This is a genomic window from Streptomyces sp. NPDC051136 (genome assembly GCF_044455745.1).
Taxonomy (GTDB): domain Bacteria; phylum Actinomycetota; class Actinomycetes; order Streptomycetales; family Streptomycetaceae; genus Streptomyces.
The window spans coordinates 223,184-680,058 of the sequence record NZ_JBITFE010000002.1 but is presented as its reverse complement, the minus strand read 5'-3'; the positions used below and the strand labels follow the sequence as shown (position 1 = coordinate 680,058).

Genomic DNA, 456,875 nt, shown 5'->3' with positions numbered 1-456,875 from the left:
GCCGGCCGGCGCGAGGAGACCGCTCAGGCCGCCCGCTGCCTCGCCGCTCTGCCCGGGCAGCGCGAGCGCGCCGGGGAGGGCCGGGGCGCCGCCCCCGGCCGGAGCGCCGCCCTTGGCCGGGGTGCCGTCCACCGGGGTGCCTCCGCGGCTGCCCGAGGGCAGGGAGCCGGGCCGGGCCGGGTCGGGTACCGCGCCGCCCTTCGGGGCGTTGGCCGAGCCGCGCACGTTCTTCCCGCCGGCGACCGGGGCGGTGCAGGACGCGCCGGTGTTGAGGGCGGGGGCGGTGCCGAGGTCGAGGCCGTTGCGGTAACGCGTCCCGCCGTAGCCGTCGGTGCAGGGCAGGGGGCTGAAGAAGGTGACGGCCAGGCCGAGGTCCAGCTTGCCCCCGTCGACCGCGGTGGCGCCGGCGGCGACGGCGGCCGGGTACTTCACCAGGAGTTCCTCGATGCCGCGCTGCCGGGTGACGGCGACCTCGGAGGTGGTGAGGAGGTTGGCCAGGACCACGCCGAGGCTGGGGTCGAGGTCCCGCAGCAGACCGCTGACCTGGGTGGCGGCCTCGGGGGTGACCGCGAGCAGGCGCCGCAGGTCGGTGTCGGAGCCCTTGAGCGCGGCGGCCAGGTCCTTGGCGCCGACGGCGAAGTCGCGGATGGCCCGCGCCTCCTGGGCCTGGGTGCGCAGGACGGTCTCGCCGTCGTCGATCAGCAGGGTGGTGGACGGCAGGGCCCGGTCGGCGGCCTCGACGAAGTCGCTGCCGCTGTCGAGCAGTACCTGGAGGTCGTCGCCGTGTCCCTCGAAGGCCTTGCCGAACTCGTCGACGACCGTGCGCAGATCCTCCAGCGGGACGGAGCTCGCGAGGTCGTCGACGCTGGCGAGGACGTCGGTGACGGGCGCGGGCACCTCGGTGTCGGCCTGTTCGATGCGGGTGCCGTCGGCGAGGTAGGGGGAGCCGTCGCTCTCGGGCCGCAGGTCGATGTACTGCTCGCCGACGGCGGAGAGCCCGGCGACCACGGCCTTGGTGTCGGCGGGGATGCGCGGGGCGGACTTCTTGATGCGCAGTTCGGCGACGACCCCCTCGGCGGTGAGGTCGATCGGGCCGACCCGCCCCACCGAGACGCCCCGGTAGGTGACGTCCGAGTGGGTGAAGAGACCTCCGGTGCGCGGGAGTTGCACGTCCACGGTGTAGTAGTCGGCGACCCCCACGTACCGGCCGAGGTCGGCGTAGCGGATGCCCAGGAAGGCCAGGGCGAGGACGGCGATGAGGAGGAAGGCGAGGTTCTTCAGCCGTACGGCGAGGGTGATCACCCGCGTTCACCCCCGGTCGCCGGACGGGACGCGGAACCCGGGCCGGACCCGGAGCCGGAGCCGGTCACGGAGGGCAGCGGCAGCGGGGAGGCGGGCTGCTTCCTCGCGGCCGGGTCCGCCCCGCCGCCGGGAGGCGCGGACGCGGACGGGGACGGTGTGCCCCCGGGCACCAGCGGAGGGATCACCTCGGTCCCGGGGACGGCGACCACGCTCAGGTACGTGTTCAGGTAGTCGCCCTTCACCCCGCGCAGCACCTCGTCGGTGAACGGGTAGGTCAGCATCACCTGGAGCGAGTCGGGCAGGTCGGTGCCCGCGTCGGCGAGCGCCTTCAGCGTCGGTGCGACGGCCTTGAGGTCGGCGATCATGTCGTCCTTGCTCGCGTCGATGGTGGAGACGGCGACGCCGGAGAGCGTGTCGAGGGAGCGCAGCATGGTCAGCAGCGAGCCGCGCTGCTTCTCCAGGGTCTTCAGTCCGGGCGAGAGGTCGGTGAGGACGGTGTCGACGTCGTCCTTGCGGGTGGCGAGGGTCGAGGAGAGCCGGTTGACGGCGTCGAGGGCGTCGGTGATGTCGTCCCGGTGGTCGTCGAGGTCGCCCACCAGGGTGTCGACCCGCTTCAGCATCGAGCGGACCTCGGGTTCACGGCCGCCCAGCGCCGCGTTGAGCTCCCGGGTGATGGTCTTGAGCTGATTGACGCCACCGCCGTTGAGGAGCAGGGAGAGTGCCCCGAACACCTCCTCGACCTCGGTGTTGCGGCTGGTGCGGGCCAGCGGGATGACGCTCCCGTCGGTCAGCCGGCCGGCTCCGGTCTCCTTGGCGGGGGCGACGAGCTGGACGTACTTCTCGCCGAGCAGGCTGGACTGCTCGAGCCGCGCGGTGGCGTCGGCGGGCAGCCGCACCTCGCCGTTGATCTCCATGGTGACGCGGGCCGACCAGTCGTCCTCGCCGAGTTCGATGCCGGTGATCCGGCCGACGGCGACGTCGTTGACCCGTACGGCGGCGTGCGGGACGAGGCTGAGCACGTCCTGGAGTTCCGCGGTGACGGTGTAGGGGTGGTCGCCGAGGTCGGCGCCGCCGGGCAGCGGCAGGTCCTCCAAGCCGTCGAAGCCCGGCACCCCGACCCGGACCCCGCCGAGGGTGAGGGCGAAGGCGAGGCCGAGGGCGACCAGTCCGCCCGCGGTGAGTGAGGCCGCCCGGCCGCTGGGGAGGGCTGCGCGTCTCATCGGCCGTCCCCCTTGCTCCCGTCGTCGTGTCCGCCGCCGCTCCCGGTGCCGGCCCCGTCGGACACCCCGGCCACGGGCAGCGGCAGCAGCGGGCCGCCGACACTGATCTCGTTGAGGTTGGCGCGGCCGTCGAGGGTGCGGGTGTCGGGGTTGTAGGCGTTCACGACGTTGCCCGCGGCCAGCGGTGCCACGTCCAGCGCCTCGGCCAGCGAGGCGCGTTGCTCGACGAGGGTCTGGGTGATCGGGACGAGCCGGTCGACGTTCTTCTTCAGCTCGCCCCGGTTGTCCTCGATGAAGGTCTTGACCTGGCCGAGGGCCTTGCCGAGTTCCTCCAGCGCGCCGGTCAGGTCGTCCTTGTTGTCGGCGAAGAAGCTGACGACGTCGTCCAGTCCCTCCTGGGCGGTGCGCACGTCGGTGTCCTTGTTCTTCAGCATGGTGGTGAAGGTCTGGAGACTGGACAGCGTCGTGAACAGGTCGTCGCTGCTGCCGTCGAGGGTCCTGGCCGCCTTGCCGAACTCCTCGACGCTGTCACCGATGGCCTCGCCGTTGCCGTCGAGGTTGTCGGCGCCGGTCTTCAGCAGGTCGGACAGGGCGCCGTCGGCGTTGGCGCCGTCCGGGCCGAGGGCGTCGCCGAGTTCGGTGATCGAGTCGTAGATCTGGTCGATCTCGACGGGGACGTGGTTGCGGGCGGCGGGCAGCACGGCGCCGTCGGCGAGGACGGGGCCCTTGCTGTAGGCGGGGGTGAGCTGCACGTAGCGGTCGGCGACGATGCTCTGCGCGACGACGACGGCCCGCGCGTCCCGGGGGACCTCGACCCCCTCGTCCAGCCGCAGGCCGACGCGGACCCGGGTGCCCTCGGGCCGCACCGACTCCACCTCGCCGACGCGGACCCCGAGGACGCGCAGGTCGGACCCGGCGTAGACGCCGACGGCGCGGTCGAAGTAGGCGGTGACGCGGGTGCCGTCGGCTTCGAGGACCCGGACGGCGACGAGGCCGCCGGCGGCGAGCACGACGAGGGCGAGCACCCCGGTGAGGATCTTTCGGCGTCGGGTCATCGCTCACCGCTCCCTTGGGCCGCGGCCGGCTGTTTCGGCGGCAGGCATCCGGTCTCGGGCTGGGAGGTCTCGGGCAGGTAGGAGCGGGGCACGACACCGCACAGGTAGCTGTCGAACCAGCGGCCGTTGCCCAGGGTGTTGCCGACCAGGCGGTAGTACGGGCCGACCAGCGCGAGGGTCTCGCCGAGCCGGGTGTCGTTCTCCTCCAGGACGCTGGTGACGCGGCCGAGCGCCTTGAGGGTGGGGCCGAGCTGCTTCTCGTTGTCCTTGACGAGTCCGCCGAGTTCGGTGCCGAGGTCCTGGCTGCCCTTGAGCAGGGCGCTGATGGCGGCGCGGCGGTCGCGGAGTTCGCCGAGCAGCGGGCCGCCGTCCTCGATGAGGGTCTCGAAGCCGGACGTGTTGTCCTCCAGCGTCTTGGTGAAGTCGGAGCTGCCCTTGAGGAGTTCGGAGAGCTTCGCGTCCCGCTTGGAGAGGGACTTCGACAGGTCGGACAGGCCGGTGGCGGCCTTGCGCACGTGCGGCGGCGAGTCCTTGAAGGTGTCGGAGATGGTCCGGAAGCTCTCCGCGAGCTGCCCGGTGTCGATGTCGTCGACGGTGCCGCTGAGGTCCTGGAAGGCCTGGGTCACGTCGTAGGGAGAGGTGGTGCGGGTCAGCGGGATGCGGGCGTCCGGGTCCTGGCGGCCGGAGCCGAGCGGGTCGAGGGCCAGGTACTTGTCGCCGAGGACGGTCTTGATGGCGATGGCGGCGGTGGTGCGGTCGCCGAGCCAGGCGTCCTCGACCTCGAAGGTGACCTTGACCTTGGGGCCGTCGAGCGCGACGCCGGTCACCCGGCCTACCTTGACCCCGGCGATGCGCACCTCGTCGCCCTCGTCCAGGCCGGCGGCCTCGGAGAAGTCGGCGCTGTAGGTGGTGCCGCCGCCGAAGGGCAGCCGGTCGACGCGGTAGGCGAGGAGGGCGAGCAGGGTGAGGACGAGCAGTCCGACGACGCCGACGGCGACCGGGTTGCGTTCCTTGACGGGCCTGAGGTGCGGACGCCTCATCCGCGGCACCTCGATTCGGTGATCGCGATGCCGGTGGGCGGCTTCGAGCCGTCGGAGGTGGTCACTCCGCTCACGCGCGCCTCGCAGAGGTAGAGGTTGAACCACGATCCGTAGGAGGACAGGCGGGCCAGGGCGGTCATCTTGGCGGGGGACTTCTCCAGGAAGTCCTCGATCTGCGGGGTGTGCTCGCCGAGACCTGCCGACAGCCGGCCCAGTTCGCGGATGTCCTCCTTGAGGGGTGCGCGTCCGTCCTCGATCAGGCCGGCGGTGACGGTGGTCAGGTCGCCCATGGCGGCGACGGCCTCGCCCAGCGGCTTGCGGTCCTGGTTGAAGCCGGTGACGAGCTTCTGCAGGGTGACGACGAGGTCGTCGAAGCCGTCCTCGCGGTCGTTGAGGGTGTCCAGGACGGTGCTGAGGTTGTCGACGACCTCGCCGATCACCTTGTCCTTGGCGGCGACGGTCGTGCCCAGCGAGCCGATGTGGCGGATCAGGCTGTCGACGGTGGCGCCCTCGCCCTGGAGCACCTGCACGATCGATCCGGCGAGTTCGTTGACGTCCTTCGGGGAGAGCCCCTCGAACAGCGGCTTGAAGCCGTTGAAGAGCAGGGTGAGGTCCAGCGCGGGCGTGGTGCGGTCCAGCGGGACGGTGCCGCCCTCCGGGAGGGTGCCGGCGAGGTCGCCGCTGCCGCGGCCGAGGGAGACATAGCGCTGGCCGACCATGTTGAGGTACTTCACGGCGGCGGTGGTCGACCTGGGGAGTCTGCGGTCGTCGCGGACGGTGAAGGTGACCTGGGCGGTGCGCCGGTGGACGACGCGTACGTCGGTCACCTTGCCGACCGTCACCCCGGAGATCCGCACGCTGTCGCCGTCGACGAGCCCGGTGACGTCGGTGAACAGGGCCTTGTAGGTGGTGGTTCCGCTGTCGGAGTCGGCGCCGGTGCCGGCGACGCTCAGGCCGAGGACGGTGGTGGCGAGGACGGTGACCACCACGAAGACGAGGGACTTGACCAGCGGCCCGGTCAGCGGGCGGCGCCGGGTGTGCGCGGTGTCCGGCCCGGTCATCGGAGGGTCACCTCCGTACCGCGGTAGACGGGTCCGGCGAGCAGGCTACTCCAGTCGGGCAGGTCGCCGGGGCTCTTCCCGGCGGCGGGCGCGATCAGTTCGTTGACGAGGTCGTTCTCCTGCGGGGAGTTGGCGGGCCCGAGGTCCTGCGCGGCCGCGGGGGTGGCGGCGCGCGCGGTGGGCCGGGGCAGGGTGCCGAGGTAGGGCACGGTGGGGCAGCGGGGGCCGCCGCCGGAGTCGTACGCCGGGGTGTCGCGGCCGGGGCGGTAGGCGCCGCGGGAGGCGACGGTGGTGACGTCGACGTGGATGCCGGGCCGGTCGGTGCCCTTGCCGAGCGCCTTGTCCATGGCCGGCACGAAGTCGGCGAGGGTGCGCAGGGTGCAGGGGAAGGCGGCGGAGTACTCGGCGAGGAGGGTCAGGGTGGGCCGGCTGGTGGCGCCGAGCCGGATGATGTTGTCCTTGTTCTGGCGCAGGAAGGCGGTCGTGTCCTCGGCGGTCCGGGTCGTGGCGCCGAGGGTGGCGGCGAGTTCCGCCTCCTGCTCGGCGAGGGTGCCGCTGGTGGTGGTGAAGTCGGTGAGCGCCGTGAGGATGTCGGGCGCGGCGTCCGCGTAGACGTGGCTGACCTTCACGAGTTCCTTGAGGTCGCGGTTGAGGGCGGGCAGGTGGGGGTTGAAGTCCTCCAGGTGCTCGTCCAGCAGGGTGAGCGTGTCGCCGAGCCGTTCCCCGCGGCCTTCGAGTGCCTGCGAGACGGCGGACAGGGTCGCGGAGAGCTTCTGCGGCTGGACGGCGGTGAGCATCGGCAGGACGTCGTCGAGCACCTGCTGGAGCTCGATGGCGTTGGCGGACCGGTCCTGGGGGACGACGGCCCCGGCGGCCAGGGGCTCGGGCGAGGGGTTCGCGGGCGGTACCAGGGCCACGTACCGCTCGCCGAACAGGGTGGTGGGCAGCATCTGCGCGCGCACGTCGGACGGGACGTGGTCCAGCGCGCCGGGTTTCATGGCGAGGGTGAGCCGGGCGCCGTCGCCGGTGGCGTCGATGGCACGGACCTCGCCGACGACGACGCCGCGCAGTTTCACCTCGGCGCCGGGGTGCATCTGGTTGCCGGCGCTGCCGGTCTCGACGACGACCGGGTCGGAGTCGGTGAACTTCTTGTCGTAGACGGCGACGGCCAGCCAGATCAGCAGGACGGGCACCAGCACGAACACCACTCCGGCCAGCCGGTTGCGCAGCCTCTGTCCCCGCGCCCCGCGTGCTCCTCGCGCCTTGCCGGGTCCGCTCATCTCACCCCGCCACCTTCACGGTCGTGGTCGCGCCCCACAGGGCCAGCGACAGGAAGAAGTCGGTGACGCTGATCAGCACGATGGCGTTGCGCACGGACCGGCCGACGGCGACGCCGACCCCGGCGGGGCCGCCGGAGGCGCGGTAGCCGTAGTAGCAGTGGGCGACGATCACCATCACGCTGAAGATCAGCACCTTCAGCACGGACAGCAGGACGTCCGTCGGGGAGAGGAAGAGGTTGAAGTAGTGGTCGTAGGTCCCGCGGGACTGGCCGTTGAACAGGACGGTCACGTAGCGGGAGGCGAGGAAGGAGGAGAGCAGGCCGATCGCGTAGAGCGGGACGATGGCGACCACGCCGGCGATGATGCGGGTGGTGACCAGGTAGGGCATGGAGCGGATGCCCATGCCCTCCAGCGCGTCGACCTCCTCGTTGATGCGCATGGCGCCGATCTGGGCGGTGAACCCGGCCCCGACGGTGGCGGAGAGGGCGAGTCCGGCGACGAGCGGGGCGATCTCGCGGGTGTTGAAGTAGGCGGAGACGAACCCGGTGAACGCGGCGGTGCCGATCTGGTCGAGGGCCGCGTATCCCTGGAGTCCGACGACGGTCCCGGTGAAGAGCGTCATCGCGATCATCACGCCGATGGTGCCGCCGATGACCCCGAGGCCGCCGGAGCCGAAGGCCACCTCGGCCAGCAGGCGCTGCACCTCCTTGAGGTAGCGGCGCAGGGTCCGCGGGATCCACAGCAGTGCCCGGACGTAGAAGAGCAGTTGGTCGCCGGAGCGGTCGAGCCAGACGAGCGGGGAGGCCATCGGACCTCAGCCTCCCTTCGGCGGGACGATCTGGAGGTACACGGCCGTCATCACCATGTTGACGAAGAAGAGCAGCAGGAACGTGATGACGACGGACTGGTTGACGGCGTCGCCGACGCCCTTGGGCCCGCCGCGCGGGTTGAGTCCCCGGTAGGCGGCGACGATGCCCGCGATGAACCCGAAGACCAGCGCCTTGAGTTCGCTGACGTAGAGGTCGGGCAGCTGGGCGAGGGCGGAGAAGCTGGAGAGGTAGGCGCCGGGCGTGCCGCCCTGCATGATCACGTTGAAGAAGTAGCCGCCGAGGATGCCGACGACGGAGACCAGGCCGTTGAGCAGGACCGCGACGCCCATGGCGGCCAGCACCCGGGGCACCACCAGGCGCTGCACGGGTGAGACGCCCATGACCTCCATGGCGTCGAGTTCCTCGCGGATCTTGCGGGAGCCGAGGTCGGCGCAGATGGCGGAGCCGCCGGCGCCGGCGATGAGCAGGGCGACGATGAGCGGGCTGGCCTGCTGGACGACGGCGAGGACGCTGGCGCCGCCGGTGAACGACTGGGCGCCCAGCTGCTCGGTCAGGGAGCCGACCTGGAGGGCGATGACGGCGCCGAAGGGGATCGAGACCAAGGCGGCGGGCAGGATGGTCACGCTCGCCACGAACCAGAACTGCTCGACGAACTCGCGGAACTGGAAGGGTCTTCGGAAGACGGCGCGGACCACTTCGGCGGCGAGCGCGAAGAGCCGTCCGGTCTGCCGCAGCGCGCCCGTGATCACGCGCCGCTCCCGGCGGCGGGCATCGGCAGGGTGGCCGCCTCGGCACTCCTCGCGTAGGTGTCCCGGATGGCGGACCGCGCGGCGGGCGGCAGGGTGTCGATCATGCCCAGGACGCGCTCGCGCCGGCGGGCCACGGCCCGGCGCGGCGGCATGCCGGGCGACGGCTCCAGCTGCGGGACGATCACGCGGGGTCCGGCCGGGGCCGCGGGGGCGCCCGCCTCGGCGGCGAGGGTGGCCGCGTCCTTCTCCTCGGACATCCCGATGGGCCCCTCGCGCCGGCCGCCGAGGAACTGGGCCACGACCGGCTCGTCGCTGGTCAGCAGCACCTCGCGCGGGCCGAAGGTGACCAGTTCCCGCAGGAAGAGCATCCCCATGTTGTCGGGCACGGTGGCGGCGATGTCGAGGTTGTGGGTGACGATCAGCATCGTCGCGTCGAGCTGGGCGTTGAGGTCGATCAGCAGCTGGGAGATGTAGGCGGTGCGGACCGGGTCGAGCCCGGAGTCCGGTTCGTCGCACAGGATGATCTGCGGGTCGAGGACGAGCGCGCGGGCCAGTCCCGCCCGCTTGCGCATGCCGCCGCTGATCTCCCCGGGGAGTTTTCCCTCCGCCCCCAGCAGTCCGACGACCTCGATCCGCTCCATGACGATGCGGCGGATCTCGGACTCCTTCTTGCGGGTGTGTTCGCGCAGCGGGAAGGCGATATTGTCGAAAAGGGACATGGACCCGAAGAGAGCACCGTCCTGGAACATCAGGCCGAAGAGTTTCCGGGTCTCGTAGATGTCTCTTTCCGGACTGTTCACCATGTCCACTCCGTTGATGAGGACACGGCCCTTCTCGGGTTTGAGCAACCCTATGAGCGATTTCAGGAAAACGGTCTTACCGGTTCCGGACGGGCCCAGCATCACGCTGACCTCTCCGGCCGGAAGAGTGAGTGACACGTCCCGCCAGATGCTCTGCTTACCGAAGGACTTGGTCAGGCCCTCGACCACCACTTCGATTCCCATATCACCTCCAGCGGACGCCGATCGGAAACGCGCTGCGGGCCCGCACGTTAAGGCGGCCCGGAGCGCACTGACAACGGGTGCGGCGCGGATCTTCGGCGCTCCCGCGGAACTTGTCACCGCGCAGACAAACCGGCCGCCGCACACTTGTCTCCGGGGAGACAGGGCAGGGTCTCGCGGCTCCGGGGGGTGTGGAGCCCGCGGGACCCCGCCGGCGGACACCCGGGCCGCACAGGAGGTGGGCACAGCGCGTCCGCCATGGCTCCGGCCGACGGGGGCCACCGACCTGGAACCGAGCACCGCACCGGCACGTTACGGCCGAGTAACCTCGGCGGGCAACACCGGGATCGGAGTTTTCCGGGATACCGACCCGCACCCTCCGCAACCTGTCAGGGAAAGCACAGAAACCCGTCGGTAACTTGTCATCGGATGAGTATTCCGACGCCGTCCCGGGTGAGCTTCACGGAGATGAGGCATCATCGGCCGGACGTCCCGTCCTTGGCAGCAGGTGACTAAGGGGAATCGTGATTCGCTCACTCCGGAAACAGCTTGTTCCAGTTTTCAAAGAATCATGGACGGCCACATTGTTCGGCTATGTTTCCCGCGAGTAACGTCACGGCCCAATGCAGGTCGACCCTCAAGGAGACTCCCCAGCCATGAAGAAGAGCATGAGAAGGTCAGCCCTCGTGGTGTGTGCGGCCGCGTCGGCGCTGGGTCTTGCCGCCGTCCCGTCCTCGGCGGTGCCCTCCACGGTGTGGACGGTGAACCCCTCGCCGGCCAGCTTCCAGGCGACGAACGTCGGCAACATCGTGCTGACCGCCACCATCCCCATGACGTGTACGGTCTCGACCGCGGCCGGGACCATGGCGAGCGCCACCGGCAACCCCGGTGACGTCGCCGACATCACCACCATGAACTTCGGTGCGTCCGGCTCGCCGTGCACCAGCGTCCTGGGCAACGTCACCACCACGTCGGTCACCCCGTGGGACGTCATCGCGCAGGACTACACCGCGTCCACCGGCGTCACCAAGGGCTACGTGGGCAACGTCAAGGCCAACGTGACCGCCGGCGCCTGCAAGTTCACCGTGACGGGCAAGGCCTCGGGCACCTACACCAACTCCACCGGTGTCCTGGCGATCAACAGCACGGCCGGTGAACTGGTGGTCACCAACCCCGTCAACTGCGGCGCGATCGTCACGACCGCCACGAAGCCCACCTTCAAGGGCAACTACGCCGTCAAGAAGGCGGGCACCACCGTCATCCCGACCATCGTCGGCTCCAACCCGTAGGCCGCCGACCAGCCACGCCCGCCCGGCCGGCACCCCGGCCGGGCGTTCGCGGGCCGTGTGCCGTGCCCTGGGAGACCGGCCCCCGTCCGAGCCAGCCGAGCGGAGTCGCATTGACAGCCAAGCCAGCCGCCGCCCCGCGGCCGCTCCGGGTCCGCGCCCGGACCACCTCGATCGCCGCGTTCGTCGTGCTCGCCGCCCTGATCCCGACCACGGCGTCCGCCACGGGAACCCAGGAGGTCGAGGCCGAACTCCCCTACGTCTGCACCCTGCCCTCGGGTCCGCTGCCCGCGACGGTACGGATCTCGGCGGACTTCCCGGAGCGGGCCGCGGCGGGCGAGGCCTTCACGCCGTCCGACGTCACCACCACGGTGGAGCTCCCGGCGGAGGCGGTCGCGGACCTCACCGGGACGGGCGCGACCGAGGTACGGGCGGCCACCCGGCTGGACGTCGGAGTCGCCCAGAACGCGGCCTCGGCGACGGCGACCTGGCGGGGAAGCGCCGAGCCGCTGGCGCTGCCCGCGTCGGGGCCGCTGGCCCTGGTCACGGGGGGCGACGTGCCCTCGGTGGCCGGCCAGGGCGACGGCGACCTGACGTTCTCCGCGGGAGCCCTCGCGATCGACCTGGCGCTCGACGCCCCGGACACCGCCGCGGACCGGAGCGCCACCGAGGGCGGCGGGGAAACCGGGGAAACCGGGCCCACCGGGGACCCGGCCACCGAGGGGCCCGGTGCGCTGACCGTCGACTGCGCCCTCGCCGAGGACGCGCCGGGCCGGGGCCTGCTGGCCACCGTGCCGGTCGGCGCGGGCGGACCGGGAGCGAGCGGTTCACCCTCCTCGCCCGGGGCGGACGGCACCTCGGGGGCGCCGCGGGACGGGCAGCCGGAGGGGCCGGACGACCCGCAGCGGGAGCGGCAGTCCGAGCGGTCGCCGAAGGTGCTGGAGAACAGCCCCGGCGCCGCCGCGGACCGTGGCAAGGTCCCTCCGTGCCGCTACGACGAGCGGCACCCGCCCACGGACGTGTCGCTCAACGCCTACGTCACCGGCTACGCCAACGTGAAGAAGATGAAGGGCGCCGCGTACCTGCCGCCGTCCTGCGTGCTGATCGAGCAGGGCCTCCCCGTACCGGGTCCCGCCGACCCGGACTACCTGATCTTCGACACCGTGTCGTACGGCGACTTCCACTACCGGGAGCGCAAGCAGACCCCGCCGTTCGAAGCGACCTTCCTGTCCTTCGACTTCACCCCGGTGAAGGCGACCATGGTGCTGGAGCAGACCGGCCCCTTGCGGATCGACTCGCGCATGAAGATCCGCCTGTCCGACTTCACCACGATCACGGACACCTACGTGCGGGCGCCGCTGGTCCTGCACGTACGGGATCTGGAGGTCAACGGAACGCCCCTGGACGTCGGTTCCGGGTGCCGGACCGAGACGTCCCTCACCTCCGAGGACCCGGACCCGGCGAACTTCCCGGGTGACCACCTGGTGCTCTACGGCCGGGGCGAGCAGGTCATCGGCCTGCCGGCCACCGGTTACCTGCTGCTGAGCGGCGGCGTGCTGTCCGGCGAGACGACCGTCCCCGCCTTCACCGGCTGCGGCACCGACGGCGAGGACCTCGACCGGCTGCTCACCGCCTCCGTCTCCGGTCCCGGCAACTACATCAAGCAGGTTCAGGGACAGACGTGCGCGATCGCCGCCCCGGTGTTCCCGAGCCCGGACAACGAAGGCCAGTGCACCCAGGACCTCCAGCCCTACGAGGTCCCCGTCGCGGAGCGCTGACCGCCCCCCGTCTCCCACCTCCACGGAAGGCCACCACCATGCCCCCGATCTCCACCCGCACCCGGCTCGCCACCGTGTCCGCGCTGACCGCGCTCGGCGCCTTCGCCTCCCTGGGCACGGCGACCGCCGCCGACCCCGCGCTGAACGGCGAATGGGCCCCCTTCACCCGCTGCCCCGTGGACGCCCCGGCGATGCTGGCCGCCGACGGCTTCGACCGGACCCCGCAGTGCGTGGTGTCCACGTCGGCGAGCGGCTCCATCAAGCTGGGCTCCACCACCGTGACGACCGGCAGGACCAACCTCCAGATCGGCGTCGTACAGAACGCGGACGGCACCAGCAGCGTGGTCGCCCCCGCCTCCGGAGCACTGGTCGCCGAGCCCGCCTCCGTGCCCGGCGGGCTGCTCGGCCTGATGTGTCCGAGCGACATCTTCGTCATCACGGGGATCTGCAAGTCGCTGGAGAACTCCAGCCTCAACAAGATCACCGCGACCATGGAGTCGGTCGGCGCGCCCTACGCCTTCGACCAGACCGCGGGCGTTCTCACCGACCTGCCGATCGTGGCCCTGCCGGTCCGCATCCACTTGGAGAACCCGCTCCTCGGCGACAAGTGCTACATCGGGACGGCCGCCAACCCGATCGTGCTGCACCCGGCGAACCGCAACTACCCCGAGTTCGGGATGACCTTCTTCCGGGGCGACGGCACCCAGGACGAGGCCGGCGAGATGAGCCGGATCAACCTGGTCGGCGCCACGCAGAACGACAGCACCTTCGCGGTGCCCGGCGCGACCGGCTGCGGCCTGAACATCGGCCTGATCAACGCCGCGGTCAACGCGAAGACCGGGCTGCCCTCCGCGGCCGGGAAGAACAGCGTCACCCTCAACGACACCCGGACCCACCTCACCGGCCTGAACGCGCCCGGGACCGTCGTCCCCGACGCGGGCAAGGTGCTCTCGAGGAACTGGCACTCGGCCGTCGGGTAACAGCCGCGGGCCCACACAACCGCGACACGATTCCTCCCCAAGAGATGTACAACACAACAAAGTTGATTTACCGTCAGCTTGCCAGACCGGTGAACTCCCAGTGGGCCGGTCCAGGCTCCGCCCGCCGAGGGCGGGGCCCGGCCGGTCCGCCCCACCGGACATGTCGACGGCAAGGGATCGCTCATGCCCTCAAGCGCGCCTCCCCCGGTGCTCGGTGAACCGCTCGACCCCCTGCCCAAGAAGTTCGCGGCGTTCATGCGACCGCTGCTTCCCGGGCTGCTGAACGAGATACGCACCGAGGTCACCCGCAGCTATCCGGTGTACGGCAGGCTGCTCAACGGTCCGGACGGGGACGCGATCCGCCAGGGCGTCGAGCAGGCGCTGACCGCCTTCGTGGACCGGGTGGCCGACCCCTCCAGCAGCTCGGAGCTGCGGGACGAACTGCTGCGCAGGTTCGGCCGGGTGGAGGCCTACGAGGGCCGCGACCTGGAAGTTCTGCAAGGGGCGTACCGGCTGGGCGCCCGCATCGCGCTGCGCCGGGCCAAGACGCTGGGACGGCAGTACAGCCTCTCCCCCTCGCTGATCCTCGCCTTCGCCGACGCCCTCTTCGCCTACGTCGAGGAACTGGAGGCGATCACCCGCGAGGGGTACGCGGAGGTGCGGGAGCGGGCCGCCTCCGAGGAGTCCGCGTTACGAAGACAGTTACTCCACTTCCTGCTCGCCTCCGCGCCGCTGCCCCGCACGGCGGTCTCCGAGCTGTGCAAGGCCGCCGCCTGGGAGCTGCCCAGGTCGTGCTTCCTCGTCGCCCTTCAGTCCCCGGCACCGGAGCACATCCAGGCGGGACTCGACCGGGACGTCCTCGCCGACCTCGACATCCCGCAGCCGCACCTGCTGGTGCCCGGGGAACTGACCCCCGCCCGCCTCGACATGATCGGCACCGCCCTGGCCGGCACCCGTGCCGCGGTGGGCCTGACCGTGCCGATCACCCAGGCCGCCGACTCCGTCCGCTGGGCCCGCCGGACGCTCCAGCTCGTTGACGACGATGTCATTCCCGACGCGCCGCTGATCCGCTGCGAGGACCACCTGACCACCCTGTGGCTGCTGTCCGACGCCGCCTTGGTGGACCGGATCGCGGCCCGTGAGCTGGCCCCGCTGGACGCGCTTCCGGCCAGGCGCCGCGACCGGCTCGTGGAGACCCTGCGCGTGCACGTGTCCACCCGGGCGCCCGCGGAGCAGGTCGGCGAGATGCTGGGCGTGCACGCGCAGACCGTCCGCTACCGCCTGCGGACGCTCGACGCCCACCTGGGCGACCGGCTCGCCGACCCCGACCACCGCTTCGCCATCGAGGTGGCACTGCGCTCGCTCCACCTGCGCGGCCACGACGACGCGCGGTGACGTCCGCGGCCCGCCCGGGGGTCAGTGGGCCACGGGCCAGCCGCTGCTCCAGTCCAGGAGGTTGATCCCGAGCTTGGGCGTGCCGTTGTCGGCGCCGTCGTAGTAGTGGTAGACGATCAGGTCGCCGTCCACGTCGTTCATGATCGACTGTCCGCCGGGTCCGATGACGCTGCCGTGCGACTCCAGCACGGGTGTCCCGCCGTTGTCCGTCATGGCGACGCCGTCGCGGTCCCGGTAGGGCCCGGTGACGCTCGTCGCCCGGCCGACCTTCACCTTGTAGGTGGAGCCGGTGCCGGCGCAGCAGGTGTCGTAGGAGGCGAAGAGGTAGTAGTACCCGTTCCGCTTGACGACGTACGGGGCCTCGACGGCCTTGGTGCCGGTCGGGCGGGAGGCGAGGGAGCGGCGGGCGGTGTCGGACGCGAGCTGCTTGCCGGTGGCCGGGTCGAGGCGGATCATCTTGATGCCGGTCCACCAGCTGCCGAAGGAGAGCCACCACCGGCCGTCGTCGTCGACGAAGAGGTTCGGGTCGATCGCGTTGTGGTCACTGGCGGAATTCGACGTGTAGACGATGCCGTGGTCGCTCCAGCTGCCCGGCGCCCCGGTGGAGGAGCGCGCGAGTCCGATGGCGGAGGTGTTGGAGCCGAAGGACGAGACGGAGTAGTACATCAGGTACGTGCCGCCGTGGTACGAGATGTCCGGCGCCCAGGCCTCCGGGACGGACGAGTACCGCGACCACCAGCCGGGCCGGGTGCCGAAGGCGTCGGCGCCCGCGGTGAAGGCGGTGCGGTCGGCGGACGTCTTGCCACTGATGCCGCCGCCGGTGGCGTAGAGCCGGTACTGCCCGGACGGGGTGCGGATCATCGTCGGGTCGTGGGTGACGACGGAGCCGGTGACCCGGCCGGGGTCCGGGTAGGCCGACGCCGTGCCGGGGACGAGGGCGAGCAGGGCGGCGGCGGGGAGAGCGAGGAGTGCGGTTCGCTTGCGCGTGCGGCTCATGGGGGCGCTCCGGTTCCGGTCCGTGTGGTCCATCGACTCGTTCGACATGACGAACGACGGACGCCTGTTCGGACGGGAACGTAGAATCGAAGCGCTTGCGCGTCAATGGTTCGCGCGGCGACGGTGACCGGCGTCCGGAGAAACACCGGGTGTCCCAGGTGGCCGGTGCGTGAATTCCGGCGGGCGGGTCGGCGGATCCGTGCCCCGTCGCGCCGCTCCCCCGCCACCATGGCCTCCCGTGTCACCGTCCTGAGGGGGAGCCGGACGTGAGTGTGTCGTGGGGTTCGGTGGCCGCCGTCCTGGGCCTGGCCGTGCCGGTGGCGGCCGCCCTGTGGGAGTTCGTGCTGGCGGGCCGCAAACGGCTCGGTTACCGCGTCCAGTTGGACACCACGATCCGGGACTCGGCCGCCTCGGGACCCGAGACCACGGTGCTTCAGCGCATGCAGTGGGACGGCACCGCGCTGCGCGACCCCTCGGTCGTGCTGCTGCGGATCGAGAACGCCGGCTGGAGTCCCGTCGTCGCCGGCGACTACGTGGCGCCCGCCAGCGACCCCGTGGGCATACGCATCGCCTTCCCCGGCCGGCGCGTGGTCGGCATGGCCGTCACCGAGCGCAGCCCCCAGGTGCCGCCCACCTTCTTCGTGCCGGGGGCCGAGGGGTTCGAGACGACGGGGAGGGTCATCAAGCTGCCCAAGGTGATACTGAACCGCAGGGCGCACTACAAGGTCCTGGCGGTGCTGGACCGCGAAGAGGGCTTCACCGACCCCGAGTTCCCCGAGCCGGAGGTCACCGCGGGGATCATCGGCGGAGTACGGGGCGGCGCCATCAAGAAGACCGCGTACTACCCCTTCGCCTCCCGGCAGGTCCGCTGGCTGCTCGCCTCGCTCATCCTGGTCAGCGCCACCCAGTCGGCGTTCACCCTGGGCGGGGGCGACGACGCCGCCGCGCCGCTGGACTGCGCCGCCGGGACCCTGTACCTGTCGGGCTCCACGGCCTTCGCGCCGGTGCTGCGGGAGGCGGCCGCGCAGTACGAGCGGACCTGCCCCGACGCCCGTATCCCGCTGAGCGCCACGACCTTCAAGGGCAGCGTCGACGGCCTCGACACCCTCGCCGCCGCCGGCGGGGAGGCCCGGCTGCCGGACGGCCGGGGCCTCGGGAACAGGCTCTCGTTCAGCGACGGACCGAAGTCCGAGGGCCGGCCGCGGCTGCTGCCCAGGCCCGTGGCGCTGTCCCTGTTCACCCTGGTCGTGCACGAGGACACGGGGGTCGAGGACCTCTCGCTGCGGCAGGTGCGGGACATCTACGCCGGGAAGGTCACCAACTGGAACCAGGTCAACGGCAACGACGTGCCCGTCCACCTGGTCAGCCGCAATCCCGGCTCGGGCACCCGGACCACCCTCGAACGGCAGGTCCTCGGCGGCCGTTCCGTCCCCGCGGTCACCACGCCCGACTGCGCCGGCCTGCGCCGCGACCGTCCGGGCCGCTGCGAGGTGGGCGGCACCGGGACACTGCTGGACACGGTGGCCTCGACCCCCGGCGCCCTGGGGCACAGCGAGGTCGGCGCCGCCGCCGCGCACGACGGTGTCCGGCAGATCCGCATCGACGGCTACCCGGCCACCCTGGAGGGCGCCGACCAGGGGGCGTACCCGTACTGGCAGACGGAGATCGCCTACACGTACGGCGAACCGCCGGCCGACTCCATCGCCGCGGGCTTCCTGCGCTATCTCGCCGACGAGGTGGGCAAGGACGTGATCCGTTCCAGGGGCCACCGGCCCTGCGCCGAGCTGGACAAGCCGCTGCTGTGCCGGCCGGACGGCGCGCCCGCCGCGCGGTGAGCGCGGCGGGCGGCCCGGTCAGGAACCGGGGCACTCCTGCCACGCCAGGTGGTACACGGTGCTGATGTCGCCGTCCGTCGAGTCCATGGTCATGAAGCTCACCTCGCCGGGGTCGGAAGTCCCGGCGCTCACCCGCAGCTCGGTGTTGATGTTGAAGTTGCGCTGGACCCCGCAGGGCGCCCAGACCAGCTGCGCCCAGTCGGTGCTGTCGGTGGCCTGCCAGTTGTCGTCGTAGGGACCGCCGAAGGGGTGGGTGCGGTACTCGGTGTTCGGGGAGCCCTGGAAGTAGTACGAGGCGCGCTGGGTGCCCCGGGCGCCGGGCCTCAGGGAGGCGAAGCCGCGGTAGTCCGCACTGGCGACGGCGTAGGTGAAGCCCTGCGGGACGTGCACCAGCAGGTTGAGCTGGCAGTTCTTGCGGAAGTCGGTGGGCGCGGAGTCGCCGCCCGCCCGGGCGAGATAGTCGCTGTAGGTGACGGTGAAGGCGGTGTTGTCCCCGGAGACGGCGACCGCCGCCGTGCCCTGCGGACAGCCGGAGCCGTTCACGGTGGCGACCTTGATCACGATCTTGTCCGGCGGCGGGTCGTCGAACCCGCCGGAGGGCTGGTGCTGCGCGGGCAGCACGGAGGTGAGGAGCGCGGCGACGGTGCCGCTCAGGAGCAGGCCGGTGGCCATGGGTCTCCCATCCCGGTCGGTGGGGGGTGGATGTCGTTGAATGCGTCCGCCATCTACACATGGTGTGCACATGACATTCACAGAACGGTCGCATCGTAGGGAGCGCGGCCGGGGAGCGGACAGATGCCCTCCCGGCCATTCACACCGGCCGGTTCCCACCACCACCCGGCTCACAGCCCGGCCTACGGGTTCTCCCAGGCCGCCGGTTCCGCGGCCAGCCGTCGCACCGGGTCCGGCAGGGCGTCCGCCGCGAGGTCCGCGATCGTCACGCCCTCCAGGATCCGGCGCACGTTGGCGCGCAGCGCCACCCACAGCGGCAGCAGGGGCCCGGCCGTGCCGGTGTACACCAGCCCCGTCGGCCGCTCGCCGCGCACCGAGACGATCGGGCCGTCCACGGTCCGGATCACGTCCGCCACCGTGATGGCCGACGCCTCGCGCGCCAGCCGGTACCCGCCGCCCCCGCCGCGCCGGCTCTCGACGACGCCGCCGCGCCTGAGGTCGCCGAGGATCCCCTCCAGAAATTTGTGCGGAATGTCCTGTGCGGCGGCCACGTCCTCCGCCCTGACCGGGGCATCGTCCTGCCGGACGGCCAGTTCCAGTACCGCCCGTACCGCGTAGTCCGCACGCGCCGAGATCCTCATGCCGACCATTGTGGCGTCCGCTGGGACAATGACCCGGCACAGGCGGTCCCGGGCAGCGGACGGGACCGGAGGTACGCGCGCAACAGGAGAGGCTCCCTTGGAGCTCAGCAGGCCCAGCAGGCTCGGCAGACGAGCGTTCACCGCCCTCGCGGGCACCACCGTCCTCGGACTCGCGCTCGGCGGCAGCGTGAGCAGTGCGGCGCTCCCCTTCTCCGGCGCTCCCGGCCCCGTCCCCACGGGGCCGCCGCCCGGCCCGCCCGGTGCCGACGGCCGGCGCCACCGGGTCGCCCTGGACCGGTACTCCCTGCTGGTGGACGGCAGGCGGCTGGCGCTGTGGTCGGGCGAGCTGCACCCCTTCCGGCTGCCGAGCCCGTCCCTGTGGCGGGACGTGCTGCAGAAGATGCGGGCGTACGGCCACAACGCGGTCAGCGTCCGGCTCGCCTGGAACCAGCACTCCGCCGCCCCCGGCGCGTACGACTTCACCGGGGTCCGCGACCTCGACCTGTTCCTGCGCACCGCCGCCGAGTGCTCCCTGTACGTCGTCCTGCACCCCGGCCCGTACATCGGCGCGGACGTGGACGCCGGGGGCCTGCCCGGCTGGCTGACCGCGGCCGGCGTCCGGGCCGAGGCCGCGGATCCCGCCTACCTGCGCCACGCCGACGAGTGGCTGAGCCGGGTCAACGCCGTCGCCGCCCGGCACCAGTTCACCCGGGGCGGCGGCACCGTGCTGCTCTACCGCGCCGACACCCCCGAGCGCGCCGGCCTCGACCGCCTGCGCGCGCGGCTGCGCGCCGACGGCATCGAGGTGCCGGTGCTGCACTCCGGCTCCCCGCTCGTCCGGGAGGAGCCGGAGCGGACCCGGGACGCCGCCGAGGCGCGACGGCTGCACCTGGACCGGCTGGCGCGGGGAAGCACGCTGCACAACGTCCGGATGGCGTTCGGCGGGACCTCCTGGGGGTGGCTGTCCGCGCCGTCGGCGCCCTCACCGACGTACGACCCGACCGCGGCGATCGACGAGGCGCGGCGGCCCACGGACAAGCTCGCGCCGCTCCACCAGCTCGGCCACCTGCTGCGGCACGTCCCGGACTTCACCCGGATGACCCCGGCGCCGGCCGTCCGGGCCGCGGACGACCGCATCCGGGTGCGGCACCTCGCCAACCCGGACACCGGCGCGCACGCGTACGTCCTGCGCAACGACTCCGCCACCGAGGTCACCTCGACGCTGCCGATGGGCGGGAGCGACGTGGAGGTCACCGTCCCGGCCCGGGACGCCAAGCTGCTCGCCACCGGGCTCCGCCTGGGCGCCGGGCGCAGGCTCGCCCACGCCACCGTGCAGCCCATGCTGTCCCTGAGCGTCGGGCCGCTGGACATCGCCGCGTTCGTGGGGCGGGCGGGCGAGATGGCGCACCTGGTCCTCGACTGCCCGAGCGAGCCGTGGCCGACCCGGCTGGACGAGGAGGCCGCCTGGGCCTTCGACCGCGGACAGCTGCACGTCACGGTGCCGCTCGCCCAGGACCGGCTGACCCGGGTGCGGGTGCGCAGCGGCGACTCCGACCGCACCCTGCTGCTGCTCCTCGCCGACGACGCCGCCTCGCTGCGGCTGTGGCCCTTCGAGACCCCGTCGGGCCGGATCCTGGTGCGCGGTCCCGAGCTGCTGCGCGACGCCGCGCTGGAGGGTTCCGTGGTCCGGCTGACCGGTGACACGGTCGGCGAGCGCGAGCTGGAGGTGTGGGCACCGCCCGGCATCACCGACGTCACCTGGAACGGCGCGCGGGTGCAGTCGGGACTGGGTCGCGCCCAGAGCCTGATGACCGTGTGGCCGCTGCCGGGCGTGCCCGAGCTGGTCCTGCCCGCGCTCGACGGCTGGCGGCGGCGCACGGAGAACTTCGAGTCCGAGCCCGGCTACGGCGACGAAGGCTGGACGGTCGCCGGCCGGCGCACCTCGCACAGCACCACGCCGGTCCCCGACGGGCAGCCCGTGCTCTTCGCCGACGACTACGGCTTCCACTACGGCGACGTCTGGTACCGCGGCCGCCTCACCGGGGCCTCCGGTGCGGAATCGGTGTCCCTCTCCTACCGCACGGGCGCGCACGGCCTGCTGATGGCCTGGCTGGACGGCGAACCGCTGGGCACGCACCGCCCGGAGCCCGCCCACGAGGGCGGCGGGGGCGGCGAGGACGGCCAAGGCACGTGGACGGCCACGGCGGAGTTCCGGCTGCCCGGGACCGCGCGCGAGGCGCTGCGCAGGCGGTCCGGCACGGACCCGGCGCCCGTGCTGGCCGTCCTGGTCCGGAGCACGCCGCACGGCCAGGACGCCTACCGGACGGCCCGCGGGCTGGTCTCGGCCCGGTTCGAGGGCGCCTCGCCCGGCGTGCGCTGGCGGATCATGGGCGCGGCCGCACCCGACCCCGTGCGCGGACCGCTCAACAACGGCGGGCTGTACGGGGAACGCCACGGCTGGCACCTGCCCGGGTACGACGACGGCGCCTGGGAGGTCGGGTCCCCGGCGGACGCGTCGGACGCGGACCGGCGTCAGGGCGTGACCTGGTACCGGACCACGTTCCGCCTGGACGTGCCGCCGGAGACGGACGCCTCCGTCGGCCTGGTCCTCGACGGCGCCCCGGAGCGGGACGTGCGCGTCCAGGTCTTCCTGAACGGCTGGAACATGGGCGCGTACGCGGGCGGCGCCGCGGGCGCCCCGCACACCTTCGTCCTGCCGAACGGCATCCTGCGCACCCGCGCCGCCGCCAACACCCTGGCCCTCGCGGTCCTGTCCGACGGCGGCACCGTGCCGGGACCCGGCCGGGTGCGCCTGGAACTGCTGGGCAGCGCGGCCGGCGGAGTGCCGGTGAAGCCCGTGCCCTCCCCCGGCCGGCGCCGCGGCTGACCCCGGTCCGGCTCAGCGCAGCCGGATCACGTTCCAGGACAGCGGCTCCAGGGTCGCGGTGAGCCTGCCCCCGTCCAGGGCGGTGCCGTCCACCGGGTGCGGGACGACGCGGTCGGGCTCGGCCAGGGTGTTGCGGGCGTCGGGATCGGCGTCCGCGAGGGCGCTGTGCTCGACGACCTCCGTCAGGTCCAGGGCGCCGAGGGCGACCTCCAGCGGGAGGGCCCCGGTGCGGGAGCGGTTGACGGCGAAGACGGTGACGGTGCCGTCCTCGGCGCGCACGGCGGTGGCGTGCAGCAGGTCGGCCTCGCCGTACTTGGCCGTCTCGTACACCGGCGAGTCCACCCGGACGTCGAGCACCTCGCCGCGGCCGTACCGGGAGGCCTGGGAGAAGGGGAAGAAGGTGGTCTGGCGCCAGGCCGGGCCGCCGGGCTCGGTCATGATCGGGGCGATGACGTTGACGAGCTGGGCGAGGCAGGCCACGGTGACGCGGTCGGCGTGCCGGAGCAGGGCGATCAGGAGCGAGCCGAAGACGACGGCGTCCATGACGCTGTAGTTGTCCTCCAGCAGACGGGGCGCCTCGGGCCAGTCGAGGACACTCACCTGGGCCTCGGTCCTGCTCATGTACCAGACGTTCCACTCGTCGAAGGAGAGGTTGATCCTCTTCTTCGACTTGAGGCGGGCGCCGACGTGGTCGCAGGTGGCGACGACGTTCTCGATGAACGACTCCATGTCCACGGCGGAGGCGAGGAAGGAGTCGACGTCCCCGTCGTGCGGTTCGTAGTAGGCGTGCAGGGAGACGTGGTCGACCAGTTCGTAGGTCTCCTTCAGGACGGTCGCCTCCCAGGCGGCGAAGGTCTCCATCGCCTGGCTCGACGACCCGCAGGCGACCAGTTCGACGTCCGGGTCGATCTGGCGCATGGCGCGGGCGGTCTCCGCGGCGAGGCGGCCGTACTCCTCGGCGGTCTTGTGGCCGGTCTGCCAGGGGCCGTCCATCTCGTTGCCGAGGCACCACAGGCGGATGCCGAAGGGGTCCTTGTCGCCGTGCTCGGCCCGCAGGTCGGACAGGGCGGTGCCGGCGGGGTGGTTGGCGTACTCCTGGAGTTCGAGTGCCTCGGCGACGCCCCGGGTGCCGAGGTTGACGGCCATCATGGGCTCGGCCTGCGGGCCGATCTTCCTGAGGAAGGCGATGTACTCGGAGAGGCCGAAGCGGTTGGTCTCGGTGGAGCGCCAGGCGAGGTCGAGGCGGCGCGGGCGGTCCTCCACCGGGCCGACGGAGTCCTCCCACTTGTAGCCGGAGACGAAGTTGCCGCCGGGGTAGCGCACGGCGGTGACGCCGAGTTCCCGGACGAGGTCCAGCACGTCCTCGCGCAGGCCGTCGGCGTCGGCGGCGGGGTGGCCGGGTTCGAAGACGCCGGTGTACACGCAGCGTCCGAGGTGTTCGACGAAGGAGCCGAAGAGCCGGGGATTGACGGCGCCGACGGTGAAGGCGGGGTCGAGGGTGAAGCGGGCGGGGCGCATCTTTTCCTTTCGGGGTGGGTGCGGCGGGTCCTCGTGCGGAGTTCTCTACTGGCCGGCCAGGCCCGTGTGGGCGACGCCCGCGACGATCTGGCGCTGGAAGAAGACGAAGACGACGATCAGCGGCAGGCCCGCCATGAGGCCGCCGGCCATCAGCTGGGCCCACTGGATGCCGTAGGAGTTCATGACGGTCGCGATGCCGTTCGGCATGGTCATCAGGTCGGGGTTGTTGGTGACCATGTAGGGCCACAGGAAGTTGTTCCAGGAGCTGATGAAGGTGAAGATGCCGACCGCCGCGAGCGAGGGGCGGGAGAGCGGCACGATGATCGTGAAGAAGACCCGCCAGCGGCCCGCGCCGTCGATGAAGGCGGCCTCCTCCAGCTCGCGCGGGATGCCCTGGAAGAACTTGTAGAGGATGTAGACCATCGCGGCGGGCGCGCACTGCGGCAGGATCATGCCCCAGTAGGTGTCGACCATCCCCATCTGCTGGACGCTGGTGAACAGCGGCACGCCGAGCACGGCGGGCGAGACCATGAGGCCCGCCATCACCAGGCCCATCAGGACGCCCTTGCCGCGGAACTCGGTACGGGCGAAGCCGTATCCGGCGAGCGCGGCGACCAGCAGCACGATCGCCGTCACGCACACCGACACCACGAGCGAGTTGACGAACCAGTCGGTGATGTTGCCGGTCTCGAACAGGGCCTTCCACGCCTGTCCCGTCCAGTCGTGCGGCAGCCAGTGCGTGGGGACCTCGACCGCCTCGGTCTCCGACTTGAGCGAGGTGAACAGGCCCCAGGCGAGCGGGGCGAGGAAGACGGCGGAGACGGCGGTGCCGAGCAGGGTGAGCACGATCTGGCCGGGTGTCCGGGCCCGGCGCGCCCCGGCCCGGGGCGGCTGCCGCGTGGCGGTGGTCATCGGGCGCCCTCCTCACGGTTGCGCAGCAGCCACATCCGGGCGAGGGCGACGGCCGCGATGAGCACGAAGAAGATGATGGAGATCGCGGAGGCGTAGCCCACGCGGTAGCTGGTGAAGCCCTGTTCGAGCGTGTACTGCACGAAGGTGCGGGTCGAGTCCTCGGGACCGGGGCCGAAGTCCTGCATGACGACGGCCTGGTCGAAGACCTGGAGCGAGGCGAGGATCTGGAGGGCGACGACGAGACCGGTGATGTTGCGCAGCATCGGCAGGGTGATGTGGACCGTGCGGTGCCAGGCGTTCGCGCCGTCCAGCCTGGCGGCCTCGTAGAGGTGGGCGGGGATCCCCTGGAGCGCGGCGAGGTAGAGCAGGAAGCTGAAGCCGACGGTCCACCACAGGGTGGTGATGACGACGGCGAGCATGGCGTACGACTTGTCGGTCAGCCACGGGGTGTCGAGGCCGAAGACGTGGTTGACCATGCCGGTGCCGGGGTTGAACAGCCACTGCCACAGGTTGGCGGCGACGGTGGACGGCAGCAGGAACGGCAGGAAGAAGCAGAGCCGCCACAGCCACTTGCCGCGCTCGATGTGGTGGGCCAGCATCGCGAGGAGGAAGGCGAGGACGGTGATGCAGGGCACGACGAGCAGCGTGAAGTACGCGCTGTGGCCGAACGCGTCCCACATCAGGGGGTCCTTCAGGGCCTCGCGGTAGTTGTCGAGGCCGATGAAGCGCGCGTCGTCGCCGGAGATGTTGGCGTCGGTGAAGCTGAGCCAGAGGCCGCGCAGCAGCGGCCAGACCACGAAGAGCGCGAAGAGGGCGAGGAACGGGGCGACGAACCAGCCGCCGTGCTGGAAGCCCTGTCCGCGGCGGACGCCGGCCCGGTCGGCGGCGGTCTCGGCGCGCGTCGGACGGATGACCGTCCCGGCGCTGGTGGTGGTCATGCGCCGGCACCTCCCTGCGCGGCGGTGCGGCCGTCCATGGGGTTCTTCATGGCGAGCAGTTCGGCGAGGGTGCTCTTCATCCGGCGGGCGGCGGCCTCGGGCTTCGCGGAGCCCGTCGTCGAGGAGACGACGACCGGGCCGACCCGCTGGGCGAGGATGCCGGTCGACCCGGCGAACCACACCTTGGGCTCGGTGGCCTGGTGGTCCATGGCGGAGACGTACTCGTTCTGCGGCCGCAGCTTCCGGTAGGCGGCGGTGGACAGGGTCGGCGTGTGGGCGGGGATGTGCCCGCCGGCCGCCCACTGCCGGGCGTGCCGGACGACGTAGGCGGCGAGCCGGTGCGCGCCCTCGTCGGTGGCGCCGCCGCGGCCGGCCTGGTGCGGGAGGACGAAGGAGTGCGACTCGGCGTGGGTGGCCCGCCTGCCGAAGACCGGCGGCAGCGGGGTGGCGCCGTAGTCGAGCTTCGCGGCGTCGAAGACGGGCACCGACCAGTTGCCCTCCCAGCAGAAGGGCGAGCCGTTGACGAACTGTTCGGCACCGGCGCCGCCGCCGAAGGCGGGGTCGGCGTACCCGTCGGCGACGTGCTTGCGCAGGAACTCCAGGACCCGGGCGGCCTTGTCGGTGTCGAAGGTGACCTCGGTACGGGCGTCGTCGAACCAGGTGCCGCCGAGCTGGGTGTAGAAGGCGACGAAGAACCACCACTGGAAGTTCTGGTCGTTGTGCCACAGGCCGATGGTCTGCAACCCCCTCGCGGTGGCCTTCCTGGCCTCCTTGAGCAGGTCGAACCACTCCTCGGGGGAGGTGACCGGCACGATCCGGCCGTCGTCGCCGAGCAGGCCCGCCCTCCTCAGCACGTCCTTGCGGTAGAAGCAGAGCTGGACATGGATGTCGAGCGGGAGGGCGTAGAGCTTTCCGTCGATGACCGCGCGCTTCCACAGCTCGGGGTTGAAGTCCTCCTCCCGCACGCCGTACTCGGCGAGCAGCGCGGTGTCCCAGGGGTCGAGGAGGCGGCCGGGCGAGAAGCCGGTGACCCGGCCGAGGTGCATGACGCCGAGGTCGGGCGCGCGGTTGCCGGCGGCGGCCATGGCGAGCTTGGTGTAGAAGGGGCTGCCCCACTGGAGGGTGGAGTCCTTCACCTCGATGCCCGGGTTGTCCCTGCGGAAGGAGTCCAGCATCGCGATCATGTTGTAGCCGTCGCCGCCGCTGAAGAGGTTCCAGTAGCGCACCCGGGTGTCCGCGCCCGAGGCGAGCGCGTCGGCGCCGGTGCCCAGCGCGGCGAAACCGAAGCTGCCCGCGACCGTCAGGCCGCCGGCCGCGGCCAGAAAGTGCCTGCGATCCAGGCCAGGTCGTCCCATGCCCTGCCCCATCTGTCGTTGTCCGCTCTGGGTTGCCCACAGAGCTGTTCGATATTTCGGATGGCGCCCGTAACTTCGAACGGGAAACGTAGGTGGGAAGCGCTTGCGCGTCAATGGTCCGGGCAGGATCCCGGCGGACTTCGCACCGGCCGGAGGGACCGGACGGGGGTGCCGTCTCGGCCACCCGGCGATCCGCGGGCCCCTGGAACTGGCCCGGACGGCACGCGGCTTGGCATATTGCAGGGGTGACCGGAGGACGGCCGGGGGAACGAGGAGACAGCGGTGCGTACCAGGAAGGAGATGCGGCGTCTCGCCGACGCCCTCATCGACCCCATCCGGGTGGCCGTGCCGGCCGATCCCGAGGTGCTGTTCGACGCACTCGTCGCCTCCGTCAGCGCGTGGCGGGGCCGCGAGGTGGTCGTGCACCGGGCCGCGTTCCCGCCGCACACGGCGAGCGGACTGTGGCTGGAGCGCGACGGCCACGACGACGTGGTGGTGGACGAACGCGCGGCCGTCTGGCATCAGATCGTGATCCTCTGCCACGAGGTCTGGCACATGAGCCGCCGCCGGGCCGAGGCGGACGGCGGGGCGGCGGGCTCCCCGGCGGGCGGCCGGAACCGGCCGGTGGCCGCGCGCACCGACTTCTCCCTGGCCGAGGAGCAGGAGGCGGACCGCTTCGGCATGCTGATGGGTACACGGCTGCGCGCCTGGCTGGACGCCTCCACCGACTCGGTGTTCGCGGCGGAGGGTAACGATCCGGCCAGTCCCGGAAGTCTCGCGGGCCGCATCGGTGCCGCGCTCAACTACCGCGGGACGACCGGATGAACAGCCTGATCAACTACCTGAGTTGCGGGGCGCTCTGGCTCGGCCTCGCGGTCAAGGCCCCCGACCTGCTGCGGCACCGGCACGACCCGTATCTGCGGGCCATCTGCGCGGTGCTGGGGCTGGCCGGGCTCTGCTTCCTGCTCGGTGCGCCGCCGACGGTCGGAGCAGTGAACCGGCTGAGCGGCGTGCCCAACCTCGCGGCGCCGCTCACCTACGCGGCCATCACCGGCTACTGCGCCGCCTCCCAGGTCCTCGTCGTGCACTGGCGCGGCGGGCCCCGGGTGCGGCGCACCGTCCGCCGGTGGACGCTCGCCTACACCGCCGTGGTCCTCGGCATCGGGGTGGCCTTCGCCCTCGGCGACGCGCCCGTGGAACGCCGCACCGACCTGGACACCTACTACGCGAGGACCCCGTTCATCGCCCAGATGATCGTGCTGTACCTGGTCGCGCACCTGACCGCGGTGAGCGTCACGATGGTGTCCGCGCTGCGCTGGGCCCGGCAGGTGCGCGGCGGGCTGCGGGCCGGTCTGGTGCTGCTCGGGATCGGCTCCCTGTGCGGCGCCGGTTACAGCGTGGCCAAGCTCGTCGCGGTGAGCGCCCGTTGGTCCGGTCACGACTGGTCGGCGCTCGGCACCACCGTCTCCCCCGCGGCGGCCGGTCTGGGCGCCCTGCTGGTGGTGGTCGGGGTGCTCGTGCCGCTGGTGGCGCCGTGGGCGGCCGAGTGGCGGCGGGCCGCCCGTGCGTACGCCCGGCTCGAACCGTTGGAGCGGGCGCTGGACGACCTGCTCGTGCGCCGGTCGCTGCGGCTGCCGCGCCCGCGGTTCGCCGCGCCCGCCACCCTCCTGATGTGGCGCCGGACGAGCATCCACAACGCACTCGGGCACCTGGACGCGTACGGCGACCGGGACCTGTACGACCGGACCCGGGCCGACGCGCTGGCGGCGACCGGGGACGCCGAGCTGGCCGGGGCGTGCGCCTGGGCCGCGGTGATCACCGACGCCCTGCGGCACGAGGCCGGTCCCGGGCGGGCGGTGCCGCCGGGGTCCCGGGCCGGCCGGTCCCCCGCACCGTCGCCGGATCCGGCGACCCTCGCGCGGATCGCCGACGTGCTCGCCGGCGCCGTACGGGTGCCGGCCGCGTCCGCCGTGCCGAGCGGCCGGACCGCGGCGGGCACCGCGTGAGGGGCCGCGACGGGTTCCCGGCCGGCCGTCGCACGGACGGCCGCGCGGTCCTTCGCACGGGCGTCGGGCACGGCAGGGACGCGGAAGTCCCGCACGAGAGGAGTGGTCGGACGTGAGTCTCGTCGTCTACCTGGCGGCACTGGTGTTCGGCATGACCTCGGTGCTGCTGTTCCGCCGCCCGCGCACCGCCGTCCGCAATCCGCTGACCCGGTCCACCTGCGTGGCGATCGTCCTCGGCGCGCTGGTCTTCGTGTGCGCCGCCCCGGCCACCCTCGGCACCGTCAACGAACTCACCGGCGTCACCAACTTCGGGGCCCCGCTGACCTACGGCATGCTCTCCGCGTACAGCTGTGCGGTGCTGGTGCTGCTGATCAACTGGCGGGGCGGTCCCCGCGCGGTGGTGCGGCGCGCGGTGGTGCGCAGCATGGCCGCCTACGGCGCGCTGGTGGCCGCCATCGTGGTGCTGTTCCTGCTCGCCGACGCGGACACCGAGCGGCTGACCGACCTCGACACGTACTACGCGGGCACCCCGTTCATGCGGGAGATGATCCTGCTGTACCTGCTCGGGCACAGCGCGGCGATGCTGGTGATGTGCGTCGTCTGCGTCAAGTGGAGCCGTGAGGTGGGCGGTCTGCTGCGGGTCGGGCTGCGGCTCATCCTGCTGGGCGGGCTGCTGGACCTGGTGGGGTTCCAGCTCGCCAAGTACACGGCGGTGGTGGCACGGTGGACCGGTCACGACCTCGACTTCCTGTCCACCACGGTGGCCCCGCCGATGGCGTCGCTGGCGGCGCTGGTGTGTTCCGTGGGGTTCGGCCTGCCCAGGCTGCTGCCGTCGGTGCTCGCGCACTGGCGGGGGCTGGACGACTACCGGCGGCTGGGGCCGCTGTGGTCGCTGGTGGGGTCGGTGTCCACGGCCCCCAAGCCGCCGGCCGCCTGGTGGCAGCTCCCGCGGGCCCGGTTGCAGTGGCGTGAGGTCTCCATCCACGACGCCCTGCTCGCGCTGGCGCCGTACTTCGACCACCGGGTCAGGGAGCGGGCGCGGGACGCCGCCCTGCGCGCGGGACGCTCCCCGCACGAGGCGCGGCTGACGGCGGAGGCGGTGATGCTCGCCGACGCGGCGCGCCGGGCCGCCGCCCACGAGGAACCGTCCGACTCCACCGGCTCCTACCGGCTGCACGCCACCGAAGTACCCGGCCCGAGCGGGCTGGTGGAGCTGTCGCAGGCGCTGCACCACCCGCCCGGCCGCCCCGGCGCGCCCGGCACGAGCCCGTCCGGCCTGACCGGAACCCTGACCGAACCCGAGGAGCCCCATGTCGCGTAGAGCTGTCGTCGTCGGTGCCGGACTGGCCGGGATGCTGGCCGCCGCCGTACTGGCCGACGCGGGCGTGGAGGACGTGCTCGTGCTGGACCGCGACGACCTGCCCGACGGTCCCCGTCAGCGCCGTGGGCTGCCCCAGGGGCGGCACGCGCACCTGCTGATGGCCGGCGGGCTGGCCGCGATGGAGGAGATCGTGCCCGGCGTGAGCCTGCGCAAGCGGCTGCTCGCCGCCGAGGCCCACGAGATATCCCTCAGCTCGGGCATGCTGGCCCGCACCCCCGAGGGCTGGCTGCGCCGCTGGCGGCGTTCGGGTCCCGTCATGCTCACCTGCACCCGGGCGCTGGTGGACTGGACGGTACGGTCCGCGGTGCTCGAACACCCGGCGGTCGAGGTCCGCCGGGCGGCCGTAACCGGGCTGACCGGCTCCGCGGGGCGGGTGCGGGGCGTGCGGGTGTCGGGGCCCGACGGGGAGGCGGACCTCGACGCCGACCTGGTCGTCGACGCGAGCGGACGCGGTACGCGGATCGTCCCCTGGCTGGAGCGGCTCGGGCTGACCGGCGTCCGGACCAGGACCGTGGACTCGGGGCTGGTCAACGCCTCGCGCCTGTACCGGGTGCCGGCCGGGGCGGAGCGGTTCCCGCTGACGATCGTGCAGGCCGACCCGTACGTCTCCCGGCCGGGCCGGAGCGCCATGGTCATGCCGGTCGAGGGGGACCGCTGGCTGGTCAGCTGCGGCGGCACGCGCGGCGGTGAGCCGCCGGCCGACCCGGAAGGCTTCCTGCGGTACACGCTCGGCCTGCCGGACCCGATCGTCGGCCGGCTGGTCTCCGGCGCCGAACCGCTCACCGACGTGCACTTGAGCCGGTCCACCAGCAACGTGCGGCACTATCTGGACAAGGTGCCCCGCTGGCCGGAGGGCCTGGTGGTCCTCGGGGACGCGCTCGGCACCTTCAACCCGGCCTACGGGCAGGGCATGTCGGTCGCCGCGTTCGGTGCCCGGGTGCTCGGCCGGGAGCTGGACCGGGCGGACCGGCTGGACGCGCCCGGCCTCGCCCGGCGGGTAGTGCGGGGCGCGGCGCGCCCGGTGGACGCGGCCTGGGCCATGGCCGTCGGGCAGGACGTGCTCTACCCCGCCACGCGCGGCGGGCGGCCGGGGCTCGCCGACCGGGCGGCGACGGCGTACACGCGGCGCATGACGCGGGCGGCCACCGGTTCCTTCGCGGCGGCCTCGGCGATCTGGGACGTCACCAGCATGCGTACGTCACCGGCCCGCATGTTCCACCCGTCGGCGGTCCTGGCCGCCCTGGCCGGGCCGTCGCTGCCCCCGCTGTCCGGACCGCCGCTCACCCCCGGCGAGCGCGCGGTGCTCGCCGGGCTCGACCGCGCGGGGGTGTGAGCGGGCGGCCGCTCCCGGTGGTCCCGGGGCACGGCCGCCGCCGCTCGTGACGCCGTCCGGCGGCGTCCCCCGCCTCACCCGGCGAACGCGGGCTGCGGCGTCCCCCGGCCCGCCCCCGGCACCACCAGCAGCGAGCCGGCCAGCGGGTGCGGGGACGACAGGCCCACCCGGGCCGTGGTGACGTACAGGTCGGTGAGGTCCGGGCCGCCGAAGGCGCAGGCCGTGACGCGCGGGACGGGAAGGGTGATCACCCGGTCCAGCGCGCCGGACGGGGTGTAGCGGCGCACCGCCGAGCCGTCCCACAGGGCGACCCACACGCAGCCGTCGGCGTCGACGCACAGGCCGTCGGGGAAACCCGCGCCGTCCTCGATCGTGGCCAGGGGGCGGCGGTTCGCGACCCGGCCGTCCCCGGCGACATCGAAGACGTCGATGCGGCGGGTGGGGGTGTCGTTGTAGTACATCAGCCGGCCGTCGGGGCTCCAGCCGGTGCCGTTGCTCACCGTCACGTCGTCGAGGACGGTCTCGGCGGTGCCGTCGCCGGTGAACCGGGACAGCGTGCCCCCGCCGCGCGCCTCGTCGTAGCGCATGGTGCCCGCCCACAGGCTCCCGTCGGGGGCGACGGCGGCGTCGTTGCCGCGGCGGCCGGGGACCGGCTCGCGGTGCAGCCAGCGGAAGGTGTCGTCGGGGTCGACCAGGCCGATTCCGTCCCGGAGGTTGAGGACGAGCCCGCCGCCCGTGCGGGGCTTGACGGCGCCCACGTGCTGGTCGGTGCGGCGCAGCGTGCGCCGGCCGGTGGCCGGGTCGTAGGTGTGGACGCGGGAGTTCAGGATGTCGAGCCACAGCAGGCGGCCCGTCGCCGGGTCCCAGGTGGGGCCCTCGCCGAGGGCCGCCTCCGCGTGGACGGCCACCTCGAAGACCGTGCCGTTCGTCGTCATGCCGCGCTCCTGTGGCCGAGCCGCTCGGAGAGGTCGGCGGCGCCCTTGACGGCCAGCTGCTCCAGTTCGGCGCGGCGTTCCTCGCTCCAGCGGATCATAGGCACCGAGATCGACAGCGCGGCGACGACGCGGCCGGTGCGGTCGCGGACCGGGGCGGCCACGCAGGAGACGTCCGGGTTGGACTCGCGGCTCTCCACGGCGGTGCCCCGCTCGCGGATCACGGTCAGGGCCTCGCGCAGGGCGGCCGGGTCGGTGATGCTGTTCGGGGTCATCGCGGCCAGCTCGGCGCCGTCGGGGAAGCGCGCGGCGACCTCCGGCTCGGGCAGGGAGGCCAGCAGCATCTTGCCGACGGACGTGCAGTGCGCGGGCAGCCGGCGGCCGGCCGCGGAGACCATGCGCACCGCGTGCGTGGAGTCGACCTTGGCGATGTAGATGACGTCGGTGTCCTCGAGGATCGCCACGTGCACCGTCTCGTCGCAGGTCTCGGCGACGCTCCGGGCGACCTGCTGGCCCTCCGCGGCGAGGTCGAGGTGCTCGGCGTAGCGGGCGCCGAGCTGGTACGGACGCACGCCGAGCCGGTAGCGTCCGGACTGCCCGGGGACCGGGACGATGTACTTGCGGGCGGCGAGCGTGGTGACCAGCTCGTGCACGGTGGTGCGCGGCAGCTGGAGCCTGCGCACGATGTCGGGGGCGGAGAGCGTGCCGTCCCCGTCGAGGAAGAGCTCCAGTATGTCGAGAGCCCGGGTCACGGCCGGCACGAGGCGTCCCATGTCCAGCCCCCTCCCTAGATTGTTCGAGATTTCAACAGGCGGTCGGAATCGCGAACACAGGCTACTCATATCGCGTTTGCCTGGGCAATGGGCGGGTTCCGGCCCGTGCGCCACCGCCAGGGTCCGCCGCGTCCTCGGGAACGGGGCCCGTGGGGACGGGGCCCGCAGGGACGGCCGCCGCGCCGGCCGTCCCGGTCCGCGAAGGCGGTCGCCGGGCCCACCGGCCTCGTCCGCGAAGGCGGTCGCCGTGCCCGCCGTCCCCGTCCGTGAAGATGGTCGGCATGCCGACCGGAAAGCAGCCCGCAGGACCGTTCACCCCGCGCGACTTCCAGCTGGTCCTGCTGCGCCGCATGGCCGACCACAATCCCGGCCCCGTGGAGGACGCCCGCCGCGCGCTGGGCGCCTCGGTGGCGGACATGCGCGAGGCCAACAGACGCTGGCAGGCGATGCTCCGCTCCCCCAGGTCCCGTTCGGCCGCCGCGCGGTACCGCTCGGTCCTCGGGGAGCCGGACTCGGTGGCACGCCGCCGGATCGGCGACCTGGAGTGCGAGGCCCGGCAGTGGGCGCTGCCCCTCTGGCCCGACCTGCGTTTCGAGGTGCTGGTCGCCGACCGGGGCGTGGTGTGGAACGAGTGGCTGGTCCGCGCCCCCGGCTCCCCGGGGCCCGCACTGCGCACCCTGGACGACCTCACGCCCTGGTCCTGCACGGTCGACGAGGCGGCCCGCGCCTTCGCCCCCGCCCGGCCGCTCCAGGGCTCGGCCCCGACCCGTTGGGGGCTTGCCTTCACCGCCCCGGACCGGGACGGCGTACGGCACGAGGTGGTCGCCGAGTTCACCTGGGGCCTGCTCCAGCGCACCGCGCCCGGCGGGTGACGCGGGGCCCGCGAGTCGCGTGACGGCGGACGGTCGGTCGTCCTCCGGGTCCCGGTCCGGCGGGCGGACCTCGGCGACCGTACGGACGTGGCGGCGCGTCGCGGCGGCGGCCTACCGGGACTGCCGGACGGCGACGGCGACGGCGACGGCGACGGCGACGGCGACGGCGACGGCGACCAGGATCGCCCGGTGCCGAGCCGGGGACCGGGCGGAACGACCGGGACGACCGGGACGACCGGGACGACCGGGACGGCGCGGGTTCCCGGCCGGTGTCGGCCGGTACTGGCCGGTGCTGCCGGGCCCGGATTCGGGGAGGCCCCCTGGCGGATCCGGCGCGATCCGGCAGCCTTGTACGACAGTCCCGGACAACAGCAACGACGGGCAACAGCTCTCAGGCACCAGCTAAGGAGTACTCCGCGTGTCCTCTCTCTTCCCGGCCCTCTCCCCGGCGCCGACGGGCGCTCCGGGCGAACGGCCCGCGCTGCGGTTCGGCGAGCGCTCCCTGACCTACGCGGAACTCGCCGCCGCGGCGGGCGCCACGGCCGGACGGATCGGCGGTGCCCGGCGGGTCGCGGTCTGGGCGGCCCCGGTGATGGAGACCGCCGTCGCCGTGGTGGCGACCCTGCTGGCCGGGGCCGCCGCCGTCCCCCTCAACCCGAAGTCCGGCGACGGCGAACTCGCGCACATCCTCACCGACAGCGCGCCCTCCCTCGTCCTGGCGCCCCCGGACGCCGGGCTCCCGCCCGCCCTCGCCGCCCTGGAGCGCGTCGACGTGGACGTGCGGGCGCGCGGGACCGTCCCCGAGGACCGCGCCGGCGAGGGCGACCCCGCGCTCGTCGTCTACACCTCCGGCACCACCGGACCGCCCAAGGGCGCCGTCATCCCCCGGCGGGCGCTGTCGACGACCCTGGACGCGCTCGCCGACGCGTGGGAGTGGACCGGCGACGACGTACTGGTGCACGGGCTGCCGCTGTTCCACGTGCACGGCCTGGTCCTCGGCGTCCTCGGCCCGCTGCGCCGGGGCGGGTCCGTACGGCACCTGGGCAGGTTCTCCACCGAGGGTGCGGCGCGGGAGCTGAACGACGGCGCGACCATGCTGTTCGGCGTGCCGACGATGTACCACCGGATCGCCGAGACGCTCCCCGGCGACCCGGAGCTGACGAAGGCCCTCGCCGGGGCGCGGCTGCTGGTGTCGGGGTCGGCCGCGCTGCCCGTGCACGACCACGAGCGCATCGCCGCCGCGACCGGCCGGCGGGTGATCGAGCGGTACGGCATGACCGAGACGCTGATGAACACCAGCGTGCGCGCCGACGGCGAGCCGCGCGCGGGGACGGTGGGCGTGCCGCTGCCCGGTGTGGAGCTGCGGCTCGTGGAGGAGGACGGCACGCCGATCACGGCGCTGGACGGGGAGAGCGTCGGCGAGATCCAGGTACGCGGCCCGAACCTGTTCACCGAGTACCTGAACCGCCCCGACGCCACCGCCGCCGCCTTCACCGAGGACGGCTTCTTCCGCACCGGCGACATGGCGGTGCGCGAGCCCGACGGCTATGTCCGCATCGTCGGCCGCAAGGCCACCGACCTGATCAAGAGCGGCGGTTACAAGATCGGCGCCGGGGAGATCGAGAACGCCCTCCTCGAACACCCGGCGGTGCGGGAGGCCGCCGTCACCGGGGAGCCCGACCCCGACCTCGGGGAGCGGATCGTGGCCTGGATCGTCCCGGCCGACCCCGCCGCGCCGCCCGCCCTCGACACGCTGGCCGGCCATGTCGCGGCCCGGCTCGCCCCGCACAAGCGGCCCCGCGTGGTCCGGTACCTGGAGGCGCTGCCCCGCAACGACATGGGGAAGATCATGAAGCGGGCGCTCGACCGTGGCTGAGCGCCCGGCGGCGGCCGGACGCGCGACCGCGCGGGAGTTCCTCGCCCTCGTCACCGACGACCTGTCCTTCACCGAACTCCCCCACCCGGACGGCGCGTGGCCGCCCGACGGCCCCCTCGGCTGGCCGGGTTACGACACCGCGCGGGCCCGTGCCGCCGCGCGGACCGGCGAGGAGGAGTCCGTCGTGTGCGGCACCGGCCGCGTCGGGGGCACCCCGGCCGTGCTGATCTCCTTCGAGTTCGGCTTCCTGGGCGGCTCGCTGGGCAGCCGTACCGGCGACCGGCTGGAGGCGGCGTACACGTACGCGCGCGAACACCGCCTGCCGGTCGTGCCGTTGGTCGCGACCGGCGGCAGCCGGATGCAGGAGGGGATGCTCGCGCTGACCCAGCTCCAGCGGGTGGCCCGGCAGTCGGCGCTCACCCGGGCGGCCGGGCTCGCGCAGGTCGCGGTGGTGCGGGACCCGGCGACCGGGGGCGGCTGGGCGACGCTGGGCGCGGGCGCCGACGTGGTCCTCGCGCTGCCCGGCGCCCAGGTCGGCTTCGCCGGTTCGCGGGTCCGGCCGCCGGACGCCGACCCGGCGGCCTACACGGCCGAGGCGCAGGTGGCGGCGGGCAGCGCGGACGCCGTCGTACCGCCCGGCGAGCTGCGCGCGACGCTGGGGCGGTGGCTGCGCCTGCTGACGGCGCCCTCCGGCGACCCGGCGCCGGTGCCCGAGCCGCTGGGCGCGCGGGACCTGCCGTCCGGCGGCTGGGACGCGGTCCTGCGGGCCCGCGCTCCCGGACGCCCGCGCGCCCGGGCGTACCTGGACGCCTACTTCACCGACCGCGTCGCCCTGTCCGGGGACCGCTGCGGGGGCCGGGACCCGGAGGGCATGCTCTGCGGCTTCGGCGAGCACGCGGGGCGGACGGTCGCCTACGCCGCCCAGACGGGCGCGGCGACCCGGCCCGCCGGGTACCGCACCGCGACCCGGCTGGTCCACCTCGCGGACCGGCTCGGCATCCCGGTGCTGACCCTGGTGGACACGCCGGGCGCGGCCAACGACGCGGAGGCGGAGCGGCAGGGGGCGGGACCGGCGATCGCGGACCTGTTCGGCGCCGTGGCCTCGGTGCGCACGCCGGTCACCACGCTGGTGATCGGCGAGGGCGGCTCCGGCGGTGCGCTGGCCCTGGCCGCGCCCGGTGCAACCTGGGCCACCCCGGACAGCTACTTCTCCGTCATCGCGCCGGAGCACGCCGCCGCGATCCTCAAGCGCCCGCCGGGGGAGGCGGAGACGATGGCCCGACAACTGCGCATCACACCCCAGGAGTTGGCCGAACTTGGCGTGATCCGAACAAGCGAGCAGTTGTTCCCTGGAACAGGTGATCGTCGCTCTGGAGAGCGCATGTGACTGCAGGGACCAACGATACTTACGGTGTGCGAACGGCGGGCTGCAGACCGTAGTCGGCGCACATGTCCCGAGTACGTCCCGGCGGGGCCCCGCGGGTCCCGCACATGAACAGCGCAAGGAGCTGCACGATCATGAACCTTCTCACCGACATCCTCGCCGGCCTCGTCCACTTCGTCGGCTGGCTGGTCTGACGGTCCGAGAACCCGGCGGCGCCGCCTCCCCGTCCCAGGGAGGCGGCGCCGTCCGCGTGTCCGCGCCCGGGCACGGGCGCCGGACGGTCGCGGCCTACCGCACCGCCACCGCCCGCACGATCTCCTGCGTGACCGAGCCGCCCCGGTCGTCGTGCGCCGTGGCCCGCAGCGAGACGTGTTCGGCGTGGCGCGGCACGCTCAGCGTCCCGTTCCAGGAGGCGTCACCGCCGTGCAGCCGGACCCGCTGCCAGCTCTTCCCGTCGTCGTACGACACGTCGAGGCCGCCGCCGCCGATCGTCCCGGTGTCCGGGGCGCCCGCCACGTACGAGGCGCCGAGGCCGACCCGCAGCTTCTTCCCGCCGCGCACCGTCCCCGCGAGGTCGGTGTCCACGTCGAAGGAGAGGTTGATCAGCGGCAGATAGGTCCACCGGTCCTGCGGGGTGGCGGCGGAACGGAAGGTCCACTCCGCGTGCCCCTTGCTCGCGAGCGGCCACCGCGCCGCGTCGAGCGCGGTGTCGGTGACGAGCTTGTACGTGTGCTCGTCGGCCGGCGCGTCCGAGACGTACGCGGCGGAACTCGGGCCCTGGTCGACCAGTTCGCCGTCCAGGTAGACCGAGGTGGTCTGCGACACGCCGCTGCCCTCGCTCCACACGTCGCCGAAGCCGGTGTGGTCGGGGCCGGAGTCGCCCCAGCCGGGCGCGTTGAACTGGAGCTGGTTGCCGACGCGCTGCTGTCCCCAGCCGAGCCCGGTGCCGAGGTAGGGGTGCCACACCGGCTTGAACCAGTCCAGCTCCGCGCTGGACCCTCCGCGGTACGCGACGACTCCGCCGCGCTCCTCGATCGCCTCACCGGCGCTCGTCACGGTCTCGTGCCACCGCTGGCCGGGTCCGGTGGACACGTACTCGGTGCGCTGGACGGGGTAGTCGATCCGCTCCCGGAAGCCGAGGCCGATCGGGAAGGTGTCGGTGAGCGAGTACCGGAACTCGCCGCCGCCGGCCGGCTCGGCGCCGTGGTACGCGGTGTGCAGTTCGGCGAGGTCGCGGTGGCCGGGCCGGTAGGTGAGGCCGCGGTCGGGCACGGCGCCCCGGTGCCCCTCGGACAGGTCGTACACGTAGGGCGTGTTGCGGGTGCCGGTCATGTCGACCCGTCCGGCCTCGCGCAGCCGGCGGGCGTCGGCCGCGGAGACCGTGGCGATCTGCAGCGGCCGGTCGGCGTTGTCCTCCGTGCCCCACCACGCCATCAGGCGTCCGGCGGTGTCGTCGGTGACGAACAGCGCCTTGACGCCGACGTCCTGCGCGGCCGCGGCGAGCGCCGCCGGTTCGGTCCCGTCGGTGAGCCGGGCGAGGACCGCCTTGCCGCGCACGCCGTCCGGGAAGGGCCCGTCGCCGATGTCCCCGACGTCGGCCAGGGGCAGCCGGGTGCGGCCCTCGATCAGGGTGCCGCCGGACTGGACGGTGGCCTCGCCGATCCCCTTGACCTCCAGCAGCGGCTTGCCGAGCCGCCACACGGTCCGGTACTCGAAGCCGCCCTCGGTGACCTTCTTCGTGGGCGCGGCGAAGATGCTGTCGTACGTCAGCGGCACCTGGACGGCGCCGAACAGGTCGGAGCCGTTCGCCTCGCGGTCGTACTCCATGAGGAGCTGCCGGGTCTCGGTGCGCCGGTCGACGTCCGCGGCGATCTCGCGCAGCTCGCGGCCGTCCAGGGTGATCTCGCGGTCCCGGTCGACGACGACCTCCGGCGCGGCGAGGAAGCCGAGTCCGAGGGAGTCGGCGCCGTGGCTGCCGCGCACGTCGAGGAAGGACGACAGGCTGTACGTGCCGGGCTTGAGCCGCAGCTCCAGGGTGCCGGACTCGCCGACGTGCGCGGGGACCGGGTCGACGCCCTTCGCGAGCTGCTGGACGGTCAGGTCGGCCGGTGTCGCGGCACCGAAGCGGTCCTTGACGTGCACGGTGAGCGTGTACCGCTCCTCCTCCTTGACCAGGCCGAACGCGGTGTGCGCGAGGGTGGTCCCGGTCGCGTCGGCCGCCACGATCTGCCCGCCGGTGTTGCCGGCCGGCGCCTTGGAGGCGTCGCCGGTGACGGTGGTGGAGGCGGTGCCGTGCGCGGGGACGGTCAGGGAGGTGTCGGCGAGGGTGGCGACGCCCTCGGGGGCGCCCCGCACGGACAGCTTCAGCTCGACGTCGGAGGCGGAGGTGTTGGTGTAGGTGACGGTCCGGGTGACCGGCTGGTGGGCGTCGTACGGCCAGGAGTAGAAGCCGAGGTCGGCGCTGCCGGTCGCGGTGACGTCGGCGCCGACGGCGTCCGGCACGCTGACCCGGCCCGCGCCCAGCTGGTGGACGGGGGCGTCCAGCTCCTTCGACGTGGACATCAGCGCGTTCTTGAGCCGCGCGCCGTCCCAGTCGGGGTGCTCCTCGGCGAGCAGGGCGGCCACCCCGGCGATGTGCGGCGTCGCCATCGACGTGCCGTCCATGCTGGTGTAGTCGCCGGTGCCCTCCGCCAGCCGGGAGCGGGCGGCGAGGATGCCGACGCCCGGGGCCGACAGGTCGGGCTTGAGCGCGTTGTCGCCGTAGCGGGGCCCGGCGCTGGTGAACCAGGCGGCCTGGTCGGCGGAGTCGACGGCGCCCACGGTCAGTGCGGCGTCCGCCGCGCCGGGCGAGCCTATGGAGGACGGGGCGCCGGTGTTCCCGGCCGCGATGACGAACAGGGCGCCGGTCTCGCGGGAGAGGGTGTTGACGGCCTCGGCCATCGGGTCGGTGCCGTCGCTGGCCTCCGTGGAGCCGAGGCTCATGGACACGATGTCGGCGTCCACGTCCCGGGCGGCCCACTCCATGCCGGCGATGATCTCGGACTCGCTGCCGGAGCCCCCGTCGTCGAGGACCTTGCCGACCGCGAGGGTGGCGCCGGGGGCGACGCCCTTCTCCTTGCCGTCGGAGGCGGCGCCGCTGCCGCCCACGGTGGAGGTGACGTGGGTGCCGTGACCGTGCCGGTCGGCGACCTCCTGGCCCGGGATGAAGCTCTTGCTCTGCGCGATCCGCCCCGCGAGGTCGGGATGCCCGGCGTCCACGCCGCTGTCCAGCACGGCCACGGTGACGCCCTTGCCGGTGAGCCCGGCCTCCCAGGCCTCGGGGGTGCCGATCTGGGCGTTGGACTCCGCCATGTCGGCGGTGACCCTCCCGTCAAGCCACACGCCGTCGATCCCGGCGCCGCGGCGGGTGAACTCCCGCCAGAAGGTCCGCCCCTTGTCGGCGTCGACGGCGGCCCCGCGCACGCTGGGCAGCGCCCGGGTGCGCTCGGTGCCCCGCGGGGTGGCGGCCCGCGTGCCCTTGCCGTAGGTCACGATCAGCGGCAGCTCGCCGGTCTCGGTGTCGGCGAGCCCCTGCTCCAGCAGCGCCCCGACGTCGAAGAGCCGTTCGTCGAGGCTGCCGTCGCGCAGGTACGGCAGCGCCTCGTCCGGTACGACGGTGGTCCGGCCGCCCGAAGTGCTGGTGCGCACGGCCCCGGTGGCGCCCTCGGGGCGCTCGACCGTGACGGTCTTCCGGCCGCCGCCGAGGTCGGTGACGGTCACCCGGTCACCGGTGACGAGGGTGACGGTGCGGGCCGCGCCGGCCGCGGTGCCCGTACGGGCGGCCGCCGTCGGTGGGCGCGCCGGGTCCGGGGGCGGATCCTGTGCCGCCGCCGTCCCGGCCGACAGCAGCGCGATCACGAGCCCCGCCGACAGGAGGGCCGCCCCGCGTCTGACTGGTCCTGTGCTCATCCACGTCTCTCTTCGTGTCGTCGTCGAGTGCTGTGACGAGTGCTGTGAGCAGTCTCAGGGGGCCTGCTGGACACGGGAGTTGCACGGAGGCGGCGGATAGGCGCCCTGGCGGGTTCCCGCCAGCCGGGCGCGCCGACCTGCACCGGACGCACCGACGGACTCGACCACGGCTGCGGCTTCGACGGTGGGTTCACGGGCGGACTGCGGCCGCGACGGCCGGTTCGGCTACGACGACGGGTTCGGCTGTGGCTGCGACAGCTTCTGCGACCGCGACCGCGATTGGCGAGCCACCGCGACCACGACCACGACCGCGCCTCGGCTGCGACGGGGACGGGGACGGGCGACGGTGACGGCGACAGGGGCGGCGACGGTGACGAGCACGGCGACGAGGACGGCGACAGGGGCGGCGACGGCGGCAGGGGACGTCGGGTCAGGCTGAGCCGAGCTGGGGCCGCGGTGGTGAGATACGTCCGCCGGGCGTCCGACGTCCCGCCGCTGGGCCGGCTCCCTGCGGCCTCGCCCCCGCACACCCCCCGTTCAGCGGCCCCCCGCCCGGCCCCCTCCAGCAGGCGCCCGCCCCTCCCGCCGCGCACGATCGGTGCCAAGAGGCCGGCCACCGGGCGGCCCCGCACGGTCCGCGCTCTCGGGAGGATTCGCCATGACCGTCAGTACCGCCAGTCTGGAGGCGCTGCGCCGCTGCCACTTCGCCGTCGACATGGGCGCCGCGCGGACCCGGGTCTATGTGAAGGGTGCCGGGCTCGTCGTCGACCAGCCGTCCGCCGCGGCGGTCAACACGCGCACGGGCGCGCTCATCGCGGTCGGCGAGTTCGCGGAGAAGATGACCGGCCGTACCCCCGGCTACATCCGTGTCGTGCGGCCCGTCTCCGGTGGCACCGTGGTCGACATCGAGATGGCCCAGCGCATGCTGCGGCACCTGCTCGGCGACCGGATCCGCCGCAGTCTGCGCCGCAAGCCCCGGCTGCGGGCCGCCGTGTGCACCCCGCACGACGCGGACCCGCTGTCCCAGCGGGCGGCGATCGAGACCCTGGTCGGCCTGGGCGCGCGCCGGGTGGAACTCGTCGACACGCTGATCGCGGCGGCGGTCGGCTGCGGACTGCCCGTGGAGCAGCCCGAGGCGACCATGATCATGGTGTGCGGTGCGCACGCCACGCAGGTCGCGGTGCTCTCCCTCGGCTCGATCGTCACCGCCGTCCGCATCCCGGTCGGCGGTGAGGCCGTGGACCACGCGATCGTGCAGCTCCTGCGCCACCAGCACGAGCTGGTGCTGCCCAGCCAGTCCGTGCGCCCGCTGCAACTCGCACTGTCCGGCAACGGGCTGACCCCGCAGGGACCGGCGTCCACCGAGATCCACGGGCGGGACGTGGCGACCGGGCTGGCCCGCAGTGTGCAGGTGGACACGGCCACGGTGCGCAACGCCATCCAGACGCCGCTGACGGCGGTGCTCGACGGTATCGGCAAGGTGCTGCGGGACTGCCCGCCGGACCTGGTCGCGGACCTCGCCGACCGCGGGATCATGATGGTCGGCGGGAGCGCGCTGCTGCCCGGTTTCGACCAGATGCTGCGTCAGGCCACCGGCATGCCGGTGCACATCGCGGAACGGCCCGACGTGTGCGCGGTCCAGGGACTCGGCAGCATGTTGGAGGGCAGGGTCGAGCCACTGGTCCTGCACCCGACGACCTCGGACGCCGGTGTCGGCTCCGGCTCCCGCTCCCGCTCCGGCTCCGACGCCGGCGCGGACACCGGCACCGGCACCGGCACCGGCGTCGGCCCCGGTACCGGTTCCGCCTCCGACTGAGACGCCGCCGGGGGGCCACGGAACGGGGGAAGCCCGACGGATGACCGCGCAGCCCGCGCCCCGACTGACCCGTCTCCTCGAAGCCCTCCTGGACGTCGGCACCGACCTCGACCTGAGCGGTGTCCTGCAGCACATCGTGGACGGCGCCGCCGAACTGACCGGCGCCGGCCGTGCCGCCCTGGTCGTCGCGGACCCCGGCGGGGGCGGCCGCGCCGAGTTCCGCGCCCCGGGCCCCGACCCCGTACCGGAGACGGCCGTCCTGCTGCGGGCGCCGGTGCTCGTGGGCGACGAGGAGTTCGGCGAGCTGCGCCTCGCCCGGCCGCCCGGGTCCGGCCCTTTCACCGCCGAGGACGAGCAGCTGCTGCGGGTCCTGGCCGCCCAGGCCGGTGTCTCGATCGGCAACGTCCGGCTGTACGAGACGGCCCGGCAGCGGGCGCGCTGGATCGAGGGCGCGGCGGCGGTCACCACCGCGCTGCTCACCGAGGAGGGCACGGGGGACGCGCTGGCCACGGTGGCCGAACGGGCCAGGCTGCTCGCCGGTGCCTCCGCGGGCGTCATCCTGCACCCGACCGCCGAGGGCGGCATGGAGATCGTGACCGCCTCCACGCCCGACGACCCGGACGGCATGATCGGTGCGACCATCGCGCCGGGCAGCCCCGTGCTGGAACAGCTGCTGGGCGGTGAGCCGGTGTTCCTCGACGACTCGGCGACCGACCCCCGCATGACGACCCACGTACGGCACCGGTTCGGGCCGAGCATGATGCTGCCCCTGTCGGCGGGCGGCCGGCTGATCGGCACCCTCGCCCTGCCCCGCCGCCGCGGCGGACGCCCGTACACGGACGTGGAACGGCTGCTGGCGACGCAGTTCGCCTCGCAGGCGGCGCTCGCCCTCGACCTGGCCGACGCGCGGCGCGGCCGGGAGCGGCTCGCGGTCTACGAGGACCGCGACCGCATCGCCCGCGACCTGCACGACCTGGTGGTGCAGCGGCTGTTCGCCACCGGCCTGATGCTGGAGTCCACGCAGCGCCGCCCCGGTGCCGACGACGTCCGCGACATCCTCGGCCGGGCGGTGGACGAGCTGCGCTCCACGGTCCGGGAGGTGCGCTCCACCATCCTCGCGCTGCGGCAGCCGCCGGGCGAGGCGCCGACCGGGCTGCGCGGCCGGGTGCTGCGGGAGACCGCGTCGGCCGCCGCCCGGCTCGGTGTCGCGCCGTCCACGCACTTCAGGGGCCCGCTCGACACCCGCGTGCCCGACCGGGTCGCCGACCGCCTGATCACCGCCCTCCGCCAGGCCCTGGCCGAGGCGTCCGCCCGTCCGGGGCTCTCCCGCGTCGAGGTCACCGTCGAGACGCCCGCCGCGTTGCCGGAGGGCCGGGACGGGGTGCGCCTGAGCGTCTACGACCACGACGGGGACGAGGGGCGGGGGACGACGGTCACCTGGTGGGCGCCGCTGTGACGGATGGTGGGCCCTCCCCGCAAGGGGTACTCGGCCCGCGACCCGCGCGGCAGCCGGAGGAGGAGGAACCACCATGAGCGAGCCGACCCCGTCCCAGGCCGAGGGTGACCGCGACGACGCACCGGACGCACCGGACGTCCCGCGGACCACTCCCTCGCAGGCGGAGGGCGAACGCGACGACGAGGACGAGCAGGCCACGGAGGACACGGACGGCCGGTGACGCGCCTCGCCGGTCCCGAGAGTCAGGCTCCGCCGCAGGTGCGAACGTTCCTGCGGCGAAGCGCTCAGGTGGGGCGGGTGGGACTCGAACCCACGGCCGACGGATTATGAGTCCGCTGCTCTAACCGGCTGAGCTACCGCCCCGAAGCGGCGTGTCGCGTACACGTGTACGCGCCGTCTGCCGCAGCATAGCCGCTCATACGATCTCCTGCTTCGGATGGTCGGCTTCCGCGGCTGCCTTCATGACCTTGAGGACTGCGCAGCGTGCCGCGTGGTTCCCGGGTCGTGAGGGCACATGAAAAAGGACCCCGAAGGGTCCTCGTTCACGGTGCTCCCCCGACTGGACTCGAACCAGTAACCTGCCGGTTAACAGCCGGCTGCTCTGCCAATTGAGCTACGGAGGACCGAGCTCCCCGGACTGGACTCGAACCAGTAACCTGCCGGTTAACAGCCGGCTGCTCTGCCAATTGAGCTACCGAGGAATGTCGGTGTCGCATCGAACGCGTCTGCCTGGGTATTCGCCAGGGGGCGCGCGCTCGCTGCGACACATACATTAGCGCAAGCAGGGGGGTGCTCCGCCAATCGGTACTCTCCAGCACCCCGGAGCCAGTGAAGGGAAGGGTGGCCGCCATGCGTTACCGGCTCACGTTCGTCGTCGGACTAGCGGTGGGTTACGTGCTCGGCACGAAGGCCGGGCGGGAGCGATACGAGCAGTTGCGGAAGTCCGCGCGGCAGGTCGCGCAGAACCCGGCCGTGCGCAACACCGCGGAGTCCGCCGCCCAGCAGGGCAGGCACTTCGCCGACAAGGCGTACCACGTGGTGAGCGACAAGGTGGGTGACCGGATGCCCGATTCGGTGGCGCACCGGGTCCGCTCGCTGCGGGAGCGCGGGACCAACGGCAGCGGCCCCGACGACTGGGGCACCAGCAACACCTGAGGTCCCGGTACGGGCACCGCGTCCCGTGCGGCAGAATTTCGGGTATGGGGATAGTCGCCGGGTTGGACAGTTCGCCCGATTTCACTCGTATCGTCGTCTGCGATTCGGACACGGGTGCCGTGCTGCGCCAGGGCTACGCGCCGCATCCGCTGGACAGCCCCGAGGGTGGCGGCCGGCCCGCCGACGTCGATCCGCAGGCCTGGCTGCTGTCCCTCGGGGAGGCGGCCGGCGGCGGGCTCCTGGAGGGCGTGCAGGCCATCGGCGTGTCGGCGCAGGCCAACTCGGTGGTGCCGCTGGACGCGCAGGGCAACACGGTGCGTCCGGCCCTGGTCGGCGGCGACAAGCGGGCCCAGGTCGCGGCGGCCGACCTGATCGACGCGCTCGGCGGACGTGAGGCGTGGGCGCAGGCCGTGGGCTCGGTGCCGCAGGCCGCGCAGCCGGTGACGAAGCTGCGCTGGCTGGCGCGCAACGAGCCGGAGGCCGCCGCGCGCGTCGCCGTGCTCCTCCAGGCACACGACTGGCTGGTGTGGCAGCTGCTCGGGCGTCCCGTGCGGCGGACCACCGACCGGGGCGGGGCGTCCGGCACCGGCTACTGGTCGGCGGCGACCGGCGCGTACCGGCCCGACCTGGTCGAGCTGGCCCTCGGCCATCAGGTGATGCTGCCCGAGGTGATCGGCCCGGCCGAGGCGGCCGGTACGACGCCGGAGGGGCTGCTGATCTCCGCCGGCACCGGCGAGACCCAGGCCGCCGCCTTCGGGCTCGGGATCGGGCTCGGCGACGCGGTGGTGTCGCTGGGGGCGTCGGGGTCCGTGATGGCCGTGCACCACGAGGCGCTGGTCGACCAGTACGGCATGATCACCTCGCTGGCGGACGCCACCGGCATGCACCTGCCGGTCGTCACCACCCAGAACGCCGTACGGGCCCTGCGCGGCACCGCCGAACTGCTCGGCGCGGCGGACCTGGAGAGCCTGTCCGAGCTGGCGATGAAGTCGACGCCCGGAGCGCACGGGCTGGTGCTGCTCCCCTACCTGGAGGGCGAGCGGACGCCGAACCTGCCGCACACCGCCGGGACCCTGGCCGGTCTGCGGCGCGAGTCGATGAAGCCGGAGCACCTGGCGCGGGCCGCGTTCGAGGGCATGCTGTGCGGTCTCGCCGACGCCCTGGACGTGCTGCGCGGCCGGGGTGTGGAGGTTCGGCGGGTGTTCCTGCTCGGTGCGGCGGCCGAGCTGCCGGCCGTGCAGGCGGCGGCGCCCGCGCTGTTCGGGACGCAGGTCGTCGTGCCGCAGCCGGCGGACTACGCGGCGATCGGCTCGGCCCGGCAGGCGGCCTGGGCGCTGGGCGTCTCCCGGGGCACCCTGGACCCGCGCACTCCCCCGGTCTGGCAGGGCGCGGTGGCGCAGGTGCTGGAGCCGGGCGAGGAACTGGCGGTGGGGCAGGCGGTGCGCCAGCAGTACGTGTCGGTGCGCGAGCAGACGCACCCGGGCGCCCTGTGACGCGTGGGCGGGCTTACCGCTCGTAGGCCGGAATTTGCCGTGCTCTTGGGTTAATCGGTTGAGGTAACGCGGGTGGAGTGTTCGACGATAGGGGCCAGGGGCAACCAACCGCGGCCCCTGTCGCCGACTCCGAGAGACTCAGTGTGCTCATACGACTACTACGGACCTATCTCAGGCCGTACAAGAAACCCATCGCTCTGCTGGTGGCGTTGCAGTTCCTGCAGACCTGCGCCTCCCTGTACCTGCCGACCCTGAACGCGGACATCATCGACGACGGTGTCGTGAAGGGGGACTCGGGCTACATCCTGAGCTACGGCGCCCTGATGATCGGCATCTCGCTGGTCCAGGTGGTCTGCAACATCGGCGCCGTCTTCTACGGCGCGCGCACCGCGGCCGCCCTCGGCCGGGACCTGCGCGCCGCCGTCTTCGACCGGGTGCAGTCGTTCTCGGCGCGCGAGGTGGGCCACTTCGGCGCGCCCTCGCTGATCACGCGGACCACGAACGACGTGCAGCAGGTCCAGATGCTGGCCCTGATGACGTTCACGCTGATGGTGTCGGCGCCGATCATGTGCGTGGGCGGCATCGTGATGGCGCTCGGTCTGGACGTGCCGCTGTCCGGGGTGCTGCTCGGGGTCGTGCCGGTGCTGGCGATCTGCGTGACGCTGATCGTGCGGAAGCTGCGTCCGCTGTTCCGGGCCATGCAGGTGCGGCTCGACACGGTCAACCGGGTGCTGCGCGAGCAGATCACCGGCAACCGCGTCATCCGGGCCTTCGTGCGCGACGAGTACGAGCAGCGGCGCTTCCGGAAGGCCAACACCGAGCTGACCGAGGTGGCCCTCGGCACCGGCAACCTGCTGGCGCTGATGTTCCCGGTGGTCATGACGGTGGTGAACCTGTCGTCGATCGCGGTGGTGTGGTTCGGCGCCCACCGGATCGACAGCGGCGGGATGCAGATCGGCGACCTGACGGCGTTTTTGGCCTACCTCATGCAGATCGTGATGTCCGTGATGATGGCCACCTTCATGTTCATGATGGTGCCGCGCGCGGAGGTCTGCGCGGAGCGCGTCCAGGAGGTCCTGGAGACCGAGAGCAGCGTGGTGCCGCCGGTCGCCCCGGTGACCGAGCTGCGCCGGCACGGGCACCTGGAGATCCGGCAGGCGGGCTTCCGCTACCCCGGTGCCGAGGAGCCGGTGCTCCGGAGCATCGACCTGGTGGCCGAGCCCGGCGAGACGACCGCCGTCATCGGATCGACCGGCAGCGGCAAGTCGACGCTGCTGGGCCTGGTGCCCCGGCTCTTCGACGCCACCGAGGGCGAGGTGCTGGTCGACGGGGTGGACGTGCGGACCGTCGACCCGAAGACGCTCGCCAAGCTGGTGAGCCTGGTGCCGCAGAAGCCGTACCTGTTCGCGGGCACCGTCGCGACCAACCTGCGCTACGGCAATCCGGACGCCACCGACGAGGAGTTGTGGCACGCGCTGGCGGTGGCGCAGGCCAAGGGCTTCGTCTCCGAGCTGGAGGGCGGCCTGGACGCGCCGATCGCGCAGGGCGGCACCAACGTGTCGGGCGGTCAGCGCCAGCGGCTCGCGATCGCCCGGACCCTGGTCCAGCGCCCGGAGATCTACCTCTTCGACGACTCCTTCTCCGCCCTCGACTACGCCACCGACGCGGCGCTGCGGGCGGAGCTGGCCCGCGAGACGGCCCGGGCGACCGTGGTGATCGTGGCGCAGCGGGTGGCGACCATCCGGGACGCGGACCGGATCGTCGTGCTGGACGAGGGGCGGGTGGTCGGCGTGGGCCGCCACCACGAGCTGATGGCGGACAACGAGACCTACCGGGAGATCGTGCTCTCCCAGCTGACGGAAGCGGAGGCTGCCTGATGGCCGGGCCTGCGGGTCGCATGATGGCCGGGGGCGGCCCCGACCAGCGTTCGATGGACTTCAAGGGGTCGAGCAAACGGCTCGTCGCCCAGTTCCGGCCGGAGCGGGCGACGCTGTTCACGCTGCTGGCGTGCGTGGTCGTCAGCGTCGGCCTCAACGTGGTCGGGCCGAAGATCCTCGGCCGGGCCACCGACCTGGTCTTCGCGGGCATCGTCGGGCGGGACATGCCCTCCGGTGCCACGAAGGAGCAGGTCCTCGCCTCCATGCGGGAGCGCGGTGACGGCAACGTGGCCGACATGCTCCGCAGTACGGACTTCACCCCGGGCCGGGGCATCGACTTCGGCGCGGTCGGCGAGGTGCTGCTGCTCGCGCTGGCGACGTTCGCGGTGGCGGGACTGCTGATGGCGGTGGCCACCCGGCTGGTGAACCGCGCGGTGAACCGCACGATGTTCCGGCTGCGCGAGGACGTGCAGACGAAGCTGTCCCGGCTGCCGCTGTCGTACTTCGACAAGCGCCAGCGCGGCGAGGTGCTCAGCCGCGCCACCAACGACATCGACAACATCGGGCAGACGCTCCAGCAGTCGATGGGGCAGCTGATCAACTCGCTGCTCACCATCATCGGCGTGCTGGCGATGATGTTCTGGGTCTCCTGGATCCTGGCGCTGGTCGCCTTGGTGACCGTGCCGCTGTCCTTCGTGGTGGCCACCCGGGTGGGCAAGCGGTCGCAGCCCCAGTTCGTGCAGCAGTGGCGCTCGACGGGGCAGCTGAACGCGCACATCGAGGAGATGTACACCGGGCACGCGCTGGTGAAGGTGTTCGGACGGCAGGAGGAGTCGGCGAAGCAGTTCGCCGAGCAGAACGACGCGCTGTACGAGGCCGGGTTCAAGGCGCAGTTCAACAGCGGGATCATGCAGCCGCTGATGATGTGCGTGTCCAACCTGAACTACGTGCTGGTCGCGGTGGTCGGCGGCCTGCGGGTGGCGTCGGGCTCGCTGTCCATCGGTGACGTGCAGGCCTTCATCCAGTACTCCCGGCAGTTCTCGATGCCGCTGACGCAGGTGGCGTCGATGGCGAACCTGGTGCAGTCGGGCGTGGCGTCGGCGGAGCGGATCTTCGAGCTGCTCGACGCCGAGGAGCAGTCCGCGGACCCGATCCCGGGCACCCGGCCCGAGGACCTGCGCGGCCGGGTGGAACTGGACCACGTGTCCTTCCGCTACGACCCGGAGAAGCCGCTGATCGAGGACCTGTCGCTGAAGGTGGAGCCGGGCCACACGGTCGCCATCGTCGGCCCGACGGGCGCCGGCAAGACCACGCTGGTCAACCTGCTGATGCGGTTCTACGAGGTCTCCGGCGGCCGGATCACCCTGGACGGCGTCGACATAGCGAAGATGTCCCGGGACGAGCTGCGGAGCGGCATCGGCATGGTCCTCCAGGACACCTGGCTGTTCGGCGGCACCATCGCGGAGAACATCGCGTACGGGGCCTCGCGGGAGGTCACCCGCGGCGAGATCGAGGAGGCCGCGCGGGCCGCGCACGCCGACCGGTTCGTACGGACGCTGCCCGACGGGTACGACACGGTGATCGACGACGAGGGCACGGGGGTGAGCGCGGGTGAGAAGCAGCTGATCACCATCGCGCGGGCGTTCCTGTCCGACCCGGTGATCCTGGTGCTCGACGAGGCGACGTCGTCGGTGGACACGCGGACCGAGGTGCTGATCCAGAAGGCGATGGCGAAGCTGGCGCACGGGCGGACGTCGTTCGTGATCGCGCACCGGCTGTCGACGATCCGGGACGCGGACACGATCCTCGTGATGGAGGACGGGGCGATCGTGGAGCAGGGGGCGCACGCGGAGCTGTTGGCCGCGGACGGGGCGTACGCGCGGCTCTACAAGGCTCAGTTCGCGGAGGCGGTGGCTGAGGTGGGGTGAGGTGGGTCAGACGGTTGCCCGGCGTCGGGGTGCGCCATGCCTCAGTCCAAGTAGCCCCTCAGCTGGTCGGCGTAGGCGTGGTCGCGGAGTTTGTTGAGGGTTTTGGACTCGATCTGGCGGATGCGTTCGCGGGTGACGCCGAAGAGGCGGCCTATCTCCTCCAGGGTCCGCGGGCGGCCGTCGACCAGGCCGTACCGGAGCTGGACGACCTTGCGTTCGCGTTCGCCGAGGGTGGAGAGCACCGCCTCCAGGTGCTGGCGCAGCAGCAGGAACGCGGCCGACTCGACGGGGCTGGCGGCGTCGCCGTCCTCGATGAGGTCACCGAGGGCGACGTCGTCCTCCTCGCCGACCGGCGCGTACAGCGACACCGGCTCCTGGGCCAGGCGCAGCACCTCGCCGACGCGCTCGGGGGCCAGGTCGAGGTGGGCGGCGACCTCCTGCGGGGTCGGCTCGTAGCCGCGTTCCTGGAGCATGCGGCGCTGGACGCGGACGACCCGGTTGATCAGCTCCACGACGTGGACGGGGACGCGGATGGTGCGGGCCTGGTCGGCCAGGGCGCGGGACATCGCCTGGCGGATCCACCAGGTGGCGTAGGTGGAGAACTTGTAGCCCCGGGCGTAGTCGAACTTCTCGACCGCCCGGATCAGCCCCAGGTTCCCCTCCTGGACCAGGTCGAGCATGGTCAGCCCGCGGCCGACGTACCGCTTGGCCACCGACACCACGAGCCGCAGGTTCGCCTCGATCAGGCGCCGCTTGGCGAGGCGCCCCATGACGACCAGCCGGTCGAGGTCGAGGGCGAGGCGGTCGTCCAGGCCGGGGGTGCGCCGCAGCTTCTCCTCGGCGAACAGCCCGGCCTCCACGCGCCGGGCGAGGTCGACCTCCTCGGCCGCGGAGAGCAGCGGGATCCGGCCGATCTCGCGCAGGTACTGCCGGAACAGGTCGGAGGAGGGGCCGCCGGACTCCGTACGGGTGGGCGGCGGCGGTTCGGGAGCCTCCGCGGCCTCCAGGGTCTCCGCGGCGTCCGCGGGAGGGCGGTGCGCGGCCGGACCGGCACCGGGCTGTGCGGGCATCGCGACGAGCCTGCCGCGTTCCGCGTCCGGCTCCGCACCGCCGGTACCGGTGTGGGTCTGGGTGAGGGTCTGGGTCTGCACGGGGGCGACCTCCAGGATGGACGCGTCCGGCGGGGGACCGGCGGCGGTACGGCGGGGGACGAAGTCGGCTCGCTCGCCGCCGCCCGTCCCGCACGCGGGCACTCAGGCTCCGCCCCCAGTGTGGGGTACGACACATCGCCGCCACGAGGGGCGTGCGGTGACTTTTTGCGTCCGGGCCGTGACCCACGGGTTACCGGCCGGTGTTCACCGGGACCGGCACCCGGCGCCGTCTAGAGCGCGGCGGCGCCGTGTTCGCGCAGGTTCTGGTCGTACTGCTGGAGGATCCACAGCTCGTTCTGCACGGCGGCCAGCTCGGCGGGGTCGCCGTGGGTGGACAGGCGGGTGAGGCGGCCGGTGATGTCGCGGATGCGGCGCTCGACGGCGCGGCGGCGGACCGTGACCAGCTGGGCGCCCGCGTAGACCTCGTCGACGCCCTTGACGCCGCGGTGGAGCATGATCGCCTCGACCGCGAGTTCGGTGACCATGGCGCGGACGGCGTCGTCGGGGGCGGCCTCGCGGACCCGGACCAGGTAGTCCTGCGGGTCCTGGACGCCGAACTCGGCGCCGCCCGCCTCCATGATCGCCTCGCGCACGGCGGCGTAGGGCGGGGCGGTGAACTCGTCGACGCCGTACGCGTCGAAGGCCGGGGAGACCAGCTCGGGGCGCTGGAGGGCGAGCTTGAGCAGCTCGCGCTCGGTGGCGAAGACCGGGTTGCGGAGGTTGAGGGCGGGGCCGCGCGGGGCGGGCCGGGCGGGGCCGGACTGCTGGTGCGGGGCGCCGCCGCGCTGCCGCTGGTCGGGGGCGGGGCCCTTGCCGCCGCGGTCGCGGGCCCAGCGGGCCAGCTGGGCGATCCGCTTGACCACGAACTGGGTGTCGAGGATGCCGAGCATGCCGGCGAGCTGCACGGCGACCTCGTGCTGGGCGCCGCTGTTCTTGATGCGGGCGACGACCGGCCCCGCCTCGTCCAGCGCGGCCGCGCGGCCGGCCGGGGTGTCCAGGTCGTAGCGGGCGACGATCTGGCGCAGCGCGAACTCGAACAGCGGGGTGCGCGGCTCGACCAGGTCGGCCACCGCGTCGTCGCCCTTGGCCAGGCGCAGGTCGCAGGGGTCCATGCCGTCGGGGGCGATGGCGATGTAAGTCTCGGCGGCGAACTTCTGGTCGTCCTCGAAGGCGCGCAGGGCCGCCTTCTGTCCGGCCGCGTCGCCGTCGAAGGTGAAGATCACGCGGGCCGAGCCGTTGTCCATGAGGAGCCGGCGCAGGATCTTGATGTGGTCGCCGCCGAAGGCGGTGCCGCAGGTGGCGATGGCCGTGGTGACCCCGGCGAGGTGGCAGGCCATGACGTCCGTGTAGCCCTCGACGACCACCGCGCGGGACGCCTTCGCGATGTCCTTCTTGGCGAGGTCGATGCCGTAGAGGACCTGGGACTTCTTGTAGATGGCCGTCTCGGGGGTGTTCAGGTACTTCGGGCCGTTGTCCGATTCGTAGAGCTTGCGGGCGCCGAAGCCGACGACGTCGCCGCCGATGTCGCGGATGGGCCACATCAGCCGGCCGCGGAAGCGGTCGATGGGGCCGCGGCGGCCCTCCTGGGCGAGACCGGAGAGCAGCAGCTCCTTGTCGCTGAAGCCCTTGCCGCGCAGGAAGCGGGTGAGGTGGTCCCAGCCCTGCGGGCTGTAGCCGACGCCGAAGTGCTCGGCGGCGGCCTGGTCGAAGCCCCGGTCGGCGAGGAAGGCGCGGCCGGTGTCCGCTTCGGAACCGGTGGCGAGCTGCTCGGCGTACCACTGGGCGGCGATCTTGTGGGCCTCGACCAGGCGGATGCGCTCGCCGCGCTGGTGGGAGGGGTTGTAGCCGCCCTCCTCGTAGCGCAGGGTGATGCCGGCCTGGCCGGCCAGGCGCTCGACCGCCTCGGAGAAGGTGAGGTGGTCGATCTTCATCACGAACGTGATGGTGTCGCCGCCCTCCTGGCAGCCGAAGCAGTGGAAGAACCCCTTGCTCGGACTGACCTGGAAGGACGGTGACTTCTCGTCGTGGAAGGGGCACAGCCCCTTCAGATTGCCGCCCCCCGCGTTGCGCAGCTGGAGGTACTCCGAGACGACGGCGTCGATCGGGACCGCGTCCCGTACCGCCTTCACGTCCTCGTCGTTGATCCGTCCTGCCACGCGTGAAGTCTACGGGGCGGCACCGACATGCCCGTGCCCGCCGGGAGGGCTCGGCCCGGAGGCGGACCCCGCCGCGCAGCGGCCGCCCCGCGCGGCGCTCCCGGGGTCCGGCCGGGGGTCCGGGCGGTGCCCCCGGGAATCGGGGCCGGGGGCCGGCCGGCCGTCACGCGACCAGACTTTCCAGGGACACGTGCGGGTTCGCCAGCGCCTCCGTGTCCACCCGGGTCTTCGAGCGGATCAGCCGCTGGACCGGCTCCGTGACGTCCCACACGTTGACGTTCATCCCGGCCAGCACCCGGCCCTCCTTCACCCAGAAGGCGATGAACTCGCGCTTGGCCGCGTCCCCGCGGATCACCACCTGGTCGTAGGACCCGGCCGGTGCCCAGCCGGAGTACTCCATGCCGAGGTCGTACTGGTCGGTGAAGAAGTAGGGCACGCGGTCGTGGGCGAGGCCCTTGCCGAGCATCGCGCGGGCGGCGGCCGGGCCGCCGTTGAGCGCGTTGGCCCAGTGCTCCACGCGCAGATCGGTGTCGAAGAGGGCGTGGTGGAAGGAGGCCACGTCACCGGCCGCGTAGACGTCGGGGTCCGAGGTGCGCAGCTGCGCGTCGACGACGACGCCGCCGCCGTGGGCGCGGTCGGCGATCTCCAGTCCGGCGGCCTGGGCGAGCGCGGTGCGCGGGGCGGCGCCGATCGCGGCGAGCACGTCGTGCGCGGGGTGCTCCTCGCCGTCGTCGGTGCGGGCGGCCAGCACCATGCCGTCCTGGCCGATGATCTCGGTCAGCCGCACGCCGAAGCGGAAGCGGACGCCGTGCGCCTCGTGCAGCTCGGCGAAGACGGAGCCCAGCTCGGGCCCGAGGACGCCGTGCAGCGGGGTCGGGGCCGGCTCGATGACGGTGACCTCCGCCCCGTACTGGCGGGCCGCCGCCGCGACCTCCAGGCCGATCCAGCCGGCGCCGGCGACCACGAGGTGGCCGTTGTCCCGGCCGAGGGAGGTGAGGACGCCCTTGAGGCGCTCGGCGTGGGCCAGGCGGCGCAGGTGGTGGACGCCCGCGAGGTCGGTGCCGGGGACGTCGAGGCGGCGGGGCTCGGCGCCGGTCGCCAGGAGCAGCTTGTCGTACCTGACGTGGGTGCCGTCGTCGCCGTAGTGGACGGTCTTCGCGGCGCGGTCGATCGCGACGACGGTCTGGCCGAGGTGCAGCTCGATGTCGTGCCGCGCGTACCAGGCGGGCTCGTGCACGAAGACGCTGTCGCGCTCCTCCTTGCCGAGGAGGTAGCCCTTGGACAGCGGGGGGCGCTCGTAGGGGTGGTCGCGTTCGTCGCAGACGAGGATCACCCGGCCGGTGAAGCCCTCCGTGCGGAGCGTCTCGGCCGCCTTCGCGCCCGCCAGGCCGCCTCCGACGATGACGAATGTCTGATCCGCGTCGACCACTTGTTGCCTCCTCGTCAGGGTGCCGCCACATGCGAGCCTCCCGCACGTGGCGTGGTGCGGGAAGGGGCAGCGACCCGATCAGGCCACGGAGTGCCGCGTCACGGGCGCCCGAGCACCGCGTTCCGGACGCCCCGGGCCCCGCCGGGTCGTGCCTGTCCCGCCGCCAGTCTCATGGATGCCCCGTCAGGCGGGCGTGAAGCGAGCGGGCCGAGGCGTCGGTGAGCGAGGCGATCTGGTCGACGATCACCCGTTTGCGCGCCCGGTCGTCGGCGGCCCGGTCGAACAGGGCGCGGAACTGGGGGTCGAGTCCGTCGGGCGCGCGGGCGGTCAGCGCCTCGGCCAGCTCCGCGACGACGACGCGCTGGTCGGCGCGGAGCCGCTCCTGCTCGGTGCGCTGCATGACGTACCGCACGGCGACCGCCTTGAGGACGGCGCACTCCATGCGGATCTCGCGGGGCACGACCAGCTCGGCGGTGTACCGGGTGAGCCGGCCGCCTCCGTACGCGGCCCGGGTGGCGGCCTCGGCGGCCTGGCAGAAACGGCCGATGAGCTGGCTGGTGGCGTCCTTCAGGCGGGCCTGCGCGACGGCCGAGCCGTCGTAGCCGTGCGGCCACCAGTCCTGGGCGAGGAGCCGGTCGAGGGCGGCGGCGAGTTCCGCGTGATCGGTGCCCGCGGGGACGTACCGACCGACGGCCGCGTCGAAGACCGCCTCGCGTTCGGGGTCGGCGAGCAGGCAGTTCGGGTCGATGTGGCCGGCGTGCAGGCCGTCCTCGACGTCGTGCACGGAGTACGCCACGTCGTCGGCCCAGTCCATGACCTGGGCCTCGAAGCAGGTACGGGCGCCGGGGGCGTCCTTGCGGAGCCACTCGAAGACGGGCCGGTCGTCGTCGTACACGCCGAACTTGGGAGAGACCGGGCCGGCCGGGCCGCCGCCGCGCGGCCAGGGGTACTTGGTGGCGGCGTCGAGCGTGGCACGGGTGAGGTTGAGGCCGACGGGGCCGTCCTCGGTGAACCGCTTGGGCTCGATGCGGGTGAGGAGCCGGAGCGACTGGGCGTTGCCCTCGAAGCCGCCGCAGTCCTCGGCGAACGCGTTGAGCGCCTGTTCGCCGTTGTGCCCGAAGGGCGGGTGGCCCAGGTCGTGCGCGAGGCAGGCGGCCTCGACGAGGTCCGGGTCGCACCCGAGGGCGGCGCCCAGCTCCCGGCCGACCTGGGCGCACTCCAGGGAGTGCGTGAGGCGCGTGCGGGGGCTGGCGTCCCAGAGGTGGCTGCCCTCCCCCGGCGCGACGACCTGCGTCTTGCCGGCGAGGCGGCGCAGCGCGGCGGAGTGCAGGATGCGGGCGCGGTCGCGCTGGAAGGCGGTACGGCCGGGGCGTTTGTCCGGTTCGGGGGCGTAGCGGGCGGCTGACGCCGGGTCGTAGAGGGGTGCGGTGCCTGTGCCTTCCATGCCATGAACATTAAGCGGAAGGTGTGACAGGTGGGTCGCCTATGCGGGTGCCGGGTGCGGTTGTCGGGTGAGTGCGGCGTCTGTCGTGGCTGGTCGCGCCCACGCGGTGGAGCCGCAGGGTGATGCGCCCCGCGCCCCTTCACCCGCGTTGCTCGCATAGCCGATTCCCCGCGCACGGTCGTAGCGGTGCAGGAGCAGGTGGGCCATCGACGGGTGGGTGCCCAGGGGTTCGGAGGCGATCCACGGGGCCGCCGTCGCGCACTGGGTGGCGAAGCGGCCCGGGGCGGTGAAGCAGGAGGCGACGGCCACCCTGCGGTGGCCACGGTCGGTCAGCGCGCGTACGGCCTCCGGGACCGTCGGGGTCGCCGCCGAGGCGTACGCGGGGAGGACCGGGACGCCGAGGCGGGCCGAGAGGGCGGCGGCCGTGCGGGCCGTGTCGGCGCTCGACTCCGGGTCCCGGGAGCCCGCCGAGGCGAGGACGACGGCGTGGTCCGGGCCCGCGTGGGCCGGCCAGCCGGCTTCCGTGAGGCGGGCGTGCAGGGCGTCCACGAGAAGGGGGTGTGGGCCTAGCGGGGCGGCCACGCGGGTGCGGGCACGGGAGACGGCCGCCGTCTCGGGGATGTCCCGCTTGACGTGGTGGCCGCGGCTGAGCAGGAGCGGGACGAGGACCGCCTCCCCGGTGCCGAGCGCGGTCAGGGTGTCCGGCAGCAGCGGCTCGTTCAGCTCGATGTGGCCCAGGTGCACCGGAAGGGCGGGGCGCAGGGTGCGGACCCGGTCGAGGAGGGCGCGTACGGTGCCGAGCGCGCGGGGGTCGCGGCTGCCGTGGGCGACGACGACCAGGGCGGGGGCGTCCCCACGGGTCGCCGTGTCCGCCGTGTCCGTCCCGTCCGCCGTGCTTGCCGTGTCCGCCGTGTCCGTGCGGGTCGCCGTGCCTGTCGTGTCCGTCGTGCTGATCGTCCGTGTCCTCGCCGTCATGTGTCGAGGGTGCCCGCCGGACGTTGCCTTCCCGTTGCACGGGTGTCACGGGGGTTTTCCTTCGGTTCACACGGCGCCGGGCGCCCCGTGTGAGCGGCCCGCGAACCGGACGGCGCCTGCTGACGTCCCTGGGAGCAGGAGACGACCGGGAGGGGACCGACACCGATGCGCCGCTGGAGACCTCGCGTACCGCGCCTTCCGCGCACCCGGAAGGGGAAGCGGCGGCTGATCCGGCTGGTCGTGGCCGGATGCGTGCTGGCGCTGCTGCCGAGCGCGTGGATGCGGGTCGTGACGGACGACCGGCTGCGTACCGTCGCCGACGTGCCGCACACCCGGGTCGCGGTGGTCTTCGGCGCGGGGCTGTGGGACGGGGAGCCGTCGCCGTACCTCGCGCACCGGCTGGACGCGGCGGCCGGCCTGTACCGGGCGGGGCGGATCGAGGTGGTGCTGGTGACCGGGGACAACAGCCGCGAGGAGTACGACGAGCCGGACGCCATGCGCGCCTACCTGGTCCGCCACGGCGTGCCCGACGGGCGGATCGTCAGCGACTACGCGGGCTTCGACACCTGGGACTCGTGCGTCCGCGCCAAGAAGATCTTCGGGGTCGACCGTGCCGTGCTGATCAGCCAGGGCTTCCACATCCGGCGGGCGGTGGCGCTGTGCCAGGAGGCGGGGGTGGCGTCGTACGGCGTCGGGGTCGACGCCCGGCACGACGTGACCTGGTACTACGGGGGCGCGCGGGAGGTCCTCGCGGCGGGCAAGGCGGCGCTGGACGCGGTCCTCGAACCGGACCCGCACTTCCTCGGGCCGAAGGAGCCGGGGGTGGAGCGGGCGCTCGCCGCCGCGCCGTGAGGCGGTCCTCACGGCCTCCCCGCCGCGGCGGGGAGGCCGCCGTCCCGGCGGCGTAACAGAGCGCCGCCCGGTCGCGTAACACGGAAGCCGCAGGCTGGGCGGCATGCAGAACACCGGCACGGACACCACCGCCGCGGCGGGCAGCGCCACGCCCGTCCCCACGCACTGCCCGTACTGCGCCCTGCAGTGCGGGATGAACCTGACGCCCGTCCGGGGCGGGACCGTCGAGGTGTCCGAGCGCGCGGACTTCCCGGTGAACCGGGGCGCGCTGTGCGGCAAGGGGCGTACGGCGCCGGAGGTGCTCGCGCCGGGGGCGCGGCTGACCTCGCCGCTGGTGCGGTCCGGGGACGGCGCGCTGGTGCCGGCCGGGTGGGACGAGGCGCTGGACCGGATCGCCGGGAACCTGGAGCGCACGCGGGCCCGGTACGGGGCGGACGCGCTCGGCGTGTTCGGCGGGGGCGGGCTGACCAACGAGAAGGCGTACGCGCTGGGCAAGTTCGCCCGGGTGGTGCTGGGCACCTCGCAGATCGACTACAACGGGCGGTTCTGCATGTCGTCGGCGGCGGCGGCCGGGACGCGGGCCTTCGGGCTCGACCGGGGGCTGCCGTTCCCGCTGGAGGACATCCCGAAGACCGGGTGCGTGATCCTCGTCGGATCCAACCCGGCGGAGACGATGCCGCCGTCCCTGCGCTACTTCACCGAGCTGCGGGAGAACGGCGGCACGCTGATCGTCGTCGACCCGCGCCGCACGAGGACCGCCGAGCAGGCCGACCTGCACCTCGCGCCCCGGCCCGGGACCGACCTCGCGCTCGCGCTGGGCATGCTGCACCTGGTCGTCGCCGAGAGCCGGGTCGACGAGGCGTACGTCGAGGAGCGCACGTCCGGCTGGGAGGAGGCGCGGGCGGCGGCGATGGCGCACTGGCCGGAGTACGTGGAGCGGATCACCGGCGTGCCGGTGCCCGAACTGCGGGAAGCGGTACGGCTGTTCTGCGCGCCCGAGGCGGCGATGATACTGACCGCGCGCGGGCCCGAGCAGCAGGCCAAGGGCACGGACACGGTGGGTGCGTGGATCAACCTGTGCCTGGCGACCGGCCGGGCCGGGCGGCCCCGGTCGGGCTACGGCTGTCTGACCGGACAGGGCAACGGGCAGGGCGGGCGCGAGCACGGGCAGAAGGCCGACCAGTTGCCGGGCTACCGCAAGCTGACCGACCCGGCGGCGCGGCGGCACGTCGCCGAGGTGTGGGGCGTGGACCCGGACACGCTGCCGGGGCCGGGGCGCAGCGCGTACGAACTGCTGGACGCGCTGGGCACGGACGTCAGGTCGCTGCTGGTGATGGGTTCCAACCCGGTGGTGTCGGCGCCGCGCGCCGCGCACGTCGAGGGGCGGCTGCGGTCGCTGGACTTCCTCGCGGTGTGCGACGTGGTCCTCTCCGAGACGGCGGAACTCGCGGACGTCGTCCTGCCGGTGACGCAGTGGGCGGAGGAGACGGGGACCACCACCAGCCTGGAGGGGCGGGTGCTGCTGCGGCGGCGGGCGATCACGCCGCCGGAGGGGGTGCGCGGGGACCTGGAGGTGCTGCACGCCCTGGCCGGGCGGCTCGGTGTGGAGAAGGGGTTCCCGGTCGAGCCCGAGGAGGTCTTCGAGGAGCTGCGGCGGGCGAGCGCGGGCGGCCCGGCGGACTACTCCGGGATCGACTACCGGCGGCTGGCCGAGGAGAACGGCGTGTTCTGGCCGTGCCCGGCGCCCGCACACGACGCGGCCCGGCCCGACCCGGGCCCCTTGGCGCCCGCGGACGACACCGCCCGGCCCGACCCGGGCCCCTTGGCGCCCGCACACGACACCGTCCGGCCCGACCCGGGCCTCGTGGCGCCCGCGGACGACGCCGCGCCGCCCCACCCGGGCTCCCCGGCGCCCGCGCACCACGCCACCCCGCCCCACCCCGACGGCTCCCCGGCGTCCGCGGACGACGCGCCCGTGCCCCATCCGGGCACCCCGCGCCTCTTCCTCGACCGCTTCGCGACCGACGACGGACGGGCCCGCTTCGCGCCCGTCACGCACCGGCCCAGTGCCGAGGAGCCGGACGAGGAGTACCCCGTGCTGCTGACCACGGGCCGGGTCGTGGCGCAGTACCAGTCCGGGGCCCAGACCCGGCGGGTGTCCGAGCTGAACGCCGCCGCGCCGGGCCCCTTCGTGGAGCTGCACCCGCGGCTGGCGGCGCGACTGGGGGCGGCCGAGGGCGACCCGCTGGCGGTGGTGTCCCGGCGGGGGCGGGCGGTGGCACCGGCCCGCATCACCACCGGCATCCGGCCCGACACCGTGTTCATGCCCTTCCACTGGCCGGGCGAGGGCCGCGCCAACACCCTGACCAACCCGGCGCTCGACCCGACCTCGCGGATGCCGGAGTTCAAGGTGTGCGCGGTGCGGGTGGAGCCGGTGCGGTAGCCGTCACCCCGGCCGGTTCCCGCCCCGGACGCGGCGACCGCGTGCCCTGAGCCGCACCGCGACCGCCGGGGGGACGACCTGCTCCTCACAGCCCCCTCGGGCGCCGTCTCGGCGCAGGGGTGGCCCGGACCCTCGTGCGCACGCTCCCGGCCCGGACGGGTGGGTCCTCCCGGTCCGGACGGGCGGTTCCTCCCGGTCCGGACGGGGGTCGGCCGGCCGGGCCGGGTCGGACAGGCCGGTCGGCTGGCCGGGCCGGGCCGGGCCGGGTCGGACCGGTCGGCCGGCGCGGAGGCGACCGCGCGGCAGGAGTCGTGCCGTCGGCCGCCGGGGGCGGTGTGCCGTGGGCGGGGAACCGGCGTCGCGCGGTGTCCACGGAGGGTCATCCTCTCCCCCCATGACTCCCGTGATCTTCACGGGACGGCTATGGACATGACAGGCCAGGGGCCTCGAACCTGAGTCGACATCAGCGCCCCCACCCCCGCCCCCACACGCCCCGAAGGTGTCCGATGAGCCGAATACGGCACGTCAGAGGTTCCCGTCTCGCCATGGCCGGTACCGCCGCCACCACCGCGACCCTCCTGGTCGCCGCCCTCGCCCCCGGCGCCACGGCCGCCGACCGCCCGACCCGCGCCGCGGCCCTGGACCACGCCGCGGCGGCCCTGCGGGAGCACGCCGACGCGCTGGACCTGACGGGCGCTCAGGACACCGAGGTCCGCGACGTCGTCGTGGACGAGGACGGCACCCAGCACGTCCGCTACGACCGCAAATACCGCGGACTCCCCGTCCTGGGCGGCGACTTCGTCGTCCACCTCGCTCCCGACGGCGCCTTCCGCGACGCGGACCGCGCGACCGGGACGCCGGTCGCCCTGCCCGGCGTCACCCCGGGGCTGCCGGCCCCCGAGGCCGCCGACCTGGCCGCGAGCGCGCTGCGCGCCGCCAACCCGGGCGAGCTGCTGAAGCGGCTCACCGCCAAGCCGGAGCTGGTCGTCGACGCCCTGCACGGCGCCCCGAGGCTGGCCTGGCGGACCGACGCGGCGGCGCTCGACTCCCTCGGCAACCCGGTCGCCCGCACCGTCCTGACCGACGCGGGCACGGGCGCGCGCATCGACGCCTGGGACACCGTCGAGTCGGCGTCCGGCGACGGGGCGTCGCTGTACGGGGGCACCGTGCCGTTGGAGACGACGCGGTCCGGCTCCTCGTACCGGCTCGAGGACGCCACGCGCGGCGGCACGTACACCGGCGACGCGGCGGGCAGGACGGACCTGTGCATCCTCACCGTCTGCCTGGTGCGGGCGCCCGCGACGCTGTTCACCGACGCCGACAACCACTGGGGCACGGGTACCGCGGACGACCGCGCCTCGGCCGCGGTGGACGCGCAGTACGGCACGGACGCCACCTGGGACTACTACCGGGACGTCCACGGGCGCGACGGCATCGCGGGTGACGGCAAGGGCTCGTACAACCGCGTGCACTACGGCACCCGGTACAACAACGCCTTCTGGGACGACACCTGTTTCTGCATGACGTACGGAGACGGTGACGGGACGACCATGGGGCCGCTGGTCTCGCTGGACGTCGCCGGGCACGAGATGTCGCACGGGGTGACGTCGAAGACGGCGGCGCTGACGTACTCGGGAGAGTCCGGCGGGCTGAACGAGGCGACGTCCGACATCTTCGGCACGCTCGTGGAATGGCACGCGGACAACTCCGCCGACCCCGGGGACTATCTGATCGGCGAGAAGGTGGTGCGCGGCGGCTTCGGCCGCGAGGCGCTGCGGTACATGGACCGGCCGAGCCGGGACGGCAGTTCGGCCGACTGCTGGGACACCGCGCTGGGCGACCTGGACGTCCACTACTCCTCCGGCGTCGCCAACCACTTCGCCTACCTGCTGGCCGAGGGCAGCGGCGCGCGGACCGTGGGCGGCGTGGCCTACTCCTCCCCCACCTGCGACGGCTCCACGGTCGCCGGGATCGGCCGGGACAAGCTCGGCGCCATCTGGTACCGGGCCCTGACGGTCCACATGACCTCGTCGACGGACTACGCGGGCGCCCGCACCGCCACCCTCGAAGCGGCCGGTGACCTGTACGGCACCGACAGCGCCGAGTACGCCGCGGTCGGCGCGGCCTGGAGCGCGGTGAACGTGGGCTGACGGCGGCCCCGGCCGGAGGCGGCCGGGCTCGCCTACGCTGGCGGAAGACCACCACGGTGCGGACCGCGGACCCGGTCAGGGCCCGCGGTCCGCCGCAGCGAGGGGACCTCAGCCGATGAGCCTGCGCCAGTTCGAGTACGCCCTGGCCGTCGCCGAGCAGGGCTCGGTCACGGCGGCGGCGGAGGCGCTGCGCGTCGCCCAGCCCTCGGTGTCCCAGCAGATCCGCGGTCTGGAGCGGGACCTCGGCGTGGAGCTGTTCTCCCGCACGCCGACCGGTCTCGTGCCCACCGTGGCCGGCCGGGCCTTCCTGCGGGAGGCGGAGGTCGCGGTGAACGCGGCGCGCCGGGCGCGGGCGACGGCACGGGCCGGTGCCGGTGAGCTGACCGGCGAGCTGGTGGTCGCCGTGCAGATGGGCCTGGGCACGCGGCAGTTGCCGGGCGCCCTGAGCGCGCTGCGCCGCCGCTTCCCGCGCCTGGAGGTCACCGTCTTCGAGGAACCGAACCCGACCGAGCTGGAGCGGCTGGCCCGCGGGGGCGTGCTGGACCTCGCCCTCATGGCCGGGCCGTGCGACGAGGGCCTGTACGACGGTCACCACCTCGGCGACGAGGAGTTCGTCGTGGTGCTGGCCGCCGGGCACCCGCTGCTCGCCGCGGACCGCGTCGCGCTGCGGGACCTGGAGCGGGAGCCGTGGGTGCGGTTCGATCCCGCCAGCGCGCTCGACGGCGCGCTGGTGGACGTCCTGCGGGACCACGGGCTCGCCCCGACCACGGTCGCCCGCGTCTCGCAGACGGCGACGGCGGTGCGCTGGGCCGCCCACGGCCTCGGGGTGACGTTCGTTCCGGCGTCCGCGGTGCCTCCGGGTCACGAGCACCTCGTGCGCCCGGTGTCCCCGGCCGTCTCCCAGCCCGTGGTGGCCGCCGTCCGGCCCGGCGCGGGCCCGGCGGAGACGGCCCTGCTGGAGTTCCTGCGCCAGGAGACCTGGTACAGGTCCGCTCAGAGCTGGGTGGCGCCGCCGTCCGCGACCAGCTCGGCGCCGGTCGCGTAGGTGGCCTCGAAGGCGAGGAAGGCGGTGGCCCCGCCGTCCATCGGCGTCCTCGCCGTCGCGGAACCGACGCCGCTGCCGCCGCCCGTGATCAGGCGGTCCTGCCGCTGCACGCACGCCTCCCCGGGCACTCCCTTTTCCCTACCGCCGCTATTTTTGGCCCCCTGGCCGCGTTTCCGCACCCCCTAGCCGAATTTCCGGCCCCTCTGGCCTTATTTCGTCCGCTCGCCGCATTTCCAGCCCCCTCGCCATTCGGGCATTCCGAATTCCACGGAATGCCTCGCGGACGTCAGCCCCTGGGAAATTCCCCGCCGTCCACGACGAGGTTGGTCCCGGTCACCCAGCCCGCCCGGCCGGACACCAGGAACAGCACCGCCTCGGCCACGTCCTCGGGCCGGCCGTCGCGGCCCAGCGGCGGGGCGGCCGTCGGCCCCGCCCCCGCGTCCAGGCCCGCCCAGTGCTCCCGGGTCTCCTCGCCGCCCGGGGTGGCGGTCCGGCCGGGGCTCACCGTGTTGACCCGCACGCCCGAGGGTGCCAGCGCCGAGGCCAGCCCCCGGCTGTAGGTCTCCAGCGCCGCCTTGGCCGCCTGGTAGTGCAGGAACGGGGGCACCGGGGGGACGACCGCCGCCGACGAGACGTGCACGATCGCCCCCGAGCCGCGTCCCCGCATGCCCGGCGCCAGCAGCGCGTCGAGCCGTACCGCCGCGAGGAGGTTCAGGTCCAGCGCGTCCCGCCACTCGTCGTCGGGGACGGCCAGGCCGTCCCGGTGCGGCCGCGCCCCGCCCGCGTTGTGGACCAGGACGTCCACCCCGCCGAGCAGTTCCTGAGCGGCCGTGGCGAGCGCCTCCGTCCCGGCGCGGGTCCGTACGTCCGCCCGCACGAGGGCGGCACCGTCGGGCGCCGTGCCCGTGGCCGACCTGGCGGTGGTGATCACCTCGGCGCCGGCCTCCAGGAGCCGGCGGACGACGGCCGCTCCGATTCCGCGCGTGCCGCCCGTGACGAGGGCGCGCTTTCCCGCGAGTTCCCTGTTTCCCGACGCGTTTTCATTCATGGTCATTCCACTGGCCTTTCCGGAATCCCGTGACGACGCACTCACGGTAGGTCCGGGAAACGGCCAGGGGCAAAGACGGAATTGCAGCAGGGGCCATAGGAAGCCCCTATGCCTCACGAGCCGCCGTACGGCCGCTTCTCCTTCGCCTCCCGCAGGGCACGCCCCCACCACACCAGCTGGTCGAACATCGTCTTGGCCGCTGCGTCCGGGCCGGACGGGTCCGTGAGCCTGCCCTCGCCGTCGAAGGACGCGCCCGCGTTGTGGAAGGAGACGGTGTCCCGGACGGTGACGGCGTGCAGTTCGGCGAAGACCTGGCGCAGGTGCTCCGCGGCGCGCACGCCGCCGGCCATGCCGCCGTAGGAGACCAGGCCGACGGGCTTGGCCCGCCACTCGCCGAAGTGCCAGTCGATGACGTTCTTCAGCCCCGCCGGGAACGAGTGGTTGTACTCGGGGGTCAGTACGACGAACGCGTCCGCGCCCGCCAGTTTCGGGGTGATCTCCGCCAGCGCGGCGGTCGCCTCCGGTGTCGGCGCGAAGGTCGTGGGCAGGTCGGTCGCGGCGACGTCCACCACCTCGGGGACGAGGTCGTCGCGGTCGTGGAGGTGGTCCAGGAGCCAGTCGGCGACGACGGTGCCGAAGCGGCCGTGGCGGTTGCTGCCGACCAGCAGGGTCACGCGCAGGGGCGCGGTCGTGGTGTCCATGCGGGAGACCTTGGTACCTCAATCTTGCTTCAGGTCAAGCCGGGCCGCCGCCGGGCCCGTTCGGCGGCACCGTCACCCGTTCACACCCGCTCGGGGAGCGGGCCGGGCACGGGGCCGATTTCCTCGGTAGGGCCGGGCCACCGAACAGCTCAAAGGAGCAGCACCGATGCGACGTACCGCCCGCCTGCTGACCGGTACCGCGCTCGCCGTCGCGGCCGTCGGTCTGACCACCGCGGTCCCGGTGTACGCCGAGGAAGCCGTCGCCACCGGTGGTCTGACGGTGTATCCGTCCTCGGTCGTGCCGGGTGAACAGGCCGTCGTGACGGTGGCGTGCGGGGCGGGCGGCGCGGCGGCGGGAGACGCCGGCGCGGTCGGCGCGGGCACCTTCCCGCTGGCTCCGGACACGGGCGACGGCGAGACGACCGGCCGCTTCGAGGTGCCGCCGAGCGCACAGCCGGGGACGTACGAGATCGTCGCGACCTGTGCGGACGACGAACGGCGGGTGACGGGTGACCTGGTGGTCACGCTGACGTCGGCCACCGGGCGGGTGTACCCCAGAGGAAGCGTGAAGACGGGGGTCGGCGGCGCTCTCGGCCCCGACCCCGTGCAGACCGCGGCCGGCGTGGCGGCTCTCGCCGTCGCCGCCGCGGGCGGTACCTGGCTCCTGCATCGCCGGGCGAGAGGCGACGGGATCTGACGGGCACCCTCCGCTGCCCGTCCGCAGGTACCGCACTTCCCCGCCCCCTCCGGGTCCGACGCCCCTCGCGGCCCGGAGGGGGCAGGGGGCCTTTCAGGACCCGAGGAAGAGGGACGTCATGCGCAGGGTGAAAGACACCGCGATAGCCGCGGTCACCGCGGTCGCCTTCGGCTCCGGGGCGTGGCTGCTGCTCGGCGGCGCCCGCACCGACGCGCCGCCCCAGCCGTCGGCCGCGCAGGCCCGCACCGCCGGCACCGACCGGGGCGCCGCGGCCCCCGCGATGCCGCCGTCCCCGCCCGACCGTGTCCGCATCCCCGCGATCGGCGTGGACGCCCCGCTGACGGGCCTGGGACTGACCGGGGCGGGCAGCCTGGACGTGCCGCCCGCGGACCGGAAGAACCTGGCCGGCTGGTACGAGGCCGGCACCACCCCCGGCGAGACGGGCACCGCGGTCGTGGCGGGCCACGTCGACAACGCCGAGGGCCCCGCCGTCTTCTACCGTCTCGGCGCCCTGGAGAAGGGCGCGGCGATCGAGGTCGACCGGCGGGACGGGGGCGTCGCGGTGTTCACGGTGGACGCGGTGGAGGTGTACGCCGCCGACGCCTTCCCCGACGAGAAGGTCTACGGCGCCGCCGACCGCCCCGAGCTGCGCGTCATCACCTGCGGCGGCCCCTACTCACGCGGTACCGGCTACCAGGGCAACGTGGTCGTCTTCGCCCACCTGACGGGCAGCCGCTGAGACGGCCGGCACCGCTGCGCACCGCCGGGGAGCAGGGGGTGAGCGCCGAGCTGCCGGCGCCGTACACGGAGCTGCTGGAGCGCCGGCTGGCCGAGGGGCACGGGGAGGAGGGGACGACCGGCGCGGTGGAGCTGCTGGACCTGCGGCGCGGGGAGGGCGGCGGAGGGCTCGTCCCGCGGTCGGCGGGCGAGAGCGGCGGACCGGCGCTCTGAGGCAGGGCACGGCTTTCCCGCGTCCGGGGCCGTTGCGCCGGGGCGGTTCGGGGTATCCGGTGCTCGCACGTCGACTTCATGAGAGAACGGTGTCCAGCCATGGCCGAAACCCGGGACGTTGTCGAACTCATCCTCCGGGACCACCGGAGGATGGAGGACCTCTTCCGTCTGATGCGCAGCGTCGAGGCCGACCGCGCGGCCGCCCTGCGGGAGTTCGCCGACCTCCTGATCGCGCACGCGGAGGCCGAGGAGGCCAAGGTCTACCCGGCGCTCAAGCGGTACAAGAACATCGACGACGACGAGGTCGAGCACGGCGAGCACGAGCACGAGGAGGGCAACGAGGCACTGCTCGCCCTCCTGGAGGTCGACGAGGTCGGCTCCGAGGAGTGGGACTCGAAGCTGGAGGAGCTGGTGGAGGCCGTCACCCACCACGCCGACGAGGAGGAGCGCACCATCCTCAACGGGGCGCGCGAGAACGTCGCCGCCGAGCGGCGGGAGGAGCTGGGCGCGGCCTTCCTGGAGGAACGCGAGCGCCTGCTCAAGGACGGCTGCGGCGACATCGACAACGTACGCCGCATCGTCCGGTCCTGATCCCGACGCGGGCCCGGTCCCCGGCGCACTCCGGGGCCGGGCCCGCGGCTAGGCCACCCACTGCTCGTACGCCAGGTTCGCCACCAGGGCGAAGACCACCGTCAGCAGGACGACGCGGACGAAGCCGCTGCCCTTCTTGAGGGCGGTGTGGGCGCCGAACATGCCGCCGGCCAGGTTGAAGACGGCCATCAGGACGGCCAGCTGCCACAGCACCGCGCCCTGCCAGGCGAAGGTGGCGAGGGCGCCCGCGTTGGTGCAGCAGTTGACGATCTTGGCGGTGGCCGACGCCGTCACCAGGTCCAGGTGGAGCAGGGCGGTGAGGGCCAGGACCAGGAAGGTGCCGGTGCCGGGGCCGATCAGGCCGTCGTAGAAGCCGATGCCGAGGCCCGCGAGACCGATCGCCGCGAGGATCTGGCGGCGGGTGGCCGGGCCGGTGGCGGGCGCGGTGCCGAAGGCGGGGCGCAGGATGACGAAGGCCGCGACCGCCAGGAGGACGACCATGATGACGGGCTTGAGGACCTCCGTGCTCATCCCCGCCGCGAAGAACGCACCGCCCGACGATCCGGCCAGCGCCGCCAGACCGATGCGTACGGCGGTGCGCACGTCGACCGGGGCCTTGCGTGCGTAGGTCACCGCCGCGCCCGTGGTGCCGACGATGGCGACCGCCTTGTTGGTGCCCAGCGCGTGCGCGGCCGGGGTGCCGGAGGGCAGGCCGAGCAGCAGCGCGGGCAGGAGCAGCAGGCCGCCCCCGCCGACCACGGCGTCGATCCAGCCGGCCGCGAGCGCGGCGAGGCACAGCAGGACGACGGTGGTCAGCGATATGTCGGGCATGATCGTGACCCTAGGGACGGGATGGATGTGGCGTCCATCGAGATGAGGGACTTCTGAGGTTCTGGGCGGGGTCGCGGCGAGGTGGGGGCGGGTCGCGGCGAGGTGGGGGGCGGGTCGCGGCGGGGCCGCGCGGGTCCGCGCCGGGATGCCGACAGGTGGGCGGCGCGGGCTCCCGGGACCCTCACACGGACCGCCCGCGCCCGCTGAGGGCAGCGTTCCCGGTGGGAAACAGAGGGGATGCGGCCGGGTAACACCCGCCCCGCACTCTCGGTGCCATGACCTCGAAAACGCGTGTGGTGGTGATCGGCGCCGGACTGGCGGGTGTGACGCTCGCCCGGCGGCTCGCTGAGCTGGGCACGCCCGCGCTGCTGGTCGGCGACGAGGAGCACCGCCCGTACAACCGGGTGCTGCTCGCGGAGGTGCTGGCCGGACGGTACAGCCCCGAAGTGATCGCCCTCCCGGCCCCCGCCGGACTGCTGCGCGGCCGGGTCACCGGCATCGACCGGGCCGGGCGGACCGTGCGGTGCGCCGACGGGTCCGTGATCGCGTACGACACGCTGGTCCTGGCCACCGGCTCCAACGCCGTGCTGCCACCCCTGCGTGGTCTGTTCACCCCGGACCACGAGCTGCCCGAGGGCGTGCACGCGTTCCGGACGATGGACGACTGCCTCGGGCTGTCGAAGGCGGTACGGCGGGGGACGCGGGCCGTGGTGATCGGGGGCGGGCTCCTCGGGGTCTCCGCCGCCCGTGCGCTGGCCGTGCGCGGGGCGCAGGTCGTCCTGGCCCAGCAGTCCGAACGGCTGATGGAGCGGCAGCTCGACCCGGCGGCCTCCGCACTCGTGCGGCGTCACCTGGAGGGACTCGGCGTCGAGGTGCACACCGAGTGCCGGGTGCGGGACGTGCGCAGCGTCGGCGGGGCGGTGCGGTCCGTGGAGATGGGCGACGGCTACGCCCTCGGCGCCGACCTCGTGGTGCTCGCCTGCGGGGTCCGGCCGAGGACCGGGCTGGCCCGGGAGGCGGGGCTCGACGTCGGCAAGGGCGTCCTCGTCGACGACGAGCTGCGCACCTCGGACCCGCACATCCGTGCCGTCGGCGACTGCGCCGAGCACGCGGGGCGCGTGTACGGGCTGGCCGCGCCCGCCCTGGAGCAGGCCGGCGTGCTGGCCGGGCTGCTCGCGGGGGACGGCACCGCTCCCCGGCACTACTCCGGCACCCGCTCCCTGACCCGGCTCACCCTCGCCGGGTCCGCATCCCCCGGGTCCGTATCCCCCGGGTCGGCATCCCCCGGGTCCGGCGTCCCCTTCGACGGGCCGGACACCCCCTTCGACCTCGCCGCGTTCGGCGAGACCGATCCCCGCCCCGGCGACGACGTCGTGCAGCTCGCGGACGCCACCCGGGGCACCTACCGCAAGGTCGTCGTCCGCGACGACCGGCTGGTCGGCGGGGTCCTGGTCGGCGAACTCGGCACCGTCGGCGCGCTGGCGCGCGCCTGGGAGGGAGCAGAGCCGCTCCCCTCCGACGGCGGCCCCCTGCTCCACCTGCTCACCCATGACGGAGGCTCCTGATGACCGCCACCCCGGGGAACCCCCCGACGATCGTGCTTGTCGGCCACGGCATGGTCGGCCAGCGCTTCCTGGAGGCCCTCGCCGAGCGCGGCCTGACCGGCACGCACCGCGTGGTCGTCCTGTGCGAGGAGCCGCGCCCCGCCTACGACCGCGTCCAGCTCACCTCGTACTTCTCGGGGAAGACCCCCGAGGACCTGTCGATGACCGACATGGCCTTCATCGAGGAGCACGGCATCGAGCTGCGCGTCGGCGACCCGGCCGAGTCCGTCGACCGGGAGGCGCGCGAGGTGACCGCCCGCTCGGGGCTCGTCCTCGGGTACGACGTCCTCGTCCTGGCCACCGGCTCCTACCCGTTCGTCCCGCCGGTGCCCGGCAAGGACGCCGAGGGCTGCTTCGTCTACCGGACGATCGAGGACCTGCTGGCCATCGAGGAGTACGCGAGCAAGGTGACGACCGGGGCCGTGGTCGGCGGCGGGCTGCTCGGTCTGGAGGCGGCCGGTGCGCTCAAGGGCCTCGGACTCACCTCGCACATCGTGGAGTTCGCGCCCCGCCTGATGCCGGTGCAGGTCGACGAGGGCGGCGGCGCGGCCCTGCTGCGCACCATCGAGGAGATGGGCCTGTCCGTCCACACGGGCGTCGGCACCCAGGAGATCGTCACCGGCGACGACGGCGCCGTCACCGGCATGAAGCTGTCCGACGGCTCCGAACTCGCCACCGAACTGGTGGTGTTCAGCGCCGGGGTGCGGCCCCGCGACCAGCTGGCCCGGGACTGCGGCCTCGCGGTCGGCGAGCGCGGCGGCATCAGCGTCGACGAGCAGTGCCGCACCGTCACCGACCCGTACGTCTTCGCGATCGGCGAGTGCGCGCTGGCCGCCGACGGCCGGGTCTACGGGCTGGTGGCGCCCGGGTACGAGCAGGCCGAGACGGCCGCCGCGACCATCGCGTCCCGGGAGGCGTCCTTCACCGGCGCCGACCTGTCCACCAAGCTGAAGCTGCTCGGCGTGGACGTGGCGTCCTTCGGCGACGCGCACGGCACCGCCGAGGACTGCCTGGACGTCGTCTACTCCGACTCCCGCGCCGGCCTGTACAAGAAGCTGGTCGTGGGCCGCGACGGCACGCTGCTCGGCGGCATCCTGGTCGGCGACGCGGAGGCGTACGGCACCCTGCGCGCCTTCACCGGGTCGGTCCCGCCCGTCTCCCCCGAGTCCCTGGTGCTGCCCGCCGGCGCCGGCGCCCCGGCCCAGCTGGGCCCGGCCGCGCTGCCCGACGACGCGGTGATCTGCTCCTGCCACAACGTCACCAAGGGCACCGTCCGCGGCGCGGTGACGGAGCACTCCTGCACGACCGTGCCCGAGGTGAAGAAGTGCACCAGGGCCGGCACCGGCTGCGGCTCCTGCGTCAAGGTGCTCGGCCAGCTCGTCACCGCCGAGCTGGAGGCAAGCGGCGTCGAGGTCGACAAGGGCCTGTGCGGCTGCTTCGCGCAGACCCGCGAGGAGCTGTACGAGATCGTCCGCGCCCTGCGGATCACCTCCTACCGGGAGCTGCTCGACCGGCACGGCCGGGAGGGGGCGCGGGGCGGTGAGGGCTGCGAGGTGTGCAAGCCGGCGGTCGGCTCGATCATCGCCTCGCTGGCACCGGCGATCGGCGCGAGCGGCTACGTCCTGGAGGGCGAGCAGGCCGCGCTCCAGGACACCAACGACCACTTCCTGGCCAACCTCCAGCGCAACGGCTCCTACTCCGTCGTCCCGCGCATCCCCGGCGGCGAGATCGCGCCGGAGAAGCTGATCGTCATCGGTGAGATCGCCCGGGACTTCGGGCTCTACACGAAGATCACCGGCGGCCAGCGCATCGACATGTTCGGCGCCCGCGTCGAGCAGCTGCCGCTGATCTGGGCCCGTCTGGTGGACGCCGGCTTCGAGTCGGGGCACGCGTACGGGAAGTCGCTGCGCACGGTGAAGTCCTGCGTGGGGCAGACCTGGTGCCGCTACGGCGTCCAGGACTCGGTGCGCATGGCGATCGACCTGGAGCTGCGCTACCGGGGCCTGCGCTCCCCGCACAAGCTCAAGTCGGCGGTCTCCGGGTGCGCCCGGGAGTGCGCCGAGGCCCAGTCCAAGGACTTTGGCGTGATCGCCACCTCCAACGGCTGGAACCTGTACGTCGGCGGCAACGGCGGCGCCACCCCGCGCCACGCCGACCTCCTCGCGCAGGACCTCTCGGACGCCGAACTGGTCCGCCTGATCGACCGGTTCCTGATGTTCTACATCCGCACCGCCGACAAGCTGGAGCGCACCTCCACCTGGCTGGAGCGCCTCCCCGGCGGCCTGGACCACGTACGGGACGTGGTGGTGCACGACTCGCTCGGCATCTGTGACGAGCTGGAGTCGCTGATGCGGGCCCACGTCTCGCACTACCGGGACGAGTGGGCCGAGACCGTCAACGACCCGGAGAAGCTGGCCCGGTTCGTGTCCTTCGTGAACGCGCCCGACACCCCCGACCCGGTCGTGGGCTTCGTGCCCGAGCGCGACCAGATGAAGCCCGACCTGCCGCTGCTGAGCATCGGCCTGCGGCGCCCCTCGGAAGACGACCTCCTGGAAGGAAGCACCCGGCGATGACCCTGGCACCCGAACCCCTGGCGCCCCGGACGACCGACCTCAAGGTCCGGCTCAGGCTGACCGACGACTGGTTCACGGCCTGCGACCTCGACGCCCTGCTCCCGGGCCGCGGCGTGGCGGCCCTGCTGCCGGACGGCGGCCAGGTGGCCCTGTTCCGCGACCGGGACGGCGAGCTGTACGCCATCGACAACCGGGATCCGTTCACCGGAGCCGCGGTCCTCTCCCGCGGGCTGACCGGCACCCACCGGGGCCGCCCGTTCGTCGCCTCCCCGCTGCTCAAGCAGCGCTTCGACCTCGCGACCGGCGCATGCCTGGACGACGAGACGATGCGGGTGGAGACCTACCCCGTGCAGGCCGTGGAAGCCGCCTGACTCCCCGACCCTCACCTCCCTTTTGTTGACCGATCGTTCCAGACAGGTCTAGGCTGCGTGACGTGGCCAGGACCAAGGAGTTCGATCCGGACGCCGCGCTGCGGGCAGCCCTTGAGCTGTTCTGGCGGCGCGGCTACGAGGCGACGTCGATGTCCGACCTCGTCGAGCACCTCGGCGTCGGGCGCGCCAGCATCTACGCGACCTTCGGCAACAAGCGCGAGCTGTACCTGAAGGCGCTGGCGCGCTACGAGCAGGGGCTGCTCCCGGACCTGCTGCGGGACCTGTCCCGGCCGGGCCCGGCACTGCCGGGCGTGCGGTCCCTGGTGCGGCGCTACGCCGCCGAGTCGACCGCCGACGACCAGCGCCTGCACGGCTGTTTCGTCACCAACACCGCCGCCGAGCTGGCCCCGCACGACGCGGACGCGGCCCGGCGGGTCGAGCGCAACTGGGACCAGCTGGAGACGGTGCTGCACGCGGCGCTGGCCCGGGCCCGCGCCGAGGGCGAACTGCCCGCCGGGCGCGACCCGCAGGCCCTCGCCCGGATGCTGCTGGTCCTGCTCCAAGGCATGCGGGTGGTAGGGAAGGCCTCGCCGGACCCGGCCAGGGTGCGGGACGCGGCGGAACAGGCGCTCGCCCTGCTCGACTGAGACGCCGGCGCACCCCTCTTCGGAGGGGTGTTTTACGGCCCTCATACTGAAACGATCGGTCAAGAAAAGCGGCGTCGCGGTCCCGCGGCACCGCGGTCGGGAAAAGGGGAGATCCATGACCATCCAGCGCTTCACCGGCAGGACGGCCCTCGTCACCGGAGCCGGTTCCGGCATCGGCCGGGCCGTCGCACTCGCCCTCGCCGCCGAGGGCGCGCACGTCGTCGTCGCCGGGCGGACCCGGGGACCGCTCGACGAGACCGCCGCCCTGATCGAGGAGGCGGGCGGCAAGGCGCTGGCCGTGTCCGCCGACGTCACCCGGCCGGCCGACGTGGACGCCCTCGTGGCCGCGGCCGTGGAGCACTTCGGCTCCCTCGACGTGGCGGTGAACAACGCGGGCGTCTTCCGCGGCGGGGCACCCCTGGCCGACCTGGCCGACGAGGACTGGCACGCGCAGCTCGACATCAACCTCACCGGCGTGTTCCTCGCGCTGCGCGCGGAGGTCCGGCAGATGCGCGCCCAGCCGGGCGGCGGCACGATCGTGAACGTCGCCTCCACCTTCGGGGCGCACAAGCGCAGCCCGGGCGCCGCGGCCTACGCGGCGACCAAGGCGGCCGTCTCGGCCCTCACCCGGGGTGCCGCCCTGGACCACGTCGGGGACGGCGTCCGCATCAACGCGGTCAGCCCCGGCGCCACCGCCACCTCGATGTCCCTGCGGCCGGGCGAGACCGAGGCGGGGCGGGACGAGCGGATGCGCGGGGAGACGCCTCTCGGCCGGGTGTCGGCGGTGGCGGAGGTCGCGGCGGCCGTGCTGTACCTGGCGTCGGACGACGCGGCGTCGGTGGTGGGCACGGACCTGGTGGTGGACGGCGGCCAGACCGCCTGACCCGACGGTCCGCCCGCACCCGCCGCCCGCCACCGGAGCCGCCGCCGGCCCGTCATGAGTTGTCCATGGACCGTCAACCAAGCCGTCCTAGGGTCCGTGAGCGCACGCTCCCGCCGCCACCCGGCGGCGGGAGGGCCATGACACCCGGAGGCAGCAGTGGATCGTCGTACCCTCCTGCGCACGGCCGTCGTCGGCGGCTCGGCCGCCCTCGGCGGAACCCTGTGGCGCAGCGCCGCGTACGCCGCCCCCGCACAACCCGGCAGCGGACCCTACGGGGCCCTCGGCTCGGCGGACGCCAACGGCCTGCGCCTGCCGGCCGGCTTCACGAGCAGGGTGATCGCCCGTTCCGGCCAGAAGGTCGCGGGCACGTCGTACACCTGGCACAGCGCACCGGACGGTGGCGCCTGCTACGCGGACGGCTCCGGCTGGATCTACGTCTCCAACTCGGAGGTCAACCCCTCCGGCGGCGCGAGCGCGGTGCGCTTCTCGTCCACGGGGGCCGTCACCTCGGCGTACCGCGTGCTCTCCGGCACCCGGCAGAACTGCGCGGGCGGCCGGACCCCGTGGAACACCTGGCTGTCCTGCGAGGAGGTGGACCGCGGCTACGTCTACGAGACCGACCCGTGGGGCGTGAAGGCGGCGGTGCGACGGGACGCCATGGGCCGCTTCAAGCACGAGGCGGCGGCGGCCGATCCCGTCCGCAAGGTGGTGTACCTGACGGAGGACGTCACCGACGGCTGCTTCTACCGCTTCCGCCCGGCGACCTGGGGCGATCTGTCCTCCGGCACGCTGGAGGTGCTGGTGGCGGGCTCGGCCGCCGGCGGACCGGTGTCCTGGGCGCGGGTCCCCGATCCCTCCGGTGCCACCGCGACCCGCGACCAGGTCCCGGGCGCCAAGCGCTTCAACGGCGGCGAGGGCTGCTACTACGCGGACGACACCTGCTGGTTCACCACCAAGGGCGACAACCGCGTCTGGCAGTACGACGCGTCCGCCGGAACCATCGAACTCGCCTACGACGATTCCCTGGTGACCTCGGGCACGGCCCCGCTGACCGGTGTCGACAACGTCACCGGCACTTCCTCGGGCGACCTGTTCGTCGCGGAGGACGGCGGCAACATGGAGATCTGTGTGATCACGCCGGACGACGTGATCGCCCCGTTCCTCCGCGTCGACGGGCAGTCCGGCTCGGAGATCACCGGCCCCGCGTTCTCGCCGGACGGCACCCGGCTGTACTTCTCCAGCCAGCGCGGTACGAGCGGAAGTTCGTCCGGCGGGATCACCTACGAGGTGCGCGGGCCGTTCCGCGGCTGAGCCGGGGAAGGACCGCGGTCAGGGCAGCAGCGGCTCGTAGACGACCCCCGTCAGCCGCTCGGAGGCGGCCCACAGCCGCTCCCCCATCGTGTCGTCGATGGTCCAGGGCGCCCGCCAGGACGGTGCGGGCGCCCCGCGCCACATCGCGAAGGACGGGCCGGTGAAGGAGTCGGAGGGGACGCCGGGCGCGGTCGCCGCGTACAGCACGGGCAGCGCGCCGGCCTCGGGGGACTGGGCGACGGCCCGGCTGCCGAGCAGCATCAGCCGCTCGGTGACCCGGCGTCCCTCGGCGCGGGGCCCGGCGGTGTGCAGCCCGGTCCCGGCGTATCCGGGGTGGGCGGCGACCGCGCGGACGTCCGAGGCGCCCTCCCGTGCCGCGAGCCGGCGCGCCAGCTCGTGGGTGAAGAGCAGGTTGGCCGACTTCGAGCGGGCGTAGGCGGTCCAGCGCCCGTACCGCCGCACGCTGTTGAGGTCGCGCGGATCGACCCTGGCCAGCGCGTGCAGCATGCTGGAGACGGTCACGATCCGGGCGCCGGGCGCCGCGAGCAGGGAGGGCAGCAGCAGCCCGGTGAGGGCGAAATGGCCCAGGTGGTTGACGCCGAACTGGGTCTCGAAGCCGTCCGCCGTGGTCCCGTGCGCCAGCGCCATCACCCCGGCGTTGTTGACGAGGAGGTCGACCCGCTCGTACGGCAGCCCGTAGGCGAATTCCCGGACCGAGCCCAGGTCGCCGAGGTCCAGTCGCGCCACCTCCACGGCGGCGGTGGGCACCTCGCCGAGGATGCGCTCCACGACCGCGCTCCCCCGTGCCTCGCTGCGGCAGGCGAGGACGACCGTCGCGCCCTTGCGGGCCAGCTCCCGGGCGATCACGTGGCCGAGGCCGCCGTTGGCCCCGGTGACGACGGCGACGCGTCCCTCCAGGTCGGGGATGTCACCCGTGTTCCAGCCGGTCATCCGCGGCTCCTTCGCTGGTCCGGACCGTCTCACCGTACGCGTCCCGCGGGCCTGAGCGGAGAGCTACCGTCCGGTCACGTCACGTTCTCGTCACGAGTCCTCCATATGACCACCACGCTTTCGCCACCTCACTAGCTTCGTCACCTCATATCCGCTCATCCACACCATTCCCGGGACTCTCGATGAAGCTGCTCCGCAAGCCCGCCGCCGTGACCGTCGCCGCGCTGGCCCTGGCCGCCCTGCCGGCCGCCGCCCAGGCGCACGACGGCGCCCACCCGTTCAAGAACTGCACCGAGGCGTACGACGCCGGGTACTCCGACATCGAGAAGGGTGACGAGCACTACGGCGAGCACCTGGACCGCGACCGGGACGGCGTCGGCTGCGACAAGCCGCCGGCCGGCTTCGTGCCCGCGAGCGACCGGGACACCGGCGACGCGGCGGGTGCCGGGAGCGGGAAGGACTCCGGCAGCGCGGAGGGCGGCGGGGACACCGACGGGCAGCGGGACAAGGGCACCGACCTCGCCGAGACCGGCGGCGGCGACAGCACACCGTACATCGCGGCGGGCGGCGGGATCGTCGTGCTCGCGGGCGGCGGGCTGCTGCTGGCCGCCCGCCGGCGCCGGGACGACGGCGCCGCCTGACCGTCCGGCCGCAGCACCCGGAACCGGAGCGCCCGGCCGGAGCGCCGGTGCCCGGCGCAGGGGCCCGGAGCCCGTCCGCCCGACGGCGGCGGGGCTCCGGCCTCCTCGGACCGGCCCCGACGACTCCGGACCGGTCTCCGACGACCCCGGGCGGGCCTCCGCCTACCTCGGACGGGCCTCCGGCGGCTTCCGGCGGGCCTCCGCGGGCCTCGGGCGGGCCTCCGGCGACTTCGGGCGGGGCTCCGGCGTCTTGAGGCTGAAGGCGGCGCTGCTGAGCCAGCGCCGCGCGGCCCGGGCCACCGGGCGCTCGACGAACCGCTGCACCACGTAGGCCAGCGCGACCAGGGCGCCGACGACGACGCCGACCATCACCCAGGGATCGGCCCGGTCGCCGAAACGGTGCAGGAGGTTGACGCCGATGGCGTCGTGCAGCAGGTACAGCGGGAAGGTCAGCGTGCCCGCGACGGTCAGCCCGCGCCAGCGGATGCGGCTGGTCCAGCCGAGGGCGACGGCGGCGATCAGCAGGAAGAAGACCGTGATGACCAGGACCAGCCAGCCGCGTCCCGGCTGCCACGAGTCCCAGTTGAGGCGGCCCCCGTCGGGGGTCAGCAGGTAGTGCAGCGCCACCAGCCACGACATGGCGACGATGCCCCACAGCAGCGGCGTCGGCCGGTAGCGGTACATCAGGTAGAAGGCCATGCCCGCGATGAAGTACGGGGCGGACGGCGGGTTCACCAGCAGCGTGAGCAGGTGGATGTCGGCGCTGGGCGCGAGCACCGCGGCGACGGTCCACAGGCCGCAGTAGATCACCACGCGCTGGTAGGTCAGGCCCTTCCACACCACGACCGCGAAGGTGAGGTAGAAGCACAGCTCGGGCCAGAGCGTCCAGTAGACGGAGTCCAGGTTGTCGACGCCGAGCGGCGTCTGGAGCATCGTCAGGTTGGCGAAGATGACGCGCGGGTGCGGCTGCCCGAACGGGTTGTCGGCGAAGTAGATCACGCAGGCCGTGATGGCGACGGCCGCCCAGTACATCGGGTAGAGCCGGGTGACGCGGGAGATGAAGAAGTCCCGTGGGGTACGGCCCCACGCGCTCATGCAGATGACGAATCCGCTGATGAGGAAGAAGAGTTCGACGCCGAGCCGGCCGTAGGCGAAGGTGGCGTGCGCGTCAGGGAAGACGGTGTCGACGGGGCGGCCCCAGATGGTCTCCATGGTGGAGGGGACCTGGCCGACGAAGTGGAAGAAGACGACGGACAGGGCCGCGAGGAAGCGCAGTCCGTCCAGCGCCGCGAGCCGGTTCCTGGCCACCGGAGGCCCGGCCTCGGGGACCCGCTCCCGCACGCCGGTGCGGGGGCTGGGCACCGCGTCCGCGGCCCTGTCCCCCCTCCCGTCCCGGCCGGCCGTGGCGACCGCTTCCCTGTGCTCCGTCTGCGTCATCCAACCACCGTTCCGGGTGTCGGCCGCTGTCCGTCGCCAGGGCCCGCCAACTTCGCTGACAGCTAGCTGCTGCTCAGTCCACGGGAGTTCACACCGTTGAACGCGTCACAAAAGGCGGACCGACGAGAGGTGCCGCGGGAGGCGGCCGGCGACGTGCGAAGGGCGGCACCCCCGCACGGGTGCCGCCCTTCCTCGTGGTCCGGAGCCGCCGCCGATCGGTGAGGGTGGTCGGGTGACAGACGGCGGCTCCGGGGCTTCGTGCCCCTTTCGGTGACCTACCGGTGGTCGCTGCCCTTCGACCGCGACGCCGCCCGGCCTGCCTCCAGGCGGGCCACCGGGATCCGGAACGGGGAGCAGGAGACGTAGTCCAGGCCCACCTCGTGGAAGAAGTGGACGGACTCCGGGTCACCGCCGTGCTCGCCGCAGACACCGAGCTTGAGGTCGGGGCGCGTGGCGCGGCCGGCCTTCGCGGCGGCGGCGACCAGGGAGCCGACGCCGTCCTTGTCGATGGTCTCGAACGGGGAGACGCCGAAGATGCCCTTCTCCAGGTAGGCCGTGAAGAAGCTGGCCTCGACGTCGTCGCGGCTGAAGCCCCACACGGTCTGGGTCAGGTCGTTGGTGCCGAAGGAGAAGAACTCCGCGGCCTCGGCGATCTGGCCGGCGGTCAGCGCGGCGCGCGGCAGCTCGATCATCGTGCCGATCGACAGCTTGAGCCTGGTGCCGGTGGCGGCCTCGACCTCGGCGATGACCTGGTCGGCCTCCTCGCGGACGATCTCCAGCTCCTGGACGGTGCCGACCAGCGGGATCATGATCTCGGCGCGCGGGTCGCCCTTGGCCGCCTTGCGCTCGGCCGCTGCCTCGGCGATCGCGCGGACCTGCATGGTGAACAGGCCGGGGATGACCAGCCCGAGACGCACACCGCGCAGGCCCAGCATCGGGTTCTGCTCGTGCAGCCGGTGCACGGCCTGGAGCAGCCGCAGTTCGTTCTCGTGCGGCTCCTGCCGGGACTCGGCGAGCGCGACGCGCACCGACAGCTCGGTGATGTCGGGCAGGAACTCGTGCAGCGGCGGGTCGAGGAGGCGGACGGTGACGGGCAGCCCGTCCATCGACTCGAAGAGCTGGACGAAGTCCTGCTTCTGGAGCGGCAGCAGCTCCTTCAGGGACTCCTCGCGCACGGCCTCGGTGTCGGCCAGGATCAGCCGCTCGACCAGCTCGCGCCGGTCGCCGAGGAACATGTGCTCGGTGCGGCACAGGCCGATGCCCTGGGCGCCGAAGCGGCGGGCGCGCAGCGCGTCCTCGGCGTTGTCGGCGTTGGCCCGCACCCGCAGCCGGCGCTTGCGGTCGGCGAAGGCCATGATCCGGTGCACGGCCTCGACCAGCTCGTCGGCGTCCTCGGCACCCGCGTGCATGCGGCCCTCGAAGTACTCGACGACCGGCGACGGCACGACCGGCACCTCGCCGAGGTAGACCTTGCCGGAGGAGCCGTCGATGGAGATCACGTCGCCCTCCTCGACGACGTGCCCGCCGGGCACGGTCATCCGGCGGCGCTTGGTGTCGACCTCCAGCTCCTCGGCACCGCAGACACAGGTCTTGCCCATGCCGCGGGCGACGACGGCCGCGTGGGAGGTCTTGCCGCCGCGCGAGGTCAGGATGCCCTCGGCGGCGATCATGCCGTCCAGGTCGTCGGGGTTGGTCTCGCGGCGCACCAGGATGACCTTCTCGCCGGACCGGGACCACTTGACGGCGGTGTACGAGTCGAAGACCGCCTTGCCGACCGCCGCGCCGGGCGAGGCCGCGATGCCCCGGCCGACCTTCTCGACCTTCGCCTCCTCGTCGAAGCGGGGGAACATCAGCTGCGCGAGCTGGGCGCCGGTGACCCGCTGGAGGGCCTCGGCCTCGTCGATCAGCCCCTGGTCGACGAGCTGGGTGGCGATGCGGAAGGCGGCGCCCGCGGTGCGCTTGCCGACGCGGGTCTGGAGCATCCACAGCTGGCCGCGCTCGATGGTGAACTCGATGTCGCAGAGGTCCAGGTAGTGGTTCTCCAGCGTCTCCATGATCTGCATCAGCTGGTCGTACGACTTTTTGTCGATCTGCTCCAGCTCCGCCAGCGCGACGGTGTTGCGGATGCCGGCGACGACGTCCTCGCCCTGGGCGTTCTGGAGGTAGTCGCCGTAGACGCCCTGGTGGCCCGAGGCGGGGTCGCGGGTGAAGGCGACGCCGGTGCCGGAGTCGGGGCCGAGGTTGCCGAAGACCATGGAGCACACGTTGACGGCGGTGCCGAGGTCGTGCGGGATGCGCTCCTGGCGGCGGTAGAGCTTGGCGCGCTCGCCGTTCCAGGAGTCGAAGACCGCCTTGATGGCGAGGTCCATCTGCTCGCGCGCGTCCTGCGGGAAGTCCCGGTCGGCCTCGGTCTTGACGATCTTCTTGAACTTGGTGACGAGCTTCTTGAGGTCGGCGGCCTCCAGCTCGGTGTCGACCGCGACCTTCTTGGCGGCCTTCGCCGACTCCAGCGCGTCCTCGAAGAGTTCGCCGTCGACGCCGAGGACGGTCTTGCCGAACATCTGGATCAGGCGGCGGTAGGAGTCCCAGGCGAAGCGGTCGTCGCCGGCCTGCTGGGCCAGGCCCTGCACCGACTTGTCGGAGAGGCCGATGTTGAGGACCGTGTCCATCATGCCGGGCATGGAGAACTTGGCCCCGGAGCGCACCGACACGAGGAGCGGGTCGTCGGCCTGGCCGAGCTTCTTGCCCATCTTCTCTTCGAGGGCGTCGAGGTGCGCGCTCACCTCGTCGCGCAGGGCCGCCGGCTCCTCGCCGCTGTCGAGGTAGGTCTTGCAGGCCTCGGTGGTGATCGTGAAACCGGGAGGGACCGGCAGACCCAGGTTGGTCATCTCGGCGAGGTTGGCGCCCTTGCCGCCGAGGAGGTCCTTGAGGTCCTTGTTGCCCTCGGTGAAGTCGTAAACGAACTTCGGCGCGTTCGCTACCTGGGGATCTTTGTTTTCCGACACGGGTCTCGACTCCTCGAGGACGCGGTGGCTGCCCTGACGGCGAGGAATCTACCCAGATCAAAGGCACCTGGGTACGTCCACTTGCGCGTCATGCGCCCGTAACCACTCGTCCGCCAGCGGATCGAAAGTCAAGGCTTGGCAAGCGACCGATGGCCAATGTTTTCACTTCTTGAACTCAAGCCCGCTCGAACACGGGTCGTGTCGCTCATCTGAGCATCATTCTCCACGCTTGAGTTCGATCGATGAACGATCAAGGCATGGCACTCAGTGCCACCCTTTGGAGAAGTGGAATCGCCCATGATCCGCTCATCTGAGCGCAGGCCCTATCAGAGGTGGCGAGAATCACGCTTCCACAGACAGCCGGATTTCACCATCCGGACCGGTGAACGGACCGCTCGCGCGGGACGTAGGAGAGTGCGGCGGGTCCCGGCCCCCTCGCCGGGGCCCGCCGTCCACCGGGTTTCGCACGGAAGGACCTTCGGGTGCCCGTCATCACGCCTTCTCCCCGGCCGTCGCAGCCCGCCGACGGCGGCCCCGAGACCCCCGGCGCACCCGGTTCCGCCCCGTCCGGTGCCGTGCGGGCCCTGCGGGCCCGTCTCGCGCGCCACCGGGCGTGGCGCACCCGGCACCCGCGGACCGCCCTCGTCGTCCGCCGGAGCACGACCGCACTTTCGGCCATTCTCGTGCTCGGCGCCCTGCTGCTGCCGAACACGCTCACCGCCCTGGAGCCCAGCCGGTTCGCGCGGATCCCGGTGGAGGCGGTCATCGCGGCGGTGCTGCTGCTCTGCCTGCCCCGGGTGCCGCGTCTGGTGGCGGCGGCGCTGTTCGGGACCGCGCTCGGCGCCCTGACCGTGCTGAACCTGCTCGACATGGGCTTCACCGAGTATCTGGGCCGGAGCTTCAACCTGGTCCTGGACTGGAGCCTGCTCGACGACGCCCAGTCCTTCGTGGCGGACTCGATGGGCGGGGCGGCGGCGGCCTGGGCCGCGGTGGGAGCCGTCGTGCTGGCCGCCGCGCTGCTGGTGCTCACGGCGCTGGCGGCGGTCCGGCTCGGCGAGCTGCTCGCCGCGCACCGGGAGCGGGCGGCGCGGGGCGCGCTGATGACGGGCACCGTGTGGATGACCTGCGTGGCGCTGGGCGTGCAGACCTTCGGCCTGCCGGTCGCCACCAGCAGCGCCTCCCGGGCGGCCGAGGCGCAGGCGCACCGGGTCGTGGACACGCTCAGGGACGAGGCGGCCTTCGCGAAGGAGGCGAAGGCGGACCGCTTCGGCGCCACGCCCGGCGCGCAGCTCGTGCCGGACCTGCGCGGCAAGGACATGATCTTCACGTTCATCGAGAGCTACGGTCGCAGCGCGATCGAGGACCCGGTGATGGCACCGGGTGTCGACCGGACCCTGGACGCGCGCACCGATGCGCTGGCGAAGGCGGGCTTCCACGCCCGCAGCGGCTGGCTGACCTCGGCGACGTACGGCGGCAGCAGCTGGCTCGGGCACTCCACCTTCCTGTCCGGCCTGTGGGTGGACAACCAGCAGCGCTACCGCACCGTCACCGCCGGCGACCACCTCACCCTCACCAAGGCGTTCGAGAAGACCGGCGACTGGGACACCGTCGGGATCATGCCCGGGGTGCAGAAGGCCTGGCCGGAGGCCGGCTGGTACGGCCTGGACAAGGTGTACGACGCCTTCGGCATGGGCTACCGGGGACCGAAGTTCAGCTGGTCGACGATGCCCGACCAGTACGCGCTGGAGGCGTTCCAGCGCCTGGAGCACGGCAGGAAACGCGACAGGCCGCTGATGGCGGAGGTCATCCTCACCTCCAGCCACCAGCCCTGGGCGCCGATCCCGCGGACGGTCGGCTGGGACGAGATCGGCGACGGGTCGGTGTACGACGGCATCGAGGCGTCGGGCGTGAAGGCGGCCGACGTCATCACCGACTCCGCCCGCTCGAAGGAGGAGTACGGCAAGTCGATCCAGTACTCGGTCACCAGCCTCACGCAGTGGCTGGAGCGCTACGGCACCGACGACACCGTCCTCGTCTTCCTCGGCGACCACCAGCCGCTCGCCCGGGTCAGCGGCGACCGGGCGAGCCGCGACGTCCCGGTGTCGGTCGTCGCCAAGGACCCGAAGGTGCTCGACGCGATCGACGACTGGAACTGGACGGAGGGCCTCAGGCCCGCCGAGGACGCCCCGGTGTGGCCGATGAGTTCCTTCCGCGACCGCTTCCTGACGGCGTACGGCTCCGTCCCGCACCCCACCGGGGCCGGTGGCTGATCAGCCGCCGGAGGTGTCCAGCTCCGCGTCCTCGCCGACGCCCGCGCAGTCGTACGGGTCCTTGAGCCAGCCGTCCGGCAGGACCACCCGGTTGTTGCCGGAGGTACGGCCTCGGGGGCCGTCGGCGCCGGCCGGCCAGGGCTGGTCGAGGTCCAGCTCGTCCAGCCCGGCGCGCAGCGCCTCCAGCGAGGAGGTGATCCCGAGCCGCTTGCGCATCTCGGAGCCGACGGCGAAGCCCTTGAGGTACCAGGCGACGTGCTTGCGGAAGTCGATGACGCCGCGCGCCTCGTCGCCGATCCACTCCCCCAGCAGCGTGGCGTGCCGGACCATGACGTCGGCGACCTCGCGCAGGGTGGGCCGGACGAAGGAGTCGGTGCGCCCCTCGAAGGCGGCGACCAGGTCGGCGAAGAGCCACGGCCGTCCCAGGCACCCGCGCCCGACGACGACGCCGTCGCAGCCGGTCTCCCGGACCATCCGCAGCGCGTCCTCGGCGCACCAGATGTCGCCGTTGCCGAGCACCGGGATCTCCGGGACGTGCTCCTTGAGGCGGGCGATGGCGTCCCAGTCGGCGGTGCCGCCGTAGTGCTGGGCGGTGGTGCGGCCGTGCAGGGCGATGGCGCTCACGCCCTCCTCGACGGCGATGCGGCCCGCGTCGAGGAAGGTGAGGTGGTCGTCGTCGATGCCCTTGCGCATCTTCATGGTGACGGGAAGGTCCCCGGCGCCGGTGACGGCCTCGCGGACGATGGCCCGCAGCAGGTTCCGCTTGTACGGCAGGGCCGAGCCGCCGCCCTTGCGGGTGACCTTGGGGACCGGGCAGCCGAAGTTCAGGTCGATGTGGTCGGCGAGGTCCTCCTCCGCGATCATGCGGACGGCCTTGCCGACGGTCACCGGGTCCACGCCGTACAGCTGGATCGAGCGCGGGGTCTCGGTCGCGTCGAAGTGGATGAGCTGCATGGTCTTCTCGTTGCGCTCGACCAGGGCCCGCGTGGTGATCATCTCGCTCACGAACAGGCCCTTGCCGCCACTGAACTCACGGCACAGCGTGCGGAAGGGAGCGTTGGTGATCCCCGCCATCGGGGCCAGCACCACGGGCGGCGCGACGGTGTGCGGGCCGATCCGCAGCGGCGCGGCGGTGGCGTGGGGGGCGGGCGTGGTGAGCGTGGACATTCCTCCATTGTCACGTACGCGCGGCGGTGCCCGTCGCGGCTCGGTGCGGCCGGGCGAAGGGCGGCGGGGCGGCGGGGCGGCGAGGATCATGTATGGGTCATTAGTTAGCCGCACTATCGAAACGGGCGTACGATGGAGTCCATGCCCGAGCTGACCCGTCGCCGCCGCATGCTCGTGCTCGCCATCTGCTGCATGAGTCTGCTGATCGTGAGCATCGACAACACGATCCTCAACGTCGCCCTCCCCTCCATGCAGCGCGATCTGCACGCGAGCACGTCGGGGCTTCAGTGGGCCATCGACGCGTACACGCTGGTGCTGGCCGCGCTGCTGATGCTCTCCGGCTCCACCGCCGACCGGATCGGCCGCAAGCGGGTCTTCATGACCGGCCTGGTGATCTTCACCATCGGCTCGCTGCTGTGCTCGCTGGCTCCCGGTCTGTCCTCGCTGATCGTCTTCCGGATGATGCAGGCGGTGGGCGGTTCGATGCTCAACCCGGTGGCCATGTCGATCATCACCAACACCTTCACCGACCCGCGCGAGCGCGCCCGCGCGATCGGCGTCTGGGGCGCGGTGGTCGGCATATCCATGGCCGCCGGTCCGCTGGTGGGCGGGGTGCTGGTCGAGTCGGTCGGCTGGCGCTCGATCTTCTGGGTCAACCTGCCGGTGGGCCTGGCCGCCCTCCTCCTCACCCTCCGCTTCGTCCCCGAGTCCCGCGCGCCGAAGGCCCGCCGGCCCGACCCGCTGGGCCAGCTGATGGTGATCGTGCTGTTCGGCTCCCTGACCTACGCGATCATCGAGGCGCCGGACGCCGGGTTCACCAGCGTGCTGCCCTTCGCGGTGCTGGCGCTGGCCGCGCTGATCGGCCTGCTCGTGCACGAGCCCCGGCGCACCGACCCCCTCATCGAGCTGAGGTTCTTCCGGTCGGCGCCGTTCAGCGGGGCCACCGTCATCGCGGTCAGCGCCTTCGCCGCGCTGGGCGGCTTCCTGTTCCTGTCCACGCTGTACCTCCAGAACGTGCGCGGGCTGAGCGCCCTGGAGGCCGGCCTGTGGATGCTGCCGATGGCCGTCCCGACCTTCCTGTGCGCCCCGCTCTCCGGCCGCCTGGTCGGCAGCCGGGGGCCGCGCCTGCCGCTGCTGATCGCGGGCGGCGCGCTGACGGTCAGCGGGACGCTGTTCGCCGCCTTCGAGGCCGAGACCTCCGACCTCACCCTCTTCCTCGGCTACGTCCTGTTCGGGGTCGGCTTCGGCTTCGTCAACGCGCCCATCACCAACACCGCGGTCTCCGGCATGCCCCGCGCCCAGGCCGGGGTCGCCGCGGCCGTCGCCTCGACCAGCCGCCAGCTGGGCCAGACCCTCGGCGTGGCGGTGATCGGCGCGGTGCTGGCGACGGGCGTGGGCGCGTCGTCGTACCGCGACACCTTCGTCTCCGCCGCCCGCCCCGGCTGGTGGATCCTGGCCGCCTGCGGCCTGGCGGTCCTCGTCCTCGGCGCCGTCACCAGCGGGCGCTGGGCCCACCGCACGGCGGAGCGGACGGCGGAGCGCCTGCGTGCGCCGGAGGTGCGGGAGTCGGCGCGGGCGGGGGTGTGACGGTGACTCACACGTAGTCGAAGTACCGGTCGGCCCAGACCGCCCGCAGGTCGTCGTCCCCGTCCTCGTCGTCCTCGCCGTCCCCGTCCTCGGGTAGGAGCGCGGCGAGGGCCTCCACGAGGATCCGGTCCTCGTCCACCAGGGTCGGGGTCGGGCCGTCGTACGGCTCCAGCAGCACGTCGAGCGGGACGACGACGCATCCCGACGCCGTGCACACCTCGTCCAGCCACGTCACGAACTCCCCGCTCAGGCCCGTCGCGGAGTCCGCGGTCCAGTGCGTGCCCGTACCGGCGGTGACGAAGCCGCCGAAGTTGCTCAGCTCGACCCACAGTCCCCCGGCGGGACCGGCGCCGTCGGCGGGGACCGAGCACCGTCCGCACGCGCTGGAGTCCTGGTGGAGACCCGCCCGGACGGACGGCCCGAAACGCCGCCTGAGCGCGCCCGTGAGCAAGTCGAAGCGGCGCACCGCTTCACGCGGGTCGAAGTCCCGGGGCCGTTCCCGGTGGTCCGGGTCGTCGTGTTCCCTCAGCAGCGTCCGGATCTCGTCCAGAGCAAGCACGGACACGCCTTTCGGCCGACGACGGCGGACCCGCGCATCATCCCCTCGCGCCCTGCGGCCCCGCACCCCATTTCGCCACCGGCAGCCGCTCCGCAACCTTCGGCCAGTACGTGCCGATCGCGTCCTCCACACCGGGCAGCGCCCGCTGTCCCGCCAGTGCCAGCGTGATCGCCGCGGCCACGCCGGTCCAGGCGACCGGGCCCAGCGGGGTGCAGCCGAAGAGGCGGCTGACGCCGGGGGTCTGAACGAGGGCGATCAGGGCGACGGCGGAGCCCAGGGAGGTGACCTGGACGAGGCGGCTGTCGCGGCGGTCGGCGAGGGTCTGGGCGAGCTGGGTGCCGACGACCGCGCACAGCGCCATGGTCGTCGAGCGCCGCTCCGTGCCCGGCGTGAAGCGGCCGAGCAGCCAGGCCGCGGTCGCTCCGAGGGCCGTGGTCAGGGCCCGGTGCCGGATCTGCCGGATGAGGGGTTCGCCCAGCACCGCCGCGCCGAGGGGCGCGCCCGCGTCGGCGGCCTCCTGCTCCGGATCCCCCGTCTTGGTCACCGCTACCGCCATCGCCGGGAACAGGTCGGTGAACAGGTTGACCAGCAGCATCTGGCGGGTGGACAGCGGGGACGAGCCCGCCAGCACCGTGCCGAGGATGCCGAAGCCGACCTCGCCCGCGTTGCCGCCGATCAGGATGGCGATGGCGTCGGCGACGCTGTGCCACAGCGCCCGGCCCTCCCGCACCGCCTCCACCAGCACCAGCAGGTCGTCACCCGTGACCACCAGGTCGGCGGCGTTGCGGGCGGCGGCCGAGCCGCGGGCGCTGATGCCGACGCCGATGTCGGCGGCCCGGATCGCGGCGGCGTCGTTGGCGCCGTCGCCGACCATGCCGACGACCCTTCCGGCGTCCCGCAGCGACTCGACGACCTGGAGCTTCTGCTCGGGCGCCACCCGGGCCACGACGTCCGCGTCGCGCAGCATCCGGGAGCGGGCCGTGCGGTCGGCGGCGGCGAGTTCGTCGCCGGTGACGACGACCGCGTCCTCGGGCCAGCCCAGGTCGACGGCGATGGCGTGCGCGGTCTGCGGATGGTCGCCGGTGAGCACCACCGGCCGCACGCCCGCCTCGCGCAACCCGCGCACCAGCGCCGGGGAGGTCTCCCGGGGCACGTCGGCGAGGGCCAGCAGACCGGTGAACTCCAGCCCCGCGGGCCGCTGTTCGATGACGTCGGCCGCCTTCTCGCCCTTGGCCAGGGTCCGTCGCGCCACCGCGATGATGCGCAGTCCGGCACCGGCGAGACGCTGCGCCACCTCGATGGCGTCCGCGGGCAGGCCGGCGCAGGCGGGCAGCACCGTCTCCGGGGCGCCCTTGACCACCAGCACGGCGCGGCCCCTCGCGCCCTCGCGTCCGACGGCGGCGGCGTAGCCGCGGGAGGTCTCGAAGGGCAGTCCCTCCAGCTGCGTCCACTTCGGGTCGTCCCCGGCCGCGTCCAGGACCGCCTCGTCGGTGGCGTGGGTGGGCCGGGCCCCGTCGCCGTCCAGCCGGGGACAGGCGCGCGCGGCGGTCCGTACGGCGTCGGCGGCGTCCGGGTCGCCCGCCCTGCGGACCGCGCCGTCGGGGCCCGCGACCCGCGACAGCCGGAGCCTGTTCTCGGTGAGGGTGCCCGTCTTGTCGAAGCAGACGGTGTCCATCCGGCCGAGCGCCTCCAGCGTGCGCGGGGTGCGCACCAGGACGCCCCGGCGGCTCAGCCGGCGGGCCGCGGCGAGCTGGGCCACCGTCGCCACCAGCGGCAGCCCCTCGGGCACGGCGGCCACCGCAACCGACACGCCGCCGGCGACGGCCTGCCGGATCGGCGCCCCGCGCAGCAGCGAGATACCGGTCACCGCGGCGCCGCCCGCCAGGGTGAGCGGCAGCGCCTTGCGGGTCAGCTCCTGGAGCCTGGCCTGCACTCCGGCCGCCGACGGCGTCCGGGCCGCCAGCGCCACCGCACGCGCCGCCTCGGTGTGGTCTCCGGTGTCGACGACGACGGCGCGGGCCCGGCCGGCCACCACGGTGGTGCCCTCGAAGACCATGCAGAACCGCTCGGCGACGGGCGCCCGGGGCGCCGGGTCCACGGACTTGTCCACCGGAAGCGACTCGCCGGTCAGCGCGGACTCGTCCACCTCCAGGCCGTCCTCCCACAGCAGCCGGGCGTCCGCCGGCACCACGTCGTCGGCCTTCAGCTCGATCACGTGGCCGGGGTGCAGCTTGGCCGCGTCCACGATCCGCGGCTCGCCCTCCGCCGCCCACTCCGCGCTGTCCGGGCCGATGTGCTCCTCGGTCACCCGGGCCTTCTGCTTCTGCTCCGCCAGCAGTCCGGACAGCGCCCGCTCGGCGCGCAGCCGCTGGAAGCCGCCGACCAGCGCGTTCAGGTCGAGGGCGCCGACCACGAGCATCGCGTCGACGACCGACCCGAGGATGGCCGAGGCGGCCGAGCCGACCGCGAGCACCGGGGTGAGCGGGTCGTCCAGCTCGCCGCGTACGGCTCGGGCCAGCTGCCACGACCAGCGCGCCGGGGCCAGCGCGGGCACGTGGCCCGCCCGCTCGGCGGCCGCCCGCAGCCGGGCGGTGGCCTGTTCGACGGCGGTCGGCTCGGGTTCGCGCTCCCGCTCCAGCCGCTCCCGTACGTCGTCCGGGTGCAGCGCGTGCCACGCGACCCGGGCCCGGGGGTGCGGGGCGCGGGCCATGGCCACGCCGAGCGCGGCCCGCGTCCCGGACAGCAGGGCCACCGCCGCGCTCGCGTCCACCGGCGCGTGCCGCATCCCCACCAGCGAGGACACCCCGCCCCGGCGTCTGCCGCGCGCCTCGCCGACCGCCACCAGCAGCCCGGACAGCGCGGCCCCTGACCGGGCCAGCGTCTGCGAGCGGCTCCCGACCGCGCGGGCCACCGGCACCGCCCGCAGCACCCGCCACACGTCCGCGAGCCCCTGCGGCGCGAGCACGTCCGCACCCCAGGCCACCGGCGAGTCGACGTCGGCCAGCGCGACGGCCACGTCCCCGGCGAGCAGCCCGGCCGACACGGACGCGTCGTCGCCGGGCAGCGGACGTACGACGGTGATGACGCCGCCCTCGGAGCGCAGCCCGGCCACGACGTCCGCGAGCGGGCGCCCGGCACCGACGACCTGGTCGGCGAGACCGGTGAAGTCGGCCAGCGCCGGGTCCTCCACCATGACCACGCGCAGTCCCGCGCGCCGCGCGGCGTCCAGCACGTCCTCGGTCCACGGGTCCGCGCCCGCGTCCGGCACCCGCAGCGCGCTGGGGTGCAGGACGACCGTGCGGGCCATCTCCAGCTGCCGCAGCCGCCCGGGATCGCGCACGAGCACCCCGGTACGGGACAGCGCGGCGCTCAGCACGGCGTGGAAGGCGGCGGGTCCGTAACGCGCGGCCTTCGGCGAACCGGCGAGCACCGCCTCCGCCGCCTCCGTCACGTCGTGCTTGACCAGCAGGGTCGCCGCGGCGCCCGCCACGCTGCCGGCCGAGGCGTGGGCGGCGTACTCCTGGGCCGGCGAGGTGCGCGGCGGCGGGCGCAGGGCACCTCCGGCGGGCAGGCTGCCCCGGCCGGGGACGCACAGCCGGTCGTGCACGACCTCGAAGGCGGCTCCCCTCGCCAGCGCCTCCGTCAACTGGCAGACCCGCAGCGCCCCGTCGAGCACCAGCGAGGTGGGGCTCTGTCCGGCGCCGTGGGCGGCGGCGTTGGCGGCGGCCAGCGCCACGTCCATGCGGTGGTCGCCGAGCCGCTCGCGCAGCCAGGCCCGGAAGGCCGGGTTCTCACGCAGGAGGGTCGTCACGGCCGTGACCAGGCGGGGCGAGGCCGGCAGGCGGAGCCGCGCACCGGTCACGGCGGCGGCGACGCCGAGCACGTCGGCCCCGAGCGCGACCGCCGCGACCCGCACCGGGGCCGGGTCGCCGGGGTGGTCCGCCTCGTCCGGGTCGTCCGGAACCGTCCGGCCGGCCCGGTCCGCGCGGGCGAGTCCGTGACGCTCGGCGAGTTCTGCGGCGTGGTCGACGACGCGGTCGGTGAGCCGGTCCTCGGTCGCGGTCACCACCAGCCGGGCGAGTCCGGTGTCCCAGTAGGCGAGCAGCACGTCCGGGTGCTCGGCCAGGGCCTCCGCCACCTGCCGCGCCACGCGTTCCGTGCCGCCCGCCCGGCGCACCTCGTCCGTCGCGGCCGGCCGCAGCGCGAGGTGCGCCCGGTGTCCGGCCCGCCACTCCCGCGGCCCGCCGGGCAGCGCGGCGCGGGCGACCCGGGCCGCCCGCGCCGCGAAGTCCGCGCCGCGCACACCGGCCCGTGCGGTGCCCGCCGCCGCGCCGGCCGCGGCGCCCACGGCGGGCGCGGTGCCGCGCGCGAGCAGCCGGGGTCCGGCCAGCACGAACCCCGTGACGGCATCCTGGGAACGCGTCAGCAGTCCACCGGGCATCGGCTCCCCCTCAGCCGGACTTGCGGGTGCGCGAGGAGGCGGCCGTCCTGCGGCCGCGCCCGCGGTTGCCGCCGGTGGCGGAGGGCCGGCTGGAGGCCGTCTTGTTTCCCGACCGGCTCTTGCTCCGAGTGGGCGACGCGGTGGTCTTGGCGGGGCTCTTCCTGGCGGTCGTCTTCTTGGCGGTCGTCTTCTTGGCGGTCGTCTTCTTGGCCGTGGTCCCGTTCGCCGCCGTCTTCTTCGCCGCGGTGCTCTTGGCCGCCGTCTTCTTCGCCGCGGTGCTCTTGGCCGCCGTCTTCCTGGCCGTCGTCTTCTTCGCCGTGGCCCTGTTCGCCGTGGCCCTGTTCGCCGTGGCCTTGTTCGCCGTGGCCTTGTTCGCCGTGGCCTTGTTCGCGGTCGTCTTCTTCGCGGCGGACTTCTTCGCAGCGGCGGCCGTGGTGGCCGCCGACCTGGCGGCGGACTTGGCGGCGGACTTGGCGGCCGCGGACCCGGCCGTGGACTTGGCGGCACCGGTGGTCTTCTTCGCCCCGCCGGCGCCCGACGTGCCCGTCCTGGCCGCACCGGCCGTACTGGCCGTCCGTCCCGCACCGGCCGTACCGCCCGTGCCGGCCGTCTTCGTGGCGGCCGCCCTGGCGGTGGTCTTCCTGGCCGACGTCCGGGCGGGCTTCGTCGCCGTGTTCGTGCCGGTGGCGCCCTGGGCACCGTTACCGGCGCCCGCCCCCGCGCGGCCCTTCGCCGCGCTCCCGCTCCCGTTGCCGTTCCCGTTCTGCCGGGCCTGCCCGTTCCGCCCGCGCTGCTGCGTCAGCCAGGCCACCGCCGCTCCGGTGGCCGCCACCGGCCACTCCACCAGTCCGGCGACGCCCAGCACCCCGGCGCCCGTGTAGACGAGCACGCGCCGCCCGCGCGGCGACACCTCCCCGATCCTGTCCAGCGCGCCCTCGGCGACCCTGCCCACCGTCTCGGCACCCGGCACCTTCCGCACCGCCGAAGCGGCCGCGTGCAACGGCCGCGGAAGTGTCCGCGCCGACTTCTGCTCAGCCATGACTGTTCGTCCTCGCCCTGTCCGTGCGGTGGGAACCCGGGCTGTGGCAAGCCTGGGAAACCCCGGGAACATCACCTTCCGCATTTCCCGGGGTTCCCGCACCTCGGGCGCTCAGCCCGAGGCAGCCGGCTCCCGCTCCCGGGCGATCGCGTGCAGCTTCTCCAGCCGCTCCCGGGAGACCTCGTCGGCCGGTGCGTACGTCACCATCCGGGGCCCGGGTTCCGGACCGAGCCACAGGTCGGTGTGGTCGACGCGGATGCGGCCGACGTGCCGGTTGAGGAACTCCTTGCGCTTCCCGCGGTGCGCGACGACCTCGTGCCGCTCCCAGGCCTCCCGGAACTCCGGCGACTGGGTGCGCAGTCGCTTGAGCAGCATCTTCCAGGCGGGCTCGGCGAGGTGGCCGGCCATCGTCGCGCGGAACCGGGCGGCCATCAGCCGCTGCGTCTCCTCCAGGTGGACGATCGAGGAGCGCCACTCCTCGTGGGTGAAGCAGAGGACCATGCAGTTGCGGTCCTCGGGCGGCACCGCGTCCAGGTCGCACAGCAGCAGCCCGTACGTGCGGTTGTGGGCGAGGATGTCGTACCGGCTGTTCTGCACACAGGCCGGGTAGGGCTCGAACTGCTCCAGCAGGGCGCGCACCGCCGGTGTGATGGCCGGGCAGGCCGTCGCGGGCGTCGGATCGACGGTCCCCGCCAGCCGGAAGAGGTGGGCGCGCTCGGTGGGGTCGAGCAGCAGCGCGCGGGCGAGTGCGTCGACGACCTGCACGGAGACGTGGATGTCCCGGGCCTGCTCCAGCCAGGTGTACCAGGTGACGCCGACGGCCGAGAGCTGGGCGACCTCCTCGCGCCGCAGCCCCGGTGTGCGGCGGCGCCGTCCGCGGGGCAGCCCGACCTGCTCGGGCGCGATGCGCTCGCGGCGGCTGCGCAGGAAGGCGGCGAGTTCGTGCCGCCGGATCTCCGAGCCGGTGTCCCGGGGCCGGGGTGGTGCCGTCGTCTCCTGACCCGTCACTGTCGTCATGCCTCCAGGGTGCCGTGTGCGGAACCCTGTTGCCAGGTACTTCCACTACCAGCACAAGGAGACTCTGGTACCACCCTGGAATCGGCCGCAGGCTCGATCGCGTGACCGACATCCTCACTTCACGTCCCGTCCGTCCGGGCCCCGCGGCCCCGCCCTCGCTCGGCGGCCTCGGGCTCTTCACCGTGCTGCTGGCCGCGGCTCTCCCGCTCGTCGACTTCTTCATCGTCAACGTCGCCCTGCCCACCGTCGGCGCCGACCTGTCCGCGGGCGAGGCGGTCCTGGAACTGGTCGTCGCCGGATACGGGGTGGCGTACGCCGTCCTGCTGGTTCTCGGCGGCCGGCTCGGCGACCTCTTCGGACGGCGCCGCCTGTTCCTGGGCGGCATGGCGGCCTTCGGGCTGACCTCGCTGGCCTGCGGACTGGCGCCGGACGCGTGGTCGCTGGTGGCGGCCCGGGTGGCGCAGGGCGCCTCGGCCGCCGCGATGCTGCCCCAGGTGCTGGCGACCATCCAGGCGACCACGTCCGGTCCCCGGCGCGCGAAGGCCATGAGCCTGTACGGCGCCACGGCCGGCCTGTCGATGGTGGCGGGTCAGATCCTGGGCGGTGTCCTGGTGGCCGCCGACATCGCGGGCACCGGCTGGCGTGCCGTCTTCCTGGTGAACGTGCCGGTCGTCCTGGCGGGCCTGGTCCTGGCCGCCCGCGCCGTCCCCGAGACCCGCTCCGCGCGCCCCGAGCCGGTGGACGTCCCCGGCACCTTCCTGCTGGCCGCCTCGATCCTGACCCTGCTGGTCCCGCTCACCGAGGGCCGGGCGGCGGGCTGGCCGCTGTGGACGTGGCTGTCGCTGGCGGCGTTCCCGTTCGCGGCGGTGGCGTTCTTCACGGTGGAGCGCCGGGCGGACCGGGCCGGCCGTACGCCCCTGGTCCCGCCGAGCCTGTTCGCGATCGTGTCGCTGCGCCGCGGCCTCTCGCTCATCGTGCCGTTCTCGATCGGCTTCAGCGGCTTCATGTTCGTCATCGCGGTGGCGTTGCAGCAGGGGGCGGGTCTGGGCCCGGTGGCCGCGGGGCTGGCGCTGGCCCCGCTCGCGGCGGTGTTCTTCGTCTTCTCCCTCGCAGGACCGAGGCTGGTCGCCCGCTACGGCACCCGTGTCGTGCCCACCGGCGCCGCCCTCCAGGGAGTGGGTCTCGCCCTGATGACGCTGGCCGCGTGGCGCTCCTGGCCCGGCCTCGGCGTGGTCGAACTGCTGCCGGGAGCGGCGCTCGCCGGTGCGGGCCAGGCGCTCCAGCTTCCCGTGATCTTCCGGGTCGTCCTGTCGGAGGTGCCCGCCGCGCGCGCGGGCGTCGGCAGCGGTGTCATGATCACCGTCCAGCAGTCCTCGCTGGCCCTGGGCGTGGCGACCCTGGGCACCCTGTTCCTCTCCCTGATCCCGGGCATGGGCATGCGCGACGCCCTGGTGACGACGCTGCTGGTCCAGTTGGCGGCGGTGGTGCTGACCGGCCTGCTGGGCCTGCGTCTGCCCCGGAGGATCGGCTGAGCCGGCCGCCGATGAGTTCCGGACGCGGACGGAGTCGACACCACGACGACGACGAACCGGAGGCCCGCCCATGAACGACGCGACCGCACTGAGCGCCACCTTGCAGCGGCATGTGGACGACGGCACGGTGCCGGGGGCCGTGGCGCTGGTGGCCCGCGGTGACGACGTGCAAGCGGTGGCCGTCGGGCAGGTGGACACCGACGGCAGCGCCCCCATGACGCGGGACAGCCTCTTCCGGATCGCGTCGCTGACGAAGCCGATCGTGGCCGCGGCCCTGCTGGGGCTGGTCGAGGACGGCCTGCTGGCACTGGAGGACCCGGTGGACGCGTGGCTGCCGGAGCTGTCGAAGCCGATGGTGCTGCGCCACCCGGCCGCCGCCCTGGACGACGTGGTTCCGGCGGAGCGCGCGATCACGGTGGAGGACCTGCTCAGCTCCCGGGCGGGCTGGGGCTTCCCGTCGGACTTCTCGCTGCCCGGCGCGCAGGCGCTGTTCGCGGCGCACCAGGGAGGCCTGGACCCGCGTCGGGCGCCGGAGCCCGACGCGTGGCTGGCGGGCCTGGCCCGGGTGCCGCTGCTGCATCAGCCGGGGGCGGCCTGGCTGTACAACACCTGCTCCGACCTTCAGGGCGTGCTGATCAGCCGGGTCACCGGCCGGCCCCTGCCGGAGGCCCTGGCGGAGCGCCTGCTGGAACCGGTGGGCATGGCGGACACGGCGTTCGAGGTGCCGCCCGCGAAGCGGGACCGCTTCACCAGCCAGTACACGCCCACCGCGGCGGGCGCCCTCGAACTCTCCGACACACCCGACGGGCAGTGGAGTTCCGTGCCCCCGTTCCCGTCCGGGGCCGGCGGGCTGGTCTCGACGGCGGACGACTGGCTGGCCTTCGCGCGCATGCTGCACGCGCGGGGCGCGGTGGACGGCCGGCAGGTCCTGTCCCCCGCATCGGTGAGCCGTATGACCACCGACCACCTGACGCCCGGCCAGCGCGAGGCGGGCCGTCTCTTCCTCCTCGGCCAGGGCTGGGGCTACGGCGGTCAGGTCGACGTGGACCGGGCGGAGCCGTGGAACGTGCCGGGCCGCTACGGCTGGGTCGGCGGCAGCGGCACCACGGCCCACCTGGTCCCGGCCGCCGGGACGACCGCGATCCTGCTCACCCAGGTGGCCATGACGGGCCCGGAACCGACGCCGCTGATGCGGGACTTCTGGCGGAGCGCGGCCGGCGCCTGACGTTCAGCCGCGCCGGCCGCGTGTCACCAGGTCGAGGACGTCCTCCAGGTCGTCCTCGATCACCGGCTGCCCCCACTCCCCGGCGTGGACGGGCTTGTGGAAGCGGCAGGTGGCGCGGAAGAGGGCGCGGGCGGTACCCCGGGCGTCGCGGGCCGTGAAGGTCCCGGCGTCCGGGCCCGCCTGCACGCGGGCCGTGAAGGTCCCCGCGTCCGGCCCGCCTGCACGCTCACCACCCCGTCCGCCTTCCCTTGACGAATGGTCTGGACCAGAGCATTGTCATGCCTGCGCCACCTCACCCCCACACAGGAGGCAAGCCGCATGACCCGTCGCAGACTCCGCCTGTTCGCCGCCGCGCTCGCGGCAGCCGTCCTCACTCCCCTGACCGCCGTCGGCGCGTCCGCCGCCCCCACCGACGCGGCCCCGGCCCCGGCCGCCGACACCTGCGCCGTGAAGTCGAAGCCCGCCGGCAAGGTCCTCCAGGGCTACTGGGAGAACTGGGACGGCGCCGCCAACGGCGTCCACCCGCCCTTCGGCTGGACACCGATCACCGACTCCCGCATCGCCGCGCACGGCTACAACGTCCTCAACGCGGCCTTCCCGGTGATCCGTTCCGACGGGACGGCCCTGTGGGAGGACGGGATGGACGCGGGCGTGAAGGTGGCGACGCCCGCGGAGATGTGCGCGGCCAAGGCGTCGGGGCAGACGATCCTGCTCTCCATCGGCGGTGCCACGGCCGGCATCGACCTCAACTCGACCGCCGTGGCCGACCGTTTCGTCGACACGATCGTGCCGATCCTCAAGAAGTACAACTTCGACGGCATCGACATCGACATCGAGACCGGCCTCACCGGCAGCGGCAGCATCGGCCAACTCTCCACGTCCCAGGCCAACCTGATCCGCATCATCGACGGCGTGCTGGCCCGGATGCCCGCGAACTTCGGCCTCACGATGGCCCCGGAGACGGCGTACGTCACCGGCGGCAGCGTCGTCTACGGCTCCATCTGGGGCGCGTACCTGCCGGTCATCAAGAAGTACGCCGACAACGGCCGCCTGTGGTGGCTGAACATGCAGTACTACAACGGCAGCATGTACGGCTGTTCCGGCGACTCCTACTCGGCCGGCACCGTGCAGGGCTTCACCGCCCAGACCGACTGCCTGAACAAGGGACTGGTCATCCAGGGCACGACGATCCGGGTGCCCTACGACAAGCAGGTCCCGGGCCTGCCCGCACAGCCCGGCGCGGGCGGGGGCCACATGTCACCGTCCCTGGTCTCCCAGGCCTGGAACCGCTACAACGGCTCCCTCAAGGGCCTGATGACCTGGTCCCTCAACTGGGACGGCTCGAAGAACTGGACCTTCGGCGACAACGTGAAATCCCTCCAGGGCCGCTGACCCGGGAACCGGAACCCGAGCCCCCGGAACTGAGACGCCCACCCCCTGCCGACCGAGTCGGCAGGGGGTGGGCACAGGTTCCGGGGGTCCAGGGGGCGCAGCCCCCCGGCACCTCACCGCAACGGACGTTCAGCAGCCGACGAGCCGGGACGCGAGGTACCCCTCGATCTGGTCCAGCGACACGCGCTCCTGCTTCATGGTGTCCCGCTCGCGCACGGTCACCGCGTTGTCGTCCAGCGTGTCGAAGTCGACGGTGACGCAGAACGGCGTCCCGATCTCGTCCTGGCGCCGGTACCGGCGCCCGATCGCACCGGCGTCGTCGAACTCGATGTTCCAGTTCTGCCGCAGCGCCTGCGCGAGCCCCTTCGCCTTCGGCGACAGCTCCGGGTTGCGGGACAGCGGCAGCACGGCGACCTTCACCGGGGACAGCCGCGGGTCGAGGCGCAGCACCGTGCGCTTCTCCAGCTTCCCCTTGGCGTTCGGCGCCTCGTCCTCGATGTACGCGTCGAGCAGGAAGGCGAGCATCGCCCGCCCGACACCGGCCGCCGGCTCGATGACGTACGGCGTCCAGCGCTCCTGGGCCTCCTGGTCGTAGTAGGAGAGGTCCTGGCCGGAGGCCTTGGCGTGCGAGGAGAGGTCGTAGTCGGTCCGGTTGGCGACACCCTCCAGCTCGCCCCACTCGCTGCCGCCGAACTGGAAGCGGTACTCGATGTCGGCGGTGCGCTTGGAGTAGTGGGAGAGCTTCTCGGCGGGGTGCTCGTACCACCGCATGTTCTCCTCGCGCATGCCGAGGCCGGTGTACCAGTTCCAGCGCTGCTCCATCCAGTACTCCTGCCACTTCTCGTCCTCGCCCGGCTTGACGAAGAACTCCATCTCCATCTGCTCGAACTCGCGGGTGCGGAAGATGAAGTTGCCGGGCGTGATCTCGTTGCGGAAGGACTTGCCCATCTGGGCGATGCCGAACGGCGGCTTGCGGCGCGAAGTGGTCTGCACCTGGGCGAAGTTGGTGAAGATGCCCTGCGCCGTCTCGGGCCGCAGGTAGGCGACGGAGCCGCTGTCCTGGGTCGGGCCGAGGTGGGTGGAGAGCAGACCGGAGAACTGCTTGGGCTCGGTGAAGGTGCCCTTGTTGCCGCAGTTGGGGCAGTTGAGGTCGGCGAGGCCGTTCTCCGGGGCGTGGCCCTTCTTCTCCTCGTACGCCTCCTCCAGGTGGTCCGCGCGGAACCGCTTGTGGCAGGAGGTGCACTCGGTCAGCGGGTCCGTGAAGGTGGCGACGTGACCGGAGGCGACCCAGACCTCGGGGGCCAGGATCACGGAGGAGTCGAGACCGACGACGTCCTCGCGCGAAGTGACCATGTAGCGCCACCACTGGCGCTTCAGGTTCTCCTTGAGCTCGACACCGAGCGGACCGTAGTCCCAGGCGGCGCGCTGACCGCCGTAGATCTCACTGCAGGGGAAAACGAAGCCACGGCGCTTGCTCAGGCTGACGATGGTGTCGATCTTGTCGGCGGCCACGGTGCTCTCTTCATTACGACGACGGTGACTGACTGGTGCGGCGGGCGAAGCGAGACGCTTCCAGAGAATGCTTCAGGTTACCGGCGTGGGTCACCCCTCGGCCAAATCGGGGGCTCCCATCTGCGTGACCGACCGCTTGTTGACAACGGTTTCCATATTTGTTGAAAATGAGTGTCATGAACGCACGACGACGCCGTATCTCCGGCATAGCAGTCACCGCGGCCACCGCACTGGGCCTCGGGACCCTCTCCGCCTGCTCCACCGACGGCGCGGGGGCCGGCAACACGGACAAGTTCGACGTCGTCGCGTCGTTCTACCCGATGCAGTACCTCGCCGAGCAGATCGGCGGGGAGCACGTGAACGTCACCACGCTCACCGAGCCCGGCCAGGAGCCGCACGACCTGGAGCTGAGCGCCCGGCAGACCGCACGGATGGGCGAGGCGGACGCGGTGCTCTACCTGAAGTCCCTCCAGCCGGCCGTGGACGAGGCCGTCGCCCAGTCCGACGCAAAGACCAAGATCGACGCGGCCTCGCTGACCACGCTCGAGGACCACGGGGACGTCGAGCACGACCACGGCGGCGAGGAGCACGCCGAGGAGGAACACTCCGAGGAGGGCGAGCACGGCCTCGACCCGCACGTCTGGCTGGACCCGGTGAAGTACGCCGAGATCGCCGAGGGCGTCGCGAAGGCCTTCGAGAAGGCCGACCCGGACCACGCAGCCGACTACCGCAAGAACGCCGAGGCGCTGGCGAAGAAGCTGGGCGGCCTGGACACGGCGTTCAAGGACGGGCTGGCGAAGACCGGCACCAAGGTCTTCTTCACCAACCACGCCGCCTTCGGCTACCTCGCCGAGCGCTACGGGCTCACCCAGGAGGCCATCAACGGCCTCGACCCGGAGAGCGAGCCCAGCCCCGCCCGGATCAAGCAGCTCCAGCAGGAGGCCCGGGCCGACGGCGTCACCACGGTCTTCTACGAGACACTGGTCTCCGGCAAGACCGCGAAGACCCTCGCCAAGGACGCGGGCCTGAAGACGGACGTCCTCGATCCGCTCGAAGGCATCACCGACCAGTCCAGGGGCGACGACTACGTCTCGGTCATGGAAGCCAACCTCAAGGCGCTCCGGGCCGCCCTCGGCGCCGAGTAGGGCCAGGCAAGCAGCAATCCCCAGCAGTTCGACCGTTACGGAGGACATCGTGAGCGACGAGTCCGTCATATCCCTGCGCGGCGTGCGCGCCGAGCTGGGCTCACGCCCCGTCCTGCGCGGCATCGACCTCACCGTGCGGCGCGGCCAGGTGGTCGCGCTCCTCGGCGCCAACGGCTCGGGCAAGTCCACGGCCGTGCGCACGATCATCGGCCAGGTGCCGGTGACGGCCGGCGAGATCGAGCTGTTCGGCTCCCCGCGGCGCCGCTTCCGCGACTGGGCGCGCGTGGGCTACGTCCCGCAGCGCACCACGGCCGCCGGCGGCGTCCCCGCCACGGTGACCGAGGTGGTCGCCTCCGGCCGGCTCTCCCGGGCCCGCTTCGGCGTCCTGCGCAAGGCCGACCACGAGGCCGTACGCCGCGCCCTCGACCTGGTCGGCATGGCCGACCGCGCCAAGGACTCGGTGAACGCCCTCTCCGGCGGCCAGCACCAGCGCGTGCTGATCGCCCGCGCGCTCGCCGCCGAACCCGAACTGCTGATCATGGACGAGCCGATGGCGGGCGTCGACCTGGCCAGCCAGGAGGTGCTGGCGGCCACCCTGCGCGGGCAGGTCGCGGCCGGCGCCACCGTCCTCCTCGTCCTGCACGAGCTGGGCCCGCTGGAGCCGCTCATCGACCGGGCCGTGGTGCTGCGCGACGGCTGCGTCCTGCACGACGGCCCGCCGCCCGAGGCCGTCGGCCAGCACGCGCTGCCCGGCCACGACCACGTCCACCCGCACGCCCCCGCGGGCGCCGAACCGATCCGTACGGGACTGCTGAGCTGATGGAAATCCTGAACTACGCCTTCATGCAGCGGGCCCTGCTGGCGGCCCTCCTGGTCGGCATCACCGCCCCGGCCATCGGCATCTACCTGGTCCAGCGCCGCCAGGCCCTCATGGGCGACGGCATCGGCCACGTGGCCATGACCGGCGTGGGCCTCGGCTTCCTGCTCTCCTGGTCCCCGGTGTGGATGGCGACCCTCGTCTCCGTCCTCGGCGCGGTCCTCATGGAGCTGATCCGCTGGTACGGCAGGACCCGCGGCGACATCGCCCTCGCCATGCTCTTCTACGGCGGCATGGCGGGCGGCGTGATGTTCATCAACCTCGCGCCGGGCGGCTCCAACGCCAACCTCACCTCGTACCTCTTCGGCTCGCTGTCGACGGTCTCCGAGTCGGACGTCACCGCGATCTGCGTGCTCGCCGCCTTCGTGGCCCTCGTCACCGTCGGCCTGCGCCGCCAGCTGTTCGCCGTCAGCCAGGACGAGGAGTTCGCCCGGGTCACCGGCCTGCCGGTGCGCGCGCTGAACCTGCTGACGGCCGTCACGGCGGCGGTCACGGTGACGGTCGCGATGCGCGTCGTCGGTCTGCTGCTGGTGTCGGCGCTGATGGTGGTCCCGGTGGCCGCCGCGCAGCAGCTCACCCGCAGCTTCGCCGCCACCTTCGCGATCGCCGTCGCGCTCGGGGTGAGCGTGACGATCGGCGGCACCGTCACGTCGTACTACCAGGACGTGCCGCCCGGCGCGACGATCGTGCTGCTCACCATCGGCGCGTTCGTCGTGCTGAGTCTGCTGGCCGCCCCGCTGGCCCGGCGACGCGCGCGGGCCCTGGCCGCCGCGCAGCCCGCCGCGGATCCGGCGGAGTGCAAGATTCCGGCCACCAGGGGGGCCGCCGACGAGGTCGGCGTCTGACCGCGGGTGAACCGGGCTGGCACAATGGCCCGGCAAGCCGTGAAGACGTGAGGAGGAATCCAGTGAGCACCGCTGGACCGCCCGTGAAGGGCCGCGCCACCCGGCAGCGGGCTGCCGTGTCGGCCGCCCTTCAGGAGGTCGAGGAGTTCCGCAGCGCGCAGGAACTCCACGACATGCTCAAGCACAAGGGCGACGCGGTCGGGCTCACCACGGTCTACCGCACCCTTCAGTCCCTCGCCGACGCCGGCGAGGTCGACGTCCTGCGCACCGCCGAGGGCGAGTCCGTCTACCGCCGGTGCTCCACCGGCGACCACCATCACCACCTGGTCTGCCGCGCCTGCGGCAAGGCCGTCGAGGTGGAGGGCCCCGCGGTGGAGAAGTGGGCCGAGGCCATCGCCGCGGAGCACGGCTACGTCAACGTGGCGCACACCGTGGAGATCTTCGGCACCTGCGCCGACTGCGCGGGTGCCGCCGGCGGTTGAGCGGGTACGGCAGGGGCTGCGCCTCGGGCCCCCGCATCGGCCTGAACGGCCTCGTCCTCAAACGCCGGACGGGCTGATTTTGCCGCCCGGGGCTTACTCGGTACTGCGGCCCTCCATGGCGAGCAGCTCCTCGTTCGGGATGGCGCCGCCGAAGCGGCGGTCGCGGGAGGCGAACTCCAGGCAGGCCCGCCACAGGTCGCGCCGGTCGAAGTCGGGCCACAGGACGTCCTGGAAGACCATCTCGGCGTACGCGCTCTGCCAGATCAGGTAGTTGGACGTGCGCTGCTCCCCGCTCGGCCGCAAAAAGACGTCCACGTCCGGCATGTCCGGGTAGTACAGGTACTTCGCGAGCGTCTTCTCGTTGACCTTGGCCGGATCGAGCCTCCCGGCCCGCACGTCCTCGGCGAGGGCCTGCGCGGCGTCGGCGATCTCGGCCCGCCCGCCGTAGTTCATGCAGAAGTACAGCGTGAGCCGGTCGTTGTCCTTGGTCTGCTCCTGTGCGACCTGGAGCTCCTTGGCCACCGACTTCCACAGCCGGGGCATCCGGCCCGCCCAGCGCACCCGCACCCCCAGCGCGTCGAGGGTGTCACGGGACTTGCGGATGAAGTCCCGGTTGAAGTTCATCAGGAAGCGCACCTCTTCCGGCGAGCGCTTCCAGTTCTCGGTGGAGAAGGCGTACAGCGAGATGTTCCCCACGCCCATCTCGATCGCCCCTTGGAGAACGTCCATGACCTGCTCGGCGCCGACCTTGTGGCCCTCGGTGCGCGGCAGGCCGCGCTCCTTGGCCCAGCGCCCGTTGCCGTCCATGACGATCGCCACGTGCCCCGGGACCAGCTCACCGAGCTTCGGCGGCCGCGCGCCCGACGGGTGCGGCTCCGGCGTCCTGTACTCCCGGCGCTGGCGCCCCAGAATCCCGCGTACGGCCATATCGGTTCTCTCCTACTTCTCGACGTACCGCAGGGAGCGCAGTCCCCGCTCCAGGTGCCAGTGCAGGTAGGCGGAGACCAGTCCGCTCCCCTCCCGGACGTACCGCGGCTCGGCCGCGTCCGCCGTGCACCAGTCTCCCGCAAGCAGCGCCCCGAGCAGTTCCAGGGCCTGCGGCGAGGGTACGACGCTGCCCGGCACCCGGCAGTCCACGCAGACGGAGCCGCCCGAGCCGACCGAGAAGAACCGGTTCGGACCGGGCAGGCCGCACTTCGCGCAGTCCCCGAAGGTCGGCGCGTACCCGTTGACGGCCAGCGAGCGCAGCAGGAACGCGTCGAGCACCAGGTTCGGCGCGTGCTCGCCCCGGGCGAGGGTCCTGAGCGCGCCGACGAGCAGCAGGTACTGCTGCACCGCGGGCTCACCCTCGTGGTCGGTGAACCGCTCGGCCGTCTCCAGCATGGCCGTCCCGGCGGTGTACCGCGCGTAGTCGGCCACGATCCCGCCACCGTACGGCGCGATGGTCTCGCTCTGCGTGCACAGCGGCAGACCGCGCCCGACCAGCTCGCTGCCCTTCGAGAAGAACTGCACGTCCACGTGCGAGAACGGCTCCAGCCGCGCCCCGAACTTCGACTTCGTGCGCCGCACCCCGCGCGCCACGGCGCGTACCCGTCCGTGACCGCGCGTGAGCATGGTGATGATCCGGTCCGCCTCGCCCAGCTTCTGGGTGCGCAGCACGATGCCGTCGTCGCGGAACAGACTCATGCCGACCATTCTCGCGCATGCTTCAAGGGACCTCGCCGCGGCTCCTGGCGTTGGTGTACGCCATCGCCGCGCTGAGCCGCTCGGACGGGGTGGCGTGACGTACGTCACCCGGCTGGGCGTCCCACTCCCGTCCGCCGCCGTACGGCCGCATCTGCACGTACGGCCCCTCGTGCCCCATGACGATCCCGACCCGTCCGCTGCGGGTGTCCACGGCGTGGACCCCGACGGGCGGCGTCGTCATCGCAGGACCGCCGCGAGGCGCCGCGCGGTCTCCACGGAACACCGGCCCAATTCGACGAGCGGACAGGGCGCCTCCCGCGCGAGACTCACCGGGTCGAGCCCGAGAGAGGGCAGAGTGATTCCCGCCTCCGCGAGTGCCGCGCGCAATTCTTTCACCGCGTCCTCCGCTCCTTCGACGCAGAACGCCGAGTGCCGTGCGTCCATCGCTTTCCCTTCCCTTTGCGACTTCACTCTTCGTGTCCCCAGAATGCCGGTCGGCACCTACACTCGGCAGGAGTGTGTGCACTACAAGTGCGGGTCAGCGCGGGGGGATTGGTTATGGCCAACGGTTCACGGCAAGCCGCGTGGGAGTTCTTCGGAACGGAGCTGAAACGACGGCGTGAGGACGCCGGAATCACCCAAGTGGAGCTGGGTGCGCGGGTATTCGTCTCGGGTGGTTACATCGGCCAGTTCGAACAGGCAATTCGGAAGCCGCAGTTGGATGTGGCCCAGCGGATTGACGAGGCGCTACAAACCGACGGTATTTTCGAGCGCTTGTGCAGGAAGCTGATCGACGACCCTCGGTATGCGGATTACTTCGCCGGGGTTGTCGAGCTGGAGCGGCTGGCCACGAAGATCTGCGAGTTCGCGCCGACGGTCGTGCCGGGCCTGCTCCAGACTGCGGACTACGCCCGCGCGGTCACGATCGCCGCGAACCCGTTCAAGTCGGACTCGTACGTCGACGAGATCGTCGCCGCGCGTTTGGAGCGGTCACTGATCCTGGCCGACGCTACAAGGCCCGAGTATTGGGTGACGTTGCACGAGGGGGTAATGCGGATCCCTGTGGGCGGCCCGCGGGCGATGGCGGCACAACTGGAGCACGTTGCGCGGCTGATGCGGGAACGCGCGGCGGTCGTGACGGTGCTGTCGTTCGGGGCGGGGGCGCATGCGGCCATGACCGGAGATCTGAGGCTCATGGACTTCGAGGACGCACCTCCGGTCGCCTATACAGAGACCTCGTTCTCGGGGACGCTGGTGGATGTTCCGGCCGTGGTGAAGCGAGCACAGCGCGCATACGATCTGCTCAGGGTCGCCGCGCTGTCGCCGGAGGCGTCCCTGGCCCTGATCGACTCGGCGGCGGAGGACTTCAGACGATGCGCGAGTACGACCTGACCAACGCCCACTGGCGCAAGAGCACCTACAGCAATGGCGAGGGCGGCAACTGCCTCGAAGTCACCGACGGAGTGCCCGGTGTCGTACCCGTCCGGGACAGCAAGGTGGCCGACGGCCCGGTGGTCGTCGTCGGGTCGGCGGCCTGGACGGAGTTCGTACGCACCGTATGACCGCCGCCGCCGTACTCTTCGACGTCGACGGCGTGCTGCTGGACTCGGCGGCCGCTCACCGCAGGGTGTGGGACTCCTGGGCGCTGTCGCACGGACTGGACACCGAGACGGTGTGGCGGCTCACCTTCGGCCGGCGCCCGGAGGACACCGTGCGGGACGCCGCGGCCCGGCTGGACCCGGTGCTCGAGCGGCAGGTGCTCGACCAGCTGTTGGCCAGGGAGCGGGACGGCATCCTGCCGGTCGACGGAGCCGGGGAGTTGCTGCGGGACCTGTCCGGGCGGGACTGGGCGATCGTGACCTCGGGCAACCGGGACTTCGTCGAGGCACGCTTTGCGGCGACCGGGCTCCCCCTGCCCGCCGTACGGGTCTACGGCAGCGACGTCGAGCACGCGAAGCCCGCCCCGGACTGCTTCGCCCTGGCCGCGTCCCGGCTCGGCGTGGCGCCCTCGGCGTGCGTGGTCGTGGAGGACGCACCGGCGGGCGTACGCGCCGCGGTGGCGGCCGGGTGCACCGTGATCGGCCTGACGACGACACACGCGGCGGCGGCACTCGGAGAGGCCCACCGGTGCGCGGCTTCCCTCGACGAGGTGCGCGGACTGCTCATCGAGCAAGGGATCTTGGGCCAGGAGCCGGAGGCCGTTGTTCCGCCCGGCCGACCAGGTGCCTGAACAACGCGGCGGACGCTTCACGACGATCCTGACGCTGTCGAACGACGTGAGCCGCCGCCGGCTCCGTCCGACGCTCTTGCGTTGGGGCAACCCCCCGTACACACCGGGTTGTTACCCGGATGGGGCGAGCCCTTCCGGTCCGCGAAGCTCTTCGCATGACGCAGCCCAAGCGCAGCAGACGCATCCGCAACGCCGCCCTCGTCGGCGTGTCCACCGCCCTCCTCGGCGTCACCGCACCCGTGACCGCCTCCGCGACGAGCGCGAGCGGGCCCGAAGCCCTCGCCTGGTCCGCCTGTGAGGGCACCGGTGTCGACCCCCGGCAGGAGTGCGCCACGCTCGACGTGCCGATGGACTACGCCGATCCGGACGGACCCCGTGTCGAGATGGCCGTCTCCCGGATCCGCAGCGAGAATCCGGACGCCCGGCGCGGAGCCCTGTTCCTGATCCCCGGCGGACCGGGCGGCTCCAGCCTCAACGACCCCTCGGGGAAGGGGCAGAAGCTCCCCCAGGACGTCCGGGACGCCTACGACCTCGTCGGGTTCGCGCCGCGCGGCCTCGCGCCGTCCACGTCCGTCGACTGCGGCCTGGAGTACGGCGACCTCGCCCTCTCCAAGCTGCGCCCCTGGCCCGCCCCCGACGGCTCCGTCGACGGGAACATGGCCACCGCCCGGCGCATGGCCGACGCCTGCGCCCGCAACGGCGGTGAGCTGATGAAGCACCTCACCACCGCCAACGAGGCCCGCGACCTGGACCGCCTCAGGGCCGCGCTGGGCGAGCGGCGGATCTCCGCGTGGGGGGTGTCGTACGGGACGTACGTCGGGGCCGTGTACGCGCAGCTGTTCCCGCAGCGCACCGACCGGATCGTGCTGGACAGCAACGACGATCCCGATCCCACCCGGGTCGCCCGCGGCTGGCTCGCCGGGCACGAGCAGGGCGTGGAGGACACCTTCCCGGAGTTCGCCGCCTGGGCCGCCCGGCCCGACAACCCCGACCGGGTGGCGCCGCGGGCCGCCGACGTGCGGCCGCAGTTCCTGCGGCTGGCCGCCCGACTGGACCGGGAACCGATCCCGTGGCCCGGCGCCAACCCGGCGGAGCTGAACGGCAACGTGCTGCGGCAGACCATGCTGGACGTCCTCTACTCCCCCGCCAAGTTCCCCACGCTGGCCAAGCTGATGCTGGCCGCCGAGCGGGGCACCGTGCCGCCCGCGCCCCCGGCGCCGCCCGAGGCCGTCCTGCAGAACGTCGCCGCCGTCGGGGCCGCCGTGCTGTGCAACGACGTCGCCTGGCCCGACGCGGCGGCCGTGTACGAGAAGGGCGTCGCCGAGAGCCGCGCCAAGTACCCGCTCACGGCGGGCATGCCGCGCAACGCGATGCCGTGCGCCGCGTGGCCGTACCCGCCGCGCGAGGCACCCGTGCGGATCACCGGCCGCGGGCCTTCCAACGTGCTGCTGGTCCAGAACGAGCGGGACGTCGCCACCCCGCTCACCGGTGCGCGCAGGCTGCGGGCGGCGTTCGGCCGGCGTGCCGTCATGGTGACCGTGAACTCCACCGGGCACGACGCCTACCTGGCCAACGGCAACGCCTGCGGCGACGCCACGGTCTCCCGGTTCCTGGCGACCGGGCGGCGGCCGGCCTCGGACGTCTACTGCGACTGACCGGCGCCCGGCGTCACCAGGCCCGACTCGTAGGCCGTGATGACCAGTTGGGCCCGGTCCCGCGCTCCCAGCTTGCCCATGATGCGGCTGACGTGGGTCTTGGCGGTGAGCGGGCTCAGCCCCAGGGTGTCGGCGATCTCCGTGTTGTTGAGACCCCGCGCCACCAGGGTGAGCACCTGCCGTTCCCGGTCCGAGAGGCCGTCGGGGCCGGGGCCGGGCACGTCGAGGGCCGACGGGCTGCGCAGGAACCGCTCGATCAGCCGGGCCGTCGGGCCGGGTGACAGGAGGGCGTCGCCCGCGGTCACCGTGCGGATGGCGTCCAGGAGTTCGGCCGGCCTGGTGTCCTTCACCAGGAATCCGGAGGCGCCCGCGCGGAGCGCGTCCACGATGTTCTCGTCGGTGTCGTAGGTGGTGAGGACCAGCAAGCGGACCCCGGCCAGGTCCTCGTCGGCGGCGATCAGCCGGGTCGCCTCGATACCGTCCAGGTCGGGCATGCGCACGTCCATCACGACGAGGTCGGCGCGTGCGGCGCGGGCCAGCTGCACGGCCTGGCGGCCGGTGGCGGCCTCGCCGACGACCTCCATGTCAGGGGCCGACGCCACCAGCAGGGCGAACGCCGCGCGGACGAGGTTCTGGTCGTCCGCGAGCAGCACGCGTATCGTCATCCGGCTCTCTCCGAGGTCGCAGGTGTCCGGGGAGCGGCGCGCGTCGGCAGCACGGCCGTCACCGCGAAGCCGTCGGCGTCCCCCCGCGGTCCGGCGTCGAGTGTGCCACCCACGCTGCGGGCCCGCTCCCGCATGCCGACGAGTCCGAAGCCGGGGGTGCCCGCCGGGTCGGGTCCGGTGCCGTCGTCGGTGACGGACAGGCGCAGGGCGCCCGGCTCGGCGTGCACCTCGACGCGGACGGACGGTGCGGGTCCCGCGTGGCGCACGGCGTTGGTCAGCGCCTCCTGGGTGATGCGGTACGCGGCGGCGCCGACCGCGGCCGGGACGTCGTCGGCCTTCACCGACAGGTCCACGGACGCTCCGGCGAGCCGGGCGCTCTCCGCCAGGTCGGGCAGCCCGCTCAGGCCGGGCAGCGGGCCCCGGGCATCGGGGACGCCCGCGGTGTCCTGGGCCCGCAGGACCTCCAGGGTGGTGCGCAGTTCGCCGCGCGCGGTGCGGCAGGTCTCGGCGATGTCGTCGAGGGCCTTGGCGACGGCCGTGCGGTCCAGGCGTTCGGGGTCGGCGGTCAGGACGTGGGCGGCGACCGAGGTCTGCACGCCGATGAGGGTGATGCTGTGCGCCAGCAGGTCGTGCAGGTCCCGGGCGACGCGCAGGCGCTCCTCGGCGACGCGGCGCCGGGCCTCCTCCTCGCGGGTGCGCTCGGCGCGTTCGGCGCGCTCCACGATGGCGGCGACGTACTGCCGGTAGTACCGGATGTCGATGCCGCAGAACAGGATGGCGATGACCCAGCCCGAGATGCGGATCAGCTCCAGGGCCTGGTGGGTGTTGACGGTGAGCATGATGCTCACGGACACGGTGAGGACCACGACGCCGGTCAGGACGGTGCGCAGGGGACGGCCGGTGACGGCCAGCGTGTAGAGCGCCACGTAGGAGGCGGGGCCCACCGCGGTGTGGTTGTTCTCCATCGCGTGGTACGGCCCGACCACGGCCATCACCGCCGCGAGGACCAGCAGCGGGCGGCGCCGGCGCCACACGATCGGGACGTGCGCGGCGACCAGCAGTGTCCAGCCCAGGGCGTCCGGACGGCGCCCCTCGTCGGTGAGCAGCGCCAGGCAGACGGCGCCGGCGAGGAGCACGGCGGCCAGTACGGCGTCGTTGCGGGTGCCGTGTGCGGCGGTGCGGGGGTCGCGGTTGACGGCGGCGATGATCCGCTCGCCGACACGGGGAGCGGACGGTGCCTCGGTGGTTGCCTGCACGCGTCCATCCTCCGCGACGGGCGCGCCCCTCCGGGAGGGGAGGGGCGCGGTCCGGTGGCCCGGCGTCTCAGACACCCAGGGGCTCCCGCACCTCGTCCGCCGCGGGCGGGCCGGTCTCCCGGGAGAGCCGCCCCGGCCACCACACCCGGCGCCGCAGGGCGACGCTCGCGCTGGTGACCAGGTAGGTGCGGACGAGGAAGGTGTCGAGCAGGACGCCGACCGCGATGACGAAGCCCAGCTCGACCAGCTGCACCATCGGCATGCTGGTGAGCACGGCGAAGGTGGCCGCGAGGACCAGACCGGCCGAGGCGATGACACCGCCGGTGGTGCGCAGCGCGGACAGGGCCGCCTCGGTGGGTCCGGCGCCGTTCAGGGCCTCCTCGCGCATCCGGTGCATCAGGAAGATGCCGTAGTCGACGCCGAGGGCGACCAGGAAGACGAAGGAGAGCAGGCCCAGGCCCGGGTCGGTGCCCTCGAAGCCGAAGAGCGGCTCGAAGACGAGTCCGCCGATGCCGAGGGCCGCGCCCCACACGGCGACGACGGCGGCGACCAGGATCAGCGGCGCGACCAGCGAGCGCAGCAGCACCGTGAGGATCAGCAGGACCGACAGCAGCACGATCGGTACCACGAGGGCGGTGTCCCGGGCGTTGGTGTCCTCCAGGTCGATCTGCTGTGCGCTCGGGCCGCCGACGTAGGAGCCGTCGAGCTTGTCGCGCAGTTCCTCGATGGTGGCGGTCTCGGCGGCCGACTGGGGCGGGGTGGAGGCCAGGACCGTCAGCTCGGTCCAGCCGCCGCCGCTGCGGCCGGCCTCCGCGCTGTCCACACCGCGGGTGTCCCGGATGGCGGCCAGGGCGTCCTGGGCGCGGTCGGTGGGGGCGATGACGGTGACGGGCTGGCTGCCGCGCTCCGGATAGGCATCGGCGAGGGTCTCCATCGCGGCGATCGCCTCGGGGCGGGTGGTGAAGGAGTCCTCCTGCTTGAGGTGCCCGGGCAGCGCGAAGGTGCCGAGGGCGAGTGCGCCGAGCAGGACGGCGCCGCCCACCAGCACGGTGCGGGGCCTGCGTTCGGCGGAGCTGCCCATCGCGGTGAACAGCGACCTGCGGACCTTGGGGGTGCTGCCGTGGCGGGGCACCAGCGGCCAGAAGACGCGGCGGCCCAGCAGCACGAGGAGCGCGGGCAGCAGGGTCAGCATGGCGGCCAGCGCGCACAGCACGCCGACGGTGCCGAGGGGGCCCATGCCACGGCTGGAGTTGAGGTCGGCGGCGAGCAGGCACAGCAGTCCGGCGGCGACGGTGCCGGAGGAGGCGAGCACGGCGGGGCCGCAGCCGCGCAGGGCGGCGAGCATGGCGTCGTACGGCCGCTCGACGCGGCGCAGTTCCTCGCGGTAGCGGGAGACCAGCAGCAGCGCGTAGTCGGTTTCGACGCCGAAGACGAGGATGGTCATGATGCCGCTGCTCTGGCCGGAGACGGCGGTGCCGAACCACTGGTTGAGGCCGTAGGCCACGCCCATGGACAGGTAGTCGGCCAGGCCGGCGACGGCGAGCGGCACGAGCCACAGGAAGGGGCTGCGGTAGATGAGGATCAGCAGGAGGGCGACGACGGCGGCGGTGGTGTACAGCAGCGGGCCGTCCAGCGAGTCGTAGACCTCGGCGGAGTCGGTGGCGAGCGCGCCGGGGCCGCCGACCTCGACGCCGAGCCCGCCGCTCCCCCGCGCGACGTCCCGTACGTCGTCGACCAGTGCGTCGCGCGCCTTCTCGTCCGTGCCGGGCTCGGTGGAGGCGACCGGGTACATGAGGGTGGCGCCGTCCTCGGAGGGGATGCCCTCGGGGCGGCCGACGAGTTCGTGCGCGCCGGCGATCTCGGCGATCTGCCCGGCGGCGGTCCTCTTGTCGGCGGCGGTCAGTCCGCCGTCGCGGTGGTAGACGAGGACCATCTCGGTGGCCTCGCCGCCCGGCAGCCGCTCCTGGATCTTGGCGACCTGTGTCGAGTCGGCGCTCGCCGGCAGGTAGTCGACGGCCCGGTCGCGCTGCACCTCGCCGAGTTTCGCCGCGAACGGCGAGGCGATCGCCAGCACGGCGATCCACAGTCCGAGCACCAGCCACAGCACGGCCCGCCGCCGCCCCGCGCCTGTCTTCGTGGCCCCCATCAGACGGGCCTCCCTCCGGTGGGTGTCTGGGTCGGTCTCCAGACTTCCGGCGGCGGGGAGCGGGCGCGTCGGGCGTGAGGGCGAGGCTCGGGCTACTGCCCGGGGAGACGCGGGGCCGCCGCTACTCCCCGGGGAGTACGGCGGCGGTCAGGCCCGGTCGACCATCCAGTTGCCGTCCTCCTCGTCGTCGACGCGGACCTCCAGCTCGCGCAGGCCCATGCCCGCGTCCCAGAGTTCCCGGAAGCGCTTGAGCCGGTCCCGCACGTACTCCTGGCGGGCGGTGAGCCGGGTGCGGACGTTGACGTCGCGCAGGTCCTGCTCGATCTCGAACGACACCTCCTCGTCGTAGAGGATGAAGTCGTTGGTGGTGCCGCGCTGGAGGTGCGGGGGCAGCTCGGGCAGGACCGCCACGCGGACGTCGATGCGGCGCAGCTCCTGCTCCTCGCACAGCCGCAGCAGCCGGTCGTCGAGCTCGCGGGCGCTTCCCAGCAGGAACAGGCGGCGCACCGAGACGCCCTGTTCGTCGATGGCCGCCTGCTGGGCGTCGAGGTAGCGTCCGGCGGGCTCGCTGTTCCAGAACTCGCGGTCGACGGAGGTGCTGGTGGCGAGGATGGAGTGCTCGGCGGCGCGGGTGAGGGTGAGCATCCAGTCGTGGTTCTCGCCGGGGCACTCGGCGCTCAGGTTGGTGAGGTCCGCCATGTGCCCGACCACCCGGGACATCTCCAGCCGCACGAAGGTGTGCAGGATGGACGGGTTGGGCAGCAGGACGTCGGCGAAGCCCTCGGCCAGGTCCGGCAGCCGGTCGATGCGGACCGGGTCCAGGGTGCGCGCGGACTCGGCGGGCCGGTGGTCGGCCTGGGCGACGTGCGTCTCGACCAGCTGCTTGACGTCCTCGGTGTGCCGGGTCAGGCCCGACTTCAGCTCGTCGTCGTACCGGCTCAGACCGTCGCGTACGGCGGCGGTGTTCTCGGCCAGCGCGGCCTCCACGCGGCGGGTGTGCTCGTCCAGCGGGCTCCGTGCCGCGCGCGGGGCCAGGCCGAGGACGTACTGGACGGCCAGCGCCGCGCCGGCGCAGAGCACGGCGGACAGGAACTGCCGCGGGGTGCCGTCGTCCGGGTCCAGGAGCGCCGCGACGCTCCAGAAGAGGCCGCCGACGACGAGGGCGACCAGGACCATGCGGGCCCAGGGGGACTCGCCCCTCGGGTCGATCGGGCTGGTCGTGCGGGGTGTGTCGTCGGGGCGGGGTGACTGTGCCGTGCTCATCTCGCTCTCCCCCCGTTGGGATACGCGTCGGATCGTGCGGGGACTGGCGTGCGCCGATGTGCGTGCGCCTGGGGTGCGTGCACCGATGTGCGTGCGCTGATGCAGGTGACGGACGGCGGGGCTCGGTCAGGGAGCCGGTTCCACCTCCCGGTGGGCTGCGGGAATGGCGTGCAGGGTGAGCTGGTCGCGGATGCGCTGCACCAGCGCCTGCCACTGCCGGGTGAAGCCGGGCCGCTCCTCCAGCGGGTCCCAGAGCGAGGCCAGTTCGCGGGTGACGCGGGCGCGGGGCATCCACAGGTGGAGCAGGTGGTCGACGGCCGGGCGCAGGGTCCGCACCACGGCGTCGGCGTCCTGGGCGGCTCCGGCGCCCAGCCGCAGGCCGTCGAGCATGCGCACGACGGTGGTCAGCAGCCAGTCGTGCAGGGCCAGGTCGTCGCAGAGCGCGGCGAGGTCGCCGGCGGTGACGGTCGCGGGCACGCGCAGGCGCACGGTGCGCAGTTCGTCCTCGGCGAGGGTGAACCGTTCGAGCCGGGGGCCTTCGCCCGGGGCCGCGGGCAGGGCCGCCCAGCGCAGCCGGGTGGGGCGGGAGCGGAAGGGCGGGCGCTGGTCGAGCAGCGGATGGCGCAGGACGCGCGTGAGCAGGCCGTCGGCGATGAGGCCGACGTCGAGGTCGCCCTGGCGCGGGCCGCCGAGGACGCCCTGGGCGACGGCCTCGTGGGGGAGCCTGCCGAGCGGCTCGACAACTCCGGGCCGCACCAGGTACTCGCCCCAGGGCCGCCGCTGGTCGGGGCCGGTGCCGGGCATCCCGCAGTGCGCGGAGGTCTGCAGGACGCGGCCCTCGGTGAGCGCGGCGTGGGCGGTGACGGTGCCGACGGCGCGGACGCGGGCACCGTTGGCGCTGGGCAGGGGGCAGTCGACGCCGGTGAGGGTCTCGGGGGAACGCGCGTAGAGACCGGGACGCTCGGAGAGCAGGACCCGCTCGCCGGGCCGCAGGCCCAGGAGCTGGGCGGCGGAGCGGATGTCGAGGGCCTGCCGGGCGGGCAGCAGGCAGGTGCGGATCTCGCCGCAGGCGAGGACGGCGGGCGGGGTGCTCTGCCGCGGCGCCATGTCAGGGCCCCGAGTAGTACACGTAGGAGATGCGGTCGGCGACCGAGTCGGGGACGGCCATGCGTTCCTTCCCGGAACGCTCGGCGACCTGCTCCAGTGCGCCCGGGTCGGCCACGACCTGGTCGAGGATCACGCGGACGGCGTGCTCGACGGGGAGGAAGCGGGTGGGCAGGACCGAGCAGGTGCGGTAGGCGGCGAAGGGGGCCGCGCGGTCGTTCAGCCGGAGCAGGGTGGGTAAGTCGTCCCACGTGTCGGGGAAGCGGGCGGCGGTGTGCGGCTGGGGGGCGAGGACGGCCTCGCCCTCGTGGCGCAGGAGTCCGAGGCGGGCGAGCTGCCAGACGGCGGCGAGGAAGGGGCAGGACCACAGGCGCTGCCCGTCGGCGTCGTCGCTCCACAGCTCGACGTCGAGGAAGACGGAGTGGCGGCGGGCCGCGGTCTCGTGCGGCGGCTGCCAGGGCACGGCCCGCTTCATGGCCTGCGGGGCGCGGGCCACGGGGCTGCGTTCGCCGTTGGCGAGCCAGCCGGTCTGCGCGGCGGGCGGGCGCAGGCCGTAGCTGCCGGCCGGCGGGGACTCCACGATGCGGGCGGCCACCGCCTCGGCGACGGGCACCTTGCCGGTGACGGCGCAGCCGGACTCGCGGGCCAGGTAGTCGACTTCCAGCCCGGCCTCCTGCGCCTCGGCGAGGAGCATGGGGACGACCTCGGCGGGGGTGGAGAAGCGGGTGAAGTAGTCGTCGATGAGGAAACAGGTGCTGATCCGGGCCCGCTTGCCGCCGGCCCGGGCGGTGGCGGCGGTGCGGGCCGCCTCCACCCAGGGGCGCACCTCGGCGAAGTGCGCCCGCAGCCGCTCGGGCCCGGCCTCGAAGTCCTCCATGTAGAGGTGGCCCAGCTCCAGGGAGAGGTGGGCCAGCGGCACGGACTGGGTGCGCGGCTCGGCGGCGGTCTCGCTGTACACGGACTCCGTCACAGCCGCCCCCAGTGGGTGTCGTCCGTCAGGCGCCGGGCGATCTCCTCCAGCGCCTCCAGCGTCTCCTTGTTCGCTATCTGGGTGGAGAGGACGTCCTCCTCGGTGATCAGCTGTTCCTGCCACTGGAGGATGGGCTCAAGCGGCACGATGCCGAGGACGACGCTGTCGCCGATGCGGTGCTCGGCGGCGAGCCGGCGCAGCGCCTCGTCGCACGCCTGCATCCAGGTGGCCTGGGCGGTGGAGCCCTGGGACCACAGGGGCGACTCGGGGTCGGGCACGGCGGCCCGGACGAAGCGGATCGCGGCGCGCAGGCTGTCCTCGTCGTGCCCGCGGTCCACGCCGCCGCCGATGATGCCGTTCTCGGCGTGGACGAGTCCGGAGGCCGCGATCACGTGCTGGCGGGTCCAGCGGTGGAAGACCAGCCAGCGGAACGGGACGCTGCTCATCCGGGGGTGGGCGGTGGCGGCGAGGACCATGTCGACGGCGTAGCTGCGGCCGGCGCTGAGGTCGACGAAGGTGACGTCGAACTCGCTGTTGAGCCTGAGCAGCAGGTCGACGCAGCGCTCCAGGGCCTCGTCTCCGGTGGCGAACTCGCCGCCGCCGGCGTCGCCGGGGAACAGCACCAGGCGGCCGGACTGGTTGGGGCGGGCACGCAGCAGGGGATGCTCGGTCTGCCGCCAGACGTCGATGCGGACCGGTTCCGCGGTCTCGCCCTCCAGGTAGGAGTGGAGGCCGAGGTCCTCGGTGCCGCGCATGGCGCTGGGTACGTCGAAGACGGCGGCGGCGGTGGGCGAGCCGAAGTCGAAGTCGACGTAGGCCACGTGGTCACCGGTGAGGGCGCGCTGGTAGGCCAGGTTGGCGCTGGTCACCGAGCGTCCCGTGCCTCCTTTGTCGGAGGCGGCGAAGACCAGCACCTCATACCTCCTGGGCGGCGGCGCCCCTGGCCTGGGCCAGGGTGTCGAGTTCCTGGAGCACGGGCAGGGCCAGGGCGAAGGCGGTCGCGGGCCGTTCGTCGACGAGGCTGCGGGCGTGGTCGAGGCGGCTCTCGATGCTCCGCATGGCCCTGGCCCTGCTTCCGTCGGGGGCGGCGGACGCCTCCAACTGCTCCCGGCCGAACAGGTGGGTCGCCTCGCTGAGCAGTTCCCGTGCGAACTCGGCGAGTTCGGGGCTGCGGATGGGCTGCTGCTCGTAGAGGCTGCGGGCGGCGACGAGGCATTCGGTGACGCGCTCGGTGATGCTCCAGGACAGCCGCGGTCCGGCGTCCCGGGCGTCGGGGTAGACGGCCTGGATGCTGTCCCAGAGCCCGGCGCCCTCGTCCTCGTCGATGCGCCGCTTCCACAGGTGCTCGAAGGACTGCTCGGCGAGGCGCAGCAGGCGGTCCTGGGCGCCGATGTTCCGGGAGAGCTCGGCGAGCTGGATGATCCGCTTGAGGAGCTGGGCGGAGAAGTCGGTCATCCGCCACATGAGCTGGCCGCCGGCCCGCTCGGACCCGGCGAGCGGCATGGTGACGCCGGGGGTGTGCAGCAGGAGGGTGGGGTCCCTCTTGGTCATGCGGCTGGTGACCCGGCCCCGGTCGGCGAGGCGCTCCATGATGGCGACGGTGCGGGTGAGGTCGTCGTCGGTCGCCTTCCGGCGGACCAGGTCGTGCACGAGGATGGCCGCGACGGTCAGCGAGAAGTACTCGGACTCCAGGCGCAGTCCGGTGGTCTGCCAGGGCAGGTCCTCCAGGGGCCAGCGGTCGGCGCCGAAGCGGGCGATCGCGGACCAGTACTGCTGGCTCAGCTCCCAGCGCAGGCGCAGCATCTCGGCGAGCTTCTGCTGGTCCTCGTCGAGCAGGCCGAGGGTGAGGGTGCGGTCGGAGAAGAGGTCCTGGATGCCGTCGAGGGCGACGACGGTGAAGTACACGTAGGGCAGGCGGTCGGCGATGCCGTCGGGCTGGCCGACGGCGTCGACGTTCAGGTCGGTGATCCGGGGCGCGTCCTTGACGATGCCCCAGGCCCAGCCGCATTCGAAGAGCTGGCTCTCGTCGCGGATGCCCTCGTCGACCTGGATGCCCCTCGACAGGCTCTCGATGATCGTGGCGCGCAGCGGGCGTAACCGCCGGGAGAACTGCTGGAGGACGATCCGGTCGGACTGCCCGCCCTGGCCGATGACCTGGATCAGCCGCTTGCCCTGCTCCGACTCGGAGTCGAAGACGTTGACGGTGAAGGAGCGCAGCAGGCTGATCATCGCGGCGGTCAGCCGGGCGTTGGTGGCGTCCCGCAGCTCGGCGATGGCCTTGAGGATCTCGGGCCGGGTCGTGGTCCCCTCGTAGACCTTGAGGAAACCGAGGGTGGCGAGGCAGAGCGTGACCGACATGGAGTAGGAGTCGACCACGCCCAGCTGACGCTGTTCGTGGGTGATCGTGCCGTCGGGCTCGGCGGGGCGGAAGTAGTGGCCGCCGGAGAAGGTGGGGCTGTCGTCCGTGCCGGTGTGGGTGCGCATGAACTGGGTCAGCGCGGCGATCAGGTTGGGCGGGATCTCCAGCCGGCTGCCGACCTGTTCGAGGGCGCGCAGGACGTCACGTTCGGTGGTGTCCGGCTGGTCGAGCCGGAAGGCGGGGACCTCGGTGGCCGGATACAGCAGGCAGAGCAGGCGTTCGGCGTCGGCGACGCTGCTCATTCCGTCGGTGTCCCCGCGGACGAGCTTCCCGTCGTCGAACGAATGACGGGCCATGGCCTGCCAGATGTCCAGCAGGTGCTGGCGTGGCTTGATCTGCATCCCCGCACCCCTCGTACAGACCTCGTTGCCCTGTGTTCGGCATGTCCCCGTTGCGCTTGGTCCCCGCCCAGGATGTCCCCTTTCCTAGGGGGCGGCAATCTCCGAATTGCGCCGTCCCAGGGCGAGGAGCATTCCGTCGTGCCCCGGCCGCACCGAGTGGTGCAGGTCGTGGATCTCCAGCTCGCCGGTGAACGGGGCCAGGCTCTGCCGGACCGTCTCCTCGTTCACCCGGTAGGCCGGGTAGTCGTGTTCGCCGACGCGGTAGCCGACGGACTCCTTCATGAAGGCGGCGGCGAACGGCGCCCCCTCGCCGAGCGCGCTCATGAAGCAGCTCACGCCCCGGTGGAACTCCTCGGGCGCCTCGGACATGGAGTCGGCGACGAAGAACATGGTCCCGATGGACCAGCGCCGGTCCCCGCCCTCCAGGTCGAACAGGTTGCCGCGCTCCACCCGGACGATGTCGGCGACCAGCGGTCTCGGCTCGACGGCGGCGTAGCCGGGAGCCTCGCGCAGCACGTCCCAGAAGGGGTCCCAGGCGATGTCGTAACCGGCCGGGGAGACCTGCTTCTCCAGGTACTCGACGTTCGGGTGCGCGTACTCCAGCAGGAGCACCTTCTCGCACCAGGGCAGCATGGACAGGGCCGGGTACAGGTTCGCACCGGCGCCGACGTCGATGCCGCGGGCGGAGCGCGGGGGTGCCCCGTCGAAACAGCGGGTGAAGTAGTCGCGCATCAGCCGGACGATCAACAGGTCGACTTCGAGCGGTGTCCGGTAGTTGTCGTCGACGTAGACCTCCGGATCGAACTTCGACCACGGTGCGTCGGCGTTGCGATCCATAGTCACCCTGCCACGTTCCATTCGATTTCGGACAAACTCCTAGTACCGTTCACGGTAAGTGACCCGGTCGCTACGGAACAGCGGGGGAATACGCCATCCTCTTCCGCCCGGCGCACGTCGGGCGCATGGTCGCACACCCGAACTCGCCCTTGCACGAGGGAAGTTGGACGCTCACTCTAGCCAGAAGCAGACACCGGCCGCCACAGAAGTCCTTCACCCGACCGTGTGCGGCTCGGATGCCCACGAGTTGACGCAGTCCGATCAGGGGGTTGCATGACCGCCGAACCGCTGGAACGTTCCCTCGACCACGACGACCGGCTCGCGCACCCCGGCCTGCCACCGGAGGACCTGCCACTGGACCTGCGCACGGCACGGGAGTCCGACCTGCCGGAGCTGCGGCGGCTGGACGAGGAGGTCTTCCAGGACTTCGCCTATCCCGGGTTCCTGCTGCGCCAGCTCTTCGACATGTACGAGGAGCACTTCCTGGTCCTGGACGACGGCACGGGCCGGCTGCGCGGTTACGTGCTGGCCGCCACCCGCACGATCGGCGCGGACAGCTGGATACTCGGGCTGTGCGTGACGCCGGACCGGCGCCGCCACGGGCTGGGCCGGGAGCTGATGCGCGAGGTCCTGAGCCGGTTGCGCCGGGACGGCATCAAGGAGGTCCGCCTCACCGTGGAACCCGCCAACCTCGCCGCCATCTTCCTCTACCGTTCGCTGGGCTTCCGCCCCGAGGAACCCGACGGCGGCCTGCGTCCGGACTACTTCGGACCGGGTGTGCACCGCCAGGTCATGCGGCTGGACCTGCCCGGGGGGCCGTGAGTCCGGCGCGCCCCGGTCCACCCTAGGACGGCGTGCCCGCCGACTCCAGGAGGCGGGTCACGTCGTCGGAGCAGAGGGTGAGGGCCGCGCCGACGGTGGCCAGGGCGTCGCGTTCGGCGGGGGTGTAGGGGCCGTCGGCCAGCGCGATGCGGGCCCCCTGGAGCAGGATCGACTCGCGGCCGACGGCGGCGAGGTGCGGGGCCAGCGGGTCCAGGGCCTCGTGCAGCTCTATCGCCAGGCCCGGCACGCAGGGTTCGCCGCGGACCCGGCCGGTGTCCGCCTCCAGCGCCTCGACGAGCGCGTTCAGCTGGTCCTCGGTGCAGTCCTCGAAGCCGGCCGCGCGCACCGCGACGGTCGCGGTCTCCAGCGAGGTGCGGGAGCCGGTGCCGCCCGCGGTCAGGATCGCGAGGGCGACGGTGTGGACGGCGTCGCGGAGCATCGCGGAGAAGCGGGTGGTGGTCGGGTGGTCGAGGACGTCGGTGCCGTAGTGGCGGCGGCAGGCCGCGCACTCGACGGTCGGCGCGGACTCGCCGCGGGGCAGCACGGGCACGCCGAGCACCGCGAAGCGGCGGTGGCCGGTGAGGCGCGTGTAGTTGCGGTCGCCGCCGCATCCGGGGCAGAAGAACTCGCCGTCGCCGACGGGCGTCCACGCGGTGCGGGTGCCCAGGATGCGCGGCAGCCGGGCAGCTCGGCCGTTTCGTCCAGGTCCAGGCACCACGTCGCACCTCCGTAACGGCGCGACAGCATCGTCGCGCTGGCGTGATGTTAGCCACATCACCGACCTGGAGTCAGTACCCAGGACGAGACCTTTCCGTGACCATCACAGATATATGGCCGGTATATGACGGGGTCCCGCCCGCCGGTTTCCGGCGAGCGGGACCACAAACCACTGATTCGGCTGGTCAGCGGGAAGCGCGGTTGACGGCGGAGACGACCGCCTTCAGCGAGGCACGCGTGGTGTTCGCGTCGATTCCGATGCCCCACAGCACCTTGTCGCCGATGGCGCACTCGATGTAGGAGGCGGCCTGCGCGGAGGCGCCCTCGCTCATCGTGTGCTCCTGGTAGTCCAGCAGCCGTACGTCGATGCCGACGCCCTGCAGCGCGTGGAAGAACGCCGAGATCGGGCCGTTGCCGGTGCCGACCAGGGTGGTCTCCACGCCGTCCACGGTGGCGTCGACGGTGAGGGTGTCGACTCCGTCGCGGTCGGTCGTGGTCTGCCCGTTGGCGACCTGGATGCGGCCCCAGGGGTTGTCCGGGTTGGGCAGGTACTCGTCCTGGAAGACGTCCCAGATCGCGGCCGGCGTGATCTCGCCGCCCTCGGCGTCCGTCTTGGCCTGGATGTTCTTGGAGAACTCGATCTGCATCCGGCGCGGCAGGTCCAGGTTGTGGTCGTTCTTCAGGACGTAGGCGATGCCGCCCTTGCCGGACTGCGAGTTGACCCGGATGACGGCCTCGTAGGAGCGGCCGACGTCCTTGGGGTCGATCGGCAGGTACGGGACGGCCCACTCGATGTCGTCGACGGTGACGCCCCTGGCGGCCGCGTCGGCCTCCATCGCGTCGAAGCCCTTCTTGATGGCGTCCTGGTGGGAGCCGGAGAAGGACGTGTAGACCAGGTCGCCCACGTACGGGTGGCGCGGGTGGACCTCCATCTGGTTGCAGTACTCCCACGTGCGACGGATCTCGTCGATGTCGGAGAAGTCGATCTGCGGGTCGACGCCCTGGGAGAACAGGTTCATGCCCAGGGTGACCAGGTCGACGTTGCCGGTGCGCTCGCCCTGCCCGAACAGGCAGCCCTCGATGCGGTCGGCGCCGGCCATCAGCGCCAGCTCGGCCGCCGCCACCGCGGTACCGCGGTCGTTGTGCGGGTGGACGGACAGGCAGACGTACTCGCGGCGGGACAGGTGGCGGCCCATCCACTCGAAGCGGTCGGCGTGCGTGGACGGCGTGGAACGCTCCACCGTGGCGGGCAGGTTGAGGATGATCTCGCGGCCGGGGCCGGGCTGGTAGGTGTCCATCACCGCCTCGCAGACCTCCAGGGCGAAGTCCAGCTCGGTGTCGGTGAAGATCTCCGGCGAGTACTGGTAGCCGAACTCCGTCTCGGGGCCCAGCAGCTTCTCGGCGTACTCCATCACCAGGCGGGTGCCGTCGACCGCGATCTGCTTGATGTCGTCCCTGGAGCCGCGGAAGACGACCCGGCGGAAGGCGGGGGCGGTGGCGTTGTACAGGTGGACGGTGGCCCGCCTGGCGCCCTTCAGGGACTCCACCGTGCGCTCGATCAGGTCCTCGCGGGCCTGGGTCAGCACGGAGATGGTGACGTCGTCCGGAATGGCGTCCGGGTCCTCGATGATGGACCGTACGAAATCGAAGTCGGTCTGGCCGGAGGCCGGGAAGCCGACCTCGATCTCCTTGTAGCCCATCTTGACCAGCAGGTCGAACATGGCCCGCTTGCGGACCGGCGACATGGGGTCGATCAGCGCCTGGTTGCCGTCGCGCAGGTCGGTGGAGAGCCAGCGGGGAGCGGTGGTGATCCGCTGGTCGGGCCAGGTGCGGTCGGCGATGTCGACCTGGTCGTAGCCGCGGTACTTGGCGGTCGGCATGGGGCTGGGCTGCTGGCGGTTGGCCATGATGGCGTGGGCTCCTCGTGATGTCCGCGGATCTCGGCGGTGTCCGCGTCGTCCGCGTGTCCGGAAGGACGGCCGACGGCACCACCAAGCTCCGCGGGGAGGGAGTCGGCCTCTACAGGCCCTCGCCGCGGCAGCTAAGGAGAAGCAGCCCGAATCGCATGATGCCCAGCACCTTAGCCGAGTCACGCGGGTCACGCGGGTCCGTATCAGTATGCGGGACCCAGGGGACAACCGGGACAAAAAGTGCCGCATACCACTCCCGGCCGGTCACGGGCCCTTCTTGCCACCGCTTTTCACCAATCATGGTTGCGGCTGGTGACACTGCGGTCACGCAGTGCGAAAGTGCCGGACATGACGACATACGGGGGCTTCCAGCCCGTCTTCTGCACGATCGTCCCGCCCCACGTCCTCGACCGGCTCGCCCGGCACGCGGACCCGGTGCTCGCGGGGCCGGCCCGGCGCACCCTGCAGCGCGACGCCCTGGAGCGCACCCGCCGCGGCCTGACCACGGTCATCGGCGCCCCCTCCGTCGCCCCGCCGGCCGGCACCGAACCCGGGCAGCCGCAGCGCACGGTCTACGACGCCCGGCACGGCACCGACCTGCCGGGCCGCGAGGTGCGCGCCGAGGGCGAGGAGCCGGGCAAGGACGCCACCGTGAACCGCGCCTACGCGGGCCTGGGCGCCACCTTCGAGCACTACCTGGAGGTCTACCGGCGCGACTCCATCGACGGCGCGGGCCTGCCGCTGGACGCGACCGTGCACTACGACCGCGAGTACAACAACGCGTTCTGGAACGGCGAGCAGATGGTCTTCGGCGACGGGGACGGGGAGATCTTCCTCGACTTCACCATCGCCCTGGACGTGATCGGCCACGAGCTGACCCACGGCGTCACCCAGCACACCGCCAACCTGACCTACTACGGGCAGCCCGGCGCCCTCAACGAGTCGGTGTCGGACGTCTTCGGCTCCCTCATCAAGCAGTACTCGCTGGGCCAGACCGCCGCCGAGGCGGACTGGCTGATCGGCGCCGGGCTGCTCGCCGAGCGGGTGACGGGCGAGGCGCTGCGCTCCATGAAGGCACCGGGCACCGCCTACGACGACGACGTGCTCGGCAAGGACCCGCAGCCCGCGACGATGGACGACTTCGTGCGCACCGGCCGCGACAACGGCGGCGTGCACATCAACTCCGGCATCCCCAACCACGCCTTCTACCTGCTCGCCACCGCCCTCGGCGGGCACGCCTGGGAGCGGGCCGGGCAGATCTGGTACGACGTGCTGACCGGCGGGGAGCTGGCCGAGGACGCGCTGTTCGCGGACTTCGCGGCGCTCACCCTGAAGGCCGCCCGGGAGCGCTACGGCGACGCGAACGAGCTGGAGGCGGTCGGCAAGGCCTGGGAGCAGGTCGGGGTGCGGACGTCGTAGTTCCGTACTAGACACGGGTCCATGCGGATTCAGGTGAGGCGCACAGGAGGCTTCGCGGGCATCGAACGCCACGCGGAGGTCGAGACCGCGGGACGCCCCGACGCGCAGGAGTGGCACGCGCTGGCCGAGCGGGCGGTCGCCGACGGCCGGAGCACCCCTCCGGTCGGGGTGCCGGACGGGTTCAGCTACCAGCTCACCGTGGACGGGAGGACGGTGTACGCCGCCGACCCCCGGCTGACGGAGGAGCAGCGCGCGCTGATCTCCCGGGTGCTGAAGGAAGGGGCGTAACCCCGCCCGCGCGCACGGGCGTTGACTTCCCCGGCCGGGGGTGCGGATGATCCGCGCATGGCGACTGACGCGATGCCGCGGTTCCCGGGCGGTTTCCTGTGGGGCGTGTCCACGTCCGCGCACCAGATCGAGGGTGCGGCCGGGCTGCGAGGGCCGTCCGTCTGGGACGCCTTCACGGCCGAACCCGGCCGGGTGAAGGACGGCTCGACGGCGGCGGTGGCCTGCGACCACTACCACCGGTACCGCGAGGACGTGGCCCTGCTCGCGGGCCTCGGCGTGGACGCGTACCGCTTCTCGGTCTCCTGGCCCCGGGTGGAGTCCCCCGGCGGCCTGGACTTCTACGACCGCCTGGTGGACGAGTTGTGCGCGGCGGGCGTACGGCCGGTGCCGACGCTCTTCCACTGGGACCTGCCGGCCGGTCTCGACTGGCTGGAGCGGGACACGGCCGCCCGGTTCGCCGCCTACGCGGCGGTCGTCGCGGAGCGCCTCGGCGACCGGGTCGGCACGTGGATCACGCTCAACGAGCCCGCCGAGCACACCCTGCTGGGCCACGCCCTGGGCGTCCACGCCCCCGGCCGCGAGCTGCTGTTCGACGCGCTTCCGGTCGCCCACCACCAGCTGCTCGCGCACGGTCTGGCGGTTCGGGCCCTGCGCGCCGCGGGCGCGACGGACGTCGGCATCGCCAACTCCCACGGCCCGACCTGGCCCGCCTCGGACGAGCCGGCCGACCGGGAGGCGGCGGAGTTCTACGACCTGCTGCTGAACCGGATGTTCTCCGACCCGGTCCTCACCGGGCGGTATCCGGAGGGCATCGGCGAGCTGATGCCCGGCTCCCCCGGGGAGACCGACGCCGACCTGGAGATCATCGCCGAGCCGCTGGACTGGTACGGCGTGAACTACTACGCGCCGACGCGGGTGGGCGCCCCGCAGGGGGCGGAGACCGGGTCCGGCGGCGTGACGCTCCCGGCCGGACTGCCCTTCTCGGTGCGCGCGATCGAGGGCCGGCCGCTGACGGACTTCGGCTGGCCCGTGGTCCCGGAGGGGCTGACGGAGCTGCTCACCGGCTTCCGCGACCGCTACGGCGAGCGGCTCCCGCCGGTCATGATCACGGAGAACGGCTGCTCCTACGAGGGCCTCGACGACCGGGAGCGCATCGCCTACCTCGACGGGCACGTCCGCGCCCTGCACCGGGCCGTGGAGGCGGGCGTGGACGTACGCGGCTACTTCGTGTGGTCGCTCCTGGACAACTTCGAGTGGGCCGAGGGGTACGCCCGCCGCTTCGGACTGGTCCACGTGGACTTCACGACACTCGAGCGCACGCCCAAGGCGTCGTACGGCTGGTTCCGGGAACTGGTCCGTGCACAGCGGTGCCCGCCGGTCGGATAAACCCCTCGGTGCTGTCGGCGGGGAGTCGTACGCTGGAGACAGCAGACACACCCGTCACGCGGCGCACGCCGCAGAGGAGGACGAGCAGGCCTAGAGCGCCGGCCCATGACTCAGACACCCTCAGCTCGCACCCCCGCGCGGGGGCAGGCGAGAGCGCAGATCACCGTCCCCGCCCAGCACCCGATGGTGACGGTGCTGGGCTCCGGAGACTCCCTCCTGCGCGTGATCGAGAAGGCCTTCCCGGCGGCCGACATCCATGTCCGGGGCAATGAGATCAGCGCCGTCGGTGACACCCGTGAGGTCGCCCTCGTACAGCGCGTGTTCGACGAGATGATGCTGGTGCTGCGCACCGGGCAGCCGATGACGGAGGACGCAGTGGAACGCTCGATCGCCATGCTCAAGGCGAGCGAGAACGGGGAGAGCGACGCTCGGGAGACCCCGGCCGAGGTGCTCACGCAGAACATCCTGTCCTCGCGCGGCCGCACGATCCGCCCCAAGACGCTGAACCAGAAGCGGTACGTCGACGCGATCGACAAGCACACCATCGTCTTCGGCATCGGCCCCGCGGGCACCGGCAAGACCTACCTGGCGATGGCCAAGGCGGTGCAGGCCCTGCAGTCCAAGCAGGTCAACCGCATCATCCTGACCCGCCCCGCGGTCGAGGCCGGCGAGCGGCTCGGCTTCCTGCCGGGCACGCTGTACGAGAAGATCGACCCGTACCTGCGCCCGCTGTACGACGCGCTGCACGACATGCTCGACCCCGACTCGATCCCGCGGCTGATGGCGGCGGGCACGATCGAGGTCGCGCCGCTGGCGTACATGCGCGGTCGCACGCTGAACGACGCGTTCATCATCCTGGACGAGGCGCAGAACACCAGCCCCGAGCAGATGAAGATGTTCCTCACCCGGCTCGGCTTCGACTCGAAGATCGTGATCACGGGTGACGTGACGCAGGTCGACCTGCCCGGCGGCACGAAGTCGGGTCTGCGGCAGGTGCAGGAGATCCTGGAGGGCGTCGAGGACGTCCACTTCTCCCGGCTCACGTCCCAGGACGTCGTCCGGCACAAGCTGGTGGGCCGTATCGTCGACGCCTACGAGCAGTACGACAGCAGGAACGGCACCGAGAACGGCGGCCACAACGGCGGCCGGACTCCCAGACACGGTGCCAAGACCAAGGGGAAGTAGACCAGCACGACCATGTCGATCGACGTCAACAACGAGTCCGGAACCGAGGTCGACGAGCAGGCGATCCTCGACATCGCCCGCTACGCCCTCGCGCGGATGCGCATCCACCCGCTCTCCGAGCTCTCGGTGATCGTCGTGGACGCCGGCGCCATGGAGCAGCTGCACATCCAGTGGATGGACCTGCCCGGCCCCACCGACGTGATGTCCTTCCCGATGGACGAGCTGCGTCCGCCGTCCAAGGACGAGGAGGAGCCGCCGCAGGGGCTGCTCGGCGACATCGTGCTCTGCCCCGAGGTCGCCACCAAGCAGGGCGCCGAGGCGCCGACGCAGCACTCCATGGACGAGGAGCTCCAGCTCCTGACCGTCCACGGGGTGCTGCACCTGCTCGGGTACGACCACGAGGAGCCGGACGAGAAGGCCGAGATGTTCGGTCTGCAGGCGGCCATTGTGGACGGCTGGCGTGCGGAGAAGGGCATGACCGGCCCGTCCCCGGCCCCGACGGTCTCATGAGCCTCCCGCTCATCGCCGGCGCCGTCGCCCTGGTGGTGGTCGCCTGGCTGGCGGCCTGTGCGGAGGCGGGGCTCGCCCGGGTCTCCAGCTTCCGCGCCGAGGAGGCGGTGCGCAGCGGGCGACGGGGCGGCGAGAAGCTCGCCCAGGTCGCCGCCGACCCGACGCGCTACCTGAACGTGGCGCTGCTGGTGCGCGTCGCCTGCGAGATGGCGGCCGCCGCGCTGGTGACGTACGCCTGCCTGCGGGAGTTCGACGGCACCGGCGAGGCGCTGATCATCGCCATCGCGGTGATGGTGCTGCTCTCCTACGTCGCCGTCGGCGTCTCCCCGCGCACCATCGGCCGCCAGCACCCGCTGAACACGGCGACCGCCGCGGCGTACGTGCTGCTGCCGCTGGCCCGGATCATGGGCCCGGTCCCGTCGCTGCTGATCCTGATCGGCAACGCGCTCACCCCCGGCAAGGGCTTCCGCCGGGGCCCGTTCGCCTCGGAGGCGGAGCTGCGGGCGCTGGTGGACTACGCGGAGAAGGAGTCGCTGATCGAGGCCGAGGAGCGCCGCATGGTGCACTCGGTGTTCGAGCTGGGCGACACCCTGGTGCGGGAGGTCATGGTGCCGCGCACCGACCTCGTCGTCATCGAGCGCTACAAGACCATCCGGCAGGCCCTCACCCTCGCCCTGCGCTCCGGTTTCTCGCGGATCCCGGTCACCGGCGACAGCGAGGACGACGTCGTCGGCATCGTGTACCTGAAGGACCTGGTCCGCAGGACGCACATCAGCCGGGACGCGGAGAGCGACCTGGTCTCCACCGCGATGCGTCCGGCGTCCTTCGTGCCGGACACCAAGAACGCCGGTGACCTGCTGCGCGAGATGCAGAAGGAACGCAACCACGTCGCCGTCGTCATCGACGAGTACGGCGGCACGGCCGGCATCGTCACCATCGAGGACATCCTGGAGGAGATCGTCGGCGAGATCACCGACGAGTACGACCGGGAGCTGCCGCCGGTGGAGGAGCTGGACGGGGGCCGTTTCCGGGTCACCGCGCGCCTGGACATCGGCGACCTGGGCGAGCTGTACGGCCTGGACGAGTACGACGACGAGGACGTGGAGACGGTCGGCGGGCTGCTGGCCAAGGCGCTGGGCCGCGTCCCGATCGCCGGGGCGTCCTCGGTCGTCGAGCTGCCCGACGGCCGGGAGCTGCGGCTGACGGCGGAGGCCGCGGCGGGCCGCCGGAACAAGATCGTGACGGTGCTGGTGGAGCCGGTCCCCGCGGCGAAACCGGCCGAGGAGGCCGTACCGGAATGACGCCCGGCCGGCTGCGCGACCTCTGCCTGTCCTTCAACGCGGCGGTGGAGGACTTCCCCTTCAGCCCGGAGATCTCGGTCTTCAAGGTGCTGGGCAAGATGTTCGCGCTCTCCTCGCTGGACGGGCGCCCGCTCACCGTCAACCTCAAGTGCGACCCGGACGACGCGATCCGGCTGCGGCGCGAGCACCCGGGGCTGATCGTCCCGGGCTGGCACATGAACAAGCGGCACTGGAACACGGTGACGGTGGGCGGCGGACGCGAGGGCGAGCTCCCGGACCGTGTGGTCCGGGAGCTCGTCGAGGATTCGTACGACCTGGTGGTCGCGGGTCTACCGCGCGCCGACCGGCTCCGCCTCGACCGCCCCTGAGCCCGCGCGGGCGCTCCGCAGTCCCGTCGCGACCAGCACGGCGGCCGCGAGCACGATCGCCGCGTCCAGGAGCAGCACCGTGTGGACGCCGGAGCGCAGGTCCGTGGCGGTGGTGGCCAGCACGCCGAGGAGCGGGATGCCGACGGTGATGCCGACCTGCTGGGTCGAGGTGACCAGGCCGGTGGCCAGGCCCTGCTCCTCGTCGGGGACGCCGGAGGTGACGGTCAGGCCGTAGGAGATGATCGCGCCGAGGTGGCACATGCTGGCGAGGGACACGGCGGCCGTGGCGAGCACCACCGACCAGCTTCCCTCTCCCAGGGCCAGCAGCGGCAGCCCCAGCAGGCCCTGCCCGGCGAGCGAGCCCACCAGCGTGCGGCGGGCGCCGAAGCGGCCGATGACGCGCGGGGCGCAGGAGCCGGCCACCACCGAGAGCACGCCCTGCACGCCGAAGACCAGACCGGTCTCGAAGGCGCTCAGGTGCAGGATCTCCTGGAGGTACAGGGTGAGGACGAAGATCACCGTCGACATCATCGAGAAGGTGACGAGACCGCCCAGGTTGCCCCAGGCCACCGTGCGGCGGCGCAGCATGGGCAGCGAGACCAGCGGTTCCGGGGTGCGGGACTCGACGGCCGCGAAGGCGGCCAGGAGCAGCAGGCCCGCGCCGAGGGTGACGAGGACGTCGGTCCGGCCGAAGCCGTGCTCGGCGGCGGTGGTGAGCGCGTAGATCAGGGCGAGCAGGCCGCCGGTGACGGTGACCGCGCCGGGCACGTCGAGGCGGGGGCGCTCCGGGGTCCGCGACTCGGGCAGCAGGCGCGGGGCCAGCGGCAGCACGATCAGCGCGAACAGGGCGAGCAGCCCCATGGTGGAGCGCCAGCTCAGCAGGTCGGTCAGGACACCGCCGGCCACCATGCCGACGGTGAAGCCGAGCGAGAGCAGGGTGCCGGAGATGCCGAGGGCGCGGTCGCGGGCGGGGCCCTCCGGGAAGGTCGTGGTCAGCAGGGACATGCCGGTCGGGACGATGGCCGCCGCGCCGAGGCCCTGCAGGGCCCGTCCGGCGAGGAAGGAGGCCGGGTCCCAGGCGAGGGTGGCCAGCAGGGAGGCGGCGCCGAAGAGCGCGAGTCCGGCGAGGAAGAGCCTGCGGCGGCCGAAGAGGTCGCCCATGCGGCCGAAGAGCAGCAGGAACCCGCCGGACGGCAGCGCGAACGCGGTGACCGCCCACTGGAGGGCGGAGGTGCTCATGCCGAGATCCGCGCCCAGCACGGGCAGGGCGACGTTCAGGACGGAGAAGTCGAGCGCGACCATGAACTGGGCCGCGCAGAGCACGAACAGGACGAGCCGGTCGCGGGAGGAGAGCCGCGGAGCGGCCGGTTCCGCCGCCGCGGGGACCGGGGTGGAAGTCGGGGTGGTGTCGATCGCCATGGACATGAGCCTCGGGCCCCCGGAATAGTTGTGGGGAGACGCCGATTGTTCTGGTGGTGCCACCACCAGGCACCGGCAGGTCGCCTACGGGGGGAGTACGCACGTGCCGGACGTGATCACGAGGGACCGGACCGCGGGCCGGGACCGGCGCCGCAGCGAGCTGCGGGAGTTCCTGATGAGCCGCCGGGCCCGGGTGTCCCCGGCCGAGGTCGGTCTGCCGGACGGCGGGGCGCGGCGCCGGACGCCGGGGCTGCGCCGCGAGGAGGTGGCCGTGCTCGCCGGGGTGGGCGCGTCCTGGTACCAGTGGCTGGAGCAGGGCCGCGACATCTCCGTCTCCCCGCAGGTCCTGGACGCGGTCGGCCGGGTGCTGCGGCTCAGCAACGCCGAGCGCCGCCACCTGTACGTGCTGGCCGGACTGAACCCGCCCGCCGCCGAGGTGGAGCCGGCGAAGCGGGAGATGTGCGACGGGCTGCGGCGGCTGATCGACACGTGGATGCCGTATCCGGCGCACATCATGGACCGGTACTACAACTGCGTGATGTACAACGACGCGGCGGCGATGGTGCTGGGCATGCGGCCCGAGACGACGTGGAACTGCATCGTCGACTACTTCACCGACCCGCTGTACCGCTCCCGGGCCCGCAACTGGGAGCGCAACGCGCGCACGGTCGTCGCCCAGTTCCGCGCCACCTGCGCGGCCAACCCGGACGACGAGGGGTTCCAGCAGGTGCTGGCGGACCTGAAGGAGGCCAGCGCCGAGTTCGCCGCGCTGTGGGAGGAGCGGGACATCGAGGACGCCGGGCAGATCCGCAAGGAGCTGGACCATCCGCTGGTCGGCCTGCTGAGTCTGGAGTCGACGGCGCTCCAGGTGCCGGCGCGGCCCGATCTGACCATCGTGCTGCACACGCCGCTGGACGAGGCGAACACCGCGGCGAAGCTGGAGTGGCTGGCCTCACCGGAGGGCCGTCGCGGGGCGATGTACCCGGTGGCGGGGTGAGCGGGCGGGCGTCCGGCGGGGCTCCGTATGCTCGCCCCATGACCGAGACTCCCGACCTCGACCCCGAGGACCGCAAGATCGTCACCCTGGCCCGCTCGGCCCGGGCCCGCAACGGCGTGCCCGAGGGCGCGGCCGTACGCGACGAGACCGGCCGCACCTACGTCGCCGGCACGGTCGCCCTGGACTCCCTGAAGCTCAGCGCGCTGCGTACGGCGGTGGCGATGGCGGTGGCGTCCGGCGCGAAGTCGCTGGAGGCGGCGGCGGTGGTGACCGAGTCGGAGTCGGCGTCGGAGGAGGACCGGGCGGCGGTGCGCGACCTGGGCGGGCCGCAGACGCCGGTCCTGGTCGCCGGGCCCGACGGCACGGTACGGACCGCGGTGAGCGCGGGCTGACGGCCGGGTGCCCGCGGTCGCCCGCGGGACGGTGGGCGACCGTGGTACGGCGGGGCTTCGGGGATCAGGGACAATGGGCGCCATGAGCGTTCGTACCCAGTCATCCGAAGAACCGGCCGAGGCTGTTCACCGGGCCGGCTTCGCCTGCTTCGTGGGCCGTCCCAACGCGGGCAAGTCCACCCTCACGAACGCTCTGGTCGGGCAGAAGGTGGCGATCACCTCCAACCGCCCGCAGACCACCCGGCACACCGTGCGGGGCATCGTGCACCGTGAGGACGCCCAGCTGATCCTGGTGGACACCCCGGGACTGCACAAGCCGCGCACGCTGCTGGGCGAGCGGCTCAACGACGTGGTGCGCACGACGTGGGCCGAGGTGGACGTCATCGGCTTCTGCCTGCCTGCCAACGAGAAGCTGGGCCCCGGCGACCGCTTCATCGCGAAGGAACTGGCGGGGATCAAGAAGACCCCGAAGATCGCGATCGTCACCAAGACCGACCTGGTGGACTCCAAGACTCTGGCCGAACAGCTCATCGCGATCGACCAGCTCGCCCAGGAGCTGGGCTTCACCTGGGCGGAGATCGTCCCGGTGTCCGCCACCGCCAATCAGCAGGTGGACCTGCTCGCCGACCTGCTCACCCCGCTGCTGCCCGAGGGCCCCGCGCTCTACCCCGAGGGCGACCTGACCGACGAGCCCGAGCAGGTGATGGTCGCGGAGCTGATCCGCGAGGCCGCGCTGGAGGGCGTACGGGACGAGCTGCCGCACTCCATCGCGGTGGTCGTCGAGGAGATGCTCCCGCGCGAGGACCGCCCCGCCGACAAGCCGCTGCTGGACATCCACGCCAACGTTTTCATCGAGCGCCCCAGCCAGAAGGGGATCATCATCGGTCCCAAGGGCAAGCGCCTGAAGGACGTCGGCATCAAGTCCCGCAAGCAGATCGAGGCGCTCCTCGGTACGCCGGTCTTCCTGGACCTGCACGTGAAGGTCGCCAAGGACTGGCAGCGCGACCCGAAGCAGCTGCGCCGGCTCGGGTTCTGAACACCCCGAGCCGAGGGCCGTCAGGGCGTCGGGGGGCGGAAGCCGATCGTGGGGACCGCGCGGCGCAGGGGCCAGGAGCCGGGCAGGTCGTCGGGGACGAGGCCGGCCAGGAAGGCGTAGCGGCGCAGGGCCGTGGGGTCCTGGCCCTCCACGGACTGGACCTTGCGCCACCAGGTCGCGATCTCGCACCAGCCCGGCGCCGACAGCGAGCCGCCGAACTCCTGGACGGAGAGGGCGGCGGTCAGGCCGGCGAAGGCCAGGCGGTCGGCGAGCGGCCAGCCGGCCAGGGTGCCGGTGACGAACCCGGCGACGAACACGTCCCCGGCGCCGGTCGGGTCCAGGGCCTCGACCTCGATGGCCGGGACCTCGGCGCTCTCCCCCGTGCGCCGGTCCACGGCGTAGGCGCCGTCCGCGCCGAGGGTGACGACCGCGAGCGGCACGTGCTCGGTCAGGGCGTGCGCGGCGGCGCGGGGGCAGGTGGCGCCGGTGTAGCGCATGGCCTCCTCCGCGTTCGGCAGGAAGGCCTCGCAGTGCGCGAGGTCGGGCAGCCCGGCCAGGTCCCAGGCGCCGGTGTCGTCCCAGCCGACGTCGGCGAAGACGCGGGTGCCCCGGGCGGCGGCCCGGGCGATCCAGGGGGCGCTCACGCCGGGCGTGAGGGAGGCGACGGCGGCACGCGCGCGGGGCGGGCATTCCGGGGTCGGCTCCCCCGGCGGCGGCTCGTGGCCGTGGGAGACCATCGTGCGCTCTCCCTCGTACGCCATCGAGACCGTGACCGGCGAGTGCCAGCCGGGCACGGTGCGGGACGGGGACAGGTCGATGCCCTCGCCCTGGGCGAGCGCGTCCCAGCAGTAGTCGCCGTAGTGGTCGTCGCCGAACGCGGCGGCCAGCGACGTGCGCAGGCCGAGGCGGGCCAGTGCGGTCGCCATGTTCGCCACGCCGCCGGGGCTCGACCCCATCCCGCGGGCCCAGGACTCGGTGCCCCGCACGGGGGCGGAGTCGAGCCCGGTGAAGACGACGTCGAGGAAGACGGTGCCCGTCAGGTACACGTCCCAGGGCGGGTCCTGCGGGACGCGCAGGTCGGCGAGGGGATCGACCTCGGGGCGGCGGCGCGCCCCCTCGCCCTGGGCGTGGCGGTGCGTTCTCTCGTCAGCGGGCAGGACGGGCGTCTCGGGCACGTCGGACGCATTGGCCCCGGACGCGGTGGACACGGACGCGGTGGACTCGGTGGAGGCGGTCACGGTGCGCTCCCTGGCATGGTGCGGATCAGGCCAGTGTGCACCACGCCGTCGGTGGGGCGACGGAGTTCGGGCTCGGAGCGTCAGGCCGGGGCGGGGCCCTGGCGCGCGCTCCGGGCCGCGCCGGGTGTGGTCTCGGACGCCGGCACGGCGGGTGCCTTCGCCGGGCGGGTGCGGACCCGGTCGTTGCGTCCGCCGCCGCGCACCAGCAGGACGCTGAGCGCGGCCAGGAAGCCGACGACGGTGAGCCCCACCAGGCCGCCCTTGGTCGAGCCGGTCGAGTCCTCGATGAGGCCGAAGGCCGTGGGGGCGACGAACCCGCCGAGGTTGCCGATGGAGTTGACGAGCGCGATCCCGGGGGCGGCGGCCCGTGCGTCGAGGTAGCTCTGCGGGATGGTCCAGAAGACCGGGGAGGCCGGTTTGAAGCCCATGGCCGCCAGGCACAGCGCGCCGAGCCCCACCCAGGGCGAGACGAACACGGCCAGCAGGGTGCCGCAGCCGCCGAGCACCAGCAGAGTGACCAGGACGGGCCGGCGCTTGCCGATGCGGTCCGAGATCCGCCCGCTGACGTACAGCGCGCCGATCGCGCAGATCCACGGCACGGAGGTGAGCAGTCCGACCTGGAAGTCGCTGAGGCCGCCGATGTCGTCCACGATCGACGGCAGCCAGAACGTGACCGCGTACAAGGCGACGTTGATGGCGAAGTAGATCCACAGGAAGAGGAGCATCTGCGGGTCGGCCAGCAGTTTCCAGCGGGAGACCTTGGCCGCCTTCTCACCGCGCCGCTCGTCCCGGGCGTCCTGTTCGGCGTCGATGACGGCGGTCAGGCCGGTCTTCTCCTCGTCGGTCAGCCAGGTCGCCTGCTCGATGCCGGAGTCGAGGAAGCGGTAGACGACGAAGCCGAGGACGACGGAGAAGACGCCCTCGACGAAGAACATCCACTGCCAGCCGGAGTGGCCCCAGAGGCCGTGCAGCTCCAGCAGCGCGCCCGAGACCGGGCCGACGACGACGGTCGCGGTGCCGGAGCCCATGAGGAAGACGGACGTGGCGCGGCCGCGGTGGGAGTCGGGCAGCCAGCGGCTGAAGTAGTAGATGACGGCGGGGAAGAAGCCGGCCTCGGCGACCCCGAGGAGGAAACGCAGGGCGTAGAACATGCCCACGCTGTCGACGAAGGCCATCGCGGTGGCGACGACGCCCCAGCTGATCATGATGCGGGTGAGCCACACCTTGGCCCCGAACCGCTCCATGAGCATGTTGGAGGGGACTTCGAAGAGGGCGTACGCGATGAAGAAGATGCCGGCGCCGAGGCCGAACGCGGCGGCCGACAGCCCGACGTCGGCCCGTAGCTCGTCCTGGGCGAAGCCGAGGTTGACGCGGTCCATGTAGTTCGCCACGAACATGACGAAGAAGAGGGGGACCACGCGGCGGAAGATCTTGCGGACGGCGGACTGGACGGCGGGTGGGTGCTGCACTTCGGGGGCGGGGGGCACTGCGGACACGAGCGGCTCCGGTCGCGGCAGGGGGGAGGGGACGGGTGACTCACCCAACGGGGTCGGTGACTCACCAACGGGGCACGGGCGGGGTGACCCACGCGGGGTCGGCGACCCGCATCGCGGCGGCGTCGTCGCGGTCGTGGAGGGTGCCGTCGTCGTCAAGCCAGCGCCGGTGGAGGAACGCGAGCCTGTCGCGGTCGAGTTCGACACCGAGGCCGGGGGCGTCGGAGACGGCGACCTTGCCGCCGTCGAAGGTGAGCCGTTCGGTGAGCACGTCCTCGGACTGCCAGGGGTAGTGGGAGTCGCAGGCGTGGTGGAGGTTCGGCACGGTGGCCGCCACGTGGGTCATGGCGGCGAGGCTGATGCCGAGGTGGGTGTTGGAGTGCATGGACACTCCGACGCCGAAGGTGCGGCAGACGGCGGCGAGTTGCTGGGTGTTGCGCAGCCCGCCCCAGTAGTGGTGGTCGGAGAGCACGACCTGCACGGCGCCCTTGGTGAACGCCTCCCGGATCTCGGCGAACGTCGTCACGCACATGTTGGTCGCGAGCGGCACCTCCGTCCCGGCGGCGACCTCGGCCATGGCCGGGGTGCCGAGCGCGGGGTCCTCCAGGTACTCCAGGACGTCCCCGAGTTCGGCGGCGACCCGCAGCGAGGTCTCCACGGACCAGGCGCCGTTGGGGTCGAGGCGCAGCGGGTGGCCGGGGAACGCCTCGGCGAGTGCCCTGATCGCGGCGATCTCCTCGTCGGGCGGGAAGACGCCGCCCTTGAGCTTGAAGGAGGTGAAGCCGTACCGCTCGGTGAAGGTGCGGGCCTGCTCGACCACGCCGGCCGGGTCGAGCGCGGCGCCCCAGTCGTCCTTCTCGCCCGCCACGCCCTCGGGGTGTTCGGCCCACTTGTAGAAGAGGTAGGCGCTGTACTCGACGGCGTCCCGGACCTTGCCGCCCAGCAGCGCGTGCACGGGCAGGCCGAGCGCCTTGCCGAGGGCGTCGAGGCAGGCGACCTCGAAGCCGGAGACGACGGACAGGCGCAGCTTGTCGGCGGTCTGGACGCCGCGCAGCCCGCCCACGTCGACCTGTCCCGAGACGCGGGAGTCGTCGACGGCGACCTCGTCGGCGAGGGCGAACAGCCCGTTCAGATCGCTGACCTGACGCCCGACCAGCTGGTCGGCGAACGGGCGCGCCAGCTCCAGGTACTTGGCGTCGCCGTAGGTCTCCCCGACGCCGGAGATCCCGTCGGCGGTCTCGACCTCGATGATCAGCCGGGGGGTGTACGGCTGGTGCACGCCCTGCGTGTTGAGCAGCGGCGGGTCCGCGACGAGGATCGGCGTGAGGTGAACGGCGGTGATGGTCAGGTCGGCGGTCACAGGGTGGCTCCAACGAGGTCGAGTCCGGTGGCGAGCATGGTCTTCAGTTCGGCCAGTTCGGCGGCGGTCGGGTCGGTGAGCGGGGCGCGGACGGGGCCGACGGGGCAGCCGCGCAGCCGGGCGGCTGCCTTCACGAGCGACACCCCGTAGCCGGGGACGCGGTCGCGCAGTGCGACGAAGGGCACGTAGAAGTCGCGCAGCAGCGTGTCGACCGTGCCGTGGTCGCCGGCGCGCAGGGCGGCGAGGAAGGCGTTCGCGATCTCGGGGGCGAAGGCGTGGACGGCGGAGGAGTAGGCGGGGACGCCGACGGCGGCGTAGGCGCGGGCCTGGACCTCGGCGGTGGCGGCGCCGTTGAAGAACAGGAAGTCCCCGGGGGCGGCGAGGACCGTGCGCTGGAGGCGGTCCAGGTCGCTGTGGCCGTCCTTGAGGCCGATGACGCCGGGGACGGCGGCCAGGCGCCGGACGGTCTCGGCGGTGTAGGCGACCTGGCCGCGCTGGTAGGCGATGAGCGGCAGCCGGGTCCCGGCGGCGATCCGCTCCACCTGTGCGACGAGTCCGTCCTGCGGGGCGGGCGTGAGGTAGTGCGGCATGACGAGGAGCGCGTCGGCGCCGGCCTCCTCGGCGATGCGGGCGAACCGCAGGGCCTGCGCCCAGCCGTACCCGGTCCCGGCGACCACGGGCACCCGGCCGGCCGTCTCCTCGACGGCGACGGTCACGACCCGCCGGTACTCGTCCTCGTCCAGGGAGAAGAACTCGCCGGTGCCGCAGGCGGGGAAGAGGGCGCCGGGCCCGGCGGCGAGCCGGTCGGCGACGTGGGCGCGGTAGCCGTCGGCGTCGAGGGAGCCGTCCTCGTGGAAGCTGGTCAGCGGGAAGGACAGCACGCTCGCCGCCATGCCTTCCCGCAGCCGCCGGACGACGGCCGCCCGGCCGGCGTCGATGTCGGCGTCGGCGTCGGCGTCGGCCAAGCCGTCGGAGCCGCTGATGCCGATGCCGGTGTCGGTGCTGATGCCGGCACCGGGGCCGGTGCCGGCGCTGGTCGGGGCGTCGGGGCCGGGGCCCTCGCTCGTCGTCTCCACTGCCCTCACTGTCTCCGTATGTAGATGACGTCTACGTATGGAGATGGAGGTTAGAGACGTGACCGGTGGGCGTCAATGGGTCGGGCACCTCCGATTACGATCGGCCCATGTCGGAGACTGGGGACGCGACGGCGGGCGGCGTCCGCGAGGTGAAGTCCGCGGCGCGCACGGTGGAGCTGCTGGAGGTGCTGGCCGCACGCGGGGACCGGCCGGCACGCCTCCAGGAACTGGCGGACGAGCTGGGCGTGCCGCGCAGCTCGATGTACGCGCTGCTGCAGACCCTGATCTCCCGCGGCTGGGTCCGCACCGACGTCACCGGCTCCCTCTACGGCATCGGCATCCACGCCCTGCTCACCGGCACCAGCTACCTCGACTCGGACCCGCGGGTGCGGGCGGCGCGGCCGTTCCTCGACGAGGCGTCCCAGACGCTGGGCGAGACGGTCCACCTGGGGCGGCTCGACGGGTACGACGTGGCCTACCTGGCCACGCGCGAGTCGCACGAATACCTGCGCACGATCAGCAGGGTGGGGCGCCGGCTGCCCGCCCACGTGGGAGCGCTGGGCAAGGCACTGCTCGCGGAGCGGCCGGACGCGGAGCTGCCGGCCGGCCCGTACGAGGCGCTCACCCCGAACACCCACACCACCCGCGAGTCCCTGGCGGCCGACCTCGCCCGGACCCGGGAGCGCGGCTACTCGGTCGACCGGGAGGAGGGCGTGCCGGGGATCGTCGGCTTCGGCTTCGCCCTGCGCTACGAGATCCCCGCCCTGGACGCGGTCAGCTGCTCGGTGCCGGTGGCCCGGCTGACGCCTGATCACGAGGCGCGCATCGTTGCGGTGATGCGGGAGATCAGGGGCAAACTGGAGGCGACTATTCCGGCCGGGAGCGGCTCGGTGCACTGGCGTTAGCGCCCGCTGCTACCCAGCCTTCCGACCCCCAAACGAATATGTGACCCAGATCACATAGTCCCGGCTTCTTCGCGCCTCCCCGCGCTTGATACAAATTGCCCGCGCGTTCCTGTCAGTCGACGGTCGTCGCCCCCCTCTTCTCCCCACCGTCCCTTTCGCATGCCCTGGGAACGCCCGTGTTCGCCCCCCGCACCACTCCCTGGCCCCTCGTCGCCCTTTTCACGGCCGGGTACCTGCCTCCCTATCTGCTGCCCACCACCGTCGGCCGGCTCGACACCGGTCTCCCGCTGTCCACCACGCAGGCGGGCGCCGTCGGCAGCGCCCTGCTGCTGAGTTCGGCGACCGCGGGCTTCCTGCTGGCCTCCCGGGTCCAGTCGGCCGGCGCGCGGACCCTGGCCCGCCTCGGGCTCGCGCTGGCGGTCCTCGGTTACGGCGCCGCCGCGCTCACCACCGCCGTCCCGGCCGTCGTCGCCGGCGCGGTCGTGGGCGGTTTCGGGTCGGGGACGGCCACGACGGTCGCCGCCACCCGCATCGCGGCCGAGCGCGACCCGCACCGGGCGTCCACGCTGGGCCTGCTGAGCGTGTCCGCCCTGGCGGGCGCGGTGTACCTGACGGTTCCCCACCTCGGCCGGGCGCACGGGCTGCCGCTCGCGGCGATCGCCCTGACCGCGCTGGCGGTGTGGCCGTTCACCGCCCGGCTGCCCGGCGCGGCGTCCGACGCCCCGGCCGCGCACGGCACGGGCACCGGCACCGGCACCCCGCTCCCCCATCGCCGTTCGGGGCTGGTCCTCGCCGTCACGGTGCTGTGCTGGTCCCTCGCGCAGAACTCCCTGTGGGGTGTCAGCGGCCGGATCGGTCTGACGCAGGCCGGTCTGGGCGACGCCACCCTCGGGGTCGTCTTCGCCGTCGCGCTGGGTGCGGGCCTGCTGGGCGTCCTCGGGGCCGGCGCGCTCGGGCCGCGGCTGGGGCGGGCGATGCCGGTCGGCGCCGGCACCGTGCTCATCGCGGGCTGCATCGTGGTGAGCGCGTCCGCGACGACCCCGACGGCCTTCGCGACCGGCGAGATCGCGTGGAACACCGTCTACCCGGTCGTGCTGTCGTACCTGATCGGCCTCGCCGCCTCGCTCGACCCGCGGGGCCGGTGGGCGGTGCTCGTCGGCTCGGCCTCCTCGCTGGGCACCGCGGCCGGTCCGCTGACCGGCAGCGTGCTGTCGGCGCAGGCCGGCTACCCCGTCATGGGCCTGGTGCTCGGCGCCGGGCTGCTGCTGGTCGCCGCGCCGATGACCGCCGTCGCCCTGCACACCGGCGGGCGGCCGCTGCTGCCCGGCGCGATCCGCCGCCGCGGCGGCACCCCGGCCGCGCTGGTCGCGGCCGCCACGGGGACGCCCAGCGGTGCGGTGCCGGAGGTGGGCGCCGTCGAGCAGCCGGTCGTCGAGATCGAGGTGGAGGCCCCGGCGGTGGCCGTCCGGGGTGCCTACGACACGGCGGGACCCCGGCAGGCGGCGGCCGCGCCGGGGTCCGGGACGGGCTGAGCCCGCCGCGAGGACGCTACGCGGCGGGGAACTCGTACGCGTCGACCTCCGCGAGGTACCGCGCCCGCAGCTCCTCGTCGTCCTCAAGGAAGGAGGCGAGGAACGAGTTGCGGGCCAGCTCGCGCAGCCGCTCGCCGGTGAGGCCGAGGGCCTCGCGCACGGCGTCGAAGTTGTCTCCCGCGTAGCCGCCGAAGTAGGCGGGGTCGTCGGAGTTGACCGTGCACATCAGGCCCGCGTCGAGCATCGCGGGCAGCGGGTGGTCGGCGAGGGTGTCGACCGTGCGCAGCCGCACGTTGGACAGCGGGCACAGGGTGAGCGGGACGCGCTCGCGCACCAGCCGCTCGACCAGCGCCGGGTCCTCCACCGAGCGCAGCCCGTGGTCGATCCGCTCGACGCCGAGGACGTCGAGGGCCTCGACGACGTACGCGGGCGGCCCCTCCTCGCCGGCGTGCGCGACCCGGTGCAGCCCGAGGGCGGCGGCGGCCTCGTACACCTCGCGGAACTTCACCGGCGGATGACCGACCTCGGCGGAGTCCAGGCCGACTCCGGTGATGCGGTCGAGGTACGGCTTGGCGGCGTCCAGCGTCTCCAGGGCCGACTCGGCGGACTCGTCGCGCAGGAAGCAGAGGATCAGCCGGGTGGAGACCCCGTGGTTCTCGCGGCTGTCGCCGAGCGCCCGCCACAGCCCCTCCACGACCGTGCCCATCTCCACGCCCCGGGCGAGGTGGGCCTGCGGGTCGAAGAAGATCTCGGCGTGCCGCACGCCCTGTGCGGCGGCCCGGGCGAGGTAGGCGTTCGCGAGGTCCTCGAAGTCCCGCTCGGTGCGCAGGACGGCCATCAGCTCGTAGTACAGGTTCAGGAAGGACTGGAGGTCCGCGAAGCGGTACGCCTCGCGCAGCGCGTCCTCGTCCGCGTACGGCAGGGACACGCCGTTGCGGGCGGCCAGCGCGAAGGCCAGCTCGGGTTCCAGGGTGCCTTCGATGTGGAGGTGCAGTTCAGCTTTGGGCAGGGGCATCAGAGCATCGTACGGCGCTTTCACCGACGTTTCGGAACCGGTACGCGGGTGAGGTCACGGGCCACGGTCAGCTCACCCGTATATCCGGCCGCCCGCGCCTGCCGCTCGAACTCCCCGGGGTCCGGGTAGCGCTGGCTGAAGTGGGTCAGGACCAGGTGGCGGACGTCCGCGTCCCGGGCGACCCGCGCCGCCTGCCCGGCGGTGAGGTGACCGTGGTCGGCGGCGAGGCGCTCGTCCTCGTCGAGGAAGGTCGACTCGATGACGAGCAGGTCGCAGCCCTCGGCGAGCGCGTGCACGCCCGCGCAGAGCCGGGTGTCCATGACGAACGCGAACCGCTGGCCGCGGCGGACCTCGCTGACCTCGTCGAGCGCCACGCCGTTCAGCGAGCCCTCGCGCCGGATGCGGCCGACGTCGGGCCCCTCGATGCCGTGCGCGGCGAGGCGGTCGGGCAGCATGCGGCGCCCGTCGGGCTCGGTGAGCCGGTAGCCGTACGACTCGACGGGGTGGGACAGCCTGCGGGCGTCCAGGGTGTAGGCGGGCGTGACGGCGAGGGGGCCGTCGGTGCCGACCGGGGCCTCGGTGAGGGCGACGGTCTCGCGGTAGGCGGTGGCGTACCGCAGGCGTTCGAAGAAGCGTTGCCCGGAGCGCGGGTAGTGGGCGGTGATCTCGTGCGGGACCTGGTCGAGGTTGATCCGCTGGATCACTCCGGCGAGGCCGAGGCTGTGGTCGCCGTGGAAGTGCGTGACGCAGATCCGGTTCAGGTCGTGGGCGGCGACCCCGGCGCGCAGCATCTGGCGCTGGGTGCCCTCGCCCGGGTCGAACAGGATGCCCTCGCCGTCCCAGCGCAGGAGGTAGCCGTTGTGGTTGCGGTGCCGGGTCGGGACCTGACTGGCGGTGCCCAGGACGACGAGTTCACGTACGGACACGGTGTTCGTCCCGGGCTATCCGGGGGGCCACTGGAGGCCGCGGCCGCCGACCACGTGGGCGTGCGCGTGCCAGACGGTCTGTCCGGCGCCGCTGCCGGTGTTGAAGACGGTGCGGTAGCTGTCCAGCTGCTCCTGGTCGGCGACGGCCTGCGTCTCGCGCAGCACGTCGGCGGCGAGTTCCGGGGCGGCGGCGGCGAGGGCGGCGGCGTCCTTGTGGTGGGCCTTCGGGATCACCAGGACGTGGGTGGGCGCCTGGGGGTTGATGTCCCGGAAGGCGACGGTGGTATCCGTCTCGCGGACGATCGTCGCCGGGATCTGCCCTGCGACGATCTTGCAGAACAGGCAGTCGTCCTGGGGTTCCCCTGCCATGGGGTGCTCCTCACGCCGGTGATCTTCTCGGGGCATCGTATCGGCCGCCCCGCCCGGGGCCGGTTGCCGCTCACGCTGCGGGCGATCGTGCGTTCCCCAGCGCCTGAACGGCCTGGGAGGTACCCCAGGGCGGCACGGGCGCTGGGGGTCACCCTCCGGGTGGAGGCACCCCGTTGCCCGGGCCGCGCACCCCACCCCGGGCCGACACGGTCACGGCAGCGTGGGCGGGGTCTTCGCCGGGGTTTCCTCCAGTGCTGCCAGCGCCAGCGCGATCGCCTCGTCCAGCTGGGGGTCGCGGCCCGCCGCGTGGTCCTGCGGGCGCTGCGGCACCTCCACGTCCGGGTCGACGCCATGGTTCTCCACGCCCCAGCCGTAACCCTCCAGCCAGAACGCGTACTTCGGCTGTGTGATCAGCGTGCCGTCGACCAGCCGGTAGCGGCTGTCGATGCCGATGACGCCGCCCCAGGTGCGGACGCCGACGACCGGCCCGATGCCCAGCGCCTTGATCGCCGCGTTGACGATGTCGCCGTCCGAGCCGGAGAACTCGTTGGCGACGGCGACGACCGGCCCGCGGGGCGCGTCCAGCGGGTAGCTGGACGGCCGCATGCCGCGCGGCAGGTCCCAGCCGACGATGCGCCGGGCCAGCTTCTCCACGACCAGCTGGGAGGTGTGCCCGCCGCGGTTCTCGCGGACGTCGACGACCAGGCCCTCCCTGGCCACCTCGACGCGCAGGTCGCGGTGGATCTGGGCCCAGCCGGGGGCCTGCATGTCGGGGACGTGGAGGTAGCCGAGCCGGCCGCCGGACTTCTCGTGGACGTAGGCGCGCCGGTCGGCGACCCAGGCGTGGTAGCGCAGCGGCTCCTCGTCGGCGAGCGGGACGACGACGGCGTGCCGCGCCTCTCCGCCGCCTGACGGGGAGACGGTCAGCTCGACCGGCTTGCCCGCCGTGCCGACGAGCAGCGGCCCGGGCCCGGTGACCGGGTCGACGGCCTGCCCGGCGACCGCGACGATCGCGTCCCCGGCGCGCACGGCGACTCCGGGCGCGGCGAGCGGGGAGCGGGCGTCGGGGTCGGAGGTCTCCGAGGGCAGGACGCGGTCGACGCGCCAGGTGCCGTCCTCGTGCCGGGAGAGGTCGGCGCCGAGCAGGCCCTGCCGGGCGCCGGAGCCGTGTCCGCCGCGCGGGGTGACGTAGGCGTGCGAGGTGCCGAGTTCGCCGTGCACCTCCCACAGCAGGTCGACCAGGTCGTCGTGGGTGGCGAGACGGTCGAGGACGGGCCGGTAGCGGTCCAGGACGCCGTCCCAGTCGACGCCGTTCATGTCGGCCCGCCAGAAGTGGTCGCGCATGATGCGGCCGGTCTCGTCGAACATCTGCCGCCACTCGGCGGCCGGTTCGACCGTCTGCCGGACCCGGCCCAGGTCGACACTGATGTTGGTGTCGCTGTCCTCGTCGCCGGAGGCCCGCCGGTCGCTGGGCACGACCTTGAGCCGGCCGTCGGTCCACAGCAACACCCGCTTGCCGTCGCCGCTGACCTCGAAGTGGTCGGCGTCGCCCGCGAGGTGCTCCACGCGCTGCTGGACGAGGTCGTACCGCTCCAGCTCGGTGTTGGGGTCCGGGTCCTCCGGGTTGGCGCGGGAGGAGCCGAGGACGCCGGTGAGCGGGTGACGCAGCCACAGGACGCCGTCCTTGGCGGCGCGCAGCCGGGAGTAGCGGGCGGCCTCCACCGGGAAGGGCACGATGCGGTCGGCGAGGCCCTCGATGTCGATCCGGGTGCTGGGGGTGCCCTCGCTGTCGGGGGTCTCCTCGCGGTCCGGGGTCTCGAAGGGGCGGCCGTGACGCTGCGGGCCGAACGGCGAGGGGGTGGTCGCGGCCAGCGTGATCAGGTACGGCCGGGCGCCCTCGACGAAGGCGAGGTCGAAGACGTGCTCGTCGTAGACCGGGTCGAAGGACCGGGTGGAGAGGAACGCGAGGTGCTTGCCGTCCAGGGTGAAGGCCGGCGAGTAGTCCTTGAAGCGCAGCGGCGTCGCCTCGCTCACCGACAGGTCGGTGGTGTTGGCGAGCTTGAGCTGCCGCAGCGGCTCCGGGCCCGGGTGGGACCAGGCGAGCCAGGCCGAGTCGGGCGAGAAGATTAGGCCGGAGGCGTCACCGTCCTCGCTGCGGTCCACCTCGCGGACCTCGCCGCTCTCCCGCTCGACGAGCAGCACCCGCCCGTCGTGCGAGGCGACGGCGACGCGGCTGCCGTCGGGGGCCACGGCGAGGTGCAGCACCCGGCCGAGCTGTCCGGCGGCCAGGCGGCGGGCGGTGGCCCCGGGGGCGAGTCCGGTGGCGGGCGCGAACTCCAGGGCGTCGTCGCCCTCGGCGTCCGTCACCCACACCACCCACTCCTCGCCGTCGCTGCGGAAGGTGCGCGGCAGCCGGGTGCGTACGCCGGGGGTGGCCGCGAGCGCGCGGGCCGGTCCGGCGCGGTGGGTGACCCAGTGCACGCCGCCGCGTACGGCGACGGCGCTGCCGCGCGCGGTGTGGTCGGGGGACGCGGTGCCGAACCAGCGGGCGGCGTTGACCGGGTGGGACCGGAGGTCGACGCGGGCGCCGCCGAGCCGGATGTCGAGGCGGCGGGGCTCGGCGCCGTCGAGGTCGTCCAGCGTCCACAGCTCACCTGCGGACGAGTAGACGACGCGGCTGCCGTCGGTGGCCGCGTGGCGGGCGTAGAAACCGTCCAGGGGGGTGTGCCGGCGCAGGTCGGAGCCGTCGGCGAGGGAGGAGTAGAGGGCGCCGGTGCCTTCGTGGTCGGAGAGGAAGGCGATCCGGTCGCCGACCCAGAAGGGGTACTCGATGTTGCCGTCGAGGTCGGCGTGCAGGCGGACGAACTCGCCGTCGTCCTCGGGGTCGATCCACAGCTTGCCCGCGGTGCCGCCCCGGTAGCGCTTCCACCAGGCGGCCTCACGCCCCATCGGGGCGGACAGCAGCACGGTGTGCGGGCCGTGGGCGACGTCGCCGACGGGTCCGTAGGGCAGGGTGGTGGCCGGTCCGCCGTCGAGTGGGACGGCGCGGGCCCAGCTGCGGCGCAGGCTGGCCTCGCCGTAGGTGCTCAGGGCGAGGACGTGACCCTCTGCGGTCCAGCCGCGCACCTGGGTCCTGATGCTGCCCCAGTGGGTGAGGCGCCGGGCGGGGCCGCCGTCGACGGGGGCGGCGTGCACCTCGGGGGCGCCGTCGCGGGTGGAGGTCCAGGCGAGGGTGGTGCCGTCGGGCGAGATGCGCGGGTGGTTCACCGGCACGTTGTCGGCGCTGACCCGCCAGGCGCGGCCGCCGTCGAGCGGGGCGAGCCACACGTCGTCCTCGGCGGTGAAGGCGACCAACTCGCCGTGCGGGTGCGGAAAGCGGAGGTAGGCAGGCGTCGCTGGCTGAGTCACCCCCTCACCCTATGCAGGGGTGCCGCCCGCCGACAGAGGTTTGGATCACTTGCCGGCCGAGGACGCGGGGCCGCCGGTCCTCACTTCCCTTCGACCGGTCGGCAGTGCGGGTCGTCGGGGCACCAGATCGTCCGGGTCAGGGTCACGGTGGGCCCGGGCCCGTTCGGGGAGGGCCGGCCTGCGGGCGGCGCGGTGGTGGCGTCGCAGTCGCCCAGCCCCTTCACCCGGAACCACTCCTTGCCGTCCACCTTCGCGGTCAGGTCGCCGCGCACACAGGCGCCGTCGACGACCCGGGTGACCTTGCCGTCGACGGTGATGTCCCGGCCGGCGTCCGTCCTGCCCTCGCAGTGGACGGAGGCGACGGTGTTCCCGGTGGCCGAGGCGGTGGCGCCCTTGTCGCCGTAGTCGGCGGTGCAGGTGAGCCAGCGCACCTCGGCCTTCTGCCGCTCCAGTTCACGGGTCACGGTCCGGTCGGTCGTGTAGGCCACGGTGGCGGAGCTGAGTCCGCCCGGTTCGCACGCGACGACGGCGCCGACGGCGACGACCGAGCCGACCACCACCGGAGCCGTGCGCCAAATCCGCCTCAATGCCCCCATGGAGGGCAGCTTCCCACCACCGCGGGACCGGCGGTAGGGCGCATACGGCCACTCCTCACCACCCGTCGGCGCCATGGGCGACGCCCGCGGGCGCGCAGGCCGGTCGGGGACGACCGGGCCGTTTACCCGGGGAGGCAGGGGCGTCAGGGCACCGTGTTCCCGGGGCCGTCAGGACCAGCGGCCGGTGCGGGCCAGCAGGACGGCGGTCGCGGCGGTGCCCGCGGTGGAGGTGCGCAGGACGCTGCGGCCCAGCCGGTAGGGCAGGGCACCGGCCTCGGCGAACAGGGCCAACTCCTCCGGGGACACGCCCCCTTCGGGACCGACGACGAGCACGATGTCGCCGGTGGCGGGCAGTTCGGCGGCGGACAGCGGGGCCTCGCCGCTCTCGTGGAGTACGGCGGCGAAGTCCGCGTCGGCCAGAAGTGAGGCAACCTGCTTGCTCGTCGCCGCGTCCGCGACGTCGGGGAAGCGGACCCGGCGGGACTGCTTGCCGGCCTCCCGGGCCGTCGCCCGCCACTTGCCGAGCGCCTTCTGGCCTCGCTCGCCCTTCCACTGCGTGATGCACCGGGACGCCGCCCACGGCACGATCGCGTCGACGCCGACCTCGGTCATCGTCTCGACGGCGAGCTCACCGCGGTCGCCCTTGGGCAGGGCCTGGACGACGGTGACGCGGGGCTGCTCGGCGGGCTCCTCGCGCACCCCGTCCGCGACGGTGACGACGAGGCGGTCCTTGCCCTCCGCGGCCTTCACCGAGCCCTCGGCCCAGCGGCCGCGCCCGTCGGTGAGGACGACGTCCTCGCCCGCCCGCAGCCGCTTCACGGAGACGGCGTGCCGTCCCTCGGGGCCGTCGAGGACGTACTCCCCCGCGGGCAGGTCCTCCGGCCGCAGGGAACCGACCACGAACACCGGTGCCGTCATCGGGCGCCGCCTCCCGTCGCGTACCCCGACAACGCTGTCCCCGCGGCGGCGAGTTCGGCTGCCAGCACCTCCACGAGCCGCCCGGCGGGCAGCTCCCTCGCCATCCGGTGTCCCTGGCCCGCCCACAGCGCCATGCCCTGCGCGTCGCCCGCCTTCGCCGCCGCCCCGCGCACCGGCGAGGTGAGGTGGTGCACCTCGGGATAGGCGGCGGGGGCGTAGGGGCCGTGCTCGCGCAGGAAGCGGTTGACCAGGGCGCGGGCGGGACGGCCGGAGAAGGCGCGGGTGAGTTCGGTGCGGACGAACAGCGGGTTGGTCAGCGCCTGCTTGTGCAGGTCGTGCGCGCCCGACTCGGGGGTGGCGAGGAAGGCGGTGCCGAGCTGGGCCGCGCTCGCGCCCGCCGCGAGGACCGCGGCGATCTGGGCGCCGCGCATGATGCCGCCCGCGGCGACGATCGGCAGGGTGACCGCTTCCCGGACCTGGGCGACCAGCGACAGCAGCCCGGTGCCCGCGCCGCCGGTCTCCGGGTTGTCCCGGTGGGTGCCCTGGTGGCCGCCGGCCTCGACGCCCTGCGCGATCACCGCGTCGGCGCCGGACTCCTCGACGGCCCGGGCCTCGTCCGCGGTGGTCGCGCCGGCCAGGGCGAAGGTGCCCACCCGGTGCAGGGAGTCGACGACCTCACGGCTCGGCACGCCGAAGTGGAAGGACACCACCGGCACGGGGTTGTCCAGCAGGACGGCGAGCTTGGTCTCGTAGCCGTCGTCGCGTCCGCCGTCCGGGTCGCCCAGCTCCGTCTCGTACCAGGCGGCCTCTCCGGCCAGCTGGTGGGCGTAGACGTCGACGGCGGCGGAGTCGGCCGCCTCGGGCTGCGGGAGGAAGAGGTTGACGCCGAAGGGGCGGCCGGTCAGTCCCCGCAGGTGCTTGATCTCCTGGTACATCCCGTCCGCGGTCTTGTACCCCGCGGCAAGGAAGCCCAGCCCGCCCGCCTCGGACACCGCCGCCGTGAGCCCGGGCACGGAGACGCCGCCCGCCATGGGCGCCTGCACGATCGGGTAGGGGAAGAGATCGGTCAGTGCGGAGGACATGACGGCATGTTGTCACGTCCTCCACACAAGTCCGAATCCGGGCTTCCGACGGCATACGCCAGAAGCATCCGCATCCCCGGAATCCCCGTCACCGCCCGTTGAACGCGTCCTTCAGGCGGGAGAACAGACCCTGCTGCCCCGGCTGGAACTGACCCGTCGGGCGCTCCTCGCCGCGGAGCTTGGCCAGCTCGCGCAGGAGGCGTTCCTGTTCGGGGTCGAGCTTGCCCGGGGTGGTGACCTCGACGTGGACGATGAGGTCGCCCCGGCCGCCGCCGCGCAGGTGGGTGACGCCCCGGCCGTGCTTCGGGATCGACTGGCCTGACTGGGTGCCCGGGCGGATGTCGACCTCCTCCATGCCGTCGAGGGTCTCCAGCGGCACCTTCGTGCCGAGGGCCGCCGCCGTCATCGGGATGGTGACCGTGCAGTGCAGGTCGTCACCCCGGCGCTGGAAGGTCGAGTGGGGCAGCTCGTGGATCTCGACGTACAGGTCGCCGGCGGGGCCGCCGCCGGGGCCGACCTCGCCCTCGCCCGCGAGCTGGATCCGGGTGCCGTTGTCGACGCCGGCCGGGATCTTCACGGTCAGGGTGCGCCGGGAGCGGACCCGGCCGTCGCCCGCGCACTCGGGGCACGGGGTCGGGACCACGGTGCCGAAGCCCTGGCACTGCGGGCAGGGGCGCGAGGTCATGACCTGGCCCAGGAAGGACCGGGTGACCTGGGACACCTCGCCGCGTCCGCGGCACATGTCGCACGTCTGGGCCGAGGTGCCGGGGGCCGCGCCCTCACCGTTGCAGGTGTTGCAGACGACCGCGGTGTCGACCTGGATGTCCTTGGTCGTACCGAAGGCGGCCTCGTCCAGCTCGACCTCGATGCGGATCATCGCGTCCTGGCCGCGGCGGGTGCGCGAGCGCGGTCCGCGCTGCGACGCCGTGCCGAAGAACGCGTCCATGATGTCCGAGAAGTTCCCGAAGCCACCCGCGCCGAAGCCGCCCGCACCACCGCCGGCGGCCTGCGAGAGCGGGTCGCCGCCGAGGTCGTAGACCTGCTTCTTCTGCGGGTCCGACAGCACCTCGTAGGCGGCGTTGATCTCCTTGAACCGCTCCTGGGTCTTCGGATCGGGGTTGACGTCCGGGTGCAGCTCGCGGGCGAGCCTCCGGAACGCCTTCTTGATCTCGTCCTGGGAAGCGTCGCGGCGCACGCCGAGTACGGCGTAGTAGTCCGTGGCCACCTACGACTCCGCCAGGATCTGTCCGACGTACCGTGCCACTGCGCGTACCGCTCCCATCGTTCCCGGGTAGTCCATGCGGGTCGGTCCGACCACGCCGAGCTTGGCAACCGCCTCGCCGCCCGAACCGTAGCCGACCGACACGACGGACGTTGAGTTGAGTCCCTCGTGGGCGTTCTCATGACCGATCCGTACGGTCACGCCCGGATCCTTCGCCTCGCCGAGCAGCTTGAGGAGCACGACCTGCTCCTCGAGTGCCTCCAGCACCGGCCGGATCACCAGGGGGAAGTCGTGCCCGAAGCGGGTCAGATTGGCGGTGCCGCCGATCATCAGCCGCTCCTCGTTCTCCTCGACCAGCGTCTCCAGGAGGGTGGAGAGCACGGTGGAGACCGTACCGCGATCCTCGGCCTCGAACGCCTCCGGCAGATCCTCGACCAGACCGGGCACGTCCGAGAAACGGCGTCCCGCGACCCGGCTGTTGAGCCGCGCCCGCAGGTCGGCCAGCGACGCCTCGCCGAACGGCGCGGGGCAGTCGACCATGCGCTGCTCGACCCGGCCGGTGTCCGTGATCAGCACCAGCATCAGGCGCGCGGGCGCGAGCGAGAGCAGCTCCACGTGCCGCACCGTCGAGCGGGTCAGCGAGGGGTACTGCACGACGGCGACCTGCCGGGTCAGCTGCGCGAGCAGCCGCACCGTGCGGGCCACCACGTCGTCGAGGTCGACGGCGCCCTCCAGGAAGTTCTGGATGGCACGCCGCTCGGGCGCGGTCATCGGCTTGACGCCGGCCAGCTTGTCGACGAAGAGCCGGTAGCCCTTGTCGGTCGGGATGCGTCCCGCGCTGGTGTGCGGCTGCGCGATGAACCCCTCGTCCTCCAGGGCCGCCATGTCGTTGCGCACGGTGGCCGGGGAGACGCCGAGGTTGTGCCGCTCGGTGAGGGCCTTGGAGCCGACCGGTTCCTCGGTGCCGACGTAGTCCTGGACGATGGCGCGCAGCACCTGGAGCCTGCGTTCACTGAGCATGCGGCGCGCACCTCCAGCTGTCGTCCGCCCGTTTCCGGCCTGTCTGTCCTGGCACTCACGGCTTGCGAGTGCCAGACTTCCCCGGCCCAGTGTACGGCCGTGGGGTACGCCCCCGGCAAGGCCGGGGCCGAGCCGTTAGCGTCGGCCCCGTGACGGTGACTTGGGAAGAGCTGGGCTGGGAACGGCTGGCGGACGGCGTGGGCCGGTGCCGGCTGCCGGGGTGGGACTGCACGGCGGGGCTGGTGCTCGGTGCGGGCGGGGCGCTGATGGTGGACGCGGGGTCGAGCCTGGCCGAGGGTGCCCGGCTGGGCGAGGCGGCGCGGCGGCTCGCCGGCCGCCGTGTGACACATCTCGCGCTGACCCACCCGCATTTCGACCACGTCTTCGGCGCGGCGGCCTTCGCGGGCGCGGAGGTGTACGGCGCGGTGGGCACGCACGCGCTGTTCGCGCCGGGCGGGCCGGAGCGGGCGGCGCTGCGTGCGGACGCGGTGGCGGAGGGGCTGGACGCCCGCGCGGCGCGGGAGGCGGCCGACGCGCTCGTCGCCGTCCCGCACGAGATCGGCGGCGAGCACGTGCTCGACCTGGGCGGTGGCCGGCGGGCCCTGCTGGCCGGCCTGGGCCCGGGGCACACCGGTCACGACCTGGCGGTCCTGGTGCCGGGCTCCCCGGACGTCGTGTTCTGCGGCGACCTGGTCGAGGAGTCAGGCGAGCCGCAGGCGGGTCCCGACGCCGTGCCGTCGCGCTGGCCGGCCGCGCTGGACCGGCTGCTGGCGTGGGGCGGCGCGGACGCGCTGTACGTCCCCGGTCACGGAGCGGTGGTGGACGCGGCGTTCGTGCGGGCCCAACGGGACGCGCTGGCCGCCCGGTTCGGCGTGTCGCGCTGATCACGGCGCGGGCGTTCCTCGTATCGTCGGGAGAATGCGCCAGTACTCCGCCGACCTCACCCCTCCGTGGAAGAAACCGCAGCCCGTTCCCGAGGTTCCCGCCGATCCCGGCCTGGTGGTCGAGGAGCCCGTCACCGGGTTCTGCGGCGCGGTGATCGGCTGCGAGGCGGGCACGGTGACTCTGGAGGACCGCTTCGGCAAGCACCGCGTCTTCCCGCTGGAGCCGCGCGGCTTCCTGCTGGAGGGCCGCGTGGTGACGCTGGTCCGCCCGGCCGCGTCCGGTCCGGCGCGCCCCTCCCGGACGGCGTCCGGTTCGGTCGCCGTCCCCGGCGCTCGTGCGCGGGTCGCGCGCGCCGGGCGCATCTACGTCGAGGGGCGGCACGACGCCGAGCTGGTCGAGAAGGTCTGGGGCGACGACCTGCGCATCGAGGGCGTCGTCGTGGAGTACCTGGGCGGCGTGGACGACCTCCCGTCGATCGTGGCCGACTTCGCCCCCGGCCCGGACGCGCGGCTGGGCGTCCTGGTGGACCACCTGGTGCCGGGTTCCAAGGAGTGGCGCATCGCGGAGGCGGTGACGAGCGAGCACGCGCTGGTCGTGGGCCACCCGTACATCGACATCTGGGAGGCGGTGAAGCCGTCGTCCGTCGGCATCGACGCCTGGCCCCGGGTGCCGCGCGGCCAGGACTGGAAGACGGGGGTGTGCCGGGCGCTGGGCTGGCCGTCGGAGAACACGGGCGCGGTGTGGCAGGCGATCCTGGCCCGGGTGGGTTCGTACAAGGACCTGGAGCCCGAGCTGCTGGGGCGGGTCGAGGAGCTGATCGACTTCGTGACGGCGTGAGAGGTTCTGCGCAGGACGGTGAATCCGGCCCCTCCGGCGTTCGAGGAGCGGGGGTCCGGGGGCAGCGCCCCCGGGTCGGGACGGGAGGGGGCGGCAGGGGCGGGAACAGCCCGGTCAGTCCACCAGGTCCCGCACCACCGCGTCCGCCAGCAACCGCCCGCGCAGGGTCAGCACCGCGCTCCCCGCCGCGTACGGCCCCTCCTCCAGGAGCCCCTCCGCCAGCGCCCGCCGCGACGCCGCGAGCCCCGTCTCCCGCAGCAGCGACAGCGGGACGCCCTCCCGCAGCCGCAGCTCCAGCAGGATGCGCTCCACCCGCCGGTCCTCGTCGGCGAGGACCTCGCGTCCGGCGCCCGGCGACTTCCCCGCCGCCAGCGCCCCCGCGTACGCCCCCGGATGCTTCACGTTCCACCACCGCACGCCCCCCACGTGGGAGTGCGCGCCCGGTCCCGCGCCCCACCAGTCGGCGCCCCGCCAGTACAGCTCGTTGTGCAGGCAGCGGCCGGCGTCGGAGGTGGCCCAGTTCGACACCTCGTACCAGTCGAAGCCCGCGGCCGACAGGGCCTCCTCGGCGATCAGGTACCGGTCCGCGTGGACGTCGTCGTCGGTCATGGGGACCTCGCCGCGCCGGATGCGCCGGGCGAGCTGGGTGCCCTCCTCCACGATCAGGGCGTACGCCGAGACGTGGTCGGGTCCGGCGCCGAGCGCCGCGTCCAGGGAGGCGCGCCAGTCGTCGTCGGACTCCCCCGGGGTGCCGTAGATCAGGTCGAGGTTGACGTGGTCGAAGCCCGCCGCGCGGGCCTCGGCGACGCAGGCCTCGGGTCGGCCGGGGGTGTGGGTGCGGTCCAGGATCCTCAGGACGTGCTGCTTCGCGCTCTGCATGCCGAAGGAGATCCGGTTGAAGCCGCCCTCGCGGAGAGTGGCGAGGTACGCCGGGTCGACCGACTCCGGATTGGCCTCCGTCGTCACCTCCGCGTCCGGTGCCAGGCCGAACTCGTCGCGGATCGCGCCCAGCATCCGCACCAGGTCACCGGCGGCCAGCAGGGTGGGCGTACCACCGCCGACGAAGACGGTGCGGACCTCGCGGGGGTCGTCACCGAGCACTTTGCGGGCCAGGCGCACCTCGTCGACGAGCGTGTCGGCGTAGTTGTCGCGGGAGGCCAGGACGCCACCGGTGCCGCGCAGCTCGGTGGCGGTGTAGGTGTTGAAGTCGCAGTAGCCGCAGCGGGTCGCGCAGTACGGCACGTGCAGGTAGAAGCCGAGGGGACGGTCGGCGGCCCCGGCGAGCGCGGACGCGGGCAGGGCGCCGTCGGCGGGGACGGGCTCGCCGTCGGGGAGTGCGGAGGGCATGCGTTCCATTGTCCCGCACCCGCACCGATCCCCCGTCCCGCTCACTCGGCCTGGAGCACCAGCAGGGCCAGGTCGTCCTCCGGCGGCCGGGGCCCGAACTCGTGCACCAGCCGCCTGATGCGTTCGGCGACCAGCTCGGCGTCCAGGCCCGCGCACCCGGCCAGCGCCGCCGCGAGCCCGTCGCCGTCGTCGAACTGGCGGGAGCCGCTGCGCCGCTCCGTGACGCCGTCCGTGACGCACAGCAGGGTGTCGCCGGACCGCAGCTCGAAGGTCTCGCTGACGTACGTCGCGTCCTCGACGACGCCGAGCAGGGTCTGCGGGCACGCGACGGTGGACACGGCGCCGTCGGGCCCGAGGAGCAGCGGCAGCGGGTGTCCGGCGGACGCGAGGGTGCAGCGGACGCCGCCCCGCACGGGGACCAGCTCACCGTAGAGCAGGGAGAGGAAGCGGGTCTGCGGTCCGTCGCCCGGGGCAACCGGTGGGCCGCCCGCGGCGACCAGTGCCCGGGCGGCGGCGTCGGCGGCCTCGGTGGCGTCGTCGAGGAGGAGCTGGTTGAGGCGGTCGAGGACGTCGGGGACGCCGTACTGCTCGCGGGCCAGCAGGCGCAGCCAGGGCCGGGCGAGTCCGATGACGACGGCGGCCTCGGGGCCCTTGCCCTGGACGTCGCCCACGGCGAAGCACCAGCGGCCGTCACCGGCCGGGAAGAGGTCGTAGAAGTCGCCGCTGGGGCCGCCCTTGTCGCGCGGTTCGTAGACGAGGGCGCTGCGTACGCCGGGGATCTCGGCGACGGCGCCGGGCAGCAGGCCGCGCTGGAGCACGGCGCTGATGGTGGCCTGCCGGGCGTACTGGCGGGCGGCGCCGATGGCGAGCGCGACCCGGCGGCTGAGGTCCTCGACCAGGCCGGTGATCTCGTCGGGGAAGCCGGGGAAGCCGCTGCCGTCGCAGGTGTCCGGGGGGCCGGTGGCGTCCGGGGTGCCGGTGGTGTCCGGGGTGCCGGTGGTGTCCGGGGTGCCGGTGGTGTCCGCAGGGCCGGCCCGTCCGATGACCAGGGTGCCCAGTGGCCGGCCGCCGGCGACCAGGGGGTAGGCGAGTGCGGTGCCGTGCGGGGCGCCGGGGCCGAGCGCCTCGCCGGGCCAGGGATGGCCTACGGGGCCGGAGCGCCACGGGTCGCGCGGGCGGGGCGGGTCCTTCTCCAGGGCCGCGCGCAGCTCGTCGAGGTATCCCTCGCCGGCGTGCCACACGCGGGCCAGCCGGGCGCCGACGGCCGCCCCGGAGTCGTCGCTCCAGGCACCCCGGCCCAGGGCCTCGTCCTCCAGCCACACCCCGCACCAGTCGGCAAGCCGGGGCACGATCAGCTGGCCGGTGAGGGAGGCGACCAGGTCCTCGTCGAGCTGCCCGGCCAGCAGGTCGGAGGCCTCGGCGAGGAAGGACAGCGCGCCGCGGCCCAGCCACTCCCGGTCGCGCGGGCGGCGCCGGCCGGGCCCCGTCGGCCCTCCGGACGCGCTGCCCGGGTCGCCGTCGGCCTCCCGTCCCGCCGCACCCGCGTGCGGCGTGCCACGGCGCTCCGCGGGGTGCGCCGCGCTCCGCTCCCCGCGTCCCGCCGGCTCGACGGCGTCGCCCGCACGGGCGACGGCCCCGGCGATCCCGGCGGGGCCCGGCGCGACGGCGTCGGCGGGCTCCGCGCCCTGGGCCGGCAGCCGCGCCCACACCGTCTTGGTGCCCGGGCGGTACGTGATGCCCCAGGCCTCCGCGAGCGCGGCGACCAGGGGCAGCCCGCGCCCGTACTCGGCGGGGTCGTGCGGCAGCTCGGAGTCGGCGCTCCTCGGCGCACGGGACGGGTGCTGGTCCGCCGCCTCGACGACGAGGGTGCCGTCCTCCTCCACCCGCAGGCCCACCTCGACGTCGGTGCCGGCGTGCACGACGGCGTTGGTGACCAGCTCGCTGACGACGACCAGGGCGTCGGCGGCGAGGTGCTCGGTCAGGTACTCCGTGCCGGGCAGGCCGAGGGCGGACCATTCGGCGAACGCGGCCCGCACCATCGCGCGGGCGGCGCCGGGCGCCAGGGAGCTGCCGAGCAGGGTCACGCGCGCCCGCGCGCACTCTTCGGCGCCCTCCGCGGTGCGCGCCGGCGCCGCGCCGGCGCGGGAGGCGGTCTCCCGCTGCGTCGGAATGGCCGCCATGGACGTCTCCCCGGGCAGTTCGTGCGAGTTCCTCGCAGTCGATGCCGACAGAGTGACAGACCGGCCCCGTCCATAAGCACGGAGTTACCGAAGTCGGCCGCCATGGACGAGAACCGTGCTAGGCGAACGTTCGAAGACGGGCGGAAACCGACCGGAAACCGGACCTCTTCGAACGTTCGCCGTCGGACGGCGACACGCGCGGGCCCGAGGTTCACGCGCGGGCCCGCGCGCCGCGAGGCGCCGTGCGCTACGCCTCGCGCGAGCCCTCGTACATCTCCTCGATCAGGTTCTTGTACTCCCGCTCCACCACCGGCCGCTTCAGCTTCAGGCTCGGGGTGATCTCGCCGTGCTCGACGTCGAGGTCACGGGGCAGCAGGCGGAACTTCTTGATGGTCTGCCAGCGCTGGAGGCCCTCGTTCAGCTCCTTGACGTAGCCGTCGACCATCTCGACGGTCGCCGGCGCCGCGACGATCTCGGCGTACGGCTTGCCCTCCAGGCCGTTCTCCTTCGCCCACTCGGTGATCGCGGCCTCGTCCAGGGCGATGAGCGCGGTGCAGAAGTTCCGGTCGGCACCGTGCACCAGGATGTTGGAGACGTAGGGGCAGACCGCCTTGAACTGGCCCTCGACCTCGGCCGGCGCGATGTACTTGCCGCCTGAGGTCTTGATGAGGTCCTTCTTGCGGTCGGTGATGCGCAGGTAGCCGTCGGCCGAGAGCTCACCGATGTCGCCGGTGTGGAACCAGCCGTCGGCCTCCAGCACCTCGGCGGTCTTCTCGGGCAGCTTGTGGTAGCCCTCCATGATGCCGGGGCCGCGCAGCAGGATCTCGCCGTCGTCCGCGATGCGCACCTCGGTCCCGGGCAGCGGCTTGCCGACGGTGCCGGTGCGATAGGCCTCGCCGGGGTTGACGAAGGACGCGGCGGAGGACTCGGTGAGGCCGTAGCCCTCCAGGATGTGGATGCCGGCGCCGGCGAAGAAGAAACCGATCTCGGGTGCGAGGGCGGCCGAGCCGGAGACGCAGGCGCGCAGGCGGCCGCCGAAGGCCTCGCGGATCTTGGCGTAGACGAGCCGGTCGGCGACGGCGTGCTTGGTGCGCAGGCCGGTCGGGGCGCTCGCGGTGCCGGTGCGCTTGAAGTTGTCCTGGGTGACCTTGGCGTACTCGCGGGCGATGCCCGCCGCCCACTGGAAGATCTTGTACTTCGCACCGCCGCCCGCGCGGGCCTTGGCGGCGACGCCGTTGTAGACCTTCTCGAAGATGCGGGGCACGGCCGCCATGTAGGTCGGCCGGACCACCGGCAGGTTGTCGATGATCTTGTCGACGCGGCCGTCGACGGCGGTGACGTGACCGGCCTCGATCTGGCCGGAGGTGAGCACCTTGCCGAAGACGTGCGCGAGCGGCAGCCACAGGTACTGCACGTCGTCCTTGGTGACCAGGCCGGTCGCGGAGATCGCCTTGGCCATGTACGACCAGCAGTCGTGCGGGAGGCGGACGCCCTTGGGGCGGCCGGTGGTGCCGGAGGTGTAGATGAGGGTGGCGAGCTGGTCCTTGGTGATCGCACCGACCCGCTCCTTGATCAGCTGCGGGTCGTTCTCCAGCCGGGCCGCGCCCCTGCGCTCCAGCTCGTCGAGGGTGAGGACCCACTCCTCGGAGGTGTCCGCGCCGGCCGCGTCGATCACGACCACGTGGGTGAGGTCGGGCAGCTCGGCCCGCTTCTCCCTCGCCTTGGCCAGCTGCGCGGCGTCCTCCGCGATCAGCACCCGGCTCTCGGAGTCGGAGAGGATGTACGCCGATTCGTCGGCGTTGGTCTGCGGGTACACGGTGGTCGTCGCCGCGCCCGCGCACATGATGCCGAGGTCGGCGAGGATCCATTCCAGCCGGGTGGAGGAGGCCAGCGCCACCCGCTGCTCCGGCTGCACGCCCAGCTCGATCAGGCCGGCCGCGATCGCGTGGACCCGCTCGGCGGCCTGCGCCCAGGTCAGCGGCTTCCAGTCGTCGGGGCCCTCGCCCGAGGCCGGCGGCACCGGGTAGCGGTACGCCTCGGCATCCGGCGTGGCGGCCACCCGCTCCAGGAAGAGTCCCGCCACGGAGGGCGGACGGTTCTCGATCAGTGTCTGTGTGTCGCTCACGACATCCTCCGGGCCCGCGACGGTGCGGCTGACTCGTTGCGGCTGGCTCAGGTGCGGCTGGTTCACTCTCGGGCGGTGTTCAGATGAGGTGCGGGTGATGAGGTGTGGGTGATGTGCAGGCAGTCACGGGGACTGTTGCCCGATCACTTGTTTAACTCACGAGTAACTACGGGGCAGGCATCAGAGTAAAGGGCGACCGGCCCCCGCGTAAGTGCCCGCGCCCTGTCATTTCCTACAGACGCCTGCCCGTGACATGCGAAGAGACCCGCCGCACTTTCGTACGACGGGCCCCTCGGTGTCCGTTTTGACCGGACTCCGCGCGCGGTGCGGCGGTTACTTCTTGCCCTTGCCCGATCCCGCGCTGTCGTCGCTGGACAGGACCGCGATGAAGGCCTCCTGCGGAACCTCCACGGAACCCACCATCTTCATCCGCTTCTTGCCTTCCTTCTGCTTCTCCAGCAGCTTCCGCTTGCGGGAGATGTCGCCGCCGTAGCACTTGGCGAGGACGTCCTTGCGGATGGCGCGGATGGTCTCGCGGGCGATCACGCGGGAGCCGATGGCGGCCTGCACCGGGACCTCGAAGGCCTGCCGCGGGATCAGCTCCTTGAGCTTGGCGACGAGCCGTACGCCGTACGCGTACGCCTGGTCCTTGTGGGTGATCGCCGAGAAGGCGTCCACCTTGTCGCCGTGCAGCAGGATGTCGACCTTGACCAGGCTGGAGGTCTGCTCGCCGGTGGGCTCGTAGTCGAGGGAGGCGTACCCGCGCGTCTTGGACTTCAGCTGGTCGAAGAAGTCGAAGACGATCTCCGCGAGCGGGAGGGTGTAGCGGATCTCCACCCGGTCCTCGGAGAGGTAGTCCATGCCGAGCAGGGTGCCGCGCCGGGTCTGGCACAGCTCCATGATCGCGCCGATGAACTCGGTCGGCGCCAGCACCGTGGCCCGCACGACCGGCTCGTAGACCTCGTCGATCTTGCCCTCGGGGAACTCGCTCGGGTTGGTGACGGTGTGCTCGCTGCCGTCCTCCATGACCACCCGGTAGACCACGTTGGGCGCGGTGGCGATCAGGTCGAGGTTGAACTCGCGCTCCAGCCGCTCGCGGATCACGTCGAGGTGGAGCAGGCCGAGGAAACCGACGCGGAAACCGAAGCCGAGGGCGGCGGAGGTCTCCGGCTCGTAGACCAGGGCGGCGTCGTTGAGCTGGAGCTTGTCCAGGGCCTCGCGCAGCAGGGGGTAGTCGGAGCCGTCCAGCGGATACAGACCGGAGAAGACCATGGGCCTCGGGTCCTTGTAGCCGCCCAGTGCCTCCTCGGCGCCCTTGTGCTGGCTGGTGACGGTGTCACCGACCTTGGACTGCCGGACGTCCTTCACACCGGTGATCAGGTAGCCCACCTCACCGACGCCGAGGCCGTCGGCGGAGAGCATCTCCGGCGAGTTGGTGCCGATCTCCAGCAGCTCGTGCGTGGCGCCGGTGGACATCATCCGGATCCGCTCGCGCTTGTTGAGCTGGCCGTCGATGACACGGACGTACGTCACGACACCGCGGTAGGAATCGTAGACCGAGTCGAAGATCATCGCGCGGGCCGGGGCGTCCTTGACGCCGACCGGGGCGGGGATCTCCGCGACGACCTTATCGAGGAGCGCGTCGACGCCGAGACCGGTCTTGGCGGAGACCTTCAGCACGTCGTCGGGGTCGCAGCCGACCAGGTTGGCCAGCTCCTCGGCGAACTTCTCGGGCTGCGCCGCCGGCAGGTCGATCTTGTTCAGCACGGGGATGATCGTGAGGTCGTTCTCCATCGCCAGGTAGAGGTTGGCGAGGGTCTGGGCCTCGATGCCCTGGGCGGCGTCGACGAGGAGGATGGTGCCCTCGCACGCGGCCAGCGAGCGCGACACCTCGTAGGTGAAGTCGACGTGCCCCGGGGTGTCGATCATGTTGAGAATGTGCGTGGAGCCCTTGTCGTGGGTCGGGGCCCACGGCAACCGCACCGCCTGGGACTTGATCGTGATGCCGCGCTCGCGCTCGATGTCCATGCGGTCGAGGTACTGGGCGCGCATCTGCCGCTGCTCGACCACACCGGTCAGCTGGAGCATCCGGTCGGCGAGCGTGGACTTGCCGTGGTCGATGTGCGCGATGATGCAGAAGTTGCGGATCAGCGCCGGGTCGGTACGGCTCGGCTCGGGCACATGGCTGGGGATCGCGGGCACGCAGGGTCCTGATTCTTGAGGCGTCCGCAGGGTCTGCGGTCTCGGGTCTCGGGTCGGAGCGATACGTAGCCTCCATGGTCCCACGGGTGGGGACCCGGCACGGGTTTGGGACCCTCGACGACCCGCTGGTAGTGTGGGTGGCTGTGTCTCTTGCCCTCTCAGCGGGAGGCACTCCTTCAAGAAATCACCGGCACGGGACCCTCGCGGCCTCGTGCCTGAACCTGCAAAGGCTCATTCGTGGCGAACATCAAGTCCCAGATCAAGCGGAACAAGACCAACGAGAAGGCCCGGCTGCGCAACAAGGCCGTCAAGTCCTCTCTGAAGACCGCGATCCGCAAGGCCCGCGAGGCCGCTGCCGCGGGTGACACCGAGAAGGCCACCGAGTACCAGCGCGCCGCTTCGCGTCAGCTGGACAAGGCCGTCTCCAAGGGCGTCATCCACAAGAACCAGGCCGCCAACAAGAAGTCGGCGCTGGCGCAGAAGGTCGGCGCTCTCAAGGGCTGAACCCCTTATCTGGTCTGATCGCCGGAGGGACTCCGAGCGGGCCCTCTCTCATCCGCTCCCGTCCGGCACCCAGGATCCGTGCGCGGCCTGCGTTCGCCACGCGGGCATGGATCCGCGAGCTTGATCCGAAGGCCCCGGTGGCCGTCCTTCCCCAGGACGGCGGCCGGGGCCTTCGGTGTGCCGAGCGTGAGGGGGACGGCGGGGCAGGGCGGAGGCGGGGCAGGCGGGGGGCGGTGCAGGCGGAAGCGGACGGGCGGCCAGGAGTGTGCGCCAGGCCGGGATCGGGCGCCAGGCCGGGAGCGGGCGCCAGGCCGGGAGCGGGCGCCAGGCCGGGAGCGGGCGCCAGGCCGGGAGCGGGCGCCAGGCCGGGAGCGGGCGGCAGGCCGGGTGGGGACCTACGACCGTCCTCGTGAACGGGCCGCCCGGGCGATGGTCACCACGGCCTTCTCCAGGGCGTACTCGGGGTCGTCCCCGCCGCCCTTGACGCCCGCGTCCGCCTCGGCCACCGCGCGCAGGGCGACGGCGACGGCGTCCGGGGTCCAGCCGCGCATCTGCTGCCGGACGCGGTCGATCTTCCAGGGCGGCATGCCCAGCTCGCGGGCGAGGTCGGCGGGGCGCCCGCCGCGGGCGGAGGACAGCTTGCCGATGGCCCGCACGCCCTGCGCGAGGGCGCTGGTGATCAGCACGGGTGCCACTCCGGTCGCCAGTGACCAGCGCAGCGCCTCCAGGGCCTCCGCCGCACGTCCTTCGACCGCCCGGTCGGCGACCGTGAAGCTGGAGGCCTCCGCCCGGCCGGTGTAGTACCGCCCGACGACCGCCTCGTCGATGGTCCCCTCGATGTCGGCGATCAGCTGGGACACCGCCGAGGCCAGCTCACGCAGGTCGCTGCCGATCGCGTCGACCAAGGCCTGGCACGCCTCGGGCGTGGCCGACCGCCCGGCCGTGCGGAACTCCGAGCGGACGAAGGCCAGCCGGTCGGCGGGCCTGGTCATCTTCGGGCAGGCCACCTCGCGCGCGCCCGCCTTGCGGCCGGCGTCGAGCACGCCCTTGCCCTTGGCGCCGCCCGCGTGCAGCAGGACGAGGGTGATCTCCTCGGCGGGGGCGGCGAGGTAGGCCTTGACGTCCTTGACCGTGTCGGCGGACAGGTCCTGCGCGTTGCGTACGACCACGACCTTGCGCTCGGCGAAGAGCGAGGGGCTGGTGAGCTCGGCGAGGGTGCCGGGCTGCAACTGGTCGGGGGTGAGGTCGCGTACGTCCGTGTCGGCGTCGGCGGCCTTCGCGGCGGCCACCACCTCCTGCACGGCACGGTCGAGCAGGAGGTCCTCCTGGCCCACGGCAAGGGTCACCGGGGCGAGAGGGTCGTCGTTCGCAGTCTTCCTGGCCATCGCGACAAGCATCGCACGCGCCACCGACAACGAACGCGGGCCTGCGGGACGGGACGGAAGGGGACGGGACGGGACGGGGCGAGCGGCTAGGGTTCCTCGCGCCAGCCCTCCCACTCGCCCGCGAACGCGTCCAGCTCACCGGGGTCCAAGCGCTCCCGCTCGTCGTGCAGGACGACCAGCCACTGGGCGTCCTCGGCGTCGTCCTCACCGGCCAGGGCGTCCCGGACGATCCGGGGCTCCTCATCGGTCCCGAACCGCTCCCCGAGTGCCTGGGCCACCTCCTCCGCGGCGTCCCGGTCGGGCAGTACCAGCACATGTCTCACGTCGCTCACGGGAGCCATTGTCGGTCAGCCCGTGCGGACGGTGCCGGTCAGCCCTTGGGGACGGTCTGCACGTCGAGGTCGATGCGGATGCTGGGGCCGACCACCGCGATCCCCCGCGCCAGCATCGTCTGCCAGCTCACCGTGAAGTCGTCGCGGTGCAGCTCGGTGGTGGCGCGGCAGGCGGCCCGCGTCTCGCCCTCCATGCCGTTGCCGAGACCGAGGTACTCGGTGTCCAGGGTGACCGTGCGTGTCACTCCGTGCAGGGACAGCGCCCCGGTGACGGCCCACCGGTTGCCGCCCCGGTGCGTGAACCGGTCGCTGAAGAACTCCAGGGTCGGGAACCGCTGCACGTCCAGGAAGTCGGCCGACCGTAGGTGGTCGTCGCGCATCTTCACGTTGGTGTCGATGGACGCCGCGTCGATCACCACGTGCATCGCCGACTGCTCCATCGTGTCCGCGATCCGCACCGCGCCGGCGAAGGAGTTGAACCGGCCGTGGATCCGGGCCAGCCCGATGTGCCGCGCGGTGAACGCGATCGAGGAGTGCGCCGGCTCGATCTCCCAGTCGCCCGGCGCGGGCAGCTCCGGCGGCTGGGCCACCTGGAGCGTCACGTCACCGAGCGAGGCCAGCGTGTCGGGCACGATCGTCACGGAGGCGCGGTAGGGGGTGTAGCCCTCGGCGGACACGGCGAGCCGGTACTCCCCCGCGGGCATCGCCGCCACGAACGACCCGAAGGGGTCCGTACCGCCGCCGACCACCTTGCGCCCCATGGTGTCGCTCACCGTGAACTCCGCGTTCGGCACGGGCGTGTCGACCGGGTCCAGGACGCGGCAGCTCAGCACACCCGCGTCCGGCGGGGTGCGCACCGCCGCCAGGGGACCGGTCCGTTGCATCCGCTTCGTACGGCTTCCCAGCAAGCGGCCGATCATCTGCGACACCCTCTGCACGACACGAGAAAAGTAGTTGACGGAGAAACATTCGATCACCGATGTGGCTTTCGAGGCAACACGGGGCCACATCACGCGAAACCGTCACATGTGCTGGGAGTGCACGGCGGTGGCCGCGTGTGGTGCGGTATCGCCGTACCGGATACGAATTCTCACGGACTGGACCCGGGCCGGACGGCCCGGGTCGGACTCCTGGTCACCTCTCCCAGTACAGGCCGCGCACCTTCACGCTCGTGACCGTGATCGGGGCTCGGTCGGCGGCGTCGGCCGGGTAGTAGACGCACTCGAAGCGCAACCGCTCGTTCGCGGCGATCGACCCGCTGTTGCCGAAGTCCGGGAAGCTGCTGCCCTCGGTGCCCACCCGTTCGACGATCGGACCGGTCCACCGGGTCCCGTCCGGACGCAGGTGGTAGAAGCGGCCCTGGAGCGTGGAGCCGGCGGGAACGTCGGCCCGGAGATGGGCCGTCGCCTGGTAGTGGGACGCGCCGGTCAGCAGGTCCGCCCCGTCCACGGTGAGCGTCGTCCACGTCCGGGGCGTGATGTGCTGGGCGTCGTCGTCGGAGCGGCTGATCGCTCGCGGCATGTCTTCCTCCTCGGCGTCGCCGGGCGTCCAGCCGGCGGGGTGGGTGAGGCGTTCTTCGACCCGGGCGCGCATCGACGCCATCGTGAAGCCGCGCGGGTCGACCTTTCCGGGCTGCCATTCGAGGTGGCCGATGACGGACCGCTCGCCCCAGCCGTGCTGGCGGCACACGGCCGCGGCAACCCGCTCGATGGCGTCCAGTTGTGCGGCCGGCCACGGGTCGTCGCCGTCACCGAGGTTCTCGCACTCGAAGCCGTAGAAGTGCCGGTTGCCGTCGGTGTTGGCCTCGTTGTCCGGGGGCAGTGGCTGCTCCGCGACGACGGCACGCAGGACGTCGTCGTCGCCGAGCCCGGCGTGGTTGGCCCGGCCGTAGCCGACCAGGTGCACCCGGCCGTCCTTGGTGATGACGCCGTGGCACAGCGGGCCGGGCAGGCTTTCGTAGCCCTTGCGGCAGATCTCCACCGTGGCGGCGCTGCCCCGGGTCACGGTGTGATGGATCATCACGCCGTTGACTGGGCCCCAAGCGCCCTTGTGGTTGCGGTTGTGGTTCCGCCAGTCGCCGACCTCGACGACGACCAGGCCCTCGTCCCGCAGGGCCTTCAGGAAGCCGCCCGCGCTCATGGGGGCGGCCATCACGCACGCTCCGACCGGGGCCGGGGGGACGGGCGGCGGTCGTCCTCCTCGTCGAGCCGGTGCACCACGGTGCGACCCTGCCTGGGGGGTGGGGGCATCGGTTTCTCCTTCTGCCGATCGGACGGGTTCCGTCGTGCGCCCGTCGTGTGAAGTCGGCGGTGATCAGGGCGGCTTGCGCGGCCGACGGTGGCGCGGCGCGATGTCGTCCTCCCCGCTTCCTTCCGTGCTGGACTGAAAATTCCCGGTGGTCGCCCGCCTACGCCTCCCACGGCACAGCAGGCACCGGAACGGCCGCCATCCGGCCGGCCCCCGGTCCGGCTCTCTTCCCTCAGCCACCTGCCGCCACCCGCAACTCCCGGCCCGTACCGGCGACCGCCACCGCCCCGTCCCGGTCCGTGCGCCGCACCGTCGTGCCCTGGGCGCGCAGGGCCGCCACCGTGCCGGGCGCCGGGTGGCCGTAGGTGTTGTCCGCGCCGCAGCTGATGAGCGCCAGACGTGGGGCGACGTGCCGTATGAGCGCGAAGTCCTGGTGGGCGGAGCCGTGGTGGGCCACCTTCAGCACGTCGACGCCGGCCAGTGCCGCTGCCGCCGGGGAGCGGGCCAGCTCTCGCTGGGCCGGGGGCTCCAGGTCGCCGAGGAGGAGCAGGCGCAGGCCCGCCGTGCGGACCAGGAGGGTGACGCTGGCGTCGTTGGCCCCGCCTTCCGTGTCCGGTGCGGGGCCCGTCGCGTGGCCCGTCGGGCTCGACGGGCTCGACGGGCTCCGACTTCCAGGAGTCGGAGGGGGCCAGACCACCTGCCAGGACAGCGGGCCTGAGCGGCGCTGCTCTCCGGCGGCGGCCTGCCGCAGCGGGATGCGGTGGGCGGCCGCCTGCCGGTGGACGAACTCGGCCTGGTCGGCGGGCTCTTCGAGGGCGGTGGTCTCGATCGCCCCCACCGAGCGGCCCCGCAGCACTCCGGGAAGCCCCGCCACGTGGTCGGCGTGGAAGTGGGTCAGCAGCACGAGAGGGACGCGGGTGATGCCCAGCGTGCGAAGACAGCGGTCGACCAGGGCGGGGTCGGGCCCCGCGTCCACGACCACACCGGCTCCCTCGCCCGCGGCGAGGACCAGCGCGTCGCCCTGTCCCACGTCGCACATCACCATCCGCCAGCCTGGTGGGGGCCACCCCTTGATCACCCGGGCCAGCGGCGGCGGTTGCACCACCACGAGGACCAGCAGCAGGACGCAGACACCGCACCACCACGGATGCCGCACCAGCCTCCTGCCTGCCGGCAGCACGCCCACCGTGACGAGGGCGAGCAGCGCCGCCCCCGCCCAGCTGCCCGGCCAGTCCACTCCCGCGCCGGGCAGCGCCGCCCCGGTGCGGGCGATCCCCGCGATCCACTCGGCCGGCCAGCCTCCGCACCAGGCCAGTACCTTGGCCGGCGCCATCGCCACCGGTGCCGTCGCCAGCGCGGCGAAGCCGAGCACGGTCGCCGGGGCCACGGCGAACTCCGCCAGCAGGTTGCACGGCACCCCCACCAAGCTCACCCGCGCCGACAGCACGGCGACGACCGGCGCGCACAGGGCCTGCGCGGCGCCCGCGGCGGCCAGCGCCTCCGCCAGCCGGGGCGGTACCCGGTGCCGGCGCAGCCCCGCGCTCCAGCGTGGGGCGAGCGTGAGCAGCGCCCCCGTGGCCAGCACCGAGAGCAGGAAACCGTAACTCCGGGCCAGCCAGGGGTCGTACAGGACCAGCAGCAGTACCGCCGTCGCCAGGGCCGGGAGGAGGGATCTGCGCCGTCCGGTGGCCAGGGCGAGCAGGGCGACGGAGCCGCAGGCCGCCGCCCGCAGCACGCTCGGGTCGGGGCGGCACACGACGACGAAGGCGAGCGCCAGCACTCCGCCGAGCAGCGCGGTCGTCCGCAGGTGCAGGCCGAGCCGGGGTGCCAGCCCTCGGCGCTCGCTGCGCTGGGCCAGGCCCGGTGGGCCGAGGAGCAGCGCGAGGACGATGGTGAAGTTGGCGCCGGACACCGCGAGCGTGTGCGTCAGGTCGGTTTCCTCGAACGCCTCCTCCAGGTCCGGCGTGACCCGCCGGGTGTCCCCGACCACCAGCCCAGGCAGCAACGCCCGCGCGTCGGACGGCAGGTCCTCGGTCGCCTCGCGCAGGCCGGACCGCAACCGGCCCGCCAGCCGTTGCGCCGTCGAGGGCGCCGCGGCCGGCTCCGGTGCCTGTCGGCCGGCCCGCACGCGCAGCACCGCGGCGATCCGGTCGCCGCGCTGCCTCGGCGGTGACAGCCGGCCGGTGACACGGATCCGTGTGGTCGGCAGCAGGTCTAGCCAGCGGGAGGGTGCGGGCCGGGTACGGGACCGCTCGCCCTCCTCGCCGACGTCCACGAGGACGAGGACCGGCGTCCGGGTCGTCACCGCCGTCCCGCCGCTCTCGGTCAACCGCCGCACGTCGGCCTCGATCAGCACCGTGGGCGGCACGGCGCGGTCACCCCGGACGCGTGGCCGGGTCAGGCGGGGGTCGGCCGTGACCTCGACCTCCGCGGTGACGGTGGCGTACCGCCGCGCCGGCTCCGGCACGGGCCCCCTGCGCAGGTCCGCGCCGTGCAGTGCGGCGGAGGTGGCGGACGCGGCGACGCAGAGGAGCAGCGCGGCGACCGATACCCGCGCCCGGCCGCGCGACGACACCAGCAGCAGCGCGCCGGCCAGGAGCAGGGCGCCCGTCGCCACGCCCACCGCCCAGCCGGCCGGCACGTCCAGCACCAGCGCCGCCGTCGCCCAGGCCGCCAGGGCGGGCGGCACCAGGCGCAGGTCGGCGGGGCCCTCCTGCCGAGGGTGAGCCGCGCCCAGCCGGTGGCCGGAGGCGGCGTGCACAGCGGCGCGCGCGGGCCTCGCACCTGGCCGCACCGGCCCGACGCCGGTGTTGAGCCCGGCGACGGTGTCCGGCCCGGCGGCTGCGTGTAGTCCGGCGGTTGCGTGTGGTCCGGCGGTTGCGTCCGGCCTGTCCGGCCTCGCCGTTCGCGTCACGTCCGTGCTCATGGCCGCACGAGATCCCGCAGGTCGGCGAAGCGGCGCTCACCGATGCCGTTGACCTCGCGCAGTTCGTCCACCGAGCGGAATCCGCCGTGCTGGGTGCGGTAGTCGATGATGTGCTGGGCGAGGACCGGGCCGACGCCCGGGAGGGTGTCGAGCTGCTCGGTGGTGGCCGTGTTGAGGGAGACCGGCGCCGTGGGTCCAGCCCCCGCCTGCCCACCGGGTGCGGGCTGCGCTCCGGGCGGCGGAGGCGCGGGGGCGGACGCTCCGACGATCACCTGCTCGCCGTCCACCAGGAAGCGGGCCTGGTTCAGTCCGTCGGTCTTCGTGCCGGGTCGCACGCCTCCGGCGGCACGCAGGGCGTCCGCGACACGTGAACCGGCGGGGAGGGTGTGGATGCCGGGCTCGCGGACCTTGCCGCCGACGTCCACCACGATCTCGGCCCCGGTCGTGGACGAAGGCGCTGATCCGGACCTGGACGGCCCGGTGGTGGCGCCCTCCCCGACGCCGCCCTCCCCGGTCTTCGGCGCCGCGTCCCCGGCTCCGTACGCCGCCGCCTCCCGCACCACCTCCGGGGCGGCCACCGGCTGGGTGCGACCGGCCCGGAAGTGCTGCACCGCGAAGACCGCCGCGACGACGAGCAGCACCGAGAGCGCGGCCACGCTGCGCCGCTCCAGCCCGCACCGGGCCTGCAACCACAGCGGCATCCGCTCCCGCAGCGCCTGTCCGGCCCGTTGCCGCCAGGTCGTCCCGGCGCCCTCGGAGCAGGGGGCGGCGGTGCTCGTGCCGGTGCCGGTGCCGGTGCCGGCAGCGGCGTCGATGCCGGGCGGCGGCGGGCCCTTCCCCGTCTCCTCGCGCGACCCGTCGTGCGCGGCGTGCGCGGCATGCGCAGGGTGCGCGGCATGCTCGCCGTCCTCGGCGCGCCCGGCGAACAGCGCCTCCGCCCTGCGGCGCAGCTCCTCCGGCGGTGCGTGCCGACGGCCGTGCCGGGCGTGGGACCGGAGGCGGGAGTGGGAGCGTGAGCCGGACGCGCGACGGTGCGCGAGGCGGCCGTCGGACCCCGGGGCGCGACCCGGGCCACTGGTCGCGTTCGCGGTGCGTGAGCGTGATCGAAGAGCCATGCGACGAGGATCGGACACCTCGCCCTCACCGCGATGATCATGGTCAATTACCGGGGACTACCCACGGGTTGTGGAAAACTCCGCCCACCGCACGAGTGACACACGACGCCGCTCACCACACCGGCCCACGGCGCACGCTGCACGCGCCGCACCCCTCTTACCGCACCGGTCACCGCGACCGCAAGCAACTCACCCCACTGTCACCGCGACCGCACTCCCCTCACCGCACGCGCCCACCCGCCGCGCCCCCTCACCGCGTCGAGACCACAACCCCCAGCAACCCCGGCCCCGTATGCGCGCCGATCACCGCACCGACCTCGCTGACGTGCAGGTCGGCCAGCCCGGGCACCCGGTCCCGCAGGCGGTCCGCAAGGGCCGACGCCCGGTCGGTGGCGGCGAGATGGTGGACGGCGACGTCGACGGGCGCGCTGCCCGCCCGGTCGGCGGCGATCTCCTCCAGGCGGGCGATGGCCTTCGAGGCCGTCCTGACCTTCTCCAGGGGTTCGATGCGGCCGCCCGCCAGCTGCAGCAGCGGCTTCACGGAGAGCGCGGAGCCGAACAGCGCCTGGGCCGCCCCGATCCGGCCGCCGCGGCGCAGATAGTCCAGGGTGTCGACGTAGAAGTAGGCCGAGGTGCCCGCCGCCCGCTTCTCGGCCGCCGTCACGGCCTCGTCCACCGTGCCGCCCGCCTCCGCCGCCTCCGCGGCGGCGAGCGCGCAGAACCCGAGGGCCATCGCGATCATGCCGGTGTCCACGACCCGGACCGGGACGGGCGCCTCCCGGGCCGCGACGACGGCCGCGTCGTGGGTGCCGGAGAGTTCGGCGGACAGGTGCAGGGAGACGATGCCGTCGGCCCCGGACTCGGCGATCCTGCGGTAGGTCTCGGCGAAGAGCGCGGGACTGGGCCGGGAGGTGGTGACCGGCCGCCGTTTCTGCAGGGCCTGGGCCAGGGAACGGGTCGAGATCTCCGTGCCCTCCTCCAGGGCGCGGTCGCCCAGGACGACGGTCAGGGGTACCGCGGTGATGCCGTGCCGCTCCATCGTCCGGGCCGGGAGGTAGGCCGTTGAATCCGTGACGATAGCGACATGGCGGGACATGAGCTGGAGGTTACCTGGCGTAGTGCCCGTACGGCAGTCCGGCCCCGACGACCGGGCGTTCACCGCGCACGGCCGACGGACCGGCCGGCCGGATCAGGTCGTGCTCTCCGGGCGGGTCTTCTTCTGCCACGGATACACGGGACGAGCGGCGGGCGGGGTGATGGCGGGCCGCTCGGGGTCCGCGGCCGGTGCCTGCGCCGGGGAGTCCGGCCAGGTCTGCCGGGCGGACGGGGCGTCGGCGGACGGCGCGTCGGGCCAGGACGACGGCGCGACGGGCCGGTCCTCGCCCGGCGTCGTCCCGGTCTCCGCATCCCGGTCCGTCCAGTGCCGCAGGGCGCCGGCCTCCACGTCGATCTGGGCGCTCAGCGAGTCCAGGTCGTCGTCGGCGAAGTGGCGTGCGCGGTCGCGGGCCGCCCAGCGCAGGGCGTCCGCGGACCGGGTGATGCGCTCGGTGCGCTCCCGCAGGCCGGGCAGACGCTCGGCGAGGGTGGCGCGGTCCGGCTCGGACTCCAGCCGCCGCAGCTCGCCGTCCAGCTCGAAGCCGTGCGCGCTGAGCCGCTCGAAGAGGGCGAGGGACTCCTTGAGGGACGCGTCCTCGGCCACGCGCGCGTGCAGCGCGTCCTGGGTGGCGCGCATGGAGGTGCGCAGCGTCAGCCGCAGCTGGGCCAGCTCGGCCGCCGGGCCCACCTGGACGAAGGACTTGGCCCGCAGGGTGTGGTCCTCCACGGTGCGGCGGGCCTGGGTGAGACCGCGGTCCACGCTGCGCTTGGCCGCGCCGACCGCCTTCACCGTGGCGTAGACGCCCAGCACCACGGCGAGCAGGAAGAGCAGGGCGAACACTGTGAGCGCTGCTTCCACGGAGCTCCTCCTTCGGACGTCCGGCCCGCGCACCGGCGGTCACGGCACTCGTGGTGCCGCTTTCCCGCGCACCGGCGGTCGACGGCACATGTCGCGCCGCTCTTCCACCGTAAACGCACCGGGCAGGCCCGAGGTTCCGCGAGAACCCCGAACCTGCCCGCACCCGACCCGTAGGGGACGCCGGGGGCGCCCCGGTCATCCGCTACGCCGGGACGATGTTCACCAGCTTCGGCGCCCGCACGATCACCTTGCGGATCCCGGCCCCGTCCAGCGCGGCCACGACCTTCTCGTCGGCCAGCGCCGCCTTCTCCAGGTCGCCCTCGGAGATGGACGGGGCGACCTCCAGCCGCGCCTTGACCTTGCCCTTGATCTGCACGACGCAGGTCACGGTCTCGTCGACGACGTAGGCCGGGTCGGCGACCGGGAAGTCCTGGTGGACGACCGAGGACTCGTGCCCCAGCTTGCGCCACAGCTCCTCGGCGACGTGCGGGGCCAGCGGCGCCACCAGCAGCACCAGGCGCTCGGCGACCGGCCGCGGGACGGGGCCTCCCACCTTGGTCAGGTGGTTGTTCAGCTCGGTGACCTTGGCGATGGCGGTGTTGAAGCGCATGCCCTCCAGGTCCTGCCGTACGCCGTCGATGGCCTTGTGCAGGGCGCGCAGGGTGCCGGCGTCGATGTCGCTCTCCGCGACGTCGGCCACGGACAGCTCGCCGGTGTTCTCGTCGACGACGTTGCGCCACAGCCGCTGCAGCAGCCGGAACTGGCCGACCACCGCGCGGGTGTCCCACGGCCGGGACACGTCCAGGGGGCCCATCGCCATCTCGTACAGGCGCAGCGTGTCGGCGCCGTACTCGGCGCAGATCTCGTCGGGGGTGACCGCGTTCTTCAGGGACTTGCCCATCTTGCCCAGCAGCCGGGAGACCTTCTCGCCCTGGTAGTAGTACGCGCCGTCGCGCTCCTCGACCTCGGCGGCGGGCACCGCGATGCCGCGGCTGTCCCGGTAGACGTAGGCCTGGATCATGCCCTGGTTGAACAGCTTGTGGAACGGTTCGGCCGAGGACACGTGGCCCAGGTCGAACAGGACCTTGGACCAGAAGCGCGCGTACAGCAGGTGCAGCACGGCGTGTTCGGCGCCGCCGACGTACAGGTCGACGCCGCCGTGCGGCAGGCCCTCGCGCGGGCCCATCCAGTACTGCTCGATCTCGGGGTCGACCAGCTGCTCGCTGTTGTGCGGGTCCAGGTAGCGCAGCTCGTACCAGCAGGAGCCGGCCCAGTTGGGCATGGTGTTGGTCTCGCGGCGGTACCGGCGCGGGCCGCGGCCGTCGCCCAGGTCCAGGGTGACGTGGACCCAGTCCTCGTTGCGGGACAGCGGGGTCTCGGGCTTGGTGTCGGCGTCGTCCGGGTCGAAGGTGCGCGGGGAGTAGTCCTCGACCTCGGGCAGCTCCAGCGGCAGCATCGACGCGGGCAGGGGGTGGGCGATGCCGTCCTCGTCGTAGACGATCGGGAAGGGCTCGCCCCAGTAGCGCTGGCGGCTGAACAGCCAGTCGCGCAGGCGGAAGTTGACGGTGCCCTCACCGGCGCCGGTGCGCTCCAGCCACTCGGTGATGCGCTCCTTGGCCTCGACGACGGTCAGGCCGTCCAGGCTGACCTCGTCGTTGGACGACGCCATGATCTTCGCGTCGTAGGAGGCGAAGGCGTCCTCCCACGTCGCGGTGTCGGTGCCGCGGCCGTCGGTCGGCTCGACGATGCAGCGGATCGGCAGCTCGAAGGCGCGGGCGAACTCGAAGTCGCGCTGGTCGCCCGCCGGGACGGCCATGATGGCGCCGGTCCCGTAGCCCATCAGCACGTAGTCGGCGATGAAGACCGGGACCTGCTCGCCGTTGACCGGGTTGGTCGCGTACGCGCCGATGAAGACGCCGGTCTTGTCCTTGGCCTCGGCCTGCCGCTCGACGTCCGACTTCGAGGCGGCCTGCGCGCGGTACGCGGCCACGGCCTCGGTCGGGGTGGCGTGGCCGCCGGTCCACGCCTCGCGGGTGCCCTCGGGCCAGGCGGCCGGGGTGAACTTCTCGACCAGCGGGTGCTCGGGCGCCAGCACCATGTAGGTCGCACCGAACAGGGTGTCGGGGCGGGTGGTGAAGACGGTGATGCGCTCGCCGTCGACGGGGAAGTCGACGCGGGCGCCCTCGGAGCGGCCGATCCAGTTGCGCTGCTGCAGCTTGATGGCCTCGGGCCAGTCCAGCTGGTCCAGGTCGTCCAGCAGCCGGTCGGCGTAGGCGGTGATGCGCATGTTCCACTGGCGCAGCTTGGACTTGAAGACGGGGAAGTTGCCGCGCTCGGAGCGGCCGTCGGCGGTGACCTCCTCGTTGGCCAGCACGGTGCCCAGCCCGGGGCACCAGTTGACCGGCGCGTCGGAGGCGTAGGCCAGGCGGAACTCGCCCAGGACGTCGGCGCGCTCGGCCTCGCTCAGCGCGCTCCAGGTGCGCCCGCCGGGCACCGCCCGCTCACCGGAGTCGAACTGCGCGACCAGCTCGCCGATCGGACGGGCCCTCTTCGCCTCGTCGTCGTACCAGGAGTTGAAGATCTGCAGGAAGATCCACTGGGTCCACTTGTAGTACTCGGGGTCGATCGTGGCGAACGACCGCCGCTTGTCGTGGCCCAGGCCCAGCCGGCGCAGCTGGCCCACCATGTTCTTCATGTTGGCCTCGGTCGACACGCGCGGGTGCGTGCCGGTCTGCACCGCGTACTGCTCGGCGGGCAGGCCGAAGGCGTCGAAGCCCAGGGTGTGCAGGACGTTGTGGCCGGTCATCCGCTGGAAGCGGGCGAAGACGTCGGTGGCGATGTACCCCAGGGGGTGGCCGACGTGCAGGCCCGCACCGGAGGGGTACGGGAACATGTCCATGATGAACTTCTTGGGCCGGGCGACCAGCTCCGGGTCGCCCGCCAGGTCACCCTTGGGGTTCGGTGCGGCGTAGGTCCCCTCGGCGTCCCAGAAGTCCTGCCAGCGTGCCTCGATCTCGGCGGCCATGGCAGCCGTGTAGCGGTGCGGCGCGGCGTCCGCCGACACAGGGGCGGTCGCCGCGGGGTTCGTCTCGCTCATGATCCTCAAAGCTCCATCGATCGTCTCTGCCAGCGGCTGCGACCTTCATGTCCAGCGGCTGCGGGGCCGGGAAATGAAAAATCCCCTCGCACAGGAGGGGACGCCGCGCCGATTCCGGCCACCGGATACGACCGGGGTCGGGACTGATCAGCGCGGCTCGCTAAGCAGAAGGCGTACGGCACGCATGGCGTCAGGGTACCGCAGTCGCCGAGCGGGCCGCGACGGGCTTCGGGACCACCGGAATGCGGGCCCCGGGACCCGGAAACCGGGGGCAGTCCTGAACCAAGGTCAAAGGTTACTTCGCGTAACGACCACTAAGGGACGCCACTACAAGCGGACTGCCATTTGATAACAACGCAATAACTCAAACCTCCTACCCACGGGTATGGCGCCACTTAGAGTGCGGCAGCGGGACCGCTTTCCCGAACCGCTCCGGAGTTGCCCCCATGAACCCTCCCCCGCTCCACCCTCGCGACACCAGTTCGCCGCCGCCCCGCGCATCCCTGACGTGGGGAGGCCGTTCGTCATGACGGACGACAGCACGATGGACGACACCTTCGCCCAGTTCCTCAACTTCGGCGCAGGGGTCCTCTCCCTGGTCCTCCTCAGCTGCTCGGTGATCTGGGGCCTGCTCGCCCAGGACCGGATCGTCCTCGACACCCGGCAGCGGATCCTGGCCCAGGCGGTGCACCGGACCACCGCGGTCGCCTCGGTCGTGTTCCTCCTGGTGCACATCGTGGTCAAACTCCTCCTGGACCACACCACCTGGGTCGCCGCCGTGATCCCGTTCGGGCTGCTGGCCACGGAGGACGAGGCGTTCGGCGGCCGGGCCGTCCTCATCGGCTTCGGCACCCTGGCCAGCATGCTCATGATCTTCGTGGGCGTCACCGGAGCCCTGCGCAACCGCTTCGCCTCCCCGGCCCCGGTGGCGGCCCGCTGGCGGGCGATGCACATGCTGGCCTACCCGGCCTGGTGCCTGGCCCTGCTGCACGGGCTCTACGCGGGTCGAGCGGCGAAGCCGGTCTTCGTGGTGCTGTACGCCCTGTCCGTGGTCGGCGTCATGGCGGCACTGGCGCTGCGGGCGGCGCCCCGCCCGGTCAAACGCAAGGTCGCCGACCGGATCGCCGACTTCCTGGGGACCGCGCGGCGGCCCGCCCGTGAGGAGGAGGCCGACAGCCGGCCGACGGGCGCCTCCGCCCTGCCGGGCGACCAGCGCGCCGGGGGGTTCCGGTCGCGCGGCCCGTCCTCGTCCGCCCCGCTGTACGAACCGGCGGAGCGCCTCACTCCCCCGGAGACCGCGGGCGGCTTCGCGGCGGCCTACCGCGCCGTGTCCGGGCCCTCGGGCGCACGCCGGACGCCGCTGACGGCCGACCCGGCCACGTCCGCCGCCCCGCTCCCGCCGGACGTGCGGCCCACCGAGGCGATGCCCCTCGTGGACGGCGGCGGCAGCACCTCGGGCAGCTGGCCCATACCGTCGCCGCCCCCGGTCGGCGAGGCTCCCCCGTCGCACTACGACCCGCTCAACGACACCGGGTACACCATCCCGGTGTACGGCGCCACGGACGCCTCGGGTCACTCCGAGGCGTACTCGGCGCAGTACTCCTCGCCCCCCGCCTCGGGCTACGGCTCGAGTGACGTGTACGACACCCGTGAGACGAACGCCGCCTTCGACACGTACTACCCGGACGACACGTACAACAGCGGTCCCACCCCTGAACCAACTCCCGGTGCGCCCTCGTCCCGCGACTTCGGCGCACCGGGTTCCGGTGAACCTTGGAACACGCCTTCCGGAGGCTTTGAGTGAACGAGGCCCTGCCCGACGTCCCCGAGGTCCGCGTGGTCGGGCTTCCCCAGCTCACGTCGGGCTTCGACCTTGTCGAGCGGCTTGATCTGCCCATGCACCTGAAGGTGCACGGCCCGCTCGAACCGATGGGCGGGGAGCAGCTCGCGCAGCTCTCCGAGCGCATCAACCTGAGGGGCCGCGGCGGCGCGGGCTTCCCCTTCCACAAGAAGCTGCGCTCGGTCGCCGAGGCGGCGATCAAGCGCGGCGTACGGCCGGTCGTGGTGGTCAACGGCAGTGAGGACGAGCCGGCCTGCCGCAAGGACACGGTGCTGATCAACCGCGCCCCGCACCTGATCCTGGACGGCGCGCTGCTGTGCGCCGAGGCCATGGGCGCCCGCACGCTGGTCATCGGCGTCACGCGCGAGTCGACGCAGCGCTCCATGGAGGCCGCGCTCGCCGAGCGCGGCCTGAGCAACGGCCGCCGGTCCGCCCTCCGCGCGCGCGTGCAGCGCAACCCGGTGCGCATGGTGACCGGCGCGGCGGCCTCGCTGATCCGCTCCATCGACGGCGGCCCGGCCATCCCGCCGGGCCGCAAGGTCAGCGCCTCCAGGAGCGGCGTCGGCGGCGCGCCGACCCTGCTGTCCAACGCCGAGACCTTCGCCCAGCTGGCGATCGCCGCCCGCATCGGCCCGGAGCGCTACGGCAACACCGGCCTGTACGACGAGCCGGGCACCGTGATGCTCACCGTCTCCGGCGCGGTGGCCCGCCCGATGGTGATCGAGGTCCCCACGGGTGTGCCGCTGCGCTACGTCCTCCAGCTGGCCGGCGCCCCGCCGGTGCCCCAGGGGGTGCTGACCGGCGGGTACCACGGCAAGTGGATCGACGCGGCGACCGTCGACGAGGCGATCGTCTCCCGCAACTCGCTGCAGCAGGTGGGCGGCTCGCTCGGTGCGGGCGCGATCCTGCCGATCGGTCAGGACACCTGCCCGCTGGGCGAGTCGCTGCGGGTGGCGCAGTGGCTGGCCGAGGAGAGCGCCGGCCAGTGCGGCCCCTGCTACCTGGGCCTGCCGGCCGCCGCGCGGGGCCTGGAGGACATTCTCAACGGGGGCGGTCCCGCCGCCCTGGAGGCGGTCAAGCAGGTCGCCAGGAACGTGAAGCGTCGCGGCGCCTGCTCGCACCCGGACGGCTCGGCGATGTTCCTGGAGTCGACCGTCAAGGCGTTCACGGACGACCTGGCCGCCCATGTCCTCGGCAACGGCTGCGGACGGCCCGTGGAGGGCGTCCTGCCGCTCTTCGAGGGGGGCAGGACCCCGACCGGCGTCCCGGGCGGCGGGGAGGAGAACGGGCCCAGCCGCCAGAAGATCCACGTCGACTGGACGCTGTGCCGGGGCCACGGGCTGTGCGCGGACATCCTCCCGGAGGTCTTCCAGCTGGGCGCCGACGGTTTCCCGACCGTCGCGCAGGCCGAGGTGCCGCGCTTCGCGGAGGCCAAGGCGGTGCGCGCGGTGCGCCGCTGCCCGGCGCTGGCGCTGCGCATCGAGGAGGACACCCGTGGGCAGGCGCCGTCCTCGCGCACCAACCTGCCGGTGCTGTCCCAGGGCCGCGGCCGCCGGGCGCTCGGCCGCTGAGACGGAGCACGAGAAACCCCCCGGATCGAGGATCCGGGGGGTTTCCCTGTCACTGTGGAGCTAAGGAGAATTGAACTCCTGACCTCCTGCATGCCATGCAGGCGCTCTACCAACTGAGCTATAGCCCCTTGTTGTCCGCCGCCCGGTCTCCCCGACGGCGACGCCAACATTACACGGTCGACCGGGCACAACACCAAATCGTTTCCGGTTTGCCCGCTTTGCCCCCTTGCGGGCTCCGGCGAGGCCGCAAGACCCGGGACGCGGCTACGCCGTCACGAACGAGTAGAACCGCTTGAGCGTGCAATGTTCCTCGAGGAGCCGGCCGTAGATCGGCTCGCCCTCCAGCTCGCGGTACGTCTCGATGGGGTCGCCTTTTATGATCAGCGCCCGCGCGCACTCCTCGCACCAGTACTGGTAGTCGGGGTTGACCGGCTCCATGTCGCGCACGATGGGCGTGCCGCTGCCGCACCAGTCGCACTTCCGCCTGTGTGCACCCATCGATCAGCTCCAGCTGTGGCCGCAGGCCGTGCACACGTACGAGACTCCGCCGTTGTCGCCGAGGACTTGGGCCACGTGCCCGGAACCGCAGGAGGGGCATCTGAGACGAGTGACGGTGTTCCTTGCCATCGCTCCACCGAGGAGGTGACCGACCTCCTCGAGGATGCTCCCAGGCATCGCCACTCCCTCCCGTCGGGCCGCGGTCCCCTTCCGGCCGTTTGATTCTGCCACGACCGGGCCAACACGGTCAGCGACGCCTCAGTACCGGTCCGGACACGGAGGCCCCGCAGATCTATACGCCTGTGGGACGTGTGTTGCTCAAGCGGGCGCGAAACGAAAAATCCCGCCCCCCGAAGGGGACGGGATTCGTCCGTGGGCTGTGGAGCTAAGGAGAATTGAACTCCTGACCTCCTGCATGCCATGCAGGCGCTCTACCAACTGAGCTATAGCCCCTGGTGCCACGCGACCCTGGCCGCATGGTCCTTCACTTCGCTCCGCTCGGCGGGGCGAACAAGAAGAACTTTAGCCTGCGACCTGCCGGAAAGTGAAATCCGGGGTCCGGGCCACCGGCCGGGGCACGGGCGCCCGGCCCGGCCGCCCCGCTCAGACGTCGTCGCCGATCACCGGTTCGGGCAGGGTGCCGGCGTTGTGCTCCAGCAGGCGCCAGCCGCGGGCGCCCTCGCCCAGGACGGACCAGCAGCAGTTGGTCAGCCCGCCGAGGCTCTCCCAGCTGTGCGGCTCCAGGCCGAGCAGGCGTCCGATGGTGGTGCGGATCGTGCCGCCGTGGCTGACCACGACGAGGGTGCCGTCCTCGGGCAGCTTCTCGGCGTGCCGGAGCACCACGGGGGCGGCCCGGTCGGCGACCTCGGTCTCCAGCTCGCCGCCGCCGCGGCGCACGGGCTCGCCGCGTTTCCAGGCCGCGTACTCGTCGCCGTACCGGGCGATGATCTCCTCGTGGGTCAGGCCCTGCCAGACGCCCGCGAAGGTCTCCCGCAGCCCCTCCTCCAGGGTGACCTCCAGGCCGGTGAGCACGGACAGCTCGGCGGCCGTGTTCGCGGCGCGCGCGAGGTCGGAGGCGACGATGGCGTCGGGCCTCAGGTGCACGAGCAGTCCGGCGGCGCGGCGGGCCTGGGCGACCCCGGTCTCGGTCAGCTCGACGTCCGTGCTGCCCTGGAAGCGGCGCTCCACGTTCCACGCGGTCTGGCCGTGCCGCCAGAGGATGACGCGCCGGCCGCGGCCCGGCTTGCCGGCCGTCACCTCGCCGGTGGCGCTCATCGCCAGTCCTCGTCGGTGCGCGTCGCCTCCTCGGCGGCCTGGAGCTTGGCGTGCTCCTCCGCCTTGCCGCGGGTCTCCTTGGCGTCGGCGGGCAGGTCCAGCTCGGGGCAGTCCTTCCACAGCCGCTCCAGGGCGTAGAAGACGCGCTCCTCGCTGTGCTGGACGTGGACGACGATGTCGACGTAGTCGAGCAGGACCCAGCGGGCCTCGCGGTCGCCCTCGCGGCGCACCGGCTTGGCGCCGAGCTGCTTGTTCAGCCGCTCCTCGATCTCGTCGACGATCGACTTGACCTGGCGGTCGTTGGGCGCGGAGGCCAGCAGGAAGGCGTCCGTGATCGACAGTACGTCGCTGACGTCGTAGGCGATGATGTCGTGCGCGAGCTTGTCGGCCGCCGCCTGTGCGGCGGCGTTGATGAGTTCGATGGAGCGGTCGGTCGCGGTCACTGCCTGGCTTTCGGGTCGGCGGTCGGTTGACCTCAAGGGTCTCACGACCGCCGACACGGGCCCACGCGGAAACCGTGCGCCCCCCGCGCCCCCTACGACGCCGGCTCGTAGTCCTGGCCGAGCACCACCGAGACCCGCGCGTTCGCGGAGACCTTGCCCTGGGAGACGGAGCCGGTGGGCAGCCCCAGGGTCTTGGCCACCTGGACGGCGTTCTCCTTGTCGGCGGCCGCCGCGTAGACGACCTTCGAGGTGGTCTCGGTGCCGGAGGCGGTGCCGCCCGACACGAAGGTGAAGCCGCCGTTGAGGAGTACGACGCGGGCCTTGCCGGTGCGGTCCTCCTCGCCGGTGGCGTTGCGGACGGAGACGCTGACGGCCGCGTCCTTGTCGGGGCTCTTGGCGGTGCCGCCGAGGACGTCCTTGACGACGCTGTCACTGGCCTCGGCGCTGAGCCCGCCGTCGTCCTGGACGGGCAGCAGCGCGGTCTTGAAGTCGCCGCCCTTGGCGCGGTCGGAGAGCCCGGCGAGGAACGTGCCCAGGTCCTTCTCCGTCAGCGGCGGGTCGAGGATCATGCCGAGCGTCTGGATCGTGGTCGTCGCGCCCTGCGGGTCGGAGGACAGCTTGCGCAGCACGCCCTGCATGACCTGCCCGAACCGCTGCAACTGGGCGTTCGCCTGCTCGCCCGGGCCCTTGTACGTGGCGTAGGCGACGGCCGTCTTGCCGCTGAGGGTCTGGCCCTCGCCCTTGTGCACGAGGGGCGCGGCGCCCTTGTCCTTGGACTCCGGGTCGGGGACGTCGGCGTCGGTGTCGACGTCGATGTTGCCGACCAGGTCGACGAGGATCTGGAGGTACGGGGTGTCCAGGCGCCAGGTGCCCTCGATGTCGGTGCCGAGGGCCGTGTCGAGGGAGCTGCGGGTCGCGTCCGGTCCCTCGTCGCCGACCGACTTGGCGAGCGTGGTGGTGCTGCCGTCGTCGCCGGTCAGGGCGAGCGCGTTGGGCACCAGTACGGCGGTGCCCTGCTTGGTGGTGGTGTTGTTCACGAGCAGCGCGGTGGAGGTGCCGCCGCCCTTGGTGTCGTGCAGGTGTACGGCGATCACGTCGCGCTTCTGGGCACCCGCCGCCGTCGCGGCGCCGCTCTTGTCGTCGGAGGAGGACAGGCCGGGCAGCTTCCCGGCGTACCAGAGGTAGCCGACGCCGCCGGCCGCGACCAGGGCCAGGACGACGACCAGGGCGACGACACGCGTGCGTGCGCGCCGCCTGGCCTCCTCACGGCGCTCGGTGCGGTTCTCCGTGAACTTCATCCAGTCGATGACGTCCTCGGAGTCGCCGGCCGGCTCCTCGACGAAGGCGAACTGCTCGGTGCGGTACTCCCCGCCGGGTTCGGCGGTCTCGGCGCTCTCGGCGCTCTCGGCGGAACGATCCCGCTGCCGTTCCCCGGCCGGGCCGGCCTGCTGCGGGATGTGGGCGGTCTGCTCGGCGACCCTGGGCAGCGGGCCGCCGCCCGCCGCCCGGTCGTAGGGGTCGTACGGCGCCTGCGGGGCCGGCTCGCCCCCGTGCGGGCCGGAGGGGTGGCCGTCGTAGCCGCCGTAGCCGGGCGCGGGCGGCTGCGCCGGCTGCTGACCGGTGTCGTGGCCGCCCTGGGAGCCGTAGGGGTCGTAGTGCGGCTGAACGGGCTGCTGGGTGCCCGTGGCGTACGGGTCGTACCCGTAGTCCTGCTGCCCGTAGTCCCCCTGCCCGTACTGCTGCCGGTACTGCTGCTGGTACTGCCGCGCGTGCTGGTCGTACTGCTGCCCCTGCTGGCCGTAAGGCTGCTCCTGCTGCCCGTACTGCCCGTGGAAGTGGCCCTGGTCCTGGCCCTGGGACTGACTCTGGGCCTGGCGGTACACGGGGCGGCCGTACTCGTCGTAGCCGACGAGTTCGTACTGGTCGTCGCCGTGTCCCGCGTCGTATCCGTCGTTCACCGGTGCCCCTCTCGGCTCACTCGCCGCGGTACAGGTGGCGTTTGTCGATATAGCGCACGACACCGTCCGGCACCAGGTACCAGACGGGATCGCCCTTGGCGACTCTCGCACGGCAGTCCGTGGAGGAGATGGCGAGGGCGGGGACCTCGACGAGCGAGACACGGCCCTTGGGCAGTCCGGCGTCCGTGAGGGTGTGGCCGGGCCGGGTGACGCCGATGAAGTGGGCGAGCGAGAACAGTTCCTCGCTGTCGCGCCAGGTGAGGATCTGGGCGAGGGCGTCGGCCCCGGTGATGAAGAACAGGTCCGCGTCGAGGTTGAGCGCCCGCAGGTCGCGCAGGGTGTCGACGGTGTAGGTGGGGCCGCCGCGGTCGATGTCGATGCGGCTGACGGAGAACTGGGGGTTCTCGACGGTCGCGACCACCGTCATCAGATAGCGGTCCTCGGCCGCGGAGACCGCGCGGTGGCTCTTCTGCCACGGCTGCCCGGTCGGGACGAACACCACCTCGTCCAGCTGGAACTGCGCGGCCACCTCACTGGCCGCCACGAGGTGGCCGTGGTGGATCGGGTCGAAGGTGCCGCCCATGACGCCCAGGCGCCGCTTGCCCGCCGACGGGCCGTCGCCCCGACCGCCGGCCGGGCCGGTGGCGCGGGCGGGCACCGCGTTCTGCGTGCCGCGCGCCGTCTGCGCCGCCGGCGCGTGCGCCGGGCCGGTAGGCGTGTCGTGCTCTCCCATGCGAGCAGACCCTACCGGCCCGCCCGGAGCGGCCCGGTCGCGCCCACGGAGCCGCGGGCTCAGCGGTCGCGGTTGAACCGGGTGGTGATCCACAGCAGGAGCAGCAGGATGACGAACGCGCCGATGCCGGTGACGTAGGGGCTGAGGCTCTCGTGGTTGCCGCCGTGCTCCTCGCCGCCCTCGGCGGCGAGGGTGGCGAACTGGGCGGCGCTGAGGGGAAGGCTCATCTTCGACAGGACCTATCCGGTGTGGGCGGGACAAGACGTCCGCTCATCGTATGCGGGCGCCCCGCGGGCGATCACGCCGACTCCGCCGTTGGTGACGGGCCGACGGCCGGCACCCGGCGGTCCGGGGGAACCTTCGGATCCCCTCAGTCGTCCTTCTGCTTGTACCCGCGCAGCAGGAACCACGCCGTCAGTACGCAGCCCACCACCATGACGATCAGGACGATCCGGAGCAGATTCCCCGGCCCCTGCTGCTCGGCGGCGGTCGTGGCTGCGGCGAGCCGGTCGGCGTGGGCGATGTGCTGCATGGCGTGGGCTCCTTAGACGTACTGCCCGTCCACGGTATCTCCGCCTAGGCTGGGCCCGGCTCGGGGGGCGCAAAGGACCGCACAAGGGTTCGTAAAGGCCGGACACGCACACAGGTCGGGCACACGTACATACAGGCCACATACACGCACATGGGGGAAGACATGTCCGACGGCTACCACAACGGGCACGAGCACGTCCCGGGCAGACAGCGCAGGCGCTTCCCCGGCATCTCCTCGCGTGCCTACGAGCATCCGGCCGACCGCAGCGCGCTGGTGGCGCTGCGCAGGCTGAGCGGTTTCGACACGGTCTTCAAGGCGCTGAGCGGCCTGCTGCCCGAGCGGAGCCTCAGGCTGCTGTTCCTGTCCGACTCGGTGCGGGTCTCCGACCGGCAGTTCGCCCACCTGAACGTCATGCTGCGCGACGCCTGCTACATCCTGGACCTGGAGAAGGTCCCCGCGATGTACGTCAAGCAGGACCCGGCCCCGAACGCGATGTGCATCGGTCTCGACGAGCCGATCATCGTCGTCACCACGGGCCTGGTCGAGCTGCTCGACGAGGAGGAGATGCGGGCGGTCGTCGGGCACGAGGTGGGCCACGCCCTGTCCGGGCACGCGGTCTACCGGACCATCCTGCTCTTCCTGACCTCGCTGGCCGTACGGGTCGCGTGGATCCCCCTGGGCAACGTGGCGATCATGGCGATCGTGACCGCGCTGCGCGAGTGGTTCCGCAAGTCGGAGCTGTCCGCCGACCGCGCGGGGCTGCTGGTCGGCCAGGACCTGCGGGCCTCGATGCGGGGCCTGATGAAGATCGCGGGCGGCAACCACCTGCACGAGATGAACGTGGACGCGTTCCTGGAGCAGGCCGAGGAGTACGAGGCCGGCGGTGACCTGCGCGACTCCGTGCTGAAGATCCTCAACGTGCTGCCCCGCTCGCACCCGTTCACCACGGTGCGGGCCGCCGAGCTGAAGAAGTGGGCGGCCTCCCGGGACCACCAGCGGACCATGGACGGCCATTACCCGCGGCGCGACGAGGACAAGGACGCCTCGGTCCGGGACTCCTTCCGCGAGTCGGCGTCCAGCTACGCGACACACGTGCGCAACTCCAAGGACCCGCTGATGAAGCTGGTCAACGACATAGCGGGCGGCGCCGGTGACCTCGGCGACCGGATGCGGCGGGGCTTCGGCGGCTTCGCGGGCTCCCAGCGGCAGCCCGGGAACGGGGACGGTCCGGCGGAGGGGCCCGAGGACGGCTCCGGGCGTCCTGACGGGCCCGAGGGGCCTGGAGGGCCCAAGGGGCCCGGGGACGACGGTCCGGGGTCTTCGCGGGACTCCGCGCCGCGCGACGGCGCCTGAGCCGCCCCGGGCTCACACCTTCGGCTGGGCGTGCTGCGCGAGGCTGCCGCACAGGGCCGTGGCGTCGCCCGCGGCGTACGGATCGGTGCCCGCGGGGACGCCGGCCCCGGCCTGCTGGCCGGCCAGCAGCGGGCGGAGGTGGCTCGCCGTGTCCTCGGCGCAGGAGAGCGGCCCGGCCTGGACGTAGGAGGCGACGAGCCGGGTCTGGTGGAGGCGCAGGTCGTCCCGGTCGAAGCGGAAGCGCAGCTCGCGCCGGACGGTGAACAGCGACTCCTCGGCCCGGGCGGCACCGGCCGGGCGCAGCGCGTACACCATGGTGTGGTCGGCGGCGACCTCCAGGGTGGACGCGTCGCTCTCCACGACGCGCAGACTGCCGTCCACCCGGACGCCGGGGTCGGCCAGCTCGACGCGGCCGGGGTCGAAGCGGATCAGCCAGCCGGTGGGCGCGTGCCGGCCGTCCGCGGCGGGCCTGTCGAAGCTCTCGTCGAACTGTTCGAGCTGGTCCGGGTCGAGCAGCACCCGTACCGAGCGGACCTGGTCGCCGCCGAGCACGTCCGGGTCGAGCGCCGAGCGGACGATGTAGTTCTTGGCGGTGGTGAGCGCGTTGAGCACCTGGTCCTCGGAGAAGTGCGCCGTGCGCCGGGCCCCGGGCAGCGGGACGCCCTTGGCCGCGGTCCTGAAGTGCGCGGCGGGGCTGTGCGCGTACAGGAAGGCGGCGTCCTCGGCGCCGGGCACCCGCTCCCGCGGGGCGAGCGGGACGACGGTCATCCGCACCGGCTCGGCGGGCCGCTGGCCGGCGGCGCTCTGGTAGGGGTGCCGTACCCCCATGTAGATGGCGGTCCCGAAGGCGACGGCGATGAGCACGACGAGGATCAGCGCCTGCCGGGACAGTCCGGCCCGGCGCAGCGGCGTGCGGCGGCGTACAGCGGGCGCGTGGTCGGTGATGCGCTCCTGGGCGGAGAACTCCTGGAGCCGGGCAGCGCGCACGAACGATTCGTCGAAGACGACGGACCGGTACTCGTCCTCTCCGCCTCCGGGGGCGCCCTCGGGCGTTCCTCCGGGCGGACCGCCACGCCCTGCCATACCTTCAGAGTGGGTCTGCGGAAGGGCGCGTAAACGCACTGCCACAGGTCAAGTTGGGACAGCTTGTCACCGCTCCGAGGGGCAGGTCAGGGACTGCGCGGGAGCACCGAGACGGCGGGGCGGGCGGAGTCGGCGGCGGCCGAGGGCGTCGCCGCACCGCCCTGCTCCGGGCCGGTCGAGGCGGGCGGCGGCACCCGCTGCGGGCCGCCGCCCGAGGACGCGCCCCGGTAGACCGCCACGAAGGCCAGCGCGACCATGCCGATGCCCATCGCGAGGGCGAGCAGCCAGGCGACCGGGCGGTGCCACCGCACCTGCTTGCCGGAGGCCGGGGGCGCGCCGTACGGGCGGTCGAGGAGGTCGCGGTCGTCGTCCGGGTCGTCGAGGTCGGGATCATGGCCGAAATCGCCGTACCCGTCGTCGTAGCGCTCGGCTCTGCTGCGGCCGCGGCGGGCCGCTTCGGCCTCGGTGGCCTCGGCTCTGGCCTGCGCGGCGGCCAGGAGGCGCTCGACGGCGGTCGGCTCGTGCACCGCGGCCGCCTGTACGAAGGCCTCGTCGAAGACCACGGAGGCGAACTCTTCGTCCGACACCCCGCGGTCCTGGTCGTCGTCGGGCTCCCTGCCGTCCGGGAACGGCGTGCCCCCCACGTCCTCCGGCACGGGTCCAGCCTAGACCTGGGGGGTCGTTTTGGGCAGACGGCGGCGAAATTCTCCCGGTGGGTGAGATGCCCCGATCGGGGCGTCCGGCGCCGGCCGTCAGCGGCGTACGTGCCCGTCGCCGGTGACGATGTACTTGGTGCTGGTCAGCTCCGGCAGCCCCATCGGGCCCCTGGCGTGCAGTTTCTGCGTCGAGATGCCGATCTCGGCGCCGAAGCCGAACTGGCCGCCGTCGGTGAAGCGGGTGGAGGTGTTCACCGCGACCGTGGTGGAGTCGACCAGCTGGGTGAAGCGCCGGGCGGCCTGCTGCGAGGTGGTGACGATGGCCTCGGTGTGACCGGAGGTCCACAGCCGGATGTGCTCGACGGCCCGGTCCAGGGAGTCGACGACGGCGGCCGCGATGTCGTAGGACAGGTACTCGGTCTCCCAGTCCTCGGGGGTCGCGTCGACGACGGTCGCCCGGGAGTCCTTGGCGTACGCCGCCACGCGCTCGTCGGCGTGCACGGTGACCCCTGCCTCGGCGAGGGCGTCCAGCGCGCGGGGCAGGAAGTCGGCGGCGACGTCCTGGTGGACCAGGAGGGTCTCGGCGGCGTTGCAGACGCCGACCCGCTGGGCCTTGGAGTTGATCAGGATGTCGACGGCCATGTCCAGGTCGGCCTGCGCGTCGACGTAGACGTGGCAGTTGCCCGTGCCGGTCTCGATGACGGGGACGGTGGACTCCTGGACGACGGTGTTGATCAGCGAGGCGCCGCCGCGCGGGATGAGCACGTCGACCAGTCCGCGGGCCCGCATCAGCTCGCGCACGCTGTCGCGGCTCTCGCCGGGCACCAGCTGCACGGCGTCGGCGGGCAGCCCGGCCCCGCCCACGGCGTCGCGGACCACCCGGACCAGGGCGGTGTTGGACCGGTAGGCGGAGGACGAGCCGCGCAGCAGGACCGCGTTGCCGGACTTCAGGCACAGGGCGGCGGCGTCGACGGTCACGTTGGGCCGGCCCTCGTAGATGATGCCGACCACGCCGAGCGGCACGCGGACCTGCCGCAGGTCGATGCCGTTGGGGAGGGTGGAGCCGCGCACCACCTCGCCGACCGGGTCGGGCAGGGCGACGACGTCGCGCACGTCGGAGGCGATGGCGCGGACCCGCTCCGGGGTGAGGGTGAGCCGGTCGATGATGGCCTCGCTGGTCCCGGCGGCCCGGGCCTTGGCCACGTCCTGGGCGTTGGCCTCGACGATCTCGCTCGTACGGACCTCCAGCGCGTCCGCGACGGCGAGCAGCGCGTCGTCCTTGGCGGCCCGCGGCAGCGGCGCGAGGTCGGCCGCGGCGGACTTGGCCCGGTAGGCGGCCCGGGTGACGGGTGACATCGAGTCGTACGGCGAGAGCGTGGTCATGGGGGGAAGGGTAGTGCGCGCGCTCCGGGCGTCCACCTGGCGTCCCATCCCGCGAGATGGGTCAAAACGGGTGAACGCCGACGGGTGTGGCCGGCGCCGGCCCGTACCCCGCGGCGATGCGCTGGTGGTAGGTGACCCGGTCGATGACCTCCAGGCCGACGATCTCCCAGGGCGGCAGTCCCGCCGTCTGCCGGTGCTCGCCCCACAGCCGCAGGGCGACGGCGGCGGCGTCGTGCAGGTCGCGGGCCTCCTCCCAGTACCGGATCTCCGCGTGGTCTTCGGCGTACCGGCTGGTCAGCAGGAAGGGGTGGTCGTGCGCGAGCTGTTCGAGCGCCCGGCGCACCTCGGTGAGCGGGGCGCGGGCGCCGGAGACGCTGAGGGTGACGTGCCACAGGCGCGGGGTGTGCTCCGGCTCCTCGCCGCGGAAGCGGTCGCCGGCGGCGACGCTGGTGAGGGCGCGTTCCTCGCCGCCCGCGCGGTTCGCGCTCCGGGCGCCGCCGGGGCGCGCGCCCGTGGTGCCGCGGGCGCCCGCACCACCGCGGGAGGTGGTACCACCGCGGGCCGCCGCCGTCCCAGGGCGTACTCCGCTCACGACGGCCTCCTTCACGCGCACGGCTCGGCCCGGTGGTCGGCCGGACTTGTCCCTGAGGAAAGTTGAGCAGGCTACGTGAGATCGCGGGGCGGTTTTGCGGAACGTGCACCACCGATTCGGGGACGTTTCGACCTATTACGGGTGCAGGATCACCAGATCGTCCCTGTGTACGACCTCACGTTCGTACGCGGGTCCGAGCTCGCGCGCCAGTTCCCGGGTGGAGCGGCCGATGAGCCGGGGCATCTCCTTGGCGTCGAAGTTGACCAGCCCCCGGGCCACCGCCCGGCCCGCGCCGTCGCGCAGCTCGACGGGGTCACCCGCGGCGAAGTCCCCCTCGACGCCCGCGATCCCGGCCGGCAGCAGCGACTTGCGGCCCTCCACGACCGCCCGTACGGCGCCGTCGTCGAGGACGAGCGCGCCCTGCGGCGCGGAGGCGTGCTGGAGCCACAGCAGCCGGTCGGCGGAGCGCCTGCCGGTGGCGTGGAAGTAGGTGCCGGTGTCGCCGCCGGCCAGGGCGTCGGCCGCGTGGACGGCGCTGGTCAGCACCACGGGGATGCCGGCGGCAGCGGCGATCCGGGCCGCCTCGACCTTGGTGACCATGCCGCCGGTGCCCACGCCCGCCTTGCCCGCGCTGCCGATCTCGATGCCGGACAGGTCGGCCGGGGCGCGCACCTCGGCGATCCGCGAGGTGCCCGGCCTGCTCGGGTCCCCGTCGTACACGCCGTCCACGTCCGACAGCAGCACCAGCAGGTCGGCGCGGACCAGGTGGGCGACGAGCGCGGCGAGGCGGTCGTTGTCGCCGAAGCGGATCTCGTCGGTGGCGACGGTGTCGTTCTCGTTGACGATCGGGAAGGCGCCCATGGCCAGCAGCTGGTCGAGGGTGCGCGAGGCGTTGCGGTGGTGGGCGCGGCGGCTCATGTCGTCGCTGGTCAGCAGCACCTGGCCGACGCGGACGCCGTAGCGCGCGAAGGAGGCGGTGTAGCGGGCGACCAGCAGCCCCTGGCCGACGCTGGCGGCGGCCTGCTGGCGGGCCAGGTCCCGCGGGCGGCGGCGCAGCCCCAGGGGGGCCAGGCCGGCGGCGATGGCACCGGAGGAGACGAGGACGATCTCCTTGTCGGTCCCGCGCACCTTGGCCAGCACGTCGACGAGTGCGTCGACCCGGTCGGCGTCCAGGCCGCCCGCGGCGGTGGTCAGCGAGGAGGACCCGACCTTGACGACGATCCTGCGGGCCTCGCCCACGGCCTGCCTGGCCCCCGGCCCTGTCCCCGGCCTTGCCCCTGCCACGGCCCCGTCCGCCTCTCCCGTCGACACGCGCCGATCCCTGCGCTCGCCAGGCAATCTACGCGAAGGGCGACGCGCGCCGCACCGGAGTTCAGACCGCGGACGGCACCCCCGGCCCGCGCCGCGCCCGGCGCCGGGGCCGGCACGTGCGTGTCGTCGGACGGTCACCGGCCGTTAACCCGGTTGTCCGATGCGCGACGAGCCTGGAGCGACCGTAGTGCCCCTGTCCCTGCCCCGCCGCCGTCTCCCCCGCCTTCCCGGGCGGCGGACCACCGTGAAACTGCTCGTCCTGGGAGTGCTGGCGGCCGCCTTCGCCGCACAGGCCCTGGGCGCCCTGCTGCCGCACGTACCGCTGCTGCTCGCCGCGAGCGCCGCCTCGCTGGCCGCCGAGGGGGCGCTGTACCGGTGGCAGCGGGGCATGGTGTCGCTGTTCGCCAAGTCGCACGCCGACGTCACGGTCCGGCACGTGCTGCGGGACCTGCTGCTCGTGGTGGGCCTGCTGCGCCTGGGCGAGCAGCACCGGGAGGGGGAGTACGCCCCGCTCGTCGCCGGCCTGCTCGTCTTCTACGCGCTGCACTGGGCGATCCAGGCGGTGTCCGTCCTGGTCCGGCGCAGCCGCACGCTGCCCGTGGTGACGCGGAACATCGACGCCCGTGCGCTGCGGCTGACCCCGGCGCCCCCGGTGCTGCTGCGCCGCCCCGGGCACCGGCTGGCGGCGTTCGGGCTGCCCGCGACGGCCGGACTGCTGGCGACGGCGGCGACCGACGCGCCGGTGTACGGGGCGGCCGGGCTCGCGCTGTCCCTCGCGGTGGCACTGACGGGCCTCGGCGCCCTGCTGCTGCGGCTGCTGCCGGGGCGCCGGCCCGCCGGTGAGCAGGAGGTGCTCGACTGGTTCGACGCGTGGCTGGCCCGCTACCGGCCCACCGTCGGCCTGTACTTCTCGGGCGGCGCGTCCTCGGCGTACCAGGCGAACATGTGGCTGGAGCCGCTGGCGCGCCTGGAGGGCCGTCCGGTGATCGTGCTGCGCGAGCGGCACATGGTGCAGCGGATCGCGGCGACCGACATCCCGGTGGTGTGCCTGCCGAAGGTGTCCACGCTGATGCGCCTGGAGCACTCCAGCCTCCGCGTCCTGCTCCACCCGTCCAATTCCGGGAAGACCTCGCAGGTCCTGCGCATCCCGACCATCAAGCACGCCTTCGTCAACCACGGGGAGAGCGACAAGCTGTCCTCGTGCAACCCGTACGCCAAGGCGTACGACGAGGTGTGGGTGGCGGGTCCCGCGGCACGCGAGCGGTACGCGCTGGCGGACGTCGGCGTCGAGGACAAGGACGTCGTGGAGATCGGCCGTCCGCAGCTGGACGCCGTACGGCGGCACTCCGGGCCGCCCGCGCCCGGGGCCGCCACGACCGTCCTGTACGCGCCGACCTGGGAGGGCTGGGACGGCAACCCCGGCAACACGTCGGTCGTAGAGGCGGGCGAGAACCTGGTGCGGGCGCTGCTCGCGGACCCCGGCGTCCGGCTCCTCTACAAGCCGCATCCGCTGACGGGGTCGGTGGACCCCCGGGCCCGGGCCGCCGATCTGCGCATCCGGGAGCTGGTGCGGGCGGCCAACCGGGAGCGGGGCGGGCCCCGGCCGGACGCGTCGGCGGCCGCGTGCCTGGCCCGGCGGACGGCGGAGCTCGACCGGCTCACCTCGGCCGGTTTCCGGGCGGCGGCGGACCAGGCGGAGCGGATGCTGCGGCAGCCGGCGCCGGAGCCCGGGCGCGCGGAGGCGGTGCGGCGGGCGACGGCCGCGTGGGAGGAGGCGTACTGGGCGTCGCTGCCCGAGTGGGAGCACCAGGTCGTCACGGACGCCCGGCCACCGCTGTACGCCTGCTTCAACCGGGCCGACCTGCTGATCAGCGACGTGTCCAGTGTGATCAGCGACTTCCTGGCGAGCGGCAAGCCGTACGCGGTCGCCAACACCAGCACGCTGGCCGAGGACGTGTTCCGCAAGTCCTTCCCCACGGTGGCGGCGGCGACCGTGCTGGCGCCGGACGCGTCCGGGGTGCCGGCGCTCCTCGAAGCGGTGCGGCATCCGGAGCGGGACGAACTCGCCGGGGAGCGTGCCGCGTTGGCGCTGCGGCTGCTGGGTCCGGCCGAGCCGCCGTCCCGTGAGCGCTTCGCCGGGGCGGTGCGGGACCTGTGCGAGACGGCCGGGCGGCACCGGGCCCGCAGGGCGGAGCGGCTCGCCGCGGACGTCCCCGTGCCCGGCCCGCGCCGGGAGGAGGCCCGGCCGTCCGCCCCCTCGGCGGCCCGGGAGCCGCACCATCACCGCTGATCCCGGTTCCCGGCCGTGACGGGCCCCGCGCCTGTCACAGCCTCGTCACGAAACACGCCTCCGGAAGGGGGCGGCCGGTTCCGTTCCCGGCCACCGGCGGTACTCCCCCGCCGCCCGGCCGGGGCCGCACCCGTGCGCACCTGCGTGCCCGGCTCCGCCCCCGGCCGGCCGGCTCGTCCTCCCGACTCCCGGGGCCGCGCCACTGGCCGCGGGCCCGTCCACGGGTTCCGGATATCGACTCGGGCACATGGGTCGTAAAGCGACGCACGCCGATAAAGGGGACAGGGGGGCCGAATGTGAGGAAGTTCTCCAGCCGCTTCGACGCGGCCCATTCGGGCGGCCGGTGCGGCCATTTCCCGCTGTGGCGGGGCACAGGGCGGCCGACTACCGTGCCCGCGGAAACTCCGCGTGAATCCTTTACGCTGATGCGGCGGCGCGCTCCAGGCCCGAACGGGGTCCGGGGCGCGTTCCGGTCCCAGCCCGCGGTCCCGTGGTCAGTTCTCGGAACAGGTTGTAAGGATGCCCAAATTCTCTCTCGTTGTCCCCGTGTACAAGGTGCAGGGCTATCTGCCCGAGTGCCTTGACTCCGTACTCGGGCAGGACTGCACGGACTTCGAGATCGTCGCGGTCGACGACTGCTCGCCGGACGGGTCAGGGGCCATTCTCGACGAGTACGCCAAACGCGACGACCGGATTCATGTGATTCACCTCACGGAAAACGTGGGCCTGGGTCGCGCGCGCAACGCCGGCCTCGAAAAGGCCACCGGTGATTACGTGTTGTTCCTGGACAGTGACGACACGTTGTCCGAGGGCGCCCTGTCGGCCATTCGCGACCGGATCGAGGCCACGGGCGATCCCGAGATCCTGATCTTCGACTACGCGCGTACCTACTGGGACGGCCGCGTCCGCCCGAACCTGCGGACCGACCTGCTCAAGGAGAAGGGCCCGGACTCCTTCTCCCTCGCCGAGCGCCCCCAGCTGCTCGACCTGCTCCAGATCGTGTGGAACAAGGCCTACCGGCGCGACTTCGTCGCCCGGACCGGACTCACCTTCCCGCCCGGGTACTACGAGGACGCCCCCTGGACGTTCTGCTCTCTGATCAGCGCCGAGCAGATCGCCGTCCTCGACCGGGTCTGCGTGTACTACCGGCAGCGGCGCGAGGGCGGCAACATCCTCAAGACGGTCAGCCGCAAGCACTTCGACGTCTTCGACCAGTACCAGCGGGTCTTCGACTACCTCGACGCGCACGAGGAACTCGCCACGTGGCGCGCCCCCTTGTTCCGCAAGATGGTCGACCACTACCTGACCGTCCTGGAGCGCCCGGGCCGCCTGCCGCAGGACGCGCGCGGCGAGTTCTTCCGCCGGGCCTCGGCCGACTACCGCGCCCGTGTGCCGAAGGGTTTCACCCGCCCGGGCGGCGGCCGCGGCCACAAGTACGCCATGTTGGAGCGCAACGCCTACACCACCATGGTGAGCGCCCTGGCGGCGGTGAAGCTGCGCCAGCGGGTCAAGACCCGTACCCGCACCGCGCTCAACCGGTCCAAGCGCGGTGCGATGGGCGCCTTCTACCAGTCGCAGCTCAGACTGCCGCTGGACGACGACCTGGTGCTGTTCTCCGCGTACTGGAGCCGCAGCGTCTCCTGCAACCCCGCCGCGATCGACGCCGAACTGGCCCGCCTGGCCCCGCACATGCGCCGCGTCTGGGCGATCCGCCCGGACAACGCGGACCGGGTGCCCAAGGGCGTCAGGACCGTGCGCGTGGGGTCCCGCGAGTACTGGGCGGCCGTGGCGCGCGCCAAGTACCTGGTGAACAACGTGAACTTCGCGGACTCCGTGGTCAAGCGCGAGGGCCAGGTGCATCTGCAGACCCACCACGGCACACCGCTGAAGACGATGGGCCTGGACCAGCAGAAGTACCCGGCGTCCACCGACATGAACTTCGACAAGCTCCTGGAGCGCTGCGACCGCTGGGACTACAGCGTCAGCGCCAACCGGTTCTCGACCGTGATCTGGGAGCGGGTCTACCCCTGCTCGTACACCACGCTGGAGACCGGCTACCCGCGCAACGACGTCCTGGTCAACGCCACGGCCGAGGACGTGCGCGCGGCCCGCGCCGCGCTCGGTCTGGCCGACGGCTCCAAGGCCTTCCTGTACATGCCGACGCACCGCGAGTACCAGCCGGGCTTCACACCCCCCTTGAACCTGTCCGTGTTCGCCCGCGAACTCGGCCCCGACGTGACCCTGCTGGTGCGCGGCCACTACTTCTACGGCGACTCCCCGCACGTCGACGAGCTGCGCCGCACCGGCCGCGTCATCGACGTCTCCGGGCACCCCCGGGTGGAGGAGCTCTACCTCGCGGCCGACGCCCTGATCACGGACTACTCCTCGGCGATGTTCGACTACGCCGTGCTGGACCGCCCCCTCATCAGCTACGTCCCCGACTGGGACGTCTACTCCGCGGTGCGCGGCACGTACTTCGACCTGCTCCAGGAGCCGCCCGGCGCGGTGGCCACCACGCAGGCGGAGCTGCTGCGGCTGCTCGCCTCCGGCGCGTACGACAGCCCGGAGACGACGGAGCGCCGGGACACCTTCCGCCGGCGTTTCTGCGAATTCGACGACGGACACGCAGCCGAACGGGTCGTGCGACGCGTCTTCCTCGGTGAAGAGAGCCTGCCGTCCATCGTCCCGTTCGACGAACGCCACCACGCCCCTACTCCCGCCCAGGCGCTCGAACTGGTCGAGCGGGCCTGACCCCGAAAGGAGACCACCAAGCCATGGCCCCTCGGCTCAGTGTCATCGTCCCCATCTACAACGTCGAGCGTTACCTGCCGGCCTGCCTCGACTCGCTCGCCGCGCAGACCTTCCGGGACCTGGAGGTCCTGATGGTCGACGACGGTTCGCCCGACGGCTCGGCCGCGATAGCCGCCGAGTACGCGGACCGCGACGAGCGCTTCCACCTGATCCGCAAGGAGAACGGCGGGCTCGGAGCCGCCCGGAACACGGGCATCGCGCACATGTCGGCCGAGTCGGAGTACCTGACCTTCGTCGACAGCGACGACGTGATCCCGCCCGACGCCTACCGGCTGATGGTCACCAGCCTCGACGAGTCCCGCTCGGACTTCGCGACCGGCAACGTCTTCCACCTCAAGGGCGAGAAGTCCTGGCAGGTGCCGCTGCTGAAGATGCTGGCCGGCGAGGCCCGCAAGCGCACGCACATATCGAAGATCCCCCGCCTGGTGGCCGACCGCATCGCCTGCAACAAGGTCTTCCGGCGCACCTTCTGGGAGAAGCACCACTTCGCCTTCCCCGAGGGCATCCTGCACGAGGACATCCCCGTCGTGCTGCCCGCCCACTACCGGGCGGAGGCCGTCGACATCATCGGCGAGCCGACGTACTACTGGCGACTGCGCGAGGGCGAGTCGGCCCCGTCGATCACGCAGCGCCGCAAGGAACCGCAGGCCATCCGCGACCGGGTCACCGCGGTGAGCATGGTCAGCGACTACCTGTCCCAGCAGCCGGGCGCCGAGTACGCCGCGTACAAGAACCAGTACGACGAGCGGGTGCTCCGTGACGACCTGCGGCTGTTCATGCGGGTGCTGCCGGACGCGACGGCCGAGTTCCACGAGGCCTTCCTGGAGGCCGCCAACCGCTACCTCGACACCATCGACCCGAAGATCGTGCTGGGTCTGCCGACGGATCTGCGGGTCCAGTGGCTGCTGGTGCGCAAGCACGCCATGCCCGAGCTGATCGCCCTGCTCGCCTCCCAGCGCCGCAAGGAGCCGGTCGAGGTGTCGGGTTCCTTCCGCAAGTACGCCAGCTACCGCACGCTGGAGGAGAGCGGACTCGAACTGCCCAAGTCGGCGCTGCGCATCGACGGCGACCTGTCGCTGCGCGCACCGCTGCGGGAGGTGTCCTGGCGGGACGGCAAGCTCTACCTGTCCGGCAACGCGTACATCGACAAGATCGACATGCCGTCGAAGCGCAGCAGCGTCAAGGTCGTCCAGCTCAAGCGGGACGGCTCGCGCCGCCGCATGTACCTGCCGGCCCGCAACGTCCACCGTCCGGAGTGCACCACGGACTCCGGCCAGCAGCGCTACAACTACGACTGGGCCGGCTGGGAGCTGGAGCTCGACCCCGCCAAGCTGCGCAAGGGCGGCAGCTGGCAGGAGGGGCTGTGGCACGTCGGCATCAACGTCTACGCGTCCGGCCTGGTGCGCCGCAGCGGCGTCTGGGCCCGCGGCGGTTCCGCCGCCAACTTCCCCGCGTACCAGTGGCTCGACGACGACTTCCGGATGCTGCCGACCGTCGAGCGCGGTGCCTTCAAGCTGCGGATCGAGAAGGTCCGCGCCCTGATCACCGACCGCCGCCTGGACGGCGACTCGATCGCGGTCGCCGGTGACATCCGGGTGCCGCTGAAGCCGGGCGAGACGCTGGCGCTCCGGCTGACCAACGCCAGGAGCGGCGAGGTGCGCAAGTACCCCGTCGACGTGGCGCGGCAGGGCACCCGGACCACCTTCGACGCCCGGGTACCGCTGACCGACGTGGCGCTGCTCGGCGACGACACGGTCGACGAGAACGCCCAGCTGGACCGCCGGCTGTGGAGCACCGCCCTGCTGGCCACCGCGACGGACGGCACGGAGCGCCAGTTCAGCAGCGTGGTCAAGGAGGGCCTGGCGGACCTGGCGTTCGACCTGCCCGCGTCCTTCGGTGAGCCCGGCGCGCACCGGGAGCTCGCCCTCATCTCCGGGCACAACGGCTACCTGAAGATCGTCGGCCGGACCCGCCGGGCCACCGTCACCGGGGTCGCCCTGCGCGACGGCCGGATCGCGATCGAGGGCCGCACCAGCCCCGAGCTGATCGGCGCCGACCTGGTCCTCAAGGCCCGCAACCGCTACGACGAGCGCACCGCGTCCGTGGACTGGTCGGACGACGGCACCTTCCGCACGTCCTTCGACCCGTCGGTGATGGGCGGCTCCGGCGGGGTGCCGCTCAAGGCCGGCCGGTGGAACCTGCGGCTGCGCTCGGCGGACGCGGACGTGCCGGACTCCGAGTTCGTCATCGACCGCCTGGCCGTGGCCCAGTTCCCGCTGCACGCGGAGCTGAACGGGCGCCGCTACTGGTTCGAGAACCGCTGGGGCGACTTCCCGCAGCTCAACTGCCGCTCCGAGCTGAGCGACCTGGAGCGCGGCCCCTACCGCCAGCTCCAGCAGCGCCGCGAGGTCTACGAGCCCGGCCGGCAACTGCCGCTGCGCGACCAGGTGTTCTTCCTCAGCTACAACGGCAAGCAGTACTCGGACAGCCCGCGGGCGATGCACGAGGAGCTGCTGCGCCGCGACAGCGGCCTGAAGTACCTGTGGGCCGTGCGCGACAGCCAGGTCGTCCTGCCGCCGACGGCGGAGAAGGTCCGCATGTGGGGCCGGGAGTGGTTCGAGGCCCTGGCCACCTCCCGCTACATCGTCACCAACGGGCACCTGCCCGAGTGGGTCGTGCGCCGTCCCGGCCAGGTGATCGTGCAGACCTGGCACGGCACGATGCTGAAGAAGATCGGTCACGACATCGAGACCCTCTACTTCGACCGCGAGTACCAGAACCGCCTGGCGCTGGAGGCGAAGAACTGGAGCCTGCTGGTCTCCTCGAACCGCTTCTCCACGCCGATCCTCAAGCGCGCCTTCTCCTACGACGGGGAGATCCAGGAGGCCGGCTACCCGCGCAACGACTACCTCTACTCCCCCGACCGGGACAAGATCGCCGAGCAGGTCAAGGAGACGCTGAAGCTGCCCGCGGGCAAGAAGGTCGTGCTGTACGCGCCGACGTGGCGGGACGACCAGTCCCACAGCGCCGGGCAGTACCTGTTCGACCTGCGGATCGACCTGGAGGACGCGCGCCGGCGCCTGGGCGACGACCACGTCCTGCTCATCCGCCGCCACTCCAACGTCGTCGACCAGGTCCCGGGCGCGGGCAACGGCTTCGTCTTCGACGTGTCGGAGTACCCGGACATCGCCGACCTCTACCTCGCGGCGGACATCATGATCACGGACTACTCGTCGGTGATGTTCGACTACGCGCACCTGAAGCGGCCGATGCTGTTCTTCACCTACGACCTGGAGCACTACCGGGACACGCTGCGCGGGTTCTACTTCGACTTCGAGAAGGACTCCCCCGGTCCGCTGATCGGCACCTCCAAGGAGCTGGTCGACGCGATCCGCGACATCGACCAGGTCAAGGCGGACTACCAGGACCGGTTCGACCGCTTCCACCACCTGTTCTGCGACCTGGACGACGGGCACGCCTCCGCGCGGGTCGTCGACCGGATGCTGGAGCAGGCGAAGGAGAGCTGATCCCGGCGGTCACGGACGGGCACACGCGAAGGGGCGGGGCCCGGAGGATGATCCTCCGGGCCCCGCCCCTTCGCCTTCCCGCCCGTCCCGTCGTCCGCGTCCGCGGCTGCGCCCGCGTCCGCGCGGTGGTCAGAGCCGTACGGTCTTCACCGCGAACTGGCACGCGGTGGTGAAGTAGGGGCGCAGCTCCGTGCGCCGGCGGGTGGGTGCCTGCGGGGCGGGCTTGCCGCCCAGCGCCCTGCGGGACTTGCGCACCGCGCGGGTCAGCACGGTCGGCTCCGAGGCCACGGTCTCGGTGAGCACGGGACGGGCGAAGGTGAACACGTCGATCGGCGCGAGGACGTCGGTCGCCAGCTTGGCCAGCTGCACCCTGGGGGCGCCGGGCGCCGCGCGCAGCCAGAAGTCCCAGACGACTTCCTTCTCGTCGTCGTCGCTGTGCTCCCGCACCAGCGCGGCGCAGTCCAGGTCCACGGCGACCCAGCCGTCGCCCTCGTCGCGCAGCGGGAAGCTCAGCACCCGCTCCTTGTTCCGCCGGTGCACGGCCTCCACGACGGCGCCCGCGGCGGGCCGGGCACCCCACAGCTCGGCGCGCACCGCGATGGTCCGCTCGTCGACCCTGACCGGTCCGACCTCGGCGTGCGCCTCGCGCAGCGCGCTGCGCAGCCGCAGCCCGCCGTCCTGGTGCAGGTGCGGCAGCATCAGCGCCAGGGCCGGGCCCTGGGCGCGCGGCAGCCGTACGGCGAGCAGGTCACGGGTGTCGCAGCCGTAGCCGTCGGTGGTCAGCGCCACCTCGCGTCCGCCCTCACGGGTGGCCAGGGCCACCTCCCAGGTACCGTGCGGCACTCCGGCGTCCCAGGGCACGACGGCGTCGCCCTCGGCGGAGAACGGGAAGCGGTGCTCCTCGCTGCCCGCGCCGCCCTTGCGCAGGACCAGGTCGGCCTCTCCGGCGCTCGGCGGCAGCGCTCCCACGGCGACGTGGACCGAGCCCTCCCGGTCCACCCGGGCCGTGGCGTGGACGGGCAGCTCCTTGCGGGCGAAGGCCTCCTCCAGGATGGCCTCGAAGCGCTCGCAGCTGGCCCGCTCGTGGAACCGCTCGGCGTTGCGGATGCCGGCGGCGCCCATCTTCAGGCGCAGTTCGTCGTCCTGGACGAGGCTCCGGATCGCGTCGGCCATCGCGTCCACGTCGCCGCGCGGCACGATCAGCCCGTCCTCGCCGTCGGTGAGGATGTTGCGCGGCCCGTGGTCGGCGTCGGTGGCGACGACGGGGAGGCCGGCGGCCATCGCCTCGACGATGACGTTGCCGAACGCCTCCCGCTTGGAGGGCAGGACGAAGATCGAGCCCTTGCCGAACTCCGGGGTGACGGGCGAGGTCTGGCCCATCAGCAGGATGCTGTTGGACAGGCCCAGTTCCTCGATGCGGGTCCGCAGCTTCTTCTTCTCGGTGCCGTGACCGTAGATGCGCAGGGTCCAGTCGGGCGCGTCGGCGTGGACCTTGGCGAAGGCCTCGACGAGCAGGGCGTGGTTCTTGTTGTCGGTCAGGTGACCGGCGGAGACCACCACCTTGTTGGTCCCGCTGGAGCGGATCGTGGAGGACGGCACGCAGTTGGGCATCACCGCGAGGCGGTTGCGCACCGCGGGCACCTGCCGGGCGATCGCGGCGACCTCCTCCGGGGTGAGCGCCGTCAGGGCGTGCAGGTGCCGGTAGGCCGGGAAGAGGCGCTGCTTGATGTCCGTGGCGTAGATGGCGGGCATCGAGTGCTCCTGGGTGACCTTCAGGTAGTCACCGCGCGCCTGCGTCAGCATGATCGTGTTGCGCGGGCTGGAACTGACCAGCACGTCGGCGTCGGTGGTGTCGAAGTACTCCAGCAGCCGCAGCTCCGCGAGCCGGCTCACCACCGGCGTCTTGGCACCGGCGTTGAGCGGGTAGACCAGCGGGAACTTGTCCGACAGCGGGTTGTCCACGTCCGAGACCGGGGAGTGCGGCCGCATGTCCGTGAGCACCCGCACCGACACCCTCGGGTCCAGCGGGAAGTACGACTCGTCGCGCACCTTGCGCAGCGCCACGATCTCCACCTCGTGCCGCTCGGCCAGGGCCCCGGCGAGGTTCTGCGTGGCACTGACCACGCCCCCCATGTGACACAGGTCCCGTACCAGGAATGCGATCTTCACTTTGCGGCTTCTCTCTGCTCCCGGGAAGCGGCTGGTCAGGCCGTCCCCCCTCCCCTGGCCACGCACGTGTGGCACATCCTTCTCACAAAGTACACAGGAATGTCGGCGGGCAGATCACGGCCCTGCCACACCTGTGTAACCCTGCGTCGGCAACGAAACCGCGAGGAGCCGGGGAGAGGGGAGAGGAGAGGGCTAGAACGGCTCGAAACCGTCGAACTCCTGCTGCGCCTCGTCCCGTTCGGCGTCCCGGTCCCGGCGGCGCTGGGCGGCCGGGCGGGGCGCCTCGAAGCGGTGGTCCTCGCCCCGGCGGCCGAGCATCTCGGCACCGGCCGACATCGACGGCTCCCAGTCGAAGACGACCGCGTTGTCCTCGGGACCGATGGCCACGCCGTCGCCGCTGCGGGCGCCCGCCTTGACCAACCGCTCCTCGACACCGAGGCGGTTGAGCCGGTCGGCGAGGTAGCCGACGGCCTCGTCGTTGTTGAAGTCGGTCTGCCGCACCCAGCGTTCGGGCTTCTCGCCGCGCACCCGGAACAGGCCGTCCTCCTCGCGGGTGACGGTGAAGCCGGCTTCGTCCACGGCCTTGGGCCGGATGACGATGCGCGTCGCCTCCTCCTTGGGCCGGGCGGCACGCGCCGTGGCGACCAGCTCGGCCAGCGCGAAGGACAGCTCCCTGAGCCCCATGTGCGCCACGGCCGACACCTCGAAGACCCGGTAGCCGCGCGCCTCCAGGTCCGGGCGGACCATCTCGGCGAGGTCCTTGCCGTCGGGCACGTCGATCTTGTTGAGGACGACGATCCGCGGCCGGTTGTCCAGCCCGCCGTACTCGCGCAGCTCGGCCTCGATGACGTCCAGGTCGGAGAGCGGGTCGCGCTCGGACTCCAGCGTCGCCGTGTCCAGGACGTGCACCAGCACGCTGCACCGCTCCACGTGCCGCAGGAACTCCAGGCCCAGGCCCCTGCCCTGGCTGGCGCCGGGGATGAGACCGGGGACGTCGGCGACGGTGTACACGGTCGCCCCGGCCGTCACCACGCCCAGGTTGGGGACGAGCGTGGTGAAGGGGTAGTCGGCGATCTTCGGCTTGGCCGCGCTGAGCACGGAGATCAGCGAGGACTTGCCGGCGCTCGGGTAGCCGACCAGCGCCACGTCGGCGACGGTCTTCAGCTCCAGGTGGATGTCCTGGAAGTCGCCGGGCTCGCCCAGCAGCGCGAAACCGGGGGCCTTGCGCCGCGCGGAGGCCAGCGCCGCGTTGCCGAGGCCGCCCCGGCCGCCCTGCGCGGCGACGTAGGAGGTGCCGTGGCCGACCAGGTCGGCCAGCACGTTGCCCGCCGCGTCGAGGACCACGGTGCCGTCGGGCACGGGCAGGACCAGGTCCTGACCGTCCTTGCCGGAGCGGTTGCCGCCCTCGCCGGGCTTGCCGTTGGTGGCCTTGCGGTGCGGGGAGTGGTGGTAGTCGAGGAGCGTGGTCACCGACTGGTCGACGGTGAGGATCACGTCGCCGCCCCGGCCGCCGTTGCCGCCGTCCGGGCCGCCGAGCGGCTTGAACTTCTCACGGTGGACGGAGGCACAGCCGTGGCCTCCGTTACCCGCGGCGACGTGCAGTTCGACGCGGTCCACGAAGGTGGTCATGGGATGTGCCTCCAGTTACTACGTACTGCGGATTGCTACGCGTGACGACGAGAGCGTCTCTTGGGTAACACGCGAAAGGCGGACCCGCTTCCCGTGGGGGAAGTGAGGCCCGCCTCGCGAAAGTGTCCGGTCAGGCGACCGGGACGATGTTCACGACCTTGCGGCCGCGGTGGGTGCCGAACTGCACCGCACCGGCCTGCAGGGCGAACAGCGTGTCGTCGCCGCCACGGCCGACGCCGGCGCCCGGGTGGAAGTGGGTGCCGCGCTGGCGGACCAGGATCTCACCCGCGTTGACGGCCTGACCGCCGAAGCGCTTCACGCCGAGCCGCTGGGCATTCGAGTCGCGACCGTTCCGGGTGGACGATGCGCCCTTCTTGTGTGCCATGTCTCCTCAGTCCCTTACTTCGCAGCCGCGGGGATCTCAGTGACCTTGATCGCCGTGTACTGCTGGCGGTGGCCCTGACGACGGCGGTAGCCGGTCTTGTTCTTGTAGCGCAGAATGTCGATCTTCTGGCCCTTGTGGTGGTCCACGATCTCGGCCTGGACCTTGATGCCGGCCAGCACCCACGGGTCGCTGGTCACAGCGTCGCCGTCGACGACGAGCAGGGTCGAGAGCTCGACCGTGTCGCCGACCTTGCCGGTGGAAATCTTGTCAACCTCAACGATGTCGCCGACAGCAACCTTGTGCTGGCGGCCACCGCTGCGCACGATGGCGTACACGCGGATCTCACTCTCTCGCTCGGGAACGGCACCCCCGCAGTCCAGCCGCCCGGTGACACACGGACGGCCTCTCCCGGCCGAGCCCGCGAGGGCGCACACCCGGAAGGAAAGAGGTTTACGGGGATGTGACGCGTCAGTCGACACGCCGACGGTCAAGATTACGGGGCCGCACGACAGGGGTCAAACCGGGCCCCGGGACGTCAACCGGAGACGGCCGCGACGTACTCGGCGTACGCCTCCCCCGCCCGCGCGGGCGACAGGCCCAGGTGTTCCAGGACCGTGTACCGGCCGGGCCGGGTCTGCGGCGCGAACTCCACCGCCCGTACGAACTCCTCGTCGCCGAACCCGATCTCCCCGGCCGTCACCGGCAGCCCGTGCCGGCGCAGCGTGTCCGCCATCAGCAGTGAGCCCTCCCGGTCGCCGCGCAGGTACGTCGCGAAGGCCGCGCCGATGCCGACCTGCTCGCCGTGGCTGGCCGCGCGGCCGGGGTACAGCAGGTCGAGGGCGTGGCTGATCTCGTGGCAGGCGCCCGACGAGGGGCGGGTGTGCCCGGCGATGGTCATGGCGATGCCGGACAGCACCAGGCCCTCGGTCAGCACGGTCAGGAACCCGTCGTCGCCGCAGCCCCCGGGGTGGCGCAGCACGGCCTCACCGGCCTGCCGGGCGAGGGCGGCGGCCAGGCCGTCGACCTTCTCGCCGTTCACCCGGTGCGCCAGCTCCCAGTCGGCGACCGCGGAGACGTTGGAGACGGCGTCGCCGATCCCGGAGCGCACGAAGCGGATCGGCGCCTCCCGGATCACCGCGAGGTCGACGACGAGCGCGATGGGCGTCGGCACGCCGTACGAACCGCGGCCCGCGTCGTTGTCGAGGATGGAGACCGGCGAGCAGATGCCGTCGTGGGACAGGTTGGTGGCCACCGCGACCATGGGCAGGCCCACCCGGGCCGCGGCGAATTTGGCGCAGTCGATGACCTTGCCGCCGCCGAGACCGACGACCGCGTCGTAACGCCCCGACTTCATGCCGTCGGCGAGGCGCACCGCGTCGTCGATCGTGCCGCCGCCGACCTCGAACCAGGCGGCGCCCGGCAGGGACGGCTCGAGGCGTCCGCGCAGCCGCGCCCCCGAGCCGTCGCTGATCGCCACGGCCAGCTTCCCGGACTGCGAGATCCGCTGGTCCGCGAGGACGCTCGCCAGGTCGTCCAGGGCGCCCGGCCGGACGTCCACGACGAGCGGCGAGGGAATGAGCCTCGTCAGTACCGGCACGTGCTCTCCTCTCCTCGCCAGGGGGGACCCGGCTGTCACTGATGATGCGCGCGACGGCGGCCCGGGAAACGTGTGGCCCCGTCCGACCGGATTCCGGTCGGACGGGGCCACACGCTGTCGACAGGTGCCGGATCAGCCCTCGTCGGTGGCGGCCGTGACCGTCGACGGCGCCTGCTGGTCGGCCGCCGCGGTCTTCTTCGACGCCGTCTTCTTGGCCGTGGCCTTCTTGGCGGTCGTCGTCTTGGCCGCCTTCTTGGCCGTGGCCTTCTTCGCGGTCGTCGTCTTCTTGGCCGCGGTCTTCTTGGTGGCGGCCTTCTTCGCCGTCGCCTTCTTGGCCGTCTTGCGGGCCGCCGCCTTCTTGGCGGGCGCGGCCTCCTCGGCCTCGGGCTGCGCCTGCGGTGCCTCCTCCTCCGTCGCGGCCGACGGGACGACCGTGACGGCCGCCTCCTCGGACGCGGTGGACGTGGTGGGCTTGCGCACCGCCCGGCGCCGCGGACGGGCCGGGGCCGCGCTCTCGGCGGGCTCGGCGGCGGCCGGGGCCTCGGGCGCCTTCTCGGGCTGCTCGGGCTGCTCGGCCGCCGGGGTCTCCGGGACCGTCAGCACGGCGGCCTCGGCCCCCTCGGGCGAACCGGCCGGCGCGGACACCTTCCGGGTCGCCCGACGACGGGTACGGCCCTTGGGCGCGGCCTCCTCCGACGCGGGCGCCGGGGACTCGGCCGGGGTCTGGGCACCGGAGACCGCGTCCTCGACGGCGGCGGGCTCGGCCAGCACCTCGGCGGCGGACTCGCGCCGCACGGGACGCTCGACCTCTTCCCGCACCGTGACGTCCTGCGCCGTGGGCGCCTCGGCGGGCGCGGCCTCGTCCTGCGCCACCCCGGCCTTCTCACCCTTCGCGGCCTTGGGCGCACCCGCGGGAGCGGACGCCCGACGGCTCGCGCGACGCCGGCCACGACCACGCGTGGCGGCGGCCTCGGCCTCCGCGGCGCTGCTGTACAGCTCCTCGTCGGCGCTGAAGTCCGGCGCCGGGAGGGCGACCAGCTCGGCCACCTCGGCGACGATCTCGGCCTCGGACTCGGTGTCCGCCTCCTGCTCCGCCGTCGGGCCGGTCTCGATCCCCGCCACGGCCTCGTGCTCGTGCGGCTGGTCGGCCCCGGCCCGCGCCCGCTTGCGGCGCTTGCCACCGCCACCGCCACCGGCCGACGCGGGCTGGTCGAGGTGGACGATGACACCGCGGCCGTTGCAGTGGACGCAGGTCTCCGAGAACGACTCCAGCAGGCCCTGGCCGACCCGCTTGCGGGTCATCTGGACCAGCCCGAGCGAGGTCACCTCGGCGACCTGGTGCTTGGTCCGGTCCCGGCCCAGGGACTCCAGCAGGCGCCGCAGCACCAGGTCCCGGTTGGACTCCAGCACCATGTCGATGAAGTCGATGACGATGATGCCGCCGAGGTCGCGCAGCCTGAGCTGGCGCACGATCTCCTCGGCCGCCTCCAGGTTGTTCCTGGTGACCGTCTCCTCGAGGTTGCCGCCCTGACCGGTGAACTTGCCGGTGTTGACGTCGATGACGACCATCGCCTCGGTCCGGTCGATCACCAGCGAACCGCCGCTGGGCAGCCAGACCTTGCGGTCCAGCGCCTTGGCGAGCTGCTCGTCGATCCGGTACGTGGCGAAGACGTCGACCTCGCTGGTCCACTTGGACAGCCGCTCGGCGAGGTCGGGCGCCACGTGGGACACGTAGCCGTGGATGGTCTGCCAGGCGTCGTCACCGCTGACGACGACCTTGGAGAAGTCCTCGTTGAAGATGTCGCGCACGACGCGGACGGTCATGTCCGGCTCGCCGTACAGCAGCGTGGGCGCGTTGCCGCTGCCGCCCTTGGCCTTCTTCTGGATGTCCTCCCACTGCGCGTGGAGCCGCTCGACGTCGCGGCGCAGCTCCTCCTCGCTGGCGCCCTCGGCGGCGGTGCGCACGATGACGCCCGCGTCCTCGGGGACGATCCGCTTCAGGATCGTCTTCAGGCGGGAGCGCTCGGTGTCGGGCAGCTTGCGGCTGATGCCGGTCATCGAGCCCTCGGGCACGTAGACCAGGTAGCGGCCGGGCAGCGAGACCTGGCTGGTCAGGCGGGCGCCCTTGTGGCCGATCGGGTCCTTGGTGACCTGCACGAGCACCGACTGGCCGGACTTGAGGGCGGACTCGATGCGGCGCGGGCCGTTCGCCATGCCCAGCGCCTCGAAGTTGACCTCACCGGCGTACAGGACGGCGTTGCGGCCCTTGCCGATGTCGATGAAGGCGGCCTCCATCGACGGCAGCACGTTCTGCACCTTGCCGAGGTACACGTTGCCGACGTACGAGGTGGCCTGCTCCTTGTTGACGTAGTGCTCGACGAGCACCCCGTCCTCCAGGACGCCGATCTGGGTGCGCTCGCCGTGCTGGCGGACGACCATGACGCGCTCGACGGCCTCGCGGCGGGCCAGGAACTCGGCCTCGGTGATGATCGGCACCCGGCGGCGGCCCTGCTCGCGGCCCTCGCGGCGGCGCTGCTTCTTGGCCTCCAGGCGGGTGGAGCCCTTGATGGACTGCACCTCGTCGGACGGCTCGGGCTTCGGGCGGGGCTCGCGGACCTTGACGACGGTGCGCTCGGGGTCGTCGGCGGAGGACTCGCCGTCGCCGGAACCGTCCCCGGCCCGGCGACGGCGGCGACGACGGCGCCGGCTGCTGCTGGAGCCACCGCTGTCGCCGGAGGCCTCCTCGCCCTCCTCGGCGTCCTCGTCCGCCTGCTCGGCGGTGTCGTCGGCGTCCTCGTCGGCCCGGCCCGCGCCGTGCTCGCTCTCGTCGTCGGCCAGGTCGCCGTCGGCCGCGTCACCCCGGCGACGGCGACGGCCGCCCCGGCGACGGCGCCGGCGCGAACCGGACTCCTCGTAGCCCTCCGCGTCGTCGTGGTCCTCGCCCGACTCGTCGGACTCCGCCTCGGCGTCCGCGTCGGCCTCGGTCTCGGGCTCCGGCTGCTCCTGGGTGACGGCGGCCGCGGCCCGCTCCTCGGCGGCCTCCTCGGCGGCGGCACCCCGGCGCTTGCGGCGGCGGCGCGAGGCGGCGGGCTGCTCCTCCTGGACCTCCGCGCTCTCCTCGGCCGGCTTCACCGGCTCGGCACCGGCCGCCTCCGCGGCGGCCTCGGCCGCGGCCCGCTCGGGCGTCTGGAACTGGGGCTCGGCGAACACCGGCGCCTGGAACACGGCGACCGCGGGACGCGACGGGCGCTTGGGCGCCTCGCCCTCGCCGGACGCGGCGGTCTGCGCCGGGGCGGCGAAACCGGAGGCGGCCTTACGGGTGGACCGACGGCGCGCCCGGCGCGGAGCGGCGTCCTCACCGGACTCGGCCTCGGCCGGGGCGACGGTCTCGGCGGCCTTCTCGGTCTTCTCGGCCTTCGGCGCCTTCGTGGCCTTCGCGGGCTCGGGCGCCGCGGCGGCCTCGGGCTCGCCCGCTTCGGCGGCGGCCTCGGCGGGTGCGTCCACCGGGGCGGACACCCGGCGCGTGGCCCGACGGCGGGTACGGCCCTTGGGCGCGGCGCTCTCCGCCTCGGCCTCCTCCGCGGCGGGCGCGGGCGCCTCGGCGGGCTCCGGGGCCGCGGCGGCGGCCGGCTCCGCGGCGGACGGCTCGGCGGCCGAGGTCACACTGCGGGTGGCGCGACGTCGGGTACGTCCCTTGGGCGCGGCGCTCTCGGTGGTCTCGACGGCGGCTGCCGTCTCCTCCGGCTCCTCGGCCGGAGCCGGCGTCTCGACGGCCGGGGCCGCGGACACCACGGTCTCGGCCGTCTCCGCCGCCGCGGGCGCACCTGCGGGAGCGGAGGCACGGCGTACCGCACGGCGACGCGGCCGGGCGGGGGCCGCGGGCTCCGCGGCCGGCTCCGGGGCCGCGGCCACCTCGGCGGGGGCCGCCTCGGCCGGGGCGACGGTCTCCGCCGGCGCCTCGGAGGCGCCGGACGGCGGACCCGCCGGGCGGGACGCGGCCCGGCGCCGACGGCGCGGCGGCAGGGTGTCGCTGGGAGTGTTCGACTCGGAGCCCGTAGAGGTGGCAGCGGACTCGGTCGGTTCGGTCGGTTCGAGCATGCGGGGGTTTCTCCCGTCAGGCTCCCGGGCGCCGCGCCCGGTCCGGCATCGACATGTCGACCGCCGGTGACGTCCGCGGCTCGCGCGGTGCGCGGTTGCCGCCGTCCAGGGCGCGGGCGCCGCTCGGAAGCTCTCCGTGTCTTGTCTCGCCGGTTCCGTACCCCTTGTCGTGCACGGCCTGGCGAAAGTCTTGTGGTCGGTGCGCTGCCCGACCCAGGTGGCTCCCGAGTTCGTGGGCGGCGCTACGACGTCGTCCCTGGCGGAACCTTCCTTACGCCGGCGCCTTCGCGGCGGCGGAAGCGGCGGCCGGTTGCGGCTCGGGCGCTTCTGCCTCGCGGTCGGGCGCGAGCGGGTCGGTCACCGCACCGGTCTCTTCATCGAACAGCCCCTGCGCCAGCCTGGTCACCGCTGCGGGGACCGGCGGCGCCAGGTCGGCCACGGCGCGAAGACCGGACAGGACGTCGTCGGGTCGTACGGCAGGCGTCACGTGCCGAACAACCAGCCGCAGTATCGCACAAGGCCGGTCGCTCGGCCTATCAGCCGGTGAACCATGCGTGGTGACGCTCTCCAGGTGGGCGACGGCGGAACGGGTGTCGAAGGTACGGACACCGTTCTTCGTACGGCGCTGGACCTCCACCGCCGGGGCCTCGTTGAAGGCCGCGGCGGCCCGCTGCGCCTCGGCGGGCTCCACACCGTCCAGCCGCAGCTCCCACACGGAGGCCGTCAGCCGGTCGGCGAGTCCGGAGGTGCGGGCCTCGACCGCCTCGACGACGTCGAGCCCGGCGGGCAGCGACTCGTCGAGGAGCGACCGCAGCCGCTCCGGGTCGCGCGCCTCGGTGAGGGCGATCTCCAGGTACTCCGCCTCACTGCCCGTGCCGGTGGGTGCGGCATTGGCGTACGACACCTTCGGGTGCGGGGTGAACCCCGCCGAGTACGCCATCGGCACCTCGGCGCGGCGCAGCGCACGCTCGAAGGCGCGCTGGAAGTCACGGTGGCTGGTGAACCGGAGGCGGCCGCGCTTGGTGTAACGCAGTCGGATGCGCTGCACCGCGGGAACGGGCGGCGGGCCTACGGGCTGTCGCTTGCCCAGTGTCGTTCAGTCCTTCGTGAGAGCGGTCGTACTGCTACCAAGAGTACGTGTCTCGGCGCCGGATGGTTCCCGCCGGTCCACCGGCTGCCGCCGCACCGGCTCCCCGAAGAGCATCCGGCGCACGTCGGCGCGGGCCTGCCGCACGGACAGCCGGGCCGAGGCCAGCGCCTGCCGGGCCGCCCGCCCCGCGCTGCGCCCCGCCTCGGCGAGCGGCCGGAGCACGCCGTCCCGCACGGCGTGTCCCACCGGGGTCAGCACGCTGCGGTACACCCACCGCACCGGTTCCACCACCGTCCACCGCAGGAGGGTGCCGAGGAACCGCCCGACGGCCCGCGAGACGTACCCGGCGATCCGCCAGGCGTGCCCGAGGGCGTCCGCGACCTCCCGCCCGACGACGGCCAGAGCACGGCCCAGCGGGACGAGAACCCACCGCCACACGGCGAGGACCGGCAGCACCACCAGCACCCGCACGGTCCAGTACAGGACGAACCCGACCCCGGTGACGACCAGCCCCACGCCCCGGACCAGCCGCCTGCCGCACCACGCGAGCGCGTGCCCGACCGGCGTCAGCACCCACCGGTACAGCCACACCGCCGGCACCACCACCAGGTACCGCCCGAGCCACACCACCCCGGCGCACAGCCCCCGCCCGGTCGCCGCGAGCACCGCGCCCGCCCAAGTGAAGAACCACGCCAGCGCCCGCCCCACCGGCGTCAGCACCCACCGGTACAGCCACACCACCGGCACCACGACCAGATACCGCCCGAGCCACACCACCCCGGCACACAACCCCCGCCCGGTCGCCGCGAGCACCGCGCCCACCCAAGTGAAGAACCACGCCAGCGCCCGCCCCACCGGCGTCAGCACCCACCGGTACAGCCACACCGCCGGCACGACGAGGAGCACGTTCCCCAGCCAGGCCGCGCCCTTGGCGAGCGGCACGACGACGTACCGCCACAGCCCGACCAGCGGCCACACGAACACGGCCCGCGCCAGCCACGCCAGCGCCCGCCCCGCGGGGCGCAGCACCGCGTCCCGCAGGAACCGCCCGGCGACGACCAGCGCGTCCCACACGAGGCGCACCGGCACGACCAGCACCAGCACCACGATCCGCACCGGAATCCGGACCGCCACGGCCAGACACCCCTCGGCGTCCGACCGCCCCCCGGGCTCCCTCCGCGCGTCCGCGCCGGGCCCCTTCTCCAGTTCCACCATGTACACGAAGACGCCGCGGAACCCGATTCGGATCCCGCGGCGTCACACGTGAACCGCTACTTGACCACCGTCAGCGGCAGCAGCTTCTTGCCGGTCGGGCCGACCTGGATCTCGGTGTCCATCGCCGGGCAGACGCCGCAGTCGAAGCACGGGGTCCAGCGGCAGTCGTCGACCTCGGTCTCGTCGAGGGCGTCCTGCCAGTCCTCCCAGAGCCACTCCTTGTCGAGGCCGGAGTCCAGGTGGTCCCAGGGGAGGACCTCCTCGTAGCCGCGCTCGCGGGTGGTGTACCAGTCGACGTCGACGCCGGTCGGCTCCAGGGCCTTGTCGGCGCAGGCCATCCAGCGGTCGTAGGAGAAGTGCTCGCGCCAGCCGTCGAAGCGGCCGCCGTCCTCGTAGACGGCGCGGATGACGGCGCCGAGGCGTCGGTCGCCGCGGGAGAGGAGTCCCTCGACGATGCCGGGCTTGCCGTCGTGGTAGCGGAAGCCGATGGAGCGGCCGTACTTCTTGTCGCCGCGGATCTTGTCGCGCAGCTTCTGCAGGCGGGCGTCGGTCTCCTCGGCGGAGAGCTGCGGGGCCCACTGGAAGGGGGTGTGGGGCTTGGGGACGAAGCCGCCGATGGAGACCGTGCAGCGGATGTCGCCCGAGCCGGAGACCTCGCGGCCCTTGGCGATGACCCGGGTGGCCATGTCGGCGATCTGGAGGACGTCGTCGTCGGTCTCGGTGGGCAGGCCGCACATGAAGTACAGCTTCACCTGGCGCCAGCCGTTGCCGTAGGCCGTCGCGACGGTCCGGATGAGGTCGTCCTCGGAGACCATCTTGTTGATGACCTTGCGGATGCGCTCGGAGCCGCCCTCGGGGGCGAAGGTGAGGCCGGAGCGGCGGCCGTTGCGGGTCAGCTCGTTGGCGAGGTCGATGTTGAAGGCGTCGACGCGGGTGGAGGGGAGGGACAGGCCGATCTTGTCCTCCTCGTACCGGTCGGCGAGGCCCTTGGCGACGTCGGCGATCTCGGTGTGGTCGGCGGAGGAGAGGGAGAGCAGGCCGACCTCCTCGAAGCCGGTGGCCTTCAGGCCCTTGTCGACCATCTCGCCGATGCCGGTGATGGACCGCTCGCGCACCGGGCGGGTGATCATGCCGGCCTGGCAGAAGCGGCAGCCGCGGGTGCAGCCGCGGAAGATCTCCACGGACATCCGCTCGTGGACGGTCTCGGCGAGCGGGACGAGGGGCTGCTTGGGGTAGGGCCACTCGTCGAGGTCCATGACGGTGTGCTTGCTGACCCGCCACGGGACGCCGGAGCGGTTGGGGACGACGCGGGCGATGCGGCCGTCGGGGAGGTACTCGACGTCGTAGAAGGCGGGGACGTAGACGCCGCCGGTCCTGGACAGGCGCAGCAGGAGTTCCTCGCGGCCTCCCGGGCGGCCCTCGGCCTTCCAGGCGCGGATGATCGCGGTGACCTCCAGGACGGCCTGCTCGCCGTCGCCGATGACCGCGCAGTCGATGAAGTCGGCGATCGGCTCGGGGTTGAAGGCGGCGTGGCCGCCGGCCAGCACGACCGGATCGTCGATGCCGCGGTCCTTCGCCTCCAGCGGGATGCCCGCCAGGTCGAGGGCGGTGAGCACGTTGGTGTAGCCCAGCTCCGTGGAGAAGGAGAGGCCGAACACGTCGAAGGCGCCGACCGGGCGGTGGCTGTCGACGGTGAACTGCGGGACGGAGTGCTCCCGCATCAGCTCCTCCAGGTCCGGCCACACGCTGTACGTGCGCTCGGCGAGGACGCCCTGCTGCTCGTTGAGTACCTCGTAGAGGATCATGACGCCCTGGTTGGGCAGGCCGACCTCGTAGGCGTCGGGGTACATCAGGGCCCAGCGGACGTCGCAGGACTCCCAGTCCTTGACCGTGGAGTTGAGCTCTCCGCCGACGTACTGGATCGGCTTCTGCACATGCGGGAGCAGGGCTTCGAGCTGCGGAAACACGGACTCGGCGGCCTGGGTGGCTTCGGCAGGCATCTCACGGGACCTTTGTGTGCTGACAGGGGGGACCATCCAGCCTAACCCGGCCGGACCGGTCCCCCTCACCGCTCGTCCCGCGGGGGCGGGCTACGCGGACATCGGTCTCTGCACGGTGATCGACTGGAGCAGGCCGACCGCCATCCACACGGCGAACATGGAGGATCCGCCGTAGGAGACGAAGGGCAGGGGCAGGCCGGTGACCGGCATGATGCCGAGGGTCATGCCGATGTTCTCGAAGGCCTGGAAGGCGAACCAGGCGACGATTCCGGCGGCGACGACCGTGCCGTACAGGTCGGGGGTGCTGCGGGCGATGCGGCAGGCGCGCCAGAGGATCACGCCGAGCAGGGCGATGATGAGGCCCGCGCCGAGGAAGCCCAGTTCCTCACCGGCGACGGTGAAGACGAAGTCGGTCTGCTGTTCGGGGACGAAGCGGCCGGTGGTCTGGGAGCCGTGGAAGAGACCGGAGCCGGTGAGTCCGCCGGAGCCGATGGCGATGCGGGCCTGGTTGGTGTTGTAGCCGACGCCCGCGGGGTCGAGGGCGGGGTTGGCGAAGGCGGCGAAGCGGGCGATCTGGTAGTCGTCCAGGACGCCGAGCTGCCACACGGCGAGTGCCCCGGCGGTGCCGGCGCCGAGCAGCCCGAAGATCCAGCGGTTGCTGGCGCCGGAGGCGAGCAGGATGCCGAGCACGATGATGACCATGACCATGACCGACCCGAGGTCGGGCATGAGCATCACGATGAGCATCGGCACGGTGGCCAGGCCGAGGGCCTGGAGGACGGTGCGGTGGTCGGGGTGCGGCCGGTCGCCGGCGTCGACGCGCGCGGCCAGCAGCATGGCCATGCCCAGGATGATCGTGATCTTCACGAACTCCGAGGGCTGCAGGGAGAAGCCGCCGGGGAGCTTGATCCAGGAGTGGGCGCCGTTGATGGTCGAGCCGAGCGGGGTGAGCACCAGCAGGATCAGGAAGACCGAGGCGCCGTAGAGGACGGGGACGGCGGTGCGCAGGGCGCGGTGGCCGAGCCAGACGACGCCGACCATCAGGGCGAGCCCGATCCCGGTGTTCAGCAGGTGCCGGGTGAGGAAGTAGTACGGGTCGCCCTGGTTGAGTTCGGTGCGGTTGCGGGTCGCGGAGTAGACGAGCAGCGAGCCCAGCAGGGAGAGCGCGACGGCGGCCAGCAGTATGGGCCAGTCGAGCCGCCGGGCGATGGAGTCCCGGGCGAAGAGGCGGGTCCAGCCGGCCTTCTCGGGGCCGTATCCGGAGACCTGGAAGCTGTTGCCGGTCATGCGCGTGCCCTCCGGCTTCTGCCGTTGCCGCCGCGCCGGGTGCCGCGTCCCGTGCCGCCGCGCCGCCGGTGGCGGCGGGTGTCGCGGTTGTCCCCGTTCTGGTTGGGGGTGGTCGCCGGCTGGTTCCCTTCCTCGACGGGGGCGTACTCCTCGTCCGGGGAGGCCTTCTCGGCGGGCTGGAGTTCCTTGACGACGTCCTTGGGCATCTTCGGGGAGAGGATGGTGCCGTCCGTCTTGATCTTCGGCAGGCCGGCCTGCGGCTTGGGCAGCAGGGCCCGCTTCGGGTCGATGTCGCCGTCGTCGGAGACGCCGTACAGCGCGTCGTAGATGTTGCGGACGGCAGGTCCCGAGGCGCCGGAGCCGGTGCCGCCCTGGGAGATCGTCATGACGATCGAGTAGTCCTTGGTGTACGTCGCGAACCAGGACGTGGTCTGCTTGCCGTAGACCTCGGCGGTACCGGTCTTGGCGTGCATCGGGATCTTGTCCTGGGGCCAGCCGACCTGGGCGAAGCGCCAGGCGGCGGTGCCCCGGCTGGCGACGCCGGCGAGGGCCTCGTCCATCTTGGTGAGCGTGGCCTTGCTTATGGGCAGCTTGCCGTGCGCCGTGGGCTTGATCTCCTCGACCTGCTTGCCGTCGGGGCTGACGACGGCCTTGCCGACGCTCGGGTCGTAGAGGGTGCCGCCGTTGGAGATGGCCGCGTAGATGGTGGCCATCTGGATGGGGGTGACGAGGGTGTCGCCCTGGCCGATGGAGTAGTTGATGGAGTCACCGGCGCGCATCTTGTTGCCTTCGAGGCAGTTCTCGTACGCGATCTTCTCGACGTAGGAGCCGTCCTTCTTGCCGGTCTTGCACCAGGCGTCCTTGTTGGCCTTCCAGTAGTCCTGCTTCCACTGGCGGTCGGGGACGCGGCCGGTGACCTCGTTGGGGAGGTCGACGCCGGTCTCGGCGCCCAGGCCGAACTGGTGGGCGGCCTTGTAGAAGTAGTCGTTGGGGTGCTTGGGGTTCATCCCGCCGTCCTTCTTCCACTCCTGGTGGGACAGGCGGTAGAAGACGGTGTCGCAGGAGAGTTCCAGGGCACGGCCGATGGTGATCATGCCTTCGTTGGCCGACTCGAAGTTCTTGAAGACCTGGCCGCCGACGTCGTAGGCGCTGGAGCAGTCGTAGTTGCCGTCGAAGTCGTAGCCGGCCTCGACGGCGGCGGCCGAGGAGACGACCTTGAAGATGGAGCCGGGGGCGGCCTGGCCCTGGATGGCGCGGTTGAGCAGCGGGTAGTTGGAGTCCTTGCCGGTGAGCTTCTTGTAGTCCTTGGCGGAGATGCCGCCGACCCAGGCGTTGGGGTCGTAGTCGGGGTTGGAGGCCATGGCGACGACCCGGCCGGTCTTGGCCTCCATCACCACGACCGCGCCGGAGTCGGCCTCGTAGGTCCGGTTGGTGTTGCGGTCCATCTCCTTGCGGGCGGCCTTCATCGCCTCGTTCAGCTCGTACTCGGCGACCCGCTGGACGCGGGCGTCGATGCTGGTGACGAGGTTGGAGCCGGGAGTGCCCGCGTCGGACTCGGCCTCGCCGATGACGCGGCCGAGGTTGTCGACCTCGTAGCGGGTGACGCCGGCCTTGCCGCGCAGCGCCTTGTCGTACTGGCGCTCCAGGCCGGAGCGGCCGACCTGGTCGGAGCGCAGGTAGGGCGAGTCGGTGTCCTGGGCCTTCTGCAGTTCCTCGTCGGTGACCGGTGACAGGTAGCCGAGGACCTGGGCGGTGTTGGACTTGCCGGGGGCGGCGTAGCGGCGTACGGCCATGGGTTCGGCGGTGATGCCGGGGAAGTCCTCGGCGCGCTCGCGGATCTGCAGGGCCTGCTTGACGGTCGCCTCGTCGGTGACGGGGATCGGCTGGTAGGGCGAGCCGTTCCAGCAGGGCTGGGGGGTCTTGGCGTCGCAGAGCCGGACCTTGTCGATGACCTCCTGGGGCGGCATGCCGAGGACGCCGGCGAGCTTGGTGAGGACGCTCTTGCCGTCGTCCTTCATCTTCAGCAGGTCGGTGCGGGAGGCGGAGACGACGAGCCGGGTCTCGTTGTCGGCGAGGGCGACGCCGCGGGCGTCCAGGATCGAGCCGCGGGTGGCGGGCTGGACGACCTGCTGGACGTGGTTGCCCGAGGCCTCCTCGGCGTACTCGTCGCCCTGGCGGATCTGGAGGTACCAGAGGCGTCCGCCGAGGGTGGCGAGGAGGGAGAGGACGAGGATCTGGACGACGACGAGCCGGGTCTGGACGCGGGTGCTGCGGCCGGTCTCCGGGATGTTAGTCATGGGCGCGGCCCGTCCGGTCGAGGGTGGTGGTGGGCGACGGGTGGGCAGGGGTCACTGCTGCTGCCTCCCCCTGGCGACGTGTGTACGGGGGTGCCGGTGTGCCGTCACAGCCGCTTGACCCCCTTGATGCGGCCGGCCTTGGCCACGCGGGCCCGTGCCGTCTTCACCCGCAGGGCGTTGCGCTGTCTGCCGATGCGCAGGCCGGTGCCTCCGGAGAGCCAGCCGGAGGAGATGTCCGGGCTCTGGGCGGCTGCGTTGGTGTCGGCCAGCGGGTCGTTGTCGGCGCGGCGGGCGAGCGCCATGATGCCGGGGACGACGAAGGGCGCGAGCAGCAGGTCGTAGAGGGCGGCGGTGAACAGCAGGCTGGGCAGGCCGACGTGGCGGGCGGCGGTGTCGCCGACGAGGGCGCCGACGCCTGCGTAGAGCAGGGTGGTGCCGACGGCGGCGGCGACCACGACGACCATGGGGCCGGTGGCCGAGCGGAGCCGTCCGTTGTCCGGCTTGGCGAGGCCCGCAAGGTAGCCGATGACGCAGAGCACCAGGGCGTAGCGGCCGGCGGCGTGGTCGGCGGGCGGGGCGAGGTCCGCGAGGAGTCCGGCGCCGAAGCCGACGAGGGCGCCGCCGACGTGGCCGTAGACCAGGGCGAGGCCGAGGACGGTGAGCAGCAGCAGGTCGGGGACGGCGCCGGGCAGGTGGAGGCGGGCGAGGACGCTCACCTGGATCACCAGGGCGACGACGACCAGGGCGACGGACAGCAGGATCCGGTTGACGCGCATGGGGTGAAGGCTCCTACGGCTCGGTCTGCTCGTTCTGCTGGTCTGCCTGGCCGGTCCGGTCCGTCTGGCCCGTCTGGCCGGTGGCGTCGTTCTGACCCGTGGCGTCGTTCTGCCCGGCCTCGTCGTTCCGGCCGGCCTCGCCGTCCTGTGCCTGCCCCTCGGGGTCGGCGCCCGGCGTGACGGTGACCGTCACCGTCGGCGTGGGCTTGGGCTGCTTCTTCTCCGGGAGGACCGTGTCGCGCGGGTCCTTGGCCGGGGCCTGGACGACGACGCCGACGATGTCGAGCTTGGTGAAGCCGACGAACGGCGTGACGTCGAGGATCCGGGTCAGGTCGCCGCCGTTGGGGTCGACGCGGGTGATGGTGCCGACGGGCACGCCCGGCACGAAGGGCTTGTCGGCCTGCGAGCCGAAGGTGACGAGGCGGTCGCCCTTCTTGACGTCGGCCTTGCCGTTGAGCAGTTCGACGCGCAGCGGGCGGCTGCCCTGCCCGGAGGCGAAGCCGAGCTCGTCACCGGACTCCAGCCGGGTGCCGACGGTGAAGTCCGGGTCGTTGGCGAGGAGCACGGTGGCGGTGTTCGGGCCGACGGTGGTCACGCGGCCGACGAGTCCGTCGCCGTTGATGACGGTCATGTCGCGCTCGATGCCGTCGCTCGCGCCGGCGTCGATGGTGATGGTCCAGGAGAAGCCCTGGGCCGCTCCTATGGCGATGACCTGGGCGCCCTTGATGCCGTACTGGCCCGCGCCGGCGAGTCCGAGCATCTTGTCGAACTGCTTGAGCCGGCTGCGGCCGCGCTCGTCGCTGCCGAGCTTCGCCTTCAGGGCCGCGTTCTGCGTCTCCAGTTCGGCGAGCCGGTCGTGCCGGTCGCCGGAGTCGCGGATCGCGGAGACCGCGTTGCCGACCGGGTCGACCGCGGAGGAGACCCCGTTCTCGATCGGACCGAAGACGTTGGCCGCGGCCTGCCGGGCACCGTCGACCGGTGAGTCCTCCCCGCCGCGGATGTCCACCGTGATCAGCGCGAACGCGATGGCGATCAGCAGCACCAGGAGCAGCCGGCTCTCTTTCGTGTCCCTCACGTGCGGCGGCCGTGCCTTCCTCGTCGGAATTCGGGAATCTCGGAATGTACGTGGCGGTGTTCAGGAATTCAGGTGATGCGGTGCGCCGGGCGTGTGCGGCGCGTCGGGCCCTTCGCGCGCGTCGGGCCCTTCGTGCCCTTCGCGGACGCCGGCACCACAACCCTCTATATCAACGATCCGCCGCACGAGAGGAGATCGTCTCGTACGGCGGAGCCGAAGTGTTACGTCATCTGCGGGGCGAGGCGTCCAGCACCTGCTGGAGTGCCTCGAACTCCTCGACGCACTTGCCGCTGCCGAGCGCCACGCTGTCGAGCGGGTCCTCGGCGATGTGGATCGGCATTCCGGTCTCCCGGCGCAGCCGTTCGTCGAGCCCGCGCAGCAGCGCGCCGCCGCCGGTCAGGACGATGCCCCGGTCCATGATGTCGCCGGACAGCTCCGGCGGACACTTGTCGAGGGTGGTCTTGACGGCGTCGACGATCGCGTTGACCGGCTCCTCGATCGCCTTGCGCACTTCGGCGGCGGAGATGACGACGGTCTTGGGCAGCCCGGAGACGAGGTCCCGGCCGCGGATTTCGGTGTGCTCGTCGGAGTCGAGGTCGTACGCCGAGCCGATCGTGATCTTGATCTGTTCGGCCGTGCGCTCACCCAGCAGAAGGCTGTACTCCTTCTTCACATGCTGGATGATCGCGTTGTCCAGCTCGTCACCCGCGACGCGGATGGACTGGGCCGTGACGATGCCGCCGAGCGAGATGACCGCGACCTCCGTGGTGCCGCCGCCGATGTCCACCACCATGTTGCCCGTGGCCTCGTGGACCGGCAGGCCGGAGCCGATGGCCGCGGCCATGGGCTCCTCGATGATGTGCACCTGTCGGGCGCCGGCCTGGGACGACGCCTCGATGACGGCGCGGCGCTCGACGCCGGTGATGCCCGAGGGCACACAGACGACGACCCGCGGACGAGCCAGATACCGCCGCTTGTGGATCTTCAGGATGAAGTAGCGGAGCATCCGCTCGGTGATCTCGAAGTCGGCGATGACGCCGTCCTTCAGCGGACGCACGGCAACGATGTTGCCGGGCGTGCGCCCGATCATCTTCTTCGCTTCGGCGCCGACCGCGAGGATGCCACCGGTGTTGGTGTTGATCGCGACGACGGACGGCTCGTTGAGTACGATCCCGCGACCCCTGACGTACACCAGCGTGTTGGCGGTCCCGAGGTCGACAGCCATGTCACGGCCGATGAACGACATTGAGTTCCCCATCAGGATTCGACTGGCCTTCCCAGGAGCTTTTGAGGGCTTTTCAGGTAGGCGAAGTGGGTGCAGTGACGCGTGGAGGCTTCCATGGTAGACGCGCTTTCGCGAACACTGCGCGAGGGTCTTCGCCATTGTCAGCAGATGGCGCGCCGCCTCGCTCGTGGAGACGGGCCAACGGTGGCATCCGTTCCCCCGATCAGGCGCGCATATGCCACAGGGCGGTCGCTTTTACGCGACCGCCCCGGCTCCGTCCGGTCCATTCGACTGACAGCGCGTCAGAAAAAAGGCCTCTCCGGCGTGTCCCGGAGGAGGATCAGGCCCGGCCCGGGAAGAAGATCTTCAGCTCGCGCTCGGCGGACTCCTCGGAGTCGGAGGCGTGGATCAGGTTCTCGCGGACGATCACGCCGTAGTCGCCCCGGATGGAGCCGGGGGCGGCGGCGATCGGGTCGGTCGGACCGGCCAGCGCGCGCACGCCCTCGATGACCCGCTCGCCCTCGACGACCATCGCCACGACCGGCCCGGACGCCATGAACTCGACCAGCGGCTCGTAGAACGGCTTGCCCTTGTGCTCGCCGTAGTGCTGCTCCAGCGTCTCGGTGTCCAGGGTGCGCAGTTCCAGCGCGGTGATCTGCCAGCCGGCCTTGCGCTCGATACGGCTGATGATCTCGCCGGTCAGGCCACGACGGACGGCGTCGGGCTTGAGGAGGACGAGGCTGCGCTGGGTCACGAGGGCTCCCTTGAAGAGGTGCGGTTGTGCGGGTGATGACTGAGGTTACCGGGCGTGTCGCGACGCCGGTCACGCAGCGTCAGGCCGAGCGGGGCCGGACCTCCTCCACCGTGCCGGGACCGGCCGTCCCGTCGGCCACGGCAGGGCGGGGTCCGGCGGCGCCGGGCGCGTCGAGGGGCCGCCACGCCGGATGAGGCCCGCCGTGTCGGGCAGAGCCCGCGGTGTCCGCCGGGGCCGCCGTGTCGGACAGAGCCCGCCGTGCCCGCCGGAGCCCCGCCGTGTCAGGCGGGGTCGGGCGCGGAGGCCTCGGCCTGGGCGGCGAACCTCGCCTTCGCCTCGTCGATCTTCCGCCCGTAGTGCACGGAGGCCCACCACAGGGCGGCGAAGATGGCGCCCAGGAAGTACATGGTCGGCACGACGAGGCCGGAGGCGATCAGCGCGACCTGCAGCGCCCAGCCGAGGGCGACGCCGCCCGGCCGGGTGATGACCCCGCACAGCAGCACGCTGAGGAACATCGCGATGCCGCTGACCGTCCACACGGTCGCCACCGACAGGTCCGGGTCCTTCATGGCGACCAGTCCGGCGAAGCCGATCACGAAGAACTCGCCGATCAAGGTCGAAGCACAGAGCGTACGCACGGTTTCTCAGCCCCTCCCGAGGAGCAGTCGGGCCTCGCCGACGGTGATGACGGAACCGGTGACGAGCACACCGCCGCCCGCGAACTCGCCCTCCTCCTCGGCCAGCGTGATCGCGGCCTCCAGGGCGTCCGGCAGCCGCGGCTCGACCTGGACGCGGTCCTCGCCGAAGACCTCGACGGCGATCGCGGCCAGTTCGTCGGCGTCCATCGCGCGGTGGCTGGAGTTCTGGGTGACGACGACCTCGGCGAAGACCGGCTCGAAGGCTTCCAGCAGCCCCCGCACGTTCTTGTCGCCGCTGGCTCCGACCACACCGATGAGCCGGCTGAACTGGAAAGCCTCCCCGACCGCCTCGGCGGTCACCCGGGCGCCCGCCGGGTTGTGCGCGGCGTCGAGAACCACGGTCGGCGAACGCCGCACCACCTCCATCCGCCCCGGCGAGGCCACGGAGGCGAAGGCCTTGCGGACCGTGTCGACGTCCAGCGGTTCGGGACGCTGCGCGCCGACGCCGAAGAACGCCTCGACGGCGGCCAGCGCGACCACCGCGTTGTGCGCCTGGTGGGCGCCGTGCAGCGGCAGGTACACCTCGGTGTACTCGCCGCCGAGTCCGCGCAGCGTCACCAGCTGCCCGCCGACGGCGACCTCGCGGGCGACGACGCCGAACTCCAGCCCTTCCCGGGCCACCGTGGCGTTGACGTCCACGGCCTTCTTCAGCATCACCTGCGCCGCGTCCACCGGCTGCTGGGCCAGGATCACGGTGGCGTCCTGCTTGACGATGCCGGACTTCTCGACGGCGATCTCGCCGGGCGTCTCCCCGAGCCGGTCGGTGTGGTCCAGGTCGATGGGGGTGACGACGGCGACGTCCCCGTCGATGACGTTGGTGGCGTCCCAGGAGCCGCCCATCCCGACCTCGACGACGGCCACGTCCACGGGCGCGTCGGCGAAGGCCGCGTACGCCATGGCGGTGAGCACCTCGAAGAACGACAGCCGGTACTCCTGCTGCGCGTCGACCATCTCGACGTACGGCTTGATGTCCTGGTACGTCTCGATGAACCGCTCGGCGGAGACCGGCGCCCCGTCCAGGCTGATCCGCTCGGTGATCGACTGCACGTGCGGCGAGGTGTACCGGCCGGTGCGCAGTTCGAAGGCGCCGAGCAGGGCCTCGATCATGCGGGCGGTGGAGGTCTTGCCGTTGGTCCCCGTGATGTGGATCGAGGGGTACGAGCGCTGCGGCTCGCCCAGCACGTCCATCAGCGCGGCGATCCTGGTGACGGACGGCTCCAGCTTGGTCTCGCCCCAGCGGGTCGCCAGCTCCGTCTCCACGGCGCGCAGGGCCGCGTCCACCTCGGGGTCCTCGGGGCGCCCGGGGACGTCGGCCTGCGGGGGGCCGCCCTGCGTGCGCAGGGTGCGGCTGCCGGCCTCGATGACGGCGAGGTCGGGGTCGCGGGTGGTCTCCGCGTCGATGATCTCGTCGAAGGAGTCGAGGGGGTCGGGCTGGTCATTCTCGCCGGGGATGTCGCTCACGGGGACCAGTCTACGTACCCGCTCTCCACGGCCGGCCGTGCCCGCCGCCACGCACAGCCGCACCCGCCGCCGGGGGCAGTCGTGCCGCTGGGGCGATGGGGGTCCCCCCCGCTCGTGCGCGCCCGGGAGTGGGGAGGGTGGGTGCGGCGGCACCCCGTCAGCGCCGGGCTGCGCGGTTCCCTGCGGGGCGCCGACGGAGGGGGGCGGCCAGGGTCTCGCGGGTGAGGGCGGTGCCGTCGTGGCCGGTCGCGCCCGCGCGGCGCGGCCGCACATCAGTACAGCCCCGCGCCCCTGGGCATGAGAAGGCTCCCGGTGCCGACAGGGCACCGGGAGCTTCGTCGACGTGACGGCGCCTACGCCTGCGGCAGCTTCTCCAGCTGCGCGCTGATGCGGGCGATGTCCTCGTCGGCCTTGGTCAGGCGGCCCCGGATCTTGTCCACGACGTGGTCCGGCGCCTTCGCGAGGAACGCCTCGTTGCCGAGCTTGGCGTTCGCCTGGGCCTTCTCCTTCTCCGCCGCCGCGAGGTCCTTCGCCAGCCGCTTGCGCTCGGCGGCGAAGTCGATGACGCCGGAGAGGTCGAGGGCCACCTCGACGCCCGCGACCGGCAGCGTCGCCGTCGCCGTGAAGGACTCGCCCTCCGGCTGGAGCCGCAGCAGTTGCCGGACGGCCGCCTCGTGGGCCGCGAGCGCGCTGCCCCCGAGGGTCAGCCGGGCCGGAACCCGCTGGCCGGGCTGGAGGCCCTGGTCGGCGCGGAAGCGGCGGACCTCGGTGATCACCGACTGGACGGTCTCGATCTCCCGCTCGGCCTCCGCGTCCCGGAAGCCCGAGTCGGACGGCCAGTCGGCGATGACGACCGACTCACCGCCGGTGAGGGTGGTCCAGAGCGTCTCGGTGACGAAGGGGACCACCGGGTGGAGCAGACGCAGCGTCACGTCCAGGACCTCGCCCAGGACGCGCTGGGAGACCTCGGCCGCCTCGCCGCCCGCCTGGAAGGTGGTCTTGGACAGCTCGACGTACCAGTCGAAGACCTCGTCCCAGGCGAAGTGGAACAGGGCGTCGGAGAGCTTCGCGAACTGGTAGTCCTCGTAGTACGCGTCGACTTCGGCGACCACCGAGTTGAGCCGGGAGAGGATCCACCGGTCCGTGGACGACATCCGCGAGGCGTCCGGCAACGGGCCCTCGACCGTCGCGCCGTTCATCAGCGCGAAGCGGGTGGCGTTCCAGATCTTGTTGGCGAAGTTCCGCGAACCCTGGACCCAGTCCTCGCCGATCGGGACGTCGACGCCCGGGTTGGCGCCGCGGGCGAGGGTGAAGCGCAGGGCGTCGGAGCCGTACTTGTCCATCCAGTCCAGCGGGTTCACCACGTTCCCGAAGGACTTGGACATCTTCTTGCCGTTCTGGTCACGGACCATGCCGTGCAGGGCGATGGTGTGGAACGGCGGGGTGCCGTCCATCGCGTAGAGGCCGAACATCATCATCCGGGCGACCCAGAAGAAGAGGATGTCGTAGCCGGTGACCAGGACGGAGTTCGGGTAGAACTTCGCGAGCGACTCGGTCTGCTCGGGCCAGCCGAGCGTGGAGAACGGCCACAGGCCGGAGGAGAACCAGGTGTCCAGGACGTCGGAGTCCTGGTGCCAGCCCTCGCCGCTCGGCGGCTCCTCGCCGGGGCCGACGCAGACGACCTCGCCCTCGGGGCCGTACCAGACGGGGATGCGGTGGCCCCACCACAGCTGGCGCGAGATGCACCAGTCGTGGAGGTTGTCGACCCAGTCGAAGTACCGCTTCTCCATCTCCTGCGGGTGGATCTTGACCTTGCCGTCGCGGACGGCGTCACCGGCGGCCTTGGCCAGCGGGCCGACCTTGACCCACCACTGCATGGACAGGCGCGGCTCGATGGTGGTCTTGCAGCGCGAGCAGTGGCCGACGCTGTGGACGTAGGGCCGCTTCTCGGCGACGATCCGGCCCTCGGCGCGCAGCGCGGCGACGATGGCGGAGCGGGCCTCCAGCCGGTCCAGCCCCTGGAAGGGACCGTGGGCGGTGATGACGGCGTGCTCGTCCATCACGGCGATGGAGGGCAGGGCGTGCCGCTGGCCGATCTCGAAGTCGTTCGGGTCGTGGGCGGGCGTCACCTTGACGGCGCCGGTGCCGAACTCGGGGTCGACGTGCTCGTCGGCGACGACCGGGATGGAACGGTCGGTCAGCGGCAGCTTGATGAGCTTGCCGACCAGGTGCTTGTAGCGCTCGTCCTCGGGGTGGACGGCGACGGCCGTGTCGCCGAGCATCGTCTCCGCGCGGGTGGTGGCGACGACGATGGTCTCGTCACCCTCCCCGTACGTCATGGAGACCAGCTCGCCGTCGTCGTCCTGGTACTCGACCTCGATGTCGGAGATCGCGGTCAGGCAGCGCGGGCACCAGTTGATGATGCGCTCGGCGCGGTAGATCAGCTCGTCGTCGTAGAGCCGCTTGAAGATGGTCTGGACGGCCTGGGAGAGGCCCTCGTCCATGGTGAAGCGCTCACGGGACCAGGCGACGGCGTCGCCGAGGCGGCGCATCTGGCCGCTGATCTGGCCGCCGGATTCGGCCTTCCACTGCCAGACGCGCTCGACGAACGCCTCCCGGCCGAGGTCGTGGCGGGACTTGCCCTCCTTGGCCAGCTCGCGCTCGACGACGTTCTGCGTGGCGATGCCGGCGTGGTCCATGCCGGGCTGCCACAGCGTCTCGTAGCCCTGCATGCGCTTGCGGCGGGTCAGGGCATCGATGAGCGTGTGCTCGAAGGCGTGCCCGAGGTGCAGGCTGCCCGTGACGTTCGGCGGCGGGATGACGACGGTGTACGGCGGCTTGTCGCTCTTCGCGTCGGCCTCGAAGTAACCCCGTTCCACCCAGCGCTCGTACAGCTGCCCCTCTACCTCGGCCGGCGTGTACTGGGTCGGCAGTTCGGTGTCGGGTGCGGGCTGCGGCTGCTGAGAGTTCTCGGTCACGGGGGTCAGTTTACGGGCGTCACGGCCCTGTCCCGAAACCCGTTTCCTCTGTAACGGTGCGGCCCCCGGTGACCTGCGCACGCCAGGTCTGGGTGAGGATGTCAGAACCACGTAAGCATCTGGAGGGGAACCCAGGAATGAGTCACAACCAGCCGGGCCCGTACGGCGGGCAGCCCCAGCAGCCCGGACCGTACGGCCAGCCGGGGCCGTATGGCCAGCAGCCGCCGCAGGCCCCCCAGCCCGGCTACGGCTACCCGCAGCAGACGCCTCCCCCGCAGCCGGGCTACGGCTACCCGCAGCAGCCCCAGCAGGGCGGCGTCCCGCCGCAGACTCCCCCCTACGGCCAGCAGCCCCCGTACGGCCAGCAGGCTCCCTACGGCCAGCAGCCCCCTTACGGCCAGCAGCCGTACGGCACGCCGCAGCCGCCGGCGTCGGGCGGCGGCAAGAAGAAGGCCGGCCTGATCATCGGCGCGGTCGCCGTCGTGGCGGCGATCGGCGTCGGGGCCTACTTCGTGATCGGCGGCGGCGGTGGCGCGGGCGGCCTGGAGGACGACGGCGCGCACAAGCTGACCACGCCGGCGAAGGCGCTCGGCGAGTACCAGAAGGTCCAGGGCCAGGAGAGCAGCGACTCCGACACCGCCAAGGACATGGCGAAGAGCGGCGTCAAGGACGGTGCCGCCGTGATCGGGCAGTGGTCGACCGCCGACTTCAGCAAGTACGACCCCGAGGACCCCTCCACCCTGCCCGACAAGTCGGAGCTGCTGACCGCCAAGGGCTTCACCATGGTGGGCGGTTACGGCAAGATCGACGACCCGCAGGCGACCCTGGACAAGTTCTTCGCGAACATCCAGAAGGAAGTCGAGGAGAGCTCCACCAGCGACACCGGCGGCATGCAGAACGCCAAGCTGGTCGGCGACCCCGAGGAGGTCGAGATCGACGGCGCCGTCGCCAAGTGCCAGTCGACGAAGGCCACCAACGCGCTCACCAAGAAGGAGTCGACCGACTGGTTCTGCGCCTGGGCCGACTACAGCACGATCGCCATGGTCTCCCCCGGTGACAACTCCGGTACCGGCGTGGGCAAGGACACCGCGGTCGACATCACGACGAAGCTGCGCGACGAGGTCCGCGTCAAGGCCTGACGCGGACGGCCACGTATGCGGGAGGGGCCCGGTCGATCACCGACCGGGCCCCTCCGCACATGTGCCGCCTGGGCGTTACGCCGTCTTCTGCTCGCCCGGGCCCCGGCCGCGCGCGTCGCGCGGGATCAGGGTCGGGTTGACGTTGGAGAGGACCACGTCGGCGGTGATGACGACGCGGGCGACGTCCTTGCGGGACGGGACCTCGTACATCACGCCCTGGAGGACCTCCTCCATGATGGCCCGCAGGCCGCGCGCGCCGGTCTGGCGGAGGATGGCCTGGTCGGCGATGGCCTCCAGGGCGCCGCGCTCGAAGTCCAGCTCGACGCCGTCGAGTTCGAAGAGGCGCTCGTACTGCTTGACGAGCGCGTTGCGCGGCTCGACCAGGATCTGGAGGAGTGCCTCGCGGTCGAGGTTGTGGACCGAGGTGATGACGGGCAGCCGGCCGATGAACTCGGGGATCATGCCGAACTTGACCAGGTCCTCCGGCATGACCTGCTCGAACTGGTCCTTGGACTCGATCTCCCGCTTGGAGCGGATCTGCGCGCCGAAGCCGATGCCCTTGGCGCCCGCCCGGCCCTCGATGATCTTCTCCAGGCCCGCGAAGGCACCGCCGACGATGAACAGGACGTTCGTCGTGTCGATCTGGATGAACTCCTGGTGCGGGTGCTTGCGGCCGCCCTGCGGCGGAACCGACGCCGTGGTGCCTTCCAGGATCTTCAGCAGGGCCTGCTGGACGCCCTCGCCCGACACGTCGCGCGTGATGGAGGGATTCTCACTCTTGCGGGCGACCTTGTCGATCTCGTCGATGTAGATGATCCCGGTCTCGGCCTTCTTGACGTCGTAGTCGGCGGCCTGGATCAGCTTCAGCAGGATGTTCTCGACGTCCTCGCCGACGTACCCCGCCTCGGTGAGCGCCGTGGCGTCGGCGATCGCGAACGGGACGTTCAGCATGCGGGCGAGGGTCTGCGCGAGGAGGGTCTTGCCGGAACCCGTGGGTCCCAGCAGGAGGATGTTGGACTTCGCCAACTCGATGGCGTCCTCGCGGCCTTGGGCGCCGCCGTTCTCACCGGCCTGGACCCGCTTGTAGTGGTTGTACACCGCGACGGAGAGGGCCTTCTTGGCCGCCTCCTGGCCGACCACGTAGCTCTCGAGGAACTCGTAGATCTCGCGGGGCTTGGGGAGCTCCTCCCAGCGCACCTCGCTGGTCTCCGCCAGCTCTTCCTCGATGATCTCGTTGCAGAGGTCGATGCACTCGTCGCAGATGTACACACCGGGCCCTGCGATGAGCTTCTTGACCTGCTTCTGGCTCTTGCCGCAGAACGAGCACTTGAGCAGATCGCCGCCGTCACCGATGCGTGCCACGGTGTGCTTCCCCTTCGCCTGGGAGACTCCCGGTCGTCGACGTCACGTCAACGGCGGGCGGACTCCTGGTGCTGCCTTATGTCCGACGGTACCTTGCCGGGCCCCTCGTCCGGGCCCCCCTTGGCACGGTTCCCTTTGACGTGAATCGCGTCAAACCGTGCCAAGGAGCGGCAGACGATACAGCCTCCCGCCTAGCGGAGAGAGGAGTTGTCCATCTTCCGGGTGGTGATGATCTGGTCGATCAGGCCGTAGCTCAGCGCGTCCTCGGCCGTGAGGATCTTGTCGCGCTCGATGTCCTCGCGGATCTTGTCGACCGGCGTGGTGGAGTGCTTGGCCAGCATCTCCTCCAGCTGCGAGCGCATCCGCAGGATCTCGTTGGCGGCGATCTCCAGGTCGGAGACCTGGCCGCGGCCGGTCTCGCTGTACGGCTGGTGGATCAGCACGCGGGCGTTGGGCAGCGCCATGCGCTTGCCCGGGGTGCCGGCGGCCAGCAGGACGGCGGCGGCGGACGCGGCCTGGCCCATGCACACCGTCTGGATGTCCGGCTTCACGTACTGCATCGTGTCGTAGATGGCCGTGAGCGCGGTGAAGGAGCCGCCGGGGCTGTTGATGTAGACCGAGATGTCACGGTCGGGGTCCATCGACTCCAGGCACAGCAGCTGCGCCATGACGTCGTTGGCGGAGGCGTCGTCGATCTGGACGCCGAGGAAGATCACGCGCTCCTCGAAGAGCTTCGCGTACGGGTCGTACTCGCGCACGCCCTGCGAGGTGCGCTCGACGAAGCGCGGGATGACGTAGCGGGACTCGGCCTGCGGGCCGGTGTAGCGGCCCTGGGAGGCGGCGGCGCGCAGGTCCTGCGTGCGGTCGTACAGGCCGCTGCCGGGGAAGTCGTTCACAGTTTCTCCTGTAAAGGGGCTGAGGCGGTCGGCTCGGGGCGGGGGATGGCTCAGGCGCCCGTGCCACCGCCGCCCGGCATGCCGGCGGCCGTGGTGATGACGTCGTCGACGAGGCCGTACTCCTTGGCCTCGAAGGCGTCGAACCAGCGGTCGCGGTCCGAGTCGCGGGTGATCTGCTCGATCGTCTGGCCGGTGTGCTGCGAGGTCAGCTCCGCCATGCGCTTCTTGGTGTGCAGCAGCCGCTCGGCGTGGATCTTGATGTCCGAGGCCGAACCGGCGAGACCGGCGGAGGGCTGGTGGATCAGGATCTCGGCGTTCGGCAGCGCGAAACGCTTGCCGGGGGTGCCCGCGCTCAGCAGGAACTGTCCCATGGAGGCCGCGAGACCCATCGCGATCGTCACCACGTCGTTCTTGATGTACTGCATGGTGTCGTAGATCGCCATGCCGGCCGTGATCGAGCCGCCCGGGCTGTTGATGTACAGGAAGATGTCCTTGTCCGGGTCGGCGGCAAGGAGCAGCAGCTGTGCGGTGATCTTGTTGGCAATGTCGTCGTCGACCGGCTGGCCGAGGAAGATGATCCGCTCGCCGAGCAGTCGGTTGTAGACCTGGTCGCCGAGGCCGCCACCGATGGAGGGCTCGCCGGCGGCTGAGGGCATCAGATTCGTCACGTATCCACCTGCTCGTCTTACGACGGCGCCGGGCCGTCTCACGTTTCCCTGCGGGGCTGGAGCCGCTTTCGGGGACTCCCCTGCCCTCGTATTCATGGACCCTAACGCGGTGGCCCTGCGGTGCCATCCCGGTTCCGCGGGTGTTCGCCGGGGGCGTAGCGCTCCGCGGTGGTGCGGTTGCGGGATCTCGCCCTTGCGGTAGGTGCTCGTCGCCGCTACGGGCCGTCCGTGGCCGGTCACGCCCCCGCGGCGGAGCCGCACGGTGATACAGCCCCGCGCCCTCGGGCGGGCTGTCCGGCCCTATGCAGAACGGGCCCCGGCGTCGATCGTCCGGGGCCCGTTCTGCGTCCGTCTGGGGAGACGCGAGGGGATCAGCCCTCCGTCTTCTCCTCGGCCTTGTCGTCGGCCTTCTCGGCGTCGGCGGACTCGGTGGCGGCCTCGGTGGCCTCCGTCTCCTCGTCCTCCTCGTCGTCCAGGTCGACGACCTCTCCGTTGGTGTCCTTGACCGTGGCCTTCTCGACCACGGCGGCCAGGGCCTTGCCGCGGGCGACCTCGCCGACGAGGAGCGGGACCTGGCCCTGCTCGACGACGGCCTGGGCGAACTGGTCGGGGGACATGCCGGAGGAGGCGGCGCGGCGCATGAGGTGCTCGGTCAGCTCTTCCTGGCTGACGTTGAGGTTCTCCCGCTTGACCAGCTCGTCGAGGACGAACTGGGTCTTGATGCCCTTGACCGCGGCCTCGCGGGTCTCGGTCTCGAACTCCTCGGCGGTCTTGCCCTGGAGCTCCAGGTACTTCTCGAGGTCCAGACCCATCTGGCCGAGCTGGTGGTGCTCCAGGTTGTGCTTACGGGTGTTGATCTCGTCCTCGAGGAGCTTCTCGGGGACCGGGACCTCGACCAGGTCGAGCAGCTTGTCCAGGACGCGCTCCTGGGCCTGCGTGGCCTGGTCGTACTGCTTCATGTTGGCCAGGCGCTTGCGGCTGTCGGCGCGCAGCTCCTCCAGCGTGTCGAACTCCGACGCGAGCTGGGCGAAGTCGTCGTCCAGCTCGGGCAGCTCGCGCGCGGCGACCTGGGTGACCTTGACGGTGACCTCGGCCTCCTTGCCGGCCGCCGAGCCGCCCTTGAGCTCGGAGGTGAAGGTGGCCTCGCCACCGGCCTCCAGGCCCTTCACGGCGTCGTCGATGCCGTCCAGCAGCTCGCCGGAGCCGATGGTGTAGGACACACCGTCGGCGACGCCGTCTTCGAGGACCTCGCCGTCGACCTTGGCCTGCAGGTCGACGGTGAGCACGTCGCCCTCCGCGGCGGCGCGCTCGACCGGGGAGGTCGAGGCGAAGCGCTCGCGCAGCTGCTCCACCGACTTGTCGACGTCCTCGTCGGTGACCTCGACGGCGTCGACCTCGACCTCGATGCCGGAGTAGTCCGGGATCTCGATGGAGGGACGGATGTCGACCTCGGCGGTGAAGTTCAGCGTCTCGCCGTCCTTCAGCTCCGTGATGTCGACCTCGGGCTGGCCGAGCGGGTTCAGCTCGGCCTCGTTGACCGCGTCGGTGTAGAACTTGGGAAGCGCGTCGTTGACCGCCTCCTCCAGAACCGCACCGCGGCCGAACCGCTGGTCGATGACCCGGGCCGGGATCTTGCCCTTGCGGAAGCCCTTCACCGTGACCTGCTGGTTGATCTTCTTGTACGCCGCGTCGAGGCTGTCCTTGAGCTCCTCGAAGGGCACCTCGACAGTGAGCCGAACCCGGGTCGGGTTCAGGGTCTCCACGGCGCTCTTCACGGTTCGGTCTCCTTGGTGGCTGACTTCTTGGGTTCTGCCGGAACCAGAGAGTGTCCGGCAAATTTCGCCGCCCGGAGACTTCAGACGCTGAGACACACGGGCGTGCAGCTTGCATAGTAACGGCAGCGACTACACGGCCCAAAAGGCGATCACTCGCCCCCGTCCGGGGCGGCCGGCGCGACCGGTGGCCGGTTCGGCGTGCGGATCGGCGGACGATGGTCGGGGTGGCGGGATTTGAACCCACGGCCTTCCGCTCCCAAAGCGGACGCGCTACCAAGCTGCGCCACACCCCGTCTGGTGCGACACGTAGGGTACATGCCGCCAGGCACCGGGGCCGCGGAGTTTCCCGGGCGTCCCCGAAGGTCCGGCGCGGACCGGAAGGGGTGTGCGGTGAGAGGGGACGACCCGCTACGATGCCTGCAGTGCCGCGGTCACCGACCCGCGGCGCCTGCTGTGCGGGCGTAGCTCAATGGTAGAGCCCCAGTCTTCCAAACTGGCTACGCGGGTTCGATTCCCGTCGCCCGCTCCGAGAGGCCTCCGGCCCGGTCCCCCAGGGATCGGGCCGGAGGCCTTTGTGCGGGCTAGAACTGGATCGAGTTGACCATGTCGGCTATCGAGTCCAGGAAGCGCTGGATGTCGTCGGCCATGCCGGTCGAGGCCAGGAAGAAACCGAAGAGGACCGCGACGATCGCCGGTCCCGCCTTGATGGAGCCTCCCCGCAGCAGCACCACCAGGATGATCGCCAACAGCAGCACCACTGACAGCGAAATGGCCACAACTGATCACACCCTAGGTCGGTCCGCTCTCCCGGCCCGGAGGTGCGGCACCGCACACCCCCGCCAGAACCATCGTGCCACCAACCGAGCTTGGTCATGCGGCGGGTGACACATCGTCCGGTCGGTCTCTCCCGCGGCACACTCCCCGGCGCACGCGGGCGCACCCGGCCTCCGGGCCTCGTACAGCATTTCGACGGGCCGTCCGTACGGGGAATTCCAGTGACTTCGTTTCCATGTCCACACAACGCGTTCGCAGGTAATTCGAATTGTCGCGGGGGACACATCGGCGAGAGCGCCGACAGGTTCATCACAGGGAGATCACAGGTTCACCCAGGGGGCCGAAGCGGACATTCCAGCGGAGTCGCCCGTCTGACTTATGCCTGGCTTAGTCGTGATGTGTCAGGACAAGGTGGGTGCTCCCGGACCGACTCAGGAGCGCGGCGGCGTACGGGCTGTGGACACCGTCACGCGAACGGCGGGGCCGAGTTTCCGTAATACGGGGGTACACGAACCGTACGCACACCGCGCTCAGGACCCGAAATGCAGGAATGACGTCGAGGGTTTTACGGAATCACACGGAGAACGCTAGGGTGCCTCAGATGTTCTACGCTGCCCCGTCCCCCATCAGAGCAGCGAGGTCCTGTGACCACTCGCCGAGTTCCCGGCGGGGGGTTGCATGACTGGCTCGCTGCGACCTCACGGTGACGACCGTAAGTCGCCGTCCCCACCGGACCAGCAGACACAGCAGGCCCGGCAGCCCCCCGGTGCACAGCCGGGCCGGCAGCGCGACGCGTTCTTCGACAACGCGAAGTACCTGGCCATCGTGCTGGTCGGAGTGGGCCACGCCTGGGGGCAGATCCTGGACGGGAACCGGACCGTGGAGGCCCTCTACCGGGTCCTGTACACGTTCCACATGCCGGCGTTCATCGTCATCTCCGGCTACTTCTCGCGCAGTTTCGATCTCAGCCCCAAGCGCGTCAAGCGGCTGATCACCGGTGTCGCCGTCCCGTACCTCGTCTTCGAGGTCGCCTACACGCTGCACCGCCGCATCAGCGAGGACCCGCAGAGCGACTTCAGTCTGCTGGACCCCACCTACCTCCTGTGGTTCCTGTGCGCGCTGTTCGTCTGGCGGCTGACCACGCCCATCTGGCAGACGGTCCGCTGGCCGCTGCCGATCGCCCTGGCCATCGCCGCGCTCGCCTCCGTCACGCCCACCATCGCCAACGACCTGAACATGCAGCGCGTGCTGCAGTTCCTGCCGTGCTTCGTGCTGGGTCTGGTGCTGCGTCCCGAGCACTTCCGGATGGTGCGGCGCCGCTCGGTGCGGATCCTGTCCGTGCCGGTGGTCGCGGCGGCGCTGGTGATCGGCTGGTGGTCGGTGCCGCGCATGGAGACCGGCTGGTTCTACCGCAACGCCGCCGTGCAGGACACCGGCGGCCCCTGGTGGTCCGGGCCCGTCCTGACGCTCGCGCTCTTCGGCTGCTCCGTGGTGCTGACCGCGTGCTTCTTCGCCTGGGTGCCCGGCCGCCGCATGTGGTTCACGGCCCTCGGCGCCGGCACGATCTACGGCTACCTGCTGCACGGCTTCCTGGTGAAGGAGGGCAGCTACACCGGCTGGTTCCACCAGCCCTTCCTGGACCGGCCGCTCGGCGAGATCGGCCTCACCGTGCTCGGCGCCACCGCCGTGACCCTGCTGTGCACCAAGCCCGTCCAGCGGGTCCTGCGCTACGTGGTCGAACCGAGGATGGACTGGGCCTTCAAGCCGGATCCCGGCGGCGACGCCCGGGGACGTGAGAAGCGCGGTCCCTCCGGGGCGGACCGCTCCCGTGCGGAGCACGCCGGGGCGGAGCACGCCGGGACGCGTGGCACGGCCGTCGCGGCCTCCGTGCCGAACGGCAGCGGCGAGAAGGTCTCCGTCTAGGACCTCTGGGTCACTCCTGGCCGAGAAGTGCGCGCATCCGCGTGTACTTCTCGGCCAGTCGCGTGCGGGTCGCCTCGTCGAGGACGGCGAGCCGGGCGGGGTCGGCGTTGTGCGCCAGGTCCGCCTCCTTGACCAGTGCCGCGCCCGGCGTGGCGAGGATCCGCGCGGCGTACGCCTCGGGCGGCTCCCCGGCGCGCTTGGTGAGGGCCAGGACGATGTCCTTGGTGCGGCGGCTCAGCGGCGCCTCGTCCAGCCAGCGCTCGGTCAGTGCCTCGTCCTCGACGGCGTCGTGCAGCCAGGCGGCCGCGATCTGCTCGTCGTCGCCGCCGCGCGCCCGTACGCCCTCGGCGACGGCTCGCAGGTGTTCGGCGTACGGCCGGCCCGCCTTGTCGGTCTGCCCGGCGTGGGCGGCGCGTGCGATGGCCTCGACCTCGGCCGGGGAGAGCCTCCGGGCGGGCGGTGCGGAGTCGTGGGACATGGGCCCAGTATGTGCGCGGCCCTCAGTCCGTCGCCGTCGCGGACTGGGCCGTGGGCCCCTCCCGGCAGATCAGCAGCAGCGCCCGGTCGTCGTTGACGTCCTTGGCCACCGCCTCGATCAGGTGCCAGGCCGCGCCGTGGAAGCCGCCCGCGACATAGCGGTCGGCCTCGCCGGTGAGACGGTCGATGCCTTCGGCGATGTCCCGGTCGGAGGTCTCCACCAGGCCGTCCGTGAACAGCATCAGCACGTCGCCGGGCCGCAGCGTTCCCTTCACCTGGTCGAACTGCGCGCCGTCGTACACGCCGAGCAGCGGGCCCTCGGCCGACTTCTCCTCCCAGCGGCCGGTGCCGGCGCTGAGCTGGAGACCCGGCGGATGCCCGGCGGAGTACAGCTCGTAGTCGCCGGAGTCGAGGTCCAGGACCAGGTGGATGGAGGTGGCGAAGCCCTCGTCCCAGTCCTGGCGGAGCAGATAGCCGTTGGCGGCCGGCAGGAAGGCGTGCGGGGGCAGGCTGCCCAGCAGCCCGCCGAAGGCCCCGGACAGCAGCAGCGCGCGCGAGGCCGCGTCCATGCCCTTGCCGGAGACGTCGGTGAGGACGACCTCCAGCGTGCGGCCGCCGTTGGTGCGGGCGGCGACGACGAAGTCGCCGGAGAAGGACTGGCCGCCGGCCGGGCGCAGCGCCATCTCCCGGTGCCAGCCCTTGGGCAGCTGCGGCAACTTGCTCTGCACGCGGATGCGTTCGCGCAGGTCGAAGAGCATGGTGCCGCCGCGCCGCCAGGGCACGCCGACCCGGCTGCGGAACTGGGCGACGAGGAGCCCGAAGAAGCCGCAGGCCGCGACGACCAGGACCGCGCCCGGGGTGACCCGGGAGGGGCCCTCGGTGTAGGGGCCGAGCTGCACCGACTCCACGATCAGCGCGGTGGCCGCCGCCGCGTACAGGCCGAGCAGGCTCGCCGGGCGCAGCAGCAGGCCGCCCGCGACGATCGGGATGACCAGCGCGGAGGGTGAGCACCACACGGAGTTGGCCATGGTGGTGGCGGCGATGACGGGGATCGTCAGCAGCAGTCCGGCGAGCGCGATCCAGTCCGAACCGTCGCCGCGGAAGTAGTCGACGGCGGCCCGGCGCACGCCGACGCGGACCCGGTGCCACTGCTTCTTCCACCGGGCCGTGAACGTCTCGGCTTCCGCGCGCCGCTGTCGTCCTGCTGCCATTAGTTCGGGACCCTATCCATCGGACCGGCCGCTTGGCACGGGAGGTCCCACTTGTCCCCCGTCCGGGGCCGGACTTCACAGTGAACTTCACGAACGGCTCGCGCGCCGCAACCCTGCCGAAATTGCCTCGCCCGACCCGGGCGGCCCCTGGTACGCATGCCGTATGGACGGTCGACGGATGAGGGCGGCGACGGCGTGACGACGAGGACGACGGAGCCGCGGGTGCTGCGGCGCGAGGAGTGGGACACGTGGTACGGGTCGCTGATCCGGGCCTTCGGCGGGATCCCGGAGCCGGCCGACGAACTGGAGCTGTTCCGGGAACTGACGCGGGTCGACCGGTCGATCGGCGTGTGGGAGGGCGACGGGGACGGCGAGGCCTGCGTCGGGACGGCGGGGGCCTTCGCCTTCGGGATGACCGTGCCGGGCGGCGCGCGGGTGCCCGCCGCGGGCGTGACGATGGTGAGCGTCGCCGCCACGCACCGGCGCCGGGGCGTCCTGACGTCGATGATGCGCCGGCAGCTGGACGACGTACGGTCCTGGGGCGAGCCGCTGGCGGTACTGACGGCGTCCGAGCCGGCGATCTACGGCCGGTTCGGGTACGGCGCCGCGACCTTCGCGCTCCACGCGGAGATCGACACGAGCCGGGTCCGGCTGTCCGTGCCGCCGGGCACGGATGACGTACGCCTGCGGTACGCGGCGCCCGCCGACGTGCTCGACGCGTGTGAGGCGGTGTACGCGCGGCTGGTGCCGGGGCGGCCCGGGATGCTGGCCCGGCAGCCCGGCTGGGACCGGCTGGCGCTGCTGGATCCGGAGAGCGGGCGGGACGGCGCCTCGCCCCTGCAGTGCGTGATCGCCCGCCGGGACGGCGGGGTCACCGGGTTCGCGCGCTTCCGGGTGCGGCCGGCCTGGGGGCCCGAGGGGGCCGGGGGCACGGTGGTCCTGGACGCCCTGGCCGGTCTCGACGCGGCGACCGAGGCGGCGTTGTGGCGCTTCCTGTACGACATCGACCTCACCTCCAGGCTGTCGGTGCGGGGGCGGCCGGTCGACGAGGCGTGGCAGTACCAGGTGTCCGACATCCGGCGGTGCCGGCCGGAGCTGCGGGACGCGCTGTACGTACGGCTGGTGGACGTGGGGGCGGCGCTCGCGGCGCGGACCTACCAGGCGCCGGTGGACGTCGTTTTCGAGGTCGAGGACGCCTTCTGCCCCTGGAACGCGGGACGTTGGCGGCTAAGCGGCGATGCCAAGGGGGCGTCCTGCGAGCGGACGGCCGACGCTGCGGATCTGTCCCTGTCCGTACGGGAGTTGGGGGCGGCGTACCTCGGCGGTGTCGGGCTCGGTGCGCTGGGGGCGGCCGGGCGGGTGCGTGAGGTACGGACCGGGGCGCTGGCGGAGACGTCGGTGGCGTTCGGGTCGGACGTGGCGCCGTGGCTGCCGCACGGGTTCTGAACGGGGTCTGAGTCGGGGGCGGGGCCCTACCGCTGCTGGCAGGTGGGGCACCAGAAGAGGTTGCGGGCGGCGAGGTCGGCGGTGCGGACGGGGCTGCCGCAGAGGTGGCAGGACTGGCCGGCCCGGCGGTAGACGTAGACCTCGCCGCCGTGGTCGTCGACGCGGGGCGGGCGGCCCATGACCTCCGGGGTGTGCTCGGGGCGGACGGTGTCGATGCGGTTGTTCCGTACGCCCTCGCGCATGAGCCCGGTCAGGTCGTGCCAGATCGCGTCCCACTCGGCGCGGGTGAGGTCCCTGCCCGCGCGGTAGGGGTCGATGCCGTGGCGGAAGAGGACCTCGGCGCGGTAGACGTTGCCGACGCCGGCGACGACCTTCTGGTCCATGAGCAGGGCGGCGACGGTGGTGCGGCTGCGGGAGATCCGGCGGTAGGCCGCGTCGGGGTCGGCGTCCGGGCGCAGCGGGTCAGGACCGAGGCGGTCGTGTATCGCCTGCTTCTCCGGGTCCGTGATCAGGGCGCAGGTGGTGGGGCCGCGGAGGTCGACGTACGCGGTGTCGTTCGCGAGGCGGAGGCGGACGGTGTCCGTGGGCGGGGGCGCGGGGGCCGGGCCGAAGGCGACCTTGCCGAAGAGGCCGAGGTGGATGTGGACCCAGGCGGGGTCCCCGGCTGCGCCGAAGCCGAGGAAGAGGTGTTTGCCGTGGGCGTCGGCGGTGGTCAGCACGGTGCCGTCGAGGAGGGCGGCGGAGTCGGCGAACTTGCCCTGGGGGCTGGTGACGTGGACTGCCGTCCGGGCGAAGGCGGCGGTGTAGTCCTGGGCCAGCCTGTGGATCGTGTGCCCCTCCGGCACGGGGGTGTCCTTTCGTTTCCTCTGCCCACCCGTCCACCCGTCTCGGCGGGTCGAGAGGCTCGACTCGTCCCGGGGCTCCGCCCCGGACCCCGGCGGGTACTCCGTCCCCCGCACCCGTGCGGGCCCACTGCCCTGCCCGGCGAGACCCCTCATGCCCGGCCCGCCCGTAGGCCCGCGTTCCCGACCGGCGGGCCTTGCTGCCGATCCGCACGCCGGGGCCTCGCACGCGGTGCGGCGGGGCCCCGGCGTCGGGGTGCTACTGCTGGGGGTGGTGGGGCGGGATCGGGGGGAGGTCGCCCGTCGTCTCGTAGGACGTGAGCATGTCGATGCGGCGGATGTGGCGTTCGTCGCCGGAGAAGGGGGTGGCGAGGAAGGTCTCGACGAACTTCGTCGCCTCGTCCTGCGTGTGCATGCGGGCGCCGACCGCGACGACGTTGGCGTTGTTGTGCTGGCGGCCCAGCGACGCCGTCTCCTCGCTCCAGGCCAGCGCCGCGCGCACGCCCTTCACCTTGTTCGCCGCGATCTGCTCGCCGTTGCCGGAGCCGCCGATCACGATGCCGAGGGCGTCGGGGTCCGCGGCCGTGCGCTCGGCGGCGCGCAGGCAGAAGGGCGGGTAGTCGTCCTGGGCGTCGTAGAGGTGCGGGCCGCAGTCGACGGGCTCGTGGCCCGCGTCCTTGAGCCACTCGACGAGGTGGTTCTTGAGTTCGAAGCCCGCATGGTCCGAGCCGAGATACACGCGCATGCGTCGAGTGTGACACGCGGGCCGGGAGGCGGACTCTTCGGGTGCCGACGGGGAATACGCAACGTGAAACTTTGAAACCTCAGGGAAAGCTCAAGTAACGATCCGGATTCAAAGGTTCCCAGATCTGTTCACCTCCGTTTCACTGGTCCGGCTCGTACACCGCTCGTACGGGACAGTGCTCGACCGGCGCAAAGGAAACCTCCCCCATGACTTCGCAGCCGACCTTGACCAAGCCCGAGGACGGGCCCGCCGGGCCCGGAGAACCCGGGTCCGGGCTCCAGGCCGGGCTCAAGAACCGCCACCTCTCGATGATCGCCATCGGCGGCGTCATCGGGGCCGGGCTGTTCGTTGGCTCCAGTTCCGGGATCGCCACGGCGGGTCCCGGCATCCTTCTCTCGTACGCCCTCGTCGGCACGCTCGTGGTGCTGGTGATGCGGATGCTCGGGGAGATGTCGGCCGCCAACCCGACCTCCGGCTCCTTCTCCGCACACGCCGACCGGGCGCTCGGCCCCTGGGCCGGGTTCTCCATCGGCTGGCTGTACTGGTTCTTCTGGGTCGTGGTGCTGGCCGTGGAGGCCACGGCCGGGGCCAAGATCCTGGAGGGCTGGATACCGGCCGTGCCCCAGTGGGGCTGGGCCCTCATCGTGATGTTCGTGCTGACCGCCACCAACCTCGTCTCCGTCGGCTCCTACGGCGAGTTCGAGTTCTGGTTCGCCGGGATCAAGGTCGTCGCCATCGCCGCGTTCATCGTGGTCGGCGGGCTGGCCGTGTTCGGCGTGCTGCCCGGCGTGGACAGCGACCAGGCGGGGCTCGGGAACCTGACCGAACACGGCGGATTCCTGCCGCACGGGGCCGGGGCCATCCTCACCGGTGTGCTGCTCGTCGTGTTCTCGTTCATGGGCAGCGAGATCCCCACGCTGGCCGCCGGTGAGTCCGAGGACCCGCAGCGGGCCGTGACCAAGGCGACCAACAGCATCATCTGGCGCATCGCCGTCTTCTACCTCGGGTCCATCTTCGTCGTGGTCACGCTGCTGCCCTGGGACGCGCAGTCGATCGTCGACCAGGGCTCGTACGTCGCCGCGCTGGACTCCCTCGGCATCCCGAACGCCGGCGAGATCATGAACTTCATCGTGCTGACGTCCGTGCTGTCCTGCCTGAACTCCGGGCTCTACACGGCCTCCCGCATGGCGTTCTCGCTCGGTGAGCGCGGCGACGCGCCGAAGGCCTTCGCCCGCACCACCCGGCGCGGGGTGCCGCAGACGGCGATCCTGTCGTCCGTCGTCTTCGGCTTCGTCGCGGTGTTCTTCAACTACAAGTTCCCCGACACGGTCTTCCTGTTCCTGCTCAACTCCTCCGGTGCCGTGGCCCTCTTCGTCTGGCTGGCCATCTGCTTCTCGCAGCTGCGCCTGCGGAAGATCATCCAGGCCGAGGCGCCGGAGAAGCTCGTGGTGCGGATGTGGCTGTACCCGTACCTGACCTGGGCGGCGGCCGCGGTCATCGTCTTCGTGCTCGGCTACATGCTGACCGACACCGAACACGACGGGCGCAGCACCGTCCTGCTGTCGCTGCTCGTCGCCGCGATCGTCCTCGTCGTCGCCTTCGTCAAGCAGCGGATCACCGCGCGGAAGGCCGTGGCGGTCGACGCGAAGGGCTGACCCGCCCGTCGCCGGACGACGGAGAAGACAAAAGAGGCCCGCCGGGGCGCTCGATGCGCCCCGGCGGGCCTCTTCCGTGGGTCTCGGGCCCCCTCGTTACCGCTTGTCGGCCAGCTTCCACGCGGTGGGCAGGACGCCCATCGCCAGCGCGGCCTTCAGCGCGTCGCCGATCAGGAACGGGGTGAGGCCGGCCGCGATCGCGGCGGTGAGGGACATGTCGGCCGCGAGGGCCAGGTACGGCACGCCGACGGCGTAGATGATCGCCTCGCCGAGCAGCATCGTGCCGGCCGTGCGCAGCACCGAGCGGTCGGCTCCGCGGCGGGCCAGGGCGCCGACGGCCGCGGCGGCGAGCAGCATGCCGAAGACGTAGCCGAGGGACGGGGCGGCGGTACCGGAGCCGCCCTGCGCGAACCACGGCACGCCCGCCATGCCGACCACGGCGTACAGCGCGAGCGAGAGCAGACCGCGGCGGGCGCCGAGCGAGGTGCCCACGAGGAGCGCGGCGAAGGTCTGGCCGGTCACCGGCACGGGGGAGCCGGGCACGGGCACCGCGATCTGGGCCGCGACGCCGGTGAGCACGGCGCCGCCCGCCACGAGCGCGACGTCCCGGACTCGGGAGGAGGGGAGGAGGTCGGCGAGGACCTGCCCGGAACGGCGGGCGGAAACGGCGGCGGTGCTCATGGGGACTCCGCGGTGGTGTGGACATGTCGGGACACCGCGACGCTATCCCAGCGGCAGGGGCCGATCATCAGCAGCGCTCGACAAAGGCCCGCGCGTCGGCTTGGTGGGCTCCCGACAAAGGACGCGGGATACACGTGGTCCCGGGTGACACCCGTCACCTGAGGGACGAGGCAGGCGTCACGGCACCGGGAGGGCGCATACGGATGATCACCTTCCGTATCCGGTCCGTCCGCATCCTGGGCAGCCGGTGTCGCGGGAGGGCGTGAGCCCGGAGACTGTGGGCGCTTTTGCCCTGCCCGAGTCCCCACCCGCCCCCCACGCATCGGACGAGCCGCTCCATGTCCCACAGCACCCCCACCGAGGCGCCCGCGCAGCCGGTGGACGCCTCCCTCTCCCACGGCCTCAAGCAGCGCCACCTGTCGATGATCGCCCTCGGCGGCGTGATCGGCGCGGGTCTGTTCGTCGGCTCCGGGGCCGGCATCGCCGCCGCCGGGCCCTCGATCGTCGTCGCCTACACCCTCTCCGGTCTCCTCGTGATGCTGGTGATGCGGATGCTGGGCGAGATGTCCGCCGCGTATCCGTCGTCCGGTTCCTTCTCCGCGCACGCCGAGCGGGCGATCGGGCCCTGGGCCGGTTTCACCGCCGGCTGGGCGTTCTGGGTGCTGCTGTGCACGGCCGTCGGCCTGGAGGGCATCGGCGCCGCGCAGATCGTGCACGGATGGCTGCCGGGCACGCCCGAGTGGGCGTGGGTGGCGCTGTTCATGGTGGTGTTCTGCGGCACGAACCTGGCCGCCGTGAAGAACTTCGGCGAGTTCGAGTTCTGGTTCGCCACCCTCAAGGTCGGCGCGATCTCGCTGTTCCTGGTGCTGGGCGTGCTGGCGATCTGCGGCGTCCTGCCGGGCACCGACTCCCCCGGCACCTCCCATCTGGGCGACTTCCTCCCCCACGGCGGCAACGGCCTGATCATCGGTCTGCTCGCCTCGGTGTTCGCCTACGGCGGTCTGGAGACGGTGACCATCGCGGCGGCCGAGTCGGAGAACCCGGTCCGGGGCGTGGCGAGCGCCGTCCGGACGGCGATGTGGCGCATCGCGCTGTTCTACATCGGCTCGATGGCGGTCATCGTGACCCTGGTCCCGTGGGACTCCCCCGAGGTCGTCGAGAAGGGCCCGTACGTCGCCGCCCTCGACGAGCTGGGCATCCCCGGCGCGGGTCAGCTCATGAACGTCGTGGTCCTGGTCGCGCTGCTGAGCGCGATGAACGCCAACATCTACGGCGCCTCCCGCATCGGCTACTCGCTGGTGGAGCGCGGGCAGGGCCCGAAGGCGCTGGGCCGGGTCTCGGGCGGGGTGCCCAGGATCGCGGTGCTCGTCTCGTCCCTCTTCGGCTTCGGCTGCGTGCTGCTCAGCTACTGGCGGCCGGACGACGTCTTCTCCTGGCTGCTCAACATGATCGGGGCGGTCATCCTGGTCGTCTGGATCTTCATCGCCGCCTCGCAGCTGCGGCTGCGGCGCCGTCTGGAGCGGGAGGCGCCCGAGAAGCTGGTCGTGCGCATGTGGGGCTTCCCGTGGCTGACCTGGGTGGCGCTGGCGGGCATGGCCGCGGTGTTCGTGCTGATGGCCCGCGAGCCGGACACCCGGGTGCAGCTGTACTCGACGGGCGGAATGACGCTGTTCCTGGCCGCCGTCGGCTACGCCCGCCAGCGGCGGACCGCGGCCCGCCGCTAGGGGGTGACGTTCGATCAGGTCGGCTCCGGGCGACGGTGCCCTGGTGGCGACTCACGACAAGATCCGAACGACACCCCCTGGTCCGGACGCGGCCGTTCTCTTCGAAGGGCCCCCGCACGAGTCCCGTGCGGGGGCCCTTCGCCGTCCGCCGGCCCGCCCGTCCGCCCCGGCCGGGCCTCTTGCTGCTACCGTGCACTTGCAAGTGCTGTGCAATAAGGCACGGGGCGGGGTCGAGCCGACACCGGCGATCCGTTGCCCGTGCCGTGCACGGCGGCCCCTGAACGCCCTGCCTCGTGATCGTCTTCTCAGCCTTCACCAGGCAGGCGGAATGAGGAAGGCCCCCGCGAGGACGTGACTCGCGGGGGCTTTTCCGTCTCACCCGTCGGCGCCCTCCGTCTCGCCCGTCGGTCGCCTCCTGGGCAGGGCGGGACCGTTGCGCTAGCTTCGAACACATGGTTGCCCAGGCCCGGAACTTCACGTCGCGTCGCTATGTCGACCTGCGACGCCAGGGCACTGCCACCTGTCGCCGTCCTCGCGTGAGCTGACGGGGCACCACGACACCGGATGCCCCCGGCCGACGAGTCAACAGATCCGTGAGGCGGGCGGGGTGGGCCCGGCGCGCCTCGACCCGTTCAGACGGCGCAGTGTCGGACCCGTTCCGGAGGAGACCCATCCCCATGCCCCGTACCGCGGCAACCCTGACCCCTTCCCCCGTTCCGCGCGGCGCCGACCGCGACCGGCGGCGGGCCACCGCCGGCGTCGTCCTGCGCTCCGTGCTGGAGCACGGGCCCGTGGCGCGCAGCACCATCGCCCGGCTGACCGGGCTGTCCCCGGCGTCGGTCACGGACTACTGCGCCCGCTTCACCCGGCTCGGGCTGGTGCGCGAGGCCGAGCCGCCCCGGCGGCCGAAGGGGGTGGGCCGCCCGCACGTGCCCCTGGACCTCGACGACTCGCGGTTCGTGGTCGGCGGGCTGCACGTGGCCGTCCCCTACACCACCGTGGCGCTGCTCGATCTGCGCGGCCGGGTGGTGCGGCAGCGGGAGCTGCGGCACGAGCGCACCGATCCGGGGTGGGTACTGCCCCACGCGGCGAAGGCGCTGGCCGGGATGCTCTCCGAGCGGCGCGACGCCCGGCCGCTCGGGGTGGGCGTCGCGGCCGGCGGCTGGGTCGACCGGGACTCCGGCGTGGTCGTCGAGCACGGACTGCTGGGCTGGCGGGACGTGCCGGTGCGGGAGGTGCTCGGGGCGCACACCGGGCTGCCCGTCCACGTCGACGGCCACGCCCGGGCGCTGGTCAACGGGGAGCGGCTGTTCGGGCGGGCGCGGGGCAGCGGCAGCGTGCTGCACCTGTTCGCCGGCAACGTGGTCGACGCGGCCTTCGCCACGCACGACGAGGTGCACCACGGGCCGCGTTCGCAGGCGGGCGCGATCGCGCACCTGCCGGTGCCGGGCGGCAGCGAGCCGTGCGCCTGCGGGCGTACCGGATGCCTCCAGGCGGAGTTGAGCGAGCGGACCCTGTGCCGCCGGGCCCGCGCGGCCGGGGTCACGGACGGGGACAATCCGCGGCACGTGCTCGCCGCCGCGGACGCCGTCGACCCGGTGGCCGCCGCGCTGCTGCTGGAGCGGTCCCGGACCACCGGGCGGGCGGCGGGGCTGCTGGCGGACGTGCTCAACCCGGAGACGGTGGTGGTCACCGAGATCGGCGCCATGCACCGCGCGGACTGCCTGGCCGCACTGCGGGAGGCGGTCGGCACGGAACGCGCGGCGGACGTCCTCCCGACGAGTTTCCCCGATTCCGTGCTGGCCGTCGCGGGTGGCTCGGTCGTCCTGGACGTGCTGTACCGGGACCCGTTGGGCGCTTCACCTGAGGCTAATTAATTCAGTGCCTCGGAATGTTGACACGGATCACCGTCGACCGGAAGCATTCACCTCATGAGCTGTCGCACCTTCTGTTGCTGACGCCCCGGCGCGCCCGGAGCGCGTATCCCGCTGCGTGAATTCCCCTTTCCCCCGCACTTCCCCGTGCCGGAATTCCGCATGCCCCACTCCACTTCACCCGTTCCACCCCGTGACGCCTTCCCGGCTGCCCTCGCGCCGTGTTTCCGGCGCGTGCCGCCCGTATGAATTCAGGGAGTTCTCCCATGTCCGCACCGCCTGTCACAGGCATTGACCGCCGCTTGTTCCTCACCTCGGTCGTCGGCGCCTCGGCCGCCGTCGCCGGGCTCAGCGGCTGCGCGAACGGCAGTGCAGCCGCCGAGACGAAGGGGGCCGCCACCGCTCCGCTGGCCACCAAGGTGCCCGAGGGCACCAGCCTGAAGATCGCTTCCTATCAGGACACCCAGCAGCTCCAGTTCGAACTGGCCCGGCTGAAGGTTCCCTTCACGGTGTCGGACTGGCTGAACATAGGCGCGGGACCCGATGTCATCAACGCGTTCCGGGCGAAGTCCCTCGACCTCGCCAACAACGCCGGCATTCCGCCGATCCAGGCGCACTACCAGGGTTTCGACGCGAAGATCGTCGCGATCAACGTCACCCGCAAGCCCAACTACCTGTTCGCGACGAAACCCGGCAGCGACATCCGCGCCACAAAGGATTTCGAAGGCAAGAAGCTGGCCTTCTCGCAGGGGCAGGCGCAGGACGTGGTGCTGCTGCGGGCGCTCAAGGAGGCGGGGCTCGCCTACGACGACGTGGACCTGGTGCCGCTGACCAGCAACCAGTTCCTGACCGCGCTCCAGTCCGGCCAGGTGGACGTCGCCCCGCTCGGCAACAGCCAGGCGCCCGCCTATCTGAAGCAGTACGGCTCCAAGGGCGCGCGCACCATCGCGACCGACGTGGTGGACCTGCTCAGTCTGCTGTGGGCGCCGCAGTCCGTCCTGAACGACCGCGCGAAGGCGGCCGCCGTCGCCGCCTACATCCCGCAGTGGGCCAAGGGCCTGGTGTGGACGTGGGAGCACCCGGACGACTGGAACCGGGAGTTCTACGTCAAGACGCAGAACCTGACCCTCGCGCAGGCCGAGGCCGTCACCGAGCTGGCCAACAAGCCGCTGTTCCCGCCGAGCTGGGACGAGGCGATCGCGTGGGAGCAGGAGACGGCCGACCTGCTGGCGGAGGGCGGCTTCGTGAAGGAGTTCGACGTGAAGCAGCTCTTCGACCGTCGCTTCGAGGCCATCGCGGCGCGCGCCGTGACGGCGGAGTACCGGAGGTGAGCGCCGTGACGACCCTGACGGCCGCCCAGAGCGCGGTCACCGTCGAGCAGGACACCCCCCAGGTGCGCAGGCGCCGGCGGCTGTCCCCGGGGAAGCGGTGGCCGGCCGCCCGGCTCACCGGGCCGCTGCTGGTCGTCGTGCTGTGGACCGCCGCGTCCGCCGCCGGCACCCTGGATCCCGGCGCGATACCGGCGCCCTGGACGGTGGGCGAGACGGCCTGGCGGCTGTGGTCGGACGGGACGCTCGCCACCGACGTCGTCACCTCGCTGCGCCGGGCGGCGATCGGGTTCGCCATCGGGCTCGGCGCCGGGGTGGTGCTGGCGCTGGTCTCGGGCCTCACCCGCGTCGGCGAGGCGCTGATCGACGGGACGGTGCAGCTCAACCGGGCGATACCGACCCTGGGTCTGATCCCGCTGTTCATCCTGTGGCTGGGCATCGGCGAGACCTTCAAGATCGCCATCATCGCGATCGTCGTGTACATCCCGATGTACCTGAACACCCATGCCGCGCTGTCCGGCATCGACAGCCGCTACGTCGAACTGGCCGAGGTGCAGGGGCTGTCCCGGCTGCGGTTCATCCGCCGGGTGGTCGTGCCCGGCTCGCTGCCCGGCTTCTTCGTGGGACTCCGGCTCAGCGTCACCGGCTCCTGGCTGGGTCTGGTGGTGCTGGAGCAGATCAACGCCACCAGCGGTCTCGGCTACATGATGTTCCAGGCCCAGAACTACGGCCAGACGGACGTGATCCTCGTCGGCCTGCTGATCTACGGCGTCTTCGGTCTGGTGTCCGACAGCGTGGTCCGTCTGATCGAGCGGAGGGTGCTGTCGTGGCGACGCACACTGAGCAACTGAGCCGTCCGGCCGTCCGGCTGCACGGGCTGACCAGGTCGTTCAAGGGCCGTACGGTGCTCGACGGCATCGATCTGGAGCTGCCCGCGGGCCAGTTCACGGCCCTCCTCGGGCACAGCGGCTCCGGCAAGAGCACGCTGCTGCGGGCCGTGGCCGGCCTCGACCACGGTGTCGAGGGCGGGGGGCGGCTGTCCGCGCCCGAGCGGGTGTCGGTGGTCTTCCAGGACTCCCGGCTGCTGCCCTGGTCCCGGGTGCTGGACAACGTGCTGCTCGGCACGGAGGGCAAGGAGGCCGCCGAGCGCGGCCGGGCCGCCCTGGCCGAGGTGGGCCTCGCGGGCCGCGAACGCGCCTGGCCCGGGGAGCTGTCCGGCGGTGAGGCGCAGCGGGCGGCACTGGCCCGGGCCCTGGTACGGGAGCCGCAGCTGCTGCTCGCCGACGAGCCGTTCGGCGCGCTGGACGCGCTGACCCGGATCCGGATGCACCACCTGCTGCGGGAGCTGTGGGAGCGCCACCGCCCCACGGTGCTGCTGGTCACCCACGACGTCGACGAGGCGATCGTGCTCGCCGACCGGGTGCTGGTGCTGGACAACGGCCGTGTCGGCCTCGACCTGACCATCGACCGACCCCATCCGCGCTCCTACCGGGAGCCGCTGCTGGGCGAGTACCGGGAGCGGCTGCTGGCCGCCCTCGGCGTGACGGAGGACCACTGATGACCCGCCGGCTGCACCTGAACGCGTTCTTGATGAACACCGGCCACCACGAGGCGTCGTGGCGGCTGCCGGAGAGCGACCCGTACGCGCACGTGAGTCTCGCGCACTACGTGAACCTGGCCAGGACGGCCGAGCGGGGCACGTTCGACTCGCTGTTCCTGGCCGACGGCCCGCAGCTGTGGAGCAATCTGGCGCAGCGGCCGGCCGGCGCGCTGGAACCGCTCACCCTGCTCACCGCGCTGGCCACCGCGACCGAGCACATCGGTCTGATCGCGACGGCGTCCACGTCCTACAACTCGCCCTACAACCTGGCCCGCAAGTTCGCCTCGCTGGACATCCTCAGCGGCGGCCGGGCGGGCTGGAACATCGTCACCACGGCGGGGGCCGAGGCGGCCCGCAACTTCGGTCTGGACGCCGAGCCCGCGCACGCCGAACGCTACGCACGCGCCGCCGAGTTCGTGGATGTGGCACTGAAGCTCTGGGACAGCTGGGAGGACGACGCGATCCTCGCCGACAAGGCGGCCGGCGTGTGGGGCGACGACGCCCGCATCCATCCACCGCGTCACAAGGGGACGTACTTCAGCGTCGAGGGCGCGCTCAACGTGCCGCGCACTCCGCAGGGCTACCCGCTGCTGGTGCAGGCCGGGTCCTCGACGGACGGCAAGGTCTTCGCGGCCCGGTACGCGGAGGCCGTGTTCACCGCGCAGCAGACCATCGAGGACGCGCGCTCCTTCTACGCCGACATCAAGAGCCGCACCCGGCTCGCGGGGCGGGATCCGGAGCACCTCAAGGTACTGCCGGGCATCGTCCCGGTGATCGGGTCCACCGAGGCGGAGGCGCGCGCCGCGGAACAGGTCCTGGAGGACCACATCGTGCACACGCACGGCGTGCGGCGCCTGGAGGACCTGCTGCGGCTGGAGCCCGGCACCCTGGACCTGGACGGGCCGCTGCCGGACGACCTGCCGCCGGAGAGCGCCATCGAGGGCGCCAAGAGCCGCTACACGCTGATCGTGGAGCTGGCCCGGCGCGAGAGCCTGACCGTGCGGCAGCTGATCGGGCGGCTCGGCGGCGGACGCGGCCACCTGACCTTCACCGGGACACCGGAGCAGGTGGCCGACCAGATCGAGACGTGGTTCACGCGGGGTGCGGCCGACGGCTTCAACATCATGCCGCCGGTCCTGCCCTCGGGCCTGGAGTCCTTCGTGGACCACGTCGTCCCGATCCTGCGCGAGCGCGGTCTGCTGCGCACCGCGTACGGGCCCCGGCAGACCCTGCGCGAGCGCTACGGCCTGCCCCAGCCCCGCAACCAGTACGTCACCGACGCCCCGGAACCGGCCCAGGCCCCGGAACCGGACCCGGCCCCCGCCCCCGCCCCCGCCCCCGCCGGGGCGACGGCCGCACTCACCCGTATCTGAGAGAGGAACCGGCATGAGCGATCTGCGGATCACCAAGATCACTTCCCGTATCGGTGCCAAGGTGTCGGGTGTCGACATCTCCCGGCCCCTGGACGAGGCGACCGTCACCGCGCTGGGAGCCGCCCTGGCCGAGCACAAGGCGCTGGTCTTCGACGACGTGGACCTCGACGACGAGGGCCAGCAGGCCTTCGTGCGCGGCTTCGGGGAGCTCACCACCGCCCACCCGACCGTGGGCGCGGTCGACGGCGCCCCGAACGTGCTGCCGGTGGACAGCGAGCGGGGCCGTGCCAACCACTGGCACACCGACGTCACGTTCGTCCTCAACCCGCCGCAGGCCACCTCGCTGCGCAGCCTGACGGTCCCGCCGTACGGCGGAGAGACCCTGATCGCGTCCTCGGCGGGCGCCTACCGGGACCTGCCCCAGCCGCTGCGGCTGCTGGCCGACAGCCTGTGGGCGGAGCACACCAACGACTACGACTACGCGGTGGCCGACGAGGACATCGACGCGAAGAAGGCCGCGCACCGGTCCCAGTTCACCTCGATCACGTACCGCACGGCGCACCCCGTGGTGCGCGTCCACCCGCTCACCGGCGAGCGTGGGCTGTTCATCGGCGGGTTCGCGCAGCGCATCGTGGGCCTGTCGGCGGGCGAGTCGCGCAAGCTGCTCGAACTGCTCCAGTCCTACGTCACCCGCCCGGAGAACGTGCTGCGCCACCGCTGGTCGGAGAACCAGCTGGTGCTGTTCGACAACCGCATCACCCAGCACTACGCCGTCGACAACTACGACGACCTGCCGCGCCGGCTGCACCGGGTGACGCTGGCCGGTCCCGTGCCGGTGGGCATCGAGGGCAAGGAGAGCTGGTCGATCGAGGGGGACGCCTCGCACTACACCCCGGTCGCCGCGTAACGGCGGACCCGGCACGCCCCCTGTGCGCGCAGGGGTGGAGCGCCTCCGCAACGGGAAATGAACCGTCGTTCACCCGAGGAGGCGCTCATGGCGTACGTGAGGTGTCCGAACTGCGGCGACACGATGCACGAGTTCCGGGAACTGGAGGGGGACGCGGAGAAGGCGGCGGCGCGGCTGGCCCTCGGCGAGCTGCCGGCGGGGGAGGTCTTCGTCGCCCGGGCCTACCACCGCTGCACGTACGACGGCTGCCGCCGGATCCAGCGCAAGGACCGGTGGTGGGTCGGCGCGACCCTGCCCGAGGAGGACTGACCGCCGGTCCCGGCCGCCCGCGTCCCGGAGAGGGGGCGCGGGCGGCCGGGCGTCCGGGTCAGAGGTTGCTGAAGTCCGGGCCCTTGGTGCGGGTCCGCTTGATCTCGTAGAAACCCGGCACGGAGGCCACGGCGAGGGTGCCGTCCCAGAGCCTGGCGGCGTCCTCGCCCTTGGGGGCGGGAGTGACGACCGGGCCGAAGAAGGCGAGCTGCTCGCCGTCGGCGCCGGGCACGGCGATGACCGGGGTGCCGACCTCCTGGCCGACCTTGTCGATGCCCTCCTTGTGGGAGGCGCGCAGCTGGGGCTCGTAGGGGGTGCCGTCCCAGTGGTCCATGAGGGACTCGGGCAGGCCGGCGTCCTTCAGGGCGGCGGCGACCGTCTCCCGGCCCGGTCCCTCCTCCTGGTTGTGGATGCGGGTGCCGAGCGCCGTGTAGAGGTCACCGAGCACGTCGGCGCCGTGCTCCTCCTGCGCGGCGATCACGACGCGCACCGGGCCCCACGCCTTGACCTCGAGCATCTCCCGGTACTCGGCGGGCAGCTCGTCGAGCTTGTCCTCGTTGAGGACGGCGAGGCTCATCACGTGCCAGCGGACCTCGATGTCCCGGACCTTCTCCACCTCCAGGACCCAGCGCGAGGTCATCCAGGCCCAGGGGCACAGCGGGTCGAACCAGAAGTCGACGGGCGTCTTCTCCGACATGTCTCTCCTCGTGAGGCGGCGCGGGCAGGCGTCCTACCGGCCAACCGACGGGCGGGCCCGTCCATTCCCGGCTGCCGCGCGTCAGGGGCGCATGGCAGGATCGGTGCTGTCCGCATGCTGAACACCACGGAACACCAGCCGTCCATCGAACACCATCCGAGGAGTGCCGCCCGTGCCCGGTGAGAATCTGTCCCGCGACGAGGCCCGGGAGCGGGCCGCCCTGCTGTCCGTCGACGGGTACGAGGTGTCCCTCGACGTGCGCTCCGCCACCGGTGACACACAGGGTGAGGGCCCGCGCACGTTCCGGTCCGTGACCACGATCCGCTTCCGCTGCAACGAGCCGGGCGCGAGCAGCTTCGCCGACCTGATCGCCCCGAGCGTCACCGCCGTCTCCCTGAACGGGCGCGACCTCGACCCGAGCGAGGTCTTCGACGGCTCCCGGATCGCCCTGGAGGACCTGGCCGCCGACAACGAGCTGGTGGTCGACGCCCAGTGCGCGTACTCCCGCACCGGCGAGGGCATGCACCGCTTCGTCGACCCCGAGGACGGCGAGGTGTACCTGTACACCCAGTACGAGCCGGCCGACTCGCGCCGGGTGTTCGCGAACTTCGAGCAGCCCGACCTCAAGGCGCCCTTCCGCTTCGAGGTGCGCGCGCCCGAGGAGTGGACGGTGTGGTCCAACGGGGTGGGCGAGCGCGTCGACGGGCTGTGGCGGTTCGCGGAGACGAAGCCGATCTCGACGTACATCACGTGCGTGGTCGCGGGGCCCTACCACTACGTCACGGACTCCTACGAGCGCGTGTCCGAGGACGGTACGCGGCTGGAGATCCCGCTCGGTGCCCTGTGCCGCAAGGGTCTCGCCCCGCACTTCGACGCCGACGACGTCTTCCTCGTCACCAAGCAGGGCCTGGACTTCTTCCACGACCACTTCGACTTCCCGTACCCCTTCGGGAAGTACGACCAGGCGTTCGTGCCGGAGTACAACCTCGGCGCGATGGAGAACCCGGGGATGGTGACCTTCCGGGAGGAGTACATCTTCCGCGGGAAGGTGACGCGGGCGTCGTACGAGGGCCGGGCCAACACGATCCTGCACGAGATGGCCCACATGTGGTTCGGCGACCTGGTCACCATGGAGTGGTGGGACGACCTGTGGCTGAAGGAGTCCTTCGCCGACTTCATGGGCGCGCTCGCCAACGTGGGCGCGACCCGGTTCAAGGACGCCTGGATCACCTTCGCCAACCGCCGCAAGGCGTGGGCCTACCGCGCCGACCAGCTCCCCTCCACACACCCGATCACGGCCGACATCCGCGACCTGGAGGACGCCAAGCTCAACTTCGACGGCATCACCTACGCCAAGGGCGCCTCCGCGCTCAAGCAGCTGGTGGCGTACGTCGGGCAGGACGCGTTCCTGGAGGGCGCCCGCCGCTACTTCAAGCGGCACGCGTACGGCAACACCCGGCTCGGCGACCTGCTGTCGGTCCTGGAGGAGACCAGCGGGCGCGACATGACGGCCTGGTCCCGGTCCTGGCTCCAGACGGCCGGCGTCAACGCGCTGACCCCGCAGGTGCTGCTGGGCGCGGCGGGCACGGTCGACGAACTGGCCGTGGTGCAGGAGGCCGCCGAGTCGCACCCCGAACTGCGCCCGCACCGGGTCGCGGTCGGCCTGTACCGGCGTACGGCCGGGGGCGCCCTGGAGCGGTACGCGCGTGCCGAGGTGGACGTCGAGGGGCCGCGCACGGTGGTGGCGGAGCTGGCCGGCGCCGAGGCGCCGGAGCTGGTCCTGGTCAACGACGACGACCTCACGTACTGCAAGACGCGCTTCGACGACACCTCGCTGGCCACGCTGCGCGAGCACCTGGGCGCGCTGACCGACCCGCTGGCCCGTGCCCTGTGCTGGTCGGCGCTGTGGAACATGACGCGGGACGCGCTGCTGCCGACGCGGGACTTCGCGGAGCTGGTGCTGCGGTTCGCCGGGCGCGAGTCGGACATCGGCGTGCTCCAGATGCTGCACGCCTGGACCGGTTCGGCGCTGGTGCACTACGCCGCCCCCGACTGGCGGGAGACGGGCGGCCGGCTGCTCGCCGAGGGTGCGCTGCGCGAGCTGCGGGACGCGGCGCCGGGCGGCGAGCATCAGCTGGCGTGGGCGCGGTTCTTCGCGTCGGTGGCGTCCGGGGAGGCTGACCTGGCGCTGCTGAGGGGACTGCTGGAGGGCACCGAGAAGATCGACGGGCTGGACGTGGACCAGGAGCTGCGCTGGGTGTTCCTCGCGCCGCTCGCGTCCCACGGCGCCGCCGACGAGGGCGACCTGGCGGCCGAACTGGTCCGCGACGACACGGCCTCCGGCAAGCGGCACCAGGTGCGCTGCCTGGCCTCGCGGCCGTCGGACATGGTCAAGGCGCAGGCCTGGGCGCAGGTCGTCGAGTCGGACAAGCTGTCCAACGCCCTGGTGGAGGCGACCATCGCGGGCTTCGCGCAGCCCTCGCAGCGGGAGCTGCTCGCGCCGTACACCGAGAAGTACTTCGCGGCGATCGAGCGGCTGTGGGCCGAGCGGTCCATCCAGATCGGGATGGACGTGGTCCGGGGTCTGTTCCCGTCCCTGCGGGACTCCCGGGACACGCTGGACGCGACCGACGCGTGGCTGTCGGCGCACCAGGACGCGGCCCCGGCGCTGCGCCGGCTGGTGCTGGAGGCGCGGGACGACCTGGCGCGGGCGCTGCGGGCGCAGGCGTGCGACGGCGCGGCGGCCGGCCGCTAGCCCGGCACCCGGAACCCCCGATCATTGGCCAATGATTGGGCGCTGAGTCACCGTTACACGATGCGTGCACGGTGGCCGTAACCCCTGGTCCGCCCCTTTCGGACCAGGGGTTTTCGGCATCCGAACACCCGTCCTTTAGTCCGGGCTTGTCCCGGTTCGGCGATGGACGTGTAACAGCGGTTAAGAGGCGGCCACGGCACGGGAAATTGCCGGTCATGACGCACAACACCCCGCTCTCCCCCCGCCCCCGCCCGCTGCACCACCTGGCCGACGGCCGGCGTCCGCTGATGACGGCCGCCCAGCTCCGGGCGCACGGCGTCTCGGCCGCGGAGACCAACGAGCAGTGCCGGCCCGGCGGTCCCTGGCAGCAGCTCCTGCCGAACGTCGTCCTGCTGCACCCGGGCCCGCCGACCAGCGAGGAGCGCCTGCACGCGGTGCTGCTCTACGCGGCGCGGGACCGTGCCTGCGGCACGGCGTCCGGCGCGGGGCCGGGAGTGAGCGTCTCGGTGCCCCTCCAGCCGGGCGGCGGGCACCCGCCGGTGCCCGCCTACGCGGAGGCGATGATCACGGGTCTGGCCGCGCTGACGCTGCACGGCTTCTCCGGCGCTCCCCCGCTGCCGTCCCTGGACCTCATCGACGTCCTGGTGCCGCGGCTGCGCCGGCTGCGCACGACGGGCTGCGCGCGCATCGTCCGCACGGCCGCGCTGCCGACCGCCGTGGAGCTGACCGGAGTTCCGGTGGCGCCGGTGGCGCGGGCCCTGGCGGACGCGGTGGCGGAGCTGACCGACCCGGCGACGGTGCGCCGGCTGCTGACGGAAGCGGTGCGCGGCGGTCACTGCGAACCGGCCGCGGTGGTACGGGAGCTGAACCGGGCCCGGCTGCTCAGCCGCCCGCACGTGGTGGACGCCGTGGACTCGCTGGTCGCCGAGGGGCGGGCGCTGGCCGAGCAGCGCCTGTACCGGATGGTGCGCGAGCACGCCCTGCCGGAGCCGGTCTGGAACGTCGACCTGCGGCTGCCGGGCGGCCCCCACCTGGGCGGGGTGGACGCCTTCTGGCCCGAGCAGGCGGTGGCCCTGGAGCTGGACACCCGGGCGCACCGCACGCAGGAGGACGACGCCGACTGGGCGGAGCACGCCCGCAAGCGCGAGCACCTGGAACGGCTCGGCATCACGGTCGTGCACCTCACCCCGCGCAAGCTGCGCGACTGCCCTGAGCACCAGGCCGCCGTCGTCCGGACGGCCCTGATGGCCGCAGGTGACCGGGAGCCCGCGGCTTACGTGGTGGTACTGCCCCGGTAGCGCCGACGGGAAGCCCGCGCCGGGACCCGGCCCGCGAGGGCGGGCACGCCGGTTCGGGCGCCCGCCCCTTGCCGTGGCGCCCGACGGGGCGAGGGCGGCCGTGCACCGGGCGCGGGTGCCGGTGCCCGGCGGGGCGAGCGAACCGGGCCCGGTGCGCACGAGGCGGGCACGCCTGACCCGGGCGCCCGCCCCCTCCGCTCGGCGCCCGGCCGGGCGAAGAAGGCGGTGAGCCGGGGGCGGGTGGCGGTGAGCCGGGGGCGGGTGCCCGGCAACAAGAGCTTGCCGGGCGCGGTGCGCGAAAGGGCGGGCACGCCGGTTCGGGTGCCCGCCCCTCCGGGTGGCTCGGTGTGGTCAGTCGCAGGTGAGGGGGCGCGACGGGGTGGGGGAGGCGGTGAGCCGGGCGCGGGCGGTGGCGATCTCCCGGTCGCCGGTGATCACCGTGTCGGCGGTGGGGCGGTCGCGCGGGACGCCGACCAGGACCCGGTCACCGGGATCGAGCCGGGCGAGGCCGTCGTCCAGGGCGAACGTCGCCGTCGGCCCGGGGCTCCCCTGCGGCCCCGCGCTCGCACCGGGCCCGTACGCCCGGGTCACCCGGAGCGTGATCCGGTGCCGGGCGGCGCCGGGTACCGGCTCGGCGCGGGTCACGGTGCCCTCGGCGACCAGACGGGCGCAGGCGAGGTAGCCGGGGCTGCCGAAGGCGCCGGCGTCCTCCCCGCCCACGGGCGGGCTCTGCGGTCGGGTCACGGACTTGTCGGCCGCGCTGCCGCCCGCCGTGTCCTCGGCCGTGCCGCCCGGGCCCTGCACCACCAGCCAGCCCAGGCCCGCGACCACCACCCCCGCGCAGGCGGCCGCAAGGACGCCCGGGGCGAGGCGGAAGGGGCGGCGGCGCGGTGCCGGAGCCCGGACGGGGGCCGGAGCCCGGCGCTCTTCCGGCCCGGCGTCGCCCAGGGCGTCACCGAGCAGGTGCAGCTGCTCCCGCAGCAGCGCCACGTCGGCCTCCGCCGACCGGTACGCGGCCCGGGCGTCGGCGCCCGCGTCGGGCGGCGGCGGCCCGCCCGTCACGGCCGCCATCAGCGCGTCGTACCCACCGGGGTGCTGTTCGGCGGCCATCTCACACCACCTCGTCCTCGTGCAGGCGGGCGCGCAGGGCCCGTACCGCCGTGTGCAGCCTGCTCTTGACCGTGCCCTCGGGGATGCCCAGCTCCTCGGCGATGTCGCGCACCGGCAGGTCGGCGTAGAAGCGCAGGACGAGGACCTGGCGCTGGGCGTCCGGCAACTCGTCCAGGCCCTGGGCGACGGCGAGGGACAGGACGCTGCTGTCCTCGTCTCCGGGGTGCTCCGTCTGGCGCAACGAGGCCAGGCGCTCCCCGAGCCGGTCCTGCCGGCGCCTGGCCCGGTGCCAGTCCATGGCCAGGTTCGAGGCGACCACGGCCGCCCACGCGGACACGTCGCGCGGAGCCTCGCGGCCACTGGCCGTTCGTTCCAGCAGCCGCAGGCGGACCTGCTGCACCCCGTCCGGCAGGTCCGTCTGCGGCACCCCGCCCAGCGCGAGCACCGCCCGCACCCGGCGTTCCTGTGCCGCGTCCAGGGGGTCGTCGCGCACGTCGTCCCCCTGGCCGCGGCGGGCCCTTCTGCGCAGCAAAGCCACCCCTCCCCGGGCACGTTTCCCCTACGACGCGCGAGCGGCCCGAAACGTTCGCCCGGGCGGCCGCCCTTCGGCGCGAGGCGTACGTCACATCGCCGTATGGGGCGGGAAGGGATGGGCAGGGGCGGAACAGCACAGCTTGCGGCGCGCGGGCCGGGCGACGGAATTTCTGCAGCTCAGCCGGGGTTCGTGCGCAAGGACCACACCCACTGTCCGAGCAGCCGCGTTCCGGAGTGCGGGCACACCGCGCAAAGGATTGGACAGGCGGGCCGGACTTCGCCCCATGATGGAAAAGTCTCGGCCGAGCAAAGCGCGCGTGAAGACACGCGCACAGACGGAGAAGGAGTCACCGTGAGGGTCGGAATCGTCGGAGCCACCGGTCAGGTGGGCACGGTCATGCGCAGGATCCTCACGGAGCGGAACTTCCCGGTCACCGAGCTGCGCCTGTTCGCCTCGGCGCGCAGCGCCGGCAAGGAGCTGGACGGCGTGACGGTGGAGGACGCGGCCACCGCCGACTACTCCGGCCTCGACATCGTGCTGTTCTCGGCGGGCGGCGCCACCTCCAAGGCACTGGCCGAAAAGGTCGCCTCGCAGGGCCCCGTCGTGATCGACAACTCCTCCGCCTGGCGCCGTGACCCCGAGGTCCCGCTGGTGGTCTCCGAGGTGAACCCGCACGCGGTCGCCGACCGTCCCAAGGGCATCATCGCCAACCCGAACTGCACCACGATGGCCGCGATGCCGGTGCTGCGCCCGCTGCACGCGGAGGCGGGCCTGGAGGCGCTCGTCGTCGCCACCTACCAGGCGGTGTCGGGCTCCGGCCTGGCCGGCGTGGACGAGCTGTTCGAGCAGGTCCAGAAGGTCGGCGCGGACGCCCCCAAGCTGACCCACGACGGTTCGGCCGTCGAGTTCCCCGAGCCGGAGAAGTACGTGGCGCCGATCGCGTACAACGTGCTGCCGATGGCCGGTTCCCTCGTCGACGACGGTCTGCACGAGACGGACGAGGAGCAGAAGCTCCGCAACGAGTCCCGCAAGATCCTGGAGATCCCGGAGCTCAAGGTGTCCGGCACCTGCGTGCGCGTGCCCGTCTTCAGCGGCCACTCCCTGCAGATCAACGCCCGTTTCGCCCGCCCGATCAGCGTGGCGCGCGCCAAGGAGCTGCTGGCCGGCGCCCCCGGCGTCGCGCTCACGGAGGTCCCCACGCCGCTGGAGGCGGCCGGTCAGGACCCGTCGTACGTGGGCCGCATCCGCCAGGACGAGACCGTGGACAACGGCCTCGCCCTGTTCGTCTCCAACGACAACCTGCGCAAGGGCGCGGCCCTGAACGCGGTGCAGATCGCGGAGCTGGTGGCCGCGGAGCTGACCGCCGACTAGGACGGCGCGCTTCCTCGGGGCGGTCACCCGGCAGGGGTGGCCGCCCTTCTGCGTGTGCGCCCCCTCGTTGCGGAGTACGACAATCCGCCCCGGTGGCCGTGCCGGTCGTGTGACGATCACGCCATGACGCAGATGACGAAGGGCGGCAACCTGCCCGTTCCCTCGGCCGCCCTCCAGGTGGCGGTGACGTGGCGGCAGGGCCCGGGCACCCCGGACGTGGACGTCTCGGCGCTGGTGCTGGACGCGACGGGCCGGGTCCGCTCGGACGCCGACCTCGTCTTCTACAACCAGCCGGCGCACCCGTCGGGCGCCGTGCGCCACCTGGGCAAGGGCCAGGGGGCCGACGGCACGGCCGCCGACTGGCTGTGGCTGGACCTCGCGGCCGTCGAACTCGGGATGGACCGGGTGGTGGTGGCCGCGTCCACCGACGCCGGGACGTTCGGGCAGGTGCCCTCGCTTGACGTCCGGGTCGCCCTGCCGCAGGGGCAGCCGATCGCGTCCTTCGCGGTCGGGGACGCTTCGGCGGAGACCGCCATCGTGTTCGGCGAGTTCTACCGCAGGAACGGCGGCTGGAAGTTCCGCGCGGTGGGGCAGGGGTACGCCTCGGGTCTCGCCGGGCTGGCGACGGACTTCGGCATCTCGGTCGCCGAGGACCCGCAGCCCGCAGCCGGCGTCCCGGCCCCTCCTCCCCCGCCGCTGCCTCCGGCCCCTCGGGCGGCTCCGGCTCCTCCGGCCCCTCCCGCCCCACCGGCTCACGCGGCGCCGGCCGCAGCGTCCTCCGCGGCCGCCGCGTCCTCCGCGTCCTTGCCGGCCGCGCCCGCCGGCCGCCTCGCGTCGGAGCAGGAGCTGTCCTTCCCCTCGTTCACCCACCAGGCCTCGGGCAAGCAGCGCGTCACCTGCCCGCCGAACCTGCCGCCCGGCGCACGCGTCGTCGTCGAGATCGAGTGCCGGGACAGCATCTCGGTGCACGTGGACTCCTGCGACGCGTACGGCCGCGCCGACCAGGACCTGTTGTCGGCGTACGAGGACGAGGTCCACGCCCGTACCGTCGCCACCGTCCCCGAGGACCGCCCGCTGACCCTGCTGGTGCGCGCGGACACGCCCTGGACGCTGCGGGTGCTGCCGCTCGCCCACGCCCGGCGCCTGGTGCACAGCCTCAACGGCCGGGGCCCGGACCTGCTGGTCTACGAGGGCCCCGCGGGCGTGCTGTCCTTCGTGCACCAGGGCGAGAGCAACTTCGCCGTCTGGCACCGCTTCACCTCGTCCGACCCGGACTGGCCCGGCGAGGAGGAGGACCTCCTCGTCAACGAGGTCGGCCGCGTCGACGTCCTGGCGCCCGTCACGGCACCGGGCATCCTGCGCATCGAGGCCGACGGCCCCTGGCGGGTCGGGGTGGGCGGCTGAGGCGGGCCGGGTCAGTCCCGGCGCACCTCGTAGAGGAAGCAGCCGTACTCGACGGCCCGGACGTGGACGAACGCCACCGCCGGGTCGCCGAGTGCTTCCCGAAGGGCGTACGCGAAGGCGCCGGGGTCCCCGATCAGCCGCCCGCCCAGGATGTGCCCGTCGGCGGAGTAGCGGCGCAGGACGCGGTGCGAGCCGGTGAAGGGGAGGCGGTCCGTGTCCGGCCCCGGGCACGCCTCGGCGTGCACGAAGACCGGGCCCTGCTCGTCGTAGGCGCCCGGGTCGGCGCCGGTCCTCGCCGCCCAGCGGCGCAGCGGGGCGTAGGAGACCAGCGTGATCCTCTCGCCGGCCCGGCTGTGGCGCAGGCAGCAGCGCAGGGGCGCGCCGCCCTCGTCGTCGGTCACGGGTGCGGGGGTGCGGCCCGCGTCGTCGGCGAGGCGCAGTTCCCGGAGGGTGGCCGCGGGGACGGGATGTGCGGTGTAGCCGTTCATGACCCCAGGCTCGCGCGGACGGGAGCCGGGCACCGGCGGGAAACGGACATCGCGTCCGGCGCGGATCACGTGGAAGGATGGCGCAACCCACACATAACGAGGAGATGACCGCGTGCCTGGCACAAACCTGACTCGCGAAGAGGCGCGGCAGCGGGCGACGCTGCTGACCGTTGACTCGTACGAGATCGATCTCGACCTCACCGGCGCGCAGGAGGGCGGCACCTACCGGTCCGCGACCACGGTGCGCTTCGACGTCGCCGAGGGCGGCGCGTCCTTCATCGACCTGGTGGCGCCGACGGTCCACGAGGTGACGCTGAACGGCGACTCCCTCGATCCCGCCGAGGTCTTCCGGGACTCCCGCATCGCCCTCGCGGAGCTGCTGCCGGGGCGCAACGTGCTGCGGGTGGTCGCCGACTGCGCGTACACCAACACCGGTGAGGGCCTGCACCGGTTCGTCGACCCGGTCGACGACCAGGCCTACCTCTACACCCAGTTCGAGGTGCCGGACGCGCGCCGCGTCTTCGCCAGCTTCGAGCAGCCGGACCTGAAGGCGACGTTCCAGTTCACCGTGCGGGCCCCCGAGGGCTGGACGGTCGTCTCCAACTCGCCGACCCCGGAACCCCAGGAGAACGTCTGGGTCTTCGAGCCGACCCCGCGCATCTCGTCGTACATCACGGCGCTGATCGTCGGCCCGTACCACTCGGTGCACAGCGTGTACGAGAAGGACGGCCAGTCGGTGCCGCTCGGCATCTACTGCCGTCCCTCGCTGGCCGAGCACCTCGACTCGGACGCGATCTTCGAGGTGACCCGGCAGGGCTTCGACTGGTTCCAGGGGAAGTTCGACTACCCGTACCCCTTCCAGAAGTACGACCAGCTCTTCGTGCCGGAGTTCAACGCGGGCGCGATGGAGAACGCGGGCGCGGTGACCATCCGCGACCAGTACGTGTTCCGCTCCAAGGTGACCGACGCCGCGTACGAGGCGCGGGCGGCGACGATCCTGCACGAGCTGGCGCACATGTGGTTCGGCGACCTGGTCACCATGGAGTGGTGGAACGACCTGTGGCTGAACGAGTCGTTCGCCACCTACGCCGAGGCCGCCTGCCAGGCCGACGCGCCCGGCTCGAAGTGGCCGCACTCGTGGACGACGTTCGCCAACCAGATGAAGACCTGGGCGTACCGGCAGGACCAGCTGCCGTCCACGCACCCGATCATGGCGGACATCAGCGACCTGGACGACGTGCTCGTCAACTTCGACGGCATCACGTACGCCAAGGGCGCCAGCGTGCTCAAGCAGCTCGTCGCCTACGTCGGTGAGGACGCGTTCTTCCGGGGCGTGCAGGCGTACTTCAAGCGCCACGCCTTCGGCAACACCCGGCTGTCCGACCTGCTGGGCGCTCTGGAGGAGACCTCGGGGCGCGATCTGAAGACCTGGTCGAAGGCGTGGCTGGAGACGGCCGGCATCAACGTGCTGCGCCCGGAGATCGAGACGGACGCGAACGGTGTCGTCACGTCCTTCGCCATCCGCCAGGAGGCCCCGGCGCTCCCGGCCGGCGCCAAGGGTGAGCCGACCCTGCGCCCGCACCGCATCGCGATCGGCGCCTACGACCTCGACGGCGACGGCAAGCTGGTGCGCGGGGACCGCGTCGAGCTGGACGTGGACGGCGAGCTGACGGCCGTACCGGCGCTGGTCGGCAAGGCCCGCCCGGCGGTGCTGCTCCTGAACGACGACGACCTGTCGTACGCGAAGGTCCGCCTGGACGAGCAGTCCCTCGCGGTGGTCACCGAGCACCTGGGCGACTTCACCGAGTCGCTGCCGCGCGCCCTGTGCTGGGCGTCGGCGTGGGACATGACCCGCGACGGGGAGCTGGCGACCCGCGACTACCTGTCGCTGGTGCTGTCCGGCATCGGCAAGGAGTCCGACATCGGTGTCGTGCAGTCGCTGCACCGCCAGGTGAAGTTGGCCATCGACCAGTACGCCGCCCCCACCGCCCGCGAGACGCTGCTCACCCGCTGGACCGAGGCCACGCTGGCCCACCTGCGGGCCGCCGAGGCGGGCAGCGACCACCAGCTGGCGTGGGCGCGGGCCTTCGCGGCGACGGCCAGGACGCCGGAACAGCTGGACCTGCTCGACGCCCTGCTCGACGGCAGGCAGACGGTCGAGGGCCTGGCCGTCGACACCGAGCTGCGCTGGGCGTTCGTGCAGCGTCTCGCGGCCGTGGGCCGGTTCGGCGGTTCGGAGATCGCCGCCGAGTACGAGCGGGACAGGACCGCCGCCGGTGAGCGCCACGCGGCCACCGCGCGGGCCGCCCGCCCGACCGAGGCGGCCAAGGCGGAGGCGTGGGAGTCGGTCGTGGAGTCCGACAAGCTGCCCAACGCCGTCCAGGAGGCGGTCATCGCCGGCTTCGTGCAGACCGACCAGCGCGAGCTGCTGGCGGCGTACACGGAGCGGTACTTCGAGGCGCTGGAAGGCGTCTGGGAGTCCCGTTCGCACGAGATGGCCCAGCAGATCGCGGTCGGCCTGTACCCGGCGGTGCAGGTGTCCCGGGAGACCCTGGAGCGCACGGACGCGTGGCTGGCCTCCGCCGGTCCGAACGCGGCCCTGCGCCGGCTGGTCTCGGAGTCCCGCGCGGGCGTGGAGCGCGCCCTGAAGGCCCAGGCGGCCGACGCGGCGGCGGCCGAGTAGGCGGTACGCCCCCCGAGGGGCGTCCGGCGCCGCGTGCCGCGCCGGGCGCCCCTCGCGCGTCCCGGTGCGGCGGGCCGTCGTGTGGGCGGCGGCGTCCGGGAGCGGGCCCAGTCGGGTCCGGGCGCGCCGCACGCGCGCGATCCGCGCCGTAGGGTCGGCCGGTCGCTCCCGCCGGAGGGTCCCTGTACGCCGGCCGAGCGCCTACCCGGTGCCCGGCGGGGCCTGCGGTCCGTCGGAGCGGGGTGTGGCGGATCCGCGCAGCGCGTCCAGCACCCTGGCCACCGCGGTGCCCTCCTCCGCGCCCCTGCGCACGGCCGCCACAACGTGCCGGACGGGGCGGTCGGCGCGCAGTTCGCGCATCACCACCCCGGCCCGGGGCACGGCCGCCATGCGCGGCACCAGGGCGACGCCCATGCCCGCCTCGACCATGGCGAGGATCGCGGGCCAGCCGGCCGCCGCGTGGCCCTGGTGCGGCCGGAACCCGGCGGCCTCGCAGGCGCCGCGGGTGATGTCGGACCAGGGCCCGCTGCCGCCGAAGATCCACGGTTCGGCGGCGAGGTCGGCCAGCCGCAGCGGCTCCGCGCGGGCCAGCGGATGGCCGCCGGGCAGGGCGACGTCCAGCGGGTCGGCGAGCAGCGGGACGCGGGTGAAGCGCGCGTCGGCGGCGCTCGGTGCCTGCGCGGCCAGCGACAGCGCGAGGTCGACGTCCCCGGCGGCCAGCAGCTCGTACGCCTCCTGCGCCTCGGCCTCCCGCACCCGCACCGTGATCCCGGGGTGCGTGGCGCGCAGGGCGACGACGGCCGGGACGACGAGGGCGGGCACGGCGGTGGAGAAGGCGCCGACCCGGACCTCGCCCGCCTCACCCCGCACGTGGGCCGCCAGCTCGGCGTCGGCGCGCTCCAGTTGCTCGAACACCGCCTCCGCGTGCCGCAGCACCAGCCGGGCCGCGTCCGTCAGCCGGACCCGTCTGCCCTGCGCCCGGAGCAGCTCCACGCCGAGCTGTCGGGAGAGGTTGGTCAGCTGCTGGGACACGGCGGACGGCGTCATGTGCAGCGCCTCGGCCGTCGCCGTCACCGTGCCCCTCTCCCGCAGCGTGCGCAGGATCTGCAGCTTGCGGATGTCCCAGTCGGCCATGGCGGCAACCTACCCGCGGGCCCCCGCGCCGAGGACGACGCCGGTGAGGATCAGCGCCATGCAGCCCGCCTGCGTCCAGCCGGTCGGTTCGGCGAGCAGGGCCCAGGACAGCAGGGCGACGCACACCGGCTGGAGGTAGTAGACGACTCCGGCACGGGACGGGCCGATCAGGGAGATCGCCTTGTTCCAGGCGAAGAAGGCGACGGCGGAGGAGGCGACGCCGACGTACAGGAGCGGCCAGACGGTGCCCGGCGTCGGGTGGAAGCCGCCCTGGACGGCGAGGCTGACGCCCTGGGCGGGGAGCAGCAGGACCGTGCCGAACAGGAACGTGGTGAAGAGGAAGCCGACCCCGTCCAGCCCCTCGGGCCTGCGCCGCAGCAGGGCGCTGTACGACCCGAAGCAGCAGGCGGCGGCGATCATCCACAGGTCGCCGGCCGAGAAGGACGCCCCGTCCCCGCCGACGAGCAGCAGCACGCCCGCGCAGGCGACGACCAGCCCGGCGATCCGGCGGGCGCCGAGCCGGACGCCGCCCGCCCGTTCCCACAGGGCCATCAGCACCGGCGACGCCGCCATGATCATGCCCATGTTGGCGGCGGGTGTGGTGACGCCGGCCTGGTTGACCAGGGTGTTGTAGACGGTGACGCCGAGCAGGGAGGCGAGGACCACGAAGCCGAGGTGGCGCCGGATCAGCGCGCGCTGCCGCCAGGCCCGCCGGGCCCCGAAGGGGGCGACGACGGCGAGGGCCACCACCCAGCGCCAGAACGCGTGCTGGACGGGCGGCACGCTGTCCCCGAGGGCCCGCGAGGTGACGAAGCTGCCGGACCAGACGAGGGTGGCGAGCACGGCGAGCGCGAGTCCGGCGGCGACGGGCCCCGTCGGCCGCGCGGCGACGGGGCCGACGGTGGAGGGCGCGGTCGACGGTGCGGGAGAGGGCGCGGAGGCTTCGGCGGGGTGGGCGGCGGTGCGTCGGGCGGCGGTGGCCACGAAGGTCCTTTCCTGGTCGGGGGCTCGGCGTGGCTACCGTCGCAGTGCCTGACCCGTCAGGTCCATCGAATCTTTACGACCGTTCTGTGAAGCAGAACTGAAAGGTGCGGCCTCACGGCGACCGTGCGCCCGCGCGGCCGGGGCCACCGCGACCACCCGCGGGCGCGCCGCCGCCTGCCCCGCGAGAGTCGCCCCGAACGCCAGCGCCATCCCCGCCAGCTGCACCGGGCCGAGCGCCTCCCCCAGCACCGCCCAGCCGATCACGGCGGCGGTCAGCGGCGAGAGCGGCCCGAGGAAGGTGACCTGGGTGGCGGAGAGCCGGCCGATGCCGCGGAACCAGAGCCAGTACGCCAACGCCGTGTTGGCCAGCGCGAGGTAGAGGTAGCCGCCGACCGCCGGACCGTCCAGGGCGGGCGGGGCCCCCTCGACGAGGAGGGCGACCGGCGCGAGGAGCAGGCCGCCCGCGGTCAGCTGCCAGGCGGTGAGGGCGAGCGGTCCGACGCCGTCGGGGCGGCCCCAGCGCTTGGTGAGCACGGTGCCCAGGGACATGGACGCGGTGGCGGCGACGGCCGCGAGGACGCCGATCGCGTCCAGTCCGCCGGCCGCCTCCAGCACCACCAGACTGACGCCGAACGCGGCGGCGACCGCGGTGAGCACGGACCGGGTGGTGGGCCGCTGCCCGAGCAGCAGGGCCGAGAGGGCGACGACGAGGAGCGGGCCGATCGAGCCGACGACGGCCGCCATCCCGCCGGGCATCCGGTAGGCGGAGAGGAACAGCAACGGGAAGAAGGCGCCGATGTTCAGCGCGCCCAGCACCGCCGCCTTCCCCCACCAGACACCGCGCGGCAGCACCCGGGCGAGGGCGAGCAGCAGCAGTCCGGCGGGCAGGGCGCGCATCAGCCCGGTGAACAGGGGCCGGTCGGCCGGCAGGAACTCGGTGGTCACGGCGTAGGTGGTGCCCCAGGAGACGGGGGCGAGGGCGGTGAGCGCGATGACGGTGGGACGGGTGGCGGCCATGGGGACACCCTTCGGGATCGGGAGAAGCCCAGCAGAAGCTCGGCAATAAGTAGCTTACTTCTAAGCAAGTTTCCGTCAAGCTACTTTCTTGCGGCCGAGTGGAATCGCGCCGATACTCGTCCCATGACTGAACCCCGCAGGGACCCCGTCGACGCGATCATCGACCAGTGGGCGGCGGTCCGGCCCGACCTGGACACCGCGGCCATGGAGGTGTTCGGCCGGGTCTTCCGGCTGGCGCGGGCGATGGGCGACCAGATGGAGCAGGCGTACGCGCGCTTCGGCATCTCGCGCGGTGAGTTCGACGCCCTGGCCACCCTGCGCCGCTCCGGCGAGCCGTACACGCTCTCGCCGCGGCAGCTCTCGGCCACGCTGATGCTCACCACCGGCGGCATGACCGGCCGGCTGGACAAGCTGGAGCGGGCGGGCCTGGTGCGCCGCTCCCCGGACCCGCACGACCGCCGGGGACTCCAGGTCACCCTCACCGAGCGCGGGCTGGAGCTGATCGACGAGGCGGTCGGCGCGGGCCTGGACGCCCAGACCGAGGCACTGGGCTCACTCGACCCGGAGCGGGCCGGTCAGCTGGCCGACCTGCTGCGGGACCTGCTGGCCGGTACCGAGCAGTAACGCCGGCCCGCACCAACGCCCGAGGGCGCCGTCCCCGTCCACGTACGGCGGGTGCGCGTACGTGCGGCGGGGGCGGCGCCCTCGGTGGAGCTGGGGCGGACGGCCGGGCGGGAGGTCAGGCCTTCGCGCCGACCTCGGCCTTGGCCTTCGGCTTCGAGCCGGGGGTCGACACCCGGTGGTCCGGGTGGGACCGGTCCAGGACCATGACCAGGCCCGCGATGATCGCGAACAGCGCGATCGGGGCCAGGACGTAGAGGCCCAGCGTCTCGACGACGCTCAGGCCGGTGCCGGGGTCGTCGCCGTCGTCGCGGGTCAGCGCGAGCGCGGGGGACGACATGAGCAGCATCATCAGCGTCGTACCGGCTGCCAGGGCGCCGGCGCGCAGGGCGTTCTTCTTGTCCACGGTGCCAAGTTAGCGAACGGTCCCGGTGACCGCGCGCCCGGGGTGCCCGTACGGGGCCCGCGGGCGCGCGGCCCGGCCGCGCCGCTCAGCCGTCCCGGGCGCCGCCGCGCTCCCGTACGACGTCGATCAGGGCGTGCAGGCGCGGCGAGGCGGCCAGGTCCTCCAGCGTCACCGGGCGCCCCTCGGCGTCTGCGACGGGCAGTCGCCAGTTCGGGTACTGGTCCCAGGTGCCCGGCAGGTTCTGCGGCCGGCGGTCGCCGACGGCGTCGGGGAGCCAGATGCCGACCATCCGGGCGGGGGTGCGCAGCAGGAAGCGGTGCACGGCCTGGATCTCCGCCTCCTCGGCCGGGGTCCCGGTGTCCCCGCCGGTGCCGTGCAGCAGCCCGAGCCGGGCCAGGACCTCCAGCCACTCGGCGGTGTCCGCCGACGCCTCGGCGCGCTCCTCCTCCAACGGGCGGGTCAGCAGGCCGAGCCGATGGCGGAGTTCGACGTGTTCGCCGGTGAGACGGGCGGCGGTGGACGGCAGGTCGTGGGTGGTGGCGGTGGCCAGGCAGTCGGCGCGCCACCGCTCGGGCGGCAGGGGGCCGCCGTCGCCGGTCCAGTCCCGCTCGAACCACAGCACCGACGTGCCCAGCACCCCGCGCTCGCGCAGCGCCTCGCGCACGCCGGGCTCCACGGTGCCCAGGTCCTCGCCTATCACGACGGCTCCGGCCCGTCCGGCCTCCAGGACGAGGACGGCGAGCATCGCCTCGGCGTCGTAGTGGACGTAGGTGCCCTCGGTGGGCGGGCGTCCCTCGGGGACCCACCAGAGCCGGAACAGGCCCATGACGTGGTCCACGCGCAGGGCTCCGGCGTAGCGGAAGAGGCCGCGCAGCAGCGCCCGGAACGGCGCGTACCCGCCCTCCGCCAGGCGGTCGGGGCGCCACGGCGGCAGGCCCCAGTCCTGACCGAGGGCGTTGAAGGCGTCCGGCGGTGCGCCCACCGACATCCCGGCGGCGTAGTACCGCTGCTGGGCCCAGGAGTCGGCGCCGCGCGGGTGCACGCCGACGGCCAGGTCGTGGACGATTCCGACCGGCATGCCCGCCTCGCGGGCGGTGCGCTGCGCGGCGGTCAGCTGGGTGTCGGTGAGCCAGGTGAGCCGCGCGTGGAAGTCGACGCGGTCCATCAGCTCGGTGCGGGCGCGGTCGGTGTCGGCCGAGCGCGGGTCGCGCAGCCCCTCGGGCCACCGGTGCCAGTCGGGGCCGTGGACCTCGGCGAGGGCGCACCAGGTCGCGTGGTCCTCCAGCGCGGTGCCCTGTTCGGCGAGGTAGTCGCAGTAGGCGGCGCGGCGGCCGGGCCCGAGGGGGACCTCGTGCAGCAGTTCCAGGGCCTCGCGCTTCAGCTCCCACACCGCGTCCCGGTCGATGAGGGCGCCCTTCTCCAGCACGCCCGCGCGCAGTCGCGCGGCCCGCTCCCGCAGGGCCCGGGCCCGCTCGGGGTCGGTGACGTACGCGTACTCGGGCACGTCCTCGATCCGCAGGTGCACGGGATCGGGGAAGCGCCGCGAGGAGGGCCGGTAGGGGGAGGGGTCGGTGGGCGCGCCGGGCACCGCCGCGTGCAGCGGGTTGACCTGCACGAATCCGGCGCCGAGGGACCGTCCGGCCCAGCCGGCCAGCTCACCGAGGTCGCCGAGGTCGCCCATGCCCCAGGAGCGGCGGGACAGCAGGGAGTAGAGCTGGACGAGGAGCCCGTGGGCGCGGACGCCGGGGGCGGGCAGCCGGGCCGGCGCGACGATCAGGTGGGCCTCGGCGCTCCGGCCGTCGGGCGCGGTGGCGGTCAGCCGGTGGACGCCCGGCGGGAGCGGTCCGGCTCCGTCGAGGCGCTCGCCCTGCTCGGTGTCCACGCGCAGCCGGGTGCCCGGCGGGAGTGCGGCCAGCGCGGCCGGCGTGGCACCGCCTTCCCAGCTCACGACGGTGGGCGGCAGCAGGCGCGCGCGCAGCTCGTCCTCGCGGGCGGTGAGGGAGGTCCGTACGGCCGCGGGGGTGCTCGCGTCCACGCCGAGGGCGGCCAGCGCGAGGGTGACGGCGGCGGCCGAGGCCGGGACGGTGCGGTCCGGGGAGGGGCGGTAGGAGGTGGCGACGCCGTGCAGGGCGGCGAGCCTGGTCAGATCCTCGGGAAGGTCTTCGGCGGGGGGCTCGGCCGACCGGTCTGCGGGCATCTGCTTCCTCTACGACCTCGTGGATTCCGGGACGGCGAAGGAGGGGCCGCCCTGCTCCGGCACGTCGGCCGTGAGTTCGGGCGAGGACTCGCTGGTCAGCGGTACGGCGTCGGCGAACGGCGACTCGCTGGTGAGGGGCTCGGCGTCGGGCAGCGGCGGTTCGCTGGTCAGCGGGGTCTCGGCACAGCTGCCGGTGGCGCCGAAGACGCAGTAGTGCGGGGTCTCGGAGGCGGCGGAGGGCTCTGACCAGGGGGTGGACGGCTCCGCCACGGGTTTGGAAGGGGCCGGGAGCAGGAGGAGTGCAGCCACGGGAGTCTCCTTTGTTGCGACGGTTGTCGGGTTATGGCAGCCCTACCCAGTCGGGGCCGACGCAGACATGGAACGGCCGACAACGTGCGCCTCGTCACATTGTCGCCCGGGTGGCCGTTCCTCGCCCACCGCTCACCCGAACGGGCGAACCACAGGTGAACTTTCGGGCGAGCGGGCGTCAAACGGAACATTTCACGGGGGCAAACGGAACATTCCCCGACCTTCGCGAAATCCACTCCGGCAAAAAACGCCCAAGGCGATCCATGCGGCCCGAACCGCAGCCAATCATCGGCAGGAAATTCGAAGTTGCCCGGCCGGTAACCGCTGCGCTAGATTCCAGTCGCCGGGGCAACAGCCCCCGCGCTCACGGGGGGTGGGGGGAACACTATGCATTTCGCTTCACATATACCTACCCATTCCCCAAAGGGGAGGATAGTTATCATGAAGCGCAGTGCCCGTATTTCTTTGGTGACCGGTTCGGCAGCCGTGATCACGCTCGCCCTGGCCCCGATCGCCGAGGCCAACTGGAGCAGCTCGATCACGGCCGCCAGCGCGTCCTTCGAGTCCCGCCGCTGGTCGGACGAGCTGTACTCGCAGGTGCAGTTCACCGGTTGCACCACGGACGGCTCGAAGAGCACCGACGTGCAGATATGGAACGACATCTCGCTGCAGCCGGACGAGTCGTACGACAACAAGACGTTCACCGCCTGCTTCAACGGCGGGACCAGCAACGGAGAGTGGACCGACCTGCCGTCCGGCAAGCGGAACTACTACTTCAAGATCATGAAGATCGGCGGCTCCACCTTCGGCCCGCAGCTGAGCGTGCGCAGCGTCACCGTCGACACCACCAAGGCCGACGGCTGATCCAGCTCGAAAGGGGCGCCCCGTCCGGGGCGCCCCCGCCCCGGCCCGAAACGTGGTCAGTGAGAAACCATGAAATTCAGCACCAGCTTGCGCAGCGGTAGCGTCCGATGGGCCGGGCCGATCGTCCTGGCCCTTACTCTTCTTTATTATCTGGTGGGCGAAACGGCCCCCCTTTCCAGCTACCACAATTACGCGCCGAGCATTGTCGCGGAGCCCCTCAAAACGCTTTACGCGTTGGCCTACGCGACGGCCGCCGCATTGTCCTGCTGGGAAAGCGGACGCCTGCGGAACGCCCGTGTTCTGGCGCTGGCGCCGGCGCGTTCGAGATACCGCATCGCTTTCAACGCCGTCGCCCCCGTGATCGTGCTGTCCTGGCTGGTGCTGCTCCTGCCCGCGGCGGTGTCGCTGGCGCGCTCGGCGACGCTGCCCACGCTCGACGGGCTGCGGCTGCCGCTCGCCGGGCTGGTCCTGTGCGTCGCGCACGCCGTCCTCGGGTTCGCCGTCGGCTGCTGGGTGCCCCGCGTCATCGCCACCCCGATCGTGGCCGTGGCCGACTGGATCACCGTCGCCTTCACCCGTGCCGTGCTGCCGTACTGGCCCCGCCACGTCTCCGGGCAGTTCGGGAGCGTCGGATACGGCGAGGTGCCGGACCTGGTCACGGCGGCGGTGCCGGTGCTGCTGGCCGGGGGCGTCGCCGTGGGTCTGCTGGTGCTCTGGCTGCCCTTCGGCCCGCGGACCGTGCGGGCCGTCGTCGCGGCCGCGCTCGCCGTGACCGGTGTCCTGGGCGCCTACCGCACCGCGTCGGGATGGTCCGCCACACCGCCGCTGACCAGCGGGAACGTCGCGATGGCCTGTGCCGGCCAGGCGCCCCGCATGTGCGTCCCCGAGTTCGACGCGCGGGGCCTGCCGCAGGTCCAGCGCGAGACCGCGAAGGCACTGGCCGTGCTGCGCGAGGCCGGAGCGACCGAGGCGAGGCCGGCGCTGATCACCGACAGCTACGCCGACGGGCGCCTGCACAGGCCGTCCACGGACACCGAGTGGCGCATGATCCTCGCCGGTTCGGTGGGCAGCGGCGACGCCACGTACCGCATCGTCATACGCTCCCTGCACTTCCGCTGCGAGCAGGTCCCCGCGCGCGACGCGCACGCGGCCTGGCTGTGGGCGGCCGTCAAGACGGACCAGGAGGACGCGTACCGCGAGCGGCGGAAGCAGGAGGGCCGGGACCTCTTGGCGACGGAGCTGGAGAAGCAGGTGCGGACCGAGGTCGACAAGGTGCTGGCGCAGCCGGCGGCGGAACAGTCCCGGTGGATCGGGCGGATGCTCGACAGCTGTCAGGCGAAGACCTCGTGAGGTGGTGGTTCAGGGCCCGCCGGGGACACCAGCTGCTCCCCCTCGCGCTCCTGGTCTTCGCCGCCGCGCTCTACGCGGTGCAGGGCACCACGGTGCTGCTGCCCTCCATCACCGGCGCCCCCCGGGTGGCGCTGTCGATGTTCGTCCCCGTCCCCCTGTTCGCCTGTCTGATGGCGGCGCTCGAGTCCCGGTTGCCCGCGGCCGAGGTCTCCGGGGTGCGCTCGCTGACCCGGCTCGACAACCTGCTCGTGCTCGCGGTCGTCGGCGCCGCGGTGCTGTGCAGCGCCCTGGTGGCCGTCGCCGAGGGCAGCAGCGGGGCCGTGGCCGGCGGGCGCAACGCGGCCTTCCTGACCGGGCTGATGCTGCTCGGACGGGCGTGGACCGGCCAGTCCGCGGTGATGATCCCGGTGGGGTGGCTGGTCACCGTCGTGGTCGTCGGGTTCCGCGGGAACGTCCCGCACCTGTGGACCGTCGTGGCGCTCCCCGCGGACAACCTGTTCGCGGCGGGCGCCTCCGTGCTTGTGCTCGCCATCGGCCTAGCCGCCCAGATCCGTTCGTCGAGGAAGACAGCGTGACACTCGAACTCAGCAACTGCACCTACGGCTACCGGCGCTGGAAGCAGCCCGTGCTGCGGGACTTCTCGTACGCCCTGCCGGACGGCCTCACCGTCCTGCTCGGCCCCAACGGCGCCGGCAAGTCCACCCTGCTGAAGCTGGCGGCCTCGGTGAACCGGCCGCAGCGGGGACGGGTGACGCTGGACGGCGGTCCGGCCGGCACCGCCTCCTACCGGCAGGCGGTGGCGTGGATGCCGCAGGACATCGTGCCCATGCCCACCCTGACCGCGCGCGAGTACGTCGCCTACATCGGCTGGCTCAAGGGCATGAACCGCGCCGAGGCCTGGCAGCAGGCCCGCCGGGCGCTCGGCCGGGTGAACCTGGCCGACCAGGCGGGCACCCGCACGAGCCGGCTCTCCGGCGGTCAGCTGCGGCGGGTCGGTGTCGCGGGCGCCCTGGTGCACAACGCGCGGGTCCTGCTCCTCGACGAGCCCACCGCCGGTATGGACCCCTACCAGCGCCGGGTCTTCCGGGACATCCTGCGCACGCTCACCGCCGACGTGCGCGTCCTGCTGTCCACCCACGACGTGGCGGACCTCGCCGAGGAGGCCGACCACGTGACGGTCATGTACGGCGGCAGCGTCCTGCACCACGGCGACACCGACAGCTTCCTGACGCACACCCCGCCGGGGACCGTGGAAGGGCGCGCGGCGGAGGCGGCGTACACCGCGCTGCTGCGCGACCGCGGAGTGGCCGCCTGACGTGCGAAGGCCCGGACGTCAGGCGGAAATGCCGTCGATCCGGGCCATGGCGTCCTCCGCGCCGTACGGCTGCAGGTACGGCAGCCAGCGCGGGTCCCGGTGGCCGGTGCCGATGATGCGCCAGGCCAGTCCGGTCGGCGGGGCCGGTTTGTGGCGCAGCCGCCAGCCGAGCTCGACCAGGTGGCGGTCGGCCTTGACGTGGTTGCAGCGGCGGCAGGACGCCACCACGTTGTCCCACGCGTGCAGGCCCCCGCGACTGCGCGGGATCACGTGGTCGACGCTGGTGGCCACGGCGCCGCAGTACATGCAGCGGCCTCCGTCGCGGGCGAACAGGGCACGGCGGGTGAGCGGGACGGGACCCCGGTAGGGCACCCGTACGAACCGCTTCAGCCGGACCACGCTGGGTGCGGGCACGGTGACGGTCGCGCTGTGCAGGTAGGCGCCGGACTCCTCGAGGCACACGGCCTTGTTCTCCAGGACGAGGACGAGCGCGCGGCGGAGCGGTACGACGCCGAGTGGCTCGTACGACGCGTTGAGGACCAGGACATGCGGCACGGGTGCCTCCTTGGGCGTCGGCGGCGCGTGGCTCGCGCCGGGACGATCTGGTTCAGTCTCCCCTCATGCCTGGTCGTAGCGCCACCATGTGCCGGTAACGGGCTGGAAGTGTTTTCGACCACACGGCACCCGTGGCCGCGGGCGTGACCAGTTCAGGCGTGGGTGAGCAGTGTCTCCCCCGCCCTTTTCGGGCCGGACCGCGTCCGGTGCCCCGTTAGTGTGGTGCTTCTGCCCGTCCGGTGACCTTTCCGTGACCTTGGACCGGACCTCGGACCGGACCGCGCAGGACGGGCCGCCGCACCTGGAGGTTTCCGCCGTGTCCCTGTCCGCCGCCGTCCTACTGGCCGCCGGTTCGTCCCCCTCCCCGTCACCGACCCCGACCCCGACCGCCCCGACCGTGCCCTCGCTGCGCGAGGCCCACGAGAGCGCGACGAACGCCGCGGGCTGGGTCGAGGAGAACTGGTCGACGTGGCTCGCGATCGGGCTGCGGGTGCTGCTGATCGTGGCGATAGCGGTCGTGCTGCGCGCGGTGGTGCGCCGGGCGATCACCAAGCTCATAGACCGGATGAACCGCAGGACCGGGACGTCCGGCGGTACCGCCCTGAGCGGGCTGCTGGTCAACGCCGAGCGGCGCCGTCAGCGGTCGGAGGCCATCGGCTCCGTGCTGCGCTCGGTGGCCAGCTTCCTCATCCTGGGCACCGCGGCCCTGATGGTGCTGGGCACCTTCCAGATCAACCTGGCCCCGCTGCTGGCCTCCGCCGGTGTCGCCGGTGTCGCGATCGGCTTCGGTGCCCGCAACCTGGTCACCGACTTCCTGTCCGGCGTCTTCATGATCCTGGAGGACCAGTACGGCGTCGGCGACAGCATCGACGCGGGCGTGGCCTCCGGCGAGGTCATCGAGGTCGGACTGCGGGTGACCAAGCTGCGCGGCGCCGACGGCGAGATCTGGTACGTGCGCAACGGCGAGGTCAAGCGCATCGGCAACCTCTCCCAGGGCTGGTCCACGGCAGGCGTCGACGTGACCGTCCGCTCCGACGAGGACCTGGACAAGGTGCAGGAGGCGCTCACCGCGGTCGGTGAGCGGATGAGCAAGGAAGAGCCCTGGAACGAGATGCTCTGGGGGCCGATCGAGACCCTGGGCCTGGACTCCGTCCTGCTCGACTCGATGGTGGTGCGGGTCTCCGCCAAGACCATGCCCGGGAAGGCCCTGACCGTCGAGCGCGAGCTGCGCTGGCGCATCAAGCGGGCCTTCGACGGGGCCGGCATCGCCATCGTCGGCGGTGCCACCGTCCCGCTGGAGGGAGCCCCGGCCGCCGCCGATCCGGCGGCGGGCGTCGCGGCGCCGTCGGCGTACGCGAACACCGTGTCGCCGCAGTCCGTGGCGGCCTCTCCGATCCCGCCGCCGAGCACCAGCAAGTAACGGGCCCGGCCACCCCGCCCCCGGGACGACCACCGTCGTCCCGGGGGCGGTCTCTTGACGGCTGCTCGCGGGCGGGCCTACGTTCTCCGTCCAACAGGAAACTTTCCTAACAGACGCTCTCCGGACGTCGGCCGGGGACGTCTCCCGTGATCCCCGCGGTGGACTTCCCCCACCGCCCCCTGAAAAGCTGAGCGGTCGAGAGGCAGGTGTGGACACGCATGGCAGGAACCGCCGGTACGCCGGGCACCCCGCGCGTCCTGCGCGCCATGAACGACCGGGCCGCCCTCGACCTGCTGCTGGAGCACGGCCCGCTGTCCCGGACCCGGATCGGCAAGCTGACCGGCCTGTCGAAGCCCACCGCCTCGCAGCTGCTGGCCCGGCTGGAGGCGGCGGGACTGGTCCTGGCCGGGGGGACGACCGAGGGGCGCCCCGGGCCCGGCGCCCAGCTCTACGAGGTGAACCCCGCCGCCGCGTACGCCGCCGGCCTCGACGTCACCCCGGACCGCGTGCTGGCCGCGGTCGCCGACGTCACCGGGCGCACCGTCGGCCGGTACGAGCTGCCCACCCCGGGCCGGCGCCCCGCCACCCCCGTCGTCCAGCAGGTCACCGACGCCCTCGACGGCGCGGTGAAGGCCGCCGGACTCGCCCGCGACGACGTCCGCCGCCTCGTCATCGGCACGCCGGGCGCCTTCGACCCGGGCACCGGACGGCTGCGTTACGCCTCCCACCTGCCCGGCTGGCACTCCCCGGCCCTGCTCGACGAGGTCGCCGCCGCCCTGCCGATGCCGGTCGAGTACGAGAACGACGTGAACCTGGCCGCCGTGGCCGAACAGCGCCTCGGTGCGGCCCGCGGCCACGAGGACTTCGTGCTGCTGTGGAACCAGGAGGGCCTGGGCGCCGCCCTGGTCCTCGGCGGGCGGCTGCACCGCGGCTGGACCGGCGGCGCCGGCGAGGTCGGGTTCCTGCCGGTGCCGGGCGCGCCGCTGGTCCGCAAGGTCAGCCGGACCGGCAGCGGCGGCTTCCAGGAGCTGGCAGGCTCCCAGGCGCTGGCGGGACTGGCCCGTGAGCTGGGCGTACCCGACGTGCCCTCGGGGCCGTACACCGAGGTCGCCGCGGCCCTGGTCGCCCGCGCCGCGCAGGCCGGCCCCGACGACGCCCCGCACCGCCGGCTGCTGCAGACCTACGCCACCCGCCTGGCCACCGGCCTCGCCTCCCTCGTCTCGGTGCTCGACCCCGAGCTGGTGGTGCTGAGCGGTACCTCGCTCACCGCCGGCGGCGAGCCGCTGCGCGACCTGGTCCGCGACGAGCTGGAGGAACTGGCCGCCTCCCGACCCCGGCTCGCCGTGAGTGACGTGACCGGCCACCCCGTCCTGCGCGGCGCACTGGAGAGCGCGCTCGCGACCACCCGCGACGAGGTCTTCGACACCTCGCGCTGACCCCGCGCCACCCCACCGGTTCCACCCCCGCGCCACCCGTCCCTGTCCCGCCCTGCCCCTGGGAGCTTCGCCATGCCCGGAATATCCAGGAAAGCGGCCCTCGCGGTCGCCGTCTCCGCCTCCCTCGCCCTGCTCGCCACCGCCTGCACCGGCCAGGCGGACTCCTCGGCGGACGGCGCCTCCGACGACCCGAACGCGGAGACGACCATCACCTTCTGGCACGGCTGGAGCGCGCCCGCCGAGGTGAAGGCCGTCCAGGCGAACGTGGACCGCTTCGAGAAGGCGCACCCCAACATCACGGTGAAGGTCGTCGGCAACATCAACGACGACAAGCTCAACCAGGCGCTGCGCGCGGGCGGTTCGAACGGTCCCGACGTGGTGTCCTCGTTCACCACCTCCAACATCGGCAAGTTCTGCTCCTCGGGCGCCTTCCTCGACCTGAAGCCGTTCGTCGAGAAGTCGAAGCTCGACCTGGACGCGCTCATCCCGAAGCCCATGCTGGACTACACCCAGTTCGAGGGCACGCGCTGCGCACTGCCCCTGCTCGGCGACGCCTACGGCCTCTACTACGACAAGGACGCCTTCGAGGCGGCCGGGATCAAGGCCCCGCCGAAGACCTGGTCCGAATTCGCCCAGGTGGCGAAGAAGCTGACGAAGACCAAGGGCGACGGGTACGAGCAGCTCGGCTTCATGCCGAACTACCACGGCTACGAGACGGTCGTCGACCACTACATGTCCCAGTGGGACCACGCCTACTTCGACGAGGACGGCAGGTCCGCCGTCGCGAAGGACCCGGCGTTCGCCGAGATGTTCACCTACCAGAAGAAGCTCGTCGACGACCTCGGCGGCTTCGAGAGGCTGGAGAGGTACCGCAACACCTTCGGCGACGAGTGGGGTGCCAAGCACCCCTTCCAGACCGGCCAGGTCGCCATGCAGCTGGACGGCGAGTGGCGGCTCGGCATGGCGGAGGACGCGGGCGTCGGCTTCGAGATCGGCACCGCGCCGATGCCCGTCGCCGACGACGAGGTGGCCGAGTACGGCAAGGGCTTCCTGTCCGGCACCGTCATGGGCATCGCCCCGCGGAGCAAGAAGCAGAACGCCGCCTGGGAGCTGGTGAAGTACATGACGACCGACACCGAGGCCGTCGTCGCCTTCGCCAACGCCATCCGCAACGTGCCCTCGACCTTCCCCGCCCTCAAGTCGCCCGACCTGAAGACCGATCCGGAGTTCAAGACCTTCCTGGACATCGCCCAGCACCCCGGGTCGAACTCCCCGCCCGCCTCCGTCAACGGCGCCACCTACCAGCTGACCCTCCAGGACTTCGGCTACCGGTACGAGTCGGGCAAGGTGAAGGATCTGAAGGCGGGCCTGGAGAAGACCGCCGCGCAGATCGACCGCGACATCGAGCAGACGAAGTAGCGGACATGACCACGTCCATGACCTCGTCCATGACCACGTCCGTGGCCGCGTCCAGGACCGCGAACACCCTGCGCGCGAAGCGCCGGCGCTCGGCGCTGCGCACGGCGGCCTTCATGTCGCCGTGGCTCGTCGGGTTCGGCGTCTTCTTCGCCTATCCCCTGGTGTCCACCGTCTACTTCTCGCTGATGAAGTACGACGGCTTCGGCGTCCCGGAGTTCCGGGGCCTGGACAACTGGGCGTACGTCTTCCAGGACTACCCCCTGTTCTGGCCCGCACTGCGCAACACCCTGTGGCTGGTCCTGGTGATGGTGACCTGCCGGGTGGTGTTCGGGCTCGGCGTCGGGCTGCTCATCACGCGGATCAGGACGGGCGCGGGGGTCTTCCGCACCCTCTTCTACCTGCCCTACCTCGCCCCGCCCGTCGCCGCCACGCTGGCCTTCGTCTTCCTCCTCAACCCCGGTACGGGTCCGGTGAACTCGGTCCTGGAAGGGCTCGGCGTGCCGGCGCCCGGCTGGTTCACGGACGCCGCCTGGTCCAAGCCCGCACTGACGGCGCTCGCGGTGTGGGGCGTGGGCGACCTCATAGTCATCTTCATGGCCGCGCTGCTCGACGTACCGAAGGAGCAGTACGAGGCCGCCGAGCTGGACGGGGCGTCGGCCTGGCAGCGGTTCCGGTTCGTGACGCTGCCGAACATCTCGCCGATCGTGCTGTTCGCCGTGGTCACGGGCGTGATCCAGACCATGCAGTACTACACGCAGCCGCTGGTCGCCGGGAAGGTCGCCTCCGGGATCATCGGCGGCTCCGGTCAGTCCTTCGAACCCGGCTATCCCGACAAGTCGACCCTCACCCTCCCCCAGCTCGTCTACAACCTCGGCTTCCAGCGCTTCGACTACGGCTCCGCCTGCGTGGTCGCACTCGTGCTGTTCGCGCTGGCCATGGCGTTCACGGCGCTGCTGATGCGCCGCCGGGGCGGTCTGATCCAGGCAGGTGACCGATGACCCGGGTACTGGACCGGCCCGTGCCGGCCGGCGCCCCGCCGGCCGGGGAGCGCACCGCCCGCCGACGCGCCCTGCTGCACTGGATCGCCGTCCACGCCCTGGGCGTGGCCGCCGCGCTCTTCTTCACGCTGCCATTCGTGTTCGTGGTGCTCACCTCGCTGATGAGCGACCAGCAGGCCCTCACCCGTGACCTGTGGCCGCACACCTGGGAGTGGGGCAACTACCGCACCGTGCTGGACACCCCCGGCTTCCTCACCTGGTGGAGGAACACACTGCTGTACGCGGGGCTCGGCACCGTGCTGACCGTGGCCTCGTCGGTCCCGGTGGCGTACGCGCTGGCCAAGTTCCGCTTCCGGGGGCGGCACCTGTCGCTGATGCTGGTGATCTCGATGATGATGCTGCCCCCGCAGGTGATCGTCATCCCGATGTACCTGTTCTGGGCCAAGCAGCTGGACCTGTCCGGCACGCTGTGGCCGCTGATCGTCCCGATGGCCTTCGGCGACGCCTTCTCCGTCTTCCTGCTGCGCCAGTTCCTGCTGACCGTCCCCGACGAGTACCTGGACGCGGCGAAGGTCGACGGCTGCGGGGAGCTGCGCACCCTGCTGAAGGTCGTCCTGCCGATGGCGAAGCCGGGCATCGCCGCGGTGGCCCTCTTCCAGTTCTTCTACGCCTGGAACGACTACTTCGGCCCGCAGATCTACGCCTCGGAGAACCCGGGCGCCTGGACGCTCTCCTACGGCCTGGAGTCCTTCAAGGGCGCCCACCACACCGACTGGAACCTCACCATGGCCGCGACCGTGCTGGTCATGGCCCCCGTGATCCTCGTGTTCTTCTTCGCGCAGAAGGCGTTCGTCGAAGGCGTCACACTGACCGGAGTAAAGGGTTGATGACTGCATGAAACTCACCGTGGTCGGCGGCGGTTCGACCTACACGCCCGAACTGATCGACGGCTTCGCCCGGTTGCGGGAGACCCTGCCGGTGGAGGAGCTGGTTCTCGTCGATCCGGCGGCGGACCGGCTGGAGCTGGTGGGCGGCCTCGCCCGGCGCATCTTCGCCAAGCAGGGGCACGGTGGCCGCGTGGTCACCACCTCCGATCTGGACGCGGCCGTCGACGGCGCCGACGCCGTCCTGCTCCAGCTGCGCGTCGGCGGTCAGGCCGCCAGGCAGCAGGACGAGACCTGGCCGCTGGAGTGCGGCTGCGTCGGGCAGGAGACGACCGGTGCGGGCGGGCTGGCCAAGGCGCTGCGCACGGTGCCGGTGGTGCTGGACATCGCCGAGCGGGTGCGCCGGGCCAACCCGGACGCCTGGATCATCGACTTCACCAACCCGGTCGGCATCGTCACCCGCGCCCTGCTGAAGGCCGGGCACCGGGCGGTCGGGCTGTGCAACGTGGCGATCGGCCTCCAGCGCAAGTTCGCCGCCCTGCTCGGGGTGGCGCCGGCCGACGTCCACCTGGACCACGTCGGCCTCAACCACCTCACCTGGGAGACCGGCGTCCGGCTCGGCGGGCCCGAGGGCGAGGACGTCCTGCCGCGGCTGCTGGCCGAGCACGGGGACGCCGTCGCCGCCGACCTGCGCCTGCCCCTCCCCCTGCTGGACCGCCTCGGCGTCGTCCCCTCCTACTACCTGCGCTACTACTACGCGCACGACGAGGTCGTGGACGAGCTGCGCACCAAGCCGTCCCGGGCCGCCGAGGTGGCCGCGATGGAGCGGGAGCTACTGGCCATGTACGGCGACCCGGCCCTGGACGAGAAGCCCGCCCTGCTCGCCAGGCGCGGCGGAGCCTTCTACTCGGAGGCCGCCGTGGACCTCGCCGCCGCCCTGCTCGGCGGCGCGGGCTCTCCCCACCAGGTGGTGAACACGTACAACCGGGGCACGCTGCCCTTCCTGCCCGACGACGCGGTGATCGAGGTGCCGGCCGCGGTGGGCGGCGAGGGTGCCGCCCCGCTGCCGGTGGCACCCGTGGACCCGCTGTACGCCGGTCTGATGGCGAACGTCACGGCGTACGAGGACCTGGCCCTGGACGCGGCCCTGCGCGGCGGCCGGGACCGTGTCTTCCGGGCGCTGCTCGCCCATCCCCTCGTCGGCCAGTACGCGTACGCCGAGCAGCTCACCGACCGGCTGATCGCGCACAACCGGGAGCACCTGGCGTGGGCCTGACCGCGAGTGTCCTCGCCGTCGACGCGGGCAACAGCAAGACCGACGTGGCCGTGGTGGCGGCCGACGGGGAGGTGCTCGCGACCGCCCGCGGCGGGGCCTTCCGGCCGCCCGCCGTGGGTGTCGAGCGGGCCGTGGACACCCTGGCGGACGCGGTGGCACGGGCCTTCGCGGCGGCCGGGGTCGCCTCCGTCGAGCACGTGTCGGCGTGCCTGGCCAACGCCGACCTGCCCGTGGAGGAGGAGCAACTGGCCGCCGCCCTGCGCGCGCGGGGGTGGGGAGCGGGCGTCGAGGTCCGCAACGACACGTTCGCCGTCCTGCGGGCCGGTGTCCGCGAGCCCCTGGGCGTCGCCGTCGTGTGCGGGGCCGGCGTCAACTGCGTCGGCATGCACCCCGACGGCCGCACCGCCCGCTTCCCGGCCATCGGCCGCATCTCCGGTGACTGGGGCGGCGGTTGGGGACTGGCCGAGGAGGCGCTGTGGCACGCCGCGCGCGCCGAGGACGGCCGCGGCGGACCGACGGAGCTGGCCCGGACCCTGCCGGCGCACTTCGGCCTCGGCTCGATGTACGCCCTGGTCGAAGCCCTGCACCTGCGGCGGATCGAGCCCGTGCGGCGGCACGAGCTGACCCCGGTGCTGTTCGCCACGGCGGCCGGTGGCGACCCGCTCGCGCGGGCCGTGGTGGACCGGCAGGCCGACGAGGTGGTGGCCATGGCCACGGTCGCGCTGACCCGCCTCGGTCTGCTGGCCGAGCCGGTGCCGGTCCTGCTGGGCGGCAGCGTGCTGGCGGCCCGGCACGCACAGCTCGACGACCGGATACGGGAGCTGCTGGCGGCCCGCGCCCCCAAGGCGGTGCCCCGGGTGGTGACGGCCCCGCCCGTGCTGGGCGCGGTGCTGCTCGGGCTCGACCACGTGGGCGCGGCTCCCGGGGCCGGTGAGCGGGCCAGGGAGCACTTCACCGCCTGAGCCGCCTGAGCCGCCTGAGCCACCGGTGGCGCCCGCGTCGCCCGCGTATCGCCCGCGTCACCGGCTGCGCCCGCCTCACCTGCTCGCCGCCGCCGTGCCGGCGACCGGGAACCGGCAGGGCGACCGGGGACCGGCAGGGGGAACCGAACCGGTTCCGGTGGCGTATTCATGGGCAGGGGTGGTGCGTTGCACCGGTGACACATCAAGATCGGGTGAAGGCCGGTGCGGAAGCCGGCGGGGCCAGCGATACTTGCGGCGACGGATGACCAGGGGGGGTCAGCAGTGACTCGACCGACGAGGGGCGGCGCGGCACCGCCGCCGGGTCCGGGCGTGCCCGCCCCGCCCGCCGTGCCGCCGCGTTCCGGTCCCGTGCCGCGGCAGCGGCCGGCCGGCGCGCCCGCCGCTCCCCCGCCTCCGCCTCCGCCGGACCGGCGTCGTACCGCCTTCGCCGAGGGCGTGGACCGGCTGCGCGCGGCCGCGGTCACCGAGCCGGGAAGGCTGCGCATCATCGGCGCGCTGCTCGCGGTGCTGGTGATCGCCTTCGGCGCGGTCACCGCCTGGCAGACGAGCGAGCGGGCCGGGGCGGCCGACGACGTGCTGACCCGCAGCCAGCCGCTCAGCTCCGCCGCGGCCGGCATCTACCGCTCCCTCGCCGAGGCCAACACCGCGGCCTCCAGCGGCTTCCTGGCCGGCGGCCAGGAGACGGAGGACTCCCGCACCCGCTACGACAACGGGATCCGCGCGGCCGCCGAGGGACTCGTGACGGCCGCCGCCAACTCCGAGCCGAGGTCCCCCGCGGCGGACACCATCGCCGAGCTGAACCGTCTGCTGCCCGAGTACAAGGGCCTGGTGGAGCGCGCCCGCACCTACAACCGGCAGGGTTTCCCGGTCGGCGGCGCCTACCTGCGCTACGCCAACGAGAAGATGCAGCAGGAGATGCTCCCGGCGGCGGAGGACCTCTACACGAAGGAGAACCAGCGGCTGAGCGCCGACTACGGGGACGCCAAGCCCTACCCCTGGGCGGCGATCGCCCTCGGTGTCGTCCTGCTCGCCGCGCTGGCCTGGGCCCAGCACCGCAACTACCGGCGCACCAACCGGGTCCTGAACCACGGCCTGGTCGCCGCGACCGCCGCCTCCGCGATCGTGCTGCTCTGGCTGGTCGTCGGCCACGGCGTCGCGCGGTCGAACCTGACCGACTCCTACGAGCACGGCGTGCGTTCCCTCAACGCGCTGCACGAGGCCCGCATCGCCTCCCTCAAGGCCCGGGGCAACGAGAACCTGACGCTGGTCTCGCGCGGCGCGGAGACCACCAAGGTGGACGGCACCACGTACGACTCCTACGACCTGGCCTTCGGCAGGAACATGGACGCCCTCTCCGCGGCGCTGGGCAAGGCGGGGCGGCTCGCCGACGACGCGGCCGGCGAGCGGCCGGTCGACACGGCGAACGGCAACATGACGGAGTGGAAGAAGCGGCACACCTCGGCCCGCGAGCAGGACGAGAACGGCAACTACCAGCAGGCGCTGGACCTGGTGATCGGCGGTGACGGCGCCACGGTCGAGTGCTTCGACGGCGTCGACGCGGCACTCGCCACCGCGCTCGACCACGAGAACGCGGAGTTCGAGCGGGCGGCGGGCGACGGCCTGGACGCGATGGGCTACCTGCCGCAGGGCGCCGGCCTGCTGGCCGTGCTGGGCGCGGCCGGCGCGCTGATCGGCATCGGCCGCAGGCTGTCGGAGTACCGGTGAGGCGGGGCGCGGGCCGGGCGGGCCCGCCGGAAGGGGCGCCCGGGCGGGCGGTACCCGTGGAAGGGGGCGTGAGGATGCGTGCGGGACGGTTGCGGACCGCTCTGAAGGGCTGGGGCGGCGTGGGGGCGATGGCCCTCGCCTGCGTCCTCGCGGTGCTGGCGGCCCTGCTCCTGCCGGCGGTCCACCCGCACGGCGGAGGCGCCGCCGGCGGCACGGACGGGACCGACGGCGTCGCGCGCGGCAGCCAGGCGCGGGCCGCGCGGGAGTGCGCGGACCCGGAGAAGCAGACGCTCGCCCCGTCCGGGGACGGCGGGCCCACCATCGACGCGATCCGCTCCCGCGAGGGCGAGAAGCGCAAGCTGGTCGTCGGCGTCGACCAGAACAGCTTCCGCTGGGGCTACCGCGATCCGAACAGCGGCGGCGACGCCGAGCTGGAGGGCTTCGACATCGACCTGGCCCACCGGATCGCGAAGGACGTCCTCGGCGACGAGGACGCCGTGCAGTTCAAGGCGATCCCCACCGACCAGCGCGTGCCCGCCGTCCAGGACGGCCGGGTCGACATGGTGGTCCGCACGATGACCATCAACTGCGACCGGCTGGAGGACGTCGCGTTCTCCGCCCCCTACTTCCGCACCGGCCAGCAGGTGCTGGCGCCCAAGTCCTCGAAGATCACGGGGTACGACGGCACACTGGCCGGCAAGAAGGTCTGCACGGCGGCGGGTTCGACGGCGCTGAGCACGCTGGAGCAGGACCGGGCGGCGGGCAGGCCCGCCGAGGGCGTCGACCTGCGCACCACCGTGCCCAACCAACTGGACTGCCTGGTGAGGCTCCAGCTCGGTGAGGTCGACGCGGTGGTCACCGACGGCGCCCTCGCCGCCAGCCAGGCCGCGCAGGACCCGACGGTCGAGCTGAAGGGCGACGCCTTCACCACCGAGTACTACGGCGTGGCGATGAAGAAGGACGCCGACGATCTGGTACGCCGGGTCAACCGGGTCCTCGAACAGTGGCGCGCGGACAAGGCCGACGGATGGCAGCACTCCTACCGGACGTGGCTGTCGGAGACCATGGACGACCCGGCGAAGTCGCTGCCGCCGACCCCGCAGTACCTGCGCGAGAGCTGACCGGAGGCGGCGGCCGCAGTCGAAGGCGCAGGCGTAGACGTAGGCGCAGGAAGAACGAACACGGGCGACGCACACGCGGGTCCGCGACGGCGAGAGGTGATCGATGGGCGACACGGGACCCACCGGGCCGGTGATGGACCGGGACGAGGTGGACCGTGCGCTGGCGCGGCTCGGCGCGGAGCACGAGGCGATCGAGACCTCGCTGCTCGCCCTCCAGGACCACGCGGGCCGCAGACTCCTGGAGGGCGCCGAGCTGACCGGTGTCACCGCCGAGCGCTGGGCCGCGGCGGAGGCGTCGATCACGCTGCTGTGGTCCTGCTTCGACGCGTACGCGGGTGCGCTGCGCACCGCCCGGGAGACCCGGTCCCGGCGCCGCTGGTCCAGCCGCGAGGACCTGGTGGAGCTGACGGAGCTGCTGCGCGGCGAGGCGGTCACGATGCCCGGCGCCGCCCCCGGCGCGCCCGGCCCGGACGGCGGCCCCGGACGGCTCAGCGAGCGGTACACGCTGGCCGCGCTGGTGGACCGGATGAACCAGCTCTACGCCTCCTCCCTCGACCTGGTGGTCGCCGCCGACGCGGTGTGGTCGGCGCTGCCCGCCCGGATCGATTTACTCGCCGCCGAGCTCCGGCGCACCCGCAAGCTCGCGCACTCCGTGGGGGTGCGCCCCGGCGAGCACCCGTCCGGCGACGACCTGGAGCGGATCACCCGCACCCTGACCAGGCTGCGCGAGCAGGTGGTGTCCGACCCGCTGGCCTTCTGGGTGCCCGCGCAGGGCAGTTCGGCGCCGGGCGGCGGCCGCCCCGACACGACGGTGTACGACCGGGAGGCGCGCGCCCTGGAGGAGGTGCGCCGGGAGATCGACGCGGTGCTGGCCGTGCGCCAGGACGCCGAACAGCGGATCGTGCGGCTGCGGGACGTGCTCTCGCGCGCGGACCGCACGCTCGCCGAGGCGCGCACCGCGCGCGGCGAGGTGCTGGCGAAGATCGCCGCGACGGAGGTCCCGGTGGTGGGCGGGCCGCCGATCGTGCTGCAGGAGCAGCTGGCGGCGGCCGCCGAGTACCGCAGGCACGCCCAGTGGCATCGTCTGTCGCCGCTCCTGGAGTCCCTGGAGGAGAAGGCCGAGGACGAACTTCTGCGGGCCCGCGAGTCGTTGACGGCGGTCACCGCGCCGCTTGCGGTCCGTGCCGAGCTGCGCGGCCGGCTCGACGCGTACAAGGCGAAGATGGCCCGGCTGGGGTACGCGGAGGACCCGGAGCTGGCCGAGAAGTACGAGAGGGCGCGCCGCATGCTGTGGAGCGCGCCGTGCGACCTGCGCGTCGCCGAACAGGCCGTGCTGCGCTACCAGCACGCGGCGGCCGAACTGCTCGGCGGCTCCGCGCCGCGCGTGCCCGGCCAGGGCGGACCGGTGGACCGGACGGGGCCCGGCGCATGAGCGGTCACCGGGCGGAAACCGGCGCGGGAGCGAGAAGGGGGAGGCAGCGCCATGAGTGAGGCAGGGCGGACGTGCCAGCGTCCCGGCTGCGGCGGGACCTACGAGGACATGGGCGGCGGCGAGCTGTACTGCGACACGTGCGGTCTCGCGCCGGTCGTCGCGGCGGGCGGCGCGCTGGGTTCCGCGCCGACCGGTGTCACCGGGGGCGGGGGCCGCGGCTCGCGCGGTTCGTCGGGCAGCGGCAGCGCACGCGGCTCCCGTACGTCGTCGCACTCCTCGCGCTCGTCGAAGTCCCGGCGCTCGGTGTCGGGCCGGCTCTCGCGGGCGGTGTCGGGGCGCTCCACGGGGCGTTCGGTGTCGGTGCGCAGCTCCGGCTCCGCCGCCGGTTCCACCGGGCGCGGGCGCCTGGGCGCCGGTCTCGTCGAGGTGCCCGCGGTGCCGCGGCCCGACCCGCGCGTGATGGTCATGGACCGTCCCGAGGTGCCCGAGCGCAAGCGGTTCTGCTCGCGTTCGGACTGCGGGGCGCCGGTCGGGCGGTCACGCGGTGCGACCCCGGGCCGCACGGAGGGCTTCTGCACCAAGTGCGGCCACCCGTACTCCTTCGTGCCCAAGCTGAGCGCCGGCGACGTGGTGCACGGCCAGTACGAGGTGGCGGGATGTCTCGCGCACGGCGGGCTCGGCTGGATCTACCTCGCCGTCGACAAGGCGGTGGCCGACCGCTGGGTGGTCCTCAAGGGCCTGCTGGACACGGGCGACCAGGACGCGATGGCGGCGGCGATCTCCGAACGGCGCTTCCTCGCCGAGATCGAGCACGCCAACATCGTGCGGATCTACAACTTCGTCGAGCACCTCGACCAGCGCACCGGCTCCCTCGACGGCTACATCGTCATGGAGTACGTCGGCGGCAAGTCCCTCAAGGAGATCGCCAACGCCCGGCGTTCCCCGCAGGGCCGCCGCGACCCGCTGCCGGTCGAGCAGGCCTGCGCGTACGGCATCGAGGCGCTGGAGGCGCTCGGCCACCTGCACAGCCGCAAGCTGCTGTACTGCGACTTCAAGGTCGACAACGCCATCCAGACCGAGGACCAGCTCAAGCTCATAGACATGGGCGCGGTCCGCCGCATGGACGACGAGGAGTCGGCCATCTACGGCACGGTGGGCTACCAGGCCCCGGAGGTCGCCGACGTCGGCCCGTCGGTGGCGTCCGACCTGTACACGGTCGGGCGGACCCTCGCCGTGCTGACCTTCGACTTCCAGGGCTACACCACCGTCTTCGCGGACTCCCTGCCGGACCCCGACAACATCGACGTCTTCCGGCGGTACGAGTCCTTCTACCGGCTGCTGGTGCGCGCGACCGACCCGGACCCGGCCCGCAGGTTCGCCACCGCGCAGGAGATGGCGGAGCAGCTGACGGGCGTGCTGCGCGAGGTGGTCTCGCTCCAGACGGGCCGCGCCAGACCCGCCGTCTCCACGCTGTTCGGGCCCGAGCTGCGGGTGACGGACACGGAGTTGTTCCCGCGGCTCGACGGCGAGGTGTCGCGCCTGGGGGCCAGGACCGTCCGTACGGGAGGGCGCGGGCGCGGCCCGGCCGCGGCACCGCCGGGCGGGGCGGATCCCGCGCCCGCGCTGCCGGGCGGGACCGGTCCTGCCGTGGGCGCGCCGGGCGGAACCGTCGCGCACGTCCCGCCGGTCGGTGCAGGCGCCGGGCCGACGGGCGCGCCGACGGTGACGACGACGGCTGCGCCGGGCGGGGCGAGCGCGTCGCTGCCCGGTGCCGTGAGCGCGGTCGGCGGTGTCCCGGGCGTGGCGTCCGGCCTGGTCAAGGCGGCCGACGCGCCCGTCGCCTCGCTCGCGCTGCCGGTGCCCCGGGTGGACGCGGGTGACCCCAACGCGGGCTTCCTGGCGGGTCTGATGGCTTCCGCGCCGGGCGAGCTGCTGACCGCGCTGGCCGCCGCGCCGGCGCCGTCGGCCGAGACGCGGCTGCGGCAGATCAGGGCCCGGCTGGAGAGCGGCGACGCGTCCGGCGCGCTGGAGACCCTCCAGGCCCTGGAGGACGAACGCCCCGACGACTGGCGGGTGGTCTGGTACCGCGGCCTGGCCGCGCTGGTGACCGGCGCCCACGAGGACGCGGCGCTGGCCTTCGACGCGGTCTACGACGCCTTCCCCGGCGAGATCGCGCCGAAGCTGGCGCTCGGGCTGTGCGCGGAGGTGCTGGGGCAGCTCGACAACGCCGCCGAGTACTACCGGCTGGTGTGGTCCTCCGACCCGAGCCACGTCAGCGCGGCGTTCGGTCTCGCCCGGGTGCAGCTGGCGGGCGACGACCGGGCCGGTGCCGTACGGACGTTGGAGTCGGTGCCCGAGTCGTCCGTGCACTGCACCGGCGCGCGGGTGGCGGCCGTGCGGGCGCGGCTGCGGCAGCGCACCGCGGCCGCGGGCGACCTGGCCTTCCTGGACGATCTGATCGCCGCCGCGCGGCAGGTCGAGGCGCTGGACGTGTACGGTCTGGATCCGGCGCGCCGCGAGCAGCTGTCGGTCGAGGTCCTCGGTTGTGCGCTGGACTGGGTACTCTCCGGAGGTCGGGGTTCCGTCCCTCCCGCCGCCGGGGGACGGACGCTGCTCGGCAGCGGCCTGGACGAACGCGGTCTGCGTTTCGGCCTGGAGCGTTCGTACCGCACGCTGGCTCGGCTGGCGCGGGGCGGCGAGGAGAGGATCGACCTGGTGGAACGTGCCAATCGTTACCGCCCCCGGACGTGGGTGTAGTTGATGTCGCAGATGCCCCAGCAGGCCGCTGTGTCGAAGTGCCCGAGCTGCGAGGAGCCCCTCGAGCCGGGTGACCGTTTCTGCGGTGCGTGCGGATACGACCTGTCCGTCGTGCCCGCGCGGCCCGAGGACAGCCCGACCCTGGCCGTCGGCGGCGCGGTGCACGCGCCGGACGGCGTGGACTGGCCGGTGGCCCGGGACTCGGACGGCCACGGCCGCCCCGCCCCGGCGCACGCGGCGGCCGAACTGCCGGGCACCGACTCGGGCGGCTCCCCGCTGCCCGGATCCCCGCCCGCCCCGCCGGCGGCACCGCCCGCCGCACCGGCGGGCGCACCGGAGGCGTCCGCGTCCGGCGTGCGTCTCGACCGGCCGGACCAGCTCGACGAGTACCCCTTGCAGGCGCCCGACCCGCGGCTGACCGCCGAGGGCGACGCGGCCGGCCGGGGCGCGGTGCCGCGCCCGGCGGGCGAGCCGGCCCCGGCCGGGAAGGTGTGCGTGGCCTGCCGCGCGGGCCGGGTCGACGACGACGGCTACTGCGAGAACTGCGGGCACGCCCAGCCCCGCGAACGCGACCACATGGAGCAGGAGTCGGGCCCGGTCGCCGCCGTCAGCGACCGCGGCCTGCGCCACCACCGCAACGAGGACGCGTTCTCGGTGGGCTGCACCGCGCTGCCCGACGGCGCTCCCGCGACGGTGGCGATCGTCTGCGACGGCGTGTCCTCGGCGACCCGCCCCGACGACGCCTCGCTCGCCGCGTCCCGGGTGGCCGGCGAGTCGCTGCTCGCCGCCCTGCCGCGCGGCACGCACCCGCAGCAGGCCATGCACGACGCCATCCTCGCCGCCTCGCGGGCCGTCAACGCGCTGGCCGACGAGCCCGCCACCGCCCGTGAGCAGGCCCCGCACCAGAACGCGCCCGCCTGCACCCTGGTCGGCGCCGTGGTCACCGCCGGCCTGCTGGTCGTCGGCTGGGTCGGCGACAGCCGCGTCTACTGGGTGCCCGCCGACCGCGCAACCCCGCCCGCCCGGCTCACCGAGGACGACTCGTGGGCCGCGCAGATGGTCGCCGCGGGCCTGATGAGCGAGGCCGAGGCCTACGCCGACGAGCGCGCCCACGCGATCACCGGCTGGCTGGGCGCCGACGCCTACGAACTGGAGCCGCACACCGCGTCGTTCAAGCCGGACCGGCCCGGCGTGGTCGTGGTCTGCACCGACGGCCTGTGGAACTACGCGGAGTCCGCCCAGGAGATGGCCGAGGCCGTGCCCCTGGACGCCGCCGTCCGCCCGCTGCACGGCGCCCGCGTCCTGGTCGGTCACGCCCTCGACGGCGGGGGCCACGACAACGTAACAGTGGCCCTGCTGCCGTTCCCGGCACCGCCGCAGGGGGCAGGATCGGCCTGAGGCCCCCGCACGGGTACGGGTCGGGGGCGGCCTCGCGGACCGCAGGGGGCGGTCCGCGCCGAGCAAGTGAAGGCCCCCGTCACCGGGGGACGCAGAGGGGGATGCGATCCGGCATGGCCAATTTCTCGAAGTCGAACGTGCCGCAGTTCGCGGTGGACGTCTACCAGAACGAGTACCTGCCCGAGGGAGGCCGCGAGGTCAACGCCATCGTGACGGTCACCGCGACGGGCGGCGGCACGGTCGGGAGCGCGGTCACCGCACCGCACCTCTACTCGCCCGGCCAGGGGCCCTCCGCCGCCGTGGCGTTGATGGTGGACTGCTCGGGTTCGATGGACTACCCGCCGACCAAGATGCGCAACGCCCGCGACGCCACGTCCGCCGCGATCGACACCCTGCGCGACGGCGTGCACTTCGCGGTGGTCGGCGGCACCCACGTGGCCAAGGAGGTCTACCCGGGCGGCGGCCGCCTGGCGGTCGCCGACCCCGCCACCCGGGCGCAGGCCAAGCAGGCGCTGCGCGGCCTCGGCGCGGGCGGCGGCACCGCCATCGGCACCTGGCTGCGGCTGGCCGACCGGCTGCTGTCCACCGCGGACGTCGCCATCCGGCACGGCATCCTGCTCACCGACGGCCGCAACGAGCACGAGTCGCCCGACGACCTCAGAGCCGCGCTGGACTCGTGCGCCGGACGTTTCACGTGCGACGCCCGTGGCGTGGGCACCGACTGGGAAGTGAAAGAGGTCACAGGCATCGCCTCGGCGCTGCTGGGCACCGCCGACATCGTCGCCGACCCGGCGGGCCTGGCCGCCGACTTCACGCGGATGATGGAGACGGCCATGGGCAAGGAGGTCGCGGACGTCGCGCTGCGCCTGTGGACCCCGGTCGGCACCACGGTGAAGTTCGTCAAGCAGGTCGCCCCGACGGTCGAGGAGCTGACCGGCCGCCGCACCGAGGCGGGGCCGCGGGCCGGCGACTACCCCCTCGGTTCCTGGGGCGACGAGTCCCGTGACTACCACGTCTGCGTGGAGGTGCCGGCCGCCGGCCTCGGCCAGGAGATGCTGGCCGCCCGCGTCTTGCTGGTCATCCCGGAGCCCGGGGGAGAGAGCGTCCAGAACCTCGGCGCGCAGGGCCTGGTACGGGCCGTGTGGACGGACGACATGGCCGCCTCCACGTCGATCAACCCGCAAGTCGCCCACTACACCGGGCAGGCCGAACTGGCACAGGCCATCCAGCAAGGGCTGGATCTGCGCAAAGCGGGAGACATCGACGGAGCAACGGCCAAACTGGGCCGCGCGGTTCAGCTCGCCGGAGCCTCCGGAAACGCGGATACGGCGAAACTGCTTTCGAAGGTGGTGGACGTAGTGGACGCGGCGGCAGGTACTGTGCGACTGAAAGCGAAGGTCGAGGAGGCCGACGAGATGACTCTCGAGACCCGGTCGACCAAGACTGTTCGTGTGAAGAAGTGACGCACACCCACCGCGCGACACGCCCGCAAGAGAGGGAAGCTCCGACATGCCGACCTGCCCGAACGGACACCAGTCGGGTTCCGACGACTGGTGCGAGGTCTGCGGTCACCGCATGGCCGGTGCCGTGCCGCCCCCTCCGCCGCCCCCGCCGACCGGCGGCGGCTACGGCTTCCCGCCGCCCGGTCCGGGCGGGCCGGGTGGGCCCGGTGGCGGTCCCGGCGGTCCGGGCGGCGAGCCGCAGTTGTGCCCGCAGTGCCGCACGCCGCGTGAGGGCGGTGCGCCGTTCTGCGAGGAGTGCCGGTGGAACTTCCTGACCAACACCGCCACCTCGTACACCCCGGCCGCCCCGCGCCCGCCGGCCCCCGGCCCCGCGCCGCACTTCGGGCAGCCGCCGGCGGGTCCGTCCTTCGGCGGCGGTGACTCCTACGACTACCAGGGCTCCCGTCCGTCCCAGGTGAACCGCCCCGCCGAACCGATTCCCCCGGGCCCGCCGCCCTTCGGCGCCGACCCGGCGGGCCGCGGCGGCCCGGGCGGTCCCGGTGGACACGGCGGTCCGACGGGTGGCCCGGGCGGTCCCGGTGGCCCGGCGGGCGCTCCTGGCGGTGCGGGCGGCCCCTTCGGTCCCCACGCCTCGGGTGGCCCGGGCGGTCCCGGCGGCCCGACGGGCGGTCCCGGTGGCCCCGGCGGCCCCTCCGCGCCTTCCGGTCCCTTCGGTCCCAACGCCTCCGGTGGCCCGGGCGGCTCCGGTGGCCCCGCGGGCGGCCCCGGCGGTGCGGGCGACCCCTCCGGCCCCTTCGGTTCCAACGCCTCGGGCAGCCCGGGCGGTCCCGGCGGTTTCGGGGGTCCCGGTGGGCCCAGCGGTCCCGGCGGACCGCACGGCCCCGGTGGCCCGGGCGGACCCCACGGTCCGGGCGGACCGCACGGCCCCGGCGCTCCCTCCGGTCCCCCGGCCCCGCCCGGTTTCGGCGATCCGTCGCGCCCGGTGCCGCCTCCGCCCGGCCCCGTCCCGCCACCGCACGGCGGCCCCGGTGGCCCGGGTGGCCAGGGTGGTGCCCCGCAGGGGTTCCAGTCCGGTCCGCCGGCCCCGCCCGCCTTCCCGCAGGAGACCCGCCGTCCGCAGCAGGGCGGCCCGGCCTTCGGCGGCGGTGACGACGACTGGGTGCTCTCCCCGCCGTCGTCCACCGGCCCGGCAGGGCCCGGAGCACCGGCCGGCCCCGGCGCTCCGAACGGCCCGGGCCCCCAGGGCGGCTACGGCTACCCACAGCCCGGCGCCACCCAGGCTCCGCCCGGTCCCGGCCAGGGCTTCCCGCAGCAGCCGCAGCGGCCCCAGCAGCCGACGACCTGGTCGGCGACGATCGGCCCCGACCGCGAGTACTTCATGGCGATGATGCAGCGCTCCGGCCCCGAGGCCGCGGGCCTGAACCTGCCCGCGTACTCGCCCGAGCAGCAGCGCACGCTCACCGGCAACCAGATCACCATCGGCCGCCGCCGGCACTCCACCGGCGACACCCCGGACATCGATCTGGCCGTGCCCCCGGAGGACCCGGGCGTCTCGCACCAGCACGCGGTGCTGGTGCAGCAGCCGGACGGCGGCTGGGCGGTCGTCGACCAGAACTCGACGAACGGCACCACGGTCAACGGCGGCGAGGAGCCGATCCAGCCCTTCGTGCCGGTTCCGCTCCAGGACGGCGACCGGGTGCACGTCGGCGCCTGGACGACGATCACCATCCGCCGGGGCTAGACGGGGCTGGACGCGGCTGCAAGGGACTGGGCGAGGCTGGTGGGGACCGGCGCGACCGGTCCCCACCGTCAGGCGAACGGCCAGGCGTACGGTCCCTCGGGGTCGTCCAGCCACGCCCAGGCCCGTTCGCCGCTGACGGTGATGCCGTAGCGCTCGCGGCGGGGCGCGCCCTCGCGGTCCCACAGCGCGTACGCCTCCTGCGGGTCGAGCCCGCCCCGGCTCAGCGCCAGCAGGAAGCGGAACAGGTCGTCCTCCCGGGCCCGGCGCGGCACGCCGCCCAGGCCCGGTGCCTCGGGCTCGGCGCGGTCCGCGCCGCGCAGCGGCACGAAGTACGCGGGCGTGTGCAGGAAGCGCCCCTCGGCGTGCTCGGCGTCGTGGACGGTGAGGACGACGAGCCCGGTGGCGAGCGGGGCCAGGATCCGGCCGCCGGGACGGCACTGGGCGGGCCACGCGCGCGGCACCGCGGGCAGCGTGCAGGTGGCCAGGATCCGGTCGTAGGGAGCGCGCTCGGGCACACCGCGGGCGCCGTCGCCCGTGACGACGGCCGGGTGGTGACCGGCGGCGGCGAGGTGCCGGCGGGCCGACTCGGTGATCTCGGGGTCCAGGTCGACGGTGGTGACCAGGTCGTCGTCGCCGAGCCGGTGGGCGAGCAGGGCGGCGTTGTAGCCGGTGCCGGCGCCGATCTCCAGTACCCGGTCGCCGTCCCGAACGCCCAGCTCCACCAGCATCATCGCCATCAGCGAGGGCTGGCTGCTGGAGGAGAGCAGCTCGCCGTCGCGCATCCGCGTCGCCAGCGGGGCGTCGGCGTAGGCGCCGCGCACCCAGCGCTCGCGGGCGCCGGGGTCGGGGTGCTCGCCCCACCGGCGTTCGTAGCCGCCCCGGGCGCCGACGTAGTAGTAGGGCACGAAGAGGTGGCGCGGGACGGCCTGGAACGCCTCCCGCCACACCGGGTCGGCCGTCCAGGCGCCGCTCAGCTCGATCTCCCGCACCAGCTCCGCCCGCGCGGAGGCGGCGAGGCTGTCCAGGTCCTCGTACCCGCCCATGTCTCCACAGTACGGGCCGGGGGCACGGCGGGCAGGGCCCCGGAGCGGTCCTAGGACTTGAGTCCTATGCCCCCGTGTCTGAGACCATGGACGGCGTGAATGAGATTCGGCGCGGCACGCTTCAGGAGCAGACGTTCTACGAGCAGGTCGGCGGGGAGGAGACCTTCCGCCGGCTCGTCCACCGTTTCTACGAGGGTGTCGCCGAGGATCCGGTCCTGCGGCCGATGTACCCCGAGGAGGACCTGGGTCCGGCCGAGGAGCGTTTCGCGCTGTTCCTGATGCAGTACTGGGGCGGCCCGACGACGTACAGCGACAACCGGGGCCATCCGCGGCTGCGGATGCGGCACGCCCCGTTCGCCGTCGACCGGGCCGCGCACGACGCCTGGCTGAAGCACATGCGGGTCGCGCTCGACGAGCTGGGCCTGTCCGAGGAGCACGAGCAGACGCTGTGGAAGTACCTGACGTACGCGGCGGCCTCGATGGTCAACACCCCCGACTGACCACCGGCTGATCGCGGCCGGCTTCCGGCCGGTACCCGAACGGCACGACCGGCGACGCCCACATTCCGGTCGGCCGACACCGGATTGTGATCACGATCCGGTCAAGTCCGCCCCTCGGACGGTTACTTCGGCACCGCCTCCTCTGACAGCATCCGGCCAGGTACGGATGACGGCGGGGGGCCGGGTGGCGGGGTTCGGGGGACTCACGGTGTTCGTCCTGCTGCGCGCGCGGGCGCACCGTCCGCTGCTCGCCGCGGCCCTGCTCACCGTCCTGCTGACCACGACCGTCCTCGCCGCCCTGACCGCCTACTCGGGCGCCGTCGGCGACGCGGCCCTGCGCCACGCCCTCGCCGACCCGCACACCGGGGCCGAGGCCGCCCTGGTCGTGCGGGCGGACATTCCCGCCGGGCAGCGGCCGGCCGCGGACGCGGCCGTGCGCGAGGGCGCCGCACGGGCCTTCGACGGGCTGCCGCGCACGGTACGGACCCTGACGCGGTCGGGCCCGTACGCGCTGCCCGGCTCGCCGCGGCCCGGGACCGAGCGGTCCGGCGACCCCGACCTGACGTTCTTCGCCGCGCTCGACCCGTCGCAGGTCCGCATCGACGAGGGACGGATGCCCGCTGCCGAGGCCGCCGGGGGCGCGGTGGAGGTGGCGGTGCCGGTGGCCGCGGCCGAGCGCATCGGCGTCGGTACGGGCGACCGGCTCACCCTCACCGACCGGCTCGACGGTCCGGCCGTCTCCGTGGTGGTGAGCGGCCTGTACCGGCCGGCCGACACCGGGTCGCCATACTGGCGCCTCGACGACCTGTCGGGGCGCGGTGTCGCGCGCAGCGGCTTCACGACGTACGGGCCGCTGCTCGCCCCGCCCGGGGTGCTGAGCGGCGGCCGGGTCAGCGCGGGGGCGTCCGGGTGGCTGGTGACGGCGGACTACGCGTCGCTGACGACCGGGCGGGCCGACGCGCTGGGCGAGGCGGCCCGGGCGGGCACGGCGTGGCTGCGCGCCCGGCCGGTGCTCGGCGGCGCCGCCGGGGCGACGACCGGACTGCCCGTGATCCTGGAGCGTCTCGACCGGTCGCTGACGGTCTCCCGATCCACCCTCCTCGTCATCGAGCTTCAGCTGGTCCTCCTCGCGGCCGGCGCGCTGCTGCTGGTGGCCCGGCTGCTGAGCGTGGAGCGGGCGGGCGAGCTGCGGCTGCTGCGGGCGCGCGGCGCCTCCCGGGCCCGGCTGGCGGCGGTGTCCGCGCTGGAGGCGCTGCTGGCGGCGGTGCCGGCGCTGGTCTGCGCGCCGCTGCTGGCCGGGCCGCTGGTCCGGCTGCTGGCCGGGCACGGGGCGGCGGCCCGGATCGGGCTCGGTCCGCAGCCGGCGGCCTGGGGCGGCACCGGGGTGTGGCTGGTGGCGGGGGCCACGGCCCTCGGCTGCACGCTGGCCGTGACGCTGCCGGCGCTGACCCTCGCGCCGGAGGCGGGCGGGCGGTCCCGGACGCTGCCGGGCCGGCTGCGGGCCGGCGCGGACGTGGGCCTGCTGGTGATCGCCGGTGTCGCCTACTGGCAGCTGGACCGGCAGACCACGGCCGCCGGGACGGGCGACGCGGAGGGCACGGCCGCCCCCGGGGTCGACCCGCTGTTCGTGGCGACGCCCACGCTGGCCCTGCTGGCCGGGACGGTGCTGGCGCTGCGCCTGCTGCCGCTGGTGGCGCGGCTCGCGGAACGCCGGGCGGCGGGCGGACGGGGTCTGACGGCGGCGCTGGCGGGCTGGCAGCTGAGCCGGCGTCCGATGCGCGGGGCGGGGCCGGTGCTGCTGCTGGTGCTGGCCGTGGCGCTGGGCACGATGGCGATCGGGCAGGGCGCCTCGTGGTCCCGTTCCCAGGACGACCAGGCCGACTTCCGCACCGGGGCACCGATCCGGGTCGAGGCCTCCGGCACGGCGGGCCCGGGCCGCACCGACCTGATCGCGGGCGTCACCGGCGTTCAGGACGTGGCTCCCGCGGCCCGCTCCGAGGCGCCGCTGTCCGGCGACCGGTCGGCGACGGTGCTCGCGCTGGACACCGCTCACGCGGCGGACACGATGCTGATGCGGCCGGACCTGGCCGACCGGTCGCCGCGGGCGCTGCTGTCCCCGATGGCGCCCGGACGGCCGTCGAACGGCGCGCGGATCCCGGCGGGCACGGCGCGGCTCGCGCTGACGGCGACCCTGGCCGTCCCGGACACCGGCCCGTCCTCCGGCTCGCCCGGTGCGTCCTCCGCCACCGGGTCGGCGGACGTGACGGTGACCGTCGAGGACCGCTGGGGCACCCCGTACCGGATCGGGGCCGGTTCGCTGGCCGCCGACGGCCGGGAACACCGCCTCGCCGCGGACCTCTCCGCCGGGCCGCTCACCCTGACCGGCGTCGATCTCGCGGTGGCCCGGCCCGGCAGCCCGGGCGGACGGCACCGCCTGACCGTACGGCGGGTGACGGCCACGGCCACCGACGGGACCGTACGGCCGGTGCCGTTGCCCGGGACCTGGACGGCCGGGTCGCAGTCGTCCTCGCCGTCGGCCGTACCGGGCGCGGACGGCGCCCCGCCGGCGCCCCGTCTGCGGGGCTCCGACCCGCTCGCCGTCGAGTACTCCACGGGCCGCTCGGACGACTCGCAGTCCACCGAGCTGACCGTGCGGCTGCGGGTCGCGCAGCCGGAGCCCGCCGTGGTGACCGCGGTGGCCACCGACCGTTTCCTCGACTCCGTGGGCGCCCGCACCGGGCAGCGCGTCACGGTGCCGGTCGGCGGCCACGAGATCCCCGTGCGGATCGACCGTTCCGTGCGCGAGCTGCCGGGCACCGGGCCGTCCGCGGCCGCCGCGGCGCGGTTCGGCGGGGCCCTGCTGGTCGACCTGCCGGCGGTGAACCGGTACCTGCAGAGCAGGTACGGCGCCGCCGTGGAGCCCACCGAATGGTGGCTGCGGCCCCGGCCGGGGCAGGCCGCCGAGGCGGTCGCGGGCCTGCGGGCGTTCCCGGACACGGCACCGGGCCAGGTCGTGGTGCGCGACGAGGTCGCCGAGCGGCTGCGTGACGATCCGTTCGGCGCCGGACCCGGGGCGGCGTTCGCCGCGGCGACCCTGGTGGCGGCGGCGCTGGCCGCGGTCGGCTTCACGGTGAGCGCGGCGGGGTCGACGCGCGAGCGGGCCGCGGAGTTCGCCGTGCTGCGCGCCCTGGGCGCCTCGCGCCGTTCACTGGCCCGGACGACCGCCGTCGAGCAGGGCGTGCTGACCGGCCTGGCACTGCTGACCGGCGCCGCGCTGGGCGCGGTCCTCACCCGGGCGCTGATCCCGCTGACCGTGCTGACCCCGGGGGCCACCCGGCCCGTGCCGGACGTGCACGTCACCCTGCCGCCGGACCGGGTCGCCCTGCTGCTGGCCGGCATGGCGGTCGTCCCGCTCCTGGTCACGGCCGCGCTCGCGCTGCGCCGCCCGCACCCGGCGGCGGCCCCCGACGATCCCGGAGGTACCGGACGGTGAATGGCGTGACCGCCCCCTGGGTGCGCACCCGGCTGCGGGCCGCACCCGGCGCCGCCGTCGCGCTGGCGGTGCTGGTGGCGCTGACGGCCTGCCTGGCCGCCGCGTTCCCCCGGGCGCTGGACCGGTACACCGACGCCGGTCTGCGCACGGCCGCCGGGCGGGCACCGGCCGACGAGAACGGCGTCCTGGTGTCCGCCGCCCCCGACTTCGGCGAGGACGCGCCGGACGCCGAGGCGGGTCTGCGGCCCGAACGTCTCGCCGAGGCCTACCGGTTCGTCCTCGGCAACGTCGGGCACCCGCTCGTCGTCGACGAGCGGCAGTCGTCCTACGGGGTCCGCGCCACCGAAAGCGTCCCCGCACCGGAGAAGTGGCTGCCCCGGCCCGACGGGCTGCCGGCCGCGATGGTCCTCGCCGCCCCGCAGGGACTCGAAGGTCACGCCCGGCTGCGCTCCGGCCGGCTGCCGAGACTCACCGGCGGGCGGACCGGCGCCTCCCCCACCGAGCTGGAGGCCGCGGTGACCGAGGAGACGGCCCGCACGCTGCACATGAAGACCGGCTCGGTCGTCCACGTGTCCGGGCACCGCGAGCTCACCGTCCGCGTCACCGGCGTCCTCGCGCCCGAGCGGCCCGAGGGCCCCTACTGGTCCGTCGACCCCGTCCTGCGCACCCCGTCCCTGCGGCGGGTGCCGGGACCGCCCGGCGACCCCGGCCCCTCCTACTGGGTCGGCGGCCTGCTGCTCGCCCCCGGGGCGGGCCCCGCGCTCCTCGGCTCGGTCCCCGTGGTCCGCTACTGGAACCTCGCGCCCGACCCGGATGCGCTGCACGGCCGCGACCTCGATTCCCTCACCTCCGCCGTGGCCTCCCTGGAGTCCGGGCCCGCCCTTCAGCGGCTCCAGTCGACGATCAGTCCCGTGGCGGACGTCTCGACCGGCCTCGACGACGTCTTCGCCACCTACGGGCAACTCCGCGACGACACCGGCCCGCTGGTCGCCGTCGCCGCGTCGGGCGCGGGCACGGTCGCCGCCGTCGTCCTGCTGATGGCGGGCGGTCTCGCCGGTGAACGGCGCCGCGCCGAGCTGGCCCTGTTGCGGGCCCGCGGCGCCTCCGTACGGGGCATCGCGGGGCGGCTGCTGGCCGAGACGGCGGTCGTGGCCGTGCCCGCGGGCGCGCTCGGCCTCGGCGCGGCCCTGCTCGCGCTGCCCGGCGCCCGGCTGTTGCCCGCGCTGTGGGCCGCCGTGGCGGTCACCGCCCTGGCCTGCCTGACGCTGCCGCTGCGGGCCGCCGTGGCGCACCACCGGGTGCGGATCCACGACGGCCGGCGGGACGCGGCGTCACCGCGTGCGTCCCGGCGCCGTACGGTCGCCGAGCTGACCGTCGTGGTCCTCGCCCTGGGCGCGGTCGCGGTCCTGCGCCGGCGCGGGGCGACGGACGGTGCCGGTGGTCTGGTGGCGATGGCCCCGGTGCTGGTCGGGGTGATCGCCGCGCTGGTGCTGGTGCGCCTGTACCCGCTCCCCCTGCGCGGACTGGCCCGCCCGGCCCGGCGGTTGCGCGGCGCGGTCGGCCCTCTCGCCCTGGCCCGCGCGGGCCGTACCTCCGCCTCCACCCTGCTGCCCCTGCTCGCGCTGCTGACCGCGTTCACCGTGGCGGCGTTCGGCGGCTCGGTGCTCAGCGGCGTGGCCGACGCCCGCGACCGGGCGGCGCTGCTCGCCGTCGGCGCCGACGCCCGGGTGGAGACGGCCGAGGGTCTGCCCGACGGCATGACCGCCCGCATCCGGCAGGCGTCCGGGGCACGCGAGGTCACCGAGGCCGGCGTCGACTACCGGGCCAGGACGCCGGACGGCCGCCAGACGCTGCAACTGACGGGTGTGGACGCCGATGCCTACGCGGCACTGGCCGCACGCACGGACCTCGGCGCGTTCCCCGGGGGGCGGCTGACGCGGCCGGACGGTGCCGGCGGCGGCGCCGAGGACGCGGCGCTGCCGGCACTCGCCTCCGCCGCGGTCGCCGAACGGTACGGTGACCGGCCCTTCCAGCTGCTCCTGTCCGACGGCGCCGCCGTGACCGTACGGATCGTGCTGGTGCGCGACCGCACCCCGGCCGTGACCGGCGACGACTTCCTCGTCGTGGACCGGTCGGGGCTGCCGGCCGGGGCCGCCCCGCCGAACGTGCTGCTGCTGACCGGCGACCACCTGGACGCGGCCGCGCTGCGCCGGGCGGCGGGCGACCTCGGCACCGTCCGTCTGCGGTCCGAGGAACGCGGCACGTACGTGGACTCGCCGCTGCAGTCGGGCGCGGAGCGCGTCTACGCGGCCGCGGTGGCCGCCTGCGCCGGGTATGCCGCCCTGGCGCTGCTGCTGTCCCTGGCGAGCGCCGGGCGCGAGCGCGCCGCCCTCCTCGCCCGGCTGCGCACCATGGGCCTCACCCGCGCCCAGGGCCGCCGTCTGCTCGTCCTGGAGTCCCTCCCGCAGGCGCTGCCCGCCGCGCTGGGCGGCATCCTGACCGGCTGGGCCGCGGTGCGGCTGCTGTCCCCCGGTATCGACCTGACGACCCTCGCGATGTCGACGGCGTCCTCGCCGGCGGGCCGCGCGGAACTGCGCGCCGACCCGTGGTCGCTGGCCGTCCCCGCGGTCGCGGTACTGGTCCTGGCGGTGGGCGTGGCGGCGTTGCAGGCGTGGTGGTCGGGCCGGCGCGGAGCGGTGGCCGAACTGCGGGCGGGCGACACACGGTGAGGGCCCGGACCCGGGCCCGGCGGGCCGCGGACGACGACATGGAGGAGACCCGATGACGACCGACCCCACCCTCGCCGACCTGACCGACCGCGCCACCGCGACCCGGGACCGGCCCGCCTACGGGCACGACGCCCTGATCACCTGCGACCGCCTGGTGCGGATCTTCAGCGCGGACGGGGTGGAGGTGCAGGCCCTGCAGGGGCTCGACCTGCTGGTCCGCGAGGGGGAGCTGATGGCGCTGGTCGGCGCCTCGGGCAGCGGCAAGTCCACGCTGATGAACATCCTGGCCGGCCTGGACACGCCGACCGCGGGGGCGGCCCGGGTGGCCGGGCGGGACCTGCTGACGATGACGGCGAAGGACCGCCTGGCCTACCGCCGCTCGGTGGTCGGCTTCGTCTGGCAGCAGACGTCCCGCAACCTCGTGCCGTACCTGACGGCCGCGCAGAACGTCGCCCTGCCCCAGCAGTTGGCCGGCACCGGCGGACGCCGGGCGGCGCGCACCGCACGTGCGCTGGAGCTGCTGGACCTGATGGGCGTCGCCGACTGCCGCGACCGCCGCCCGCGGCAGCTGTCCGGCGGCCAGCAGCAACGGGTCGCCATCGCCGTGGCCCTCGCGGGCGCCCCGTCCCTGCTGCTCGCCGACGAGCCCACGGGCGAGCTGGACTCGCACACCGCGGAACAGATCTTCGCCGCCTTCCGCACGGCCAACGAGCAACTGGGCACCACCGTCGTCATCGTCACCCACGACCAGGCGGTGGCCGGCGAGGTCCGCCGTACGGTCGCCATCCGCGACGGCCGCACCTCCACGGAGGTCCTGCGCCGCAGCGAGGTGGACGCCGAGACCGGCCACGAGACGGTGGTGGCCCGCGAGTACGCCATGCTGGACCGCGCCGGCCGGCTCCAGCTGCCCGCCGACTACACGACCGCCCTCGGCATGCGCGACCGCGTCGCCCTGGAACTGGAGGCGGACCACATCGCCGTACGCCCGGACGACAGCGGGATCCACGGCTGAGGCCACGTGGGCCGCCCGCCGGGGCGGCTCAGCGCACGCTGAGGCCGCCCAGGCCCCCGGCCCCCGCCCGGCGCAGCGCCACGGAGCCGAAGGGGGTGCGCAGCCGCAGCCACGCACCGGAGGAGAACAGCCGGGGCGCGTCCGCGTCCTCGCCGGAGCCCGGCGCCGCGGACGGCCGCAGGAACCCGAGCGACTGGGCCGCGTGCACGGCCCGCACCGGCAGCCCCGTCCCGCCGACCGTCCGGGACCAGATCTCCCGGCCGATGCGGTCGAGCTCGGCCCGCGTACGGTCCTCGGCCGCCAGCTCCGCCGTACGGGCCCGGAACTCCGCCACCGCGGCGGCGACCAGGGCACGCAGGGCGTCCGGGGCGGGCAGCCCCGGCTCGGGACGCCAGTCCCGGCGCGGGGGCAGCACTCCGGCCCACGGCGGCCCGGTCACCGCGCCGGGGACCCGGGCGGTGACCGCCCGCTCGTCCACGCTCTCCAGCAGCTCACCGGCGGACACGGTCACGTCCAGGGTGACGTCGAGCCCGTGCTCGTAGGGTTTGGCCAGCCGTACCGCGCGCACCGCCAGCACCTCGAAGGAGGGCGGCCGCCCGAAGACGGCCAGGGCCGTGCCGGCCGCCTGGAGGCGCACCGCGGCCGAACGGTCGTAGTGGAGCAGCCGGGAGAGGAAGGCCGCGAGATCCGCGGCCTCCCCCTCGTCGGCCAGGTGGAGCACCGTCATGCGGCGACGGCCTCCTCCTTGGCGTCCTCGGCGTCCGTGTACTCCTGGAGGAACTCCCGCTCCTCGGCGGTGATCCGCCGGGGCCGCTGCGCCTCGAAGTCGAACGGCACGATCACGGTGGAGGCGCGGACGTAGACCACGTCCCCGTCCTTGACCTCGTACGTGAGCGTGAAGGAAGCCGCCCTGATCTCCGTGACCCACAGCTCGATGTCGACCGGGTGGTGCCGGTGGACGAGCTGCCGCTTGTAGTCGATCTCATGGCGTGCCACCACGGACCCCTGCTTGAAGTCCTTCTCCGGGCGGAACAGGAAGTCGATGCGTGCCTCCTCCAGGTAGCGGAGGAAGACCACGTTGTTGACGTGGCCGTACGCGTCCATGTCCGCCCAGCGCAGTGGGCAGCGGTAGATGTGCCGCAAGATCAGCCCCGGGTCAGCTTCTTGTAGGTGGCGCGGTGCGGACGGGCCGCGTCCGCGCCCAGCCGCTCGACCTTGTTCTTCTCGTACGACTCGAAGTTGCCCTCGAACCAGAACCACTTGGACTCGCCCTCGTAGGCGAGGATGTGGGTGGCGACCCGGTCCAGGAACCACCGGTCGTGGGAGACGACCACGGCGCACCCGGGGAACTCGAGGAGGGCGTTCTCCAGGCTGGAGAGCGTCTCGACGTCGAGGTCGTTGGTCGGCTCGTCGAGGAGCAGCAGGTTGCCGCCCTGCTTGAGGGTGAGGGCGAGGTTCAGCCGGTTGCGCTCACCGCCGGAGAGGACCCCGGCCGCCTTCTGCTGGTCCGGCCCCTTGAACCCGAAGGCGGAGACGTAGGCGCGGGAGGGCATCTCGACCTGACCGACGTTGATGTAGTCCAGCTCGTCGGAGACGACGGCCCACAGCGTCTTCTTCGGGTCGATGTGCTCGCGGCTCTGGTCGACGTAGGAGATCTTGACGGTCTCGCCGACCTTGATGTCGCCGGAGTCCGGCTCCTCCAGGCCCTGGATCATCTTGAACAGGGTGGTCTTGCCGGCGCCGTTGGGACCGATGACCCCGACGATGCCGTTGCGCGGCAGCGTGAAGGAGAGGTCGTCGATGAGGACCTTCTCCCCGAAGGCCTTGCTGAGGTTGTTCACCTCGACGACGACGTTGCCGAGCCGCGGGCCCGGCGGGATCTGGATCTCCTCGAAGTCCAGCTTCCGCATCTTGTCGGCCTCGGCGGCCATCTCCTCGTACCGGGCGAGACGCGCCTTGGACTTGGCCTGGCGCCCCTTGGCGTTGGAGCGCACCCACTCCAGCTCGTCCTTGAGGCGCTTCTGCCGCTTGGCGTCCTTCTGGCCCTCGACCTTGAGGCGGGTGGCCTTGGTCTCCAGGTACTTGGAGTAGTTGCCCTCGTAGCCGTGCAGGCGGCCGCGGTCGACCTCGCAGATCCAGCCGGCGACGTTGTCCAGGAAGTACCGGTCGTGGGTCACGGCCACGACGGTGCCCTCGTACTTGGCGAGGTGCTGCTCCAGCCAGTTCACCGACTCGGCGTCGAGATGGTTGGTGGGCTCGTCGAGCAGCAGCAGGTCGGGCGCCTCGAGCAGCAGCTTGCACAGCGCCACCCGTCGCTTCTCACCACCGGAGAGGTTCACCACGGGCCAGTCGCCGGGCGGGCAGCCCAGCGCGTCCATGGCCTGCTCCAGCTGGGCGTCGAGGTCCCAGGCGTTGGCGTGGTCCAGCTCCTCCTGGAGCTTGCCCATCTCCTCGAGAAGCACGTCCGAGTAGTCGGTCGCCATCTGCTCGGCGATCTCGTTGAACCGGTCGAGCTTGCCCTTGACCTCGGCGACACCCTCCTGGACGTTCTCCAGGACGGTCTTCTCCTCGTTCAGCGGGGGCTCCTGCAGCAGGATGCCCACGGTGTACCCCGGGGACAGGAACGCGTCGCCGTTGGAGGGCTGCTCCAGCCCCGCCATGATCTTCAGAACGGTCGACTTACCGGCACCGTTCGGACCGACCACACCGATCTTCGCGCCGGGCAGGAAGCTCAGGGTGACGTCATCAAGGATCACCTTGTCGCCGTGCGCCTTGCGCGCCTTGCGCATGGTGTAAATGTACTCAGCCAAGAGAAACCGTCCGGCAGCTTGATCAGGCAGTGGGCAGATACACCCCATCTTGCCGCACCGCCACCCCTGGGCGGAAACGCGTTCCGGGCGGGGCTCCTGACCTGGCCTTTCCTGGATGCCCCCGGAGCCTCACCTGTCACTGCCGGTCGCCGCCGATCGGCCTCGGTCACCCTCGCACGGCCCAGGGACGGCCCAGCCCGAGGGTGCCGCTCCCCCGCTGCGCAGGGCTACGGTGCTGCCGTGACCAGCGCACCGGAGCGCCCTCTCCTCTTCCTCGACGTGGACGGCCCACTGATCCCGTTCGGGTCGTCGGCTGGCCATTCGGAGGTCGCTGCCGCCTCCTCGACGACCGTCGACGAGGGGAACCCGTTGCTGGCCCGACTCGACCCCGGCATCGGGGAGCGCCTCATTGCTCTGGGCTGCCAGCTCGTGTGGGCGACGACCTGGATGGAAGAGGCGAACGAAGTAATCGCCCCGCGCATCGGCCTGCCAAGGCTGCCGGTGCTGGAGTGGCCGAACGCCGACGCAGTAGGAACCCCGCGGGGCCTCCACTGGAAGACTCGTCCCATGGTCGAGTGGGCCGCCGGCCGATCCTTCATCTGGGTCGACGACGAGATCAGCGCCATGGACCGCCTCTGGGTCGACGCCAGCCACACCGGGCCGTCACTGCTGCACCAGATCGAGCCGGCAAAGGGCCTCAATGGCGCCGACTTCTCCGCGCTCGCCGAATGGCTCGAAGCCGTCGCGCCGAGATGAACACACCTCGGGCTCCACGAAGTACGGGCCCGCTGACGCTAGGGCAGGATATCAACGGAACACCTGCGGAACTGGGCAGACTTCCAGTGGCTCCTCCGGCCGGTCCGCCCACTGCCACCAGGTATGCCGATCAGCGCACCGCCACAGAGATCGGCAAGCCGTCCGGCCGTCGTCGTCTCTCTTGACCAGCGCAAGACCGCCCGACTTCAACGGCTGCCTGCACTCGGGACAGGACAGAGCATCGTCGGCCATACGGCGAACCCTAAGGCCTGTCCCGTAATGATCGAACGGCTGAGTCGGGCTGCTCTGGCGTGGCCTCCTCGTCTATCCAGCAAGGGTGAGTTGTGGAGGTGAGCGATGCCGAGCATGGCGTGATGGACGCCGTCGCCCTCGAGGCGGCAGTCGCGGAGGATCTTCCAGCCCTTCATGTGGGCGAAGGTGTGCTCCACGCGGGCACGAACCTTGCGGTGGGAGGTGTTGTGCTCCTCCTTCCAGGCTGGGAGTTCGGTCTGGCCGCGTTCACGGCGGTGTGGGATGACCAGGCCGGTGCCGCGGTAGCCGCCGTCGGCAATCACGGTTGTACGGCCGACGGGGGCCTTCGCGCCGGAGAGCTCCCATGCCTTGCAGTTGTTACGGATGCCGGGTAGAGGCCTGCCGACCACGACGACGAGTCGGGTGTCGGTGTCGATGACGACCTGGTGGTTGGTGGAGTAGCGGTAGTTCTTCGACTGCTCGGCCACCGTGTGGTCACGTGTGGGCACCAGGGTCCCGTCCACTATGAGGACAGTGTCCGGACGGAACCGTTGGCGTGGCTGGAACGCGAGAAGGGGTGCGAGGTGGTCGATGATGCGGTCGGCCGCGGACCTCGAGATCCCGAACAATGGCCCGAGCTGGCGCGACGTCAGGTTGGTACGCCAGTATGCCGCGACCAGCAGGACCCGGTCCTCCAGCGGCAGGCTCCAAGGCCGGCCGCGTCGGACGGCATCTGCTCCCTCGCGGCGCAGCTCGGTTACCAACTTGCGAAAGTAGCGCGAGCTCAGCCCGGCGAACGGCGCTATCCAAGACGGGTTAGACGCCGTGATCACACCGGGGATGCGACAGATCATTTCAGTTGCTGATCTCCCTCCGTCCAGTTGAGCATGGGCGCCAACGAGGCAAGGAGGCCGATGGATGGGGTTCATGCTCTGCCCTGCAGACGACGACGTGGCCAGCCCGGACATCTCGTGGTCGCACTACGGGTTCAATCTGTTTAGGGAGTGGCTGGCCCAAGTCGAGGGATTCGCTCTTCCCGAGATGGTCGGCTTCGGTGGGAAGCGCGCCTGGAGCAGCATCACCACTACGCTGGCGCCGCTGCTCAACCATCCAGACGACGACGGCGACCTTGCACCCGCTCAGTGCGCGGCAATGCTGCCGCGGCTAGAAGCGATCATCGGCGAGCGGCCACAAGTCGCCGACGATCCCGTCCTCCAACGGCGTATCGATGACACCCGCCAGCTGATCGATGTCTTGAAGTGCTGCGTGGACAAGGGCGTCCCGCTCGACTTCTGCTGACTACCGGACCCAGCAGTTCCCGCCCCGACCGGCCGGTAGTTACGGGACAACCCTTAGGCATGGCTATCGGTTGATTGGGATCTCATAGACGATCTCGCAGTGAGCCGCAGGGACCACGATGTCCGCTGTCTCCATGGACCTACCGTCGCCGCTGTAGTACGTCCGCCGATGTGCGTGACCCGGCCTGTCGCTCTCCACCCCGGAGTCCGCAAGCGCTAGTTGCACCTACTGGACGCCGAAGAAACGCCTCCAGGAACGTCTCGTTGGACTTGCGGTACGCCTCCACCAGATCTGGCGTCGTGTAAAGCGTCAGCTTGGTGACGACGAATGCGCACGAGCTTCTGGGTAGGCCTGCGCTCTCGACCCAAACACAGCAGGCCTCATAACAGTTGCACGTTTGACCAATTCGCCCTAGAGATGCACCCACTTGGCACCCGCGCTAACTTGGAAATTAATCGCACAGCAAGCTACGGGAGGTGCGCCATGGTCATGGATGTCACAGGAACCTGGCACCTGAAGCAAAGCAACGGTCCGCTGGTTGAGATGCGGATCACTGGTCAGGATGAGAATGGCACTTTCGCCGACCAGGGCAACGCCAGCTTCGATGGCGTCTCGGGGCCCCTCAAGGACGCCAGGGCAACGGACACTGAAATCACGTTCCAAGTCCCGTGGAGCAATGGTCCCGTGGGACGGTATGTCGGACGCTTCGATTTTCAAGGTCGGCTGACCGGTGTCACCTTCGCTGAAGGCAATCCGTCCCAACAGGCTCAATGGGTAGTCGACGAGAAGACCTTCGGCGCAAAGTAGTGAAAACCATATGCGGGACAATGGCGGCCCACACCGCCTGGTGTGGGCCGCCGTTTCCCCGAAGTTTCTGCAGTCGCACCAACGACACTCTAACGCTGATGGCAACTTCGCAGATACAAATTCAGCTGAGCAGTCATCATGCAGCAAATGGATCAGATCGCATGCGGGAGGCGTCTTGCGGCTAGCGGGAGACTTACTGTCATCGGATGCATGACTCCCTGACGGAGTGGTCCCTCAGAACAGCTGGCTGACTTGCAGTGAGCAAGCGCGGGTTGATCGCGCCCAGTGATCAGGCTGCTTCACCAGAGGTCGGTAGAACGGCTTTGGGCGGGAGCCGCTTCGGTGGCGAGTGATCATGGCCACGTAAGCGCCCGGCGAGTCGGACAGTCTGTGAAGCCGTCCGCTGAAGCATGACGTTGGGCCCATGATCTTAGAGGCTCACCCCGAAGTGGTTGCCTAAGGCTTGTTCCGTAAATGAGCTCTGACGTGTCGGATGGCCTGGCCGTTTGCCCATTATCCCGCGAGGGCGAGGTTGTGCAGGCGGGCGATGCCGAGCATGGCGTGGTGCACGCCGTCGCCTTTCAGGCGGCAGTCGCGGAGGATCTTCCAGCTCTTCATGCGGGCGAAGGCGTGCTCGACGCGGGCATGGACGTTGCGGTGCGAGGCGTTGTGTTCCTCTTTCCAGGCGGGCAGTTCGGCTTGGCCGCGGTGGTGCGGGGTGAGCAGGCCGGTGCCCCGGTAGCCGCCGTCCGCGATGACCGTGGTTCTGCCAACGGCGGCCTTCGCACCGGACAGCTCCCATGCCTTGCAGTCGTTGCGGTTGCCCGGCAGCGGCCGGCCGACCGCGACGATCAGGCGGGTGTCGGCGTCGATGACGACCTGGTGGTTGGTGGAGTACCGGTAGTTCTTCGACTGCTCGGCCACGCTGTGGTCGCGGGTGGGCATCAGGGTGCCGTCGACGATGGGCACGGCGTCGCGGCGGAACCGCTTGCGCGGCTGCAGTGCCAGCGACGGGCTGAGATGATCGACCTGCGGTTCGCAGCGAAGGGCTTGGCTCCCGACCAGGTGAATGTCACCTACGGCCTCTACCCGTCCTGGAGGGGGCGCGGCGGGAAGGAGGCAGTGATCCGGGTAGAGCCGGAGAACGCCGCATCTGCCGCAGTCGCCCAGCGGGCGGGATTCATCCCCGGCAAGCACACGTACGGCGAGGACGGCACACGTCTCGACTGGTTCGTCCGGGACCTGTGCGTCGAGGCCCAGTGACGACCCCGCCGCCCCGCCATGATGGCGTTTCGTAACGCGCGACCAGCGACTACGGGACAAGCCTTAGGACCGTGGAGCCGACCGCCCCCACACCCGTCGCCTGACCGGAGCCTGCAGCTGCTCGACCCGCTCTACCCGGACCGGCGCCTATGGTTCTGGGCGCACATGCTCGGTTCCGAGGCCCCTTCTCCTCCAAGCCTCGCCGCCACTCGACCACCCTCGGCGCCCTCCGCCAGGTCCGCGCGGACTACTGCTCGTTCCTGCGGCGGACGAGGAGCAGGACCGCGCCGCCGGTGACGACCAGGGCGATGGCCGTGCCGCCGATCAGGGGGGTGGCGTCGGAGCTGCCGGTTTCGGCGAGGTTGGGGTCGTGGAGGGGGACGGTGACGGGCTGGGTCGGGGCCGGTTCGCTGAGGGGGTGGGTGGTGTCGGCGAGAGCGGCGCTCTGGGTGCGGCAGTCCAGGACGCCGGTGAAGCGCTGCTCGAAGCCGGCCGGGCCCCGGACGGTGAAGTCGTAGGGGCGGTCCTCGGGGAGGGGGACCGGCACCGTGCGGGTCTCGCCGGGGGCGACGGTGTACTCGGTGTCCAGGAGCTCGAAGGTGAACGGCTCGTCGCCCTTGTTGAGCGCGGTGATGTCGAGGGTGCCCTCGGCGCAGTTCTTCCTCGCGGACAGGGCGGGTACCGGGCCCTCGGCGGCCCAGGTGGCGGTCGCCGTCGCCGCGACCGTCGACTCGCTGGAGCCGGCCAGGATCTGGGTCTGGCTGCGGCTCTCGGAGGCCAAGGCCCGGCCGACCGGCACGGTTGTCGACGCCTGGACGGACAGCTGGGCGGTGCCGGCCTCCGCGGTCTCGGGCACGTCGAAGAAGATCTGCGCGCCGTCGGTGACCTCGGTGACGGGCCGGCCCTTCTTGTCGACGATGCGGACCGCGTCCTTGGCCGCGGCCCCCAGCGGCGGCGTCACCGTCGCGCCGCCCGCGTTGGTGTGGACCGTCACCGGGCCGAGGCGCTCACCGGGGCGGCCCGACACGGCGGGCGGGTCCAGGGCGAGGGACGCCGCGGGCTCGGCGAGGCCGCGGGCGTTCTTCTCCAGGTAGTCGGCGAGCCGCTCGGCCCGCGGGTCGACGGCGTCGACGTCCGTGTCGTCCGAGTAGCGCCAGATGGCGACCTGGGTACCGGCCGCCGCCTCCTCCTCGGTGAGCCCGCCGCGGACGCCCGCCTTCTTCGCGAGCGCGGCCAGGTCGTTGACCTGCGGGTAGCTGTTCTGCAGGATCCAGCGGACACGGCCGGCGTCCTTGTTGGTGCCCAGTGACGTGGAACTCCAGGGCGTTTCGAAGTACTTGGCGTCCTTCTGCGTCGGGTTCTGGATGTCGACGCAGTACGTCTGGAGCATGCCGCCGCCCTCGACGGACATCTCGAACAGGCCGGCCGCCACCTGCTGGTCGCCGTCCTGCCCGTGGATGACCGCGGTGCCGTGCGCCTTCAGGCCGCCTATGGTGGCCGTCGCCCCGCCCTGGCCTCCCGCCGCGCCGTCCTCAGCGGCGGCGGCCGGAGCCGCACCGGCCGCCGCACCGGCGACGGCGAGCGCGGACACCAGCACACCGGCGGCGAGACGCACCGCCCCTCGACCGGGCAGAGACGGCGCAGCGAGCGAAGAAAACACCAAATTCCCCTTCGAGCAGGACCCGTTGATGTGGGGGGAACGGTCCCACCAGCAGAATCAGCAGCCACACAAGGCTCGTTCGGCATCCTAAGGACGTGACGGACCGGGCTCGGCGGTGATCGCCGCCCGCGCGGTGATCCGAATCGGAATCGTTATCGCCTGGAGCGCCGCTGAGCAGGGCTTATCGACAAATCCACCCGGGTTCGCGCCGGGCACATGGGGCGATAAGCCGTGCTCCGGGCGGTTCCGGATCGACCTCGCTGTCAGGCCACCGCGACGGGCTCCGGGCGCTGTTCGGAGGCCGGACCGGCCTGCTCCGCCGTCGGTTCCGCCGCCGGTGTCTCCCAGTTTGGCTCCGGCTGCGGCGGGGAGGCCGGCGCCTCCGTCCTGCCGGTGCGCCGGAACGCCGCCGTGCCGCGGGCGAGGTCGTGGCCGATCGCCACCGCGTCGATGTCGGCCGAGGTCCGGCTCTGCCCCTCGCGCACGTCGGTGCGCACCTTCAGCCTGCCCTGGACGACGACGGGGTCGCCCACCGCCAGGGAGGCCGAGGCGTTGGTGGCGAGCTGCCGGTTGGCCCAGACCGTGAAGAAGTTGGTGTGACCGTCCGTCCAGGCGCTCTTCTCACGGTCCCAGTAGCGCGCGGTGACCGCGAGCCTGAAGCGGGCCGACGGTCCGTTCGCCAGCTCCCGGAAGACCGGCTGGGTGGCCACGTTGCCCACGGCGCAGATCATCGTCTCGTTCATCGCGAGTCCTCCCTCCCGTACGGGCGTCTCCCGTACGGCACGGGGCGACCGCGTCCCTCGCGATCGCCGCGAAGGCCAGACTGCCCGCGAACGGCCGGGCCCGCCGGGGGCTGTGGACCGGCCCGGCACCTGTGGAGAACTCCGCCACCCACACGGGTGGTGGTGTGGCCGCCCCGGCCGTCCTGGCCGTCCTGGCCGTCCTGGCCGCGCCGACGCCGGGAAACCCGCAGCCGCGACGCCGGGCAGGCCCCGACGGCCGACCGGGCCCGCGTCGCTACCTCCCCGCCGCCCCCACCCCCGTGACCCGCGCGTACTGCTCCCGCACCTCGCGGTACCGCAGCAGCTCAGCCGCCAGCGGATCCAGCACTCTGGCCCGGCCGCACCCCGCGGCGGCCTCCCGCAGCAGGCGTTCCGCCTCGTGGCCGTAGCGCTTGGCGGGGCCGCGGGCCGCCAGACGGCAGCTCCACTCGATGAGGGGTCCGCCGACGATGCCGGCCAGCATGAGCAGCACCGGCACGCCCAGGTTCGGCGGCACGAAGCCGATGATCTGGCCCAGCAGCCACAGCCCGCCCACCACCTGGTGCAGGGTCATGGTCGCCTGGGCGAGGACGGCCACCGGCCACCATCCGGGCCGCGGCGGACGCCCCGGCGGCATCCCGGTGCGCACCGCCAGCTCGTCGAGGGCCTCGGGCAGCCCGTGGGCGCCGCGGACGGCCGCCTCGCGCATCGCCTGCGCCCACGGCGCGGGCAGTCCGGCCGATGCCTGCTCCGAGACCGTACGCACCGCGTGCTCGACGCGCTGACGGGCCGTGGCCTCCTCGTCCGCCTGAGCGCGCGACGACAGCCGACCCGTGACGGGATCGCGCCGGTCGTGGTACCAGCGCCACAGCCGCAGCCAGGGCGTTCCGCACGCGCGGTTGGCGTTGCGCAGCCAGGCGCGTTCGGCCGCCTCGCCCGCCGCGGTGGCGCCCACGGCGTCGGCCAGCCGGTCCGCGAACTCCTCCCGCGCCTCCTCGCTGAGCCCGGTGCGCCGCCCGGTGACATACACCGGACGCAGGTGCAGGGCGGCGGCGTCCACGTCGGCCGCGATCCGGCGGGCCGGAGCCTGGCGCTCCGCGACGAACTGGCCGAGGGTCTCGCGCAGTTCTCCGACACCCTCCCCCGTGAGCGCGGACAGGGCGAGCACGGTCGCGCCGGGTTCGCCGTGCTCGCCCAGCGCGATGCCGTCCTCGTCGAGCAGGCGCCGCAGGTCGTCGAGGACCTGCTCGGCGGCCTCGCCGGGAAGCCGGTCGACCTGGTTGAGGACGACGAAGGTGACCTCGGCGTGGCCCGCCATCGGCCGCAGATACCGCTCGTGGATCAGGGCGTCGGCGTACTTCTCCGGGTCGACGACCCAGATCACGGCGTCGACCAGCGCCAGGATGCGGTCCACCTGCTCGCGGTGCTGCACGGCCGCCGAGTCGTGGTCGGGCAGGTCGATCAGGACGAGGCCGCGCAGCGGCGATTCGGAGTCCGGGTGCTGGAGGGGACGGCGGCGCAGCCGGCCGGGGATGCCGAGCCGGTCGAGGAGACTGGCCGCGCCGTCGCTCCAACTGCACGCGATGGGAGCGGAGGTGGTCGGCCTGCGGGCGCCGGTCTCGGAGATCGTCACCCCGGCGAGAGTGTTGAACAGTTGGGACTTGCCGCTGCCCGTCGCGCCGGCGATGGCGACGACGGTGTGCTGCCCGGAGAGCCTGCGCCGAGCGGCGGCCTCGTCCAGGACCCGGCCGGCCTCGGCCAGGGTGCCGCTGTCGAGCCGGGTCCGGGAGAGGCCCACCAGTTCGCGCAGGGCGTCCAGACGTGACCTGAGGTTCCCGTCGTAGGCGAGCGGCATCAGGGCGGCCGAGGACGCGGCGGGCCTGCTCGGCAGGACGGCGTACTGCTCCGCACCGCCGTTCTCGTCCACCCGCCGCGCGATCAGCCCGTCGCCCCAGGCTCCCTCCCCGTCCCCGGAACCGGCCGAACCGCCCGACGGACCGGTGGACGAACCGCCCGACGGACCGGTGGCCGAACCACCCGACGGACCGGTGGACGAAGTGCCAGACGGACCCGTGGCCGAACCACCCGACGCACCGGTGGACGAAGTGCCCGCCGAACCACCCGCCGAACCACCCGCCGGACCGGCCGACACAGCCGTGGGCAAACCCTCGTCCCGACCCCTACGGTTACGGTCATCGCCACCGTTCTCGCGGCCGCCGCGGTTCCCTCGGCCTGCCCCGCGGTCGCCGCGGTCGTCGGCCCCGTCCCTCCGCCCGGTGCCACCCTCGCGGCGGGACGACGCCTCCGCGTCCTTCACCCCCGCGGCCGTCACGCGCTTCACGCGCGTGTGGCGGGCGGCCTCACGGGCGGCCTCGGCTCCGACGGCCCCCGTCCGGACGGAGGCCACCAGCCCCCAGCCGCCCCGCTCACCGCGGCCGTCCGGTTCACCCCGACCGTCCCGCTCAACGCGGCCATCCCGCTCGCTCCGGCCGCCCCGCTCGCTCCGGCCGCCCCGAGCATCCGCATCGCCCGGCCTACCCGTACGAGCCACCTCCTTCACCCTGCGCTCACCACGATCCGTGCGCTCACCACGACCCGCGTCCTCACCACGATCCGCGTGCTCGGCGCGCTCCACGTGCTCGCCGTGCTCGCCGTGCTCGCCGTGCTCGCCGTGCTCCGTGGGCTCCGCATGCTCCGGGGACTTCGTGGGCTTTGTGGGCTCCGTGTGCTCCGTGGGCTCCGTGTGCTCGGTGTGCTCGGTGGGGTCCTGGTCAGTGACGGCGGTCACCGGTCACCTCTCCTTCTGCAGTACGGACAGCGCGGCGATCAGCTCTGCCTGCGGTTCGGGGTGCACGTCCAGGCTGTCGAGCGGCGCCAGCCTGCGCTCACGTTCGGCGTGCATGACCCGGTCGACGCTTTCGTCGAGCAGCCGCCCGCCCCGGTCGCGCAGCCGAAGCGCGCCGTGGGCGCCGATCCGCTCGGCGAGCCGCTCACCGGCGGCCCGCGCGCGCCGCCCGCCCAGCAGCACGGTGGCGACCAGGCCGGCCACCACGCCGGGGTCCGGCGCGAGGTTGCGGTCCAGCTCGCGCACCTCCTCCTCGGCGTACTCCTCCAGCTCGCGCCGCCACCGCCGTACGGCCATTCCGATGCGGTGCTCGGCGCTCTCCGGGGCGGGGGCGGGGGCCGCGAGTTCGGGGGCGCCCGCGGCGGGTTCGTCGCGCCAGGCCCCGTCGACGCGTTCGTCGGCGGCGGTGACGGCGCACAGCAGCAGGGTGCTCAGGCTCTCCACCAGCGAGTCGAGCAGTTCCTCCGGGGAGCAGTCGAGGGGGAAGGCGCGCCAGCGCTTCAGCGCGTCCCCGGCGAGTACCGCGCCCGCCTGCAACCGCCCCCGTACGCGCGCGTGCTCGCTGTCGTAGGCGCCGTCGACGGCGGCGGTGAGCCGCAGCGCGGCGGCGTACTGCGCGGCGGTGGCGCCTGCCAGCTCCGGCATCCGGGACTTCAGCGAGTCCAGGATGCCGTGGGCCGTACGGGCCATGGCGTCGTGCCGGGCGTCGAGTTCCTGCGCCCGGTGGACGAGCCAGGCCCGCAGCGGCGCCACGGCGCTGGCCGGCAGCAATCCTCCGCCCCAGGCCGACTCGGGCAGTTCGGGGACGGTGAAGCGGGGCACGTCGCCGAGCCCGGCCTTGGTGAGCAGTGCCGCGTACTGCCGCGACACCTCGGACACCACCTGGTGGGGCACCCGGTCGAGCACCGTGACCAGGGTGGCGTCGTACTCCTTGGCGGTGCGCAGCAGGTGCCAGGGCACCGCGTCGGCGTACCGGGCGGCCGTGGTGACCATCACCCAGATGTCGGCGGCGCAGATCAGCTCGGCCGCCAGGACGCGGTTGTCGGCGACGAGGGAGTCGATGTCGGGCGCGTCGAGGAGGGCGATGCCGGGCGGCAGGGTGTCGGCGGTCTCGACCCGCAGCACGCGCGCCGGGTTCTCGCCGGGCAGCAGCAGGTCCTCGTCCGGGTCCCGGTGGGGCACCCACACGCGCGTGAGGTCGGGCAGCACCCGCATACCGCTGAACCAGTGGTGGTCCTCCGGGTGGCACACCAGGACCGGTGTGCGGGTCGTGGGCCGCAGCACACCCGCCTCGCTGATCCGGCGCCCCACGAGGGAGTTCACCAGGGTCGACTTGCCGGCGCCGGTGGATCCGCCGACCACGGCGAGCAGCGGCGCCTCGGGCTCTTTGAGGCGGGGCATCAGGTAGTCGTCGAGCTGTGCGAGCAGTTCGTCGCGGTTGGCACGCGCGCGTGGGGCCCCCGCCAGCGGCAGCGGGAAGCGTGCGGCCGCGACACGGTCGCGCAGGGCGGAGAGTGCGTCGAGCAGCTGAGGCCGTACGTCCAAGGTCACCACATGGGAAGAATGCCCAATTTTGAGGGAATTCTGAAGCATATGAGCATGATGAGCATGTCTGCGTGCCGACCGGACACTCCGGACGGAAGGGACTACCGGGACGCGAGCGGAGTCCAGGCATAACGAGTGGACAACACCCGATGCGCGAGACGCCAAAAGCGATGCACGATTCGTAACTGCCTGCGATTATCGGGATCGCTTCACCGAACCTCCACATCAAGCCACGGAGGGGAAGCGTCCGGGACATGGAACCGGGAGCCCTATCCTTGTCCCCGGCGAGGTCACGGACCGGCCCACACCGGGCACCGCGACCGAGACCACCACACCAGGCCCCCGTAGCTCAGTGGATAGAGCAGGCGCCTTCTAAGCGCTTGGCCGCAGGTTCGAGTCCTGCCGGGGGCGCCACCGACACGCCGTCCGTCGGCGACGTCGCGCACGGGCGGGTGACGAGCGTGGGCGAGGTCTCCTCCGCCCCCGCCAGGGGCGCACCCGGGTGCCCCTCCCCGGACCGGAACGGGTGTGGCACGATCGGCCCTTGATCGTGGCTCCCGCCGGGGCGCCACCGCTCGTTTGGCGGGAGGGACCGGACGACGTGCGACTGCGCTGCGCGGTGCTCGACGACTTTCAGCGGGTGGCGACCGAGATCGCCGACTGGACACCGCTCGCGGACCAGGTCGACATCGTCTCCTACGACACCCACTTCGCGGACGAGGACGCTCTCGCCTCCGCACTCGCCGACGCCGACATCGTGGTCACGTTGCGCGAACGCGTGGCCTTCCCCGGTTCGCTGATCGCGCGCCTGCCCCGGCTGAAGCTGATCGTCGCCTCCGGCATGCGCAACAGCGTGATCGACTACGCCGCCGCCGAGGCGCACGGCGTCACCGTCTGCGGTACGGCGTCGTCCTCGGCGCCGCCCGTCGAGCTGACCTGGGCCCTGCTGCTCGGCCTGGCCCGCGGCATCGTCCAGGAGGGCAACGGGCTGCGCGAGGGCGGCCCCTGGCAGCAGACGGTGGGCGCCGACCTGCACGGCCGCCGGCTCGGGCTGCTCGGCCTGGGCAAGATCGGCGGCCGGGTGGCACAGGTCGGCCTGGCCTTCGGCATGCGGGTGAGCGCCTGGAGCCAGAACCTCACCCGGGAGCGCGCCGACGAGGTCGGCGTCGAACTGGCCCCCTCCAAGGAAGAGCTCCTGCGCGAGGCCGACTTCGTCTCCGTCCACCTGGCGCTGGGCGAACGCACCCGCGGTCTGCTCGGCCCCGCCGAACTGGCCCTGCTCAAGCCGACCGCCTACCTGGTCAACACCTCGCGCGCGGCGATCGTCGACCAGGAGGCGCTGCTCGCCGCGCTGCACGAGGGCCGTATCGCCGGCGCGGGCGTGGACGTCTTCGACACCGAGCCGCTGCCCGCGGGGCACCCGATGCGCACCGCCCCGCGCCTGCTCGCCACGCCCCATCTGGGCTATGTCTCGCACGCCAACTACGCCACGTACTACGGCCAGGCCGTCGAAGCGATCGGCGCCTACCTCGCCGGCTCCCCCGTACGGCGGCTGCCCGTGCCCCCGGCCGGCCCGGGTCCGGCGTAGGGACCGCTCGGGCGTAGGGACGGCTCAGGCGGTGTCCGTCCTGGCTCCGTCCGCCGGGCGCGTGTAGATGCCGTCGCTCCGGCGCAGGTGGCCGAGGTCCACCAGGTGGCGCCGGAGCGTCACATGGTCGACCTCGCCGTCCTCGCACCACGCGCGCAGCTTCTCGTCGACGGTGCGCTCCGGGTACTCCACGCCGGGCGCGAAGGTCTGCTCGGCGATGTGCCGCAGCACCACCTTCTTGCGCGTCCAGCGGGCGGGGAGGCGGACCAGCCGGCCGTCCCTGACGAAGGTCCGCACGACGATGCCCGCCGGGCCGTCGTCACCCGTCAGGGACGGGTCCTGGGCCGCCTCCGGTGCCGGGCGTCCCGCGCGGGCCAGCTCCCTGAAACGGTCGTGGGCGACGACGAGTCCGCCGTCGCGGCCGGACACCACCACGCCCTGGTCCCGCAGTCGGCGCAGCGCGCCGGCCGTGTCCTTCGCGGAGAGGCCGGCCGCCCGGGCCACCTGCGCGGCGTCACCGGCGCCCAGCGCCACGGCCGCGAAGGCCCGCACCCGGTCCTCCTCGGAGAAGAGGGCGGCCAGCGCGGCCGACGCGGACGGTTCGGGGGCCTTGGCGGACGAGTCGGATCGGTCGTTCGGCATGCCTGGAGGCTAGTGGACCCACTGGTGCGCACGGCAGCGGTTTTCCGCCGGGCGCCGCCGCCGACGACGCGCGTTCAAAACGGGTGATCGGCGCATTCCCCCCGTGACCCGCTGCGACCGGGTGCGTTGAACCGGCAGTGCGGCGGCACGTCCAGCCGCCGCGCTCCCCGAGTCAGAAGGAGAACGTGATGTCTCGCATCGCGAAGGCCGCCGGCATCGCCCTCGGCGCCGGTGCCGTGGTGCTCAGCGGCACCGGCATGGCCATGGCGGACGCGGGCGCGGCGGGCGCGGCCGTCGGTTCGCCCGGCGTCCTGTCCGGCAACGTCGTCCAGGTCCCGATCCACATCCCGGTGAACGTCTGCGGCAACACCATCGACGTGATCGGCCTGCTGAACCCGGCCTTCGGCAACACCTGCGACAACGGTGACGACGACAAGAGCGGCGGCTACGGCAGCTGATCCCCCGCCAGGCACCGAGGAGCCCCGGCCTTCCCGGCCGGGGCTCCTTCCGTTTCCGTCTCGGGCCCCGCCCCGGTGCCGTCGTGGGTCCCGTCCCAGATCCCGCCGCGTCGCGAAGTCCCGGACCCGCCGCCCCGCCGCCCCGCTCAGGCGTACCGCCACCCCGCCGTCCCGCCGCCCCGCCGCCCCTCTCAGGCGTACCGGTAGATCCGGCTCACGTCCTCCAGCTCGTCCGGGGTCACGTCCCACGGTGGCAGCTTCTCGTGCCGTGCGACGATCCGACCGCGCTGCGCGCTGCCCCGGGCGGGCGGCTCGGCGGGCAGGTACCGGGCGCCGCGGTGGCGGGCCTGCCAGCGGGACCACTGGAGGTCGACGAAGGCGTGGTGCAGCCAGAACACCGGGTCGTTGACGGAGGCGCCGCCGACCATGGCCCCGCCGACCCAGCGGTGCACGCGGTTGTGATTGCGCCAGGAGACGCTGCCGCGGCCGGTGCCCCACCCCTCCAGCTTGTTGCGGAACCCCTTGCGGACCGTGGAGTCGTAGGGGGAGGTGTCGTACTTCGGGTCGTCCAGCGCCCACTGGAGGTCCTTCTTCGTGGGCAGGGCGAGGGGATTGCCGGCGCGTCCGAGGTCCCGGGTGAGGTACTCGGTGTCGGTGACGTTCTCCTTGAGGGTCCAGTCACCCCCGGCGTGGGCGAAGGGGCCGGTGGTGACCCGGTGGTCGGAGCGCCGACCGGTGCCGCCCAGCAGATCTGCCGTCCAGGGGGTCGACTTGGTGCCGCGGTCCTTCGTCCAGTCCCAGTACGGCACCGTGACCGACGAGTCCACCCGGCGCAGCGCCTCCTCCAGGTCCAGCAGGAACCGACGGTGCCAGGGCAGGAAGGACGGCGCCATGTGCGCCGTACGCAGTCCGTTCTCGCCGTCGGAGACGTAGTACTCGATGTGGACGCGCACGAACTCGTCGTACTCGCCGCGGCGTTTGATCTCCAGCAGCGCGTTGACGAACCGCCGCTTCTCGGTGCGGGTCAGCGTGCTGACGTCCTTACGCGTGTACGCCATGCCGCCCCCCGGAGTGCTGGTCGTGGCCGCTTGACGGCGTGTCGCGCAGGTGCTCGCCGGGGCCGAGTTCGTCGACGGCGCCACGGGCCGCCGCGAGCGGCGTGGGGTACGACCGGTAGTGGTCGACCATGCTGAGCCAGCTGCCGTCGGCCCGGCGCATCAGATGCAGCGGCCGGCCGTCCACCGTGACGTGCCAGGTGCCGGCGCCCACGGCCCGCCCGGCGGCGGAGCGGATGCCCTGAATGCGCCGGCCGCGGTAGGTCTCGTCGAAGGAAGTCCCCCCGGCGTCCCCGGCATCCCCGGTGATCTCGGCGGACCCCGCGTCTCCGGAGTCCCCGGTGTCCTCGGCGTCCCCGGTGCCGCCGCTCTCCGTGGCCCGGGAGGGCCGGGAGGCGGCGATCAGCGGTGCCAGTCCGACCGCCAGGGCCGGGGCGAGCAGCCCTCGCATCAACTGCCGCCGGGTGCCGGACGCCGGCCCGCCCGCCGTCGCGCCCTCCCCGGTGATCTCGTGTTCCCCCGCCCGCTGCGCACCGCCCGCAGCCGCGCCGTTCGCTCTCGTGTCCGCGCTGACGACCATGGCTCACTCCTCGTCCGGTTCCGTCGGTCCGCACCGCTAACCGATCGGCGGGCCCCGCGGTCACCGCCACGGGGCCAGTCGGAGCACGGCCGCTGCGCCGGGCGAGGTCGCCGGGCCGGTACGGCTACAGCCCCGGCCCGACGCCCAGGTCGGCCACCGGCACCGTCCGGACCACCGGGGCGAGCAGGCCGGCCTCGGGAAGCTTGGGCGACGGCAGGCCCAGGGCCGCCGGGTTCGGCGCGGTGAGCGGGGCGTCCAAGGACAGTCCCGGCGCCAGGGTGCGCAGTTCGGCGGCGGGGGCGTCGACGGCGGCGTGGTCGAAGTCGTCGCCGAGGACGCGCGGCAGCGGCTGGCGCAGGTCGACGCCGGGCAGGCCGCCGCTCACCGGCAGCTGCGGCAGGGTCCGCTCCGGCAGCATCCGGCCCTCGACGTACCGCGGGCCCTCGGGGGCGCCGGCGGTCGGCACGGGCAGCTCACCGGCCACCTCCGGCAGTTCCATGCCGAGGGCCGTCTCCGCGCCGCCCAGCGGCACCGGTACGGGAATCGCACCGGCCGCGGCGGCGGGGGTCGCGGCGGCGCCCACGGCGGCGGCCACACCGGTGACCAGGGCGGCCAGGGTTCGTCTGGTGGTCGGCTTCATGACAGGCACGGTCCCTTTCGAGAAGGCGGGGGGTACGGCTTCGGGAAGACGGGAGAAGGCGAAGAAGGGGCGGGACGGTACAGCGAGGTCGGAGCGGAGAAGCGGAGAAGCTGAGCGAGCGCGGCGGGGCGGAGGCGAGGTGTGGCGGGGCGTGGTGAGCCGCGCGGTGGCTCAGCCGCCCAGCGGGAGGCCGCCCAGCAGGCCGCTCGCCGAGTTCAGCTTGGTGGTCGCGCCCTTCACCGTGTGCAGCACGGAGTCCTTGTTCTCGGTGTCCAGCGCGTCGGACCGCGCCTCCGACTGGTGCTTGATCGGCATGACGTCGATGGGCTCCGCGGTCAGCGCGTTCACGGCGCCGTTGAGGCTGGTGGGCGTGAGGGCGGCGGCGTCGGAGGCGTCGTAGGCGAACGCGGGCACGGCGGAACCGGCGGCGACCAGGGAACCGGCGACGACGGCGGCGGCCTTGAGGGACTTCATCGTGTTCCTTTCTTCGGCGACCCGTGGCGGACCCGTGTCACCGGAGGGATTGCTGACGCCCTCCCTAACGACCTGCGGCGGACCCGGAAACTCCGCCGTCCGGAAGACATATGAGATCTCCGGACGGCCGTGGCCCGGACAAACGCGAAGGCCGTCGCGGCTCCGCTGAGGGAGGCGCGACGGCCCGGGGACGTCCGGTGACGGCGTCAGGAGGGGTTCGCCGGTGCGGCGGCCTCCGGCGTGGCCGCCTCGGGGGCGGTGGCCTCCGGCGCGGTGGGGACGCCGGGCAGACCGGCCAGGTCGGCGGCGGGCAGACCGTTGCCGACCATCGTGGCGGCCACGACGTTGACGATGCCCGTCATCACCTCCTTGACGGCCGGGCTCACCTGGTCGGCGGAGCCGGAGGTGGTGGCCTTGACCAGGGCGTCGATCCGCTTCTGCAGTTCGGCCTGCGCGCTCGCGGAGAGGTCGGGGGCGGCGGCGGTGCCGTCGTCGCTCTGCGCTGCGACGGGCGCCACGGCGGGCGCCACGGCCGGGGCGGGCAGCGTGACCGGTGCGGGCAGGGTGACCGGCGTGTCGTCGGTCCCGGCCTCGGGCGCGGTCACGGCCGGCGGCTGGGCCGGAGTGGTCGCGTCCGGAGTGGTCGTGCCCGGGGCGGTCGTGCCCGGGGCGGTCGTGCCGGGTGTGGTCGCGTCCGGAGTGGTCGCCGTGTCGTCGGCGTCCGCGTCCGCCGCGTCCGCTTTGGCGAGGGCGTCCTTGACGGCGTCGGAGAACGTGGCCGCGTCCGTGGCGGAGAGCTGGCCGCCGTCGGCCTTGAGGACGGCGGTGAGCAGGTCGGTGACCGGTGTGAGCACTCCGCCGAGGCCGGCCAGGCCGGCGACCTGGTTCTGCAGTTCCTCGGCGTCGGGGAGGGGGGCGTGGGACGCCGCGTGGGTGCGTTCCCGGACCGAGTCGCCGTCGGCCGCCATCACCGCCGGACCGGAGAGGCCGACCAGCAGGCCGGCGCAGAGGGCGGAGGTGGCGATTCGCCGTGCGGGCAGACGCATGGGGGTTCCTTTCGGTGGTGCGTCGGATCTTGGACCCACCGTGGAATCGCCCGTGGCGCTCTGCAACCGAGGCGTGACCGGGCGGTGACCGGGCCGGTCCGCCCGCCTTCTTCCCGCCCGGCGTCCTGCCTGGTGAGACGGGCGGTCAAGGCCCGTGCGCCGTGTCGCTGCCCGGTCCCCCCATTCGGGGCAGCGCACCGCCGTCCGCGCCGCACACGCGAACCGGCCGCCCGTTCGCGGAGGAACCGCGGTACGGACGGCCGGTGCGGAGAGTTGCCAGCCGACGTCAGTCGTTCTCGCACTCGTTGCCGAACGCCGGGTTCAGCAGGCCGATGACGTCGATGGTGTTACCGCAGACGTTGACCGGGATGTGGACCGGGACCTGCACCACGTTGCCGGACAGGACGCCCGGGGAGTGGGCGGCGGCGGCCTGCGCGCCGCTGTCGGCGGCGGCGACACCGGCGGTGCCCGCCACCGCGGCGGCGGCGACGGAGGTCAGGGCCAGGCCCTTCGCGATACGCGACATGGAGAAGTGCTCCTTGGGGTTGTACACACATCCGGGCGGCTGCCCGGCGCAGTGTCAACGCGTGGCGCGGGCCTGAGTTGTGCCGCCAAAGGGGTGATCTCGCGAGAACCCTGGATTCACCAATCCAACACACTTACCCGGTTTCGACGTATTAGTACGGATAGCAGCTAGAGTCCCACACCATTCGACGCACCCGTGTGCCGCGTCGCGGCCGGCGCCCCGCGGTCGGGCGCCTTCCCGCCCGTCCCGAGCAATCCCCGTGAGCGAGGAAACGCGCATGCACCTGCCAGCGGCCGGTTTTCGGCCACGGGTTCTGCACCTCACCCAACCGGTGGACGGCGGGGTCGCCCGGGTGGTGACGGATCTGACACGCGCTCAGCTCGCCGCCGGGCTGCACGTCGCGGTCGCCTGCCCCGGCGGGCAACTGGCCGACCGGCTGCGCGCACTGGGCGCCGACGTACGGCACTGGCCCGCGACCCGCCCGCCCGGTCCCTCGCTGGTACCGGAGGTACGACGGCTCGTACGCGTGATCGACGACGTGCGGCCCGATCTGGTGCACGCGCACAGTGCCAAGGCCGGTCTCGCGGGGCGGCTCGCCGTACGGGGCCGGGTCCCGACGGTGTTCCAGCCGCACGCCTGGTCGTTCGAGGCGGTCGGCGGGGCTCCCGCACTCCTGGCGCTCGGCTGGGAGCGCTGGGCGGCGCGGTGGGCGGCGCGGACGGTGTGCGTGAGCGAGGCGGAACGCGCGCGGGGGATGCGCGCCGGGCTGCCCGGCCCCTGGGCGGTGATCCCGAACGGCATCGACCTCGCCCGCTTCGACGCCACCGCGCCCTCTCCCGCTCCCGCTCCCGACGACGAAGACACCGGCGCCTACACCGACACCGAGGCGCCGGTCGCCGCTCCCGGCGCCCCGGCCGTGTCCACCGCCCCGGCCGACCCGGCCGTGTCCACCGCCCCGGCCGACCCGGCCGTGTCCGCCGACCCCGCCGATCCTGCCGACCCCGCCGGTGCACGGCTGCGGCTCGGTGTCGGTCCGCAGACTCCGTTGGTGGTCTGCGTGGGGCGGCTGTGCCGGCAGAAGGGGCAGGACCTCCTGCTGGACGCCTGGGAGGCGGTCCTCGCGCGCGTGCCCGGCGCCCGGCTGGTCCTGGTCGGTGACGGCCCGGACCGCGCCCGGCTGGCCGCGCGGGCCCCGGCGTCCGTGCGCTTCACGGGGGCCGTCGCCGACGCCGCCGCCTGGTACCGGGCCGCCGACCTGGTCGTCCTGCCGTCGCGCTGGGAGGGCATGGCGCTGGCCCCGCTGGAGGCGATGGCCTGCGGACGGCCCGTGCTGGTGACCGACGTGGACGGTGCCCGTGAGGGCCTGCCGCCCGCGCTCGTGCCGCACTGCCTGGTGCAGCCCGGGGACCCGGCGGCGCTGGCCGACGCCGCCGCCGCACTGCTGCTCGACGCCCCGCTGCGCGCGTCGCTCGGCCGCCGGGGGCGGGCCCACGTCCGGTCCGCCCACGACGTACGGCACACCGCGACGGCGGTCGCGGCCCTGTACGGCGAACTCCTCGCCGGCGTACGGCCCGCGGCCCCGGCGCACATCCGGCCCGCGGCCCCGGCGCACACCCGCGTCGGCGGCACCGGCCCCGGCGGCTGCGCCGTGTCCTCCGCCGCGCCGCGTCCTCTCCCCGGCGGCAGGTTCCCGGCCTCGGGCCGGTCGGCCGTCGTGCCCATCGAGTGCAGGGAGTCCACCCACCCGTGAGCGCGGAAAGCACCGTCCCCTCCCCCGCCGGCCAGGCACGCGGCCTCGGCTCCTCGCCCGTCGCGGTGCTGCCGCAGCGCGACGGCACCGGAAGTCCCCGGCTGCCCGCCGGACGTCCCGCGGCTCGGCGGGGCTCCTCGCTGGCGCTGCTCGTCGCGGACGGCGCGGCGGCCCTGCCGGGTTCGCTGGTCCTCACCGGTGCCCCGCACCGACCGCTGCTCGCGGCCCTGCTGGTGGCCGCCTCGCTGCTGCTGCGCCCGCGGCCGGTCAGGCCGCCGGCCGGCGCGCTGGACGACCTGCCCGCGCTGTGCGGCCGCACGGCGGTGGTGTGGCTGGTGCTGGCGGCGCTCCTCGCGGCGTACGCGCCGCGGCACGCGCTGTCCGCGCCGGTCCTGGCCGCCGGTTTCCTGTTGCACGCGGTGAGCGGGTGCGCCGGCCGGGCCGCCGTGCACCACAGGCACCGTGCGGCGCTGGTGAACCGTCCCCGCGCCGCCCTCGTCGTCGGGCCCGTCGCGACCGCGCAGCAGGTGGCATCGGCGCTGTTGCGCCACCCGCGCTGCGGCCTGCGCCCCGTCGGGATCGTCACCGACGACCCGGGCGGCACCACGACCCTGCCCGTGCTGGCCACGGACGAGGAGGTACGGCGGGCGGTCGTGCAGAACGGCGTGCGGGACGTCCTGGCCGTGGATCCCTCGGTCCGGCCCCGGCAGGCGGCGCTGCTGGGCACGCTGGCCGAGTCGGGCTGCGCGGTGTGGGAGCTGGACGCCGAGCCTCCCGTCCACGCCGGCGCCCCGTCGTACCCGGCCGGGGACCGGATCGCCGCCTACCCCTGCCGGCGTCTGGAACCGGTGGCGGCGCGGCCGGGCGGCGCGGGCAAGCGGGTGCTCGACGTGACGGTGTCCGGGGTGCTGTTGCTGCTGCTGAGCCCTCTGCTGCTGGCCTGCGCCGCGACGCTGAGGGTGGTGGGCGGTCCGGGTGTGCTGTTCCGGCAGGAGCGCGTCGGGCAGGGCGGTAGGCCGTTCACCCTGCTGAAGTTCCGCACGCACCGCCCGGCCGACGAGCACGAGTCGGCGACCCGGTGGAGCGTGGCGGACGAACGCCGGATGCCGTGGTTCTGCCGTTTCCTGCGGCGCACCTCGCTGGACGAGCTGCTCCAGCTGTGGAACGTCTTCCGGGGCGACATGAGCCTGGTCGGCCCGCGGCCCGAACGCCCGTACTTCGTGGCGCGGTTCAGCCAGACCTACCCCGGTTACGCCGCCCGGCACCGGATGCCGGCCGGGATCACGGGGCTGGCGCAGATCAACGGGCTGCGCGGCGACACCTCCATCGAGGACCGGGCCCGCTTCGACAACGCGTACATCGACGACTGGTCGCTGTGGCGGGACGTGTGCATCCTGCTGCGCACGGCCGTGGCACTCGTGCGCCCCACGGGGAGCTGAGCCGAGGTGAGCAGTCCCGCCCTGCCGCTGTGGTCCGCGGTGCGCCTGCGGCGGCCGCCGCCGGTGCTGGCCGTGGTCGCGGTGGTCGCCCTGCTCGCCCTGCCCGTCGCCCCCGGCGACGGGGGCGGCGCGCACCCGGCCGACGCGGTCTCCGCGCTGGCGGTGCTGTACTGCGCGCTGCGGCTGGTGCGGGACCGGCGGCGTCCGCTGACCCGTGCGGCCGCGGTGGTCCTCGGGCTGCCCGTGCTCGGGCTGGCCGTGGCCGCCGCCGGCGCCCTCTCGCCGGGGGCCGGGCTCGGCGGACTCGGACGGTACCTCCAGGTCTTCGTCCTGGTCCCCGCAGCCGTACTGCTGCTGGTCCGCGACCGCGCCGACGTGACGCTGCTCGCCTGGTCGATGACGGCGCTCGCGGTGTGGCAGGGGGCGGTGGGCGTGCACCAGTACGTCACCGGGACCGGCGCCTCCTACCAGGGTGAGCCGATCCGGGCGGTGGGCACCTTCGGGCCGCAGGACGTGATGGGGATGGCGACCGTGGTCTCGCTGGGACTGGTCTGCGCCCTCGGGCTGGCGCTGGGGAGGGGACCGGCCCGCCGGCGGCTGCTCGCCGCCGGGTGCGGGCTCGCCCTGCTGCTGCCGCTCGCCCTGTCGTTCAGCCGCGGCGCGTGGATCGCGACGGCGGTGACGTGCGCGGTGCAGCTGCTGCTGGCCGGGGTGCGCAGGGCGCTGGCGGTGGCGGCGGCCGTGGTCGCGGCGGCGGTGGTGCTGGTGGGCGGCTTCGGGGTCGGCACGGCGATGCTCCAGGAGCGCCTCGGCAGCATCACGCGGGTCGCCGACGCCCCCGACCAGTCGGTGACCGACCGCTACACGATGTGGGCGGCGGCGGCCGGCATGTGGCGGGAGCGGCCGCTGACCGGCGTGGGACTCAAGGGCTTTCCCGAACACCGTGACGCGCACGCCTCGTTGGCGCTGTCTTCGGGCAGCGAGACCGACGGCGCCGGTGCCGGGTACCGCAGGCAGCCGCTGCTGTCGCCGCACAACATGTACCTGCTGGTGCTGGCGGAGCAGGGGCTGATCGGGCTGACCGCGCTCGCCGGGAGCTGGCTGGCGCTGCTCGTCCTCGGGCTGCGCAGGCTGCGCGGCGCGCGGCGGGCCGAGGGGACGGCACCGGACTGCGCGTTCGTCGCCTGCGGGCTGCTGGTGTGGCAGCTGACCGACTTCGCGTACGCCGACATCGGCGGGCCGTCGACGGTGCTGACGGCGGTGTGCTTCGGGCTGGCGGCCTGGTGGGCGCTCGGGTCCGCCGCGCGGGAGGTGCCGGGACGGTGACGACGACCGGTCCGCGCACGGCCGCCGAGGCGCCCCGCGCCCCCGCCAGGCCCACCCCGCCGCACCCCGGGGCCGCGCCCGCTCCCGAGGTCCGGTCCTCGGGCCGTTTCCTCGCCCGGGCCGCCCTCGTCACCGCCCTGCTCTCGGTCGCCGGGTCGGTGCTCGGGCTGGTCCGGGACCAGGCGCTGGCGCGGCTGTTCGGGGCCGGCGGCGAGACGGACGCCTTCCTGGTGGCGTGGACGGTGCCGGAGTTCGCGGCGACGCTGCTGATCGAGGACGGGCTGGCCTTCGCGCTGGTCCCGATGTTCAGCCTGGCCCTGGCCCGCCGCGCGCGGGGCGCCGCCGGGGACCCGGTCCGTGCGTTGGTCGCCTCGACCCTGCCCCGGCTGGCCCTGGCCTTCGGCGCGGCCGGTGCGCTGGTCGCCGCCGCCGCGCCCGTGCTGGTCCGGGCCCTGGCGCCGGGGCTGCCCGACCATGCCCTCGCCGTGGACTGCACCCGGCTCACCGCCACCTGTGTCCTCAGCTTCGGGCTCGCCGGGTACTGCAGCGCCGCGCTGCGGGCGCACCGGCGCTTCCTGGCCCCGGCGGCGATCTACGTCGCCTACAACACCGGCATCGTCACGGCGATGTTCGTGCTCGGCGGACGCTGGGGGGTGCGTTCGGCGGCGGTGGGGGTCGCGGTGGGCGGGTTCCTGATGGTGGCGGCGCAACTGCCCTCGCTGCTGCGGCGGCTGCGGCGGGAGGGCGGCGAGCCGCCGACGGCGGCGGCCGAGGACCCCGCCCGTCCGCTCGCCCTCGCCCTGTTCACGACCGTCCTGCTGTTCGCCCTGTGCCGCCAGTCCCAGGTCCTCATCGAGCGCTTCCTCGCCTCCGGGCTCCCCTCCGGGGCCATCTCGCACCTGAACTACGCGCAGAAGGTGGCCCAGATCCCGATGACCCTGTCGCTGATGCTGTGCACGGTCACCTTTCCGGTGGTCGCCCGCGCGCTGGCCGACGGCGACACGCGGCGGGCCCGCGACCGGGTCGAGCGGGACGTGGTGCTGGCGTCCTGCCTGGTGCTGCTCGGCGCGGCCACCGTCGTCGCCTGCGCACCGCAGATCATCGAGCTGCTCTTCCACCGCGGCGCGTTCACGGCCGCCGACGCGGCGGCGACGGCCGCCGTCATGCGCGTGTACGCCCTCGGGCTGCTCGGTCAGACCGTGGTGGGCGCGCTGGCCCGCTCCTACTTCTCGGCCGGCCGCGCCTCCTGGTACCCGTTCGGCGCGATGGGCGTCGGCGTCGTGGCCACCGCCGTCGTCGGCGCCTGCTCGGTCGGGTCCTGGGGCGTGACCGGCATCGCCGCCGCCAACGCCGCCGGCATCACCGTCACCGCCGCCCTGCTGCTGGCCGGCATGGGCCCGCGCAGCGTGCCGGTGCGCGTGCCGCGGGTCCTGGCCGGCCTGGGCCGGCCGGTGCTGGCGGCGGCGGTGGCGACCGGCGCGGGCGCGTGGGCCGCCGACCTGGTCACCTGCGCCGCGGGCCGGTCGGCGGGTGCCGCGCAGGCCGGCCTGTCGCTGGCCGTGGGCGCCGCGACCGTCGGCGGTGTCTTCGTCGTCCTCGGCCTGGCCCTGGACGTCCAGGGCCTTCGCCCGGCCCTGCGGACGGTCCGCCCCGTCCGCTTCCCCCTCCCCGTCACGCAAAGGCACCCGCATGGCCCTGCACGCTTCCGGTTCCCCTTCCGCAACGACCGCTGACGCCCGCCCCGGCGCCGTCCCCTGGGTGGCGATGTACCACTCGGTCGGGGACTGCTCGGACGACCCGTACCGCATCACCGTCACGCCCGACCGGCTGGACGCGCAGCTGGGCTGGCTGCGGCGGCGCGGGCTGCGCGGCGTGCCGGTCGCCGAACTGCTGGCCGCCCGCGCCCGGGGCGGCGGCCGGGACCTGGTGGGGCTGACCTTCGACGACGGGTACGCCGACTTCGTCGAGCACGCCCTGCCGTGCCTGCGCCGCTGGGGCTGCGGGGCGACCCTCTTCGTGCTGCCGGGCCGGCTCGGCGGCGACAACGCGTGGGACCCGCTGGGCCCGCGCAAGCCGCTGCTGACCGCCGACGGCATCCGCCGCGCCGCAGCCGAGGGCGTGGAGATCGGCTCGCACGGCCTCACCCACGTCGACCTGACCACGGCGGACGACGCCACGCTGGCCGCCGAGACCGCCGGGAGCAGGGCCCGGCTCACGGAGCTGACCGGCACCCCGGCCGGCGGCTTCTGCTACCCGTACGGCACGGTCGACGCCCGCGCCGCCGACGCCGTGCGCGCCGCGGGCTACTCCTACGCCTGCGCCATCGACCCCGGCCCGCTCACCGGCCCGTACGCCCTGCCCCGCGTGCACGTGGGCCAGCGGGACACCCCCGTACGGCTGCTGTTGAAGACCCGGCTGCACCGCCTGCGCCGCCGGGCCGCGGCGGGAGTGTGAGGTGACGGACGTGAAGGCCCTGCACATCATCACCGGCCTCGGTGTCGGCGGCGCCGAGCAGCAACTGCGGCTGCTGCTGCGGCACCTGCCCGTCGACTGCGACGTCGTGACGCTCACCAACCCCGGCCCGGTCGCCGAGGGGCTGCTGGCCGACGGCGTGAACGTCGTCCACCTCGGCATGACCGGCAACCGCGACGTGGCCGCGCTGCCCCGGCTGGCCCGGCTGATCCGCACCGGCGGCTACGACCTCGTGCACACCCACCTCTACCGCGCCTGCCTCTACGGCCGCCTCGCCGCCCGGCTGGCCGGGGTCCGCGCGGTCGTCGCCACCGAACACTCCCTGGGCGACTCCCAGATGGAGGGCCGCCCGCTCACCCCGGGCGTCCGCGCCCTCTACCTGGCCGGTGAGCGCCTCGGCAGCGCCACGGTCGCCGTCTCCCCCACCGTCGCCGACCGGCTGCGGCGCTGGGGGGTGCCCGCGCCCCGCATCGAGGTCGTCCCCAACGGCATCGACCTGGCCCGCTTCCGCTTCGACCCGGTCCAGCGGCTGCGCACCCGGCGCCGCCTCGGCCTGCCCGAGGGCGCGTACGTCGTCGGCGGCGTCGGACGGCTCACGGCGGCCAAACGGTTCGACGTCCTGGTCCGCGCCCTGGCCCTGCTGCCGCCCGACTGCTGGCTGCTGCTGGTCGGCGGCGGCCCCCAGGAGCACCTGCTGCGCCGCACCGCCCGCGAGGCCGGGGTCGCCGACCGCGTCCTGCTCACCGGCGAGCGCCCCTACCTCCCCGACGGCTCCCCGGGCCCCGACCTGCCCGCCCTCGCCGCCGCGATGGACGTCCTCGCGTCGCCGTCGCGGGAGGAGGCCTTCGGCCTGGCCGCCGTGGAGGGGCTCGCGTCCGGGCTGCCGGTGCTGTACTCCTCCTGCCCGGCGATCGAGGACCTGCCGCCCGGGTCCGCGCCCGGGGCCCGGCGGGTCGGCGGCGGCGCCGCGGAGTTCGCCCGCGCCCTCACCGAGACCCGCGCGTCCGGCGGTCCGGTCCCCGGCACGCGCACCGCCCCCGAGGCGGCCCGGCACTACTGCGTCACCCGCAGCGCCGCCCGGCTGATGGACGTGTACGCGACCACCCTGACGCAGCCACTGCCCCCGTCCCCGGCACCCCAGGGAGTCAAGTCCGCATGACCGAGCCCCTCACCCAGTCCCCCGCCGAGCCCGCCACGGACCTCGCGCCCGGCCCGCCCTCGCGCCGGCACCGCACCCGGGCCGCCCTGCGTCGCGCCCGGCGCCGCAGCCTGCTCCGCCTGCGCTCGCTCCCGCCCTGGTCCCCGCTCGCGGCCGGCGTCGTCGCCGGCGGGCTGCTCGGCGCCGGGTACGGCCTGCTCACCACCCCGCAGTACACGGCGACGAGTTACGTGGTCGCCGTCCCCGCCGACGCGTCCGACCCGTCGTCCGCGCTGGGCTTCGCGCAGGCCTACGGCCGGGTCGCCACGCAGCTCGCGGTGCTCGGGGACGCGCAGATGTGGGCCCACGTGCCGGTGGCGACGCTGGAGCGGAGCGTGCGCACCGCGACCTCGCCGGACGCGCCGATGGTCTCGGTGACGGCCACCTCCGCCGACCCGGAGGAGGCCGCCGACATGGCCAACGCGGTCGCCCGCGCCCTCACCCGGCACGCGGACGCCTCGGCCGACGACACCCACGTGGAGCTGCGGCAGTTCGCCCGGGCCACCGAGCCCGGGGAGCCGTCCTCGCCGTCCGCCGCCGTGACGGGCCTGGTGGGCGCGAGCGCGGGCGGTCTGCTCGGCGGGCTGGCCCTGCTGGTCCGGCCGCGCCGCACCGCCCCGGGGTCCGGCCCCGCGGCCGCCGTGCCCGGACCGGCGTCGGCGTCGGACGCCCGCGGGCAGCTGTGACGTACCCGAGGCAGCCGCGCGTGGACGCGTTCCCGCCCGGGTACACGGTCGAACTGGTCACCGACGAGCGCGTCTTCGCGGGGCTGGCCCCCGAGTGGCGGCGGCTGTACGACCGGTGTGCCGCCGCGACCCCGTTCCAGAGCCACGCCTGGCTGCTCTCCTGGTGGCGTGCGTACGGCTCGGCCGGGCGGCTGCGCCTGGTGCTGGCCCGCGACGGCCGCGAACCGGTGGCCGCCGCGCCGCTGATGCTCGTACGGCACCCGGTGCCTTCGCTGGTGCCGCTGGGCGGGGCGATCTCGGACTACGGGGACGTCCTGCTGGACGACGAGCGGGGCCCGGACGCGGAGGCCGCGCTCACCGCGGGCCTGGCGGCGGCGGCCCGCACGGCGCTGGTCGACCTGCGCGAGGTACGGCCGGGCGCCGCGGCCGAACGGGTCTACGCCCGCTGGCGCGGACCCCGGCGCCGGCTGGCCGACTCGCTCTGCCTGGAGCTGCCCGCCGTACCCATGGACGAGCTGGTCGCCCGGCTGCCCTCGGCCAAGGCCAGGCAGCGGGTCCGCGCCCGGCTGCGCCGGCTGGACGCGCTCGGCGTCAAGAGCCGGCCCGTGCTGCCCGAGGAGACGGACGCGGCGCTGCGACGGCTCCTCGAACTGCACCGGTTGCAGTGGCGGGGGCGGCAGGTGACCGGCGAGCACCTGCGCGGCCGCTTCCGTGAGCACCTGGTGCGGGCGGTGGGGCCGATGGTGCGCGCCGGGGACGCGGTGGTCACCGAGTTCCTGATGGACGGGGAGGTGGTGGCCGTGGACGTGACGCTGCTGTCGCGCCGGCTGGCCGGCGGTTATCTGTACGGCGCCCACCCCCGGCTGCGGGAGCGGAAGGCGGACGTGGCGGTGATGCTGCTGGACGCGTGCGCCGAGCACACCCGGGCCCCGGGGCGCGGCACGCTGAGCCTGCTGCGGGGCGACGAGCCGTACAAGCACCACTGGCGTCCGGAGCCGGTGCCGAACCAGCGGCTGCTGCTGGCCCGCCGCCGCACGGCCCCGCTGCTGGCGGCGGCCCTGGGCGACGCGGCCGCGCGGCGCCGCGGCAAGGAGCTGCTGCGGCGGCGGGCCGAGCGGAGGGAGGGCGGCGGTGGCGGAGGAAGCTGACCGGCCCCCGGGCCACCGCCCGCTCCGCCCCCGCCGCACCCCGCTACCTGGTGCGCGAGTACCAGTCCAGGCGCATGCACAGCTTCCCGCCGAGCCAGTACTCGACCCAGTCGCCGAGCTCCAGCGGCGAGCAGCCGGCCGGGGGTTCGGTCACGGTGGGCGGCGCCGGCGGGACGGGCGGCGCGGTGGGCGTGGTCGGCTTGCCGGGCTCCGGGGCCGTCGGCTCGGTCTCGTCGGTGCGGCCGAAGAGCACGGACCGGTAGACGGCGGTCGAGCGGGGGTTGTCGTCGCACTGCCACACGCCGTGCGGGCAGTAGTCGGTGACCGTGTTGTAGACGGGCTTGTGCTCGTCCATCCAGGCGAGCATGCGCCGCATGTACGCGGCGTTGTCGCCGTTGCGGAACAGTCCCCACTCCGGGTAGGAGACGGGCTTGCCGTGCGCCTTGGCGAAGTCGACGTGCGCCTGGAGCCCGTAGGGTTCCTTGACCTGTTCGTCGAAGGTCGTGCCGCGCGGCTGGTCGTAGGAGTCCATGCCGACGATGTCGACGGTGGCGTCCCCCGGGTAGCACTGCGTCCAGGGCACGGCGTCCCGGCCCCGGCTCGGCGCGAAGTCGAACCGGAACTTCTGGCCGGGCACCGCGCGCATGGTGGTGACGATCCGGTTCCAGTACGCCTTCCAGGCCTCGGGGTCGGGGCCGCAACGGTGGGTGTAGGTGGTGCCGTTCATCTCCCAGCCGAGCACGAGCACCGTGTCGGGCACCTTGAGGGCGACGAGGCGTTCGGCGAGGGCGCGGAAGTGGCGGTCGAAGCGTCCGGCGGCGCCCTGGCGCAGCAGTCGGCGCACCTCGCGGTCGCCGACGTGCTCTTCGTTGCGCTCCATCATGGGCACGTTGAGGACGAGCATCCGGTCGGCCTGACGGGTGCGCCAGTCGGCCCACACGTCGAGGAAGCCGGGGGCGCCCTCGATGTTGCTCCAGCGGTCGCCGGGCAGGTAGGTGTGGCCGACGCGCAGTTCGGCACCGCCCAGCCAGTGGCTCAGCGCCGCCATCCGGGCCACGCCGCGCGGGCCGTAGTCCAGGTACGCGCCGAACGCCGGAGTGGGTTCGGGCGCGGCCGGTTCTCCGGAGGCGACGGCGGGCGTCGCGGTCAGGAACGCCGCAGCGGCGACGACCGCCGCCGCGACGTGCGCCGGCCGCCGCCTGGACCGGTCCCGTGACTGCCGTGCGGCCATGCCGGCCTCCTCTTGTCTTCGTCTCGCCGTTGTCCGCCGCTTCTCGTTTTCCGTTACTGACAGCCAGTCACATGAAAGCCCGTCACGCCATCGCTGTTACGGCGTTCGAGTGCGTCGTCCGCCCGGACCGGTGAAAGCCGCACCGGAAGCCGCTCGACGCAGCCCGCATACGAAGGAAGTCTCCCGTGTCGCTGTTCGACACCCGTGTCCCCGCCGTTCTGCTGCGGACCGACCGGAACCCCTTTCACCACGGAACGCTGGGCGCCGTGCGCTCGCTCGGCCGCGCCGGGGTGGACGTGCACGTGGTCGCCGACTGCGCCGGCAGCCCGATCCGCGCCTCCCGTTATCTGAGCGGGCTGCACACCCCGCCGCCGCCCGGGGCGTCGCCCGCGGAGATCACGGTGGCCCTGCGCCGTGTCGCCGCGCGGATCGCCCGGCCCGCCGTGCTGATTCCGATGGACGACGCGTGTGCCGTGGCGGTGGCCCGGGCGCGGGCCGAGCTGGGGCCCGCGTATCTGCTGCCCGACCAGCCGGAGGGGCTCGCTGAGCGGGTGGCCGACAAGGCGGAACTGGCCGCCGTGTGCGCGTCGTTGGATGTCCCGCACCCCGAGACGCTGGTTCCGGACGGTCCCGCCGAGGCGGTCCGTGCGGCGTGGCGGCTCGGCCTGCCGGTGGTGGCGAAGTGGAGCCGCCCCTGGCTGGTGCCGCCGGGCGGCGGACTGCGCAGCACCGTGCTGGTGCGCTCCGCGCGTCAGGCCGGGGAACTGTACCGGCGGGCCGAGGAGGCGGGCAGCCGGCTGCTGCTCCAGGCGTTCCTGGCGCCGGGCGCCGACCGTGACTGGTTCTTCCACGGGTACGCCGACCGTACGGGCGCGGTGCGGGCGGGCGGCCCGGGCCGCAAGACGCGGGCCAGGCCGAGGGGTGCCGGTCTGACGGCGGTGGGCCGCTGGACGCCCAACCCGCGGGTGCGGGCGCTGGCCGAGCGGGTCACCGCGGAGCTGGGCTACCGGGGCGTCTTCGACCTCGACTTCCGTCGCTGCGGCACCACGGGCCGCTACCACCTGCTCGACTTCAACCCCCGTCCCGGCGCCCAGTTCCGGCTGTTCACCGACAGCGCGGGACTGGACGTCGTACGGGCGCTGCACCTGGACCTGACCCACCGGGCGCTGCCGGAGGGGGCGCCGCGGCCGGGCCGGGTGTTCGTGGTGGAGAACTACGCGCCGCTGAGCGCCCTGGGTCCGGCGCCGAGGGAGCGCGGGGGGCGGGAGCTGGCCTGGCACGCGCGGGACGACGAGGGGCCCGGCCGGGCGCTGTGGACGCTGTGGAGCCGACACGTGCGCGCCCGCCTGCGGGACCGCGTCCACCGGGGCGGCGCCGCCCGTCCGGGCACCGCGGCCCCGGTCCGCGCCCGCGTCGTGCGTCAGGCCCCGCCCGCCGCCCCGGCGGCCGGGGGTGCCGGGACGAAGGGCGGCGGCGCGGGCCGTGCCGACCGGCCGGAGGAGGACCGGGCCGGCAGCCACTGACGTGCGCACGCGTCCGGGGGCGGTCACCACGACGCCCCCGGTGGCCCGTGCGGGGGCCGGCCGGGGGCGTCGGGGCGGGCGGGGGCGGGGTCAGCGGCCGGAGAGGGCCCGGCCCCGGCGGTACAGGATCGCTCCGCCCGCGATCAGCACGGCGCCGGCGGCCGCGGCGCCCAGCGTGCCCTCGCTGCCGGTCTCGGCCAGGACGGGCGGGTGCTCCGTCTGGGGAGCCGGCGGGGTGTGCTCCTCCTCGCCGGGGGGCGGGGGCTCCTCCTCGTCGGTGGGCGGCGGGGGCTCCTCGTCGGTGGGCGGCGGAGGCTCCTCCTCGCCGTAACCGGGGGGCGTGGTCGGCGGCGGGGGCTCCTCCTCGCCGTAGCCAGGGGGCTCCTCGGAGGCGTTCTCGCACTCGTTGCCGAAGACCGGGTTCAGCGCGGCGATCACGTCGACGGTGTTGCCGCAGAGGTTGACCGGCACGTCGACCGGGACCTGCGCGTCGTTGCCGGAACCGACGCCCGGCGAGCCGGCGGCCACGCCGTCCGCCTGGGCACCGGAGCCGGACGAGGAACCACCGTCCGCCTCGGAACCGGAGCCGGACGAGGAATCGGTGTCCGCCTGGGAACCGGATCCGGACGAGGAACCGGTGTCCTCGCCGTAACCGCCGCCGGAGCCGCCCTTGTCCTCACCGTGCTTCTCGGACTCGTCCGAGGCGTTCTCGCACTCGTTGCCGAAGGCGGGGTTCAGCGCGGCGATCACGTCGACGGTGTTGCCGCAGAGGTTGACCGGCACGTCGATGGGGGCCTGGAGGGCGTTGCCGGAGACGGCGCCCGGGGAGTTCGTGGCGATCCCGTCGGCCTGCGAGTCGGCAAGGGCGGGGCTGCCGCACAGGGAAAGGATGCCCGTCGCGGCGGCAGCCGCGACCATCCCCCTGCTCAGGGTCTGTCGCACTCTGGTTGTCTTCCTGCTTGGAGAGATGAGAGATGTCTGGAGAACGATCTGGGGGACGGGCTGCGGAAAGGGGAAAAGCCGGCCCCGAACCAAACGAGTTGGCCAAGGCCGGCCGTGACGCAGCCGATCGGTGCGGAACGACGTCAGTCGTTCTCGCACTCGTTGCCGAACGCCGGGTTCAGCAGACCGATCACGTTGATCGTGTTGCCGCACACGTTGACGGGAACGTGCACGGGGACCTGGACGACATTGCCGGACAGGACACCCGGGGAGCCGATGGCGGCACCCTCGGCACCCGCGTCGGCGAAGGCCGGGGCGGCCATGCCGAGGGCCATGATCGCGCCCGCGACGACAGCAGCGCTCTTCTTCATGAACTTTCCCTTCTCTGCGGTCATGCCTGAATGACGGCCGAAACCGCGCGAGCACAGCATTGACGGCTCGCACCATGACCTGCAGCCTGCAAACGAGGAATTGACGGCCGGAGAAACTGTCGAACGTGAGACACCCCGAGATTCACTCGAATGCCTCACAAAACGGTCCGGCCGTTCCCCCAGGAGAGCGACGACGTCGGTCCGCTCCCCCGAAATCCCGTCCCGTGCACGGCCGGGCGGCCCGCGGAGTGATCAGCGGGCCGCCCGGCCGGGCGGAATGGGGCTCAGCCCTCGCCGTTCGCCGACAGGACGGACAGGTCCTCCAGGACGTGCGAGACGGCACCGTCGCGCTTGGCCTGCGTGGAGTTGTCCGCGCACTGCTGGTTCAGGTCGTCCGCCAGGACGTTGATGTCCTGGATCGGGACCAGGTTGATGACGGCGACGTTGACGTCCTCGACACCGAGGCACGGCTTGTTCAGCGTGCCCTCGACCAGCGACAGCTGCGGGCTCATGTCGCCGTCGGTCGCCGAGTTGCCGAACGACGACGAGGCGCCGTTGCCGTTGGCCACGGCCGGCCCGTTGTCGTCCCCGATGGCCAGAGCCTGGGGAGCGGCGGCAGCCGACATGCCGATCACAGAAGCGGCAGCCGCCGCGGCGACCATTGCCTTCTTGAGCACTTCGCGTTCCTTTCGTCGTAGCGACGCACTGTCCTACGGCCTCATCAACCCGGTGCGCCATGATTGGTTGCGGGCGTTCACCCGGTTGGCCCGCACCGGATCTCGAAATCGCCGCGGAAATCGCCGGAATCCCGGGGAGAAACGCGTACCCGTACACATTTCCCGCTGTCCGCCGTCGGAGTGAACGGGAGAAACCCGGACGGACTCACGGAGTTGACCAGAGAGCTCCGGTGGACGGGGTTTCCTCAGAAAGGACTGGCCAGTGATCAAGAAGGTAGTTGCCTACGCGGCGATCGCCGCCTCCGTCATGGGCGCCTCCGCTGCCGCGGCCCCGCAGGCGATGGCGATCGGCGACGACAGCGGGCCCGTCTCCGCCAACGGCAACGGCGCGTCGCAGTACTTCGGCAACTCGGCGACCCACGGCAACATGAGCCCGCAGATGGCGCTCATCCAGGGTTCGTTCAACAAGCCGTGCATCGCGGTCAGCGACATCCCGGTCAGCGTCATCGGTCTCGTGCCGATCCAGGACCTCAACGTCCTGGGTGACGACATGAACCAGCAGTGCGCCGAGAACTCGACGCAGGCCAAGCGCGACGGTGCGCTGGCCCACCTCCTGGAGGACGTCTCGATCCTGTCCTCCAACGGCGAGGACTGACATCGCCGAAGGGGCGGGTCGCCGGGCATGTCGGCGGCCCGCCCCTTTCGCGTGCCCGCCGCGCTGGGCGGGTGTCCCGGGTCAGGCGCGCGGTGTCGCGTACAGCGCCTCGATCTCCTGCGCGTATGCCGCCACCGCCGCGTGCCGCCTGACCTTCAGGGAGGGGGTCAGCAGCCCGTTCTCCTCGGTGAACTCGCCCTCGACCAGCCGGAAGGCGCGGATCGACTCGGCCCGGGAGACGGCCGCGTTGGCGTGGTCCACGGCCTTCTGGACGTAGGCGCGCATCCCGTCGTCCCGCACCAGCTCGGAGACCGGCGTGCCGGCGGGCAGCCCGCGCACCGCGAGCCAGTGGGCGACGGCGTCCGGGTCGAGGGTGATCAGCGCGGCGACGAAGGGCCGGTTGTCGCCGACGACCAGGCACTGGGCGACGGGCGGGCGGCTGCGCAGGCGGTCCTCCAGGACGGCCGGGGAGACGTTCTTGCCGCCCGAGGTGACCAGGAGGTCCTTCTTGCGGCCGGTGATGGTGAGGTAGCCGTCGGCGTCGAGGGAACCGAGGTCGCCGGTGGCGAACCAGCCGTCGGTGAGGGCCGCTTCGGTGGCCTCGGGGTTGCCCCGGTAGGCGCCGAAGACGATGCCGCCCTTGACGAGCACCTCGCCGTCGTCCGCGATGCGCACGGCGGTGCCGGGGATTGGCGGTCCGACGGTGCCGGGGCGGGGGCCGAGCGGCGGGACGATGGTGGCGGCGGCGGTGGTCTCGGTCAGGCCGTAGCCCTCGTAGACCATGATGCCGGCGGCGTAGAAGAACAGGTTGAGGTCGCTCTCCAGCGGGGAGCCGCCGCTGATGGCGTAGCGCAGCCGGCCGCCCAGCTCCGCCCGCACCCGGCGGTAGACCAGCAGGTCGTAGAGGGCCCAGCCGGCCCACAGGCCCGGGGTGGGGCCCTTGCCGCGGCCGAGGAAGCGCTCCAGGTGCGCGGCGCCGAAGCGGACGGCGAGGCGGTGGGCGCGTTCGAAGGAGGCGCCGCGGCCGATCCTCTCGGCGGTCGCCCGGCCGGTGTCGTGGATCTTCTCGAACAGGTACGGGACGCCGACCAGGAAGGTCGGGCGGAAGGACTTGAGCGCGGGGCGCAGCTCGTCCGGCTTGATGCTCGGGAAGTGGCCGATCTCGATGCGGGCCAGCAGGCAGGCGATCTGGATGGTGCGGCCCAGGATGTGGGCGAGCGGCAGGAAGAGGAGGGTCGAGGCGGTCTGGCCGGTGACCTCCTTGAAGATCGGGTGCAGCAGCTCGACCGTGTTGGCGGCCTCGGCGTGCAGGTTGGCGTGGGTCAGGACGCAGCCCTTGGGGCGGCCGGTGGTGCCCGAGGTGTAGCAGACGGTGGCGACCGCGTCCGGGGTGAGGGCGGTGCGGCGCTTGGTGACCTCGTCGTCGCTCACGCCCCGGCCGAGGGCGGCGAGGTCGGCGAGCGCGCCGGCGTCGAGTTCCCAGACCCGCGGGTGCCCGGGGTGGCCGGCGGTGCCGGTGAGGACGGTGGCGGTGTGGGCGGCGGTCTCGGTGACGACGTGCCGGGCGCCGGAGTCGCGCACGATCCACTCGACCTGGTCGGCCGAGGAGGTGGCGTACACGGGGACGGTCTGCCCGCCGGCCGTCCAGACGGCGAAGTCCAGGACCGTCCACTCGTAGCGGGTGCGGGACATGACGGCGACCCGGCCGCCGGGTTCCAGACCCGCGGCGATCAGCCCCTTGGCCACGGCGGTGACCTCGCGGGCGAACTCCGCGGCGGTGACGGGCCGCCAGGCGCCGTCCACCCGGCGGCGCAGGACCACCGCGCCGGGGGCCTCGGCCGCGTTGATGAACGGGATGTCGGCGGTGCTGCCCTCGGTGGGGCGGGGTGCGAGGGCGGCGGTGCGGGCCTCGCGGACGGTGCCGTGGGCGTCCACGACGGTCTCGGTCCGTGCGCGGGACCCGAGGCCGCCGCGGTTCTTCGCCCGTTTCAGGTCCCTGCGTACGCCCATGGACGGCTCCCGGTCGCGGTCGGACTGCTGCGCTGTCGCGTGCACTCGGCTACGAACTTACTTCGGAGTAAACTTACTCACGCGTAAGGAAACGTCAATGGGCGCACGGGGGCGGGCCGTCGGGACCGGTGGGCGGGCCGCCGGGCGCCTACGACACGATGTCCTTGCGGGCGAAGCCCCGGAAGGACAGGGCGAACAGCACGAGCGCGTACGTCACCGAGACCGCCGTGCCCTGGATCATGCCCGACCACTCCGGGTGCGGCTGGACGGCGTCCGCCCAGGCGAACTGCCAGTGCGCGGGCAGGAAGTCGCGCCAGTGGCCCAGCGCGGTCACCGCGTCCAGGACGTTGCCGACGATGGTCAGGCCGACGGCGCCGCCGACCGCGCCGAGCGGGGCGTCGGTCCGGGTGGACAGCCAGAACGCGAGCGCTGCGGTGACCAGTTGGGAGACGAACAGGTACGCCACGACCACCACCAGGCGCTGCGCGGCCGTGCCCGGGGCCAGCGAGCCGCCGGTGGGGACGGCCAGCGGTCCCCAGCCGTAGGCGACCGTGCCCACGGCCAGCGCGACCAGGGGCAGCAGCACCATCGCGGCCAGGCTCAGCCCGAGCCCGACGGCGAGCTTGGACGCGAGCAGCCGGGCGCGCGGCACCGGAGCAGCGAGCAGGTAGCGCAGGGAGGACCAGCTCGCCTCGGAGGCCACGGTGTCCCCGCAGAACAGGGCGACCGGGACGACCAGCAGGAAGCCCGCCGACACGAAGAGGTTGACGGCGGCGAAGTTGGCGCCGGAGGCGGTGGCGGTGTCCATCAGGGTGATGCGGTCGCCGGGTCCTTCCGGCTCGCCGCCGATCGCGAAGGCGACGGCCAGGACGAACGGCAGGGCGGCGAGGATCGCGCCCATGACGAGGGTGCGGCGCCGCTTGAGCTGGCGCACCAGCTCCACCCGCAGGGGCAGGGTGCGGCCCGCCCGGTAGCCGGACGCGGACGACTGCGCCGCCTCGGGCGCGGGTCCGGCCGGCACCGTCTCGGTGGGCGTGCTCATGCGGAACCTCCGATCAGGGTGAGGAAAGCGTCCTCCAGGCGGCGGTGCGGGCCCACCGAGGCCACCGGGATCTCCAGCCGGACCAGTTCGGCGACCAGGCCGGACGCCGTGCCGCCGGGGTCGAGGCGGACCAGGAGCCCGTCGTCGGTGTGCACGACCGAGGCGACACCCGGCAGGGCGGCGACCTTGTCCACGAGCGGTCCGTCCACGGGCAGGCCGGTGCCGACGAGGAGGGTGTCGCCGGAGCCGATGATCTCGGCGACCGGACCGGCCTGGACCAGCCGGCCCCGGTCCATGACCACGAGGTGCGTGCAGGACTGCTCGACCTCGGCCAGCAGGTGGCTGGAGACGATCACGGTGCGGCCGGCCGCCGCGTAGCGGATCATCACCTCGCGCATCTCGCGGATCTGCGGCGGGTCCAGTCCGTTGGTCGGCTCGTCGAGGATGAGGAGGTCGGGCAGGCCGAGCATCGCCTGGGCGATGGCGAGGCGCTGACGCATGCCCTGGGAGTAGGTGCGCACCGCGCGGGCGAGCGCGTCGCCGAGCCCGGCGATCTCCAGTGCCTCGTCCAGGTGGGCGTCCTCGGGCGGGCGTCCGGTGGCCCGCCAGTACAGCTCCAGGTTCTCCCGGCCGGACAGGTGCGGCAGGAAGCCCGCGCCCTCGACGAAGGCGCCGACCCGGGAGAGCACCGGGGCGCCGGGGCGGACGGCGTGGCCGAAGACCCTGATCTCGCCGTCGTCCGGCTTGATCAGTCCCATCAGCATCCGCAGGGTGGTCGTCTTGCCCGCGCCGTTGGGCCCGAGCAGGCCGAGCACCTGCCCCTTCTCGACGCGGAACGACAGCTCCCGCACCGCGTAGCGTTCGGTGGCCCCGGCGTACCGCTTGCTGAGGCCGGTGATCCGCAGGGGCACGTCGGCCGACGCGGGGTCGGGGGCCGGTGCGGCGGTGCGGCGGCGGCCCGCCCACAGCAGGGCCAGGGCGACGGCGGCGCCGGCCAGGGGCAGCCACCACACCCAGGCGGGCAGCGGCGCCGCGGCGGTCGTCACGCCGGGGGCGGTCGGCACCTTCAGGTCGCCGCGGAGGGAGACGGTGTACGTCGCCGGGGCGGCCGGGGAGGCGTAGCCGAGGTCGGTGGAGGCGAGGACCAGGCGGAGGCGGTGGCCCTTCTCCACCTCGTGGTCGATCGCCGGGAGGGTGACCGTCACGTCCCGGCCGGCCCCGGCGTCCTCGACGCGGACGGGGGTGACCAGCTGGGAGGGGAGCACGGGCGCGGCGCCGCCGGGGCCGACGTCGTACACCTTGGCGAAGAGGACGGCGTCCTCGGTGGTGGAGCGGACGTGGACGGTGGCCGTGGGTGAGCCGGTGATCCGCAGGCCGTCGTCGACGGGGGCGGACTCGAACGCGGCGTACTGGCCGGGGAAGTCGAGGGAGACGCCGACGCCGAGCGAGGAGAGCTGCGAGAGCCCTCCGGCGCCGCCGAGGCCGGGGAGTGCGGAGACGGCGGGCGGGTTCGCGCCGGCCGGGTTGTCGACGCTCTGCTCGCGGCCGCGCAGGGGCACGGAGCGCGGTCCGGCCGCCAGGCCCGGGTACCGGTCGGCGCTCGCGCCCCGCAACTGGGCCCGGCCGTCGGTGGAGTCGACGCCTCCGGTGCGGGTGACGCGGAAGGCGGGGCCGGTGTCCGCGTGCGGATCGTCCTTGAGGTAGCGGTCGAACCAGCCGTCGATGCGCGCCCGGACGCGGTCGTTCTCCAGGTCGCCGCCGTCGTGCCCGCCCGCGATCCAGTCCACGTCGACGGGGGCGCCGTTGGCCCGGATCGCCTTCGCCGCGGCGTCGGCCTGGCCGAGCGGGAAGAGGGAGTCGGTCTGGCCCTGCGTCAGCAGGGTGGGCACTTTGATGCGGTCGCCGACGGCCTGCGGACTGCGCGCCTCCAGGAGCTTCACGGCCTCGGCGTCGGGCCTGCCGGACTCGGCGACGCGCTGGTACATGCGGCACAGGTCCGCCTCGAACCGGTCGCAGCCGCCGCCCGTGTTGACGAAGATGCCGGCCCACAGCTTCTTGAAGACGCCGTTCGGGAACAGGGCGTCGGCCAGGTTCCAGTAGGTGATCGCGGGGGCGACGGCGTCCACCCGGGTGTCGTGGCCGGCCGCGAGCAGCGCGACCGCGCCGCCGTAGGAGCCGCCCGCGATGCCCACGCGGGGGTCGCCGTCCTCGTCCAGCCGGACCTGGGGCTGCCGGGCGAGCCAGTCGATCAGCCGGGACACGTCGGCGACCTCGCCGTCCGGCGCGTTCAGCCCGATCTTCCCCGTGGACTTCCCGAAGCCGCGCGCGGACCAGGTCAGGACGGCGTACCCGTCCCTCGCCAGGTCCTCGGCCTGCTCCCGTATGTCGTCCTTGCTGCCGCCGAAGCCGTGCGCGAGCAGGACGGCCGGGCGGCGGCCGCCGGAGCCCGACGTGAAGTACGAGGTGTCCAGGCGCACGCCGTCGCCCACCGCCACGGTCCGGTCGGCGCGCCGCACCGGGGCCGGCTCGTCACCGGCGACGGCCGTCCACGTCCCGGCGCCGGCGAGCACGACGACGGCGGCCGCGGCGGAGAACACCCGCCGCGGCCCCCGTAGCAGCCCCCGCACGCGGGGCAGTCGAAGATCCATGGGTCAACGGTACGGGCCGGTGCGGGCGGCGGAGGCCGTCCGGAGGCTGAACCGGCGGCCCTCCCACGGAAGTACGGGGCCGCTCGCGCCTACCACGGGCGCGGTAGGCCGGCGAAGGCCCGGCGGGGTGCCGGGGCCGCCGTCACGGCCCGGCGGGCTCGCGGACGTCCTGGGGCACGGTCACCAGCCAGCGGGTGTCGCGGCGCGGGCGCAGGTACAGGGCCCAGTACAGGGTGGCGACGGCCGCGATGCCGCCGGTCCACAGCAGGTGGGCCACCTCCTGCTGGGTCAGGATGTAGGCGAGGACCGCGATCAGCACGATCGGCACCGCCGGCCACAGGGGCATGCGCCAGGCGTGCGCGCGGCGGTGCGCGCCGCGCCGGGCCCCGAGGGCGGCGACGGCGACCAGCAGGTACATCGCGGTGACGGAGACGCCGGTGACGCCGTACAGGGTGTCCAGGTCGACGAAGCACAGCGCGGCGCCGGGCACGCCCACGGCGAGGGTGGCGACCCACGGGGAGCCGAACCGGCCGAGCCGGGCGAAGAGTCCGTTGACCGGGGTGGGCCAGGCCTTGTCGCGGGCGGAGGCGAACAGGACGCGGGAGTTCTGGATGACCATCACGATGCCGGCGTTGATGATGGCGAGGGCCACGCACAGGCTCACGAAGGTGCCGACGGCCGAGTTGGACCAGGCGGTGACCATGGCGCCGATGTCGCCGCCGGTCAGCTCGGCCAGGTCGGAGGCGCCGAACGTGATGGCGACGACCGGGACCAGGATGATCACCGTGGAGATGGCGAGGGTGGCCAGCACCGTGCGGGCGACGTTGCGGCGCGGGTTCTCCAGCTCCTCGGAGAGGTAGACGGCGGTGGAGAAGCCCTGCGTGATGAAGAGGGCGATGGCGAGCCCGGAGACGACCAGCAGGGCCGTCACGGGGTCCGCGCCGCCGTGGGCGCCGCCCACCTCCATCGACACCAGGCTGCCGGGGCCGCGCTCGGCGTGGGCGAAGCCCAGCACCGCTACGACGGCCGCGGCGATGACCTCCAGGACCAGGAAGACGCCGGTGATCCAGGCGTTGGCCCGCAGGTCGAGCAGGCCGGCGAGGGTGGCGAGCAGCATGACGCCCGCGCCCGCGAGGGACGGGTCGAGGTGCAGGATCGGTTCGAGGTAGTCGGCCGTGCCCATCGCGATCACCGGCGGCACGATCATGACGACCAGCAGGGACAGCACGAAGACCAGCCAGCCCGCCAGGCGCCCGGACAGGGTGGAGACCATGGCGTACTCGCCGCCCGCGCTGGGGACGAGGGTGCCCAGCTCCGAGTAGCAGAACGCCACCGCGACGCAGAGCAGGGAGCCGATGGCGATGGTGAGCGCGGTGGCGGTGCCGAGCGAGCCGAACAGGTCGGGGACGACCACGAAGAGCGTGGAGGCGGGGGTCACGCACGAGAGGGTGAGCAGGGTGCCGCCGACGACGCCGATGGAACGCTTGAGGGTGGTGGGGGCGCCGTCCGGGTCCGGTGCGGGGGCGGCACCGGGCTCGGTTGCGACGGGGCGGAGCGTATCGGTCATGCGGCGGGGTTCCGATCGACTCGTGCGACAGAGGGTGACGTCGGGAGCGCTATCGCCTCCGGCGGATCAGGTCTGTGGGTCTCGGTCCGCTCCCGGTTCGCAGCATCGAACACCGACGAAAACCGAATCGTCAATGGTCAATTGCCTACGGATTCCGTGGCCGTGAAGCGCCGATGATGTCGATCACGGCGTAACAGGGCCCTGCCGATGGCGTCTTGCCCGCCTACGGGAACCGCACGGTCCGCGCGCAAAAAAGGAGGCCGTCCACGGAGTGGACGGCCTCCCACGGGCTTGCTTCCCGCGTCCGCGATCACCCTCGGTGATCGGCTCGGGGGTCGGTCAGTGGTTGCGCGGGAAGCCCAGGTCCACGCCCGCCGGGGCGTCGGCCGGGTCCGGCCAGCGGGTGGTGACGACCTTGCCGCGGGTGTAGAAGTGCGTGCCGTCGTTGCCGTAGACGTGGTGGTCGCCGAAGAGCGAGTCCTTCCAGCCGCCGAAGGAGTGGTAGCCCACCGGGACCGGGATCGGGACGTTGACGCCGACCATGCCGGCCTCGACCTCCAGCTGGAAGCGGCGTGCCGCGCCGCCGTCCCGGGTGAAGATCGCGGTGCCGTTGCCGAACGGCGAGGCGTTGATGAGCGCCAGGCCCTCCTCGTAGGTGTCGGCGCGCAGCACGCACAGCACGGGGCCGAAGATCTCGTCCCGGTACGCCTTCGCCGTGGTCGGTACGCGGTCCAGCAGGGAGATGCCGATCCAGTGGCCGTCCTCGTGGCCGTCGACCGTGTACCCGGTGCCGTCCAGCACGACCTCGCAGCCGTCGGCCGCCGCGCCCGCCACGTACGAGGCGACCTTGTCGCGGTGCGCCTTGGTGATCAGCGGGCCCATCTCGGAGGACGGGTCGGTGCCGGGACCGATCTTGATCTTCTCGGCGCGCTCACGGATCTTCTCGACCAGTTCGTCGCCGACGGCGCCGACCGCGACGACCGCGGAGATGGCCATGCAGCGCTCGCCGGCCGAGCCGTAGGCCGCGCTCACCGCCGCGTCCGCCGCCGCGTCGAGGTCGGCGTCGGGGAGGACCAGCATGTGGTTCTTGGCGCCGCCGAGGGCCTGCACGCGCTTGCCGTTGGCGGACGCGGTGGTGTGGATGTAACGGGCGATCGGCGTGGAGCCGACGAAGGAGACGGCCTTGACGTCCGGGTGCTCGAGGAGGCGGTCCACGGCCACCTTGTCGCCGTGCACGACGTTGAAGACGCCGTCCGGCAGGCCGGCCTCGGTGAGCAGCTCGGCGATCCGCACGGCGGCCGACGGGTCCTTCTCGCTCGGCTTGAGCACGAAGGTGTTGCCGCAGGCGATGGCGATCGGGAACATCCACAGCGGCACCATCGCCGGGAAGTTGAACGGCGTGATGCCCGCGACCACGCCGAGCGGCTGCCGGATCGAGGACACGTCGACGCGGGTGGCGACCTGCGTCGACAGCTCGCCCTTGAGCTGCACGGTGATGCCGCAGGCCAGGTCGACGATCTCCAGGCCGCGCGCGACCTCGCCGAGCGCGTCGGAGTGCACCTTGCCGTGCTCGGCGGTGATCAGCGCGGCGATCTCGTCGCGGTGCGCGTCCAGCAGCGCCCGGAACGAGAAGAGGACGGAGGTCCGCTGGGCCAGCGAGGACTGACCCCAGGTCAGGTACGCCTCCTTGGCCGCGGCGACCGCCGCGTCCACCTCGTCGGCGGAGGCGAAGGCGACCTCGGTGGTGACCGCGCCGGTCGCCGGGTCGGTCACCGGACCGTACGTGCCCGAGGCGCCTTCGGCGGTCTTGCCGCCGATCCAGTGGTTGACGATGTTCGTCATGACCGAGAACTCCTTCACAGATGGCGGCGACGGGTCGAGACGTGCCGTGGGTGCAGCGCGCGCTGCTCGTGCTGCTCGCGGGCCGGTGACCGCGCCGGTCGGGTCGCGGTCTCGGCCATGACTCCATCCCAGCAGCCGGGCGCCGCGCACGCGCCCGACACTGTGTCTGCGGTTTCGGTGTCCGCGTAGACACGTGGGGCAGTGTGGGCGCCGTGGGCGCGGGCCGCCCCGGCGGGACGCGGGAACCTCCGGCGCGGAGCCGGTACGAGCGGGGAGTCGGCGCTCGTGCCTCGCTCCTGCCAGGGCGAGGCCGCCTTCCCGCGCCGGAGGCGTTCGGTGGGGGAACCGGCGACGGGGCCGTGTGCCATCGGGCCGTCCGCCATCGCGTTCCCTTCTTGCCCGCCCTTGCGTCTCCCCGGTTTCTAGCGGCGTGCGTGCGGCCTGTCAATGTTTTGTCCGGACATTCGGACGACTTGCTCCCTGTGGCGGTCCGGTGGCGCACCGCGGAGCACCGACGCCCGCCCCAGTCAACGCGCCGCGCCTGAACGACGGCGTACGCCTGTGTGGCGCTCGTGTCACGAATGCGCCGCGCGGGTCACACATGTCACCGGTACGCGGGTCTTCCGTCACACCCGCGAACCTCCCCCGACCGCCCCTCACCCTGCGTCGTTCACCCGGCACAGGCTTGGTGATCGCCAGCGCAGCGCCCGGCTCCCCCCGCGGCCGTCCCCGGTCGCCGCCGTGGCGCGTGCAGGGAGGTGCAACGAGTGACCGACCGGAGGCTCTGGTCCTACAAGGACATCGCGGCCCACATCCACGTCCAGCCGGACACCGTGCGGTCGTACCGCAAGCACGGGCTGCTGCCCCCGCCCGACCACGTGGAGGGCGGAAAGCCGTACTGGTACGCGGAGACGGTCCGGGCCTGGGTGGCGTCCCGGCCGCGCAACAGGAACAAGTAGCGGGAGCGACGGCAGCGAGGAGCGGAGCGCCGGAAGACAGACCGCCCGGTGCCCCACGCGGCCGCGTGGGGCACCGGGCGGGCGGCCGTCAGGACCCGGTGACCGACACGGCTCGACGACCGTCACCCCCGGCGGCGGGCGTCACGGCTCGACGACCGTCACCCCGGCGCCGGGCGTCACGGCTCGATGACCGTCACCCCGGCGCCGGGCGCCGCGTCCATCGCCGCGAGGGCCGCCGGGGCCGCCTCAAGACCGATGGTGGACGTCACCAGCCGGTCGGGCCGGAGCACTCCGGCGCGGACCAGCTCCAGCATCGGCGGGTAGGTGTGCGCGGCCATCCCGTGGCTGCCCAGAAGTTCCAGCTCCAGGGCGACGGCGCGGCCCATCGGTACCGGCGTGGTGCCGTCCGCCGAGGGCAGCAGCCCGACCTGTACGTGGCGGCCCCGACGGCGCAGGCCGGCCACGGACGCGGCACAGGTGGCGGGCGACCCGAGGGCGTCGAGCGAGAGGTGGGCGCCGCCGCCGGTGAGGTCGCGGACGGCGGCCGCCGTGTCCGGCGTCCGGGAGGCGTCCACGCACTCGGCCGCGCCGAAGGAGCGTGCCAGCTCCAGCGCGCGGGCCGACACGTCCACGGCGACCACGCGCGCCCCGGACGCCGCGGCGATCATCACCGCGGACAGGCCGACGCCCCCGCAGCCGTGCACCGCGACCCACTCCCCGGCCGCGAGGCGCCCCTGCTGGACCACGGCGCGGTAGGCGGTGGCGAACCGGCAGCCGAGCGAGGCGGCCGTGGCGTACGCCATGCCCTCGGGCACCGGGACGAGGTTGACGTCGGCGTGGTCGAGCGCCACGTACTCGGCGAAGGAGCCCCAGTGGGTGAAGCCCGGCTGGGTCTGGCGCTCGCACACCTGCTGGTCGCCCGCGGCGCAGGCCGCGCAGGTCCCGCAGGCGCAGACGAAGGGCACGGTCACCCGGTCGCCGGGCCGCCACCCCGCCACCCGGTCGCCGGCCGCCTCGACGACACCGGCCAGCTCGTGACCGGGGACGTGCGGCAGTGCGATGTCCGGGTCGTGGCCCCGCCATCCGTGCCAGTCGCTGCGGCACAGCCCGGTGGCCTCGACGCGCACCACGACGCCGTGCGGCGCGGGTGCGGGGTCGGCGACCTCCCGCACCTCGGCCGGCTCCCCGAAACGCTCGAACACGACCGCGCGCATCGTCACCCTCGCTTCCGTACCGTCGTGGCCGTCGCAGCCGGGGTGGCGGCGCCCGAGCCTCCTGTGCCTCATCCCACGACAGGCTCATCCGGAGTCATACCCCCTGGGGGTACAGTGGGAGGCACGTGGTCCCGCGCGGACCCACGGGTACCCGCCCGTGCCCACCCCTTGACGAGGAGTAACGACATGACCGCCCAGACCGACACTGCCCAGGGCTCCGTCACCACCGTCTACAAGGTGAGCGGCATGAGCTGCGGCCACTGCGAGGGCGCCGTCTCCGGCGAGATCTCCGAGATCGCGGGCGTCGCCTCCGTGCAGGCCGTCGCCTCCACCGGCGAGGTCACCGTCGTCTCCACGGACTCCCTCGACGACGCGGCCGTGCGCGCCGCGGTGGACGAGGCGGGTTTTGAACTCGTCGGCCGGGTCTGAGCCCCGGCGCGACCGTCCCCCTCCTGGAGCCCGGACCATGACCAGCACCACGGCGGACACCCCTGCCCCCGCGGACACCCCTGCCGCTGCGGACACCTCTGCCGCCGCGACGGCCGCCGCTCCCGACGCCGGCCTCGCCGAGGTCGAGCTGCTCATCGGCGGCATGACCTGCGCCGCCTGCGCGGCCCGCGTCGAGAAGAAGCTCAACCGCATGGACGGTGTCACCGCCACGGTGAACTACGCGACGGAGAAGGCCCGGGTCAGCCACCCGGTGACCACGGAGGTCGCCGACCTGATCGCCACCGTCGTGAAGACCGGGTACACCGCCGAGGAACCGGCGCCGCCGCCGGAGCCCGCAGGCGGGACCGGCGCCGGGGAGAGCGGCACCGAGCGGGTCGGGGACGGCGACCGCGACCCGGAGCTGTCGGCCCTGCGGCAGCGCCTGCTGGTCTCGGCCCTCCTCGCCGCGCCCGTCGTCCTGCTGGCGATGGTCCCGGCGCTCCAGTTCGACAACTGGCAGTGGCTCTCGCTCACCCTGGCCGCGCCCGTCGTGGTCTGGGGCGGCCTGCCCTTCCACCGCGCGGCCTGGACGGGCCTGCGGCACGGCGCGGCCACCATGGACACGCTGGTCTCGCTCGGCACGCTGGCGGCGTTCGGCTGGTCCCTGTGGGCGCTGTTCTTCGGGGACGCGGGCATGCCGGGCATGCGGCACGGCTTCGACCTCACCGTCTCCCGCACCGACGGCGCCTCCGTGATCTACCTGGAGGCGGCGGCCGGGGTCACCGCCTTCCTGCTCCTCGGCCGGTGGCTGGAGGCCCGCTCCAAGCGCCGCGCGGGGGCCGCGCTGCGGGCGCTGATGGAGCTGGGCGCCAAGGACGTCGCCGTCCTGCGGGACGGACGCGAGGTGCGGATACCCGTGGCCCGGCTCGCCGTGGGCGACCGGTTCGTCGTCCGCCCCGGCGAGAAGATCGCGACCGACGGCACGGTGACCGAGGGCTCCTCCGCCGTGGACGCCTCCCTGCTGACCGGCGAGTCCGTCCCGGTGGACGTCACGGTCGGGGACGCCGTCACCGGCGCCACGGTGAACGCCGGGGGCCGGCTGGTCGTCGAGGCGACCCGGGTGGGCGCGGACACGCAGCTGGCGCGGATGGCGAAGCTGGTGGAGGACGCGCAGAGCGGCAAGGCCGAGGTGCAGCGTCTCGCCGACCGGGTCTCCGGCGTCTTCGTGCCGGTCGTGCTGCTCATCGCGGTCGCCACCTTCGGCGGCTGGCTGGGCGCCACCGGCGACACCGTCGCCGCGTTCACCGCGGCCGTCGCCGTCCTGATCATCGCCTGCCCCTGCGCCCTGGGCCTCGCCACGCCGACCGCGCTGCTGGTCGGCACCGGCCGGGGCGCCCAGCTCGGCATCCTCATCAAGGGCCCCGAGGTCCTGGAGTCCACCCGCAGGGTCGACACCGTCGTGCTGGACAAGACCGGCACGGTCACCACCGGCCGCATGACCCTGCACGAGGTGTACGCCGCCGGGGACACCGACGAGGAGGAGCTGCTGCGGCTCGCGGGCGCCGTCGAGCACGCCTCGGAGCACCCCGTGGCCCGCGCGATCGCCGCGGGGGCCGAGGAGCGGCTCGGCGCGCTGCCGGACGCCGAGGACTTCGAGAACGTCCCCGGGCGTGGCGTACGCGCCCGGGTGGCGGGCCGTGAGGTGGCCGTGGGGCGCCTGTACGACGCCCTGCCGCCGGAGGTGTCGGCCGCCCGGGACGAGGCCGAACAGCGGGGCCGTACGGCCGTCGTGGTCGGCTGGGACGGGGAGGCGCGCGGGGTCGTGGCCGTGGCGGACGCGGTGAAGGAGACCAGCGCCGAGGCGGTGGCCGGGCTGCGCCGGCTGGGTCTGAGGCCCGTCCTGCTGACCGGGGACAACCGGCGGGTGGCCGAGTCGGTCGCGGCGGCCGTCGGGATCGACGAGGTGATCGCCGAGGTGCTGCCCGAGGACAAGGTCGCCGTGGTGGAGCGGCTGCGCTCCGAGGGCCGTACGGTCGCCATGGTCGGCGACGGTGTCAACGACGCCGCCGCGCTCGCCGCCGCCGACCTGGGCCTGGCGATGGGCACGGGGACGGACGCGGCGATCGAGGCGGGCGACCTGACGCTGGTCCGCGGCGACCTGCGGGTGGCGGCGGACGCGATCCGGCTGTCCCGGCGCACCCTGTCCACGATCAGGGGCAATCTGGTGTGGGCTTTCGGCTACAACGTGGCCGCGCTGCCGCTGGCCGCCGCCGGACTGCTGAACCCGATGATCGCGGGGGCGGCGATGGCCTTCTCCTCGGTCTTCGTGGTCACCAACAGCCTGCGGCTGCGCGCCTTCCGATAGCCCGCACCGGCCCACGCACCGGCCGCCGGCCGAGCCGCCCCCTGTTCACCTGAGGTTCGCGCCGGTCGTGAAGGCCCGCTCGTGACCGTCGCCGTACGCGTGCGCCGACGACGTGCCGGGGGCGGGCACCGCCGCCCGGTCGGTGCGCAGCCGGTCCGCGCCGTACAGGACCAGGGCCCAGGCCAGGCAGGCGAAGGCCGCGGTGTGCAGCAGGGCGCGCACGATGTTCCAGGTGACCCAGGCCGCCTCGAACCGTTCGCGGACGGCGGCCGGGTCGCCGAGGGAGTCCGGGGCGCCGGCCCGCTCCAGCCGGTCGTTGAGCGGGACGTTGACCGCGACGGTCACCGCGAAGGCGACCAGGTACAGGACGAGCGCGGCGACGAGCCAGGGCAGCGCCGGCCGTCCGTGACCGCGCCGGGCCAGGAACACCGCCACGGCGATCAGCGGGATCGTCCCCATGAACGGAAGCATGAACACCGGGTTGACGATCGCCTTGTTGATGCCCTGCATCGTCTCCACGAACGTGTGGTCGGACGTACCGCGCAGACCCGGCATCACGGCGTACGCGAAGGCCGCGAAGAGGCCCGCCATCAGGCCGGAGGTGACGACGGCGGCGAGCAGGGCGGCGGTCTGGGTGGTCTTCACGAGGCGGCCCCGGGGGTCCAGACGCCTGCGGCCGCGGCCTCGGCGACGTGGTCGGTGAAGTCGCGGGCCGGCCGGCCGAGGACCTGCCGGACGCCGTCTCCGAGACGGGCGTTGCGGCCGTCGAGGACGCTCGTGAACAGGTGGGTCAGCAGGTCGGCGAAGGCGGCCGGAACGCCGTGCGCGGCGAGGTCGGCGGCGTAGGCCTCCGCGGGGACCGCGACGTAGCCGATCTCGCGGCCGGTCGCCGCCCCGATCGCGTCCATGGCCTGCGTGAAGGTCAGCAGCCGGGGGCCGGTCAGGTCGTAGGTGCGGCCGGTGTGCCCGCCTTCGGTCAGGACGGTGGCGGCGACCTCGGCGATGTCGTCGGCGTCGACGAAGGGCTCCTCGACGTCCTGGACCGGCAGCACGAGCTGCCCGCCGAGGACCGCACCGAGGAAGTCGCCCTCGCTGAAGTTCTGGGCGAAGAACGAGGCGCGCAGGACCGTCCACTGCGCGCCCGAAGCCGCCAGCGCCTTCTCGCACGCCTCGGCCTCCGGCTCACCGCGCCCGGAGAGCAGCACCAGACGGCGCGCTCCGGTGCGTACCGCGAGCTCGGCGAAGGCGCCGATCGCCTCGGGGGCGCCGGGTACGGCGAGGTCCGGCTGGTAGGAGACGTAGACGGCGTCCACGCCGGTCAGGGCGGGCTGCCAGGTCGCGGGGTCGTCCCAGTCGAAGGGGATCCCGCCGGACCGTGAGCCGATCCGGACGCTGTGGCCCCGGTCGGTCAGCCGGCGCACGACACGGCGTCCGGTCTTTCCGGTTCCGCCCAGGACCAGGGTGAGTGCGGGGGACGTCATGGTGATCGCCTCGACTTTCACTGTCGGTGCTCCGAGACCGCGTTCCGCGGCGTGCTCACAGCCTCGGCCACCCGGGGATCGCCATCAACTGCCGATCGTGCAAGGATCGTTGACCTGTGGTTGACGGTGGGGGGCCGTGGTGGAGCGACGTGAGATCGAGATCTTCCTGACCGTCGGTGAGGAGCTCCACTTCGGGCGCAGCGCCGAGCGGCTGCGCGTCTCGGTGGCCATGGTCAGCAAGACGGTCCAGAAGCTGGAGCGGTCGGTCGGCGCGGCCCTCTTCGAGCGGACCAGCAGACGGGTGGCCTTCACCGCGATCGGGCGGCGTCTCTTCGAGGATCTGCGGCCCGCGCACCAGGCGGTCCTGGACGCCTTCGCGCGAGCGGTGGCGGCGGGCCGGGGTGTGGACGGCGTGCTGCGGGTCGGGTTCCTGGGGACGGCCACCGCCGAGTTCGTGGTGCGCGTGGCGGAGCTGCTGCGGACCCGGCATCCGGGGTGCGAGGTGCGGCTGCACGAGAGCCGTTTCACGGACGGGACGGCGCCCCTGCGCGAGGAGGTGATCGACGTCCTGCTCATCGACAACTTCGCCGCTCCGGTGTCGACGCCGGCGCCCGAGCTCAGTGCGGGCCCGGTGCTGTTCCGGGAGGCGCCGATGCTCGCCGTCTCCGCACGGCATCCGCTGGCGCGGCGGGCGGCGGTGGACGTGGCGGAGATCGGGCGGTACGGGGTGCTGCGGCCGCGGGCGTCCCCGGAACGGGCGGTGCGGACCTCCGCGTCCGGGCCGGCGCCGGGAGGGGCCGCGCCCGGGCAGGCGGCCCGGTGGGCCGCTCCCGAGGGCGCGGATCAGTTGTTCGCCTGGCCGGAGGATGCATCGTCGTACCCCCTCGGCGGGGCGCCGGCGGGCGGGGCCGCCGGGAGGGGCGCGGAATTCGGCAGTGTCCAGGAGATGTGTGCGCTGATCGGCGCGGGCCGCGGGGTCTACCCCGTGCCGTCCCACGCGCGTGTGTACGACGCCCGCCCCGACGTGGCGTTCGTGCCGATCAAGGGCGCCCCGGCCTACGAGTGGCGCCTGATCTGGCTCTCCGCGGCGGACAACAACCTCGTCCGCGCCTTCGCCGAAGCGGCCCGCGACTACGTGGCGGCGCACCCCGATCCACTGACCGCGCCGGCGTAGGCGCCGTACGCACGCCGACTGGTCCGCATTTCACGCAGGTCGAGGGGCTGCACCTCTGGAGTCCGGCACCCTCCTCACATAAGCTCTTCACAAGGCTCGCGCATCTTCCTTACGCTTGAGGCCCGTGCGACGTACGGGGCTCTTGCGCACCCAAGGGACATATGCAAGAGACGCAGATCACAGTGACGCGAACGTAACCATCGAAGGGGTTCGAAGGTCTAAGTTGGCGATGTCAGGCAGCGTCTTGGGGGGCGCCACCTGGCATCTGGGGATGTCTTGGGGGACTTTCCCAGAGCTGCGTTGCCGGGACACGTACACCGGGAAGCTTTGAGCGGCCCTCCCGGGCGTGCGCTGTCCCGGCAGACCGCACGACACCTACGACTGCACGGCCCGTACCACCGCACGACCCGTACCGCCGCACGACCCGTACGACGACTCGTACGGCGCACGACACAGCGAATTCAGGCGCTGTCCTCACAGACGCCCGGCCGGATCCCGTGGGGGGAATCCGCACCGGGGCATGGGAAGGCGCCCTGGATCGTCGGCCCGTGGGGGGACCGGCGCCAGGGCGCCTTCTGCTGTTGCCGGGCACGGATCACCGCCCCGGGCACGGAAAAGTCCCGTACCACTCGGGGCGGTACGGGACTCACCTGACGCGCTGCGGGGGTGCGTTGCGGCTCAGCGCTCCTCGACGGGCACGAAGTCGCGCTCGACGACGCCCGTGTAGATCTGGCGCGGGCGGCCGATGCGGGAGCCCGGCTCCTTGATCATCTCGTGCCACTGGGCGATCCAGCCCGGCAGCCGGCCGAGGGCGAACAGGACCGTGAACATCTCGGTCGGGAAGCCCATGGCCCGGTAGATCAGACCGGTGTAGAAGTCGACGTTCGGGTAGAGGCTGCGCGAGACGAAGTAGTCGTCGGAGAGCGCGTGCTCCTCCAGCTTCAGGGCGATGTCCAGCAGCTCGTCGGACTTGCCGAGGGCGGAGAGCACGTCGTGCGCGGCGGCCTTGATGATCTTGGCGCGCGGGTCGAAGTTCTTGTAGACCCGGTGGCCGAAGCCCATCAGGCGGACGCCGTCCTCCTTGTTCTTCACCTTGCGGATGAAGGAGTCGACGTCGCCGCCCGCGTCGCGGATGCCTTCCAGCATCTCCAGCACCGACTGGTTGGCGCCGCCGTGCAGCGGGCCCCACAGGGCGTTGATGCCGGCGGAGATCGAGGCGAACATGTTCGCCTGCGAGGAGCCGACCAGGCGGACGGTGGAGGTCGAGCAGTTCTGCTCGTGGTCCGCGTGCAGGATCAGCAGCTTGTCGAGCGCCGCGACGACCGTCGGGTCCAGCTCGTACTCCTGGGCCGGCACCGAGAACGTCATGCGCAGGAAGTTCTCGACGTAGCCGAGGTCGTTGCGCGGGTAGACGAACGGGTGGCCGATCGACTTCTTGTACGCGTAGGCCGCGATCGTCGGAAGCTTGGCGAGCAGCCGGATCGTGGAGAGGTTGCGCTGACGCTCGTCGAACGGGTTGTGGCTGTCCTGGTAGAAGGTGGACAGCGCCGAGACGACCGACGACAGCATGGCCATCGGGTGGGCGTCGCGCGGGAAGCCCTTGTAGAAGTTCTTGACGTCCTCGTGCAGCAGGGTGTGCTGCGTGATCTCGTCCTTGAACGAGGACAGCTCGTCGACGGTCGGCAGCTCGCCGTTGATCAGCAGGTAGGCCACCTCCACGAAGGAGGAGCGCTCGGCCAGCTGCTCGATCGGGTAGCCGCGGTACCGGAGGATGCCGGCTTCGCCGTCCAGATAGGTAATGGCGGATTTGTAGGCGGCGGTGTTGCCGTAACCGCTGTCCAGCGTCACCAGCCCGGTCTGGGCGCGGAGCTTCCCGATGTCGAAGCCCTTGTCGCCGACGGTGCTGTCGATCACCGGGTAGGTGTACTCGCCATCGCCGTACCGCAGTACTACAGAGTTGTCGCTCACGTCTTCCCTCACCGACGTAGTGCCTCATCTTCGAGGTGCCCTGACTGTCTCTACCATCCCCCACTTGGCTCAGGAGAGTGCACTCGGGGTCGACCATCGGGCCTATTGGCGGCACTCAGTGCCGTCAACTTGCTCATCCTGCCCCCTCCGGAGCCCAACCGGAAGTGCTGTGTGACCTTTACGACTCGTTTGATCGATCATTTTTTTCACACGGACCGGAAGGTCCGCCGGAAGGTTTCAGGACCGGGGCCCCGCCAGCCGGAAGTCGAGCGCCGTGCACCGCCGCCCGGCGGACACCGTCCGGACCGCCTGCCCGATCGCCTTGCGCGACCCGACCAGCACGACCAGCCTCTTCGCCCGGGTGACCGCCGTGTACAGCAGGTTCCGCTGGAGCATCATCCAGGCCCCGGTCGTCACCGGGATGACCACCGCCGGGTACTCGCTGCCCTGGGACCGGTGGATGGTGACCGCGTACGCGTGCGCCAGCTCGTCCAGTTCGTCGAAGTCGTAGGGCACCTCCTCGTCCTCGTCCGTCAGCACGGTGAGCCGCTGGTCCACCGGGTCGAGCGAGGTGACGACGCCGACGGTGCCGTTGAAGACGCCGTTCTCGCCCTTGTCGTAATTGTTGCGGATCTGGGTGACCTTGTCGCCGACGCGGAAGACCCGGCCGCCGAACCGCTTCTCGGGCACGTCCGGGCGGCCCGGGGTGACGGCCTGCTGGAGCAGCCCGTTCAGCGTCCCGGCGCCGGCGGGTCCGCGGTGCATGGGCGCGAGCACCTGCACGTCCCGGCGCGGGTCGAGGCCGAACTTCGCGGGGATGCGCCGCGCCGCCACGTCGACGGTGAGCCGCCCCGCCTCCTCGGTGTCGTCCTCGACGAAGAGGAAGAAGTCCTTCATGCCGTCGGTGACGGGGTGCTGCCCGGCGTTGATCCGGTGCGCGTTGGTGACCACGCCGGACTGCTGGGCCTGCCGGAAGACGCGGGTGAGGCGGACGGCGGGCACCGGGCTGCCCGGGGCCAGCAGGTCCCGGAGCACCTCCCCCGCGCCCACGCTGGGCAACTGGTCGACGTCCCCGACGAGCAGCAGGTGGGCGCCCGGGGCGACGGCCTTGACGAGCTTGTTGGCCAGCAGGAGGTCCAGCATCGACGCCTCGTCGACCACGACGAGGTCGGCGTCCAGCGGCCGCTCCCGGTCGTAGGCCGCGTCGCCGCCGGGCTTCAGCTCCAGCAGCCGGTGCACGGTGGACGCCTCGGCGCCGGTCAGCTCGGCGAGCCGCTTGGCGGCCCGGCCGGTGGGCGCGGCCAGCACCACCTTCGCCTGCTTGGCCCGGGCCAGCTCGACGATCGACCGGACGGTGAAGGACTTGCCGCAGCCGGGCCCGCCGGTGAGGACGGCGACCTTCTCGGTCAGCGCGAGCCGGACGGCCGACTCCTGCTCGGGCGCGAGGTCGGCGCCCGTACGGCCCTTCAGCCACCCCAGCGCCTTGTCCCAGGCGACGTCCCGGAAGGCGGGCATCCGGTCCTCGTCCGTGCGGAGCAGCCGGCGCAGCTGTCCGGCCAGGGCCAGCTCGGCCCGGTGGAAGGGCACGAGGTAGACCGCGGTGACGGGGTCGCCGCCCTCGGGTCCCGGCACCTTCTCCCGTACGACACCGGGGTCTGCCTCCGGGTCGTCCGCCGGCTCGGCGGCCAGCTCGCCGAGGCACTCGATGACGAGCCCGGTGTCCACCTGGAGCAGCTTCACGGCGTCGGCGATCAGCTTCTCCTCGGGGAGGTAGCAGTGCCCCTGGTCGGTGGCCTGCGACAGCGCGTACTGGAGCCCGGCCTTCACCCGCTCCGGGCTGTCGTGCGGGATGCCGACCGACTGGGCGATCTTGTCGGCGGTGAGGAAGCCGATGCCCCAGACGTCGGCGGCGAGGCGGTAGGGCTGGTTCTTCACCACGGAGATGGAGGCGTCGCCGTACTTCTTGTAGATCCGCACGGCGATCGACGTCGACACCTCGACGGTCTGGAGGAAGAGCATGACCTCCTTGATCGCCTTCTGCTCCTCCCAGGCGTCGGCGATCTTCTTGGTCCGCTTCGGCCCGAGACCGGGCACCTCGATGAGCCGCTTCGGCTCCTCCTCGATGATCGTGAGGGTGTCCAGCCCGAAGTGCTGCGTGATCCGGTCGGCGAAGACCGGCCCGATGCCCTTGACCAGCCCGGACCCGAGATAGCGCCGGATGCCCTGCACGGTGGCGGGCAGCAGGGTCGTGTAGTTCTCCACGTGGAACTGCTTGCCGTACTGGGGGTGCGACCCCCAGCGCCCCTCCATCCGCAGCGACTCCCCCGCCTGCGCGCCCAGCAGCGCGCCGACGACGGTCAGCAGGTCGCCGGCGCCTCTGCCGGTGTCGACGCGGGCGACCGTGTAGCCGTTCTCCTCGTTGGCGTACGTGATCCTCTCCAGGACGCCTTCGAGAATGGCGAGCCGCCGCTCACCGGGGGCCGCGGGGGGCTGGTTGGGCATGATCCGACGGTACCGGTGGGGTGTGACAGGGGGAGCCGGGACCGGCTTCTCAGTACGCTCGGAACGCGGAGTACGCGAGGATGCGCGACCTCGCCGAGGCCCTCGGAGCCGAGCCGCCCGCGCGGTTCGATCAACCGGTGATCGAGAAGAAGAGCGTGTCCTGCGTGTACCAGCCGACGTTCTTCGTCGCGTACTCCCACTCCTTGTGCTCGAACTCCAGCTTCTCGATCACCTCGCGGACCTCGTACCGGAAGCCCTCGTCCATCCGGTCCAGCACCGCGCGGTAGGCGTCCGCCATCGGCTTGGCCCTGGCCAGCGGGAGCGTGCCGATGTGCGGTCCGTCCACGGGATACGGGAGGGAGAAGGGCATGCCCGCCGGGGGCCCGGAGAAGAGGTGGTCGTACAGCAGGAGGTCCGGGGCCACGTCCAGCCGGCGCAGCTCGTCGTCGACCAGGCCGAAGAAGGTGGCGGGCTTGGAGTACACGCCCAGGTCGGACGGGTCGGAGGCGTTGCAGTCGATGACGAGCTGGAGGGCGTGGTGGTAGGCGCTCGCCACATAGTCCCCCTGTGCGCTCGCGTGGCCGGCCACCAGGTGTTCGAGCGCGTCGGGTATGGACAGGCCCAGGTCGATGTCCTGCCGGTCGAGGTCGTGCTGACGCTGCCGTGCCCGCTCGCGCATGATGCCGAGGCGGCGCCGCTGATCGGCCGTCAGGTCGTCGACAGCTCCCAGGAAGGCGAGGACGTGGGCCTTGTCGGCCGTGCTGCAGGAGATGATCCGGCTCATGATCGGCATCCTGTCAGCCGGCACTGACAGCGGCCGTCACAGCGCCGCGAACAAACCCGCCAACGGAGCCGGTGTGCGGGCCGGTTCCAGGGCCTCGACCAGGATCCGGCCGTAGTGGATCTTGCGGCCGGACTTGGTGCCGAGGAAGCGGCGGAGCTGCTGCTGCGCGGCGCGGCCCTGCTGGGCGGGCTGCCGCAGGAAGGTCTGGAGGCGGCGCGACTCCCCCTCCCTCACCACGAGTTCGGTCACCACGCTCACGCCCAGCGCGCGGATCAGCTCGTCCTCCAGATCTGCCGCGCAGACGAAGAGGCCGTCCGGCTCGGCGTCGGCGCGTCGCAGGGCCCGGACGTAGAAGTCCTGCTCCCGCTCGTCGCACAGACCCACCAGGCGCAGGTCCAGCCCGTCGGGGCCGAGGAGTTCGGTGAAGCGGCCGACGCTCATCGCGCCGCCCATCGGGAGGACGCAGACGCCGTCCGCCGCCAGGTCCCGGCCGCGGCGGGCGGCCATCGCGTCGACCGCCGCCGCGTCGCTCGGCCCTTCGAGGAGGACGGCGGTGTGGACGGCCAGCCGGTCCGCCAGGTCCTGCGCCGGGCCGCCGGGGCCGCCCGCCGCCCAGGCGGTGACCGCGTCCCGGAACGCCCCCATGTTCGCCATGGGGAAAGTCTCCGCCCCCGTCCGTCGTCGCGGTAGTGGATTTTCGACATGCAGCGCGATGACCGGCCCTGCGGCTCAGCGGCTCAGCGGCTCAGAGCGGTCTCCTCGCGCATGTACGACAGCTTCTCCGGGTTGCGCACCGCGTAGAGCCCGGTGATCCGGCCGTCCTCGATGCGGACCGCCACCACCGTGTCGAGTTCGCCGTCGAGCCGGATGACCAGGGCCGGGTGCCCGTTGACCTGGGCCGGGTCCATGGTCATCGTGACCGGCAGCTTGACCAGGCCGCCGAGCATGAGGCGGGCCACCTTGTCGGCCCCGTTGACGGGCCGCAGGACGGCCTGCTTGATGCCGCCGCCGTCGCCCAGCAGGACGACGTCCGGCGCGAGGATGTCGAGCAGGCCCTGGAGGTCGCCGGTCACCACGGCCCGCTGGAACGCTGCGAGCGCGTCCCGGGTCTCGGACCGGGAGACGGCCTCGCGCGGGCGGCGTGCGGCGACGTGCGCGCGGGCCCGGTGGGCGATCTGCCGGACGGCGGCCGGGCTCTTCTCCACCGCCTCGGCGATCTCGTCGTAACCGACGTCGAACACCTCGCGCAGGACGAACACCGCCCGCTCGACCGGCGCCAGCGTCTCCAGGACCAGCATCATCGCCATCGACACGCTGTCCGCCAGCTCGACGTCCTCGGCCACGTCGGGCGTGGTCAGCAGCGGCTCGGGCAGCCAGGAGCCGACGTAGGACTCCTTGCGGCGGCCGAGCGTACGCAGCCGGTTCAGGGCCTGGCGGGTGGTGATGCGGACCAGGTAGGCGCGGCGGTCCCGGATCGTGTCGAGGTCGACGCCCGCCCACTTCAGCCAGGTCTCCTGGAGCACGTCCTCGGCGTCCGCCGCCGAGCCGAGCATCTCGTAGGCGACGGTGAAGAGCAGGTTGCGGTGGGCGACGAAGTCCTCGGTGGCCGCGTCCACGGCCGCCCCGTCCCCGGCGGGGACCGCCCGCCCGGTGGCGTCGCCCTGTGCGTGTCCGTCGTTCTCGCTGGTCACCCGCTGCTCCCGTTCGGTCGGTTCCGGAGGTGTCACGCGCACGAGACACCGGTCGCCGCTGTGCTGTGACACCCGCCCGCGGTGGCCTGTGCCACATCGTCGTCCTGTCACACGGCTCGGGCCACCGGCGTCTTGTGTGCATCACCGAGGCACCGACAGCGAGGACGAAGATCATGGACACCCGATTCAACCTGTTCGAGAACGAGTTCGGCGGCCGGTTCGCAAAGCGGTTCGCTGGCACCGGGATGCTGGTTCACCAGTCGACGCTGCCGCGGGCCACGCAGGAGCTGGTCTCGCTGCGCGCCAGTCAGATCAACGGTTGCGGCCACTGCATCGACATGCACGTCAAGGAGGCCGCGGCCGCCGGGGAGAGCGCGGTCCGGCTGCACCTGGTCGCCGCCTGGCGCGAGTCCACGGTGTTCACCGAGGCCGAGCAGGCGGCGCTGGCGTTCGCCGAGGAGGGCACCCGGCTCGCCGACGCCCACGAGGGCGTGTCCGACGAGACCTGGGAGCTGGTGCGCAAGCACTACGACGACGACCAGGTGGCCGCCCTGATCTGCCTGGTCGCCCTGATCAACGCGGCCAACCGGCTCGCCGTGATCACGCACCAGAAGGGCGGCTCGTACGAGGCCGGCATGTTCCAGGCGGCGATGGGCTGACCTTCGCGGGGGAGGGCTGCACGGGGGGGAGCAGCGGAACCCGGGGTGAGGACGCCCCGGGTTCCGCTGCTCTTCCCGCCCTGCACTCGTCCGGCGTGTCAGGGCCGGTCGATCCGCGCGGCGGCCTCCTCCAGGTCGGCGACGGTCCCCGACATGATCGTCCGTACGTGCGCGGTGATGTGCCGTACCGGCCAGTCCCACCACGCCACGGCGAGGAGCCGGGCGGTGTCCTCGGCGTCGTGGCGGGTGCGGATGAGCCGGGCGGGGTTGCCGCCGACGATGCCGTAGTCGGGGACGTCGGCGGTGACCACGGCGCCGGCCGCGATGATCGCGCCGTGCCCGATGCGCACACCCGGCATGACGGTGGCGCCGTGGCCGAACCACACGTCGTTGCCGACGACCGTGTCGCCCCGGCCGGGCAGACCGGTGATCAGGTCGAAGTGCTCGGCCCAGGAGCCGCCCATGGTGGGGAACGGGAAGGTGGACGGGCCGTCCATGCGGTGGTTGGCGCCGTTCATGATGAACCGGGTGCCCGTCCCCAGCGCGCAGTACTTGCCGATGACGAGCCGCTCGGGACCGTAGTGGTAGAGGACGTTGCGCGTCTCGAACGCGGTCGGGTCGTCCGGGTCGTCGTAGTAGGAGAAGTCACCGACCTCGATCAACGGTGACTTCACGAGCGGCTTGAGCAGTACCACGCGCGGGTGCTCGGGCATCGGGTGGAGGACGGTGGGGTCGGCGGGAACGGGCGGCATCGTGGAGGCGTTCCTCTCCGGTGAGGCTAGAGCGACAACCGTCGCATTAGGATGCTGGCACAGCCCTGCCGCCTTGATCAACCGGATACTGGATCGCCGATGACGGACCCACTGGACACGACGGACCGCCGGCCGGGCGGCCGCACCGCCCGCGTCCGCGCCCAGGTTCTCGACGCCGTGCGCGCCGAACTCGCCGAGCGCGGGCACGAAGGACTCACGATGGAGGGGGTCGCGGCGCGAGCGGGCGTGCACCGCGCCACGGTCTACCGCCGCTGGCGCGACGTCGGCGGCCTGCTCGCCGACGTGATCGGCGCCGCCGGCGAGATCGACTGGCAGCCGCCGGACACCGGCTCGCTGCGCGGCGACCTGACCACCCTGAACCGGGAGATCCAGGAGTCCCTGGTCGTGCGGCCGTCGTTCGCCGTCGCCCTGATGGCCGCCTCGTTCCACTCCGAACAGGCCGCGCGGGCCCAGACACAGCTGTGGACGGACCGGTACGCCCAGTGCGAGATCCTCGTCGAGCGTGCCGTCGAGCGCGGTGAACTCCCCGGCCGGCACGTGGACGCGCGGAGCCTGCTGATCGCCGCCACGGCGCCGGTCTACCACCGGTCGGTGCTGCTGCGGGCCGATCCGGACCCGCACCTCCCGGAACAGGCCGCGCAGGCGGCGGTCCTGGCGGCTGTTGCGGGCGCCTTCCGCGCCCGCCGGGAGGAGAGCGCGTGATCGACCGCGTCCCGGGTCCGTTCGTCTCGCCGTAGCCACCGGAACGGGGCCGTCCCGCCCCCGCCCCCGGTCACGATTGGGTCTCGGCGGGGCCCCATCCCTTGAAACCCTCGCGTGTAATCGTTTCCAATCCTCCGTGTAATCGATTCCACGAGGAGGTGGAACGACGATGGCGAGCATCAAGGACGTTGCCGCCGAGGCGGGCGTGTCCGTCGCCACGGTCTCGCGGGCGCTCAACGGCCACCCCTCGGTCAGCCCCGCCGCCCGCGCCCGCGTACTGGCCGCCGTCGAGACGCTGGGCTACCGGCCGAACGCCGTCGCCCGCTCCCTGCGCACCGACCGGACCCGCACCCTGGGCCTGGTCATCAGCGACGTGATGAACCCGTACTTCACCGAGCTGGCCCGCTCCGTCGAGGAGGAGGCCCGCGCACTCGGCTACAGCGTCATCATCGGCAACGCCGACGAACGTCCCGACCTCCAGGACCACCACGTCACCACGCTCCTCGACCGGCGGATCGACGGGCTGCTCGTCTCCCCCACCGACGGCGGCTCCCCGCGCATGCTGGAGGCCGCGCGGGCCGGGACGCCGATGGTCTTCGTCGACCGGTGGATCCCGGGCGTGGACGTGCCCGTGGTGCGGTCCGACGGGCGCGCGTCGGTACGGGACCTGGTCGCGCACCTCTACGGGCTCGGGCACCGCCGGCTCGCGATCATCGCCGGGCCCGCCGCCACGACCACCGGACGCGAGCGCGTCGACGCCTTCCGCGAGGCGCTCGGCGCGTACGGGCTCCCGCTGCCCGACGCCTACATCGGCCAGGGCGACTTCCAGGCCGGCAGCGGACGCCGGGTCACCGAGGGCTTCCTCGACCTGCCCGAGCCGCCCGGGGCCGTCTTCGCCGCCGACAACCTGATGGCGCTCGGCGCGCTGGACGCCGTACGCGCGCGGGGACTGCGGGTCCCCGAGGACATAGCGCTGGCCGCGTTCGACGACATCCCGTGGTTCGTGCACACCGATCCGCCCGTCACCGCGATCGCCCAGCCCACCCGCGACCTCGGCCGCGCCGCCGTACGCGCCCTGGTCGAGCGGATCGCGGGGCGGGCCGGGGAGTCCGTCGCCCTCCCGGCGCGGCTCGTCGTACGCCGCTCGTGCGGCGAACCCGGTGAACCCGGCGAACCCGGTGAACCCGCCCCCACGACCCCGTCCCCGTCCCCCGTACGAAGGAGTACGCCGTGAGCAGCCGCAGTCCGGACGAGTTGCTGCGCATCGAGGGCATCCGCAAGACCTTCCCCGGTGTGGTCGCGCTCGACAGCGTCGACTTCGACCTGCGCCGGGGCGAGGTGCACGTGCTCCTCGGTGAGAACGGCGCGGGCAAGAGCACGCTCATCAAGATGCTCTCCGGCGCCTACACGCCCGACGCCGGGCGGATCCTGGCCGGCGGCGAGGAGGTGCGCATCCACGGCGCGCAGGACGCCGAGCGCCTCGGGATCGCCACGATCTACCAGGAGTTCAACCTGGTCCCCGACCTGACGGTCGCCGAGAACATCTTCCTGGGCCGCCAGCCGCGCCGGTTCGGCATGATCGACCGGAAGCGGATGGAGGCCGACGCCGAGGTGCTCCTGAAGCGGGTCGGGGTCAGCGTGTCCCCCCGCGCCCGGGTGCGCGAACTCGGGATCGCACGGCTCCAGATGGTCGAGATCGCCAAGGCGCTCAGCCTCGACGCGCGCGTGCTCATCATGGACGAGCCGACCGCCGTACTGACCTCCGAGGAGGTCGAGAAGCTGTTCGCCATCGTGCGGCGGCTGCGCGAGGACGGCGTCGGGATCGTCTTCATCACCCATCACCTGGAGGAGATCGCCGCGCTCGGCGACCGGGTCACCGTGATCCGGGACGGCCGCAGCGTCGGGCAGGTGCCCGCCGCCACCCCCGAGGACGAGCTGGTGCGGCTCATGGTCGGACGGTCCATCGAGCAGCAGTACCCGCGCGAGCGCACCGGCGCCGGCGAGCCCCTGCTCAAGGTGGAGGGACTCACCCGGGACGGCGTCTTCCACGACGTGGGCTTCGAGGTGCGGGCCGGTGAGGTCGTCGGCATCGCGGGGCTGGTCGGGGCCGGGCGCACGGAGGTGGTGCGGGCGGTGTTCGGCGCCGACCCGTACGACGCGGGGACCGTGCACGTGGCGGGCGCGCCGCTGCGCCGGCACGACGTGAACGCGGCCATGGCCGCCGGGATCGGGCTGGTCCCCGAGGACCGCAAGGGACAGGGGCTCGTGCTCGACGCCTCCGTCGAGGAGAACCTCGGGCTCGTCACGCTCCGGTCCACCGCCCGCGCCGGACTCGTCGACCTCAAGGGACAGCACGCGGCGGCCGAGCGGATCGCCCAGCAGCTCGGCGTGCGGATGGCCGGGCTCGGGCAGCACGTGCGGACACTGTCCGGCGGCAACCAGCAGAAGGTCGTCATCGGCAAGTGGCTGCTGGCGGACACCAAGGTGCTGATCCTCGACGAGCCGACGCGCGGCATCGACGTCGGCGCCAAGGTCGAGATCTACCAGCTCGTCAACGAACTGACCGCGGCCGGGGCAGCCGTGCTGATGATCTCCAGCGATCTGCCGGAGGTCCTCGGCATGAGCGACCGCGTGGTCGTCATGGCGCAGGGCCGCGTCGCGGGTGAACTCCCCGCCGAACGGGCCACCCAGGACGCCGTGATGGCACTCGCCGTCAGCACGCACACCAGCGACTCCCCCCACACCGACGGAACGGACGGAACGGAGGCCTCCCGTGGCCACTGACACGCTCAAGAGCAAGCCGGGCGCGCAGGGCGCCACGGGCGGTCTGCGCCGCCTGCTGCTCGACAACGGCGCACTGACCGCGCTGATCGTCCTCGTCATCGCCATGTCGGCGCTGTCCGGGGACTTCCTGACCACCGACAACCTGCTCAACGTCGGCGTCCAGGCCGCCGTCACCGCGATCCTCGCCTTCGGCGTCACCTTCGTCATCGTCTCGGCGGGCATCGACCTGTCGGTCGGTTCGGTCGCCGCGCTGTCGGCCACGGTGCTGGCCTGGAGCGCCACCGAGGCCGGCATACCGGTCGCGCTCGCGGTGCTGCTGTCGGTCCTGACGGGCATCGCCTGCGGCCTGGTCAACGGCTTCCTCATCTCCTACGGGAAGCTGCCGCCGTTCATCGCGACGCTGGCCATGCTGTCGGTGGGGCGCGGTCTGTCGCTGGTCATCTCGCAGGGTTCGCCGATCGCCTTCCCGGACTCGGTCTCGCACCTCGGCGACACCCTCGGCGGGTGGCTGCCGGTGCCGGTGCTCGTGATGATCGTGATGGGGCTGATCACGGCCTTCGTCCTCGGACGCACGTACATCGGCCGGTCCATGTACGCCATCGGCGGCAACGAGGAGGCCGCGCGGCTGTCCGGGCTGCGGGTGAAGCGGCAGAAGCTCGCCATCTACGCGTTCTCCGGTCTGTTCGCCGCCGCCGCGGGCATCGTGCTCGCCTCCCGGCTGGCCTCCGCGCAGCCGCAGGCCGCGCAGGGCTACGAGCTGGACGCCATCGCCGCCGTCGTCATCGGCGGTGCCTCGCTGGCGGGCGGCACCGGCAAGGCGTCGGGGACGCTGATCGGCGCGCTGATCCTCGCGGTGCTGCGCAACGGCCTCAACCTGCTGTCCGTCTCCGCGTTCTGGCAGCAGGTCGTCATCGGTGTCGTCATCGCGCTGGCGGTGCTCTTCGACACCCTGCGCCGCAAGGCGGGCGCGGTCACTCCGGCGGCCGGGGCGTCCGGCGGCGGCAACCGGGGCAAGCAGGCGCTGACCTACGTGATCGCGGCCGTCGTCGCGGTGGCCGTCGTCGGCGCGACCTCGCTGCTGCACAACGGCTCCTCCGGCGGCAAGGACCAGAAGATCGGACTGTCGCTGTCCACGCTCAACAACCCGTTCTTCGTGCAGATCAGGAACGGCGCCGAGGAGGAGGCGAAGAAGCTGGGCGTGGACCTGACGGTCACGGACGCCCAGAACGACGCCTCCCAGCAGGCCAACCAGTTGCAGAACTTCGTCAGCGGCGGCCTGTCCGCGGTCATCGTCAACCCGGTGGACTCCGACGCCGCCGGTCCCTCGGTGCGCTCGGCGAACAAGGACGACATCCCCGTCGTCGCCGTGGACCGCGGCGTCAACAAGGCCGAGACGTCCGCGCTGGTCGCCTCCGACAACGTCGAGGGCGGTGAGCTGGGCGCCAAGGCGCTCGCCGAGAAGCTCGGCGGCAAGGGCACGATCGTCGTCCTCCAGGGCCAGGCCGGCACCTCCGCCAGCCGGGAGCGCGGGGCGGGCTTCGCGGCCGGGCTGAAGGAGTACCCGGGCATCAAGGTCGTCGCCAAGCAGCCCGCGGACTTCGACCGCACCAAGGGCCTGGACGTGATGACCAACCTGCTCCAGGCGCACCCCGACGTCGACGGCGTCTTCGCGGAGAACGACGAGATGGCGCTGGGCGCCGTCAAGGCGCTGGGCTCCAAGGCCGGCAAGTCGGTCCAGGTCGTCGGCTTCGACGGCACCCCGGACGGGCTGAAGGCGGTGGAGGCGGGCTCGCTGTACGCGTCCGTCGCGCAGCAGCCGACGGAACTGGGCAGGATCGCCGTACGGAACGCGCTGCGGGCGGCCGAGGACGAGAAGGTGGAGCAGACGGTGAAGGTGCCCGTGAAGGTCGTCACCAAGGAGAACGTGGCGGGCTTCGAGGGCTGAGCCCGGCCCGTCGGGTGCGCGGGCGGGCGGGCGGTCACGGCGGCCGTCCGCCCGCCCCGTCCTGATTCACCCGCTCGATTCATTCGGTGCATGCGATCGGAGAACGACTGATGTACGACTACGACCTGCTGGTCGTGGGGTCGGCCAACGCCGACCTGGTGATCGGCGTCGAGCGGCGGCCCGGGGCCGGTGAGACGGTGCTCGGCTCCGACCTGGCCGTCCATCCGGGCGGCAAGGGCGGCAACCAGGCCGTCGCCGCCGCCCGGCTCGGTGCCCGCACCGCCCTGCTGGCCCGGGTCGGCGACGACGCGCACGGCCGGCTGCTGCTCGACGCGCAGCGAGCGGCCGGCGTCGACACGGTCGGTGTCCTGGTGGGCGGCGCCCCGACCGGGGTCGCGCTGATCACCGTCGACCCGTCCGGGGACAACAGCATCGTGGTCTCGCCGGGCGCCAACGGGCGGCTGGGGCCGGGCGACGTGCGCGCCGCGGCCAGCCTGTTCCACGCCTCCCGGGTGGTCTCCACGCAGTTGGAGATCCCGCTGGAGACGGTCGTGGAGGTCGTCCGCTCCCTCGCGCCGGACAGCCGCTTCGTGCTGAACCCGTCGCCGCCGAGGCCGCTTCCGCAGGAGGTGCTGGCGGCCTGCGACCCGCTGATCGTCAACGAGCACGAGGCGAAGGTCGTCCTCGGCGACGCCTGCGTGAGCGAACGCCCGGAGGACTGGGCCGCGCTGCTGCTGGCCAAGGGCCCGCGCTCGGTGGTGGTGACCCTGGGCGCCGAGGGCGCGCTGGTGGCCTCGGCGGCCGGGGGCGTGACCCGGGTGCCGTCCGTGAAGGTGGACGCCGTGGACACGACCGGCGCCGGTGACGCGTTCACCGCGGCACTGGCCTGGCGGCTCGGCACCGGCGAGTCGCTCGCCGAAGCGGCGGCGTACGCGGCCCGGGTGGGCGCGGCGGCGGTCACCAAGGCGGGGGCGCAGGAGTCCTATCCGACGGCGGCGGAGGCCGAGGCGCTGTGAAGAAGGCGGGGATACTCAACCGGCAGCTCGCGGGCGCCCTCGCCGGACTCGGCCACGGCGACGGGGTCCTGGTGTGCGACGCGGGCATGCCCGTCCCCGACGGGCCGCGCGTCGTCGACCTGGCCTTCCGGGCCGGGGTGCCGTCGTTCGCGGAGGTGCTGGACGGTCTGCTCGGCGAGCTGGTCGTCGAGGGTGCGACGGCGGCGACGGAGGTCCGGGAGGCCAACGCGGAGTGCGCCGCGCTGCTCGACGGGCTCTTTCCGGCCCTCGCCCTCGTCCCGCACGAACGGCTGAAGGAACTGGCTGCGGGCGCCCGGCTGATCGTGCGCACCGGGGAGGCCCGGCCGTACGCCAACGTGCTGCTGCGGTGCGGGGTCTTCTTCTGACGGCCGCCCGTCGCGGACCGCCCGTCGCCCGCAGCCCGTCGCGGCCCGCTCTCGGGACACCCGGCGGCGTTTGAGGGGGCCCGGTCGTCGACCGGGCCCCCTCGGGTTTCCCCTCCCCTTCGGAACTCCGGGATTTCCCCCCCGGGTACCCCCACGGGAGTTCCGATGCCCAGTACGACCAGCGGACCCCCGGGAGGGTTGCACGGTCGCCGGAATTATTTTCCGGGGTCCGTGTCCGCCGGTGCGTCACCGGCGTGCGCGGCGAACCGGGCCGCCGTCTCGGCCAGCACCTCCCGCCCGTCCCGGGCCCACAGCCCCTCGTTGAACAGCTCGACCTCGATCGGGCCGGTGTACCCGGCCGCCTCGACGTACGCCTTCCACTCGCGCATGTCGATCGCGCCGTCGCCGATCTGGCCGCGGCCGTTGAGGACGCCCTCGGGCAGGGGGGTGGTCCAGTCGGCGAGCTGGAAGGTGTGGATGCGCCCGCCCGCACCGGCCCGCGCGATCTGCTCGGGGGCCCGGTCGTCCCACCAGATGTGGTACGTGTCGACGGTGACGCCGACCTGGTGGGCCGGGAAGCGTTCGGCGAGGTCCAGCGCCTGGGTGAGGGTGGAGACCACGCAGCGGTCGGCGGCGTACATGGGGTGCAGCGGTTCGATGGCCAGGCGTACGCCGTGCTGTTCGGCGTACGGTGCCAGCTCCGCCAGCGCGTCCGCGATGCGTTCCCGGGCGGCGCGCAGGTCCTTTTCGCCGGCCGGCAGGCCGCCCGAGACCAGGACCAGGGTGTCGGTGCCGAGGGCGGCGGCCTCGTCGACGGCGCGGCGGTTGTCGGCCAGGGCCGCGGCCCGCTCCCCGGGGTCGGTCGCCGTGAGGAAGCCGCCGCGGCACAGGGTGGTGACCCGCAGGCCCGCGTCCCGGACGAGCTTCGCGGCCGCCTCCACGCCGTAGGCCTGCACCGGCTCGCGCCACAGGCCGACGTTGCCGACGCCCAGGTCGCGGCAGGCGGCGGTCAGTTCGGGCAGCGAGAGCTGCTTGACCGTCATCTGGTTGATGCTGAAGCGGGTCAGGTCAGGGTCACTCATCGGTTCACTCCGTACAGCGCGAGCAGGTTCCGCATGCGCTCCTCGGCGAGCTTCGGGTCCGGGAACAGGCCGAGGCCGTCGGCGAGTTCGTAGGCGCGGGCGAAGTGCGGCAGGGAGCGCGCCGACTGGAGGCCGCCGACCATGGTGAAGTGGCTCTGGTGGCCGGCCAGCCAGGCCAGGAGGACCACGCCCGTCTTGTAGTAGCGGGTGGGGGCCTGGAAGAGGTGCCGGGAGAGTTCGACCGTGGGGTCGAGGAGCGCGCGGAAACCGTCGGTGTCCCCGGTGTCGAGGACGCGGACCGCCTCGGCGGCCAGCGGGCCCAGCGGGTCGAAGATGCCGAGCAGGGCGTGGCTGAAGCCCTGGTCGTCGCCCGCGATCAGCTCGGGGTAGTGGAAGTCGTCGCCGGTGTAGCAGCGCACGCCCTGGGGGAGACGGCGGCGCAGGGCGACCTCGCGCCCGGCGTCCAGGAGGGAGACCTTGATGCCGTCGACCTTGTCGGGGTGGGCGGCGATGACCTCCAGGAAGGTGCCGGTCGCCGCGTCCAGGTCGGCGGAGCCCCAGTAGCCCTCCAGGGCCGGGTCGAACATCGGGCCCAGCCAGTGCAGGATCACCGGCTCGGCGGCCTGGCGCAGGAGGTGGCCGTAGACCTCCAGGTAGTCGTCCGGGGTCCGCGCGGTGGCGGCGAGGGCGCGGGAGGCCATCAGGATCGACCGGGCGCCCGACTCCTCGACGACGGCCAGTTGTTCCTCGTACGCCGTGCGGACGTCGGCGAGGGTGGTGCCGGCGGTCGCGGTCAGCTGGTCCGTGCCCACGCCGCAGGCGATGCGGCCGCCGGCCGCCTTCGCCTCGGCGGCGGAGCGGCGGATCAGCTCGGCCGCCGTGGGCCAGTCCAGGCCCATGCCCCGCTGTGCGGTGTCCATCGCCTCGGCGACGCCCAGCCCGTGCGACCACAGGTGGCGGCGGAAGGCGAGGGTGGCGTCCCAGTCGACGGCGGCGGGCGCGTCGGGGGTGGTGTCCGCGTACGGGTCGGCCACGACGTGCGCGGCCGAGAAGACCGTACGGGAGGTGAAAGCGCTTCCCGGGGAAAGCGTCAGCGGCTCGGTGCGGGGTTCGTAGGCGCGCAGGGTGCCGTCGGGGCCCGGCAGGTGGAGGGTCACAGTCCGATCTCCGGTACGTCGAGGCGGCGGCCCTCCGCGGAGGACTTCAGGCCCAGCTCGGCGAGCTGGACGCCGCGCGCGCCGGCCAGCAGGTCCCAGTGGTAGGGGGCGTCGGCGTAGACGTGCTTGAGGAACAGCTCCCACTGCGCCTTGAAGCCGTTGTCGAACTCCCCGTTGTCGGGCACCTCCTGCCACTGGTCGCGGAAGACCTCGGTGGCGGGGATGTCCGGGTTCCACACCGGCTTCGGGGTGGCCGAGCGGTGCTGGACGCGGCAGCGCCGCAGGCCCGCGACGGCGGAGCCCTCGGTGCCGTCGACCTGGAACTCGACCAGCTCGTCCCGGTGCACGCGGACCGCCCAGGAGGAGTTGATCTGCGCGATCGCGCCGCCGTCGAGCTCGAAGACGCCGTACGCGGCGTCGTCGGCGGTGGCGTCGTAGGGCTTGCCCTTCTCGTCCCAGCGCTCGGGGACGTGGGTGGCGGTGAGGGCCTGGACGGACTTCACCCGGCCGAACAGCTCGTGCAGGACGTACTCCCAGTGCGGGAACATGTCGACGACGATGCCGCCGCCGTCCTCGGCGCGGTAGTTCCAGGACGGGCGCTGCGCCTCCTGCCAGTCGCCCTCGAAGACCCAGTAGCCGAACTCGCCGCGCACGGACAGGATCCGGCCGAAGAAGCCGCCGTCGATCAGGCGCTTGAGCTTGAGCAGGCCGGGGAGGAAGAGCTTGTCCTGGACGACGCCGTGCTTGACGCCCTTGTCCCGGGCCAGGCGGGCGAGTGCGAGGGCGCCGTCGAGGCCGGTGGCGGTGGGCTTCTCGGTGTAGATGTGCTTGCCCGCGGCGATCGCCTTCGTGAGCGCCTCCTCGCGGGCCGAGGTCACCTGGGCGTCGAAGTAGATCTCGACGCCGTCGTCGGCCAGTACCGCGTCCAGGTCCGTGGAGACGTGCTCCAGCCCGTGCCGCTCGGCCAGCGCCCGCAGCGCGTGCTCGCGGCGGCCGACCAGGACCGGCTCCGGCCACAGCACGGTGCCGTCGCCGAGGTCGAGGCCGCCCTGTTCGCGCAGCGCCAGGATGGAGCGGACCAGGTGCTGGCGGTAGCCCATGCGCCCGGTCACACCGTTCATGGCGATACGCACCGTCTTGCGTGTCACGTCATTCCCTTCGTACGAGCCATGCCGCGAGCCGCGGATCGAGCCCGAGCCGTACAGCAAGCGCTTTCTATACAGAACGAAGCTAGCCTGTGGACGGTGGTCCGGACAAGACCGCGGTTCGGGTGGGGTTCGGGTGAGTTGTTCGAGGGGACGTACGGCGGCGGGCGGTGGCCGTAGGGTCACCCGGTACGGCGTTCGGCTCACACGCGCGATGCGGAGGACGAGGACATGACGGTGACACTGGCGGACGTGGCGGCCCGCGCCCAGGTCTCCCCCGCGACGGTGTCGCGCGTGCTGAACGGGAACTACCCCGTGGCCGCGTCCACCCGGGAGCGGGTGCTCAAGGCGGTCGACGAACTGGACTACGTGCTCAACGGCCCCGCGAGCGCGCTGGCCGCGGCCACCTCCGACCTGGTGGGCATCCTCGTCAACGACATCGCCGACCCGTTCTTCGGCATCATGGCCGGCGCCGTCCAGTCCGAGATCGGCGGTCCCGGCGGCAGAGCGGGCGGCGAGAGACTCGCCGTGGTCTGCAACACCGGCGGCACCCCGGAGCGCGAGCTGACCTACCTCACGCTGCTCCAACGGCAGCGGGCGGCGGCCGTGGTGCTGACCGGCGGGGCGATGGAGGACGGGGTCCACCAGGCCGCGGTGGCGGCGAAGCTGCGCAGGCTCACGGAGGCCGGGACCCGGGTGGTGCTGTGCGGGCGGCCGCCGGCGCCGGACACCGGGGCGATCGCGCTCACCTTCGACAACCGCGGGGGCGGGCGGGAGCTGACCGAGCACCTGATCGGCCTCGGGCACCGGCGGCTCGGCTACATCGCGGGTCCCGAGGAACGGACCACGACCCGGCACCGGCTGGAGGGGCACCGCACCGCGCTCGCCGCGCACGGCATCGAGGAGGACCCCCGCTGGACGGTCCACGGCCGCTACGACCGGCAGGCGGGCTACGAGGCCACGCTTGAACTGCTGCGCAGGGACCCCTCGTTGACCGCGGTCGTCGCCGCGAACGACACGGTCGCGCTGGGCGCGTGCGCGGCGCTGCGCGACTCGGGGCTGCGGATCCCGGACGACGTGTCCGTGGCCGGCTTCGACGACCTGCCGTTCAGCATCGACGCGGTGCCCGCGCTGACGACGGTGCGGCTGCCGCTGGCGGAGGCGGGAGCGCGGGCGGGGCGGGTCGCGATGGGGCGGGAGGAGGCGCCGGCGGGCGGGATCGCCACGGTGCGGGGGGAGTTGCTGGTGCGGGGGTCCTCCGGACGGCCGCGGGGGTCCTCCGGACGGTCGCGGGGGTGAGACGGGACGTTGGTCGTCGCGGTGGGCCCGCGTCGGGGTGGCCGTTCTGGGGGCTGCGCCCCCAGACCCCCCTTCGGCCCTGAACGGGCCTCGTCCTCAAACGCCGGACGGGCTGAGATGCCGGCCCGCGTTGCCGTGCGGACGGACTGGGATGCCGGTCTGCGTTGCCGTGCAGACGGACTGGGATGCCGGCCCGCGTTGCCGTGCGGGCGGGCTGGGAGTGTCGGCCTGCGTTGCCGTGTGATCGGACTGGATTCACCGGTCCGCGTCGACCGGTAAAACATGTGATCGCGGGTACGCTCCGTGGGCATGAAGCTGGCGTTCTCCACTCTCGGTGTTCCCGGACTGCCCCTGGCCGACGTGCTGGGGCTCGCGACCGCGCACGGTTACCACGGTGTCGAGTTGCGCGCCCATCCCGAGGAACCGGTCCATCCGGGCCTCGGTCCCGACGAACGGGCGGCGGTGGCCGCCGAGTTCAAGGCGGCCGGTGTCGAACCGCTCGGTGTGGCCGGGTACGTGCGGGTCGCCGCGCCCGGTGACGACGACGCCGTGATCGCCGAGGTGCGGGGCCTGCTGGACCTCGCCCACGACCTCGGCGCCCCCTACGTCCGGGTCTTCCCCGGCGGCGGCACCGACCAGAGCGCCGAGGAGGCCGACGCGGTGGCCGCCCGGCGGCTGGGCACGGCCGCCGAGTACGCCACCGGACTCGGCGTGCGCATCCTGCTGGAGACCCACGACTCGCACCGCACGGGCGCCGACGCGATGCGCGTCCTCGGGCTGGTCGGGCACCGGCAGGTCGGCGCCCTGTGGGACGTGATGCACACCTGGCTGGGCGGGGAGCAGCCCACGGAGTCGTACGCGGCGCTCTCCCCGCACCTGGGCTACGTGCAGGTCAAGGACATCGCCTCCGCCGAGGACACCACGCCGCTGGCGCTGGGCGCCGGGGTACTGCCGCTCACCGAGGTGGTGGACGTGCTGTCCCGGCACGGCTGGGACGGCTGGCTGTGCTGGGAGTACGAGAAGCGGTGGTACGAGGCCGCCGCGCCGCTCCCCGACCTGCTCGCGCGGGGACGCGAACACCTCGCCCGGCTGCTCAGCGACGCGGCGTAGGCACCGGCGGCACCGCTCCCGAGCGCACCCGGCTCTCCAGCCGCTCCCGGCACCGCGGCCACTCGGCCGACGTGACCGAGTAGATCGCGGAGTCGCGCAGCCTGCCCTCCTCCCCCGGCACCGAGGAGCGGGACCAGTTGCGCAGGACGCCCTCGAAGCGGGCGCCGGTCTTCTCGATCGCGGCGCGGGAGCGCCGGTTGCGGGCGTCGGTCTTGAGGTCGACGCGGGACACGCCCCAGACCTCGAAGGCGTGGCGGAACAGGAGGAGCTTGGCCTCGGCGTTCACGCCCGTGCCCTGCGCGGAGCGGGCCAGCCAGGTGAAGCCGACCTCGACGGCGTCGAGCGCGTCGTCGGTGAGCCAGGAGCGGGGCTCCCAGTAGGAGGTGGCACCCACGGCGCGGCCGGTGGCGAGGGAGACCTGCGCGTAGGGCGCCAGCCATCCGGTGGCCGCCCTGGCCAGCTGGGCGTCGATGTAGGCGCCGACCTCGCCGGCCTCCGGGACCCAGGTGAACGCGTAGGTGGCGCGGTCCTCCTGCGCCGCCGCCTCGAGGTCGGCCGCGTGCTGATGCCCCAGCGGCTCCAGTCGCACCAGGGTGCCTGCGAGGACCGGGGCGTTCAGAGTGAAGGTCACCCGACGGATTCTTCAGCCGGGGCGGGGAGGCGTCCAGCGAATTCCGGGGAGGTGCGGACGACCGTCCCCCGCCGCCGCCTGCGGGCGGGGGTGAGCGTGGTCAGGGCCACCCCGCCCACCAGAAGGGCCGCGGCGCACCAGCGCAGCGGGGTCACCGCCTCGCCCAGGAAGAGGGCCGCCGAGGACATGCCGAAGACCGGGACCAGGAGCGAGAACGGCGCCACCGTCGAGGCGGGGTGACGGCGCAGCAGCCAGCCCCAGGCGCCGAAGCCGAAGACGGTCGAGACCCAGGCGACGAAGAGGATGGTGCCCGCCCCCTGCCAGTCCAGGGCGCGCAGCGCCGCGAGGTCCTCGCCGGGGCCCTCGGTGAGCAGGGAGAGTGCCAGCAGGGGCAGCACGGGGACGGTGGAGACCCACACCATGAAGTTCAGGGCGTCGGGCGGGGACGCCTTGCGCGTCAGGACGTTGGACACGCCCCACGCCGCCGCCGCGCCGATCACCATCAGGAACGCGCCCAGCGGGCCCGAGGTGCCCTCGTCGACCGCCGCCACCGCGATGCCGGACAGCGCGACCAGCATGCCCAGCACCTGGACGCGGGAGGGGCGTTCACGCAGCACCACGGCCGCGATCACCGCGGTGAACACCGCCTGGATCTGAAGGACCAGGGAGGACAGTCCGGCCGGCATGCCCGCGTCCATGCCCACGAAGACCAGGCCGAACTTGGCCACGCCCAGGACCAGTCCCACCGCCACGATCCACTTCCAGGCCACCTTGGGGCGGCCCACCAGGAAGACGGCGGGCAGCGCGGCGGCCAGGAAGCGCAGGGCGGAGAAGAGGAGCGGCGGGAAGTGGTCGAGGCCGATCTCGATGACCGTGAAGTTCACGCCCCAGACGGCGGCGACGAGCACGGCGAGGACGAGGTGGGAAGGTCGCATGCGTCGAGGATCAACCCGAAGGACCGTGTAGCACCAGCGATGATTTCTGCATGGTTGGATGAAGCATCGCTGTCCTTTCCTCGTCCCCCACAGGGAGCCGACATGCTCGACCTCCAGCGTCTGCGTGCCCTGCACGCCGTGTCCGTGCACGGGACGGTCGGCGCGGCCGCGGCGGCGCTCGGCTTCACCCCGTCCGCCGTGTCGCAGCAGATCGCCAAGCTGGAGCGGGAGACCAGGACGGTGCTCCTGGAACGAGAGGGCCGCGGGGTGCGGCTCACCGACGACGCCTGGCACCTGGTCGACGCGGCCACGGAGCTGCTGGCCCTCGTGGAGCGGGCGGAGACCCGGCTGGAGGAGCGGCGCGGAGTGCCCTCGGGGCGGCTGACCATCGCCGCGTTCGCGTCGGCCGCGCGCGGGCTGCTGCCGTCCGTCCTGGCCGACCTTGCGGTGCGCCACCCCGCGCTCGACGCGCGGCTCACCGAGGTCGACCCGCACCTGTCCGTGGACCTGGTGGCCAAGGGTGCCGTCGACCTGGTGGTGGCGCACGACTGGGACATCGCCCCGCTGCCGGCGCCGGCCGGGGTGGAGCAGGCACCGATCGGCGAGGACCTGTGCGACCTGCTGGTGCCCGAGGGGCACCGCCTCGCGGGGAGGACCGCCGTGAAGCGCGCGGAGCTGGGCGGGGAGCGGTGGATCTGCCAGCCGCCCGGGCGGGTGTGCCACGACTGGCTGCTGCGGACGCTGCGGGGTGCCGGTCACGAGCCGGACATCGTGCACCAGGCGGACGAGAACCCGACGCTCGTCGCGCTGGTCGCGGCCGGTCTCGGCATCGCCCTCATCCCCCGGCTGGGGCGTGGCCCGCTGCCGGCGGGGGTGGTGGAGGTGCCGCTCGACCCGATGCCGGTACGGCGGCTGTACGCGCTGTGGCGCACGGGCGCGGCGCGCCGCCCGGCGATCGCGGAGACGGTCCGTACGCTGCGGGCCCGCTGGCCGGACGCCTCGGCCCACGGCACCCCGGCGCCCGGGGCCGTGGCCTCCCTCTGACCCCAGCTCCGCCCCGACCCGGGCGGGACGGGGCGGGGCGGAGCAGGCGCCATCCACGCGCTCGGCCGCGGCGCCGGGGCCCGTCCGCCGCCCGGGCGACTCGTGTGCTGTCCCTTGACTGGCGAAAACTTCCCGGATATTGGTGACTCCTTGGCAGTTTCCTTCAGCAGCCCTCCGGAAGGAGCGCACGTGCACCACAGCAGCACGGCCGGCCCGGGAAGCACCGCACAGCCCTCCAGACGTACCGTCCTCACCGCCACCGCGGTCGTCACCGCGGCTCTCGCGGCCGGGGGCGGCACGGCGTACGCCGACGCCCGCAGGCCCGACGACGACAAGCTCCGCGGCCTCATCTCCCGGATGACGCTGGAGGAGAAGGTCGGTCAGCTCTTCGTCATGCGGGTCTACGGCCACTCCGCGACCGATCCCGACCAGGCGGACGTCGACGCCAACCTGGAGGAGATCGGCGTCCGCACCGCGGCCGAGCTGATCGCCCGGTACCGGGTCGGCGGCATCATCTACTTCGCGTGGGCGCACAACACCCGCGACCCGCAGCAGATCGCCGACCTGTCCAACGGCATCCAGAAGGCGTCCCTGGAGCAGGCGCGCGGCCTCCCGGTGCTGATCTCCACGGACCAGGAGCACGGGATAGTGGCCCGCGTGGGCGCTCCCGCCACCCTCTTCCCGGGCGCGATGGCCGTCGGGGCGAGCGGGTCGCGCTCCGACGCCCGCACCCTCGGCCGGATCGCGGGTGCCGAGCTGCGCGCGCTGGGCATCCGTCAGGACTACGCCCCCGACGCCGACGTGAACGTGAACCCGGCCAACCCGGTGATCGGCGTGCGGTCCTTCGGCGCCGACCCGGAGGCGGTGGCGGAGCTGGTGGCCGCCGAGGTGACGGGGTACCAGCGCTCGGGGGTCGCCGCCTGTGCCAAGCACTTCCCCGGGCACGGCGACACCGCCACCGACAGCCACACCGGCTTCCCGGTCATCACCCACACCCGCGAGCAGTGGGAGAAGCTGGACGCACCGCCCTTCCGCGCCGCGATCGAGGCGGGCATCGACGCCATCATGACCGCCCACCTGATGGTGCCCGCGCTCGACGACTCCGGCGACCCGGCGACGCTGTCCCGTCCCATCCTCACCGGCATCCTGCGCGAGGAGCTGGGCTACGACGGGGTGGTGGTCACCGACTCCCTCGGCATGGAGGGCGTACGGACGAAGTACGGCGACGAGCGGGTGCCGGTGCTGGCGCTGAAGGCGGGCGTGGACCAGTTGCTCAACCCGCCCGACCTGCCGCTCGCCTGGAACGCCGTCCTGACGGCCGTACGGGAGGGTGAACTCACCGAGGCGCGGCTCGACGAATCGATCCTGCGCGTGCTGCGGCTGAAGGCCAAGCTGGGGCTGTTCCGGGACGCGTACACCACGCGCCGGGACGTGGACCGGACCGTCGGCACCCGGGCGCACCTGGCCGCGGCCGACCGGATCGCCGAGCGGTCCACCACGCTGCTGGTCAACGAGGGCCCGCTGCTGCCGCTTTCACGCCGCAGGCACCCCAGGCTGCTGGTCGTGGGCGCCGATCCGGCCTCGCCGTCGGGCACGACCGGGCCGCCCACCGGTGTCCTCGCGCAGGCGTTGACGGAGCTGGGCTTCACGGCCACCGCCCTGTCCACCGGGACCGCGCCCTCCGCCGCCGTCGTCGAGCGCGCCGTCGCGGCGGCCGGGGACGCCGACGCGGTGGTCGTCGCCACGTACAACGTGACCGCGGGCAGCAGCCAGCGCACCCTGGTCACGCGGCTCTCGGAGACCGGGAAGCCGGTCGTCGCGGTCGCCGTCCGCAATCCGTACGACGTGGCCCAGCTCCCGGGAGTCCCCGCCGTACTCGCCGCGTACTCCTGGACCGACGTGGAGGTGCGGGCGGCGGCCCGGGTGATCGCCGGACGGGTGCGGCCGCGCGGGAAGCTGCCGGTGCCGGTGGTGCGCGCGGACGATCCGCAGACGGTGCTCTTCCCGGTGGGGCACGGGCTGACCTACCGGTCGTAGCCGGTCACGGCCGCCCGCCGGGCGGGGAGGGCAAGGTGCCCGGCCGCTCGCAGCGGCCGGGCACCGTCGTCACGCCCCGGCGGGGGGCGTCACGGGCGCAGCGCCGGCTCGCGCTCGACGTCCCGCTTGTCCAGCCTCGCGTCGAACGCTGCCAGCGGCCTGGCCGCCGACGGGTTCTCCTGGACCTTGGCGGGGGCGACGCCCGCCCAGTCCAGGATGCGGGCGGTGGCGAGGGCCTTCTGGTCGGGGACCAGACCGGCCACGTTCGCGCCGTGGTTCATGCCGGGCGCGGTGAGGACGTAGCTGTCCCGCGCGCCGTGGCCGAGGCGGAAGCGCTCGGCGCCCCACGGGTCGTTCTCGCCGTACACGAACAGCATCTGCCGGGCGTTGTGCTTCACCCACGTGTCGACGTCCCGCATCGCCCACGGCTCGAACTTCATCGGGATCGAGCGGGGCACGAAGTTGCGCGGCGGCTGGTAGCCGTAGCGGACGTACTTCTTCTCGATGTGCGGGAAGTGGATCGTGGGCGCGCCCAGCTGGGTGCCCGCCTGGTAGTAGTACGGCGTGTACGTCTCCAGGCCCTGGTCGGTGTAGGCGGAGAAGCCGGAGATGGTGTCGACGGAGTCCCAGATCGCGTCGTCGGTGGCGTTCTTCGCGTCGGCCGGGATGTCGGCGCAGTCGGCAAGGGTGCTGTACTGCCAGAAGCCCCAGACGTAGTCGAGGACGACGGCCTCGTAGGCGCGGTCGAGGCTGCCGATGGTGTCGAAGGTGTAACCGTTGTCGGCCGCGTACGCCGCGTACTTCTTCTCCAGCGGCGCCCGGCGCACCAGCGCCTCGCGCTGCACGCCGTTCAGCTTGTCGCGGCACTCCTCGGTGCCGACGCGGGCGAAGAAGCGGTCGTAGGCCGAGTCCTCCTTGTTCACCACGTCGTTGGGGGCGACGTAGGCGACGACGCCGTCCATGTCACGCGGGTAGAAGCGCTCGTAGTAGGTGGCGGTCATGCCGCCCTTGGAGCCGCCGGTGGAGATCCAGTTCTCGGCGTAGAGCGGCTTCAGGGCCTGGAAGATGCGGTGCTGGTCGCTGGCGGCCTGCCAGATGTCCAGCTTGGACCAGTCGGCCGGCGCAGGCCGGGACGGGGTGAAGTAGCGGTACTCCATGGAGACCTGGTTGCCGTCGACGATCTGGGTCGGCTCGCGGCGGCTGGGGGTCGTGGAGACGTTGTAGCCGCCGGTGTAGAAGACCGTCGGCCGGTTCACGTCCTTGTGCAGCACGGTGATCCGCTGCTGGAACGTGCCCTTGGACGGGTGCCGGTGGTCCACCGGCTGGGTGTAGTTGAGGACGAAGAAGCGGTAGCCGGTGTACGGCTTCTCCTCGATCAGGCTCATGCCCGGTATGGACAGCAGCCGGTCCTTGATGTCGACGGCCTTCGGCTCGGCGGCGGTGGCCGCGCCCGCCGTGCTGACGGTGCCTATGAGCACCACGAGCGCCAGCAGCCATCTGAGCGCCTTGCGCATGCACCCTCCCTGTGAAACGGATGTTCGCCGGAAGCTATCGGAGCCGGTCCCGCGAACACCAGGGTCAGCAGAGGATCCAGCCGGAACTGACCGCGCTCCCGGACACCTTGCCGGTCACCCACACACAGCGCTTCCCGGCGTGCACGGTCACCGGTCCGGCCAGCCGGGCGAACCGGCCCGAGTCCACGACGGCCCGGCCGCCCCGCGCCCGCACGCCGACGGACATCTGCCGCTTCGCGCCGGGCTTCTTGGGGACGGTGACGGCGCAGACGTAACCGCCCCGCTTGTGGACGAGGACGGAGCCGGTGGCGAAGTGCAGCGTGCGCACCGCGCGGCCCGGGCATCCCGTGGCGGCCCGCGCCTCCTGCGGCAGCGCGACGCCGAGCAGCGCGGCCGCGCTCAGCACGGCCGTGCCGAGCGCCAGCCGACGGCGGGTTGCGGCACCGGCCCGGCCCACTGCGGTCCCCCTCCGTAGGGCGATCACTGACGACGTACTCAGGTACGGACGCACGGCCGGTGTCGAATGGTTGCGCGAACGACGGGCTCAGCGCGCCGCGCCGACCGGCTCCTCCGGCTCGGGGGCGCCGACGAAGGTCCGCCACAGCCGCGCGTACCGCCCGTCCAGGGCCAGCAGTTCGTCGTGCGTGCCGTCCTCCGCGACCCGTCCGCCGTCCATGACGACGACCCGGTCCGCGCGGGCGGCCGTGGTGAGCCGGTGCGCGACCACGAGTGTCGTACGGCGGCCCGCGACGCGGTCGGTGGCCTGGTTGACCTGTGCCTCGGTGGCCAGGTCCAGGGCCGCCGTCGCCTCGTCGAGGAGCAGCACGTCCGGGTCGACCAGCTCGGCACGGGCCAGCGCGATCAGCTGCCGCTGGCCCGCGGAGAGGTTGCGGCCCCGCTCGGCGACCTCGTGGAGGTAGCCGCCGGCGAGCGTGGCGATCATCTCGTGCGCGCCGACGGCCCGCGCCGCCGCCTCCACCTCGGCGTCGGTGGCGTCCGGCCGGCCGTAGGCGATGGCGTCGCGAACCGTGCCGGGGAAGAGGTACGCCTCCTGCGGGACGACGCCGAGCCGGTGCCGGTAGGAGGTGAGGTCGAGGGCGCGCAGGTCGTGCCCGTCTACGGTGACCCGGCCGCCGGTCGGGTCGTAGAACCGGGCCACCAGCTTCACCAGGGTCGACTTGCCCGCGCCGGTCTCACCGACGAAGGCGACGGTCTGCCCGGCCGGGATGCGCAGGTCGATGCCGCTCAGCGCGGTCTCCGCGGCGTCCTCGCCGCCGTAGCTGAAGTGCACGTCCTCGAAGGCGATCTCACCGCGCAGCGAGGTCACCTCGGACGGCTTCTCGGCGGCGCGGGTCGAGGTCGGCTCCCGCAGCAGTTCCTGGATGCGGCCCAGCGAGACGGACGCCTGCTGGTAGCCGTCGAAGACCTGGGAGAGCTGCTGGACCGGCGCGAAGAACAGGTCGATGTACAGCAGGTACGCCACCAGCGCGCCGGTCGTCAGGGTGGCGTCGTCGATCCGCCCGCCGCCCACGACCAGTACGGCCGCGGCGGCCGCCGAGGACAGCAGCTGCACGAACGGGAAGTAGATCGAGATCAGCCACTGTCCGCGGATGCGGGCCTGCCGGTAGCTGTCGCTGCGCTCGGCGAACCGGCGCCCGCCGTCGTGCTCGCGCCGGAAGGCCTGCACGATCCGCAGGCCCGCCACCGACTCCTGGAGGTCGGCGTTGACCGTGGACACCCGCTCGCGGGCCAGTTCGTACGCCTTGACGCTCGCCTTGCGGAAGAAGTACGTGGCGATGATCAGCGGTGGCATGGTCGCGAAGACGATCAGGGCGAGCTGTACGTCGATCACCAGCAGGGCGACCATGATGCCGAAGAAGGTGACGACCGAGACGAACGCGGTGACGAGGCCCGTCTGCAGGAACGTGGACAGCGCGTCCACGTCCGTCGTCATCCGGGTCATGATCCGGCCGGTCAGCTCGCGTTCGTAGTAGTCGAGGCCGAGCCTCTGGAGCTGGGCGAAGATCTTCAGCCGCAGCGAGTACAGGATCCGCTCGCCGGTCCGGCCGGTCATGCGGATCTCGCCGGTCTGCGCCGCCCACTGGGCGAGGACGGCGAGCAGTCCGAGCAGTGAGGACGCCCACACCGCGCCGAGGGCCACCTGGGTGACGCCGTCGTCGATGCCGTTGCGGATCAGCACCGGCAGCAGCAGGCCCATGCCCGCGTCCACGGCCACCAGGGCGAGGCTGATCAGCAGCGGGGTGCGGAAGCCGCGCAGCAGACGCCGCAGACCGTACGACGCCTCGGGCCGCACCGCCCGGGTCTCGTCGATGTCCGGGGTGCCGTCGGCCGGGGGCAGCGCGTCGACCTGGGCGAGCAGCTCCGGGGTGGCGGGGGTGCCGGCGAGCGCGGTGTCCTTGGGCGCGCGGTCACCGGTCCACAGCCGGGGCGTGACCCCGCGCTCGGCGTCGAACTCGGCGTCCAGCTCGTCCCGTACGGAGGTGTCCTCCGCCTTCTCGGCGGGGCGCGTGTGGCCGGGCGAGACGCCGCCCAGCTCGTCGGGGTCGGTGAGCAGGCGGCGGTAGAGGGCGGACCGCTCCTGGAGCTCCTCGTGGGTGCCGAGGTCGGCGAGCCGGCCCCGGTCGAGGACGGCGATGCGGTCGGCGAGGCCGAGGGTGGAGCGGCGGTGGGCGATGAGGAGCGTGGTGCGGCCCCGCATGACCTGCTTCAGCGCCTCGTGGATCTCGTGCTCCACGCGGGCGTCCACGGCGGAGGTGGCGTCGTCGAGGACGAGCAGCCGGGGGTCGGTGAGGATCGCCCGGGCGAGCGCGACGCGCTGGCGCTGGCCGCCGGAGAGGGTCAGCCCGTGCTCGCCGACGGTCGTGCCGTAGCCCTCGGGCAGCTCGGTGATGAACCCGTGGGCCTGTGCGGCCCGCGCGGCGGCCTCGATCTCCTCGTCGGTGGCGTCCGGGCGGCCGTAGGCGATGTTGGCGCGGACGGTGTCGGAGAAGAGGAAGGAGTCCTCGGGCACCAGCCCCACGGCGGCCCGCAGCGAGTCGAGGGTCAGCTCGCGCACGTCGTGGCCGCCGACGAGGACGGCGCCGCGCGTCACGTCGTAGAAGCGTGGCAGGAGCAGCGAGACGGTGGACTTGCCGGACCCGGAGGAGCCGACGACGGCGAGGGTCTCACCGGCGCGGATCTCGAAGGAGAGCCCGTCGAGGACCGGCCGCGGCTCCCCGTCGCCCGTGTCGTAGCCGAAGGCGACGTCGTCGAACTCGACGGTCGCGGGCGCGTCGGCCGGCAGCGTCTTGGTGCCGTCCTCGATGGCCGGCTCGGTGTCGATCAGCTCAAGGACCCGCTCGGTGCCCGCGCGGGCCTGCTGGCCGACGGTGAGCACCATGGCGAGCATGCGGACGGGACCGACCAGCTGGGCGAGGTAGGTGGAGAAGGCGACGAAGGTGCCGAGGGTGATGTGCCCGCGCACCGCCAGCCAGCCGCCGAGGGCGAGCATGGCCACCTGCCCGAGCGCGGGGACCGCCTGGAGGGCCGGGGTGTAGGTGGCGTTCAGCTTGATGGTGCGCAGCCGTCCGGCGAAGAGCCTGCGTCCGACCTCCCGGAGCTTCCCGGTCTCCTGCTCCTCCTGCCCGAAGCCCTTGACCACGCGTACGCCGCTCACCGAGCCGTCGACCACCCCGGCGACGGCGGCGGCCTGCGCCTGCGCGTACCAGGTGGCGGGGTGCAGCCGGGTGCGGCTGCGGCGGGCGATGAACCAGAGCGCGGGCGCGACGGCCAGCGCGACCAGGGTGAGCGGCAGGGAGAGCCACGCCATGATCACGAGGGAGATCAGGAAGAGCAGGACGTTCCCGATGGTCATCGGGAGCATGAAGAGCAGGCCCTGGATCAGCTGGAGGTCGCTGGTGGCCCGCCCGACCACCTGCCCCGTGGACAGCTCGTCCTGCCGCCTGCCGTCCAGCCGGGTGATCGTCCCGTACATGTCCGTGCGCAGGTCGTGCTGGACGTCGAGGGCGAGCCGGCCGCCGTAGTAGCGGCGCACGTAGGTCAGGCCGTACACGGCGAGCGCGGCGCCGATCAGGAGACCGGCCCACACGGCCATGTCCCTGGTCTTGTCGCCGATCACGTCGTCGATGATCACCTTGGTGATCAGCGGGACGAAGGCCATGACGGCCATGCCGCCCAGTGACGACCCCAGGGCGAGGACGACGTCCTTGGGATACCGCCAGGCGTACCCCGCCAGTCGTCGCACCCAGCCCCGTTGCGCGTCCACGCCGTGCCCTCCGGTCGGTCGTCCTGCTCACCTGATCTACCGGAAGGCACCAACACGGGCGAGCGGGGATTTCATCCCGCCGCAACAATCGGCCGGGTGATCGGCGCCGGGCAGGGCGGGGTGGCCGGGCCGTACGGCTGTGCGGGTCACGGGTCGTACCGGCGTACGGTCACCGTCACGCAATCACCACGCCGCGTACACTCCACCTACTACATGTCCATGTCACGCTCGGTCTACCGCACAACTCCACACGCGTAGATCGGACACCCCACATGCTCGCGATACGCATCCGCCGCCGGAAGGCGGCGGCCCTCGCCTCGGCCGTACTCGCCGTACTCGCCACCCCCGCCCTGGCGGCGAGCCCGGCCACGGCGACCACGGCGACGGCGTCGAACACGGACTACGACGCGACGTACTACAAGGACGCGATCGGCAAGACGGGCACGAACCTCAAGTCGTCCCTCCACACGATCATCAGCGACCAGACGAAGGTCTCGTACGCGGCGGTCTGGGACGCGCTCAAGGCCACCGACGAGGACCCGGACAACAGCGGCAACGTGATCCTGCTCTACTCCGGCGTCTCCCGCAGCAAGTCGCTCAACGGCGGTGACACCGGCGACTGGAACCGCGAGCACACGTGGGCCAAGTCCCACGGCGACTTCGGCACCGCCACCGGCCCCGGCACCGACCTGCACCACCTGCGCCCCTCGGACGTGGGGGTCAACAGCATCCGCGGCAACAAGGACTTCGACAACGGCGGCAGCGCGGTCAGCGGGGGCGGCGGCAGCCTCACCGACTCCGACTCCTTCGAACCGCGCGACGCCGTCAAGGGCGACGTGGCCCGCATGATCTTCTACATGGCGGTCCGCTACGAGGGCGGCGACGGCTTCCCCGACCTGGAGGTCAACGGCCAGGTCGGCAACGGCAGCAACCCGTACATCGGCAAGCTCTCGGTGCTGAAGACCTGGAACGACGAGGACCCGCCGGACGCCTTCGAGGAGCACCGCAACCAGGTCGTCTACGACGACTACCAGCACAACCGCAACCCGTTCATCGACCACCCGGAGTGGGTGGAGTCGATCTGGTAGGGGGTCGGGCGGTCAGCCGACGAGGTCGGCGTAGACGATGACGTTGTCCGGACGGTGGCCGTGCGTGATCTCGCCGCCGCAGGTGATCAGGCGCAGCTCGGGACGGTCGGTCCTGCCGTAGACCTTGTCGGTGGGGAACGCGTCCTTGTCGACCTGTTCCAGCGCGGTGACCGCGAAGACCGCGCGGGCGCCGTCCTCGCGGGTGACGGTGATCGGGTCGCCGGGCTCGATCTTCCCGACGTTCCGCATGACCGCCGGACCGTTGACCGTGTCGAAGTGGCCCACGAGGACGGCCGGTCCGACCTCACCCGGCGTGACGCCTTTCTCGTACCAGCCGATGCGGTCGGCCCGGGCCACCGAGGGCACCTCGATGGTGCCGTCGTCGTTCAGACCGAGGCGGAGCAGGGGGCCGGTGTCGACGCCGGCGGCGGGGACGGAGACGCGTACGGGCACGGACGCCGGCAGCGCGTCCGGGGCGGTCGTCCCGCTCGGTGCGGTGGTGGCGGTCGTCGCGGTGGCGAAAGGGCTGAGGTCGGGGGCCGGCGTGGCCCCCGGCCCGTCCGCCCCGCAGCCGGCGAGTGCGGCGGCGAGGGGCAGGGCGAGCAGGGCCGCGGCCGCTCGGCGTCCGGCGGTCAGGCGCATGGTCGGGTCTCCTTGCGGGCCCTGGCCCGGCGGACCGGGCCAGGGCGTGGTGTGCTGTCCGGCTTCAGCGGGTGACGGACGACCGGCGGCGGCGCAGTGCGACGAAGCCGAGACCGGCGGCGCCGACGGCCGCGGCCGCTCCGCCGACCGCCACGAGCGACGAGCCGTCACCGTCCGCCGCCTCGTAACCGGCCGCGACGCCCCCCTTGGGGACGACGGACGTCTGAACGCCACCGCCCCGCCCCGAGGTGCCCGAGCCGTCGGTCCGGTAGGTGAAGGTGCACCCCTTCGGCAGAGCCGGGAACGAGGTGACCGACGCCGGGTGGCCGCCGCCCTCCATGTTCGTCCGCAGCCGCGGGTGGCTGCTGTCGGGCCCCAGGATCTCGGCGAGGAAACCGGCGCTCGCGGGCAGCTTCGGATGCGTACGGTCCAGCGACAAGCCCGGGAGGTAGCCGTCCTCGCCGGAGGCCTGGAAGAGGACGGACGGCCCGGACGGGGCGATCGTCAGGAGTGCGGCGGTGCCGGCGCCTATGTTCTGGCGCTTGGTCACCACGCAGCGGACGGGCGTCACCGGGCCCTGACCGTCCGAACCACCGTCGGTGACGGAGGGCTTCGGGGCCGGCGTGGTCACGGGCGTCACCGGGCCCTGACCGTCGGAACCGCCGTCGGTCACCGAGGGCGTCGGGGCCGGCGAGGTCACCGGGGTGACCGGGCCCTGGCCGGGCGAGCCGCCGTCCGTGACCGAGGGCGTCGGGGTCGGGGTGGGAGAGGAGTCGGCGACGGCGGTCATCGCGGAGGCCAGGACCACGCCGGTCACCGCGACGGCGCCGACGGCTCCGCGCAGCACGCGCCGGCGGAGGGAGAAGGAGGAGGGAGCAACAAAAGCGGACGCAACGGACTTATGCAAGGAAGGGTCACCTTTCCGGTCGACGTGACCCCTTGAAGCTATAAATCGCCTTCCGCTGGAAGCATGTGCTCCGCGTCACAGCTCTGTCACAGACCCCGCGAAGCCCTTGGACGGCTCCTGTGACGTGCCGTCAGCCCAGGTGCGTCGGCGCGAACATCCGCAGGACGGCGGGGAGCACGACCACCGACGGTCCCGGTGCGGCCAGGGCCTTCGCGAGGTCGGCCTCCAGCGTCTGCGGCGACGTCCGTACGCCCGGCACGCCGAAGGACTCGGCAAGGGCGACGTAGTCCGGGCGGGTCAGCTCCGTCGCCGTCGGCTCGCCGAAGGCGTCGGTCATGTACTCGCGCAGGATGCCGTAACCGCCGTCGTCGACGATCAGCCAGGTGACGTTCAGGTCGTACTGGCGGGCGGTGGCCAGTTCGGCGACGGAGTACAGGGCGCCGCCGTCGCCGGAGACCGCCAGCACCGGGCGGGTGGGGTCGGCCGCCGCGGCTCCCAGGGCCGCCGGGAAGCCGTAGCCGAGACCGCCGGCGCCCTGGGCGGAGTGCATGGTGTTCGGGGCCTTGGGGTCGAAGGCGGACCACGCCCAGTAGGCCAGGATCGTCATGTCCCAGAAGGACGGGGCGTCGGCCGGGAGCGCCCCGCGGACGGCGGCCAGCACGTCCTGCTCCAGGGTGAGCTCCTGGGACGCGATGCGTTCGCGGACCTGGTCCAGTACGTCCCGCACGCGGTCGGGGGCGGTGGGATCGGTGCGCTCGTCCACCGTCTCCAGCAGCGCCTGGAGGGCGAGGCGGGCGTCGGCGTGGATGCCGAGGGCGGGGTGGTTGGACTCCAGCTTGCCGAGGTCCGCCTCGATCTGGATCACCCGGCCGCGCGGGGCGAACGTGTGGTAGTTCGAGGAGAGTTCGCCGAGACCCGAGCCGACGACGAGCAGGACGTCCGCGTCCTCCAGGAAGTCCGTGGTGTGCCGGTCCTCCAGCCAGGACTGGAGGGAGAGGGGGTGCGTCCAGGGGAACGCGCCCTTGCCGCCGAACGTGGTGACGACGGGGGCCTGGAGGCGTTCCGCGAGCTGCCGGAGCTTCTTCGAGGCGTCCGCCCGCACCACACCCCCGCCCGCGATGATCGCGGGGCGCTCGGCACGGGTCAGCAGGTCGGCGGCGACCGCCGTCAGTTCGGGGCGCGGGGGCAGTTCCTCGGGGAAGGTGTCGCCGCCGGTCACGACCGGGATCGGTGTCTCGGCCAGGAGCACGTCCTGCGGGATCTCCACCCACACCGGGCCGTGCGGGACGGTCAGCGCCGACGTCCAGGCCTCGGCGATCGCGGAGGGGATCTGGGACTGGGTGCGCACGGTGTGGACGGACTTCACCACGCCGCGGAAGGACGCCGCCTGGTCGGGGAGTTCGTGCAGATAGCCGTGGCGTCCGCCGCCGAGGCCGGCCGTCGGCACCTGGCTGCCGATCGCCAGGACGGGCGCGGAGGCCGCCCGCGCCTCCTGGAGCGCGGCCAGGGAGGTGAGGGCTCCCGGGCCGGTCGACAGGAGCAGCGGGGCGGCCTCGCCGGTGACGCGGCCGTAGGCGTCGGCGGCGAAACCGGCGTTGTTCTCCACCCGCAGGCCGATGTAGCGCAGGTCGGAGCGGCGCAGGGCGTCGAACATGCCGAGGGCGTGCTGGCCGGGCAGGCCGAAGACGGTGGTCGCGCCGAGCCCGGCCAGGGTCTCCACGACCAGGTCTCCGCCGTTGCGGCCGGGGGGAGGATTCAGTGCGGCCTCCGTCTGGGCGGCGGTCGGACGGAGTACCAAGTCGTGGTCGTGGGTCACTTCGCGCGGGCCTCTGCGATCTGGCGGGACATGATGGTGGTCAGTTCGTACGCGGTGTGGGAGGCCGCGACGGAGGTGATCTCCGCGTGGTCGTAGGCCGGGGCGACCTCGACGACGTCGGCGGAGACCAGGTTGCAGGACGCCAGGCCGCGCAGGATCTCCAGCAGCTCGCGGGAGGTCATGCCGCCGGCCTCGGGGGTGCCGGTGCCGGGGGCGTGGGCGGGGTCCAGGCAGTCGATGTCGATGGAGATGTACAGCGGGCGGTCGCCGATGCGCTGGCGGAGCTGGTCGGCGATCTCGTCGGCGCCGCGGCGGTAGACGTCGGCGGAGGTGACGATGCCGAAGCCCATCTTCTCGTCGTCGGTGAGGTCCTTCTTGCCGTACAGCGGGCCGCGGGTGCCGACGTGGGAGAGCGCGGAGGTGTCGAGGATGCCCTCCTCCACCGCGCGCCGGAAGGGCGTGCCGTGGGTGTACTCGGCGCCGAAGTAGGTGTCCCAGGTGTCCAGGTGGGCGTCGAAGTGGAGCAGGGCGACCGGGCCGTGCTTCCGGGCGACCGAGCGCAGCAGCGGCAGGGCGATGGTGTGGTCGCCGCCCAGGGTCATCAGGCGGGCGCCGGTGCCGAGGAGGTCGTCGGCGGCGGCCTCGATCGTCTCGACGGCCTCGTTGATGTTGAACGGGTTGACGGCTATGTCGCCGCCGTCCGCGACCTGGGCGAGGGCGAAGGGGGAGGCGTCCTGCGCCGGGTTGTAGGGGCGCAGCAGGCGGGAGGCCTCGCGGATGGCGTTGCCGCCGAAGCGGGCGCCGGGGCGGTAGGAGACGCCCGAGTCGAACGGCACGCCCACGACGGCGACGTCGGCGGCGGCGACCTCGTCCAGGCGCGGGAGCCGGGCGAAGGTCGCGGGTCCGGCGTACCGCGGGATCCGGGAGGAGTCGACGGGGCCGCGGGGCGTCTCGTTGCTGCTCATGCACTGCCTTCCTTCTTACGCTTCGTCGCGTATGTACTGCCGCTGCCCGACTCTACTGGTGAGCCGGGACCGCCGGTTCGGACCGGTGTTCGGGGGCCCGGCCGGCGATGCGTTCGCGCCAGGCGGTGAGGATCGCCTCGTCGGTGGGGCGGGTCGCCAGGGAGACGGCGACGTAGACGACGAGGGAGGCCAGCAGGCCGTAGTAGACGGGCTCGTTGGCGAGGATGCCGTAGCCCGCCATCAGGCCGACGACCGCGAGTCCGCCGACGGCGACCGCGGCGAGGGCGCCCTGGGCGGTGCCGCGCTTCCACAGCAGCCCGCCGAGGATGGGGACGAGCAGGCCGCCGACGAGGAGGTTGTAGGCGACGGTGAGGGCCTCGACGACGTCGTTGAGGGCGATGGAGATCAGGATCACCGCGACGCCCATGGCGAGGATGAAGACGCGGTTGCCCTTCACCTCGTCGTGCCCCTCCGCACGCTCCGCTCCCCGGACCGCGCCGCGCAGCCGGGACCAGATGTCGTTGTTGGCGACGGTGGCGCAGGCGATGAGGGCGCCGGAGGAGGTGGACATCACGGCGGCCAGGGCGGCGGCCAGCACCAGGCCGCGCACGCCGACCGGCAGTTCGTCCTTGACGATGGTGGCGAAGGCGTCGTCGGGGCTGGCGAGCTTGGGGTAGAGCACCTTGGCGGCGGTGCCGATGACGGCGCCCGCGACGGCGTAGACGAGGCAGTAGGTGCCGGCGACGGTGCCGCCCCACTTGGCGGTGCGGTCGCTGCCGGCGGTGAAGACGCGCTGCCAGATGTCCTGGCCGATGAGCATGCCGAAGGTGTAGATCAGCACATAGGTGAAGATCGTCTCGCCGCCGATGCCCAGCGGGTCGAAGTACTCGGTCGGCAGCTGCGCCTTCATCGCGCCGAAGCCGCCGGCCTTGACGACCGCGACGGGCAGCAGCAGGAGCAGGACGCCGATGGTCTTCACCACGAACTGCACCATGTCGGTGAGGGTGATGGACCACATGCCGCCGAGCGTGGAGTAGGCGACGACGATGGAGCCGCCGAGGACGATCGCGAGGGTGCGGTTCACGTCGAAGAGGACGTCGAAGATCGTGGCGTAGGCGATGGTGGAGGTGACGGCCAGCATCAGGGTGTACGCCCACATGACGATGCCGGAGATGACGCCCGCCCGGCCGCCGTAGCGCAGGTCGAGCATCTCGGAGACGGTGTAGACCTTCAGCCGGGCGATGCGCGCGGAGAAGAAGACCGACAGGGCGAGGATGCCCAGGCCGATGGTGACGACCATCCAGGCGCCGGAGAGGCCGTACTGGTAGCCGAGGCCGACGCCGCCGATGGTGGACGCGCCGCCGAGGACGATGGCCGCCATGGTGCCGGAGTACATGGCCGGGCCGAGGCGTCGTCCGGCGACGAGGAACTCGCTCTTGGACTTCGCGCGGCGCATGCCCCACCAGCCCATGGCCAGCATGCCGGCCAGGTAGACGACGATCACGATGTAGTCGACGGCCATGAGGGGGCCTCCTTCGCGCGTTCTCGGTGGCGTGTCGTGCGGCGGGTCGTTCCGGTGGCGCCGCGCGGGGACATCCGCCCGTACCCGCGGCCGCCGGTGTGGATTCCGGTTCGGGTCGACACTAGGTGGCCGAAAAGCGACTGCGAAGTGTACGTTTCCTCCATCGGAGAACGGCCGAGTGGAGGAATCGTCCATCGTGCAGGAGCCGTCCGCCGGGCAGGAGCCGTCCGTACCGCCCGCGCCGCCCACTCCCCCGGTGCCGCTCGCGGCCCTGCTGTCCTGGGGTGACCTGGGGCTGCGCCAGGTCACCGGGCCGCCGGCCGCGGACGTGACGATCACCTGGGCCCACACGTCGGAGATGTCCGACCCCTATCCGTATCTGCTGGGCGGCGAGCTGCTGCTCACCGCAGGCGTCCACATCCCGCGCGGGACGGGCCCGGACACCTCGTACTTCGACGACTACGTGGCCCGGATCGTGGCGGCGGGCGGCGCGGCCCTCGGCTTCGGGGTGGCGCCGGTGCACGACACGGTGCCCGGGGCGCTGGTCGCGGCCTGCGAGGCGTACGGGCTGCCGCTGGTGGAGGTGCCGCCGCGGACGACGTTCTCGGGCGTGGCCCGGGCGGTGTGGCAGCTGATGGCACGGGCCAGGACGGCCGAGCTGCGCCGGATCACGGAGGCCCAGCAGGGTCTGGCCGCCGCCGCCTCGCGTCCCGATCCGGTGCCGTCGGTGCTGCGCCGGCTGGCCGGGCGGCTGGAGGGGCGGGCGGTCCTGTACGGGCCGGAGGGCACCGAGATCGCGGCGGCGGGGCGGGAGCCCTCCGGCGAGGTGCGGCGGGCGCTGGCGGAGCTGGCCAGGTTCGTCACCGGGCACGCCTCCAGCACCGCCACGGACACGGCCGCCGGGACCGGACTCACCGCGTACGCCCTAGGCACCGGGCCCGGCTTCGTCCTCGGGGTCGCCGCCCCGCACCGGGAGTCCGGGGACCACGCCATCGCGTCGGTCGCCGCCGTGCTGCTCACGCTGCTCACCGGCGAGCACCAGAGCGGCACCGGCGCGGCCCGCTCCTCGGCCCTCGTACGGCTGCTGCTGGGCGCCCGGCGCGAGGAGGTCGCCCCGCTGCTCGGCGGCGGGGACGGCGACGGCGCCGGCCGCTGGTACGTGGTGCACGCCCGTCCGACCACCGGCGTCCCCGACGCGGTCTCGGCGTCGGCGCTGGGCACGGCCCTCGGCTCCGCCCTGGTCGACTCGGCGCAGGACGTCGTACGGGTGCTGGTGCCGGCCGGCCCGCGGCGAGGGGCCGGAGCGGCCCTCGCGGAGCCCGCCGCCCAGCCCGGCTGGACGCTCGGCGTGAGCGCCGGCGTCGCCCCCGCCGAGTGGCCCGCCGCCGACGTCCAGGCGGCGCGGGCGCTGGCACGGGCCGCCGCCACCCGGTCCCCGCTGGTCCGGCACGCCGAGCGGCGGGGTTTCGCCGACCTCGTGCCGGCCGGGGAGGCCGAGGCGCACGCCCGGGCACTGCTCGCGCCGGTCGACGCCGTGCCCGCGCTCCCCGAGACGCTGCGTGCCTGGCTCTCCCTGCACGGAAGCTGGGACCGCACGGCCGTCGCCCTGTCCGTGCACCGCAACACCGTCCGGCAGCGCATCGCCCGGTGCGCCGCCCTGCTGGAGGCCGACCTCGACGACCCGGACGTGCGGATGGAGCTGTGGTTCGCGCTGCGGCACCCGCGCGCGTGACCCGCGTCCCAGCGCGGACGTGCCGAGGACGCCCACGGGCGGCTGCTCCACAATGGAGCCATGCCGATACCCGGGACACCCAGCCGCGCCGAACTCGCCGAGCACCTCGTCAGGACGCGTATCGCGGGCGACGTCGCCACTCCCCGCGAGAACAACCTCTCCCACTACCGGAAGCTGGCCAACGGCGACCGGGGGTTCTGGCTCGGTCTGGAGCTGGGCGACCGCTGGAGCGACGAGCAGGACGTGCTCGCGGTGATGGCGGAGCGGGTCGGCGTCAACGACGACCCCGAGCACCGGTACGGCCAGGACACCATCGACCCGGAGCTGACGGTCTCCGCCCTGGAGCGGATGGCGGCGCGGCTGCGCAAGGCGGCCGACGGCGGGCAGCGGGTGCTGTTCGCCACCGGTCACCCCGGCGGGCTGCTGGACGTGCACCGCGCCACGGCCGCCGCGCTGCGCTCCGCCGGCTGCGAGATCGTCGTGATCCCGGAGGGGCTGACGACGGAGGAGGGGTACGTCCAGCAGTTCGCGGACGTCTCGGTGCTTGAGCACGGGGCCTCGCTGTGGCACACCCACTCGGGCGAGCCGATGAAGGCCATCCTGACCGGCCTGGAGCGCGAGGGCCGTCCGCTGCCCGACCTGGTGGTCGCCGACCACGGCTGGGCCGGGTACGCCGCCCAGCACGGCGTGGACTCGGTCGGCTACGCGGACTGCAACGACCCGGCGCTCTTCCTCGCGGAGTCCGAGGGCACCCTCCAGGTCGCGGTGCCGCTGGACGACCACGTGGTCAGCCCGCGCTACTACGACCCGATGACGGCGTACCTGCTGACCGAGGCGGGCCTGAAGTAGGCGGCTCGGCTACGGCCAGGGGTTGAGGCCCTCGGAGCGGCGCTGCGCGAATCCCGGCGTCGGGTCGAGGTAGACCCGGCGCACCACCGGGAACTCCTCGCGCCGCCGCTGCTCGGCCCGCTCGCAGGCCCACTCGATCTGCGCCGCCGTCGACACGTCGCGGAAGTCGACCTTCGCGGCGACCAGCGCCTCCCGCGGCCCCTGCACGAGGGTGGTCAGCTCCAGCACGGCCTCGATGTGCTCGACGGCGACCAGTTCCGCCCGCATCCGTTCCCGCACGGAGCGCGGCAGGGGGCGGCCGACGAGGAACTCGGCGTTGGAGCGGCCCAGCACCCAGGCGACGTACAGGAGCAGCGCGCCGATGCACAGCGAGGCGACGCCGTCCCAGACGCCGGAGCCGGTGAGCTGCCCGCCGAGCAGGCCGCCCGCGGCCAGCAGCAGTCCGGCCAGCGCGGCGGAGTCCTCCATGACGACGGCCTTGACGGCGGTGTCGGGGGTGCGGCGCAGGTAGCGGCCGAAGGTCACCCGGTGCCGGGCGGCCTCGCCGCGGACCTGCTTGAGGCCGGTGCGCAGCGAGTAGCCCTCCAGGAGGAAGGCGACGGCCAGGACGACGTACGACACCAGGGGGTCGCCGGGGTCCTCGCCGTGGGTGAGGGTGTGGACGCCGTCGTAGAGGGAGAAGACGGCGCCGCCGACGAAGGTGGCGACGGCGGCGAGCAGCGCCCAGATGTAGCGCTCGGGGCCGTGGCCGAGGGGTGGTCCTCGTCGGCGGGGCGGACGCTGCGTTTGAGCGAGGTCAGCAGCAGCACCTCGGTGACGGTGTCCGCGACCGAGTGCGCGGCCTCGGAGAGCATGGCGCTGGAGCCGCTGATCACACCGGCCACCGCCTTGGCGACGGCGATGCCGAGATTGGCGAAGGCGGCGACGAGCACCGTGAAGGTGCTGTCGCCGCCGCTGTCCTTCGCGTCCGCCGCCGTGTCCGCCATGCCCCTCAGTGTTCCCGAGGGACGCGCACCACGCCTTCCTGGACGACCGAGATCGCGAGCCGCCCGTCCTGGGTGTGGATGCGGGCCTGGCCGAGGCCCCGGCCGCCGGACGCGGACGGGGACTGCTGGTCGTACAGCAGCCATTCGTCGGCGCGGAAGGGCCGGTGGAACCACATGGCGTGGTCCAGCGAGGCGCCGACGACGTCGCCGACGGCCCAGCCGCCGCGGCCGTGCGCGAGCAGGACCGAGTCGAGGAGGGTCATGTCGGAGACGTAGGTGGCGAGGACGACGTGCAGCAGGGGGTCGTCCGCAAGTTTGCCGTTGGTGCGGAACCACACCTGGGAGTGCGGCTCGCGCGGGGTGCCGAAGTCGCCGAAGGGCGGGTCGTCGACGTAGCGCAGGTCGACGGCGGCCCGTGCCTCCAGGAACCGCTCCACGGTGTCGGCGGGCAGGTGCGGGTAGCCACGCAGCCGCTCCTCGCCGGTGGGGAGGGTCGCCGGGTCCGGTGCGGGCGGCATCGGGGCCTGGTGGTCGAGTCCCTCCTCGTACGTCTGGAAGGACGCCGACAGGGTGAAGATCGGCTTGCCGTGCTGGACGGCGACGACGCGGCGGGTGGTGAAGGAGCGGCCGTCGCGCAGCCGGTCGACGTTGTAGACGATGGGGGCGCCGGGGTCGCCGGGACGCAGGAAGTACGCGTGCAGGGAGTGCGCGTGCCGGTCGGCGGGGACCGTGCGGCCGGCGGCGACCATGGCCTGGGCCGCCACCTGGCCGCCGAAGACCCGGGGGACGACGGCGGACCGGGAGCGGCCGCGGTAGATGTCCTCCTCGATCCGCTCGAGGTCGAGCAGGTCGAGGAGGGACTGGAGTGCTTCGCTCATGGTCCTGTGGTCTACAGGCCCATGTTCTTCGCGATGATCGACTTCATGATCTCGCTGGTGCCGCCGTAGATGCGGTTGACGCGGTTGTCCGCGTACAGGCGGGCGATCGGGTACTCGTTCATGTAGCCGTAGCCGCCGTGCAGCTGGAGGCAGCGGTCGATGACACGGTGGGCGACCTCGGTGCAGAACAGCTTGGCGGAGGCGGCCTCGGCGGGGGTCAGCTCGCCCGCGTCCAGCGCCTCGGTGGCGCGGTCGACGACGGCCTCGGCGGCGTCCACCTCGGCCTGGCAGGCGGCCAGCTCGAACTTGGTGTTCTGGAAGTGGGCGACCGGCTTGCCGAAGACGGTGCGGTCCTGCACGTACTGCTTGGCGAAGCGGACGGCGGCCTTGGCCTGGGCGTAGGCGCCGAAGGCGATGCCCCAGCGCTCGGAGGCCAGGTTGTGGCCGAGGTAGTAGAAGCCCTTGTTCTCCTCGCCGAGCAGGTCCTCGACGGGGACCTTGACGTCGACGAAGGCCAGCTCGGCGGTGTCGGAGGTGCGCAGGCCCAGCTTGTCCAGCTTGCGGCCGACCGAGTAGCCCTCGGACTTGGTGTCCACGGCGAACAGCGAGATGCCGTGGCGGCGGTCCTCGGCGGTGGGCGCGGCGGTGCGGGCGCAGACGATGACGCGGTCGGCGTGCACGCCGCCGGTGATGAAGGTCTTGGCTCCGTTGAGGACGTAGTGGGTGCCGTCCTCGGAGAGCTTGGCGGTGGATTTCATGCCCGCGAGGTCGGAGCCGGTGCCGGGCTCCGTCATCGCGATGGCCCACATCTCCTCGCCGGTGACGAACTTCGGCAGGTAGCGCTTCTTCTGCTCGTCGGTGGCCAGCATGTTGATGTAGGGCAGGGCGAGCAGCACGTGGACGCCGGAGCCGCCGAACTGCACGCCGGCCCGGGCGGTCTCCTCGTACAGGACGGCCTCGAACTTGTGGCTGTCCATGCCGGCGCCGCCGAACTCCTCGGGCACGTTGATGCCGAAGATGCCCAGCTCGCCGAGCTTGTAGTAGAACTCGCGCGGCGCCTGGCCCGCGGCGAACCACTCGTCGTAGACGGGGACGACCTCGGCCTCGATGAAGGCGCGGAGGGTCTCCCGGAACGCCTCGTGGTCCTCGTTGAACACCGTACGGCGCACCGCGCCACCTCCAGGGTACGAATATCTAAGCGCTTGCTCAGATACCACCGTACCGGCGGGTAGCCAGAGGCGTCCAGAGCGGGGCCCGGGTAACCCTCGTCACTCCCCGCCCGCCCGCGGGGCGCCCGTCACGCCTCCCCCACCGCCGCGAACGCCCCCCGCGCCATCCGGTGCAGCAGCGACGCGGTCACCGCGCGGCCGGGCAGGGCGCCGGGGCGGCCGAGGTGCGGGGTGGAGTTCAGGAGGCCGAAGACCGAGTGGACCGCGGAGCGGGCGGCGGGCTCGGCGACCGACGGGTAGACCTGCCGGAGCACCCCGACCCACAGCTCGACGTACTGCCGCTGAAGCTGCCGCACCATCTTGCGGTCGGCGTCCCGGAGGCGGTCCAGCTCGCGGTCGTGCAGGGTGATGAGCGGACGGTCGTCGAGCGCGAAGTCGATGTGCCCCTCGATGAGCGAGTCGAGGACCGCCTCGGGTTCCGTCACGCCGGCTCCCGCCCCGGAGCCGTCCGCCTCCGCCAGCCGCCGCTTGGCCCCGGTCAGCAGCGAGTCGCTGATCCCGACCAGCAGCTCGGCGAGCATCGCGTCCTTGCCGGGGAAGTGCCGGTACAGGCCGGGGCCGCTGATACCGACCGCGGCGCCTATCTCGTCGACGCCGACCCCGTGGAAGCCGCGCTCGGCGAAGAGCCGGGCGGCCTCCTTGAGGATCTGCTCGCGGCGGGTGGGGGCGTCGGTTCTGGTGGCCATGGGGTCGATTCTAGACAGGCGGGTTAGCGGTCGTTAACCTGAAGGAAATGCGTTAACGCTCATTAACTGGTCGATCACTGGTGAGGGGACCGCAGGATGCACGAGGCACCGGAGCTGACGACGGCGGTGGATCCCGCCTCGGAGGCCTTTCGGGCCAACGAGGAGGCGCACGCCGTCCTCGTTCAGGAGCTGCGCGCCAAGCTCGCGGCGGCCCGGCTGGGCGGCGGCGAGCGGGCGCGGGCCCGGCACACCGCGCGCGGCAAGCTGCTGCCGCGCGACCGCGTGGACACGCTGCTCGACCCGGGTTCGCCCTTCCTTGAGCTGGCGCCGCTGGCGGCCGACGGGCTCTACGACGGAGCGGCCCCGGCGGCCGGCGTGATCGCCGGGATCGGCCGGGTCAGCGGCCGGGAGTGCGTGATCGTCGCCAACGACGCCACCGTCAAGGGCGGCACGTACTACCCGATGACCGTCAAGAAGCACCTGCGGGCGCAGGAGGTGGCGCTGGAGAACCGGCTGCCGTGCCTGTACCTCGTCGACTCGGGCGGCGCCTTCCTGCCGATGCAGGACGAGGTCTTCCCGGACCGCGAGCACTTCGGGCGGATCTTCTACAACCAGGCCCGGATGTCCGGCGCCGGCATCCCGCAGATCGCCGCCGTCCTCGGCTCCTGCACCGCGGGCGGCGCCTACGTCCCGGCGATGAGCGACGAGGCGGTGATCGTCCGCAACCAGGGCACCATCTTCCTCGGCGGCCCGCCGCTGGTGAAGGCGGCCACCGGTGAGGTGGTCACGGCCGAGGAGCTGGGCGGCGGCGAGGTCCACTCGCGCATCTCCGGCGTGACCGACCACCTCGCCGAGGACGACCCGCACGCCCTGCGCATCGTGCGGCAGATCGTCTCCACCCTGCCGGAGCGCTCCACGCTCCCCTGGAGCGTGCGGGCGGCGGTCGAGCCGAAGGTCGACCCGCAGGGCCTGTACGGCGCGGTGCCGGTCGACTCGCGCACCCCCTACGACGTCCGCGAGGTCATCGCGCGCGTGGTGGACGGCTCCCGCTTCGCCGAGTTCAAGTCGGAGTACGGCCAGACCCTGGTGACCGGCTTCGCCCGGATCCACGGCCACCCGGTCGGCATCGTCGCCAACAACGGCATCCTGTTCGCCGAGTCGGCCCAGAAGGGCGCCCACTTCATCGAGCTGTGCGACCAGCGCGGCATCCCGCTGGTGTTCCTGCAGAACATCTCCGGGTTCATGGTGGGCCGCGACTACGAGGCCGGCGGCATCGCCAAGCACGGCGCCAAGATGGTGACGGCGGTGGCGTGCACGCGCGTGCCGAAGCTGACGGTGGTCGTCGGCGGGTCGTACGGCGCGGGGAACTACTCGATGTGCGGCCGGGCGTACTCGCCGCGGTTCCTGTGGATGTGGCCCAACGCCAAGATCTCCGTGATGGGCGGCGAGCAGGCCGCGTCCGTGCTGGCCACGGTCAAGCGGGACCAGCTGGAGGCGCGGGGCGAGCAGTGGCCGGCCGAGGAGGAGGAGTCCTTCAAGGCACCGGTCCGCGCCCAGTACGAGCGCCAGGGCAACGCCTACTACGCGACCGCCCGCCTGTGGGACGACGGCGTGATCGAGCCGGCCGACACCCGGCAGGTGCTGGGCCTGGCCCTGACCGCGTGTGCCAACGCGCCGCTGGGCGAGCCCCAGTTCGGCGTCTTCCGGATGTGAGGAGGGGACCCATGCAGGACAACACGAACAACACGCACGGCACGAACAACACGCACGGCACGCACGGCACGCCGCGCATGTTCGACACCGTGCTCGTCGCCAACCGCGGCGAGATCGCCGTCCGCGTCGTCCGGACGCTGCGCTCGATGGGCGTGCGCTCGGTGGCGGTCTTCTCCGACGCCGACGCGGACGCGCGGCACGTGCGGGAGGCCGACGAGGCGGTACGGATCGGCCCGGCGCCCGCGACGGAGAGCTACCTGTCGGTGGAGCGGCTGCTGGAGGCGGCGGCGCGGACGGGCGCGCAGGCCGTGCACCCGGGGTACGGCTTCCTCGCCGAGAACGCCGCCTTCGCACGGGCCTGCGAGGAGGCGGGGCTGGTCTTCATCGGGCCGTCCGCCGACGCGATCGCCCTGATGGGCGACAAGATCCGGGCCAAGGAGACGGTGCAGGCGGCCGGGGTGCCGGTCGTGCCCGGCTCCAGCGGCAGCGGGCTCACGGACGGGCAGCTCGCCGACGCCGCCCGCGAGATCGGGACCCCGGTGCTGCTCAAGCCGTCGGCGGGCGGTGGCGGCAAGGGCATGCGGCTGGTGCGGGACGAGGCGGTGCTGGCCGACGAGATCGCCGCCGCGCGCCGCGAGGCCCGCGCCTCCTTCGGCGACGACACGCTGCTGGTGGAGCGGTGGGTCGACCGTCCCCGGCACATCGAGATCCAGGTGCTGGCCGACGGCCACGGGAACGTGGTGCACCTGGGCGAGCGCGAGTGCTCGCTCCAGCGCCGGCACCAGAAGGTGATCGAGGAGGCGCCGAGCGTCCTGCTCGACGAGGCGACGCGGGCGGCGATGGGCGAGGCGGCCGTGCAGGCGGCCCGCTCCTGCGGCTACCGGGGCGCGGGCACGGTCGAGTTCATCGTGCCGGGCGGCGACCCCTCCTCGTACTACTTCATGGAGATGAACACCCGCCTCCAGGTCGAGCACCCGGTGACCGAGCTGGTGACCGGCCTGGACCTGGTGGAGTGGCAGCTGCGGGTGGCGGCCGGCGAGCGGCTCGGGTTCACGCAGGACGACGTGCGGCTGACCGGGCACGCGATCGAGGCCCGGCTGTGCGCGGAGGACCCTGCGCGCGGCTTCCTGCCCTCCGGCGGCACCGTGCTGCGGCTGCGCGAGCCCGAGGGCGAGGGCGTGCGCACCGACTCGGGGCTCAGCGAGGGCACCGAGGTGGGCAGCCTGTACGACCCGATGCTGTCCAAGGTGATCGCGTACGGCCCCGACCGGGAGACCGCGCTGCGCAAGCTCCGGGCGGCGCTGGCCGGGACGGTCACCCTGGGCGTGCCGACCAACGCCGGGTTCCTGCGGCGGCTGCTCGCGCACCCGGCGGTGGTGGCGGGCGACCTGGACACCGGTCTGGTGGAGCGCGAGGTCGACGGCCTGGTCGTCACCGACGTCCCCGAGGAGGTGTACGAGGCGGCGGCCGCCGTACGGCTGGAGGCGCTGCGTCCGCGCGGGGAGGGCTGGACCGACCCGTTCTCCGTGCCCAGCGGCTGGCGCACCGGGGGCGAGCCGAAGCCGGTCTCCTTCCACCTGCGGGTCACCGAGCCGGTGGAGCACACCGTGCGCGGCGCCCACACCGTCACCGAGGACCGGGTGACGGTGACCCTGGACGGCGTGCGGCACACCTTCCACCGGGCCGCCGACTGGCTCGGCCGCGACGGTGACGCCTGGCAGGTGCGCGACCACGACCCGGTCGCCGCCTCCCTGAACCGGGCCGCCCACGCGGGCGCCGACTCGCTGACCGCGCCGATGCCGGGCACGGTGACGGTGGTGAAGGTCGCCGTCGGCGACGAGGTGAGCGCCGGGCAGAGCCTGCTGGTGGTGGAGGCGATGAAGATGGAGCACGTCATCTCCGCCCCGCACGCGGGCACCGTCGCCGAGCTGGACGTGGCGCCGGGCACCACGGTCGCCATGGACCAGGTGCTGGCGGTCATCGCACCCGCCGACGAGGAGAAGGAGACGGCATGAGCACCCCGGATCTGGGCCTGCCCATGGCCGTACCGGCCGAGGGTCTGCCGACCCGCGTCCGCATCCACGAGGTGGGCGCGCGCGACGGACTGCAGAACGAGAAGGCGACCGTGCCCACGGCCGTCAAGGCGGAGTTCGTCCGCCGCCTGGCCGGCACCGGCCTGACCACCATCGAGGCGACGAGCTTCGTCCACCCCAAGTGGGTCCCCCAGCTGGCGGATGCCGAGGACCTGTATCCGCGGATCTCCGACCTGCCGGTGTCGCTGCCGGTGCTGGTGCCGAACGAGCGCGGCCTCGACCGGGCCCTCGCGCTCGGCGCGCGCCGCGTCGCGGTCTTCGCCAGCGCCACGGAGTCCTTCGCCAAGGCGAACCTCAACCGCACGGTGGACGAGGCACTGGCCATGTTCGAGCCGGTGGTGACCCGCGCGAAGGCGCAGGGCGACGACGTCCACGTACGGGGCTACCTCTCGATGTGCTTCGGCGACCCGTGGGAAGGCGCGGTCCCCGTCCCCCAGGTGGTGCGGGTCTGCCGGGCACTGCTCGACATGGGCTGCGACGAGCTGAGTCTCGGCGACACCATCGGTGTGGCGACCCCGGGCCATGTGACGGCCCTGCTCGCCGCGCTGGCCGAGGCGGGCGTGCCCGTGTCCGCGCTGGGCGTGCACTTCCACGACACCTACGGCCAGGCCCTGGCCAACACGCTGGCCGCGCTCCAGGGGGGCGTCACCACCGTCGACGCCTCCGCCGGCGGCCTCGGCGGCTGCCCGTACGCGAAGTCCGCCACCGGCAACCTCGCCACCGAGGACCTCGTGTGGATGCTGCGGGGCCTCGGCATCGACACCGGGGTCGACCTCGGCCGTCTCGTCGCCACAAGCGTCTGGATGGCCGCCCACCTGGGACGGCCCAGCCCGTCCCGCACCGTTCGTGCCCTCTCCCACCAGGAGTCGTGACAGCCATGGACCACAAGCTCTCCCCCGAACTCGAGGAACTGCGCCGGACGGTGGAGGAGTTCGCCCACGACGTCGTCGCGCCCAAGATCGGCGACTTCTACGAGCGGCACGAGTTCCCGTACGAGATCGTCCGCGAGATGGGCCGCATGGGCCTGTTCGGGCTGCCCTTCCCCGAGGAGTACGGCGGCATGGGCGGCGACTACTTCGCCCTCGGCGTGGCCCTGGAGGAGCTGGCCCGGGTCGACTCGTCGGTGGCGATCACGCTGGAGGCGGGCGTCTCGCTGGGCGCGATGCCGCTGCACCTGTTCGGCACCGAGGAGCAGAAGCGCCAGTGGCTGCCCCGGCTGTGCTCCGGGGAGATCCTGGGCGCGTTCGGGCTGACCGAGCCGGACGGCGGCAGCGACGCGGGCGCGACGCGCACCACGGCCCGGCTGGACGAGGCGACGAACGAATGGGTCATCAACGGCACCAAGTGCTTCATCACCAACTCCGGGACGGACATCACGGGCCTGGTGACGGTCACGGCGGTCACCGGCCGCAAGCCCGACGGCCGGCCGCTGATCTCGTCGATCATCGTCCCGTCCGGCACCCCGGGCTTCACGGTGGCCGCCCCGTACTCGAAGGTCGGCTGGAACGCGTCGGACACCCGTGAGCTGGCCTTCGCCGACGTACGGGTCCCGGCGGCGAACCTGCTGGGCGAGCAGGGGCGCGGCTACGCCCAGTTCCTGCGCATCCTGGACGAGGGCCGGGTGGCGATCGCCGCGCTGGGCACGGGGCTCGCGCAGGGCTGCGTGGACGAGTCGGTCGCCTACGCGAAGGAACGTCACGCCTTCGGCCGGCCCATCGGCGCCAACCAGGCCATCCAGTTCAAGATCGCCGACATGGAGATGAAGGCCCACACGGCCCGTCTGGCCTGGCGGGACGCGGCCTCGCGGCTGGTGGCGGGCGAGCCGTTCAAGAAGGAGGCGGCGGTGGCGAAGCTGTACTCGTCGACGGTCGCGGTGGACAACGCCCGGGACGCCACCCAGATCCACGGCGGGTACGGCTTCATGAACGAGTACCCGGTGGCCCGCATGTGGCGGGACGCGAAGATCCTGGAGATCGGCGAGGGCACCAGCGAGGTGCAGCGGATGCTGATCGCCCGGGAGCTGGGGCTGGCGGGCTGAGGACGCGGTGCCGGGGGCGGGGCCGCACCGGCCCCGCCCCTGGACAAGATCTGAGGTTAGGCTAACCTACCTTCGAATTGTCCCGTGGAGCACGACGCTCCGCACCGTTCGAAGGCAGCCACCACCATGTCCAACGCCAGCGCTACCCACCCGACCCGCCGCGGAATCCTGGCCGCCGGCGGCGCCCTCGGCCTCGGCGCCGTGCTCGCGGCCTGCGGCGACGACGACGGCAAGAGCGGTGGCTCGGGCGACGGGTCGGGCGGCGCCGCGGGGTCCGGCCCCTGGTCCTTCAAGGACGACCGCGGCACCACCGTGAAGCTGGACGCCGTGCCGACGGGCATCGTCGCCTTCACCGGCGTCGCCGCCGCGCTCTTCGACTACGGCGTCCAGGTCAAGGGCGTCTTCGGCCCGACCACCACCAAGGACGGCAAGCCGGACGTGCAGGCCGGCGACCTCGACGTGGACAAGGTCACCGTCCTCGGCAACGAGTGGGGCAAGCTCAACGTCGAGAAGTACGCCTCCCTCGCCCCCGAGGTGCTCATCACCACGACGTTCGACACCGCCGGCACCCTGTGGTCCGTCCCGGAGGAGTCGAAGGACAAGATCGCCAAGCTCGCCCCGAGCGTCGCGATCTCGGTCTTCGACCGTCAGCTCACCCAGCCGCTCCAGCGCATGTGGGAGCTGGCCGAGTCGCTCGGCGCGGACATGAAGGCCAAGAAGGTCACCGACGCCAAGGCCGCCTTCGACAAGGCCGCGGCCCGGCTGCGCGCCGCCGCCAAGGCCAGGCCCGAGATCCGGGTGCTGGCCGGCTCCGCGAGCCCCGACCTGTTCTACGTCTCCGGCACCAACCTCTCGGTGGACCTGGAGTACTTCAAGGCCCTCGGCGTGAACTTCGTGGAGCCCTCCGAGGAGGCCAAGAAGGCGACCGGCGGCTGGTTCGAGTCCCTGAGCTGGGAGAACGTCGACAAGTACCCGGCCGACGTGATCATCATGGACGACCGCGCCTCGACCATCCAGCCCGCGGACATCTCCGAGGGCACCTGGAAGAAGCTCCCCGCGGTCAAGGCCGGCCAGGTCATCGCCCGCTCCCCCGAGCCGATCCTGTCCTACGACAAGTGCACGCCCCTGCTGGACAACCTGGCCGAGGCGATCGAGAACGCCAAGAAGGTCGGCTGACCCCTCCCTCCCGCGCCCCGACTTCCCCGGAGCACCCCATGACGACGGCCGTCGCCGCCCCGTTCCGTTTCTTCTCCCTCCAGGTCGCACGGACGAGGCGGCTCGGCCCGTCCCTGGCCCGGGTCACCTTCACGGGAGGCGACCTGCACGCCTTCCACTCCGACGGCCTCGACCAGTCGCTGTCGCTGTTCCTGCCGCACCCGGGGCAGGCGGAGCCCGCGGTGCCGGTCGAACTGGGCGAAGGCTGGTGGCAGGGGTGGCGTGAACTGCCCGAGGACGTACGGGCGGTGATGCGCTCGTACACGCTGCGGGCGGTGCGCCGGGACGGCGACGGGGACACCGCCGAGATCGACATCGACTTCGTGCTCCACGGCGTCGACCCGGGCTCGCCGGTCCAGGCGGGCCCCGCCGCCCGCTGGGCCGCCGGCGCCGCCCCCGGCGACCGCGTACTGCTGCTCGGCCCGGCGGTCGCGGACAACCGGGCCATCCGCTTCCGGCCACCCGAGGACACCGACCTGGTGGTGATCTGGGGCGACGAGACCGCCGTACCGGCCGCCTGCGCGGTCGTGGAGTCGCTGCCGGCCGGCACTCGGGCCCGGGTCTGGCTGGAGGTGCCGCACGCCGAGGACGTGCAGGACCTCCACACCGCCGCGGACGCCGAGATCACCTGGCTGGTCAGGGACGGGGCCGCCGGCCCCGAGGCGGCCCTCGCCGCCCTCCGCGAGGCCCGGCTGCCGCACGCCGGGCACCCCTACGTCTGGATCGCGGGCGAGTCCGGGTGCGTCAAGCAGCTGCGGCGGCATTTCGTGAACGAGCGCGGCATCGACCGCCGGCGCGTCACCTTCGTCGGGTACTGGCGACGGGGCCTGACGGAGGAACAACTGCGCGAGCAGGGCTGACGCCACGCGGGGGGGCCACAGTGACGGCGGTCACGCACCGGCATGCGCATGGACGCCGTGAGTTAGGTTAGGCTTACCTAAGTTCGATCACGGGCTCCGTCCCGCCCTCACTCCCGTCCCCTCTCGGCCCGTCCCCAAACCGGAGGACCCCCACATGCGTTCGCACCTGCTCAACGACACCACCGCGGAGCAGTACCGCCGCTCCGTGATCGAGGGAGTCGAGCGGGTGGCCGCCAAAATCGCCACCACCGACCGCCCCTTCACCGGTGTCACGGTCGACGCCCTCTCCCCCCGCATCGACGAGATCGACCTCGACCGGCCCCTGCACGACACCGCCGCGGTCCTCGACGAGCTGGAGGACGTCTACCTCCGCGACGCCGTCTACTTCCACCACCCGCGCTACCTCGCCCACCTCAACTGCCCGGTCGTCATACCGGCGGTGCTCGGCGAGGCGGTGCTGTCCGCCGTCAACTCCTCCCTGGACACCTGGGACCAGTCGGCCGGCGGCACGCTCATCGAGCGGAAACTGATCGACTGGACCACCGCGCGGATCGGCCTCGGCCCCGCCGCCGACGGCGTGTTCACCTCCGGCGGCACCCAGTCCAACCTTCAGGCGCTGCTGCTCGCCCGCGAGGAGGCGAAGGCCGAGAGCCTGGCCGACCTGCGCATCTTCGCCTCCGAGGTCAGTCACTTCAGCGTGAAGAAGTCGGCGAAGCTGCTCGGCCTGGGCCCCGACGCCGTCGTGTCGGTCCCCGTGGGCCACGACAAGCGCATGCAGACCGTCGCCCTCGCCCGGGAGCTGGAGCGCTGCGCGGCCGACGGCCTGCTCCCCATGGCCGTCGTCGCCACCGCGGGCACCACCGACTTCGGCTCCATCGACCCGCTGCCCGAGATCGCCGGGCTGTGCGAGCAGTACGGCGTGTGGATGCACGTCGACGCGGCCTACGGCTGCGGGCTGCTGGCCTCCCTGAAGTACCGGGACCGGGCCGCCGGCATCGAGCGGGCCGACTCCGTCACCGTGGACTACCACAAGTCCTTCTTCCAGCCGGTGAGTTCGTCGGCCGTGCTGGTGCGCGACGCGGCCACCCTGCGGCACGCCACCTACCACGCCGAGTACCTCAACCCGCGCCGCATGGTGCAGGAACGTATCCCCAACCAGGTGGACAAGTCCCTCCAGACCACCCGCCGCTTCGACGCGCTCAAGCTGTGGATGACCCTGCGCGTGATGGGCGCCGACGGCATCGGCCAGCTCTTCGACGAGGTCTGCGACCTGGCCGCCGAGGGCTGGAGACTGCTCGCCGCCGACCCGCGCTTCGACGTGGTCGTCGAGCCGTCGCTGTCCACCCTGGTCTTCCGCTACATCCCGGCGGCCGTCACCGACCCGGCCGAGATCGACCGCGCCAACCTCTACGCCCGCAAGGCGCTGTTCGCCTCCGGCGACGCCGTGGTCGCGGGCACCAAGGTGGCCGGCCGCCACTACCTGAAGTTCACCCTGCTCAACCCCGAGACGACCACGGCCGACATCGCCGCCGTCCTCGACCTGATCGCCGGCCACGCCGAGCAGTACCTGGGAGACTCCCTTGACCGCGCTTCCTGAAGCCAGCGCCCCGTACGACTTCGTGGGGATCGGCCTCGGCCCCTTCAACCTCGGCCTGGCCTGCCTCACCGAGCCCATCGACGGGCTGAACGGCGTCTTCCTGGAGTCCAAGCCGGACTTCGAGTGGCACGCCGGCATGTTCCTGGAGGGCGCGCACCTGCAGACCCCGTTCATGTCGGACCTGGTCACGCTCGCCGACCCGACCTCGCCGTACTCCTTCCTCAACTACCTGAAGGAGCAGGGCAGGCTCTACTCGTTCTACATCCGGGAGAACTTCTACCCGCTGCGCGTCGAGTACGACGACTACTGCCGCTGGGCCGCCCGCAAGCTGAGCAGCGTCCGCTTCTCCACCACGGTCACCGAGGTGACGTACGACGAGCGGGAGGAGCTGTACGCCGTCGCCACCACCTCCGGCGACACCTACCGCGCCCGCCGTCTCGTCCTCGGCACCGGCACCCCGCCGCACATCCCGGACGCCTGCCGCGGCCTGGCCGGGGACTTCCTCCACAACTCCCGGTACGTCCAGCAGCGGGCGGAGCTGGTGAAGAAGAAGTCGATCACGCTGGTCGGCAGCGGCCAGTCCGCCGCCGAGATCTACCTGGACCTGCTGGGCGAGATCGACGTCCATGGCTACCGGCTGAACTGGGTCACCCGCTCCCCGCGCTTCTTCCCCCTCGAATACACCAAGCTCACCCTGGAGATGACCTCACCGGAGTACGTGGACTACTACCACGCGCTGCCCGAGGACACCCGCTACCGCCTCACGGCCGAGCAGAAGGGCCTGTTCAAGGGGATCGACGGCGACCTGATCAACGAGATCTTCGACCTGCTCTACCAGAAGAAGCTCGCCGGCCCCGTCCCCACCCGCCTGCTCACCAACTCGGCGCTGACCGAGGCCCGGTACGCGGACGGCACGTACACGCTCGGCTTCCGCCAGGAGGAGCAGGGCAGGGACTTCGAGATCGAGACCGAGGGCCTGGTGCTCGCCACCGGCTACCGGTACGCCGAGCCGGAGTTCCTCAAGCCCGTGCGCGACCGGCTGCGCTACGACTCCCGGGGCAACTTCGACATCGCCCGCAACTACGCCGTCGACGTCACCGGAGGCGGGGTGTTCCTGCAGAACGCGGGAGTCCACACGCACAGCATCACCAGCCCCGACCTGGGCATGGGTGCCTACCGCAACAGCTGCATCGTCCGGGAGCTGCTCGGCAGCGAGTACTACCCGGTCGAGAAGACGATCGCGTTCCAGGAGTTCAGCGCATGAGCACCACCAGCACCACCAGCACCACCAGCACCGTCCGCACCACCGGCACCGCCACCGCCTCCGGCCCGGGCTCCGCCCGCGTCGGCGCCCTCACCCTGCGGCCCGTCGACCCGCTGAAGGACGCCGTACTGCTGCACAGCTGGCTCACCCACCCCAAGTCCGCGTTCTGGATGATGCAGGACGCCGCCCTGGTGGACGTCGAGCGGGCCTACATGGAGGTGGCCGCCGACGAACACCAGCAGGCCCACCTCGGCCTGCACGACGGCGTGCCCGCCTTCCTGATGGAGCGCTACGACCCCGTCCACCGGGAGCTGGTCGGGCTGTACGAGCCCGAACCGGGCGACGTCGGCATGCACTTCCTGGTCGCCCCGACCGACCGGCCCGTGCACGGCTTCACCCGCGCCGTGATCACCACGGTGATGGCCGAGCTGTTCGCCGACCCGGCGACCCGGCGGGTCGTCGTGGAACCGGACGTCGCCAACACCGCCGTCCACGCCCTGAACGCAGCCGTCGGATTCGTGCCCGAGCGCGAGATCCAGAAGCCGGAGAAGAAGGCCTTGCTGAGCTTCTGCACCCGCGAGCAGTTCGAGAAGGCGGTGTCCGCATGAGCCTCGCCGACGCCGTCGCCCACCTCTCCCCCGAACGCTGGGAGCAGGCCAACCGCCTCCTGATCCGCAAGGCGCTGGCCGAGTTCACGCACGAGCGGCTGCTGGCCCCCGAGCCGGACGGCGAGGGGTACGTCGTGCGCAGCGACGACGGCGCGACCGCCTACCGCTTCACCGCCACCGTGCGCGCCCTGGACCACTGGCAGGTGGACGCCGGCTCCGTCACCCGCCACCGCGACGGTGAGGAACTCCCCCTCGCCGCGCTGGACTTCTTCGTCGAGCTGAAGCGGACGCTGGGCCTGAGCGACGAGATCCTCCCGGTCTACCTGGAGGAGATCTCCTCCACCCTCTCCGGCACCTGCTACAAGCTGACCAAGCCGAAGGTCACCTCCGCCGAGCTGGCCCGCGCCGGTTTCCAGGCCGTCGAGACCGGCATGACCGAGGGCCACCCGTGCTTCGTCGCCAACAACGGACGGCTCGGCTTCGGCATCCACGAGTACCTGTCGTACGCGCCCGAGACCGCGAGCCCCGTCCGGCTGGTGTGGCTGGCCGCGCACCGCTCGCGGGCCGCGTTCACGGCGGGCGTCGGCATCGAGTACGAGTCCTTCGTCCGGGACGAGCTGGGCGAGGGGACCGTCGACCGCTTCCACGGCGTGCTGCGCGAGCGCGGCCTGGACCCGGCGGACTACCTCCTCATCCCGGTCCACCCCTGGCAGTGGTGGAACAAGCTCACCGTCACCTTCGCCGCCGAGGTCGCCCGCGGGCACCTGGTGTGCCTGGGCGAGGGCGACGACGAGTACCTGGCCCAGCAGTCGATCCGTACGTTCTTCAACGCCTCGCACCCCGAGAAGCACTACGTGAAGACGGCCCTGTCCGTCCTCAACATGGGCTTCATGCGCGGCCTGTCGGCGGCGTACATGGAGGCCACCCCGGCCATCAACGACTGGCTCGCGCAGCTGATCGAGGGCGATCCGGTGCTGAAGTCCACGGGGCTGAGCATCATCCGGGAGCGGGCGGCCGTCGGCTACCGGCACCTGGAGTACGAGCAGGCCACCGACCGCTACTCGCCGTACCGCAAGATGCTGGCGGCGCTGTGGCGGGAGAGCCCCGTGCCCTCGCTGCGGGACGGCGAGACGCTCGCCACCATGGCCTCCCTGGTCCACGTCGACCACGAGGGCGCCTCCTTCGCGGGCGCGCTGATCGAGCGGTCCGGACTCACCCCCACCGAGTGGCTGCGGCACTACCTGCGCGCCTACTACGTCCCGCTGCTGCACAGCTTCTACGCCTACGACCTGGTGTACATGCCGCACGGCGAGAACGTGATCCTCGTGCTGGAGGACGGCGTGGTGCGGCGGGCGGTCTACAAGGACATCGCCGAGGAGATCGCGGTGATGGACCCGGACGCGGTGCTGCCGCCCGAGGTCTCCCGGATCGCGGTGGACGTGCCGGACGACAAGAAGCTCCTGTCGATCTTCACGGACGTCTTCGACTGCTTCTTCCGCTTCCTCGCCGCGAACCTCGCGGGCGAGGGCATCGTCACGGAGGACGCCTTCTGGGGGACGGTCGCGGAGGTCACCCGGGAGTACCAGGAGTCGGTGCCGGAACTGGCGGAGAAGTTCGAGCGGTTCGACCTGTTCGCCCCCGAGTTCGCGCTGTCCTGCCTCAACCGGCTCCAGCTGCGCGACAACCGGCAGATGGTGGACCTGGCCGACCCGTCCGGCGCCCTCCAGCTGGTCGGGAACCTGAAGAACCCGCTCGCGGGCCGCTAGCGGCGGGTCCCCACAGACGGGCGGGCACCCCGGAGACGGTCCTCCGGGGTGCCCGCCGTGCCGTCCGGACCGGGCGGTCCGGATCAGGTCCGTCCGGATCAGGTCCGTCCGGATCAGCGCCTCCGGATCAGGTCCAGGGCACCTGCGGCGAGCGGTAGTAGTCGATCCCCGCCGCCTCCCAGTGCGGCGCCTGCGCGGCGAGCCGCACCTTGTAGGTGTCCCAGTCGTGCGTCGACGCCGGGGACCAGCCCAGTTCGGCGACGCCCGGCAGCCTCGGGAAGGCCATGAAGTCCAGCTGGTCCGGGTCGGACAGGGTCTCCGTCCACAGCGGGGCCTCCACCCCGCGGACCGCCTCGGCCGGGGCGCCCGGCAGGTAGGCGGCCGGGTCCCAGTCGTAGGACCGCTGCACCTCGACGTATCCGGCCCAGGACAGGCCCAGCGGGGTGTCCTTGGTGTACTTCATGTCCAGGTACGTCCGGTCGGCCGGGGAGAGGATCAGCCCGGTGCCGTTCCTGGCGGCCTCGGCGACCTCGGCCTTCTCCGCGGCGCTGGTGCGGTCCAGGCCCCAGTACTGGACGAGCGCGCCCTCGGCCGGCCCGGCGCCGGCCAGCTGGTGCCAGCCGACGACCGTCTTGCCGTACTTGGCGACGATCGGCTGCACCCGTTGCATGAAGGTCACGTAGTCGGCGTGCGGGGTGGAGTGCGCCTCGTCGCCCCCGATGTGGAGGTAGCGGCCGGGGGTGAGCGCGGCGAGTTCACCGAGGACGTCGTCCACGAAGTCGTACGTGAGGTCCTTGCCGACGCACAGCGAGCTGAAGCCGACCTGGGTGCCGGTGTAGAGCGGGGGTGCCACGCCGTCGCAGTTCAGCTCGGCGTAGGAGGCGAGGGCGGCGTTGGTGTGCCCCGGCATGTCGATCTCGGGGATCACCTCCAGGTGGCGGGAGGCGGCGTAGCGGACGATCTCCGTGTAGTCCGCCTTGGTGTAGTAGCCGCCGGGACCGCCGCCGACCTCCGTGGAGCCGCCGTAGGTCGCCAGGCGCGGCCAGGAGTCGATGGCGAGGCGCCAGCCCTGGTCGTCGCTGATGTGCAGGTGGAGCTTGTTGTACTTGTAGCGGGCGACGCGGTCGATGTAGCGCTTCACCTCGTCGACACTGAAGAAGTGCCGGGAGACGTCGAGCATGGCGCTGCGCCAGGCGTAGCGCGGGGTGTCCTCGATGGTGCCGCCCGCGACCGGCCAGGGACCGGGCTGCGCGACGTCCTTCTCCACGGCTGCGGGCAGCAGCTGACGCAGGGTCTGGACCCCGTGGAAGAGCCCGGCGGCCTTGCGCGCGCTGATGGTGACGCCGGAGCGGCCGCTGTCGAGGCGGTAGCCCTCGTCGCCGTACGGGCCCTTGGTCAGGCGCAGTTGTATGCCGCCGTCACCGTGGGTGGTGACGGGGAGCCGGTATCCGGTGGCGGGCCGCAGGAGGTCCGCGAGGTAGTCGCCGACGCGGCGGGCCTCGCGCGAGTCGTCGACACGGATGTGCGTGCCGCGGGTGATGCGGTACGGCGCGCCGCCGGGGCGGACCGAGGACGGGGCCGGGATCACCTGGTCGAGAGGGGTGGGCCTGGGGGCCGTCTTGGGGCCGGGGGCGGCGCCGGTGGTCATGGCGCCGGCCGCCGCGACCAGCAGCAGCGATCCCAGCAGCCGGGTGATGCGGGGAGTCGTTCTGTGGTGCCGTCGATGAGGTCTCACGTGCGCTCCCTTCGCGAGGTGTGCGATCCGGGGTTCCTGGAGGGGGGTACGGGAGTTGGAGAGGGGGGCCGGACCACTCTCCCGCACCATCACCGCTCGCGGACGCGATGAAACAATCCCCGCATGGCGGAAATCATCCAGAAGGACGGAACGTGGGTCTTCGACGGCGACGCCCTGCGGCTGACACCCGGCCGGGACAAGAACGTCGGTCTGCTCCGCCGGGAGCTGGGTGAACTGCTCGTGCCGCTCACGGCGTTGGCGGGCATATCGTTCGAGCAGGGGAAGAAGTCGGGGCGGCTGCGGCTCCGGCTGCGGGACGGCGCGGACCCCCTGCTGCACGCGGCGGGCGGCCGGCTGGCCGAGCCGCACGACCCGTACCGGCTGGTGGTGGAGCCCGACCGGTACGGCGTGGCCGAGTACTTCGTGGACGAGGTCCGCAACGCGCTGCTCCTCGACCAGGTCCCCGCCGGGCCGGTGGACGCCTACCTGCTGCCGGGGCCGCCGGTGCCGCTGTCGGTGTCGGCCGGGGACGGCGTGGCGAGCTTCGACGGGGAGCGGGTGCGTCTGGAGTGGAAGTGGCAGGCGGAGGAGGCCAAGTCGGCCGCCGGGCCGCGCGTACTTCCCCTCGCCGACATCGTCGCCGTGGAGTGGCAGCCGACGGTCGGTCTGGAGAACGGCCACCTCCGCTTCACCGTGCGGGCGGCGCCGGGCGAGGTGCCGCCGAAGTACGACCCCAACGCCGTTGAGCTGTGGGGCTTCAAGCGGGACCCGCTGATGGCGCTGGTGGCCGCCGCCGTACAGGCCCGTCTGCCGCACCCGGCCGCCCGTGCGGCCCTGGAGGGGGCCCGCACGGGCGAGGAGCCGTCCGTCGCCGCCGTCGCCCCCGGCGGCGCCGCGGCTCCCGCCGCCCTGCCCGCGCCGGCCGCCGAGGACGACCACGACGCGCTGCTGCGCCGGCTGCGGGAGCTGGGCGAGCTGCACCGCTCCGGGGTGCTGACGGACGAGGAGTTCGCCCTGGCGAAGCAGGCGGTGCTCAGGCGGATGTGACGGGCCGTCCTACCGGGCCCGGCGTGCCACCGTGAAGTGGTCGACGGTCTCGCCGGTCTCCGCGATGCCCCGCACCTTGAGGGTCGCCAGCCGCCCCCGGGAGGCGGGCGTCACGTCCACCCGCAGGAACGAGTAGTCGAGGTAGCGGACCCGGGACCAGGCGACGTCCTCGCTCTGCCGCCCGCCGTCGACGCAGACGAAGGACGCCACCGACTCGACGTCCTTCTCGTGACCCTCGTAGCTCTGCTCGGCGCTGAACGCGTACAGGCTCTTGCCCGCCGCGCCCGCGGTGACGTAGACGACGCCGTCCGTCTCGGGGTACGCGGTGCCGCCGATCGGCAGCTCCCGGGTGACCTCGCCGCCCTTGATGACGTCGGTGCGCTCGTAGACGTGGTTGTGCCCGTTGATCACCAGGTCGACGGTGTACTTCTCGAACAGCGGCACCCACTCGTCGCGGACGCCGCCCTCGGACGCGTGCGCGGTGGAGGTGCAGTAGGCGCAGTGGTGGAAGAAGACGACGACGAAGTCGATGGCCCGGTCGGCCCGGTACTTCTTCAGCTGCCGCTCCAGCCAACGGGTCTGGGTGCCGCCGGAGATGCCCAGGTTCGCCGGGATCTCGAAGGAGATGTCGTTGGCGTCCAGGGAGATGACGGCGGTGTTGCCGTGCACGAAGGTGTAGACGCCGGGGAGGTTGTCGGCGTCGGGGCCGTTGTCGGGCAGCTGCCAGCGGGCCTGCTCGCCGCCGTAGCCGTTCGGCGAGTACCAGGCCTCCATGTCGTGGTTGCCGTACGACACCATCCACGGGACCTGCTTGGCGACCGACTCGGTCTGGTGCAGGAACTGGTCCCACACCCGCGAGTCGAAGCCGGTGTCGGAGGTCTTGCCCTGCCCGGCCGGGTCGCCGTAGGCGATGTCGCCGGCGTGCAGGTGGAAGGCCGGGTCCTGGGCGAGGATCAGGGCGTCGTTGGCGAGGCCGTGGTAGCTGACGCCCTGGTCGCCGAAGGCGGTGAAGGTGAACGGTTCGGAGCGGGCCGGCGCGGTGGTGAAGGTGCCGAGGGTGCCGGCCAGGTGGGGTTCGGCCGGGTCGAACCCGGCGTGGCCGACCCCGTAGTAGTAGGTGCGGCCGGGCTTGAGACGGGTGAGCCTGGCGTGCAGGTAGTACTGGGTGTGGTCGCCGCTCGCGCCGACGCCGGCCGGGGTGTGCAGCGGGCGCGGTTCGGCGTCGATCTTGTGCGAGAGGTCCCACGGGTGGGCGCCGATGCGGATGAAGGGCTTCTTCACCGCGACCGGGACCTGCCAGGAGACGGTCATCTCGGTGCGCGGGTCGCCGCCGTAGGCGAGGTGGCGGCCGAAGGGAGCGACGAGCGCGCCGTCGACGGTGTCGGTGCCGCCCGGCCGCCGGCTGGGGGTGGCGGCCCGCGCGGTGGCGCCCGGCACGAACACGCCGCCCGCGACGGCACCGAGCGTGACCGCGCCGCCCCTGATCATCGTGCGCCGCGAGAACCTGGCGCGCAGGTACTCGTGCTGCTCGGCCATGCTCATCCGGCCGGCCAGCGGCTCGGGAACGCCCATGCGAGGTATGTCCATGGCGTCTGAAACTCGTCTCCTCAGGCAACGAGATTCCGGACACCAGGTGGACAGGCCGCGAACAGCCCCTCATGAGAGTTTCAACAGCGATCTGCCCGAGATCGGGCAGGATTCTTGCGCAGCGACCTCTCGTACCCCAGGATCTACCGGGTGCACGACGAACTCGTTGATCATCTGACGCGGTCCACGCCCCTGAGCCGGGGCGAGGCGCTGCGCGTGGTCCAGGACGTGCTCGCCTACTTCGACGAGACGACCGAGGAGTACGTCCGTCGCCGCCACCGCGAGCTCCAGGCCCAGGGCCTGGTGAACGCGACGATCTTCGAACGGATCGAGGCGGACCTGAAATACCGGGCGGTCGCGCCGCCGGAGCTGTCGCTCCGTCAGCTGCGCCGCATCGTCTACGGCTGAGAGGCCGCTACGGCCGAGAGGCCGAAGAGAGACACGAGGTTTACGTATACATGTGCGGAATCGTCGGATACATCGGCAAGCGTGACGTCGCTCCCCTGCTCCTGGAGGGCCTCCAGCGCCTGGAGTACCGCGGCTACGACTCGGCGGGCATCGTCGTCACCTCCCCGAAGACGACCGGTCTGCGGATGGTCAAGGCCAAGGGCCGGGTGCGCGACCTGGAGGCCAAGGTCCCCGCGCGCTTCAAGGGCACCACCGGCATCGCCCACACCCGCTGGGCCACCCACGGCGCCCCCTCCGACGTGAACGCCCACCCGCACATGTCGGCTGACAACAAGGTCGCCGTCGTGCACAACGGCATCATCGACAACGCGGCCGACCTGCGGCGCAAGCTGGAGGCGGACGGCGTCGAGTTCCTCTCCGAGACCGACACCGAGGTCCTCGTCCACCTCATCGCCCGTTCCGAGGCCGAGAAGCTGGAGGACAAGGTCCGCGAGACCCTGCGGGTCATCGAGGGCACGTACGGCATCGCCGTGATGCACGCCGACTTCCCCGAGCGCATCGTCGTCGCGCGCAACGGCTCGCCGGTCGTCCTCGGCATCGGCGAGAAGGAGATGTTCGTCGCCTCGGACATCGCCGCGCTGGTCGCCCACACCCGGCAGATAGTCACCCTCGACGACGGCGAGATGGCCACCCTCAAGGCCGACGACTTCCGCACGTACACCACCGAGGGCACCCGCACCACGTCCGAGCCCACCACCGTGGAGTGGGAGGCCGCCTCCTACGACATGGGCGGCCACGACACCTACATGCACAAGGAGATCCACGAGCAGGCCGAGGCCGTGGACCGCGTGCTGCGCGGGCGGATCGACGACCGCTTCTCCACCGTGCACCTGGGCGGCCTCAACCTGGACGCCCGCGACGCGCGCGCCGTGCGCCGCGTGAAGATCCTCGGCTGCGGCACCTCGTACCACGCGGGCCAGATCGGCGCCCAGATGATCGAGGAGCTGGCCCGCATCCCCGCGGACGCCGAGCCGGCCTCCGAGTTCCGCTACCGCAACGCGGTCGTCGACCCCGACACCCTGTACATCGCCGTCTCCCAGTCCGGTGAGACGTACGACGTGCTGGCCGCCGTGCAGGAGCTGAAGCGCAAGGGCGCCCGGGTCCTCGGCATCGTCAACGTGGTCGGCTCGGCGATCGCCCGCGAGGCCGACGGCGGCATGTACGTGCACGCCGGTCCCGAGGTGTGCGTGGTGTCCACCAAGTGCTTCACCAACACCTGCGTGGCCTTCGCGCTGCTCGCCCTGCACCTGGGACGCACCCGCGACCTGTCCGTGCGCGACGGCAAGCGGATCATCGAAGGGCTGCGCAAGCTGCCCGCGCAGATCTCCGAGATGCTGGAGCAGGAGGAGGACATCAAGAAGCTGGCCGCGCAGTACGCCGACGCCCGCTCGATGCTCTTCATCGGCCGTGTCCGGGGCTACCCGGTGGCCCGCGAGGCCTCCCTGAAGCTCAAGGAGGTCTCCTACATCCACGCCGAGGCCTACCCGGCCTCCGAGCTGAAGCACGGTCCGCTCGCCCTGATCGAGCCCGCCCTGCCGACGGTCGCGATCGTGCCGGACGACGACCTGCTGGAGAAGAACCGCGCGGCCATGGAAGAGATCAAGGCCCGCAGCGGCCAGATCCTCGCCGTCGCCCACCAGGAGCAGGAGAAGGCCGACCACACCGTCGTCGTCCCGAAGAACGAGGACGAGCTCGACCCCATCCTCATGGGCATCCCGCTCCAGCTCCTCGCCTACCACACGGCCCTCGCCCTGGGCCGGGACATCGACAAGCCCCGCAACCTCGCCAAGTCGGTGACGGTGGAGTAGTCACGCGGCTCCCACCGCGACGGCCCTCGTGTGCGTCACCGCACGCGGGGGCCGTCCGCATCCGCGGACGCGCCGGGAGGGACGTCAGAGACGTCAGAGACGTCAGAGACGTCAGAGACGTCAGGGAATGACCACCACGGGACGCTTGGCCCGCTTGGCGAGCCGGCCCGCGACGGAGCCGAAGAGGCGGCCGACCAGGCCGTGACTGGAGCCGACGACGATGGCGTCCGCCTCGTACTCCCGCCCCACCTCTTCGAGTTCGTGGCAGATGTCGCCGCCGCGCTCGACCAGGATCCAGGGGACCTCGGCGAGGTAGTCCGCGCACGCCAGCTCCAGACCGAGCACCTCGGTGCGGTGGTCGGGCACGTCGACGAAGACCGGGGGCTCGCACCCGGCCCACACCGTGGTGGGCAGCCGGTTGGCGACGTGCACGATGACCAGGCCGGAGCCCAGCCGGGACGCCATGCCGATGGCGTAGGCGAGGGCGCGCTCGCTGGAGGTGGAGCCGTCGAAGCCGACGACGACGCCGTGCTGGAAGGCTGGGTCGCACGACTGGCGTGGCTCTTCGGCCGCCAGGGGCTCGGCCGCCGTAGGTTCGGCGACGGGCCGCTTGCGGTCCGCGGGTTCGAAGAATTCGTGACCGGCCATGGCTGTCTCGGCGTTTTTATCCTCTATGGGGGACAACAGTGTGCGGCGGAGCTGTGTCCGGGAATTGTCTTCCCCACCCCATACCCCCAAGGGTACGGCGCCACGCCTCCTTCGCCCGGATCCCGCGGACGGTCCCCGCCGCGGGATTCACCGGAGCATGCCCGAGAGGGCGCCCGTAACGCAATGGTTGCTGCGCTGTACAGGCGGTTCGCACGGGATTCAACCGAGCGTGACCGGACGTGACCGAAGCGCGGCACGGCCGTTGATCTCCGTGCACGCCATCCCAGGGAGCACCCGTGTCCGGACCGCACCGCACCGCCGACCCGACGTCCGGCGCGCCCGACCGCGACGGCGTCACCGACCTGGTCCGCTGGGCGGCGTTCAGTTGCTTCCTCGTGCCCGTCGCGCTCCTCTGGTACGGCGCCTCCTTCGCCGGCGCCGTCGGCACGGCCTGCGGACTGGCCGCCGTCACCGGCGCCTGCCGTCTGCTGCTGCGGCGTTCCGAGCGGATCGCGGCCCGGCGGGGGGCCCGCAGGGGCGGGCGGCACGGTGGGCAAAACACACCGGTCGGCTGACCGGTTTTTGCACACGGTTCCGCTTCTTTTCAGCCAACTTCCACGGGTGGCTCATCCCTGCCCCTCACCACCCCCAAACCCCCGTTCCACCTGCACGAACAGGGTCTCGGGACCCCTTCGCACCCTACGGGGATTGGCCACTGACACAAGGCGCACTTCACAGGGGCGCCCCAGAGTGCAACGCTTCGTGATCGACTGCTTCACGCCAAGTTGCCATGTCGACAATATCCCAAGTGCCGAACCGGCCACCTCGGCGCGGCGGGACACAGTAGATTCGATCTTGACCGTCTACGGCGGGGGACTCGTGCAGGACCGAGGGGAAACGTGTTGGAGCGACAGACCCGAAGGGTGAAGGGCGCCGCGACCACCGAGGGGGGCTTAGCAGGATGAGCCACGACTCCGCCACCGCGCCGGAAGCCGCGGCCCGGAAGCTTTCCGGGCGCCGCCGCAAGGAGATCGTCGCGGTGCTGCTGTTCAGCGGCGGTCCCATCTTCGAGAGTTCCATACCGCTGTCGGTGTTCGGGATCGACCGCCAGGACGCCGGCGTGCCGCGCTACCGACTGCTGGTGTGCGCCGGTGAGGAAGGCCCGCTGCGGACCACAGGGGGCCTGGAACTCACGGCGCCGCAAGGACTGGAGGCGATCTCGCGCGCGGGCACGGTCGTCGTGCCGGCCTGGCGGTCGATCACCTCGCCGCCGCCCGAGGAGGCGCTCGACGCGCTGCGCCGGGCGCACGAGGAGGGGGCCCGCATCGTCGGCCTGTGCACCGGCGCCTTCGTGCTTGCGGCGGCGGGCCTGCTCGACGGCCGGCCCGCGACCACCCACTGGATGTACGCGCCGACGCTGGCCAAGCGCTATCCGTCGGTGCACGTCGACCCCCGCGAGCTGTTCGTGGACGACGGCGACGTGCTGACGTCCGCGGGCACCGCGGCCGGGATCGACCTGTGCCTGCACATCGTGCGCACGGACCACGGCAACGAGGCGGCCGGTGCGCTGGCCCGCCGTCTGGTGGTCCCGCCGCGCCGCAGCGGCGGCCAGGAGCGCTACCTCGACAGGTCTTTACCCGAGGAGATCGGCGCCGACCCGCTCGCCGAGGTCGTCGCCTGGGCACTGGAGCACCTCCACGAGCAGTTCGACGTGGAGACGCTGGCGGCGCGCGCCTACATGAGCCGCCGCACCTTCGACCGCCGGTTCCGCTCGCTGACGGGCAGCGCCCCGCTCCAGTGGCTCATCACCCAGCGGGTCCTCCAGGCGCAGCGTCTGCTGGAGACGTCGGACTACTCGGTGGACGAGGTCGCGGGCCGCTGCGGCTTCCGCTCCCCGGTGGCCCTGCGCGGCCACTTCCGCCGCCAGCTGGGCTCGTCCCCGGCCGCCTACCGGGCGGCCTACCGGGCCCGCCGTCCCCAGGGCGAGCGCCAGCCGGACCCGGATCCCGCGGGCGCCCCCCGTGCGCTGCCCCCGGCCGAACCCCCGGCCGCGCTCCCCCCGGAGACCGCGGTCCCGTTCCAGACCCGCCGCACGGCCACCCCGATGCCGGCGGGCGCGGCAAGCGTCCCGGGCCAGCGCAGCGCACCGTGAGGTGACGCGGCACCTCGGAACGCCGGACGGGCTCCCGGCCCGTCCGGCGTCCACCGTCGACGCCGGGCGGACCTGTGATGCTGGGCAGACCGTTCCAGCCCGTCCGGCGTTCGAGGACGAGGCCCGTTCAGGGCCGAAGCGGGGCCCGGGGGCGGCAGCCCCCGCGAGGCCCACCCGGACGCCGGGGACCTCAGAAACAGGCGCCCACCGTAAAGTGGCCCGCATGAACGATCGCATGGTGTGGATCGACTGCGAGATGACCGGCCTCTCGCTGTCCGACGACGCGCTCATCGAGGTTGCCGCCCTCGTCACCGACTCCGAGCTGAACATCCTCGGCGAAGGCGTCGACATCGTCATCCGCCCGCCGGAGCGGGCCCTGGAGACGATGCCGGAGGTGGTGCGCGAGATGCACACCGCGTCGGGACTCCTCGCGGAGCTGGACGGCGGCACGACCCTCGCGGACGCCGAGGCCCAGGTCCTGGCCTATGTGCGGGAGCACGTCAAGGAGCCGGGCAAGGCCCCCCTGTGCGGCAACTCCGTCGGCACCGACCGCGGCTTCCTGCTGCGCGACATGGCGGCGCTGGAGGGGTACCTCCACTACCGCATCGTCGACGTCTCGTCGATCAAGGAGCTGGCCCGCCGCTGGTACCCGAGGGCGTACTTCAACAGCCCGGAGAAGAACGGCAACCACCGCGCGCTCGCCGACATCCGCGAGTCCATCGCCGAGCTGCGCTACTACCGCGAGGCGGTCTTCGTCCCGCAGCCCGGCCCCGACTCCGACACCGCCAAGGCGATCGCCGCGAAGCACGTCGTGTCCGCCGGTGAGGGGCACGGGTCCGCCGGTTAGGACCGCGGGTCCGCCGGGCGGCGGCGTCCGGAAAGCCGGGCGCGAGCACCCCTTCGGACCCTGTACACTTTTTCTCAGCCGGTCGGGAAACCCCGCCACGCGGGATTCGAGCACCGGCCTTGGTGGGTGTAGCTCAGCTGGTAGAGCACCTGGTTGTGGTCCAGGATGCCGCGGGTTCAAGTCCCGTCACTCACCCTGATCCGTCAGCCGGTGACCTTCGCGAGAAGGTCACCGGCTGACGGCGTTCCCGGGGCACGGGGCTCCGCACCCCGCCCATGCGCTGGATCCGTCCCGCCGGCACTACCCGTGAACGACACCGCTACTTCCCCAGACGCGGGAGGGGCCCCCTCCGGAGCCGTCAGTGCAGCGCTTCGATCGCGCGGAGGACCAGGGCGCGGGCGTCGGCGCCGTACACGGCCATCCCCCGCAGCTCCTCGAAGGCCTTCGCGTACAGGCGGATCTCGGAGGGCTGGGTGACCTTCACCCGTGCGGAGACGAGCTCGACGGACACGAGCTGCTCGTCGTACATGTGGAAGGTCTCTCGAGGCCACTGCGTCCGGGAGGCGGCAGCCATGGGGATGATGCCGAGGGAGACCTGCGGCAGGGCCCCGGCGGTGAGGAGGTGGCCGAGCTGGGCGGCCATGGCGTCGTCGTCGCCGATCCGGTAGCGCAGCACCGCCTCTTCGATGACGAACACGAAGTGGTGGCCGGGTTGGTGAATCACCTGGGAGCGGGCGACGCGCGCGCGTGCGGCGTCGGCGCTGTCGTCGATGGGGAGGTCCTGGAACGCCGCGGTGATGCCGAGGACCGCGGCGGCGTATCCCTCGGTCTGCAAGAGGCCGGGGACGAGGGTGGGTGAGTAGATCCGGAAGAGCCGGGTCGTCCGGTGAAGTTGGACGTAGCTGTCCTGCAGGCGGCGTAGGCCGGCGCGTACGGTGCGCTGCCACTCGACGTAGGCGGACTCGGCGTCCCGGGACTGGGCGACGATGTCGTCGGCCTGGTCGACGGCATCGCAGGCTGCGCACCAGCGGCGGATGTCGTCGGGGGTGGGCGGGGTACGGCCGTTCTCGAGGCGGCTGGTCTTGGGGTGGGTCCAGCCGCAGCGCCCGGCGAGTTCCTTCCCCGTGAGGCCGGCGTCGGCGCGCAGGTCTCGTAGGCGCCGGGCGACTCGGTCGCGGGCTGCCTGGGCTGAGGAGGACGGTGAGCCGGCCATGTACTGAGCTGGACCTTTCGCGCTAGTGGATCTTGTACTCGTCGTGTGGGATCGCCCGGGCCCACACCGTCTCGAAGGCCTCGGCGCACAGGCGGGCTGCCGCTGGGTCCTCGCTCATCTCGCCGGGGGCACTGGCGCCGTCGCCGGTGAAATGGTTCCACCGGATCAGCGCGCGGTCGATGAGCCAGAAGTCGTTGCCCGGCAGGGGGATGTCGCTGGCCCGGCGGCGGGGCAGCCACCGGACCAGTTCGCCGGCGGCCACGTTGGCGGGGGTGCCGGCATGCTCGTACCGGATGTAGTCGCTGACGGGTTCCGACACAATCCGTGCCCGGCGTACCGTCACACCCCGCGCGACCGTACGGCGGATCAGGCCGGTCCACGGCCGCCAATAGGTGGAATCCGGGTCGTCGTCGACGGCCCCGGTATCCAGCCAGCGGCGGAAGTCCTCGGCCTCGGTGGCCACGCCGTAGACGTCGCGCATCTCGAGGTGGACGGCCGACTCGCGGGCGCCGTCGAGGAGCTCAGCGAAGCTGGGCAGCACGCTCGGCGGCATCGCAGGCCTCCCTCAGGATCGACACCATGCGGACGGGGACCCGGACGACGGCCTCGTGGTCGGGGATGCCCACCGCGTGCCCGGGCAGTTCGAAGGCGGCACACTCCGCTTCGGTGGTGGCGTCCGGCTTCCACCCTTGGATGACCAGCTCCTGCTTCACCTCGTCGACCCACACGGTCGGGCTCTCTCCCTGTCCGGTGTTCGGGTCGATGCCGATGAACCGTAGTGTCATGCCTGCCTCCGACGCTCATGGTGTGCACGGATGTTCACACCGTCGCGCAGTCAGCTCGATCGGTCAAGAGCACGCGCGTCCCCGCTCACCTGCGCCAGAGTGAAGTCATGAACATCCGTGAACATCACTGGCGGTGGTACACATCACACTTCTAGCTTCTGTGGCAACGACAAGCCCGGCGAGGCTGCGACCTCCCGGGAATGGCCGATGCCGCGAAGGAATGTCGACATGGCACACGCGATCGCCCCAAGAGCCACGGCCGAGGAACAACGGTGCGCCCCGCCCGACCTGGGGGCGATGCGGGAGACCGCCGGCATTCTGCTGGAGCCGGACGCCGCACCCGTCGCCCTACCGCCTGCCGACGGAGAGCTGGCGGCGCTCACAGCCACGCTGCGCGGACACCTCGAACTACTGATTCCCGAGGTCGAGCACGCCCTGCGGCGACTGCTCGAGGACAGCATCCCGCGTTACTGCGCGCTCGCCTGCATCGGTGAGGCGCGCGGCAAGCTCGGGGCAACCCCGAGCCGCCGGTACGGCGGAGACGCCGGCCACGCCCGCCGCCTGGCCCGGGTGCTCCGAGCGCTGTGCGACCACCACGAGACGCTGAGCCGGCCGGCCAGTTGAGGGCGGCATTCGCCGGCCACAGACTCCCGCCCCGGCCGGGCAGACCCGGCAAGGTGCCCCGGCCCGGGCGGGCCGTTCCCATCCGCAGTCAGCGAAGGAGTTGTCCGTGACCCTACCTCCGGGCCCCACCCCGCCCCCCGCCCTGGAGCTGCCCGCCCTCGTGCGCACGCTCGTCACCGACGAACAGTTCTCCGGCGTCCGAGACACCGTCATGGACGCCAACCCCGGCATGGCCGAGGAGATGGCCGCCCGCATCGTCGACGAGGGCCTCAAGTTCGTGGCGGCCTGCGCGACCAACCCGGGGCTCGGCCTGGCCCCGTCGCGGATCGTCGACGAGGGCTGGCACGCCCTGATCCTGCACACCGCCTTGTACGCCGGGCTTTGCGAGCAGCTCGGCGGCCGGTTCGTCCACCACTGCCCGGGCTATGACCCCACCCACTACGACCCGCCGATTCTGGACCGGACCCGCGAGACCATCGCGGCGCTCGGCTGGCAGGCGGACCCGGAGCTGTGGGGGCCGCCGTCCGAGGAGACCCTCGTCTCCGTGGCGGCGAAGTGCCAGCATGCCCCGGACTGCACCATCGTCATCACCCCCAGGCCGAAGCCCGGGGCGGCGTAGCCTGCAGGTGAAGGGAGGCACCGTGTCCGAATGGCTCGACCCCCGATATGCGGAGCTGGTGGCAGCGTGGAAGCGCGCGCAGCGCCCTGCTTCGCGGGACCCGCAAGAGGTTCGGCCCGTGCGAGGGTTCGTGATCCCGCCCAAGCCGTGACCGCCCAGCGCTGTGGCCCGCCTCTGCCGCCGTCGGAGGCGGGTCGTCTCAGCCCTTGGCCGTCGGCCAAGGGGACGTCGTCGTCGGCCTTCCCTCCGGAAAGGGGCGGCCACCCGTACCGATGATCTGGGGCAGCCGTCCGTCAGCCGACGAGGTCGGCGGGTGAGACCTCGACACCCAGGCGATCCGGAGCAACGTGGACGGCTTCCTGTCGCGGTTCACGTCCCGTCACTCGCCCTGGTCCGTCGTCAGCCGGTGACCTTCGCGAGAAGGTCGCCCTTTCACGGCGTTGCAGAGTATGAGGCCCCGGGGCCCGCCCCGGACCCCTGCCACCACGCCGCGACCGGCGGCCCGCCGCGGAACTTCGCAGCGGTCACCGTCCTCGCCCGCCGCACCGCTCGTCGCGCGGACCGGGCCGGACGGGCGCCCCCTACGACGACCTGCGCTCCACCAGTTCCGTCGCCAGGACCACCTGGTGCCGTTCCAGACCGCGCGAGGCGGCCGGGCGGCGGTCGGCGATCTCGGTCAGGAGCAGGTCGATCATCGCCCGGCCCATCTCCTCGATGGGCTGGCGCACGCTGGTCAGCGGCGGTTCCATGTGACGGGCGATCGCCGAGTCGTCGTAGCCGACCAGGGCCACGTCGTCCGGGATGCGCCGGCCCGCCTCGCGCAGGACCTGGCCGGCGCCCGCCGCGGTGACGTCCGAGGCGGCGAAGACCGCGTCGACGTCGGGGCGGCGGCGCAGCAGCTCCGCCATCGCGCGGCGCCCGCCCTCCTCGGTGAAGTCACCGGGCTCGATCAGCCCTTCGTCCACCTCGTGGCCCGCCTCCCGCAGGGCGTCGCGGTAGCCGTCGACGCGGCGCTGGGCGCCGTAGACGGCGAGGTGGCCGGTGATGTGGGCGATGCGGCCGCGGCCCCGGGACAGCAGGTGCTCGACGGCCGAGCGGGCGCCCCCGTAGTTGTCCGAGTCCACCGAGGCCAGCGGCTCCGTGGCCGAGCGGGGACCGCTGATCACCGCGGGGATCTCCAGCTGGGTCAGCAGGTCGGGCAGCGGATCGTCGGCGTGCACCGAGACCAGCAGGACGCCGTCCACCCGGTGCGCCGCGAGGTACTGGGCGAGCCGCTCCCGCTCCCGGTCACTGCCCGCGAATATCAGCAGCAGCTGCATCTCGGTGTCGGACAGCTCGGACCCGACGCCCTTGAGCATGTCCGAGAAGTAGGGCTCGGCGAAGAAGCGGGTCTCCGGCTCCGGCACCACCAGGGCGATCGCGTCGGTGCGGTTGGCCGCCAGGGCGCGGGCCGCCGTGTTCGGGACGTAGCCGAGCTCCTCGACCGCCGCCTCGACGGCCGCCCGGGTCGCGTCGCTGACCCTGGGCGAGCCGTTGATCACGCGGGAGACCGTGCCGCGGCCGACACCCGCGCGTGCCGCCACCTCTTCGAGGGTGGGCCGGCCACCGCTCCGCCCACGCACTCCGTGGCCTGCCATCGGCTCCGCCTCCCGTCGACACCCCCGCACTCTGCGGCTGGCCTGGAATTTAACAGGCCGGTCGGGTGTAATGACCGACTCCGGCCCCTCTCCCGCCGTACGGGAGTGTCTCCGCGTCGCTCGTGGCGTCCAGTTAACAGGCCGATAACTGAACGCATTTCGTCGCGTCCGTTCCCTTGACACCCCCGCCCGGACCCGCGACTCTTCAACACATCACTTGTGGGAGCGCTCCCACACTACCTGGCACATACACATCCCGCACGTTCCCCGCCCGAGCCGCAGCGACGAACGAATGACATGAAGCAGCGGGCCCAACCATGTAGTTGGCCGGGGGGTCGGCACGTCAGGGCAACAGGAGGACGCAAATGCGAGCAGCACGCAGAGGATCGGCCCGCAAGGTGGTGGTCATGGCGGCCATCGCGTCGCTGGGCGCCGGGCTGCTGGCCGGCTGTGCCGACGACGGGAACGACGAGGACAACTCGTCGTCGGGCGACAGCAGCGGCAAGACCACGATCACCCTCGGTCTGTTCGGGACGATGGGCTTCAAGGAGGCCGGCCTCTACAAGGAGTACGAGAAGCTCAACCCGGACATCCACATCGAGGAGAACGTCACCGAGCGGAACGAGAACTACTACCCCGCTCTGGTCAACCACCTCACCACCAACAGCGGCCTCCAGGACGTGCAGGCGATCGAGGTCGGCAACATCGCCGAGGTCGTCGGCACCCAGGCGGACAAGTTCGCGGACATGTCCAAGGCCGAGGGCGTGAAGAAGGACAACTGGCTCGACTGGAAGTGGCAGCAGGGCACCACCAAGGACGGCGCCACGATAGGCCTCGGCACGGACATCGGCCCGATGGCCATCTGCTACCGCAAGGACCTCTTCGAGAAGGCGGGCCTGCCGACGGACCGCGAGGAGGTCTCCAAGCTGTGGGCCGGCGACTGGAAGAAGTTCGTCGAGACCGGTGAGAAGTACAAGAAGGGTGCCGGCAAGGACACCTACTTCATGGACTCCCCCGGCGGACTGATCAACGCCATCCTCAGCAGTGAGGAGGAGAAGTTCTACGACTCCTCCGGCGAGGTCGTCTACAAGTCGAACCCGGCCGTCAAGGACGCCTTCGACCTGACCGCGGAGGCCGCCGAGAAGGGCCTGGTCCAGTCGCAGACCCAGTTCCAGCCGGCCTGGGACCAGACCGTCGCCAACAGCCTGTTCGCCACCGTGGCCTGCCCGCCGTGGATGCTCGGCACGATCAAGGGCAAGTCGAAGCCCGAGTCGGCCGGCAAGTGGGACGTGGCCCAGGCGCCGAAGTCCGGCAACTGGGGCGGCAGCTTCCTCGGCGTGCCCAAGAGCGGCAAGCACGTCAAGGAGGCCCAGAAGCTGGTCACCTGGCTGACGGCGCCGGAGCAGCAGGCCAAGCTGTTCGCCGTGCAGGCCAGCTTCCCGAGCGCCCCGGCCGCGTACACGACGCCCGAGGTGACCGGCGGCAAGAACGACATGACCGGTGACGCGCCGATCGGCAAGGTCTTCGCCAAGGCCGCCGAGAGCATCCCGAACCAGGTCATCGGTGCGAAGGACCAGATCATCCAGCAGGGTCTGACCGACAACGGCGTCATCCTCGTCACCCAGGGCAAGTCGGCGAAGGACGCGTGGAACAACGCCGTGAAGACCATCGACAACAACCTGGAGAAGTGACCGGAATGACCACCCGGCACGACACCGCCGCGCCCCCCGTCAAGGGGGGCGCGGCCCCGGGCCGCCCGCCCGGTGGCAGGGCGGCCGCCGAGGCCGACCGCAAGAGGCGGGCGAAACTCTCCCGGCGCTGGCAGCGGGACATCCGCTGGAGCCCGTACGCGTTCGTCTCGCCGTTCTTCCTGCTCTTCGTCGCCTTCGGCCTGTTCCCGCTGATCTACACCGGCTGGGCCTCGCTGCACACGGTGGAGCTGACCGCGCCCACCGACATGACGTGGACGGGCCTGGACAACTACACCCGCATCTTCGACGACGAGTTCTTCTGGAACGCGGCGAAGAACACGCTGTGGATCGGCGTCATCTCCACGGTGCCGCAGCTGCTGATGGCGATGGGCCTCGCGCACATCCTCAACTACAAGCTGCGGGCCTCGACCTTCTACCGGGTCGTGATGCTGGCGCCGTACGCGACCTCGATCGCCGCGGCCTCGCTGGTCTTCGTGCTGCTCTTCGGCCGCGACTACGGCATGATCAACTGGGTCCTCGACATGGTCGGCCTGGACAAGATCGACTGGCAGAACGGCTCGTGGGCCTCGAAGTTCGCCGTGTCCTCGATCGTCATCTGGCGCTGGACCGGCTACAACGCGCTGATCTACCTGGCCGCGATGCAGGCGATCCCGCAGGACCTGTACGAGTCGGCGGCGCTGGACGGGGCCAGCCGCTGGCGGCAGTTCATCCACGTCACGCTGCCCTCGCTGCGTCCGACGATCCTGTTCACGGTCGTCGTGTCGACCATCGGCGCCTCGCAGGTCTTCGGCGAGCCGCTGCTGTTCGACGCGAACAAGGGTGCCTCGGGCGGTTCCCAGCACCAGTTCCAGACGCTCGGCCTGTACCTGTACGAGCAGGGCTGGGTCAACCAGCACCTGGGCCGCGCCTCCGCGATCGCCTGGGCGATGTTCCTGATCCTCATCGTGATCGGGATCCTGAACGCCGTCATCTCGCGCCGGCTGCGCGCCAGTAGTTAAGGAGAACCGGCCGTGACGACGACCATGACGAAACCCCCGGCCGACGCGGCACCCGAGCCGTCCCGCAAGGGCAGGCGGGGGTCGAAGGCCTCCCGGGCCGGCGGGCACATGCACGCCGGGCCGATCGCCTACATCATCCTCGCCCTGTTCACCATCGGCTCGCTGTTCCCGCTGGTGTGGACGGCGATCGCCGCCTCGCGCGACAACCAGCGGCTCGCCCAGACGCCGCCGCCCCTCTGGTTCGGCGGCAACCTGTTCGACAAGCTGGAGGTCGCCTGGAACGACGCCAACCTCGGCGAGGCGTTCCTCAACACCACCATCGTGGCCGGCATCTCGGCGTTCACCATCGTCTTCCTGTCGACGATCGCCGGGTTCGCCTTCGCCAAGCTGCGCTTCCGCGGGCGCAACGCGCTGATGCTGATCGTCATCGGCACGATGATGGTGCCGCCGCAGCTCAGCATCATCCCGCTGTACATGATGGTGGCGAAGCTGGACTGGTCCGACCAGCTCCAGGCGGTGATCCTGCCGTCCCTGGTGAACGCGTTCGGCGTGTTCTTCATGCGCCAGTACCTGCTCCAGGCGCTGCCCGACGAGATCATCGAAGCCGCCCGCGTCGACGGTGCCAGCAGCTGGCGCGTGGTGTGGCACGTGGTGTTCCCGGCGGCGCGGCCCGCGATGGCCGTGCTGGGCATGCTGATGTTCGTGCAGTCCTGGAACGACTTCCTGTGGCCGTTCCTGGTGCTGACGCAGAACGGCAGTCCGACCGTGCAGGTCGCCCTCGCCGGACTGGGCCGCGGCTACACCCCGGACCAGTCCCTGATCATGGCGGGCGCGCTGCTGGGCACGCTGCCGCTGCTCCTGGTGTTCGCGATCTTCGGCAAGCAGATCGTGGGCGGCATCATGCAGGGCGCCGTCAAGGGCTGACACCTCGCACTCACCCGCGGGGGCCGGGTCACCGTCGCCCCGGCCCCGGTTCGGGTGACCAGCGCCCGGCCCGGCTTCCCCCCTCGTCCTTCCACCCGTCGGTCTCACCGGTCGGACTCCGCCCGATCGGGACGACCCGCCACGAACCGCCTATGGGAGCGCTTCCATGCTTGAGTCCGCAACGCCGGTGACCCCGGTGACCTTCCCCCCCGCCTTCCTGTGGGGCGCCGCCACCTCGGCGTACCAGATCGAGGGCGCGGTGCGGGAGGACGGCCGTACGCCCTCGATCTGGGACACCTTCAGCCACACCCCCGGGAAGACGGCCGGCGGGGACACCGGTGACATCGCTGTCGACCACTACCACCGCTACCGCGACGACGTGGCGCTGATGAAGGACCTGGGCCTGGGCGCCTACCGCTTCTCGATCTCCTGGCCCCGCGTGCAGCCGACCGGCCGCGGCCCCGCCGTCCAGCGCGGCCTGGACTTCTACCGCCGCCTGGTGGACGAGCTGCTGGCCGCCGGGATCAGGCCGGCCGTCACGCTCTACCACTGGGACCTGCCGCAGGAGCTGGAGGACGCGGGCGGCTGGCCCGAGCGGGACACGGCGTACCGGTTCGCCGAGTACGCGCAGATCGTCGGCGAGGCGCTCGGCGACCGGGTGGAGCAGTGGATCACGCTGAACGAGCCGTGGTGCGCCGCGTTCCTCGGCTACGCCTCCGGTGTGCACGCGCCCGGCCGCACCGACCCGGCGGCCTCGCTGCGCGCCGCGCACCACCTGAACCTGGCGCACGGCCTGGGCACGGTGGCGCTGCGCTCGGTGATGCCGGCCCGCAACACGGTGGCGATCAGCCTCAACACCTCCGTGGTGCGCCCGCTGTCGCAGAACCCCGCGGACCTCGCCGCGGCCCGGAAGATCGACGACCTGTCGGGCGGGATCTTCCACGGCCCGATCCTGCACGGCGCCTACCCGCAGTCCCTCCTGGAGGCGACCGCCCCGGTGTCGGACTGGTCGCACGTCCAGGACGGCGACCTGGGCCAGATCCGGCAGCCGATCGACGCGATCTGCCTCAACTACTACACGCCCACCGTGGTCTCGGCGGCCGACGCCGACTCGCGCGCCCCGCGTGCCGACGGCCACGGCGAGAGCGACCACTCCCCGTGGCCCGCCGCGGACGACGTGGCCTTCCACCAGCCGCCGGGCGAGCGCACCGCGATGGGCTGGACCGTGGACCCGAGCGGCCTGCACGAGCTGATCATGCGCTACCACCGGGAGGCCCCCGGCCTGCCGCTGTACATCAGCGAGAACGGCGCGGCCTACGACGACAAGCCCGGCGCCGACGGCACGGTGCACGACCCCGAGCGGGTCGCCTACCTGAACGGTCACCTCTCGGCGGTCCGCCGGGCCATCACCGACGGCGCCGACGTCCGCGGCTACTACCTGTGGTCCCTGCTGGACAACTTCGAGTGGGCCTACGGCTACGAGAAGCGCTTCGGCGCGGTGTACGTCGACTACGTCTCCCAGCAGCGCATCCCGAAGTCGAGCGCCCTGTGGTTCGGGCGGGCCGCCCGCACGGGGACGCTGCCGCCGGTGGACGCGGCCGAGTAGGCGGGCACCGCGAGCGGGACCGGCGGCCCTTCGGGGGGGGGGGGAGGGACGGCCGTACGACGGATGCGGGGCGCGGCGCCCGGTGGGTGCCGCGCCCCGCGCACGGGACCGGTGTGGGGCCCGGCCCCGCTCTGGGCCCCCCGGCCTACTTGAAGGCGGCGAACGCCTTGGAGAAGGCGTTCGGCTCCTGTTCGACGGAGCTGCACGTGGCGTCGGCCGAGGGCTTGGGACCGCCGGGGCAGGCCTTGTCGCGGGTGACGGACCACATGGACAGTCCGCCGAGGCCCTTGGACTTCGCGAACTCCACCAGCTGCGCGGCGTCCTCGACCTCGAAGACCTCGGAGGCGACGTCGTTGACACCGATCATCGGGGTGACGGCGACCGTCTGCCAGGCGTCCGCGTCGGACAGTCCGAGGACGCCCTTGATCTGCGCCTGGGTGGCGGTGGCGGCCTGGACGGCGTACGTGCCCATGTCGTCGCTGTACGCGGGGCCGTAGTCCATTGCCATGATGTTCACGGCGTCGATGTCCACGCCGTTCTTCTTCGCGTCGGCGAGGAGGTCGACGCCCGCCTGCGTAAGGCCCTCGGGCATCACCGGGAGGGTGAAGGAGACGTCCAGTCCGGGGTGCTTCTCCTGCAGCGCGGAGATCGCCTGCGCACGGCGGGTGTTGGCGGCCGTGTCGGGCAGCGCGCCGCCCTCGACGTCGAAGTCGACCTTGGTGAGCCCGTAGGCGTCGACGACCTTGCCGTACGCCGCCGCCAGCGCGTCGGCCGACGTGCAGGTGGTGCCGAGTTCGGAGCCGGAGGCGCCGCCGAAGGAGACGCGGACGTCGCCGCCCTTCTCGCGCAGGGCGCCTATCTGGTTCGCGACCGCGTCGCCGCCGAGGTCGGTGACGCCGCCCCACTTGGGCGTGCAGCCGCCGCCGTCGGTGACGAAGGCGAGGTTGTACTCCTTCACACCGGTCGCCGCGGAGTGCGCGAGCAGGTCGAAGGCCGGGTAGAGGGAGGTGTCGACGTACGGCGCGAAGCCCGCGCCCGCGGCGGTGCCGTCGCCGGGGGTCCCGGTGGGCGCCGGGGCGGTGGGCGTGGTGGTCGGCGCCGGCTCGGTGCCGTCGGTGGCCGTCGGGGTCGGCGTGGGCGTCGGGGCCGGGGTGTCGGTGGGGCGGCCGCTGGGCTCGGGGGTGGCGCCGTCGTCCGTCGAGCACGCGGCGCCGTCGACGAGGCAACCGGTCGGGTCGGCGGTGCCGTTGACGACGAAGCCGACCGTGACGGACTCCCCGGTCTTCAGCCCGTCCGTGTCCCACTTCGGCGGGGTCACGGTGACGTGCTGCCCGTCGGTCTTCGACTCGGCGTTCCACAGCGAGCCGAGCTTCGTGCCGGAGGGCAGGTCGAACTCCAGCGTCCAGTCCGCCTTCGGCTGCCCGCTGGTGTTGGTGACGACGTACTGGGCGGTGTAACCCGTCGACCACGCGCTGGTCTTCGTGTACGCGGCGCCGACCGAGGCCGCCTGGGCGGTGCTGGTGAACAGCAGCGCCCCGCCACCGGCCACGGCCGCCGCGACGACGGCGCCGATCGCCTTGTTCCTGCCACTGACCTTGCGTCGGTGCGTACGCATCACGTGCCTGCCTTCGCTGTTCACGGTGCCCCCGGCGGGAGACCGACGGGGGCGGGGTGGGGGTGCGGCAGCACGCTAGCGACCCGGAAACGGGCAAAGAGCCTGATCCGGGCGGGGCTTGGCGATCTTAGGGTGGGCTTAAGGAAGGGATCGGGGCCGATTAATGGTCGCGGCCGGCCGGGGCCGCGGGGGGCGTGGCCGCGGCCGCCCGGGGCTGTCTGCGTCGTCGTACGGTTCCCCGGTGGCCGCGCCGCTCCGGCGCCCGGCGCCCGGCGAGCTGGATCCAGATCCGCACCTCGGTGCCGCCCAGCACGGAGGCGCCGATGCGTACGTCGCCGCCGGTCGACTCCGCCATCCGGCGCACGATGTCCAGGCCGAGCCCGGTGGAGCCGTCGGTGCCCGAGCCCCGGCCGCGGGCCATCGCCGCCTCAGGGTCGGCTATGTCGGCGCCCGCGTCCGACACGAGCACGATCACCGCGTCCTCGCCGTTGTGCAGGTCGACGGCGAAGGCGGTGCCCTCGGCGGTGTGCCGGAAGACGTTGCCGAGCAGCGCGTCGAGGGAGGCGGCGAGGTCGGCGCGGGCGACGGGTATGCGCACCGGCCGGTCGGCGCCGGCCACCCGCCACTTGCGGCCCTCGTCCTCGGCGAGCGCCGACCAGAACGCCATCCGCTCCCGGACCACCTCGGCCGCGTCGCACCCGGCGCCGGGACCGGCGGCCGCCGTCTGCGGCTTGGCGTCCCTGGCGGTGCGGATGATGGTGTCGACCTCGCGCTCCAGCTGCTCGACGGCGGCCCGGGTCTGCTCGGCGGCCGGACCGTCGCCGAGCGAGGCCGCGTTGAGGCGCAGCACGGTCAGCGGGGTGCGCAGCCGGTGGGACAGGTCGGCGGCCAGCTCCCGCTCGTTGGCGAGGAGCTGGACGACCTGGTCGGCCATGGAGTTGAACGCGACGGCCGCGCGCCGCAGTTCGTCCGGTCCCTCCACGGGCACCCGCGCGCCCAGCCTGCCCTCCCCCAGCTCGTGCGCCCCGTCGACCAGGCGCCGCGCGGGCTGCACCATCCGCACGCCGAGCCGGTCGGCGACCGCGACCGAGCCCACCACGAGCGCGGCACCGACCGCGGCGAGCACCGCCCAGGCCGTGCCGACGCCGTTGGTCACCTCGGACTCGGGGATGTACACCTCGACGACGGCGATCTCGCCGGAGCTGAGCGCGACGGGCTGGAGCAGGGTGGAGCCGCCGCCCACCTCGGTGGTGGAGGCCCGCCCCATCTCCCGTACGGCGGCGATGTCCTCGTCGGTGGCGCGCTGCCGGCCGATGTCGGTGGCGCCGCCGCGGTCGCCGGACGCCGGTATGTGCACGGCCATCCCGGCGTCCGATCCCGCGGAGGCCACGACGCGCTCCAGCTGCTCGCGGTCGGTGGTGATGGACAGGGCGGGGGCGACGGCGGCGGCCTCCCGCTCGGCGTTGGAGAAGGCGCGGTCGCGGGCCATCTCGCGGATGACGAGTCCGAGGGGCACGGCGAAGGCGACCACGACCATCGCGGTGACCGCCAGCGAGACCTTGACCAGGGCCCATCTCATCGCGGTGGCTCCAGCTTCACTCCGACGCCGCGCAGGGTGTGCAGATAGCGCGGCCGGGCCGCGGTCTCGCCGAGCTTGCGGCGCAGCCAGGACAGGTGGACGTCGATGGTCTGGTCGTCGCCGTAGGACTGCTGCCAGACCTCGGCGAGCAGCTCCTTGCGGGCGACGACGACCCCGGGCCGGCCGGCCAGGAAGGCGAGCAGGTCGAACTCGCGGCGGGTCAGGTCGAGGGCCGCCCCGTCCAGCTCGGCCTGGCGGCGCAGCGGGTCGACGGTGAGGCCGCCGACCCGGATGACCGCCGGCGCCGCCGCCTCCGCCGGGCCGCCGCGGGCCCGGCGCAGCACGGCCGCCATCCGGGCCAACAGGTGCTCCACGGAGAACGGCTTGGTGAGGTAGTCGTCCGCGCCCGCGTTCAACAGCCGTACGACCTCGGCCTCGTCGTCCCGGGCGGTGGCGACGATCACCGGTACGTCGGTGATGCCGCGCAGCATCTTCAGCGCCTCGCAGCCGTCCAGGTCGGGCAGGCCGAGGTCCAGGACCACCACGTCGAACCGGAAATGGGCGACCTCGCGCAGCGCCTCCAGTGCCGTGCCCACGCTGCGCACGGTGTGCGAGGCGTCGGTCAGCTGCCGGATGAGCGCCGAGCGTACGAACTGGTCGTCCTCGACCACGAGCACACTTGCCATGGGCGGCACCGTACGCCATGCGCACCGACCCGGCCCGGGCCTGTGGACAACTGCGGCCGGGACCCACGTCACTCCGCGGGCACGCGACACGCGTGGGGCGGGTGAGGCAGTATGACCGCGATGCGCAGAGGACTCGTCCACGTGATCGCCTGGCTGCTCGCCACCGGCGCCGCGGTCACCTTGTCGTGGTGGGGCGTCCACACGGTGATGGCGGGCACGGCCTACGACGCGCCCCGGGCACTGCCGATCACGGCGGCGGACGCGAGCGTGCGGGGCGGGGACGACGACGCCGGGCAGCCCCTGGCCTCGTCCACCAGCCGTCCGGCGCCCTCCCCTTCGGCCAGCGCGTCGCCGACGCCGGGCCGCACCTCCCGCGAGCCCGGCCCCGCCCCCGCACCGTCGCGCACCGCGCCGTCCGGCAGGCCGGCCGAGGACCCGTCCAGCCCGGCCCCCGACACGTCCGGGAAGGTCAGGAGCTACGACACCGACGGGGGCCGCGCGGTCTTCGACCTGGGTCCGGCGTCCGCGTCCCTGGTGTCGGCGACGCCGGGCGCGGGCTGGTCGATGCAGGTGTGGAAGACGGAGTCGTGGATCCGGGTGGAGTTCACCTCGGGCGCGGACCGGGTGTCGGTGTTCTGCACCTGGCACGACGGGCCGCCGCGGGTGGAGATCGGCAGCTACTGAGCCGACGGCCCCGCCGGCGGACTCACTTGAACACGGACTCCGGCGGCGCCGGCGAGTCCACCGCCGCCGCGTCCGTCACCGGCCGGGCGCCGCCGGTGAAGTCACCGAGGGCGCGGCCGTGTTCCACGCGCGCGGGATGCGGGTCCGAGGCGGCCCGGCGGGTGAGTTCGGCGACGGGCAGCGGGTGGTCGGCGGCGACCAGGATCGCGTTGCCGAAGCGTCTGCCGCGCAGCACCGCCGGATCGGCGACGAGGGCGAGTTCGGCGAACCGGGCGGCCGCGGTGGCGACCTGGCCGCGCAGGTGGGCCAGCGGCGGGCCGTCGGCCAGATTCGCGGCGTAGACCCCGCCGGGCGCGAGCGCGCGCCGCACCTCGTCGAGGTACTCGGTGGACGTCAGGTGGGCCGGGGTGCGGGCCCCGCCGAAGACGTCCGCGACGACGACGTCCGCCCAGCCGTCGGGCACCTTGGCCAGTCCGGCGCGGGCGTCGGTGGAGCGCACCCGTATCCGCGCGCCCGGGTCGAGGGGCAGCTCCCGGCGGACCAGCCGGACCAGGGCGGCGTCCCGCTCGACGACCTGCTGGGTGGAGCGGGGGCGGGTGGCGGCGACGTAGCGGGCCAGGGTGAGGGCGCCGCCGCCGAGGTGCACGGCCCGCACCGGCTTGCCCGGCGGGGCGGCCAGGTCGATGACGTGGCCGATGCGGCGCTGGTACTCGAAGGACAGGTACGCCGGGTCGTCGAGGTCGACGTGCGACTGGGGGGCGCCGTCGATCAGCAGCGTCCGGGCCCGGGGCCGGTCCCGGTCGGGCACCAGCTCGGCGCGTCCCCCGTCGACGTCCTCGACGACGGCTTCCGCGGCGGCGCGCCCGCGGCGGGCGTTCCTGGACTTTCCCATCGGTCCATTATCCGGGTCCCCGGCCGGGCCCGGCGCTACGGTGCTCAGCGGCAGGCCGTCGGCGGCACTGATCACCGGGACCGGCGCTACGGTGCTCAGCGGCAGCTGTCGGCGGCCCTGATCAGCCGGGCCGCCTCGCCCAGCGCGGCCCGCAGGACGGCGGGGTCGGTCGCCAGGTCCGCCTCGCCGGGCGGCAGCAGCCAGTCGGAGCCCTCCACGGGCGGCTCGGGCTCCGGGACGATGCGCAGCCCCCGGCCGTCCGTCTCGGTGCAGGTGCTGCCGGGCACGTCCCAGGCGGCGGCGGTCCCCGGCGGCACCAGGAAGCCCAGGGTGTCGCAGCCGTCGTCGTGGATCACGGAGCCCACCCCCTCACCGGCTCCCCGCCTGAGGATGTCGACCGCCTCCAGACCCTGTCGGGTCGGCACGGTGACGACGTCACAGGCGTCGCAGGGGGGATCGCTGATGCTGGTGTCCATCCCGGCCTCCACCACGGAACTCCTCCTCGGACGAGCGGACCGGGATTCGGTGGGTCTCCGGCCGACCGGTTCAACGCGGCGGGGCGTCAACGGCTACGGCCCGATGCCGCCGCAAAGGATGGCACTTCATGGCAGATCGTGGAGGAGATATCCGTTTTGTAGCCAAACAGCGCGTGGCCGCTCCGTCACAGCCGGTACGTTCTTGCTCGCCGGAAACAGGGTGTCGCGCAGATTCGGCCCCCTTCCCCGGCATGGTTCGACGGTTCGCACGAGAGGACCCGGCCATGGCGTCGTCAACGGTGACCTCCGCCCAGCCCGAACGGCCCCCGCGGCCGAACCTCGCCTTCAGGCGGTTGCGCGGCCGGCGCTCCCCGGCGGAGTTCGCGGCGGCGGTCCGCCGGGCCGCGCGCGAGATCGACGAGCGGGTCAGCTGCGACGCGCGCTACGTCGGCCGGGTCGAGGCGGGTGAGATCCGCTGCCCCAACTACGCCTACGAGCGGGTGTTTCTGCACATGTTCCCCGGCCGCACGCTCACCGACCTGGGGTTCGCGCCCCGTTCGTCGGTCCGCGGACGGCAGTCGCGCGCCACCGCTGAGTCGCGAGGGGCGGGTGAGCCGTATGAGACGTATGACACGCGAGACACGCACGACCTGTACGAGACGCACGACGACAACGAGGAGAGCGACGTGCTGCGTCGCGCATTCATGACGAGCGGTGCCACGGCGGCCGCCGCCTCGCTGGGCCCCCTGGGGCCCGCCCTCGACGCCGCGGCGGCCGGGCGGCCCGCGCGCCGGGCCGGGACGAGCGAGGCCGGCGCCCTCGAAGAGGCCGTCCGCCGGATCCGGCTGCTCGACGACCGGCACGGCGCGGACGGCCTCTACCGGCGCGCGGCGGCCCCGTTGCGCACCGCGTACGCGCTCCTGGACGCCGGGGCGTCCCGGCAGGCGGTCGCCGACCGCCTCTACTCGGGCGCCGGTGAACTGGCGATCTCCGTGGGCTGGCTGGCGCACGACTCGGGACGCTTCGACGACGCCCGCTCCCACTACGCCGAGGCCCTGGCCACCGCCCGGACCAACGACGATCCGGCCCTGGAGGCGCACGCCTTCTGCAACATGGCGTTCCTGGCCCGTGACGCCGGCCGTCCGCGCGAGGCGGTACGGGCGTCCCAGGCCGCGCAGCGCGCCGCCCGCCCGCTGGGCTCGGACCGGCTGATGTCGCTGCTCGCGCTGCGCGAGGCGGGCGGCTGGGCGGGGCTCGCGGACCGCGTCGGATGCGAGCAGGCACTGGTGCGGGCGCAGACCTTCTTCGGGCGGGGCCCCTCGGACACCGACCCCGAGTGGATGAGCTTCTACGGCGAGGCCGAACTGGAGGGGCTGGAGGCGCAGTGCTGGTCCACCCTGGGCGACTGGCCGCGGGCCGCCCGGCACGCGCGGCGGGCCGCCGGGCTGCAGGACCCGCACTTCACCCGCAACCTCGCGCTGTACACGGCGGAACTGGCGGACGACCTGGCCCGCGGGGGCCGTCCCGACGAGGCGGCGGGCGCGGGGACGCGGGTCCTGGACCTGCTCGGCGAGGTCCAGTCCTCCCGCGTCCGCACGATGCTGGCGGGCACGGCCCGCGTGCTCCTCCCGCACCGCCGCGCGGCCCAGGTCTCCACCTTCCTGGACCGCCACGCGGCACTCCCGAGACCGGCCTGACCACAACACCCGACCCCACACACCCACGCAGCACCGGCCGCCCCCGACTGCCGGCAGCCGCACCCCCACCAGCACCGCCCCCGCCATCGCTGCGGGCAGTCGTACCTCCCCCCCCAGCTGCGGGCAGTCGTGCCGCTGGGGCGGCACGGGTGGGCGCAGCGGCACCCCGCAACGCCGGGCAACGCACCCCCAACCCCACCCCACCCCAGACCCCGGGCCCCCCACCAGCACGGGCATCGCACCGCACCACCGGCACCCGCACCGGCACCGGCACCCGCACAGCCGTCAGCCGACGAGATGCCCCGAGTCGTTCCAGCTCTCCACCGCCGGCTCCCCGTACGCCCACCCCAGCACCGACAGCGACGTCGGATTCAGCCGTATCCGCGCCCCGAACGACAGCGGCAGCCCCAGCCACCGCGCCCCGATGGCCCGCAGCACGTGCCCGTGGGCGAAGACGAGCACGTCCCGCTCCGCCTCCCGCGCCCACGCCACCACCTCGTCCGCGCGCGCCGTGACGTCGCTCACACTCTCCCCGTCGGGCACCCCGTCCCGCCAGATCAGCCAGCCGGGCCGCACGGCCTGGATCTGGTCCGGCGTCATGCCCTCGTAGGCCCCGTAGTCCCACTCCATCAGCGCGTCCCAGGTCCGGGCGCGCCCGCCGAACCCCGCCAGCTCGCAGGTCTCGCTCGCGCGCACCAGCGGACTGGTCCGCACCTCCACGCCGGGCAGCCCGTCCAGCGGCGCCCGGTGCAGCCGCTCGCCGAGCAGTTTCGCGCCGCGCCGGCCCTCCTCAAGGAGCGGCACGTCGGTCCTGCCGGTGTGTCTGCCGGACAGCGACCACTCCGTCTGTCCGTGCCGGGCCAGCAGAATGCGCGGTGCCATGGAGGGGCCTTTCCGGGAGAAATGTCTGAGGGGGCCCTTCCATCATCCCGTACCGTCCGTGCGGGCAACCCGAGGGGCAGTGCCCGCGTCTATCCGGTCCGAGGGCGCTTCGCGGAGCACTTTCGGTGACGCCGTAGAGTGGCTCGCCCGCGTCCGTCCGGGCGCACGAGTGAGCGAGACGTGAGAAGCGTGAGAAGGGGGAGGGCGATCGGATTGCCGCACACCGAGACACCGGGCACCGAGGCGGCCCCGAACACTCGGCTGCGCTGGTGGACCGAGCTGCCGCTCATCGTCCTCGTGTACGCCTGCTACAGCGCCGGGCGGCTGCTCGTGCGCGGCGACGTGGCCGACGCCGTCGACCACGGCGTGGCCATCCTGGACATCGAGAAGGCGCTCTTCCTCAACGCGGAGCACCCCCTCAACCGTCTCTTCACCAGCGAGCCCTGGATCGGTGTCCCGGCGGACTTCTGGTACGCCTCGCTGCACTACCTGGTCACCCCGGCGATCCTGGTGTGGCTCTTCCGCTCCCGCGCGGTGCGCTACCGGGCCGCGCGCACCTGGCTGATGACGTCCACGTTCATAGGTCTCATCGGCTTCACCCTGCTGCCGACCTGCCCGCCCCGGCTGCTGGACTCCGGGCACGGCTTCGTCGACACGATGGCCCAGTACAGCTCGTACGGCTGGTGGGGCGGCGAGGCGAGTGCGCCGCGCGGCATGGGCGGCATGACCAACCAGTACGCGGCGATGCCGAGCCTGCACGTGGGCTGGGCGCTGTGGTGCGGAGTGATGCTGTGGCGCTACGGCGGCACGCGCACGACGAGGGTGGCCGCCGTCGTCTACCCGCTGGTGACCACGATCGTCGTCATGGGCACCGCGAACCACTACTTCCTCGACGCGGTCGCGGGTGCGGCCGTGATGGGTGCGGGGCTGCTGCTGACGCCGTTCGTGCTGCGGACCGCGCGGCGGGTCCGGGCCCTGTTGCCGGCCCGTCTCGCACCGGCCGCGGCCGGCTCCGCGCCCGCTGCCGCCGGCGCCCCCGCTGCCGCCTCCGCCCCGGCCGCCGGGAGCACGGGTTCCGCGATTGTCAGTGGTGGATGTCAGACTTCCGCGGGTGAGCGAATCCCACGGCAGCGCGAGCAGCGGTTCGGAGCGGGAGCCGAGCCGGACCCCGCCCCCTCGGACGCGGGGGACGAGACTCCGGCACCGGCTCGCTGAGCTGCGCGGTCCCGACGTGCCGGCCAAGGCACTGGACGCACGCGCCCTGGCCGCCCTCGCCGCCAACCCGGGGTGCCGTCGGCGGGCGGTCCTCGACGGCGCCGGGGTGGACAAGGGCTCGCTGGCGAGTGCCCTGGGCTCACCGTCGGCCTTCGGGCAGTCGCAGTTCGCCCTGACCCGGGGCAACGCCTTCGAGGCCAAGGTGAAGGCGGACGGCGGCGCCGAGCTGCTGCGCCTCGCGCACGAGAAGCTGGACCGCGGTGCCGAGCCGCCCGCCGAGGCCCCGGTGCACGTGCCCGATCTGTCCGCGGCCGGCCCCGAGGGGCGCACCGCGCGGACGGCGCTGGCGCTGCGCGAGGCGGCCACCGGCACGGCCGGCGCGTGGACACTGCTCGACCATCCGATGCTCGCCCTCGACGTCGCCGGGTCACCGGCATTCCTGGAGCCGGACGCCGTGGTGGTGCATCCGGACGGCAGCTGGACGGTCGTCGAGATCAAGTCGTTCCCGCTGCTGGACGGCTCCGCCGACCCGGCGAAGGTGGGCGCCGCCGCCCGGCAGGCCGCCGTGTACGTGCTGGCCCTGGAGCAGGTCGCCGCCCGGCTCGACCCCGCCCCGCGCGTGCGCCACCGCGTCCTGCTGGTCTGCCCCAAGGACTTCTCCAACCTGCCCACCGCGTCCGCCGTCGACGTGCGCAAGCAGCGCGCCGTCACCGGCCGCCAGCTGGCCCGGCTGACCCGCATCGAGGAGATCACCGACGCGCTCCCCGAGGGCGTCTGCTTCTCCCCCGGGCTGCCGGCCGAGGAGCTGACGGCCTCGGTCGACGCGGTCCCGGCGGCGTACGCGCCCGAGTGCCTGTCCGCGTGCGAGCTGGCCTTCCACTGCCGCGCCCGGTCCAGGCAGGCCGGTGCGGTGACTTCCCTCGGCCGCCCGGTGCGGGCCGAGCTGGGCGGTCTCTCCACGGTCGAGGAGGTGCTGGCCGCGGCCCGCGGCGAGACCGGCGACCCGGACGACCCGGCGGTGGCCGCGCTGCGCCGGGCGGCCCGGCTGCGCGCGGAGGCACTCGCGACGGCCGGTGCGCGGGCCGGCGGCGCGGCGGGCGCCGGGGACGGCGAGGTGTCCGCATGTCGCTGATCACCACGCTCGCCCGGCTGGAGGCCGTGCGCTCGGGCCGGGCCCAGCCCGCCGCCACCGTCCGGCACCGGCACCTGTCCGACCGGCCGCTGGTCTTCGTCCCGCTGATCACCGCCGGTGAGGCCGGGGCCCCGCTCGGCGCGCTGGTCGGCACCGACCGCGACGCGCCGCATCTGCTGGTCGTGCCGCAGCCCCGCGACCGCGACCTGCGCTTCGCGTTCCTCGCCGAGCTGGCGGACATCGTCCTGCCGTACGTCGAGGCGTACGCGGAGAGCGTCGAGGCCGCGGAGCGCACCGAGACCGACCCGGAGACGGGCAAGCGGGTCAAGGTCGAGGTCGACCTGTGCACGGACGCCGCGCAGCTCGTCGTGCCGAGCCGCGCGGGCATCGACTTCGTACGGCTGCTCGGCCGGTCCATGCGCTTTCGGCGTACGGCGGAGCAGGATCCCGAGACCCCGCACCCCGCGCCGCCGCGGGTGCCGCTGCTCGGCCGCTGGCTGACCCACTTCGGCGAGCGGGCCCGCGTGCCCGGCTCCTCGCTGCTGCTCGCCATGACCGACCTGCTGGGCCGGCACTGGGCGACGGGGCAGTCCACGCTGGAGGACCAGCACCTGGGCGCCCTGCTGGCGTGGATCGCGCCGGACGGCACGGACCTGTCCGGCGCCGAGGCGGCCCGCCGCGCCGAGCTGGCCCGTGACGCCGCCGGCCAGTTGCTGTGCCCGCCCGCGGGCCCGGCGACCGACCCGGCCTTCGACAACAAGCTGCTCGCTCCCGCCATCGAGCGCTACGACCGCGCCCGTGCCGCGCTGGCCGCCGCCGAGGACGGCGTGGAGGCCGACGACCGGCTGGGCGCGCTCACGGCCGCCGAGCGGGAGATCCGCACCCTGGTCGAGAGCCGTACCCGGCCCACCTGGGACGCGGTGTGGCGGGGCCTGGACCTGCTGCGGGAGCTGCCCGAGGGGGCGCACACCGAGGAGCGCTGGACCCGCGACCGCTGGTCGTTCACCTCCCACCGCGACCGCGTCCTGGCCGGCGAGCCCCCGCAGCCGCGCCGCGACGACGCGGTGACGGCGGCGAACAAGCTGGCCACCCGCGAGCGCGAGCAGGCCCGCCTGGAGGCGCAGGAGGCGCTGGACGATCCGCTGGTGATGGCCGGGCGCCGGCTGGCCGGGGAGGCGTTCGCGGGCGAGGTCGTCGACGTGGTCATGGCGTACAGCGAGAGCAAGCGGCCCAGTCCCCGCCCGCTGGTGACGGTGCGCACGGACGACCGCCCGCACCTGGGCGAGCGGGTGAAGGTCTACCGCTCGCTGGGCGGCAAACCGCAGGCGGCCGAGTACGTCGGACCGGCGGCCGCGGACGCGCCCGGTGACGGGCACGAGCGGCGTGCCGGGCAGGACGACGGCACGCTGGTCCTGCGGATCCTGGACAAGATGGGCCGCGGCAGGGAGCCCGAGGCGGGGTCGGTGCCCGAGAAGGGCGACCTGGTCTGTTTCACGCTCTTCGAGCACGAGCAGCGGGGCGGCGCGAAGCTCCCCGACCCCGAGCAGACCCCGTGGACGCACGGCGGGCCGCCCGGTGAGGCGGCGGCCGTGCCGGAGGCCGCCGACGCCCAGACCGAGGAGGACGTGCTGTGACCGCCGAGACCCTCGCCGTCGACGCTCCGCCGGCCTTCGACCCGGGCGCGGAGGCGGCCCGCGCCACCGCGTCGATCCTCCACGACACCCTGCACGGCACGCAGCGCGGTGTCGTCGTCGACTCCCCGCCCGGGGCCGGCAAGTCCACGCTCGTGGTGCGGGCCGCGCTGGAGCTGGCCGAGGCGGGCCGCCCCCTGATGGTGGTCGCGCAGACCAACGCGCAGGTCGACGACCTGGTGCTGCGCCTGGCCGAGAAGAACCCGGACCTCCCGGTGGGCCGGCTGCACAGCAGCGACGCCGACCCGTACGACAAGGCGCTCGACGCGCTGGACAACGTACGCAAGTCGGCGAAGGCCGGCGACCTGGCCGGGCTGGCCGTCGTGCTGTCGACGGCGGCGAAGTGGGCGCACGTCTCGGTGGACGAGCCGTGGCGGCACGCGATCGTCGACGAGGCGTACCAGATGCGCTCGGACTCGCTGCTCGCGGTCGCCGGGCTGTTCGAGCGGGCGCTTTTCGTGGGCGACCCCGGTCAGCTGGACCCGTTCGCGACGGTCGGCAGCGAGCAGTGGGCGGGCCTGGCCTACGACCCGTCGTCCTCGGCGGTCACGACGCTGCTCGCCCACAACCCGGACCTGCCCCAGCACCGCCTGCCGGTCTCCTGGCGGCTTCCGGCGTCGGCGGCCCGGCTGGTCTCCGAGGCCTTCTACCCGTACACGCCGTTCCGCAGCGGCACCGGCCACGGCGACCGGAGCCTGGCCTTCGCGGTGCCGTCGGACGGCTCGGGCCCCGACCGGGTGATCGACGAGGCCGCCGCCTCCGGCTGGGGGCTGCTGGAGCTGCCCGCGCGGCACACCCCGCGCACCGACCCGGAGGCGGTGCGGGCGGTGGCGGCGGTGGTCCGGCGTCTCCTCGACCGGGAGGGCCGGGCGACGTCCGAACGCTCACCGGAGCCCGCCCCGCTGACCGCCGCGCGCGTCGCCGTCGGCACCGCGCACCGGGACCAGGCGGCGGCGGTCCGTGCGGCGCTGGCCGACCTCGGGGTGAGCGACGTGACGGTCGACACGGCCAACCGTCTCCAGGGCCGCGAGTACGACGTCACGGTCGTCCTGCACCCCCTCTCCGGCCGCCCCGACGCCACCGCCTTCCACCTGGAGACCGGCCGCCTGTGCGTCCTGGCCTCCCGGCACCGGCACGCGTGCATCGTGGTCTGCCGCGAGGGCGTGGGCGAGCTGCTGGACGACTACCCGTCCACGGAACCGGTCCAGCTGGGCACGCTGGTGAAGTTCCCGGACGGATGGGAGGCCAACCACGCGGTGCTCGCGCACCTCGGCGAACACCGGGTGACCTGGCGGCCCTGACCCGCGCACCGGGTCTCCGTACGGGGGGGGCGAGGGGGCGGTGGCCGATTTCCCTTAGGGCTAAGATTTCTGTATCTGACGTAGCCGCGAGGGGAAGACATGGCGCAGGGCAGGGCGGCGAAGCGGCCGGACGCGGTGGCGGGGATCGTCGGGGACTGGGCCCGTGAGCGGCCCGAGCTGGACACCTCCCCGCTGGAGGTGCTGGCCCGGCTGCACCGGTCGTATCTGCAGTACCAGTCGCGGATGACCTCGCGGCTCGACGAACACGGGCTGTCCGTCGCCGGGTTCGACGTGCTGACCGCGCTGCGCCGGGCCGGGGCCCCGTACCGGCTGACCGCCGGGCAGCTCGCGGCCTCCGGGCTGGTCTCCTCGGCGGGGGTGACGCTGCGCCTGGACCGGCTGGAGAAGGACGGCCTGCTGGTGCGTGAACGGGACGCGGAGGACCGGCGGGTGGTGTATTCGCGGCTCACCGAGGCGGGCCTGGCGAAGGTGGACGAGGTGTTCAGCGAGCACCTGGAGAACGAGCGCCGGATGCTCGGCGGACTCTCGCCCGCCGAGCACCGTCAACTGGGCCGCCTGCTGTCGAAGCTGGAACGCTCGATCGTGGATTCCGACGACGTCCCGGATCAGCGCGCCGACGCGGGCTGAGCGGCGGCCGGCGCCTTCGACTGCTGTTCCGCCCGGGCCCGGTACAGCCGGCGCAGCCGGACCACGCCCAGGTCGTGCTGGTAGAGGTTCTCGCGCTGGTCGGCGTCCGCGGGCATGTTCTCCAGCATCACGCGGTCCTGCTCCAGGACCTCCCAGTGACGGGCCTCGATGAGCGTCTTGTACAGGAACCGCCAGGTGTCCCGCTGCCAGTCGCTCACCTTCCGGTAGCGCCAGAAGAAGACGCCGGTGCGTCCCGCGTCCACCGGGCAGGCCATGCCGACGATGCCGAACGGGCCGCCGGGGCCCGCCGACGGCGGATAGGGGATGGACAGGTCCACCCAGTCGACGCCGGTGTGGCACAGCTCGACCCAGTCGAAGTTGACGCCCCGCTGGTCGGTCTTCTCGAAGAAGTAGCCCCGCCCGGTCTCGCGGATGCGGAACCTGGCGGTGGTGTCCCCGGCGAACATGGTGTGCGACTCGGAGTGCAGGAACGCGCCGTGCATCGGGTCGAGCAGGTTCTCCATGGCGTACCGCCACGGCACGTCCCACTCCGCGTAGCAGAGGAAGGCGGAGATCTCCTCGTCGGCCAGCGGTTCGGGCAGGGTGAGTTCCCCCGGCTCGGGGTGTTCCTCGTCGCCGAACCAGGCGAGGATCGCGCCGCCGACCTCGCGCACCGGCAGCGAGGTGACGAGGGTCTTGCCCTCCAGGGCGCAGCCGGGCAGTCCGGGTACCGAGGTGACGGTGCCGGCGGTGTCGACCTCGACGCCGTGGTACCAGCAGGCGACCCGGTCGCCCAGGTGCTTGCCGAGGGAGAGGGGCGCGCCGCGGTGCGGGCAGCGGTCGGCGAGCATGGACAGGCCGCCGTCGGACTTGCGGAAGAGCAGCCAGTTCTCGCCGAGTGCGGTCACCCGGCGCATGTCGCCGGGTGCGACGAAGTCGGAGGGTACGACGGGGTGCCACTGGTTGCGCAGGCCGTGGGCGTAGATGTGGTCGGCGCTGTCGTGGGTGGAGAGGGTCATGTCAGGCTCCCAGGCGGTTCATCTCGGCGCGGAAGGACTCCTCGGTCCAGGGCTCGCCGGTCGGCGTGCGCAGCTGGCGGTTGTTGAGTCCGTCGATCACGTCGGCCAGTTCGTGACCGTCCTCGGTGAAGATGTCCTCGAGCGTGCGGGCGAGCTTCAGCTCGTACGGGGTGGGCTCGTGGTCGCGGGTCTGGTGGGGGTCCAGGAAGGGCCAGGTCTCGGGCACGGCGTTCTCCATCGAAGGCGTGAGGGGGTCAGAGGTCCAGCACGAGGCGGTCCGAGGCGCAGCGCGAGACGCAGATCATCATCGTCTCGCCGGCGGCCCGCTCGGCGTCGCTGAGCAGGAAGTCGCGGTGGTCGGGGGTGCCGGCCAGGACGCGGGTCTCGCAGGAGCCGCAGATGCCGTCCCGGCAGGAGGAGGCGACGGTGAGCCCGGCGTTCTCGGCGGCCTCCAGGACGGAGGTCCCGGCGTCCACGCGCAGGGTCACGCCCGAGGCGCGGCACTCGACGTCGAAGGCGCCGTCGTCGCCCTCGCGGATCACGGCGGGCGCGGCGAACCGCTCGGTGCGCAGCCGCCCCTCGGGCGCCGCCGCCTCGACGGCCTTGAGCAGCGGTTCGGGGCCGCAGCAGTACACCAGCGCGCCGGCCGGCAGGTCCGCGAGGGTGCCGGCCACGTCGATGTGCCCCCGCTCGTCCTGCGGTACGAGGGTCACCTCGCCGCCGAGCGCCGCGAGTTCGCCGCCGAACGCCATCGAGGCGCGGGTCCGCCCGCCGTGCACCAGCCGGTACGGGACGCCGTCCCGCTCCGCCCGGCGGGCCATGGCGAGGATCGGGGTGATGCCGATGCCGCCGGCGACGAAGACGTAGGAGGCGGCCGGTTCGAGGGCGAAGTGGTTGCGCGGCCCGGCCACCCGCACAGTCTGGCCGGGCCGCAGCCTGGTGTGCACGTGCCGCGAACCGCCGCGCGAGGTCGGCTCGTTGAGGACGCCGAGCCGGTACCTCCCGGTGTCCTCGGGGTCGCCGCACAGGCTGTACTGGCGGACGTGGCCGCCGACGTGCAGGTCCAGGTGGGCGCCCGGCGTCCAGGCGGGCAGCGGCTTGCCCTCGGGGTGGACCAGCTCGACGGAGAGGACGCCCTCGGCCTCCCAGGTGGTGCGGTGGACGAGGAGGTCCAGTTGCTGCTCTTCGGCGGCTTCGGTGGTGCTCATGTCGGCGGGCCTCCCTACCGGGCGGGGATCTTGACGGGCGGGGTGAACGGGTTCTTCATCGGGCCGAGCGCGGCCAGGTCGACCTCGACGAGGGTCGGCCCGTCGGAGGCGACGGCGGCGTCGATCACCTTGGCGGCCTCGCTCGCGTCGCCGATGCGTGCGTACGGGAGAGCGCAGGCGGCGGCGAGCTGCGCGAAGTCGGGGGTGAACAGGTCGACTCCGGAGCGGCGTTCGGTGTACGTGGCCTGCATGTTGCGCAGCACTCCGTAGCCGCCGTCGTTGAAGACGATCAGGGTCAGGCGGGGCCGTTCCTGGGCGAGGGTGAGCAGTTCACCGAGGTGGACGGCGAGGCCGCCGTCGCCCGCGATCACGACGGTGGGCTCGCCGGGCCGGGCGAGGGCCGCGCCGATGCCCATGGCGAGGCCCTGGCCGATGCCGCCGCCGCGCGGGAAGACGTTGGCCCGGGGATCGTGCATGGGCAGCAGGCGGTTGCCCCAGGACGAGGACGGGATGGTCACGTCCCGGGCGACGACGCTGCCGCGCGGCAGGGCGGCGGTGAGGGCGTCGCAGATCGCGGCCTGCGGGCCGATGCCGTCGTGCAGGGCGTCCCGTACCTCGCCGCGCACCCGGCGGACGCGTGCCGTCCAGTCGGCGTCGGCCCGTACGACGGCCTCGGTGAGGCGCGGCAGGACGGCGCGGGAGTCGCCGTGCAGGGCGTGCCGGGCGGGGTACACCCGGCCGAGGGCGGCGGCGTCGACGTCGATCTGGATGTGCGCCTCGGGCAGGCGCAGCCCGTAGTCGGCGGTCTCGTTGGACCGGAAGTGGGTGCCGACGGTGACCAGGACGTCCGCGTCGGCCAGGAGCGCGCGTCCGGCGGGCGTGGTGGCGAAGTTGCCGACGACCTGCTCGTGGTCCTCGGGTACGGAGCCCCGCCCGGAGTTGGAGGTGAGCAGGCCCGCGCCGGTCGCCTCCAGCAGGGCGAGGAGCTGGTCGCGGGCGGTGTTGGCCCCGCCGCCCGCCCAGATCAGCGGGCGCCGGGCCGAGGCGAGCAGGTCGCACGCCGCGGCGAGTGCGGAGGTGTCCGGCACCGGGGGCGCGGCGACGGGCACGGTGGCGCCGTCGTCCTCCTGGACGGCGTACTGGAGGTCGATCGGCCACTCCACGCTCGCGGGGCCGCCCGGGAGCGCGAGCGCGGCGGCGGAGGCCTCGCGCAGGACGCGGCCCGCGTCCCGGGCGGAGGTGACGGTGGCGGCGTACGCGGAGACCGCGGTCAGCATGCCGAGCTGGTCCTTGGTCTCGTGGATGAAGCCGCGTCCGCTGCCGAGGTGGGCGGACTCCACCTGCCCGGTGATGTGCAGCACGGGGGATCCCGATGACAGGGCCTCGATCAGGGAGCCCGCCGCGTTGCCGGCGCCGGTGCCGGTGGAGGTGAGGGCGCAGCCGAGGGTGCCGCGGGCCCGGCCGTGGGCGTCGGCGGCGTTGACGGCGCTCGCCTCGTGCCGCACCGGCACGAACCGCAGCTCCGGGTCTGCCTCGACGGCCTCCACCAGCGGCAGGTTGTGCACGGAGACGATGCCGAAGACGGTGTCGACGCCGAGGGACTTGAGGTGGGCGGCCAGGAGTCCGCCACCGTGGTCGTAACGCATGCGAACTCCTCAGAGGATGCCGCGGCCGACTCCGCCGCAGACGTCGATGCTGGTTCCGGTGATGTAGGAGGCGCGCGGCGAGAGCAGCGAGACGATCGCGTAGGCGACCTCCTCGGCGCGGCCGAGGCGGCCCAGCGCGATGCCCCGGTCGGCGGCGATCTCCGCCTGCCAGTCCTCGTAGGTGAGGCCGCTGTCGGCGGCCGCGTGGCGGCGGGTCCACTGGCCGGTGTCGACCAGGCCGAGGCAGACGGAGTTGACGCGGATGCCCTCGGGGGCGAGTTCGCGGGCCAGGGAGGTGGAGAGGTTGAGGATGCCGGCCCGGGCGGCGCTGGTGGTGATGAGCCGGGTCTCGGGCTGCTTGGCGAGGACGGCGTTGACGTTGACGATCGCGGCGGCGTCGGAGGAGCGCAGGTGGGCGCGGGCGGCGGCGAGGGGGTTCAGGACGCCCGCGAACTTCAGCTCCAGCTCGTCGCGCCAGTCGTCGCCGGTCGTCTCGTCGAGGCTCTTCATCCGCGACTGGCCGGCGTTGTTGACGAGCCCGTCGAGGCGTCCGCCGAGGCGGTCGGCGGCGCGCTCGGTGAAGTCCCGTACGGCGGCGGCGTCCCGGACGTCGCAGACGCCGGTGTACAGGCGCTCTCGGCCGGCGCCGAGGGAGGCGGCGGCCTTGGCGAGCCGGTCGGCGTCCCGGCCGCAGGTGGCGACGCGGGCGCCTTCGCCGAGCAGGGCGCGGACCGTGGCCAGGCCGACGCCGGAGCTGCCGCCGGTGACCAGGACGGTGCGGTCGGCGAGGCCGAGGTCCATGGGTACTCCTTGCAGGGGGGTGCGGGTGGGGCGGGGGGTCAGTGCATGGTGAAGCCGCCGTTGACGGCGACGACCTGTCCGGTGAGGTAGCGGGACTCCTCGCCGAGCAGGAAGGAGACGAGCCCCACCAGGTCGTCGGGGTGCTGCGGCCGGGCGATGGCGCGGTTCGCCGCGTACAGCGCGTGCCGTTCGGCCGGTACCGTCTCGGTCGCCTCGACCTCCGTCAGGCCCGGCGCGACCGCGTTGACGGTGATGCCCCGGCCGCCCAGTTCGCGGGCCATCGCCCGGGTGAGGGCGACGACGGCGCCCTTGGAGGCGATGTAGTGCGCAAGGCGCGGCGAGCCGTAGAGGGCCGCGTCGGAGGCGATGTTGACGATCCGTCCGGGGTCGGACATCAGGGGCAGCAGGTGCTTGGCGACGAGCCAGGGGCCGCGCGCGTTGACGGTCATCAGCCGGTCCCAGGTGGCGACGTCGATGTCCTGGAACTCCCGGCCGCCGACGCCGTTGGCCAGCGCCGCGTTGTTGACCAGTCCGTACACGCTCCCGGCGGGGGCGAGACGGCCGGCGAGTGCCTCGACGGAGGCGGGGTCGGCGACGTCCAGCGGGACGAAGTCGGCCGCGCCGCCCGCCTCGCGGATCGCCGCCGCCGTACGGGAGCCCCACTCCTCGTTCAGCTCGGCGACGACAACGCGGTACCCGTCGGCCGCCGCCCGGCGGGCCATGGCCTCCCCCAGGCCACGGCCGGCACCGGTGACGACGACCGTGCGGCGCCCGGTGGCCGGGTCAGTCACGGGTGACGCCGTACAGCGGGGAGTACTCGGGGTAGGTCGGCACCTGGGGCTTACGCGTACCGATGATCACGCAGAACAGCGCGTCGGTGTCGCCCTCGTTCTTCAGCGAGCGGGTCACCCCGGCGGGCACCACGATCATGTCGCGGTAGCCGAGGGTGCGGTACTCGGTCTCGTCGGGGCCGCGGTGGATGCCGACGCGGACCTGGCCCTCCAGGACGAAGAAGGCCTCCTCCACGTCGTGGTGGGTGTGGGCGGGGCCCTCGGCGCCGGGCGGCAGCAGCATGTTGGAGAAGGTGAAGCCGCCGGAGGGCAGGATGCGGCCGTCGTCGTCGTGGTTGCCGGTGGCGCCGGAGCCGACGTAGCGGATCTGCGCCCGCTTGAACTGCGGGCCTGCCTTCTCCTGGAAGGAGAGGGTGCCCCAGTCCGGCTCGCGGGAGGCCTTGGTGGCGATCAGGGAGTCGGTGTACTTGGCGAGGTCCGAGCCGTTGTCGTAGTCGTCGGTGGTCAGCGGCATGGTGATCAGCCCTTCCGGGTGCGGGTGTCGGTGACGATGTGGAGGTGGGAGAGCAGCCAGGCGTTGACGTGCTCGGGCTGCTCCTGGTTGGCCAGGTGACCGGCGTCCTTGACGATCACGTAGGCGGTCCGGTGCAGACCGCCGGCCAGGACCTGGGAGGCGTCGGGACCGGTGATCCGGTCCCGGTCCCCGCACAGGACGAGGGTGGGCGCGGCGACGTCGGCGAGTTCGCCGCGCAGGTCGGTGGCGGCCATCGACTCGGCCGCCTGCCGGTAGCCGGCCGGGCGGATCGCGTCGGCCATGGTGTCGACGACCCGCCGCACCAGTGCGGGCGGCGCGTCCCGCGACAGCAGCCGGGGGCCGCGCTCCTCGGCGAAGGCGCGTGCGCCGACCCGCTCCAGTTCGGGCACGCGGGCGCGCATGGCGGCGGCCTTCTCGGGGCTGGTGCCGGAGCCGGGGGTGGAGTCGGCGACGGTGAGGGAGGCGACGAGGTCCGGGTGCCGGGTGGCGAGCCGCAGGGCGATGACACCGCCCCAGGAGACGCCGACGACGTGCGCCTCGGCGTCCCGGGAGCGGATGACGGCGGCGGCGGTGTCGGCGTAGTCGTCGAGGGTGAGGTCGCCGTCCGGGTCGGCGGACCGGCCGTAGCCGGGGGCGTCCCAGGCGACGACCCGGTGTCCCGCGGCGGCGAGGGCGCCGGTCTGCGGTGCGAAGGCGGCGGACGAGGAGCCGATGCCGTGCAGGCACAGCACCAGCGGCCCGTCACCGCCGGTGTCCGCCAGGTGCAGCCCGGCGAGGTCGTGGGCGGTCACAGGATCTGCCCCCGGCGTCCGGCCAGGGCCGCGAGCGAGCGCAGCACGGCGTACGGGACGACCTGGCTGGTGGCCGGGTTGGCGGGGTCGGGCAGGTGGCGCACCTCGAAGCGGTACGCGCCCTGCGGCCCGCTCGCCTCGATCACGTGGGAGGTGTGGTCGGCCGCCGGGTCGGCGACGACCCTGACCCGCACCGCGTCGAGGTCGCCGACCGCGAGGGCCACGGAGGCGGCGACGTTGGTGGACCGGGGGAAGTTCGCCGGTACGTCGCGGGCGGTGCCGGCCATGACCTCCACGGGGCCGGTCGCGGACCGCAGCCGGGCGAGCGTCTCCTCGTCCATCCAGGGCTGTTCGAGGGTGGACGGGAGTTTGGTGGTGGTCAGGGTGACCTCGCCGAGCGGTCCCATGGCCCGTACGGCCTGGAGCAGGTCGAGGCCGCCGACCGCGCCGCCGGTGAAGTAGACCCGGCCGGGTCCGGCCGCGAGGAGCCGCTTGGCGAGGTCCTCGTCGGTGAGCGCTCCGGTGGAGGCCACGAGCAGGTCGGTGCCGGAGGCGAGGATCGTCTCGCCCCACTCCCGTACGACGCCCTGCCCGGCCGCCTCGACGATCAGGTCGCAGGCGTCGAGGGCTCCTTCCACGGTGAGCTGGGGGGCGGGGACGGCGTCGCCGAGGGGGCGGTTGTCGACGATGCCGGCGAGTTCGGCGCCGGGGATGTCACCGGCGGCGAGTGCGCCGCCGACGGTGCGGCCGATGGCGCCCCAGCCGATGAGGCCGACCTTGCGTGTGCCGCCGTTCATGCCGCTGCTCCTTCGGTGCCGGCGGGGGTGGGGTTCTCGGTGCGGGCGTCCACGGGCGCCGCGACCGGGCTGCCGTCGGGGGTGCCCGCCATGTGGGCGCGGATCCGCTGCGAGGGCGGGCCCGCGGTCCCCCACAGGTCGGACAGCTCGGGGGTGCGCCGCCACACCTTGCAGATCCAGGTGTCCTCGACGATCTGGGCGACCTCGGTGGTGTACTCGCACACCAGGCCGGTGGGGTCGGTGAAGTACGAGAAGGTGTTGTTGCCGGGGCCGTGCCGGCCGGGTCCCCACTCGGGGGTGACGCCGTGGTGGCGGAGCCGGCCGAGGCCGCGCATGAAGTGGTCCAGCGACGTCATCTCGTAGGCCACGTGGTTGAGCGAGACCCACGGCGCCTGGTTGAAGGCGACGCAGTGGTGGTCGGTGCCGCAGCGCAGGAACGCCATCTGGTGCTCGGACCAGTCGGAGACGCGCATGCCGAGCACGTCGCGGTAGAAGGCGACGGAGGCGTCGATGTCGGGGGTGTTGAGGACGGCGTGGGTGAC

General features: G+C 73.0%; 375 protein-coding genes, 9 tRNA genes and 7 pseudogenes (2 of these 391 running past the window's edge). 178 read left to right on the top strand and 213 right to left on the bottom strand.

Annotated elements, in window-relative coordinates:
* The 9 genes and pseudogenes from ACIBCJ_RS08540 to ACIBCJ_RS08500 all read right to left on the bottom strand — a co-directional run.
* Window positions 1-1,302: the 5' portion of an MlaD family protein gene (locus ACIBCJ_RS08540; RefSeq protein WP_365979189.1), read on the bottom strand. It extends 18 nt beyond the left edge of the window; the window shows 1,302 of its 1,320 coding nt (coding positions 1-1,302); the start codon lies at window positions 1,300-1,302; the stop codon falls past the left edge of the window.
* The gene (locus tag ACIBCJ_RS08535; protein WP_365979188.1) at window positions 1,299-2,522 is read right to left on the bottom strand and encodes an MCE family protein; all 1,224 of its coding nucleotides are present in this window, start codon (window positions 2,520-2,522) and stop codon (window positions 1,299-1,301) included. The genes ACIBCJ_RS08540 and ACIBCJ_RS08535 overlap by 4 nt, the downstream gene beginning before the upstream one ends.
* Window positions 2,519-3,577, bottom strand: coding sequence for an MCE family protein (locus ACIBCJ_RS08530; protein WP_365979187.1), 1,059 nt, complete (start codon window positions 3,575-3,577; stop codon window positions 2,519-2,521). Before ACIBCJ_RS08530 ends, ACIBCJ_RS08535 begins: the two co-directional genes overlap by 4 nt.
* Window positions 3,574-4,617, bottom strand: coding sequence for an MCE family protein (locus ACIBCJ_RS08525; RefSeq protein WP_365979186.1), 1,044 nt, complete (start codon window positions 4,615-4,617; stop codon window positions 3,574-3,576). Before ACIBCJ_RS08525 ends, ACIBCJ_RS08530 begins: the two co-directional genes overlap by 4 nt.
* Window positions 4,614-5,678: an MCE family protein gene (locus tag ACIBCJ_RS08520; protein WP_362099111.1), complete on the bottom strand. Its 1,065-nt coding sequence runs from the start codon at window positions 5,676-5,678 to the stop codon at window positions 4,614-4,616. The genes ACIBCJ_RS08525 and ACIBCJ_RS08520 overlap by 4 nt, the downstream gene beginning before the upstream one ends.
* On the bottom strand, window positions 5,675-6,958 hold the full coding sequence (locus tag ACIBCJ_RS08515; protein ID WP_365979185.1) for an MCE family protein: 1,284 nt from the start codon (window positions 6,956-6,958) through the stop codon (window positions 5,675-5,677). The genes ACIBCJ_RS08520 and ACIBCJ_RS08515 overlap by 4 nt, the downstream gene beginning before the upstream one ends.
* 1 nt (window position 6,959) lies before the next feature.
* Entirely contained in the window at window positions 6,960-7,766 is an 807-nt protein-coding gene (locus ACIBCJ_RS08510) for an ABC transporter permease (protein WP_133885878.1), read from the bottom strand.
* A gap of 6 nt (window positions 7,767-7,772) precedes the next feature.
* Window positions 7,773-8,522, bottom strand: a pseudogene (locus tag ACIBCJ_RS08505) (MlaE family ABC transporter permease); the annotation flags it as partial.
* An 11-nt stretch (window positions 8,523-8,533) separates the two neighbouring features.
* The gene (locus tag ACIBCJ_RS08500) at window positions 8,534-9,541 is read right to left on the bottom strand and encodes an ATP-binding cassette domain-containing protein (RefSeq protein WP_362099119.1); all 1,008 of its coding nucleotides are present in this window, start codon (window positions 9,539-9,541) and stop codon (window positions 8,534-8,536) included.
* A gap of 653 nt (window positions 9,542-10,194) precedes the next feature.
* Here ACIBCJ_RS08500 and ACIBCJ_RS08495 point away from each other — a divergent pair.
* The 4 genes from ACIBCJ_RS08495 (at window position 10,195) to ACIBCJ_RS08480 (ending at window position 14,977) form a co-directional block, all read left to right on the top strand.
* Window positions 10,195-10,827, top strand: a complete 633-nt coding sequence (locus ACIBCJ_RS08495; RefSeq protein ID WP_362099122.1) for a hypothetical protein — start codon at window positions 10,195-10,197, stop codon at window positions 10,825-10,827.
* A gap of 110 nt (window positions 10,828-10,937) precedes the next feature.
* The gene (locus tag ACIBCJ_RS08490; RefSeq protein WP_365979184.1) at window positions 10,938-12,602 is read left to right on the top strand and encodes a DUF6801 domain-containing protein; all 1,665 of its coding nucleotides are present in this window, start codon (window positions 10,938-10,940) and stop codon (window positions 12,600-12,602) included.
* A 38-nt stretch (window positions 12,603-12,640) separates the two neighbouring features.
* On the top strand, window positions 12,641-13,582 hold the full coding sequence (locus ACIBCJ_RS08485; protein WP_365979182.1) for a hypothetical protein: 942 nt from the start codon (window positions 12,641-12,643) through the stop codon (window positions 13,580-13,582).
* Window positions 13,583-13,765: 183 nt separating this feature from the next.
* Complete coding sequence (locus ACIBCJ_RS08480; protein ID WP_362099131.1) at window positions 13,766-14,977, top strand: helix-turn-helix domain-containing protein; 1,212 nt, start codon at window positions 13,766-13,768, stop codon at window positions 14,975-14,977.
* Window positions 14,978-14,998: 21 nt separating this feature from the next.
* On the opposite strand, the gene ACIBCJ_RS08475 is transcribed toward ACIBCJ_RS08480, so the two are convergent.
* Window positions 14,999-15,973, bottom strand: a complete 975-nt coding sequence (locus ACIBCJ_RS08475) for an arabinan endo-1,5-alpha-L-arabinosidase (RefSeq protein ID WP_365979181.1) — start codon at window positions 15,971-15,973, stop codon at window positions 14,999-15,001.
* A 266-nt stretch (window positions 15,974-16,239) separates the two neighbouring features.
* Between ACIBCJ_RS08475 and ACIBCJ_RS08470 the strand changes: the two genes are divergently transcribed.
* Window positions 16,240-17,808 (top strand): substrate-binding domain-containing protein, encoded by a 1,569-nt coding sequence (locus tag ACIBCJ_RS08470; RefSeq protein ID WP_365979180.1) that lies wholly within the window; start codon window positions 16,240-16,242, stop codon window positions 17,806-17,808.
* 18 nt (window positions 17,809-17,826) lie between these two features.
* Here the strand turns inward: ACIBCJ_RS08470 and ACIBCJ_RS08465 are convergent, their stop codons facing one another.
* Both ACIBCJ_RS08465 and ACIBCJ_RS08460 read right to left on the bottom strand, forming a co-directional pair.
* Window positions 17,827-18,480: a DUF4360 domain-containing protein gene (locus tag ACIBCJ_RS08465; RefSeq protein WP_362099140.1), complete on the bottom strand. Its 654-nt coding sequence runs from the start codon at window positions 18,478-18,480 to the stop codon at window positions 17,827-17,829.
* A 182-nt stretch (window positions 18,481-18,662) separates the two neighbouring features.
* A complete protein-coding gene (locus ACIBCJ_RS08460; RefSeq protein WP_362099143.1) occupies window positions 18,663-19,121 on the bottom strand; it encodes an Rrf2 family transcriptional regulator in 459 nt (152 codons plus the stop codon).
* Between the two features lie 97 nt (window positions 19,122-19,218).
* Between ACIBCJ_RS08460 and ACIBCJ_RS08455 the strand changes: the two genes are divergently transcribed.
* Complete coding sequence (locus ACIBCJ_RS08455; protein WP_365979179.1) at window positions 19,219-22,008, top strand: beta-galactosidase; 2,790 nt, start codon at window positions 19,219-19,221, stop codon at window positions 22,006-22,008.
* A gap of 12 nt (window positions 22,009-22,020) precedes the next feature.
* On the opposite strand, the gene ACIBCJ_RS08450 is transcribed toward ACIBCJ_RS08455, so the two are convergent.
* From ACIBCJ_RS08450 to ACIBCJ_RS08435, 4 genes are read right to left on the bottom strand one after another with little or no spacing between them, the layout of a single operon-like run.
* Window positions 22,021-23,526, bottom strand: coding sequence for an alpha-N-arabinofuranosidase (locus ACIBCJ_RS08450; RefSeq protein WP_365979178.1), 1,506 nt, complete (start codon window positions 23,524-23,526; stop codon window positions 22,021-22,023).
* A gap of 45 nt (window positions 23,527-23,571) precedes the next feature.
* Window positions 23,572-24,438: a carbohydrate ABC transporter permease gene (locus ACIBCJ_RS08445; RefSeq protein ID WP_362099152.1), complete on the bottom strand. Its 867-nt coding sequence runs from the start codon at window positions 24,436-24,438 to the stop codon at window positions 23,572-23,574.
* Window positions 24,435-25,376, bottom strand: a complete 942-nt coding sequence (locus tag ACIBCJ_RS08440; RefSeq protein WP_365979177.1) for a sugar ABC transporter permease — start codon at window positions 25,374-25,376, stop codon at window positions 24,435-24,437. The genes ACIBCJ_RS08445 and ACIBCJ_RS08440 overlap by 4 nt, the downstream gene beginning before the upstream one ends.
* Window positions 25,373-26,731 carry an extracellular solute-binding protein gene (locus ACIBCJ_RS08435; RefSeq protein ID WP_365979176.1) on the bottom strand — a complete coding sequence of 453 codons (1,359 nt, stop codon included), beginning with the start codon at window positions 26,729-26,731 and terminating at the stop codon, window positions 25,373-25,375. Before ACIBCJ_RS08435 ends, ACIBCJ_RS08440 begins: the two co-directional genes overlap by 4 nt.
* Window positions 26,732-27,013: 282 nt before the next feature.
* Here ACIBCJ_RS08435 and ACIBCJ_RS08430 point away from each other — a divergent pair, with 282 nt between their 5' ends.
* The 4 genes from ACIBCJ_RS08430 (at window position 27,014) to ACIBCJ_RS08415 (ending at window position 31,451) form a co-directional block, all read left to right on the top strand.
* Window positions 27,014-27,556: a toxin gene (locus ACIBCJ_RS08430; protein WP_362099161.1), complete on the top strand. Its 543-nt coding sequence runs from the start codon at window positions 27,014-27,016 to the stop codon at window positions 27,554-27,556.
* Entirely contained in the window at window positions 27,553-28,737 is a 1,185-nt protein-coding gene (locus ACIBCJ_RS08425) for an MAB_1171c family putative transporter (RefSeq protein ID WP_365979175.1), read from the top strand. The genes ACIBCJ_RS08430 and ACIBCJ_RS08425 overlap by 4 nt, the downstream gene beginning before the upstream one ends.
* Window positions 28,738-28,849: 112 nt before the next feature.
* Window positions 28,850-30,058 carry an MAB_1171c family putative transporter gene (locus ACIBCJ_RS08420; RefSeq protein ID WP_362507777.1) on the top strand — a complete coding sequence of 403 codons (1,209 nt, stop codon included), beginning with the start codon at window positions 28,850-28,852 and terminating at the stop codon, window positions 30,056-30,058.
* Window positions 30,048-31,451, top strand: coding sequence for an FAD-dependent monooxygenase (locus ACIBCJ_RS08415; RefSeq protein WP_365979174.1), 1,404 nt, complete (start codon window positions 30,048-30,050; stop codon window positions 31,449-31,451). The genes ACIBCJ_RS08420 and ACIBCJ_RS08415 overlap by 11 nt, the downstream gene beginning before the upstream one ends.
* 74 nt (window positions 31,452-31,525) lie before the next feature.
* Here ACIBCJ_RS08415 and ACIBCJ_RS08410 read toward each other — a convergent pair whose 3' ends face one another.
* Together ACIBCJ_RS08410 and ACIBCJ_RS08405 are read right to left on the bottom strand one after the other, a co-directional pair.
* Window positions 31,526-32,386, bottom strand: a complete 861-nt coding sequence (locus ACIBCJ_RS08410; protein ID WP_362507783.1) for an SMP-30/gluconolactonase/LRE family protein — start codon at window positions 32,384-32,386, stop codon at window positions 31,526-31,528.
* Window positions 32,383-33,156 carry an IclR family transcriptional regulator gene (locus ACIBCJ_RS08405; RefSeq protein ID WP_362099175.1) on the bottom strand — a complete coding sequence of 258 codons (774 nt, stop codon included), beginning with the start codon at window positions 33,154-33,156 and terminating at the stop codon, window positions 32,383-32,385. Before ACIBCJ_RS08405 ends, ACIBCJ_RS08410 begins: the two co-directional genes overlap by 4 nt.
* A 281-nt stretch (window positions 33,157-33,437) precedes the next feature.
* Here ACIBCJ_RS08405 and ACIBCJ_RS08400 point away from each other — a divergent pair, with 281 nt between their 5' ends.
* From ACIBCJ_RS08400 to ACIBCJ_RS08385, 4 genes are all read left to right on the top strand, one after another.
* Window positions 33,438-34,028: a hypothetical protein gene (locus ACIBCJ_RS08400; protein WP_362099178.1), complete on the top strand. Its 591-nt coding sequence runs from the start codon at window positions 33,438-33,440 to the stop codon at window positions 34,026-34,028.
* 418 nt (window positions 34,029-34,446) lie between these two features.
* Window positions 34,447-35,904 (top strand): acyl-CoA synthetase, encoded by a 1,458-nt coding sequence (locus ACIBCJ_RS08395; protein ID WP_365979173.1) that lies wholly within the window; start codon window positions 34,447-34,449, stop codon window positions 35,902-35,904.
* Window positions 35,897-37,291, top strand: a complete 1,395-nt coding sequence (locus tag ACIBCJ_RS08390; RefSeq protein WP_365979172.1) for a carboxyl transferase domain-containing protein — start codon at window positions 35,897-35,899, stop codon at window positions 37,289-37,291. The genes ACIBCJ_RS08395 and ACIBCJ_RS08390 overlap by 8 nt, the downstream gene beginning before the upstream one ends.
* Before the next feature lie 62 nt (window positions 37,292-37,353).
* Window positions 37,354-37,482, top strand: a complete 129-nt coding sequence (locus ACIBCJ_RS08385; protein ID WP_279588475.1) for a hypothetical protein — start codon at window positions 37,354-37,356, stop codon at window positions 37,480-37,482.
* Window positions 37,483-37,576: 94 nt separating this feature from the next.
* Here the strand turns inward: ACIBCJ_RS08385 and ACIBCJ_RS08380 are convergent, their stop codons facing one another.
* A complete protein-coding gene (locus ACIBCJ_RS08380) occupies window positions 37,577-41,236 on the bottom strand; it encodes a S8 family serine peptidase (protein WP_365979171.1) in 3,660 nt (1,219 codons plus the stop codon).
* 658 nt (window positions 41,237-41,894) lie between these two features.
* On the opposite strand from ACIBCJ_RS08380, the gene ACIBCJ_RS08375 reads away from it, so the two are divergent.
* From ACIBCJ_RS08375 to ACIBCJ_RS08365, 3 genes are all read left to right on the top strand, one after another.
* On the top strand, window positions 41,895-43,052 hold the full coding sequence (locus tag ACIBCJ_RS08375; protein ID WP_365979170.1) for a rod shape-determining protein: 1,158 nt from the start codon (window positions 41,895-41,897) through the stop codon (window positions 43,050-43,052).
* Window positions 43,053-43,092: 40 nt separating this feature from the next.
* Entirely contained in the window at window positions 43,093-44,508 is a 1,416-nt protein-coding gene (locus tag ACIBCJ_RS08370) for a GAF domain-containing protein (protein WP_365979169.1), read from the top strand.
* Between the two features lie 73 nt (window positions 44,509-44,581).
* A complete protein-coding gene (locus ACIBCJ_RS08365) occupies window positions 44,582-44,728 on the top strand; it encodes a hypothetical protein (RefSeq protein ID WP_362504085.1) in 147 nt (48 codons plus the stop codon).
* A gap of 69 nt (window positions 44,729-44,797) precedes the next feature.
* Here the strand turns inward: ACIBCJ_RS08365 and ACIBCJ_RS08360 are convergent.
* The 3 genes from ACIBCJ_RS08360 to ACIBCJ_RS08350 all read right to left on the bottom strand — a co-directional run bounded on the left by ACIBCJ_RS08360 (window position 44,798) and on the right by ACIBCJ_RS08350 (window position 45,209).
* Window positions 44,798-44,871, bottom strand: a tRNA-Ile gene (locus ACIBCJ_RS08360).
* A gap of 187 nt (window positions 44,872-45,058) precedes the next feature.
* Window positions 45,059-45,131: transfer RNA gene (locus ACIBCJ_RS08355), tRNA-Asn, on the bottom strand.
* Between the two features lie 5 nt (window positions 45,132-45,136).
* Window positions 45,137-45,209: transfer RNA gene (locus ACIBCJ_RS08350), tRNA-Asn, on the bottom strand.
* A 148-nt stretch (window positions 45,210-45,357) separates the two neighbouring features.
* Here ACIBCJ_RS08350 and ACIBCJ_RS08345 point away from each other — a divergent pair.
* From ACIBCJ_RS08345 to ACIBCJ_RS08330, 4 genes are all read left to right on the top strand, one after another.
* Complete coding sequence (locus tag ACIBCJ_RS08345; protein ID WP_166661637.1) at window positions 45,358-45,663, top strand: YtxH domain-containing protein; 306 nt, start codon at window positions 45,358-45,360, stop codon at window positions 45,661-45,663.
* A gap of 44 nt (window positions 45,664-45,707) precedes the next feature.
* Entirely contained in the window at window positions 45,708-47,156 is a 1,449-nt protein-coding gene (locus ACIBCJ_RS08340) for an FGGY family carbohydrate kinase (RefSeq protein ID WP_362099201.1), read from the top strand.
* A gap of 143 nt (window positions 47,157-47,299) precedes the next feature.
* Entirely contained in the window at window positions 47,300-49,033 is a 1,734-nt protein-coding gene (locus ACIBCJ_RS08335; protein ID WP_133885846.1) for an ABC transporter ATP-binding protein, read from the top strand.
* Window positions 49,033-50,961 (top strand): ABC transporter ATP-binding protein, encoded by a 1,929-nt coding sequence (locus tag ACIBCJ_RS08330; RefSeq protein ID WP_362099204.1) that lies wholly within the window; start codon window positions 49,033-49,035, stop codon window positions 50,959-50,961. The genes ACIBCJ_RS08335 and ACIBCJ_RS08330 overlap by 1 nt, the downstream gene beginning before the upstream one ends.
* A 41-nt stretch (window positions 50,962-51,002) precedes the next feature.
* Here the strand turns inward: ACIBCJ_RS08330 and ACIBCJ_RS08325 are convergent, their stop codons facing one another.
* From ACIBCJ_RS08325 to ACIBCJ_RS08305, 5 genes are all read right to left on the bottom strand, one after another.
* Window positions 51,003-52,214: an RNA polymerase sigma factor gene (locus ACIBCJ_RS08325; protein WP_399282061.1), complete on the bottom strand. Its 1,212-nt coding sequence runs from the start codon at window positions 52,212-52,214 to the stop codon at window positions 51,003-51,005.
* 128 nt (window positions 52,215-52,342) lie between these two features.
* Window positions 52,343-54,268, bottom strand: a complete 1,926-nt coding sequence (gene dnaG, locus ACIBCJ_RS08320) for a DNA primase (protein ID WP_362099207.1) — start codon at window positions 54,266-54,268, stop codon at window positions 52,343-52,345.
* A gap of 163 nt (window positions 54,269-54,431) precedes the next feature.
* On the bottom strand, window positions 54,432-55,697 hold the full coding sequence (locus ACIBCJ_RS08315; RefSeq protein ID WP_362099210.1) for an FAD-dependent oxidoreductase: 1,266 nt from the start codon (window positions 55,695-55,697) through the stop codon (window positions 54,432-54,434).
* 169 nt (window positions 55,698-55,866) lie between these two features.
* Window positions 55,867-57,141 carry a deoxyguanosinetriphosphate triphosphohydrolase gene (locus ACIBCJ_RS08310; RefSeq protein ID WP_362099213.1) on the bottom strand — a complete coding sequence of 425 codons (1,275 nt, stop codon included), beginning with the start codon at window positions 57,139-57,141 and terminating at the stop codon, window positions 55,867-55,869.
* 39 nt (window positions 57,142-57,180) lie between these two features.
* Window positions 57,181-58,116, bottom strand: a complete 936-nt coding sequence (locus tag ACIBCJ_RS08305) for a sirohydrochlorin chelatase (RefSeq protein ID WP_365979168.1) — start codon at window positions 58,114-58,116, stop codon at window positions 57,181-57,183.
* Between the two features lie 165 nt (window positions 58,117-58,281).
* On the opposite strand from ACIBCJ_RS08305, the gene ACIBCJ_RS08300 reads away from it, so the two are divergent.
* The 4 genes from ACIBCJ_RS08300 to ACIBCJ_RS08285 all read left to right on the top strand — a co-directional run bounded on the left by ACIBCJ_RS08300 (window position 58,282) and on the right by ACIBCJ_RS08285 (window position 64,606).
* The gene (locus ACIBCJ_RS08300; RefSeq protein WP_365979167.1) at window positions 58,282-58,968 is read left to right on the top strand and encodes an ElyC/SanA/YdcF family protein; all 687 of its coding nucleotides are present in this window, start codon (window positions 58,282-58,284) and stop codon (window positions 58,966-58,968) included.
* A gap of 103 nt (window positions 58,969-59,071) precedes the next feature.
* Entirely contained in the window at window positions 59,072-61,411 is a 2,340-nt protein-coding gene (locus ACIBCJ_RS08295; RefSeq protein WP_365979166.1) for a molybdopterin-dependent oxidoreductase, read from the top strand.
* Window positions 61,412-61,917: 506 nt separating this feature from the next.
* A complete protein-coding gene (locus ACIBCJ_RS08290; RefSeq protein WP_365979165.1) occupies window positions 61,918-63,561 on the top strand; it encodes a M4 family metallopeptidase in 1,644 nt (547 codons plus the stop codon).
* Window positions 63,562-63,676: 115 nt separating this feature from the next.
* Window positions 63,677-64,606 (top strand): LysR family transcriptional regulator, encoded by a 930-nt coding sequence (locus ACIBCJ_RS08285; protein WP_362504098.1) that lies wholly within the window; start codon window positions 63,677-63,679, stop codon window positions 64,604-64,606.
* Here ACIBCJ_RS08285 and ACIBCJ_RS08280 read toward each other — a convergent pair.
* The 3 genes from ACIBCJ_RS08280 to ACIBCJ_RS08270 form a co-directional block, all read right to left on the bottom strand.
* A complete protein-coding gene (locus ACIBCJ_RS08280; protein WP_362099230.1) occupies window positions 64,555-64,716 on the bottom strand; it encodes a hypothetical protein in 162 nt (53 codons plus the stop codon). The two genes, ACIBCJ_RS08285 and ACIBCJ_RS08280, sit on opposite strands and share 52 nt — an antisense overlap.
* A 176-nt stretch (window positions 64,717-64,892) precedes the next feature.
* Window positions 64,893-65,660, bottom strand: a complete 768-nt coding sequence (locus ACIBCJ_RS08275) for an SDR family oxidoreductase (RefSeq protein ID WP_362099232.1) — start codon at window positions 65,658-65,660, stop codon at window positions 64,893-64,895.
* A 107-nt stretch (window positions 65,661-65,767) separates the two neighbouring features.
* Window positions 65,768-66,355 carry an NAD(P)H-dependent oxidoreductase gene (locus tag ACIBCJ_RS08270; RefSeq protein WP_365979164.1) on the bottom strand — a complete coding sequence of 196 codons (588 nt, stop codon included), beginning with the start codon at window positions 66,353-66,355 and terminating at the stop codon, window positions 65,768-65,770.
* 166 nt (window positions 66,356-66,521) lie between these two features.
* Between ACIBCJ_RS08270 and ACIBCJ_RS08265 the strand changes: the two genes are divergently transcribed.
* The 4 genes from ACIBCJ_RS08265 (at window position 66,522) to ACIBCJ_RS08250 (ending at window position 68,594) form a co-directional block, all read left to right on the top strand.
* A complete protein-coding gene (locus tag ACIBCJ_RS08265; protein WP_362099238.1) occupies window positions 66,522-67,052 on the top strand; it encodes a hypothetical protein in 531 nt (176 codons plus the stop codon).
* 118 nt (window positions 67,053-67,170) lie between these two features.
* Window positions 67,171-67,791, top strand: coding sequence for a class F sortase (locus ACIBCJ_RS08260; RefSeq protein WP_365979163.1), 621 nt, complete (start codon window positions 67,171-67,173; stop codon window positions 67,789-67,791).
* Window positions 67,792-67,829: 38 nt separating this feature from the next.
* On the top strand, window positions 67,830-68,003 hold the full coding sequence (locus tag ACIBCJ_RS08255) for a hypothetical protein (protein WP_365979162.1): 174 nt from the start codon (window positions 67,830-67,832) through the stop codon (window positions 68,001-68,003).
* Window positions 68,004-68,102: 99 nt separating this feature from the next.
* Entirely contained in the window at window positions 68,103-68,594 is a 492-nt protein-coding gene (locus tag ACIBCJ_RS08250; RefSeq protein ID WP_362099247.1) for a hemerythrin domain-containing protein, read from the top strand.
* A gap of 48 nt (window positions 68,595-68,642) precedes the next feature.
* Here ACIBCJ_RS08250 and ACIBCJ_RS08245 read toward each other — a convergent pair whose 3' ends face one another.
* Window positions 68,643-69,425, bottom strand: a complete 783-nt coding sequence (locus tag ACIBCJ_RS08245) for a TSUP family transporter (RefSeq protein WP_052838266.1) — start codon at window positions 69,423-69,425, stop codon at window positions 68,643-68,645.
* A gap of 275 nt (window positions 69,426-69,700) precedes the next feature.
* On the opposite strand from ACIBCJ_RS08245, the gene ACIBCJ_RS08240 reads away from it, so the two are divergent.
* The 6 genes from ACIBCJ_RS08240 (at window position 69,701) to ACIBCJ_RS08215 (ending at window position 76,814) form a co-directional block, all read left to right on the top strand.
* Window positions 69,701-70,990, top strand: coding sequence for an FAD-dependent oxidoreductase (locus ACIBCJ_RS08240; RefSeq protein WP_362099251.1), 1,290 nt, complete (start codon window positions 69,701-69,703; stop codon window positions 70,988-70,990).
* Window positions 70,990-73,602 carry a nitrite reductase large subunit NirB gene (gene nirB, locus ACIBCJ_RS08235; RefSeq protein WP_365979161.1) on the top strand — a complete coding sequence of 871 codons (2,613 nt, stop codon included), beginning with the start codon at window positions 70,990-70,992 and terminating at the stop codon, window positions 73,600-73,602. The genes ACIBCJ_RS08240 and nirB overlap by 1 nt, the downstream gene beginning before the upstream one ends.
* Entirely contained in the window at window positions 73,599-73,973 is a 375-nt protein-coding gene (gene nirD / locus ACIBCJ_RS08230) for a nitrite reductase small subunit NirD (RefSeq protein WP_362099257.1), read from the top strand. The genes nirB and nirD overlap by 4 nt, the downstream gene beginning before the upstream one ends.
* Before the next feature lie 62 nt (window positions 73,974-74,035).
* Window positions 74,036-74,620 (top strand): helix-turn-helix domain-containing protein, encoded by a 585-nt coding sequence (locus ACIBCJ_RS08225; RefSeq protein WP_362099260.1) that lies wholly within the window; start codon window positions 74,036-74,038, stop codon window positions 74,618-74,620.
* Between the two features lie 115 nt (window positions 74,621-74,735).
* Window positions 74,736-75,503: a glucose 1-dehydrogenase gene (locus ACIBCJ_RS08220; RefSeq protein ID WP_365979160.1), complete on the top strand. Its 768-nt coding sequence runs from the start codon at window positions 74,736-74,738 to the stop codon at window positions 75,501-75,503.
* Window positions 75,504-75,659: 156 nt separating this feature from the next.
* Complete coding sequence (locus ACIBCJ_RS08215; RefSeq protein WP_365979159.1) at window positions 75,660-76,814, top strand: alkaline phosphatase PhoX; 1,155 nt, start codon at window positions 75,660-75,662, stop codon at window positions 76,812-76,814.
* Between the two features lie 18 nt (window positions 76,815-76,832).
* On the opposite strand, the gene ACIBCJ_RS08210 is transcribed toward ACIBCJ_RS08215, so the two are convergent.
* The gene (locus ACIBCJ_RS08210; protein WP_362099269.1) at window positions 76,833-77,765 is read right to left on the bottom strand and encodes an oxidoreductase; all 933 of its coding nucleotides are present in this window, start codon (window positions 77,763-77,765) and stop codon (window positions 76,833-76,835) included.
* Between the two features lie 182 nt (window positions 77,766-77,947).
* Between ACIBCJ_RS08210 and ACIBCJ_RS08205 the strand changes: the two genes are divergently transcribed.
* On the top strand, window positions 77,948-78,406 hold the full coding sequence (locus tag ACIBCJ_RS08205; RefSeq protein ID WP_362504125.1) for an excalibur calcium-binding domain-containing protein: 459 nt from the start codon (window positions 77,948-77,950) through the stop codon (window positions 78,404-78,406).
* A gap of 162 nt (window positions 78,407-78,568) precedes the next feature.
* On the opposite strand, the gene ACIBCJ_RS08200 is transcribed toward ACIBCJ_RS08205, so the two are convergent.
* Together ACIBCJ_RS08200 and ppdK are read right to left on the bottom strand one after the other, a co-directional pair.
* Window positions 78,569-79,843 carry an acyltransferase gene (locus ACIBCJ_RS08200; RefSeq protein WP_365979158.1) on the bottom strand — a complete coding sequence of 425 codons (1,275 nt, stop codon included), beginning with the start codon at window positions 79,841-79,843 and terminating at the stop codon, window positions 78,569-78,571.
* Window positions 79,844-80,118: 275 nt separating this feature from the next.
* Window positions 80,119-82,848, bottom strand: a complete 2,730-nt coding sequence (ppdK, locus tag ACIBCJ_RS08195; protein WP_365979157.1) for a pyruvate, phosphate dikinase — start codon at window positions 82,846-82,848, stop codon at window positions 80,119-80,121.
* Between the two features lie 482 nt (window positions 82,849-83,330).
* Between ppdK and ACIBCJ_RS08190 the strand changes: the two genes are divergently transcribed.
* Window positions 83,331-85,118 (top strand): CDP-alcohol phosphatidyltransferase, encoded by a 1,788-nt coding sequence (locus ACIBCJ_RS08190; RefSeq protein WP_365979156.1) that lies wholly within the window; start codon window positions 83,331-83,333, stop codon window positions 85,116-85,118.
* On the opposite strand, the gene dusB is transcribed toward ACIBCJ_RS08190, so the two are convergent.
* Window positions 85,119-86,285, bottom strand: a complete 1,167-nt coding sequence (dusB, locus tag ACIBCJ_RS08185; protein WP_365979155.1) for a tRNA dihydrouridine synthase DusB — start codon at window positions 86,283-86,285, stop codon at window positions 85,119-85,121. It lies immediately after the preceding gene.
* Window positions 86,286-86,426: 141 nt separating this feature from the next.
* Here dusB and ACIBCJ_RS08180 point away from each other — a divergent pair, with 141 nt between their 5' ends.
* Window positions 86,427-87,872, top strand: coding sequence for an MFS transporter (locus ACIBCJ_RS08180; protein ID WP_362504137.1), 1,446 nt, complete (start codon window positions 86,427-86,429; stop codon window positions 87,870-87,872).
* A gap of 7 nt (window positions 87,873-87,879) precedes the next feature.
* Here ACIBCJ_RS08180 and ACIBCJ_RS08175 read toward each other — a convergent pair whose 3' ends face one another.
* The 4 genes from ACIBCJ_RS08175 to ACIBCJ_RS08160 form a co-directional block, all read right to left on the bottom strand.
* Window positions 87,880-88,431 (bottom strand): hypothetical protein, encoded by a 552-nt coding sequence (locus tag ACIBCJ_RS08175; protein ID WP_365979154.1) that lies wholly within the window; start codon window positions 88,429-88,431, stop codon window positions 87,880-87,882.
* Window positions 88,432-88,468: 37 nt separating this feature from the next.
* Complete coding sequence (locus ACIBCJ_RS08170) at window positions 88,469-92,872, bottom strand: cation-translocating P-type ATPase (protein ID WP_365979153.1); 4,404 nt, start codon at window positions 92,870-92,872, stop codon at window positions 88,469-88,471.
* Between the two features lie 10 nt (window positions 92,873-92,882).
* Complete coding sequence (locus ACIBCJ_RS08165; RefSeq protein ID WP_365979152.1) at window positions 92,883-93,911, bottom strand: histone H1-like repetitive region-containing protein; 1,029 nt, start codon at window positions 93,909-93,911, stop codon at window positions 92,883-92,885.
* A gap of 111 nt (window positions 93,912-94,022) precedes the next feature.
* Entirely contained in the window at window positions 94,023-94,928 is a 906-nt protein-coding gene (locus ACIBCJ_RS08160) for a helix-turn-helix transcriptional regulator (RefSeq protein WP_362095491.1), read from the bottom strand.
* Between the two features lie 101 nt (window positions 94,929-95,029).
* Here ACIBCJ_RS08160 and ACIBCJ_RS08155 point away from each other — a divergent pair, with 101 nt between their 5' ends.
* Both ACIBCJ_RS08155 and ACIBCJ_RS08150 read left to right on the top strand, forming a co-directional pair.
* The gene (locus ACIBCJ_RS08155) at window positions 95,030-96,460 is read left to right on the top strand and encodes an MFS transporter (protein ID WP_365979151.1); all 1,431 of its coding nucleotides are present in this window, start codon (window positions 95,030-95,032) and stop codon (window positions 96,458-96,460) included.
* 70 nt (window positions 96,461-96,530) lie between these two features.
* Window positions 96,531-97,685, top strand: coding sequence for a serine hydrolase domain-containing protein (locus tag ACIBCJ_RS08150; RefSeq protein WP_365979150.1), 1,155 nt, complete (start codon window positions 96,531-96,533; stop codon window positions 97,683-97,685).
* A 3-nt stretch (window positions 97,686-97,688) separates the two neighbouring features.
* On the opposite strand, the gene ACIBCJ_RS08145 is transcribed toward ACIBCJ_RS08150, so the two are convergent.
* Window positions 97,689-97,871, bottom strand: a complete 183-nt coding sequence (locus ACIBCJ_RS08145; protein WP_365979149.1) for a hypothetical protein — start codon at window positions 97,869-97,871, stop codon at window positions 97,689-97,691.
* 132 nt (window positions 97,872-98,003) lie between these two features.
* Between ACIBCJ_RS08145 and ACIBCJ_RS08140 the strand changes: the two genes are divergently transcribed.
* On the top strand, window positions 98,004-99,077 hold the full coding sequence (locus ACIBCJ_RS08140) for a chitinase (protein WP_362504159.1): 1,074 nt from the start codon (window positions 98,004-98,006) through the stop codon (window positions 99,075-99,077).
* A 129-nt stretch (window positions 99,078-99,206) separates the two neighbouring features.
* Here ACIBCJ_RS08140 and ACIBCJ_RS08135 read toward each other — a convergent pair whose 3' ends face one another.
* A complete protein-coding gene (locus ACIBCJ_RS08135) occupies window positions 99,207-100,589 on the bottom strand; it encodes a glycine--tRNA ligase (RefSeq protein ID WP_133885812.1) in 1,383 nt (460 codons plus the stop codon).
* Window positions 100,590-100,765: 176 nt separating this feature from the next.
* Here ACIBCJ_RS08135 and ACIBCJ_RS08130 point away from each other — a divergent pair, with 176 nt between their 5' ends.
* The 4 genes from ACIBCJ_RS08130 (at window position 100,766) to ACIBCJ_RS08115 (ending at window position 103,938) form a co-directional block, all read left to right on the top strand.
* Window positions 100,766-101,734, top strand: a complete 969-nt coding sequence (locus tag ACIBCJ_RS08130) for a zinc ABC transporter substrate-binding protein (protein WP_362504163.1) — start codon at window positions 100,766-100,768, stop codon at window positions 101,732-101,734.
* Between the two features lie 49 nt (window positions 101,735-101,783).
* Window positions 101,784-102,554 (top strand): metal ABC transporter ATP-binding protein, encoded by a 771-nt coding sequence (locus tag ACIBCJ_RS08125; RefSeq protein ID WP_133885810.1) that lies wholly within the window; start codon window positions 101,784-101,786, stop codon window positions 102,552-102,554.
* On the top strand, window positions 102,554-103,456 hold the full coding sequence (locus ACIBCJ_RS08120) for a metal ABC transporter permease (RefSeq protein WP_362504166.1): 903 nt from the start codon (window positions 102,554-102,556) through the stop codon (window positions 103,454-103,456). Before ACIBCJ_RS08125 ends, ACIBCJ_RS08120 begins: the two co-directional genes overlap by 1 nt.
* A gap of 62 nt (window positions 103,457-103,518) precedes the next feature.
* The gene (locus ACIBCJ_RS08115) at window positions 103,519-103,938 is read left to right on the top strand and encodes a Fur family transcriptional regulator (RefSeq protein WP_133885808.1); all 420 of its coding nucleotides are present in this window, start codon (window positions 103,519-103,521) and stop codon (window positions 103,936-103,938) included.
* A gap of 93 nt (window positions 103,939-104,031) precedes the next feature.
* Here ACIBCJ_RS08115 and ACIBCJ_RS08110 read toward each other — a convergent pair whose 3' ends face one another.
* From ACIBCJ_RS08110 to ACIBCJ_RS08095, 4 genes are read right to left on the bottom strand one after another with little or no spacing between them, the layout of a single operon-like run.
* Complete coding sequence (locus ACIBCJ_RS08110; RefSeq protein ID WP_362504172.1) at window positions 104,032-104,865, bottom strand: isoprenyl transferase; 834 nt, start codon at window positions 104,863-104,865, stop codon at window positions 104,032-104,034.
* A gap of 12 nt (window positions 104,866-104,877) precedes the next feature.
* A complete protein-coding gene (gene recO / locus ACIBCJ_RS08105; protein WP_365979148.1) occupies window positions 104,878-105,624 on the bottom strand; it encodes a DNA repair protein RecO in 747 nt (248 codons plus the stop codon).
* A gap of 22 nt (window positions 105,625-105,646) precedes the next feature.
* Window positions 105,647-105,865, bottom strand: coding sequence for a hypothetical protein (locus tag ACIBCJ_RS08100; RefSeq protein ID WP_362095465.1), 219 nt, complete (start codon window positions 105,863-105,865; stop codon window positions 105,647-105,649).
* Window positions 105,862-106,068 carry a hypothetical protein gene (locus ACIBCJ_RS08095; protein WP_365979147.1) on the bottom strand — a complete coding sequence of 69 codons (207 nt, stop codon included), beginning with the start codon at window positions 106,066-106,068 and terminating at the stop codon, window positions 105,862-105,864. Before ACIBCJ_RS08095 ends, ACIBCJ_RS08100 begins: the two co-directional genes overlap by 4 nt.
* A 114-nt stretch (window positions 106,069-106,182) precedes the next feature.
* Between ACIBCJ_RS08095 and ACIBCJ_RS08090 the strand changes: the two genes are divergently transcribed.
* The 4 genes from ACIBCJ_RS08090 (at window position 106,183) to ACIBCJ_RS08075 (ending at window position 109,509) form a co-directional block, all read left to right on the top strand.
* On the top strand, window positions 106,183-107,016 hold the full coding sequence (locus ACIBCJ_RS08090) for a helix-turn-helix transcriptional regulator (protein WP_362095459.1): 834 nt from the start codon (window positions 106,183-106,185) through the stop codon (window positions 107,014-107,016).
* Window positions 106,998-107,186, top strand: a complete 189-nt coding sequence (locus tag ACIBCJ_RS08085) for a DUF397 domain-containing protein (RefSeq protein ID WP_365979146.1) — start codon at window positions 106,998-107,000, stop codon at window positions 107,184-107,186. Before ACIBCJ_RS08090 ends, ACIBCJ_RS08085 begins: the two co-directional genes overlap by 19 nt.
* Window positions 107,183-107,854 (top strand): HAD-IA family hydrolase, encoded by a 672-nt coding sequence (locus ACIBCJ_RS08080; protein ID WP_365979145.1) that lies wholly within the window; start codon window positions 107,183-107,185, stop codon window positions 107,852-107,854. Before ACIBCJ_RS08085 ends, ACIBCJ_RS08080 begins: the two co-directional genes overlap by 4 nt.
* Before the next feature lie 155 nt (window positions 107,855-108,009).
* Window positions 108,010-109,509 (top strand): alpha/beta hydrolase, encoded by a 1,500-nt coding sequence (locus ACIBCJ_RS08075; protein WP_365979144.1) that lies wholly within the window; start codon window positions 108,010-108,012, stop codon window positions 109,507-109,509.
* Here the strand turns inward: ACIBCJ_RS08075 and ACIBCJ_RS08070 are convergent.
* The 9 genes from ACIBCJ_RS08070 to ACIBCJ_RS08030 all read right to left on the bottom strand — a co-directional run bounded on the left by ACIBCJ_RS08070 (window position 109,497) and on the right by ACIBCJ_RS08030 (window position 120,531).
* Entirely contained in the window at window positions 109,497-110,174 is a 678-nt protein-coding gene (locus ACIBCJ_RS08070; RefSeq protein WP_365979143.1) for a response regulator transcription factor, read from the bottom strand. The genes ACIBCJ_RS08075 and ACIBCJ_RS08070 overlap by 13 nt on opposite strands.
* On the bottom strand, window positions 110,171-111,430 hold the full coding sequence (locus ACIBCJ_RS08065; RefSeq protein ID WP_365979142.1) for a histidine kinase: 1,260 nt from the start codon (window positions 111,428-111,430) through the stop codon (window positions 110,171-110,173). Before ACIBCJ_RS08065 ends, ACIBCJ_RS08070 begins: the two co-directional genes overlap by 4 nt.
* 67 nt (window positions 111,431-111,497) lie before the next feature.
* Entirely contained in the window at window positions 111,498-113,576 is a 2,079-nt protein-coding gene (locus tag ACIBCJ_RS08060; protein ID WP_365979141.1) for an MMPL family transporter, read from the bottom strand.
* 147 nt (window positions 113,577-113,723) lie between these two features.
* The gene (locus tag ACIBCJ_RS08055) at window positions 113,724-114,839 is read right to left on the bottom strand and encodes a hypothetical protein (RefSeq protein ID WP_362504193.1); all 1,116 of its coding nucleotides are present in this window, start codon (window positions 114,837-114,839) and stop codon (window positions 113,724-113,726) included.
* Between the two features lie 126 nt (window positions 114,840-114,965).
* Window positions 114,966-115,946 (bottom strand): SCO2521 family protein, encoded by a 981-nt coding sequence (locus ACIBCJ_RS08050; protein ID WP_362504196.1) that lies wholly within the window; start codon window positions 115,944-115,946, stop codon window positions 114,966-114,968.
* 1 nt (window position 115,947) lies between these two features.
* A complete protein-coding gene (locus ACIBCJ_RS08045) occupies window positions 115,948-116,913 on the bottom strand; it encodes an SCO2522 family protein (protein WP_362504199.1) in 966 nt (321 codons plus the stop codon).
* Window positions 116,910-117,827: an SCO2523 family variant P-loop protein gene (locus tag ACIBCJ_RS08040; protein ID WP_362095429.1), complete on the bottom strand. Its 918-nt coding sequence runs from the start codon at window positions 117,825-117,827 to the stop codon at window positions 116,910-116,912. The genes ACIBCJ_RS08045 and ACIBCJ_RS08040 overlap by 4 nt, the downstream gene beginning before the upstream one ends.
* A gap of 1 nt (window position 117,828) precedes the next feature.
* Window positions 117,829-119,673, bottom strand: coding sequence for an SCO2524 family protein (locus tag ACIBCJ_RS08035; protein ID WP_362095426.1), 1,845 nt, complete (start codon window positions 119,671-119,673; stop codon window positions 117,829-117,831).
* Between the two features lie 84 nt (window positions 119,674-119,757).
* A complete protein-coding gene (locus tag ACIBCJ_RS08030) occupies window positions 119,758-120,531 on the bottom strand; it encodes an SCO2525 family SAM-dependent methyltransferase (RefSeq protein ID WP_365979140.1) in 774 nt (257 codons plus the stop codon).
* Between the two features lie 252 nt (window positions 120,532-120,783).
* Between ACIBCJ_RS08030 and ACIBCJ_RS08025 the strand changes: the two genes are divergently transcribed.
* Complete coding sequence (locus ACIBCJ_RS08025) at window positions 120,784-121,332, top strand: GNAT family N-acetyltransferase (protein ID WP_133885790.1); 549 nt, start codon at window positions 120,784-120,786, stop codon at window positions 121,330-121,332.
* A 22-nt stretch (window positions 121,333-121,354) separates the two neighbouring features.
* On the opposite strand, the gene ACIBCJ_RS08020 is transcribed toward ACIBCJ_RS08025, so the two are convergent.
* On the bottom strand, window positions 121,355-122,050 hold the full coding sequence (locus ACIBCJ_RS08020; protein ID WP_362095419.1) for a TerB family tellurite resistance protein: 696 nt from the start codon (window positions 122,048-122,050) through the stop codon (window positions 121,355-121,357).
* Between the two features lie 184 nt (window positions 122,051-122,234).
* Window positions 122,235-123,956, bottom strand: a complete 1,722-nt coding sequence (leuA, locus tag ACIBCJ_RS08015) for a 2-isopropylmalate synthase (protein WP_365979139.1) — start codon at window positions 123,954-123,956, stop codon at window positions 122,235-122,237.
* Between the two features lie 351 nt (window positions 123,957-124,307).
* On the opposite strand from leuA, the gene ACIBCJ_RS08010 reads away from it, so the two are divergent.
* From ACIBCJ_RS08010 to ACIBCJ_RS07980, 7 genes are all read left to right on the top strand, one after another.
* Window positions 124,308-125,378, top strand: coding sequence for a M4 family metallopeptidase (locus ACIBCJ_RS08010; RefSeq protein WP_362095414.1), 1,071 nt, complete (start codon window positions 124,308-124,310; stop codon window positions 125,376-125,378).
* A gap of 21 nt (window positions 125,379-125,399) precedes the next feature.
* Window positions 125,400-125,666: a protealysin inhibitor emfourin gene (locus ACIBCJ_RS08005; protein WP_133885786.1), complete on the top strand. Its 267-nt coding sequence runs from the start codon at window positions 125,400-125,402 to the stop codon at window positions 125,664-125,666.
* Between the two features lie 57 nt (window positions 125,667-125,723).
* Window positions 125,724-127,052 carry a GH1 family beta-glucosidase gene (locus ACIBCJ_RS08000; RefSeq protein WP_365979138.1) on the top strand — a complete coding sequence of 443 codons (1,329 nt, stop codon included), beginning with the start codon at window positions 125,724-125,726 and terminating at the stop codon, window positions 127,050-127,052.
* A 105-nt stretch (window positions 127,053-127,157) separates the two neighbouring features.
* The gene (locus tag ACIBCJ_RS07995; protein ID WP_365979137.1) at window positions 127,158-128,237 is read left to right on the top strand and encodes a PhoH family protein; all 1,080 of its coding nucleotides are present in this window, start codon (window positions 127,158-127,160) and stop codon (window positions 128,235-128,237) included.
* Between the two features lie 12 nt (window positions 128,238-128,249).
* Window positions 128,250-128,747 (top strand): rRNA maturation RNase YbeY, encoded by a 498-nt coding sequence (gene ybeY / locus ACIBCJ_RS07990; RefSeq protein WP_362095404.1) that lies wholly within the window; start codon window positions 128,250-128,252, stop codon window positions 128,745-128,747.
* Window positions 128,744-130,048: a hemolysin family protein gene (locus ACIBCJ_RS07985; RefSeq protein ID WP_362095401.1), complete on the top strand. Its 1,305-nt coding sequence runs from the start codon at window positions 128,744-128,746 to the stop codon at window positions 130,046-130,048. The genes ybeY and ACIBCJ_RS07985 overlap by 4 nt, the downstream gene beginning before the upstream one ends.
* A complete protein-coding gene (locus ACIBCJ_RS07980; protein WP_362504206.1) occupies window positions 130,045-130,416 on the top strand; it encodes an MmcQ/YjbR family DNA-binding protein in 372 nt (123 codons plus the stop codon). Before ACIBCJ_RS07985 ends, ACIBCJ_RS07980 begins: the two co-directional genes overlap by 4 nt.
* Here ACIBCJ_RS07980 and ACIBCJ_RS07975 read toward each other — a convergent pair.
* Complete coding sequence (locus ACIBCJ_RS07975) at window positions 130,378-131,835, bottom strand: MFS transporter (protein ID WP_365979136.1); 1,458 nt, start codon at window positions 131,833-131,835, stop codon at window positions 130,378-130,380. The two genes, ACIBCJ_RS07980 and ACIBCJ_RS07975, sit on opposite strands and share 39 nt — an antisense overlap.
* A 103-nt stretch (window positions 131,836-131,938) precedes the next feature.
* Between ACIBCJ_RS07975 and ACIBCJ_RS07970 the strand changes: the two genes are divergently transcribed.
* From ACIBCJ_RS07970 to era, 3 genes are all read left to right on the top strand, one after another.
* Window positions 131,939-132,832 (top strand): helix-turn-helix transcriptional regulator, encoded by an 894-nt coding sequence (locus ACIBCJ_RS07970; RefSeq protein ID WP_362095392.1) that lies wholly within the window; start codon window positions 131,939-131,941, stop codon window positions 132,830-132,832.
* Window positions 132,833-132,870: 38 nt separating this feature from the next.
* On the top strand, window positions 132,871-133,224 hold the full coding sequence (locus tag ACIBCJ_RS07965) for a cytidine deaminase (RefSeq protein WP_362095389.1): 354 nt from the start codon (window positions 132,871-132,873) through the stop codon (window positions 133,222-133,224).
* An 82-nt stretch (window positions 133,225-133,306) separates the two neighbouring features.
* Window positions 133,307-134,260, top strand: a complete 954-nt coding sequence (gene era, locus ACIBCJ_RS07960; protein ID WP_362095386.1) for a GTPase Era — start codon at window positions 133,307-133,309, stop codon at window positions 134,258-134,260.
* Between the two features lie 20 nt (window positions 134,261-134,280).
* Here the strand turns inward: era and ACIBCJ_RS07955 are convergent, their stop codons facing one another.
* From ACIBCJ_RS07955 to ACIBCJ_RS07940, 4 genes are all read right to left on the bottom strand, one after another.
* The gene (locus ACIBCJ_RS07955) at window positions 134,281-135,498 is read right to left on the bottom strand and encodes a carbohydrate kinase family protein (RefSeq protein ID WP_399282037.1); all 1,218 of its coding nucleotides are present in this window, start codon (window positions 135,496-135,498) and stop codon (window positions 134,281-134,283) included.
* Window positions 135,499-135,578: 80 nt separating this feature from the next.
* Window positions 135,579-136,916: an MFS transporter gene (locus tag ACIBCJ_RS07950; protein ID WP_399282122.1), complete on the bottom strand. Its 1,338-nt coding sequence runs from the start codon at window positions 136,914-136,916 to the stop codon at window positions 135,579-135,581.
* 139 nt (window positions 136,917-137,055) lie between these two features.
* A complete protein-coding gene (locus ACIBCJ_RS07945; RefSeq protein ID WP_365979135.1) occupies window positions 137,056-138,351 on the bottom strand; it encodes a glucarate dehydratase family protein in 1,296 nt (431 codons plus the stop codon).
* A complete protein-coding gene (locus tag ACIBCJ_RS07940) occupies window positions 138,348-139,244 on the bottom strand; it encodes a 5-dehydro-4-deoxyglucarate dehydratase (RefSeq protein WP_365979281.1) in 897 nt (298 codons plus the stop codon). Before ACIBCJ_RS07940 ends, ACIBCJ_RS07945 begins: the two co-directional genes overlap by 4 nt.
* A 290-nt stretch (window positions 139,245-139,534) precedes the next feature.
* Here ACIBCJ_RS07940 and ACIBCJ_RS07935 point away from each other — a divergent pair, with 290 nt between their 5' ends.
* Both ACIBCJ_RS07935 and ACIBCJ_RS07930 read left to right on the top strand, forming a co-directional pair.
* Window positions 139,535-140,332, top strand: coding sequence for an IclR family transcriptional regulator (locus ACIBCJ_RS07935; RefSeq protein ID WP_362095379.1), 798 nt, complete (start codon window positions 139,535-139,537; stop codon window positions 140,330-140,332).
* Window positions 140,333-140,508: 176 nt separating this feature from the next.
* Window positions 140,509-141,864 carry an MFS transporter gene (locus ACIBCJ_RS07930; RefSeq protein WP_365979134.1) on the top strand — a complete coding sequence of 452 codons (1,356 nt, stop codon included), beginning with the start codon at window positions 140,509-140,511 and terminating at the stop codon, window positions 141,862-141,864.
* Between the two features lie 16 nt (window positions 141,865-141,880).
* Here the strand turns inward: ACIBCJ_RS07930 and ACIBCJ_RS07925 are convergent, their stop codons facing one another.
* The 9 genes from ACIBCJ_RS07925 to hrcA form a co-directional block, all read right to left on the bottom strand.
* Window positions 141,881-142,879, bottom strand: a complete 999-nt coding sequence (locus tag ACIBCJ_RS07925) for an adenosine deaminase (protein WP_362095373.1) — start codon at window positions 142,877-142,879, stop codon at window positions 141,881-141,883.
* 20 nt (window positions 142,880-142,899) lie between these two features.
* Window positions 142,900-143,805 carry a ribonuclease Z gene (locus ACIBCJ_RS07920; protein ID WP_362095369.1) on the bottom strand — a complete coding sequence of 302 codons (906 nt, stop codon included), beginning with the start codon at window positions 143,803-143,805 and terminating at the stop codon, window positions 142,900-142,902.
* Window positions 143,806-143,820: 15 nt separating this feature from the next.
* Window positions 143,821-144,174, bottom strand: a complete 354-nt coding sequence (locus ACIBCJ_RS07915; protein WP_362095367.1) for a histidine triad nucleotide-binding protein — start codon at window positions 144,172-144,174, stop codon at window positions 143,821-143,823.
* Window positions 144,175-144,384: 210 nt separating this feature from the next.
* Window positions 144,385-147,582 carry a S41 family peptidase gene (locus ACIBCJ_RS07910; RefSeq protein ID WP_365979133.1) on the bottom strand — a complete coding sequence of 1,066 codons (3,198 nt, stop codon included), beginning with the start codon at window positions 147,580-147,582 and terminating at the stop codon, window positions 144,385-144,387.
* Window positions 147,583-147,662: 80 nt separating this feature from the next.
* Window positions 147,663-148,178 carry a hypothetical protein gene (locus ACIBCJ_RS07905; RefSeq protein ID WP_365979132.1) on the bottom strand — a complete coding sequence of 172 codons (516 nt, stop codon included), beginning with the start codon at window positions 148,176-148,178 and terminating at the stop codon, window positions 147,663-147,665.
* Between the two features lie 168 nt (window positions 148,179-148,346).
* Window positions 148,347-149,096: a 16S rRNA (uracil(1498)-N(3))-methyltransferase gene (locus ACIBCJ_RS07900; RefSeq protein ID WP_362095361.1), complete on the bottom strand. Its 750-nt coding sequence runs from the start codon at window positions 149,094-149,096 to the stop codon at window positions 148,347-148,349.
* Complete coding sequence (locus ACIBCJ_RS07895; RefSeq protein WP_365979131.1) at window positions 149,093-150,178, bottom strand: nitronate monooxygenase; 1,086 nt, start codon at window positions 150,176-150,178, stop codon at window positions 149,093-149,095. Before ACIBCJ_RS07895 ends, ACIBCJ_RS07900 begins: the two co-directional genes overlap by 4 nt.
* 88 nt (window positions 150,179-150,266) lie before the next feature.
* The gene (dnaJ, locus tag ACIBCJ_RS07890) at window positions 150,267-151,403 is read right to left on the bottom strand and encodes a molecular chaperone DnaJ (RefSeq protein WP_003976250.1); all 1,137 of its coding nucleotides are present in this window, start codon (window positions 151,401-151,403) and stop codon (window positions 150,267-150,269) included.
* Window positions 151,404-152,420, bottom strand: a complete 1,017-nt coding sequence (gene hrcA / locus ACIBCJ_RS07885) for a heat-inducible transcriptional repressor HrcA (RefSeq protein WP_362095353.1) — start codon at window positions 152,418-152,420, stop codon at window positions 151,404-151,406. It lies immediately after the preceding gene.
* A gap of 149 nt (window positions 152,421-152,569) precedes the next feature.
* Between hrcA and ACIBCJ_RS07880 the strand changes: the two genes are divergently transcribed.
* Complete coding sequence (locus ACIBCJ_RS07880; protein ID WP_362095350.1) at window positions 152,570-153,304, top strand: MBL fold metallo-hydrolase; 735 nt, start codon at window positions 152,570-152,572, stop codon at window positions 153,302-153,304.
* Between the two features lie 34 nt (window positions 153,305-153,338).
* On the top strand, window positions 153,339-154,142 hold the full coding sequence (locus tag ACIBCJ_RS07875; RefSeq protein ID WP_362095347.1) for a DUF3097 domain-containing protein: 804 nt from the start codon (window positions 153,339-153,341) through the stop codon (window positions 154,140-154,142).
* A gap of 114 nt (window positions 154,143-154,256) precedes the next feature.
* Here the strand turns inward: ACIBCJ_RS07875 and hemW are convergent, their stop codons facing one another.
* The 4 genes from hemW to lepA form a co-directional block, all read right to left on the bottom strand.
* Complete coding sequence (gene hemW, locus ACIBCJ_RS07870; RefSeq protein WP_365979130.1) at window positions 154,257-155,489, bottom strand: radical SAM family heme chaperone HemW; 1,233 nt, start codon at window positions 155,487-155,489, stop codon at window positions 154,257-154,259.
* 41 nt (window positions 155,490-155,530) lie between these two features.
* Window positions 155,531-157,669: an ATP-binding SpoIIE family protein phosphatase gene (locus ACIBCJ_RS07865; RefSeq protein ID WP_365979129.1), complete on the bottom strand. Its 2,139-nt coding sequence runs from the start codon at window positions 157,667-157,669 to the stop codon at window positions 155,531-155,533.
* Window positions 157,670-157,916: 247 nt separating this feature from the next.
* Complete coding sequence (locus tag ACIBCJ_RS07860) at window positions 157,917-159,794, bottom strand: AMP-dependent synthetase/ligase (RefSeq protein WP_362504239.1); 1,878 nt, start codon at window positions 159,792-159,794, stop codon at window positions 157,917-157,919.
* A gap of 333 nt (window positions 159,795-160,127) precedes the next feature.
* Entirely contained in the window at window positions 160,128-161,996 is a 1,869-nt protein-coding gene (gene lepA / locus ACIBCJ_RS07855; RefSeq protein ID WP_362095335.1) for a translation elongation factor 4, read from the bottom strand.
* Window positions 161,997-162,233: 237 nt separating this feature from the next.
* On the opposite strand from lepA, the gene rpsT reads away from it, so the two are divergent.
* Window positions 162,234-162,500, top strand: coding sequence for a 30S ribosomal protein S20 (gene rpsT / locus ACIBCJ_RS07850; protein ID WP_133885760.1), 267 nt, complete (start codon window positions 162,234-162,236; stop codon window positions 162,498-162,500).
* A 395-nt stretch (window positions 162,501-162,895) separates the two neighbouring features.
* Here rpsT and holA read toward each other — a convergent pair whose 3' ends face one another.
* The 9 genes and pseudogenes from holA to leuS all read right to left on the bottom strand — a co-directional run bounded on the left by holA (window position 162,896) and on the right by leuS (window position 175,556).
* Window positions 162,896-163,885, bottom strand: coding sequence for a DNA polymerase III subunit delta (gene holA, locus ACIBCJ_RS07845; protein WP_362095332.1), 990 nt, complete (start codon window positions 163,883-163,885; stop codon window positions 162,896-162,898).
* 86 nt (window positions 163,886-163,971) lie between these two features.
* Window positions 163,972-164,217, bottom strand: a complete 246-nt coding sequence (locus tag ACIBCJ_RS07840; RefSeq protein WP_362095329.1) for a hypothetical protein — start codon at window positions 164,215-164,217, stop codon at window positions 163,972-163,974.
* A 38-nt stretch (window positions 164,218-164,255) separates the two neighbouring features.
* Complete coding sequence (locus ACIBCJ_RS07835; protein WP_365979128.1) at window positions 164,256-165,137, bottom strand: YceI family protein; 882 nt, start codon at window positions 165,135-165,137, stop codon at window positions 164,256-164,258.
* 646 nt (window positions 165,138-165,783) lie between these two features.
* Window positions 165,784-166,368: pseudogene (locus tag ACIBCJ_RS07830) on the bottom strand (N-acetylmuramoyl-L-alanine amidase); the annotation flags it as partial.
* A 328-nt stretch (window positions 166,369-166,696) separates the two neighbouring features.
* The gene (locus tag ACIBCJ_RS07825) at window positions 166,697-169,225 is read right to left on the bottom strand and encodes a ComEC/Rec2 family competence protein (RefSeq protein ID WP_399282028.1); all 2,529 of its coding nucleotides are present in this window, start codon (window positions 169,223-169,225) and stop codon (window positions 166,697-166,699) included.
* Window positions 169,226-169,386: 161 nt separating this feature from the next.
* A complete protein-coding gene (locus ACIBCJ_RS07820) occupies window positions 169,387-170,505 on the bottom strand; it encodes a ComEA family DNA-binding protein (protein ID WP_365979126.1) in 1,119 nt (372 codons plus the stop codon).
* 250 nt (window positions 170,506-170,755) lie between these two features.
* The gene (locus tag ACIBCJ_RS07815; RefSeq protein WP_362095318.1) at window positions 170,756-171,601 is read right to left on the bottom strand and encodes a DegV family protein; all 846 of its coding nucleotides are present in this window, start codon (window positions 171,599-171,601) and stop codon (window positions 170,756-170,758) included.
* Window positions 171,602-171,694: 93 nt separating this feature from the next.
* The gene (locus tag ACIBCJ_RS07810) at window positions 171,695-172,459 is read right to left on the bottom strand and encodes a hypothetical protein (protein WP_362504313.1); all 765 of its coding nucleotides are present in this window, start codon (window positions 172,457-172,459) and stop codon (window positions 171,695-171,697) included.
* Between the two features lie 202 nt (window positions 172,460-172,661).
* Window positions 172,662-175,556, bottom strand: coding sequence for a leucine--tRNA ligase (gene leuS, locus ACIBCJ_RS07805; protein WP_365979125.1), 2,895 nt, complete (start codon window positions 175,554-175,556; stop codon window positions 172,662-172,664).
* Between the two features lie 526 nt (window positions 175,557-176,082).
* Between leuS and ACIBCJ_RS07800 the strand changes: the two genes are divergently transcribed.
* Complete coding sequence (locus ACIBCJ_RS07800; RefSeq protein WP_365979124.1) at window positions 176,083-177,360, top strand: cytochrome b/b6 domain-containing protein; 1,278 nt, start codon at window positions 176,083-176,085, stop codon at window positions 177,358-177,360.
* A complete protein-coding gene (locus tag ACIBCJ_RS07795; RefSeq protein ID WP_362095306.1) occupies window positions 177,357-178,967 on the top strand; it encodes an NADH-ubiquinone oxidoreductase-F iron-sulfur binding region domain-containing protein in 1,611 nt (536 codons plus the stop codon). Before ACIBCJ_RS07800 ends, ACIBCJ_RS07795 begins: the two co-directional genes overlap by 4 nt.
* 55 nt (window positions 178,968-179,022) lie before the next feature.
* Here the strand turns inward: ACIBCJ_RS07795 and ACIBCJ_RS07790 are convergent.
* The 9 genes from ACIBCJ_RS07790 to ACIBCJ_RS07750 all read right to left on the bottom strand — a co-directional run bounded on the left by ACIBCJ_RS07790 (window position 179,023) and on the right by ACIBCJ_RS07750 (window position 184,406).
* Window positions 179,023-179,095 (bottom strand) — tRNA-Ala (locus ACIBCJ_RS07790).
* A 136-nt stretch (window positions 179,096-179,231) separates the two neighbouring features.
* A complete protein-coding gene (locus ACIBCJ_RS07785) occupies window positions 179,232-179,465 on the bottom strand; it encodes a hypothetical protein (RefSeq protein ID WP_003976229.1) in 234 nt (77 codons plus the stop codon).
* 380 nt (window positions 179,466-179,845) lie between these two features.
* Window positions 179,846-179,918, bottom strand: a tRNA-Ala gene (locus ACIBCJ_RS07780).
* Window positions 179,919-180,068: 150 nt separating this feature from the next.
* Window positions 180,069-180,740 carry a histidine phosphatase family protein gene (locus ACIBCJ_RS07775; RefSeq protein ID WP_362095302.1) on the bottom strand — a complete coding sequence of 224 codons (672 nt, stop codon included), beginning with the start codon at window positions 180,738-180,740 and terminating at the stop codon, window positions 180,069-180,071.
* Complete coding sequence (rsfS, locus tag ACIBCJ_RS07770) at window positions 180,737-181,183, bottom strand: ribosome silencing factor (protein WP_362095299.1); 447 nt, start codon at window positions 181,181-181,183, stop codon at window positions 180,737-180,739. Before rsfS ends, ACIBCJ_RS07775 begins: the two co-directional genes overlap by 4 nt.
* Before the next feature lie 92 nt (window positions 181,184-181,275).
* Window positions 181,276-183,141, bottom strand: a complete 1,866-nt coding sequence (locus ACIBCJ_RS07765) for an LCP family protein (RefSeq protein WP_365979123.1) — start codon at window positions 183,139-183,141, stop codon at window positions 181,276-181,278.
* Between the two features lie 16 nt (window positions 183,142-183,157).
* A complete protein-coding gene (gene nadD, locus ACIBCJ_RS07760) occupies window positions 183,158-183,874 on the bottom strand; it encodes a nicotinate-nucleotide adenylyltransferase (protein ID WP_362095292.1) in 717 nt (238 codons plus the stop codon).
* Between the two features lie 59 nt (window positions 183,875-183,933).
* On the bottom strand, window positions 183,934-184,101 hold the full coding sequence (locus tag ACIBCJ_RS07755) for a hypothetical protein (protein ID WP_133885743.1): 168 nt from the start codon (window positions 184,099-184,101) through the stop codon (window positions 183,934-183,936).
* Between the two features lie 143 nt (window positions 184,102-184,244).
* On the bottom strand, window positions 184,245-184,406 hold the full coding sequence (locus ACIBCJ_RS07750; RefSeq protein ID WP_362095289.1) for a hypothetical protein: 162 nt from the start codon (window positions 184,404-184,406) through the stop codon (window positions 184,245-184,247).
* A gap of 162 nt (window positions 184,407-184,568) precedes the next feature.
* Between ACIBCJ_RS07750 and ACIBCJ_RS07745 the strand changes: the two genes are divergently transcribed.
* Entirely contained in the window at window positions 184,569-185,759 is a 1,191-nt protein-coding gene (locus tag ACIBCJ_RS07745; protein WP_365979280.1) for a M48 family metallopeptidase, read from the top strand.
* Window positions 185,760-185,771: 12 nt separating this feature from the next.
* Here the strand turns inward: ACIBCJ_RS07745 and ACIBCJ_RS07740 are convergent, their stop codons facing one another.
* From ACIBCJ_RS07740 to proB, 5 genes are all read right to left on the bottom strand, one after another.
* The gene (locus tag ACIBCJ_RS07740) at window positions 185,772-186,842 is read right to left on the bottom strand and encodes a hypothetical protein (protein WP_362095287.1); all 1,071 of its coding nucleotides are present in this window, start codon (window positions 186,840-186,842) and stop codon (window positions 185,772-185,774) included.
* 86 nt (window positions 186,843-186,928) lie between these two features.
* Window positions 186,929-187,498: a hypothetical protein gene (locus tag ACIBCJ_RS07735; RefSeq protein WP_362095284.1), complete on the bottom strand. Its 570-nt coding sequence runs from the start codon at window positions 187,496-187,498 to the stop codon at window positions 186,929-186,931.
* Between the two features lie 96 nt (window positions 187,499-187,594).
* Window positions 187,595-188,881, bottom strand: coding sequence for a glutamate-5-semialdehyde dehydrogenase (locus ACIBCJ_RS07730; protein ID WP_362095281.1), 1,287 nt, complete (start codon window positions 188,879-188,881; stop codon window positions 187,595-187,597).
* Between the two features lie 61 nt (window positions 188,882-188,942).
* Window positions 188,943-189,473 carry a hypothetical protein gene (locus ACIBCJ_RS07725; RefSeq protein ID WP_362095278.1) on the bottom strand — a complete coding sequence of 177 codons (531 nt, stop codon included), beginning with the start codon at window positions 189,471-189,473 and terminating at the stop codon, window positions 188,943-188,945.
* Window positions 189,474-189,608: 135 nt separating this feature from the next.
* Entirely contained in the window at window positions 189,609-190,712 is a 1,104-nt protein-coding gene (gene proB / locus ACIBCJ_RS07720) for a glutamate 5-kinase (protein ID WP_362095275.1), read from the bottom strand.
* Window positions 190,713-190,944: 232 nt separating this feature from the next.
* On the opposite strand from proB, the gene ACIBCJ_RS07715 reads away from it, so the two are divergent.
* The 3 genes from ACIBCJ_RS07715 to ACIBCJ_RS07705 all read left to right on the top strand — a co-directional run bounded on the left by ACIBCJ_RS07715 (window position 190,945) and on the right by ACIBCJ_RS07705 (window position 199,412).
* Window positions 190,945-193,074, top strand: coding sequence for a hypothetical protein (locus ACIBCJ_RS07715; RefSeq protein WP_365979122.1), 2,130 nt, complete (start codon window positions 190,945-190,947; stop codon window positions 193,072-193,074).
* A 519-nt stretch (window positions 193,075-193,593) separates the two neighbouring features.
* Window positions 193,594-195,825, top strand: coding sequence for a bifunctional glycosyltransferase family 2 protein/CDP-glycerol:glycerophosphate glycerophosphotransferase (locus ACIBCJ_RS07710; protein WP_362504328.1), 2,232 nt, complete (start codon window positions 193,594-193,596; stop codon window positions 195,823-195,825).
* A 23-nt stretch (window positions 195,826-195,848) separates the two neighbouring features.
* On the top strand, window positions 195,849-199,412 hold the full coding sequence (locus ACIBCJ_RS07705; protein ID WP_365979121.1) for a CDP-glycerol glycerophosphotransferase family protein: 3,564 nt from the start codon (window positions 195,849-195,851) through the stop codon (window positions 199,410-199,412).
* A 129-nt stretch (window positions 199,413-199,541) separates the two neighbouring features.
* Here the strand turns inward: ACIBCJ_RS07705 and ACIBCJ_RS07700 are convergent, their stop codons facing one another.
* From ACIBCJ_RS07700 to ACIBCJ_RS07615, 18 genes are all read right to left on the bottom strand, one after another.
* Window positions 199,542-201,581: a glycosyltransferase gene (locus tag ACIBCJ_RS07700; protein WP_365979120.1), complete on the bottom strand. Its 2,040-nt coding sequence runs from the start codon at window positions 201,579-201,581 to the stop codon at window positions 199,542-199,544.
* Between the two features lie 192 nt (window positions 201,582-201,773).
* Window positions 201,774-203,210 carry a GTPase ObgE gene (obgE, locus tag ACIBCJ_RS07695; protein ID WP_362095264.1) on the bottom strand — a complete coding sequence of 479 codons (1,437 nt, stop codon included), beginning with the start codon at window positions 203,208-203,210 and terminating at the stop codon, window positions 201,774-201,776.
* Window positions 203,211-203,340: 130 nt separating this feature from the next.
* The gene (gene rpmA, locus ACIBCJ_RS07690; RefSeq protein ID WP_003976205.1) at window positions 203,341-203,595 is read right to left on the bottom strand and encodes a 50S ribosomal protein L27; all 255 of its coding nucleotides are present in this window, start codon (window positions 203,593-203,595) and stop codon (window positions 203,341-203,343) included.
* 14 nt (window positions 203,596-203,609) lie between these two features.
* Window positions 203,610-203,930: a 50S ribosomal protein L21 gene (gene rplU, locus ACIBCJ_RS07685; RefSeq protein ID WP_003976204.1), complete on the bottom strand. Its 321-nt coding sequence runs from the start codon at window positions 203,928-203,930 to the stop codon at window positions 203,610-203,612.
* Window positions 203,931-204,130: 200 nt separating this feature from the next.
* A complete protein-coding gene (locus ACIBCJ_RS07680; RefSeq protein ID WP_362504337.1) occupies window positions 204,131-205,192 on the bottom strand; it encodes an iron-containing alcohol dehydrogenase family protein in 1,062 nt (353 codons plus the stop codon).
* A gap of 132 nt (window positions 205,193-205,324) precedes the next feature.
* A complete protein-coding gene (locus ACIBCJ_RS07675; RefSeq protein WP_365979119.1) occupies window positions 205,325-209,290 on the bottom strand; it encodes an Rne/Rng family ribonuclease in 3,966 nt (1,321 codons plus the stop codon).
* 271 nt (window positions 209,291-209,561) lie between these two features.
* Complete coding sequence (locus ACIBCJ_RS07670; protein WP_365979118.1) at window positions 209,562-210,338, bottom strand: TIGR03936 family radical SAM-associated protein; 777 nt, start codon at window positions 210,336-210,338, stop codon at window positions 209,562-209,564.
* 48 nt (window positions 210,339-210,386) lie between these two features.
* Complete coding sequence (locus tag ACIBCJ_RS07665; RefSeq protein ID WP_365979117.1) at window positions 210,387-211,595, bottom strand: hypothetical protein; 1,209 nt, start codon at window positions 211,593-211,595, stop codon at window positions 210,387-210,389.
* A gap of 56 nt (window positions 211,596-211,651) precedes the next feature.
* On the bottom strand, window positions 211,652-213,595 hold the full coding sequence (locus tag ACIBCJ_RS07660) for a TIGR03960 family B12-binding radical SAM protein (RefSeq protein ID WP_365979116.1): 1,944 nt from the start codon (window positions 213,593-213,595) through the stop codon (window positions 211,652-211,654).
* Between the two features lie 90 nt (window positions 213,596-213,685).
* Window positions 213,686-214,882 (bottom strand): rod shape-determining protein RodA, encoded by a 1,197-nt coding sequence (rodA, locus tag ACIBCJ_RS07655; RefSeq protein ID WP_362095244.1) that lies wholly within the window; start codon window positions 214,880-214,882, stop codon window positions 213,686-213,688.
* Complete coding sequence (gene mrdA, locus ACIBCJ_RS07650) at window positions 214,879-217,179, bottom strand: penicillin-binding protein 2 (protein ID WP_362095242.1); 2,301 nt, start codon at window positions 217,177-217,179, stop codon at window positions 214,879-214,881. The genes rodA and mrdA overlap by 4 nt, the downstream gene beginning before the upstream one ends.
* A gap of 104 nt (window positions 217,180-217,283) precedes the next feature.
* Window positions 217,284-217,955 carry a rod shape-determining protein MreD gene (mreD, locus tag ACIBCJ_RS07645; RefSeq protein ID WP_133885727.1) on the bottom strand — a complete coding sequence of 224 codons (672 nt, stop codon included), beginning with the start codon at window positions 217,953-217,955 and terminating at the stop codon, window positions 217,284-217,286.
* Between the two features lie 13 nt (window positions 217,956-217,968).
* Window positions 217,969-219,030, bottom strand: a complete 1,062-nt coding sequence (gene mreC, locus ACIBCJ_RS07640; protein WP_362095238.1) for a rod shape-determining protein MreC — start codon at window positions 219,028-219,030, stop codon at window positions 217,969-217,971.
* 226 nt (window positions 219,031-219,256) lie between these two features.
* Complete coding sequence (locus ACIBCJ_RS07635) at window positions 219,257-220,276, bottom strand: rod shape-determining protein (RefSeq protein ID WP_007449816.1); 1,020 nt, start codon at window positions 220,274-220,276, stop codon at window positions 219,257-219,259.
* Window positions 220,277-220,595: 319 nt separating this feature from the next.
* The gene (gene ndk, locus ACIBCJ_RS07630; protein ID WP_133885726.1) at window positions 220,596-221,009 is read right to left on the bottom strand and encodes a nucleoside-diphosphate kinase; all 414 of its coding nucleotides are present in this window, start codon (window positions 221,007-221,009) and stop codon (window positions 220,596-220,598) included.
* A gap of 281 nt (window positions 221,010-221,290) precedes the next feature.
* Window positions 221,291-221,647, bottom strand: a complete 357-nt coding sequence (locus ACIBCJ_RS07625; protein ID WP_362095234.1) for a DUF4233 domain-containing protein — start codon at window positions 221,645-221,647, stop codon at window positions 221,291-221,293.
* Window positions 221,648-221,653: 6 nt separating this feature from the next.
* The gene (locus tag ACIBCJ_RS07620; protein ID WP_362095231.1) at window positions 221,654-223,168 is read right to left on the bottom strand and encodes a folylpolyglutamate synthase/dihydrofolate synthase family protein; all 1,515 of its coding nucleotides are present in this window, start codon (window positions 223,166-223,168) and stop codon (window positions 221,654-221,656) included.
* A gap of 353 nt (window positions 223,169-223,521) precedes the next feature.
* Complete coding sequence (locus ACIBCJ_RS07615; RefSeq protein WP_365979115.1) at window positions 223,522-226,146, bottom strand: valine--tRNA ligase; 2,625 nt, start codon at window positions 226,144-226,146, stop codon at window positions 223,522-223,524.
* 137 nt (window positions 226,147-226,283) lie between these two features.
* Between ACIBCJ_RS07615 and ACIBCJ_RS07610 the strand changes: the two genes are divergently transcribed.
* Window positions 226,284-227,285 (top strand): hypothetical protein, encoded by a 1,002-nt coding sequence (locus ACIBCJ_RS07610; protein ID WP_365979114.1) that lies wholly within the window; start codon window positions 226,284-226,286, stop codon window positions 227,283-227,285.
* 75 nt (window positions 227,286-227,360) lie between these two features.
* On the opposite strand, the gene clpX is transcribed toward ACIBCJ_RS07610, so the two are convergent.
* The 5 genes from clpX to ACIBCJ_RS07585 all read right to left on the bottom strand — a co-directional run bounded on the left by clpX (window position 227,361) and on the right by ACIBCJ_RS07585 (window position 232,279).
* On the bottom strand, window positions 227,361-228,647 hold the full coding sequence (gene clpX / locus ACIBCJ_RS07605; protein ID WP_133885721.1) for an ATP-dependent Clp protease ATP-binding subunit ClpX: 1,287 nt from the start codon (window positions 228,645-228,647) through the stop codon (window positions 227,361-227,363).
* 191 nt (window positions 228,648-228,838) lie between these two features.
* Entirely contained in the window at window positions 228,839-229,543 is a 705-nt protein-coding gene (locus tag ACIBCJ_RS07600; protein WP_133885720.1) for an ATP-dependent Clp protease proteolytic subunit, read from the bottom strand.
* Window positions 229,544-229,593: 50 nt separating this feature from the next.
* Window positions 229,594-230,199: an ATP-dependent Clp protease proteolytic subunit gene (locus tag ACIBCJ_RS07595; RefSeq protein WP_031040345.1), complete on the bottom strand. Its 606-nt coding sequence runs from the start codon at window positions 230,197-230,199 to the stop codon at window positions 229,594-229,596.
* Between the two features lie 383 nt (window positions 230,200-230,582).
* The gene (gene tig, locus ACIBCJ_RS07590) at window positions 230,583-231,986 is read right to left on the bottom strand and encodes a trigger factor (protein ID WP_365979113.1); all 1,404 of its coding nucleotides are present in this window, start codon (window positions 231,984-231,986) and stop codon (window positions 230,583-230,585) included.
* Between the two features lie 216 nt (window positions 231,987-232,202).
* Window positions 232,203-232,279, bottom strand: a tRNA-Pro gene (locus ACIBCJ_RS07585).
* Window positions 232,280-232,441: 162 nt separating this feature from the next.
* Between ACIBCJ_RS07585 and ACIBCJ_RS07580 the strand changes: the two genes are divergently transcribed.
* Window positions 232,442-232,512: transfer RNA gene (locus ACIBCJ_RS07580), tRNA-Gly, on the top strand.
* Window positions 232,513-232,567: 55 nt separating this feature from the next.
* Here the strand turns inward: ACIBCJ_RS07580 and ACIBCJ_RS07575 are convergent.
* On the bottom strand, window positions 232,568-232,762 hold the full coding sequence (locus ACIBCJ_RS07575; RefSeq protein WP_007449834.1) for a hypothetical protein: 195 nt from the start codon (window positions 232,760-232,762) through the stop codon (window positions 232,568-232,570).
* A 676-nt stretch (window positions 232,763-233,438) separates the two neighbouring features.
* On the opposite strand from ACIBCJ_RS07575, the gene ACIBCJ_RS07570 reads away from it, so the two are divergent.
* Window positions 233,439-234,683, top strand: a complete 1,245-nt coding sequence (locus ACIBCJ_RS07570; RefSeq protein WP_365979112.1) for an acyltransferase family protein — start codon at window positions 233,439-233,441, stop codon at window positions 234,681-234,683.
* A 10-nt stretch (window positions 234,684-234,693) separates the two neighbouring features.
* Here the strand turns inward: ACIBCJ_RS07570 and ACIBCJ_RS07565 are convergent, their stop codons facing one another.
* Complete coding sequence (locus ACIBCJ_RS07565) at window positions 234,694-235,161, bottom strand: HD domain-containing protein (protein WP_362511116.1); 468 nt, start codon at window positions 235,159-235,161, stop codon at window positions 234,694-234,696.
* A 22-nt stretch (window positions 235,162-235,183) separates the two neighbouring features.
* On the bottom strand, window positions 235,184-236,371 hold the full coding sequence (locus tag ACIBCJ_RS07560; RefSeq protein WP_362095209.1) for a PP2C family protein-serine/threonine phosphatase: 1,188 nt from the start codon (window positions 236,369-236,371) through the stop codon (window positions 235,184-235,186).
* 156 nt (window positions 236,372-236,527) lie between these two features.
* Between ACIBCJ_RS07560 and ACIBCJ_RS07555 the strand changes: the two genes are divergently transcribed.
* On the top strand, window positions 236,528-237,817 hold the full coding sequence (locus tag ACIBCJ_RS07555; protein ID WP_365979110.1) for a GNAT family N-acetyltransferase: 1,290 nt from the start codon (window positions 236,528-236,530) through the stop codon (window positions 237,815-237,817).
* A gap of 26 nt (window positions 237,818-237,843) precedes the next feature.
* Here ACIBCJ_RS07555 and ACIBCJ_RS07550 read toward each other — a convergent pair whose 3' ends face one another.
* Complete coding sequence (locus ACIBCJ_RS07550) at window positions 237,844-238,662, bottom strand: DNA-formamidopyrimidine glycosylase family protein (RefSeq protein WP_365979109.1); 819 nt, start codon at window positions 238,660-238,662, stop codon at window positions 237,844-237,846.
* Between the two features lie 256 nt (window positions 238,663-238,918).
* On the bottom strand, window positions 238,919-239,404 hold the full coding sequence (locus ACIBCJ_RS07545; protein ID WP_362095201.1) for a ribose-5-phosphate isomerase: 486 nt from the start codon (window positions 239,402-239,404) through the stop codon (window positions 238,919-238,921).
* Window positions 239,405-239,610: 206 nt separating this feature from the next.
* Between ACIBCJ_RS07545 and ACIBCJ_RS07540 the strand changes: the two genes are divergently transcribed.
* Complete coding sequence (locus ACIBCJ_RS07540) at window positions 239,611-241,059, top strand: amino acid permease (RefSeq protein WP_365979108.1); 1,449 nt, start codon at window positions 239,611-239,613, stop codon at window positions 241,057-241,059.
* A gap of 96 nt (window positions 241,060-241,155) precedes the next feature.
* On the opposite strand, the gene ACIBCJ_RS07535 is transcribed toward ACIBCJ_RS07540, so the two are convergent.
* Entirely contained in the window at window positions 241,156-241,740 is a 585-nt protein-coding gene (locus ACIBCJ_RS07535) for a biotin transporter BioY (protein WP_362095195.1), read from the bottom strand.
* A 338-nt stretch (window positions 241,741-242,078) separates the two neighbouring features.
* Between ACIBCJ_RS07535 and ACIBCJ_RS07530 the strand changes: the two genes are divergently transcribed.
* The 8 genes from ACIBCJ_RS07530 to ACIBCJ_RS07495 all read left to right on the top strand — a co-directional run bounded on the left by ACIBCJ_RS07530 (window position 242,079) and on the right by ACIBCJ_RS07495 (window position 250,855).
* Complete coding sequence (locus ACIBCJ_RS07530) at window positions 242,079-243,464, top strand: amino acid permease (protein ID WP_362095192.1); 1,386 nt, start codon at window positions 242,079-242,081, stop codon at window positions 243,462-243,464.
* A gap of 677 nt (window positions 243,465-244,141) precedes the next feature.
* Window positions 244,142-245,341: an ROK family protein gene (locus ACIBCJ_RS07525; protein WP_365979107.1), complete on the top strand. Its 1,200-nt coding sequence runs from the start codon at window positions 244,142-244,144 to the stop codon at window positions 245,339-245,341.
* A 263-nt stretch (window positions 245,342-245,604) separates the two neighbouring features.
* Window positions 245,605-246,669: an ABC transporter substrate-binding protein gene (locus ACIBCJ_RS07520; RefSeq protein ID WP_365979106.1), complete on the top strand. Its 1,065-nt coding sequence runs from the start codon at window positions 245,605-245,607 to the stop codon at window positions 246,667-246,669.
* Window positions 246,666-247,517: an ABC transporter permease gene (locus tag ACIBCJ_RS07515; protein WP_399282010.1), complete on the top strand. Its 852-nt coding sequence runs from the start codon at window positions 246,666-246,668 to the stop codon at window positions 247,515-247,517. Before ACIBCJ_RS07520 ends, ACIBCJ_RS07515 begins: the two co-directional genes overlap by 4 nt.
* A complete protein-coding gene (locus tag ACIBCJ_RS07510; RefSeq protein WP_362095183.1) occupies window positions 247,493-248,224 on the top strand; it encodes an ABC transporter ATP-binding protein in 732 nt (243 codons plus the stop codon). The genes ACIBCJ_RS07515 and ACIBCJ_RS07510 overlap by 25 nt, the downstream gene beginning before the upstream one ends.
* Complete coding sequence (locus ACIBCJ_RS07505) at window positions 248,224-249,639, top strand: LLM class flavin-dependent oxidoreductase (RefSeq protein ID WP_365979105.1); 1,416 nt, start codon at window positions 248,224-248,226, stop codon at window positions 249,637-249,639. Before ACIBCJ_RS07510 ends, ACIBCJ_RS07505 begins: the two co-directional genes overlap by 1 nt.
* Window positions 249,640-249,652: 13 nt before the next feature.
* Window positions 249,653-250,546 carry a TauD/TfdA family dioxygenase gene (locus ACIBCJ_RS07500; RefSeq protein ID WP_365979104.1) on the top strand — a complete coding sequence of 298 codons (894 nt, stop codon included), beginning with the start codon at window positions 249,653-249,655 and terminating at the stop codon, window positions 250,544-250,546.
* 87 nt (window positions 250,547-250,633) lie between these two features.
* Window positions 250,634-250,855: a hypothetical protein gene (locus ACIBCJ_RS07495; protein WP_362095171.1), complete on the top strand. Its 222-nt coding sequence runs from the start codon at window positions 250,634-250,636 to the stop codon at window positions 250,853-250,855.
* Between the two features lie 58 nt (window positions 250,856-250,913).
* Here ACIBCJ_RS07495 and ACIBCJ_RS07490 read toward each other — a convergent pair whose 3' ends face one another.
* Window positions 250,914-251,552, bottom strand: a complete 639-nt coding sequence (locus tag ACIBCJ_RS07490) for a DsbA family protein (protein WP_133885702.1) — start codon at window positions 251,550-251,552, stop codon at window positions 250,914-250,916.
* Window positions 251,553-251,724: 172 nt separating this feature from the next.
* On the opposite strand from ACIBCJ_RS07490, the gene pepN (ACIBCJ_RS07485) reads away from it, so the two are divergent.
* Window positions 251,725-254,307: an aminopeptidase N gene (pepN, locus tag ACIBCJ_RS07485; RefSeq protein ID WP_365979103.1), complete on the top strand. Its 2,583-nt coding sequence runs from the start codon at window positions 251,725-251,727 to the stop codon at window positions 254,305-254,307.
* A 215-nt stretch (window positions 254,308-254,522) separates the two neighbouring features.
* Window positions 254,523-255,605: a hypothetical protein gene (locus ACIBCJ_RS07480; protein WP_365979102.1), complete on the top strand. Its 1,083-nt coding sequence runs from the start codon at window positions 254,523-254,525 to the stop codon at window positions 255,603-255,605.
* Window positions 255,606-255,956: 351 nt separating this feature from the next.
* Here the strand turns inward: ACIBCJ_RS07480 and ACIBCJ_RS07475 are convergent, their stop codons facing one another.
* Both ACIBCJ_RS07475 and ACIBCJ_RS07470 read right to left on the bottom strand, forming a co-directional pair.
* Window positions 255,957-256,715, bottom strand: coding sequence for a hypothetical protein (locus ACIBCJ_RS07475; RefSeq protein WP_365979101.1), 759 nt, complete (start codon window positions 256,713-256,715; stop codon window positions 255,957-255,959).
* Window position 256,716: 1 nt separating this feature from the next.
* Complete coding sequence (locus ACIBCJ_RS07470) at window positions 256,717-257,253, bottom strand: sigma-70 family RNA polymerase sigma factor (protein WP_362095158.1); 537 nt, start codon at window positions 257,251-257,253, stop codon at window positions 256,717-256,719.
* A gap of 348 nt (window positions 257,254-257,601) precedes the next feature.
* Here ACIBCJ_RS07470 and ACIBCJ_RS07465 point away from each other — a divergent pair, with 348 nt between their 5' ends.
* Together ACIBCJ_RS07465 and ACIBCJ_RS07460 are read left to right on the top strand one after the other, a co-directional pair.
* The gene (locus tag ACIBCJ_RS07465; protein ID WP_365979100.1) at window positions 257,602-258,621 is read left to right on the top strand and encodes an aspartate-semialdehyde dehydrogenase; all 1,020 of its coding nucleotides are present in this window, start codon (window positions 257,602-257,604) and stop codon (window positions 258,619-258,621) included.
* A gap of 123 nt (window positions 258,622-258,744) precedes the next feature.
* The gene (locus tag ACIBCJ_RS07460) at window positions 258,745-260,025 is read left to right on the top strand and encodes a TerD family protein (protein WP_365979099.1); all 1,281 of its coding nucleotides are present in this window, start codon (window positions 258,745-258,747) and stop codon (window positions 260,023-260,025) included.
* Between the two features lie 11 nt (window positions 260,026-260,036).
* Here ACIBCJ_RS07460 and ACIBCJ_RS07455 read toward each other — a convergent pair whose 3' ends face one another.
* A complete protein-coding gene (locus ACIBCJ_RS07455; protein ID WP_362095149.1) occupies window positions 260,037-260,513 on the bottom strand; it encodes a DUF1203 domain-containing protein in 477 nt (158 codons plus the stop codon).
* A gap of 112 nt (window positions 260,514-260,625) precedes the next feature.
* Between ACIBCJ_RS07455 and pepN (ACIBCJ_RS07450) the strand changes: the two genes are divergently transcribed.
* Entirely contained in the window at window positions 260,626-263,196 is a 2,571-nt protein-coding gene (gene pepN, locus ACIBCJ_RS07450; protein WP_365979098.1) for an aminopeptidase N, read from the top strand.
* Window positions 263,197-263,397: 201 nt separating this feature from the next.
* On the opposite strand, the gene ACIBCJ_RS07445 is transcribed toward pepN (ACIBCJ_RS07450), so the two are convergent.
* The 3 genes from ACIBCJ_RS07445 to ACIBCJ_RS07435 are packed head-to-tail and all read right to left on the bottom strand — an operon-like array spanning window position 263,398 to window position 266,331.
* Window positions 263,398-264,330: a LysR family transcriptional regulator gene (locus ACIBCJ_RS07445; protein ID WP_365979097.1), complete on the bottom strand. Its 933-nt coding sequence runs from the start codon at window positions 264,328-264,330 to the stop codon at window positions 263,398-263,400.
* 9 nt (window positions 264,331-264,339) lie between these two features.
* Window positions 264,340-265,314, bottom strand: a complete 975-nt coding sequence (locus ACIBCJ_RS07440; protein WP_362504028.1) for a DMT family transporter — start codon at window positions 265,312-265,314, stop codon at window positions 264,340-264,342.
* Window positions 265,315-265,347: 33 nt separating this feature from the next.
* The gene (locus tag ACIBCJ_RS07435; protein WP_365979096.1) at window positions 265,348-266,331 is read right to left on the bottom strand and encodes an EamA family transporter; all 984 of its coding nucleotides are present in this window, start codon (window positions 266,329-266,331) and stop codon (window positions 265,348-265,350) included.
* A 123-nt stretch (window positions 266,332-266,454) separates the two neighbouring features.
* Between ACIBCJ_RS07435 and ACIBCJ_RS07430 the strand changes: the two genes are divergently transcribed.
* Entirely contained in the window at window positions 266,455-266,955 is a 501-nt protein-coding gene (locus ACIBCJ_RS07430) for a MarR family transcriptional regulator (RefSeq protein ID WP_365979095.1), read from the top strand.
* A 115-nt stretch (window positions 266,956-267,070) separates the two neighbouring features.
* On the opposite strand, the gene ACIBCJ_RS07425 is transcribed toward ACIBCJ_RS07430, so the two are convergent.
* The 3 genes from ACIBCJ_RS07425 to ACIBCJ_RS07415 all read right to left on the bottom strand — a co-directional run bounded on the left by ACIBCJ_RS07425 (window position 267,071) and on the right by ACIBCJ_RS07415 (window position 269,864).
* Entirely contained in the window at window positions 267,071-267,358 is a 288-nt protein-coding gene (locus ACIBCJ_RS07425; protein WP_365979094.1) for a hypothetical protein, read from the bottom strand.
* Window positions 267,359-267,443: 85 nt separating this feature from the next.
* Window positions 267,444-269,555: a 4-alpha-glucanotransferase gene (gene malQ, locus ACIBCJ_RS07420; RefSeq protein WP_365979093.1), complete on the bottom strand. Its 2,112-nt coding sequence runs from the start codon at window positions 269,553-269,555 to the stop codon at window positions 267,444-267,446.
* A gap of 9 nt (window positions 269,556-269,564) precedes the next feature.
* Window positions 269,565-269,864 carry a hypothetical protein gene (locus tag ACIBCJ_RS07415; protein WP_133885689.1) on the bottom strand — a complete coding sequence of 100 codons (300 nt, stop codon included), beginning with the start codon at window positions 269,862-269,864 and terminating at the stop codon, window positions 269,565-269,567.
* A 441-nt stretch (window positions 269,865-270,305) separates the two neighbouring features.
* On the opposite strand from ACIBCJ_RS07415, the gene ACIBCJ_RS07410 reads away from it, so the two are divergent.
* The 4 genes from ACIBCJ_RS07410 to ACIBCJ_RS07395 all read left to right on the top strand — a co-directional run bounded on the left by ACIBCJ_RS07410 (window position 270,306) and on the right by ACIBCJ_RS07395 (window position 273,393).
* Entirely contained in the window at window positions 270,306-270,728 is a 423-nt protein-coding gene (locus ACIBCJ_RS07410) for a hypothetical protein (RefSeq protein ID WP_133885688.1), read from the top strand.
* A 357-nt stretch (window positions 270,729-271,085) separates the two neighbouring features.
* On the top strand, window positions 271,086-272,078 hold the full coding sequence (locus tag ACIBCJ_RS07405; RefSeq protein WP_365979092.1) for a hypothetical protein: 993 nt from the start codon (window positions 271,086-271,088) through the stop codon (window positions 272,076-272,078).
* Complete coding sequence (locus tag ACIBCJ_RS07400) at window positions 272,075-272,653, top strand: hypothetical protein (RefSeq protein WP_362504013.1); 579 nt, start codon at window positions 272,075-272,077, stop codon at window positions 272,651-272,653. Before ACIBCJ_RS07405 ends, ACIBCJ_RS07400 begins: the two co-directional genes overlap by 4 nt.
* Complete coding sequence (locus ACIBCJ_RS07395) at window positions 272,650-273,393, top strand: ATP-binding cassette domain-containing protein (RefSeq protein WP_365979091.1); 744 nt, start codon at window positions 272,650-272,652, stop codon at window positions 273,391-273,393. Before ACIBCJ_RS07400 ends, ACIBCJ_RS07395 begins: the two co-directional genes overlap by 4 nt.
* 18 nt (window positions 273,394-273,411) lie before the next feature.
* On the opposite strand, the gene ACIBCJ_RS07390 is transcribed toward ACIBCJ_RS07395, so the two are convergent.
* Window positions 273,412-273,948 carry an HNH endonuclease gene (locus ACIBCJ_RS07390; RefSeq protein ID WP_061444733.1) on the bottom strand — a complete coding sequence of 179 codons (537 nt, stop codon included), beginning with the start codon at window positions 273,946-273,948 and terminating at the stop codon, window positions 273,412-273,414.
* A gap of 256 nt (window positions 273,949-274,204) precedes the next feature.
* Between ACIBCJ_RS07390 and ACIBCJ_RS07385 the strand changes: the two genes are divergently transcribed.
* The 14 genes from ACIBCJ_RS07385 to ACIBCJ_RS07320 all read left to right on the top strand — a co-directional run bounded on the left by ACIBCJ_RS07385 (window position 274,205) and on the right by ACIBCJ_RS07320 (window position 294,001).
* Window positions 274,205-275,368, top strand: a complete 1,164-nt coding sequence (locus ACIBCJ_RS07385) for a mechanosensitive ion channel family protein (RefSeq protein ID WP_362095583.1) — start codon at window positions 274,205-274,207, stop codon at window positions 275,366-275,368.
* Window positions 275,369-275,586: 218 nt separating this feature from the next.
* The gene (locus tag ACIBCJ_RS07380) at window positions 275,587-276,804 is read left to right on the top strand and encodes an ROK family transcriptional regulator (RefSeq protein ID WP_365979090.1); all 1,218 of its coding nucleotides are present in this window, start codon (window positions 275,587-275,589) and stop codon (window positions 276,802-276,804) included.
* A gap of 72 nt (window positions 276,805-276,876) precedes the next feature.
* Complete coding sequence (locus ACIBCJ_RS07375) at window positions 276,877-278,223, top strand: ABC transporter substrate-binding protein (RefSeq protein ID WP_365979089.1); 1,347 nt, start codon at window positions 276,877-276,879, stop codon at window positions 278,221-278,223.
* 29 nt (window positions 278,224-278,252) lie between these two features.
* Complete coding sequence (locus ACIBCJ_RS07370) at window positions 278,253-279,221, top strand: sugar ABC transporter permease (RefSeq protein ID WP_365979278.1); 969 nt, start codon at window positions 278,253-278,255, stop codon at window positions 279,219-279,221.
* Window positions 279,218-280,108: a carbohydrate ABC transporter permease gene (locus ACIBCJ_RS07365; protein WP_365979088.1), complete on the top strand. Its 891-nt coding sequence runs from the start codon at window positions 279,218-279,220 to the stop codon at window positions 280,106-280,108. The genes ACIBCJ_RS07370 and ACIBCJ_RS07365 overlap by 4 nt, the downstream gene beginning before the upstream one ends.
* 7 nt (window positions 280,109-280,115) lie before the next feature.
* Complete coding sequence (locus ACIBCJ_RS07360; RefSeq protein ID WP_365979087.1) at window positions 280,116-281,381, top strand: 6-phospho-beta-glucosidase; 1,266 nt, start codon at window positions 280,116-280,118, stop codon at window positions 281,379-281,381.
* On the top strand, window positions 281,372-282,343 hold the full coding sequence (locus ACIBCJ_RS07355) for a BadF/BadG/BcrA/BcrD ATPase family protein (RefSeq protein ID WP_362095102.1): 972 nt from the start codon (window positions 281,372-281,374) through the stop codon (window positions 282,341-282,343). The genes ACIBCJ_RS07360 and ACIBCJ_RS07355 overlap by 10 nt, the downstream gene beginning before the upstream one ends.
* 330 nt (window positions 282,344-282,673) lie before the next feature.
* Entirely contained in the window at window positions 282,674-284,089 is a 1,416-nt protein-coding gene (locus ACIBCJ_RS07350; RefSeq protein ID WP_365979086.1) for a hypothetical protein, read from the top strand.
* A gap of 74 nt (window positions 284,090-284,163) precedes the next feature.
* On the top strand, window positions 284,164-285,210 hold the full coding sequence (locus ACIBCJ_RS07345; protein ID WP_365979277.1) for a glutamate ABC transporter substrate-binding protein: 1,047 nt from the start codon (window positions 284,164-284,166) through the stop codon (window positions 285,208-285,210).
* 103 nt (window positions 285,211-285,313) lie between these two features.
* Window positions 285,314-286,642, top strand: coding sequence for a hypothetical protein (locus ACIBCJ_RS07340; protein WP_362095097.1), 1,329 nt, complete (start codon window positions 285,314-285,316; stop codon window positions 286,640-286,642).
* Window positions 286,643-286,693: 51 nt separating this feature from the next.
* Complete coding sequence (locus tag ACIBCJ_RS07335) at window positions 286,694-289,399, top strand: tetratricopeptide repeat protein (RefSeq protein ID WP_365979085.1); 2,706 nt, start codon at window positions 286,694-286,696, stop codon at window positions 289,397-289,399.
* Window positions 289,400-289,402: 3 nt separating this feature from the next.
* On the top strand, window positions 289,403-290,797 hold the full coding sequence (locus tag ACIBCJ_RS07330; RefSeq protein WP_365979084.1) for a PP2C family serine/threonine-protein phosphatase: 1,395 nt from the start codon (window positions 289,403-289,405) through the stop codon (window positions 290,795-290,797).
* A gap of 113 nt (window positions 290,798-290,910) precedes the next feature.
* A complete protein-coding gene (locus ACIBCJ_RS07325; RefSeq protein WP_365979083.1) occupies window positions 290,911-292,260 on the top strand; it encodes a VWA domain-containing protein in 1,350 nt (449 codons plus the stop codon).
* 46 nt (window positions 292,261-292,306) lie between these two features.
* Window positions 292,307-294,001, top strand: coding sequence for an FHA domain-containing protein (locus ACIBCJ_RS07320; protein ID WP_365979082.1), 1,695 nt, complete (start codon window positions 292,307-292,309; stop codon window positions 293,999-294,001).
* A 68-nt stretch (window positions 294,002-294,069) separates the two neighbouring features.
* On the opposite strand, the gene ACIBCJ_RS07315 is transcribed toward ACIBCJ_RS07320, so the two are convergent.
* The gene (locus ACIBCJ_RS07315) at window positions 294,070-295,044 is read right to left on the bottom strand and encodes a methyltransferase domain-containing protein (protein WP_362503989.1); all 975 of its coding nucleotides are present in this window, start codon (window positions 295,042-295,044) and stop codon (window positions 294,070-294,072) included.
* Between the two features lie 86 nt (window positions 295,045-295,130).
* Here ACIBCJ_RS07315 and ACIBCJ_RS07310 point away from each other — a divergent pair, with 86 nt between their 5' ends.
* The 4 genes from ACIBCJ_RS07310 to ACIBCJ_RS07295 all read left to right on the top strand — a co-directional run bounded on the left by ACIBCJ_RS07310 (window position 295,131) and on the right by ACIBCJ_RS07295 (window position 302,778).
* Window positions 295,131-295,544: a globin gene (locus tag ACIBCJ_RS07310; RefSeq protein ID WP_362095576.1), complete on the top strand. Its 414-nt coding sequence runs from the start codon at window positions 295,131-295,133 to the stop codon at window positions 295,542-295,544.
* Between the two features lie 166 nt (window positions 295,545-295,710).
* Window positions 295,711-299,037: an ABC transporter permease gene (locus ACIBCJ_RS07305; RefSeq protein ID WP_365979081.1), complete on the top strand. Its 3,327-nt coding sequence runs from the start codon at window positions 295,711-295,713 to the stop codon at window positions 299,035-299,037.
* Between the two features lie 5 nt (window positions 299,038-299,042).
* Window positions 299,043-301,766, top strand: coding sequence for an FtsX-like permease family protein (locus ACIBCJ_RS07300; RefSeq protein ID WP_365979080.1), 2,724 nt, complete (start codon window positions 299,043-299,045; stop codon window positions 301,764-301,766).
* A gap of 52 nt (window positions 301,767-301,818) precedes the next feature.
* A complete protein-coding gene (locus tag ACIBCJ_RS07295; RefSeq protein WP_362503981.1) occupies window positions 301,819-302,778 on the top strand; it encodes an ABC transporter ATP-binding protein in 960 nt (319 codons plus the stop codon).
* A gap of 28 nt (window positions 302,779-302,806) precedes the next feature.
* On the opposite strand, the gene ACIBCJ_RS07290 is transcribed toward ACIBCJ_RS07295, so the two are convergent.
* The 3 genes from ACIBCJ_RS07290 to ettA are packed head-to-tail and all read right to left on the bottom strand — an operon-like array spanning window position 302,807 to window position 305,588.
* On the bottom strand, window positions 302,807-303,505 hold the full coding sequence (locus ACIBCJ_RS07290; RefSeq protein ID WP_362503978.1) for a hypothetical protein: 699 nt from the start codon (window positions 303,503-303,505) through the stop codon (window positions 302,807-302,809).
* Window positions 303,502-303,921, bottom strand: coding sequence for a thioesterase family protein (locus ACIBCJ_RS07285; RefSeq protein ID WP_362095071.1), 420 nt, complete (start codon window positions 303,919-303,921; stop codon window positions 303,502-303,504). Before ACIBCJ_RS07285 ends, ACIBCJ_RS07290 begins: the two co-directional genes overlap by 4 nt.
* 2 nt (window positions 303,922-303,923) lie before the next feature.
* Entirely contained in the window at window positions 303,924-305,588 is a 1,665-nt protein-coding gene (gene ettA / locus ACIBCJ_RS07280) for an energy-dependent translational throttle protein EttA (RefSeq protein WP_365979079.1), read from the bottom strand.
* 240 nt (window positions 305,589-305,828) lie between these two features.
* Between ettA and ACIBCJ_RS07275 the strand changes: the two genes are divergently transcribed.
* Entirely contained in the window at window positions 305,829-306,344 is a 516-nt protein-coding gene (locus ACIBCJ_RS07275) for an HAD domain-containing protein (protein ID WP_365979078.1), read from the top strand.
* A 326-nt stretch (window positions 306,345-306,670) separates the two neighbouring features.
* Here ACIBCJ_RS07275 and ACIBCJ_RS07270 read toward each other — a convergent pair.
* Window positions 306,671-307,438, bottom strand: a pseudogene (locus ACIBCJ_RS07270) (transposase); the annotation flags it as partial.
* Window positions 307,439-307,514: 76 nt separating this feature from the next.
* Between ACIBCJ_RS07270 and ACIBCJ_RS07265 the strand changes: the two are divergent.
* Window positions 307,515-307,895, top strand: coding sequence for a hypothetical protein (locus tag ACIBCJ_RS07265; RefSeq protein WP_365979077.1), 381 nt, complete (start codon window positions 307,515-307,517; stop codon window positions 307,893-307,895).
* A gap of 63 nt (window positions 307,896-307,958) precedes the next feature.
* Here ACIBCJ_RS07265 and ACIBCJ_RS07260 read toward each other — a convergent pair.
* Window positions 307,959-308,063: pseudogene (locus ACIBCJ_RS07260) on the bottom strand (GntR family transcriptional regulator); the annotation flags it as partial.
* A gap of 315 nt (window positions 308,064-308,378) precedes the next feature.
* Between ACIBCJ_RS07260 and ACIBCJ_RS07255 the strand changes: the two are divergent.
* Window positions 308,379-308,702, top strand: coding sequence for a hypothetical protein (locus ACIBCJ_RS07255; protein ID WP_365979076.1), 324 nt, complete (start codon window positions 308,379-308,381; stop codon window positions 308,700-308,702).
* A gap of 513 nt (window positions 308,703-309,215) precedes the next feature.
* On the opposite strand, the pseudogene ACIBCJ_RS07250 reads toward ACIBCJ_RS07255, so the two are convergent.
* Window positions 309,216-309,731 (bottom strand): annotated as a pseudogene (locus tag ACIBCJ_RS07250) (transposase); the annotation flags it as partial.
* Window positions 309,732-309,824: 93 nt separating this feature from the next.
* On the opposite strand from ACIBCJ_RS07250, the gene ACIBCJ_RS07245 reads away from it, so the two are divergent.
* The gene (locus ACIBCJ_RS07245; RefSeq protein ID WP_365979285.1) at window positions 309,825-309,965 is read left to right on the top strand and encodes a hypothetical protein; all 141 of its coding nucleotides are present in this window, start codon (window positions 309,825-309,827) and stop codon (window positions 309,963-309,965) included.
* Window positions 309,966-310,053: 88 nt separating this feature from the next.
* Window positions 310,054-310,216, top strand: a pseudogene (locus ACIBCJ_RS07240) (replication initiator); the annotation flags it as partial.
* Here ACIBCJ_RS07240 and ACIBCJ_RS07235 read toward each other — a convergent pair.
* The 4 genes from ACIBCJ_RS07235 to ACIBCJ_RS07220 all read right to left on the bottom strand — a co-directional run bounded on the left by ACIBCJ_RS07235 (window position 310,213) and on the right by ACIBCJ_RS07220 (window position 316,785).
* Complete coding sequence (locus ACIBCJ_RS07235; RefSeq protein WP_365979075.1) at window positions 310,213-311,625, bottom strand: Cys-Gln thioester bond-forming surface protein; 1,413 nt, start codon at window positions 311,623-311,625, stop codon at window positions 310,213-310,215. The pseudogene ACIBCJ_RS07240 and the gene ACIBCJ_RS07235 sit on opposite strands and share 4 nt — an antisense overlap.
* A gap of 263 nt (window positions 311,626-311,888) precedes the next feature.
* Window positions 311,889-312,368 carry a single-stranded DNA-binding protein gene (locus ACIBCJ_RS07230; RefSeq protein WP_362095011.1) on the bottom strand — a complete coding sequence of 160 codons (480 nt, stop codon included), beginning with the start codon at window positions 312,366-312,368 and terminating at the stop codon, window positions 311,889-311,891.
* Between the two features lie 274 nt (window positions 312,369-312,642).
* Window positions 312,643-315,174 carry a GTPase gene (locus tag ACIBCJ_RS07225; RefSeq protein WP_399281992.1) on the bottom strand — a complete coding sequence of 844 codons (2,532 nt, stop codon included), beginning with the start codon at window positions 315,172-315,174 and terminating at the stop codon, window positions 312,643-312,645.
* A 3-nt stretch (window positions 315,175-315,177) separates the two neighbouring features.
* Entirely contained in the window at window positions 315,178-316,785 is a 1,608-nt protein-coding gene (locus tag ACIBCJ_RS07220; protein ID WP_362095008.1) for a dynamin family protein, read from the bottom strand.
* A gap of 329 nt (window positions 316,786-317,114) precedes the next feature.
* Here ACIBCJ_RS07220 and ACIBCJ_RS07215 point away from each other — a divergent pair.
* Window positions 317,115-317,190: transfer RNA gene (locus ACIBCJ_RS07215), tRNA-Arg, on the top strand.
* 187 nt (window positions 317,191-317,377) lie between these two features.
* Window positions 317,378-318,364, top strand: a complete 987-nt coding sequence (locus ACIBCJ_RS07210; protein WP_365979275.1) for a D-2-hydroxyacid dehydrogenase family protein — start codon at window positions 317,378-317,380, stop codon at window positions 318,362-318,364.
* Between the two features lie 24 nt (window positions 318,365-318,388).
* On the opposite strand, the gene ACIBCJ_RS07205 is transcribed toward ACIBCJ_RS07210, so the two are convergent.
* A complete protein-coding gene (locus ACIBCJ_RS07205; protein ID WP_362095005.1) occupies window positions 318,389-319,006 on the bottom strand; it encodes a DUF2087 domain-containing protein in 618 nt (205 codons plus the stop codon).
* Between the two features lie 188 nt (window positions 319,007-319,194).
* On the opposite strand from ACIBCJ_RS07205, the gene chpF reads away from it, so the two are divergent.
* A complete protein-coding gene (gene chpF / locus ACIBCJ_RS07200) occupies window positions 319,195-319,464 on the top strand; it encodes a chaplin ChpF (RefSeq protein ID WP_362503901.1) in 270 nt (89 codons plus the stop codon).
* A 191-nt stretch (window positions 319,465-319,655) separates the two neighbouring features.
* Here chpF and ACIBCJ_RS07195 read toward each other — a convergent pair whose 3' ends face one another.
* The 6 genes from ACIBCJ_RS07195 to chpG form a co-directional block, all read right to left on the bottom strand.
* Window positions 319,656-320,522 carry a tyrosinase family protein gene (locus ACIBCJ_RS07195; protein ID WP_362094999.1) on the bottom strand — a complete coding sequence of 289 codons (867 nt, stop codon included), beginning with the start codon at window positions 320,520-320,522 and terminating at the stop codon, window positions 319,656-319,658.
* Window positions 320,506-321,099, bottom strand: a complete 594-nt coding sequence (locus tag ACIBCJ_RS07190; RefSeq protein WP_365979074.1) for a tyrosinase cofactor — start codon at window positions 321,097-321,099, stop codon at window positions 320,506-320,508. The genes ACIBCJ_RS07195 and ACIBCJ_RS07190 overlap by 17 nt, the downstream gene beginning before the upstream one ends.
* Before the next feature lie 124 nt (window positions 321,100-321,223).
* Window positions 321,224-321,739 (bottom strand): hypothetical protein, encoded by a 516-nt coding sequence (locus ACIBCJ_RS07185; protein WP_362094993.1) that lies wholly within the window; start codon window positions 321,737-321,739, stop codon window positions 321,224-321,226.
* A 171-nt stretch (window positions 321,740-321,910) separates the two neighbouring features.
* A complete protein-coding gene (locus tag ACIBCJ_RS07180) occupies window positions 321,911-322,213 on the bottom strand; it encodes a hypothetical protein (RefSeq protein WP_052838084.1) in 303 nt (100 codons plus the stop codon).
* Between the two features lie 206 nt (window positions 322,214-322,419).
* Window positions 322,420-323,259: a hypothetical protein gene (locus tag ACIBCJ_RS07175; protein ID WP_362503895.1), complete on the bottom strand. Its 840-nt coding sequence runs from the start codon at window positions 323,257-323,259 to the stop codon at window positions 322,420-322,422.
* 286 nt (window positions 323,260-323,545) lie between these two features.
* The gene (gene chpG / locus ACIBCJ_RS07170) at window positions 323,546-323,785 is read right to left on the bottom strand and encodes a chaplin ChpG (RefSeq protein WP_007449696.1); all 240 of its coding nucleotides are present in this window, start codon (window positions 323,783-323,785) and stop codon (window positions 323,546-323,548) included.
* A 277-nt stretch (window positions 323,786-324,062) separates the two neighbouring features.
* Here chpG and ACIBCJ_RS07165 point away from each other — a divergent pair, with 277 nt between their 5' ends.
* Genes ACIBCJ_RS07165 through ACIBCJ_RS07130 form a run of 8 tightly spaced genes read left to right on the top strand, consistent with a single transcriptional unit; the run spans window position 324,063 to window position 333,804 of the window.
* Window positions 324,063-325,535, top strand: coding sequence for a glycosyltransferase (locus tag ACIBCJ_RS07165; protein ID WP_365979073.1), 1,473 nt, complete (start codon window positions 324,063-324,065; stop codon window positions 325,533-325,535).
* Entirely contained in the window at window positions 325,532-326,974 is a 1,443-nt protein-coding gene (locus tag ACIBCJ_RS07160; RefSeq protein WP_365979072.1) for a sugar transferase, read from the top strand. The genes ACIBCJ_RS07165 and ACIBCJ_RS07160 overlap by 4 nt, the downstream gene beginning before the upstream one ends.
* A gap of 6 nt (window positions 326,975-326,980) precedes the next feature.
* Window positions 326,981-328,300, top strand: coding sequence for an O-antigen ligase family protein (locus ACIBCJ_RS07155; protein ID WP_365979071.1), 1,320 nt, complete (start codon window positions 326,981-326,983; stop codon window positions 328,298-328,300).
* Entirely contained in the window at window positions 328,297-330,033 is a 1,737-nt protein-coding gene (gene murJ / locus ACIBCJ_RS07150) for a lipid II flippase MurJ (protein WP_365979070.1), read from the top strand. The genes ACIBCJ_RS07155 and murJ overlap by 4 nt, the downstream gene beginning before the upstream one ends.
* Window positions 330,034-330,064: 31 nt before the next feature.
* On the top strand, window positions 330,065-330,754 hold the full coding sequence (locus ACIBCJ_RS07145; RefSeq protein ID WP_365979069.1) for a polysaccharide deacetylase family protein: 690 nt from the start codon (window positions 330,065-330,067) through the stop codon (window positions 330,752-330,754).
* A gap of 10 nt (window positions 330,755-330,764) precedes the next feature.
* Window positions 330,765-331,931, top strand: a complete 1,167-nt coding sequence (locus ACIBCJ_RS07140; RefSeq protein ID WP_362095563.1) for a glycosyltransferase — start codon at window positions 330,765-330,767, stop codon at window positions 331,929-331,931.
* Complete coding sequence (locus ACIBCJ_RS07135) at window positions 331,928-332,656, top strand: lipopolysaccharide biosynthesis protein (RefSeq protein WP_362094974.1); 729 nt, start codon at window positions 331,928-331,930, stop codon at window positions 332,654-332,656. The genes ACIBCJ_RS07140 and ACIBCJ_RS07135 overlap by 4 nt, the downstream gene beginning before the upstream one ends.
* 20 nt (window positions 332,657-332,676) lie before the next feature.
* Window positions 332,677-333,804, top strand: coding sequence for a GNAT family N-acetyltransferase (locus ACIBCJ_RS07130; RefSeq protein WP_365979068.1), 1,128 nt, complete (start codon window positions 332,677-332,679; stop codon window positions 333,802-333,804).
* A gap of 43 nt (window positions 333,805-333,847) precedes the next feature.
* Here ACIBCJ_RS07130 and ACIBCJ_RS07125 read toward each other — a convergent pair whose 3' ends face one another.
* A complete protein-coding gene (locus ACIBCJ_RS07125) occupies window positions 333,848-335,035 on the bottom strand; it encodes a glycosyl hydrolase (RefSeq protein ID WP_362503871.1) in 1,188 nt (395 codons plus the stop codon).
* A gap of 185 nt (window positions 335,036-335,220) precedes the next feature.
* On the opposite strand from ACIBCJ_RS07125, the gene ACIBCJ_RS07120 reads away from it, so the two are divergent.
* Window positions 335,221-336,558: an ATP-grasp domain-containing protein gene (locus ACIBCJ_RS07120; protein ID WP_365979067.1), complete on the top strand. Its 1,338-nt coding sequence runs from the start codon at window positions 335,221-335,223 to the stop codon at window positions 336,556-336,558.
* Between the two features lie 90 nt (window positions 336,559-336,648).
* Here ACIBCJ_RS07120 and ACIBCJ_RS07115 read toward each other — a convergent pair whose 3' ends face one another.
* The 3 genes from ACIBCJ_RS07115 to rdlA all read right to left on the bottom strand — a co-directional run bounded on the left by ACIBCJ_RS07115 (window position 336,649) and on the right by rdlA (window position 338,548).
* Window positions 336,649-337,500 (bottom strand): chaplin, encoded by an 852-nt coding sequence (locus ACIBCJ_RS07115; RefSeq protein ID WP_365979066.1) that lies wholly within the window; start codon window positions 337,498-337,500, stop codon window positions 336,649-336,651.
* Window positions 337,501-337,643: 143 nt separating this feature from the next.
* Window positions 337,644-337,871: a chaplin ChpD gene (chpD, locus tag ACIBCJ_RS07110; RefSeq protein ID WP_133886037.1), complete on the bottom strand. Its 228-nt coding sequence runs from the start codon at window positions 337,869-337,871 to the stop codon at window positions 337,644-337,646.
* A 284-nt stretch (window positions 337,872-338,155) separates the two neighbouring features.
* Complete coding sequence (gene rdlA / locus ACIBCJ_RS07105; RefSeq protein WP_031014367.1) at window positions 338,156-338,548, bottom strand: rodlin RdlA; 393 nt, start codon at window positions 338,546-338,548, stop codon at window positions 338,156-338,158.
* A 262-nt stretch (window positions 338,549-338,810) separates the two neighbouring features.
* Between rdlA and rdlB the strand changes: the two genes are divergently transcribed.
* A complete protein-coding gene (gene rdlB / locus ACIBCJ_RS07100; RefSeq protein ID WP_362094959.1) occupies window positions 338,811-339,203 on the top strand; it encodes a rodlin RdlB in 393 nt (130 codons plus the stop codon).
* An 81-nt stretch (window positions 339,204-339,284) separates the two neighbouring features.
* Here the strand turns inward: rdlB and ACIBCJ_RS07095 are convergent, their stop codons facing one another.
* The 5 genes from ACIBCJ_RS07095 to mmsA all read right to left on the bottom strand — a co-directional run bounded on the left by ACIBCJ_RS07095 (window position 339,285) and on the right by mmsA (window position 348,312).
* Window positions 339,285-341,213 (bottom strand): AMP-dependent synthetase/ligase, encoded by a 1,929-nt coding sequence (locus ACIBCJ_RS07095; protein WP_365979065.1) that lies wholly within the window; start codon window positions 341,211-341,213, stop codon window positions 339,285-339,287.
* A gap of 148 nt (window positions 341,214-341,361) precedes the next feature.
* Window positions 341,362-342,255, bottom strand: coding sequence for an ABC transporter permease (locus ACIBCJ_RS07090; RefSeq protein WP_365979064.1), 894 nt, complete (start codon window positions 342,253-342,255; stop codon window positions 341,362-341,364).
* Window positions 342,252-344,903, bottom strand: coding sequence for a CocE/NonD family hydrolase (locus tag ACIBCJ_RS07085; RefSeq protein WP_365979063.1), 2,652 nt, complete (start codon window positions 344,901-344,903; stop codon window positions 342,252-342,254). The genes ACIBCJ_RS07090 and ACIBCJ_RS07085 overlap by 4 nt, the downstream gene beginning before the upstream one ends.
* 142 nt (window positions 344,904-345,045) lie before the next feature.
* Window positions 345,046-346,470, bottom strand: a complete 1,425-nt coding sequence (locus ACIBCJ_RS07080; RefSeq protein WP_362094946.1) for an APC family permease — start codon at window positions 346,468-346,470, stop codon at window positions 345,046-345,048.
* Between the two features lie 339 nt (window positions 346,471-346,809).
* A complete protein-coding gene (gene mmsA / locus ACIBCJ_RS07075; protein WP_362094943.1) occupies window positions 346,810-348,312 on the bottom strand; it encodes a CoA-acylating methylmalonate-semialdehyde dehydrogenase in 1,503 nt (500 codons plus the stop codon).
* 767 nt (window positions 348,313-349,079) lie between these two features.
* Here mmsA and ACIBCJ_RS07070 point away from each other — a divergent pair.
* On the top strand, window positions 349,080-349,271 hold the full coding sequence (locus ACIBCJ_RS07070; RefSeq protein WP_133885645.1) for an AlpA family transcriptional regulator: 192 nt from the start codon (window positions 349,080-349,082) through the stop codon (window positions 349,269-349,271).
* A gap of 176 nt (window positions 349,272-349,447) precedes the next feature.
* Here the strand turns inward: ACIBCJ_RS07070 and ACIBCJ_RS07065 are convergent, their stop codons facing one another.
* On the bottom strand, window positions 349,448-350,485 hold the full coding sequence (locus ACIBCJ_RS07065; RefSeq protein WP_362095560.1) for a zinc-dependent alcohol dehydrogenase family protein: 1,038 nt from the start codon (window positions 350,483-350,485) through the stop codon (window positions 349,448-349,450).
* A 186-nt stretch (window positions 350,486-350,671) separates the two neighbouring features.
* Here ACIBCJ_RS07065 and ACIBCJ_RS07060 point away from each other — a divergent pair, with 186 nt between their 5' ends.
* A complete protein-coding gene (locus tag ACIBCJ_RS07060) occupies window positions 350,672-350,914 on the top strand; it encodes a heavy-metal-associated domain-containing protein (protein ID WP_362094939.1) in 243 nt (80 codons plus the stop codon).
* Window positions 350,915-350,951: 37 nt separating this feature from the next.
* The gene (locus ACIBCJ_RS07055) at window positions 350,952-353,279 is read left to right on the top strand and encodes a heavy metal translocating P-type ATPase (RefSeq protein WP_365979062.1); all 2,328 of its coding nucleotides are present in this window, start codon (window positions 350,952-350,954) and stop codon (window positions 353,277-353,279) included.
* A gap of 45 nt (window positions 353,280-353,324) precedes the next feature.
* On the opposite strand, the gene ACIBCJ_RS07050 is transcribed toward ACIBCJ_RS07055, so the two are convergent.
* Both ACIBCJ_RS07050 and ACIBCJ_RS07045 read right to left on the bottom strand, forming a co-directional pair.
* Window positions 353,325-353,924: an anthrone oxygenase family protein gene (locus ACIBCJ_RS07050; protein WP_362503849.1), complete on the bottom strand. Its 600-nt coding sequence runs from the start codon at window positions 353,922-353,924 to the stop codon at window positions 353,325-353,327.
* Complete coding sequence (locus ACIBCJ_RS07045) at window positions 353,921-354,760, bottom strand: NAD(P)H-binding protein (RefSeq protein WP_365979061.1); 840 nt, start codon at window positions 354,758-354,760, stop codon at window positions 353,921-353,923. The genes ACIBCJ_RS07050 and ACIBCJ_RS07045 overlap by 4 nt, the downstream gene beginning before the upstream one ends.
* 136 nt (window positions 354,761-354,896) lie before the next feature.
* On the opposite strand from ACIBCJ_RS07045, the gene ACIBCJ_RS07040 reads away from it, so the two are divergent.
* Entirely contained in the window at window positions 354,897-355,934 is a 1,038-nt protein-coding gene (locus ACIBCJ_RS07040; protein WP_365979060.1) for a LysR substrate-binding domain-containing protein, read from the top strand.
* A gap of 678 nt (window positions 355,935-356,612) precedes the next feature.
* Here the strand turns inward: ACIBCJ_RS07040 and ACIBCJ_RS07035 are convergent.
* From ACIBCJ_RS07035 to ACIBCJ_RS07015, 5 genes are all read right to left on the bottom strand, one after another.
* Window positions 356,613-357,902: a citrate synthase gene (locus tag ACIBCJ_RS07035; protein ID WP_133885640.1), complete on the bottom strand. Its 1,290-nt coding sequence runs from the start codon at window positions 357,900-357,902 to the stop codon at window positions 356,613-356,615.
* Window positions 357,903-358,139: 237 nt separating this feature from the next.
* Complete coding sequence (locus ACIBCJ_RS07030) at window positions 358,140-360,404, bottom strand: ATP-dependent RecD-like DNA helicase (protein WP_365979059.1); 2,265 nt, start codon at window positions 360,402-360,404, stop codon at window positions 358,140-358,142.
* 130 nt (window positions 360,405-360,534) lie between these two features.
* Window positions 360,535-361,188 carry a hypothetical protein gene (locus tag ACIBCJ_RS07025; RefSeq protein WP_362503837.1) on the bottom strand — a complete coding sequence of 218 codons (654 nt, stop codon included), beginning with the start codon at window positions 361,186-361,188 and terminating at the stop codon, window positions 360,535-360,537.
* A 36-nt stretch (window positions 361,189-361,224) separates the two neighbouring features.
* Window positions 361,225-361,842, bottom strand: a complete 618-nt coding sequence (locus ACIBCJ_RS07020; RefSeq protein WP_362094917.1) for a TOPRIM nucleotidyl transferase/hydrolase domain-containing protein — start codon at window positions 361,840-361,842, stop codon at window positions 361,225-361,227.
* Window positions 361,843-361,925: 83 nt separating this feature from the next.
* Window positions 361,926-362,921: an RNA polymerase sigma-70 factor gene (locus ACIBCJ_RS07015; protein WP_365979058.1), complete on the bottom strand. Its 996-nt coding sequence runs from the start codon at window positions 362,919-362,921 to the stop codon at window positions 361,926-361,928.
* A 131-nt stretch (window positions 362,922-363,052) separates the two neighbouring features.
* Between ACIBCJ_RS07015 and ACIBCJ_RS07010 the strand changes: the two genes are divergently transcribed.
* Window positions 363,053-363,538: a carboxymuconolactone decarboxylase family protein gene (locus ACIBCJ_RS07010; protein WP_365979057.1), complete on the top strand. Its 486-nt coding sequence runs from the start codon at window positions 363,053-363,055 to the stop codon at window positions 363,536-363,538.
* Between the two features lie 98 nt (window positions 363,539-363,636).
* Here the strand turns inward: ACIBCJ_RS07010 and ACIBCJ_RS07005 are convergent, their stop codons facing one another.
* Window positions 363,637-364,290, bottom strand: coding sequence for a CatB-related O-acetyltransferase (locus ACIBCJ_RS07005; RefSeq protein WP_362094908.1), 654 nt, complete (start codon window positions 364,288-364,290; stop codon window positions 363,637-363,639).
* 99 nt (window positions 364,291-364,389) lie between these two features.
* Between ACIBCJ_RS07005 and ACIBCJ_RS07000 the strand changes: the two genes are divergently transcribed.
* The 6 genes from ACIBCJ_RS07000 to rbsD all read left to right on the top strand — a co-directional run bounded on the left by ACIBCJ_RS07000 (window position 364,390) and on the right by rbsD (window position 371,144).
* A complete protein-coding gene (locus ACIBCJ_RS07000; RefSeq protein WP_365979056.1) occupies window positions 364,390-365,013 on the top strand; it encodes a TetR/AcrR family transcriptional regulator in 624 nt (207 codons plus the stop codon).
* Between the two features lie 169 nt (window positions 365,014-365,182).
* On the top strand, window positions 365,183-366,247 hold the full coding sequence (locus ACIBCJ_RS06995; RefSeq protein WP_365979055.1) for a LacI family DNA-binding transcriptional regulator: 1,065 nt from the start codon (window positions 365,183-365,185) through the stop codon (window positions 366,245-366,247).
* On the top strand, window positions 366,244-367,797 hold the full coding sequence (locus ACIBCJ_RS06990; protein WP_362503822.1) for a sugar ABC transporter ATP-binding protein: 1,554 nt from the start codon (window positions 366,244-366,246) through the stop codon (window positions 367,795-367,797). Before ACIBCJ_RS06995 ends, ACIBCJ_RS06990 begins: the two co-directional genes overlap by 4 nt.
* Complete coding sequence (locus ACIBCJ_RS06985) at window positions 367,787-369,742, top strand: substrate-binding domain-containing protein (protein WP_362503819.1); 1,956 nt, start codon at window positions 367,787-367,789, stop codon at window positions 369,740-369,742. Before ACIBCJ_RS06990 ends, ACIBCJ_RS06985 begins: the two co-directional genes overlap by 11 nt.
* 110 nt (window positions 369,743-369,852) lie before the next feature.
* On the top strand, window positions 369,853-370,758 hold the full coding sequence (locus tag ACIBCJ_RS06980; protein ID WP_365979054.1) for a ribokinase: 906 nt from the start codon (window positions 369,853-369,855) through the stop codon (window positions 370,756-370,758).
* On the top strand, window positions 370,755-371,144 hold the full coding sequence (gene rbsD / locus ACIBCJ_RS06975) for a D-ribose pyranase (protein ID WP_362503816.1): 390 nt from the start codon (window positions 370,755-370,757) through the stop codon (window positions 371,142-371,144). The genes ACIBCJ_RS06980 and rbsD overlap by 4 nt, the downstream gene beginning before the upstream one ends.
* A 215-nt stretch (window positions 371,145-371,359) precedes the next feature.
* Here rbsD and ACIBCJ_RS06970 read toward each other — a convergent pair whose 3' ends face one another.
* Genes ACIBCJ_RS06970 through ACIBCJ_RS06960 form a run of 3 tightly spaced genes read right to left on the bottom strand, consistent with a single transcriptional unit; the run spans window position 371,360 to window position 374,531 of the window.
* A complete protein-coding gene (locus tag ACIBCJ_RS06970; RefSeq protein WP_365979053.1) occupies window positions 371,360-372,226 on the bottom strand; it encodes a sugar phosphate isomerase/epimerase family protein in 867 nt (288 codons plus the stop codon).
* Window positions 372,223-373,383, bottom strand: a complete 1,161-nt coding sequence (locus ACIBCJ_RS06965; protein WP_362094887.1) for a dihydrodipicolinate synthase family protein — start codon at window positions 373,381-373,383, stop codon at window positions 372,223-372,225. The genes ACIBCJ_RS06970 and ACIBCJ_RS06965 overlap by 4 nt, the downstream gene beginning before the upstream one ends.
* Window positions 373,380-374,531 (bottom strand): Gfo/Idh/MocA family oxidoreductase, encoded by a 1,152-nt coding sequence (locus ACIBCJ_RS06960; protein WP_362094884.1) that lies wholly within the window; start codon window positions 374,529-374,531, stop codon window positions 373,380-373,382. Before ACIBCJ_RS06960 ends, ACIBCJ_RS06965 begins: the two co-directional genes overlap by 4 nt.
* A 228-nt stretch (window positions 374,532-374,759) precedes the next feature.
* Here ACIBCJ_RS06960 and ACIBCJ_RS06955 point away from each other — a divergent pair, with 228 nt between their 5' ends.
* Together ACIBCJ_RS06955 and ACIBCJ_RS06950 are read left to right on the top strand one after the other, a co-directional pair.
* Window positions 374,760-375,827, top strand: a complete 1,068-nt coding sequence (locus ACIBCJ_RS06955) for a LacI family DNA-binding transcriptional regulator (RefSeq protein WP_365979052.1) — start codon at window positions 374,760-374,762, stop codon at window positions 375,825-375,827.
* A gap of 309 nt (window positions 375,828-376,136) precedes the next feature.
* Entirely contained in the window at window positions 376,137-376,937 is an 801-nt protein-coding gene (locus tag ACIBCJ_RS06950) for a sugar phosphate isomerase/epimerase family protein (protein WP_365979051.1), read from the top strand.
* On the opposite strand, the gene ACIBCJ_RS06945 is transcribed toward ACIBCJ_RS06950, so the two are convergent.
* Both ACIBCJ_RS06945 and ACIBCJ_RS06940 read right to left on the bottom strand, forming a co-directional pair.
* Window positions 376,921-377,568 (bottom strand): GNAT family protein, encoded by a 648-nt coding sequence (locus ACIBCJ_RS06945; RefSeq protein ID WP_365979050.1) that lies wholly within the window; start codon window positions 377,566-377,568, stop codon window positions 376,921-376,923. The genes ACIBCJ_RS06950 and ACIBCJ_RS06945 overlap by 17 nt on opposite strands.
* Entirely contained in the window at window positions 377,565-378,503 is a 939-nt protein-coding gene (locus tag ACIBCJ_RS06940; RefSeq protein WP_362094872.1) for an EamA family transporter, read from the bottom strand. Before ACIBCJ_RS06940 ends, ACIBCJ_RS06945 begins: the two co-directional genes overlap by 4 nt.
* A gap of 102 nt (window positions 378,504-378,605) precedes the next feature.
* Between ACIBCJ_RS06940 and ACIBCJ_RS06935 the strand changes: the two genes are divergently transcribed.
* Together ACIBCJ_RS06935 and ACIBCJ_RS06930 are read left to right on the top strand one after the other, a co-directional pair.
* Window positions 378,606-379,547: a LysR family transcriptional regulator gene (locus ACIBCJ_RS06935; RefSeq protein ID WP_362503804.1), complete on the top strand. Its 942-nt coding sequence runs from the start codon at window positions 378,606-378,608 to the stop codon at window positions 379,545-379,547.
* A gap of 189 nt (window positions 379,548-379,736) precedes the next feature.
* On the top strand, window positions 379,737-381,584 hold the full coding sequence (locus ACIBCJ_RS06930; protein ID WP_365979049.1) for a glycoside hydrolase family 3 protein: 1,848 nt from the start codon (window positions 379,737-379,739) through the stop codon (window positions 381,582-381,584).
* Between the two features lie 89 nt (window positions 381,585-381,673).
* Here the strand turns inward: ACIBCJ_RS06930 and ACIBCJ_RS06925 are convergent, their stop codons facing one another.
* From ACIBCJ_RS06925 to ACIBCJ_RS06915, 3 genes are all read right to left on the bottom strand, one after another.
* Window positions 381,674-383,098 carry a S28 family serine protease gene (locus ACIBCJ_RS06925; protein WP_362094863.1) on the bottom strand — a complete coding sequence of 475 codons (1,425 nt, stop codon included), beginning with the start codon at window positions 383,096-383,098 and terminating at the stop codon, window positions 381,674-381,676.
* 64 nt (window positions 383,099-383,162) lie between these two features.
* A complete protein-coding gene (locus tag ACIBCJ_RS06920) occupies window positions 383,163-383,555 on the bottom strand; it encodes a hypothetical protein (protein ID WP_362094860.1) in 393 nt (130 codons plus the stop codon).
* An 87-nt stretch (window positions 383,556-383,642) separates the two neighbouring features.
* Window positions 383,643-387,383 carry an ABC transporter ATP-binding protein gene (locus ACIBCJ_RS06915; RefSeq protein ID WP_362503794.1) on the bottom strand — a complete coding sequence of 1,247 codons (3,741 nt, stop codon included), beginning with the start codon at window positions 387,381-387,383 and terminating at the stop codon, window positions 383,643-383,645.
* 272 nt (window positions 387,384-387,655) lie between these two features.
* Here ACIBCJ_RS06915 and ACIBCJ_RS06910 point away from each other — a divergent pair, with 272 nt between their 5' ends.
* Complete coding sequence (locus ACIBCJ_RS06910) at window positions 387,656-388,471, top strand: endonuclease (protein ID WP_365979048.1); 816 nt, start codon at window positions 387,656-387,658, stop codon at window positions 388,469-388,471.
* Between the two features lie 12 nt (window positions 388,472-388,483).
* Here the strand turns inward: ACIBCJ_RS06910 and ACIBCJ_RS06905 are convergent, their stop codons facing one another.
* The 5 genes from ACIBCJ_RS06905 to ACIBCJ_RS06885 all read right to left on the bottom strand — a co-directional run bounded on the left by ACIBCJ_RS06905 (window position 388,484) and on the right by ACIBCJ_RS06885 (window position 394,323).
* On the bottom strand, window positions 388,484-389,113 hold the full coding sequence (locus tag ACIBCJ_RS06905; protein WP_365979047.1) for a class F sortase: 630 nt from the start codon (window positions 389,111-389,113) through the stop codon (window positions 388,484-388,486).
* 64 nt (window positions 389,114-389,177) lie between these two features.
* Complete coding sequence (locus ACIBCJ_RS06900) at window positions 389,178-389,960, bottom strand: hypothetical protein (protein ID WP_365979046.1); 783 nt, start codon at window positions 389,958-389,960, stop codon at window positions 389,178-389,180.
* Between the two features lie 190 nt (window positions 389,961-390,150).
* On the bottom strand, window positions 390,151-391,836 hold the full coding sequence (locus ACIBCJ_RS06895) for a thiamine pyrophosphate-binding protein (protein ID WP_362094846.1): 1,686 nt from the start codon (window positions 391,834-391,836) through the stop codon (window positions 390,151-390,153).
* The gene (speB, locus tag ACIBCJ_RS06890; protein WP_362094843.1) at window positions 391,833-392,801 is read right to left on the bottom strand and encodes an agmatinase; all 969 of its coding nucleotides are present in this window, start codon (window positions 392,799-392,801) and stop codon (window positions 391,833-391,835) included. Before speB ends, ACIBCJ_RS06895 begins: the two co-directional genes overlap by 4 nt.
* A gap of 52 nt (window positions 392,802-392,853) precedes the next feature.
* Window positions 392,854-394,323 carry a sodium:solute symporter gene (locus ACIBCJ_RS06885; protein ID WP_365979045.1) on the bottom strand — a complete coding sequence of 490 codons (1,470 nt, stop codon included), beginning with the start codon at window positions 394,321-394,323 and terminating at the stop codon, window positions 392,854-392,856.
* Window positions 394,324-394,519: 196 nt separating this feature from the next.
* Between ACIBCJ_RS06885 and ACIBCJ_RS06880 the strand changes: the two genes are divergently transcribed.
* A complete protein-coding gene (locus ACIBCJ_RS06880) occupies window positions 394,520-396,055 on the top strand; it encodes a helix-turn-helix domain-containing protein (RefSeq protein WP_365979044.1) in 1,536 nt (511 codons plus the stop codon).
* A gap of 60 nt (window positions 396,056-396,115) precedes the next feature.
* The gene (locus ACIBCJ_RS06875; protein WP_362094835.1) at window positions 396,116-396,904 is read left to right on the top strand and encodes a phosphatase; all 789 of its coding nucleotides are present in this window, start codon (window positions 396,116-396,118) and stop codon (window positions 396,902-396,904) included.
* Between the two features lie 9 nt (window positions 396,905-396,913).
* Here ACIBCJ_RS06875 and ACIBCJ_RS06870 read toward each other — a convergent pair.
* The 4 genes and pseudogenes from ACIBCJ_RS06870 to ACIBCJ_RS06855 all read right to left on the bottom strand — a co-directional run bounded on the left by ACIBCJ_RS06870 (window position 396,914) and on the right by ACIBCJ_RS06855 (window position 400,683).
* Window positions 396,914-397,890, bottom strand: a pseudogene (locus tag ACIBCJ_RS06870) (cation diffusion facilitator family transporter).
* Between the two features lie 5 nt (window positions 397,891-397,895).
* Window positions 397,896-398,768 carry an acyl-CoA thioesterase II gene (locus tag ACIBCJ_RS06865; protein WP_362094832.1) on the bottom strand — a complete coding sequence of 291 codons (873 nt, stop codon included), beginning with the start codon at window positions 398,766-398,768 and terminating at the stop codon, window positions 397,896-397,898.
* Window positions 398,769-398,779: 11 nt separating this feature from the next.
* A complete protein-coding gene (locus ACIBCJ_RS06860) occupies window positions 398,780-399,937 on the bottom strand; it encodes an acyl-CoA dehydrogenase family protein (RefSeq protein ID WP_351020758.1) in 1,158 nt (385 codons plus the stop codon).
* A 128-nt stretch (window positions 399,938-400,065) separates the two neighbouring features.
* Window positions 400,066-400,683: a TetR/AcrR family transcriptional regulator gene (locus tag ACIBCJ_RS06855; protein ID WP_362094825.1), complete on the bottom strand. Its 618-nt coding sequence runs from the start codon at window positions 400,681-400,683 to the stop codon at window positions 400,066-400,068.
* 96 nt (window positions 400,684-400,779) lie between these two features.
* On the opposite strand from ACIBCJ_RS06855, the gene ACIBCJ_RS06850 reads away from it, so the two are divergent.
* The 10 genes from ACIBCJ_RS06850 to ACIBCJ_RS06805 all read left to right on the top strand — a co-directional run bounded on the left by ACIBCJ_RS06850 (window position 400,780) and on the right by ACIBCJ_RS06805 (window position 413,837).
* Window positions 400,780-402,396: a carboxyl transferase domain-containing protein gene (locus tag ACIBCJ_RS06850; protein WP_365979043.1), complete on the top strand. Its 1,617-nt coding sequence runs from the start codon at window positions 400,780-400,782 to the stop codon at window positions 402,394-402,396.
* Between the two features lie 77 nt (window positions 402,397-402,473).
* Window positions 402,474-404,411, top strand: coding sequence for an acetyl/propionyl/methylcrotonyl-CoA carboxylase subunit alpha (locus ACIBCJ_RS06845; RefSeq protein ID WP_362504054.1), 1,938 nt, complete (start codon window positions 402,474-402,476; stop codon window positions 404,409-404,411).
* Window positions 404,408-405,361 carry a hydroxymethylglutaryl-CoA lyase gene (locus ACIBCJ_RS06840; RefSeq protein WP_362094820.1) on the top strand — a complete coding sequence of 318 codons (954 nt, stop codon included), beginning with the start codon at window positions 404,408-404,410 and terminating at the stop codon, window positions 405,359-405,361. Before ACIBCJ_RS06845 ends, ACIBCJ_RS06840 begins: the two co-directional genes overlap by 4 nt.
* Window positions 405,362-405,366: 5 nt before the next feature.
* Window positions 405,367-406,527 (top strand): acyl-CoA dehydrogenase family protein, encoded by a 1,161-nt coding sequence (locus tag ACIBCJ_RS06835; protein WP_362095551.1) that lies wholly within the window; start codon window positions 405,367-405,369, stop codon window positions 406,525-406,527.
* 126 nt (window positions 406,528-406,653) lie between these two features.
* A complete protein-coding gene (desE, locus tag ACIBCJ_RS06830; protein WP_362095548.1) occupies window positions 406,654-407,703 on the top strand; it encodes a siderophore-binding protein DesE in 1,050 nt (349 codons plus the stop codon).
* Between the two features lie 38 nt (window positions 407,704-407,741).
* Window positions 407,742-408,602 carry a siderophore-interacting protein gene (locus ACIBCJ_RS06825; RefSeq protein WP_365979042.1) on the top strand — a complete coding sequence of 287 codons (861 nt, stop codon included), beginning with the start codon at window positions 407,742-407,744 and terminating at the stop codon, window positions 408,600-408,602.
* Window positions 408,603-408,756: 154 nt separating this feature from the next.
* Window positions 408,757-410,199 (top strand): lysine decarboxylase DesA, encoded by a 1,443-nt coding sequence (gene desA / locus ACIBCJ_RS06820; RefSeq protein ID WP_365979041.1) that lies wholly within the window; start codon window positions 408,757-408,759, stop codon window positions 410,197-410,199.
* A complete protein-coding gene (locus ACIBCJ_RS06815) occupies window positions 410,183-411,463 on the top strand; it encodes a lysine N(6)-hydroxylase/L-ornithine N(5)-oxygenase family protein (RefSeq protein ID WP_362094812.1) in 1,281 nt (426 codons plus the stop codon). The genes desA and ACIBCJ_RS06815 overlap by 17 nt, the downstream gene beginning before the upstream one ends.
* Window positions 411,460-412,071 (top strand): GNAT family N-acetyltransferase, encoded by a 612-nt coding sequence (locus ACIBCJ_RS06810; protein WP_365979040.1) that lies wholly within the window; start codon window positions 411,460-411,462, stop codon window positions 412,069-412,071. The genes ACIBCJ_RS06815 and ACIBCJ_RS06810 overlap by 4 nt, the downstream gene beginning before the upstream one ends.
* Window positions 412,068-413,837, top strand: coding sequence for an IucA/IucC family siderophore biosynthesis protein (locus ACIBCJ_RS06805; RefSeq protein ID WP_365979039.1), 1,770 nt, complete (start codon window positions 412,068-412,070; stop codon window positions 413,835-413,837). The genes ACIBCJ_RS06810 and ACIBCJ_RS06805 overlap by 4 nt, the downstream gene beginning before the upstream one ends.
* Before the next feature lie 127 nt (window positions 413,838-413,964).
* Here the strand turns inward: ACIBCJ_RS06805 and ACIBCJ_RS06800 are convergent, their stop codons facing one another.
* On the bottom strand, window positions 413,965-415,572 hold the full coding sequence (locus tag ACIBCJ_RS06800) for a beta-N-acetylhexosaminidase (protein WP_362514191.1): 1,608 nt from the start codon (window positions 415,570-415,572) through the stop codon (window positions 413,965-413,967).
* A gap of 123 nt (window positions 415,573-415,695) precedes the next feature.
* Between ACIBCJ_RS06800 and ACIBCJ_RS06795 the strand changes: the two genes are divergently transcribed.
* Window positions 415,696-416,619: a DUF4429 domain-containing protein gene (locus ACIBCJ_RS06795; protein ID WP_365979038.1), complete on the top strand. Its 924-nt coding sequence runs from the start codon at window positions 415,696-415,698 to the stop codon at window positions 416,617-416,619.
* Window positions 416,620-416,628: 9 nt separating this feature from the next.
* On the opposite strand, the gene ACIBCJ_RS06790 is transcribed toward ACIBCJ_RS06795, so the two are convergent.
* Window positions 416,629-418,191: a metallophosphoesterase family protein gene (locus tag ACIBCJ_RS06790; RefSeq protein ID WP_365979274.1), complete on the bottom strand. Its 1,563-nt coding sequence runs from the start codon at window positions 418,189-418,191 to the stop codon at window positions 416,629-416,631.
* Between the two features lie 165 nt (window positions 418,192-418,356).
* On the opposite strand from ACIBCJ_RS06790, the gene ACIBCJ_RS06785 reads away from it, so the two are divergent.
* On the top strand, window positions 418,357-418,614 hold the full coding sequence (locus ACIBCJ_RS06785) for a hypothetical protein (RefSeq protein ID WP_004987724.1): 258 nt from the start codon (window positions 418,357-418,359) through the stop codon (window positions 418,612-418,614).
* Between the two features lie 50 nt (window positions 418,615-418,664).
* Window positions 418,665-420,482: a glutamine--fructose-6-phosphate transaminase (isomerizing) gene (gene glmS, locus ACIBCJ_RS06780; RefSeq protein WP_133885592.1), complete on the top strand. Its 1,818-nt coding sequence runs from the start codon at window positions 418,665-418,667 to the stop codon at window positions 420,480-420,482.
* A gap of 120 nt (window positions 420,483-420,602) precedes the next feature.
* On the opposite strand, the gene ACIBCJ_RS06775 is transcribed toward glmS, so the two are convergent.
* Complete coding sequence (locus ACIBCJ_RS06775) at window positions 420,603-421,130, bottom strand: universal stress protein (RefSeq protein WP_362094796.1); 528 nt, start codon at window positions 421,128-421,130, stop codon at window positions 420,603-420,605.
* Window positions 421,131-421,426: 296 nt separating this feature from the next.
* On the opposite strand from ACIBCJ_RS06775, the gene ACIBCJ_RS06770 reads away from it, so the two are divergent.
* From ACIBCJ_RS06770 to ACIBCJ_RS06755, 4 genes are all read left to right on the top strand, one after another.
* Entirely contained in the window at window positions 421,427-421,705 is a 279-nt protein-coding gene (locus tag ACIBCJ_RS06770) for a hypothetical protein (protein ID WP_362514185.1), read from the top strand.
* A 386-nt stretch (window positions 421,706-422,091) separates the two neighbouring features.
* Window positions 422,092-423,282 (top strand): helix-turn-helix domain-containing protein, encoded by a 1,191-nt coding sequence (locus tag ACIBCJ_RS06765; RefSeq protein WP_362514182.1) that lies wholly within the window; start codon window positions 422,092-422,094, stop codon window positions 423,280-423,282.
* A gap of 223 nt (window positions 423,283-423,505) precedes the next feature.
* A complete protein-coding gene (gene orn, locus ACIBCJ_RS06760) occupies window positions 423,506-424,129 on the top strand; it encodes an oligoribonuclease (protein ID WP_362094788.1) in 624 nt (207 codons plus the stop codon).
* Window positions 424,130-424,251: 122 nt separating this feature from the next.
* Window positions 424,252-424,324: transfer RNA gene (locus ACIBCJ_RS06755), tRNA-His, on the top strand.
* A gap of 163 nt (window positions 424,325-424,487) precedes the next feature.
* On the opposite strand, the gene ACIBCJ_RS06750 is transcribed toward ACIBCJ_RS06755, so the two are convergent.
* From ACIBCJ_RS06750 to ACIBCJ_RS06740, 3 genes are read right to left on the bottom strand one after another with little or no spacing between them, the layout of a single operon-like run.
* On the bottom strand, window positions 424,488-425,342 hold the full coding sequence (locus tag ACIBCJ_RS06750) for a helix-turn-helix transcriptional regulator (RefSeq protein WP_362094785.1): 855 nt from the start codon (window positions 425,340-425,342) through the stop codon (window positions 424,488-424,490).
* Window positions 425,343-425,364: 22 nt separating this feature from the next.
* The gene (locus ACIBCJ_RS06745) at window positions 425,365-425,895 is read right to left on the bottom strand and encodes a DUF6879 family protein (protein WP_362094782.1); all 531 of its coding nucleotides are present in this window, start codon (window positions 425,893-425,895) and stop codon (window positions 425,365-425,367) included.
* On the bottom strand, window positions 425,864-426,127 hold the full coding sequence (locus ACIBCJ_RS06740; protein WP_362094779.1) for a hypothetical protein: 264 nt from the start codon (window positions 426,125-426,127) through the stop codon (window positions 425,864-425,866). Before ACIBCJ_RS06740 ends, ACIBCJ_RS06745 begins: the two co-directional genes overlap by 32 nt.
* A 228-nt stretch (window positions 426,128-426,355) precedes the next feature.
* Between ACIBCJ_RS06740 and ACIBCJ_RS06735 the strand changes: the two genes are divergently transcribed.
* Window positions 426,356-426,751 (top strand): DUF6415 family natural product biosynthesis protein, encoded by a 396-nt coding sequence (locus ACIBCJ_RS06735; RefSeq protein ID WP_365979037.1) that lies wholly within the window; start codon window positions 426,356-426,358, stop codon window positions 426,749-426,751.
* A 106-nt stretch (window positions 426,752-426,857) separates the two neighbouring features.
* Complete coding sequence (locus tag ACIBCJ_RS06730; protein WP_399281961.1) at window positions 426,858-427,370, top strand: glycine-rich domain-containing protein; 513 nt, start codon at window positions 426,858-426,860, stop codon at window positions 427,368-427,370.
* A 581-nt stretch (window positions 427,371-427,951) separates the two neighbouring features.
* Here ACIBCJ_RS06730 and ACIBCJ_RS06725 read toward each other — a convergent pair.
* The gene (locus tag ACIBCJ_RS06725) at window positions 427,952-429,007 is read right to left on the bottom strand and encodes a LacI family DNA-binding transcriptional regulator (RefSeq protein WP_362094770.1); all 1,056 of its coding nucleotides are present in this window, start codon (window positions 429,005-429,007) and stop codon (window positions 427,952-427,954) included.
* Window positions 429,008-429,372: 365 nt separating this feature from the next.
* Between ACIBCJ_RS06725 and ACIBCJ_RS06720 the strand changes: the two genes are divergently transcribed.
* The 4 genes from ACIBCJ_RS06720 (at window position 429,373) to ACIBCJ_RS06705 (ending at window position 434,247) form a co-directional block, all read left to right on the top strand.
* On the top strand, window positions 429,373-430,698 hold the full coding sequence (locus ACIBCJ_RS06720; protein ID WP_362094767.1) for an ABC transporter substrate-binding protein: 1,326 nt from the start codon (window positions 429,373-429,375) through the stop codon (window positions 430,696-430,698).
* Between the two features lie 5 nt (window positions 430,699-430,703).
* Window positions 430,704-431,717, top strand: coding sequence for a carbohydrate ABC transporter permease (locus ACIBCJ_RS06715; RefSeq protein ID WP_133886030.1), 1,014 nt, complete (start codon window positions 430,704-430,706; stop codon window positions 431,715-431,717).
* A gap of 12 nt (window positions 431,718-431,729) precedes the next feature.
* Window positions 431,730-432,641, top strand: coding sequence for a carbohydrate ABC transporter permease (locus ACIBCJ_RS06710; RefSeq protein ID WP_133885583.1), 912 nt, complete (start codon window positions 431,730-431,732; stop codon window positions 432,639-432,641).
* 166 nt (window positions 432,642-432,807) lie between these two features.
* On the top strand, window positions 432,808-434,247 hold the full coding sequence (locus ACIBCJ_RS06705; protein ID WP_362094763.1) for a GH1 family beta-glucosidase: 1,440 nt from the start codon (window positions 432,808-432,810) through the stop codon (window positions 434,245-434,247).
* A gap of 145 nt (window positions 434,248-434,392) precedes the next feature.
* On the opposite strand, the gene ACIBCJ_RS06700 is transcribed toward ACIBCJ_RS06705, so the two are convergent.
* The 3 genes from ACIBCJ_RS06700 to ACIBCJ_RS06690 form a co-directional block, all read right to left on the bottom strand.
* A complete protein-coding gene (locus ACIBCJ_RS06700) occupies window positions 434,393-435,862 on the bottom strand; it encodes a cellulose binding domain-containing protein (RefSeq protein ID WP_365979036.1) in 1,470 nt (489 codons plus the stop codon).
* Window positions 435,863-436,022: 160 nt separating this feature from the next.
* Entirely contained in the window at window positions 436,023-437,441 is a 1,419-nt protein-coding gene (locus ACIBCJ_RS06695) for a HAMP domain-containing sensor histidine kinase (protein WP_365979035.1), read from the bottom strand.
* Complete coding sequence (locus tag ACIBCJ_RS06690; protein WP_365979034.1) at window positions 437,438-438,127, bottom strand: response regulator transcription factor; 690 nt, start codon at window positions 438,125-438,127, stop codon at window positions 437,438-437,440. The genes ACIBCJ_RS06695 and ACIBCJ_RS06690 overlap by 4 nt, the downstream gene beginning before the upstream one ends.
* Window positions 438,128-438,247: 120 nt before the next feature.
* Here ACIBCJ_RS06690 and ACIBCJ_RS06685 point away from each other — a divergent pair, with 120 nt between their 5' ends.
* Window positions 438,248-438,811, top strand: a complete 564-nt coding sequence (locus ACIBCJ_RS06685; RefSeq protein ID WP_362510610.1) for a hypothetical protein — start codon at window positions 438,248-438,250, stop codon at window positions 438,809-438,811.
* A 22-nt stretch (window positions 438,812-438,833) separates the two neighbouring features.
* On the opposite strand, the gene ACIBCJ_RS06680 is transcribed toward ACIBCJ_RS06685, so the two are convergent.
* Together ACIBCJ_RS06680 and ACIBCJ_RS06675 are read right to left on the bottom strand one after the other, a co-directional pair.
* On the bottom strand, window positions 438,834-439,703 hold the full coding sequence (locus tag ACIBCJ_RS06680; protein WP_365979033.1) for a fused MFS/spermidine synthase: 870 nt from the start codon (window positions 439,701-439,703) through the stop codon (window positions 438,834-438,836).
* 95 nt (window positions 439,704-439,798) lie between these two features.
* Window positions 439,799-440,179, bottom strand: coding sequence for a hypothetical protein (locus ACIBCJ_RS06675; protein ID WP_362094747.1), 381 nt, complete (start codon window positions 440,177-440,179; stop codon window positions 439,799-439,801).
* Window positions 440,180-440,463: 284 nt separating this feature from the next.
* Here ACIBCJ_RS06675 and ACIBCJ_RS06670 point away from each other — a divergent pair, with 284 nt between their 5' ends.
* The gene (locus tag ACIBCJ_RS06670; protein ID WP_365979032.1) at window positions 440,464-441,876 is read left to right on the top strand and encodes a hypothetical protein; all 1,413 of its coding nucleotides are present in this window, start codon (window positions 440,464-440,466) and stop codon (window positions 441,874-441,876) included.
* A 285-nt stretch (window positions 441,877-442,161) separates the two neighbouring features.
* Here ACIBCJ_RS06670 and ACIBCJ_RS06665 read toward each other — a convergent pair whose 3' ends face one another.
* A complete protein-coding gene (locus ACIBCJ_RS06665) occupies window positions 442,162-442,758 on the bottom strand; it encodes a histidine phosphatase family protein (RefSeq protein WP_362094741.1) in 597 nt (198 codons plus the stop codon).
* A 213-nt stretch (window positions 442,759-442,971) separates the two neighbouring features.
* Here ACIBCJ_RS06665 and ACIBCJ_RS06660 point away from each other — a divergent pair, with 213 nt between their 5' ends.
* From ACIBCJ_RS06660 to ACIBCJ_RS06640, 5 genes are all read left to right on the top strand, one after another.
* Complete coding sequence (locus ACIBCJ_RS06660; protein WP_362510616.1) at window positions 442,972-443,973, top strand: phosphatase PAP2 family protein; 1,002 nt, start codon at window positions 442,972-442,974, stop codon at window positions 443,971-443,973.
* 1 nt (window position 443,974) lies between these two features.
* Window positions 443,975-445,105, top strand: a complete 1,131-nt coding sequence (locus ACIBCJ_RS06655) for a hypothetical protein (RefSeq protein WP_365979273.1) — start codon at window positions 443,975-443,977, stop codon at window positions 445,103-445,105.
* On the top strand, window positions 445,096-446,739 hold the full coding sequence (locus tag ACIBCJ_RS06650; protein ID WP_365979031.1) for a hypothetical protein: 1,644 nt from the start codon (window positions 445,096-445,098) through the stop codon (window positions 446,737-446,739). The genes ACIBCJ_RS06655 and ACIBCJ_RS06650 overlap by 10 nt, the downstream gene beginning before the upstream one ends.
* Window positions 446,736-448,097 (top strand): AAA family ATPase, encoded by a 1,362-nt coding sequence (locus ACIBCJ_RS06645; protein WP_365979030.1) that lies wholly within the window; start codon window positions 446,736-446,738, stop codon window positions 448,095-448,097. The genes ACIBCJ_RS06650 and ACIBCJ_RS06645 overlap by 4 nt, the downstream gene beginning before the upstream one ends.
* Window positions 448,098-448,196: 99 nt before the next feature.
* The gene (locus ACIBCJ_RS06640) at window positions 448,197-448,745 is read left to right on the top strand and encodes a MarR family winged helix-turn-helix transcriptional regulator (protein WP_133885570.1); all 549 of its coding nucleotides are present in this window, start codon (window positions 448,197-448,199) and stop codon (window positions 448,743-448,745) included.
* Here the strand turns inward: ACIBCJ_RS06640 and ACIBCJ_RS06635 are convergent.
* The 10 genes in view from ACIBCJ_RS06635 to ACIBCJ_RS06590 are tightly spaced (at most 38 nt apart) and all read right to left on the bottom strand, a layout consistent with a single transcriptional unit that may run on beyond the window.
* Window positions 448,724-449,764, bottom strand: coding sequence for an aromatic ring-hydroxylating dioxygenase subunit alpha (locus ACIBCJ_RS06635; protein WP_362094728.1), 1,041 nt, complete (start codon window positions 449,762-449,764; stop codon window positions 448,724-448,726). The genes ACIBCJ_RS06640 and ACIBCJ_RS06635 overlap by 22 nt on opposite strands.
* A gap of 1 nt (window position 449,765) precedes the next feature.
* Entirely contained in the window at window positions 449,766-449,990 is a 225-nt protein-coding gene (locus ACIBCJ_RS06630; RefSeq protein WP_365979029.1) for a recombinase-like helix-turn-helix domain-containing protein, read from the bottom strand.
* Window positions 449,991-450,018: 28 nt separating this feature from the next.
* Complete coding sequence (locus ACIBCJ_RS06625) at window positions 450,019-450,972, bottom strand: PDR/VanB family oxidoreductase (RefSeq protein ID WP_365979028.1); 954 nt, start codon at window positions 450,970-450,972, stop codon at window positions 450,019-450,021.
* 14 nt (window positions 450,973-450,986) lie between these two features.
* On the bottom strand, window positions 450,987-452,618 hold the full coding sequence (locus ACIBCJ_RS06620; protein ID WP_365979027.1) for a thiamine pyrophosphate-binding protein: 1,632 nt from the start codon (window positions 452,616-452,618) through the stop codon (window positions 450,987-450,989).
* A 9-nt stretch (window positions 452,619-452,627) separates the two neighbouring features.
* Window positions 452,628-453,419, bottom strand: a complete 792-nt coding sequence (locus ACIBCJ_RS06615) for an SDR family oxidoreductase (protein ID WP_362094716.1) — start codon at window positions 453,417-453,419, stop codon at window positions 452,628-452,630.
* 38 nt (window positions 453,420-453,457) lie between these two features.
* Window positions 453,458-454,210, bottom strand: coding sequence for an SDR family oxidoreductase (locus tag ACIBCJ_RS06610; protein WP_362094713.1), 753 nt, complete (start codon window positions 454,208-454,210; stop codon window positions 453,458-453,460).
* Entirely contained in the window at window positions 454,203-454,724 is a 522-nt protein-coding gene (locus ACIBCJ_RS06605; protein WP_362094710.1) for a cupin domain-containing protein, read from the bottom strand. Before ACIBCJ_RS06605 ends, ACIBCJ_RS06610 begins: the two co-directional genes overlap by 8 nt.
* A gap of 5 nt (window positions 454,725-454,729) precedes the next feature.
* A complete protein-coding gene (locus ACIBCJ_RS06600) occupies window positions 454,730-455,536 on the bottom strand; it encodes an alpha/beta fold hydrolase (RefSeq protein ID WP_365979026.1) in 807 nt (268 codons plus the stop codon).
* A complete protein-coding gene (locus tag ACIBCJ_RS06595; protein WP_365979025.1) occupies window positions 455,533-456,333 on the bottom strand; it encodes an aspartate dehydrogenase domain-containing protein in 801 nt (266 codons plus the stop codon). Before ACIBCJ_RS06595 ends, ACIBCJ_RS06600 begins: the two co-directional genes overlap by 4 nt.
* On the bottom strand, window positions 456,330-456,875 hold the 3' portion of the coding sequence (locus ACIBCJ_RS06590) for a VOC family protein (protein WP_365979024.1). Its footprint extends 423 nt past the window's final position; 546 of the gene's 969 nt are visible here — the last part of the coding sequence; its start codon lies beyond the right edge, outside the window; its stop codon occupies window positions 456,330-456,332. The genes ACIBCJ_RS06595 and ACIBCJ_RS06590 overlap by 4 nt, the downstream gene beginning before the upstream one ends.

Excerpts from the sequence above, each read along its gene's own strand:
- ACIBCJ_RS08535 (WP_365979188.1), bottom strand. The coding sequence starts at position 2,522 with ATGAGACGCGCAGCCCTCCCCAGCGGCCGGGCGGCCTCACTCACCGCG.
- ACIBCJ_RS08530 (WP_365979187.1), bottom strand. The coding sequence starts at position 3,577 with ATGACCCGACGCCGAAAGATCCTCACCGGGGTGCTCGCCCTCGTCGTG.
- ACIBCJ_RS08525 (WP_365979186.1), bottom strand. The coding sequence starts at position 4,617 with ATGAGGCGTCCGCACCTCAGGCCCGTCAAGGAACGCAACCCGGTCGCC.
- ACIBCJ_RS08520 (WP_362099111.1), bottom strand. The coding sequence starts at position 5,678 with ATGACCGGGCCGGACACCGCGCACACCCGGCGCCGCCCGCTGACCGGG.
- ACIBCJ_RS08515 (WP_365979185.1), bottom strand. The coding sequence starts at position 6,958 with ATGAGCGGACCCGGCAAGGCGCGAGGAGCACGCGGGGCGCGGGGACAG.
- ACIBCJ_RS08510 (WP_133885878.1), bottom strand. The coding sequence starts at position 7,766 with ATGGCCTCCCCGCTCGTCTGGCTCGACCGCTCCGGCGACCAACTGCTC.
- ACIBCJ_RS08500 (WP_362099119.1), bottom strand. The coding sequence starts at position 9,541 with ATGGGAATCGAAGTGGTGGTCGAGGGCCTGACCAAGTCCTTCGGTAAG.
- ACIBCJ_RS08495 (WP_362099122.1), top strand. The coding sequence starts at position 10,195 with ATGAAGAAGAGCATGAGAAGGTCAGCCCTCGTGGTGTGTGCGGCCGCG.
- ACIBCJ_RS08485 (WP_365979182.1), top strand. The coding sequence starts at position 12,641 with ATGCCCCCGATCTCCACCCGCACCCGGCTCGCCACCGTGTCCGCGCTG.
- ACIBCJ_RS08480 (WP_362099131.1), top strand. The coding sequence starts at position 13,766 with ATGCCCTCAAGCGCGCCTCCCCCGGTGCTCGGTGAACCGCTCGACCCC.
- ACIBCJ_RS08475 (WP_365979181.1), bottom strand. The coding sequence starts at position 15,973 with ATGAGCCGCACGCGCAAGCGAACCGCACTCCTCGCTCTCCCCGCCGCC.
- ACIBCJ_RS08465 (WP_362099140.1), bottom strand. The coding sequence starts at position 18,480 with ATGGCCACCGGCCTGCTCCTGAGCGGCACCGTCGCCGCGCTCCTCACC.
- ACIBCJ_RS08460 (WP_362099143.1), bottom strand. The coding sequence starts at position 19,121 with ATGAGGATCTCGGCGCGTGCGGACTACGCGGTACGGGCGGTACTGGAA.
- ACIBCJ_RS08450 (WP_365979178.1), bottom strand. The coding sequence starts at position 23,526 with ATGCGCCCCGCCCGCTTCACCCTCGACCCCGCCTTCACCGTCGGCGCC.
- ACIBCJ_RS08445 (WP_362099152.1), bottom strand. The coding sequence starts at position 24,438 with ATGACCACCGCCACGCGGCAGCCGCCCCGGGCCGGGGCGCGCCGGGCC.
- ACIBCJ_RS08440 (WP_365979177.1), bottom strand. The coding sequence starts at position 25,376 with ATGACCACCACCAGCGCCGGGACGGTCATCCGTCCGACGCGCGCCGAG.
- ACIBCJ_RS08435 (WP_365979176.1), bottom strand. The coding sequence starts at position 26,731 with ATGGGACGACCTGGCCTGGATCGCAGGCACTTTCTGGCCGCGGCCGGC.
- ACIBCJ_RS08425 (WP_365979175.1), top strand. The coding sequence starts at position 27,553 with ATGAACAGCCTGATCAACTACCTGAGTTGCGGGGCGCTCTGGCTCGGC.
- ACIBCJ_RS08415 (WP_365979174.1), top strand. The coding sequence starts at position 30,048 with ATGTCGCGTAGAGCTGTCGTCGTCGGTGCCGGACTGGCCGGGATGCTG.
- ACIBCJ_RS08410 (WP_362507783.1), bottom strand. The coding sequence starts at position 32,386 with ATGACGACGAACGGCACGGTCTTCGAGGTGGCCGTCCACGCGGAGGCG.
- ACIBCJ_RS08405 (WP_362099175.1), bottom strand. The coding sequence starts at position 33,156 with ATGGGACGCCTCGTGCCGGCCGTGACCCGGGCTCTCGACATACTGGAG.
- ACIBCJ_RS08400 (WP_362099178.1), top strand. The coding sequence starts at position 33,438 with ATGCCGACCGGAAAGCAGCCCGCAGGACCGTTCACCCCGCGCGACTTC.
- ACIBCJ_RS08385 (WP_279588475.1), top strand. The coding sequence starts at position 37,354 with ATGTCCCGAGTACGTCCCGGCGGGGCCCCGCGGGTCCCGCACATGAAC.
- ACIBCJ_RS08380 (WP_365979171.1), bottom strand. The coding sequence starts at position 41,236 with ATGAGCACAGGACCAGTCAGACGCGGGGCGGCCCTCCTGTCGGCGGGG.
- ACIBCJ_RS08375 (WP_365979170.1), top strand. The coding sequence starts at position 41,895 with ATGACCGTCAGTACCGCCAGTCTGGAGGCGCTGCGCCGCTGCCACTTC.
- ACIBCJ_RS08370 (WP_365979169.1), top strand. The coding sequence starts at position 43,093 with ATGACCGCGCAGCCCGCGCCCCGACTGACCCGTCTCCTCGAAGCCCTC.
- ACIBCJ_RS08365 (WP_362504085.1), top strand. The coding sequence starts at position 44,582 with ATGAGCGAGCCGACCCCGTCCCAGGCCGAGGGTGACCGCGACGACGCA.
- ACIBCJ_RS08345 (WP_166661637.1), top strand. The coding sequence starts at position 45,358 with ATGCGTTACCGGCTCACGTTCGTCGTCGGACTAGCGGTGGGTTACGTG.
- ACIBCJ_RS08340 (WP_362099201.1), top strand. The coding sequence starts at position 45,708 with ATGGGGATAGTCGCCGGGTTGGACAGTTCGCCCGATTTCACTCGTATC.
- ACIBCJ_RS08330 (WP_362099204.1), top strand. The coding sequence starts at position 49,033 with ATGGCCGGGCCTGCGGGTCGCATGATGGCCGGGGGCGGCCCCGACCAG.
- ACIBCJ_RS08310 (WP_362099213.1), bottom strand. The coding sequence starts at position 57,141 with ATGGAAGGCACAGGCACCGCACCCCTCTACGACCCGGCGTCAGCCGCC.
- ACIBCJ_RS08305 (WP_365979168.1), bottom strand. The coding sequence starts at position 58,116 with ATGACGGCGAGGACACGGACGATCAGCACGACGGACACGACAGGCACG.
- ACIBCJ_RS08300 (WP_365979167.1), top strand. The coding sequence starts at position 58,282 with ATGCGCCGCTGGAGACCTCGCGTACCGCGCCTTCCGCGCACCCGGAAG.
- ACIBCJ_RS08295 (WP_365979166.1), top strand. The coding sequence starts at position 59,072 with ATGCAGAACACCGGCACGGACACCACCGCCGCGGCGGGCAGCGCCACG.
- ACIBCJ_RS08290 (WP_365979165.1), top strand. The coding sequence starts at position 61,918 with ATGAGCCGAATACGGCACGTCAGAGGTTCCCGTCTCGCCATGGCCGGT.
- ACIBCJ_RS08285 (WP_362504098.1), top strand. The coding sequence starts at position 63,677 with ATGAGCCTGCGCCAGTTCGAGTACGCCCTGGCCGTCGCCGAGCAGGGC.
- ACIBCJ_RS08275 (WP_362099232.1), bottom strand. The coding sequence starts at position 65,660 with ATGACCATGAATGAAAACGCGTCGGGAAACAGGGAACTCGCGGGAAAG.
- ACIBCJ_RS08270 (WP_365979164.1), bottom strand. The coding sequence starts at position 66,355 with ATGGACACCACGACCGCGCCCCTGCGCGTGACCCTGCTGGTCGGCAGC.
- ACIBCJ_RS08265 (WP_362099238.1), top strand. The coding sequence starts at position 66,522 with ATGCGACGTACCGCCCGCCTGCTGACCGGTACCGCGCTCGCCGTCGCG.
- ACIBCJ_RS08260 (WP_365979163.1), top strand. The coding sequence starts at position 67,171 with ATGCGCAGGGTGAAAGACACCGCGATAGCCGCGGTCACCGCGGTCGCC.
- ACIBCJ_RS08250 (WP_362099247.1), top strand. The coding sequence starts at position 68,103 with ATGGCCGAAACCCGGGACGTTGTCGAACTCATCCTCCGGGACCACCGG.
- ACIBCJ_RS08245 (WP_052838266.1), bottom strand. The coding sequence starts at position 69,425 with ATGCCCGACATATCGCTGACCACCGTCGTCCTGCTGTGCCTCGCCGCG.
- ACIBCJ_RS08240 (WP_362099251.1), top strand. The coding sequence starts at position 69,701 with ATGACCTCGAAAACGCGTGTGGTGGTGATCGGCGCCGGACTGGCGGGT.
- nirB (WP_365979161.1), top strand. The coding sequence starts at position 70,990 with ATGACCGCCACCCCGGGGAACCCCCCGACGATCGTGCTTGTCGGCCAC.
- nirD (WP_362099257.1), top strand. The coding sequence starts at position 73,599 with ATGACCCTGGCACCCGAACCCCTGGCGCCCCGGACGACCGACCTCAAG.
- ACIBCJ_RS08220 (WP_365979160.1), top strand. The coding sequence starts at position 74,736 with ATGACCATCCAGCGCTTCACCGGCAGGACGGCCCTCGTCACCGGAGCC.
- ACIBCJ_RS08210 (WP_362099269.1), bottom strand. The coding sequence starts at position 77,765 with ATGACCGGCTGGAACACGGGTGACATCCCCGACCTGGAGGGACGCGTC.
- ACIBCJ_RS08205 (WP_362504125.1), top strand. The coding sequence starts at position 77,948 with ATGAAGCTGCTCCGCAAGCCCGCCGCCGTGACCGTCGCCGCGCTGGCC.
- ACIBCJ_RS08200 (WP_365979158.1), bottom strand. The coding sequence starts at position 79,843 with ATGACGCAGACGGAGCACAGGGAAGCGGTCGCCACGGCCGGCCGGGAC.
- dusB (WP_365979155.1), bottom strand. The coding sequence starts at position 86,285 with ATGTCCACGCTCACCACGCCCGCCCCCCACGCCACCGCCGCGCCGCTG.
- ACIBCJ_RS08180 (WP_362504137.1), top strand. The coding sequence starts at position 86,427 with ATGCCCGAGCTGACCCGTCGCCGCCGCATGCTCGTGCTCGCCATCTGC.
- ACIBCJ_RS08170 (WP_365979153.1), bottom strand. The coding sequence starts at position 92,872 with ATGCCCGGTGGACTGCTGACGCGTTCCCAGGATGCCGTCACGGGGTTC.
- ACIBCJ_RS08165 (WP_365979152.1), bottom strand. The coding sequence starts at position 93,911 with ATGGCTGAGCAGAAGTCGGCGCGGACACTTCCGCGGCCGTTGCACGCG.
- ACIBCJ_RS08160 (WP_362095491.1), bottom strand. The coding sequence starts at position 94,928 with ATGACGACAGTGACGGGTCAGGAGACGACGGCACCACCCCGGCCCCGG.
- ACIBCJ_RS08150 (WP_365979150.1), top strand. The coding sequence starts at position 96,531 with ATGAACGACGCGACCGCACTGAGCGCCACCTTGCAGCGGCATGTGGAC.
- ACIBCJ_RS08140 (WP_362504159.1), top strand. The coding sequence starts at position 98,004 with ATGACCCGTCGCAGACTCCGCCTGTTCGCCGCCGCGCTCGCGGCAGCC.
- ACIBCJ_RS08130 (WP_362504163.1), top strand. The coding sequence starts at position 100,766 with ATGAACGCACGACGACGCCGTATCTCCGGCATAGCAGTCACCGCGGCC.
- ACIBCJ_RS08120 (WP_362504166.1), top strand. The coding sequence starts at position 102,554 with ATGGAAATCCTGAACTACGCCTTCATGCAGCGGGCCCTGCTGGCGGCC.
- ACIBCJ_RS08110 (WP_362504172.1), bottom strand. The coding sequence starts at position 104,865 with ATGGCCGTACGCGGGATTCTGGGGCGCCAGCGCCGGGAGTACAGGACG.
- recO (WP_365979148.1), bottom strand. The coding sequence starts at position 105,624 with ATGAGTCTGTTCCGCGACGACGGCATCGTGCTGCGCACCCAGAAGCTG.
- ACIBCJ_RS08100 (WP_362095465.1), bottom strand. The coding sequence starts at position 105,865 with ATGACGACGCCGCCCGTCGGGGTCCACGCCGTGGACACCCGCAGCGGA.
- ACIBCJ_RS08095 (WP_365979147.1), bottom strand. The coding sequence starts at position 106,068 with ATGGACGCACGGCACTCGGCGTTCTGCGTCGAAGGAGCGGAGGACGCG.
- ACIBCJ_RS08090 (WP_362095459.1), top strand. The coding sequence starts at position 106,183 with ATGGCCAACGGTTCACGGCAAGCCGCGTGGGAGTTCTTCGGAACGGAG.
- ACIBCJ_RS08085 (WP_365979146.1), top strand. The coding sequence starts at position 106,998 with ATGCGCGAGTACGACCTGACCAACGCCCACTGGCGCAAGAGCACCTAC.
- ACIBCJ_RS08080 (WP_365979145.1), top strand. The coding sequence starts at position 107,183 with ATGACCGCCGCCGCCGTACTCTTCGACGTCGACGGCGTGCTGCTGGAC.
- ACIBCJ_RS08075 (WP_365979144.1), top strand. The coding sequence starts at position 108,010 with ATGACGCAGCCCAAGCGCAGCAGACGCATCCGCAACGCCGCCCTCGTC.
- ACIBCJ_RS08070 (WP_365979143.1), bottom strand. The coding sequence starts at position 110,174 with ATGACGATACGCGTGCTGCTCGCGGACGACCAGAACCTCGTCCGCGCG.
- ACIBCJ_RS08060 (WP_365979141.1), bottom strand. The coding sequence starts at position 113,576 with ATGGGGGCCACGAAGACAGGCGCGGGGCGGCGGCGGGCCGTGCTGTGG.
- ACIBCJ_RS08055 (WP_362504193.1), bottom strand. The coding sequence starts at position 114,839 with ATGAGCACGGCACAGTCACCCCGCCCCGACGACACACCCCGCACGACC.
- ACIBCJ_RS08050 (WP_362504196.1), bottom strand. The coding sequence starts at position 115,946 with ATGGCGCCGCGGCAGAGCACCCCGCCCGCCGTCCTCGCCTGCGGCGAG.
- ACIBCJ_RS08035 (WP_362095426.1), bottom strand. The coding sequence starts at position 119,673 with ATGCAGATCAAGCCACGCCAGCACCTGCTGGACATCTGGCAGGCCATG.
- ACIBCJ_RS08030 (WP_365979140.1), bottom strand. The coding sequence starts at position 120,531 with ATGGAACGTGGCAGGGTGACTATGGATCGCAACGCCGACGCACCGTGG.
- ACIBCJ_RS08025 (WP_133885790.1), top strand. The coding sequence starts at position 120,784 with ATGACCGCCGAACCGCTGGAACGTTCCCTCGACCACGACGACCGGCTC.
- leuA (WP_365979139.1), bottom strand. The coding sequence starts at position 123,956 with ATGGCCAACCGCCAGCAGCCCAGCCCCATGCCGACCGCCAAGTACCGC.
- ACIBCJ_RS08010 (WP_362095414.1), top strand. The coding sequence starts at position 124,308 with ATGACGACATACGGGGGCTTCCAGCCCGTCTTCTGCACGATCGTCCCG.
- ACIBCJ_RS08005 (WP_133885786.1), top strand. The coding sequence starts at position 125,400 with ATGCGGATTCAGGTGAGGCGCACAGGAGGCTTCGCGGGCATCGAACGC.
- ACIBCJ_RS08000 (WP_365979138.1), top strand. The coding sequence starts at position 125,724 with ATGGCGACTGACGCGATGCCGCGGTTCCCGGGCGGTTTCCTGTGGGGC.
- ACIBCJ_RS07995 (WP_365979137.1), top strand. The coding sequence starts at position 127,158 with ATGACTCAGACACCCTCAGCTCGCACCCCCGCGCGGGGGCAGGCGAGA.
- ybeY (WP_362095404.1), top strand. The coding sequence starts at position 128,250 with ATGTCGATCGACGTCAACAACGAGTCCGGAACCGAGGTCGACGAGCAG.
- ACIBCJ_RS07985 (WP_362095401.1), top strand. The coding sequence starts at position 128,744 with ATGAGCCTCCCGCTCATCGCCGGCGCCGTCGCCCTGGTGGTGGTCGCC.
- ACIBCJ_RS07980 (WP_362504206.1), top strand. The coding sequence starts at position 130,045 with ATGACGCCCGGCCGGCTGCGCGACCTCTGCCTGTCCTTCAACGCGGCG.
- ACIBCJ_RS07975 (WP_365979136.1), bottom strand. The coding sequence starts at position 131,835 with ATGGCGATCGACACCACCCCGACTTCCACCCCGGTCCCCGCGGCGGCG.
- ACIBCJ_RS07965 (WP_362095389.1), top strand. The coding sequence starts at position 132,871 with ATGACCGAGACTCCCGACCTCGACCCCGAGGACCGCAAGATCGTCACC.
- era (WP_362095386.1), top strand. The coding sequence starts at position 133,307 with ATGAGCGTTCGTACCCAGTCATCCGAAGAACCGGCCGAGGCTGTTCAC.
- ACIBCJ_RS07940 (WP_365979281.1), bottom strand. The coding sequence starts at position 139,244 with ATGGCGGCGAGCGTGCTGTCCTTCCCGCTGACCAGCTTCCACGAGGAC.
- ACIBCJ_RS07935 (WP_362095379.1), top strand. The coding sequence starts at position 139,535 with ATGTCGGAGACTGGGGACGCGACGGCGGGCGGCGTCCGCGAGGTGAAG.
- ACIBCJ_RS07925 (WP_362095373.1), bottom strand. The coding sequence starts at position 142,879 with ATGCCCCTGCCCAAAGCTGAACTGCACCTCCACATCGAAGGCACCCTG.
- ACIBCJ_RS07915 (WP_362095367.1), bottom strand. The coding sequence starts at position 144,174 with ATGGCAGGGGAACCCCAGGACGACTGCCTGTTCTGCAAGATCGTCGCA.
- ACIBCJ_RS07905 (WP_365979132.1), bottom strand. The coding sequence starts at position 148,178 with ATGGGGGCATTGAGGCGGATTTGGCGCACGGCTCCGGTGGTGGTCGGC.
- ACIBCJ_RS07900 (WP_362095361.1), bottom strand. The coding sequence starts at position 149,096 with ATGACGGCACCGGTGTTCGTGGTCGGTTCCCTGCGGCCGGAGGACCTG.
- ACIBCJ_RS07895 (WP_365979131.1), bottom strand. The coding sequence starts at position 150,178 with ATGTCCTCCGCACTGACCGATCTCTTCCCCTACCCGATCGTGCAGGCG.
- hrcA (WP_362095353.1), bottom strand. The coding sequence starts at position 152,420 with ATGCTCAGTGAACGCAGGCTCCAGGTGCTGCGCGCCATCGTCCAGGAC.
- ACIBCJ_RS07875 (WP_362095347.1), top strand. The coding sequence starts at position 153,339 with ATGCGCCAGTACTCCGCCGACCTCACCCCTCCGTGGAAGAAACCGCAG.
- hemW (WP_365979130.1), bottom strand. The coding sequence starts at position 155,489 with ATGCCCTCCGCACTCCCCGACGGCGAGCCCGTCCCCGCCGACGGCGCC.
- ACIBCJ_RS07865 (WP_365979129.1), bottom strand. The coding sequence starts at position 157,669 with ATGGCGGCCATTCCGACGCAGCGGGAGACCGCCTCCCGCGCCGGCGCG.
- holA (WP_362095332.1), bottom strand. The coding sequence starts at position 163,885 with ATGGCCAGGAAGACTGCGAACGACGACCCTCTCGCCCCGGTGACCCTT.
- ACIBCJ_RS07835 (WP_365979128.1), bottom strand. The coding sequence starts at position 165,137 with ATGATCGGCCGCTTGCTGGGAAGCCGTACGAAGCGGATGCAACGGACC.
- ACIBCJ_RS07820 (WP_365979126.1), bottom strand. The coding sequence starts at position 170,505 with ATGGCTCTTCGATCACGCTCACGCACCGCGAACGCGACCAGTGGCCCG.
- ACIBCJ_RS07815 (WP_362095318.1), bottom strand. The coding sequence starts at position 171,601 with ATGTCCCGCCATGTCGCTATCGTCACGGATTCAACGGCCTACCTCCCG.
- leuS (WP_365979125.1), bottom strand. The coding sequence starts at position 175,556 with ATGAGCGAGACGAACCCCGCGGCGACCGCCCCTGTGTCGGCGGACGCC.
- ACIBCJ_RS07800 (WP_365979124.1), top strand. The coding sequence starts at position 176,083 with ATGACGGACGACAGCACGATGGACGACACCTTCGCCCAGTTCCTCAAC.
- ACIBCJ_RS07785 (WP_003976229.1), bottom strand. The coding sequence starts at position 179,465 with ATGGGTGCACACAGGCGGAAGTGCGACTGGTGCGGCAGCGGCACGCCC.
- ACIBCJ_RS07775 (WP_362095302.1), bottom strand. The coding sequence starts at position 180,740 with ATGAGCGCCACCGGCGAGGTGACGGCCGGCAAGCCGGGCCGCGGCCGG.
- nadD (WP_362095292.1), bottom strand. The coding sequence starts at position 183,874 with ATGGGAGAGCACGACACGCCTACCGGCCCGGCGCACGCGCCGGCGGCG.
- ACIBCJ_RS07755 (WP_133885743.1), bottom strand. The coding sequence starts at position 184,101 with ATGAGCCTTCCCCTCAGCGCCGCCCAGTTCGCCACCCTCGCCGCCGAG.
- ACIBCJ_RS07750 (WP_362095289.1), bottom strand. The coding sequence starts at position 184,406 with ATGCAGCACATCGCCCACGCCGACCGGCTCGCCGCAGCCACGACCGCC.
- ACIBCJ_RS07745 (WP_365979280.1), top strand. The coding sequence starts at position 184,569 with ATGTCCGACGGCTACCACAACGGGCACGAGCACGTCCCGGGCAGACAG.
- ACIBCJ_RS07740 (WP_362095287.1), bottom strand. The coding sequence starts at position 186,842 with ATGGCAGGGCGTGGCGGTCCGCCCGGAGGAACGCCCGAGGGCGCCCCC.
- ACIBCJ_RS07730 (WP_362095281.1), bottom strand. The coding sequence starts at position 188,881 with ATGACCACGCTCTCGCCGTACGACTCGATGTCACCCGTCACCCGGGCC.
- ACIBCJ_RS07715 (WP_365979122.1), top strand. The coding sequence starts at position 190,945 with ATGCGCGACGAGCCTGGAGCGACCGTAGTGCCCCTGTCCCTGCCCCGC.
- ACIBCJ_RS07710 (WP_362504328.1), top strand. The coding sequence starts at position 193,594 with ATGCCCAAATTCTCTCTCGTTGTCCCCGTGTACAAGGTGCAGGGCTAT.
- ACIBCJ_RS07705 (WP_365979121.1), top strand. The coding sequence starts at position 195,849 with ATGGCCCCTCGGCTCAGTGTCATCGTCCCCATCTACAACGTCGAGCGT.
- obgE (WP_362095264.1), bottom strand. The coding sequence starts at position 203,210 with ATGACCACCTTCGTGGACCGCGTCGAACTGCACGTCGCCGCGGGTAAC.
- rpmA (WP_003976205.1), bottom strand. The coding sequence starts at position 203,595 with ATGGCACACAAGAAGGGCGCATCGTCCACCCGGAACGGTCGCGACTCG.
- ACIBCJ_RS07675 (WP_365979119.1), bottom strand. The coding sequence starts at position 209,290 with ATGCTCGAACCGACCGAACCGACCGAGTCCGCTGCCACCTCTACGGGC.
- ACIBCJ_RS07665 (WP_365979117.1), bottom strand. The coding sequence starts at position 211,595 with ATGGTGGAACTGGAGAAGGGGCCCGGCGCGGACGCGCGGAGGGAGCCC.
- ACIBCJ_RS07660 (WP_365979116.1), bottom strand. The coding sequence starts at position 213,595 with ATGCCTGCCGAAGCCACCCAGGCCGCCGAGTCCGTGTTTCCGCAGCTC.
- rodA (WP_362095244.1), bottom strand. The coding sequence starts at position 214,882 with ATGACCGGCAACAGCTTCCAGGTCTCCGGATACGGCCCCGAGAAGGCC.
- mrdA (WP_362095242.1), bottom strand. The coding sequence starts at position 217,179 with ATGACTAACATCCCGGAGACCGGCCGCAGCACCCGCGTCCAGACCCGG.
- mreD (WP_133885727.1), bottom strand. The coding sequence starts at position 217,955 with ATGCGCGTCAACCGGATCCTGCTGTCCGTCGCCCTGGTCGTCGTCGCC.
- ACIBCJ_RS07635 (WP_007449816.1), bottom strand. The coding sequence starts at position 220,276 with ATGTCGTTCATCGGCCGTGACATGGCTGTCGACCTCGGGACCGCCAAC.
- ACIBCJ_RS07610 (WP_365979114.1), top strand. The coding sequence starts at position 226,284 with ATGAGTCACAACCAGCCGGGCCCGTACGGCGGGCAGCCCCAGCAGCCC.
- ACIBCJ_RS07595 (WP_031040345.1), bottom strand. The coding sequence starts at position 230,199 with ATGCCCTCAGCCGCCGGCGAGCCCTCCATCGGTGGCGGCCTCGGCGAC.
- ACIBCJ_RS07570 (WP_365979112.1), top strand. The coding sequence starts at position 233,439 with ATGACTGGCTCGCTGCGACCTCACGGTGACGACCGTAAGTCGCCGTCC.
- ACIBCJ_RS07565 (WP_362511116.1), bottom strand. The coding sequence starts at position 235,161 with ATGTCCCACGACTCCGCACCGCCCGCCCGGAGGCTCTCCCCGGCCGAG.
- ACIBCJ_RS07560 (WP_362095209.1), bottom strand. The coding sequence starts at position 236,371 with ATGGCAGCAGGACGACAGCGGCGCGCGGAAGCCGAGACGTTCACGGCC.
- ACIBCJ_RS07555 (WP_365979110.1), top strand. The coding sequence starts at position 236,528 with ATGCCGTATGGACGGTCGACGGATGAGGGCGGCGACGGCGTGACGACG.
- ACIBCJ_RS07545 (WP_362095201.1), bottom strand. The coding sequence starts at position 239,404 with ATGCGCGTGTATCTCGGCTCGGACCATGCGGGCTTCGAACTCAAGAAC.
- ACIBCJ_RS07540 (WP_365979108.1), top strand. The coding sequence starts at position 239,611 with ATGACTTCGCAGCCGACCTTGACCAAGCCCGAGGACGGGCCCGCCGGG.
- ACIBCJ_RS07535 (WP_362095195.1), bottom strand. The coding sequence starts at position 241,740 with ATGAGCACCGCCGCCGTTTCCGCCCGCCGTTCCGGGCAGGTCCTCGCC.
- ACIBCJ_RS07530 (WP_362095192.1), top strand. The coding sequence starts at position 242,079 with ATGTCCCACAGCACCCCCACCGAGGCGCCCGCGCAGCCGGTGGACGCC.
- ACIBCJ_RS07525 (WP_365979107.1), top strand. The coding sequence starts at position 244,142 with ATGCCCCGTACCGCGGCAACCCTGACCCCTTCCCCCGTTCCGCGCGGC.
- ACIBCJ_RS07520 (WP_365979106.1), top strand. The coding sequence starts at position 245,605 with ATGTCCGCACCGCCTGTCACAGGCATTGACCGCCGCTTGTTCCTCACC.
- ACIBCJ_RS07505 (WP_365979105.1), top strand. The coding sequence starts at position 248,224 with ATGACCCGCCGGCTGCACCTGAACGCGTTCTTGATGAACACCGGCCAC.
- ACIBCJ_RS07500 (WP_365979104.1), top strand. The coding sequence starts at position 249,653 with ATGAGCGATCTGCGGATCACCAAGATCACTTCCCGTATCGGTGCCAAG.
- ACIBCJ_RS07495 (WP_362095171.1), top strand. The coding sequence starts at position 250,634 with ATGGCGTACGTGAGGTGTCCGAACTGCGGCGACACGATGCACGAGTTC.
- ACIBCJ_RS07490 (WP_133885702.1), bottom strand. The coding sequence starts at position 251,552 with ATGTCGGAGAAGACGCCCGTCGACTTCTGGTTCGACCCGCTGTGCCCC.
- ACIBCJ_RS07480 (WP_365979102.1), top strand. The coding sequence starts at position 254,523 with ATGACGCACAACACCCCGCTCTCCCCCCGCCCCCGCCCGCTGCACCAC.
- ACIBCJ_RS07475 (WP_365979101.1), bottom strand. The coding sequence starts at position 256,715 with ATGGCCGCCGAACAGCACCCCGGTGGGTACGACGCGCTGATGGCGGCC.
- ACIBCJ_RS07460 (WP_365979099.1), top strand. The coding sequence starts at position 258,745 with ATGACGCAGATGACGAAGGGCGGCAACCTGCCCGTTCCCTCGGCCGCC.
- ACIBCJ_RS07455 (WP_362095149.1), bottom strand. The coding sequence starts at position 260,513 with ATGAACGGCTACACCGCACATCCCGTCCCCGCGGCCACCCTCCGGGAA.
- ACIBCJ_RS07445 (WP_365979097.1), bottom strand. The coding sequence starts at position 264,330 with ATGGCCGACTGGGACATCCGCAAGCTGCAGATCCTGCGCACGCTGCGG.
- ACIBCJ_RS07435 (WP_365979096.1), bottom strand. The coding sequence starts at position 266,331 with ATGGCCGCCACCCGTCCCACCGTCATCGCGCTCACCGCCCTCGCCCCC.
- ACIBCJ_RS07430 (WP_365979095.1), top strand. The coding sequence starts at position 266,455 with ATGACTGAACCCCGCAGGGACCCCGTCGACGCGATCATCGACCAGTGG.
- malQ (WP_365979093.1), bottom strand. The coding sequence starts at position 269,555 with ATGCCCGCAGACCGGTCGGCCGAGCCCCCCGCCGAAGACCTTCCCGAG.
- ACIBCJ_RS07410 (WP_133885688.1), top strand. The coding sequence starts at position 270,306 with ATGAAGCGCAGTGCCCGTATTTCTTTGGTGACCGGTTCGGCAGCCGTG.
- ACIBCJ_RS07380 (WP_365979090.1), top strand. The coding sequence starts at position 275,587 with ATGGCAGGAACCGCCGGTACGCCGGGCACCCCGCGCGTCCTGCGCGCC.
- ACIBCJ_RS07375 (WP_365979089.1), top strand. The coding sequence starts at position 276,877 with ATGCCCGGAATATCCAGGAAAGCGGCCCTCGCGGTCGCCGTCTCCGCC.
- ACIBCJ_RS07370 (WP_365979278.1), top strand. The coding sequence starts at position 278,253 with ATGACCACGTCCGTGGCCGCGTCCAGGACCGCGAACACCCTGCGCGCG.
- ACIBCJ_RS07365 (WP_365979088.1), top strand. The coding sequence starts at position 279,218 with ATGACCCGGGTACTGGACCGGCCCGTGCCGGCCGGCGCCCCGCCGGCC.
- ACIBCJ_RS07360 (WP_365979087.1), top strand. The coding sequence starts at position 280,116 with ATGAAACTCACCGTGGTCGGCGGCGGTTCGACCTACACGCCCGAACTG.
- ACIBCJ_RS07345 (WP_365979277.1), top strand. The coding sequence starts at position 284,164 with ATGCGTGCGGGACGGTTGCGGACCGCTCTGAAGGGCTGGGGCGGCGTG.
- ACIBCJ_RS07340 (WP_362095097.1), top strand. The coding sequence starts at position 285,314 with ATGGGCGACACGGGACCCACCGGGCCGGTGATGGACCGGGACGAGGTG.
- ACIBCJ_RS07335 (WP_365979085.1), top strand. The coding sequence starts at position 286,694 with ATGAGTGAGGCAGGGCGGACGTGCCAGCGTCCCGGCTGCGGCGGGACC.
- ACIBCJ_RS07330 (WP_365979084.1), top strand. The coding sequence starts at position 289,403 with ATGTCGCAGATGCCCCAGCAGGCCGCTGTGTCGAAGTGCCCGAGCTGC.
- ACIBCJ_RS07325 (WP_365979083.1), top strand. The coding sequence starts at position 290,911 with ATGGCCAATTTCTCGAAGTCGAACGTGCCGCAGTTCGCGGTGGACGTC.
- ACIBCJ_RS07320 (WP_365979082.1), top strand. The coding sequence starts at position 292,307 with ATGCCGACCTGCCCGAACGGACACCAGTCGGGTTCCGACGACTGGTGC.
- ACIBCJ_RS07315 (WP_362503989.1), bottom strand. The coding sequence starts at position 295,044 with ATGGGCGGGTACGAGGACCTGGACAGCCTCGCCGCCTCCGCGCGGGCG.
- ACIBCJ_RS07310 (WP_362095576.1), top strand. The coding sequence starts at position 295,131 with ATGGACGGCGTGAATGAGATTCGGCGCGGCACGCTTCAGGAGCAGACG.
- ACIBCJ_RS07305 (WP_365979081.1), top strand. The coding sequence starts at position 295,711 with ATGACGGCGGGGGGCCGGGTGGCGGGGTTCGGGGGACTCACGGTGTTC.
- ACIBCJ_RS07295 (WP_362503981.1), top strand. The coding sequence starts at position 301,819 with ATGACGACCGACCCCACCCTCGCCGACCTGACCGACCGCGCCACCGCG.
- ACIBCJ_RS07290 (WP_362503978.1), bottom strand. The coding sequence starts at position 303,505 with ATGACGGTGCTCCACCTGGCCGACGAGGGGGAGGCCGCGGATCTCGCG.
- ACIBCJ_RS07265 (WP_365979077.1), top strand. The coding sequence starts at position 307,515 with ATGGGGTTCATGCTCTGCCCTGCAGACGACGACGTGGCCAGCCCGGAC.
- ACIBCJ_RS07255 (WP_365979076.1), top strand. The coding sequence starts at position 308,379 with ATGGTCATGGATGTCACAGGAACCTGGCACCTGAAGCAAAGCAACGGT.
- ACIBCJ_RS07230 (WP_362095011.1), bottom strand. The coding sequence starts at position 312,368 with ATGAACGAGACGATGATCTGCGCCGTGGGCAACGTGGCCACCCAGCCG.
- ACIBCJ_RS07205 (WP_362095005.1), bottom strand. The coding sequence starts at position 319,006 with ATGCCGAACGACCGATCCGACTCGTCCGCCAAGGCCCCCGAACCGTCC.
- chpF (WP_362503901.1), top strand. The coding sequence starts at position 319,195 with ATGTCTCGCATCGCGAAGGCCGCCGGCATCGCCCTCGGCGCCGGTGCC.
- ACIBCJ_RS07195 (WP_362094999.1), bottom strand. The coding sequence starts at position 320,522 with ATGGCGTACACGCGTAAGGACGTCAGCACGCTGACCCGCACCGAGAAG.
- ACIBCJ_RS07190 (WP_365979074.1), bottom strand. The coding sequence starts at position 321,099 with ATGGTCGTCAGCGCGGACACGAGAGCGAACGGCGCGGCTGCGGGCGGT.
- ACIBCJ_RS07185 (WP_362094993.1), bottom strand. The coding sequence starts at position 321,739 with ATGAAGCCGACCACCAGACGAACCCTGGCCGCCCTGGTCACCGGTGTG.
- ACIBCJ_RS07180 (WP_052838084.1), bottom strand. The coding sequence starts at position 322,213 with ATGAAGTCCCTCAAGGCCGCCGCCGTCGTCGCCGGTTCCCTGGTCGCC.
- ACIBCJ_RS07175 (WP_362503895.1), bottom strand. The coding sequence starts at position 323,259 with ATGCGTCTGCCCGCACGGCGAATCGCCACCTCCGCCCTCTGCGCCGGC.
- chpG (WP_007449696.1), bottom strand. The coding sequence starts at position 323,785 with ATGTCGCGTATCGCGAAGGGCCTGGCCCTGACCTCCGTCGCCGCCGCC.
- ACIBCJ_RS07165 (WP_365979073.1), top strand. The coding sequence starts at position 324,063 with ATGCACCTGCCAGCGGCCGGTTTTCGGCCACGGGTTCTGCACCTCACC.
- ACIBCJ_RS07145 (WP_365979069.1), top strand. The coding sequence starts at position 330,065 with ATGTACCACTCGGTCGGGGACTGCTCGGACGACCCGTACCGCATCACC.
- ACIBCJ_RS07135 (WP_362094974.1), top strand. The coding sequence starts at position 331,928 with ATGACCGAGCCCCTCACCCAGTCCCCCGCCGAGCCCGCCACGGACCTC.
- ACIBCJ_RS07125 (WP_362503871.1), bottom strand. The coding sequence starts at position 335,035 with ATGGCCGCACGGCAGTCACGGGACCGGTCCAGGCGGCGGCCGGCGCAC.
- chpD (WP_133886037.1), bottom strand. The coding sequence starts at position 337,871 with ATGAAGAAGAGCGCTGCTGTCGTCGCGGGCGCGATCATGGCCCTCGGC.
- ACIBCJ_RS07095 (WP_365979065.1), bottom strand. The coding sequence starts at position 341,213 with ATGGGCGTACGCAGGGACCTGAAACGGGCGAAGAACCGCGGCGGCCTC.
- ACIBCJ_RS07090 (WP_365979064.1), bottom strand. The coding sequence starts at position 342,255 with ATGAGCACGCCCACCGAGACGGTGCCGGCCGGACCCGCGCCCGAGGCG.
- ACIBCJ_RS07085 (WP_365979063.1), bottom strand. The coding sequence starts at position 344,903 with ATGGATCTTCGACTGCCCCGCGTGCGGGGGCTGCTACGGGGGCCGCGG.
- ACIBCJ_RS07080 (WP_362094946.1), bottom strand. The coding sequence starts at position 346,470 with ATGACCGATACGCTCCGCCCCGTCGCAACCGAGCCCGGTGCCGCCCCC.
- mmsA (WP_362094943.1), bottom strand. The coding sequence starts at position 348,312 with ATGACGAACATCGTCAACCACTGGATCGGCGGCAAGACCGCCGAAGGC.
- ACIBCJ_RS07065 (WP_362095560.1), bottom strand. The coding sequence starts at position 350,485 with ATGCGCGCGGTCGTGTTCGAGCGTTTCGGGGAGCCGGCCGAGGTGCGG.
- ACIBCJ_RS07060 (WP_362094939.1), top strand. The coding sequence starts at position 350,672 with ATGACCGCCCAGACCGACACTGCCCAGGGCTCCGTCACCACCGTCTAC.
- ACIBCJ_RS07055 (WP_365979062.1), top strand. The coding sequence starts at position 350,952 with ATGACCAGCACCACGGCGGACACCCCTGCCCCCGCGGACACCCCTGCC.
- ACIBCJ_RS07045 (WP_365979061.1), bottom strand. The coding sequence starts at position 354,760 with ATGACGTCCCCCGCACTCACCCTGGTCCTGGGCGGAACCGGAAAGACC.
- ACIBCJ_RS07030 (WP_365979059.1), bottom strand. The coding sequence starts at position 360,404 with ATGCCCAACCAGCCCCCCGCGGCCCCCGGTGAGCGGCGGCTCGCCATT.
- ACIBCJ_RS07025 (WP_362503837.1), bottom strand. The coding sequence starts at position 361,188 with ATGAGCCGGATCATCTCCTGCAGCACGGCCGACAAGGCCCACGTCCTC.
- ACIBCJ_RS07020 (WP_362094917.1), bottom strand. The coding sequence starts at position 361,842 with ATGGCGAACATGGGGGCGTTCCGGGACGCGGTCACCGCCTGGGCGGCG.
- ACIBCJ_RS07010 (WP_365979057.1), top strand. The coding sequence starts at position 363,053 with ATGGACACCCGATTCAACCTGTTCGAGAACGAGTTCGGCGGCCGGTTC.
- ACIBCJ_RS07005 (WP_362094908.1), bottom strand. The coding sequence starts at position 364,290 with ATGCCGCCCGTTCCCGCCGACCCCACCGTCCTCCACCCGATGCCCGAG.
- ACIBCJ_RS07000 (WP_365979056.1), top strand. The coding sequence starts at position 364,390 with ATGACGGACCCACTGGACACGACGGACCGCCGGCCGGGCGGCCGCACC.
- ACIBCJ_RS06995 (WP_365979055.1), top strand. The coding sequence starts at position 365,183 with ATGGCGAGCATCAAGGACGTTGCCGCCGAGGCGGGCGTGTCCGTCGCC.
- ACIBCJ_RS06980 (WP_365979054.1), top strand. The coding sequence starts at position 369,853 with ATGTACGACTACGACCTGCTGGTCGTGGGGTCGGCCAACGCCGACCTG.
- ACIBCJ_RS06970 (WP_365979053.1), bottom strand. The coding sequence starts at position 372,226 with ATGAGTGACCCTGACCTGACCCGCTTCAGCATCAACCAGATGACGGTC.
- ACIBCJ_RS06955 (WP_365979052.1), top strand. The coding sequence starts at position 374,760 with ATGACGGTGACACTGGCGGACGTGGCGGCCCGCGCCCAGGTCTCCCCC.
- ACIBCJ_RS06950 (WP_365979051.1), top strand. The coding sequence starts at position 376,137 with ATGAAGCTGGCGTTCTCCACTCTCGGTGTTCCCGGACTGCCCCTGGCC.
- ACIBCJ_RS06940 (WP_362094872.1), bottom strand. The coding sequence starts at position 378,503 with ATGCGACCTTCCCACCTCGTCCTCGCCGTGCTCGTCGCCGCCGTCTGG.
- ACIBCJ_RS06935 (WP_362503804.1), top strand. The coding sequence starts at position 378,606 with ATGCTCGACCTCCAGCGTCTGCGTGCCCTGCACGCCGTGTCCGTGCAC.
- ACIBCJ_RS06925 (WP_362094863.1), bottom strand. The coding sequence starts at position 383,098 with ATGCGCAAGGCGCTCAGATGGCTGCTGGCGCTCGTGGTGCTCATAGGC.
- ACIBCJ_RS06910 (WP_365979048.1), top strand. The coding sequence starts at position 387,656 with ATGCTCGCGATACGCATCCGCCGCCGGAAGGCGGCGGCCCTCGCCTCG.
- ACIBCJ_RS06905 (WP_365979047.1), bottom strand. The coding sequence starts at position 389,113 with ATGCGCCTGACCGCCGGACGCCGAGCGGCCGCGGCCCTGCTCGCCCTG.
- speB (WP_362094843.1), bottom strand. The coding sequence starts at position 392,801 with ATGAGCAGCAACGAGACGCCCCGCGGCCCCGTCGACTCCTCCCGGATC.
- ACIBCJ_RS06885 (WP_365979045.1), bottom strand. The coding sequence starts at position 394,323 with ATGGCCGTCGACTACATCGTGATCGTCGTCTACCTGGCCGGCATGCTG.
- ACIBCJ_RS06875 (WP_362094835.1), top strand. The coding sequence starts at position 396,116 with ATGCCGATACCCGGGACACCCAGCCGCGCCGAACTCGCCGAGCACCTC.
- ACIBCJ_RS06865 (WP_362094832.1), bottom strand. The coding sequence starts at position 398,768 with ATGAGCGAAGCACTCCAGTCCCTCCTCGACCTGCTCGACCTCGAGCGG.
- ACIBCJ_RS06855 (WP_362094825.1), bottom strand. The coding sequence starts at position 400,683 with ATGGCCACCAGAACCGACGCCCCCACCCGCCGCGAGCAGATCCTCAAG.
- ACIBCJ_RS06850 (WP_365979043.1), top strand. The coding sequence starts at position 400,780 with ATGCACGAGGCACCGGAGCTGACGACGGCGGTGGATCCCGCCTCGGAG.
- ACIBCJ_RS06845 (WP_362504054.1), top strand. The coding sequence starts at position 402,474 with ATGTTCGACACCGTGCTCGTCGCCAACCGCGGCGAGATCGCCGTCCGC.
- ACIBCJ_RS06840 (WP_362094820.1), top strand. The coding sequence starts at position 404,408 with ATGAGCACCCCGGATCTGGGCCTGCCCATGGCCGTACCGGCCGAGGGT.
- ACIBCJ_RS06835 (WP_362095551.1), top strand. The coding sequence starts at position 405,367 with ATGGACCACAAGCTCTCCCCCGAACTCGAGGAACTGCGCCGGACGGTG.
- desE (WP_362095548.1), top strand. The coding sequence starts at position 406,654 with ATGTCCAACGCCAGCGCTACCCACCCGACCCGCCGCGGAATCCTGGCC.
- ACIBCJ_RS06825 (WP_365979042.1), top strand. The coding sequence starts at position 407,742 with ATGACGACGGCCGTCGCCGCCCCGTTCCGTTTCTTCTCCCTCCAGGTC.
- desA (WP_365979041.1), top strand. The coding sequence starts at position 408,757 with ATGCGTTCGCACCTGCTCAACGACACCACCGCGGAGCAGTACCGCCGC.
- ACIBCJ_RS06810 (WP_365979040.1), top strand. The coding sequence starts at position 411,460 with ATGAGCACCACCAGCACCACCAGCACCACCAGCACCGTCCGCACCACC.
- ACIBCJ_RS06805 (WP_365979039.1), top strand. The coding sequence starts at position 412,068 with ATGAGCCTCGCCGACGCCGTCGCCCACCTCTCCCCCGAACGCTGGGAG.
- ACIBCJ_RS06795 (WP_365979038.1), top strand. The coding sequence starts at position 415,696 with ATGGCGGAAATCATCCAGAAGGACGGAACGTGGGTCTTCGACGGCGAC.
- ACIBCJ_RS06790 (WP_365979274.1), bottom strand. The coding sequence starts at position 418,191 with ATGGGCGTTCCCGAGCCGCTGGCCGGCCGGATGAGCATGGCCGAGCAG.
- glmS (WP_133885592.1), top strand. The coding sequence starts at position 418,665 with ATGTGCGGAATCGTCGGATACATCGGCAAGCGTGACGTCGCTCCCCTG.
- ACIBCJ_RS06775 (WP_362094796.1), bottom strand. The coding sequence starts at position 421,130 with ATGGCCGGTCACGAATTCTTCGAACCCGCGGACCGCAAGCGGCCCGTC.
- ACIBCJ_RS06765 (WP_362514182.1), top strand. The coding sequence starts at position 422,092 with ATGAGCCACGACTCCGCCACCGCGCCGGAAGCCGCGGCCCGGAAGCTT.
- orn (WP_362094788.1), top strand. The coding sequence starts at position 423,506 with ATGAACGATCGCATGGTGTGGATCGACTGCGAGATGACCGGCCTCTCG.
- ACIBCJ_RS06750 (WP_362094785.1), bottom strand. The coding sequence starts at position 425,342 with ATGGCCGGCTCACCGTCCTCCTCAGCCCAGGCAGCCCGCGACCGAGTC.
- ACIBCJ_RS06745 (WP_362094782.1), bottom strand. The coding sequence starts at position 425,895 with ATGCCGCCGAGCGTGCTGCCCAGCTTCGCTGAGCTCCTCGACGGCGCC.
- ACIBCJ_RS06740 (WP_362094779.1), bottom strand. The coding sequence starts at position 426,127 with ATGACACTACGGTTCATCGGCATCGACCCGAACACCGGACAGGGAGAG.
- ACIBCJ_RS06735 (WP_365979037.1), top strand. The coding sequence starts at position 426,356 with ATGGCACACGCGATCGCCCCAAGAGCCACGGCCGAGGAACAACGGTGC.
- ACIBCJ_RS06725 (WP_362094770.1), bottom strand. The coding sequence starts at position 429,007 with ATGGCAGGCCACGGAGTGCGTGGGCGGAGCGGTGGCCGGCCCACCCTC.
- ACIBCJ_RS06720 (WP_362094767.1), top strand. The coding sequence starts at position 429,373 with ATGCGAGCAGCACGCAGAGGATCGGCCCGCAAGGTGGTGGTCATGGCG.
- ACIBCJ_RS06715 (WP_133886030.1), top strand. The coding sequence starts at position 430,704 with ATGACCACCCGGCACGACACCGCCGCGCCCCCCGTCAAGGGGGGCGCG.
- ACIBCJ_RS06705 (WP_362094763.1), top strand. The coding sequence starts at position 432,808 with ATGCTTGAGTCCGCAACGCCGGTGACCCCGGTGACCTTCCCCCCCGCC.
- ACIBCJ_RS06700 (WP_365979036.1), bottom strand. The coding sequence starts at position 435,862 with ATGCGTACGCACCGACGCAAGGTCAGTGGCAGGAACAAGGCGATCGGC.
- ACIBCJ_RS06695 (WP_365979035.1), bottom strand. The coding sequence starts at position 437,441 with ATGAGATGGGCCCTGGTCAAGGTCTCGCTGGCGGTCACCGCGATGGTC.
- ACIBCJ_RS06690 (WP_365979034.1), bottom strand. The coding sequence starts at position 438,127 with ATGGCAAGTGTGCTCGTGGTCGAGGACGACCAGTTCGTACGCTCGGCG.
- ACIBCJ_RS06685 (WP_362510610.1), top strand. The coding sequence starts at position 438,248 with ATGCGCAGAGGACTCGTCCACGTGATCGCCTGGCTGCTCGCCACCGGC.
- ACIBCJ_RS06680 (WP_365979033.1), bottom strand. The coding sequence starts at position 439,703 with ATGGGAAAGTCCAGGAACGCCCGCCGCGGGCGCGCCGCCGCGGAAGCC.
- ACIBCJ_RS06675 (WP_362094747.1), bottom strand. The coding sequence starts at position 440,179 with ATGGACACCAGCATCAGCGATCCCCCCTGCGACGCCTGTGACGTCGTC.
- ACIBCJ_RS06670 (WP_365979032.1), top strand. The coding sequence starts at position 440,464 with ATGGCGTCGTCAACGGTGACCTCCGCCCAGCCCGAACGGCCCCCGCGG.
- ACIBCJ_RS06665 (WP_362094741.1), bottom strand. The coding sequence starts at position 442,758 with ATGGCACCGCGCATTCTGCTGGCCCGGCACGGACAGACGGAGTGGTCG.
- ACIBCJ_RS06650 (WP_365979031.1), top strand. The coding sequence starts at position 445,096 with ATGTCGCTGATCACCACGCTCGCCCGGCTGGAGGCCGTGCGCTCGGGC.
- ACIBCJ_RS06640 (WP_133885570.1), top strand. The coding sequence starts at position 448,197 with ATGGCGCAGGGCAGGGCGGCGAAGCGGCCGGACGCGGTGGCGGGGATC.
- ACIBCJ_RS06635 (WP_362094728.1), bottom strand. The coding sequence starts at position 449,764 with ATGACCCTCTCCACCCACGACAGCGCCGACCACATCTACGCCCACGGC.
- ACIBCJ_RS06625 (WP_365979028.1), bottom strand. The coding sequence starts at position 450,972 with ATGAGCACCACCGAAGCCGCCGAAGAGCAGCAACTGGACCTCCTCGTC.
- ACIBCJ_RS06620 (WP_365979027.1), bottom strand. The coding sequence starts at position 452,618 with ATGCGTTACGACCACGGTGGCGGACTCCTGGCCGCCCACCTCAAGTCC.
- ACIBCJ_RS06615 (WP_362094716.1), bottom strand. The coding sequence starts at position 453,419 with ATGGACCTCGGCCTCGCCGACCGCACCGTCCTGGTCACCGGCGGCAGC.
- ACIBCJ_RS06605 (WP_362094710.1), bottom strand. The coding sequence starts at position 454,724 with ATGCCGCTGACCACCGACGACTACGACAACGGCTCGGACCTCGCCAAG.
- ACIBCJ_RS06595 (WP_365979025.1), bottom strand. The coding sequence starts at position 456,333 with ATGAACGGCGGCACACGCAAGGTCGGCCTCATCGGCTGGGGCGCCATC.